This is a genomic window from Marinobacter sp. LM1 (assembly GCF_042763285.1).
In the GTDB taxonomy this organism is placed as follows: domain Bacteria; phylum Pseudomonadota; class Gammaproteobacteria; order Pseudomonadales; family Oleiphilaceae; genus Marinobacter; species Marinobacter nauticus.
The window spans coordinates 748,033-1,209,405 of the sequence record NZ_CP114373.1 but is presented as its reverse complement, the minus strand read 5'-3'; the positions used below and the strand labels follow the sequence as shown (position 1 = coordinate 1,209,405).

Below are 461,373 nucleotides of genomic sequence, written 5' to 3'. Positions count from 1 at the left end.
CAGGCCACCCTCGTAGGCATCCTCCAGACCGTCCAGGAACATGCTGTCGAGTACCTGGCCATGGCCCATGCGCATGCCGGCACGGGCTTTCGGCAACAGGTACGGTGCCTGGCTCATGTTTTCCATGCCGCCGGCGATCATGATGTTGTTGGTGCCAGCTTTGATCTGGTCGTGGGCCATGATGACGGCCTGCATGCCGGAGCCGCACATTTTGTTGATGGTGGTACAACCTGAGCTGTCCGGGATGCCAGAGGCCCTCGAGGCCTGGCGGGCTGGTGCCTGGCCCAGCCCCCCGGGCAGTACGCAGCCCATGATCACTTCCTGGATGTCTGCCGGCTGAAGGCCGGAGCGTTCAATGGCTGCCTTAATGGCGACGGCGCCCAGGTCCGGTGAACGTACCGAGCTCAGGGAGCCCATCATTCCGCCCATGGGGGTTCGGGCGGAGCCTGCTATTACTATATCGTTTGAGCTCATGGTGACTGTCCTCATTTTTTGGTGAGCGGTCGGGTGCGGGGAGGCCTTTCAGAAACACGCTGTAAATACATCCCTGTACGCTCGACAAAAGCCATCCATGGCTTTTGACGGTTCCTGAAAGGCCTCCCCGCACCCGCCCGGTCAACGTCTATATCTGTCCGAAAAAGTGATAGGGGATTAGCGACCTAAAACCGACCGGGCAATGATTTCCTTCATTACTTCCGAGGTGCCGCCATAAATCCGCTGCACCCGGGCATCAATAAAGTTCCTGGAAATCGGGTACTCCGTGGTGTAGCCATAGCCGCCAAACAGCTGCAAACAGCCATCAGCAACACGACACTGCATCTCGGTAGCGCTGTACTTGGCCATGGACGCCGTGGGGGCATCCAATTTGCCCTGTTCGTATTCCCGAATGCACTGATCCACAAACGCTTTGTTGATGCGGTAATCCGTTTCCATGCGGGCAATTTCGAAGCGTGTGTTCTGCAACTGACTGAGCTTTTGGCCAAACAGCTCACGCTCCTGGGCATACTGGATGGTCATGTCCAGCGAGCCCCGGGCCGCTGCCACACCCAGCGCTCCGATCACCAGTCGCTCACGGGGCAATTCGCGCATCAGGTAAACGAAACCCTGTCCTTCCTCGCCCAGCAACGCCGAGGCAGGTATGCGCATGTCGGAGAAAAACAGCTCGGAGGTATCGCCAGAGTGCTGGCCAATCTTGTCCAGGTTCCGGCCTTTGCTGAATCCTGGCAACGACGTATCGACCAGAAACAGGCTGATCCCTTTGGCTCCGGCTTTGGGATCGGTTTTGGCGGCGACGATCACCATATCGGCGTGTTGGCCGTTGGTGATGAAGGTCTTGGAGCCATTGAGGATGTAGTCGTCGCCGTCTTTCACAGCGCTGGTGCGCATGGCCTGCAAGTCGCTGCCGGCGCCCGGCTCGGTCATGGCGATGGCGCCTACCGCCTCACCTGATACCATCTTCGGCAGCCACTGCTGTTTCTGCTCTTCATTGCCGATATGGCTGAGGTAGGGCGCGACAATGTCGGAATGCACCATCACGTTGGTGGAAAGCGCACCGAATCCCAGCCGGGCAAGCTCCTCACCCACCACGACCGAGTACTGGAAGGGTGCACCGCAGCCGCCGCAGTCTTCCGGCACATCGACACACAGCATGCCTGCATCGCCCAGAGTGTTCCAAAGCTCCCGTGGCACAATGCCGCTTTTCTCCCAGGCCTCGTAATGCGGGGCCACTTCGGTTTCCAGAGCCTTGATCACAGACTCCCGGAAAAGAGCCAGTTCTTCCTGATCGACAGGGTTAGTCATATCACTCACCTGTGGTTACCGGTTCGCTTTTGGCGAACACCATTACAGAAACCTGCTTTTGGCAGGTTATTCCAATGTCACTTTGGCGCCATCCGCAGGGCACAATCAAGCCGGATGACTTCGCCATTCAGAATCGGGTTGCGCACCATCTGGTCCACCATCATCCCGAACTCTTCCGGCTTACCGAGGCGTTTCGGGAACGGCAACGTGGCTGCAAGGCTGTCCTGCACTTCCTGGGGCATACCCGCCAGCATTGGTGTCATAAACAGGCCAGGAGCAATGGTATTCACCCGAATCCCTTCACGGGCCAGCTCGCGGGCCGCCTGCAGGGTCAGGGACACCACACCGCCTTTGGATGCGCTGTAAGCCGCCTGGCCAATCTGGCCTTCGTAGGCAGCAACCGAAGCGGTATTGATGATGACACCGCGCTCGCCGTCACCGTTCGGTTCCCGTTGCGCCATATCGGCAGCCGCCAGCCGCAAGATATTGAAGGTGCCGATCAGATTAACCTGGACCACCTTGCTAAAGCTTTCCAGCGGCATCACACCTTCCCGGCCCAGAATCTTGGCCGCCGGCGCAATACCCGCGCAGTTCACGGCGACACCGCAGGGGCCGTGAGCCTCTCGCGCAGCAGTAACAGCAGCCTCAGCACTGTCGGCCGAGGTCACATCGCAATGCAGGAAGATACCGCCGAGCTCAGCCGCAACCTTTTCGCCCTGCTCCTTGTTCACATCAAGAATCGCAACCTTGCAGCCAGCCGCCGCCAGAGCACGGGCAGCGCCCTCACCCAGACCGGAGGCACCGCCTGTTACAATTGCCGGCACATTCTGGAATTCCATCGGGTACTCCTTATTAACAATGATCGAAGTCTGATCCGCGGGTATCCATTCGGACCACAAAAACACTTTACGTTTACGTAAACTTTAACTAACCTTGGTGAAAAAAGGAAATCCGTCATGAGCGAAAAACGAACTTTCAGTATCAGCGAGCTTTCCCAGGAGTTCGATGTAACCACCCGGAGCATCCGGTTCTATGAAGACCAGGGGCTGCTCAAGCCCACCCGGCGCGGGCAAACCCGGATCTTCAGCACCAAGGACCGCGTTCGCTTGAAGCTGATTCTCCGGGGCAAGCGCATGGGCTTTTCCCTGGCCGAAACGAAAGAACTGTTCGACCTCTGGGACGAAACGCTGACCGGCAATGAAAAGCAGTTGCTGAAGATGCTGGAAATCCTCAGCGCAAGACGGGAACAGCTGGAACAGCAGAAAGAAGACATCGCCATGGCAGAAATGGAAATGGATACCGCCGAAGCGCGGTGCCGCGAGGCCCTGACCGAACTGCAGAAGAAAAAGGAAGAGCAGGGCCTGACGACGAACACCAAAGAAACCGCTGTCAGCAAATAGCACCTGGCAGCCAACGGATACCCGACGTTAAAAACAAAAAGGTAGCAATCGATGAAATCACAGTACTCAGAGCTCAATTTCGGCCTCGGCGAGACCCTGGACATGCTCCGGGAACAGGTGAACAACTTCGCCGCCACCGAAATCGCCCCGCGGGCCGAGGAAATCGACAAAAACAACGAATTCCCCATGGACCTATGGCGCAAACTGGGCGACATGGGCCTGCTGGGCATTACCGTCAGCGAAGAGTACGGCGGCTCCGACATGGGCTATGTGGCTCACGTCATCGCCATGGAAGAAATCAGCCGCGCCTCGGCCTCCGTTGGCCTCTCTTACGGTGCCCACTCCAACCTGTGCGTGAACCAGATTCACCGCAACGGCACCGAAGAACAAAAGCAGAAATACCTGCCCAAGCTGGTCACCGGTGAACACATCGGCGCCCTGGCCATGTCCGAGCCCAACGCCGGCTCCGACGTAATCTCCATGAAACTCCACGCCCGCGACGAAGGCGACCACTACGTCCTCAACGGCAACAAAATGTGGATCACCAACGGTCCGGACGCACACACTTACGTTATCTACGCCAAGACCGACCCGAAAGGCGGTTCGAAAGGCGTCACCGCCTTTATCGTAGAGCGCGACTACCCGGGCTTCAGCCGTCACCAGAAACTCGACAAACTCGGCATGCGCGGCTCCAACACCTGTGAACTGGTGTTCCAGGACTGCAAAGTTCCCAAAGAAAACGTCCTGGGCGGCGTGGGCAACGGTGCCAAAGTCCTCATGAGCGGCCTCGACTACGAACGCCTCGTCCTCTCCGGCGGCCCACTGGGCATCATGCAGGCTGCTATGGATGTGGTCGTCCCCTACATCCGCGAGCGTAAACAATTCGGCCAGGCCATCGGTGAATTCGAACTGGTACAGGGCAAAGTCGCCGACATGTACACCTGGATGAACACCGCGAAATCCTACGTCTACATGGTGGCCCAGTCCGCCGACCGAGGCGAAACCACCCGCAAAGACGCCGCCGGCGCCATCCTCTACTCCGCCGAAATGGCCACCAAACTGGCCCTGGACGCCATCCAACTGCTGGGCGGCAACGGCTACATCAACGAATACCCGACCGGCCGCCTGCTGCGGGACGCGAAACTCTACGAAATCGGCGCTGGAACGTCTGAAATCCGACGGATGCTGATCGGTCGCGAGCTGTTCCTGAACAAGTAACGACGCACAGAGTCCAGCTCCAATTGTACGACTAGGGCCTGGAGGGGTGTCGTTCCGAAAATTTCGGAGGCCATGGATGGCCGGAGAGAAGCGCACATGGATGTGCTCGTAGCGGTTTTCGGAACGACACCCCTCCAGGCCCGTGCCCCCAACCCGAGGGACCACGGAACATGACGATACTCCAAAGCAAAATCAACCCAAGGTCCGACGAATTCCAGGCCAACCACCAGGCCATGCAACAAGCCGTCGCCGACCTCCGGGAAAAAGTCGAAAAGATCCACCAGGGCGGCGGCCCCGACTACCAGAAGCGCCACACCGACAGAGGCAAACTCCTGCCTCGCGAGCGCATCAACACCCTCATCGACGAAGGCTCCCCCTTCCTCGAAATCAGCCAGTTCGCCGCCTACAACGTCTATAAGGAAGAAGTGCCTGCCGCTGGCGTCATCGCCGGCATCGGCCGCGTCTCCGGCACCGAGTGCATGATTATCGCCAACGACGCCACCGTCAAAGGCGGCACCTACTTCCCGCTGACCGTGAAAAAACACCTGCGGGCCCAGGAAATCGCCATGGCCAACCGCCTGCCCTGCATCTACCTGGTGGATTCCGGTGGCGCCAACCTGCCCCAACAGGACGAAGTCTTCCCCGACCGCGACCACTTCGGCCGCATCTTCTACAACCAGGCCCGTATGAGCGCAGACGACATTCCCCAGATCGCCGTCGTCATGGGCCTGTGTACCGCCGGGGGCGCCTACGTGCCCGCCATGGCCGACGAATCCATCATCGTCCGTAACCAGGGCACCATCTTCCTGGCCGGCCCACCTCTGGTAAAAGCCGCCACAGGTGAAGTGGTCAGCGCGGAAGACCTGGGGGGCGCAGACGTGCATTGTAAAATCTCCGGTGTCGCCGACCACTACGCCGAGAATGATGCCCACGGCCTGGAAATCGCCCGCCGCTGCGTGGCCAACCTGAACCGTCGCAAACCAGTACCGGTTGAGGTCCAGAAGCCCCGCGCCCCGCTGTACGATCAGGAAGAAATCTACGGCATCGTCGGCACCGACCTGCGCAAGCAGTTTGATGCGCGCGACGTCATCGCCCGCATCGTAGACGGCTCAGAATTCGACGAATTCAAGCGTTACTACGGCTCCACCCTGGTAACCGGGTTTGCCCACATCCACGGCTACCCCGTGGGCATCATCGCCAACAACGGCATCCTGTTCAGCGAATCCGCCCAGAAAGGCGCGCACTTTATTGAACTGTGCTGCCAGCGAAACATACCGCTTCTGTTCCTGCAGAACATCACCGGCTTCATGGTCGGCCAGAAGTACGAAGCTGAGGGCATCGCCAAACACGGCGCCAAGATGGTGATGGCCGTGGCCTGTGCCAACGTGCCCAAGATTACCGTTCTGATTGGCGGTAGCTACGGCGCCGGCAACTACGGCATGTGTGGCCGCGCCTACAGCCCGGACTTCCTGTGGATGTGGCCGAATGCCCGGATCTCCGTCATGGGCGGCGAACAGGCAGCCGGCGTGCTGGCGCAGGTGCGCCGGGAAGGCCTCGAGCGTAAAGGCCAGAGCTGGAGCGCGGAGGAAGAAGCCGAGTTCAAGAAGCCCATTACCGAAACCTACGAACACCAGGGCCACCCCTACTACGCCAGCGCCCGCCTGTGGGATGACGGCGTGATCGACCCGGCCCAGACCCGGGAAGTGGTTGCCCTGAGCCTGTCTGCCACCCTCAACCGGCCCGCCAGGCCAACGCGCTTCGGCGTGTTCCGCATGTAAAGGAGCGCAGCCATGTCACAGCAAGACACAGCGGTTCTGCTGCACCAACGGGGCGATGGCGTCTCGGAAGTGGTGTTGAACCGCCCGGACAAACGCAATGCCTTCGACGACGTGATCATCCAGCAGCTGATTCAGGCACTGGAACACGTGGACCGGGATGAGCAAACCCAGATTGTTATCCTGCGCTCAGAGGGCAAACACTTTTCTGCCGGTGCCGACCTGGGCTGGATGCGCCGCATGGCGGACAACACCCGCCAGGAAAACCTGGACGACTCCCGGGAACTGGCCCGTCTGATGAACACCCTGAACCACCTGTCCAAGCCCGTGATCGGCCTGGTGCAGGGCGCGGCCTTCGGCGGCGCGGTCGGCCTAGCGGCCTGCTGCGACATCGTGCTGGCCACTGAAAAAGCCAGCTTCTGCCTGAGCGAAGTCAAACTCGGCCTGATTCCGGCCGTGATCAGCCCCTATGTGGTGCGAGCCATCGGCGAACGTCAGGCCCGGCGCTACTTCCTGTCGGCGGAAGTCTTCAGTGCTCAGGAGGCGCAGCACTACGGCCTGGTTCACCTGGTGTGCGAAGACGAACAGGCCATGCACCAGCGTTGCGACGAGCTGCTACTGCAACTTGCGCTGAACGGTCCCGAAGCCATGAAAGCAGCCAAAGAACTGGTCTTTGCGGTCAGCCACAAGACCATCACCTCCGAAGTGATTGACGACACCGCGCAGCGCATCGCTGATATTCGTGTGGGCGAAGAAGGCCAGGAAGGGCTTAGCGCTTTCCTGAACAAACGAAAGGCCAGTTGGATTCCGGAGACACAATAATGTTTAACAAGATCCTGATAGCCAACCGGGGCGAAATCGCCTGCCGGATCATCCAGACGGCCCATCGAATGGGCATCCGTTGCGTAGCGGTCTATTCCGAAGCCGACGCCAACGCCCGGCACGTGGCCATGGCCGATGAGGCCTTCTACATCGGCCCCGCCCCCAGCTCTGAGAGCTACCTGCGGGCCGACAAGATTATCGAGATTGCCAAAGAAAGCGGTGCCCAGGCTATCCACCCGGGGTACGGCTTCCTGTCTGAAAACACCGACTTCGCAGAAGCCTGCGAAGCCAACGATATCGTCTTCATCGGCCCGCCCTCTTCCGCCATCGCCGCCATGGGCTCCAAGTCCGCGGCAAAAGCGATCATGGAAGACGCCGGTGTACCGCTGGTGCCGGGCTACCACGGCAAGGACCAGTCGCCGGACTTGCTGCGGGCTGAAGCCGAAAAATGCGGTTTCCCGCTGCTGCTGAAAGCGGTTGCCGGCGGTGGCGGCAAAGGCATGCGGGTGGTCGAAAACATGGCCGAATTCGACGATGCCCTGGCCGCGGCCCAGCGCGAGGCAAAAAATGCGTTCGGCAACCCGGACATGCTGATCGAGCGCTACCTGACCCAGCCACGCCATGTCGAAATCCAGGTGTTCTGCGATCAATCCGGCAACGGCATCTATCTGGCCGAGCGGGACTGCTCCGTGCAGCGCCGGCACCAGAAAGTGCTGGAAGAAGCGCCCGCCCCCGGCCTCAGTGAAGACACCCGCAAAGCCATGGGCGAAGCCGCGGTGCGGGCGGCCCAGGCCATCAACTACGTGGGCGCCGGCACCGTCGAGTTTCTGTACGACGTGGACGGTTCCTTCTTCTTCATGGAAATGAATACCCGCCTGCAGGTAGAACACCCGGTCACCGAAATGGTCACCGGCCAGGATCTGGTGGAATGGCAACTGAAAGTGGCCTGGGGTGAGCCCCTGCCGCTGACCCAGGACCAGGTAAAGACCCGTGGCCACGCCATCGAGGCGCGTATCTACGCCGAAGATCCGGATCAGGACTTCCTGCCAGCCACCGGAACCCTGCGTTACCTCAGCACTCCGGATGAGTCTGCCCACGTGCGGGTAGATACCGGCGTGACCGAAGGCGATGAAATCAGCATCCACTACGACCCGATGATTGCCAAACTCATCGTGTGGGACGAGACCCGCGAACAGGCGGTCAACCGCATGGTTCAGGCCCTGGAGCACTACCGTATCGCCGGGCTGAAAACCAATATCCGGTTCCTGCACGCGGCGGTGGATGCGCAGCCATTCCGCGAAGCCGAACTGACCACCAACTTCATTGCCACTCACAACGACCTGCTGTTCCCGAAATCCAGACTGGATCTGGACAAGGCACTGGTGCTTGCCGCTGGATTCATCCTGGAGCAACGCAAATCAGCGGAACCGGTTACCGGCGATCCCTGGTCGCCGTTCGGCCGCAAGAACAGCTGGCGCATGAACTCCGAATACGCCCAGCCTCTCACCCTTCAGGTGGGCGACGATAAACACGAGCTCAAGATCCTGGAACGGGATGACCGCTACCAGGTGTTCGTGGGCGGCAGCGTGTACCACCTGAACGCCAAACTGAATGACGATTACCTGCAGGCGGTGATCAACGGCCACCGGCTAAGCGTGCACGGCAACCTGCACAACGAAGAACTGGTGCTCTTCTACGAGGGCGATACCTTCAAGTGCACCGTATACCGGGAAACCTACGGGTTTGAGGAAATGGCCAGCGAAGGCAGCCTGGCGGCGCCCATGAACGGCTCCGTAGTGGCGATTCAGGCCCAGGTAGGCGACAAGGTAACGGCCGGCCAGACGCTGGTGATCATGGAAGCCATGAAAATGGAACACGCCATCAAGGCGCCCGCCGATGGTGTGGTTTCCGAGATTTTCTACGCCGAGGGTGACCAGGTGGCCGAGGGTGCGGAACTCATCGCCATCGACACCGGGGAGGCAGAATAATGGCCTTTCCGAAGCAGGCTCGGTTGGTGGAAATGAGCCCCAGGGACGGGCTTCAGAATGAGCCCGGCGATGTGATCGCCACCGAGGTCAAAACCGGCCTGATCGACCGGCTGGCCGATTGCGGTCTCAGTCACATCGAGGCCGCCAGCTTCGTATCACCCAAATGGGTGCCGCAAATGGGCGACGCGGCCGCAGTGATGGCCGGCATCACCCGTAAACCCGGCGTTCGCTACTCGGCCCTCACCCCGAACCTGAAAGGATTCGAGGGCGCCCTGGCGGCCGGGGCCGACGAAGTAGCGGTATTCGGTGCGGCATCGGAGTCCTTCACCCAAAAGAACATCAACTGCACGATTGCTGAAAGCCTGGAGCGCTTTGCACCGGTGGTTGAAGAAGCCCGCAAACACGGCATTCCCGTACGCGGTTACGTGTCTACCGTGATGGGCTGCCCGTACGAGGGCGATATCCAACCGGCACAAGTGGCCACCGTGGCCAAGGCCCTGTACGACATGGGCTGTCACGAAATATCCCTGGGCGACACCATCGGCGTGGGTACGCCCCTGAAAGCCAAGCGGATGCTCGAAGCCGTGGCCGCCCATGTGCCCATGGACAAACTGGCGGCGCATTTCCACGACACCTATGGCCAGGCCCTGGCCAACCTGTACGCAGTACTGGAAGAGGGCGTAAGCGTGATTGACGCCTCTGTGGCCGGTCTGGGCGGCTGCCCTTATGCCAAAGGGGCATCTGGCAACGTAGCCACCGAAGACGTGCTATACCTGCTTAACGGCCTGGGCATCGATACCGGCGTGGATCTGAACAAGCTGGTGAAAACCGGCGACTGGATCTGCGCGCAACTGAAACGTCATAACGGCTCTAAAGTGGGCCAGGCACTCGGGGGCCTGTGCCAGTAACTTTCCAGCCCTCAACTACAAAAACAATGGAGGCAGAGACATGAGCAAGACTCTCCCAAGTTACACCAGCGGTATCGCAGAAAAGCCACTGCTGGGCATGACCATCGGCGATATGCTGGACCGCACCGCCCAACAGTTTCCCGACAACGAGGCTCTGGTGTGCCTGCACCAGGACATTCGCTGGACTTACAAAGAGTTCGTCGACAAGGTAAACGAAGCGGCCCGGGCGTTCATGGCCATCGGCGTCAAGCGTGGCGACCGCGTGGGCATCTGGTCACCCAACCGCTACGAATGGACCGTTACCCAGTTTGCGACTGCGAAAGTAGGCGCCATTCTGGTAAACATCAACCCGGCCTACGGTGTTCACGAGCTGAAGTACGCCATGAATCTGGCCGGCATCAGCGTTCTGGTTACCGCCGACAGCTTCAAAACCTCCAACTACCGGGAGATGATCTACGAGCTGGCCCCGGAACTGAAGCGCAGCGCACCCGGTAAACTCAAAGCTGACAACGTCCCCGATCTCCGGGCGGTCATTAACGTACACCCGGATAACCACGAGGGTATGTGGACCTGGCAGGATTTCCTGGGCTTTGCCGGCGACGTATCAGAGGCGGACCTTGCCAAGCGTCAGGATGAGCTGCAGTTCGACGACCCCATCAATATCCAGTTCACCTCCGGTACCACCGGCAACCCGAAAGGCGCCACGCTCACCCACCACAACATTCTGAACAACGGCTATTTTGTTGGTGAAAGCCAGCGCCTGACCGAGAACGACCGGCTGGTGATTCCAGTGCCGCTCTACCATTGCTTCGGCATGGTGATGGGCAACCTGGGCTGCATCACCCATGGCACCGCCATGATCTACCCGAGCGAAGGCTTTGACCCGAAAACCGTACTCCAGGCGGTCCACCAGGAAAAAGCCACGGCCTTGTACGGTGTCCCCACCATGTTCATCGCCGAACTGGCCGACCCGGAGTTCGACAGCTACGACCTTTCCACCCTGCGCACCGGCATCATGGCAGGTTCCATCTGCCCCGCCGAAGTCATGAAGAAGGTCAACGGCAAAATGCACATGAAAGAAGTGCAGATTGCCTACGGCATGACGGAAACCAGCCCGGTTTCCACCCAGACCAGTTCCCTCGACCCGTTCGAGAAGCAGGTCACCACCGTGGGCCGCACCCAGCCGCACCTGGAAACCAAGATTGTCGACCCGGGCACAGGCAACGTCATGCCCCGAGGTGAGATTGGCGAACTATGTACCCGCGGCTACAGCGTAATGCTGAAGTACTGGAACAACGAGGAAAAGACCCGCGAAGCCATCGACGATGCCGGCTGGATGCACACCGGCGACCTGGCGACCATGGACGAGGATGGTTACATCCAGATCGTGGGCCGCATCAAGGACATGGTGATCCGCGGTGGTGAAAACATCTACCCGAAAGAGATCGAAGAGTTCCTCTACACTCACCCGGCCATTGAAGAGGTGCAGGTAACCGGTATTCCGGACGAGAAGTACGGTGAAGAGCTGATTGCCTGGGTGAAACTGCGGCCCGATGCAGACCCGGTAACCGCAGAGGACCTGCAGGCCTTCTGCAAGGGCAAGATCGCCCACTTCAAGATTCCCAAAAACTACAAGTTTGTGGATGCCTTCCCGATGACCGTGACCGGGAAGATCCAGAAGTTCAAGATGCGGGAAATCTCGATTGAGGAAATGGGACTGAAGCAATAATCGAATACCGCCCAACCCCAGGAAACCCGGCCACGGCCGGGTTTCTGCTATCAGTGAAACCTAATGCTTGCTCATACGCTTGTACCGGTAGGGCTCACCCTCTTCATTCTGCAGTTGATAATCGTAGGCAGCCTGGAGCCCGGTTTCGTCTTCCGTCTCCTCCTCCGGTTCCTGCTCCAGACAGCGCGGGTATAGAGGTGAAAACATGGCCACGACAATGCCAATGGCGCAGAAGAACCCAAAGGCATCGGCATACCCCACCTGCCCCACCAGCATACCGACCACAGGCGAGCCCGCTGCCTGTCCCAGAGACACCGCCATGAATGGCAGCACCGGCCCCATGGACAGCCGCCCCGGTAACAAACGAATCCCTGTCATCAGGTACAGCCCGGTCAGACTCATATAGGCCAGGCCGAACACCAGGGCTGAAAACGCTGCCAGCGGCAGGTTGTCTGGACTGGCAGCCAACAGAGCCAGGCTCGCCGCAAGCATCATCAACATCAATGCCTGGGTGATCGGCGGGTTATTGCGGTCTGCCAGATCGGCAACCACGGCACCACCCAGGCCAGCAACCCCGACGCCCAGCCCCAGTGACAGGGCTCCGGCCGACTGACTGATCAAAGCAAGTCCGACTACCCCAAAAACGCCGGAGGCCATCGCCGTATTTCGGGCGCCGAGACGGTCGGCACACCAGGGCGCCACCAACGAAGCCAGGGCAAAACTGATCAGAGGGAGTGCACCGATGATACCGATCACATGGGGCGACAAAGACAGATCCGCACGAATGGGCGGAACGAACAGGCCGAATGCAAAGCGCGCAAGGCCGAAGCTGATCGCAATCAACCCTGCGCCCAGTAATGCGAATGCTGTGCTTGAGGGAAACCTCATGCCACCTCCGCTGACTGAAAAGCATGGTGAACCATGTATTCAAATGTCAGCGTAGTCGCCAACCTCAGCCAGCGGCAACTTTGAGTTGCTCTGCCAGTTCGTCGTCCAACACATTGGCACGTTTAGCCGCTGGCCGGCTTTCCAGTCTGTCGGTGTACTCCCGGAACACATCGAGCCTGGGGATGTTTTCCTGCATCATTTCCCACCAAAGGTAACTACTCACCAGCACATCTGCAGCCGTGAACTGATCACCGCAGATATAGGGAGTTTTTGCCAGCGCTTGTTCCAGTACCTTAATACTGTCATTGACTGGCCCACACCCTACAGCCTGCTCGTTGCTGCTATCTATCCGCCAATCATAAGCGATGGCGCTGCTCGCCATTTCAAAAGGCCCCGCCATAAAAAACAGCCAGCGGTAATACCCGCCACGCTCCGGTGCGTGGAGCCCGGGAGCCAGATTCTTTTCCGGGAACCGATCGGCCAGCCAGGCACAGATCGCGGCGACTTCAGTCACCACCACGTCGCCATGCTTGATAGCGGGCACCTTGCCCATCGGGTTAATGGCCAGGTATTCCGGCCCTTTCATATCCCCGCCAAACTCCAGTGTTTTCACCGTATAATCGGCACCCACTTCCTCCAGCATCCATCGAACCACGCGCCCACGGGACATGGGATGGGTATAGAACGTCAGATCTGACATATTGATCTCCTTTTCCTGCCAGTTGTTTTCATGATTGTGTGTACTGCAGCGCCAGCTTATGCGGCAACTAGGCAAGAATCCGTCCTAAATAAATGAAATAATTCGTGCCATCATCTGACGGCTGATTCAGCTCCCCGGAGGCGCCCATGTCTGGCCCAACCACCCGTGTATTGACTGTTCTGGAACTACTTCAGGCTCATGGCCAGTTGGGCGGAGGGGAGTTAGCGCAACGGCTGGGCGTAAACCGGCGCACGGTTCGGCGCTACATCCGGATACTGGAGGATCTGGGTATCCCTGTGATGACAGAACAGGGGCGCTACGGTGGGTATAGACTGGTGGCGGGCTTCAAACTACCGCCGATGATGTTCACCAACGAGGAAACGCTGGCGATCTCGCTGGGCCTGCTTTCCGCGAAGCAACTTGGATTGACCGATGCAGCGCCCGCCATTGCGAGTGTTCAGGCCAAACTGGAGCGGGTAATGCCCGACAAGCTGAAAAGTCGGGCTCGGGCCATCAGCGAGACAGCCAGAGTAATCCTGCCGCGCAAAGAGCCCAATCTGGATGAACATGCACTGGACACACTGGCCACTGCCACAGAAACCGCTCGTTCAGTCCATTTCATATACCACGCTCCACAACACCCGGAAATGGAGCGGAAAATCGACCCCTACGGCCTGGTTTTCAGACAGGGGCGCTGGTATGTCACGGGGTTTTGCCATCTCCGATCGGCCATGCGCTCATTCCGACTGGACCGAATCAGCGAGGTTCAGCTGCTCGCAGACCGCTTCACACGGCCTGCAGATTTTGATGCCGCGGAATTCCTGCACCAGAGCTTCATGGCCTGGAACAATACCCACGCGGTATCCCTGACCTTTCATACCGATCCTGCAACGCTAGCCTCATTATTTGATCCCGGCGAATACTGCCGTGATGGCATTCAGCAAACTGCCGATGGGCTTTTGATGGAAACCCACGTCGACAGCTTCGAGTGGTTCGCCAGCTGGCTCGCCCAGCTGACCTTTGCTTTCACCATTCATTCCCCTGCTGAGCTCAAACACGCGGTAAAGGCGCACGCCACTCGCCTTCTGGATAGTTGCCGATAGCCGTCGTCGATTTCGACCATTCCCAACCGACTAGACTCATAGACACAAACCAAACGTCCAGGAGGGTTATTGCCATGACACATCCGAGAAATACCATTTGCCTCTGGTTCAACGGCCAGGCTGAGGAGGCCGCTCAGTTTTATACCAGCATCTTCCCCGATTCCTCAGTCGGCAGGATATTGCGCGCACCCGGGGATTATCCCGCCGGATCCAGGGGCGACATCTTAACGGTTGAATTTACGGTGCTTGGCGTTCCCTGCCTTGGGCTCAACGGCGGCCCCGCCTTCCAGCATAACGAGGCCTTCTCTTTCCAGATTGCGACTTGGGATCAGGAAGAAACAGATCGCTATTGGCATGCCATAGTCGATAACGGGGGCGAGGAAAGTGCGTGCGGATGGTGCAAAGACAAGTGGGGACTTTCGTGGCAGATAACCCCTGTGGCCCTTACCGGGGCGATCAATAACCCGGACCCCAATGTTGCCAAGCGTGCCTTCGACGCCATGATGACCATGGGAAAAATCGATATTGCTGCAATCGAGGCAGCGGTTGGCCCCTGAGAGCCACACCTGGATCAAGTGATGGGAGCAAGAAACGCCACTGGCTGGTCGATTGACGCTTTGCAGCCAGAGCTAACGGGTAAAGTCTTCGACTTCCTCATAGTGCATCACTGAAACGCGCTCCCCCAGTGCCCGCATGCCGACCATCTGCGCAGGGTTTTCCCCGCTCCAGAATGCTTTCCAGCTTTCCACGGAATCCCATTTCGCGACGGTGAGCACCTCGGTTTTGTCCTCAGGACTGCGGAGCATAAAGCTACCCAGGGCTCCGGGCACGGTTTCATGGATATGGTTGGTGGTGCGAACCCAAACCTTCTTGAAGTCCGCGAAGTTCTCTTCCTTAACTTTCCAACGATAAACAACCCGAATCATACTGCCTCCTGCAGTTCCCTGGAAATCCCGAGGAGCTTATGGTCATTCAGGAGTCCTGAGCGGCCACTGCACAACCTTTTTAAACCCGTCCACGTGGATTTTACTAGACGTCATATCCCATGCTCTCGATCTTATCGAGCAGCAATCCATGGCCGTTTAGATAGATTGAGATTCTAATCGTCCTCCCATGGCGAAAACGAAGAACGTACCAATGCAGATGCTTGTTAAAGCTTATGCTTCTTAACTCGCTCCACGTAAACCGCCGTTTACCCTGCCAAAGGCTTTGAAACGTCAGGGACTCATCATCAAAGCAACCTCTGGTCCAGATCACCTCGGCCCATCCATAAATCGCGAAGGCGCCAAACATCTCCAACATCAGGATGATGGGGATATCCTGACCGCCATGGTCAACAAAAAACAACAACCAGAGCATTCCTGCCGCAATCAGCGTAGACGCCAAGCTGGTCAATATAAGGAACCAACCGAAGAAAAGCTTACCGCCGGTCTCAGCAGTTGATGATCTCTTTGCCGCATTGCTGACGATATAGTAGGTCAGAAAACTACCCACCACGCTGATTACAATCTTAGCCAAGACTTCCATGTTTGCTTTGAATCCAAATAGTTACAGGCGGGAGAACCCAGAGATCACCTTCAGCGGCTCAATGCCCCCCGAACCTGGAGATGGAATTACCAATTACCTACCCCGCTGTTGCCAAGCCTGCCTTCGACACCATGATGACCATTGGAAAAATCGATATTGCTGCTATCAAAAAGTTCAGTGGAGGCTAGGAGTCTGCGCGGCAGAAGCTACATTCTGGCACAATAGATCAAAATTCTTCAGCAACAGGATGACTGATGGGAACCACTTTCCGCCCGTATTCGCCTGGCCAGGAACTGCTTCTTCCCCCGAGCCTGAACGAGTGGCTGCCTGAGGGGCATCTGGCCTATTTTGTCAGTGATGTCGTCGAGGAGTTGGATTTAAGTGCGTTTTATGCCCGCTACGAGGGCAACGGCCGACGCAACTCGCCCTTCGATCCACGAATGATGCTGAAGATTTTGATCTACGCCTACGCCACCGGCGTTTTCTCTTCACGCAAGATCGCCCGGAAGCTGGAAGAAGACGTGGCCTTCCGGGTTCTGGCGGCAGGCAACTTCCCCAGGCATCGCACGATCTGTGATTTCCGCAAACACCATTTGGTTGCCTTCAAGGCCGTGTTTATTCAGGTGGTCCGGATTGCCCGGGAAGCGGAGCTGATCACGCTGGGAACACTGGCGATTGATGGCACCAAGGTTCGGGCTAATGCCAGCAAGCATAAGGCCATGAGCTATGGCCGCATGGGCGAGGAAGGCGATCGTTTATCGAAAGAGATCGATGCACTTTGTCGTCAGGCACGTCAGACAGACCAGTCGGAAGACCGACAGTTCGGCCCGGATAACCGGGGTGATGAACTGCCTGAAGAGCTTCAGTACCGGCAGGCGCGGCTGGAAAAGATTCGTGCTGCCAAAGAGAAATTGGAAGCAGACCAGAAAGAGCGGGACAAGGCTCGGGGTCGGTCCCCGGACGATGATCGGCGCTCACCTCGCGGGGGCCCGAACTTCAAGCGGGATTACGGGGTTCCGGATGACAAGGATCAGAGCAATTTTACCGATCCGCAAAGCCGGATTATGAAAACGGCGGACGGGTTCCAGCAATGCTACAACGGCCAGTTGGCCGTGGATGGTGAATTCCAGCTGATTGTCGCCAACCACCTGGGCAATAATCCCAGTGACAATGGCTGTCTGATACCACTGCTGGATCAGGCAAAAGACACTCTGGAAACCTATCCGGATCAGTGTCTGGCTGACGCGGGTTACCGTAAAGAAGAAGATCTACAGACCCTGGAAGACAAAAGCATCGACGGCTATGTCTCGCTGCGTCGGGAGGGCAAGAAGAGTTCAGAGATAGACGCGAGCCGTTATCCGGCCAGCGCCCGGATGGCCGGGAAGCTGGCCACGGCAACCGGGCGATCGGTTTACGCTCAGCGCAAGCATCTGGTTGAGGCGGTCAACGGCTGGATCAAGCATGTTCTGGGCTTCCGACAGTTCAGTCTGCGGGGCCTTCACGCCGTGCAGGGTGAATGGGATCTGGTCTGTCTGTCGCTTAATCTCAGGCGGATGAGTTCACTGATGAGGCTGAAATAGAGGGTCCGAGGGATCCTTGGGCGTACTGAGTGATCGGACTACGATAACGCATTCGCTGATAACCGTCTTGACTGACTGAATAGAGAGAATCGAGACTCTATTCGGCTGGATATTGTGGATACGTTCTCGGGCCGAACTGTGATTCGACGCGGCGGGGTCACTTGCTCAAAATACTTCTGCCGCGCAGACTCCTAGAACGGGCTACAACATACTATCAAGCGTTTCCAAGCTTTCAGGCCCGCCGGCCAATCGCACACACCGAGCCGATTCTTCTTCCCAGGATGCAGCAGACTCTGTGTGAAGATGAACAGATATCTTCGACGTAAGAGTCTCTTCCAACAAACCAGCAGGAATCCAGACCATCCCGCTGTCCCTCAGACTATTAGGAACCGGACTGCCACAGACCGAGCAAAAATCGCTTCTGAACCCACTGGGCTTCTTGTAACTGCGTATACCACTCTCACCGGAAACCCACCGAAAGGCATGCTCATTTACAAAAGTTGCGGCATTCGCCGCCGCTCCAGTGGCTTTTCGGCAGAGCGAACAGTGGCACTGATAGAGGTTTCGGATTTCCTCTGTGATTTCAAACTTTACATTTCCACAGAGACATTCGCCCTTCATAGATCATTCCTTTCGCCAGCTGCCCCGTTCCCGGACTAATACCTCATCTCGGTTACGTATAACTTCAAGCAATCCATCCTGATGCACGTAGTACGTGGTATTTCCATTCTCAAACTTATACCCAAGAAAACGGCAGGGAGTATCGCCGTCGGCACAGAGTGTGTGCCAGGAACTCCCTTCCAGCATGATGCTATTTCCTGTTGCCTTGCTTGTACCGTGATAGGTCATTTGGTCGCACGAAACCTCGCCTTCAGCGCAGCGAGATTCTATATTGACGATGAACCTCTCTGTTGCCAGCTCCGCCGCCGAGGCAGAAAACGAAAAAAAAGCGATGACAATGAGCTTTTTCATATGCCGCTTAACCCGTTGATTACGAGGGGCCGCTCACCGACCAGGGATGCACCGTCTGCATGACCATTCTTCCCCGAGGGGCGAGCAACGGCCTGAGGGCCTCCAGCAACTCGGCCACGTCTTCATGCAGGATCGAGAAGTTCACAGACACCACATCAAAGTCGCGGCCTATCTTCCGGGCATCGTCGACAAGCTCAGAATAGGTACAGACGTGGAATCGTCCTCCCCCAAGAGACCGGGCCGCTTCAATCAACCCGGGTGAGCCATCCACCCCGACGCAGTCAACACCATGCCTGGCGAGCGCCCGTACCAGCCAACCTTCTCCGCACCCCAAGTCAAGCACCCGCCTCGGTTGTTGGGCGAGCACGGCGTTGACCATGGACTGGTCGGTCACCAGGCGGCGACTCTCGATATCGCCGTCGCGTACCGCCGCTGTCCAGAGTTCGGCGTTCGTTATCCAGCTCTGCGCCAACTCGGATGGTTTATTGGAGCTGCTGCTCATTCAGAATTCCCGCGTGCCACCAAGCATGCCCTGCCCGGCAGTTAAATGGGTTTACGGCCCTTTTCCTCGATCGAGTCAATGGCCTGTTTCAAAAGCTCATTGAACGCCTCAGGCCTTTCCAACATCGGGAAATGGCCAGCGTCCTCAATGTACATAAGCTGGTAATCATCAATGTGTTTTCTATTCTCTTCCACCGCTGTCGGCCACAACCTGGCGTTTATCGAGATGACGGGCACCCTGACTTCATCAAACGCAGTGGCCGCTTCGCCAGTGACGTATCGCTCCAGATAGTTTCGGAAAGTGTTCAAGGCAATGGCCTTTGGCGCAGAAGACATATCTTCTTTCACCCAGGCAACCAAGGGCTCATCGGCACCTTCAGGAAACATAGGTGCGACAAAATCCTTTACCGCCGTCGTAAAGTCAGCTTCAAAGGGCTGAGCCATTTCATCAACGACACTTTGGGGAATCCGCTCCGCAACGTTCTGTAAGGTATCAACCCCTATCACACCAACAACTCTGGCCGGCATCAATCTGGCTGCTTCGGCAATCACCGCACCGCCCATCGAATGCCCTACAAGAATGGCACGTTCAATGCGCTCTTGATCAACAATGGCCTTCACATCGTGAGCGAAAGCCACCATCGAATAATCAGAGCGGCCAACCGATGAGTGCCCATGGCCCGCCAGATCAACCGTAATCACCTGATAATCGCCGGCAAACGCCGGTATTTGTTGCTGCCAGTAACGTCCGTCACAACTCCAGCCGTGGATAAAAACCAGAGCCGTTTTTCCACCCCCGACCACGTCATAAGCGATTCGTTCTGAGTCAGAAGACAAGGCGACCTTGTGCCTGCCAGGTATCTGGTGAGAGGCACAGCCTGTCAGCAGGAGGAAAGACAACAAAACCAACACTATCGATTTATGCATAAACAATCCCTTTAGTTCATACAAGGCTGTTGTTAAGCGCCCGACGCGGGCATCCGGTTCACTGGATTGGAAAGCTCAGAAAAGCCAATGGCCTCAGGCCATCGGCTTGAAATCTGGCAACGAAGCCACACGCTTCAGCCATGCCAGAATCGCCGGATAGTCTGCCAGTTCAAAGCCGCCCTCGTGAGCTACGTGGGTGTAGGCATAAAGCGAGATGTCTGCCGTGGTCGCATGCTCCCCTGTGAGATAAGGCGTTTTCTGAAGCTGCTGCTCCATCACTCGCAACGCTTTGTGGCCGCCGGCTTGCTTCGACGCATATTCCTCAGCTCTGTCATCAGGCAGCCCAAGGTACTTATTGATGAAGCGGGCTACCGCGATATAGGGCTCATGGCTATATTGTTCGAAAAACTGCCACTGCAGGATACGCGCTTGAGCCAGCCCACCCTCGGGGTATAACGCCGATCCGCCTGCCAGGAAGTTGATAATGGCGTTGGACTCGGAAAGCGTCTCGCCCCCATCGAGTTCAAGCAAAGGTATTTTGCCATTCGAGTTCTTTCGCAAGAACTCGTCGGACCTGGTGTCGCCAGCCAGAATATCGACCTCAATCCACTCGTGGTCGATGTTCAGGAGGTTACACACCAGCTGAACTTTGTAGCAGTTGCCGGATTTGGCATCACCGTAAATTTTCATCTGCTCTCCCTACCGGGCCCCACCGGAGCACCCGATGTAAGCTCCAATCCGGAACGAACTACAATAACGTTTTAATTGACACGGAGGCAGGCCTCCAGCCTCTCTCTCCAGTGCGGCCTGCAGCGACTGGTAATTTTGCCGCCGAACCAAGCAAGCTTGCGCACCATATTGTCGCCTGCATGATGTAAGGCCAACTCCAGAGGAACTGTGCCATGCTCATTCGGAAGATTTGCATCGGCACCAGCCTCAAGCAGGTATTGCGCCAGGGACACATCATCGTTATGTATTGCTGCGCCAAGAGCTGACCCAGCTTGTGGGTCTTGATAATTAACATCAGCACCGGCTTCGATTCGCCCTTTGACCAGCTCCAGATTACCGTTGCGAACCGCAAAGATTAAAAGCTTGTCCAGTGTCAGTTCCATGATTGGGCCTGCGGGCATTGAGATAAGCAACGTGTCCTAGACGTTTCTCTTCCGTGACTTGTCAAACGTTCTATTTTTCCACTTTCCTATCAATCCATATCCACTAAGCCAAACACCCAAAACAAGAATAATCCCCACAAAAGCAAAGAATCGATCATCACCATCAGCCTGACTTACTATTGGATCGCCTCCGCGGAACGACAACTCTCCTGTCAGCAGCGCAAATCCCGCTATCAAGATTAAGACCACTCCTCCAGAGAGGCTCTTGCCGTATTCGCCAAGGCGTTTCGCTGTTCGCTGAGCTTCTATGAACTCGTCTCTTTGTTGTCCCTCATAGTCCTGGGCTCCAGTCAGTACCTCTTCATGCTCGGCTTTCGTTGCACGTGATATCCAAAATGGAGCCGCAAGAAAAACTCCAATAAATCCAAGGGGAATGAGCAAGACTAAAAGAAACTCCACCAGCACTCCTTATGACGTTTAATGCCGGTGCGTTGCGGCCCACCGCAGCGCAAGCGCAGGCACATCCGGCAACCGCCATTGGTTAAATGCTTGCATCCGCAAAAAATCAAGTATTGAAGGGAGGGCACAGTTCAATGTGTACCTCAACCAGAGCAAAATCGCCAAGGCTCTCTCCCGAGATCAGTGGCCGAAACGGAGGCGCTCTCTGAGGGAATGGGCTACAACAACTTGTTAACCATACTTGATGGCGAGCAAAGTTGCCGACACCGCCGCCGCAGCTAAAAACGGCGCTATGAGTATGAGTAAAGAGACTCGATACTCCTTTAGCGACATATAAATCCAATAGGCGGCAACAAAAAAGGAAGCCACCCCTACCCCGTGGGCCCACTTACCCGAAAACTCAGCGAGTCCCGTGCGCCCAGGTAGCGTCACATTGTCGAAATAGAATGCCACCGTACCGGCAACCAGGAACACGAAACTGAACAAACCATTAATGAATGACCAGCGCCGACGATAATAGCTAGCATCCCTGATGACGGGATCAAACTTCCACAATGTCCGGCTCTCCAGATTGTCAATGAGGTTAACGCTTGCGTAAACAGCATCCGATGGAAGGCTGTCGGGCCGGGAACGAAGTTAATGCACTGGTTAGAGCTGCCGAGGTCATACGAATCTGCGCCCCGGCCTCCATCTTCTGAATACCTGTAACACAGCAAATGCGACGACCCCAACCAATGCCACATTCAAAGATAGCTTGGCAAATGATACCCACGTCGGAAACTCCTGGGGAAGCATGACAGCAAAGGAGCGAGGAAATGAGGGTGGGTCTAGTTTCTCCACGCTCTGCCACACAAACGGAAAGGGGAAGCCATGAGGAACTTCGCCCATGCCAGATCGACCATTAACCTTTGACGGTATAAGCAAAGAAGCCATGACGACGACAACCGCTAAACACAAGCATCCGCCTATCTGCTTTGCCATGCCACCCCCTCCCTGCAGGCTGTAACAGCTTATTAAGCATTTATCTGGTGGACGAAGCCAGCTTCGTCTCTGACACCTACTCGGTTGCCATCAGGGTCGCTGATGTTGATAGTCCGACCCCACGAACTTTCCTGGATTTCAGCTTGGATACCCCATGCCCTTATTTCCGCAAGGGCCACCTCCAAATCCTCAACATTAAAGCGCAGTTTGAAGCTACCCTCTTTCGGTGACTTAACGCCATTCTTCGCCTTGCCTCCTTGCTCGACCATCAAATATCCATTCCCGTACTCGAGACACGCGAGCTTGAAGTCACCCTCCTTTTTCTCGAATAGCTGACGCAACCCAAAGAGGTCTCGATAGAACGCCACGCACTCCTCGAAGTTTTCCGTGTTAAGAATGATTCCGTAGCGGGCTATGTTCGTGTGCATAAGCCTTCCTTGTGCTTAACGCGAAAACGAAGCGGCGCGTTTCACGCGTTCGCCTTAAGTGACTTGTTAGGCCTTTGAAATGGCCTCCGTTTGAGGCTGGGGTGTGTCATGTGTATCGGGGTAAGTCCAAACCAAGCCGCCGTGGGTCCAGATACCGTGACATTAGGCTGAAACCTATGGATAAGGTATACCAAAACCTTCGCCTTACGGGAAACTTACACTTTCCTAATCAAAGTATAATTCCGTTTATTTTCAAATACTTAAAAATTACATGCATACGCTCACCTGAACGATAGCCGGACCATTCATTGTCACAGTTTTGTTTGTGTGCCACGTTAAAAACCGAAGGAACGCAGTAATCACAGCAAATTGGCATTGCTTTAATCGATGCCAATCTCCATGCACTGAAGTTCTGGCCTTCGGTCCTGCATCCAGGGATCTACTCAGGGGCCAACAATGAGGAGGATGCTATGAATAACGACATTTTGGAAGGCAACTGGAAACAGCTGAAAGGTAAGGTGCGCGAAAACTGGGGCAAATTAACCGACGATGACGTGGACCAAATCGGCGGTAAAAGAGAGCACTTTATCGGCAAGCTTCAGGAAAAGTACGGCATGAAGAGAGACGAAGCAGAGAAAGAATGGGACAAGCTCACTAACTAACCGTCGTTTTTACTCTTGAGCCCGGGCCGATGGTGTGACGTATGCCATCGGCCGCTCGCTGCTCCCCTCCCCCCTTCCAAAACTAAACTAAGCCCTCGCGGACGTTGAGATTGTGCATTGGCACAAGCGGGAATTTCCAACTCTGGGTGGACCTGATACGGGGTCAGGGTCATTGTGGCAGCGCGCCAAAATACGTCTGAAGCGGTTCTAAAACCCTCCGTGGAAGCGGTGTAGAACCCACACCGGGATTGAAAGAACCTCGTTTCGCCCGAGCCTATTGGCCGGTGAAACGACTATCCCCCAAGAACTGATATGCAGCGGAAGGAGGCAAACCATGGTAAACGCGAACGAATGGAAATCCGAGCGTGAACGCTATGATGCGGCATGGGCCAAGTACCAGAATGTGGCAGAACGGATTGATGCCAAATATGAAAGCCTGGACAGCGGTACCCAGGATCAGACGCCCGCGCAGGAGGATTTATCCGAATTGCAGGAAGCCTGGGAGGAACTTGAAAACGCTCGGCAGCGGCTAGGCGAATATATGAACGAATTTCACGAGCGGCATATGGCGCAAGGGAAGAGCATGTAAGGCCGCGTCAGTAGGCCAAAGCCACCCCGGTTTTACCAGGGGTGGCTTGTTCTGGCGTGAGAGTTATAAGTCAAGGTGCTCGATAATAGAGTCAGTCTCCTGTCGCACCAGGTCTTTGTCGATAGACTTCACCACCGCCGCCATACAGTCTTTGCTTAATTGGTGGCGCAGGACCCCCAGGAACTCCGGGGGCGCAATGAGAACGAGATTATCAAAGTGGCCTTCATGGCGGGCCTTTTCGAGTTGTTCGCTGAGTTGTGCGGCAAAACGCTGTTCCTCAGGGTCTTCAGAGGGTTCACGGTCATAGCTTTGGTAGCCGCCAACACGAGGCTGTAAACCAAATTGTGTAACTGCCCACGACTGAGTAATCTTTTCAAAAGGATACCATCGTGGGTACGCAATTGGACCAAGAAAAACTTAAAGCCATGGCCGCCGAGCTGGCCAAAGACATCAAGTCTGAAAAAGATCTCGGAGCCCTCACACAGCAGCTGGTCAAGCTCACCGTCGAGACCGCACTCAACGCCGAACTGGATGAGCATCTTGGATACGAGAAGCACGCTCTTGAAGGCCGTGGCACCGGCAACAGCCGTAACGGCTATTCTGCCAAGCGCCTGAAGGGCCAACACGGCGAAGTACCGATACATGCGTATTCCGGCCCATCGTGACCACCCATTCCGTTTGAACGTGACCGCCTGTTCCGGGCGATCGTGACCACTGATTCCGTTTTATCGTGACCGATTTCGGGTGCTTTTCCGGAATCGCCGGTCACGATGCCGGAATCACCGGTCACGTTCCTCCGGAATCACTGCCAACACGCTGGAATTCTTCAACTTAATCCGGCATACCTGTTTCTTTTTCATCACGAGGAAGGGCGGATGCCGGCAGCGAGGATTTCCATGCGACAGATCATCGAGGTCTTGCGCCTCAAGTACGAAGCGGGCCTAAGCCATGAGCGCATTGCCCGTGCCTGCGGGCTCTCCAAGGGCGTGGTCGGCAAGTATGTCAGCCTGGCCACTGCGCAGGGCATCACCTGGCCGTTGCCGGAAGGCACGGATGAAGTACGGTTAGAGGCCCTGCTGTTCCCGGCCAAGACACCCCCATCTCGATTTGCTGAACCCGACTACTTCCAGGTCCATCAGGAGCTGAAGACCAAGGGCGTCACCCTGCAACTGCTCTGGGCCGAATATGTGGAGCGCCACGGCGACAAGGCCCGCCGGTACAGCCAGTTCTGCCATCACTACCGGCTCTGGCGCGGCCGGCAGAGGCGCAGCATGCGCCAGGTCCACCGGGCCGGTGAGAAGATCTTTATCGACTACTGCGGTCCCACCGTGCCAGTGGTGGACCGCAGCACCGGTGAGATGCGCAAGGCCCAGGTCTTTGTGGCCGTGCTGGGCGCGTCCAGCTACACCTTCGCCGAGGCCACCTGGAGCCAGAGCCTGCCGGACTGGATCGCCTCCCACCAGCGGATGCTGGCGTTCTACGGCGGGGTAGCTGAGCTGTTGGTGCCCGACAATCTCAAGGCAGCGGTTACCAAGGCAGACCGATACACGCCTCAGATCAACGAGACCTACGCCGAACTGGCCGCCCACTACCAGACCGCCGTATTGCCAGCACGCCCTTACAAACCCAAGGATAAAGCGAAGGCCGAAGCCGCCGTGTTGCTGGTCGAGCGCTGGATACTGGCCCGGTTACGGCACCGGATGTTCTTCTCCCTGGCCGAACTGAATACGGCCATTGCGGATCTGTTACCGGCCCTGAATCAGCGCCCGTTCCAGGGACGCTCCGAGAGCCGCCAGAGCCTGTTCGAGGCACTGGATCGTCCAGCACTGAGGCCTCTGCCTGCAACACCTTACGTCTATGCCGAGTGGCGCAAGGCGCGACCCGGCATCGACTACCACATCGAGATCGACAAACGCCTGTACAGCGTGCCTCACGCCCTAGTGGGGGTGAAGCTAGATGTTCGGGTTACCGATACGTCCGTTGAGGTCATGCACAAAGGCCAGCGGGTGGCCCTGCACCCTCGGCATGGCAAGGGCCGCTTCGTCACCCTGACCGAGCACATGCCTAAGTCCCATCAGGCCCATCAGAACTGGTCGCCCGGGCGGTTCCTGAACTGGGCCACTGACATCGGTCCCGCCACGCTCGACGTGGTACAGCGACAGCTCAAGGATCGTCCGCATCCCGAGCATGGCTACCGGGCCTGCCTGGGGCTGTTGAACCTGAGTCGACGCTACAGCCGTGACCGCTTGGAGCAGGCCTGTAGCCGAGCACTGGCCATCAACTCGGCAAGCTACCAGAGCATCAGCTCGATCCTGAAGCAGGGTCTGGATCAGCTGCCTCTGCCACTGAACGAGGAAGAACCGGAACTGGCCGATCTGCCCGTTCACACCAACGTTCGCGGGTCCCGCTACTACCACTGATACCGGAGAAACTGATGTTGACTCAAAACACCCTCGACACCCTGCGCCAGCTCAAGTTGACAGGCATGTGCGATGCCTTGGAACAACAACGGGCACAGCCCGACACCCACGACCTGGCGTTCGAGGAACGCCTGGCCTTACTGATCGACCGGGAGGTGCTGCACCGGGAAAACCGCCGATTAGAGCGGCTGCTGAAGGCAGCCCGGTTGCGAGTGCCTGCCTGCGTGGAAGACATCGATTACCGCCATCCACGGGGGCTGGAACGCTCCCGCATGGCGGGCCTGGCCAGCTGTGACTGGATCCGCCAATCCCTGAACCTGTGCATCACCGGCCCGACCGGTTGTGGCAAGACCTGGCTGGCGTGCGCCCTGGGCAACCAGGCCTGCCGGCAGGGGCTCTCGGTTCGCTACTTGCGAGTGCCGCGCCTGTTCGATCAGGTGCGCATCGCCCACGGCGATGGCAGCTACGCGCGGCTGATGAACCAGTTGCTGAAGACCGACCTGCTGATCCTGGACGACTGGGGCATGCAGAAGGTAACCGCGCAACAACGACAGGATCTGATGGAAGTGATTGAAGACCGGCACGGGCGAGGCTCAACGCTCATCGCCAGCCAGTTACCAACCGAACACTGGCACGACTACATCGGCTCCGCCACGCTCGCCGACGCCATTCTGGACAGGCTCCTGCACGGCGCTCACCGACTCAATCTGAAGGGGGAATCACTGCGAAAAGCGAAAGCACAAAACACGGAATCGGTTGACCCATCGTGACCGCTCAGAGTACAAAACTAGCTCCAGCGTGATGGCCGTGTGCGAATCGGTCACGATCCCCGGAATGACCGGTCACGTTCGCCGGAATACGCAATACAGGCTCCTCGGGACCGGGACGGTTCCTTCGAGCCTCAGTTCGTCCGTAAAGGCCAGTCCCGCCTGACTCAGATGGATGACCAGATCCTAGCGCTTTACGCCAAGGGCCTGAGCACCCGAGACATCGTAGACGCCTTCAAGGAAATGTACGACGCCGACATCTCGGCGACTCTGGTGTCCAAGGTGACGGAGCGTGTGATCGATCAGGTTCACGAGTGGCAGAATCGCCCTGTTGATCCGATCTACCCCATCGTCTATCTGGACTGTATCGTTCTGAAAATTCGTCAGGACAAGAGGGTCATCAACAAGTCCCTATACCTGGCCCTGGGTATCAACATGGAGGGCCAGAAAGAGTTACTGGGCCTCTGGCTGGCCGAAACCGAGGGTGCGAAGTTCTGGCTATCGGTACTGACGGAACTGAAGAACCGTGGTTTGGAGGACATCTTGATCGCCTGTGTGGATGGCCTCAAAGGGTTCCCGGATGCCATTGCCGCTGAGTACCCCCAAACCAAGGTGCAACTGTGCATCGTGCACATGGTTCGCAATTCGCTGCGCTACGTGTCCTGGAAGGACTACAAGGCTGTGACGGCCGATCTGAAGCAGATCTATCAGTCCGCCACGGAACATGAAGCCCGGCAGGCACTGGCGGCCTTTGGAGAGCGCTGGGACAGCCAATACCCACAGATCTCTCGTTCCTGGCAAAGCCACTGGGAGAACCTGATCACCATCTTCGAGTACCCGCCGGCGATCCGGAAAGTGATCTACACCACCAATGCTATTGAGTCACTGAACAGTGTCATCCGCAAAGCCACCAAGCGCCGGAAGCTGTTCCCAAGTGATGACTCGGCCCTGAAAGTGGCCTTCCTGGCGATCCAGCAGGCCTCAAAGAAATGGACCATGCCGATCCGTGATTGGAAGCCGGCATTGAATCGCTTTATTATCGAGTTCGGTGACCGCCTGGACGGCCACCTGTAATGGGGTGGGCAGTTACACAGATTTATTTACAGGCTCGCCAACACCACCATGATCGCTTCCCGGCCGGTCAGAATAGCGTTCCGAGTCTTTTTCGCGGCCCTTTTCATGCTCTTTGGTCACAACCTCATTTAGCACTTCTACAGGCGTGACCGCCTGGAAAAGCCTGGCTCGGGAACTATCTGCCACCAATACGTAAAGTGTTTCCTGCGCGAGCGGCTTGTCAGCGTCTTGGTTCATGGCTTTGCCCTCGTAGTCTGTGTGATTTCACCCTTCAAAGTAGCAGTCATCCTGATGGCGTCAAAATAGGGCAATTCCGTGATGGTGGCAGGCCACGGTTTACTAGACGCTTGATAGTGTTGTGAAGTACTGCCTTTCGAAGTCCACCGGTTGACGAAGATCGAGACCCACCAACTTTGACAGAAAGCCACACCAGAAACGCTATCAGTACAAGGGCAAAAGCGAGGGGAGCAACAACACTTTCCAAAACAGTACCGGCATTTAAATCAATCACATGCCAGAGGCCGAACAACACAGCTGTATAGATAACAACCACTTCATACGCCTATCCTTAGAGTCTGCTTTCCGTAACTTTTTTCGCTTACAGCAGGGGCGCGACGTCAATGCCGCTCCTTACCTGTACTTGTATTGATGGCATCAAGGAAAGCTCTGAAGCCCGGGTGCTTTCTGGAGAAAATTAGTCCACGTACAGACCTGCCCGAAAAAAGAATATACCTCCCCAGCGGAGATCGATCCTTGAATACCACCTTATAACAACCACGGAAAAATTGTGGATTGTGCTTCACAGACTGAATTTTGCTGAGTGGAATCTCCACAAAACCCTTTCCTCGCTTGACCTTAATCGCCTGCTCCGAGAAATATACCTCTTTAACCTTCCAAAAATAGACAGGAAAAAACCAGATTCCGACCAGGAAAAAGACCGAGAGCAACCAGTGCCCGTTGATCAGAGCCAATGAGATGGGAAACCATAAGCAAGCCATCAAGACTATAACCCGCGATGGCTCCCTATCAGATATGCGATCCATTTTAATCAAATCCTAGGCACGTAGATGCACAACGCCGCCAGCATGCGCGGCTTTGGAAGAGAGGCGAAGCCGCAATGCAGTTAGGTGTCGCTGTGCCTGCGCGTTATGTGGGGCTTCAAGAATTGACACCATAGTATGAAGCAACTCGCTTTGAGCGATTAAAATAAGAGGAACAGACCACATAATAAATAATACCAAATAGGATCGGTGCTGGCTTTTCACTAACGTAACCTCGCATATATAAATAATATATAAGCATGATCGCTACAAAACTCAGCGCCAGAACCACCAATACTCCTACCCCCCAATTAATACCATTGAATACCCGAAAACAACGAAGCCAGCCACCATATCCAAGGCCAGACTCCTTGCTTTCAAATTCGCTAGTAGTTTGCATAGAGTTTCCCATAATGCCACTGGTAATGGGCGCCGACGGAGCGCATTGTAGTTGGCGTCCCGTTGACCACTTGCTAGCTTTTCTTTCGTTTTTTCTTAGGTTTCTTATAAACCTTATATTCCGGATATTTATCGATTTTCATTCTTATTGAGTCAAGCAAAGCGTGAAGCCTTGCATTAACTTCGAGTTCGTCATTAACCTCAACCGCAGTCCCATTTGATTGGGAAATCAGCAAGTCGTAAAAACCATACCCCATTCCACTCCTGAACATTTCTCGGACGGAAGCAGCGTCTCGACTGGTGTAGACTCTCGGTACGGAATATTCGACTTTGTACTTTTTGAACAACCGGTTTAGAGAGTCAATTTCTTCATTTAAGTCCATTTGCAATTCGCTAGCTAACGCCACCAGCATGCGAGTCTACGAAATGGAGGCGAAGCCCCAATGTAGTAGGCGTCGCCGTGACTGGCCTGGTTATGAGCTTTACTCGAGGCCGTAATCATCGGTGAATAGGTCCATTTTGCTGGTTACGTATTCCATAATCTCGTCGTATTTTGCTTCTCCTATCTTTCCGGCAACCACAAAACAAAAGAGGTATGAGGCAACATAATGGAACTTGTACTGATCCTTTGACCTTTCATCACATGCCCAGTCTCTTTGTACCTGCTCATCATTCTGATCCAGCATTTCCTGAACGAGAGCATCATTTTTTATGTTGTTTCTTTTGGAATAGATCAGCGGCGCAATCATATAGAGATTCTGGGCTGGGATTTCACCAATCCTTGCCGCTTCGATGGCCTCTGCCAGTGAGATTTCTGCTTCCTTAAGCCACTTTTTCATGTCTATCTGCAACCCTCATGGCTCATAACGCCGACGTTTAGCGGCGCTCATACAGCGCAGCGAAATGGACGTCCGATGTAGGGCCGAAGGCCCGAAACGAACTACAACAACTGGTTATGCGCTATAACTGTCGCTTCTTCAGATGCCGCCAAATTCCCCATGCAATGATCGACGACAGGATGATCGTGCCCGGTGGAACCACTACGAGCAACAGAATACCTAAACCCATGTCATCTACTAATTCCGCCCGCGTGGATGCCCCAGTCGCCCACATTTCGTAGAGCACAACAGCCTCGGCCAACGCATTCCAGAACACGATCGCGCTTACCATGGTGCCAATTATTGTAAAAATAACGCGTCTATTCATGGACATAACGCCGATGATAAGCGGCCCGACAGGGGCGTCTGGTGGAGGCCGCCAAACCGGAACGAACTTAATCGATTTGTTATAACCTACCCGAACAGTGCCACGTTGATCATAGGCTTAATGTATACACGGACACCATAAGGCATTGGTTGCTCCCCGTCATAGCGCGAACCAAAACACTTTGACGCGGCAAACTCCAAATACTCGCCAGTAGAATCAAGCCTGCGTGCTATACCAGGGCAATCGGTAACCCGCATGGAGAAAATTGGCTTCTCAATGCCTAAGGAGGGTCTGATTAACGCCTGATTTATCGCTGAATCGCTTTTCAACTCGAAAAAAAGCCATTCAAGCGCGATTTTGGCGTTATCACCCTCTGTTTTGTTCGATTTTTGCCTATTTCCCGCCGTTTTGGCGGAAAACAGGCGAACTGACCCTACGACAGCAGGTATTTTTCACCCATCAGCAGGTTGCTGAACGCAGCCAGCAAGTGCAATCGGTTACTGTTTTTGGCCAAGCCGCGATAGCGAACGTTGCTATAGCCAAAGACCTGCTTGATGTACCGGAATGGGTGTTCCACTTTGGCCCGGGCGCTGGCTTTGAGCTTCTCGGCCTTTAGCTTTCGGTCGTCCAGTTTTTTACGAGAACCGGGGCGCTTGGCAATGAACCAGGATACATTTTGGCGATCTTTATGCTCATCCCGCTTTTGAATGCCAAGATAACCGGCATCACCGAACACGCGCAGCTCGTCACCGTGAAGAAGGTTGCCGGCGGACACGATGTCGTGGACATTGGCAGCGGTGGTATCGATGCTGTGGATCAAGCCGAGCGTATCGTCCACGCCGATATGCATCTTCATGCCAAAGTACCACTGGTTGCCTTTTCTGGTTTGTCGCATCTCAGGGTCGCGCTGGCCGCTTTCATTCTTCGTGGAGCTTGGTGCAGAAATGATGGAAGCATCCACAATGCTGCCTTCACGCAGCATCAAACCATTTTTCTCCAGGTGCTTGTTCACCTCTTTGAACAACACCTTGCCAAGGCCATGGCGCTCCAGGAAATGACGAAACTTGAGAATGGTGGTTTCGTCCGGCAATCGGTCCAGCTTCAGGCCGGCGAACTGGCGCATGGATTCGATCTCATACAATGCGTCTTCCATGGCAGGATCACTGAGGTTATAGAACAATTGCATGCAGTGGACTCGCAGCATGGTCGGCAGCGGATACGGTGGCCGGCCAGTCTGGCCCTTGGGGTAATATAGGGCTACCTTCTTCTCCAACTGCTTCCACGGAATCAGCTTGTCCATCCGTTCCAGAAAAATCTCGCGGCGGGTTTTACGCTTCTTGGTCTGGTACTCGGCTTCGGAGAAGGTGATCTGATCCATGGTGGCAACGAATCCTGTGCAGTTGACGATGACCGTATTATCGCTGATTTTGAGACTTATTCAGAGCCTCCCTAATGATCGCATTTCAAACCAAACATCAGCGTCATATTGGTAAATAGTTACAGTAAGCTCAATTCCATGCCTCTGGACTACGTACCTATGCCAAATACCGTCGTGCTCCACTTCCGGAAGTACCTCAAGTACGGATAGCACATCTGCCTCATCCCAGACCAGCACCGAATCTCCTTGGGCTATAACGCCGCCAACATGCGCGGCTACGAAATGGAGGCGAAGCCGCAATGTAGTAGGCGTCGCCGTGCTTGGCCTTGTTAACGACCTCCCTTATCAAACCACCGAACCTCACTAAAACGTTCTCTGTTATTAATCAAATATGCTTCAATAGCTTCCAAAAGCTCCTGAGAAACTTGAGGATTTATCTTTCCCATTTTATCGAACCCCATCGTACCACCAGAAAAACCTTCACCGTCAGGTGACAAATTGAGGCCAATAGAATTAAACCCAGCCTCCATCGGTAAATCCAATGCATTAATTCGCCCTTCTTGCCTCTGGGCAGTAATTATTGGGAAAGGGTCCATCGCCACACGTTCTCCCGTTTCAACCAACTCACCATATGGCCCTAAATTATTGGCTATTACAGGAACATCCCAACAAAACTCGGCAGGAGTTTCCTCTGGCACAGCAATATGAAGTAGCCCTACGACCGGAAATCCATCCCTCAGCAAACCTGATGCCTGCTTAAAGCCCATTGAATTTACATTTCTGGAGGGCTTTGCAATGGTAGGACGCAGTACTTTTACTTCAATGGCAACCGATCGCTCAAAATGATATCGGTAATCATTAAATGGTATAAGAAGAAGATCAATATCTCCCGGCTTCTGCTCCGGGTCTAATCCTAGGTGGGCGCGGGGCACATTTACAGATACCAGCACATCATTAGCAAACTGATGCTCTGGGTATGGAAATGCAGAATTAAGAGCAAAGCTGACGGAGTTTGCCAAAGCAGTCCTATTAGCGACAATACGCTTTATTATTTCCTCCTCAGACCTCAGCCACATTGCATTCTTCACCATATATTAGTTAACGACGGATGTTAAGCGGCACTGGCGCCAGCCAGGGTCCGACTTAACGTGTGGTTATACGGACCGTCCTGAAAGACTCTCATACTCCACCCTACTCACAGACCACTCCACACTCTGCAGACATCCCTGGGAAGTTATCAGGCCAGTAGTCAGCGGGGGCACCGAAGATGCGAAGGCACGGAACAAAGGCGACCACGATTGCCGATTGATCCGCCTTCCCTCAAGAGCCAAGCCAGACGGATCAAGCGCGACTTATCCGTCTGGCTTGGCTCTTGAGGGTAGCAGGGAGAGCGTTCAACGGCGATCCGCTCTATTTGTTTTCTTGCACCGGGTTTCAAAACCCGAAAAAGACTGTTTATATATACAGTATATTCGGGTAACCTTCCGAGAAAAGGCAAGAAAACCCTATGCAATCAACCCACCGCTATAACACTGAAGCATTTAATGGTCGTGCGCAGCATGGCCTTTAAATGTGGGTTGGACTAAGCCGCTGCCACTAATGCCAGCACACAATGTATAAGGGTAAAGTAAATTTTGAACGGATACCGGGATGGCGGTTCAGGCCCGCAAAGGTACTCTGCGGAAGTGCGTATCGTCCTGATGGTCCCCATAAAATGCCTCATCCCTGGGTGATTTGGATCAGCCTACCCCTCTGTTTCTTTCATTGCCAGCCTCAGCCCGAGTCACAACCCAGCTCCTCAGGAACTGTAGCGCCCACGGGAAGCCGCCAGGGAAAGCGGCTAACCCGTCACTCTACCCACGGTTTTAAACCGGGGAATCTGCCGAACCATATGAACCACACCGTCCTCGCATCGAGGGCACGGCCAGCTGCGTTGGGACTCCGAGCCATTCTTGACTTCAACATCGACCTCGGGTGGCTTTTGAAGGGCCTGACGAATGGCCGTCAGCTTGCGACGTCGGGTTCGGTTACTCAGATAACCAAAGTGACGAATCCGCATAAAGCCCTTGGGCAGGATATGCATGAGGAACCGTCGAACAAATTCCGCCCCTTCCAGTTGCAGGCTCTTCTGGCGCCCTCCTTCCCGGTAGTCCACATAGCGGATCATGATTCTGCCGCCGTCCTGCGACAACAAACGACCGTTACTGATAGCAATGCGGTGGGTGTAGCGAGCCAGGTAATCCACCACCGTCTCCGCCTGATTCAGACAAGGGCGGGCGTAAACCACCCAATCCTGCTGCATCACTTTTTTGAGTACGTCGTCGATGGCTTGAGGCTCCGTGAGTCTGTGCAATTCGCCGGTTCTGACCGATCGTCTGAGGGACGATACCATGCGGCCGCGAAAGCGGCGGGACAAGGCCCTGACGGGGAACAGATATTGATGTTTAGCCTCATGCCATTCTCCGGCCTCTGTGAGCACCCCGCCCGGAATCAGGCAATGCACGTGAACGTGGCGACTCAGATTCTGCCCCCAGGTATGGAGCACGGCTGTCATGCCCAACTCACCCTGCAAGTGTTTGGTTTTATGGCCAAACTGACTGAGCGTATTCCAAACTGACTCAAACAGGCGACGGTAAACCACTTCCGGGTGCACCTGAACCCAGCCATTCAGGGCGTGGGGCACGGTGAACACCAGGTGGAAGTAGGGTACCGGCAGTAGCGATCGACGCTGGCGCTCACACCACTGTTGGCTAGCCCGACTCTGGCATTGCGGACAATGCCGGTCCCGGCAACCGTAGTAATGCACGGTTCGTGCTTTGCAGTGATCACAACGCATTTCCATACCGCCCATCCGGGCTGTGCGGCAATCCATCAGTCGGCTGCACACCTTGCGACGGTGGCGGTCCAATGAGTCGGTCGAGAGGAACTGGGTCAGTGCCGACTGGACCGTAACTGAACCGGCCATCACGCACCTCCCAGATCCGCGATCAAGTCCGCAGGCGAACGGTTTTGTGAGGATATTCCCGGCAACCAGTGCAGGTAGCGCTCCGTGGTGCGCAGATCACTGTGCCCAAGATATTTCTGTAACTCGTTGAGCGGTACACCATGTTCCAGCTGATGGGTCGCATAGGCGTGGCGCAGTGCGTGTATCCCTCCGCGTCTTTGCACGCCGCTGAGTCGCTTGGAGTGACGATAAACCTTCTGGGCCGTGGTGGCGGTCAGGTGCTGACCAACCAGTACTTCACTCGGAAACAGCCAGAGTACGGGGCGGCCAAGGCACCAATACGCTCGTAATACATCGAGTAGCACGTCAGTCAGGGGCACCATGCGATCCTTACCGCCCTTGCCCTGATGGATGTGAAGCAGGTGGCGCTCCCCGTCGATGTTCTTCACTTGCAATGCCACGGCTTCACTCACTCGCAAGCCGCAGCCATACGTGATCAACAGCAAGGCCCGATGCTTGGGGTTCTTGGTGGCTCCCACTATCCTTGCAACGTCCTGACGAGTCAGTAACTCAGGAATGCGCTGTGGTCGCTTGGGCAGCACCAGGTTCACGTCGAAGTCTGCCCAATGCAGCACCTGCAGATACAAAAACCGAATGCCATGCAGGTAAAGCCGACAACTGGCCGGCGCCAGGGAACGTTCCTGGACGAGGTAATTAAAGTAGGTCTGCAGATCCCCGACCTCCAACTGGTCCGGGGATCGACGATAATATCGAGCCAGATCCGCGACTACATAGAGATAACTTTTTTGGGTCTGCGGGGAAAAACCATGCTGACGCATGGTCTGGATCATAGCCTGACGTAAGGGGGTCATGGCGGCATCTCCTCTTTGAAAAGCCCACTTGGGCCATTCAAAAGTATCCTCCAATCACCTCCATTCCGGGGAGATTCTCAGTATCACCGCTACCGCGGAGCGGTTTAGTTCAACAGCTAATTATACGAACCCGTTCGTATAACACACATTCGTATAACTCCAAAAATCTCGGCCCTAACAAACCTCAGCTTCACCAATAAAATCAGCAAATTACCTGAATCCACCACGGCTACCGCCGGAGTTATACGCCCGCGTTCGAGCCACCCCTGCTCCAGATTGGGGGCGTATAACTCCGCACGCCCCGATATTCCTTTTCAAACTTATCAGAAGGTTAGCAACATTTCCCGGTACCTTCCCGGAGTTTTGCGAACGCGTTCGTATAACTCCGGGCTTTATGTTGTTTCTGGCTGGTTTGGCATGGGGGAATCCTGCAATACTTGGGCTTTACCCTCGCTGAAAGAGACTCCTTTATGCACGCGCCTTTCTGGCTGACTACGGCTTTGCTGTTTCCGGTGTTGCTCTATCAGGGCAAGCGCACCCGGCGGGTGACGCCACGGCTGCCAGAGGCTACTGGGGATTGCGCAGGCCAGTACGGGGAGGGAGAGCCCCTTTTTCGGTTACTGGTGCTGGGCGAGTCCACTGCGGCGGGCGTGGGGGTTGAAAGCCACGCCCAGGGTCTGGCAAGCCAGTTGGCGTTGCAGTTACATCAACGCACCGGGCTCTGTATTGGCTGGTCTACCTTTGGGGTGAATGGTATTCGGCTGGGTGCGCTGCTTGATGCGCTGGGCTCCGCCGACTTGCCACCGGCAGATGCAGTATTACTGAGCATGGGGGTAAACGACACTACCGGTTTCACTCCACGGTTCCGGTTTCGCCGGCAACTGATTCAGCTCCGCGAAACCCTGGCAACCCGGTATCAGGCGCCCATTACGTTGCTCAGCGTGCCGCCCATGGACAAATTCTCGGCCTTGCCGGCACCCCTGCGCCAGGTTATGGGATGGCGGGCGCGGCAGTTGGACAGGGTGTATCAGGTGCTTGCGGCAAGGAACCCGGACGATTTCCGGTATCTGGGTTACCCCACGGTGTCAGACCCTGCCCTGCTCGCCCGGGACGGCTACCACCCGAGCGACAAGGGCTACCGCGCTATCGCGCAGGCGTTGGCCGAACAGGACTGGGGGCTGCCGCCCCCGTAACTCATCCCAGGTTCTTGCGCATGAATTTCTGCAGCTCGCCCACAATCCCGCTGCGGAAGGCCAGTACCGTCAGCACAAAGATGCCGCCGAGGATCGGGTCTACCCAGTCGCGCAGGGGCCCCTGGGATAGCTGGTATTCAATGTTCACCACAAAGGTGGCGCCCACCACCGGCCCAAGCAGCGTACCCATGCCGCCCACCAGGGTCATCAGGATGACCTCGCCCGACATATGCCAGTGGGCATCATTGAGAGACGCCAGCTGGAACACCACGGATTTCATGGAGCCGGCCAGGCCCGCCAGCGCGGCGGAGATCACAAAGGCCAGGATCTTGTAGCGATCCACGTTATAACCCAGCGAGACCGCCCGCGGTTCGTTCTGCTTGATGGCTTTCAGGATCTGCCCGTACGGGCTGCTGACAATGCGCTGCACCAGCAGGTAACAGGCGATAAACACCACCAGCACGAAGTAGTACATGTTGAGGTTGTCTTCGAGATTGATCAGACCAAACAGCTCGCCCCGGGGGATGCCGTGCATGCCGTCTTCGCCGCCGGTGAATTCCGACTGCACAAAGAAGAAGAACACCAGCTGTGCCAATGCCAGGGTCACCATGGCAAAGTAGATGCCTTGCCGGCGGATCGACAGTAACGCAAAGGCCAGTCCCAACAAGGTGGCCGTGGCGGTACCGGCAATGATGCCCATCTCGGTGGTCAGGCCGGAGAAATTACTGAGCAGGTAGCCCGTGGTGTAACCTCCGGTGGCCAGGAAGGCCGCATGGCCGAAGGACAGCAGGCCGGTAAAGCCGAACAGCAGGTTAAAGGCCACCGCAAACAAGGCAAAACACAGAATCTTCATCAGGAAGACCGGGTACATCACGAAGGGCGCGGCCAGCAGCAACAGCAGCAGCACGCCGTTCACCATCAGTTTCTTGCGGTCCTGGATCTTTTGCTGCTCGACAATGGCTTTGTGGATATCGGCAGGATTAACAGGCTGGTTCATGATTATGCCTCCTTACCGAACAGGCCGGTGGGTCGGATCATCAGCACCAGGACCATCACCAGGAAGATAACGGCCGAAGACGCCGGCGGGTAAAACGTTTTGGTGAGGCCTTCGATCACGCCCATCAGGATGCCCGTGATTATGGCCCCGCCAATGGAGCCCATGCCCCCGATCACCACCACCGCAAAGACCACGATGAGAATGTTGGACCCCATCACCGGAGTTACCGAATAAATGGGTGCCGCCAGCACACCGGCGAAAGCCGCCAGCATGACGCCGAATCCGTAGGTCAGGCTCACCAGCAAGGGTACGTTAATGCCGAAGCCCTGCATGAGCTGTGAGTCTTCTGTGCCTGCCCGGAGGTAGGAGCCCAGTTTGGTTTTCTCGATGATGAACCAGGTGCCAAAACACACCAGCAGGGCCACCACGATCACCCAGGCCCGGTAGTACGGCAGGAACATGAAGCCGAGGTTGATGCCGCCTTTGAACAAATCCGGCATGGAATATCGAAGCCCGGACACGCCGTAGATATTGGTGAGCACGCCCTGGATGATCAGGGCCACCCCGAAGGTGAGCAGCAGGCTGTAGATATGATCCTGGCCGGCAATGCGCCGGAGCAGGAAGTATTCGATGAGCATACCGAAAGCGCCAACCAGTACGGGAGCGACGAAGAGCGCGACCCAGTAATTGACGCCCAGCAGGTCAAACAGAACCACGGTGACCAGAGCACCGAGCATGTACATGGCGCCATGGGCGAAGTTGATGATCTTCAGCAGACCGAAGATAACCGCGAGGCCAAGGCTTAACAGGGCGTAGAAGGCGCCGTTGATAATCCCGATCAGCAGCTGGCCAGACAGCACAGCAAGGGGGACGCCGAAAATCATGGTCATGTTGCTAACTCCACAAGCAGCGCAGACGTTGTTTTTGTTGGGGTGTTCGTCCGGGCGGGTACCCGGCGCCGGTCGCGCTTAGAGACCGGGCACCGGGTAATTCCCCGTTGCTTAGTTCACCAGCTTGCACTTGCTCTCAGAGAGCGGGCGGTAGGCTTCATCCGCCGGAATCGTCCGCAGGATCTTGTACAGATCCCATTCATTCTTGGACTCCGCCGGGGTTTTCACTTCCGCCAGGTACATGTCATGCACCATACGGCCGTCTACCCGGATTTTGCCGTTCTTGGCAAACATGTCGTTGATGGGTGTATCCATCATCTGCTTGCGCACGGTCTGGGCATCATCCGAGCCGGTGGCAGCCACCGCATTCAGGTATTGCATGGTGCTGGAGTAAATGCCGGCATGAACCATGGTCGGGCGTACGCCGGTTTCTTTCATGAAGCGATCAGACCACTCGCGGGTTTCGTCGTTCATGTCCCAGTACCAGCCGGTCGTCAGTTGGATGCCTTGCGCGGTTTCCGCACCGAGGGCATGGACGTCGGTAAGGAACAACAGCAACGCCGCCAGTGTCTGGCCCGCCTGGGTTACCCCGAACTCACTGGCGGTGGTGATGGCGTTGGTGGTGTCCGCACCGGCATTCGCCAGGCCGACCACATCCGCTCCCGAGGCCTGGGCCTGGAGGATGAACGAAGAGAAATCCTGGGTCGGGAACGGATGGCGCACGCTGCCCACAATCTCGCCGCCGTTGGCCTCAACCACGCGGGTAACGTCGGCTTCCAGAGCGTGGCCGAAGGCGTAGTCGGCGGTCAGCAGATACCAGGTCTTGCCGCCTTCTTTCACCACAGCGCTGGCCGTACCATTGGCCAGCGGATAGGTGTCGTACACATAGTGAATGTGGTTGGGTGTGCAGTGTTCGTTGGTGATGCTGGAAGCCGCCGAACCGGAAATGATGCCCAGCCGGTCGTTCTCTTCCAGGATCTTGCTCACGGCGATGGACACCGAGGAAGCCACCATACCGGCCACCAGATCCACCTTGTCGTTTTCCACCCAGCGGCGAACGGTGCTGGAGGAGGTGTCCGGGCTGTTGCGGTCGTCAGCACTTACCACTTCAATCTTGGCACCATTGACGGTGCCGCCAAAATCCTTGATCGCCATTTCCAGGGCAGTCAGGCCATTGGGGCCGGCCAGGTCTCGATAGGTACCGGACATATCGGCCAGGTAGCCAATTTTTACGGTGTTGTCCGAGATTGCCGCCTGGGCACCACTGGCCATCAGAGCTGATGCAACGGCTGAGGTCAGAAGCTTTTTCATCATTGTCATTGTTGTTTCTCCGCTACTGTCTTGCGTTGGTTCGGGTTGTTGTTGCTCTTATTACTCTCGTTCTATCCGGGGTCAGACCCCCAAATAGCCATCCAGCACCGACTGTTTGGCACTCAGTTCGTTGGCGCTGATTTCTTCCACAATCTGGCCGTGCTCCACCACGTAATGTCGGTCGGCCAACGGCGCGGCAAAGTGGAAATTCTGCTCCACCAGAACAATGGTCAGGCCCTTGTTCTTCAGGGCTATCAGGACTTCCCCCAGTTTCTCCACGATCACCGGGGCCAGGCCTTCGGTGATTTCATCCAGCAACAGCATGTTGGCGCCGGTGCGCAGAATGCGGGCCATGGCCAGCATCTGCTGTTCGCCACCAGAGAGCTTGGTGCCCTGGCTGAAGCGGCGTTCATAGAGGTTGGGGAACATGGTGTAGATTTCTTCCAGGCTCATGCCACCGCTGCGCACCACCGGCGGCAGGGTGAGGTTTTCCTGCACGCTGAGGGAGGAAAAAATGCCCCGATGTTCGGGGCAATACCCGACACCCAACCTGGCGATATGATGAGGCGCGCACTGCATGGTTTCTTCGCCGTTGATCATGATGGAGCCGGTGCGCCGGCCCACCATGTTCATGATGGCTTTCAGCGTGGTGCTGCGCCCGGCGCCATTTCGGCCGAGCAGTGTGACCAGTTCGCCCCGCTGAACCACCATGTCGATGCCGTGCAGAATGTGGGATTCGCCATAGAATGCGTGCAGGCCGGAAATGCGCAGCTGCTCGTATTCGCGGTCCGGATTCTTGCTCATTGGGCCGCCTCCACATTTTCGCTGGCGGCGGCCTGTGACCCCCGCTCGCCACTGCCATCACTGCCCATATACACCTCGCGCACACGCGGGTCGGCGGAGACCGTCTGGTAATCGCCTTCCGTCAAGACTGCACCCTGGGCGAGTACGGTGATGCGGTCGCACAGTTTGCTGACCACGCTCAGGTTGTGCTCCACCATCAGTACCGTCCGGCCCTGTGCGGCCTTGCGCACCAGTTCCACTACGCGGTCAACGTCTTCCGAGCCCATGCCCTGGGTGGGTTCGTCCAGTAGCAACAGCTGGGGTTCCATGGCCAGGGTGGTGGCCAGCTCCAGCGCCCGTTTGCGGCCATACGCCAGCTCTACCGTGGTGGTATTGGCGAACTCGGCCAGGCCGACGGACTCCAACAGCTCCATGCAGCGCTCGTTGAGCTTGTGCAGGGAGTTGCCGGATTTCCAGAAGCTGTAGGAGGAGCCCTCTGCGGTTTGCAGGGCCACGCGAATGTTTTCCAGCGCGGTCATGTGGGGAAACACGGCAGAGATCTGGAAGGAGCGAACAATGCCTTTACGGGCAATGGCGGCGGATTTCAGGGGAGTGATGTCTTCGCCGCGGTACAGAATCTGCCCGCGGGTGGGAATCAGGAACTTGGTCAACAGGTTGAATACGGTGGTCTTGCCGGCACCGTTGGGGCCGATCAGGGCGTGGATATCCCCCTGACGGATCTGGAGGTTGACGTCGTTAACGGCAACAAACCCCTTGAATTCCTTGACCAGGTTACGGGTCTCGAGAACGTACTGTTCACTCATGAGCCACTTCACCTTTTGTTATTGTTGTATTTCGCAACTAGCACACAGATTAGATTTACGTGCACGTAAACGTCAAGAACTAATTTTGATATTTCTCGGGCGGTATGGAATAGGTCATGGTGGAGTGTGCCACCGGGTCTTCCATGCCATCGGAATAGACGAAAACCTCGCCCACGCCCATGGTGCGCCCCACCTTCAACAGGGTCGCCCGTGCCCGTATCGGCGCATGTGCCACCGGCTTGCGAAGGAAGTTGATATTCAGGTTCGTCGTCACCGCCAACGGCACCAGGCCAATCCGGCTGAGCAAGGCTGCGTACATGGTGACATCCGCCAGCGCCATCATCGCAGGCCCGGATACGGTCCCGCCCGGGCGCAGGTGATCATCCTCCACGGCCAGGGTCATTTCCGCCCAGCCGTCACCCAGTGCCTCCAGGGAGCCGTATGCGGCCCCCTGGGGGAACTGAACCTCGAGGAAGTCTTTCAGCTCCTCGAAGGTCACTTTCATGCCGGCACCTCATCCTGGGCCCGGTTGCGCAGCACGAAGCGCTGGATCTTGCCACTGGGCGTTTTCGGCAGTTCATCCACGAATTCGATCTCACGCGGATAGGCGTGGGTGGACAGACGACGGCGAACCAGTTCCTGCAACTCCTCCTTGAGCGCCTGGTCGTCCACCGGCTCCTGGCCAGCTTTGATCACAACATAGGCTTTGATGATCGAGCCGCGCTTTTCATCGGGCTTGGCCACGACACCGGATTCGGCAACAGCGGCGTGTTCCAGCAAGGTACTTTCGACATCGGCCGGCCCCACGCGGTAGCCTGCGGTGGTGATGATGTCATCGTCCCGGCCACTGAAAGAATAGCCACCATCGCCATGGCAGATCACCATGTCACCGGTCAGGTAGTAGCCATTCACGAACGGGTCTTTCTCACCCCAGGTGTAGCCATCGAAATGGAACAGTGGCGAGGCTTTGATATCCACCGCCAACTGGCCAATCTCGCCGGCCCCCACCTCTTCGTTTTTCTCGTTCAGCGCCACCACGCGATGCCCGGGCGATGAGTACCCCATAGAGCCCTGGCGAATGGTGTGCTCCAGGCCATGGAAGTTGCAGCAGGTCATACCGGTTTCTGTCTGGCCATAATGATCCTTGACCGGGCAGAAGTGCCGGCGGGCAATCCAGTTCACCACTTCCGGGTTCAGCGGTTCACCCGCACTGCTGCACACCCGCAGCCCCAGATTCTCCCCTTCCGGCAAGACCTGATCGTTGGCTTTCAACAGCCGATACGCCGTGGGCGCCGCCGCCAGGTTGGTGATCTTGTACTTGCGGATCATGTCGTAGGTGGATTCGGGGGTGAACGGGTTGGGGTTGAAATGCGTGGCGTGGCCCATTAACAGCGGGCCCGTAACGGCGTAGTACAGACCATAGGCCCAGCCGGGGTCAGCCACATTCCAGAACACATCGTCGTCGCGCAGTTCAATGGCGTACTTCATGTACACATAGAATGCCAACAGGGCTTTGGCGGGCACGGCCACGCCTTTCGCTTTGCCGACGGTACCGGAGGTGAACATCTGCAGGAACGGATCGCTGCCGGTGATCATCACCGGCTCACACTGGTCTGACTGCTGGTCCAGCACCTGCTGGAAGTCTGCAACGTCCTCGCCCGTGGCGGCGGCGTTCACGCACAACACCGGCGGGCAGTTGTTGACGTCATTGAGCTTGGGATAGTTGTCAGGATCGGTGACCACCAGTTTGGTGCCGGCTTTTTCCAGGCGGTATTCAATGGCCCCGGAGCCAAACGCTGTAAACAGCGGCTGGTAAACCGCACCCAGGCGCAAGGTGCCGGCAATCACGATCAGGAGTTCCGGGCCCCGTGGCAGCAGGCCGGCTACCCGGTCACCCTTTTTGACACCATGAGACTTCAGATAGTTGGCAAAGCGGGCCGAGGCTGCTTTCAGCTCTGCGAAGGTAAGCACGCCATCACCACCACCCACTTTCTCGTAAAACAGCGCAACCTTTTGCGGGTCGGAAGCCCATTTATCACAGATTTCGTGGCAGACGTTCAGGCCACTGTCCAGGCGCCCGTCCAGGATTTCCGCTTCCAGTGCGGCCGCATCAAAGTTGTCATACACCTCGTTGTAGTGCGGTAGGCTCATCGTACACTCCATTTGTTGTCGTTGTTGGTTGCACAAGATTTAGTCAGGTTTAGCATAGCCTTCACTTTACGTAAAGGTAAACTTTAGGCTAAAAAGAAAGGGCGACCTGCCATCGCCCACCCCTGCTTACTCCGGTTTGTACAGCCGCAGAATGCTGGAGAAATCCAGCTCTCCGTTGCCCTGCCCGGCATGCAGCTGGAACAGGTTTCGGGCCAGGGAGCCCATCGGAATCGACGCCTGGTTGGTCACCGCGTTGTCGAACGCCAGGCCAAGATCCTTCGCCATCAGGTTCACCAGGAAACCGCCCTGATAATCGCGGGAGGCTGGCACTCCCTCCATCACCCCCGGCCAGGGGTTATAGACATTCAGTGCCCAGTTACCGCCAGAGCTTTGTTTCATGATCTCCGAGAGCACGGCAGGGTCCAGGCCATTTTTGGCACCCAGGGCCAGGGCTTCGCTGGTGCCGGCCATCAGGATCGCCAAAAGCATGTTGTTGCAGATCTTGGCCACCTGCCCGGCACCATGGGGGCCGGCGTGGAAGATATTTTTACCCATGCCTTCCAGAATCGGCTTGGCTTTCTCGAAGGTACTTGCGTCGCCGCCACAGATGAAGGTGAGCGTGCCGGCTTTGGCACCACCCACACCTCCGGATACCGGGGCATCGATAAACGCAAGCTTTCGCTCAGCCGCCTGTTCGGCGACGTTGCGGGCCGTTTCCGGGGCAATCGTGGAAGAATCGATCACCAGCGTGCCGGCTGGCAATGCAGCCAGCAGGCCATCGTCACCCAGGTAGACCGCCTCCACATGCTTGCCGGCCGGCAGCATGGTGATCACGCATTCTGCGCCCTCGGCGGCGGCTTTGCCGGAATCCGCCGTGCGGGCACCTTCGGCCACCAGGGCCTCAACTGCTGGCTGGGACAAATCGAACACGGTAACGTCGTGGCCGGCCTTGAGCAGGTTGGCCGCCATCGGCGCACCCATGTTGCCCAGGCCGATAAAGGTAATCTTGGCCATGTTGCTTCTCCTTGTTGTTGTACGGGTCATCGCTGCGCAAAGCAGACTACTGGCTGAAAAATCCGTTCACCCAGGCGCTCTCCACTTCACTGAGTGAGGCATAGCGCCAGCGGGGCTGCATATCCTTGTCGATCAGCAATGCCCGTATGCCCTCGGCAAATTCACCTTTCTTCAGGCTGTTGTGGGACATCACCAACTCGTTGTCGAGCACCTCTTTCAGGCTGTGCAGGCGGCTGCGGTGGTAGTGTTGCCACATCAGGGCCAGGGAGGTCGGAGACGCGGCCTTCAGTCCCTTCACTGATTTGCCGAGCCAATCTTCCCGAGCCCCCAGCTCGTCCAGTTGCGCCACCACCTGCTCCAGAGAATCGGCATCGGTGGCCTGCTGGATGTCTTCAAAATGCTCACGTACAGGAGACGCGGGTAAGGCCTCACGGCTCTGCTGTTCAAACTGCCGCAGCACTGCGCTCACCACCGCCTGCGCCTCCGCTCGTTGCCAATCCGCCGCTTTCAGGGCATCCACAACCTGGTCTTTCAGACCATGGGAGATAAACCGGTCGGCCATGTTCACGAACAATGCATCGGCGCCGTTCATGCGGGCACCGGTCAGTCCCAGAAACAGGCCCGTGCGCATGGGCATGCGGTTCAGAAACCAGCCGGCACCGATATCCGGGTACAGGCCGATGCTGACTTCCGGCATGGCGAGCTTCGAGTGCTCGGTCACCACCCGGTGAGAAGCACCCACCATCAGACCAATACCGCCCCCCATCACGATGCCGTTGCCCCAGCAAACGATGGGCTTCGGGTAGGTGTGGATCTGGTAATCCAGCTCATATTCCTCGTTAAAGAAGCGCTCGCCCTCCGCCAGTTTGCCCGGCTCGGTCATGGCCCGGTACAGCGAGACGATATCGCCGCCAGCGCAGAAGGCTTTGTCGCCCTCGGCTTCCAGCCAGACAGCCTGAACCTTGGGATCCTCGGCCCAGCGGCTGAGCTGGGGCTTGAGCAGGCTGATCATATCCATCGACAGTGAGTTGAGATTGCGCGGCGTGTTCAGCCGTGCCACGGCAATCAGCTCACCATCAGCGGTTTTCCATTCTTCAAATACGATTGGTTGATCACTCATAGCGAATCCGGGTTATCGGTTTTTCCAGTCGGGCTTACGCTTCTCAAGAAACGCATTCACGCCTTCTTTCTGGTCTTCGGTATGGAACAGCTCCACGAACAATTCGCGCTCCATGCGCCAGCCATCGCTGTGGCTGCGACCGTCGCGGGCGCTCATCACCAACTGCTTGCAGCGGGCGATGGACGAAGGGCTCTGCTTACAGGCACCTTCCGCCAGTTTCAGGGCGGCTTCCAGGCCGTTGCCGGTGGGCACCACTTCTTCCACCAATCCGATTTCCAGGGCCTTGGCGGCGGTTACCCGTTCACCGCACAGAATCATGCGCTTGGCCCAACCCTCTCCCACCAGCCAGGGCAGGTTCTGGGTGCCGCCGGCACAGGGCAGCAGGCCAACGCTGGCCTCCGGCAGAGCCACCTGGGCATGCTCTTCTGCAATCCGGATATCACAGGCCATGGCGCATTCCAGGCCACCACCCATGGCATAACCGTTTACGGCGGCAATCGATACGCCACGGAACGCCGTCAGCGCTGCGAACGCTTCACCGAATCGTTGCGCCATGTCATTGGCGCGAGCCCGGTCGCCGTCGGCGAAGGTTTTCAGGTCAGCACCGGCGGAGAAAAACTTTTCGCCCTGGCCAGTCACCACGAGCGCGAAGATGTTCCGGTCGGCGTTGAGCTCTTCCACGGTCTCCTTCAGCGCGGCGAGGGAATCGGCCGTCCAGGTGTTGGCCGGCGGATTGGCGATGGTCAATACCGCAATGTGGCCGCGTTTTTCCAGTTGAATCAGTTCACTCATCACAAATTCCTCTATAGTCCGTGGCCGGTTACTGGATCGCTTCGGCAACGCCGTCGTCCAGCAGCCGGCGGGCAATGATCAGGCGCATGATTTCGTTGGTGCCTTCCAGAATCTGGTGTACCCGCAAATCCCGCAGATAGCGCTCCAGCGGGTATTCCCGGATGTAACCGTAGCCGCCATGCAGCTGCAGGGCTTCGTTGGCCACCTCAAAGCAGGCGTCGGTGGCGAATCGTTTGGCCATGGCACAATGCAGCGTAGCCTCCGGGTCGCCACTGTCGAGTTTGAACGCACCCAAACGCACCATCTGCCGGGCAGCCACCAGGTTGGTAACCATGTCTGCCAGCTTGAACTGCAGCGCCTGGAAGGCCGCCAGCGGCTTACCAAACTGCTGGCGCTCGTGCATATAATTCCGGGCCCGGAGCAAAGCCGCCTGGGCACCACCCAGGGAACAGGTAGCGATATTCAGGCGGCCGCCGTCCAGCCCCTTCATCGCAATGGCAAAGCCATCGCCTTCATTACCCACCCGATTGCTGGCAGGCACGCGAACGTCTTCCAGGGTAACCAGGCGCGTGGGCTGGCTATGCCATCCCATCTTTTCCTCATTCTTGCCATAGGAGACACCGTCGGCATCCGCTGGTATCACGAAAGTAGAGATGCCCTTCGAGCCGCTGTCGGCGTCTCCGGTGCGCGCCATCAGAACCAGAATATCGGTTGCGCCGGCGCCGGAGATGAACATTTTGCTGCCATTGATCACATAGCTGTCGCCATCCCGAACCGCGCGGGTGCGGAGACTGGCGGCGTCGGAGCCGGCACCGGGTTCAGTCAGGCAGTACGAAGCCAGCCATTCACCACTGGCCAGCCTGGGGACAATTTCCTGGCGAAGATCATCAGAGGCGAAACTTGCCACCATCCAGGTGGCCATGTTGTGGATGGTGATGAAGGCGGCGGTGGACGGGCACGCTGCCGCCAACTCTTCCACAATCACCGAGGTATCCAGGCGAGACAAGCCCATACCACCGAGGGATTCGGGCGTGTACATGCCCATAAAACCCATGGCTCCGGCTTCTTTCATAACATCGACCGGAAAAATATGCTCGGCGTCCCACTGGGCGGCATGGGGCGCCATGGATTTTTCAGCGAAGGCTCGGGCAGCATCCCGAAACGCCTGCTGGTCTTCAGTGAGATTAAAATCCATCGTCAGGCTCCTTGTTTGTTACGGTCGGGGCTTCCACTGAAGAAGCGGAAAAAGGGGCCGGTGGGGGAACCGGCCCAATAACCTCACCGACAACGAGATTAACGAAGCTGGATGGAGAAGTTGGCCTCGGATGAGGTCGCCTCACTGGAGAACCAGCGGGAGGTCACCGTTTTCGTCTCCGTGTAGAAGCGCACCGCCTGTTTGCCGTAAGCGTGCTGATCACCGTAGAACGAGCCCTTCCAGCCGGTGAACGAGAAGAACGGCAGGGGCACCGGAATAGGAATGTTCACACCCACCTGGCCCACATCAATCTCGTGCTGGAACCGACGCGCCGCGCCGCCATGACTGGTAAAGATGGAAGTTCCGTTGCCGTAGGGGCTGGCGTTGATCAGCTCGATGGCATCACCAAGGCTGTCAACATTGACGCACGACAGCACCGGGCCAAAGATCTCTTCGTTGTAGATATCCATGTCCGGCGTGACTTCACTGAACAGGGTTGGCCCTACCCAGTTACCTTCCGGCAACCCGTCAACGGTGCAGCCACGGCCGTCCAGCAGCAGTTTGGCGCCCTGGGCTTCGCCGGTGGCGATCAGCGATTCAATGCGGTCTTTGGCCTTGGCACTGATCACCGGGCCATAGCTGGCACCGGAATCGTTCCAGGCGCCGGGGCGCACTTTCGCCATGGCCTCTTTCAGCTCCGGAATCCACTCCTGGGCAGCGCCCACGAAGACCGCCACCGAGATCGCCATACAGCGTTGGCCCGCGGCACCTACAGAGGCACCTACCAGGGCGTTGATCACTTGTTGTTTGTCCGCATCCGGCATGATCACCATGTGGTTCTTGGCGCCGGCGAAGCTCTGCACCCGCTTCATGTTGCGGGTACCGGTTTCGTAGATGTACTGCCCGACCGGAACCGAACCGACAAAGGATACGGCCTTGATGGCCGGATCAGTCAGCAGGGTATCAACCTGCTCTTTGGCCCCGTGAACCACCTGCAGTACACCCTTGGGTGCGCCGGCCTGCTCAAACAGCTCGGCCAGGCGGGTTGGTGTCAGCGGGTCCTGCTCGGACGGTTTCAGGATAAAGGTGTTGCCGCAGGCAATGGCCATGGGGAACATCCACAGCGGGATCATGGCCGGGAAGTTGAACGGCGTAATGCCGGCACACACACCCAGCGGCTGGATCCAGGAATGGGTATCTACCTCGCGGGCCACGTTTTCAACGGTCTCGCCCATCATCAGGGAAGCCACGTTGGCCGCGTGTTCCACCACTTCAATGCCGCGCCAGACATCGCCTTTGGCATCGTCAAAGGTCTTGCCGGTTTCCTGGGACAGGATCTCGGCGATTTCGTCGTGATGTTCTTTAAGCAGCGCCTGATAACGCAGCATCACCCGTGCTCGTTCAGAAACCGGGGTTTCCTTCCAGCTTTTGAACACTTCACTGGCGTTATCAATCGCCTGACGCATCTCGTCGGCAGTGGCGCAGGGCACCTGTGCAATCACTTCGTTGGTGGCGGGGTTGGTCACGTCGATCCAGTTCTGGGTCTGGCTCTGAACGAATTCCCCTGCAATAAACTGAGGTACTTTTTTCATGATGATGTTCCCTGTTTGTTGTTATCCGGGATGAGCCGGCCTACCGATAACAAGGCAGATCCGACGATGATTTGAAGAAAGACTAGCACGCGGATTTACGCTTGGTGATTGACTAAATTTCGCCCATGATGGATTATTTTTCGATGAATGAGATCGCAGCCAAGAAACCGGCCACTCAAACCTCACAGTGGCCCGTGCCAGCCGACAGTGTTCGCTATGTGGTGCCAGAGCCTATTGTGCGGCTTTTGGCGGCACATCCGCTCACCCGGGAGCTGTATCCACTTGCCTTCGGGCATTATCGGAGAGCGGCCGGGCATCACATGCATAGGGAACACCACCGTGATAATCTTTTGATCTATTGCACGGACGGCAAGGCCTTTCTGAACGTCGCCGGCGTGCCCCACACAGTCGAGGCCGGCGACCTCCTGCTACTGCCGGCCGGCGCCAGCCATCGGTACACCGCCGACCCGGACAACCCCTGGACCATTCACTGGGTTCACTATACCGGCCCCCTGGCCGAAGACTTCGGTCAGTACATGGGCTTTGATGACAGCACCCGCATCCGGCATCTGGGCAGACAGCCCCGGTTACTGGTGGATTTCAACGGCCTGTTGTCGGTACGGCAGACGGGCTTCCGGGCCCGTGGGTTGATCCACGCCAGCAATCGGCTACGACAGTTGCTGGCCGCCGTGCCCATCAACGCCGACGAAACCAGCCAGGCCCGGCAGGCCGAGCTGGACTCCTTGCACAGCTTCATGCGGGAGCATCTGGAGGAACGCCTGACCCTGAATCAGCTGGCCGAGCTTTCCGGCCTGTCGCCGGCTCACTTCGCCACCCGGTATCGGGAACAGACCGGCACCTCGCCAATCCAGCACTTCCTGCATCTCAAAGTGGAACGGGCCTGTGAGTTGCTGGATACCACCAGCCAGAGCTTCGCCGACATCAGCCGGCAACTGGGCTATGACGATGCCTATTACTTCTCACGGCTGTTCAAAAAAGTGATGGGGAAGTCGCCCACAGACTATCGCCACACAGCGCGGCACTGATTCATGCACCGGCATTGCATCCCATTGATGGTTGGGCTCAAATAGGGTTCTGGCACTTCCCCCGAACAAGGAATGATCGATGACCACGAACCGTCGCCCCATGCTGGCACTGTCTGCCTCGCTGGCTTTGCTGTCAGGCTGCAGCAGTTTCGGGCCCGTCACCAGCGGAACCGATGATCCCTGTGCAACCCTGCAATCGGTTGTTGCCGATTACACCACCGGCTTTGATGCCTATCGCGGCAATGGCTCAAGTTACGCCATGGTGACCCTTTACCGGGCCAAAGAGCAGTTAATCAAAGGCCATTGCGAAATCTGGGAGTGGGGCAACGGCGATGCCGCATACACCTGCACGGTCGGCGCACCGAACCAGGAGGTGGCAACGGCCATGTATCAGCAAGCCAACAACCAGCTCAGCGCCTGCCTTGGGGAAAACTGGCAAGGTACCGAAGCCGGGCGCGAACGGGATGGCCGCCCCGCCGGTGAAGTGACGCGTTATCAGAACAGCGGCAAGGCCGGCCCGGCCGTCTCTCTGCATCGCGTTCAGGACCGTTCACAGCACTCCGTTTATCTCTATATCGGCACCCCGGGCCGATCCCCCGAGCCGGCTAACTGAGGCCGGTGGTGGCATCGGATCACCCCGTCACGGCCTGGCTCCACGCGGTTGCTGAGAAAGACCGTACGGCCTTTGCTGAACTGTATCGGGCCACAGCCCCGAAACTTCTGGGGGTCATACTGCGTATCCTGAAAGACAGGGCTCGGGCGGAGGATGTACTCCAGGAATCGTTTATCAAGGTCTGGCAACGGGCTGCGCTGTTTGACGAAACCCGTTCCTCCCCTATCACCTGGCTGGTTTCTATTGCCAGAAATGCGGCCATTGACGCGCTGCGCAAACAGCCGGTAGAGCGGGAAGGTCAGGAAACCGATATTGACGAGATCCCAAGTCGTTCGCCAAACGTGATCGACCGGATTGACGATGTGCAGGCCCAGGCCCGGCTCAACCGGTGTTTCGAAGAACTGGATAAGGACCGTGCGGACATGGTGCGGCTTGCGTATCTGAATGGCTGGACCCGCGATGCACTGGCAGACTATTTCGAACAGCCGGTCAACACCGTAAAAACCTGGCTTCACCGCGCCCTTAAACAGCTGAAAAGGTGCCTGGACTCATGATCGAACGAGACGACCTGGACATGCTGGCGGCAGAGTTCGTTCTGGGGACTCTGCCGATCGAAGATCGCCAGCGCGTTCAGCGCCTGCGGACCACCCATCCAGAGCTGGACGCGCAAATACTGCAGTGGGAATCACGGCTGTCCGCTCTGAACGACGAAATCGAACCGGTCGACCCCGCCCCCGGGCTTTTCGCCCGGATTGAGCGTTCCATTGATCAGCTGGAGCAGGCCTCGTCGCAGCACAACGAGGTGGTCAGGCTCCGGCAACAAGTGTCCAGGTGGCGCCTGAGCACAGCGGCAACTTCGATTGCCGCGATGCTTCTGATTGCCGTGATGATGCTTGAGCCCACCCCAACAAAAAGCCCCTATGTGGCTGTGTTCCAGCACAATGACGAACAGCCGGCTTTCCTGCTGACGGTGGATCTGGCCAGGAAACAACTGAACATTCAACCCGTCACCGCCCGGCCCGCCGGGAACCAGTCTTACCAACTCTGGATAAAGGATGACGAACTTGGCCCGACGCCAAGATCCGTGGGCGTCCTGAACGAGCATTTTGAAGTAGACCCGGCCGCGCTCACGAATTACGACGCGGAGCTGCTGCGTCGCGCAACGTTTGGCATCAGTCTGGAGCCCCGGGGCGGATCGCCCACCGGACAGCCCACCGGACCCGCGCTTCACGGTTTTCTGTATCCCACCGGTGAGGGTGCTGATACCAACCGTCTTTAAATATCGCATTCCCTGAAACTTTCGGACGTTGTCTCCGTAGCTGCCGGTAACCCATCAGAAAACAACAGCCTCGATGGGTTTTACCTTAGTGAAGCAAGGAGAACGTAATGAAAAAGCACAGCAAGAACATCCTGTTTATGGCAGCCACCGTAGCGTCGGCACTGGCGCTTGCCCCGACCACCCAGGCCGAGGATCACAAGGCCGGTGTCTGGGCCATGGATCAGTCCGTGGGCAATGGAGTGGTCTCTGCCCGCAAAGTCGTTGCCGAGGAAAACGGCTGGCTGGTGGTTCACCGTACCGATTCGGCTATGAAGCCTGGCCCGGTGGTCGCCCACGCACCATTAAGGGCCGGCAAAAATATGGATGTGGCGGCGATTCTTACCGAGGAAGTATCCGCCGGTGACATGCTCATGCTTATGGTCCACAGCGAAGCCGGTGGCAACCAGACCGGCATTTTTGAATACACGCTAGGCGCCAAGGAAGACGGACCTATCCGAAAGAATGGCAAGCTGGTCACAAAAACCATCACCGTGCAGTAAGCACCCGTCTTAAACCCGCCCGCCACGCTGCGGGCGGCCTTTTCTGGCCTGCGGAAAACGGTAGGCACAAGCGCTTATCAAATCCGGAAAAAAAAAGTGGCGCGGCCAGAATTCTCATGATAAATATCGCGCGAATACGGTCGGATTCCCCACCACCGTTTCCAGGATAAGCCTCAAAGGAGTCAAAAGGCGGCACCCCGGTGTTTTCACAAACACCTGCCACCTCCGGCCACCCTCAGCAGACCTGCACAACACCGCGTGCGTCCTGCACGCTTTGTATCCATCCCTTTTCACTGAGGGACACCATCCAATGTTGAAGTTGTGTAAGCCACAGGCGCTTGCCGCCGCTGTTGCTATGTCTCTGGGTGCCTCTTCGGTTTTTGCAGCCGGAGAAGTGCGTGTCTACAACTGGTCTGATTACATCGCCGAGGACACCCTGGCGAAGTTCACCGCGGAAACCGGCATCAAAGTTGTTTACGACGTTTACGACAGCAACGAAGTGCTGGAAGCCGCCCTGTTGTCTGGCCGTTCGGGCTACGACCTGGTTGTGCCGTCCAACCACTACGTGGCCAAGCAGATTTCTGCCAAGGCCTTCGTGGCGCTGGACCACAGCCAGTTGCCGAACATGACCAACCTGAACCAGGACCTGATGACCCAGCTGGAAAAGGTCGACCCGGGCAGCCAGTTCTCCCTGCCGTACCTGTGGGGCACCAACGGTTATGGCTACAACGAAGGCCGCATTCAGGAGATTCTGGGTGACACTGCACCGACCGACTCCTGGGCCCTGGTGTTTGACCCTGAAGTGACCGGCAAGCTGGCCGCCGGCGGCTGTGGCATTGCCATGCTGGATTCCGGTGAAGAAATGGTGCGTGCCGCCATGGCCTACATCGGCCTGGACCCGAACAGCAACAACGCCGACGACATCAAAAAAGGCGGTGAAGTGATCAAGGCTGTGCGTCCGAACATCACCTATTTCCACTCTTCCCGATACATTGGCGATCTGGCTAACGGCGACCTGTGCGTAGCCGCCGGCTACTCCGGCGACATCCTGCAGGCCGCTGCCCGCGCGGAAGAAGCCGAGAACGGCAACGTCATCCGCTACACCATCCCCAAAGAGGGCGCGGTGCTGTGGTTTGACATGATGACCATTCCGGCCGGCGCGCCGAATGTGGAGAACGCCCACAAGCTGATGAACTTCCTGATGCGCCCGGAAATCATCGCCGATGTCACCAACTACGTGTGGTACGCCAACCCGAACAAGGCGGCCGATGAGTTTGTGGAGGCAGAAATCCGTAACGACACCAGCATCTATCCCACCGATGAGGTGATGAAGAAGCTGTACATCATGGAAGGTCGGCCTCAGGACGCCCAGCGTCTGATGACCCGTACCTGGACCAGCGTGAAATCCGGTCGCTGACGGTGGCCGTGACCAACAATACCTCCGCGCAAGCGGAGGTACTTCTCAGCATCAAGGGCATCTCCAAGAGCTTTGACAGCACCCTGGCGGTAGATGACGTCAGCCTGGACATCCACAAGGGCGAGATCTTTGCTCTTCTGGGTGGCTCCGGCTCTGGCAAATCCACCCTGCTGCGCATGCTGGCGGGCTTCGAGACCCCGGATTCCGGCCGCATTGTGCTGGATGGTCAGGACATCACGGCCCTGCCGCCGTACCTGCGACCCACCAACATGATGTTCCAGTCCTATGCCCTGTTCCCGCACATGACCGTGGAGCAGAACATTGCTATGGGTCTGAAACAGGACAAGCTGCCGAAGAACGAAATCACCGACCGTGTGGCCGCCATGCTCAAGCTGGTGAAGATGGAGCCCTACGCGAGGCGCAAGCCGCAGCAGCTCTCAGGTGGCCAGCAGCAGCGTGTGGCCCTGGCCCGCTCGCTGGCCAAGCGCCCGAAGCTGTTGTTGCTGGACGAGCCCATGGGCGCGCTGGACAAAAAACTGCGCACGGAAATGCAGTTGGAGCTGGTAGATATCCTGGAGAAAGTGGGCGTAACCTGCCTGATGGTGACCCACGACCAGGAAGAAGCCATGACCATGGCCAGCCGCATTGCCATCATGTCTTACGGCCGGATTGCCCAGGTGGGCTCGCCGATTGATATCTACGAGAGCCCTAACAGCCGCATGACGGCGGAGTTTATCGGCTCCGTGAACATCTTTGAGGCGAACATTCTGGAAGACAATTCCGACAGCCTGTCTTTGGCCAGCGAGCTTCTGGACGCACCGGTGTTTATTGACCGGGGTGTAACCACGCCGGCGGAAACCACGGAAACCCTGATCGCCCTGCGCCCGGAGAAGATCTACCTGACGACCGAGAAGCCCGAAGGCGATAGCAACTGGAGCTGCGGCACGGTGGACAACATCGCCTATCTTGGCGACATCACGTCTTACTACGTGAAGTTGGCCAGCGGCAAGCGGGTGCAGGCCACCATGGCCAATGTGGAACGCCGCGGCGAACGGCCCACCTGGGGCGACCGGGTCTATGTATCCTGGGAAGCCTCCAGCCCTATCCTGCTCTGGAACTGACGCCATGACCAAGAAGCTTCTGGCAACCCCTCTGGCGGAGCGGGTGCGGGCGGTGGTATTTCACCGACGGGTCGTCTTCGGTGTGCCTTTCGCCTGGTTACTGCTGTTCTTCCTGCTGCCGTTTGCGCTGGTGCTGAAGATCAGCCTGACCTCGGCGGTAATGGCCATTCCGCCCTACGAGCCGGTGTTCCGATGGGTGGAGAATACCCTGTCGGTGGTGGTGAACTTTGGCAATTACCTGTTCCTGGCTTCCGACAGCCTCTACATTGCCGCCTATTGGGGCTCGGTGAAAACCGCGTTTCTGGCCACCCTGTTCTGTCTGCTGATCGGCTACCCCATGGCCTATGCCATGGCCCGCGCGCCGAAGCACTGGCAACTGGTATTCCTGCTGATGGTGATGCTGCCGTCCTGGACCTCGTTCCTGATTCGGGTGTATGCCTGGATGGGCATACTCGGTAACCAGGGCCTGCTCAACAGCTTCCTGCTGTGGCTGGGCGTGATCGAATCGCCGCTGAAAATGCTGAACACCAACTTCGCGGTGATTCTGGGGATCGTCTATGCCTACCTGCCGTTCATGATCCTGCCCATCTACACCAATCTGGTGAAGCTGGACATACGCCTGCTGGAAGCGGCGTCGGATCTGGGCTGCCGCAGCCTGACCACCTTCTGGGCCATTACCCTGCCGTTGTCCAGGGCCGGAATCCTGGCTGGCTCCATGCTGGTGTTCATTCCAGCCGTGGGCGAATTCGTGATTCCGGAACTGCTGGGTGGTCCGGATACCCTGATGATCGGCAAGGTGCTCTGGGAAGAGTTCTTCAACAACCGAGACTGGCCGGTGGCCTCTGCGCTGGCAATCGTGATGCTGGCGCTGCTGCTGGTACCCATTGTGTTGTTCCACCGCTTCCAGGCCCGGGAGATGGAAAAGAATGGTTAGGTTAAAAGCCCCAAGTTTCTCGAAGACCATGCTGATGCTGGGCATGCTGTTCCTGTATCTGCCCATGGTGGTGCTGATCGTATACTCGTTCAACGCCTCACGGTTGGTATCGGTATGGGCCGGGTTCTCCACCAAATGGTACGGCGCCCTGCTCGCCAACGAACAGATCCTGTCGGCGGTGTGGATGAGCCTGCGCATTGCCTTCTATTCCGCCAGCATGGCGGTGTGTTTGGGCACCCTGTGCGCTTTCGTAATCACCCGGTTCAAGAAGATGCGCGGGCGCACGTTGCTGTCCAGCATGATCACCGCCCCTCTGGTAATGCCGGAAGTGATCACCGGTTTGTCACTGTTGCTGCTGTTTGTGCAGATGGCGCAGCTGATTGGCTGGCCGGTGGATCGTGGCATGGCGACGATCTGGATTGCCCACACGACCTTCTGCAGTGCCTATGTGGCGGTGGTGGTGAGTGCGCGCCTGAGAGAAGTGGATCGTTCCATTGAGGAAGCCGCCATGGATCTGGGCTGCACGCCGCTGAAAACCTTCTTTGTCATCACCCTGCCGGTCATCGCTCCGGCACTGGTTTCCGGCTGGCTGCTGGCATTTACCCTGTCGCTGGACGACCTGGTAATTGCCAGTTTTGTGTCTGGCCCGGGAGCCACCACCTTGCCGATGGTGGTGTTCTCCTCCGTTCGGATGGGAGTGTCACCGGAGATCAACGCGCTGGCGACTCTGATTATCGCGGCGGTGTCTGTGATTGCGTTTATCGCCTGGCTCTGGATGCGACGGGCAGAGAAACGAAGACTCAGACCACGCTAGATTTGTGGCGACTCGATAGTATGTGGTGCAACCCATCACACTCCACCATCGGGTCGTCACAGTTCACCACAATGTCGGAACGGGCAATCACATAACCCCTGCCAGTGATACTGTTCTTGACCACCTGATACTCGCCTTCGGTTTCGACCGTGGTAAATTCACCGATAAAACCGGTGTCTCGAAGGGAAACGGTTTCCAACTTGTCGCCCGGCTGGATTCGGCCTTCGTAGTTCATCAACGCAAGCCTGGCCGAGGTGCCGGTACCGGTAGTGCTACGACAGATCACGCCGGGGTGGACGTAGGTGGCCGATCGTGAGCGGAAATAGCCATCGGCCACTTTTTCTTCCGGCCCCATAAAGTGCAGAAATGGCAGAGGCCCGACATCACCCAGGGTGTAGTGGGAGAATCCACGGGCAGCCTGAATGGCCTCGACAATGGCATGCGCGGTGCGGGCCAGCTCCCGCTCCTCATCAAGGGTCAGGTCAAAGCCCAGTGATTTGGCATCCACCAGGGCGTAGAAACCGCCACTATAGGCCACACTGTAGCCAACCTCGCCAATGCCCGGCACGTTAATACTGGCATTGTAGGTGTGGATGTAGCTCGGCAAGCCCTCGCAGGTGACCGCTTCTACCACGCCGTCATGAACAATAGCCTCAATGTTCACGAGACCCGCCGGCGATTCCAGCATGAAATGTTGCTTGCCCTCCTGCTTTGGCACTATGCCAGCCTCGAGGACCGCCGTCGCCGTACAGATGGTGTTGGAACCCGAATAGATGGGATATCCCATCACCTCCATAATAATGTACCCAGCCGCCGCCCTGGGATCGGTGGCAGGGACAAGCAAATCCACGGACATTTCGGGAATGCCATAGGGCTCCTCCAGCAGGAGTTTGCGCAAGCCGTCAGCATCGTCCCGGAGGTACTCCATCTGCGCCCGCACGGTGTCGCCGGGCAACAGGTCAATGCCGCCGGTAACAATGCGGCTGACATCACCACCGGCGTGAGTGTCCATCAACTGAATGGTCAGTTCCGGTTTCATCAGTCCGCCTCCACCTCATAGGGTTGCCCGTGCTCCTGCCACTGGGCATCGGGCACAATCACGATTTTCCCCAGGTAATTGCTGCCTCGGTTCACGAAGTACTCCTCCGCGCGGTGCAACTCAGACAACCGGAAAGCACCGTGCAGTACCGGCTTCAAATCACCGCTCCGGATCCATCTCATAAGCTGCTCTGCCTCTTCCCGGGTGCCATGGGACACACCGAAAATCTGCACCTGGTACAGATAGATGCGGGTCCAGAGAATTTCGCTGATGTTGCCGCCACTGGCCCCGGCAATACTCAGCCTCGGATAGGTGCTCCGGGCATTCATGTCAAAAATCATGGCGTCGATGAAACGGTCCGTCATGTCGCCGCCCACCAAGTCCATGACCGCGTCCAGCGGCTTGCCTCCGGTTTCCGCCTTCACCCGATCGACAAAGCTATCCATGTCAGTTCTGTCGAGAACGGCCTCGGCGCCGAGCTTCAGCAATGGATCAGCCTTGTCCTTCTGGCTCAGAGCATAGGGAATGGCACCGATAATCCGGCAGAGCTGAATCAGTGCCGTACCCACGCCACCGCTGGCACCGGTAACCAGCACGCGTTCACCAGCCTGAATATTGGCGGAGGTAAGCATGTGGTAGGCGGTCTGATAAGAACACATGCCCATGGAAGCGAGCTCGGCGTCGGCCAGGTCCGGATTGGGAATGTGATGGAACTGATCGGACGGTAAAGCGACGTACTCGGCGTATCCGCCATCTGCGCCATGCCCGTAATAATCCGGCGTGAGATTGATGTCTGTGCGGTTGTCCGCATAGATGTTGAAGTCCAACAAGCCGCGTTCGCCGATACGCTGTTCACTGACACCCGTGCCCACAGCAACAATACGACCGACAATATCGGCCCCCTGAATGCGCGGGAAGGTGAGCGTAGGCTTGCCGCCCATCTGGAACGACGTCATTTCCCCTTTTTTAGTGGGGTATAGCCCCTCACGGGCTTTGCGGTCTGTGTTGTTCTTGGCGGTGGCAGTTACCTGAACCAGCACCTCGCCTTCCCTCGGCTGAGGTACCGGTACATCCTGATACATGAGCTGATCAATTCTGCCATGGCCTTTCAGAACCATCGCCTTCATTGAGGACGGGATCATCGGCAACAGACCCTCCTGTTCTGGTGAATAAACTACCCAGACAGAATAGGAAAGATCACCGGGTGTGTCAGGGCCTGTTACGGATATCCATTAGACTCAAACGGTTTACCGAGCGATTACCCGATAAACCGGCCTTAACCGCGGAATCTGCTTGAGGACCACCTGGATAACCGTCATCAAGGGCACAGCAAGGAGAACCCCCACTGGCCCCCACAACCAGCCCCAGAAGAAGATCGAAACAAAGATGATCACGGGGTTGATGGCCATCCGGAAACCATGAATCCAGGGCTCAAGGAAAAATCCGACAATCGTGGTGAGCACAATGAAGCTGATCGGCGCAAGCACCATCATCCAGAGCACGTCCAGGGAAATGGCGGAGACTATGGCCAACAGGGTGATGGTAAGCATGTTACCAAGGTACGGAATAAACCGTGCAAGGCCTGCAATCAGGCCCCAGACGGCCGGGTCTGGCAGGCCGATGGCCCAACAAATCAGGCCGGTCAACACGCCGACAGACGTATTGGACAACCCCAGCACCGCCAGATACTGCGCAATCTGATGCTGGGAATCGTGGGTGATCCTCAGCACGGTCTTGCGCTGGGACCGGGGCAACTGCTTGACGAAGTTGCGAATCAACCGGTCGCCGCTGACCAAAAGGAAATAGGTTAACGCCAGTGCCAGCGCCAGCCCGGCAATGCCGTTTCGGGCCTTGGACATTAACTGACTGCGCCAGGAGTCGGTTTGCAGAACCACCGTGGTGGGTTTGGTTCCCTGATCTTTGGAAAGCTCCTCAACCGATTTTTCGACCTGCTCGGCAGACTGACTGACCTTGTCGATCTGGCGCATGATCTCACTTTCCCCCACCAACAGGCGAGACAGCCCCTCCGGTGCTTTCTGGGCCCACTCCAGAGCTGGCGTGGCGACCGCGGCACCCAGCCCCAGAATTCCGGCAAGGACCGCCAGCACCAGAACCAATGCGGATACCACACGCGGTATGCGCCAGCGCAAGTAAGCCTTTTTGACCAGAGGCGCCAGTAACAGGCTGGTCAGTACCGCCAGGATGATAGGGAGAACAATCTGATGAGCAATATACAGGGTGTACAGAATGCCAAGGATGAACAACCCGTAGATTGGCGTGGAGAGATCCGCGAAAGATCGCGAACCTGTGCCATTCGATTGCGGGGATTCTGTCTTCTGGTCATCCATGGGCCGTTATACCTTGTCGGAGTGCCGCTCAGGGCACAGGAGTTTCGCCAGCGCAACAATCTGGCGATTAGCAACACAGTGTAGCGTTTACAGGAAGCACCCGCATTATCAAACAATTACCAAATGCATTTGAGGAAACTGAACCATCCACGCCCAGCACACCGTATACCTTCGGGATAAACAGCTGACAGCGGAGAACCCATGGCACCGCGCTACGATACCCTGTTCTACGATGGCTCCTGCCCCCTGTGCGCGCGTGAGATACGCACCCTGCGAAGACTGCAGACCGGCAACCTGATCTTTGCGGATATTCACGAACAAAACCCGTGCAACCAGCAACTCCCTTCCCGGGAGCAACTGCTTCGGCGATTGCATCTGATGAGCTGGACCGGGGAGTGGGTAACGGGATTGCACGCCAATGTGCGAGCCTGGTCGCACACCCGATTTGGCTGGTTATTCAAGCCGCTGCTGTGGCCGGTGATTCACCCGATTGCCAGGCGGATTTATGAAACCTGGGCCGACAAATGGTATGAGCGTAAATACATTTGTGCGATGGGCCACGAAAACTCGTGCCCACCGGGAACCTGAGGCAAAAAGGCTGCTAGCTGGCCAGCTTGGGCAGGAATGAGGTATCCACCCAATAGCGCTTGAGATTGGCCTCATCGACCAGCACGGGCACTGTTTCCTGGTGAATATGATTACTCGGATCGAACCACAGGTTATCGCTTCGGAATACATGAAGCTCACCGGTTTGCGGATGCTGCCACTGGCAGACAATGCGGAACGGGTTACGACCGTTCACGGTCAGACTGGTGTTTTGCTCAACCGACGAAAATGTTGCGAGCACCTCGGTGCCGTGATCTTTCAGGTAAGCCTGTGAGCGGCTCTTCTTCCAACCAAACAACAGCATCCCGCCGCCAATGGCGCCAAACACGAGCCCGATACCTCCAAGAATCATGGGCAGCCCCCAAAGGGAGAAGAAACTGTTGATTCTGGCGCTCTCCGGAGCCGAAGGCTCATAAAACACAGACACCCTCTCACCGCGACTGAACGACGGCGGATTTGAGCCTGAGCGCGACCGGAACTCGATCTCCCGACCACGGATATCCTCGAAAACGACCACCGGATAGTAGGTAGTTGAATCGCTGGAACGAGAACGTTCCAGATCAATGACCGTGCCCGTGGCTTCCGTAGCTCGCTCGATAAATGACACCGTACTGCTGTAACTCATCACCGCACCAACAAGCATACCGGCGCCAATGAGTGTGAAGACGTATTTGAGGATATTCAGGGTTTTCAATGGTTCAATCCTTGTGTTTTGGGTTCTTCCCTGGGAGGTGTTGGCCCGGATTTTATAGAACCATTGAGAACTATGCCATCGACGGGCTTCGGTAGCATCGACAGTTAGAAATTTGGGATCAGATCACAGATTCTGAAGGGCCTCGACCCACATCCAATGCTCTGGCTTGCCAAACTCCCGGCAATTAACGCAACGTAGTTTTCCCGGCATGTAAAACACAATTTCCAGGGTATTCCCCGAAAACTCCGTTTTATCGAAACCACAATCATCCACGGAACTACTGACAAATACGTGAACGTTGTCGCTTGCCCCGCAATGGTTGAAGCTATTGGATAGCGGGCGACCCAGGACGTTAACCAAGAACATTCCCGTTTTGGATATTATTAAACGTGGAGTTTTTTCGAAGCGCTTCTCATGGTCCTGATAGTACGCCACAAAATCTTCACCCTCTTCTACTGCATAGTCCGGATAATAAACGCCCCAATAAGCCTCGCGTATGGGAGCCGATTTGGAGGTAGCCCATAGCGCCGGATTAATCAGTACAGGAATTCCTAGTGCAACCGTAAGCATGCCAAGTATAGGCAACCGGCGATTCCAGAAGCTGTTCATGGCGGGCAAGAACGAAACAGCCAAACCAAGCCAACCTAAGAACAAGCAACTTGCGAGAGCAATCCTGCCGTCGAAAAAAAGTGAGATAATTACGAAAGGCCACGTCAGAAACCCCATCAGCAAGCCTTTACCAATGAGGGTAATACGATCTCCATCGCGAAAAGGCACACCGAAAAACACGGTCAGCCATCCAGCCACACTGCTGACAAAGAAGACGATCAGGAACCCGATGTCCAGAGCCCTATTCTCGATTCCCAGAAAAGAATATCCAGAGCCGCCGGCCACTGTCGTCGCTACATAACTGAGAAGAACGAGCGTTGAGGGTAAGAAGAGAAAGGCTGAAATATACTGCATTGATAGTAACGTCCTTGTTTTATCAACTCTTATTAAAGTGCTGAGCTTTTCCTCTGAACTTGAAAACCTCACATATTTATCGTCGGAATTACTTGTCGTACAGCGTCAGAGTATTGCACTCCGTTAATCAGTTAACAGGCTCAGAGTGGTTAACGACACAACGGAAACCATTCCCCGAAGAATCAATGTGCTGACCACTTCGAGCAAACACGGTGCCGCCACCGCCAATGTGCTCCCCTCTACCGGCCCAGTCCCTCACGGTTTTTTCAGGATTGTCGGTATCAAGCGGACCGTCAGGACCCTTTGGATTTTCCTTGGGTGCGTTCCTGTAATAGTCGCTTTGAAACCAATCCTGCGTCCATTCCGCTACGTTTCCGGTCATGTCATAGAGGCCTAGCGGATTTGGTGGGTAGCTTCCAACCGGGCGCCGCTCGAACTTCAGCGAAGAGTGGATCAGGGTGTTGCCAGAAGGCGGTATCGAAGGGTCAACATACTCTTTTGGGCGGCGCAGGTAGGGATCCCTCTCGACATCGCCTGTATCGGTGGCATAGGGCACCGCCCTCCCCCGGCTTCGAGCCGCATACTCCCACTGAGCCTCCGTAGGCAAAGCAAAAGGCAGCCCGGTGCGTTCTGCAAGCCAGGCGCAATACCCCTCAGCCTCTCCGTAATTTGGTACTCGGGCGGGCTTTCGGTAATAGTTGGGTGACAAGGGGTCATCCGAAACCATCAGGTACTTTTTTAAGCTGAACTGGTCTGCATATAGGTGAGCTCGCTCAAGATCTTCGTAGTAGACTACCATTTCACCCCAAGTCGTCTCGAACCGCGATATCGAGTAACTATCGATCCTAACGTTAACCACTGGGCGGCTATGATCCGTCAGAGTCACGTAAGGAGTGCCATCAGGCTTCCCAACATCTCCAAGAGCAAACTCACCACCTTGCACGAACACCTGATTATCTATCGCCAGCTCAACTAAGTGAGAGACGGCACTCTCCTCGACGCAGCTAGAAATAAGCGCTGACGAGGCAATTAAACAGGAGATCCTTAAGTGATCAAGTAACGTCCTGAAACCTCTCATATCTATTGCATTGGACTTCAATTTACCTCGGCAGGGTTTTACGCATCCGATCATGAAGATCATCCAGCTGCTGCTGTTTTCGTACGATGTAGTCTTCTTCGATATCGATAAGGCGCGTTGTGGGGCCGTTCGGTTTTAAGCGTTCTTGGATGACTTCAGGCCAGTGTTTACGGGCCTTCTTTCTGTCAATCTTCTGGACAAATTCCATGCCGAATGCTGGCAGGAACAGCATGTAAGAGGTCACCCAAGAAAGAAAGGCCGCCCCAGAAACACCCTCCCCCTCTCTGCGTTCTCTCCCCAAAGTTCTCCTTGAATCAAGAACCAAGTCAAGAAAGGAAATGTCACTGGATTTCAAGTTTTTCTCTATAAACGAATTCTTAAACTCTGTCTTATTGCCGGTCTCGTCAAACCACGGGCCAACTGTCATATAGCTTCTCAAATATTCCCAGAAACTTAATAAGGTTGGTAAGCGCTTGCCCGCTGGAACGCCTGATAGATTCAGCACTATCCGATCGTCGGGGTCACCAAACTTCCGAAGAACAATTTCCAAATTTCCATGAATAATGGCCCCTGAGTACTGATTGACTATCGTATACTCATACGCGACTGCCTCTATATCATCCCATTCTGAGTAGTAGAGTTCGCCTTTTTGATCGTAGTAAATCTCCCGCGTACGCCGATTAAAAACTACAGGTAGCCTGGGCGGACGGCTAACCTCCCATATTGCAGGAGCAATAATGACTAAAACTGAGAGAAAGAAAACCCACCAGTCCAAATTCGAACTATAAGGTGTTCCAAATAGGTTAGGCAGCAAAACAAGCAGTATTCCAACGGCTCCCACAAAAAAACCTACGCCTGTAAGAATCCCCCTGCTATCAGTGCTCCCGGTTCTCAAAGCCAAAGATACCTCATCTTGTGACTCTATGAGACCGGGCTGGGATGGAGCATAGCCAGTACCAGAGCCACCGCTCAGCTGAAGAGCATTTGAGGAACTCCCAATTTTGTTAGTTACAGCGTCAAACAACTTTTTCGCGTTTTCAATCACCAGATATCAACCTTTACCGGAGGCATTTCCAAACCAGGTTGTGGTCGATAGATTAACTCGCCCTGTAGCCCAAAGATTTGGTCATCATCGTGATAAACTCTTCTGTATGTAGCCGTAGCTGCGGCGTTATGAACTCTTGTACCCACATGCAGACTAAAATCAGAACCAGACCAAGTCACAGGGGTTCGCTTTGGCTGAAGGATGTGCTCTCTTTCCTCTGTATCCAGAACAGCTCGTAATTGGCGTTCAACCCATGCCAAAGACCGGTAACCAACACCGCTTCTCAACTCATCGCCAGAAAAATAAATAGTTTCAGGATTCAAAGCACTTTGGCCTGCTAGCTCAAGAATCAACCAGCAATCCTGCATATGGATTCCCGTATGAAGTGGACCCCGAAATTTGGACAGGTGCCTAAGCTCTGATTCATCATCTCCACAAGGAGGAGAATCATGAGCAAGAAACGCAAGCAATACAGCCCATCGTTCAAGTCCAAAGTTGCCCTAGCCGCCCTCAAGGGTGACCAGACCACATCTGAAATTGCCGCCCGGTTCCAGATTCATCCGACCATGGTTAGCACCTGGAAACGCGAGTTGTTGGAGAATGCTCCGGACCTCTTCGAAGGCAAAAAAAGGTCCGGCAAACAGTCCAACGAGCCCAGTTCTGACGAACTCTACCGCGAGATCGGCCGACTGACGGTGGAACGCGATTTTTTGTCGCGCAAGCTCGATCAGTAAGCCGTCAACGCCGGTTGGCGATGATCGAGCATGGTCATCCCCAAGTCAGCATTGTGCGCCAGTGCGAGTTGCTCAAACTGAGCCGCTCGTCGGTGTACTACGTCCCTCGTGAACAGTGTCAGGAGGATCTGGATCTGATGTACCTGATTGACCAGCAGCATCTGGAAACGCCGTACTATGGCTCTCGTAAGATGCGAGCCCATCTGGAGCGCAAAGGCCACCTGATAAACCGCAAGCGGGTTCAGCGCCTAATGCGCACCATGGGCATTCAGGCGGTGTATCCACGCCCCAGAACCAGCATTCCGGGCGACGGGCACAAAGTTTATCCGTACCTGCTCAAAGGGCTGAAAATCGACCGCCCCAACCAGGTGTGGGCAACGGATATTTCGTACGTGCCGCTGGCCCGAGGCTTCATGTATTTGGTCGCCATTATCGACTGGTACAGCCGTAAGGTGCTGTCCTGGCGGGTCTCCAATACCATGGACACAGACTTCTGCATCGATGCCCTGGAGGAAGCCCTACAGCGCCATGGAACGCCGGAAATCTTCAATACTGATCAAGGTGCCCAGTTCACCAGTGAGGCCTTCACAGGCGCTCTCAAGGAGCATGGCATTCGGATCAGCATGGACGGCAAGGGCTGCTATCATGACAACATCTTCGTGGAACGGCTCTGGCGCAGCGTCAAGCACGAGTGCGTCTACCTCACAGCCTTCGAGGATGGACGCCACTTGAAGCAGGCGCTCCACCGGTACTTCCGGCATTACAATCAGACCCGGTACCACCAAACCCTTGATTACCAAACACCGGATGAGGTGTACTACCAACAACCCATGACCCTGGCAGCTTGAGCCGGGAATACAGCCGGATCAGAGCTTAACTGCACCTTCAGGCTGTCCAACTGATGGGGTCCACCTCAGTATGCGGATTTAACCTTGGAACCCTTTCCAGCCTCAACTTGATGGGAAAAATAACCGTGTACAACTGCTCCATTTCATCTCGATAGTTTCCTGACCACTCGGCCGGCTTTACACCAAATCTAGTATTAGCGAGCCAACGCTCAAGCGGTGTATTCTGCGCGTAGTGACGGGCGACCAAGCCTCCAATCAAGGATGCAGTTAGGCCTAGAGACAACGCCGTATAGAAGCCACCCAGCCTAGACAATCCCCGAACTGAAGAAGCAACTTGCAACCCTAGTGCGGCAGCTCTCGCCTCACGATACGCTCTAAAGGCTCTCACACTGAGTGCCAGTTGCCCCGACGACACCCCCATCAAGCCGACCTCAAGAGCAGACGTATCGAAATCACCAGAACGGTACGACTCGATCGCTTGCATGCCAAATACAATTATATCGAAAGCCGCAGTGGCAGCGGTGAGCGCGGCTGCAACTGCACCTACTCCATGGCTATACGCTGCTGGGTTAGGTGACCTTGAGAGTCCTTTATTCCAATTAAGCTCGGAAATCTTGTGCTCTAATGATAAGGCTGCAGCGGTGAAACCAGTGACACTCCCGGTAGCCTTTGCTAAACCTTCGACATCTTTATTCGAATCGGTAAAAAATTCTGAGATTGCAGACACCATGTTCAATCCGGTCAGAACAACCAGAACTGAACGCAAAGGAGCCTTTTCTAAAGCATCCTTGAGGCTGTATGGGTTGCCTTTAAAATATTGGCCAGCATTTGCTGATGTGATACGAATAACGGGCACTTTCCGTGCTTCGACGTCAGGAGGACTAAGAGTCGCCGCTGCATTGCCACTATTTTTTGCCGCCTCACTCAGCCACTGATTCGATTGAACAGCACCTACACTGTCCACCGCCAATGACTGTCCTGTTCGTGCCAATCCAGACACCAAAAAACCACTGCCTAAGAGTGAGATTCGATGCGGGAATCCTCTCAATTCAACTGCGGCTGCAGGCGAAATAGCGTTGAAAAGTATTTGAGTCGGCACAGCCGATGGAATTGGTGCCCGACCCACTAAACCCGACACCTTAGAGTTTATGGAGGCAACCACAGCAGTGGCAGCTTTGGATAGATCTTCAACAGAATCGTTAGCCATATCACCAATTGATACTAGCTTCTCGACGTCACCTAGTGATACACGCTCTCTTATCCCAAGCAACGCATTCCAGAACCAGCGAGTCCCCTCCCCCTGAACTGCGGCGAGGCGGCCGATAGCCCCGGCCCCTTTACTGAAATAGGAGGGACCAAGCAAAGCAAGTCCGAATTTTTCCTGCAGAATGGTGTGATGATCTTCTTTAGCCAGATCCAGGCTCTCGCATGAACTTGCGAGGGTTTCAGGGCCATTCGCACATTCGAGGGTATCCATCCATAGGACCCAGGAATCAAGGAGCCCAGCAACAACGTCTTCAAAATGTGACTGAGACTCATCCGATTCCCGCCACACTCTCTGTAATTTCGGTAGATCTACAAGTTCAGGAAGTTTCGCTTCAAGCTGGCGATCAGTCTCATAAAGATCCTTGATCGTCTTCGCCAAACTCCACTCTCCACCGAATCTGGCTCTTAACCTCTCCTGGTTATCGTGAGCCAGACGAACCAATGCGGCCAGATCTTCGGTAACACCCCATGGATCGTCCACTATCCCCATCACGCGCTGGTCAAATCGCCGGGTAGAGCGCTCCAACCGAGGCCAGTGGGGAATGGTTGGAGTCAGGCCAGTCCAGTCAAACTCCTCAATGGAGGTAACTTCTGGTAAGGCATAAAAGGTCTTTTCATCAAGCAACTGAGTGTTCGGTGAACCTCCTGGCACAATCCTGCGCATAAACTTGCTGCGCTGACCCGGTTCATTCACAATCATTTCGAAATGAGCGTCAGACCATTGATTCTCACTCCAGGCGACATCAGCAGGCTCACCAGAAGGTAAAGACAAGTAGACATTGCCGCGATGATCAACAACCTCTCCACCTCGGGTCGTTTCCTGAAGCAGGGAATCATTAACCGAATACTCAATTAACCTCCCTTCGAACTCACTCCAAACATACAACCAGCCATCTCTCAGAAATCGAGGAACGAGTCCAAGATTCCGATCCTGAAGATCAGTATAACGATCAATATTAGGAAACAGGACCGGCAAATCGGGCAATTCCAGCCCAGCTAAGAGCTCTCCCTCATAGCGCATAGGGCCGATGGCGTATCGAAGGGGTAGAAAAGCCGTCATTAGTGGGCAAGTTGCGCAATAAGTCATAACACGTCCCTGTGTTGGTTATCCGCAGAAGAATCCAGAGCGGCCAGCAAATCCAAGCTAAATTGAAAGCATGGGGCCACCAGATTAGACGCGAATTGTCCTTCCTTTTGTTCGTCACTCATTCTGGAAGGTGAAGGGCGATACTGAGTCATCGATCCATCACTTGAACGGAAAAAGATGCTGTTAATGCCAGACCAAAAATGAGCGGGTAAACGACCGTCGACTCCAGCTAGTCTCGAGACTACCTTGGCATCACCAATCCTCAGCCAGACAGCGTGCCCCTCCGGCATCATCACCTGAACCCTAGACCGCATAAAGTCCAATAATGCTGACTCATCATAAGACGTGTGCAACACCGAAGCCCTCGCGACTAAGGGATGGTTCTTTGCCCACAGCTCTTTGAGCACTATGCTCGCTCCAAAATCAGCAATCATCGGCCCTAATGCTGATACGCCATCGAAAACGCCGTCTTTAAGTACCATTAAAGGGCATACATCCAGTCTCTCTTCATACAAACTTCGCAGGCCACCCGCGATCGCTCCATCAAACAACATGAACATTTTTTTGTCGGACGGCGACAGGCTTCCTTGAATGTTCGAACTCTGCAGCGTCATGAAGAAATCCTCTGGTCCGATCTCACAGAGCAAACCTCCGAAAAAGTTTCTTCGTTTCTCGCTGAATTTCTGAAACTTGCGGCCTGTTTCAGGTCAGCCTCAGTCGGTCGCAGCTGGTCCGCGTTTACAGACTGAGTATCACCGGAATGCCGTGTCTCGGTATGGGGAAGTGTTGAGACTGGCTGCTCAGATAAAGCATCATGAGTCACCACATTTGGCAACAACGGCCCAGTTACCCCAACCCCGCTACCACTCCCGGGCCCACCTCCGGAATTCATCCTCACCAAAGGCCCAGACACTGTCACCCCACTCGGGTCTACCTTCACAAAGCTGCCACCCGCTTTCAGCGTCACCTCGGCTCCGGCTTCGATCACTATTTTCATACCCGCCTTGTGGTGGATTTCGGTGCCGGCTTCCACCAGCTGGTTTTTGCCCTGCTTGCTGTGGTGGCTGCCGTTTACGGTGAGGCTGTAGTCGGCGCCGATACTCTCGCGATGTTCGCCATCTGTGGTGTGGTGGCGGTTGCCTTTGGTGTGGCTGAAGCGGTTGTTTTCCACCGTCAGGTGGCTGTCATTCCTGATAACTTCGGTGCGGTTGTTTTCCGTCAGCAGGTCCAGGTCTTTCTGGGCGTGCACGTAGACCTGTTCTTCGCCCGCCTCGTCTTCAAAGCGCAGTTCGTTGCTGCCCTCACCCTTGTGGGTTTTGGTCTTCAGGGTGGTCCGGGTTTTGTGTTCCGGCAGCGCGTACGGCGGTGTGTTGGTGGCGTGGTAGGTTCGTCCGGTGATGATGGGCTGGTCCGGGTCGCCGTCCAGGAAGCTGACGATGACCTCGTGGCCAATTCTGGGCAAGGCCATGAAGCCGTATTGGCCACCGGCCCAGCCCTGGGCCACGCGCAGCCAGGCGCTGCTGTGTTCGTCGTTCTTGGAATAGCGGTCCCACGGGAATCTTACTTTTACCCGGCCATACTGGTCGCAGTGGATTTCTTCACCCTCGGGGCCGGTGACGAGGGCCATCTGGGGGCCGTCCATCACGGGTTTGTGGTTGCACAGCGGGCGCCAGGTTTTGTCGGCCGGGATGGCGCTGAAGGTGTTGTGGTAGCTGGTGGGCTCGCTGCCACCCTCTTCTTCCAGAGCCTGGGGCTGTTTGCCGGTGTGGGTGATGGCGGTGAGCAGCCATTCCCGGTTCAGGGTCTGGCTGTCGTGGTCCTGCAGTTCCACTTTGGCGCCGGGGGTGAAGTCCGGGCGGTTGCTTTTGCCGTTGGCCATGGATGCGTCGTTTCTAAGCGCATCCAGTTTGTTCTGGGTGAACGGCTGGCCGCTGGCGTCGGCTTTGTAACGGCCGGGGTAGTCGTAGTGCTGGTAGTCTTCCCGATGATTAACACCGCCAGCATTTTGTTCATGCATCAGGGCGTAGGCGGGGTTCTTGAAGGTGTAGTCCTTCATGGCCACGGAGGCGGCTTTGACCCGCTCTTCGTAGGCGAACTGGAATACGCAGGCCTGTTGGGTGCTACCACCGGCTTTGGTGTTGCAGGTGACCGGGTCCAGTTTCGGGGCGTCGCCGTGGTGGTCAGCGAGAATTAACGCTGGTTGTTCTTCGCCATCCACGCTGCCGTGCTGGTAGCGGTAGTGCCAGCCTTCTTCGGCGGCCAGGCGTTCCAGGAACTGCAGGTCGGTTTCCCGGTGCTGGACGCAGTATTCCCGTTCTTCCGGTGGGCGTTTGAAGTCAAAGATGGAATCCACAATGCCCCGCTCTTCGAGCAGGGTGCGCACGATGGCGTCGGTGGTCTGGGTCTGGAAGATGCGGCTGTTGTGCATCAGGCCCAGCCGCCATAACGGCGGCTGAATCACCACTTCGTAGCGGGTGCGGCGGTGGCCGGTGTCGCCCCGCATAAATTCGTTCACCACGCCGGTGAACCGGCGCAGGGGCTGGCCATCCTGCCACACCACCAGGTCTACCGGCTGTTCCAGTACATCGGCGGCGGCCACATCCGGGTCGGTGCTGGCCAGCTGTAACCGGCCATGGAACAGATCAGACAGCCGTTCGGTCAGCGCGAAGCCGACAACGACAAAGTGATCCGAGGGGAATTCGCCTACACGGGCGGTGAACTGCAATCCGCTTGCCTGGGGCATGACTTCGATCCCTGAAGATTATGTTGAACTGACTCATCCTGAGCAGCCCCGATTATAACCACCAGCTTCCGGAATACCAACCAACAAACCGATGGCCTGTTTTAACCAGTTCTCAGTGATGAAAACCCGCGCCTGCGACTTTTGTTGAACCCGGTGAACGGTTAACCTTGAACACCGTCTAACAACAAGAGCAGCACCATGGCACAGTACACCATTGAAATTGATGAAACTTTCGATGTCCCCAGGCGCAAGGCTTTTGCCGTTTTTGCCGACCACCACCGCTTCGGCAAACTGGTCGGCGCACCGGTCAAGCGCATCAAGGACAGCGACCAGGCAGACCCCAACGGCATTGGCTCGGTTCGCAAGATCGGCATTGGCCCGCTGTCTCTTGAGGAAACAGTACTCGGTTTTGAGCCCGACTCTCTGATTGAGTACACCATCAGCAGCATCAGCCCTTTGCGTAATCACCTGGGGCGTATTCTGTTCTCCGATGCAGGCGAAGGCAGAACGCGTATTCAGTACTCCATTCGTTTTGAGGATATTGTGCCGTTTACCGGCAAAGCGGTTCAGGTCGCGCTGGAAAAGGGATTACGCCGTGGTATCAAACGCCTGCCGTCGATGGCGTAAGCCTGTGGGAGTGCAGGCAACAATCGGTTACTTGATGAATATCAGTTAATTGACCTGAGGCAATAATTCATATTTATCAATTCTGTACTCTCCCGCGCAGTTTGCAATATCCGGCCATCAGGCATGCCTGTGGCTGAACACCTACTGTTCTGCGGGAGACCGAAATGGCGGCAGCACCGATTGCTCTCTTCGACAACGGACACCACAAGTGCCTGATGTTCGATTCCCTGGTAACCGGCGAGGGCGTGCAGTCCAACCAGTTCCTGATTGTTGATGGCAAACACGAAGCCCTGATCGACCCCGGCGGAGATCTGACCTACACCCCACTCTCCGTCGCCGCGTCCAAGTACATGAACATCCGCGATATGGACTACGTCTTCGCGTCCCACCAGGACCCGGACATCATCGGCGCCATCGACCGCTGGATTGTTCACACCCGGGCAAAAATCGTTACCTCAAAGCTGTGGGCGCGCTTCTTGCCGCACCTGGTGTCCAGCTACGTCACCAACCAGCTCAGCGGCAGCGTCTACGACCGCATCGTCAGTATTCCTGACGGCGGCGCCAATGTGAGGTTCGGGGAGACTTATCTGCAGTGCCTGCCGGCGCATTTCATGCACTCGGTCGGTAACCTTCAATTCTACGATCCAGTCTCAAAAATCCTGTTCTCAGGTGACCTCGGCGCGTCCATGGGCGGAGAAGACGACCACCAGCCGGTGAAAGATTTCGACAAACACATCCCGAACATGATCGGCTTCCACCGCCGTTACATTGCTTCCAAGAAAGTCTGTCGTCTTTGGGCCAATATGGTTCGCGATATGGATGTCTCGATGATCGTGCCCCAGCATGGCAAGCGCTTTGAAGGCCCGGTGATGATTGATCGCTTCCTTAACTGGGTCAGCGATATGGATTGTGGCATTGATCTGGTATCCCAGGACAACTATCGCCAGCCGGTGGAATACGTGTAACAACCCGGTTCCGCAGGGACGCGGAACCACCTCCCTGCAAAAGCTGCGAAATCAGGCCTGTTGCAATCCGCTCAGGTTCAGTAAAATCCGCCTTTTCACTGAACCCTAGAGGCAGCGAATATGGGCAGAGCCTACCAAAACCGCAAAGAATCCATGGCCAAAACGGCCGCCGCGAAAACCAAGGTTTACAGCAAGTACGGCCGCGAGATCTACATGGCCGCCAAGGCTGGTGGCATCGACCCGCAAGCCAACCTTTCCCTGCGCGGGCTGATCGAGCGGGCCAAAAAAGACCAGGTGCCCACCCACGTTATTGAGAAAGCCATCGACAAAGCCAAGGGTGGCGCGGGCGAAGACTATGCGCCGGCCCGCTACGAAGGCTATGGCCCCGGCAACTGCATGGTCATCGTGGACTGCCTGACCGACAACCCGAACCGCACCTTTGGCGATGTTCGCCTGGCGTTCACCAAAACCAAGTGCAAGATCGGCACCCCGGGCGCCGTGGCCCACATGTTTGATCACTGCGCCATCTTTGCATTCGCCGGCCAGGATGAAGAGGCCGTACTGGAAGCCCTGATGGAAGCCGACGTGGACGTTACCGACATCGAAAGCGAAGACGGCAAAATCACGGTATTCACCCCGAACACCGAATACGCCAAAGCCAAACAGGCTCTGGAAGCCGCGTTTGAGGGCATTGAGTTCGATGTGGACGAGATCCAGTTCCTGCCAAAAACCACCACCGTGGTAGAAGGCGACGACATCCCGATGTTCGAGAAATTCCTCGACATGCTTAACGATCTGGACGACGTACAGAACGTATTCCACAACGCAGAACTGCCGCAGGAATAACCTCTGCTGGCAAAGTGTAGTCACAGCGGCGCGACAGGGCGGAGGTAGCAGGCGTGGAAAAGCCAAAGGTTATTATCCTGAAAACAGGCTCAACCTACCCGCAGATACGGGATCAGTTTGGTGATTTCGACGCCTGGTTCCTCCGCAACCTCAACGGTGATCTTGACGTTACCGTGCTGGATGCCGTGCAAACGCCACCCACGTCTGCTCCCAACGACTGGGCTGGCATCGTCATTACCGGCTCGCCGGCAATGGTCAGCGACAAAGCGCCCTGGAGCGAAGAAACCGCCCGCTGGATAAAACAGGCCGTCGAGGCCAAGGTTCCACTTCTCGGAGTCTGCTATGGCCACCAGTTGCTGGCCCATGCCATGGGTGGCAAGGCAGACTACCATCCGAAAGGCCGCGAGACCGGCACACACACCGTACGATTGCTCGACAGCGCCAGCTCAGACCCCCTGTTCAGTCAGTTGCCGGCAGAATTCCCCGCCCACCTGACCCACAAGCAATCCGCAATTGAGCTCCCTCCGGGCGCTGTACTGCTGGCCAATTCGGCCTTCGAGCCACACCAGGCGTTCAGGGTTGGCGAACATGCCTGGGGCGTGCAGTTTCATCCGGAATTCACCGATGCAATCATGAAAGCCTACCTCGAAGTCCAATACCCGGACATCGTTGCCGAAGGCCTGGACGCCCAGAGCCTGCTGCAGGGTGTTCGTCCTGCACCTGACGCCAATCACTTGCTGAAGCTTTTCGCTGAGTACCTGAACGCCCGCACAATGACCAAATAGTCATGGAACCCGCGCGGCTGTGTGAACGTTTTGTATGTTGAATGAGTACAGATCGCTATCTACTGTACTGGAATACAACTGAGAAAGGAGCCTCACATGAACGGTATCAGACAGCACTTAAGAAAGTTCTCACTGGCCATGGCCGTACTCCTCGCGTTTGCGACCACCTTCTCCATGTCCGCCAACGCAGGCATGGTGGGTACCGGCGAGCTGATCCAGCAGCAACAGGTGGATCTGGACAGGCAACAATTGCTGGAGATGCTTGACGACCAGGGAGTGAAGGCAAAACTCCAGGAACTCGGCGTGAATGAAGCCCAGGTTGAAGAGCGCATCCAGAATCTGACCCCGACGGAACTGGCCGAGTTTGAACAACAACTGGCCGAAGCACCAACCGGCGAAGGTGTTGTCGGTATCATTGTTCTGTTCCTGCTGGTGTTCATCATAACCGATATGCTCTGCGCGACGGATCTGTTCCCCTTCGTGAAATGCATTCGCTGATCCCCAATGCAGCAGATGAACAGCCGTCTTAAATTGACTATGGCCGTCGCTCTGACGGCCATAGTGCTTCTGGCCGGGTGTGCATCAACACCAGACTGGCCTGTCTCTGCCCGGGACAACACCAAACCGGTTTACCCGGAAAAGCTGCTGGAACAGGTGCCCTTCTATCCGCAGGAGAAGTACCAGTGCGGTCCCGCCTCTCTGGCCATGATGCTGAACGCACAGGGGCTGGCGACCAATCCGGACATTCTGAAAGAGCTGGTCTACCTGCCGGGCAAGGAAGGCTCCCTGCAAGTGGAAATGGTTGCCGGCGCACGGGCCCACGACATGCTGGTGTACCGTTTGGAACCGGAACCAGAGGCCATTCTGGCCGAGGTTGAGGCCGGAAATCCGGTCCTGGTTATGCAGAATCTTCGTCTGAGCTGGTGGCCGCAATGGCATTTTGCGGTGGTGGTGGGCTACGACAGCACGGAACAGGTCTTCATCCTGAACACGGATACACGGCGCCACTATGAAATGCCATACAAGGTGTTTTACAACACCTGGAGCAAGGCTGAGCGATGGGCTGCAGTCATTCTGCCCCCCGATCAAACACCCGCAAGTGCTGAAATGCTGCCCTACCTCCAGGCGGCCCACGATCTAGAGACAACAGGCCACACCCGGGCGGCCCAGCGAGCCTACCAAACTGCCATCACGAGATGGCCCGAGCAGCCCACACCGTTAATGGCAAACGCCAACCTGCAGTACCAGCTAGGTCATTTTCAGAATGCCGTGGGCAGTTTCCTGAGGGTGGTCGAGAAGTTCCCCGGGTTCTCCGAAGGCTGGAACAACCTCGCCATCGCACTCAACGATGCAGGCTGTCCGGCTAGAGCCAGACATGCCTCCGAGTGTGCGGCCAGGCTGGCACCGAAACGGTTTAAACCGCTACAGGATGAGGCCCGATCAAACGCGGCAGATGCCGCCGCCTGCCCCCAGATTCCTGCCTGCCCCTCAAACGCCCACTAACAGGCGGTCACAGGGATTTTCGCAGGAGCACAACGTCTTTCACGGGAATCTCCAGATCCCAGCCATAATGCTGGGCCAGCCAGCGGAATGTCTGCTCACGGTAGAACACCACATGGGTGGGATCGCGCCGATAGTGCCAGTTATCGAAACGGGCATCGTCGGTCTGGAAGCAAGTCATGATACCCAGGCAGCCTCCGGGCCGGAGCAGGCTGTCCAGCATGCGAAACACTTCGGCTGGATGATGCAGATGCTCCACAACCTCGGTACAGGTAATAACATCGTATTGCCGATCCAACGCGGCGGCGTCCGGGTAAAAGAACGGGTCATATAAAGTCATATGCAGTCCCGCTTCCTCAAGCATTCTGGCTAATGCCGGGCCAGGGCCACAGCCGAAGTCCAGCCCCTGCGCTCCGGGTTCAACATACCCCAGCAGAGGCTTGGCCAGCTTTGAAAGAAAACGCCGGTAGCCGGGATCGTCCGCATTGTTGTTGTGCAATTCATAGACGGCTCGCTCCCGGGAGCCGGACAGCCGACACTCGGAGGCCATCACCGTGGCTTCACACTGGCCACAACGGAAATACGTTTGCTGCCCCACTTCACGAAACGGCACCAGTTCAGCGTTTTCACACACCGGGCAGCGCGCTTCCTGCTGCGCGGACGATTGCGGTCTTTCGATCATGAACGTTTCAACCTGACAAAAGTTTCATTGTCATATCCGGCCATGCGGCGAATTTGTGACCGGATGCGTAAAAGCGCCCATCGTGCGCTGCCTATACTGGCACCGAACAGAGAGGAGTCGGCTTGTACCTCTTGAATGATAACAACAGTTCAATTCAAGACTAAATGCCCGGGAACTGCCCCGGCTCAGAGACCGGAACATGGAAACGTCATCTGAACTCGCACTGGAAGTGCCGATCGTCTCGGCTCGCTATGCCCGCCGTTTTGTCCGTTTTATGGAACATCGCGGTGTAAAGCGGCATACCATTCTTGCCAATACCGGCATCACCGACGACATGCTGAATAACCCGGACGCCAGCTTGTCCATGCATCAGGTCATGGATTTGCTGCGCCAGGCGGATTGGCTGATGACCGACGAGCGCGCGGCGTTCGAATTTGGCCAGCAACTGGACCTGCCCAGTCACGGCCTGCTCGGGTTCGCCATGTTGGGCCAGGAAAATCCGCGACGCCTGGTGAGCATGATCGTTCAATACCTGCGCGTTGGCCTGCCACTGATGGACATGGAACTGGAATCGACCGGCTCTACATTCCGCATCCGGCTCATCGATACCTGGGGCGTAGAGGACTTGAGACCCTGCCTGACGAAGATCTATATGGGCAGCATTCACCGTATCTCCTGCCAGGTTTGCAGCCATTTCCACTTCCAGTTTGATTTTCCGTCGTCTGCCTCACTGGAAGACTGGCAGTTGCTGGCCCCCGGGTGCGAGTTCGAATTCGATGCACCGGTTGCTCAGGTAACCATGCCACTGAAAGGTTCACCAATTCCGAAAAGCGAGGCGAACCTGGAGTTCTTGGTAGCCCGTACCCGATGCCATCGAAAACCAGGCAATCTGGAAGCCGACGAGACCGCGATGCAGGTTCGCGAACTGATCATGAGCCAGCCCGGCCGTCCCTGCACCACCGAAAACATCGCCCGGCGCCTGGACATCAGCCCGCGCACCCTGCGCCAGCATCTTGCCAGCGCCGGCACCTCGTTCAGGGAACTGCGGAACGAAATTCGCGAAAGCTTCGCCACCCTTTACCTGAAAGACACCAACGTACCGTTGGAGTCCATCTCCGAAAAACTGGGGTTCAGTGACCAGGCCGGTTTTACCAAAGCCTATCGGTCCTGGACGGGCACAACCCCTGGCGACGTTCGGCGGCAAGCCCGCTCAAAAAAGTGAACACAGCTCACTTTTCGTTTTGACACCGTTCACGGTTTAGACAATCCCTTCGCCTCTCTCCGCTTTGAACAAAAACGGTGCCGCGACAAGCAATGACCCGCGGCACCCTCTCCCCGTCTAATAACGCTGCACTCATACGTGAACACGTATGGCAAAGGGATCTTTGCAAGTCCGATTGAGCAGTCCTCATCGGTGTTGTCTGCAACCCACTACAACAAATAACGACGTACAGAGGACGAACTCATGAAACTCAGGAACCTCAATACGAGTGTCCGCAAGCTCGGCCCCGCGATTGCCGCGGCGGCTTTGATGGCGGGGGGCGCAGGTAATGCCGCCGCCGAACAAGTGTCCACCGAGCTGGCATTTGAGTGCCCGTTTCCACTCATCGGTGATCAACCCATCCGTGCCACCATCAGTGCTGATATTCCTTCGGTAGCATCAGTAGGAGAAACGATACCCGCCTTCACCGTAGACGCGATCACCGTTGTCAACGACGATGCCCGCACCGGCCTGAAACTGGTTCAATCAGCCACTCTTGAAGGGGTTGCCACCAGCTTCAACAGCGTTACCACACCGGGCAGAACGGTAGAGCAGATCGTCACTCTTGATATACCACCGACACCGGTTCCGGAAACCTCCGGCGAATTCAATGTCCCGGCTGCCGGCACTTCACCGGAATTCCTGGTTACCGCAGATGATGTCGGCGAACTGGAAATCAGGGTAGGCGCTCTGCGGCTGGACCTGATCGCGCGCACCGCCAACGGCGACATCGCACCCGCACCAATCGGCGAAATCACAACCGACTGTGTTCAGCTGCCGGATCAGAACAACCTGCTTCAGACAGTGACTGTAGACGGGGAAGTTGTTGAAACACCACGCATCAGTATTACCCCTGAAAACATCAGCTTTGGATCAGTACAGGCTGGCCTCAGTGCGCAGCAGAGTGTGACCATTACTAACACTGGCAACACCGGCCTTGGCCTCAACAACATCTTCGTTGATGGAACCGACGCCGATGTATTCACTGTCACCAATCAGTGCGGCTCCAGCCTGGCGCCCGAAGCTTCATGCGCTGTCGACGTAACCTTTGCACCAAGCACCGAAGGTACTCGCAACGCTACTCTGACCATTGAATCTACCGATCCGGAGAACGAGTCTGTAAGCGTTCCGCTCTCTGGCAAGGGAACTCTGGCACCCACTCCGGAAATTTCGGTAACGCCGGAATCCGTTGATCTGGGTCGCGTTCTGTCAGGCACCAGCGCAACTGCACAGGTTGCCGTGGACAACAACGGCAACGCTGCTCTGCAGATTGATAGCATCACCCTGACTGGCGCCAATGCGGCGGACTTCATTCAGACCAATGACTGTACAACGGTCGCCGCCGGTGAAAGCTGCACCGTTGATCTGAACTACACCGCCGGGGCACCGGGTGTAAGCAACGCAACGCTTGTCGTTCGCTCCAACGACCCGGAAACTGCGGAAACCTCTGTCAGCGTCACAGCCGAGTCTTACGAGGAACCAACTGGCGGTTCCGAGCTGGAGCTGTTGCTCGGCCTGCAGGGCTCTACTCTGATCAATGCAACCGGAGGCACCCTGCCGCTGAACGGTTCCATTGCCACACTGCTGGATATTGCCTCAGGCACCTTCGAAGCTGATCTGGAAGTACTGCCTACCTCTGGCAACTTCTCCATCAAACTGCTTTTCAGCAAGATCAATGCGGCAGCCAACGTGGAGTTTGAGCAGGCAGAGGTCACCACCGGCACACTTGTGAATGGCAAGTTGACCGCAAATTCCAAGCTGTATGTGAAAGTACCCAAGGTTGCCATCAAGCTTGGCTGGCTGCCAGTTCGCATCGGTGGCGGTTCCGAGTGCCAGACCCGTGAACCGATCAACATCGAACTCAAATCCGTTGAAGGTTCTAACTTCTCCCCGGCAACGGGCGGCGAGGTCAGCGGCGTCTACGAACTGGGCGCTCTGGAGAACTGCGGACTGCTCACCAGCTTGCTCAACCAGTTCATGACTGGCCCGGGCAACACCATCAACCTTGAGCTCACTCCGCAATTCTGAGGAATTCCGGCATCGCCGGAAGCAGGTTCACGGCTGGCACTCGCTGGCCGTGGACCTTACACGCAGTAAAAACAAAATCAAAAAAGGAACAAAGCAATGAAAAGCCTGAAAAGAAATCTGCTAGCACTGGCTATCATCGGCGCGCCGTTTGCCGCGCAGGCAGAGCTTAAACCAATCGACGATGCTCAGATGGGCAGCATCACCGGCCAGGCCGGTGTCACCATCGAGCTCGAAACCAAAGTAAACATTGGTGAATTCAGATATACCGATGAGGGCTCTCTCGCCATCAAGGACATCAGCATCGGCGGTGCTGGCGCCGGCTATGAGGATGAGATGTTCAAAGACATCGAGATCGGCAGAAGCCTGGCCTTCAAGGACTACACCGACCTGATCGACAATATCAAGATCGAGATCGACGTTGCCGCAGATGGCGACGCCATCATCAACGTACTGCCAATCACCGCAGCTCCTATCGATTTTGGCGTGACAACCGGTGAATGGAGCCTGCAGGGCAACACAGACTCCACCCTGCTGGCAAGCAACTTTTCAATGAGAGGTATCTTCAACAAGGTCGGCATCACGGTGGATACCGCGACCGACAAGCTGACCCTGGACACAAAGGTCGGTATTTCCGATCTGGATATCGATGTCGACTTCCTCGCGATCGGTATTCGTGACCTGCAGCTCACCAAGAATACCTATCTCGAAAAGGTTGCTGACAAAGCAACTGGCGGCAATGGCCCGACCATTCTGGATGCCGCCGCGGATATCGTAGTGGAGGTCTACAAAGACCAACGCTTCGGCAGCTCGGACGATTCTCTGGCGATTGATCTGCAGCAGTTTGACGCAGACATGAAGATTGGCCAGGTTCTGGTGGGCGGAACCAGCATCGGCTCCCTGACACTGGACAACCTCTCAGTGCAGAACACCCGCATGAGAATCTACGGTCACCAGTAATGCACCGAGGGCCCGTTCCGGGCCCTCACTCTGCCAACCCGGCGGCGCGTTTCATTTCCAGATCCAGATCGCTCTCCGCCAAGGGCTCTGAACTGATCAATTCAATCCGCGATTGTTCTCCCGGCTCACAGGGCTGAACGGTCAACGCACCTTCCACCTGATTGATCACTCGCCAGCCATCCAGGGTATGCACAACGGCCTTGAACCGCACCAGGCGTTCGTCCATCGCCGTTGCCAGAAGAGACGCCTCCGAGAATTGAATTTCCGGGTGGATGCGCCAACCCAGACTGTAATGCCCCTGACCACGGTTGGTCATCCGCTGCCAGGGCTGGTCGTCCAGAGACGGTGCCGGGGGGCGAAGATCAAGCGCAGCCCGCTGTTGATGAGCATCCGGGCTGGATACCGGCTGACGCTCCATCTCACCGTCCAGCCACTCGGGCGCCAAATGTCCTTGGCTTGTCGTGTAAACGGCACGCTTCGTCAGGGGCAGTGTGGCAACCCAGTCTTCAAACGCCGAGAGTTGCTGTGCCGTGCAAAGATCCGATTTGTTGGCGACCAGAATATCGGCAGCTTCGATCTGATCCCGGAACTGCACATTCTCAAGCACTTTCGGGTTCTCGAGTTTGCGTGGATCCACCAGAGTAATCACCGGCCCCAACGCCAGGACATCCTGATAATGCTCTCCAGTCAGGGTATCGAGAATCTGGGACGGATGGCCCAGGCCCGTGGGCTCAATCAGCAAACGATCCGGCTTGGCTCTGGCAATCAGCTGATTCAGGCCGATCTGCATGGGCAGCCCCGCGACGCAGCACATGCAGCCACCTGGCACCTCGCGCACCACCGCCCCCTCGGTCTCCAGGATGGCACCGTCAATGCCCACCTCGCCGAACTCGTTCACCAGTACCGCCCAGGTTTCCCCTTCCGGCTTCTGGCGCAGAAGGTCCAGAATGGCAGTGGTTTTGCCAACGCCAAGGAACCCGAGTATCAGGTTGGTGGGAATCGGGCGGGGAATGCTGGACATAATTCTGGCCTCAAAAACGTTATACTATAACAACATTGACCAGGCCGGGCTACGTCCCGACTATGGAGGAGTTAATGCCAAGACTGTTCTTCGGACTGGAAATTCCTGAGTCGATCAAGACCAGCCTCTTAAAGGTAAAAACTGACATTAAAGGTGCCCGCTGGCAAAGCAAAACCCAGCTTCACCTAACCCTGACGTTTCTGGGAGAGGTGGAGGCCGAACAGGTAATCCAGGCTCGGGATAACGCCAGAAAGGTGACCCATACGCCTTTTAAGCTGGAAGCCGCCGGGTTGGGTTGCTTCGGCAAGGAGGAGAGCCCGAAAATCCTCTGGGCGGGAGTCTCCCCCGAGGCAGAACTGAGGGGACTGCAACGCACCCTTGCCCAAAGGCTCATCAACGACGGCTTCACTCTCCAGAATCCCTCATTCAAACCTCACATTACACTGAGCCGCTTTCGGGCTGGCGCAGGCTCGGTGGCCGGGCTGATCGAGCACTACCAGAGGACCCGGTTTGGCAGTTGGCCGGTTCAGGGCTTTGCACTGTTTGAAAGCAGTCCAGGCCAAAGCGGCTCTGTCTATACCGTACTGGAACGCTATCCGTTAACCACCTGAAGCCTCAGGATTGCTCAAGTCGGTTTGCCTCGTAGTCCTCAATCAAGGCTCTGGCGAGAACCCAGTCCTCGTCAGCCACATGCACATTGGTAAAGCCGGCAGCGCCGATCTCGCCCAGTGCACCCTGCAGGTAATGCCCGCCTACGTGCGCCTCTATGTGATTGGCGCGCAGCAGGCCAGCAATGATGTGAGCTTCGGTAATATCCCGGGCCCGATAGGCTATTTGCAAAACAGCGCACTCCTATATGCTTAACGCTGTTTCGACTATAGTCGTCCCAATGCCCTGTGTCTCGCGCCCCAAGGATTGTCCATGCTCTGGTTTCTGCTCGCTGTCGTTACTCTTGTTGTCCTGATCACATTGCTGATCTTCCGGGTAAAGGATCTTTCCGAGTACGACGGCCAGGACTGGGTTATGAAGGAGGTTGCTCCAAACCCGGCTCATGATGAGGTCATAGAACGCATCAAGGACATGGGGCGCGCCTCCCGCGGCCTGAAAGGCAAAGCCCGGCTGATCGCCCTCCGCAATCACCTGGATAGCCTGGGTGAAGGCGTGGATATCGAATCGGACATCCGTCATCAGGATCATCCGCGTGGAGAATGGATATTGGCGCCCGGGGCCGATTCCCGCCGACGTGTGCTCTATATTCACGGCGGTGCCTGGGCTGCTGGCAGCCCTCGCAGTCACCGGGCGATTACCGACCGTTTTTCCCGGATTGCCAATGCTGCCGTTTTTGCGGTTGATTACCGGCTCATGCCCGAACACCGGTTCATGGATGGCATTCGGGACTGCCGCCAGGCCTATGCATGGCTGCTGAATCATGGCCCGGACGGCGAAGCGCCCGTCGACTTCATGGTGGTTGCCGGAGACTCGGCGGGCGGTAGCCATACCCTGTCTCTGCTGGCGTGGATTCGCGACAATGGCCTGCGGCAGGCCGATGCCGCCGTTGCCCTGTCACCCTCCACGGATCTCACGCTGACGGCGCCTAGCAATCGCGAGAATATTCGCACGGACCCACTGCTGGGCCCGGTGTTTGGTGGTTTGTCCAAAATCCCGCTGCCCGTGTTGTGGTGGGGAACACTTGCCGCGTTCAGAATCTCTCCCACCAACCCGGTTGCATCACCTCTGCGGGGTGAGCTTAACAAGCTGCCACCCGTGCTTATCCACGCAAGCACCACGGAAATGCTGCTGGACAACGCCACGCGTTACGCCGCCAAGGCAAAAGCCCAGGGTTCACCGGTGGAGCTTCACACCTGGCAGAACATGGTGCATGTATGGCACATCTTCACGCCACTTCTGCCCGAGGCAGACGAGGCGTTTGAAGACATCGCGGTGTTTCTTCAGAAAGTGGAACAGCAATAGCAGCTGGTGCCGGCGCTACTCAGCCGGCTTTCGCCTGACGTACAGCACTTTGTGGACGCGAGAAACGACCGTTCCTGCCTCATCCACAATATCGATATACCACTCCGGCAGGTACTTGTCGCCGTCAGCGGTGGCTTCGCGTATTTCATCAAGACGCGCATTGGTCAGCTCGAAGTGGGCCTTTACCACGCCCTTGCCGGGGCGGATAAAATCAATACTCGCGGACTTGTCCCACACGATGTAATCGTTGCCCAGTCGGCGCATCAGTAACAGCATATACATTGGGTCAACCATGCTGTAGAGAGATCCGCCGAAGTGCGTGCCCACGTAGTTGGTGTTGTACCAGTGCTGACGCATTTCCACCGTTGCAGAGCTGAAGTCATCAGCAATGTGAGTGACTTTAATACCTGCCCCCAGATAAGGGGCGAAAGTTGAGAGCACTCGGCGCATGGCGCCGGCACTGGCAAACCAGCGGCGAATCGTCGAATTCATGGCAACATCCAAACGGTTGAGAATCAGTTTCACGACTGTGTAGCTGGCTATCTTCTTACAGCCACACCGCGTTTTCAACGAAAATTCATACGACCGTTTGAATTTTTTAGACTGGAAACATCAAGGCTTCACATCGAACCACTGGGGATAGTTCAGCAGGCAGTACAGCGCGAGCATGTCGTATACCGCATGCCAGACCATCACCAAGGGCAGGCTGCCCCAGAACTGGTAGGCACCACCAAGAATCAGTCCAAGACCCGTTGCCACCAGAAAATAGGTAAACGACACGTAGTGCACCAACCCGAACAACACAGAGGCCGCCAGCAAGGCTGTCCAGGGCCCGGTATGCTGCAGTAGCCAGCCCTGCACCGCTCCACGGAACAAGAGCTCTTCCCCCACCCCGGCGAGCACGCACAAGGTCAGCAATACCGGCCAGCGATAACTCGCCGCGAAGCGGTAAAGGGCCTGCATCTGCGAGCCGAGATCATCAGGAAACAGCCAGGAGAGCTGGGTGAATAGCAATAGCACAAGGTAGGTGATGCCAGCGCCCAGGCTACCATAGAGCAGGGTTTCCAGCAGATTCAAGTTGTTCAGCATTAATGGAATATCGAACAACCAGATCGCAAGCCAGCCCACCAAACCAATACCGCCCTGAAACAGCAGGGCGGCGGTGGTGGATAGTTTGGCGCGACCTTGGGCCATAACTCAGTTTTCGAACAGACCCTTGACCGGGAACAGGTCGTCGTAGGCGGGCGCCTGCTTCTGGGCCTTGGCCTGGAAGGATTTCATCATGTCCGTGGGGCGGAACATGCCAGACTGCCATGTGGCCATGTAGCGGAGGCTGTCTTCTACGCTGTGATCGCGACTGAAATTGATCATTTCCTTGCAGCCGGTCACCGCCAGCGGCGAATTGGCAGCGATCTGGGCGGCAATGGACATCACGCCCTCAAGCATCGCTTCCTGAGTCTCGTATACCGAGTTCACGAAACCCAGGCGATAGGCTTCTTCAGCACCGAATTTGCGGCCCGTATAAGCCAGCTCACGCACCACGCCCTCAGGCATCAGTTTAGGCAGCCGCTGCAGCGTGCCCACATCAGCTGTCATGCCCAGCTCGGTTTCCTTGATGGTGAAATAGGCATCGGAGGTGCAATACCGGCTGTCAGCAGCGCACACCAGGTCCAGAGCCCCACCAATACAGCCCCCGTGCACGGCAGCAAGCACGGGCAGACGTACTTTCTCCAGAGAGCTCAGAGTATCCTGCAGCTGCAGTACGACTCTTCGCAGGTTCTCCGCCATACGGCCAGGATCACCACTCATGGGCACGGATTTCGGATCCGAGAACACGCCCAGATCCATGCCTGCGGAAAAGTGCTTTCCAGTGGAGGAGATCACAATCACCCGGGCATCGGTATTGGCTTCAATGTCCTGAACGCAGCGCGGCAGCTCCAGCCAGAATGCCTTGTTCATGGTATTCAGCGCCTCGGGGCGACTGAACTGAACGTGGGCGATGTGGTCTTTTACTTCAATATTGAAACTTTCGTAGTTGGCGAGTTCAGACATGATGGATCCCGTATCATCTGAGAGCATGGTTTCGTATTATTAGGGTGCACATTACCGCGAAACGAGGCACGATGGAATTCACTTTCCTTGGCACATCGGCCGGAACACCAACCCGGTCACGCAACGTCACCGGCCTGGCGCTTTGCCTTTCGGGGCCCAAACCCTGGTATCTGGTGGACTGCGGTGAAGGCACCCAGCACCAGGTGATGCGCACACGGTATTCGGTGATGCAGTTGCGCGCCATTTTCATCACCCACATCCATGGTGATCATATCTTCGGGCTACCGGGCTTGCTTACCAGCGCTTCCATGCTGGGTCGCACCGAGCCTCTGGACATCATTGCGCCGCCACAGGTACGCCGGTTTATCGATACGGTCATCGAAAACAGTGACTCCAGCCTGAGTTATCCGTTGAACTTCATCAACTCGGAAGCTCCGGGTTTTTACTGGCAGGATGACCATTTGGGTGTTACCAACGTGGCGCTTTCGCACCGGGTACCTTGCCGGGCCTACGTATTCACAGAGCGGAACCTGGAACGTCAACTCCAGAAGGAGAAACTGGTTGCTGATGGCATCGAGCCTGGCCCTGAATGGGGCGACCTGCAGAAAGGCAAAGATGTTCTACTGGATGACGGGCGCCTGCTGCGCAGCGACGACTACACCCAAATCCCGAGAACCGCGCGAAACATCATTGTCGGCGGTGACAACGACACCCCGGAACTGCTGAAAGATGCCTGCCAAGGCACCCACGTATTGATTCACGAGGCCACCTACACCCAGGATGTCGCAGACCGCGTTGGCCCCTGGCCACAGCACAGCTCGGCGCAGCAGGTGGCCCGGTTCGCGCAGGAGGCAAAGCTGCCCAATTTGGTACTCACCCACTTCAGCTCCCGCTACCAGTCCGCCCCGGGTGGCAGCCCTCATATCAACCAGCTCGCCGCCGAGGCGTTGCAGCATTACACGGGCCACCTTTTCCTGGCCCGGGATTTTGACACCTACCGTCTGGAGAAAGACTTCCAGCTACACAAAGTTGATCACAGCTAATCAGTCGCTATTCTGGCCTGGCGGCAGTACCACCCATTCAGGGTCTTCAAATTCACCCAAAGGCCGAATCTCAACAAACGGAGCGGCGCTTTTAATGATCTCCGCGATCCTCGGGTCCTTCCGGGCATCCATGGCATCGCGGTCGGCCTTGCTGTCCCAGCTGGCGATAGCGATCAACTTGTTCGGCTCACCAATCTTTCGGTGTAGTTCGGTACCACGGGCACCGGGCGCCTGCTGAATCAGCTCACTGGCCCGGACCCAGGCATCGGCATACTCCTCAGCAGAGTGCCCGTCTTTCACCGTGACCTCGAAAATATACTTCATCGCATCCTCCTCACTCCTATGGATCTTCGTGGTTCGCTGAGCCTTGCGGTAGACTGGCCGGACATTCACAGGGAAGTCACCAATGTCCGCACCGCTTGTTTTTGCCATCGTCGCCATCGCCCTGATTGGTGGCTCACTGTTTTATTTGTTCTTCTACCGCAACTGGCGACGGCGGCGCGAACTGCAACAGCCCTTCCCTGTGTCCTGGAGGCACCACCTTCAGGATAACGTGCCGCTCTATAATCGGCTCTCCGACAGCCACAAAACCCGACTGGAGAATTTGGTTCAGCTCTTTATCTCGGAGAAGGAATTCTACGAATGTGCCGGTTTTGAAATCGATGACCGGGTGCGAGTGACCATTGCCGGCCATGCTTGCCTTTTACTGCTTGAACGCGGATTTTACGAATACGATGACGTCAAAAGCATCCTGGTCTATCCCGACATCTACCGGGTAAAGGACACCGAAAGCGATGGCCTGGTGGTCAGCGCCAGTGACGAAACCCGGGCCGGAGAGGCCTGGTCCCACGGCCGGGTAATTCTGGCCTGGAGCCAGTGTGAACAAGCCATCGCCAATCCTCATGGCCCGCACAATGTGATTCTCCATGAATTCGCCCATCAGCTGGACTACCTGGATGGCACTGCGGACGGTGCGCCACCACTGAGTGGCGATGACGCTGCACGCTGGCAGGAAACCATGACCGAAGCCTGGGACCACCTGCAGCATCGGCTGGAACACCACCACAAACCCTGGCTCGATCCCTACGGCGCCACCGAGCCGGCCGAGTTTTTCGCGGTGCTGACCGAGGCCTTCTACCAACAACCGCAGCACTTGAAACGTGAACAACCTGACGTCTACGCTGCCCTGTGCCGTTTTTACCGGATCGACCCGGAGCACATGCGTGCCTGCGAGCCTTGATGATCAGCCGCCTAGGCCGTTTCCCTTGACGCCGAGACGATCCAGGTAAAGATGCAGCTCTTCCTCGCTGATATTCACGTATTCCAGTACCCGGCCATAGAGCATCACGGTAGGCACATTACGCCCGCCTAACTCCTTCTGGGTCTCACTCAGGACGTAAAGTATCGTCCGTTCCGTTTTTGTGAGACCATCCCGCGCATCGGGGATTACCTCGTCTATTCCGCGTAAACTGCTCATATTTCTGAATCCGGTAAGCTGCCCATGGAAATCAAAGTCAATTATCTCGACAACCTGAGGCTTGAGGCCAAGTTTGACGATTTTACCGTCGTCTCAGACCAGCCCGTCCGCTACAAAGGCGATGGCTCGGCGCCCGGCCCGTTTGACTACTTCCTGGCCTCATCTGCCATGTGCGCGGCTTACTTTGTAAAGGTTTACTGCAACGCCCGGGATATTCCCACAGATAACATCCGCCTGTCGCAGAACAACATTGTAGACCCGGAAAACCGCTACAAGCAGATTTTCAAGATTCAGGTGGAACTGCCGGAAGACATTTCGGACAAGGACCGCCAGGGCATCATCCGCTCCATCGACCGTTGCACCGTTAAAAAAGTGGTGCAAACCGGCCCGGATTTCCAGATTGAAGTGGTGGAAAACCTGGACGAAGACGCCCAGGCCCTGCTCACCGCTGCCCCGGGCGGCGACGGCAACACCTATATTGAGGGCAAGGATCTGCCCCTGGAGCAGACCATTGCCAACATGACCGGCATCCTCTCAGATCTGGGCATGAAGATCGAGATTGCCTCCTGGCGCAACATTGTTCCCCACGTGTGGTCTCTGCACGTGCGCGACACCGCGGCCCACATGTGCTTCACCAACGGCAAGGGTGCCACCAAGGAAGCCGCCCTGTGTTCGGCCCTGGGTGAGTTTATAGAGCGGCTGAACTGCAACTTCTTCTACAACGACCAGTACTTCGGCCAGGACATCGCCAACAGCGAGTTCGTGCACTACCCGAACGAAAAATGGTTCCAGCCAGGCCCGGAAGGCGAGTTGCCGGACGGCATTCTGGATGACTACTGCCTGAAGATTTTCAATCCGGACGGCGAACTGCTGGGCACGCACCTGTTCGACACCAACTCGGGCACGCCCGAGCGTGGTATCTGCAGCATTCCGTATGTGCGTCAGTCAGACGGAGAGACAGTTTACTTCCCCTCCAACCTGATCGAGAACCTGTACCTGAGCAACGGCATGAGCGCCGGTAATACCCTGCAGGAAGCGCAGGTACAGTGCCTGTCAGAAATCTTCGAACGGGCAGTCAAGAAAGAGATCATTGAGAACGAAATCGCCCTGCCGGATGTTCCCGAGAGCGTGTTGGCCAAGTACCCGGAGATTGTCGAAGGTATCAAGGCCCTGGAAGAGCAGGGCTTTCCGGTACTGGTGAAAGATGCCTCCCTGGGCGGTCAGTTTCCGGTGATGTGCGTCACCCTGATGAACCCCAAAACCGGCGGTGTGTTTGCTTCCTTCGGTGCACACCCCAGCTTCCACGTTGCCCTGGAACGCAGTCTGACCGAGCTGCTGCAGGGTCGCAGCTTTGAAGGTCTGAACGACCTGCCGGCGCCCACCTTCAACTCCATGGCGGTGACCGAGCCCAATAACTACGTTGAACACTTTATCGATTCCAGCGGCGTGGTGTCCTGGCGCTTCTTCAGCGCAAAATCCGACTACGATTTTGTGGAATGGGATTTCTCAGGCAGCAACGAAGAAGAAGCCGACACCCTGTTCGGCATCCTCGCGGACATGGGCAAGGAATGCTACATGGCGGTGTTCGAAGACCTCGGCGCTCCGGTCTGTCGAATCCTGGTGCCGGGCTATTCCGAGGTGTATCCGGTGGAAGACCTGGTGTGGGACAACACCAACATGGCCCTGGAATTCCGCGAAGACATCCTCAACCTGCACCGTTTGAGTGAAGACGAACTGGCCAATCTGGTACAGCGCCTGGAAGAGGCCGAGCTGGATGTGTACATGACCATCGTCACCCTCACCGGCATCGAATTCGATGAAAACACCGTGTGGGGCCAGCTCACCATTCTGGAACTGAAACTGCTGATCTACCTGGCACTGGGCGAGCTTGAAGAGGCCCAGGAGCTGGTGGAGATGTTCCTGCAATTCAATGACAACACCGTTGAGCGCGGCCTGTTCTACCAGGCTATGAACGCGGCCCTGGAAGCCACGCTGAACGACGAACTGGAGCTGGATGATTACCTCTACAACTTCCGCCGTATGTTTGGCGACCCGGTGATGGATGCGGTGGTCGGGTCTATTGAGGGGTCGGTGCGCTTCTTTGGCCTGGAAGAAACCGGCATGGACCTGCGAGGTCTGGACCGGCACCTGAAGATGATCGAGAGCTACAAGAAGCTGCACGCGGCCAGGGCCCGCAAAGCCGGCGTTCAACGGTAAGCATTGGCCGTCTGATCCCCCGTGTGAACTACCTGCTTGCCAATCACCCGAATGGCCCCTGGCCGGCAGGTCGCCCTAAACGGGGTTTTGCCGGCCACGTCGCCATCCACCGTTACCGTCTTGGCGCGGGTGGTTTCTACGTGGCACCACTTGCCCTTGATCTGGATGACGGTACTGGTTCGGCGCGGCGTCTTGCGATTCAGGCGTACCATCAGAAATGCAAGTAACAGCTGCGGCAATGGGCGTGGTTTAACGGCAATCACATCCAGCAAGCCGTCATTGGCGGAAGCCTCCGGTATTTCGTGGCCGCCGCCGAAATAGGCACCCGTGGCAACTGCAATGGATAGCCAGCGGCCATCCAGGGTGGAGCGATCCGTGCGGATACGTGCGTGAAACCCCCGCTGGGCGCCCAGCTGCCGGAAAAGCGTGGCAACGTAGCTGAATTGTCCAAGGAACTTTTTAGTAGGCGAACTGGCCTGGCGCGAAGGTAGGGTGCCCAGGCCAATGTGGGCCACGTTGAGATAGATGCGGTCATCAAACTCCGCCACATCAATCATCTCGGTGCTACCGTCCGCCACCAGACGGGCCACCTCTGCCGGTTCAGACGGAATACCCAGGTTGCGAGCAAAATCATTAGCGGTTCCCGAGGGAAGAACCGCGAGAGTCGCGCCGGTGCGCAGGCAAAGACCGGCCACACCGTTCACAGTGCCATCCCCACCCGCGGCCAACAGTACGTCGTTGCCAGTCACCAGGCGCAGCCACTGTTCAGCCTCATCCAGCCTGCACTCGGTTACGTTCTCGATGCCCTGCTCGCGCAGATAGGGCAACCAGAAATCCGCATCCCGGCAGCCATCACCGGAACCGGGGCTATCCACCAGCCAATACGCCATACCATTCCCTCTGGAGAAAGAAACTGTCCCCTTCATTTGATAGCATGGCTGATCGATTTCTTCATGCAGGAAGCATTACCGTATGGCAACGCGCATTACTCTCCATTACTGCACCGGCTGTAACTGGATGCTGAGATCCGCCTGGATGGCGCAGGAACTGCTGACCACCTTCGACGGCATGGTCGACGAGCTCACCTTGAAACCCGGCTCCGGCGGCATCTTTGAAGTCTGGGCAAACGATACCCGAATCTGGTCCCGTAAGGAGCAAGGGGGCTTCCCGGATATCAAGCAACTGAAACAGCTGGTGCGGGATCAGATTGCCCCGGAGCACTCACTGGGGCACTCAGACAAGCCGGTGTAGTACATCTACGAGGGTGGCTACCCGCTCCCGCATCTTTTCGCTACCATACGCCACCCTCAAAACGCCCGCCCGCTGTGCCAGGCCCGCCTGCAGCTGCTGTTCGCCAGAGGTGATCCAGTTGATTTCTGCAGAGGCTTTCCCGTGTCCATCAATGCCTTATACACCGACTTGTCGGGCTATTACGACCTGATGTGTGCCGATATCGATTACCCGGCCCAGAGTCGCGGGGTTCAACGATTACATCAGCTATTTGGCAATGGCGGCAGGCGTCATCTGGATCTGGCCTGTGGTACCGGGCCGCACATCCGGCATTTCCTGAACCTCGGTTACCAGTGCGAAGGGCTGGATATTAATCAGCCCATGCTGGATGTAGCCGAGGAGCGTTGCCCGGAAGCCGTCTTCAGTGTTCGGGATATGTGCGAATTCCGGTTTGATAGTCCATTTGATCTGATTACCTGCTTCCTGTACTCCATTCATTACAGCGATGGTATCGAGAAGCTTCAGGGCTGTATCGAAAGCGCCCACCAGGCGTTATCAGCCAACGGATTGTTCTGTTTCAATGCCGTAGACAAGACCCGAATCAACAACAATCTGTATGTCTGTCACTCCGCCCGGCACGATGGCAGTGAGTTTACCTTTAGGTCTGGCTGGCATTACGTTGGCGGTGGTGAACGGCAGTCGCTCCGGCTGAGCATTGATCGCACCACCAACGGCATCAGTGAATCCTGGCAGGATGAGCACCCCATGGTAGCACTGAGCTTTCGGGAGCTGGCCGCCCTGTTGGAGCCCTGGTTTGACGTGACCATCTTCGAACACGACTACGAACGCATCGTGCCCTGGGATGGCGAATCCGGAAACGCAATCTTTGCCTGTGTAAAGCGTTGAGCGTTACCGGAGTTCACTGAGAGTAATAGAGGCTAGTGCTTCATGCCGGCATGGTCGTTCATCGCCGGGGCACCGTCCAGTGGACGCACCATCAGTTCGATATCCAGGTCTTCCGCGGCATCAAAATCCAGTCTTACCGGAATTTTCTCGCCCTCAACCAGGGGCTCGGGCAGCTTTTCCAGCATCAGGTGATAGCTGTGAGGTTTTAGCTCTACGGTTTCTCCGGCGGGTATCACCAGGCCGCCGTCTACCGGCTGCATGCGCATCACGCCCTCATGCATGGAGGTTTCGTGGATGGAAACATGGCCGGCTCTTGGCGTTTCTGCGCCCACCAGAGTGATAGCCTGATCACTGTGGTTGGTGATGGTCATATAACCCACGCCCATCGGGGTGCCAGGCGGTGTTGGACGGCTCCAGGGGTGGTCGATTTGTATTGGACGGCTCTGGTGGTGGTTACCGTGTCCGTGATCAGCGGCAAATGCGGCCGGGGCGAACAGGGCTGCGCCCAATGCCAGAGCAATCAGGGGTTGTTTCATTCGGCGTTCCTTGTTTTCTGACAAATATCACTACTGTAGCGGCCGGCTCCGACCACTTCAAAGCCATCAGGAGCGACGAATGGTCGCAGGGATATTGTCCGTGTTTGCCGTGTCAGTGAGCACCTGACGAACGTCTGCCATAGGCACCGGCCGGCTGAAATAGTAACCCTGGAAGCGCAGGCAGCCCATTTTGATCAAGGCCTGGGCCTGAGCCTGCTCTTCTACACCCTCAGCGATCAGACTCATGTTGTGGCTGCGGGCAATGGCGACGATGCTGCGCACCATATTGGCGGCTTTTTCATCTTCAACAATACCGTCCACAAAGCTTTTGTCGATTTTAAGCTCATCCAGAGGTAACTGGCGCAGCAGGCTGAGGGAAGAATAGCCGGTTCCGAAATCATCCATGGCCAGGCGTATACCGTGGCTTCTCAGGTCGCAGATAGTTTGCAGCACCTGATCGAAATTGCCCATGAACAGCGTTTCGGTAATCTCCAGAACCAGAGAGGACGGCGAGACATCGTGGGTTTTCAAGGCGTTCAATACTGTATCCACGAAGCCTGGCTGGCAGAACTGAATCACCGAGATGTTGATGGCCAGATCCAGCGGCTGTTTCACCTTGTCTATCAATTGCCGGAATTCCCTCAGGCTGGTGTCCAGCACGAAGTTACCCAGAGGAATCATCAGGCCGCTTTTCTCGGCCACATCCACGAATTCTGCCGGCGAAACGAATCCCAACTCTTCATCCTGCCAGCGCACCAAAGCCTCCAGACCAATGGTTTCGCCTGCATCGTTCACCTGCGGTTGGTACACCATATAGAGAGCATGAGAGGCCAGGCCATAGCGCAGCCTCTGTTCCACGTTCAGCCGCCGTAGATAAGCGGTTTCCATTTCTGCCTTGTAGACGCAGACGGCATTCCGGCTTTGTTTGGCCTCATACAACGCCAGGTGGGCACTACGAATCAGCTTGCTGAGGGAGTCTCCGTCTTCGGGGTACCGGGCCACCCCGACACTCGCGCCCACCTGCAGACGAAGCCGGCCCACTTCGAAGATTTGGGCCAGATCTTCTACCAGTGCCCGGCAGGCATCGGTCAACGAGGGGATGTTGGTATTGGGGGTAACGATGGCGAATTCATCGCTCCCGAGCCTCGCCAGATCGTCGTGTCGTTCCGCCAACCGCTCAAGTCTTCGCCCAAATTCCACCAGGGTGTGATCCCCGTACTCCAGCCCAAAGCGGTCATTGATGCCACTGAAGTTATCAATGTTGATCACCACCAGACTGAACGGCCTCGCCTGAGAAAGCCTGCCTTCCAATCGATCCAGGAGCCCGGCGCGGTTTAACAGGCCGGTGAGATCGTCATGTCGAGCCCGGTACAGCAACTCTTCCCGACGCTCTCCCTCGGCACGATCAATAACCCGGAACAACAGGTAGAGCAACCAGGCACCCAGTACAAAGCCAATCACGTAGGGTACGAGGGTACCCATAAAATCGCGGTAAAGAGGGGCAAAACGCGTCTCGGACACTGTCCAGATCTGATACCGAGCGTCGAAGGTGGCGGCTGTCAGATAATCTCGCTGGTCGCGGGTCATATGAAAAGAAACCGCCTCCGGACTGGCCATGATATCGGCCATGGTCTTTCCGGTTCCCTCCTCGAAATCACGCCGCTGTGCGCTCAAACGCTCCTCGTTGACCTGCGAGGCAGAATATCGCTCAGGCGTTGCGCCCTCTCGCGACATAAACTGGACGTATTTGTCTGCCTCCCGAAACAGGATGACACTGTCCTCGGGACCATCGTGCAGATCCTGCCCAAGAACTGAACCTTCGGCACCGATCTTCAGTCCGGCCGTCATTACTGCAACCACAGAACCATCGTCCGCTCGCAAGGCCTTTCGTATCGGGATCAACCAGGCACCGAGCGCATCCATATAATAAGTACGCCCTACCACCATCACATCCGACTCAAGGGCTTGCCTGAAACCTTCTGCGGTACTGGGGTTCTCCAGGAGATTGGGCAGGCGGCTGGTGTCCATATTGGTGCTGATACGAACCAGCGTGCCGTCCGGGCGAGCCAGGCCAAAACCTACGAGGGCCGGGTTAACCGAAAGGATATTGTCCAATAAAGGCATTTCCCTCCGCTCTTCCAGCGGTTCGCCACTGTCGAGGAGTTCGCGCCCCACGACATCAAGCACCAGCTCCTGAGTCCGGAACAGACTGTGAACGGATTGGGATATGAGCTCAGCTCTGGACAATTGATGCGCAGTTTCATCAGACAGGGTCTCCCGCCAGCGCTGCTGGAGAGACACCCCTAAAAGCGCAACGCCGACGATTACGATCAGAAAATACAGCGTCCAGATATTGCTTTTCAGAGCCGCCAAGTAGTCAGTCCATTTGTCCCGGTGAATGGGTTAATTTCGCTAACCATGATTATAGGATGACGTTGCAAATACGCACCCTGTTTTGACACAACCTTACCAAAAAAGATGATGCCAAAAGGAACTTTGCCGTCGTTATCCAGACAATCTGTTCATCTGGCGTTCATGCCGGATAGGGTTTACTGAGGCTAGAATCAAAATCAAAGCCAACGGCAACCAGGCGGAAAAGGAGCCAGACAATGAATGTAATGTCAGTGCTGAACCAGATCATGAACCAGGCCCAGGGCGGTCAGTCCCGCCAGGGCAGCCAGGGTGGAATGGACGTAAACCAGATGATGGGCAACCTTGGCAGCCAACTGTCCGGAGGTAAAGGCGGCAGTGGCATTGATGTAAAAAGCCTGTTGGGTGGCGGAGCACTGGGATTGATGCTGGGCTCCAAGCGTGGCCGCAAAATGGGCGGCAAGGCACTGAAGTATGGCGCCCTGGCCGGTGTCGGCGTACTGGCATGGAAAGCCTATCAAAACTACCAGAGCACCAATCAGGGCCAGGCACAGCCCGCCCCGGTGCAACAGGGCCAGCCCCTTGAGCAGTTGCAGGGAGCTGACCAGGAGCGTCGTGGACTGGAAATTCTCCAGGCCATGATTATGGCCGCCCGCGCCGATGGCCATATCGATGCCAATGAAAGACAACTACTGACTCAGGAGATCGAGCGGCTGGGCCCGGACGACGAACTCCAGGCCTGGATCCAGCAACAGTTCGATGCGCCACTGGATGCCAGCGCTTTGGCACGCAACGCCGATTCGCCCCAGGCAGCCCGGGAAATCTACGTCGTCAGCGCCGTGATGATTGACGAACAGAACCCGATGGAGCGTGCCTGGCTCGAACAACTGGCCGGTGCCCTGAAGATAGAACCCAATCTGGCCAAAGAACTGGAACAACAAGTGCTGGCTGCCAGTTAATCAATCACAGCAGACGGCACCGGACTCCCCGGTGCCGAATCCAAGTCAGGCCTTCTTAACAAACTCCGACTTGAGCTTCATGGCCCCCACACCATCAATCTTGCAATCAATGTCGTGATCGCCATCCACCAGGCGGATGTTCTTGACCTTGGTTCCCACCTTCACCACCAGGCTGGAACCCTTCACCTTCAGATCCTTGATTACGGTGACGGTATCGCCATCCTGCAGCTCATTGCCATTGGCATCACGAACCACCTTGCCTGCTTCAGCCGCTGCCTGCTCGGCCTCCGTCCATTCATGGCCGCACTCCGGGCACACCAGCTGAACGCCATCTTCGTAGGTGTATTCAGAACTGCACTTGGGGCAAGGGGGCAACTGAGACATTATCATTTCCTGTTAACTGAATGAGCACAGGATTATACCACTATTGCCCCGGCGCCACCCTCGCCAGAATGTCCGGGTTCTCCGACAACGGCAACGCCAGAATCACCCCTTCATTCGAAGCCGGAAAAATGCCCGTCAACGCTGTCACATTCACCTGGTGTGAGACCATCACCACCGGCATGCCGGGCCCAAGGGCATTCACCAAGTTGATGGTTTCACGGGTCTGTTGCGGGCCATCGCCCCGGTTGCGAAAAAATGAATTCAGAGCCGGCCACTCAGTCACTGGCCCCATATTCATTTCCTGGGCGGTCTCAAGACATCGACACCACTGGCTGGAAAACACCCTCGCCTCATCAATTCCATGTTCTGCCAGAAACGCTTTCCACGCCCGGGCCTGCTCACGCCCCGTGTCGTTCAGGTTCCTCTGGGTACTGCAATCTCCGAGCACAAACCCGACTGGATCACCGGTGCCTGGAGCCAGGGCATGACGCAGCATCAAAACGGCTCTCCCCTCTCTAAGGGCAGCCCAGGCGTCCTTTTCTGAGGCATGGGTTTGAGAAAACCCAAAAGCGCCGATGGCCATCAAACAAAACACAAACGCTTTCATAATGATTCCTCAAAGACTCCGTCAGCGCGCATATCGCGGCGGTATCACCAGTGCCAGATCTGTGTCATTGGGGGCTACTTTCCAAAAATTTCGAAGGCCATGGATGGCCTGAGAGAAGCGCACATGGATGTGCTCGTAGCGGTTTTTGGAAAGTAGCCCCCAATGACACAGGCACCCAATGTCTTACCGCCTAATAGCCAATACGCGGAACCAAACTAACAGGCTCACCCCATGAAAGGTTAAACTGACCACCAGCCAAACCAACGAAGGAAAACCGAAATGCCAATCTGGGTCGACGCCGATGCCTGCCCCGTTCCCATCCGGGAAATCCTCTGCCGTGCCGCTACCCGCTGGCAAATCCAGACCACCTTCATCGCCAACCACGCCATCAGCCTGCCACCAAGCCCACACATCAGCCGCCGGCAAGTCCCCCACGGTTTCGACGTTGCAGACAACGAAATCATGGACCAGATGAGCAAAGGCGATCTGGTGATTACCCAGGACATTCCCCTGGCCGCCGAAGCCATCGAAAAAGGCGCCGACGTCTTCAACCCCCGTGGGCAGGCCTTCACCAAAGAAAACATCCGCCAGCGCCTTGCCATGCGCAACTTCATGGAAGAAATGCGCAACGCCGGCCAGGTAACCGGCGGGCCGGCCCCATTCAGCCAGGGAGATCGAAAAGAGTTTGCCGACCAACTGGACCGGTGGCTGCAAAGAAACGCCCGCAAGTGAAAATGATTCTGTTTTAAAAAACGAAAGAATCCGCTACCCTTCCCGCCTCTGACAACCAGACAGCAGAAGGAAGCGGAACATGACCACACGCGCCCAGCACACCAGCAGCTTTGCCGCTCTCGGCCGCCTGCTTCGATACGCGCGTGGTTACCGGCGCCAGATCATCGCCGCCACCACCTGCTCCATCATCAACAAGCTCTTCGACATTGCCCCGGAAATACTGATCGGCGTCGCCATCGATGTAGTGGTGAACCAGGAAGAGAGCTTCGTTGCCGGCCTGGGCTTTGAGACTGCGCAGGAGCAGATCACCATCCTGGCGGTACTCACCTTCTTCATCTGGGCTGGTGAGTCGCTGTTTGAGTACCTGTTCCAGATTCTCTGGCGCAACCTGGCCCAGCGACTGCAGTCCGATCTCCGACAAGACGCTTACGAACACGCCCAGCGTCTGGACATGAGCTTCTTTGAGGCCAACAGCTCCGGACAATTGGTAGCCACCATGAACGACGATGTAAACCAGCTGGAGCGTTTCCTGGATGGCGGCGCCAATGCCATGATTCAGGTAGCGGTTACCGTAGTGGCTGTGGGTGCCGTATTCTTTGTGCTGTCGCCACTGATTGCCCTGTTGGCGTTCACACCTATTCCCCTGATCATCTGGGGTGCCTTCTATTTCCAGCGCAAAGCCAGCCCGCTGTACGCAGACGTAAGGGAGAAAGTGGGCGACCTGTCCAGCCGCCTGGCCAACAATCTGGGTGGTATCGCCACGATCAAGAGCTTCACCGCCGAACAGCGGGAAGCAAAACGCCTGAAGGACGCGAGCGAAGCCTATGTTGATGCTAACCGCCGCGCCATTCGTATCAGCTCCGCATTCATTCCGGTCATTCGAATGGCCATTCTGGCCGGCTTCCTGGCCACCTTTACCGTTGGCGGTATGATGGCGCTGGAAGGCAGCCTGAACGTGGGCGCTTACGGGGTGCTGGTGTTCCTCACCCAGCGACTGCTCTGGCCCCTGACCGGCCTGGCGGAAGTGATTGATCTGTTTGAACGGGCCATGGCCAGTACCCGACGGATTCTCGATCTGCTCGCCGAACCGGTAAACGTCCGGGATGATGCCGGCAAGTCCCTGGAACAACCCGTTCGCGGAAAGGTCTCATTCAACCAGGTGAGCTTCCGTTACGCCGGCAGCGGCGCAGGCATACAGGACATTACCCTGAGCGTTCCAGCAGGCAATACCCTCGCGTTGGTGGGGGCGACCGGCTCCGGCAAGTCCACATTGATCAAGCTGTTATTGCGGTTCTACGACCCCTCCCATGGAGACATCCGGATTGACGGCCAGCCCATTCGTGGGGTGAGCCTGAAGTCCCTGCGCGATGCCATTGGCCTGGTCAGCCAGGATGTCTACCTGTTTGAGGGCAGCATCCGCGACAACCTTGCCTATGGCAAACCCGATGCCAGCGAAGAAGAGATCATTGATGCCGCTCGTACTGCCGAGGCCTGGTCCTTTATTGAGGCGCTACCGGAAGGCCTGGACACTCCTGTTGGTGAACGAGGCATTCGCCTGTCCGGCGGCCAGCGTCAAAGGCTGTCCCTGGCCCGGGCGCTGCTGAAGAATCCACCCATTCTGGTTCTGGACGAAGCAACCAGCGCCGTGGATAACGAAACCGAAGCCGCCATTCAGCGCTCACTCAAGCGCATTGGTCATAACCGCACCGTCATTATGATTGCCCACCGGCTTTCCACCATTGTGGATGCGGACACCATTGCCGTGGTCGAGAATGGCCGGATTGTTGAGGAAGGCGATCACGACAGCCTGATACGCAATAACGGAGCCTACGCCGCGCAGTGGCGCGTGCAAACAGGTCAGGCGTGACAAGGTAATTCTGTTTACCACTTATTATTGATAGGTATTCGCATTTAGATTATCCTGCCAGCCACAGAAACAGGGGAATCTGAATGTCCGCGTTTTTTGATGTCCGCGATCTCGCCGTTCACATTGGTAGCACGGCTATCCTTCATAACATTAACCTGGCCTTTAACGAAGGCCAGGTGACCGCCCTACTTGGCCACAATGGCTCGGGCAAATCCACTTTGTTAAAGACACTAGCCAGGCAGATTCCAGCCAGTACCGGTGAGGTCCTGCTTGAAGGTGAAGTTGCCAAAAGGCTGGGGGCCCGTGCTTTCGCCCGGATTGTCGGCTACCTGCCCCAGCACCCGCCGGGCACCGATGGCCTGACCGTCCGGGAACTGATCGCGCTGGGCCGCTACCCCTGGCGAGGCCCGCTTGGCCGCTACAGCGATGCGGATTACGCGCTGATTGATCAGGCGATTGCCGACACAGACCTCAAACCTTTTCAACACCGCTCTGTCGATACCCTCTCCGGTGGCGAGCGCCAACGCGCCTGGATTGCCATGTTGCTGGCCCAGCAAACACGCTGCCTGCTGCTGGATGAACCCATCTCCGCCCTGGATGTAAAGCATCAGGTGGAAACGTTGCGCCTTGTGCAGCGACTTGCCAGCCAGCGCGAATTGACCGTGATTGTGGTACTGCACGATGTCGATCTGGCTTCCCGCTTCTGCGACCGATTAGTGGCCCTGAAAGCGGGCCAGGTGGTGGCCGATGGCACGCCGGCGGAGATCATGGACAGCCAGATTCTGGAGTCCATCTACAGCGTTCCCATGGGCGTGATGGAGCGGGCACCGGGGCAATGGGTTTCCTATGTCCATTAACTCGAACGCCATGATGCTTGGCGCCCTGCTTCTTCTGCTGCCGATTGCGGGAACGGCTCAGACCTGGCAACACGAAGGCGGCACACTAACCCTGGAAGAGCCCCCTGAACGCATTATCGCACTGAACTGGGCCGCCACCGAGACACTGCTATTACTGGGTATCACCCCCGTTGGCGTGGCTGACAAGGCTGGCTACCACACGTGGGTTCAGGAGCCGGAACTGCCTGACGGCGTCGCCAATGTCGGCACCAGGGTCGCGCCCAGCCTGGAGGCAATTGCAGAACTGAAACCCGACCTGATCGTCACCAGCACCGAAATGGCTCCCGCGGCGGAACTGTTGGAGCGAATTGCGCCCACCTACGTCATCAGCGTGTATAAAAAAGACGCCCGTCCATTCGACAGGGCCCGGGAAATGCTGATAACCCTGGGCGAAATCACCGGCCGGATCGACCGGGCCGAATGGGTACTGGCCGATATCGAACAAACCCTGAACCAACAGCGGAAACGACTGGAGCAAGCCGGCATCACCGACAAGCCGGTTGCCCTGGTGAACTTTATGGATGACCGCCATGTCCGCATCTATGCCCCCAACGGTCTGTTCCAGACTGCCCTGGATAACCTTGGGCTTACCAATGCCTGGTCAGATCCAGGCAACTACTGGGGGTTTTCAGCCATAGGCCTTGAATCTGTGGCAGATGCACGAAACAGCCGCATCGTGGTGATAGAGCCACTGGTTCCGGGCCTGGCTGACAGTCTGGCTAACAGTCCTTTCTGGACCTACCTGCCACCGGTACAGAACGACGAGATCTACCGGATTCCCGCTGCCTGGCCTTTTGGTGGGGTTTATCCGGTGAAGCGCCTGGCCATTGCCCTGACCAACGCTCTGATTGAAGGGGGCAGTGACAATGTCCGCCGTTGAATCCGTTCTCCACACTGTCAGTCGCCCGACGATTCCCGCCAGGCTTCCGATTGCGGTCGCGCTACTCTGGCTTACCGCTTTCAGCGCCAGCGCCTTACCCTGGTTCGACCAACTGCACTTTTCACAGCTTCTCGCCGCTTTCTTGACCTTTGATGGCAATCAGTACGCCTCCGTTCTGGCCCACTTCAGCTGGGCACCGAGGGTCTCCATCGCGATACTGATTGGCTGCGCACTGGGATTGGCAGGAGCTGTTACCCAGCAGGTACTTGGCAACCCATTGGCCTCACCCACTACCCTCGGGGTCGAAGCCGGAGGACAGTTCGGTGTTACCTTTGCCACCCTGTTTGCACCAGGTTTGCTGGCTTTCAGCCCTGATCTTGCCGCAGTAGCCGGTGGCTTGCTCGCCATCGGCCTGGTAATAGTGCTCACATGGCGGCTTGGCTTCTCACCTGTGACCGTGATTCTGGCCGGGCTGGTGGTGACCTTTTTTCTCGGCGCCATCAACATGGCCTTCCTGCTTCTGAAAGGTGAGTGGCTCGGTAATCTGTTTATCTGGGGCGCGGGATCTCTGGTACAGAACAACTGGACCCCATTCTTTGATCTGCTTCCCCGGGTGCTGGTTATTGCCGCGCTCATGCTGGCCCTGATGCGCCCGCTACAGCTGCTTCAGCTTGGTCAGGCCTCAGCAGATTCGCTGGGAGCAAAGGTGTCGTTACTTCGCGCCGCTGCACTTTTCCTGGTGGTGCTTATGAGCTCCGTGGTGGTGAGCCGGGTTGGTCTTGTCGCATTTGTTGGCCTGGCAGCACCAGTATTGGCAAGACTGCTGGGCGCCAGAACACTGACCGAACGGCTGTTCTGGAGCACACTGGCTGGTGGCGGCCTGCTGTTACTGGCGGATACTCTGGCCCAATGGGCGACTGCCTGGGATGGCGGCTCGCTGGTGCCGACCGGTACCACCACCGCTCTCATTGGCGGCCCGGTTATCCTTCTGGCGCTTCAGGGGTTCCGAAACACTCACCATATGCCTGACCAGGGCAACGGACCTGCGGGCTTTCTGCCGCGCCGCCGAAGCCCGCTGTTGGTTGCCGGAACTCTGTGCTCTCTGTTAGCCCTGACGATCATTCTTTCCATGAGTTGGTCTCCGGGTCTTGAAGGTTGGAACTGGACCCCGTTGGCGCAGTGGACAGACGCCTGGGTATGGCGAGGCCCAAGATTGATGGCTGCTATCCTTGCGGGCATGGCTCTGGGTATGGCCGGCACCCTGATTCAGCGGATGACCGGCAACCCCATGGGCAGCCCGGAGCTGCTGGGCATCAGCGGCGGTGCAGCGTTGGTGATGGTGGTTATGGTCCTGACAGGGCTTGAGATTGGCCGGCTTGGCCAACTGGCGGCGGCCACGGCGGGTGCCGCCGGCGCTCTGGGCCTGTTACTGTTGCTGGCCCGCAAGCACCAGTTTGCGGGCAACCAGCTGTTGCTTGGCGGCCTGGCACTGTACGTTTTCATGGATGCCGGCCTGAGACTGGTGATGGCCTCTGGCGGCACCGTTGCAGCACGCCTGCTGAACTGGATGTACGGCTCCACCTGGCTGATCTCGGAATCCGAAGCCATCGGTTTACTGGCACTGGTGGTAGGCCTTTCGACCTTGCTCTTGCTTGCCCTGCGACCGCTCACACTGCTGCCTCTGGGCGAAACATCCGCCTCTGCCCTGGGACTGCGGGTGCCACGGGCGCGACTTCTTCTACTGGTGCTGGCTGCCGTGCTGACCGCGGCGTCGACTGTAGTGATCGGGCCATTAAGCTTCGTCGGGTTGATCGCCCCGCACCTGGCCCGGGTACTGGGACAACAGACCGTGGGCCGGCAAATGCTGGTCGCAGCCCTGGCAGGGGGCCTACTGCTTTCACTGGCCGACTACCTGGCCCGGGTTCTGGTGTATCCCAATCAGCTACCCGCGGGGCTGCTGGCCGCCCTGGTCGGCGGCTTGTACTTCCTGTGGGGGCTAAGCCGTCATGGTCGCGGCTGAGACAGCAACGCAATGGCTGACGGATTACCACAATCTGTTGGCCCGCCACGGCCTTGACGCTACCACTCTGATGGACAGCGCACTGACACCCGCCAACCGCGAACAACCCGCGTTGTTCTCCCTGGCCCAGCTACTGGCAAATCCAGACCTTCTGCAACAACAGGTCCTCAAGGACTATCAGGATGCCGATCATCCGCGACTCCGCAAGGCGCGGCTTTCTGTCCTGCACCAGAGCCTGGCACTTCAGATTATCGGACCATTGGTGATCCGGCTGTTCAGGGATGGCAGCAGTGCTGCACTCGATCCCCGGCGGGTTTTCCTGTGCCCGACAACATCAACACCAGCGGACCCGTCTCGCTGGCAATATGCGGCCAGTGAACAGGAGATCCTGGAGCCTGAGGCGTTCATAAGAATTCTCAGTGAGCAGATGCAAGACTGGTACGGTGTGTTCCGGCAGCATTTCGGGGTTAGTCCAGGGGCCTACTGGAGCAGTGTCGGGCTGGCGTTGGGTGCGCCCTATTCGGTGGTGTGGAACCGGGTTAATCCGGCAGAGTTGTGTAAACAGGCCGGTAGCTGGCTGGCGCAGTTCAAATGCGAGGCCAACCGATACATTGACTGGATTCCGGCAGAATTCAGCCAACAGTGGTGTGCCATCCCTCAGCGCAAAGGGTGCTGCCTCAAATATTTATTGCCCGGAGGCGGCTATTGCGGAACATGTGGGATCTATCGGAAAGAGCGGATCAGCTAGCTCCGACCATCGAAACCAGTATCACTCCCAACGCAATCAATCCTATGACGGCACCTGAACCTGCCGCCAGCTTCAATCCATCGAGTATTTCCTGTTCCGGATTCATGCTCACTCTCCTTGAGGCTTGATCAACAAAAACCGGGGCAGCCAGCGCAGCGCCGACTGCCCCACCCTGTGATTAATACACCCAGGAAACGGTCAGGCTGGCATTGGCCGGCTCACCGTAGAAACCCTGGGCCGAGGCACCAAATTTCTTCAGGCTCTCGATGTACTTCTCGTCGGTCACGTTGTTTACGTTCAGGGTTGCATTCCAGTGTCGGGCGAAATCATAGCTTGCCATCAGATCCAGCACCGCATAGCTGTCCTGCTCTGTGACGATGGTCTCACCGGCATTCGGGCCGGTAGTCGCAACACCCTGTTCCTGGGTAATCTCAGACTGCCAGCGTACCTTGCCACCAAGCTTCAACCCTTCGACCCCAGGCACCTTCCAGGTAGCGCGCAACTGGGCTAGATGCTCTGGCACGAAGGACTTGGCCCCTTTACCATCCTTGTCCTCAATATCCACATAGGTATAACCGGCGAAGAGCTGAATTCGGTCGGTGAGATCACCCACTATTTCGGCCTCCACACCTTGGCTGGTCAACCCATCCACAGCGGTGTAATAAGAATCATTGGTTCCGGAGAACACTCCTTCTGCCTCGGCTACGTTCTTCTGCTCAGTCTGGAACAAAGCAATAGTGGTGTTCACACGGTCGTTCTGAAACTCACTTTTCAGGCCCAGCTCATAGTTGACCCCGTCAATCGGATCCAGTCGATCACGATTGATGTCCACCTCAGTCTGGGGAGTGAAAATCTCGGTATAGCTGGCGTAGACCGAATGATCGTCATTGATGTCGTAGATCAGACCTGCATAGGGTGTTTTCACGGCATCGTAGCTGCTTTCCTTGGTCGCTCCGTAACTTTCGCCCTTGTTATCCAGCCAGGTCAGACGGAGCCCTGTAATGGCGGTGAGTTGATCGGTCAGCGACCAACGAGCGGCAGCATAGGTGGACGTTTCGCGGTCGGTCCAGTCAGAGCCGCCGACACCATTATCAAAAGCAGGCTTGGGGTAGTTCCCATCCCACTCATTGAGCGGTGGCAAGGGATTCCCGATGCCGCGGCCATAGCGAGACTCATCCACCGTCTCTGAACGAGACCAGGATGCCCCCAAAACCAGCTCATGGGTTCGATCAGCCAGTTGGAACGGGCCGGTAGCGTATGCATCCACGACCCACTGCTCTACATCCAGGTCGTACTGACTGGGGTAGGCTTTAAGTCCCTCACCCGTTTGGCGATCCGGAGTACCATACTGATAAAAGAGTTCGGACTCACTTTCATTCTCCAGCCGGAACACCGTGCCCGTGGCTCTCCAGCCACCAGCAAGCTCCTGACGCAATTCAACAAAGCTGTTGTGCTGGGTGTTGTCCCAGTAGGACCAGTCTGAAGCCGTGCTGGTTGAACGCGCAAAATCCGTCGCTGAGCCATCGGAGTAGAACAAAGGCAGCGCACCCCACAACGGACTGTCTGTATCAGACGTCTGAACGGCGTGGCCAAGGGTCAGCAACGTGGCATCGGTCAGGTCTGCTTCCAGCACCCCATAGAACATCTGCTTTTCGTTGTTATACCGGTCAAGGTAGGAGCCTTTGTCCTCATAACCGGCAACCACACGGCCGCGCACCGCCCCGGATTCAGACACGGCACCGGAAACATCACCGACAATCCGTTTTTTGTCCCAGGAACCACCAGTCACCGCAACCGAGGCATTGGTGTCAGCGGTTGGGCGCTTGCGGATAAAGTTGACTGTGGCGGCCGGGCTGCCGGAACCGGTCATCAAACCGTTGGCGCCCCGAACCACCTCCACGCGATCAAAGAAAGCGGTGTCCAGCTCACCCTGAACGTTGTCATATACCGCCGGCATGCCAACACCGTCGTACTGGAAGTTGTTGATATCGAAACCACGTGAGGTGTAATACGTGCGGTCTGTTTCCACCGACTCTACGGTGACACCGGTGGTGCCTTCCAGAACATCGTTAATGTCGTTCTGGGCGAAATCGTCCATCTGTTCGCGGGTAATGACCGTGACGGCCTGGGGGACCTCCCGGTGTGACAGCTCCATCTTCATGGAGGTTGTGCTGGCTCCGCTAATGTAACTCTCCGTCGCTTCCGAGGCCACCTGGCCACGGCTTGCGGTAACATCCAGGGCTTCCAATGCCTTCGGTTCGCTGCCCTGCGCTGCTGCCAGTCCTGGCAGAGTCGCACACATCATGGCAGTGATCAGGGTTTTTCTTCTAAATCGGGGCTCCGGATTCAGAGACATCTAACGGCTCCTTGGTTGATTAAGACCACGTCATTTTTAAACCCCACTATGTTAATGCGAATGGTTTAGATTTGAAACACCAAATGCAAATGATCCGAAATTATCGCGAAACTCTATATCTCCAGAGGCTCGCATCGGCCGCAATACCACGACCTGCTATGGTTATTGCAGGTGCTGAAGATCTCTAAGAACAACAGAGAGGCGGAGACGGATATGTTCAAGCGCAAATTCTGGAAGTGGCCTCTGGCCAGCCTACTGGTCTCGGCAGCCCTGGCCACACAGGCAAACCAGACCTTTCAATCCGAAAAGGCAGACTTTCATCTGGAAACCGTAGCCGCGGGGCTGGAACACCCCTGGGCCATCGCTTTCCTGCCCGACGGATCTGCACTGATTACCGAAAGGGAAGGCCGTTTGCGAATTCTGGAAGATGGGCAACTTCGCAGTGAACCAGTCAAAGGCCTGCCGGAGCTAGTCGTTTCGGGCCAGGGTGGTCTGCTGGATGTACTGCTGCATCCGGATTTCGAGGCTAACCGGCTGTTATTCCTTAGCTACGCGCATCGTAATCGCGAGGGCATGACCACACGGGTTGCCCGGGCAACTCTGGCTGACAACTCTTTGCAAAATGTCGAGGTGATCTTCGAGGCTCTTCCCCGCTCAAACACCAGCCGGCACTTCGCAGGCCGGATGCAGTTTGATCGCGACGGCAATCTATACATCTCAGTCGGTGACCGGGGTGAAATGGATCGTGCCCAGGATACCGCAGACGATGCCGGTGGCGTTCACAGAATCACCATCAGCGGTGAGCCGGCAGAGGACAACCCCTTTGCCGATCGAAGCGGCTTCAACGCGTCTTTCTTCACCTATGGCAACCGCAACATTCAGGGTATGACCCGGCACCCACAAACCGGTGAGATCTGGAGCCATGAACATGGCCCCCGGGGTGGCGATGAGGTCAACATCCTTCGCGCGGGTAATAACTATGGCTGGCCCAAGGTCACCTACGGCATTGACTACTCGGGCCTGCCGATTTCCAGTCGTACCACGATGGAAGGCATCACAGAACCACTGCATTACTGGGACCCATCCATTGCGCCCTCTGGCATGGTGTTCTACACCGGAGATCTTTTCCCGCAGTGGCAGGGCGATCTTTTTGTCGGCGCCCTGAAGCTTCAGAAACTGGTGCGCTTGTCCCTGGACGGAGAAAAAGTCATCGAGGAGGAAGATCTGCTCACCGAACTGGGTGAACGTATCCGCGACGTGCGCATGGGGCCGGACGGTGCACTCTGGCTGCTGACCGACTCGGACAACGGCAAGGTATACCGGATGGTGCCAGCGGATTAAGGCTCAGTGCGGGTCGTTGGTTCTTTCGGTTTTCTCGAACTGTGGCAGGTTATCGGTGATCTCGAACCAGTCAGATTTCGACCCCACATAAACATGCTGGGCCGCCTTTTTTCCCAGCGGCTCATTGATCACGCCAATTCGCAGCCTGAGGATGCCAGGAATAGCGTCGACCCGGCTGTAAAGCGGGCTTCCGCAACGGCTACAGAAGGCCCGAAACTTACCGGGCCTGGATTCAAATTCGGTGATCCGGTCTTTACCGGCAGTAAACCGGAACCGGACAGCCTGAACCGGCGCACTGGCCGAAAAGGCACTGCCATGATTACGACGGCACTGGCTGCAATGGCAAAGCGCTATGGGCCCAATCGGGCCATCGTATTCAAACTGGATATCACCACAAAGACACTGGCCGGTATACATAACACTCCTGGCTCCGCGAAGGCTCACTGATCGCGCAGATGATACCGGCTGGTGGCCGGATTAGCAGCCCCGGTTCCGCAAACGCGTTACCCGTAGGTTTTTTCCAGATAATCAAGAATGCGAGCCGATTCAAACAGCCCCTCCCCGGTATTGGGATCTTCCAGATAGGGCACCTGAACCCGGCCATGTTGCTGGAAAAACGCGTCCCGCTTGCCGCCCGGGATTGGCCGATAGGGGCCGGGTTTGATGCGCTGCCGGGCAGGTCCTGCTTCGGTCCAGTGTTCCTTGCCCAGATTATGCAAGGTGTACGGAATCTCGTATTCACACAGCTTTTCCCGAATCAGGCGCGAGAACGGGCTGCCTTCGAAACTCCACAAGTGAAGCCCCTGCTCAGGCCGCCGGGCTGGCCGCGCTCGCATTCCGCGGAGTTCACTGGCTCCGGAGCCCGCAGCACCGAGCGCCGGTTGCCAGGGACGGCTCTGGTAGTAGCGAGGCACGGAACGATGCGCATACTGGCGGAACAGATACTCGATAATCGCCTCGGATTCATACAGCACTTCGCCGGTGTTGTGGTCATGCAGCAGAGGAAACTGCTGCTTGCCCCCCAGGGCCTCGGCTTCCGGGCGGAATACCCGACCACCCTTCGGGCAGGGTCGAATCTCAACGTCCAGATGCAATGCCGTCAGCACCTCACGAACACGTCGGCAGTATGGACAAGCTTCAATGTCATAGAGAACCAGCGGCTTCTCAGGTTGCGGAACAGCCTTGATAACCAGGCACCCGCGCCAGGCTGCAAAAGAAGAAGTGGCAACCGATTCCAGCACATTCACCTGATGCTTCAGCGTTTTTAACATGATCGTTCCCTTGTTTTCGTCATTTTCTGCATTGTCCCACAGGAGAATCTGTGCCCATTGGCCCGCTGGCCCCTGGGCTGGCGTCATACTAACTCACTGATTCTTCAGGCCACTTACTCGATGTCACAAAAACTCAATATAAACAAAGACTCTACTGCCATTTTTTAACGTCATGTATAGCTTTTCTGCATAGTACATACACACAGAATGGGCTATTGTACAAAGAGAACACAACAACGGGTTCCGGTCATGAATACTCAGGGGTTGCAGGCGGGCAAAGGCCTTGCCACAGGCAGATATGCGTCAGGAGCAGTGGCGCTGGCCATCGCGTTGGCCAGCGCCCCGCTCGGCCAGGCTTTCGCTCAAGAACAGACCTCTGCGGAAGAGGCCTTCGCCAGCTCCCGTCACTGGGCCAGCCAGATCCGAAGTTATGCCAGCAAATCCCTGAACAGCGATGAAGCCCTGAGTGTGGCCGCCATTCCCCTGAACGGCCCCGGCATTGAGCAGTATGTAAACGCTGACACACTGATGAGCCCGGGCTCCATCATGAAGCTGGTAACCACCTATGCCGCCCTGGAACTCCTGGGCCCTACCCACCACTGGAAGACCGATTTCCTCACAGACGGCATGATGGTGGGCGACAGCCTTGAAGGAAACCTCTACGTACGCTTCGGCGGCGATCCCAAACTGACTCTGGAACGGCTCTGGAGCACCCTGCGTGAACTCAAGAGCATGGGCATTAACCGTATTGAAGGCGACCTGGTGCTTGATGGCAGCTATTTCCGCGTCGACGGCGGTTTCCCGACGTTTGAGGATAACGGCGATAACCCCCACGCGCCCTTTCTGGTGGAACCCTCCGGCTATCTTACCAACCTGAATCTGCTGCATTTTCAGGTACGCGCCGATGAGCGTGGAACACAGGCCTGGACAACCCCGGATCTGGGCGAAGTCTCCATTGATAACCGGGTAACCGCATTACCGGAAGGTCCCTGCCCTGCTCGTAGCCGCTTTGACTGGGAGCCGGTATTTCATGAAAACCATCAGGTAACGGTTCGGGTAACCGGGCAGTTACCGCAAGGCTGCCGCAGCACCACCTACCTGTCTCCGCTACCGCACGAACGGTACTCCGCTTCCGTGATTCGCTCTGTGCTGTCGGACATGGGCATTATTGTCAGCGGTGGCGACCGCTTTGAGAGCACTCCGGAAGATGCACGGCTGGTCATGCGCACCACCTCACCAGATCTGGTTTCCATGGTGCGAGACATCAACAAATGGAGCAGCAACGTTATGGCCCGCCAGATGCTGCTGACCATTGGCGCCGAGTTCCGCAAGGAAGATGACAAAGACGACCGGGTAGCCGGTATCCGCACAGTGTACGAATGGCTGGAAAATACGGGTATCAATACCGCTGGTATGGTGATTGACAATGGCGCCGGGCTAACCCGCCACGGTCGCATCACGGCCAGGCAAGGCGCCCAGATACTACAACAGGCCTGGGACAGCCCCTACGCCTCTGACCTGATGGCCTCCATGCCCATCATCGCCATGGACGGAACCATGGCGCGCCGGCTTCGCAACACCGGCATGGATGGCGAAGGCCGAATCAAGACCGGTTATCTGGAGAATGTTCGCTCAATCGCCGGGTTCACCCGGGACGATAACAACACCACCTGGGCCATTGTCGGCATGGTGAACAACGACCCTGCATGGAACGGCCAGGCGGTTCTGGATCGTGTGCTTTATTCTCTGCATTTCCGGCCACCGGTGGGGATGACCCTATCCCAATCCGCCGATGAAAATCCGGCATCTTCTATTCAATAAGCCAGTATAGCGAGTAGGGTGAGGCGTTACCGCCTCATCCCTCTCACAGAACCGTACATACGGGCCACGTATACGGCTCATGCCATTAACTCACCCCGAACTCGGGGACAGTGATGCCGGTTTTGACCTTCGCAAGATCCATCAGCTTCAGGTCATTGTGCAGGTAGGTGTTGGGCAGGGCCAGACTGGCCAGTGGAGATGCTGCATTGCGCCAGCTTTGCATCTTGATATGCCGGAACGGGGGTTGGTAACCCAGCTGTTTCAGCCTCCGATGCAGCCGACTCGGCTTTTTCCACTGCTTGAGCTGGAGGCACGACAGCTCCACCTCCAGATTCGCCTCAAACGCACTCAGGCTCTGCCCATCGATTCCGGCCGCGCCCTTGTTGCGCTTGATGTGTCTGAAGGCTTCATACAGGCGCTGTTTTGACAGCAATTGCCCGTACAGACTGTAGTATTTCCTCATGCCTGCTCATCTCTGTGGTGACGGCTTCGAGGATCGGTCTGGCTGCCGGTCTGTTTCAGGCGATCCGTCCGGGTACTAGCGCTCTGGCAATCTGCCGCCACGGTATCGCTCTACTCCCTTGTTCGGAGAACACCAGAGCCACTGCGTTCCCGCAGCACCCCGGTGCACTTCCCTGCCCCGTCGGGCAGCTTGTGAACGCAGCGTCCACCTGTTCGCTCGTCGTCCGTCACTCTCGTTAATGACTTCCGCCCTTCGCATCCGACCAGAGCTTTTGGCCCTGACCGGTCCGCTGAACCTCCGCCAGCGGTCATTCCGGTTTTGTCCTCCACGCTGTTACCAGGCTTCTCAGGCCGGAACTTCCTCACTACTACGGCTTCATCTGCCACCTCGCACCGACTGCGGCCTCGGCTTTCACCTTGCGCCATAGCCTCCGGCATCGCCGGATTCGGTGTCAGGCTTCCCCGGTTACTGCACCGGCTCCCTGTTAACGATGCCACCCTCAAACACAGCTCAGGTCTGACTGAGTATCGGGCGTCGCGCTATTTTGCACGCTAACCCACCTGAGCTGCCGAAGCAGGTTCACTTGCGTTGTGTACCGTTAACTTCCTATGGCTTCCTTCAGACCCCACCGTTGGCCAGTGACGCCCTTGCCAGTCGGATTGTCTTCCCCTCAGTCGGGGTGACGCCATCTTCTTTCAGATGGCCGGGTTTGCCGGCTTCGCCGGGCAAACAAAAATGCCCCGGACGATGTCCGAGGCATTTTGCGGGCCTGCTCAGAAGCTATGTAAATCGTGTTTTTACACAGCCTCCTTAGGGCGCCCTGTTTGGGTTCAGGCGTTGTCCGAGCCGCCATCCTGTTCCGCTTCTGGAGCGGTGGCCGAGGTTTCTTGCTCGGGTTCGGGGGCCGATTCTGGCCCGGCCTGCTGTTCCGGTTCGGGCTCCGGCTCCGGAGCCTGCCAGCTGGAGCGATCCGGTGGCAGCTCATACACCGGCAGCTCCGCCCGGTAAATGGCGTCGGCGTCGGCCAGGCGAATGTGGCTTTCGCCCATGGCGGGGGAGGAGCCGACCAGCAGCGTGGCAAGGGCGTCCTCGCCCCGGCGCAGGGTGACTTTGCGCCGGAACTCGTCCTCGGCCACTTTGAACCGGTTCCGGGCGTCGTCAGAACGTGCCACCGGGAAGCTCTCAGTCAACTCGGACAACGTGTCCAGCAGCCGCTTGACCCGGTTGCTATCGGCTTTGGTGTCGTCCTCGAGGAACCATTCGCCGTCTTTCTGACGCAGAGTCAGCTGGCCTTCCTCCGGATCTTCCAGAACGATTTCGGTGGCCTTTTTGGCCTCGGGGATCAGGGCTTCGTGGCTGGCCACGGTGGTCGACGACCGGGTGCCCCAGACCACGACGGCCAGCGCGATTTGCACCACCAGCACAACAGAGAGCAGTTTGATCGTCCGGTTCATCAGGATACCTCCGCAAGGATTTTCCGGTACCGGCGCTGGTCGCCGGCGCGTACCTGTTTACGCCAGAGCCAGATCAGGATCAGTCCCAGCAGGGCCAGGCCGTAATTGGCGTACTCCCAGCCCCGTTGCTGCTGGCGGGTCATCGGCTCCAGCGTGCGGGCGTAGCGGGACTGACCGCGCAGCGCCAGCAGGGCCGGGTCTTCCAGCGACCAGTCAACCGCGTTCTGGATGAAGGTCACCGGCTCGGTGTACACCGTGCCCAGGCTTTGGGTGATCAGATCGAGCATGGTGTCGGAGGCGAAGGAGCCGCTGCTGACCACCACCAGACGGGCCGACTCCGGGGACTTGCGGATCACCGTCGAGGCCACGGCGGCGCCGGTGTCGCCGGCTTCCTCGGCGGCATCGTCGGCTGCGCCTTCTCCGGTGGTATCCGGCCGCGCGAGCAGCGGCGAATCCCGATCGGCGAACCAGGACTGGAACTGGCCGTTCAGGGCGACCGCGACCAGCTGCGCTTCCCGCTCGGCGGGGCTGGCAAAGCCCTGGGCCGGATAGTTCTCGAAGTCCGGCAGGATATTTGTGCCACCGTCGGTCCAGCTGCGCTCGGAGGTGGTCATCAGCCGGGTGACCGTCAATTCGGCGGTTTTTTCCTCATCCAGCCGCAGCGGCGAGGGCCAACTGACGATCATTTGCTGCAAGCCGGCGGTGACCGGATGCTCCCGGTTCAGTTGCTCGGCGCGCAGGTCGGCGAAGAACGGGTAGGGCAGCATCTGGATTTCACGGAACGTCAGGCCGCCCACGACCCGGGTGGTCGGTACCGGCAGCGCGGCGCTGAGCGGGTCCAGAATCAGCGCCGATTCCAGGGTCACGCCGTGGTGGGCGAGCCAGTCTTCCAGCCCGGTGGCCTCCTTACGGGCCGAGAGGCTTTGGTTGAGCGAGATCTCATAGGGCGAGGCCGCGAGGATGACCTGGCCGCCGCGCATCAGGAACTGGTCGATGGCGAACACGGCCTTGTCGTCCAGCGCTTTCGGGTTCATCACCAGCAGCAGATCGGTGCCGGCCGGCACCCTGCCGTCGGTCAGATCGGTGCGCTCAACCCGGGCGTTCTGCTCCAGACTGGCCACCAGCTCCCGGTAGTCGGAGCCGCGGTAGTGGCTCGCACCGGGCGCCACCAGGGCGATGGTTTTCAGGGCGCCGGGGATCAGCCGTTTCAGGGCGTCGTCGATGGCCTGTTGCAGGCCGGCCTCGTCCAGCGTGGCCGGCAGCGGCACCTGCACCCGGTTGTCACCGCTCTCCAGCATCAGGTGGAACCAGAACGGCTCGGGCTCCAGCAGGCTGGCCAGCATCGGGCTGAAACCGTAGTCCTGATACAGCTGCTCGGCCAGGGCACCGTCACCGGCGTCCGGGTCCTGAATGCGGGCGCTGAAGCGGCCCTGGGACTGCTGTTCCAGGTTGTCGATGACGGTCGCGAGGTCGGCGCGGAAGGTCTTCAGTTCTTCCGGCAACCGGGAGCCGTCAGACACCCAGGCGTTCAGTACCACCGGCTCACGGATGGCGGCAAAGGCATCGCCATCGCTGCGGTAGCTGCGGGTAAGCCGGTTGATGGCGCTGGTGATTTCATACTCGGGGTTCTTGAGCGCCACCTGCAGATCGCCTTCGCCCCCGGTTTTTACCTCGATCAGATCCCGGAAGCCGAGTTTTTCATGGTCGTCGCCGTAGGCGATGACCAGATCGAAGTAGGAGTTGACGATGGACGACTCGTACCGGCTGGCGGTCTGGAACGGCACCGGCTGGACGCCATAACGGCGGGCGGCGGTTTCTTCCGCCTCTTTATTGCGGGTCGGGTCGATGAACTCAACCATCACCTGGGTACCGCCGTGCACCTGGTACTCCTCAAGCAGGCTTTGCAGGCGCGGCACCAGCGGCGCCAGCAGCGGGTGCGTCTTCTCGGAGAAGTAGCCCCGGATCTGCAACGGCTCCTGCAGGGTCGTCAGTTGCTCGGTGGTGGCTTCCGACAGGGTGTAGAGCTGGTTTTCGGTGAGGTCCAGCCGGATCGCTTTGAGCGGATGCAGCCACAGATTGGCGGCCAGCAGGTTGACGACGGCCAGGGCGGTGACGGCGGTCCAGCGCCGGTGTGTCGTAGAGCTGGGGTTGCCGGTCCAGCGCAGCTTCTCCAGGGTGTACACGTTAAGCACCAGGAACACGCCGGTCAGCGACAGGTAATAGTAGATGTCCCGAAGGTCCAGCACGCCCCGGGTGATGGCGTCGAAGCGGCTGCCGGTGCCGAACAGCTCCAGGAACTGCCCGAGCCGGTAGCCGGCCAGACCGGTCAGCAGGCCGGAGCCGATCAGGTAAAACAGGCTGCAGATCAGCACGGTGACCATCAGCGCCACGATCGGGTTGTCGGTGCGGCTGCTGGTGAACAGGCCGATGGCGATGTACGCGGCGCCCAGGAACAGAGTGGCCAGATAACCGCCAATGACCGGGCCGGTGTCCAGCGGCCCCAGCAGCGACACGGTGATCGGCAGCGGCAGGGTCAGCGCCAGGGCCAGACACAGCAGGCCAAAGGCGGCGACAAATTTGCCCAGTACCAGCTGCCAGAGGCTGACGGGCGAGGTCAGCAGGCTTTCCAGGGTGCCGGAACGCCGTTCCTCCGACCAGCTGCGCATGGTCAGCGCCGCAATCAGGAAGATCAGCAGCAGCGGCAACCAGTCAAACAGCGGTTCCAGGTCCGCCACATTGCGGGCAAAGAAGGCTTCGCCCCAGAAAAACACGAACAGACAGGCGGCCACGAACAAAGCCATGAACAGGTACGCCGCCGGTGATGCGAAAAACCCGCGAAACTCCTTGCGGGCCACGTTCATCAGGTCAGCCATGGTCCACCTCCCCGTTTACTTCGGCAAACACCCGTTCCAGATCCCGGTGTTCCGGGGCCAGCGCGAGAATCGGAATGTTGGCCGCCACCAGTTTGCTGGCCAGGGTCGGCAGCACCTCCTCACGGGCCTTGAAACGGTACTCGTAACGCTGTCCCGCACCGTCTGCCAGCGGTTCCACCTGATCGAGCTGATCGACCTCATTCAGGACCGGAGTGGCGTTGGCGCCGGTGACCAGGCGCACCCGGTCGCTCTCGCGCAGCTCGTCCAGCCGCTTGTCGATCACCAGCCGGCCGGCACGCATGATCAGCACCCGCTCGCACACCGCCTGTACTTCCTGGAGGATGTGGGTGGAGACGATGACGGTGGCGGTTTTCGACAGCTCGCGGATCAGCGCCCGCATCTGGTGAATCTGGGTCGGGTCGAGGCCGTTGGTGGGCTCGTCCAGAATCACGATGTCCGGCTCGTGGAGGATGGCCTGGGCCACGCCAACGCGCTGCCGATAACCCCGTGACAGGGTCTGGATGTCACTGGTGGCCTTGGCTTTGAGGTCGGTGCGGGAGATGGCGCGGGCGATGGCCCGGTTGCGGTCGGCTTTGGGGATGCCGTGCAGGGCGGCCTGATAGTGCAGAAAATCGATGACCGTCATTTCCGGCCACACCGGGCAGTTTTCCGGCAGGTAGCCGATCCGGGACTGGATCTTTCGGGTGTCCGGGCCAATGCTCAGGTTGTCGACCCGGATGCGGCCCTCGGTCGGCTCCAGATACCCGGTCAGCATCTTCATGATGGTGGTCTTGCCGGCGCCATTGTGGCCGAGCAGCCCCACCACCTCGCCGGAGCCGATGGAAAACGACACGTTATCCACCGCCGTGAAGTCGCCGTACCGGCGCGTCAGGTTTTCCACGTGGATCATGGGAGTACTCCGTTCTGGCTGTACTTTTTCTTCTCCGAAACAGTTATTTTTTGGACACTTTGGGGTGCCTGATCCAGAACGTAGGGGCGCCGCAAATCAGCTTCAAGATGCTGATATGTAGACAAAAATTAAAAAAAGGTAAGGAATTCTGGTGGCGCGGCAAAGACAGCGTCGGCGGGTGGGGAGAGTTTCCGGCAGCGGCGGGCGCCGCTGCCGGAGGGGGCTTACTCGACGGTCAGGCGCTCGGCATTTTTCTCCACGGTGCGTTCACCAATGCCTTTGACCTGGGCCAGATCGGCAGTAGAGGCAAACGGACCGTTGGCTTCACGGTACTCGACGATGGCCTGGGCTTTGCCCTCACCGATACCTTGCAGGCTGGCGAGGGTGCTGACGTCGGCGGTGTTGATGTTGATGGCCGCTTCCTGAGCGTGACTGAAGCCGGACAGCAGGCTGAACAGCAGAACCAGGGTAGCGATAATTGGGGTATGTTTCATGATGGGTGGTTTCCTGATGTTGGAAAAGGGATTGGGTTGCAGGCTGGAGACACCCGGCATCAGGGTCACCTGCTGGCCAGGGCCAGTGAGCTGAACGGAGATTTCGCAGCGCTCACCTGTAGTTAGAAACCGATTGCGATACCAACGAAAAAGGGCCGGCTGACTCCGCATCATCCGGCCCTTTTGTGTATCAGCCTGTTGTTAGACCGTCAGGTAACCACCATCCGCATTAATGCATGCTCCGGTAGTGTAGCTTGAGGCATTGGATACCAGATAGAGCACGGTACCCGCCATTTCATCGGGATCCGCCACACGCTTCATCGGGATGTGGGCCATGGCCTGCTTCTTGATGGCCTCATTGGTGGTCAGGGCGCTGGCGAACTTGGTATCGGTCAGGCCCGGCAACAAGGCATTCACCCGCACATTCTGCTGGCCCAGCTCCATGGCGAAGGACTTGGTCATGGAAATCACCGCCGCCTTGGTCACCGAGTAGATGCCCTGGAAGTGGCCAGGGTTTACGCCGTTAACCGACGCCACGTTCACAATGGAACCGCCGCCGTTTTTCTTCATCAGCTGGGCGCCACGGGCACACATGAAGAAATAGCCGCGAATGTTCACATCCACGGTTTTGTGGAAAGCACCCAGATCGGTGTCTTCAACCGGGCCAAAATACGGGTTAGCCGCGGCGTTGTTGACCAGGATATCCAGTTTGCCGTGCACTTTCGCGATGTGCTCCCACACCGCTTCAATCTGGTCCATCTCGCCGATGTGGCAGGCGAAGGCTTCGGCGCTGCCGCCGTCTTCACGGATGCTGTTGGCCACGGCCTCACAACCGTCAATCTTGCGGCTACTAACAATCACGTGAGCACCGTAATGAGCCAGCGTACGGGCGATACTCTCGCCGATACCGCGGCTGGCGCCGGTTACCAGGGCGACTTTGCCAGTCAGGTCGAACAGGTTTTTGTTGCTCATGGAATTCCCTCAGCTTATCGGAATGTCACCAGGGCGGGGTCTTCCGCTTCCAGGTGGCTATAGTTGTTGAATACGGCCAGGCTGCGCCGGGGGCCGGAATACAGAATGCGGGACACGCTGGTGTTGGCAATCACGTTGTTCATCTCCAGCGCCTTGTGGTCTGACAGTTCCAGCAGGCGCTGGGCAATGACCGCAATGGGGCCGCCAGAGGTGGACACAATCACATCGGCACCATCGGCCAGTTCAATCAGCTGATCCAGTGCATGGCCAACCCGCTGCCGGAATCCGTTCCAGGTTTCGCTGTATTCCTGGTCGAACTCGCCACTCACCCAGCGGGTCACTGCCTTCTCGAAAGCCTGCTGGAAGGCTCTAGCAGGTTTGGGAAAGCTGGCGAGGTCCCGCGCCATCACCTGTTTATCCGCCCATTCCGGACGCAGGCGCTCCACCACTTCCAGATGATCAAACTCGTTCAGGCCTTCCAGCACCTGCATATCCGGCAGGCTGACACCGTAACCGGTAGTGATCGCCTCCACAGTTTCCCGATGGCGCTGCAGGTTACCGCCAAAAACAGCACCCGGCTCCACCTTGCCCGCCAGCCAGCGGCCCAGAATCCTGCCCTGCTCCCAGCCTCGCGGCGAGAGCTGGTCGTAGTTTTCCTTGCCGAAACTGGCCTGGCCGTGGCGCACCAGATAAATCGTGGCCATTACAGGGTGCTCTCGCTAATCAGGCGCTGGCACCGTTTCTCCAGATAGTTGGCGGCGTGGCCAAAGGCGGCGAAGCGTTTGTCTTTGGTCTGGCCGTGATAAAAGCGGTAGTAGATTTGCTGGATGATCACCGCCAGGCGGAACAGCCCGTAAATTTCATAAAAGTCGAACTTTTCCGCCCGGAAGCCGGATTTCTCCATGTAGTAGTCCACCACTTCTTTACGAGTCAGCATACCCGGCCGGTGCGTGGGCTGGCGCCGCAGCATCTGGAACGGGCCTTCGTCGTCGGCTTCGATCCAATAGGCCAGACTGTTGCCCAGGTCCATCAGCGGATCACCAATGGTGGCCATTTCCCAGTCCAGCACGCCAATCACTTCAAACGGGTTGTCCGGGTTCAGCACCACATTATCGAAACGGTAGTCGTTGTGAATAACCACCTGAGCGATGTCATCCGGCATCTTATCGTTCAGCCAGGCCATGACTTCTTCGAAGTCACCGACATCGTCGGTACGGGCCTTGCGGAAGCGGTCGCTCCAGCCACCAATCTGCCGCTGAACGTAACCCGAGCCCTTGCCCAGCTTATCCAGACCAGCGGCCTTGGCGTCCACTGTATGCAGATCCACCAGCTTATCGATCACGTTCAGGCACAGCTTGCGAGTGTCTTCAGCGCTCAGCTCGAAATCCTTGGGGAAATCCTGGCGCAGAATGATGCCCTTGAGCCGTTCCATCACGTAGAAGTCACAGCCCAGAACGCTGTGATCGTCGCAGATGGCGACAATATTGGGCACGTAGGGATACGCCGGCTTCAAGGCCTCCATCACGCGAGCTTCCCGCAGCATGTCGTGGGCAGACTTGGCAATCTTGCCGAACGGCGGCCGGCGCAGCACGTAGGACTGGTCGCCGTAATCCACCTGATAGGTCAGGTTGGACGCACCGCCCGGGTACTGCTTGATGCTCGGCTGGCCTTCCAGGCCCGGAATGGCCTGCTTCATGAACCGGTCGACGGCGCTGATATCCAGCTCTTCGCCTTCGCGGATGTCTACGGCCTGGTCGATCTGTGTCATTCATTCTCTCCTGTGATGTGTTCAGGCGTTCGCCTTGCCACCCATCTTGCTCATCCAGCGCTTGGTTTCCTGGTGCATCAGCCAGTCAAACGCCCAGGGCGCATGGCGCTTGAGCACCCACATACGGCGCTCCTTGGCGTGGGGCAGCACCCAGAAATCCTTGTCTTTCACACTACGGAAAATATCCTCGGCCACGTCTTCGGCGGTAATGCTGGAGCGCTTCATCAGCTTGTTCACGTTCTGCTGGATACCGGGAATGTCCGAACGCATGGTGCTGGTCAGATTGGTCTGGAAAAACGCCGGGCACACGCAGCTGACATGAATACCGGCATCCCGCAGCTCCTGGCTGAGAGTTTCAGACAGAGCAATGACTCCGGCCTTGGAGACATTGTAGCTGTCCATCAAGGGGGCAAGCATGAGCCCGGCCATGGAGGCTACGTTCACAAACGCGCCGGAGCCTTGTTCCTTGAACAGCGGGGTGAAGGCTTTGCAGCCACGGACAACGCCCAGTACGTTGATGTCGAGGATCCATTCCCAGTCTGCCATGGTGGTGTCTTCGATGGAGCCTGCGGAGGCAACGCCGGCGTTGTTGACGACCACGTCCACACCGCCCCATTTCTGTACCAGGTCATCGCGGACTTTCTCGAAGTCGCTCAGGCGGCGTACATCACATTCAACAAAGTAGCCTTCGCCACCGGCGTTGTTCAGTTCTGCCTCAACGGCTACACCCTGTTCCGGGTTGATGTCCCCGATGCAGACTTTCGCGCCCTCTTTGGCGTACCGCAATGCAATCGCCCGGCCCAGGCCACTGGCCCCGCCGGTTATGAATACCCTCTGTGTCATGTTCGTGCTCACCGTTTTTACGTTTGAGTTCGTTTTATGTTTTGGAGTTCGTGTTCTTTTTGCTTTGGAGTAAGAGCTGCTACCGGGTAAGGCCTTCCAAAACACGCTCCTTCGGCACGTCCATGTGACGCTTGAGCTCCGCCATCCATGGCTCCGCACAGTTTTGGAAGGCCTTACCCGGCATCAGCTCCCATACTCTCTAGTCAGCTGTTCAAAAAACCAAATCTAGCTGGCACATCCTTAATGCCTCACGGCATTCCCGCAGCATGTCGTGGGCAGACTTGGCAATCTTGCCGAACGGCGGCCGGCGCAGCACGTAGGACTGGTCGCCGTAATCCACCTGATAGGTCAGGTTGGACGCACCGCCCGGGTACTGCTTGATGCTCGGCTGGCCTTCCAGGCCCGGAATGGCCTGCTTCATGAACCGGTCAACAGCACCAACATCCAGCTCCTCGCCTTCGCGGATGTCTACGGCCTGGTCGATCTGTGTCATTCAATTTCTCCTGTGATGTGTTCAGGCGTTCGCCTTGCCACCCATCTTGCTCATCCAGCGTTTGGTTTCCTGGTGCATCAGCCAGTCAAACGCCCAGGGCGCATGGCGCTTGAGCACCCACATACGGCGCTCCTTGGCGTGGGGCAGCACCCAGAAATCCTTGTCTTTCACACTGCGGAAAATATCCTCGGCCACGTCTTCGGCGGTAATGCTGGAGCGCTTCATCAGCTTGCTCACGTTCTGCTGGATACCGGGAATGTCCGAACGCATGGTGCTGGTCAGATTGGTCTGAAAAACCGCCGGGCACACGCAGCTGACATGAATACCGGCACCCCGAAGCTCCTGGCTGAGGGTTTCCGAAAGGGCAATCACGCCGGCTTTAGACACATTGTAGCTGTCCATCAAGGGAGCAAGCATGAGGCCGGCCATGGAGGCTACGTTCACAAACGCGCCGGAGCCTTGTTCCTTGAACAGCGGGGTGAAGGCTTTGCAGCCACGCACTACGCCCAGTACGTTGATGTCGAGGATCCATTCCCAGTCTGCCATGGTGGTGTCTTCGATGGAGCCTGCGGAGAGGACGCCGGCGTTGTTGACGACCACGTCCACACCACCCCATTTCTGCACCAGGTCATCACGGACTTTCTCGAAGTCGCTCAGGCGGCGTACATCACATTCAACAAAGTAGCCTTCGCCACCGGCGTTGTTCAGTTCTGCCTCAACGGCTACACCCTGTTCCGGGTTGATGTCCCCGATGCAGACTTTCGCGCCCTCTTTGGCATACCGCAATGCAATCGCCCGGCCCAGGCCACTGGCCCCGCCGGTTATGAATACTCTCTGTGTCATGTTCGTGCTCACCGTTTTTACGTTTGAGTTCGTTTTGTATTTTGGAGTTCGCGTTCTTTTTGCTTTGGAGTAAGAGCTGCTACCGGGTAAGGCCTTCCAAAACACGCTCCTTCGGCACGTCCATGTGACGCTTGAGCTCCGCCATCCATGGCTCCGCACAGTTTTGGAAGGCCTTACCCGGCATCAGCTCCCATACTCTCTAGTCAGCTGTTCAAAAAAACTAAATCTAGCTGGCACATCCTTAATGCCTCACGGCATAGAGTGTTTTCTTCTGGCCACCCCTCTCAGCAGTCTGAAGGAGCGGGTGGGTTGGGGGTTCTGAAAATGTGCGGAGCCATGGATGGCGGAGCAGAAGCGCCACAGGGATGTGCCGTAAGGAGCGGTTTTCAGAACCCCCAACCCACCCGCTCCCACCACCAATACTGGCGGCCAAGACGAACACCCGGCTCCCAACCAAGAGGTCCGGAGAACACAGGCTCCAAAGCCCGAACTAAAGTCAGAACTTGTACTTCCGGAGCTCCAGCCGCGCCACCATGGCCCGATGCACTTCGTCGGGACCGTCGGCCAACCGCAGAACCCGAGCGTAACCGAACAATGCCGTCAGCGGGAAATCATCGTCGCTGACACCGGCCCCGCCGTGAATCTGAATCGCGTCATCCACAATCTGCTGAAGCATCTTCGGCACCACCGCCTTGATCATGGACACTTCCTGCAACGCGCCCATAATGCCCTTGGTATCCAGGGCCCAGGCACATTTCAGGGTCAGCAACCGTGCCTGTTCGATGTTCATCCGGGCATTGGCGATGATGTCCGGATTGCCACCCAGCTTGGCGATTGGCCGACCGAAAGCTTCGCGGGTCATGGCGCGCTTGATCATGATCTCAAGAGCGCGCTCGGCAGCTCCGATGGCACGCATGCAGTGGTGCACGCGGCCGGGCCCCAAACGGCCCTGGGCGATTTCGAAGCCGCGGCCCGGGCCGGCGATGATGGCGCTTTTGGGCAAACGTACGTTGTCGAACAACACCTGGCCGTGGCCGTAGGGCTCGTCGTAGGCGCCAAAGACCGGGAGCATGCGCTCGATGGTGATGCCCGGGGCATCCAGCGGCACCAGCACCATGGAATGTCGGCGGTGCTTCTGCGCGTCCGGGTCGGTTACACCCATGAAGATGCCCACTTTGCAGTCCGGGTGGCCGATACCAGTGCTCCACCATTTGCGGCCGTTGAGCACCACTTCGTCACCTTCTACGGTGGCGGTGGCTTCCATGTTGGTGGCATCGGAAGAGGCAACCGCAGGTTCGGTCATGCAGAAGGCGGAGCGGATTTCGCCACTCAGCAGTTTCGGCAGCCATTCGGCTTTCTGTTCTTCGGAGCCGTAGTGGATCAGTACTTCCATGTTGCCGGTATCCGGCGCGTTGCAGTTGAAGATTTCCGGGGCGATGAAGCTGCGACCGGTTTCTTCGGCAATCAGGGCGTAGTCGGAGTTGAGCAGGCCACAGCCGTACTTGTCGTCAGGAAAGAACATGTTCCACAGGCCCTGGGCCTTGGCTTTTTCTTTCAGTTCTTTGATGATCGGCAGCACCACCCAGCGGTTTTCCTGAGAAGCAAGCTCCTTGTGATACTGCTCCTCGATGGGAAAAATCTCGTCGCGCATGAACTGTTTCACGCGCTTCAGGTAATCCTGGCCTTTCTCGGAAATGTTGAAATCCATGGTTCAGCTCCTCGCGCTGGCCGCCCTGTCGGGGGCAATGTCGATCAGATGGGAATCAGTCTAGGAGCCAACGCATTATTACGCGACTGAATTGTTCTTATCGTTTATCATTAACCATGCTTATTCAGAACAACGGAACCTCATCATGGCGCTGAATAGACCGGACCTGAACCTGCTGCATGTTTTCGACACTATCTATCGGGAAGGAAGCCTGACGCGGGCCGCAAAAGCTCTGCATCTGACCCAGCCTGCCATCAGTCATTCCCTGGCTCGGCTTCGGGATCATTTCAATGATCCGCTGTTTACCCGCCAGGGTAACCAGATGGTGCCCACCCCCCTGGCCCGACGGTTTCTGGAATCCATGCGCCCGGGGTTGAACCAGATCCAGAGTGCAGTGAATCAGTTTCACGCCTTCGACCCCGCCAGCCAGCGTAAAACCTACGCCCTCGGCCTTCGGGATGTTCTGGAATCCACCTTCCTGCCTCAACTGATTTCAAAACTCGCGCCCTATCCGGACATGGAGGTGCAGAGTCAACGGGTGGCAAGACGAGACATGGAAACGCAACTGGCCGCAGGAAAGCTGGACTTTGCCATTGACGTATTACTGCCGGTGAGCAACCAGACCAGCCATGAACTGCTGAGGCAGGACCGACTGGTGGTGTTGGCGCGAAAGGGTCACCCGGTCATCGCGCGAGGGCTGGATATGGCCAGCTATCTGGAGGCCCGGCACATTCTGGTGTCGTCACGGGCCGAGGGCCCGGGTATTGAGGATTTCGAGCTCTCCCGCCACGGCGCCCAGCGCACTATTCGCCTACGCTGCCAGCATTACTACGCGGCCTGCCGGGTGGTGGAGAGCTCAGACCTGTTACTGACGATGCCGGAAACCTACGCCCGGATCATTGCCCAGAACACCGACATCGAAGTGCTGGCGCCGCCGGTGGAGATGCCGTCGATTGATGTGCATCTATATTGGCACAAGGCCTATGAACAGGAACCGGCGCTGGTGTGGTTTCGGGACTTGCTGCGCAACCTGCAAAAGGCTCAATAGGCTCCGACCAGCATCAGAAAGCCGAAGAAGCCAGCCGCGGTAATCGCCAGAGATACCGCCACGATACCGAAGCCCCACCAGATAGCCGCACCATCGGCAATGTCGACACCATGACCGCGCAGGGTGCGATAGAACGCCCATGGGCCAAGCACGAACGCGCCCACCACGGCAAACACCAGGCCGATGGCGATTCCGGCAAAGGTCCAGGTAGCCAGTACAGTCGCGCGGTCCGAGGTCTGGTCGGTCACGCCATGATGTTGCAGAAACTTCTTGCAGAAGAACCAGACCAGGGCAAACAGGGCAGCCACAAAGACCAGGCCGCCAATCAGGGTAATCAGGCGATAGAGCACAGAAACATCCTGTTAAGAGTCAATCAGTCGGGAAACACCGGCTCCGGCAGACATTCGAATCCCGGTTTGGCGAACAGGTAGCCCTGGTAAAGGGCAATCCCTTGAGAACGAAACCAGAAGTATTCTTCCGGCGTTTCCACGCCCTCCGCCACAATTCGGCCGCCAAGCTGGCGCATCATGGTGATGATACCTGAGACCACTGCCTGCTTGTTGGGTTCCGCATGAATGTTGCGAACCAGCCCCATATCCAGTTTCAGCACCACAGGCGCACTCGTCGCAATGGGACTCATCAAAAAGAACAGAGGGTCTATCCACAGAAGCTCCAGAGCGGCTCGCTCGAAATGAATTCGGGTGGAACTGTAAAAGAATCAATCACATTCAACTATAGACACCATCCGCAATCGGGTAAAACGAAAACTCGTTATACCACCCATAGTCGGGTGGCATCTGCCGGCTGCGGGTCTACACTGGTTTTGGTGTATTTAATCAGTCAAGTCGCTCTTGCAAGGAGGTTCATGGATGGCCCAGACCACCCGTATTGCAGTAACACCCGGAGATGGTATCGGCCCGGAAGTGGTCGCGGAAGCCGTGCGCTGCCTGGAGACACTGCGATCCAGGCACAGCCTGCCACTGGAATGGACCCGTTTTCCATGGCCCTCTCACGCCTGGCACGAAGAACACGGCGAATCCTGGCCCACAGATGCCCTTGAGCAGCTCAAGGCCTACGACGCCATACTGCTGGGCGCGCTGGGAGATCCGGGCCCCATGCACGACCCGGAGCGCTATCTGTTACCGGACAGCATTTCGCTCGCGCCCCTGCTGGACATGCGAAAAGGCTTTGACCAGTGGGTGTGTGAACGCCCGGCACGACTGCTCCCCGGCGCACGCCAGTACCTGAAAGATGACCGTGCCAAGGACATCGATATGCTGGTGATTCGCGAGAACAGCGAGGGTGAGTACGTCAGTCAGGGTGGCCGGCTGCGCCCGGGATCGCCCGACGAAGTGGCCACCCAGATGGAGGTGTTCACCCGCCGGGCCACTGAGCGCATTATCCGGTACGGCTTTGAACAGGCTCGTAAACGGGCCGGCGAACGTATTCAGCAAGGCCGCACCCGCAGTTTCCGGACACTGGATGGCAAGACCTGCGAAAGCCAGGTATGCCTGATCACCAAGCGCAATGCCCTGCGCTACTGGGGTGACATGTATACCGAAGTGTTTGAGGAAATCAGCCGGGAATTCCCGGATGTAGCCACCCATCACGAACTGGTGGATGCCGCCTGCATGAAATTTGTCTCCAGCCCCTGGGCCTTTGACGTAGTCGTAGCCAGCAACCTCCAGGGCGATATTCTGACCGATCTGGCCGCCGTGATCTCGGGGGGCATGGGGGTAGCTCCGTCCTGCAACCTCAACCCGACCGACCCGGACATGCCCTCCATGTTTGAACCCACCCACGGTAGCGCGCCGGATATCGCCGGCCAGGGCATCGCTGATCCGACCGCCATGCTGTTTACCACCGCCCGCATGCTGGACTGGCTAGGCCGAAAAGACCCGTTGCTGGCCCAGGCCGGGCAGGAACTGTTTGATGCGGTGGCCGCGGATCTCGCAGAGAAAGGCTCTGAACAACGCAGCACCCGGGAAATCGGGGATGCTATTTGTAAACGCCTTGGGGCCTGACTAGGCTGCAAAAGAGGTATTCCATTCACTTCGGGAGGTGTCCATGACCGACCACAAAGGCAAGCTGTCCCCCCTGCTCAAGCAGGCTACCGGCATCACCGCGGCCAAAGGCGAAGGTGCCTATATCATTGACCCTGAAGGTCGCCGTTACCTGGACTTTACATCCGGCATTGGTGTCACCAGTACCGGGCACTGTCACCCGAAAGTGGTGGAAGCCGCCCAGAAACAGGTAGCCACCATGATCCATGCCCAGGCCACCACAGTCATGAACCCGAGACTACCTGAACTGGCAGAAAAACTCGGCGCCGTGACCCCTGACCCGCTGAATGCCTTCTTCTTTTCCAATGCTGGCACCGAAGTTGCCGAAGGTGCCATCCGCCTGGTGCGCCAGGCCACCGGCCGCCCCAATGTGATCGTATTCCATGGCGGCTTTCATGGTCGCACCATGGGCTCACTGTCCATGACCACCTCCAGCGTGGGCCTGCGAGCCGGCGTCAGCCCGATGATGGGGGGCGTGGTCGTCGCGCCATTCCCTCACGCCTTCCATTACGGCTGGAGCCTGGATGAGGCCACGGACTTCTGCCTGAGAGAGTTGGATCGCATCTTCGTGACCTATTCCGCCCCCAAGGAAACCGCGGCCATGCTTATTGAGCCGGTTCAGGGAGAGGGAGGCTATGTGCCGGCCAACGCTCGTTTTATGCAGGGGTTGCGGGAGCGCTGCGACAAGCACGGCATCATGCTGGTGTTTGACGAAGTACAGGCCGGGTTCGGCCGCAGCGGCAAGTTCTGGGCCCACGAACACTTCGGGGTAACACCCGACGCCATCATGATCGCCAAAGGCCTGGCCAGCGGCTTCCCCATTTCTGCTCTGGCGGCTTCAGAAGAAACCATGGCCAAGGGCTGGCCGGGTTCTCAGGGCGGCACCTATGGCGGCAACGCTGTAGCGGCGGCTGCCGCCATAGCAACCATCGACGTGATTCAGGAAGAGGGCCTGGTGCAGAACGCCGATGCGATGGGCAAACGCCTGTGGGACAACCTGGACAGTTTGAAAAAGGACTACCCGGAAATGGCAGATGTCCGGGGCAAAGGCCTGATGGTTGGCGTGGAGATGCGCCGCGGAGACTGCCCGGACGGAGAACGCGCCGGCAAGATCCTGAAAGAATGTGAAAAGCGGGGGCTGCTGATGCTGCGGTGTGGCCCATACCAGGAGATAGTACGCTGGCTGCCGCCGCTGATCGTCAACCAGCACCAGATTGACGAAGCCACCGGCATCTTCGAAGAGGCGCTGAAAGCCACGGCCTGAGCCATCGGCCGGTACCAGCAAGCAGAAAGGCCGGGAGGAACGTCATCCACCCGGCCTTTTTTGCTTCCACTCACCGCAAGGCAGGATCCTGCCTTACTGATCCGCCATCACAAACTCCAGTCGTCCCGGGGCTACCCGCACATCCATCGGTACCATCCCGAACATGCGCTGGGCGAAATCGGTTTCATCCAGACGATACACCGGCATGGTTTCCAGCATCTGAGCCACCGCCCGCATGACATTGTCGGTGATGGGTGCCAGATCCCCTTTGAAAAAGGGCGAGTCAATCGAGCTCTCCAGTAACTGCAAGCGGCGGATATACACTGCTTTCTCCTGGCTGTCGTATACCGGCGCACCCTCCACTTTCAAAGCGAGGTCCACGGGTAACTTGGCCATCAACGCATTCAGGGCTACCTGTCCACGCAGGTCGATCACCGCTACGTCCCGACCATCAGGCCCAAGGGTAATATCAGCGTCATCCAGGCTGAGACTGAGAGGCGACCCACTCTGCAGCTGTTTTCGATCAAACTCCGCCACCACATCCTTCAGGTGACCCTCAATCTCACCCTCGGAGATGGCGTAGGGCGAAAGGCTTGCGCAGCCGCTAGCCGTCAGCACAACGAACAGAGACAGCAGCCAGGCTTTGGCGTGATTCAACATAATTGGATTCCCTGCAAATTGGTCGGCTTTTATCCTGCGCCAGAGCGGCCTGCTCCGCAACTGACTGGCATTAACGATTGGTCATGCGCTTACTCATTCTCGGGGCGGGCATCCACGCTGACGACTCGCCCCTCTTCCAACTGGACAGTCAGAACAATGGGCTGGCAGCACACCTGGCAGTCCTCGACATATTCCTGCTCAGGCACGGTCGGGTCGACGCTGATATCCAGCGTCTCCCAACAGTAGGGGCATTGAATCAGGACGGATTCCAGAGCCGACATGCCAGGCCTCAGAACTGTTGCTTGGCCATCCAGGGGATGATCCGGTCGAAGGCCTCTTCCATACGCTCGCAGGTAGTGGAGAAACTGAACCGCAAGGCGTTGGTGCAGTGCTCACCAAAGGCGTCCCCCGGCACCACGCAGACACCGGTTTCCTTGAGCATGCGCAAGGCCAGATCCGAACCATCCACGTGGGGCGGCAAGTCCGGGAAGGCGAAAAAGGCACCACCGGGCTTGTAGCCGGTCAGGTAAGGGGTTTGATCAATCAACTCGACAACCTTGTCCCGACGCTCCCGGTAGATATCCACCATGTCCTGAACGCATTGCTGGTCGGCCGTCAGCGCCGCCACGCCGGCAAACTGGGATGGGGTATTGGCCACTGAGGTGGTGAACATATGGTACCGGCGCAGGGATTTGATCGCCGCCTGGCTGGAAATGACCCAGCCCACGCGCAGGCCGGCCATACTGTAGGTTTTGGAGAAACTGCTGATGCACATGATGTTGTCCAGGTCCATGGAGCAATTGAGGACACTGGCAAAATCATCGTCATCAAAAATCAGGTGGTCATACACTTCATCGGCGTATACCTGGATGCCACGATAGGCGCACTCTTCCAGAATGGTCTCCACGGTACTGCGGGGATACACCGCCCCGGTGGGGTTGTTCGGGTTGTTCAGGATCAGCGCAAAGGTGCGGGAGCCCATGGCCCGAATTACATCGTCCGGATCCAGCTGGTGGTTGTTCTCGGCCCGCGTGGGAACAAACTTCACCTCACCCCCGGTCATCCGGATCAAAGGTGCATACAACAGAAACGATGGGTCGGTCACGATGAACTGCCGCCCGGGCGCCGAGGTGGCCGAAATGGCCAGGTACATGGCTTCAGTCGCGCCGCTCGTTACCAGGATGTTGTCACGGGTGAGCTTTCGGTTGTAGCGCTTGCCATAGTAATCCCGCAGTGCAACCAGCAACTCCGGCAGGCCGGCATCCATGGTGTAACCGGTCTGGCCGGCATTGAGCGCATCAATGTAGGCGTCGATAACATGCTTGGGCGTGGGCAGATCTGGCTGGCCGATCGACAGGTGAATCACATCCTTCATGGTAGATGCCATATTCACCAGGCGACGAATCCCCGAAACAGGAATGGCCTGCATGGCAGGGTTCCAACTGGCCTTGGTCTTCCGGTACTTCACTTTACGCGGCTTGGTCTGGCCGGTGTCCTTGTTCGCGGATTCCGCCATAAGCACCTCCTGGGGGACAGGGTAAATAAAAGCGTACCTTTGCAGGTTAGTCAGGAAAGAGGGGGGGTACAAGCAAGCGGGACTAAAGGATAACCGAACCCCTGAAAAACCGGTTCCGGCCGCCTCAGGTTGACCAGCCCACAACCGCCTACCAGACTAGTAAGACAGTCGTTATTGAGTGCACCATTACCGGAGGTTACATGACAGATTCACGCAAACCGGTCGTTACCGTTCTGACAGCACCGGGAGAGCCGGCACCGCCGGGTATAGAGGCGGTCAAGGCCCGGGCTGAAGTGCGCTTCGCCTGCGACGAACCCACCCTGCGTGAAAGCCTGCCCGGCACCGATGTCATGATGGTCACGGACTTCCGTACCGAAGCCCTTGAAGCGGCCTGGCCCTGTGCTGACAAGCTGCAATGGATTCACGCCACCAGCGCGGGGGTAGATGCGCTGATGTTTCCCGCCCTGATCAAGAGCGATGTGGTGGTCACCAACGCCCGTGGCATTTTCGACCGCACCATCGCCGAATACGTACTCTGCACCATCCTGATGTTCGCCAAGGATTTCCCCCGCTCCATCCGGCTGCAAATGAATCAGGAGTGGAAACACAGAGATACCGAACGGGCCGAGGGCAAACAGGTACTGGTGGTTGGCGCTGGCTCCATCGGCCGCCAGATTGGCCGGCTGGTAAATGCCATCGGCCTGCACGCCCACGGTATCGCCCGTACCCCGAGACATGATGACCCGGATTTCGTGGCGGTGCATGGCAACGATGAGCTTTATGAGCAGCTCTCACATGCAGACTTCGTGGTGATTGCGGCGCCGTTGACGCCACAAACCGAAGGCCTGTTTGATGCCAAAGCCTTTGCCGCCATGAAAAAGACCGCACGCCTGATCAACATCGGCCGCGGCCCGATCGTCAATACCGAGGCTCTGCTCAAGGCACTCGACGATGGCGAGATTGCCGGCGCCGGACTGGATGTTTTCGAAGAGGAACCACTGCCCTCAGACCACCCGCTCTGGCAGCGGGAAAACGTGATCATGACCGCCCATATGGCCGGTGATTTTATCGGCTGGAAGCGGGCGCTCACGGATCAGTTCCTGGAGAACTTTGATCGGTGGCACAAGCAGGGCGAGCTGTTTAACCTGGTGAACAAGGAGCTTGGTTACGCCGGGAGTTAATTCAGATTGGCTGCTGAGTACTCTGATTGTAAAGGCAGCAAATCAAACACCCGGCCCTCATCATTGGGGTCCACCAACTCCGTCGGGGATTTGTACACCCTCGGGGTGGTGTACAGCATCCTGAGCGCCGTGCCGTGAGGCATGGCCATATAACGCTCCGGCTCGTTTTCCTCCAGCCACTTGCGAACCCTCGGCGCCATGTTGTGGGCCATTTTCGGAAAAAAGTGGTGTTCGATGTGGTGGCTAAAGCGGAAATGCAGTCGGTCCAGCACCGGATGGCTGCGCAGGCTCATGGAATTATCCAGCGGGTTATTGGTGGCTGTCTGCGGGCGCAGGAAGTGATTGGTGAGGATATAGCCCTGCCCCAGCGCGTTGGCCACCATGAACGGAATCAGCACCGTAAACAGCGCGAGAGAGCCAGAAACCGCAGCCAGCGCCAGCCAGCCCCCCAGGCACAGAAACACCTGCGCGATGGCCTTCCGGCGATCAAACCCCTTGAACTGCTTGCGGCGTTTCGCCTGAATCCAAAGCACCAGCTGGGCGTGGAACGTGAACGAATAAGTCAGGAACAGATAGCTGTACCAGGTACCGGAACCCGGAGCCAGCTTATGAAACTTTTTCTGGCCCGGGTTGGTCTTGTAACGACGAAGCGTGCCGAAGCTGTCCGGGTCTGTATCACCGGTATTGGTGTTACCGTGATGCACCACATTGTGCCACTTGCGCCAGAACTCCGGCGGCACCAACAACGGCCCAAACCCCAGCCAGCCAAACACATTCTGCCAGCGCCGGCTCATGCCCAGAGCACCATGCAGCACCTCATGGGCCAGCAGCGCCTGGCAACCAATGGTGTGCCCCACCAGCAACGCCAGCGCCAGATTGGCGTACCACGGTAAACCCGCCATCAGGATAACCGCCAGCCCACCCCAGATAATGGCCTGCAGGGGCAGAAACCAGATCACCCGCCAGGTCTGCGGCTTGAACGTGTCAGCGGGAAGTTCCTTTTTCATGCGATCCCGGAGTTCCCGTTCGTCCGGTTTTCCGAAGACAGCACTTACACTTGTTTCGGGTTTCACTGCTGCGTTCATCTTTTACATGTCACCATTTGCTGTTGAACACACCCACCATGCACCAAACTTTCAGCGCACACTTGTTAGCCGAAAAATACAACAGAAAACCCAATAAAACAATGGCCAAAGAACGAGAAAGGGAACCCGCCCATAAAATGGGTAACAAGCGTATCCCGATAAGCAATCACCAAAGCATGATGACGCAGGTGGGGAGGCTTTCCCTGGGATGTCTTTGGCCATGGATGGCCAAAGAGAAGCGCACAGGGAAGTGCTTGTAGCGGTCCCAGGGAAAGCCTCCCCACCTGCGGCACAGCACCAGCCCCGAGAGCTACAGAACACAAGCAAGCCGAAAACAAAAACGGGAGCCCAAAGGCTCCCGTTTTGAAACAAACTGAAAAGCTAAAACCTCAACTCCCCGAAAGCGACTGTTCCGAAGGATCCAGCTCCATCTGCTGAATGGCGATCACCGCCTGAGTCCGGTTACGAACCCCAAGCTTGCGGAAAACCGCCGTGATGTGAGCTTTAATCGTCGCCTCCGAAACATCCAGATCGTAAGCGATCTGCTTGTTCAGGAGCCCTTCGGCCAGCATCCCCAACACCCGGAACTGCTGCGGTGTCAGCGACGCCAGACGCTCAGAGAAATCCGTGGTCTCAGCCTGCATACGCTCAATCTTGTCGGCGACTCCCTCCGGCAGCCAGACATCCCCCTCCAGCACCGCCTGTATCGCCTCGGTGATGGTCGGCAAAGGTGCCGATTTGGGAATGAAGCCGGAAGCACCGTAATCAATCGAACGGCGCATCACCTGCAAATCCTCTGAGCCGGACACAACCACCACCGGCAAACCCGGGTACTGGCCTCGCATGAACACCAGACCCGAAAAGCCATGGGCACCCGGCATGTTCAGATCCAGCAGGATCAGGTCCGCGTCCGGGTGCGACTCTACCGCCGCCTGCAGCGCCTTGATGCTGTCGACCTCCACCGTCTCGGCATCCGGCACCGCCTGATTAACCGCCTGTTTCAGTGCTGCCCGAAACAGCGGGTGATCATCAGCGACGATAATTGTTTGTGTCATTCAACAGATTCCTCACAGGTTAGTGCCAGCAGCGAGGCGTTACTTGAACGCCCGACTGCTGATCAGCTCATCCACTACGCCCGGATCAGCCAGAGTGGATGTATCTCCAAGCTGATCGTGCTCGTTAGCGGCAATTTTACGCAAAATCCTGCGCATAATCTTGCCAGACCGGGTCTTGGGCAGTCCAGGTGCCCACTGAATCACATCCGGCGAGGCAATCGGGCCGATTTCCTTACGCACCCACTGTACCAGCTCCTTCTTGAGCTCGTCGCTGGGCTCCTCGCCCTGCACCAGGGTTACGTACACGTAGATGCCCTGCCCCTTGATATCATGCGGGTAACCCACCACGGCAGCTTCAGCCACCTTGTCGTGGGCAACCAGCGCACTCTCAACTTCCGCAGTGCCCAGTCGATGGCCCGAGACGTTCAGAACGTCATCCACCCGGCCGGTAATCCAGTAGTAACCGTCCTCGTCCCTGCGGGCACCGTCACCGGTGAAGTACATACCCTTGTAGGTGCTGAAGTAAGTCTGAACGAAACGCTCGTGATCACCGTAGATGGTGCGCATCTGGCCCGGCCAGCTGTCGAGAATCACCAGGTTGCCTTCGGTCTTGCCTTCCAGGATGTTGCCTTCGTTATCAACCAATGCCGGCTGAACGCCGAAGAACGGCAGCGTCGCGGAACCAGGCTTCAGATCCACCGCACCAGGCAGCGGAGAAATCAGGATGCCGCCGGTTTCAGTCTGCCACCAGGTATCTACGATCGGGCACTTGCTGTTACCGATTACGCGGTGATACCACTCCCAGGCTTCCGGGTTGATTGGCTCACCCACAGAGCCCAGCAGTTTCAGGCTGCTACGGGTGGTGCCGTCCATGCAGGACTCACCCTGCGCCATCAATGCGCGGATAGCGGTCGGTGCAGTATACAGGATGTTGACCTTGTGCTTGTCGACCACCTGCCCCATGCGGGAACTGTCCGGATAGTTGGGCACACCCTCGAACAGCAGAGTGATGGCACCGTTTGCCAGCGGGCCATAGAGAATGTAGCTGTGGCCGGTCACCCAACCAAAGTCAGCGGTACACCAGTAAACATCACCATCGTGATAGTCAAACACGTACTGATGGGTCATGGAGGCATAGACCATGTAGCCACCGGTGGTGTGCAGAACGCCTTTTGGCGCGCCGGTAGAGCCCGAGGTGTACAGCATGAACAGCGGGTCTTCCGCATTCATTGGCTCTGGCTGACACTCGGCCGAGGCGTTCTTCATCAGGTCTTCGTAACGCAGGTCGCGGCCTTCGGTCCAGGGCACCTGATCGTTACCGGTGCGAGACACCACGATCACCTTGTCGACCTTGGCGTCGTCCTCATGCTTGAGGGCGGAATCCACGTTCTTCTTCAGCGGGATGGCACGGCCACCACGCAGACCTTCATCTGCGGTAATCACGAAACGGGATTTGCCGTTCACAATCCGTGCGGCCAGAGCTTCCGGTGAGAAGCCACCAAACACCACAGAGTGGATCGCACCAATACGAGCGCAGGCCAGCATGGCAACGGCAGTTTCAACGATCATGGGCATGTAGATGGTAACCACATCACCCTTCTTGACGCCCTGATCCTTGAGCACGTTGGCAAACTTGCAGGTCTCTTCGTAGAGCTCCCGGTAGGTGACATTCCGGGATACCGAGGGATCGTCCCCCTCAAAGATGATCGCGGTCTGATCGCCCCGCTGTTCCAGGTGACGGTCCAGGCAGTTGGCCGAAGCGTTCAGGACACCGTCCTCGAACCATTTGATGGACAAGTTATTGTAATCGTAGGTACTGTTCTTGACCTTGGTGAACGGCTTGATCCAGTCAATACGCTTGCCATGCTCGCCCCAGAAGGTATTCGGGTCCTCTACGGACTGGCGATACATTTCCTCATATTGCGATTTGCTGACCAGTGCGCGCTCGGCGACCTCCGGACTTACCGGATATACCTGTTTGTCAGTCATTGTGCTCCCCCTTGATCTGAGTCTGTTGTCATTGTCGGTTTTTAAATTCAGGGTGGTCGGGCGTTTTTCGCCCGCAAGACAGATGCCTGTAGTTCAACATGTGTGCCACCGCACAATGAATTAGACTAACGTCCTAAGATGCCCGGCAATTAGGGGCAACCTGCTCAGAAATGCAGCGATAAGGGCAGGGACGGGCCACTACCAGGTAATACTCGCAAGGATAGTTTGCCCGCAGGAAATGACCAAAACAGAAGGAAGAAACCGGGGCAGAAGCGCTTTCCTGCCCCGGCGACGTTTTTCAGGCTGCTTTTTTACGCTGGCGCGCGGTTTTCAGGCTGTACACCTTTCGTTCTTTCAGGGCATAGCGATTGAGCCCGGCCAGGTGAATCTTGCGCAGGTAGAGTTCCCAGTCAATGAGGCGGGCATCCACCGGGAACAGCCCTTTATCGACCTCACCCATCCGGTTCGCCAGAGCCATCAGCTCATCGTTGCGGAAGATATAATCCGGCGCGGTGTAGAAACCAAAAATGGTTGCCAGCGACTGGGTGGTATCCAGGTTCCTGAGCATTTTCAGGTCCCGGGAATTTCCCAGTAATTTGAGCGCACGGTCCGTCAGGGAGAGCGGTAAGCGAACACCACTGATCACCAAATCAAACAGCGCCCGGTTAACCGCCAGAAACGGCTTGCTGGGCTGCCGGTAGAACAGGTGATCGTAGGCAGCGTAATTGGCTTTTGATTCCGCCATGAGATGGTCGATGAACTCACCCAGGGAGATTGGATTGCCGCCCCCGCTGCAACATTGATAGATGCGTCGCCGACCGGGTTCTCCAAGAGCTTCCGCCAGGGAAAGGATGATGGAGTTGGCCACCAGGTCCACTGGAATCACATCGATGATACCGGAGCGTTTGCCCGGGAACAGGGTCACTTTTTCCCGTGCGTAAGCCAGGATGATGGCATCTGCCACCTTCACCCCCTCAATCCAGCCGGGCGCCGGCTCCTCCAGGGCACTTTCGATAATCGAAGGACGCAGAATGGTCAGGGTGCGCCCGTTTAACGCCTTCATCAGCAACTGTTCGCCCAGCCACTTGGTAAAGGTGTAGGTATCGCTCCAGCCATAGCGGTTGGCTTCCCGAATTCCCAGGTCCACCAGCTTCTTCTCCAGCACTTTGCCGGAATAACGGGCCTGAACGTCTTCAATCTTATCCTGAAGCAGGCGAACGAGCTCTTCTATCTCATAGAAGCCGTCCGGGGAACGCGGCACGGCCTCGCCTGCCGGCTTGATCACCGATTCGGTTACCTGCCCCGAGTTCATGCCATTGACATAGCAGGTGGAGACCTGCAGGACCGCAAGCTTCGGGTTCAAATCCACCAGGCCGGCAATATTCCGAAGGCACAGGGTGTTGATGGCCAGAGCCTTGTCGAGCTCTTCACGGAAATTCACGCTCGCGGCGGAGTTGATCACCGCATCCAGTTCGGTGGCGAGTTTGCGATAGTCTTCCTGCCCTATCCCGAAACCCGCTTCGGTCACCTCACCGGTCACGCAGTGAATGCGCTCTTCCAGAAAGGCGTCAAATCCCTCTGAATCGGCCTCGCGAAGACGGTCAAACACCGAGGAGGTGGCAATTTCTTCCAGGAAACGGGAACGAGCATCCGGATGCCGTTTATTGCCCCGGATCAGCAGGTAAATTGCGCCGATATCAGGCACCGCCCGAATCAGCTTTTCGAGGACCACCTTGCCCAGAAAGCCAGTGGTACCGGTGATCAGAACCCGCTTGCCACGGAGCTGTCCGAGCACCTTTGATGATGAAGTGTCAGCGTGATGTACCTGCTGTATTGCCATGATAGAACTCCTTCTCTGAGATCACTAATGCCGATCTGACACCGGCCAGTACTGTGCGGGCGGGGCACATCCCTTTCCCCGTCGTCACTGATTCCCTGTTGCAACCGCCTGTCAGAGTGCCTGCATATTGCGGGCCACGAGCCACGATATCGGTCAATTCTCACACAACGAACGTGACAGCACGGTGACAGACTGCAAAATTACGACACAAAAAACGCTAATAAAATGACAATTAAAAAGGCACATGGATCGCCCCGGAAACGGCTGCCTCAGGAGCCTGTTCGGTCTTTGCCCGCCAGCGCCCGCAACAGGTCGTCCAGTGAGACATTGGCCGGTTTTTCCCGCAGGGCGCGTACCAGTTGCTCCTGCTCACCAAAACTGACCCGGTCATACAGAGGCCCCTCAAGGCTGTGATGAACCGCCTGAGAGGGGGGCTGGTCACTCGGCGGTGGCGCCAACTCATCTGACAAATGCCGCAAATGACGAGCAAGACTGGCGCGATCGCGAGTCGGCAGCTTATCCCAGTTCATGGCGGCGAGACTGGTCTGAATGATCTCCACCGTGTCGGCATCGGGACTGCGCCCCAACAGTGCAAACAGCCGGGTAAATGCTTCATATCTGAGCATGACATCATCGGGTACCGATATCATGGCCTTCTCTAATTGTGCGATCAGATCCAGACAATGCTGCCGGCTGCTTTTATCCGCCCCACTGTTCTGACCATTACCTGCGTCCGCCTCAGTGGCGCGTTTGGCGGCCCGGTACCAATAAGCGGCGATCCCCGCCTTTCTTGGGGGCAGTCGGCCAACATGAACGTTCAGCATCTCGGCCAGGGAGTGAAACTGCCGACAGGAGGGGTCCGAAGCCGGCAGCACCGTCACCGGCATCTGGTCCAGCACTGACTGACGCAGAGTTTCATCACGCCAGAGCCCGCCCAGATAATGCAGCGACCACTGCAGATGGCGCTGACAGGCACCATTAAAACGCTGAAACACAGAGCGCGCCTGACTGGCCCCCTGCGCCATATTAACGATCACTGCCGGAGTCCGGCGGTAGCCGCGGCGTTTGAGTACCTTCATCAGAGAAAAAGCGTCGGTTAGTGAGGCCGGATCAGGCGTGACAACCAGACAGGCCAGCTCGGCAGCAGCAATCATATGCAAGCCCACCGACTGTAAACCCGACGCCGTATCGATAATAACGGTGTCGTAGCGGTTCTCAAGCTCATGCAGTGCCCGGAGAACAGCCAGACCACCCTGCTCCGACATCTCCATACAGCTCTGCACACCGGATGCACCTGGGATCAGATCCAGCCCGCCGTAAGTGGTCATGATAATATCCTGCATGACGCATCGCCCCGCCACCACATCGGCAAGCGTGCGCTGAGGGTAGGCACCTACCATAATGCTGACGTTGGCAAGGTCGGTATCGCCATCCAGCAGAAGCACCTTCTGGCCCTGCTCGGACAGGGCAATGGCCAGGTTCAGCGCCACCGTGGTCTTGCCAACACCACCCTTTCCGCCCGTAATGGCGATGGTTCGGGTCTGGCGCGATTTTTGCGCTGGGTTCTGGCTTTGTGTCTGCTTGGGGACTTCCATGAAAAACAGCCTGGACGCTTAAACTTGTCACTATAAGCGACATTTTAACCTGTAAAAAGGGTACACATATCACAGACCGGATGACAGATTGCTTAAAAAAGCACCAATAAGTATTTAATAGTGACGGATTATTGTCTAAGCTCAGGGACCAACAAGAAGAATGAACACCCTGTCATATTATTTCAATACAGAACAGGGAAGCTTGCGCACGGCCATTAGCGGACCGCGCAGGACCAAAGGGGCGTGCCATGACTACAGCGACGGATATTGCGTCAGATCTACAGCTGCCGAGCCTTCCGGAGGTTATCCTGCGCGCTCTGGACGCCTGCCATTCCGGTCAAAGCTATCGCGAAATCAGTCGTATCGTTTCTGCCGACACCGCCCTCGTTACCCGGTTACTCGCCCTCACCAGCTCCGCGCTATACCAACGGGGAGCTCCCAGCCATTCTGTTGAACAGGCCCTGTTGAGACTGGGGACCCGAAAATTCCAGACGCTGCTACTGACGTCCGCGCTGCGACAGCTGATGTTTGAACTTGGAGGCGACGAGTGGCAACAACTGAGGGACTTCTGGCGGCACTCCCTGACCACCGCACTGACGGCCAAGACGCTGGCTACGCTGACCCGCTACCCGGAACCGGAAGAAGCCTTTCTTCTGGGGATGATGCATAACATTGGCGAGCTCATTGCGATCAAAACACCTTGCCCCGAACGCAAGCAACAGATACTGAACCAGCAGAACGACATCGCCGCCGGGCTTGTGTCCTCCTGGGGGCTGGGCACAATGGCTGTCGATGCCATGCGCTATCAACAGGCCCTGCCAGGACAACTGAGGGATGCAGGGCACCTGGTCAAGGTGGTCAGTCTCTCTACCCGGCTCGCTCTGTCTGATGCCGTAGGCGTAGGGGCAGCGGCCACCATCTTCGGATTGCAGGAAGATCTGACCCGTGAGATCAACAAGAAGATCGGCGAAGAGGTTGCCAGCGTGGCCGCATCCCTCGGTATCCCTCTGGATACTGACTACGATGCCCGCGAGGCCAGACGTCAGTTGAACCAGCGGCTGCTGGAACACACCATGGTGCGAACCGCGCTGGCGTTGCCAGCCTCTGGCCCGGAAAACCTCTCCACACTGGTGTCGGAAGCCGCCAGCAGCCTGGCACTGATCACCGGTCTCCCCGTGCTCTGCTTCAGCCGGGAGGGTGAGGATCTTACGCTGCGCTCAGGCACCTGCCGGCAACTGCCCGAGATGTCTGTTAATCCTACTTACGGCGACAGTGCGCTAACCACTGCTCTGAGAACCGGCACCACCACAACCATGGATCAGGCCGAACCCACCGTGCTTGATCAACAGCTGTGCTCCCTGCTGGCCGCACCCTCACTGCTGGCGCTCCCCGTTGCCACCGGGGACAGTGTGTTCGTGATTGGCATTGACGACCAGACAGTGGCGGGTGCGCGCAACCTCGGAGAGTTGTTCACCCGGGAACTCTCAGCGGTTCTCAAGCTGTCATCTGCCGATCGCCTTGGCTCGGACCAGCAAATGGTGAACGACCGTCTGCGCCGACAGGTACATGAGGTCAGTAACCCGCTCACAATTATCCGGCAGTACCTGTTCCAGCTGCGCAGCAGGCTCGAGGATCCAGATGTTCAGGATGAGCTGAACATCATTCAGGAAGAACTCGAGCGTGCCGGCAACCTGTTGTTGCAGATCAGCCAGCACGCTGCCGAAGCAACAGGCTCCGACACCGATCTGAACGAAGAACTGACCGGTCTGGGCAGAATCCTTCGGGACAGTCTGTTCCATGACGATCACCGAGAGCTTCACCTGCACCTCTGCAAAGCGGACACTCAAGTACAGGCAGCCCCCTCTGCGGTCCGCCAGATCGTCCTTAATCTGGTCAGAAACGCAGTTGAGGGTTTTGGAGAGCGGCCCGGAACCGTCACTCTGAAAACCACGGCACCCCTGTTTCAGAACCGACGTCGCTGGGTTGAGTTGCAGGTCACCGATAACGGTCCCGGCATTCCGGAGCCATTGCAACGCCGACTGTTTGAACCGGTCAACAGCACCAAGGGAGATGGCCATAGCGGCCTGGGGCTGAGCATTGTTAAACAACTGATTGATGACATGGAGGGCATCATTGCTTGCCACACCGGCCAGGAGGGCACGGCCTTCCGGATACTGCTGCCGGCGGCAAGTCATAACGATAACGACACCGACTGACGACGAAACCACGGACACACAGCCATGGCAAGCGAACAGACCACAGAGTCCTCCAGCCTTTCACGACGCCCCAGTATCCTGGTGGCAGACGACGAGCCACGCCTGCTCAAAACCCTGGCCGACCTCCTCCGGAGCCGGGGTTTTGAGGTGTCAGAAGCCCACGGTGGGCGACAGGCCTGTGAACAGCTTCACCGGCAAGCCTTTGATCTGGCCCTGCTGGATCTGAACATGCCAGAGTTGGACGGTTTCCAGGTAATGGCAGAAACCGGCCGGCTGCAGCCTGATTGCGGTGTCATTGTGGTCAGCGGAGAGTCGTCTTTCAGCACCGTCAGTCGGGCCCTGCGCCGAGGCGCACTGGATTACATCCGTAAACCCTTTGACCCGGAAGAATTGCTGGCGACTGTGGAAGGGGTTCTGGGCAAGCAGTCGCTTATTCGTGCCCATGAGATGGTTCAGTCCCGGCTGGAGAAATCCGAGGCCCTGCACCGCTATATCGTCAACAGCTCGCCGGACATCGTGTTTATGCTCGATGAAACCGGGCATATCTGCTTCATCAACAACAAGGTCGAAAGCCTGCTCGGCTATCAGCCCTCAGAGCTCTGCGGGCAGCATTTCCGCCATATACTGGATGACCGGGACGTGGCCCGTGGCACCTATGCTCTGCAGGGCCCTAATATCTCTGCCGATAATCCCCGGGTGCTGGAGGTCCGCCTGAAAACCCGGGGCAGCCGCAAGGCCACCCGGCATTTCGAGATCACCGCCTTTCCGGTAGACCCGCAAACCTGGCCCCAGACCGGCAAAACCCAGGGCGGCTGCACCGGTCAGCCTGCGCGGTATTATGGTATCGCCCGCGATGTCACCGAGCGTAAGGAGGCCGAGGCCTTCATCAATTTCCAGGCTTACCACGACCTGCTGACCCGGCTGCCGAACCGGGCTCTGTTCAAAGACCGGCTTGAACTGGCCATCACCCATGCACGGCGCAGCCAGCAGAAACTGGCCGTGATGTTTCTGGACCTGGACCGCTTCAAGGTGGTTAACGACACGCTCGGACACGCCATGGGAGATCGCCTGTTGCAGGCGGTCACGCATCGACTGGAAAAGTGCCTGCGCCGCGGAGACACCTTGTCCCGATTCGGGGGCGATGAATTCACCCTGTTATTGCCGAGCATTCACGGCCATGACGACGCAAGGAACATCGCCCGTAAACTGATCCACGCTCTGAAAGCGCCGTTCCAACTGGGGGACCACGAGGTCTTTGTGGGGGTCAGCATCGGGATTTCAGTGTTCCCGGAAGCCGGCGAGACCATGGATCTGCTGATACAGAACGCCGATATTGCCATGTACCACGTGAAAGCGCGGGGTAAGGATGGCTATCGCTTCTATTCCGACAGCATGAGCATCAACACCGCCAACCGGCTGAGCCTGGAGCGGGATCTTCGCCTGGCACTGGAACGCAACGAGCTCCGGGTGTTTTACCAGCCTCAGGTATGCTCCCGTTCCAACCGGGTGGTGGGCCTGGAGGCCCTGGTGCGCTGGCAGCACCCGGAACGGGGACTGCTCTACCCCGGGGATTTCCTGCCCCTGGCAGAAGAAACCCGGCTGGTTGGCAAACTCAGTGAACAGGTTATCGATCAGGCCTGCCGCGACGTGGGCCGCTGGATCAGCAGTGGACATTCCGACCTGCGCCTGGCGGTTAACCTCTCCCCCAGCCAGGTGGAGCACCCCAGATTCGTCGAAACCCTGATGAACCGGGTGGCCGCCCACAACTTCCCCGCCGATAACCTGGAAATCGAAATCACAGAAAATGTGATCATGAATGATCTTGAACAGATCAGCCGCAAGCTCAAGGAGCTGGCCGCCACCGGCGTGCGCATCGCCATCGACGATTTCGGTACCGGCTATTCCTCGCTCAATTACCTGCACCGTCTACCGATTCACACTCTGAAAGTGGACCAGTCCTTTGTTAAAGCCATACGCAGTGGGGAAGACGGAGCCTGCATCGTCAACGCCATTATCGCCATGGCTCACGGCCTGAAACTCGAGATTGTGGCCGAAGGTGTGGAAACCGACGACCAACTTGCGTACCTGAAAAGCCTCGGCTGTCACCAGGTTCAGGGCTTCTTCTACGGCCCCGCCCGACCCGCCGCCGACATTACACGGTTGCTGGCCAAAGATGGGCTGGCCTTCGCATATACCGGTTAAAACGATTATCGATTGTCTGACACTCAGAACCAAAACATTGACCCGGTTTGCAAAGTGTATCCTTACGTTACTTTGTGTATCCGGAAATGCGCAGTACTGCACATCTTTCAACCTACCCCTTCTCTAAGCTCGGTTTATCAGTAACCGATCACCGGAATGTCCGACAGGCTGTCGGAGCAACAATCACAATAACGGTGGCGGACAACCAGGGAACAAGAAGAAGGCAGCAGTCATCATGCGCGACAAGTACAAGTATATTGGCCCCGTCTACGACTTTCTCAGCAACCTCTACAGCGGCAAGAACATCCATCGCTGCAAGACCGCGATGCTGGATGTGGAAACGGTAAAACCCGGAGACCGCATTCTGTTTGCCGGTGTCGGCCACGGCCGGGACGCTATCCGAGCCGCAGAGCTGGGAGCGGAGGTAACGGTGGTCGATCTGTCCGAGACCATGCTGCGCAAATTCGCCGATGCCCAGCATAAAGAAGCGCCTCACCTGACCATTCGCCGCATCCACAGCGACATCATGAAGGTCGATGAATTCGAGCAGTACGACATGGTGGTCGCCAACTTCTTCCTGAATGTGTTTGACGAAGACATGATGGTCAAGGTGCTGGAGCACCTGATCCGCCTGGGCAAGGCCGATGCCAGAGTGGTTGTCGGAGACTTCTGCTACCCGACGGGCAACATCCTGTCCCGCATGTTCAAGAAACTCTACTGGTACATGGCAGTGTTCATTTTCTGGCTGTTTGCCAACAACGCCTTCCACAAGATCTACAACTACCCCGAGCACATGCAGCGCCTGGGCCTGCAGGTAACCGAGAAGAAGCACTTCAAGCTTCTGAACATGGACTGCTACTGGTCCATCCTCGGCCGAAAACAGGCCTGAACCCCTGACACCAAAAATAACAACAGGTTATCGGGAGCGTCATCATGTCAGACCAGATTCTTGCACTGGACCGTACCCACGGACTCACCGACGGACAGTTTACGTTTTCAGAGCGGGTGAACTACCTCAAGCAGTTCGGCGTGCACTCACAATCCTTCTCGACTCTGCAGCCGGGCATGCAGTACTTCGATGTTGAAGGGATGGGCTACGTGGCCTACATGCGCAAATGGGGCGGCACCTTTGTGCTGTCAGACCCGGTTTGCGCACCCGAGAACTTCCCGGTGATTCTGGAACGCTTTCACCAGAAGTTCCCGAATGCCTGCTACATCCAGGTCTCCAAACCGGTGGTGGATTTCCTGCATCTACGCTTCGGGCTCTACGGCACCCAGTTTGGCAGCGAATCCCGCATCGACCTGCGCAAATGGTCCCTCAGCGGCAAGAAAAAGCAGATTCTGAGAACCGCCCTGAACCAGGCCGAAAAGAACGGGATCACGGTGAAAGAGCGCTTCAGTGATGATCACACCCGGGAAATCTCGGAAGCCTGGATTCGCACCCGAAAATGCAAGAGCAACGAAATCCGTTTCCTGATTCGCCCGATGGAAATGGATTATCGGGAAAACGAACGGCATTTCTACGCCTATCAGGATGGCAAAGCCGTCGGCTTTATCTACTTCGACCCGATCTATCGCAATAACGAAATCATCAGTTATGTGCCCAACATCTCCCGGGCCAACGCGGATTTCCGGCAGGGCATTTTCTATACCCTGATGGCCCACGCCATGGACGTGTTCAAGGCCGAGGGTGTGCCGTTTCTGGACCTGGGCCTGATACCTCTGTCCCTGGACAAAGCCACGGAGCACCAGGAAAGCCGGCTGCTCAAGAAGATGCTCCACGGCATCTATGAGAAAGGAAACTTCCTGTACAACTTCAAGGGGCTGGAGTTCACCAAATCACGTTTCCGCGGCGATGGCTTCAAAACCTACTGCTGCCACAAGCGGGCTATTCCAGCTCTGGAGTTCCTCGCCATGTTCAAACTGACCCGGTTACTGTAACGCCGGGCCAGTGGCCGGCCACCAGCCCCACCGGGATGCCCATTTCCGACATGAACGGGCCAAGATCATCCGGCGCATCACCGGAAAAGCAGGCGCTGATCACCACCGGCCCGGAGTGGCCCGGTGGCGTCTGCGCACCGGCCAACTGCCCCGCCTGATCGAGCCACCAGGCCACGCGGCGGGCAATCGCCTCGCCAGATTCCACCCAGTGCATCACCTCCGGTAACGCCTTGCGCAACCAGGGCAACAGTAACGGGTAATGGGTACAGCCCAGAACCACCGTGTCGACACCGGCATCCCGCAGCGGCACCATGGCCTCATCCACCTCCACCTGATTCGGCGCTGAGCCACCGACCAGTTCCTCTGCCCAGCGCACCAGGGCCGGATGGCCAAGGCGGAATACCTTACAATCCCGGGCAAACTCCTGAATCAGATCATCCAGATACGGGCGTTTGACGGTTGCCGGCGTCGCCAGAAGGCCAATGCGGCGATTGGCGGAACAGGCTGCGGCCGGTTTGACCGCCGGCACCACCCCCACCACCGGCACATCAATGGCGGCCCTGAGCTCGGGCAAGACAACGGTGCTGGCGGTATTGCAGGCCACCACCACCACATCACAGGGGAACCGGGCCAGGCACTGCCGTATAAGCGTGCAACAGCGCTCGATCACCACCTGTTCGGGCTTGTCGCCATATGGAAAGCCGGCATTATCAGCCAGGTAAACAAGCTCCGCACCGGGCAACGTCTGGTGGATACAGGCGGCGACACTCAGGCCACCCACCCCGGAGTCAAACACCAGCACCCTTGGGCGACGGTCAATCATGGTGGATACCACCATTGCCGGCAGCAATCTCTGCTTTCAGGGCGTTGATTAATCGCCCTGCTATGGTGGTTTCCGGCGGAACCGGAGGATGTTCATCCACGGTAAACCAGCCGGCATCCGCCAGCTCATCTTCCTGCAACCGCAATTCGCCACTCTCGTAGTCGGCAAAAAAGCCCAGCATCAATTGATGAGGAAATGGCCAGGGCTGCGAGCCCTGGTAGCGGATATTGGTCACCGCCAAACCGGTTTCCTCCATCACCTCCCGGGCTACCGCCTGCTCCAGATTCTCGCCCGGCTCGACAAAACCGGCGATCAGACTGTAAAAATTACGGGTAACCCGCGCGGATTTTGCCAGCAGGAGGCGGTCGTCCCGGCGAATGACGGTAATGATGCAAGGGGCAATGCGCGGGTACCAGGGGATGCCGCACCGGTTGCACCAGCGTGCCCGTTCGCGGGGATGGGCTCCGGTTTTGTCTCCACAGCGGCCGCAGTAACGATGGTCCTGCCACCACTGCCAGACCTGATAACCGGTGCTGAGCAGATCCGCCGGCGCCTCGGGCGTGAGCAGCATGGCCTCACGCAGGGACAGCGTCTGCATGCCCGGCACACCCGTGTCCGGCAGCATAGTGACATACAGAGGGCGGCCCTCCCAGGTGCCCAGGGACAGCGCCTCCGGTCGGCTTCCACCCATTTCCGGGCCACCCCAGCGAAGGAACCAGCCATCAGCCGGCTTCAGAATACTGTTGCCTGAGAATGCCAGCAGCAGATCGCCCTGCTTCGGCAAAGCCTCGCTCCACCCGGGTGTCCACTGTGCCTTGTTGTCTGCCATGCCCTGTCTTTCCTGCTGCCTGTATACCAGTCCCGAAATGTACCACATCACATTCATCACCAAGAATTGGTGCGCGACTTTCCGCTACCGCCCCAACCCGTTAAACTTGGCGCCTGTTTCCAGGACCGGAGTAACCGTTTATGCGACTTTATCAGGGCATTCGCAGCCTGATCCTGTCTCTTTTCCGAAAGATCCTGTTTTTATGGGTCAGGACTGATGTCAGTGGCAATACCCTGGAAGCCCTCGGGCTGGACCCGGACAAGCCCGTCTGTTACGTGCTCCAGTACAGCTCACTGTCGAGCCGTCTGGTGCTGGAGCAGGAAGTCATCCGGGCCCGGTTGCCGGGAGCCACAGATACCTTGCCGGTCAAAAACGGGCCCTCGCATTCGTTTTTCTTCCTTTACAAACGCATTGGCGGCCTGTTTCGGGGCGGCCGGCACAAGCCGGTGCCTACCCGGGAATTTACTGATCTGGTCCACTTCGGGCTGGAACATCCGGATCAGGACGTCCAGATTGTGCCCGTCTCGCTGTTCTGGGGCCGATCACCCGACAAGGAAAAGTCCCTAGTCAAGCTACTGCTCTCAGACACCTGGTCGGTGGCGGGCCGCCTGCAGAAATTTCTGATTATTCTTGTGCATGGTCGCAACACCTACGTGCAGTTCAACCAGCCGCTGTCACTCAGGCAGGTGGTGGACGAGTATCGCGACAACGAGCAGAAGGCCAACCGCAAGCTGGCGCGAATTCTGCGAACCCACTTCCGTCGTGTACGCCAGGCGGTGCTGGGGCCGGATTTGTCGCATCGACGCACCCTGGTGGAGGGGCTGGTACGCACCCAGGCGGTCAAGGAAGCCATCCGTGAGACTGCTGCGAAGGATGATATCCCGCCGGAGAAGGTCCGCGCCAAGGCCTACAAATACGCCGACGAGATCGCCGCCAGCATGTCGATTGTCACTATTCGCTTCCTGGAACTGGTATTGGCCTGGCTCTGGAACCGGATCTACAACGGCATTGCCATCCACAACATTGGGGTAGCCAAGGAAGCGGCACAGGACAACGCTGTGGTCTACGTACCCTGCCACCGCTCCCACATCGACTACCTGCTGCTGTCCTATGTGCTCTACAAAAACGGCCTGATGCCGCCCCACATTGCGGCAGGCATTAACCTGAACATGCCCATCGTGGGACCAATCCTGCGACGTGGTGGCGCGTTTTTCATGCGCCGCAGCTTCAAGGACAACCCGCTTTACGCCACGGTGTTCAACGAGTACATGCATGTGATGTTCACCCGGGGCTACTCGGTGGAGTATTTTGTCGAGGGTGGCCGCTCCCGGACCGGCCGCATGCTGCCTCCGCGCCCGGGCATGCTGTCAATGACCGTGCGAAGCTTCCTGCGGGATCACCGCAAGCCCATCGTTTTTGTACCGGTGTACATCGGCTACGAGAAAGTCATGGAAGGGCGCTCCTACCTCGGCGAGCTGCGCGGGAAAAAGAAACAGAAAGAAAGCATTTTCGGTCTCGCCAAGACCGCTCGCAAACTGACCAACTCGTTTGGCCGCGTTGCCGTCAACTTCGGTGATCCGATCCACCTGGACAAGGTACTGGACGACGTTCACGAAAGCTGGCGCCACGAAGCCTATGACGCCGAGTATCGTCCCCCCTGGCTGAACCAGGCCGTTGATAATCTGTCCCAGCGTGTGGCCAGCAACATCAACGCCTCGGTGGCCGTGAACCCGATTGGCATGACGGCCACCGTTCTGCTGGGCACTGAGCGGCTGGCGATGGATGAGGGCCAGCTGATCCGCCTGCTGGACAAGTATGCTGACCTGCTCCGCGCCTATCCCTATGCCGAAACCATTACCCTGCCCGAAGGCAGCGGCCGGGACTGGATTGCCTATTGCGAGAACATGGGGCTGATTACCCGTCAGCCCCAGAAACTGGGCGACATTATTGCCCTGGAGGGCTCGAACGCCATCCTGATGACTTACTACCGTAACAACATCCAGCATCTGTTTGCTCTGCCAGCCCTCATTGCCAGCCTGTTCGAGAACAAGGCCAGCCTGAGCCGGGAAAAGATCGTTTTCCTCACCAGCGTCGCCTATCCCTACCTGCAGTCAGAGCTGTTCCTGCAGTATGACCAGGAAAAGGTAGACGCGGTGATCAACCAGTGGATTGACGTGCTGGTGGACCAGGGCTTGCTGATCAGGCTTGCGGATGAGCGCCTGGGACGGCCCGAGGAAGGTACCGAAGCGATGCTGCGGTCGCGGATTCTGTCCCGCTTCATCATCCAGACCCTGGAACGCTATCACATCACCCTGGGCATACTCAGAAAATATGGCTCCGGCAACCTGACGGCGGCGGAGCTGGAAGAACAGAGCACCTTGCTGGCGGAAAGGATGTCGATTCTGTTCGGCCTGAACGCACCGGAGTTCTTCGACAAGACCCTGTTCCGGAACTTCATAGCCAATATGCAGAAAAACGGCGTTCTCACAACCGATGAAGACGGTCGGCTGTGCTATGGCGAGGGTCTGGATGAAGTGGCTGAAGACGCCCGTCTGGTTCTGAGCGTGGAGAAGCGACAGGCTATCCAGCAGGTCACCATGCTCGACGCCTGACAGATCGCTGCGGCACTGTCAGGCCGGCAGCGCCCGGATCGGATAGATGTCGTAGCGACTGCTTTTACCCTCAACCCGCGCAGCCGGCTCCGGTCCGGCGATCGCGGGTGCCTTGCGGGGGCGTTTGACCACCACCCGATAGCGGGCACAGCCGAGCGCGGCCTCCAGTAGCTGGCTGGCGTCGTCATCATCACCCACCACCTGCCGGAACACCTGCATTTCCTTCTTGACCAGCGCAGACTTGTCCCGATGCGGAAACATCGGGTCCAGATAGACCACATCGACGGCTTCGGGTCCTGCCTGGTTCATCCAGTCCAGTGAGTTGCCAGAGTGCAGCGTCATTCGCGCCACAATCGGTGCACAAGCCTCATTCAGGCTAGCCCGGTACAGGCCATCGGCCAACAGGGCATGAATGATCGGGTTACGCTCGAACAGTGTCATCTGGCACCCCAGGGAGGCCAGTACAAAGGCGTCCTGGCCGAGGCCGGCGGTGGCATCAAGCACCTGCAACGGAGCGCGGGTTTTCTGCATACCCACGGCGCGCGCCACCAACTGGCCAGCGCCACCACCGTGCTCGCGCCGGTAGCCCATCTTGCCACTGACAAATTCCGCCCTGACTGGCCCGGGCGCACCTTTACCGGTTTGTTGTAACGCCAGCCCATGCTCGTCCATGAACAATAGAAGACCGTAGTCCCGAACCTGTTTGGGGGCGACCACGCCCAGCCAGTCAAGCCCCAGCTCGGTGGCCAGCGTACGGGCTACGCCCGGTTCAGCCAAGGGGCTATGAGCAACGGCCAGGATGTGACGGAGAGACGAGGAATCCGGAAGCTCGGTGTGAGAGGAAGGCGACGGCATCAGACCAGAATATCAATTCCGCTCAGCACGCTGCCGCTCTCAAACTCCTGTCCGGCAGCGGCAACGCCGGCAAAAGCCGACAGCGCGCGGGCGGCAGGAAGCGGCAATTCATCTGCGCGGAAACGTTCAAGCCGGGCATCTTCCGCCGCGCGCCGGGCTTCGACACGCCGGCTGTCCAGTTCCGGGCCGGTACCACCGGGCTGTGCCGGATTACCGGGGGCGGTATCCCGATCCTGACGGGCGGTATTGAGCTGGTTGCGAACATCACCCGTGGCAAGTGCCTGGGGGTCCGCCTCCGGGGTGCGGGATACATCCGTGCGTTCCCGGGCCGGGGAGTTATTACCCGCCTGGTACAACGAAGGATTTGAGGGATTGATGCCGCCAATCATAACGCACCACCGGGGTGAGGATTCAGAGTCGTCATCGCATTATGGAGGATCTGGTGCAGAATGCAAAGACGGCGGTTGGAGCGGGGTTCACTCCCGACCGGGCAACTTCTTCCAGGCCACTTCGTCCCGGATATACACCGGTTGTGCCTGCTCTGCTGGCACCGCCTGCCCGTTCGACATTCCCTGTTCGGCCAGCTTCGCCACCTGGGCCGCTGCCGGCAACAACGTATCGTCAATGGCTGCGAGGCGTTCAACGAGTTCACCGGGCATCTGCTCTTTCAGGGTCCAGCCCTGACCGGCGCCGTACCAGTTGCCACTGGCATCCGGTGGCAGAGTCACCGCGTCAGGCGGGCAGACCCGCTCCTCGCTCAGCAACACTGGAAGCCCCGCCTCACAGCGGAACACGCCCCAGTAAACCTCCCCCATGCGGGCGTCAAAGGCCACCGCAATGCAATCACCCTCCTGCAGGGCGTGCGTTTCGATCGCCGCGAGCGCCACCGCCGCCAGGGACGACACTGGAACCACGGGGATATCCAGCCCCCAGGCCAATCCCTGGACTACACCGGTTGCAATCCGCAGCCCGGTGAAAGAGCCTGGGCCCCGGGCGAACGCCAGCGCATCGAGATCGGTTGGGGACAGGCCCTGCTCCGCGAACAATTCGCGAACCATGGGCATTAACAGGCGAGTGTGGCCCCGCGGAGCCACCTCGAATCGCTCGGTCACCCGGCCATCCAGCCAGAGTGCCGCGGAACAGCCCTCGGATGAGGTATCCAGTGCCAGAAGTTTCACAGAATCACGCCTCCTGGGCTGAGCCGGTTTCGATCACTTCAGTTGGGACAGAATCTGATCGCGAATACTGTCGAGGCTGCCAACGCCTTCAACGCGCACATACCTGGGTGCATCGGCCGGGGCCTTCTCTGCCCAGCTCTGGTAGAAGCCCACCAGCGGCGCTGTCTGCTCATGATAGATTTTGAGGCGCTTGCGAACGGTCTCTTCCTTGTCGTCTTCACGCTGGATCAGCGCTTCGCCGGTCTCATCGTCTTTGCCTTCTACCTTGGGCGGATCGTATTTAACGTGGTAGATGCGGCCACTGCCCTCGTGTACACGACGGCCAGACAGGCGGCTGACGATTTCTTCGTCTTCAACCGAGATTTCGACCACGTAGTCGATGGCGATACCCTGGTCTTTCAGGGCCTCAGCCTGGGGAATGGTGCGCGGGAAGCCATCCAGCAGGAAGCCGTTCTTGCAATCTGGCTGCTGGATACGCTCTTCAATCAGGGCAATGATGATGTCATCAGACACCAGGCCACCAGACGCCATAACCTCTTTAACCTGCAGGCCCAGCTCGGATTCGGCTTTGACCGCAGCGCGGAGCATATCACCCGTGGAGATCTGGGGGATCTCGAAACGCTCGGTAATAAACTGGGCCTGGGTGCCCTTACCTGCGCCTGGCGCGCCTAACATAATGATTCGCATAACGTTGTGCTCCCATTGCTTTATATTATCGTTTGAAAAGTTATGGCAAAGACCTCTGCCTTTGCGACAACCTCTCGACGGCTCCGGACCGTGTATCCGGCGCGCACGCACAAAAACGAGGCAGCATTATACGAACTCACACCCGGCAGAGAAAGTCGACCTCCGTATCATTGTCCGAATGCCGGGCTGTCAGCTGCCTCAACGGCCAGTGCAGGGCTGGGAATAATCAGGAAGCGAGGGAAGACGCCAGCACGTCCAGATCGGAAGCCACCTGGTCCATGTCGCTCTGAACCCGCTCCAGCACATCCGCCCGGAGCCCAAGGCTCTCAACCAGTGCCGGCAGGTCGTCAGGATTGAGTTCGTCACCGATACCACGCTCTTTGAGTATGGCATTGGCCAGCTGCACCATCTGGACATATTCCTCGTGCTCGCCATGGTATCCGATGTGCTGGTGCATGCCGGCGGCTTTGATCACGGCTTCCGGCAACTGCCACAGCCGGTGCAGAATACCGCCAATGGCACCATGACCAACAGCCAGAATATCCTGGCGCTCACTGTGGCCAAACACTTCCTGCTCGAGCGAGTGCATGCTTGCCTCCGGGTTGATTTCCCGCAGAGCATTGAGCTCTTCAAACTCCGATGGAAACAGATGGCCCACCAGCAGCAGGCCGAAGTTGTGCAGCAATCCGCACAGATAGGCGAGCCCCTTGTCGCGGCCGGAATAGGCGGCGAGGTTCTGGCACAGGAACGCGCAATAAAGCGAGTGGCGCCAGAAATTATCCATGCCGAGCATGCCTCCGCGGGGCACATCAAACGCCCGCACCGAGGCAATACCCAGGGCAATGTGGGCAACCCGGTCAAAACCGAGGACCCGGGTGACCGCTTCCTGTACAGAGTTTATCTGGCCGGGGTAGTTGAACAGCGCTGATCGGGCATAGCGCATGATCTGCGCGGTCATACTGGGGTCGAATTCGATCAACTCGGCCAGCTCTTTGGCCGTCGCTTCAGTATTGGCGGTCAGCCGCAGGATTCGCAATGCCAGGGCCGGCATTGGCGGCAGCCGATAAAGCTTTTGCAGTTTGTCTGCCACGTCTTCCAGAGTCAGGGCTTCGCGATCTTCCACGCCCTGACCACGAATAACCAGATGCCCCTGCCGGGCGCCAGCCTGGGCCAGACGGAAGGCCCGGCCGTCCATTTCAACCAGGCTGTGGTCCGTGCCACCGGAGAAGATCACACTTTCGGCTGTCACTACATCTTCATCCACCAGAACCGGCAGCTCCCAGGCGGCTCCGATCGGAGGTACGAATCCGGCGTCACAGTCCCCGAACAACCGGGAAGTCTGGCGCGCCGTCAGCGGCTGCAGGCGCCGACCGGTGAACTGGTGCACGGCATCCATATCAAGCGTGCTGTCAAAACGGTGTACCACCATAACCACCCCATTGATATCGATCAGCAGGGTCGCCTTGATAAAGTCATGCTGGGGTTTACCCGAAGCAAGCACCGCCGCGTCCAGATTGGCAACGGGCTCCGTTTCCAGTGGCTGGTAGGTAATGCCCTTGCGGGCCAGAAAACGCGAAAGCCTCTCCGACAATGCCAACGGGGGTAACTCCTTAAATCAAATGGGCCGGGGCTGTCCGGCCCCGGCCTTATTATGCACCTTAACCGGTATTTCGCATACCGGCAGAAATTCCGGCCATGGTCACCTTCAGCGCCCTCTCGACCATTTCCGGCACCTTTCCAGCCCCCTCGCTTTCCCGGTCACGCCTGAGTAATTCTGCCTGCAGATAGTGCAGCGGATCAGTGTAGGGATTCCGAACTTTCATTGAATGGGCAAACACCGGCTCCTGCTCCAGCAGAGTCTGTTGCTGTTTGAGCTCCAGCAGACGCTCAATGCAGCCCTGCAAACGCTGCCTCAGGCTCTGGCCAAGCGCCAGCAAGTGCTCGTCCTCAACCAGGGTCTGCTCGTAATAGCTGGCAATACGCAAATCTGCCTTGGCGAGGACCATTTCCAGCATATCCACGTAGGTGCGGAAGAACGGCCAGCCCTGCATCATCTCCCGCAGCTCGGACAGGCGGTCCGCCTGGGCCGCCTCTTCGAGGGCAACATCACTGCCCAGCCAGCTGGGCAGCATCAACCGCATCTGGGTCCAGGCAAAAATCCACGGAATGGCTCTCAGGCTTTCAACGCCCCCTGTGGCCTTGCGCCGGGCCGGCCGGCTGCCAAGGGCAAGTTTACCCAAAGCCGTTTCCGGTGTGACCTGGCGGAAGTAAGGCACAAAATCCGGATTCTCACGGACCACCTCACGGTAGGACCGCAGCGAACGCTCGGTCAGCCAGTCCATCACCTCGCGCCACTCATCCTTTGGCACAGGTGGTGGCGCCAGGGTCGCCTCAATCACCGCGGTGGTGTACAAGGTCAGACTCTGCACCGCCAGCCTCGGCAGACCAAATTTAAAGCGGATCATCTCGCCCTGCTCGGTAATCCGGAAGCTGCCGTTCACCGAGCCCGGCGGCTGGGACAGAATCGCCCGATTCGCCGGACCACCGCCCCGGCCTACGGTGCCGCCGCGGCCATGAAACAGAGTCAGATGCACTCCATACCGATTGGCCACTTCGGTCAGCTTCTCCTGGGCCTGGTACTGGGCCCAGGCCGCCATCAACTGGCCGGCATCCTTCGAGGAGTCTGAATAGCCGATCATCACTTCCTGGCGCCCGCTGCAGTATTCCCGATACCAGTCCACCTCGTACAGGGCCGCCATACTGTCGGGAGCCCCCTTGAGATCATCCAACGTTTCGAACAGCGGCACAACGCGCATGGGGAAAGTCATCCCCGCTTCCCGCAGCAGCAAAATCACGTTTAAAACGTCCGAGGGCTTGCTGGCCATGGAAATCACATAGGAACCCAGGGCTTCCGGTGTCTGGCCAGCGACCACCTCGCAGGTTGCCAGCACCTCGCGCACCGGCTCGGAGGGTTGCCAATTCCGGGGCACCAGGGGGCGCCGCCCTTTCAGTTCCTTGACCAGAAACGCCTGGCGCTCCTGTTCCGACCAGGACAGATAGTCACCCAACCCCAGGTAGTTCACCATCTCTGCCACCGCCTCGGCGTGGCGTGAGGCCTCCTGGCGGATATCCAGTCGGATCAGTGGCAGGCCGAAGGTGTGCGCCCGGCGAATGGTATCCAGCAGCGGACCATTGGCAATGGCTTCCAGCCCGCACTCCATCAGGGAGCGATAGCACAATTCCAACGGCCCGGTGAGATCCTCATTCTCGAACAGAATGCCCGAATCGTCTGCCGGCTCGCCCTTGACGCTGGCTTCGGCCCAGTCCCGGGTCTTGATCAGGCGTTCCCTCAACTGGGCCAGCACCTGGCGATACGGCTCCCGGGAATCTCCCACCTCGGCCCGCAATTCATCGCTTGCCTGCCACATGGAAAGCTCTGCTCTCAGCGCCTGGATATCGCGCAGATAGAGATCTGCGGCCATCCAGCGACCAAGCAGAAACACTTCTCGGGTCACTTCGTGGGTGACATTGGGGTTGCCATCACGGTCTCCCCCCATCCACGAGGCAATTCGGATCGGCGACACCTGCAACGGAAGCCCCTGACCGGTCGCCTCCGACAGCGAGGTGTCCAGGCTACGGAGAAATTTCGGCAGCGCCTGCCAGAGACTGTTCTCGATAACGGCGAAGCCCCACTTGGCCTCGTCCACGGCGGTCGGCCTTTCATGCCGAATCTCGTCGGTATGCCAGGCCTCGGCAATCAACAGCGACAACCGGTCAACAATTTCCTCCCGTTCACCGGGCATCAGGTCGTCATGATCCAGCCTCGACAGGCAATCGGACATTTCATCGTACTTGAGGATCAATGTACGCCGGGCCACTTCGGTGGGGTGCGCGGTGAGCACAAACTCTATGCGTAAATCTGCAACCTTCCGATGCAACTCTTGCGGGTCTATCCCCCCGGACTTCAGCCGATCAAACACGTCCCCCAGGGATTCCACCATCAGATCTGACGGATGCCCCTGCTTGCGACGAATTCCATGGTACTGCTCAGCCAGGTTGGCAAGATTAAGGAACTGGTTAAAGGCTCGGGTCACCGGTAACAGCTCATCATCGCTGAGCTGGCCCAGGAGCTTCACCAAGCGTTGTCCGGAACCGCTTTCCTGGCGCCGGTCAGCCTTGGCGGCGGCGCGGATTTCTTCAATGCGGTCGTAGCAGTCCTGTCCGGGGAATCGGAGTATGCTCTGGCCAAGCAGATCGCCCAGCAAACGTACGTTTTCTCGAAGATCCGGGTGCAGTTCGGTCACGGCAGGTTCCTTCTGAATTGACGGAAACAATCTAAACTTACGATACTAGGGAGCAACGCAGAAAGTCTATTGACGATTCAACCACTTCGCTCAGGAGCTGACATGAAAGTGACCGAACTGCCCCAGCATTGGGAAAAGGAAAAACAGGCCCAGGAGCGCAGCCATGAATACAACCTGCGCCTGCCTCTGGAAGATGCCGCACGGATTGCGGCCCTGGCGGAACTCTACCCGGACCGGAGCGAAAGTGAGATCCTGAACGACATGATTGCCGCCGCTCTGGACGACCTGATCAGCCAGGGCCCGCTGAAAGACCGATTGGCAGAACAGAAGAAGTCGTAATACAAACAACAACGCCGGGCTGAGCCCGGCGTTGTTGTTACAGAATCTATGGCAATGGGTGTTGGCAACCGTCAGGCAACCGACTCCAACTGGCGGGCCTTGAGGCGCTTGATGTGTTTCTGGCTCAGGGCAACGAATTGCGGTGTCAGGCCTTTGTCCTCATAGATTTCAAAGCCATCCTCGTCGTAAGCCACAACCTTCTCACCCTGAACGTAGGGGAAACTGGTTTCCAGCTCGTCGAGAGCGGCGGAGATCAGATCCCGCATCAGATCCTGAGTGGACTTCATCGGATACAATGCCGCAAGCTTCTGCAAGCGGTCATGATGCTGGTCAGCCAAAGACAGATAGGCGGCGTCCCGGGTCAGTCTTCCACGGCCGTGTTTATCCCAGTGCTTGACCAGATCTTTGATCTTCATGGTGCCTTCACTCCTGCATCTTGTTTGATGGCACAACGCACTTTTTCAGTGCGACTGTTCCCGGAAGTGTAGACGAAGAATGACAGGCCGGTGACGGAAAATTGGTAACGGATTGTACCTATCGGTGACAGTTTCCAGTTCCGCTTCCCTACTCCTTTTCCACCCCTTTCACGCTCTGCCACACGGCATCCAGCGCTTCCAGGGTTTCTTCATCCAGATTACGACCTTCTTTTTCCAGCACCCGCTCAATGGCACGGAACCGGGCATCAAACTTGTGATTGGTTCGCTTCAGGGCCTGCTCAGGATTTACTTTCAGGAAACGTGCCAGATTCACGCAAACAAACAGCAGGTCGCCCAGCTCGTCCTCAACCGCATCCCGATCTCCGGTACCGGCCTCGGCCATTTGCCAGGCTTCCTTGAGCTCGTCGATCTCTTCGTGAAGTTTGTCGAACACCGGGCCGATATCCGGCCAGTCGAAGCCGTGCCGGGTCGCACGCCGTTGCAGTTTTTCTGCCCGGGCCATGGCCGGCAGCGTACGGGCGATGCCGTCCAGACGACTGGCCGGAGTATCCGCCACCGGCTTCTCAGCACGCTCTTCAGCCTTGATGCGCTCCCAGCTTTCCTTGATCCAGGCTTCGTCAGGCCGATTATCCGGATCGATACGGCTCTCCAGCGTGCCCCCCGGAAACACGTGGGGATGGCGCCGAACCAGCTTGCGAACCAAATGGTCAACAATGCCATCAAACTCAAAGTGTCCGGCTTCTTCTCCCATGCGGGCATAGAAGATGACCTGGAAAAGAAGATCTCCCAGTTCGTCTTTCAGATGTGGGAAATCCTCCTGCTCGATGGCATCAGCGACTTCGTAAGCTTCTTCAATCGTGTGGGGCACGATGCTGGCAAAGGTCTGTTTGGTGTCCCAGGGGCAACCGGTGTCCGGATCCCGGAGCCGGGCCATCAGGTGTTTCAGATCTTCGATGCTGTAACTCATCCGCGTTTCCGCCTTACGTCGATGATGTTCGGCAGGTTCCGAATCTGGGCCAGCAGCCGCGCCAACTGCTCCAGGCTGGAGATTTCCACCGTCACCCGCATAGTGGCCGTGTTCTCGTCTTTGTTGGTCACGGTGTTGAGAGACAACACATCACTGCGGGACGAAGACAGCACCTGGGTGATGTCACGCAGCAGACCGGATCGATCGTAGGCCTCAATTTCGATATCCACCGGATAGACCGCCGCGGGCTGCCCGCCCCAGTTCACTTCAATGATGCGGTTCGGTTCAAATTCCCGCAGGTTCAGGAACGTGAGGCAGTCCTGGCGGTGCACGGTCACGCCGCGGCCCACGGTGATGTATCCCCCGATCGGGTCGCCGGGCAGCGGCTTGCAACACTTGGCCACCTGAGTTTTCAGCTTGCCAACACCAAGTATCTGGATATCGGATTCAGTGTCGTAGGGCTTTTTCCGGTTCGGGGTCAGCTTAAGATCCAGCTGTTCAGACCGGGGCTCCAACAGTTGCTGAGCCACATTGGCCACATGAGTAGGCCGCAGATCTCCCGCCCCGATGGCGGCAAACATATCATCAATGCTGTGGTAGTTGACCTTGGCCGCCAGTTGTTCCAGCTCCACATCAAACAGCGACAGGCGCTTGAACTCGTCTTCCAGAATAGCGCGGCCGTCAATGACATTGCGGTCACGGTTCTGCTGTTTGAACCAGTGTGTAACCTTCGCCCGGGCCCTGGACGTCTGAATATAGCCCAGGCTCGGGTTGAGCCAGTCCCTGCTGGGAGCCGGATTGTTGGAAGTCAGAATAAATACCTGATCCCCGGTCTTGAGCGGGTAAGTCAGCGGAACGATGCGGCTGTTCACCCTGGCACCCCGGCAGGCATGACCAATTTCGGTATGCACCCGGTAGGCAAAATCCACCGGCGTGGCGCCCTGGGGCAGGTCTACCACATGGCCTTCCGGCGTAAACACATACACCCGGTCTGAGGCCACGTCTGATTTCAGATGATCCGCCAGTCCGGAAATGTCGCCCAGCTCCTCCTGCCACTCCAGAACCTGGCGCAACCAGTTGATCTTGGCGTCGTAGCCGGTGGATTTGTTCCTGGTATCGGTGCCCTTGTACAGCCAGTGGGCACATACGCCCAGTTCCGCTTCTTCATGCATGGCATGGGTGCGAATCTGCACCTCCATGACCTTGCCTTCCGGGCCGATCACCGCCGTGTGCAGCGACTGATAACCGTTCTCCTTGGGGTTGGCAATGTAGTCATCGAACTCGTTGGGAATGTGGCGCCACAGGGTGTGAACAATCCCCAGCGCGCCATAGCAATCACGCACTTCCGGCACCAGAATGCGCACGGCACGGACATCGTATACCTGGGAAAAATCGATTCCCTTACGACGCATCTTCCGCCAGATACTGTAGATGTGCTTGGCCCGCCCGCTGAGCTCGGCCTTGATACCGGAAGCCTTGAGCTCGGTTTGCAGGGTATCAATCACCCGGCGGATGTAGCTTTCACGGTCCAGCCGTTTCTCATCCAGCAACTTGGCGATTTTCTTGTACGCGGAGCCATGCAAGTAGCGGAACGAGAGATCTTCCAGCTCCCATTTGATGTGGCCGATACCGAGCCTGTGCGCCAACGGAGCATAGATGTCGAAGACTTCCCGGGCCACGCGCATGCGTTTTTCTTCCGGCGCATCTTTCACTGCGCGGATAGCGCAGGTGCGCTCTGCCAGTTTGATGAGCGCCACCCGAACGTCATCAATCATGGTGACCAGCATCTTGCGGACATTGTCCAACTGGCCTTCGCTCTGCCCCAGGACATTGCCCTTGAGCGGATGATGGATGGACGAAATCGCAGCCATCTGCTGCACGCCGTTAATCAGCCCCGCCACTTCATCGCCGAATTCCTTGCGAACCTCTTCAAGCGGCACCCGTTCTTCCCGCACCGCCCGATAGAGCACGGCGGCAACCAGGCTGGCCTGATCAAGATGCAGCTCTGCCAAAACCTGCGCCATTTCCAGACCGGTCCGGAAACTGCTGGCTCCGGGCGCCCACAAACGGTCTTCCCTGAACGCCTGAACGGCGATCTGGGCGGCTTTCTCACAAGCCCGCCGAAGCTGATCCGGATCCTCGAGATGAGTCTGTTCAGCGATGTGCTGCACGCAGCGGTCTATATCGACCTCGCCGTCACCGCTGATCGAATAGTCTTCCCGAACTTTTACCATGGCAGAGCTTTACCCATTTGTTTTTCGGTTATTCTCACGGCCATCCTGGCCGTTCCGTTGCATACCCCCGAAACCCGGTCAGTCTGCGCTACGCTCAAACAACGCAATGGACTCAACGTGGGTGGTATGGGGGAACATATCCATCACACCGGCCTGTACCAGCTGATAACCATTGCGCACCATCACCCCGGCATCCCGCGCCAGGGTAGCGGGGTTGCAGGACACGTAAACAATGCGGTTGGCACCGAAAGCAGTCAGATACTTACAAATCTCCTCCGCGCCTGAACGAGGTGGATCGATCAGAATCTTGTCAAAACCCTCTTTTGCCCAGGATTGCCCGGTGAAATCCCCGTGCAGATCTGCCCCGTGGAATTCCACATTGGAGAGATCGTTCAGGCGGGCGTTTTCACGGCCGCGAACCACCATGGCATCGTCGCCTTCCACACCCACAACCTGCCCGCCCTTGCGGGCCAGTGGCAGTGTAAAGTTGCCCAGGCCGCAGAACAGATCCAGTACCCGCTCTCCGGGCTGGACGTCCAGCCACTCGACCGCACGGTGTACCATATTGCGGTTGATGCCGGCGTTCACCTGGGTAAAGTCCATAGGATGGAAGGCCATGGTGAGGTCAAACTCATCCATACGATAGGTCAGGCGTTCATCGTCCCGCCCGCCGGATTCCGGCCAGATCCGGTGCACGGTGTCCGGGCCCTTGGGCTGCAGATAGATATGCAAGTCATGGGCCTGACCAAAGGCGATCAGCTTTTCCCGGTCGTCCGGCACCAGGTCATCCATGTTCCGGAACACCATGGCAGCCGTATCATCGCCACAGGCCACTTCTACCTGGGCAATCCGGTCAAATGCCGCCATGCCATGTAGCAACTCCCGAAGAGGCTCGATTCGCTCACCGATCCGGGGATCCAGTACCACGCAGCGGTCAATGTCGGTCAGAAAGCTGTTGCGCTTCTCCCGGAAACCAACCAGCACCGACTCCCGGGCCTTCACATAACGTACGCCCAGCCGCGCCTTGCGACGATAGCCGAGGCTATCCGGAGAACGCATCGGAGCCACCCACTGCTCCGGTTCAATGCCCCCAAAGTGGGCAAAATGCTCGCGCAGGGTATTTTCCTTGAACCGTATCTGGGCATCGGCGCTCATGTGCTGAAGACTGCAACCACCGCAAAGATCGGCAAACTCACAGGGTGGCTGCTGGCGGTCAGGGGCTGCTTCCAGCACTTCGGTTGTGCGCAGCTCATCAAACCGGCTGCGGGTGCTGACCATTTTGGCCATCACGGTTTCGCCCGGCAGGGCTCCGTCAACAAACTGGGTTTTGCCATCAGCGCGGGCAATGCCCCGGCCATCGTGGCTCAGGGTCTCGATTTCACAACGCACGGGCTCCTTGGGCAGAACCTTGCGGCGACGCTTACTCATATAGAATTCTCTTGATTGGGGGCCACTCAGGCGCCGGGAAACACACCGGTGGAGAGGTAACGGTCTCCGCGGTCACAGATAATGGCCACGATCACGGCGTTTTCAACCTCACGGGACAATTTCAGGGCCGCTGCAATGGCGCCGCCGGAGGACACACCACAGAAAATGCCCTCTCGCTCGGCCAGTGCCCGCATGGTGTCCTCGGCTTCCTGCTGGCCAATATCCAGAACCAGGTCTACCCGGCTGGCATCGTAGATTTTCGGCAGGTAAGCCTCCGGCCAGCGGCGGATACCCGGAATCGAAGCCCCATCCTCTGGCTGCAGGCCGATAATTCGGATATCGGGATTGCGCTCTTTCAGGTAACGGGACACACCCATGATGGTACCGGTAGTACCCATGGAGCTGACAAAGTGCGTAACCCGCCCGGCGGTCTGCTCCCAGATTTCCGGGCCCGTGGTGTGATAGTGGGCCGAAGGGTTATCGGCATTGCTGAACTGGTCCAGAACCTTGCCCTTACCCTCGGCCTCCATTCGAATGGCCAGATCCCGGGCGCCTTCCATGCCCTGCTCACGGGAAACGTTCACCACCTGGGCGCCGTATGCACGCATGGAGGCCCGGCGCTCCTCACTCAGGTTATCAGGCATGATCAGCACCATTCGGTAGCCCTTGATGGCCGCAGCCATGGCCAGCGCGATACCGGTATTGCCGGAGGTGGCTTCAATCAGGGTGTCCCCGGGCTTGATCTCGCCCCGGCGTTCAGCCTCCTGGATCATGCTCAAAGCCGGCCGGTCTTTCACCGAACCTGCCGGGTTGTTCCCCTCCAGTTTTGCCAGGATGACGTTACTGGTGTCTCCCGGCAGACGCTGCAGACGCACCAGGGGTGTATGGCCGACATAATCTTCAATGGTGGGGAAAATCATATTGATACCCTGTGATACACTTTCGGATTCGAATCATACGCGTTATGGCCGCCTTGTCCCAATACAGCTTGTCGCTATATCCATGACCTGCGGCTATAACTGTCTGTTTCCGGGATAACGGCCACGGTTATATCATTGCCGTTCAGCTATGCTGACATGGAAGTATCCACCAGCAGGCGTGTCCTGCCGGCGGACAAGGTAATTTTACAGGAACACGGTATGCGACGTTGGGGCATTCGCAAGAAAGTACTGGTGGTAACTCTGGTTCCCACCCTGCTCACCACGCTGTTGTTAGGACTATTCTTTACCTACAGCTGGGTGAACAACATTGAGAACCTGCTGAAGGATCGCGGTGAGTCCCTGTCCCGACAGCTTGCCGCAGGCTCTGAATACGGCCTGTTCACGGCCAATCGCAGCCTGCTGAGCAGCCTCTCCAACGCCCTTCTTGAAGAACAGGATGTTCGCTCCATCACCTTCTATGGCAGCGATGGCCAGCGCATGCTTCATACCGGCCCGGGCAGCGCTGAAACCGTGGCGATGGCACCGCTGGAACCCAACCAGCCGGTCCGGGTGACCCACGACAGCAGCACTCGTTTTGTCACGCCGGTTCACCTTCAGGATCTGATGATCGAGACCATGCTGGACCCGGACGCCCGCCAGTCTGCGGCGGAACGCCAGGCCCCGCTGGGCTGGGTTGCCGTAGAGATGTCCCACGTGCGCACGGAAAAGGAAACCTACAAGGCGCTGCTGATCTCGCTGCTGCTGGTGATCGGTGGTGTCCTGCTCAGTCTTGCCATCGCGCTGCGGCTGAGCCGTGCCTTCACCGACCCGGTATTCCAGCTCAACGAAGCCGTAGCCAAACTCAAGGAAGGCAAGCTCGACACCCGGGTTTACACCAGTGCCGGCCCGGAGTTCGAACAGCTGGAGTCGGGGCTCAATGATATGGCCTCGGAATTGAGTAAGGCCCAGGCCGAAATGCAACAGAACATTGACCAGGCCACCGAAGACCTGCGGGAGACCCTGGAGACCATTGAAATCCAGAATATCGAACTGGACTTTGCCCGCAAGGAAGCACTGGAAGCGAGCCGGATCAAATCCGAGTTCCTGGCCAACATGTCCCATGAAATCCGGACGCCGCTGAACGGCATCATCGGCTTCACCGAGCTGTTGCTGAAAAGCCCACTGCCCCGCCAGCAGCGCGACCACCTGAACACCATCCGCAAATCCTCGGAAATCCTGCTGACCATCATTAACGACATTCTGGATTTCTCCAAGATCGAAGCCGGCAAACTGATACTGGACCGCGTGCCGTTCCAGCTCCGGGATATCGTTGAGGAAGTGATGGTCATGCTGGCACCGGCTGCCCACGCTAAAAACCTGGACCTGGTGCCACTGGTCTACAACGATGTACCGGACAACATCATGGGGGATCCGCTGCGAGTCAAGCAGGTGATCACCAACCTGGTGAACAATGCCATCAAGTTCACCCAGACCGGCGAAGTGGTATTACGGGCGAGTCTGGAAGACGAAGATACCGAGAATAACCGGGTTACTCTGCGCCTGAGCATCACCGATTCCGGCGTTGGTCTGTCACGTGCCCAGCAGCAGTCACTGTTTAACGCCTTCAGCCAGGCCGATGCCTCCACTGCCCGGCAGTATGGCGGTACCGGTCTGGGGCTGGCCATCTCCAAACGGCTGGTGGAAGAAATGGGCGGCAAGATCGGCCTGGAAAGTGAGCTGGGCAAAGGTTCCACGTTCTGGTTTACCCTGACGCCGGAACTGTCCTCAACCGGCGACAGCTCCAGCCCCAAAGAGGCGCTCCGGGGCGAAAAGATCATCTATCTCGAACACCAGAAGACCACCGGGCTGGCGGTGGAGCACCTGTTAAGGGACTGGGGCGTGGCCGTTGAACGGGTTGCCTCACCCGGAGCACTGCAGGAACAGATAGAAGAGGCGCAACGGAGGCAGGAAGGCTACGCCGGCGCCATCATCGGCATTACCCGCCACCTGCTCAACTCCAGCCAGTACTGCAACCTGGTGCGTTCCCTGGAAGTGGAACGCGACTGCCGCACCCTGTTGCTGACGCCCACTCTGGAAACCCACGACACGCCGCTGTCGGGCCTGGCCAGCGGCCACCTGACCAAACCGGTCTGCCGGGACGCCCTCTACGATGAACTGCTGCTGCTGATCCATGGCATTCAGTCGGGTAATCGAAGCGCGCCGGAAGCCGCGCTACCGTTGAGGCAGAACAGCGGCTCAGGCACGCCCCGCATTCTGGCGGTGGACGATAACGAAGCCAACCTGAAACTGGTAATGACCTTGCTCAATGACTGCCGCCTGGAAGCCGAAGGCGCCTCCAGCGGATTCGAGGCATTGACCAAGGTGCGTCAGAAGGCGTTTGACCTGGTGTTCATGGACCTGCAGATGCCGGGGATGGACGGCGTGGAAACCACGGCCCGCATCCGTGATCTGGACAGCGGCTCACACCACACCCCCATTATTGCCCTGACCGCCCACGCTCTGGCGGACGAACAGGAACGGCTGGCGCAACAAGGCTTCGACGGCTATATGCCCAAGCCGATCAGCAGCAGCCAACTGGTGGAACTGATTCGCGAATACACCGGCTACGACTGTACCAATAGCGCCGACCGCTTCCGGATTTCCGAAGTACGGGATACCCGCCGGACACTGCGGCCGTCAAATCGCCGGATGCAGCAGGACTGCGTCAGTGTAGAGGAGAGCATTCAACTGGCGGCGGGCAAGGCCGATCTGGCGGAGGAGCTGTTCAGTATGTTGCTGGAGCAGTTACACACCGATATCGACCGGATTCAGGCGCTCTGGCAGACCGGTGGCAACGAGCCCCTGCTTGAGTGCGTGCATAAGCTTCACGGGGCCACCCGCTACTGCGGCGTTCCCGAACTGCGCACAGCCGCCAACCGGTTCGAGACCGCCCTGAAGTGCGAGGCTCCGGATCGAGAGCTGTTAAAAGATCAACTGATTTCGGCCATGGAGCGGCTGCAGATCTGGAGTGAGCAGACCGACTGGCAGCAACTGTTCCGGGAACAGCAGCGCCAGCCGGAAACCACCTGACTGTTGATCAGGCCCTGGCCCGGTCAAGAATCGCCTTCATGTCCCGGACCGCATCTTTCAGGCCGGTAAAGACGGCACGGGCGATGATCGCATGGCCGATGTTCAGTTCATTGATACCCGGAATAGCGGCCACCCGCTCGGTGTTGTGGTAATGCAGACCATGGCCGGCATTCACAATCAGCCCCTTCTTGCGGGCATAGGCCACGGCATCGGCAAGCACTTTGAATGAGGCTTCCACCGCTTCGGGTTCCCCGGCCTCGGCATATTCACCGGTATGCAACTCAACCACCGGCGCACCGCAGCGCACCGCCGCGTCGATCTGTACCGGGTCCGGATCGATAAACAACGAAACCTCGGCGCCGATTTTTGCCAGACGATCACAGGCCTTGGCCACGCGCTCTTCCTGGCCATCCACATCCAGTCCACCTTCGGTGGTGAGCTCCTCGCGTTTTTCCGGCACCAGGCAGACACATTCCGGGCGCACCTGCTCGGCGAACGCCAGCATGGCGTCTGTCACCGCCATTTCCAGATTCATTTTGGTCTGCAGTACTTCCCGCAACAGCAGCACATCCCGGTCCTGGATATGCCGGCGATCCTCACGGGGGTGAATGGTGATGCCATCAGCACCGGCTTCTTCCGCCACCAACGCCGCCTGCACGGGGTCCGGGTAACGGGTGCCCCGGGCCTGACGCAAGGTGGCCACATGATCAATATTCACTCCAAGCAGGACTCGGGTATTCATGATTCTCTCCCAGATGACGGATTCGAATGACTGAACAGGGAACGGCTGTGCAGCGGCCGGCCCTGCAAAAGGTAATCCACCAGCACCCGCATGACGCGCTTGGCGGTTTTACGGGGCGCTTCACTCATGAAATCGCCGGCCGCCAGTGCCAGCAATGCCTCACCCGGCAATTGGCGCAATGGCAGCTCGGGCGCGAGATTGGAAACGATCCCCTGGCCCGGGTCGTAGCCATAGAGCTCCCCCGCCTGTACAGACATACCGGTATCCGTGGTTTCGTCCCAGGCAAAATCGTAGCCCAGCGAGGCGGCAAATGCGCGCTCAAAACGCCTCAGCAACGGCTCCACATCGTCCTGTGAAGACAGATCCGCCAGGGCCTGCAGGGTTTCAATGTAGCTGGCAAACAACGCGGGGGAGGGATCGGCCACCGGTAACACCCGCTGAACCAGTTCATTAATGTAGAAACCACTGTACAACGCGCGGGGTTGGCTGACCGCTGGCGCACTGCGCACTTCCAGCTGCACCAGGGTTTTCAGCTCACTTTTGCCGGTCCAGTCCACTAATAACGGCTGGAATGGCTGAAGCTGGGCCTTGAGCGGGCTCTTGGTGCTGTTGGCGCCTCGGGCAACCACACTCATGCGGCCGTGATTCAGAGTAAACAGATCCACCAGCAAGGCGGTTTCGCGCCAGGGTCGCCGATGGACCACATAAGCGGGCTCTTGCTGCACCGCGCCCTTCATGGCGGCCTCAGAAATCGCTCATGCCCAGGCTTTTCAAAGCCCTGTCGCTGTCAGCCCAGCCTCGCTTGACCTTGACCCAGAGCCGGAGCATCACCTTGGATCCGAACATCCGCTCCATATCAACCCGGGCTTCCTGACCGATACTGCGCAGGCGCTCACCCTTATCGCCAATGATGATTTTCTTCTGGCCTTCCCGTTCGACCAGAATCAGTGCCGAAACATGCAGGGTATTGCCCTGGTGCTTGAACTCTTCAATCTCCACTGCCACGGAATACGGCAGTTCAGCGCCCAGTTGACGAGTGATTTTCTCCCGGACCATTTCGGCCGCCATAAAGCGTTCACTGCGGTCTGTGATCTGATCATCGGGGTAGAAGTGGACACTTTCGGGCAGGAAGCGGCCAACAGCCGATTCCAGCGGCTCCAGATTGGTCTCTTTCAGTGCCGAAAGAGGAATGATCTCGGCAAAGTCCCGCTTTTTGGACAGAGCCTCCAGATGGGGCAACAACAGCTCCCGTTTCTCCAGCTTGTCGACTTTGTTGACCGCCAGGATAACCGGGCACTTTACCCGCTTGAGCTTCTCCAGCACCATCTCATCGGCACTGGTCCACGCCAGCTGATCCACCACGAAGACCACCACATCCACGTCGATCAGGGCGGACGCGGCCGCCTTGTTCATATAGCGGTTCAGGGCACGGGGCTCATCCTCATGCATGCCCGGTGTATCGACATAAATGGCCTGTACCGGGCCCTCTGTCTTGATACCGAGCACCTGATGCCTGGTGGTCTGTGGCTTCCGTGAGGTGATGCTCAGCTTCTGGCCAAGGATGTGATTGAGCAGTGTGGACTTGCCCACATTCGGCCGGCCGACAATGGCGACGAAACCACAGCGGCTTTCCGGGTTTTCCGGGCGGGTAATATCAGTCATCAGGAATTCTCCACACCCAGTTGCTTGAGTGCATTTCGGGCGGCCTGCTGTTCAGCAACACGTCGACTACTGCCAGTGCCGGTGGTTTTACGGTCCAGCGAGGGCAAGGCGCAGGAGACATGGAAAGTCTGGTTGTGGGCCTCGCCGTCAACAGAAATTACTTCATAGCGCGGCAACGGAAATTGCCTGGACTGCAGGTACTCCTGCAACCGGGTTTTCGGATCTTTCTGGGTGTCCTGAATATCCAGGTTTGCCAAGCGCTGTTCAAACCAGCGTAACACCTGAGCCCGACAGGTATGAAAGTCGCTGTCCAGATAAATGGCCCCGATAATGGATTCCACGGCATCGGCGAGTATGGACTCACGGCGGAAACCACCACTTTTCAGCTCTCCCGAACCGAGCCTCAGATACTGGCCCAACTGAAATTCACGACCGATCTCGGCGAGGGTAACCCCCTTGACCATACGGGCCCGAAGCCGGCTCAACTGCCCTTCCCGGGCCTTCTCGAAATGAAGATACAGATATTCGGCGATCACCATGTTCACGATAGAATCGCCCAGAAACTCAAGACGTTCGTTATTCTGGTTGCCAAAACTGCGATGGGTCAGCGCCAGCAGAAGCCGCTCCGGTTCCTTGAACTGGTAGCCAATGCGGCGCTGAAGTTGGTCTAGGTCTGGTTGTGAACTCACTGGCCCTGAAACTCATACTCGTGCTGGAAGTGCACAACGGTGTCCACGTTCCGGAAGATGTTATTGCGAACCTCGTAATCCACCTTGATCACGACCAGTTCGCCATTTTTTTCAACGGAGATGTTCTTTGGATCAAAACCGTCAACATTATTCACACTCAGGCGCTTGTTAATCAGGCTGCGCACCTGCGCAGGCCCCATCTGTGACAGGCCGTCGGTACCATCCAGGCTTTCCAGAGCCTCCTGGATGGTAAAGTCATCCAGGTAGGCCGGCCCGATCTTGATCGCCAGAGTCAGCAGGCCACCAAAGAACAGAGCCATGATCATCATCGTCAAAGCGCCGCCCTGCTGAGTGGTCAGGCCTGCGGGATAGTGTCTTCTCATCGTCTTGTACTCCGGAACCATCAGAATTATTGGATGCCACCCACCCGATCAAAAGATGGCAGACTTGTCAGTGATTTCCAGTGCATCCAGATGGCAAAGGCCTTGCCCACCACCATCTCATCCGGCACCGTGCCCCAGAAACGGCTGTCGTTACTGTTGTCGCGGTTATCGCCCATGACAAAGTAATGGCCTTCAGGAACAACCCATTCTCCCTCACCGGAACCGCTCACCCGCCCCATGGTCAGGTACAGATCATGTTCAACCTCACCCAACTGTTCCCGCCAGCGTTCCATGGGGGGCAAGCGCGCAACGAAATCCCGGGGAACCGGCTCATCATTGATGAACAGTTGCTTGTTGCGGTAACGAATATGATCGCCCGGCAGGCCGACCACCCGCTTGATGTAATTGGTGCTGCCATCCTCAGGATAACGGAACACCATGACATCACCCCGCTCCGGATCGCCGATCTCAACAATCTTGGTACCGGCCACCGGCAGGCGCAGGCCATAGGCGTACTTGTTGACCAGAATAAAATCCCCCACTTCGAGGGTCGGTAACATGGAGCCTGAGGGGATCTGGAACGGCTCGATCAGGAACGACCGAAGCACCAGGACTACCGCCAGCACGGGGAAAAATGAGCGGCTGATATCCACCAGCCAGGGTTCCCGGTCCTCGAACTCATCGGCTGATTCGTCTACCTGGCCACCCTGCTCTGCGCCGGCAAGCCGACGCTTTCTCAGGAACGCGATGTCCGCCAGCCAGACCGCTCCGGTCACGAAGGTCAGAACCACCAGTACCAGTGGAAAATCGATGTCCATCCAGGTGCCTTTTTAGTTATCCACTTTCAATACAGCAAGAAACGCTTCCTGAGGCACCTCGACATTACCCAGCTGCTTCATGCGTTTTTTACCTTCCTTCTGCTTCTGAAGCAGTTTCTTTTTACGGCTGACGTCGCCACCGTAACACTTCGCCGTTACGTTCTTGCGCAGGGCCTTGACCGTTACCCGGGAGACCACCTGGGTACCAATGGCAGCCTGAATGGCAATATCAAACATCTGACGCGGGATCAGCTCTTTCATCTTCTCGATCAACTGGCGCCCTTTGCGGTGGGACAGATCCCGGTGCACAATCAGCGCCAGGGCGTCGACACGATCCCCGTTGATCAGCACATCCAGTCGAACCAGGTTGGCACTCTGGAAACGGACAAAGTGGTAATCCAATGACGCAAAGCCACGGCTGGCCGATTTGATCCGGTCAAAGAAGTCCATCACCACTTCCGCCATCGGCAGCTCGTAGGTGAGCTGTACCTGTGTGGACATGAAGTGCATGTTCTTCTGCACACCGCGCTTTTCTTCACACAGGGCAATGACATTACCGAGGTGCTCCTGGGGTACCAGGATGTTGGCCTCGACAATGGGCTCACGCATTTCTTCGATGGAACCAATATCCGGAAGCCGTGATGGGTTGTCCACCGACAGAGTCTCACCCTGCTTGGTGACCACTTCATAGATTACCGTCGGCGCCGTGGTAATCAGATCCAGGTCGTACTCTCGTTCCAGCCGCTCCTGGATGATCTCCATGTGCAGCATGCCCAGGAAACCACAGCGGAAACCGAAGCCCAGAGCATCCGAGTTCTCGGGCTCAAAGAACAGCGAGGCGTCGTTGAGGGTGAGCTTTTCCAGGGCATCCCGGAAATCGTCATAATCGTCGGCGCTGACCGGGAACAGACCGGCGTATACCTGGGGTTTGACTTTCTTGAACCCCGGCAGCATCGGGGTTTCTTCCGCAAACTTCTGGTGCACGATGGTGTCACCCACCGGCGCACCGTGGATATCCTTGATTCCCGCAACGACGAAACCGACGTCACCCGCTTCAAGCACATCAGTGTCGGTGGGCTTGGGATTGAAGACACCGACCTTGTCGGCGTTCCAGGCTTTCTTGGTGGACTTGATAACGATCTTGTCGCCTTTACGCAGTACACCTTCGGTCACCCGAACCAGTGACACCACGCCCAGGTAGTTATCAAACCAGGAATCAATAATCAGTGCCTGCAACGGCGCGCTGCGATCACCCTTGGGGGGCGGAATCTTTTTGATCAGATCCTCGAGTACATCCTCAACACCCAGTCCGCTTTTGGCACTGCAGCGCACGGCATCGGAAGCGTCAATGCCGATAATGTCTTCAATTTCCGCCGCAACCCGCTCGGGCTCGGCCTGGGGCAGGTCCATCTTGTTCAGGACCGGCACCACCTCAAGGCCCTGTTCGATAGCGGTGTAGCAGTTGGCCACCGACTGGGCTTCCACACCCTGACCGGCATCCACCACCAGCAGCGCCCCTTCACAGGCGTACAGTGAGCGGGACACCTCGTAGGAGAAATCCACGTGGCCCGGGGTATCGATGAAATTCAGTTTGTAGGTTTCCCCATCCTTTGCCTTGTAGTTGAGCGTAACGCTCTGGGCCTTGATGGTGATCCCGCGTTCCCGCTCCAGATCCATGGAGTCCAGGACCTGTTCGGCCATTTCACGGTCTGTCAGGCCACCGCAGATCTGGATAAAACGATCCGCCAGCGTGGATTTACCGTGGTCGATGTGGGCAATAATGGAAAAGTTACGGATTCGGCTCAGTTCAGTCACAGACAATGATTACTCATATAAGACGTAGGATTGAGCCCGGAGGGGCCGCTACCGGGATCCGGGAACGGCGTGATTTTACCGGTTACAGGCCGCCATTGCCATGATCAGGAAATAAGCGGCTTCTCGTACTGCCGGATCAGGAATCCGATCAGGGCATCTTCGTCCAGCGGATAGCTGAACAGATTGCCCTGGCACTGGGCGCAACCGGCGGATTTCAGGAACGTCAGCTGCTGTAGCGTTTCCACCCCTTCCGCCACCACCGTCAGGTGCAGCTTGTGAGCCAGGGCGATCACCGCCGACGCCACATCGGTGGCACTGACGTTATAGGGAATGTCGCGAATGAAGCGATGATCAATCTTGATCACATCCAGCGGCAATTGCTGCAGCGCCACCAGTGAGCAGGAGCCGGTACCGAAATCATCCAGAATCAGGCACACGCCCAGGTCGTTCAGCGACACCAGCAATTCCCGCAACATTCTCGGGTCTTCATTGAGCAACTCCGCCGGCATTTCCAGCTCCAGCCGCTCGGGAGAGACTCCCGTCTCGGTAATCACCCGCCGGATCATGTCCAGGAAGCCGGAGTCCGTCAGCTGACGCACCGAGAAGTTCACCGCCATCTTCAGCGACTCGAACCCGGCCCGCTCAAGCGCCTGGACCTGGATACAGGCTTGCCGCAGGGCCAGCTCGCCCAGGCGGATGATCAACCCGGTTTCTTCTGCCAGGGTGATGAACTGCTGGGCCGAGACCAGACCTTTTTCCGGATGATGCCAGCGCAGGAAAGCCTCAACACCGATCACCCGCTGAGTAGCCAGATCCACTTTTGGCTGGTAGTGCAGGACAAACCGGTCGCCATCGAGTGCCGTGGCCAGTTCTTCCTGCTGCAGCAGGCGACGGGCGGCCTGGATGTTCATGGCCGGCGTGAAGAACTGATACGTGTTGCGCCCCAGCTCCTTGGCGCGATACATGGCCAGGTCGGCATATTTCATCAGCGCGCCTGCATCCTCACTATCGTGAGGGATCATGGTGATACCGATGCTGACGGTCACACCCACTTCATGGTCGTTCAGGCGAATACGCTGGCACAGGCGCCGCAGAATGTTTTCTGCCACTTTGCCAGCGGCTTCGGAGCCGCTGATCCGGGACAACAACACCACAAATTCGTCGCCACCGAGCCGGGCCACGGAATCTTCCTCACGGACACAGCCTTCCAGCCATTGTGCGACCTGACGCAGGAGTTCGTCACCGGCATCGTGCCCCAAGGTATCGTTGATTCGTTTGAAACCGTCCAGATCAAGGAACATCAGGGCTGCCGCCTCGCCACTTCGGCGGCTGCGACGAACCACGTGATTCAACCGATCCCGGAACAGCTGCCGGTTGGCGAGCCCGGTCAGCGGATCATAGAACGCCAGTCGGTGCAGTTCGGACTGAGCTGCCTTTAGCTGGGTAAGATCCCGAAGGCTCAGAACCACACCGTTGACGCCAGGCACCGAGAGCATCGCGGTGAAGGTGCCTTCCATATCACGCCACTGGCCATCGGCATCGCGTACCCGGGCACGCACCACCGGCATCTGTTTGCCCGGGGAGGCCATGGACTCTTCAAAGCCTCTTTGCAGGTGCGACCAGTCATCCATATGCACCAGCTTCTCGAATTCCAGGGCTTCCACCTTGTCCGGATCGAATCCCAGGATGTCACGACTGGACGGGCTCGCATACAGCGGGCGCCCTCGACGATCCATGACCAGGGTAACGTTGGCTGCACCCTCGGTAATGGCGCGATAACGGCCGGCACTGACCTGAGCAATCAGCCGGGAGCGAATCAGGGCCAGAACAAAAAGCCAGAGCAGCAAACTGATGGCCAGGCCAGAGCCGAGAACAATGGGAGGGCGCGGGTCGGCGGCGAGATAATCAAAGGCTGGCGTGGAACGGGTCTGCAGCAGCCATTCCCGGCCACCGTGTCTGATCGTCTGGCTCATCTCAAAGCTGAATTCGTTGTCCAGCGAACCGAGATTGGAGCCATACATCAGGGTGTCCCTTGCCACCACCCCGCTGTCGTAGATGCGCACATCCAGAAACGGCGATATCAGGCCGACAATACCGTCAATCAGGTTGTTCATACGGAAGGCACTGAACACGTACCCGGCCAGCATCATACGGCGCTCGGCCCGGATCTCCGGAATCTCACCACCCTGGAAGACGGGGTAATACATCAGAAAACCGGCCTGATCCTCGGCGACAGACTCCTGCACCAGCACAACCTTGCCGGTGACCGTCGGGATAGCGTCATCCCTGGCCTGTTCCATGGCAGTACGGTGGATGGGGTCACTGAAAGCGTCATAACCCAGCGCCTTGCGATTACGCTCGGTGCCCGGCTCCAGATAAACCATGGGATAGTAATAGGGCCCGGTACCCAGGGGCTTGACCAGATAATTGTAAAGCCCCTCCGCCCGAACCGAGGCAATGTGATCGGCCATTTCGCGGACACCAATACGCTCCACGTAGCCGATACCCTCAATGCCAGGGTAATAACGATTGATATCGACGTTGTCGACGTACTCTTTCCACTGATCGCGTGTGACTTTACCGGTGACAGCAAACAGACCGGCACTGCCGGCAAGAACCTGTTCGTAATTGAGCAAGCGTTCTTCAATCGCGGTCTTAAGCTGCAGGGACTGAGTGCGGAATCGGGCCTCGGTGCGATCTTCAACCAGCCGGATGGAGACCTGCCAAAGCAATACCGTCGCAACCACAGACACCAGGAATACCACCCAGGCGATCCAGGAATTGCGCAGCTTCAGCAACTGACGGAGGGGAAGATCCTTTTTGGTCATCATCGTGTTCGGCCCATTCCATGACCCGGTTTATTGTCGAATCCGGCGAGTATAACAAAAGTGTTCTTGAACCCACAGTTTGGCCGGCCGTTGGCGCTGAGGTGTGGCCGACAGCTTGGTCGGCGCTCCTGACACCCTTTGGAATTCAGGCTGGCTTGCGGAGGTACAGACGGGAGCTACGGTCGCAAAGCGCCGTTCTTTGAATACACGATCCAAGCGGTTCATTGCCTAATAATCCACGCTTGGTGCGTCCAGCGGACAACTGCCAGGTTTCAGGGATTCGGCAAAAAAATCCAGCAGCAGTCGCACCTTTGGCGACAGATGACGGTTATGGGGATACACCGCCCAGATACCGTCATCGTCTTCCTGATAATGGGTCAGCAGCGGAATCAACAGCCTGGAATCCAGTGCGCTCTGAACGTAGTAATCCGGTAGCTGAACAATGCCAATCCCCTTGAGGGCGGCATCAAGCAGGGCCCTGCCACTGTCGCAACGGATGTTCCCCGTTACCCGCACGTTGCGCGGCTGGCCCAATTCCTGGAAGCGCCAGTAATCCAGGTTTCCCAGCAGGCAGTTGTGGTTCGCCAGTTCGGACAACGAGTGAGGCGTGCCGTGCGTGGCGAGATAATCCGGCGAGGCACACACGTATAGGGTTCGGGATGCGAGACGCCGGGCCATCAAGGTCGAATCCTGCAGCTTTCCCATGCGTACGGCAAGATCGTACCCCTCAGCGACCAGATCCAGTGTCTGGTTGGTAAGCTTCATGTCCACGTCGAGTTCGGGGTATCGCAAAACGAAGTCATTGACCAGCGGCGCAATGGATTTCTCTCCATAGGTCACCGGCGCAGTCAGCCTCAGCCGGCCTCGCGGGACCAGCTGCATGTTGGTAATAGAGCGTTCCGCCTGCTCCAGGGCATCAAGTACCTGCCGGCAGTGCTGGTAAAAGATCTGTCCGGCCTCGGTTACCGACACCCGGCGTGTGGTGCGGTAGAACAACCGGGTCGATAAGCGGGCCTCCAGGGCACTGACCTGACGACTGACCTGTGCCGTCGACACGCCCAGTCGCTTCGCGGCACGCGTGAAACTCTCGGTTTCGGCAACCGCCACAAACTCGTTTACCCCTTCCCAGCGATACATGATTATCCCTTTTTGCTTTGCGTCAGCCGATTATTACACATACGTAAAGGTGATTTGATAAAAACAGCGATTATCAATCAGAGAGCCATAAATACAATATGGCCTTCGTTTGGGCGTCCCGCCCTTCCTGAATGACCAATGGAGAACGTTATGGCTGAGATGATCAAATCAAAAGCAGCAATTGCCTGGGGCCCGGGTCAGCCACTGTCGGTTGAAGAGGTGGACGTGATGCCCCCGAAAGCAGGGGAAGTACGGGTAAAAGTGATCGCAACCGGTGTATGCCACACCGATGCGTTTACCCTCTCGGGTGAGGATCCCGAGGGCAACTTTCCAGCCATCCTTGGCCATGAAGGCGGCGGCATTGTAGAGGCGATTGGTGAAGGCGTTACCAGTGTTGCCGTCGGCGATCACGTTATTCCCCTGTATACCCCCGAATGTGGCGAGTGCAAATTCTGCCTGTCCGGCAAAACCAACCTGTGCGGGAAAATCCGCGAAACCCAGGGCAAGGGGCTGATGCCCGACGGCACCAGCCGCTTCTACAAGGACGGACAGCCAATCTATCACTACATGGGTTGCTCGACCTTCTCCGAGTACACCGTTCTGCCGGAGATTTCGCTGGCGAAGGTCAACAAGGAAGCCCCGCTGGAAGAGGTGTGCCTGCTCGGCTGCGGCGTAACCACCGGCATGGGCGCGGTCATGAATACCGCCAAGGTGGAAGAAGGCGCTACGGTGGCCATTTTCGGTCTCGGCGGCATCGGCCTCTCCGCAATTATTGGCGCGACCATGGCCAAGGCGAGCCGAATCATTGCCATCGATATCAATGACAGCAAATTCGACCTGGCACGACAGCTTGGCGCAACCGACTGCATCAATCCCAAAGACTATGACAAGCCGATTCAGGAAGTGATCGTTGAACTGACTGACGGTGGCGTGGACTATTCCTTCGAATGCATCGGCAACGTGGATGTCATGCGGTCCGCACTGGAATGTTGCCACAAGGGATGGGGCGAGTCGGTCATTATTGGCGTTGCCGGGGCAGGCCAGGAAATTTCCACCCGCCCGTTCCAGCTCGTTACCGGTCGCGTCTGGAGAGGATCCGCCTTCGGTGGGGTCAAAGGTCGTTCCGAGCTGCCTGGTATTGTCGAGCGTTACCTGCAGGGTGAATTCAAGCTGAATGATTTCATCACCCACACCATGGGCCTCGATGACATCAACGAAGCCTTTGAGTTAATGCACGAAGGCAAGAGCATTCGCAGCGTTATCCATTTCGACAAGTGATGGTGAGGGCGGCCCGCCACTTCGGCGGGCCGCCCTGCAACGGAGTGTCCAATGACCCTTGAAAACCTGAGCAGTAACAAAAGTTTTGGTGGCTGGCACAAACAGTACAGCCATCCGTCCGAAAGCCTTGGCTGCACCATGCGCTTTGCGGTCTACCTGCCACCGCAGGTTGCCAATGGACAGAAAGTGCCGGTGCTTTACTGGCTTTCCGGCCTAACCTGCACAGACGAAAACTTCATGCAGAAAGCCGGCGCCCATCGTGTGGCCTCGGAACTGGGCATGGCCATCGTGGCACCGGATACCAGCCCCCGGGGCGATCACGTTGCCGACGATGAAAGCTACGATCTTGGCCAGGGGGCGGGCTTCTATGTAAACGCGACCGAAAGCCCATGGCATCCCCACTACCGCATGTACGACTATGTTCTGAATGAGCTGCCTGCACTGATCGAATCTGTTTTCCCGGTAACGAATCAACGCTCCATTGCGGGCCATTCAATGGGTGGTCATGGCGCCCTGGTTCTGGCTCTGCGCAACCCGGAGCGCTACCAGTCCGTGTCGGCCTTCAGCCCGATCAGCAACCCGGTAAACTGCCCATGGGGCAAAAAAGCCTTTACTGCCTACCTGGGCAAAGACAGCTCGCGTTGGGCCGAATACGACGCCAGCCTGCTGATGCGGGATGCAACACAGTTCGTACCGGCACTGGTCGACCAGGGAGACGCGGATAACTTCCTGACTGAGCAGCTTCGGCCAGAGGCGCTTGAGGCCGCAGCCAGCATCAACAATTACCCGCTGGAGCTCAATTTCCGGGAGGGCTACGACCACAGCTACTTCTTTATCTCGAGCTTTATCGAGCAGCATCTGCGATTTCATGGCAGGCATCTGGGGTGCGGCTCGAAGCATTGATATCGAGACAGACTGGACGTAGGTTTTTCACAGCACTGGGGAAATTGGCTCATATCACATCGGGGGGCTGTGTTCGCTTTTGTTGAGTCTTGCCGGGGGTGCGGACTGGTCGCAAAGCGAACATTCAGACGCACCTTATTGCGACCACATTCCTAGCCTCCCACGGCGCTCGGTACAAGCTTGGAAGTTAACCCTGCGGATGAGTCCCCAAGCACCATTTAGCTGCTGAAAAGACATCCAGCCCCGTGAGCACGCGGGGCTGGATGTTGCTACGTTTATCTAATGGTTAATCACAACATTTTCTTCAACTGACCGTAGTCTCCTCCAGTACGCAGTACCAGAGTGATGTCGTTGTCGTTCCGATTTCTGAAGAACCAGCCGTGATTGCCGGTAAAGGCTGCTTCCAACTCGCCCTCGTCTTCAGGCACGCCCCGGCCTTTTTCGTAGGAAATTGACTGACCACTTCCATCACCATGGGTATCGAAGTTGATCGGGCCACCCTCTGATACCCAGGAGAATCGGGCTGTAGCGCCTTCCTCCATAGTAAGTTTGAACTCTGTGCCTTCTCCCGGTGTGAGAACCACGCGCACTTCATCCTGCCACTGCGGTTCCACAACTTCTGGTGCAGGCGCAGGTTCTGGCTCGGCAGGTGCAACCTCTGCTTCAGGTGAGGGAGCTGGCTCCTCAACGGCTTCAGCCACGACAGGCTCTTTGACTTCCGGGGCCTCTCGCTCAGTTGAGGATTGAACAGCAACCATCTGAGCAGCCTCGTCAGCAGCAGCCTCTTCGGCGAGCTGCTCCTTGATTTCGCCCATTTCAGTCAGGCCCAAAAGGCGACCTGCGCCGGTTGGGTCCAGGGCATACTCGGCGGGCATGACCACGGTTACCAGCAGAACCAGCGCCACAATTGCGGCCATGATGGTGGATCGAATCAGCTTGGCAGTGCTGGGCAGTTCTTCACGGTTGGGAATATCGGTGTTGTACATAAAAAATCTCCAGAATCAGGCGACGAAGTAACCGGTGAGCTGGTAGCCAAAGAGCAGAAAACCTGCACTCATCATGGCCACGTTGGCGGTGTAGGCATGGCGGAAAAATCCGTCGGTTTTTCGCCAGAAGCTGATGACAATCAGGATCATGGCCAGGGCGATCAATTGTCCGATTTCCACGCCCACATTGAAGGCGAGGAGGTTCGGAATCAGGCCGTCCTGTGAGATGTCGTATTCGATGATCTTGGTGGACAGACCAAAGCCATGGAAGAACCCGAAAATCAACGTGGCGGCTTTGGTGTTGGGCTGGAAACCAAACCACCGCTGATAGGCACCGATGTTGTCCAGTGCCTTGTAGACGATGGACAGACCGATAATCGCATCAATGATGTAACTATTGATGCCCACGTTGAAGTAAACCCCCAGCAGCATCGTGGTGGAATGCCCCAAGGCAAACAGGCTCACGTAGATCGCGATGTGCTTCATCTGGTAGAGGAAGAAAATGACACCCAGCAGGAACAGCAGGTGGTCATATCCGGTGACCATGTGTTTGGCCCCCAGATAGATGAACGAAATAAGGTTTATCCCGGTAATTTCCTGGATGTACCCCTTGTCGCCCTGAGCGACTGCGTGCGCGAGCACATCCGTACTCATTCCCAGCAAGCCCAGGGTCAGAAATATCCAAAACAGACGACTGCCGCTGCCCGATAAGGACACGCTACGGCAACCGCCAAGCAAGCTTGACAACATAAAGACTCCAATCGAATTTGTTTTCTGAGGCCGCTCAAGCGGCAGGAATCAAATAGGAAGGGAGCCTTTCGGGGGGCGTTCGAGCCGATAGCGCAAACTGCGGGGGGAACCTCCGGCAAATGGAATGGCCTGCCGGAAAACGGTCGGGCTTTGGGAAACGAATGGAATCCTGAGCTGGTCCACGGTCTCGTGGGTGTGATTGCCAGCATCGTGGTGCAGTGAAGGTGACTCTGGTTCTTTGTCGAAATCGTGACTGTGTCCGTGTCCACCATGATTGCCAGCGTGGCCATCCGCCTGGAACTCCCAGTCGCCCGCTATCTCGGCCACACCGTGAGAGAATGACTCGCCAATCACCGACAGTGACAGGCCCGCCAATGCAAAGAGCATGACGAGCGTCGGAAGCAGTTTTCTCTGGTGAATGGCCGAAATCATCAATCTAATGCGTCGAGTCTGTGGTTGGATTTCAACGAAAACAGAGGATACCATCCCCCCATGGGGGATAGGAATTAAACATGGTAAATGATCACACGCATCAATCTCACCCGAACATTATCAAACGTCTTAAGCGGGCTAACGGCCATCTGGAAAGCGTGATTGGCATGATTGATCAGGGAAAACCCTGCCTGGAACTGGCCCAGCAACTTCACGCCGTGGAAAAGGCCATTCAACAGGCCAAACGCGTGCTAGTACAGGACCACATTGAGCATTGCCTCGACGATGCTATCGGGCCGCTGGAGCCAGACCAGCAGCGGCGTGTCGATGAATTCAAGGCAATTGCCCGGTATCTCTGACCTGATTGCTTTTCAACCTGCGATCTTCCCATTAATCACACCGGAGAGGCTCCACCGTCACGTGAACCAGGGACTGGCAGTGTGCCTGAATGCGCTCCTTATAGACTGCAGGCGACTCGGGCTGATGCGAGACCACTGAGACAATAGCCGCATGAATGTTTGGGCCTATCGCCCACACATGCAGATCACTGACTTTGGCATCGTCGTCTTCGACGGCCTGTTTGACAGCTTCCTCCATGTCCTGATGTTGCTCGTCGAGGAGGACCTTCGAGGTGTCTTTCAGCAGATGCCAGGACCAACGGGTTACCAGAATCGCACCGATAATCCCCATCATCGGGTCCAGCCAGTTCCACCCGGCATATTTACCCGCCAGAAGGGCAACAATGGCAAGGACTGACGTCAGCGCATCCGCGAGCACATGCAGGTAGGCGGCCCGGCGGTTGTGGTCATGGTGATGATGGTGGTGACCGTGATCATGCCCGTGACTGTGACCATGGTCATGGCCTGCATCCCCCAGTATCCAAGCTGACACCCCGTTGACCACCAGGCCAATAATAGCCACAAAAATGGCCCCGTCGAAGGAAATGGGGACGGGCTGGATAAAACGCCCAACACTCTCGATGACCATGTAGAGCGCAAAGACAGCCAGCAGAATGGCTCCGGTAAAGCCGCCCAGCGCATTGACCTTGCCCGTCCCGAAAGAGAATCGGGCGTTGCCTGCGTTTTTCCTGGCGTATGCATAGGCGAAGGCGGCAATACCCAGGGCCACCGCGTGCGATCCCATGTGCAGGCCATCGGCCAGCAACGCCATCGAGCCATAAACGATCCCGGCCAGGATTTCCCAGACCATCATTGCAAGCGTCAGGCCCACCACGATGAGTGTTCGGGTTTCGCCAGAGCGCTTCTGATCCTGACCAAACACGTGATTATGTTGCCAATGGTCGAGTCGTTCATGGTGCATAACAGTGTTCCCGGCAAGACTGATGGTTGGTAGACCTGTAGGCAAAATCTCACTTTTGACCTATCCCCCCTGGGGGGATAGCATGGAATGCTACTGGAGTCAGATTTCTACCACAACCTTTCTGCTTCTTATGCTGTCACTGGTGAAGCCATGCTTGAGATTCTGAAGCACCGAACCTATCGCCATTTGTTTCTGGCCCAGGTCGTTGCATTGCTGGGTACGGGGCTGGCTACGGTGGCCTTGAGTCTGCTGGCATTCGATCTGGCCGGAGACGAGGCGGGACAGGTGCTCGGCACCGCCATGGCTATCAAGATGGTCGCTTATGTCTTGCTAGCCCCCCTGGCATCAGCTCTGGCGGAGAACATACCCCGTCGTGCTCTGCTGGTCTCTCTGGATGTGATTCGAGCGGCGACGGCGCTGGCTTTGCCTTTCGTCACCGAAGTGTGGGAAGTGTACGTGCTAATCGCGGTCCTTCAGTCCGCCTCGGCGGCCTTTACACCAACCTTCCAGTCTACGATTCCGGAGACTCTTCCAAATGAAGACGATTACACCAAGGCGCTGTCGCTTTCCCGATTGGCTTACGATCTGGAAAACCTCATCAGCCCTGCGCTCGCGGCGTTGATTCTGCTTGCCACCAGCTGGCAGGCATTGTTCTCGGGCACGGTAATCGGTTTTATCGCATCAGCCTTGCTGGTGGTGTCCGTTGCTTTGCCCTCCGGGGCCAAATCAGAAAAACGTCGCGGCGTTTATGATCGCGCACGGGCCGGATTCAGAATTTTCATGGCAACTCCTCGCCTGCGCGGGGTGATGTCACTGAACCTAGTTGTCAGTCTTGCGGGAGCCATGGTGATCGTGAATACGGTTGTCCTGGTGCAGGGACAATTCGGCCTTACCGACCAGCATACGGCTATGGCTTTTGCCGCGTTTGGTGGCGGTTCCATGTTGGCGGCATTGGCGTTGCCAGCTTTATTGAAACGCTGGCAGGACCGGCAAGTCATGCTCACAGGAGGTGGGATTCTGGTTGCCGGGTTGGTTCTAGCGCTGCCGGTAGGCTCTCTGGAATGGCTGTTACCCGTATGGGCATGGCTAGGCGTTGGTTTTTCCACCGTTCAAACGCCCATAGGCAGGGTCCTTACGCGGTCGTCGCATGCTGAAGATAGGCCAGCTCTGTTCGCTGCCCAGTTCTCTTTATCGCATGCCGGATGGCTGATCGCGTATCCATTAGCTGGTTGGCTGGGCTCTTCTGCGGGAATGACCATCACTCTATTGATACTTCTGGGGTTTGCTCTCGGCGGGCTGATCCTTGCCGTGAAGTTATGGCCATCTGTTGATCCGTCAGAACGTTCGCACCACCACGACGATCTTCCAAGTGACCACCCTCATATCGCAAGTGATTTCAACTCCAGTGTCCACAGTCACAACTACGTCATTGATAGCTTGCATCCCAAATGGCCAGATTGAGTTTTGCAGTCACCGCTTAGAAAACTTCAATGGCCGCCACCTCTGGAATGGGGGGGGGGAATGCAGGGGCGTTTCTTAGGCAACTCGGGGGAATTAAATCCAGAAATTTGGGATGCTGCGAACGTTCGCTTTTGTTTAGCTTAAACTCCGCGTGTGCATTGGTCGCAAAGCGAACATTCAGGTTTTGGAATAACGCCGCGCTCTACGGCAAATTTGGAGCGCAGTGGAAAATATGTCCGGCAGCAGCGCCTTCTTAGGCGATACAAAGCACTGTAGGCAAATCAAATGGCCACCCCAAAAAGGGCACCGATCCCCGCAGTCAGGGCCATTGCCAGGGCGCCCCAAAAAGTTACCCGAGAAGCAGCCACAAGAACGGGAGCGCCCCCCGTTCTTGCTGCTAGTGAGCCCAGCAACGCAAGGAACAAGAGAGAGCTGCTTGGAACAGCCCACATAAGTATGTGACTCGGCAACAACAAAACGATGAGCAGGGGAAGTGCCGCGCCAACCGAGAATGTACCTGCCGACGCAAACGCGGCCTGAATCGGGCGAGCCGTCGATACCTCTGAAATACCAAGTTCATCGCGTGCGTGAGCCCCAAGCGCATCATGCTTCATGAGCTGAATTGCTACTGTGCTTGCAAGCTCTGGATCCAACCCTCGCCTTACGTAGATCTCAGCCAATTCCGCTTGTTCTTGTTCGGGCTCCCTAACGAGCTCTCCACTCTCTCTGGCAAGATCCGCCCGCTCCGTATCAGATTGAGAGCTGACTGACACATACTCACCCGCTGCCATCGACATAGCGCCTGCAACAAGACCGGCAACACCAGCAACCAAGACAGCCTTCGAGTCCGCCCCTGCCGCCGCAACCCCAAGAACCAGACTAGCGGTAGATACAATTCCATCATTTGCGCCCAGAACCGCAGCACGGAGCCAGCCAATCCGTTCTGTCCTGTGCCTTTCAGCATGCCTCATACCAAGTTCCAATTAAAAAGGAAGAGAAAGTTACTAACGTTTGCAGCATGCGCGCCCATGAAATGGAGCCGAAGGCGCAATGTAAAGGGTGGACTTACCCGGGTCCACTAGAAACTTCTAGCCTATGATTAGAGCATAGCAGAGAGTGCCATGAGCAACCAACGTTATCCCGCGGAATTCAAGAATGACGCGGTCTGGAATAGTGTGCGTGCTAATCAGCACGCGGTGCATCGAAAGATCGACCATAAGCAGACCTGAGAACCTGATGGCGATGCTTGAAAATGAACCGGTAAACCGGTGTCAGTAACAAGGTGAACATGGGCAACCTGCATTGAAATTCGACAGTGTCGGTTAGCCTGCATGCCGTCCCGTATCGATCTATGTTCCGATGATGGCGCCACAACCTATTGCAAAACGAGCTGGATTCTTCCGCGAATCCCACTTGTCGATCGATGCTAGCGAAAAAGAACTTGTGTCGATCGATAGGCACGATACCAAACAGGAGTATCCAGCTTGAAAACAGCACCCTACCAGTAGGCCAATCGGAGATTGCCTTGTTTGACCACTCGGAGGGGGCCGTCTGCGGATGAGAGGACTTAGCTCCCTATTGACCCCTTCCATCGTAAACAGCTCAGAGACAACTTCAGGACTGATTTCAAGATTGCTGGATATTTCAAATATCATTGTAGTCAACCGTGGGAGTTAACATGGCAATCACCCATACGCATCAATCGCATCCGGACATTTCCTCGACGATTCTGTCTGGCCTCTACAGCCAGGTCGGCAGGCCATCGATGAAGTCAAGGCAACAGTTTAATACCTGAAATCACCGATGCTCGCCGGTTTGAATGCCGGGCCTAAGTGACTCTGAGCCTCAGAAACGAAACTTACAGGTGGCCGTATAATATCCAGGCGCCCACCGCAACCAGCGTAAGACCGCCGAATATTTCTGCTCGGTGCCCCATCACAGCTCCGATAGCGCGGCCCAGCATTATGCCAATAGTCACCATCAGGGTTGTTGCCAGTCCGATTAAAGCCGCAGCAATCCAGATATTGACGTTGATAAATGCCAGGCTCACGCCCACCGCCATGGCGTCAATACTGGTACTGAAAGCGGTAATGCAGGTCCGGAGCAAGGACTTTTCCGCCGGCTTTTCTACGCCGTCTTCCTCGGGTTTCATACCCTCATAAATCATATGAAGACCGAGAATCATCAGTAGCGCAAACGCGATCCAGTGATCCCACGCTTCCACATAACCAGATGCTGACTTTCCGATCAGCCATCCTACCAATGGTGTAATGGCTTCTATTGAACCGAAGATGAGACCTATCTTAAAGGCTTCTGGAAGACGAGGGCTTTTTAGCGTCGCACCTCTGCCAATTGCAGCGGCAAAGGCATCTGTGGACATGGCAAAGGCAAGTAAAAGAAGGGTAATCGGGTTCATCTAACTGGCTCCGGTCGGGCATTTCGAGTCCACGATATATCCACACGCCCGACCTTGGGCATGGATATATCGATGGTCTCGCCAACCGAGAGGTGTTCGTACCATGGCATATGGCCAATTATGTTGATACGAACTCTTCCGAACTTCGGAAGCAGGCTACTCCCCAACGAAGCGCGAATATAGCAATCATCCATAGGGATCGCAAACTGCCCTGCCTTCATTGCAGGCTCAGCAAGTTTCCGGTGCGAAAGCGTGGTGTTCGGTGCATTGGTGTAATTCGACCGTTACATGCACCAGGGATCGACACTGGGCCTGAATGCGATCCTTGTAGACCGAAGGCGATTCGGGCTGGTGCGAAACCACCGAAACAATAGCAGCATGAATGTTGGGACCAATCGACCAGACGTGCAGGTCACCGACTTTTGCATCGTTATTTTCGACGGCCTGTTTGACAGTTTTTTCCAGGTCTTGATGCTGTTCGTCAAGGAGCACTTTCGAAGTGTCTTTCAACAGATGCCAGGACCAACGGGTGACCAGAATGGCACCGATGATACCCATCATAGGGTCCATCCAATTCCAACCAGCATATTTTCCGGCTAACAGTGCCACAATGGCCAGAACCGATGTCAGAGCATCCGCAAGCACATGAAAGTAGGCGGCACGGCGGTTATGATCATGGTGAGAATGGTCGTGGTGATGCCCGTGATCATGGCCGTGACTGTGTCCATGGTCATGCTCTGCACCCCCCAATATCCAGGCCGATACGCCGTTGACCACCAGGCCGATGATGGAAACAAAAATCGCACCGTCAAAGGAAATGGGGACTGGCTGTATAAACCGTCCCACGCTCTCGATGACCATGTAGAGGGCGAAGGCTGCCAGTAGAATCGCGCCGGTAAAACCACCAAGCGCATTAACTTTACCCGTACCAAAAGAGAACCGTGCGCTGCCTGCATTCTTCCTGGCGTAGGCATAGGCGAATGCAGCAATACCAAGCGCTACTGCGTGCGACCCCATGTGAAGCCCGTCTGCCAACAATGCCATTGAGCCATAAATTATGCCGGCCAGAATTTCCCACACCATCATCGCAAGCGTGAGGCCTACGACAACAAGTGTGCGGGCCTCACCGGAGCGTCTTTTGTCCTGACCAAAAATGTGGTCGTGTTGCCAATGGTCAAGTCGTTCGTGGTGCATGGCAGTGTTCCTGGCGAGCGTGGAATGGCGGTCGGGAAAGCCGAGGCAGTCTTTTGATCTATACCTGAATCAGTGACTTCGCTCGCCAATATACCCGTCAAGCCCACCTCTGCGCCAACAAGAGGCGATAACTGGGTGAGATTCTGACTTTGAGGTCAGGAAGCAAAGAGCGGGAGCAACCGATGGTTCGAGATTGGTTGATAAATAACCAGCATGCAGTGTTTAGGCAATAGCGGGCTGTCCCGGCAGAGGATTCCGGGAGGATTGTTTTTTGCCAGTGGTTGAGTTGGCCTATCCGGCGGAAGCAAGGCCCCGATAAAGATCGCGGTAAACCGCAAAGCCTGGGCAGTGTCGGCCAAATCGCAGGATCCACTGCCGGCCACTGTGCACCAGGCGGCAGGCCATGGTCATGATTTCCTGCATCACGGTTCTCAGGCGGCGACGCTTGGCCGGATGGCGAACCGGTGCATCCGGGCCGGTCAGTCTCAGGCCCATCCAGCGCAGCACGTTGTAACCCATGGTGGCGAAGGCCATGACCAGGTTGTTGGTGTCGAATTTGCCGGACGGCAGCCGCTCCAGGTCCAGGTCGGTTTTGAATTCACTGTGGAACTGCTCACTGGTGGCGTGGTCGCGATACAGTGCCATGACTTCTTGCTCATCGGCCACCTCGGCTGGCAACGAGGTCACCCAGCCTTCGAGGCTGACTTCCGGTTCGAGATACAGCTGGCCTTCGGCATCGCTGGTACGAACGGTGACCTTCACGATGCGACGCAGACCGGGCTCGTCCGGAATCGCTTCCGACAGAACCGCTTCCATCTTGCCATCGCGCTCCAGTGACCAGGCTTTCCGGGCCTGGGCCTTGTCTGCCCAGACGAGCGGATCCTCTTTACGAGGGTTCCACTTGATCAGGAAGTCGATCTGGTCCTGCTCGCGCAGGAAATCGCGATTAGCACGGGCATCGTGTGCGCTGTCCAGGCGCAACAAAATGGGCTTATCCGTCAGTGATCGAGCCCGGGGTAACACCCGTTTGAGGGTATCGAGAAATCCCTTGTTGGCGTGCTGGCTGCCAGGGCGCAGCTCGCAACCCAGGCACCAGCCTTCCTGCCCCAGGTAGGCGGCCAGCGGTGCATAACCGTCGTAGCCCTTGTAGGTGTAGCTGACACCCTCCTTATGGGTCTGGCTGTTGTCCATGGGAAAGACATCCATATCCAGCGCAACGTGGCCCATCGCCAGAGGTGACACCGGAGCTTCGACGGACTGAAGAAACTCGACGCTGGCATCGTCCAGCAGGGGTGTCAGGCCTTGAGCGTCTTCATCAAATCGCTGGCGCAACCGGGCCGACGATGGCGATTGCTTGATGCCCAGCGCAGACTTGAAAAATGGGTCCGTTCGAACCGGCTCGACCGCCTCGAAGTCACTCTTGCCCAGCGTGATCAGGCCAAGATAGGTCCGGATCAGTTCAATGTTCGGAATACCGTGCCGCTTGACGACGGTGCGGGCGGTTTTGGTGAGTGAGGTATGCCGGTTCAGGCAATGACCGACCAGGGCCAGCCCGCCATTGGGTGTATAGACTTCGGTTCGGGATTGCTGGAGAGTGAAGGTACGCATGAGCCGAAAGCACTAACTGGGTGAATGGGTGTCAGATGCTATTATATCGCTCTAAGCCTTGTTATTGCAGGCTTTGGGCGTGAGTTCAGCTCGTTGAAGTCACGGATTCAGGCTATACCTAAAGGGATATCAAACGGACGCTATGGTAACAAAATAATGGGCACCGCCCGGGTGATCCCACCAAACGACTGTGAAATCAAATCATATTGGAAAGCGGACTTTTTTTGCCACTCGACGCCTTGCTGGCCATGCATAATTTGTTAGCAAGACCGGCCATCCCACCAATCCAACTGCGCCAAAAACGCGGCGAAAACATCACAAACACACTGAGCAATTCCAACCTCCCCAGCAACATAGCAATTATCTAAAGACGCAGTACGAATGTTCGCTTTTGTTTTAGCGACTGGAGGAACCTGATCTAAACCCGAGGGTAATCATCGACTGGAGCTGGCAGCGGATGCGCCATCCAGGGACCAAGAAGCCAAGTTACGCCTTTAGATCTCAATACTCTCAGCTATCTCCAGAGCATCCTCGACCTCGACACCAAGGTACCGCACGGTGCTCGACATATTCGTGTGTCCCAACAGCAACTGGACGGCTCGAAGATTCTTCGTCTTCTTGTAGATCAATGTCGCTTTGCTCCGTCTCATTGAATGGGTTGCGTAGACTGAAGGATCAAGTCCAATGCTGGTAATCCATTTTTTGACAAGACGGGCGTATTGGTGAGTCGTGATATGGTCCGACTTTCGCACCCGGCTCGGCCACAAATAATCCATACCTGCGAGTCCTCGCAACTCGATCCATGCTTCGACCGATTCGCGCGTCTTTTTGGTTATCTCAAACTGAACAGGCTGACTGGTCTTCTGCTGGATGACTTGCGCCCGGTCCAGAACCTCACCGTTTCTGGCAATATCCCGAACCAATAGCTTTACCAGATCGCAGGATCGGAGTTTGCAGTCAATTGCCATGTTGAACATCGCCAGCTCGCGGATGTTCTTCGCTATCTCTAACCGAATACGGATAGCCCATATTTGTTCGAGTTTAAGCGGTAGCTTCTGGCCGATGAGCTTCCCTTTGTTCCAGGGAACTTTGCTGGTAGAAAATGTCATGACGTGGCCCTCTTTGGAGGGTAAGGGCCTTTAAGTATGGTTCAGAAAATTGTTCCCTGCTGGCCAGCCTGGTCGCAAATCGGGCATTCAAATTTGGGCGCAACGCCTGCGCCTTTGTTCTCGAATTCGAAGTCGGCCTCGAAGGTTGGAAGACTTCACTGCCAGCTGAGGTGGTCGACGAGCAACACATCATGGCGCTTTACAACGATCACGCCACCAGTGAGCAGCTCCACATTGATTTCAAAACCGACCTAGGACTACTGCCGTCCGGTAAATTCGACACCAACAACCTGGTCATGGCCCTCGCGACGATGTAGCAGGTTGCGGCAGCGGTTCATGAGATGTCTGTAACCATATCAGAGGTGTCTTCCAATGTTCAGAGCACATCCGATCAAGCTCAGAGCGCGTCGCGTTCGGCAATTCAAGGGCGCGAGGTGGTTGGCAAGACGGCTCGTGCGATTGAGCGTCTGAAAATAACGGTCGATGAAGTTCAGACATCGGTTAAGGATTTGGCGGTCAGAACCGAGAACATTACGCAAGCGGCGGAAATGATTGAACAGATCGCCGAGCAGACGAATTTGCTTGCTTTGAATGCGGCGATTGAGGCCGCCAGGGCCGGCGAGCACGGACGCGGTTTTTCCGTTGTTGCGGATGAGGTTCGTCGTTTAGCCAAGCGAACGACCGAATCGACGAGGGAAATACACAATATTTTGTCTGACCTCTTGGAGGGTTCTCAGCGCTCCCTGGCAATGGCGCAGGAGGGAACAGAGGCAGCTGAGGCAGGCCTGGGAGAAATGCATTCCGCTGAGACTGTATTGACTGAGATTGCTGATTCCGTTGGCACCATTGCCGACATGGCGATGCAGATGGCCGCTGCCGTTGAGGAGCAAAGTCAGGTGTCAGATCAAATTAATCAGCAGGTTGAGCATATCTCATCACTGGCCGACCAGAATCATGGTAAGGGAGCGGCTTCGGCCCGCAGTATGGAGAGCGTTGAAGATATCGCGCGCGAGCTTCACGAGCTGGTAGTCAGATTCAAGTCATAATCACGAGGAAAAGCAGGGTTATGAATGGTGTCTCCTCGGCGATCAGAGGTCACGGATGTGTATTGGGAATATTAACAATTAGCTACAAAATGCCTGTGGAGCACTTTCTGCGCGTAGCATAAATTACCGTTGAAGCGCACCGGCTTCGTCTGCGCAGAGGATTGGTTGTGAAGGTACTTGTAATTGAAGACGATAGCCTGGTTTCCGATTTGCTGGAAACGGTTATTTCCGGTCTCTTTGTTGGGGTTCAGGTTTTGGCCGGATTTTTCCAACTCTGGGTGGACCTAATACGGGGTCAGGGTTACAGATCATTACCTTTCGCTTATCGAAATTTCTGTCAATGTGGGCCACGCTAAACATGTATTGAACGGAGGCATATTCGCTTCCTACGTTTTATCTGAACCTGTTAGAGCGGCATGGGCATCACTGATTCAATTACTCTCGACCACTTCCCCGTTGGCAGCCTGGTGTCCAATGCTTCCCGGCAAGTCATTTATAGCAATAGTTACTTTGCTAGAAAGTATGGCTATTCGGTCAATGAGCTTGTCGGGAAGGATTTCTTTTCACTTCTAAGTCGGGCCTCACAGATCATGTACGACAGCTATCTTATGCCAATGCTGGTGCGAGAAGGCTGCTGTGAAGAAATTCGGCTGACCTTGATCAACTCAGATGGCGACACTGTGCCGGCAGTGGTTAGCGCCAAGCTGCAAGAAAACGGCAACGGTCGAATCTTCTGGAGCGTTGGGCATGCTGCTCGTTCCGAGCAGTTGTTTGAGGAGCTCACCGAGGCCAGGAAGCTACTCCAACAAAAAGTTGCGTTGCTTCACACCCTGTCTGACACCGACCAACTGACCGGTTTGCCAAATCGTTCCGCTCTTACGCGCCATTTGACCCAAAAAATCTCACTTTTTGCGGAGGGCGAACTGGCTTTCGCTTTGGCATTTATTGATCTTGACGGCTTCAAAGAGGTGAACGACCAATACGGGCACTACATGGGAGATAAGGTTCTGAAGCTTATTGCCAAGCGCATGGCTAGCAACCTTCGAAGTGACGACCTGATTGCACGGCTTGGTGGTGATGAGTTTGTCGTTTTGCTTCATGGCCACTTCAACGCAGCCATGGCGGAAGAATCGGTTAATCGTTTGATCCGGAAAATCAGTGAGCCACTTGAACTTGACGCTTTGACATTACATGTGTCGGCCAGCGTTGGCGTAACGCTTTACCCGCAAACCGAAAACATAACCCCGGATCAGCTGATTAGGCAGGCGGATCAAGCCATGTATCAATCCAAGTTGGCTGGCCGGAATCAAATGAGCCTGTTCAACGTCGATAACGAAAAGTATCAAAGAGAAAAGCACACGGAACTTCATGCAATCAAAGCGGCCATGGCTGCCAACGAGTTTCAGCTTTATTATCAGCCAAAAGTGGATATGCGCAGCGGAAAAGTTCTCGGGGCAGAGGCGTTGATTCGCTGGAATCATCCGGTCGAGGGATTAAAAGGACCCGCGACGTTCTTGCCGATTATCACGGAAACGAATGTCGGGCTCGATCTTGAGCAATGGGTAATAGTCAACGCCCTTGAGCAGCTTCAGGCCTGGCTTTCAGAGGATTTGGACATCCATATCAGTGTCAACATTTCCGGTTATCACCTGCAGGACCCAGACTTCCTCAAGAAGTTGACCCGCGTACTCTCGGCATTTCCAGATATTCCGAAGCATCGGTTTGAACTGGAGGTACTGGAGACGAGCACAATCGAAGACGTTGAAAAAGTATCCCTTGTACTTTCTAGCTGCAGAATGATGGGCATAAGAGTGTCACTGGACGACTTTGGCACAGGCTATTCAACGCTCGGTCATCTGCGGGACTTATCGGTCGACACTCTTAAAATTGATCGTAGTTTTGTAAAGGACATGCTGACCAAACCTGGAGACCTTGCAATTCTTAAGGGCGTCATCGGATTTGGACAGGCGTTTGAGTGTGACCTCATCGCGGAAGGCATAGAAACTTATCAGCATGCGCAAAGTCTCATGGAGCTTGGCTGTGATTGGGGACAGGGCTATTACATTGCGCGCCCGATGCCGGCTGCCAGCTTCATTGAGTGGGTTTGTGATTGGCGAGAAACTGGATTCGTAAAAAAATTCAAAGCGACTGATGCTTTGACAACGACCGAAATTAAGGAGTGAAACCAGCGTGTTCACCAGAGAAGAGATTATTGCGAGGAACAATGTTGAAATCATTGGCTCCGGTGATACACCGCTGATGCTGGCCCACGGCTTCGGTTGTGATCAGAACATGTGGCAATACTTGACGCCTGGTCTCAGGGATCGCTACACCCTGATCCTCTTCGATTACGTCGGCTCTGGCCAGTCACAACTGTCGGCCTTCAGCGAGGCACGATACAACACATTGGAAGGCTACGCCCGCGATGTCAGTGAGATTTGTCATGCACTGAACCTGAGGGACGTTCATTTTGTCGGTCACTCGGTCAGTTGCACGGTTGGTTTGTTGGCGGCACTTGAGCACCCGGAATACTTCGCGAGTCAGATAATGATTTGCCCCTCTCCCTGCTTTCTAAATGTTCCACCGGATTATCACGGCGGATTCGAGTGGGCAGATCTGGAAGAGTTGATTGAACTGATGGATCGGAACTATCTGGGCTGGGCCAGTTATCTGGCGCCTTTGGTGGTCGGCGCTGAAGGATCCGCGATGTTAACCGGTGAGCTTTCAGACAGTTTCTGTTCCACTGACCCCTTGGTTGCCAAAACGTTCGCAAAGGCGACATTTTTTTCTGACTACCGTCATCTTTTACCATGCGCCAAACATCCGACGCTCATCTTGCAGAGCCAGGTTGATGCGCTGGCCAATGAGAGAGTCGGAAAGTACATCCATGAGCATATGCCAGACAGCAGGCTCCGGGTTCTGCCGAGCGAGGGTCATTGTATCCATATGACACATCCGGAGTTGGTAAGGCCGGAGATCATGGATTGGCTACAGGCGTGAATTTGAGCAATGCTCGAATGTTCGCTTTTGTTTAGCAGCGGACCGATCTAGGCGTCCGGTGGAGGCAGCAGGCCGGCAAGGTCAGGGAGCGGTGGGCCTATGAAAGACAGACAGAAATTGATTTCTCTCGGCCCGGCAAGCCCAGCGACAATGCGACTCGGGAGCCATTCAACGGTAGACTCCGTCAGGAATGCTTGAACGAGAACTGGCTCCCGTCACTGACCAATGCCGAGCAGAAGATTGACTCCTGGAGAACGTTCTATAATCAAGTCAGGCCTCACTCCGCACTGGGGTGGTCCAAACCCTATGACTACGCCCGAAAATACGCTGCTTCAAGGTAAGCGCCAATAAATCCGCACCTGTAGCTGACGCCCGAGTTTCGCCACACTGATTCCTGCTTTCACATTAAGGAGGAATCTGATGACTACCCCTGATTTACACCAGTTCTGGCAACAGACGCTGTCGGACTGGCAGGCTTCGGGCTTGTCCGGTGCAGCCTACTGCAAACAAGAGTCGCTTGTTTATCATCGGTTTGTCTACTGGCGGCAGAAGCTGACCGGCCGTGCCGAATCCAGTGATGAACCGGTTCAAGCTCGATCCGGATTCACTCGCGTGACTCCGACTCCGGATGCCGGAGTCGGTTTGACCGTGTCACTGCCCGGCGGCGTATCGATCACCGGTCTGCATGCCGGTAATATCGATTTGCTGGGTGCCGTCTTGAGACAGCTGTGATGCGTCACCGCTATCTGCGCCCTTCCTGGGATCTGCCGGAGATCTACCTGTACCGAAAGCCCATCGACTTCCGCAAGCAGGCCAACGGCCTGGCCCTGCTGGTGGAACAGGAACTGGGGCACAGCCCATTCTCCGGTGCACTTTACGCCTTCACCAACCGGCAGCGGAACAAGATCAAATGCCTGATGTGGGAAGACAACGGCTTTGTGCTCTATTACAAAGCCCTGGCTGAGGAGAAATTCAAGTGGCCAGGGCCTGCGGATGAACTGATGCCGCTGACCGGTGAACAGATCAACTGGTTGTTGGACGGCTACGACATCAGTCTGTTGCGGGGCCATAAAACCCTGCACTATGAGAGTGTCGGATAGCCCTTTTTGCATTACGTTTTAGGTGTGCCAGGGCATTGTTTTTGCTATAATTCCGCCATGAAATCAACGCCTGATAACGCCCTCAAAACCCCGGATCTCAACGGTTTATCGACCGCTGAGATGGTGGCGCTTATCAGCGGCCTTCAGCAGCAACTCGCCTCCAAAGAAGACGCCATCCAGCGACGAGACGCTCGCATCGAGATCCTCGAAGAACTGCTGCGCCATAAGAAGATCCAGCAGTTCGCCGCCAGCAGTGAAAAGCTGCCCAATCAGATCCTGCTGTTCGATGAGGTCGAGCTGGAAGTCGAGATTGATGTACTGCGCGATGAGCTGCCCGACGATGTCGAAGAGGAAGAGACACCCCGCCGTTCCCGCAAGCGCCGCCAACGTGGTTTCTCCGATACGCTGCTGCGTGAGCGTATTGAATTAACCCTCAGCGACGAAGAAAAAGCCGGTGCCAGCAAGACCTTCTTCACCAAGGTGAAGGAAGAACTGGAGTTCATCCCCGCTCAACTGAAAGTGCTGGAGTACTGGCAGGAAAAGGCCGTGTTCGAGCAGGACGGCGAAGAGCGCATTGTTGCGGCCGCCCGTCCGGCGCGCCCGCTGGGCAAGTGCATCGCCACCCCGTCACTGCTGGCTTACCTCATTACCTCCAAGTACGCCGACGGCCTGCCGCTGTACCGTCAGGAGCAGATGTTCAAGCGTCTGGGTCACGAGGTCAGCCGCACCAGCATGGCTCACTGGATCATCCGGCTGAATGACGTCTTCCAGCCGCTGATCAACCTGATGCGGGAAACCCAGAATAGCGGTGACTACCTGCAAGCCGATGAAACCCGGATCCAGGTGCTCAAGGAAGACGGTAAGACCGCCCAATCCGACAAATGGATGTGGGTCACCCGGGGTGGTCCACCGGGAAAACCTTCGGTTCTGTTCGAGTATGATCCATCACGAGGTGGCAAGGTACCGGTGCGTCTGCTGGATGACTTCCAGGGCATTCTGCAAGCCGATGGCTATTCCGGCTATGGGCAGGTCTGTGCCACGAACAAGCTGACGCGGATCGGATGTTGGGATCACGCGAGACGTAAGTACGTGGAGGCGTCCCGGGCGGCACCGGCCAAAGGCAAAAAAGGCCAACCCTCAAAGGCGGATGTAGCCCTGAGCCACATCCGCAAACTGTACGCCATTGAAAAGGCCGCCCGGGATCTGAGCGACGCGGAGCGATATCGGGTTCGCCAGGAAAAGAGTCTGCCGTTGTTGAACGCCTTTAAAGCCTGGCTGGAGAAAAATGCCCCCAAGGTGATGAAAGGCCTGCTTACCCGTCAGGCCATGGATTACACCCTGAACCAATGGGACTACCTGGTCGGCTACTGTGAGCGCGGTGACCTGAAGATCAGCAATGCCGGAGCCGAGAACGCCATCCGCCCGTTTGCCCTCGGCAGAAAAGCCTGGCTCTTCGCCGATACCTCACAAGGGGCGAAAGCCAGCGCCACCTGCTATTCGCTCATCGAAACCGCCAAGGCCAATGGCCTGGAGCCTTCAGCTTATATCCACCATGTGTTGGAACGCATTGCTGAGTCCGACACGCTGGAGAAGCTCGAAGCGTTGCTGCCCTGGAATGCCGAGTTGCCGGCTTCGAAAAAAGTGGCTCAATACGATTAGGGCAAGCGGGTCGATTTAACGGCGCTTACGCTTCAAGTCACCTAAGACCGCAATTAGAGCCGGTTTTTTCTGGCAATGAGCGAGACAAAAGCGGGGTCAGGATCACTCCTTCTGCAATCACTCAAAAATTCTTTACTCAAAACCTCGATTATTGTCTAAGGAGAGAGTTCATCGAGGTTGTCTTGATCAAAGAAGTGCCTAGCTGCCTCAATTACCCGGCCTGCTCTCAACTTCGTAACCTACGAACGATAACAAGTGCTATTGCAAGAGAACCTAGGACTGGCGAAAGCTTTTTAGAGTTGGGTGATGCGGAAAATCCTCAAGAGCAGTGTCCACTAGCATATCTAGGCTAATGCTTGCCCCACCACCTCCGAGGCTCAAAACTTTCAATGCGGAAAACCACATGCTTCGGCCATTACCACTGAGTTGCAGACGCGATAAATCACCGCCCGCTCTGGACCAAATAGCCTGGTCTGTTGGGCCGGAGGGATAGAGATCAGAAAATATAGATGAGAGTTCTCTTGTGTTAGCAGCAAGAGGATTGGGTTTAGAAGGTCCTTTAATTGCTCCGCCGGCGTCGAGTGCTATTGGGAAATTGTCCTCTAGGTTGTAAGCCTTGAATTGAGGATGTTGCTCTTCTCCACACATTGCCATCACATTTGAATTCACCTTGGAACTCACGTGGTTAAAGAGATCAAAAACCCGAATAAATCCATCGCCCTGGGCATTACAATTTCCCCGCATTGCATCGACCAAGTGCTTAGTAAAAACGCTATTGGTATCGCCGCCAAGAATGAGTGAAACCTCATTCTCTCGCGACGATGCAATAATTACTTTCCCAATACCATTGGAAAGTAATGCGATCGACTTATTACTGAAGCCAATCCTTGGTTGAGCGTGTCCGTCAGACTTGAAACTAACAGCGCCGCCTGAATGGCAAGCGTCGAGTATGACGACTATTCGGCGAGCTCTAATTTTTTTTAACGCATCAGAGAACTCGCTGTCGGAAAGATAAGATGGTTCGGAGGAATAGCTGGAGAAATCGACCGGTAATAATGCGCTGAACTCAGAGTGATTGGCAAATAAGCCACCATGACCTGAGAAATAGATAAAAACAAAATCTTCTTCTTGGCTCTCTTGAGAAAGCTGCTCAAGCGCATTACAGATATTTGAAAGTGTTGCTTCATTATCCAACAGCACCTTCACATTCTCCGGATGATATCCGCAATAGTGAGGAGCCGTCAGGACGCTGGCAACATCGTTCGCATCTTTCAACACGACTGCGGGCAGTTGGCCTATATTTTGATACGCTGCTATACCGACAATCAGCCCCCGACCGACGCCTCCCAACCCCTTCCCTGTGTTGCCAACCTGATCTTTTTCCACAATTACTCCGTTGCAGCTTCAGCGAAGCTTAAACTTATGTGCATCTAACCAATTCAATTTATCATTGTGCCGGTAATCAATGAGCATTTCTTCGAGAAGTCTATGGGGCTTGGCGCGGTTACCGTACTTCATTTTTCGAATGGCCGACTGCCACCTCTCCGCGCCACTTCCAACCTGTTCAAGATCCGAATTCTTCCCTTCAGCGCGCTCCCATAGCGCCCCTTGATCAGGGCCCTGAGGATACAGTTCGATTGCTGCATCGGTGAGGGCTTTCCAAACATCAGTATCAGAGATAGGTTTCAACTGGAATCGGAAGGTATCCCAGATTGGGAGCAGATCGTAGCATTCAACCAAAGCATGTTTTAGCGCACTATGCCCATCCTTACACTCCCTTACGAGTACACTTAGGACTCTTTTCCATTTTCTGGATCTAATCAATATCCCGAGCGCGCTGGCATCACTTTGATTAATCGCGTGCGTTTTCCGACAAAGACCCTCAATCCAACGAACAGCTATGTCTTCCTGCATACTGGGGAGTGCCTGCACTATCGCGATGCTATCTGCAAATTGAGCGGCGGATAACGCGCTCAAGAGACTTTCCAACCTCGCCCCAAGAATACTTCGCTGAAGCACTGGGTCAGGAACAAAAGGAGGTGTGCCGGACGAAGCAAGCTCAAGCCAGCTGGAAGATGTTGCGACCAGATACCTTTCCCTAACGAGCGGATCAGGTATACAGGTCCACACTTTTGCTCGGTCAGGGTAACGACAAAGATCAGCTGCTGGAGTGCTCGAAAGCAACCCAACAAGATTTAAGTTATTGCACCCATTTTCCACCTGGGCATCCATGAACTCAAAAACTGCTACCCAAGGAGGAGTTGATACCTTCCACGCTTCCGAATCTATCTCAAGAGCACTGGCCCATAACCTCTGCGTCGATGGCTGCTTGAGATCATTGTCAATGGCCATTTATTTTGACCCACCTTTGGCCAATAAAATTGACCCACCTTTCATAGTCTAGCTTGTTGTCTTCTGCTTTAGCCGATAGCTTTCTCCTCCCAACATAAAGATGTGTGAATGGTGGATAACCCGGTCAATGATCGGCACCGCCACGTTGTCGTCGTGGAAGAACTCGCCCCAGCTGGTGAAGTCCTTATTGGTGGTCAGGATGATTGAACGGTATTCGTATAGGCTGTTGATCAACTGGAACAGGTTGTATCGGGCCTGCCGGGTCATCGGTAGATAGCCCAGTTCATCAATGATCAGCAGGTCGTACTTGGCCAGTTGGCTGACCCGCTTTTTCAACTCACCCTTCATCTCGGCCAGCTCTAGTTCTTCCACCAGATCGAGAGCGTTGCGGAACAGTACCCGGTAGCCGGCCTCCACAGCTTTGTGGCCAATGCCGATGGCCAGGTGGGTCTTGCCTACACCGGGCGGGCCGATGAACACCAGGTTGTTTCGCTCGTCGATGAACTGGAAGTCCAGCAAGGCATTGACCTGGCGTTTGGTAATGGTGGTCTGGTGCCGGTAGTCGAAGCCCTCCAGGCGCTTCTCCGCTGGGAACGCAGCCATTTTCCGGTTCCGGCGGATGCGTTTGTCCTGGCGCTGGGTCAGTTCGTGCTCGGCAAGCCGGTCCGCGAAGCTGAGATAGGACATCTCGTTGGCTTCAGCCTCGGCCAGCAGGTTGGTCAGTTCGTCGGCGGCCGCGCTCAGGCGCAGGCTGCGGTAACGGGCCTCGGTCTGTTCAAGCTGGCTCATGGGTCACCCCCTGGCCACTGGAGCGGCCAATATGGCGGTAAGCGCTCAGATCCAGTGTTTCTTTTGGTTCCGATAGCGGTTCCGGCTGTCGCTCCCGGAGAACGGCGGCCTGGGCTGCTTCCAGATAACTTTGCAGCCGTGTCGCGGTCATGCCGGGACGCTCTGCCAGCGTCGTAATTAATGCCGGATCCACGGGCGCATGGCGCTTGAGCAGGTCACGGGCAGCCACCAGCTGGTCCTTGTAGATCTTGGGCTCGGAACGCTTGAGCTGTTGGCACAACCGTGGCCCGATGTCACTGCCGATCAGGTCGTTGATCTTACCCTCAAGGGCGGCCACCCGCTGGGCATGATCCCGGTAGTGGTGGGTGTTCTTGATCACCTTGCCTTTATCGGCACACAGAGCATGGCTGGCAATGACTTCCCCTGTGTTCAGGTCGCTGATGTGGAGTTGGCCGCCGGACTCCAGAACGCCCACCCGGGCCTGTTGCCAGGCCATGGGCACAGAGTACTTGTTGGCCTTCCAGGCGATCAGGCCGGTCTTGTCGGCTCGACGTGTCTCGTGGGCCACAGATTGCACGCAAGCTGGTGACAGGTAAGCCTCCAGGTGTTCTCGCTCATCCCGTTCGAAGCGTTCCCGGGGTGGCTCTCCGGTGGTGCCGTGGATGCGGACATTGGCTACGCTCTCAAGCCAGTCCTGCACGTGCTGGCGCACGTGCTCCTGGTCCCGGAAGACCTCACCGTAAAGGCAATCCTGCTTGACGTACTTCACGCCAGCTTCCACCTTGCCCTTGCTCTCCGGGTCATAACCTTCGCAGGCATGGATCCGGAACCCGGCCGTGGTGGCATACTCGTGGAACCGTTGGTTGAGGGTCAGCTCCCGGTACTGTTCGTTGATGACCACCAGCTTGGTCTGATCGTAGACGCATTCCTCCGGCAGGCCACCGAAGTAACGCAGGGCTTCGTTATGGAGTTGGATAAAGGTCTGGGTATCCAGTGGGCGGAAGGCCAGACCCACGTACATCAACCGCGAGTAGGACAGCACGAACACCACGAAGTGCAGCGTGCGCTCTTCGCCACCAATCAGCACGCCGCGCAACTCACCCGGGTCCACCTGACACTGAACACCCGGCACATCGTCCAGAATGGGTTCGTAATAGCGCATCTGGGCTGAGGCCACTTCCCCCTTGAGCGTTCGCACATAGCGGCGAATGGAACGATCCGAAGCTGGCAATTCACCAACCTTCGCTTGCAGCTTGCGGGCAATTTTGACGGCGCTGAGCTTGGGGAATTCTTTGAGAAGATGAATCAGATAATCCCGGTGATCATCGAGGCGCTTGGTGCGTGAGGGATCTTCTATCTGTTCCGAAATCGCGTTCTCATCCATCCGCAGATACTTGCGAACGGTATTGCGGGACAACCCCAGTTCCTGACTGATGGCGCGGATCGACAACCCTTTGCCGTTATCGTGCAGTGCCTTGATCTTGTGTATCACAACCCACTCCTTCACTGACATGCCCCCGGCCATCGATAAAAGCTGGGGACAGTAGCTGGTTCTGTGGCCTGACGGCCACTCGGAGGTGGGTCAAAATTAATGGCCAGTAGTGGGTCATTTTAATTGGCCATTAACAATCATGATCAGCAAGCAGCGCCGGAGTTTTCACAACAATCTCTACCGCAATTGCAATGAGGCGGCTATCGTCGAACTCTAAAGCTGCGCTTAGAGTTTCTTGGTCGCTTGCATGCTTCAGGGCCTCGAGCACACCGGAGTTATCGCTGACTGACTTATCGACCTGAAGCTGTCGCTTGACAGCTTCTTGAGGTGAAACACTGCAAGCTAATGCTGCACCATGAAGCACCCACCAACTATGCTGGCGCGCAATCATAAGGGCAGCTTCACTGGCCTCTTTCGAAAGAGCTTTGGGTACGGCTTTTGCCAACTCCGTTTCAAATTCAGGGACCTTTGTCCCAGTAGCCTCTATAATATTAGTAGCGCAAGGAAGGTCTTTTTCGAGCCAGCGCCAGATGGCTCGGTACATAAATTGATTAGGATTCTCGAGCGCAAACAACACACCAGCGATTACAGCCCTACTCCAATCTGTCCCCCTATGAGGCGAGCTGAACGCTTCTCGCAAGTTATCAAGAATGCCTTCATCTTGATTGGGCGAGAATTCTTGGTGAGCAACCCAACTGCTTACCGCTTCCCAGAGAACCTTTTTTGAGGGAAAAGCATCCATCTTTAAGTTTCGTAGTAGAAATAAGCTTTCTGGTGTGAGTTCCGATTCAAACGTCGCTACAAACTCGGTGAGCAGGTTAGCCTTCAAATTGACGCCGATATTGGGAGATGGCGCAATCTGCTCCCCTATAATTCTGATCGCGCTAGAGACTCTCTCTAATTTTCGCTCACCCGCTCTGGAATGCTCATAAGCATACGTAAGTAGACGAAGTTTTTTGAAACTGTCCACATCCACTAGGGCAATATCCTGCATAAACTGACGCAGGGGCTCCGCACTGGCGGCACCACGTAACAACTCACTGGCCAATGAAGTAGCGTGAGACGAAGTGACATCTTGAATTACTTGGTAAGCACCCCAGCGTGAGACAAGCTGAGGAGGGCTCAACGCCACTGAAAGCCTATCATCCAGCTCAAGATCCCGCGGGCTAAATGTCAGCCTAAAAGCAAACCGTAAGCGCAGTGCGGGCCATAGCATCCCCCAAAGTGAAACCATTAAATTGTCAAAATCGAAGTTGCCGCAGCAAATTACAGGCAGCTCACCGCCAGATACAAGCGCATTGGTGACCCCAACAACATGGCTCGAATTGATATAGGGTGCAGTTGTCAGATCGTTGAGATCGACCTCAACAGGCTCAACTTTACTTTGCATAGCCTCTTTGCGCGAAAAGGTTAGTAAGTTGATAAGAGGGCGAAGGTCAGCAATTTTTCCAATTTCTTCGGCAGGGATAAAAATTGCGTGCGAAAATACCATGCCAGCACGAGTTGCTCCACGATCAACAGTAACTCTAGCAAGCACATAGTGTGTTTCTTGGTGTAGGAATCCGGTTAAATACGAAGGGCATTCGACACCGGTTGGCACTGTGTCTGGCAGGTCAACTTTGTACGCAATAGCCTGAGCAAGAGGTAGATTTCCACTAGCCTGAATCAGGCCATGACCCCGACTCTCAACTACGCCATAAATAGCTTGGTGTAAGATCATTTCACAATTTACTCTCTTTCCGTGGTCTGCCCATTAATCAGGGCTTGGAGAGGTATTGTGAGATCAGGTGATTTTGTGCCATCAGGGTTCACAATGTAGCCGAATTGCTCTGGCCCCAAGTTCACGTAGTCTTCGTCCGACTGCTCGAGACTCAATGCTTTTCCAAGCGCAGATAGACCAAAAAAGAGTGGCTGCTTCCAAACGCTGGTCACGTATTGGTGAAGCATTGGCATTTGAATCTTGAGTAGCGTTTCAGGAGGAGAGGCTTGCGAACCGAGCTCATCCCAGCATGTCAGCATAATCGCCAGCTTCGGTTTTTTAACAGGTTTATCCAAATTTACTCGCGCTCCAAACAACATGATCTGCAATAACTCGATCAAACGAGCTTGGTGGGACATGTCGATTTCAGTGCGCTGAGTCTCAGGCAGGGTCCGGACCGAAGATATTGGTTTCGAGAATATGTCTGTCTGGTCTTGATGTAGATTGAGACGGATAAGAAGCAACCAAGAGGTCGCGCCCTGAATACTAGCTGCCCATTGATCAGGAAGGCTGCGATTTTTGAGCATGGTACTAACTTGTTCACCAGCATACTCAGGCCACACTAATGTTGCCTTACTGCCCGCCTTATCGACTACCGGCCAAATGCTCTCAACGTAGGTAGTCGAAGTTGTATGATCAGCAGCCAGCCCGGCGTTCAGTTTCTCGAATGCTGACTTATAGGGTTCTAAATTGGCTTGATGACCTTCGACATCGAGAGTTAGCTCAATACCCCCTGTTTTCAAAAGTCGACTAAGTAATTGCGCACCGTAGTGGGTTTTACCAACGGAAGACTCGCCAATCAGCAAAACTGAATGCTTTTTTCCTTGCATAGCTATCTACTACCGAAAAGAAATAAGGGGTCATCGCTGAAGCCGTCGATTGGAGGTAATGCGGCCTTGCGCCGTCGGGAGTCTAGGACCCACCTGAGAAGCCGGAACAATCCTGTTTCGGAAAGAGGTTCATGACCGTTTACTACGTTTACGTCGAACTCCTGAATATCGGGAATCCGCATTCTGGCGACTCCGCTTATGGCACTTCTCATAGCGTCGGTCACGTCGATGTCTGACTTCATCCATACCAAAGCTACCGGACGCTTGTTGCGTATTCCAGCAACACGGCTAATGAGGGACTGCAACTCATGCCGAGCTATCCCTTTATTGCGGCCCGCCAGTGCTCCACTGTCCGCTGCGACCAGCAATATGTCTGAATTCTCCGCCACCCATCTTGCCCCTGCTGCTTCAGTGCTATCCACATTATTTGTCCAGTGCGTAAACCATTCACCTGGAGCGTCAGTGAATAGAAAGTTTCTTTTGACAGACATAGCGTTCTGAAGCGTCAAATGCAGCAAGCCTGGCGATCGCCCCGAACGACTGGATGTGTGGGCCGGAAATGTTGGTGGTCGCTGCGCGTCCACCCACCGTAGACCAGTAGCTACCCCCTCCCATCCTTCTATCGACCTTGATCCGGCAAATGCCCAACCAGCTGACGAGAGCAAACCCTTGCCTATAAGCAGATACCATGCGCCCAACAGAGATGTCTTTCCCGCATTTTCCGGACCAAAAATACCAACAACCAGAGGCTTTTGCCTACCTGCTACGTAGGCCACATCTGTATGCCCCATAGCCAAACTCGTCCATGCGAGGCGAAGGCCATCTGTTGCCGAAAGCTGAGAGCCTTCGTCAGCACTAGCGGATGCTTTGTAGTGAGCACATCCCGCCGGCTCACCAAGATGGCAACTGGTATCGGGAAAATTACAGAACTCTTGGCTACAGTAATTACTACTTGTCATGCTGCTTTTTTCCGGCGTTTATTCGTCCGTGAGAGGGCGGCTGCTCGGAGTACCATCAAGTCACCGAGCAACCAGCTGGCCCAGTCCGGTAAAGTTAGTTCTGTGTCAGCACTAACTCCAAGAGCTTCTACAACAGTCGCCTGATCAAACGTTTCAGTCCCACTCGTCGTACCTAACAAGCTTATCAAAAGTTTGCTATCGGGCTCCTCGGGGACAAGCGAATCTATAGTTTCTCGAAGAGGAGCCAACTTCTCTTCATTGCTAACAGCATTCAATAGTTCAGCGATGGAGTGTTTCTCACTCCCATCCAACAGGGGTAATTTCAATACCGTCTCGTGAAGAAAAGCTGTCACGCTTGCCGGTGCGAAGCATGGTAGCTCTTTGAAAAGATCCAATGCCATGAGTGCAGGCGCGACCTTCGGCTTCAGTGATCTATAGCTATCCCCGATGCTTTTTGAAAAAAGAGCTTCCTTCCACCAAAGTAAATTAGTTCTTTTTTCAAGCCCTGAGGTGGCTGCGGAATATGCTTGGAAAGACTGAGTTAAAATTGAGGACAGCTCATCAGCTATGCGTTCAATTGGCTCAGCCAAATCGAGCTCTTCACTCTCAGATGATTCGACTGCAGAGGTGACAGTGTTAACTAGAACCTCTGCCATTCGTGTACCGAAAACCTCGGCAAAATTTGGCTTTTGATTAGCTTGATTGTACGGGTTGCCGTTTTCTAAGCTCTGCGCGCCGCCGTTTACAATGATTTGATTAGATACGGCCTTTGCACACTCTATTTCCAGAGTCTTGGTGTTAATCGATACAGGCTCTTTAACTATCTTTGGGGGTTCGATCTCTGGAAACTTGAACTTTGGAAGCTCTATTTGTGTAGGTGTCTCCCAGTCCTTTGTTGCACGTTTATCAACTTTCGATTCGGCCGTAAAAAGCACCCTACTCCAGACTTCCTCTTCACTACCCATCTCGCGATGTGGGAGCATGTTGCGTACGCAGGAAGCCACTATCAGAGCAATATGGTCGTGTGAGCTCATCGCGCCCACTAGAGCTTCGAGAAGGATGCCACGTGCAACAAGGATAGGAGTCTCTTGGAATGCGTTACGGTAGGTCTTCCAGACTGTTTCCAAGGCTTCCAGAGAAGATACTATCGAGGAATTATCTTCTGTAACATCTGGATTGGAAGACGCCAATACGAAAGGGAGAGCCATGTATGGGTTTTTGTTAAGCTGCTTTTCGAGAGCTTGTGCCGCCGCCTGCAGCTTAAGTAGCTTTTCGTCGTCACCATTGACGTCTATCAAACCCACTGATAAAAAGCTTACAAGAACCTCTTCCCCATTAATTTCCTTCATTTACCAATCCTCATCCCGAAACCAGAGTATCGTTTTCTTCAGTCGCCAGATAAGCATTTTATCTACTGATTGACAACGCCAAAAAGGAAAGACAACCAATTTTTCGGGCCCCGAGCCGTATTTCTAAACGATTTTTGCCGAAGTTGACGTCGCGCCCCTTGTGCGTCTTGCATCATTTGGTTCGTGACCTTACGGGAGCATGTGCAAAGGTCGGAAACTTCCGGTTACCCAGGCGGGACCCCAAATCTCAACGACAGTATGGACACAACTGACGGCAGGCCTGGCTAACAGCAACAATGTCACAGAGGAGGCCCGAACTCATGGTTTGTATCCAAGAGCTAGCGGGAAAACGATTGTTACAGTGTAGTGGTTACAAAACACAAGATAACTACCACTATGTGCATTTTAGTGACGCAAACTTTACACACCAGACCATAGCCGCTTGGCTACACCTCTCTCAGACGAACCAACTACACTTGATGGAGATGACACAGTGGTCAAATGGTTTCACCATTGAGATCGGGGCAGTTGAATGAAAAGAAGTGATGACAATTGGCGCGGTGTGCTAGCGGCGCTCGACCTGGATCCGGAACGCGTTCTCTTGGATGTCCGAAAAGCGGCGGGCATTGCATCAGAGAGCCAACTCAACAATGCGGCGGAGGCCTTCACCCAATGCATCGCCCAAATAACAGTCAAGTCCGCGATCTCGCTTGATTCGGAGGCATTCTGGAGTTGGTTTTCGACCTGCCCGATTTCAGCCATTGGCGATCGTACGCTGCTTCAGGCTACGCTGGATGGAGATAACACGATGGTGACCCATTGGCTGGGCCATTGGGAGTCGGGTGGGTACGCCTAAACGATTCGGCGTCATCCCCCCTCACTACACAGGGACTGGAGATGAATCAAGACAACGAGGAAAGCCGTCTCATACGAGCCGTATGTGGTATCCGGGAAGCCTTACCGGAACCGCTGCGCCGAACGGGGCCTTTGTCGGCGTATGAAATCGACATTTTGCGCAGTGGCGGCGCGATCTTTCCCACGCCCGAAGAAGCGGAGGCCTGCCGGGTTCCTAACCATCGACGGCTAGTTGAATCGTGTAGGAAAATTGCTGAGGCCGCACTCATAGAGCGAGACGTGGCAAACACGCTCGGCCTCACGGATACAGAGGTCCGGCGTCGAGCGCAGCAGAAGCCTCCGCAGCTGCATCGGTTCGAGCTGAATGGCTCGTTCCTTTACCCGCGCTGGCAATTCGACGACCAGGGATTCACGATTCCACATCTGAGTGCGCTTCTCGCGGTGGTGGATGAGGTCGGCGACCTGTCGGCCTTTACCGTTCACAGCGTCATGTTAAGGCCGACGAATGACCTGGAGGTGGACGAAAATGACCCAAATGAGGAGCCGCCTATATCTCCGAGAGATTATTTGTTGCTAGGTTGTGATCCTGAGCCAGTTCTCCACATTTTTCGTTTCATTCATTACCAGTTCGAATGAGCAAAACTTGGAAGGTTTGTTATGGATACGGCCAACGCACTGATAGGTTTTGGCGGATTCGTGGCGGCGTTTACCCTGAGGAGTCTCATCGCCTATTGGAACGCGGATGCGCTTAAACACTACGCTAGGACGAAATTCGGCAGGGGATGGAGGATCGGTGCTATGGATTTCAGCATCAGGTGTCCAATAGTTTTGAAATGCGTTCGTGCGATTTTTTTTCAGAATAATTAGTTCTCTACCCGGAACCAGGGAAATTTCGAGAATATCGCCGGTCTGCAAGCTACCTCGATTAACTCCGGGATGATGCGCTTCGTATACGGTAGAACAACTCAAGACGAGTGGACGTGCAATTCCGCAGTTTCTCCGAGGACAGTTCGAAATCTTCTAAGGCAACCAAGAGGACGCTCAACATGAACCTGGAATTAGCGTTTTACAAATTTTGGGGGCTTCACTGCCGTTCTGGTCACTATTGGTGTCGTCGGCTATTGGCACGCCGATCGCTTGGAGGCTTGGGCAAAGAAAACGTTTGGAATGTGACTATCGTTTACCCGTCTTTACGCACGTTCGCGTAGTTCATCTGTGTGACCAATAAATTATCCCTAGAACCATTAACGACGTGTAAACGTAGAGTTCCACCCGTCAGGCAAAAAGTTTTCCCCACAGCGAGGTAAGTCCACCACTAGAAGTGGCTAGAACACAGGCGCCGTGAAGCCCATTTTAGAAGTCCTTTCGGCACTAAAAGGGACAACTGGGTGGTCAGGGGTAAGCCCAACAGATAGATTAGTGAGAGGCTCGAATGCCCGTTTTTGTTTAAGACAGGGAGCGACTGGGCTATTCGGAAGTTAAATGGGCTATCCGTAAAACCGCAAAAAGACCGACGTACCTGCAAATCTTTGCGAGCCAACACCAAACAGAGAATAGCGGAAATTTTATGCTTCAAAATTTGGAAAAGTTATGGGTAAAACCACACTAAGAAATTAAAAATCCCGAAAAAATCAGCAGCATCTGACGTCGAACTCGCCGTATTTACGCCGAGCATTTTGTGCTGCCTGGAAGGACGACAGACAGAACATCCATCGCCCTTTCCGCAAACCGCCTTACTCCGACAGCCTGTCCAACAGATAGTCCGAGAGGCTCTGGTACTCGTACTCCACTGTGGAATACGCCCGGCCCGGCCGGTCGAGAGGACCGTCACCGCAATCGGATGTGGCGACGAAATCGACCAGATACGCCGTCTTGAGCAGGTTCGGACGCTGCATATCCAGCTCTTCGCTGTTCAGTGCGTCGTAAAAGAGCTGCCACTGGAACGCCCCGTTCGCGGAATCCACTTCTGGCCGATTTGCGGTCGCCCGATCCAGGAACGGGAACCGGAGCAAGCGGGCAAAAGAGACGCCATTGCGCTCATCAAGATCGTATTCATAGGCGCCAGCCCCGAAAAGATCGGAAGCGGCAACGTCACTGGTAAATGAGAAGGGAAACAGCCGGGTCGCATACTGGCCGTTGCGCTCGGTATCGTTAGGCGCAACACCCTGGGGCGCGCAGGAGGCTCCACCACCTGCAAACTCAACGGCTGCTTCCAGGCCACCGCCCGCGGTCAGCCGATACCCACTGACCAGATCCCGTGGCGACTGCTCGCCATCCAGAATGTCCGCTGGCGAATTGGCCTCCTCTAATGTCAGCACGCGATCATCAGCTCTGCCGGGCACGGATTCCAGCAGAGTCCCGGTCTGCTCATCCCAAACCCAGCTGATGTCACTGATACCATCCAGCTCGGTTCCCCCTGGCGTTACCCCGAGCGTCTGCTCGTGACACGTAGTGACGGTATCGAGACTGGCCGTGCCATTCTCCCACGCAAACTCCAGACGCTCGTGCACGCCCTCCTCGTCGTACCAGACGGCACTTTGGGGCGAAAGGGAGGAAGATGGCAGCCACTGAGTCTTCAGATTGGTCATATAGCCATCGGCCTGAAACAAGCGGGCCATCTCTGGCAATGAAATACCCATGCAGCCCCGACTGGATACGGCCAGCAGCCTGCCACCTTCACTGTATTCAAAAGACAGCTCAGCCGAGGCACCGAGATCAGAGGTACTGGTAGGCAGTACGTCTGATCGGGTTGGCCGTGCCGAAATCCGCTGACTCACCAGAAGCCTGGGATTGCTTACTTCAACATCAACATCCGGCAGTACCAGCGTATCGGTATCCACATTGCCGTAGTTGCCACCGGACGCAGCAGCATCGACAATGGCAATAACCTCATCAACGTTCTGCACCACCGAATAACCAAGCAGGTACACCCCGTCACGCGGTAACAGACTGGCTTCGCTGCCGTCACTGCCATTCCCTGCCAGGTAATCGTTGTAGCCATCAGGAATCTGGCTGGCCATGAACCGCGCCAACGCCCGGGCATAGGCGTGAGCCCGGTCATCATTGGCAAGAATGTAATCCTTCCACAGGTTGATACCGTCCAGATCAGCGAACCGGTTATCCGGAATCGGATTTTCTGCATTCCACTGTCCGGCCAAGCTCCGGAAACGGGCCAGCGTAGTCAGGGGGGTAATATTGGTTACGCCGGGGCTGGCTGACATCAAAAACGCCCGGCTGATCGCCTCATCGCCGTAGCTACGCTCCTCCAGGGTCTGGCCGGGAATCGCGAGGGCATAAAGTGGATAATCCCTGGGGTCCAGGTTTGCGCCGATCGAGGGCGAAACATCCAGCGCGGAAACGTCCATGGAAAACCGCCCGCCGGGACCGCTCATCACGGTTGGCTCGCCGTCCTCGAGTATGTGGGTATTACCGCTGTCCAGCTCAATCTCCACCGGCCCTGCGGTGTACTGGCCATTGTCGTCAAGATCCAGCCAGACCCGGGCATTGTTGAGGTATCCGTCGATCACACGCCCCTGGTAGGGCGCCCGCTCGCTGTAGGTAACACCATCGAACTCCCGGCCATCAACCGGCAGGTCATCGGATTCTTCGCCACAACCGGCGATCGCAAGTGACAACAGAGGAACGGAAAGACTGATCAGACGTTTCATCGCGGCAACCGTTTATCCTTGTTAGAGGTTGTGCCGCTACTTTAGGAGATGTGCCGCCGGGAGACCTTGACAGGCTTGGCAAATTGTAAAGTTTGGTAACGAGCAGGCCCCGGAATGTGCCGGGGCCTGCAAATCGGGGCAATTCGTCAGAACGACCGCGCCACGATTTCTTTCATGATTTCGTTGGTACCGGCGTAGATCCGCTGCACGCGCGAATCGGCCCACGCCCGGGCAATCGGGTACTCCCACATGTAGCCATAGCCACCGTACAACTGCACGCATTCGTCCATCACCTTGCATTGAAGGTCGGTAGTGTGCTGCTTGAGCATGGCCGCCGTCGGGATATCCAGCTTCTTGTCCAGGTGCAGCTCCAGGCAACGGTCTGTAAAGACACGGGCTGCCGTGATTTCGGCTTTCAGCTCGGCCAGCTTGAAACGGGTGTTCTGGAACGCGATGACCGGTTTACCGAAGGCTTTGCGTTCTTTCACATAATCCAGGGTCCACTGCCAGGCGGCCTCGGCGGCAGCGACGGCGGTCAGGGCCACCTGCAAGCGCTCCGCCGGCAACTCCTGCATCAACTGGAAGAAGCCCTGCCCTTCCATGCTGCCCAGCAGGTTGCCTGCCGGTACTTTCACATCCTGGAAAAACAGCTCGGAGGTGTCCTGGGCTTTCATCCCCACCTTGTTCAGATTCTGGCCCTTTTCAAAGCCCTCCCAGGCGGTTTCGACCAGCAACAAGCTGGTGCCCTTGGCACCTTCTTTGGGGTCAGTCTTGGCAACAACAATCACCAGATCCGCCAGCTGGCCGTTGGTGATAAAGGTTTTTGAGCCATTCAGAATGTAATGGTCACCCTGGCGGATGGCCGTGGTTTTCACGCCCTGAAGATCGGAACCAGCCCCAGGCTCGGTCATGGCGATGGCAGTGATCATTTCACCTGATGCCATTTTGGGAAGATACTTCTGCTTCTGCTCTTCCGAGCCGTAGTTCAGGATATAGGGCGCCACGATATCGGAGTGCAGCCCCCAGCCAATGCCGGACAATCCGGCCCGGGAGATCTCTTCCATAATCACTGCGGAGTAACGGAAATCGGCCCCCACACCGCCGTACTCTTCCGGCAGCATCGGGCACAGGAAGCCCAGCTCACCTGCTTTCTGCCAGAGCTCGCGGCTGACCTGACCATCCTTTTCCCATTGGTCGTGATACGGAGCGGCTTCCTGTTCCAGGAATTTGCGAACGGAGTCCCGGAAGCCTTCAAGATCGGCATCGAACAGAGTACGTGGAATCATTGCTGAACCTCGGTGAACGGGTTGGTTTATCGTTGTGTTCAGCAAGTCTGTGGCGGGGCGGGGTTTCGCTCAATGGTGAAAACCATCAATCGCTTTGGCCAAAACCATCGCCCCGGAACGGGTCAGTCGGCTTTCTTTTCGCCCCAGCGGGGTACCAGGGTTTGCGGAAGATCAAGGTGGTCGAGAATCCGGGCAACCATGAAATCGACCAGATCATCCACCGACTGCGGGTTGTGATAGAACCCGGGGCTCGCCGGCATCATCACCGCACCCATGCGGGTAAGCCTGAGCATGTTTTCCAGGTGCACCTCAGAATAGGGCGTCTCCCGTAACACCAGAATCAGCTTGCGGCGCTCCTTCAGGGCCACATCGCCGGCGCGCTCGATCAGGTTATTGCTGGCCCCGGTCGCCAGGGCCGAGAGCGTACCAGTGCTGCAGGGGCATATCACCAGCGGCGCCTTCTCGCCGGAACCGGAAGCCGGTGGAGAAAACCACTCCTCCCGGCCAAAGACCTGCACCTGACCGGGCTGCGCACCGGCGAAGTCCGACAAGGCCTCTGCCATGGCAGGCGTAGAACCCGGCAGCTGGAACTCGGTTTCAGTCGCGATCACCACCTGGGCCGCCTTACTGATCATCACATTCACACGGCAACCATTGGCTACCAGGCACTGCAACAGACGAAGCCCGTACTGAGCTCCAGACGCGCCGGTAAACGCCAGATTAATCACGGGTGATTGTTCAGCCACGACGCTTCTCCAGTTCCGCCACCAGTTTCCGATGAATGCCGCCAAAGCCGCCATTACTCATGATCACGATGTGACAGGTCTCTGGCAGCCCCTCCAGGGCCTTTTCAATCAGTTGCTCCACCGAAGTCTCCACCCTGTGATGATCCAGCTCTCCGTATTCCGCCCGCCAGCTGTCCACCAGTTCCGGCAGCCAGTCCATATCACTGAGGTTACCCCAGAGCACCCGATTTGCCAGTGCGGCACTCGGAATCAGCGTCTGCTTGTGCACACCCTGCTTCATGGTATTGGAGCGGGGTTCGATAATGGCCAGGATTGGCTCATCCCCCACCCGGTTGCGCAACCCCTCCAGGGTGGACGCAATCGCGGTTGGATGATGGGCAAAGTCGTCGTATACGCGCACACCGCCGATTTCGCCCACCAGTTCCATTCTGCGCTTAACACCGGAGAACCGGCACAGCGCCGCCACCGCATGGTCAGGCGTAACGCCCACATGGCGGGCAGCGGCAATCGCCGACAGGGCATTACGCACATTGTGCAAGCCGGTCAGGTTCCATTTCAGGGTCGCCACCGGCTGCTCATGGTGGATGACCATGAAGCGGCTGCCGTCCTCAGCCAGAAGCTCTGCCCGCCAGTCCGCCGTGCGGCTGATCTCGCTGCCGATGGCCGTATCCTGCACAGGGCTCCAGCACCCCATCTCCAGGGCATTATCCAGGTGGCTGTCCAGAGCGGGTCGAATGATCAGGCCCTGAGACGGTACGGTACGCACAAGGTGGTGGAACTGACGCTCGATGGCTTCCACGTTTTCGAAAATGTCGGCGTGGTCGAATTCCAGGTTATTCAGAATCAGGGTATTCGGGCGGTAGTGGATGAACTTGGAGCGCTTGTCAAAGAACGCGCTGTCGTACTCATCCGCCTCGATCACAAAGAAATCACTGCTGCCCAGCCGGGCAGATACCGGAAAGTCCTGGGGCACACCGCCTATCAGGTAACCGGCATCAAAGCCGGCCTGGTCGAGAATCCACAGCAACATGGCCGTTGTGGTGGTTTTGCCATGGGTACCGGCTACGGCCATTACCCAACGGTGGCGCAGGACCTCCCGGGCAAGCCATTCAGGGCCAGACATATAATCAATGCGCCGGTTGAGCACTGCTTCCACTTCCGGGTTACCCCGGGACATGGCATTTCCGATCAGCACCAGATCCGGTTTCGGCTCCAAGTTCTCTGGCCGGTAACCTTCTGTCAACGCAATGCCCTGGGCCTCCAGCTGAGTACTCATGGGAGGGTAAACGCCCTGGTCCGAACCGGTCACCTTATGCCCCAGCTCCCGGGCGATCACCGCCAGACTGCCCATGAACGTGCCGCAAATGCCCAGAATATGTATATGCATTAAGGTTGTGCCTCCGGTTTGAAACCTGCCAAGCCTCTACCATACTTTCTGCGCGGTCAAGAGCCGGCATATGCTCATGAAAAACCGCGGTGTTTGGCGTATCATCTGCGCCATCGTTGAACCAGCAGGAGGCTTCAGCCCGAGATGGCTATCAAGAACGCATTTTATGCCCAGTCTGGCGGGGTCACCGCCGTTATCAATGCCAGTGCTTGCGGTGTTATCCAGACCGCACGCAAACATCCGGACCAGATCGGCAAGGTCTATGCCGGCCGCAACGGCATCATCGGTGCTTTGAAAGAAGAGCTGATTGATACCAGTCTGGAATCTGACGACGCCATCCAGGCCCTCATCCACACGCCCGGCGGGGCTTTTGGTTCCTGCCGCTACAAGCTCAAGAACATTTCCGAGAACCAGCGCGAATACGAGCGCCTGATTGAAGTGTTCCGGGCCCACGACATCGGTTACTTCTTCTACAACGGCGGTGGCGATTCCCAGGATACCGCCTACAAGGTCTCCCAGCTGGCCGACCGCATGGGTTACCCGATCACCTGCATCGGCGTGCCCAAGACCGTCGATAACGACCTGCCCTTCACCGACTGCTGTCCCGGCTTTGGTTCCGTGGCCAAGTACATTGCCACATCCACCCTCGAAGCCAGCCTGGATATCAAATCCATGTGTGAAACCTCCACCAAGGTCTTCATTCTGGAAGTGATGGGTCGCCACGCCGGCTGGATTGCTGCCGCTGGCGGACTGGCCGGACAGAGCGAAGGCGAGCCGCCTCACGTCATCCTGTTCCCGGAAATTCCCTTCAACCGGGAGAAGTTCCTGGAGCGAGTGGATCAGTGCGTGAGGGATTACGGTTACTGCGTGGTGGTGGCGTCTGAAGGCGCCCAATACGAAGACGGCCGCTTCGTTGCCGATGCCGGCGCCAAGGATGCCTTCGGCCATACCCAGCTTGGTGGTGTTGCACCGGCCCTGGCCAATATGTTGAAACAAGCCCTGGGCCACAAATACCACTGGGCAGTGGCAGACTATCTGCAGCGTGCAGCCAGGCACATTGCCTCGGCCACTGATGTGGAGCAGGCTTACGCGGTTGGCAAGGCTGCGGTGGAAATGGCCCTGGCAGGCAAACAGGCTCTGATGCCCACCATCGTGCGGGATCAGGCCAAGCCTTATCGCTGGTCAATCGGCGAGGCCAACCTCAGCGAGGTGGCCAACCAGGAAAAGAAAATGCCGATCCATTACATCACAGACAACGGCTTTGGCATCACTCAGGATTGCCGGGATTACCTGCAGCCGCTGATCGCCGGCGAAAGCTTCCCGCCGTTTGACGACGGTCTGCCCAGGGTTGCCAAGCTGAAGAACCAGCTGGTGGAGAAGAAACTGAGGACCGAGTTCGAACTCTGATCCTGCCCTGCAGCCCTACAAAAAAGCCCGGCCAAAATTGCCGGGCTTTTTTTTACGCTACAAACGGCTGCGACCTAACTGGCCGTTTGCGCCTCATGGCGGCGCACATACGCCGAGAAATCGTCGAAACCACCCACATACTCGGAACCCACCAGAATCTGGGGCACCGTGTAGACCGGATGGCCGATACGGTCGGCAATGTCCTGTTTGCTCATGCCTTTTTCGATCATGTCCACCCACACGTAGGGGATGTTTCTGGATTCACACAGGTCCCTTGCCCGAACGCAAAAACCACAACTTGAACGGCCATAAATCGTGACCTGCTCCATACATACCTCCTGACTCAAAGGGTAGCGAGTGGCTGGCACTCTTCGCATCTATAGTGTCGCAATGATGGCATGGCGAGCACCAATTGAAAATTGATCCTCGCCATGATCGTGATAGTAGCTGACGATACCGATATCGCCTTGAGAAGGGGCAGCCTCAGGTTTTCAGGCGACCCAGTTCACGGTCGAGCACCTGGACCTGGCCATCGAGTGCATCGCCACTCTGCCGGACCCGTTGCGCCAATTCCCGCAGGTCGTTGGCCGCATCGCCAATGTGGGTCAGGTTCCGGTTAATTTCCTCGCTCACCGAGCTCTGCTCCTCAGCGGCGGTGGCCACCTGGGTCACATGCTCAACAATAGTGGCGATACGTTCAACCACCGTCGCCAGCGAGTGGCTGGCTTCCCGGGTACCCTCTACCGCGCTGGTGGCCCGCTCGACACCGGTTCCAATGACCGTTACCGCACCGTCCACGTCTCCTTTCAGGCGCTCGATCATGCCACTGATTTCATCCGTAGATTCGCGGGTTCGGGACGCCAGCGTGCGCACTTCATCGGCCACCACCGCAAAGCCACGCCCCTGCTCTCCGGCCCGGGCAGCCTCGATAGCCGCATTCAGTGCCAGCAGATTGGTCTGCTCGGCAATGCCACGGATCACTTCCAGAATCCGGTTAATTTCCTCACTGCGCTGGGCAACATGGCCAATGGCCGAGCTGGCCTGATCCATATCGCCGGCCAGTGCATCCACACCCCGCAACGCCGTACCCAGGGTGTCCTGGGTAAACTTGATGCCGTCCCGGGCCGCCCGGGCATTATCCGCTGCCTCGCCAGCAAAGCCGGCCACTTCCCCGGCCGCCGCGGACATTTCATTCATGGCGGTCACCACGCTGTCGATATCCTGGTGCTGGCGGACGGTCTGCTCATCGGTATCCCGTGCAATGACGCCAACATCCGAGGCCTGCCCCCGAACCTGGGCATTCACGTCTTTGAGGTCGTTGATCATTTCCCTCAGGCGGGCCAGGAAGGCATTGAAGCCGCCCGCCAGGTCAATCAACTCGGCATGAGTGTCAATATCCAGTTCACGGGTAAGATCGCCCTCGGCACTGGCCAGATTGCGCATGCGCTTCCGGATCTCGTCCAGGGGCCGGGTAACCGAGCGCACCAGCAACACCAACACAGCAATCGCAAGTACGACCACCACAATGCCCACCACGGTCTGGCGGGTGGCAGTGCTGGTTACTTCGTCTGACAGCAACGCCGTTATTTCATTCACGCTGGCCAGGGCGGTATCGCGCGGCAGTTCAATCAACAGCGACCACTCGGCGCCCGGCAACGCCACCTTGATGGGATAGGACACGGCGAGGATCTCACCGTTGTCGAAGCTGCCCCCGTTGCGGTGCAGCGATGTAAACTCTCCGGCCAGATCCGGCAGTGCTTCCCGCAGCGGCCGCCCCAGGTGTTCCTGATAGTGACTGGAAGCCGCAATCAGGCCTTTCTCGCTCAATAATGTGACTCGTGACTGCCCGTCGAACAGTTCCTCGCTGACACCGGCAATGGTCGACTGCAGTGTCGACAGATTGATATCAGCACCCACCACCCCGGCAAACTCGCCGTTGTTAATCACCGGTACCACCAGGCTGGTCATCAGCTCGGAGTAGCCCTCTTCAATCTCGTACTCATAGGGCTCCATCAGGCAGGGCTTCAGGGAATCACGGGAACACAGGTACCATTCGGCTTCACGGATCCCGAACTCATTGCGGTTATCCAGGTATTTGGTGGCAGGGTCTTCGGTTCTGCTGAACACCACATTGCCAGCCGGGTCCCGAAAGTAGTAGATCTCCAGGGTACCCTCATCACTGCTGTGTTCTTCCACGCCGCCGGTAAAGTAAATGTCCTGGCCGTCGTAACCATCCGGCTCAAACTGGGCATAAATCGAACTCAGATGCTTCTGTTCCTCGAGCACAGCCCCAATGTTTTCCTGAAGGTCGCGCCGGCTGATCCTTCCGGAGCTGTCCGCTTCGATATTTCGGGTAATCAGGCTGCGAACCACCTCCGGGGTCTGGTAGGCGGTTTCGAATACCCCGGTCACCAGCTCACCGTATTTCCCTGCGGTAGCGCTAAGCTGATCCATGACGATAGTTTGTACCGTGCCCCGGGTTTCCCGGGTCAGCCGTTCCTCCATGGAACCGAGGGAGAGCTGGGCGGTGATGACAATACTCACCCCCATGGTCAGCAGCAGTGCAATCACCAGGGCGTAGAGTTTTACGCGCAGAGAGAGTTGTTTCATGTACATCGAAACCTTTTTCTGTGAGGCTTAACCAACATCCTAGAGCATGGAGGCGTTTTTGGCCTACCTGACCCTGTTCCTGACATCTTTTGCCGCCGCAACGCTGCTGCCCGCGTATTCGGAAATACTGCTCGGCACCCTGGTCAGCCAGAATTATCCCCTGTTCTGGTTGTGGTTCTGGGCAACCATGGGAAATACTCTGGGGTCAGTGGTTAATGGGCTTATCGGCCGGCAAGTGGATCGCTTTAAGCACAAACGCTGGTTTCCCGTCAGTGAACTTCAACTTCACAAGGCACGAAACCGGTTCAATCGATATGGTCAGTGGTCGCTCCTGCTGGGCTGGTTGCCCATTGGCGGCGATGCACTGACTCTGGTCGGCGGCATTATGCGGGTCCCCTGGCTGAATTTCATTGTCCTGGTGGGGATCGGCAAGGGGCTGCGCTATGCCTTTGTCATCTGGGTAGTGCTGACCGCGTCGGGTTAAACGCCGGCGTCGCCATAGAGGTATTTTCTTAACAGATCCTCGCCGTTGAACTCGGAGTGCAACACCGCAATGAAGGTGTAGACCCCGATCAGCTTTCGATTGAGGAACACAAACTCCTTGGGAGGCACCCGAAAATACCGGCTGATAGCCGACCGCGCCGCCTGCTTGGCCACTCTTGAGGGCAAATCGCTCTGTTTCCAGCGGTACTGGCCATGGCTGTTGACGGCATAATCCGGCCACTGACTGCGATCCTTCGCCAGGGGTTCCAGTACTGACATACAGACCTTGCCAAACTTGTCCAGCACCTCCGCCGGCCAGTCCCGGCTCATGAATCTGAGCTTGATTCCGCCCTCAACAACCTGCTCCAGGTCCTCCTCGTAGGAAGCCCTGATCATCTGGATGACCGGCTGCAGAAAGTCAGACGAGTAACTCTGCACGGCGCCAAAATCCAGCAGGACAATCCGGTCCGTTTCCGAATCACCACCCTGTTCGCCCGCAATACGAATCCGGTAGTTGCCGAAATTCGGGTCGGTCTGGATCTCACCCCATTCAAATAGTTCCCGGAAAAATAATTCCAGGGCTGCCTGGCCCAGGGCACTGCGTCGCTCCAGTGGCAATTCACGAACCGCCACTGAACTGACCGAATGGCCGTGCTCATAGGTCGAGGCAATAATATGATCGGTTGAATACTCAGGCAGCACTCTGGGCACCACAAAGCGTGCATCATGGCTGAGCATCTGGCGAAATTTTTCGGTGGTACGGGCCTCAAGCCGGTAATCCACCTCCCGGTGCATCATTTCCCGGACTTCTTCCAGCCAGTCGTTGAACTCAGGGCCGAAGCTGACCAGCCGCGCCACTTTGAGCAGATGAGCCACAGCGTTCAGATCACTGTCTACGGCATCGGCAACACCGGGGTACTGCACTTTGAGCACCAGCTCCAGCCCGTCGCTACGGCGCACGGCACGGTGAACCTGGCCAAGTGAGGCGGCTCCTATAGGCTCCGGGTCAATATCGAGTTCAGAAAGCCGGCTCTCCCCCAGTTCGGCTTTGAGCACCCGCTCGATGGCCGGCCACTCCAGAGAGGTGGTCTGGTCTTCCAGAGTGTGCAGCGCCTCAGTGACTTCTTCGGGGAGAAAATGCTCGCCGTACAGCGCCATGACCTGCCCGATCTTGACCACACTGCCCTTGAGCCGGCCAAGTTCGTCCACCAGAAACCGGGCCTGACTGGAGAGCATTGCCCGATGCCGCTGCTCCCGGGTTTCCTTGTTGCTGAACCAGTTGGTCGCCATATGGGACGCCATGCGCGTGCCGGCGAACAGTCCGGCTCTGGTCAGCGACAACCTGCGCTCAAAGCTGCCGGTCTTGATACGGGAGACGGATTTTCCGGGTCGGCTGGAAGACATGAAAGACCTGTTTCTGTCAGGAAATGTGAATGCCTGCAATTCATCTGACCATTATACGGATCTGGGCGCGCGACTACCTAACCCAGTCGTCGCGCCGGCACTGCCCCTGGAGCCAATGTGTATAAACTTCGACCAGTTTAAAAGAGTTCGTGACATCGGTTACGTTTTGACACAGTCACAGATCACAAAGCGGTCTAGTATTGGTTGACAGGGTCTCTGTGATATTTATCAACTACAACAACACCACCCACACATGAATCAGCCCGCTTCAAGAACGCCAGACGCCGAGCTGTCGCAGTTTCGCGTTAAAGGCGAGATACCGGTACCGGCCCTGATCAACGGCCTCACCTGTGCGGCAGTGCCGTTGCTTGTGTTTTTCGCCTGGCGCTCGTCCGGCCACGGCGACCCGTTCACTTCACGGCTGCTGCTGGCCTTCGCCGCCCTTCTGGCCATTAATGCGATCGTCTTTCTGAGGCTGGGTAACAAAACCCTCCAGCGCCGGGCATTCATTACCCTGATTATCGCTCTGTTTACCTACCTGGCCATCCAGGCGGTTGAAGACGGCTCGGCCATCATCTGGCTGTTCGCCTATCCCCCCATAATCTTCTACATCAGTGAAGCCAGAGTCGGCATACTGGCCTGTGTGGGCGGATGGCTGGCCGTATTATTCCTGTTCAGCCCGTTGGGGGATATGGTTTTTGACTCGCCCTACAGTACCAGCTTCCGGCTTTCCATGATCATCGTGCTGGCTTTCGAAATGGCCATTTGCTACATCCTCGATCAGAGCCGGCGGCGGAGCAAGCTAGGCTTGATCCGGCTGGCCGCAGAATTCGAGTACGCCGCCAAGCACGACGCACTCACCAGCCTGGCCAATCGCCGCGAAGGTTTGGAACAACTGGAAACAGAGTATCAGCGCTACCTGCGTAACGGTCGCAGCTTCTCGGTTCTGCTGATGGATATCGACCTGTTCAAGAATGTGAACGACAGCTACGGTCACCAGGCGGGCGACGACATGATCGTGTTGGTTGCCCGCACCGTGACCGGCCAGAGCCGCAAGGTGGACACCATCGCCCGCTGGGGCGGAGAAGAGTTTCTGGTACTACTCCCCGAAACAGCCCTGACCGAAGCCGCCGCCACGGCAGAGCGAATCCGTTCAGCCGTGGCGAGCCAGGGCATTGACTGCGCGGGCAAGCGAGTGACCGCCACCATCAGCATCGGCGTGGCCTGTATACAGGGCTCGGAGTCGATCGATCGCCTGCTGCAACGGGCCGATGAGGCGCTGTATCAGGCCAAGACGCTGGGGAGAAATCGCGTGTGTCAGGCTACTGAGGCGCTTCACCAGCCCTGACGTTGCTCCACCTGACAATGGCCCAGGCCGTCGACCAGCTCGCTCACCAGCCGGCGTTCCAGGTCATAGACCGAGGCTCCGGCCTCAAAATCACTGACTTGGCACATGGACATACCCGCGTAGCCACAAGGGTTGATTCGGGAGAAGGGTTCCATGTCCATGTTCACATTCAAAGCCAGGCCATGGAAGGAGCAGCCCCGGCGAACCCTCAAACCCAAGGACGCAATCTTGGCGCCATTCACATAGACACCCGGCGCATCTGACCGAGGTGCTGCTTCGATGCCGCCTTGGGCCAGGGTACGGACAATCGCCTGCTCAATGACACTGACCAGGTTACGCACCCCGAGTTTACGCCGGGTCAGATCAATCAGCAGGTAGATCACCAGCTGCCCGGGGCCGTGATAGGTCACCTGACCACCACGATCCACCTGAATTACCGGAATGTCTCCTGGCAGAAGGATATGCTCGGCTTTGCCCGCCTGCCCCTGGGTAAACACCCTGGGATGCTCCAGGCACCAGAGCTCATCCACGGTGGCCTCGTCCCGGTTGGCGGTGAACGATTTCATCGCTTCCCAGGTTTCCATGTAGGGCTGTTGCCCCAGTGACCTTACGATGAGGTCAGCCACCGTTACAGCACCATGTGAACGCGGCCACTGGCCTTAAGCTCTTCAAAGAGTGCTTTGAGCTGATCTTCACCGGTCGCCACAATTTTCAGCTGAACCGAAGAAAACCGGCCTTTGCTGCTGTCGTTCACCGAGATGTCCGCTTCAGACAGTCCCGGGGCATGCTGCTCAACGACCTCCACCACAAATTCGGTGAAATCGGGCGCGGCATTGCCAATCACCTTGATGACATAGTCACAGGGAAACTCGATTTTTGGTGCTTTCGGCTCAGTCATGCCGCACATTACTCCCGGCTAAGGCAAACAGCGCCTCAACCTCAGTTAAACAGTTGAACAAAAAACAGCTTGATGGCGTCCCAGATGCGCTTGAACAAACCGCCTTCAGGCACTTCGGTAAGTGCCAGCACCGACTCATCCACCAGGGTTTCACCATCCAGAACCACACGAACGCGGCCCAGCTCATCTCCCACCTTAATGGGCGCTTTTATCACGGAATCAAGGTCGACCACCGATTCCAGTTGCTCGCGGGAGCCACGGGGAATGGTGACATAGATATCCTCCGGCATGCCTACCGACACCTCATCCGCCTGACCGCCCCACACTCTGGACGCCATCAGCTCCTGACCGGCACGGAACAGCCGCTCGGTTTCAAAGTAGCGGAAGCCGTAGTTGAGCATTTTCTGCACTTCCTGGGCCCGGGCCTCAGAGCTGCTGGTTCCCATAACCGTAGCAATCAGCCGGGTCTCACCCCGCTTGGCCGATGCCACCAGGCAATAACCGGCCTCTTCCGTGTGCCCGGTTTTCAAACCATCAACGCTGTCATCCCGCCATAGCAGGCTGTTTCGGTTGGGCTGACGAATATTGTTGTAGGTGAAGTGCTTCTGCGCATACAGCGGGTAGTTTTCCGGGTAGTCCTGGATAATATGCCGTGCCAGGACCGCAAGATCGTAGGCGGTTGAGAAATGGTCTGCGGAGGGCAGGCCGGTGGCGTTTTCGAAGTGGGTATCTTTCATGCCCAGCAGTTGCGCCTGCTGGTTCATGATGTCCACGAAAGCCCCTTCACTGCCGGCCACAAACTCGGCCAACGCCACAGACGCATCGTTACCAGACTGGATAATCACACCCTTGAGCAGATCCTCAACGGACACCGAGGTGCCCTCCTGCACGAAGGTTCGGGACCCCTCTGTGCGCCAGGCCTTGACACTGATAGGTACCATATCCGACATGGAGATACGGCCTTCATCCAGCTCGCGCTCGACAATATAGGCCGTCATCATTTTGGTCAGGCTCGCCGGTGGCAAACGCTCATTGCTATTGTGCTCCATGATCACACGACCACTGAGCGGATCCATCAATACCCAGGAGCTACCGGCAATCTGCGGCGGAGACGGGATCAGTACCGCCTGCGCCGAGGCCTGCCCGGTCATCAGCAACAGGGAAAAAACCAGAAACAGTGTTCGAGTTACAGTCTTGAAAGCCATGGATAGTTTCATTCGTCGTCAGATGCTTGTCTTATGTTGGTTCTGAACTCAGTCGGTTCAGTGCGAATCGGTCAGTACAATAGACTGCCGGAACCCTCTGGATTCCAGAAGGTTCTGAGCGTAGCGCGCGTCGCCCTCGCTCTTGAATGGCCCCACCTGAACCCGATGGAACCGGCCATTATCAGTGGTGATCTCCCGGACCCTCACAGGATTATCCAGCACTCCCAGCAGACGCTCGCGCATGGCCTCAGCCGGATCCCGCTGACTGAATGCGCCGAGCTGAACAAACAGCCCCTCACCGGCAGCCAGGTCTGTTGATCCGGAAGCCGGCGAGGCAACCACCGGAGCCTGGCCAGCGGCATCAAACGGCTTGCCAGCCAGAAACATGGCGCCGTCCGGACGCACCGAAATAGCGGCCACTTCGACCCTGGCGGTACCACGGGATTGATAGCCGAGCTTCTTGGCCGCGGCATAGGACAGATCGATCAGCCGATCCCCGTGGAAGGGGCCGCGATCGTTCACACGGACAATCACCGAACGGCCGTTATCGAGATTGGTCACTCGCGCGTAACCCGGAATCCGAAGGGATTTGTGTGCCGCCGACATGGCATACATGTCGAACACCTCACCGTTGGAGGTCTTGTGGCCGTGAAATTTCTCGCCATACCAGCTCGCGGTGCCGCGCTGCACGTAGCCGTCGTTACTGTCCATCACATGATAGCGCTTGCCCCAGACCGTATAGGGCGACTTGTTGCCAGCCGACCGTGGCTGCTCATATCGGGGTGTGGCATCGGCCAGGCCGCTGGCGTCAAAGCTGCCCGAAGGTGCCCGATCCTGCTTAATGGTGTAGCGTGACGAGTGGTCAACTTCAGGACTGCTGGCACAGCCGGCCAGCAAGGCAGCTAAAGCCAGTGCGGGAATCCGTTTGTCAGAGACCTTGACCATGTCTGTTCACTACCCCAAAACCTGTGTATTGATACCGCCATTACTGACCAGCAACATTGTAACGGGTTCCCTTGTGTATACACCATTACCGGGCAGCCATCATTACTGGTTCAGGCGGTGATCATCCGACGATGGGTGTGAATCGACATCAGCACGCCGAACGCCGCCATCAGAGTGACACTTGAGGTGCCGCCATAGCTGATCAACGGCAAAGGCACACCGACCACTGGCAACAGGCCGCTCACCATTCCGATGTTGACGAAGATATAGATAAAGAACGTCATCGTCAGCGCTCCGGCCACCAACCGGCTGAAGGAGTCCTGGGCGGTAACCGAGATGTATAGACACCGCAGGATAATCAGGAAGTACAACGTCAGCAGCAGCAACATACCGACAAAACCGAACTCCTCTGCCAGCACCGCGACAATAAAATCAGTGTGGCTTTCCGGCAAGAACTCCAGGTGTGATTGGGTACCCTGCAACCAGCCCTTGCCCTCCATACCACCGGAACCAATCGCGGTTTTCGACTGGATAATGTTCCAGCCGGCCCCGAGCGGATCGCTCTGGGGGTCCAGCAGCGTCAACACCCGCTGCTTCTGGTATTCCCGCATGACGAAGAACCACATCAGCGGGGCAGAAACCGAGACCATGGCGAGGAACGCGGCAATCAACTTCCAGCTGATACCGGCAAAAAACACCACGAAAATGCCGGCCATGCCGACCAGCAGGGAGGTACCGAGATCCGGTTGCTGGATGATCAGGAACATCGGCAGCAGAACGATCACCAGCCCCGTCATCACCCTCGGGAAGGTCGGTGGCAGGTAATAGCGAGACAGATACCAGGCTGCCATCATCGGCACCACCAGCTTCATGAACTCGGAAGGCTGAAACCGGGGCAGGCCAGGCAACGCCAGCCAGCGTTGCGCCCCTTTGGCACCGACACCCACCAGCAACACGGCGACCAGCCCGATCAGCCCCAAGCCGTAGAGCCAGGGCGCCCATCGACGAAAGACCGCCGGATCCAACTGAGCGAATACGAACATCACCACAAAGGCAACGCCCAGGCGAATACCCTGTGCCTTGACCACATCAATATTCCGGTCAGCACCACTGTAAAGCACAAAAAGGCCGCCACCGACGAGCAACAACAGAAGCCCCAGGAGAATCGGGTCCAGATGCAACGCTGACCAGATACTGCGGTTGCGCCCCAGATCGCTGCTAGTCTGACTGCTCCACAATTTGCTGCCGGCCATCAGTTGTCTCCCCCGGCCGCGCTGGAATCGCTGATTACAGGTTCCGCCTGCTCCGCCGGAAACTCCTCCAGCCAGGCATCAAACAAGGCGCGGGCAACCGGAGCCGCGGCGCCGCTGCCACTGCCACCATTTTCAACGATAACCGCCACTGCGATCTTGGGGTCATCCGCTGGCGCAAACCCGACAAACAGCGCGTGGTCCCGAAGCCGTTCCCTTATCTGCTCTTCGTCGTACTCCTCATCCTGGCCAAGACTGAATACCTGGGCCGTGCCGGTTTTACCGGCCATTCGGTAGCTTGCGCCTCGACCAGCGCTTCGACCCGTCCCCCGGGCACCATGCATCACTTCTTCCATCGTATCGACGACATATTCCCAATCGTCAGGATCCTTCAGTTCAAGCTGTTCATGCGTCTGCTCCGGCAGGAACTCCTTCACTGGACTGTCGCCGTGAACATCCTTAAGCAACCTGGGCTCAACCCAGGCTCCGCGATTGGCAATCAATGCTGTAGCCGTTGCCAGCTGCATGGGCGTTGCCAGCAAAAAACCCTGCCCAATGCTCATGTTGACTGAGTCTCCGGGATACCAGGGTTCATTTCTCACGGCCCTTTTCCAGTCTGCGGTCGGCAACAACCCGGTCAAAGCACCGGACACATCCAGGGTGGCATCCTCACCAAAGCCGAACCGGGCCAGATAGGAAGACATGACATCCACCCCCATATCAACGCCCACTGCGTAAAAGTAAACATCATTGGATCTCGCCATCGAGTACTTCAGATCCACCCAGCCATCACCAGAGCGATTCCAGTTCCGAAAACGCCTCCCGCCCTCACGGAGCTGGTAGTATCCCGGGTCCCAGATTCTACGGTCTTTATCCGTTGCGCCGCTGTCCAGCGCTGCAACAGCCATCATGGGCTTGATGGTCGACGCAGGGGGGTATTGGCCCCGGAGCGCCCTGTTAAACAATGGCTTATCGATACTCTGACTCAATTCGCGATAATCATTGACGCTGATACCGGTCACAAACTTATTGGCATCAAAACCGGGCACACTGGCAAGCGCCAGAATCCCGCCGGTCTTGGGCTCGATAGCAATGATCGCACCTCGCCTGCCCTCCATCAGCTCATGCGCCCGACGCTGGAGCCGCAAATCAAGATGGAGCTGGAGGTCTTCGCCCGGAACGGGATTTACTCGCTCAAGCACTCGCAAGATCCGGCCACGGGCGTTGGTTTCTACATGCTGGTAGCCCACCTGACCGTGAAGCGCCTCCTCGTAGAAACGCTCAATCCCGGATTTGCCGATGTAGTTGGTCCCCGCGTAATTAATCGGATCGATACGCTGGAGTTCGTCGCGATTGATACGGCCGACAAACCCCAGGGCATGGGCGGTCAGCTCGCTATGGGGATAGTAGCGAACCAGTTCGGCCTCAACTTCCACCCCCGGAAACTGATGCCGGTGCACTGCCATGCGGGCAATTTCGGCTTCGTCGAGATCGTAACTCAGGGGGATCGCCTGGAACGGACGCCGCGGCTCCCGCAGTCGGCGCTGGAATCGTTCCAGATCTTCATCGGCAATACTCAGGATGTCGCTCAGGCGCGCCAGGGTTGCATCCATGTCGCCAACGCGCTCCGGCACTACCGTCAGGCTGAATACCGGGCGATTCTCCGCCAGCAGAACGTTATTCCGGTCGTACACCAGGCCTCGGGGTGGCGGTACCGACTGTACCTGAACCCGGTTTTTGTCAGACAGCGTGGTGTAAATCTCGTGCTCAACGATCTGCAACTGGTACATCCGAGCCAGCAACCCGGTCATCAGCACCAGGACGAACACCAGCATCACCATGGCCCGGCGCTGGAACAGCCGACGCTCCGCTGCGGTATTTTTCAGTTCGCCCCAGACCATGTCTGTTCCTAGGCCCGGTGGTAAGGGTGGTTACGGGTGATGCTCCAGGCCCGGTAGAGTTGCTCGGCCAAGAGGATTCTCACCAGAGGGTGGGGCAAGGTAAGAGGCGACAGTGACCATTGCTGGTCCGCTCGCTGTCGACAGGCATCCGCCAGGCCGTCGGGGCCTCCGACCAGAAAAGCGACATCCCGGCCGTCCTGTTGCCAGTTTTCCAGCTGAGAGGCGAGTTTTTCCGTTGACCAGGGGCGCCCACCCACCTCCAGAGCCACCACGCGGTCACGGGCGCCTGCTGCAGACAGGATAGCGTCGCTTTCCCGCTGCATCAGCCGGGAGATGTCGGGATTTTTGCCCCGGTGGGCCATGGGGATTTCAGTCAGTTCAAGGGGCAACTCGGGCGGCATCCGGCGAGCGTAGTCGTTGTACCCCGCAGTGACCCAGTCGGGCATTTTCTGCCCCACACAGATCAGACGCAGGCGCATGACTACTCGCTGCCCGCAGCACCGAGATCCGGAGCATCACGCCAGAAGCGCTCCAGATCGTAGAACTCCCGGGTAGCAGGCATCATCACGTGAACAACCACGTCACCCAGATCAACCAGGATCCAGTCACTGCCGCCTTCACCTTCAACGTTGGATGCACGTACACCCTGCTCTTTGGCCTCGATCACCACCGAATCCGCGAGGGATTTTACATGTCGGTTGGAGGTACCGGATGCCAGAACCATAAAATCGGTCACGCTGGTGCGGTCGCGAACATCAATCACACTGATATCCTGAGCCTTGATGTTTTCCAGTGCGTTAACGACCAGATCTTTCAGTTGTTCAGCCTGCATAATTACCCTGTAGTACGGGTACTGGCCGGTATGGCCACCCGATCAATGATATTCAGACGCGATTGTAGCATCAAAGACGCCTGTGAATAACTCCTATTGGCCTTCAACAGGCCGGGCACCGTAGAGCCCCCAGGCGCGGATGCTCCGGCAGACGTCATCCGGGGTGAGGTAGCGTGGCGACTGGCCCGCCGCGATACGCCGTCGAATACCCGTGGCGGAAATATCCAGCAACGGCGGTGCCAGCTCCAGTACCTGGCCCGCTGGCCGCGAATGCAGCTCCGACGCTGAACCCACACAGCGCTCTGCAACCAACTGCGCTGCCTCGCTGCCCACCGGCAGTTCCGAGCCGGGGCGGCGCACCACCACGATATGGGCAAGCCCGGGGATCTCCTGCCACTCGCGCCAGCGGTCAAACGATGAGAAGGCATCGGTACCGACCACCATCACCAGAGGGCAATCCGGCCCCAGCTCGGCCCGAAGCTGGCGCAGTGTATCGGCAGTGTATGAGGCTCCGCCCCGCTGCACCTCCTGTTCGTCCAGCGCCAACGCGGGCTCGCCAGCGATGGCCTGCCGGATCATTTCCAGACGCTGCGCCGCACTGGCTCCGGTGTTACCCCGATGCGGCGGGATATGGCTGGGCACCAGATGCACCGGGCTCACCTCCAGCGCCTCAGACACTTCCAGTGCCAGTCGGAGGTGACCGTGGTGAATCGGGTCAAAGGTGCCACCGTAGATCACGTGCATGGTGTCAGGTCCGGATATGGCCGTCACCGAACACCACGTACTTCTGTGAGGTAAGCCCTTCCAGACCGACCGGCCCACGGGCATGGATTTTATCGGTGGAAATACCAATCTCAGCGCCCAGGCCATACTCGAAGCCATCGGCAAATCGGGTTGAGGCATTGACCATGACAGAACTGGAATCCACCTCCGTCAGGAACCGACGGGCACGGGTGTAGTTTTCGGTGATAATGCTGTCGGTGTGCTGGGAGCTGTAGCGATTGATATGCTCAATGGCACCATCCAGTCCGTCAACGACCTTCACCGCCAGAATGGGGGCAAGGTATTCCGCGTGCCAGTCTTCCTCGGTGGCTTCAACAACGTCTCCTAGAATGGCACAGGTGCGCTGACACCCGCGCAACTCCACGGTTTTGCTTCGGAACTGTTCCGCCAGCAGCGGCAACAAGTCCTCCGCCACCTCGTCATCAACCAGCAGGGTTTCCATGGTATTGCAGGTCCCGTAACGCTGGGTTTTGGCATTAACCGCTACCTGCAGCGCCTTCTCCGGGTCGGCATGGCTGTCGATGTAAACATGACACACACCATCCAGATGCTTGATTACCGGCACACGGGCGTCCCGACTGATGCGCTCGATCAGGCCCTTACCGCCGCGGGGAACAATTACATCCACGAACTGAGGCATGGTGATCAGCTCACCCACAGCGGCCCTGTCGGTGGTGCTGACCACCTGGACTGCAGTTTCCGGCAACCCCGCCTCGCTCAGGCCCTGCTTGAGACAACGGGCAATGGCCTGGTTGGAGTGAATCGCCTCGGAGCCGCCGCGCAGAATGGTTGCGTTGCCGGATTTCAGGCACAGGCTGGCAGCCTCGACCGTGACATTGGGCCGGGACTCGTAAATGATACCGATCACCCCCAGCGGAACCCGCATCTTGCCAACCTGAATACCCGACGGGCGATACGTCATATCAGTAATCACACCCACAGGGTCCGGCAGCGCAGCCACCTGTCGCAAACCCTCAATCATGGCATCGATGCGCTGAGAGGTAAGTTCCAGGCGGTCCAGCATGGCACTATCGAGTCCATTTTCCCGGCCACGCTCCAGATCCTTGCTGTTAGCCGTGGCAAGCTCGGATCTGGCGGCGTCCAGGGCGGCGGCGGTGGCCAGAAGTGCCTGATTCCGCACGGCAGTGGAGGACCGGGCGACTTCCCGGGAAGCGGCCCTGGCCTGCTGGCCGAGCTCCGTCATGTAGGCTGCTACATCCATTGATTTACCCTTAATTCTGCAAGCTGATTCCAAAACGGGAGGGTTACTTTACCTTTCCCGTTTCAAGTCCGCACCCCAAACGACTATTATAGCGCTGCACAGGTTCAAATGGATGCGCCAGCAAAGGACAGACTCAATGCCCCAAACCGCCGAAAAATTTCTTCCCGGCAAGTTTTCCCGCAGCGGGTTTATTGCCTTTGGCCTGACCACCGGGCTCTGTCTGTTCATGGGGGAACTGCTGGCGGCAGTGGCAGCTGCAGCTGCGGCTGGTCTTTGCCTTACGGGCACCCAGCAGGGCAAAACACATCAAAATGCCCCCTGGCCACAATTACGGGCATTCTTTCTGACAGCCCTGGTTCTGGCGCTGGTATCGGCCATCTGGCTGGGCCCCTGGCCACTCAGCCACTGGCTCTATGCCCTACCGCTGGTACTGTTTGCCATGGCGCCGGTCTATCTGGCCGCCATTGTTACTGTTATCTTCATTTTCCTGGTGCTGGCCGGCACCCAGTGGGCGATAGCCCTCCCGGACAGGCACCAGATGATGACTGCACTGGTACTGACCACGCTCCTCGGAGCCATTCTGGTGTTCATGCGCGAGTACAAATCCCGGCAGCTTGCGCCCCTGCGCCGTACCGATGAGCTTACCCAGGCAGCCAGCCGGGAATACCTGTCAGCCGACCTGCACAAGGAAATACAACGCAGCGAGCGGGAAGGCACCAACATGTCGGTGATGATGATCGGGCTGGATACTCACCTGAGCGACGTCGATCCGGACGAAGACATTCGTGCGATTCTGCCACGCATCGGCCGCTACCTGCACTCCCAGCTTCGGGATTTCGATACCTACTACCGGGTGGCCGACCTTCAGTTTCTGGTGATTCTCCCCGGCGCCAATACTGCCGAGGCTGCCCGAACAGCAGAACAGGTTCGCCGCGGCCTGTGCACGCTGATGGATTCGCACGGCCTGAAGCTTACGGTCAGTACCGGCGTGGCCGGGCTCAACATCGGCGACGATGCCGACAGCCTGCAACAGAGCGTTGCCAACGCCCTGCGGCGAGCCCAACAGCAGGGTGGTAACCGGACCCAGACCTACAGCAACCCGGTTCCCCCGGAGGCCAGCGGACTGACTGAACCTTCCGGCAGGGAGGCAGCGCAATGACCGAGACCCGACTCCGAACCTGGACCCACACCTTTGGCTACGGCCTGGCGGCGCTGTTCACCGCCGCGCTGGCACTGCAGAACCTGCGTTACGGCTTTTACCAGCTGTTCTATCTGGCCCTGGCCATGACCGCCTTACTGGTTGCCGGCCTGGTCTATACCTGGCTATGCCGTCGCCAGCAGCTCTCCGCGCCCGGCCACCTGGTCATTCTCGCCGGCCTTAACAGTGGCCTGGTTGCAGCGGTACTGACAATGGATGCCCCGGGCATCAGCCACTGGGCCATGCCTTTGCTTTCGCTGAACCTGCTGATTCTGCCCCTGCGGCATGGACTAATGCTCTCAGCGATGCTACTGGTGCCGGTGCTGGTTGTCGCCTGGCTGTCGACCCCCATAGACACAGCCCTGATGACGACAGCCGGCCTTATAGCACTGCTGGCAGTGACCGCCCTGTATATCTGGCACTATGACCACATGGCGCAATCGGCCCAGGATCTTGCCATTACCGACCCCGCCACCGGAGCCCATAACGCGCGTTTTCTGGATGAGACACTGCAGAAGGAAATCAGTCGTGCCATTGCCACCGGCCACCCATTGTCGGTGATCAGCCTGAACATCGACCATGCCGACGAAATTCGCGACCTGCACGGTAAGGCCGGCCTGCAAACGCTGCTGCGCGACGTCACAGGCACCCTGTTTGAAATCATCCGGGCCGGGGATTCGCTCTACAGCATCAACGGATCGGAGTTCTTCCTGATCCTGCCGTTTACGCCGGAGGAAGGGGTACGGGTCATTGCAGAGCGCATTCGCAGGACCCTCAGTGAACGTGACTGGGCCCAGATTGGCACAATATCGGTCAGCCTCGGCTGCACCACCCGGGGCAACGGCGACACCAGCACCCATTCATTGCGTGACCGCGCCGTCACCGCCATGCTCGAAGCCAGGAAGCGAGGAGCGGATTCTGCCTGGTTCAGCCCGGGAGAGCCCGTCAAGGCATGACCGCGACCTGGCTCACTGACGTTACTTCCTGGGTAGCCGCCAATCCGGGCTGGCTGATTGCCGCCCTGTTCCTGACCGCGCTGATAGAATCGCTGGCGGTTGCCGGCATCATCATACCTGGAGTGGCTTTATTGTTCGCATTTGCCGCGCTCGCTGGCAAGAGCGGCTTGCCCCTGTCCGACGCCCTGCTGTGGGCCGGCCTTGGCGCCGTGGCGGGGGATGCGATCAGCTTCGCCATCGGCCGCCTGTTCAAGGGGCGCCTGGATACCGTCTGGCCATTCAGTCGATACCCGGGGCTCATTGCCCGCGGAGAGCGCTTTTTTCGCGCCCACGGGGGAAAGAGCGTGGTCATCGGCCGTTTTGTTGGGCCGATACGCCCGGTCATTCCCCTGATTGCCGGTGCGCTGACCATGTCCTGGCAGCGTTTTCTCACCTTCAATCTGCTATCAGCCGCGGGCTGGGCCCTGGTGTATGTCCTGCCGGGATTTTTCGTAGGATCGGCCATGGGCAGCGAGATCAAACCCCCACCCCATTTCTATCTGGTACTTGCGATCAGTGGTGCGGCGCTGGTGGTTGTCTATCTGATTGTTTTGCGGATTCGGCTCGGCGTTGGTGAAGGGAGCTGGCTCTATCAATGGCTGGAATCCCGGATGAGTCAATACGACGCAACACACCGGTTCTGGCGTCTGTACAGCAGCGAGCGGCCGGCTCAGCAGGGGGAATTTCCTCTGCCCTCACTGCTAATGACGGCCACCTCGCTCGCATTGTTTCTTGGGCTGTCACAGTTGGTCGGAGTCAGTGATCAGCTGGCCTTTATGAACCAGCAAGTGCTGCAATGGTTCGGCGCTCTGCGCCAACCCCTACTGGATCTTCCGATGGTAGCGTTCACCTTGCTGGGAGATCCCCCAGTCCTGTTCGCTGCCGCCGTGTTTGCCGTTCTGTTGCTGGCATTCAGGGGCTACTACGCAGCCGCCATTCATATTGCCAGTGCCGCAGCCATCACCGGGATCAGCGTTTGGCTGCTGAAAGCGGGCATCGGCATCAGCCGGCCAGATCAGGTGCTCTCGGCACCAAGCTCTGGCGCTTACCCCAGCGGGCATACGGCCGGAATGACCGTGCTGGTCACGCTAGCAGCCAGCTTCGTCGCGGGCGAAAACCGGAAACACCAGCGCTGGCAGCATTACCTGTTTCTGTCACTGCCCTTGCTGCCGGTGGCCCTGAGCCGGCTGTATCTTGGCGTGCACTGGTTCACGGATGTACTTGGCGGCCTGTTTCTGGGGCTCGCGATCACCGGAGCGACGCGGGCCAGTTACAGCCGGTATGACAGGGTGGCCCTGAGTCCGGACAGCTTGACCTGGGCCATCGGTGTCGGTTGGCTGGCATTCGTGGCCATGTACATGATGGGGAACTGGGAGGCCGCCATGGTGAGTTACACACCCCATCCCTGACCGTTAGCCGCCCTGTTCCAGCGCTTCCAGCAACTGTTGCAGTCGGTCAAGCCGTTCAAGCGGATCCTGCAATTCCGCCAGCCGCTGTTTTTCCTGCTTATCCAGCGGCAGCAATTCGGTCAGCCTCCAGCCAATATGGCGGGCATCGTCATAATCCACATCCATTTCCAGATCCTTGACCACCGGATGGCGGAACAGTGCCCGCAAAACCGAGGGCAACTCATGGTAGCGTTCCGGCACGTCACTCTCGGCCTCGGCAATCAGGCACTCCACATCGCCGACATTGAGACCATCCTCCTGCTGCCAGCTACGGATGACGGAAACCTTGCAATCTCCCTCAACGGTGATACCCAGCAAACCGTTTTCCAGTTGCTGGAAGTCAATGATCCGGACGTAGGTGCCGATGTCGTAGAACGAGGCCCGGGCTTCGGTCTCGGCCCCTTCCCGCAACAAAACCACCACAAAGCCGCGATCCTCCTTCAGGCAACCGGTGAGCATGTCGATATAACGGGGTTCAAACAGCTGCAGGGGGATTCGCCCCCCGGGCAGGATGATTGAATTCAATGGAAACAGCGGTACGTTCATAAGTTTTTCAGTCACTACCGGCCAGGCTCCTGCTGCGGCTTGGTCTATCGAATCGAAAGAAGCTTCTGCACTTCATCCACCCGTTCCCGGGCCTCACTCAGCAGTTGCAGACTTCTGGAAGCATTCAGTTCCAGCTCGCCCAGCCGGCGCCATGCCGGCACCTGATCAAAGGCTGGAAGCCCCTCATTCTGGCTGGAGCCAATCATCGAATGCAGTTGGGCAACAATCACCACATCAACCAGTTGGGGCGCAGTTTCCCGGCACTCATGATGCCAGTCTTCCGCATGGCGCACCGCCTCCACGAAGGCTTTCGGGAACGCCCAGCTCTCAAGTACCGCGCACCCGACATCGGCGCGGAGTTCGTCGATGGCATGGTGCAGGTTTCTGTCATCGGCGAACAGATTGACGTGGTGCTCCGCCTGCACCAGCACAGGAACCACCCCGATATCATGCAGTAACCCCGCCAGTAAGGCTTCCTCAGGATCAATGCGTGTGGCGTGGTCCGCCAGCACCCAGCACAGCGCTGCCACCTCCCGGGAATGGCGCCATAGCTGCTCCATTTCTTTCTGCAATGCCGCCCGACGGGTCTTGAACACCTCGCGCATGGCGAACACCGTCACTAATTGCCGGGTGGTACGCATGCCCAGCCGAACCACAGCCTCACGCACATTGCGGACATCGCTGAAACCGCGATAGAGCGGACTGTTGCAGGAACGTACCAGCTTGGCCGCCATGGCCGGGTCTGCCGACACCGCGGAAGCGACCTCGGTGGCCGACGAGTCATCCCTATCCACCACCCGCCGGACTTTCCAGGCCACATCCGGCACACTCGGCAACTGGACCTGATTGGACCGCAGCTCAGAGTAGAACTCCATCAACAGATGGTGCTCTTCGCTCTGGTCTTCGTCGTGATCCGACGAGTCCATTTCCACCTGGGAAATGGGCGCCGCCCGCAGCATCTGGTTCAGCACTTCCTGCTCGATCACCAGAAACTCGCAGGGTTTGACTGCAGTAACGTCATACATCCGGGGCTGCAGACGGGCTACTGGATTGAGAGCTTTGTCGGTCTCAGCCTCAATGGTCGACTTACGACCATCAACCGATTGCAGCTCCACGGCGCCGGAAATCAGAAAATAATCCAGACCATCCCGAACGCCCCGTTCCATGACCCTCTGCCCTGGTCTATGGGTTCTGCGCTCAGCCCGGCTGGCCAACAACACAAGCTGATCGTCCGTCAGACGGCCCAAAGGCTGAAAACTTTTAAGACGACGTAATGGCAGGCTTTCCTGGCCGCCCATAGGCAGACTCCCCTGAACTGCTGGATAATAAACGGTCATCACATGTTACGTATTGTAATCACCACTCAGGAAAAGGGCCATGCGAGCGGCGTCGAATCTGTTATCCTTTGGTCTTTCACTTTATCCGATAACCTAGGGAGAGAACCGCCTACCATGCCCCAGTATCGTTCCCACACCTCTACTGCCGGCCGCAATATGGCCGGTGCCCGCGCCCTCTGGCGTGCCACCGGCATGAAAAACGAGGACTTCGGCAAACCCATCATCGCCGTTGCCAACTCCTTCACCCAGTTTGTGCCCGGGCACGTTCACCTGAAAGACCTGGGCCAGCTGGTTTGCCGCGAGATCGAAGCGGCCGGCGGTGTTGCCAAAGAGTTCAACACCATTGCTGTGGATGATGGTATCGCCATGGGGCACGATGGCATGCTGTACTCCCTGCCGTCGCGGGAAATCATCGCCGACTCGGTGGAATACATGGTCAACGCCCACTGTGCCGATGCGCTGGTTTGCATCTCCAATTGCGACAAGATTACCCCGGGTATGCTAATGGCCGCCATGCGCCTGAACATTCCCACCATTTTTGTTTCCGGCGGCCCGATGGAAGCCGGAAAAACCAAGCTATCTGAACACAAGCTCGACCTGGTGGATGCCATGGTCATCGCCGCCGATCCAACGGCGACCGACGAGATGGTCGAGGAATACGAACGCAGCGCCTGCCCTACGTGCGGTTCCTGCTCCGGCATGTTCACCGCCAATTCCATGAACTGTCTGACCGAAGCCATCGGCCTGGCCCTGCCCGGCAATGGCTCCATGCTGGCCACCCATGCCGACCGGGAACAGCTGTTCCTGAAAGCCGGTCGTCAGATTGTGGAGAATGCCAAACGCTATTACGAGCAGAACGATGCCAGCGTTCTGCCGCGCAGCATCGCCTCTGTGGAAGCATTCGAGAACGCCATGACCATGGACATTGCCATGGGCGGCTCCACCAACACTATCCTGCACCTGTTGGCTGCAGCCCAGGAAGGCGGTGTTGAATTCTCCATGGCCGATATCGATCGCTTGTCCCGCAAGGTTCCGCAGCTGTGCAAGGTCGCTCCCAACTCCCCCAAGTACCACATGGAAGACGTGCACCGCGCCGGCGGCATCATGGGCATTCTGGGTGAACTGGAGCGCGGCGGACTGATCAACGTTGACCTGCCCACGACTCACAGCAAAACCATGCGCGAAGCCCTGGAAACCTGGGACATCATGCGCTCACCAACACCTGAAGTGATCGAATTCTACAAAGCCGGCCCCGCCGGCATTCCGACTCAGACAGCCTTCAGCCAGAGCACCCGCTGGCCAAGCCTCGATGGCGACCGTGAAGACGGCTGCATCCGCTCCGTGGAACACGCTTATTCTTCAGAAGGCGGTCTGGCCGTACTGTATGGCAATATCGCCCAGGATGGCTGCGTAGTGAAAACCGCGGGCGTTGATGAAAGCATCTACGTCTTCGAGGGCAAGGCCCGGGTCTTCGAAAGCCAGGATTCCGCCGTAGCGGGAATTCTGGGTGACGAGGTCAAAGCCGGTGATGTGGTGATCATTCGCTACGAAGGGCCCAAAGGCGGTCCAGGAATGCAGGAAATGCTCTACCCGACCAGCTACCTTAAATCCAAGGGGCTGGGCAAGGACTGTGCACTGCTGACTGACGGCCGGTTCTCCGGCGGCACGTCAGGGCTCTCCATCGGCCATGCTTCGCCGGAAGCTGCTGCCGGTGGCGCGATTGGACTGATTGAGGATGGCGATACCATTTTGATCGACATCCCCAACCGATCTATCAATGTTCAGGTCAGTAAGGAAGAACTGGCACAGCGACGGGAAGCACGCGACGCCAGGGGCTGGAAACCGGAGCTACCGAGAGACCGGAAGGTATCCGCCGCCCTCAAAGCCTACGCATTGCTGGCCACCAGTGCCGATAAAGGTGCGGTTCGGGATTTGAGCAAGCTGGACTGAGTCTGGTGTCTAGTCCTGAAATAGGTTGACACCTATTTCTATTGAAACGCCCGGTGCACCGCATCGGGTGTTTTGTATTTCAAGGCAAGATGTGGTCGCCTTGTGTTATAGGTCTGAACGGACTGATCGACCATCTTTTGAGCTTCTGCAAGGTCTTTGGGGCGCGCCAGCAATAACTCCGTTTTTAGGATGCCGTTAACCCTCTCGGCCAGTGCATTTTGATAACAGTCATAGCCATCGGTCATTGAACAACGAATGCCGTGTTTGGCATGCAGCTGTTGGTATGCCATGGAGCAGTACTGGATTCCCCGATCCGAGTGATGAACGAGTTCTCCAGAGAGTTTCCTTCCCTTCAATGCCTTACGCATAGCTTGTATCACAGAATCCGTATGAAGGGTGTCATGGACATGGTAGCCCACGATTTTGCGAGAGAAAGCATCCGTAATCAGGCTGAGATAGGCCAAGCCCTGGTGAGTAGGTAAGTAGGTAATATCTGCCACCCAGACCTGCTCAGGCGCGGCTGGCACAACCTGCTCCGGACCCGGCTTAATAAGGTTGGGATGACAGCGAAAGTGGTGATGGCTATGCGTGGTTTTATGATAGGCCCGCTTTCGGGGAACCAGTTGTCGGTGTGCTCTTAGGAGGTCGAATAGTCGGTCCCGGCCCATGCGCAAAGGGGCATTCAGTTTCAGTAGCGAATGCAGTTTGCGGGTTCCCAGCCGAGGCTGATGCAGGCGCTCTTCCCGTACAAAGTCCAGCACCAAGAGATTGTGCGCCTTACGAGCCGCATCCGCTTTGAAGTACTGATAATAGGCCTGACGGGAAAAACCTAGATATCGGCAAGCCCGACTAACGTTCAGGCCTTGGATTTGTCTTTGTGCGAGGACTTGCCGGACCGCTTTTTTACAACGCGACAGCCATAGTCTTTTTGAAGCACATCCACAACGGATTCAAAGAATTGCGCTTTCTGGTTGGCCTCATCTAGCTGCTGCTCCAGCTCTTTGATGCGCTGCTCTGGTGTAAGTGGAAGATCCGATTTGTTCATCGCAGCCCCCTTGCGTACCAAGAGCATGGCCGCCGGGCTCCAATCCTGCTGACCATGCTTACGTAACCACGTTAGCACCGTCGAGCGTCCCTGGATACCATATCGTTCCTGGGCTTGCTTGTAAGTCATCTCGCCTTTTTCAACCTGGCCTACCACCGCCAATTTAAAGGCCAGGGAATAATCTCGCTGACTCCTCCGCCTCTTCGTGTTCATAACACCCTCCACAATTTCCAGTGAGAAGGTGTAAACCTTATTCAGGACGGGTCATGGACCACAAAAAAGCCCGCCAGGTATTTTCCTGGCGGGCTTTTTTTATCCGGGGCCTGGCGTTTACCAGAGCGACCAGCCACCATCTTCGTCTTCTTCGATGGTGTCATCGGCAGAAGACTCGGTCTCAGCCGGAGCCGATTCCGCCGGTGCCGCCTGCGCAGTTGCGGCCGGTGCAGACTGGCCTGCATCAGCGGCCGCCTGCTGCACGGTGATCAACCCCAGAGCCCGCTCGGTTTCCTCGTTCAGGATACCGGTTGCCTCAAGGCCGTTGTCCTTCTGGAAGCGGGTCAGTTCCGCCCGGGTTTTGTCATCCATGCTCGGGCTGACATTGGTGATGTCGTAACCGGCGCCATAAAGCGCGTGCTTGAGCGCGACCACTTCATTGGCCTGGGCAACGGGTGCCAGACCCAGCAGGGCGACCGTTCCGACCGCCAGCGCCGTCCTGCCGATATGACGGGTGACTGTTTTCATGGTTCTCACCTGATCTACTCCTGGATATCTCTGTGACATCTGCTGTTCTGTTTTTATAGTGTGGCGCCTTCCTCTACGTATCAGCGCTCCATAGACCATAACATAATTTAATCTTCGCGGGCCGGACCATTCTCGGGATTTGACGGATCGGCATAGTGATACTGGCCAAATTCACGGATAAAAATGCCCCAGAACGCCATGAAAAGCGCCGCCACCAGCGGACCCATGACAAAACCATTGATGCCGAACATAACAATGCCGCCCAGGGTGGACAAAAGCACGAGATAGTCCGGCATTTTGGTGTCCCGCCCTACCAGCACAGGCCGGAGCAGGTTATCCGCCAGACCAATCACCACCACCCCATAGGCGGTCAGAATGATGGCCGACACAATGTCCCCCACGGCAGCCAGATAGATGGCCGCCGGCACCCAGACAATCGCAGCCCCGACGGCTGGCAGCAATGAGACGATGGCCATGACCACCCCCCACAGCAAGGCTCCGGTAATGCCAAGTATCCAGAAGATTATGCCACCAAGCGCACCCTGAATGATGGCGATCAGCAGGTTACCCTTGACCGTGGCACGGGTGACTTCCGCGAATTTGGCAAACAACAGGCGCTCACGCTCATCACCCAACGGCAAGGCGCGAATCATCAGCTCTATCAGTTTCTGGCCATCACGGATCAGGAAAAAGGCCAGGTAAACCATCAGAGCCAGCCCCAGAAAGAACTGAAAGGTGTTCTGCCCTATGCCCAGGGCCTGCTTGGCCAGAAACTGACTCCCCCCCAGAAAGGCATTAACGGCGCGGTCCCTCAGATCCGCAAAGTTGATGTCAAACTGGGCCAGAAAGGCCTGGATGGCAGGAAACGACTGGTTAACCTGATCAATGTATTCCCCCGGCCGAATCTCTCCGGCCTGGATCTTCTGGTAGATCCCCATACCTTCCGCGATCAGCGCCGCGCCCAGTACCAGCACCGGAATCACCACGATCACCATACACACGAAAAGTGTAATCAGGGCGTTTAGTGTCGGCCGGTCGCCAAGTCTGCGTACCAGCATCTGCTGCACCGGATGGAAAATCAGCGCAATGGCCACCGCCCAGAAGATCGGGCCAAAGAACGGCTTCATCAACAGAATGAACGCAAGCGACACACCGAGCAGCATCGCCAGAAAAGTCCGTGTTTCAAGTTTTGCGTACATAGTTAAACAATTCCTGTCCAGAACATGCCCATCGGGGCTGATAGGGAAAGCAGACTACCACGATAGCGTGGCCAGTGTAGTGGGGTTCGCGTTATAGTGGTTGGTTATCAATCAGCCAACAATACAGGTTATGTGGTTGGAAGCAGACAACTTTACCGTGGAGAGCGCGCTGGAGGCCGCACTGGAACTGCAGAAAGTGCTGGCAGCCCGAACCCATCGTCGCAAGGTGATGGGCCAGGAGGTACTCGTGCCCGGCCAGTTGGGCGAGGCCCTGCACCTGCCCAGAACCATCAGCCGCCTGAGTGGCAAGCAGCAACGATTGCGGGATCGCGGCCTGGAGGATTTCCAGGAGCTCTGGCCCACGCTGTCTGAATACACTCGCCAACGGGTTCTGGACGGACTTGGCTGGTACGACCCCAAGCAACTCGACTGGGAGGACAAGCGCTCCAACCGCCGGCCGTTGGTCGATCCTGACGCCTGATACGTACAAATGCGGAAGCCGAAGTGCAGGGCCCAGGCCCGGACTGACTTTGAAGTGTCACACTTCGCCCTTACTGTGATCTGATCAGGAGGATAACTATGACAGACAACAACCATTACACTGCCATCCTGGCCCAGGGGAGCGCCGTGCCCACCCTGTTGTGCGGGCATTGCCATTCCATTCTCTCCCGCGCCAGAATTTTCCGTAACCAGGGCGACGCCCATCAGGCCATTGAGTGCAACACCATCGGCCTGTGCTCCGCGGACGATTGCGGCGCGGTGAACTGCTGCGACGAGGCTCTGGCCCAGGTGGAAAACCCAGAACGCCTGTTTGACATCGCATCCTGATTCAAACTGGCAACGCTCTGTTACGCAACTCAAACACACAAAATTCCCATCTGATTTATCCTGACCTTCGACGATTGTCGTACCGATAATCACGCAACCACTCAGTCAGGACAGTCGATGGCATGCGTATTCTGAGAACCGACGAAGCCCGCTTCGCAGGCCTCCCGGATTACCCCTTTTCAGCACACTATCTGGATGTTGAGCCAGGTCTTCGGATGCACTATGTAGACGAAGGGCCCGCCCACGCAGACCCAGTGGTGATGCTTCACGGGGAGCCATCCTGGTCCTATCTCTACCGGCACATGATTCCGCTTGTCGCCGAAGCGGGCCATCGGGTGCTGGCGCCCGATCTGATTGGTTTTGGCAAGTCAGACAAACCCGCCGATGTCAGCGACTACAGTTATGACAGCCACATGCGCTGGCTGACCCACTGGCTTGAAACACTGGACCTGACCAACGTCACGCTGGTGTGTCAGAACTGGGGCTCACTGCTGGGATTAAGGCTGGCGGCAGAGCATCATCGTCGGTTCAGCCGGATCATTGTCGGCAACGGCATGCTGCCAACGGGGGACACGCGGGTACCGGCCGTCTTCAGACTCTGGAAGGCGTTTGCCAGCCATAGCCCCTGGTTTCCGATAGGCCGGATTGTCCAGCTTGGTACCGAACGATCACTAAGCCCGGCCGAAATAGCCGCCTACGAGGCGCCCTTCCCGACACCGGATTACAAAGCCGGTGCCCGGGCGTTCCCGGCACTGGTGCCAACCTCACCCAGCGACCCGGCCAGCGCCGCCAACCGGGAGGCCTGGCGCGTGCTGGAAAAATGGCGCAAACCCTTTATCACCTGCTTCAGCAGCGGCGACCCGATTACCCGGGGTGGCGACCGTTATATGCAGCGGCGAATCCCCGGAGCCTTCGGCCAGCCCCATATCACCCTCAACGGCGGACATTTCCTGCAGGAAGATTCCCCCCGACAGTTTGCCCGGGTCATTCTGGACGCGCTGAAAGCCGAGATGGCGGCCTGATAGCCAGGCCCGCCTCACTCAGCCGAAGACTGTAACCGTTTGCCGGCTCAGGGCCACCAGTTCACCGGCCGGGGTCCAGATACCAGCATGAGTGTGACCATATCCGGCGCCAGCCTGGTCGATGGTTGCCCGGTACAGCAGCCAGTCATCCGGCTTCATGGCCGGCCTGGGATGGACAATCTCCAGCGCCCAGCTCAGGGAACTGGCTGGCGCCGGCCCCTTGAGATGCGGCAACAGCGCCGGTGGCCAGGCATCAACCAGAGCAACAATGTGGGCGTCGGTCATAGTCTCCGGGGCTTCCCGGAACTTCATCCAGCCCCCCATTTCGCGCCCGCCCTTACCGGAGAATGGCATATAGCCAAACGCCCAGCGCATTTCGATATGCCGGGTAAACTCCGGCGTCACTTTCGGGATATAGGGAAGTGACTGACATTGCTCTGCCGGCACCGCTTCCGGTGCCGACGTCGGTGCCACTCGGACAGCAGACTCACGGTCGCCCCCGAAACTGGCCAGACAGACAAGGCGGGGCTCGCCATTCTGAAGGATCCGTCCCTGGACCTGGGACACTGCCTTGCCTTCACGCAGGACTTCGGCCTCAACACGGGCCGGCACATCCGCCTCTACGGGACCGACAAATGACACCTGAAGGGCCCGCATGGCACGACCATCCGCCACTTTTGAAGCCATCACCTCGAACACCAGGGCCGCGACCAGGCCGCCGAACGTGGCGCGCCCCTGGCCCCAGTCTGACGGTATCACCACTTCGCCGTTATTCCGGACATCACCGAGAAGGTCATCGAACGTCATTTGTTTTAGATCCTGTTCATTAGCCTGCAAACCGGTAAGACTGCACCACTTACCGAAGCCTGACAATAGGCCTGCCCCGGCAACTACCTATCGATTGCCTGGCAATAGTCGTATAAAAACCACCCCAAACAGACTATAATGCGCCAAAATCATGCATTGCCTGTGCAGTGCGATACCCTCCGAATACCGAGTACATTCATGTCAGAATTGTCTTTTGCCGAACTGGGGCTGGATCCAGCAGTACTGGAAGCCGTCTCCGCCGTTGGCTATGAAACCCCGTCGCCCATCCAGGCGCAATCCATCCCTGCTCTGCTGGCCGGCAACCATCTGTTGGGCGTTGCCCAGACAGGCACCGGCAAGACCGCAGCCTTTGCCCTGCCATTGCTGAGCCGGATTGATGCGAACGTGGCCGAGCCACAGATTCTGGTACTGGCCCCTACCCGGGAGCTGGCGATTCAGGTCGCGGAAGCGTTTACCACCTACGCCAGCAAGTTCCGCAATTTTCATGTTCTGCCAATTTACGGTGGCCAGGATTTCTCACCACAGATTCGCGGCCTGAAGCGTGGCGCCCAGGTTATTGTGGGCACACCTGGCCGCATGCTCGACCATCTGCGCAAGGGCACCCTGAAGCTCGACGGCCTGAAGGCACTGGTGCTGGACGAAGCCGACGAAATGCTGCGCATGGGCTTCATTGATGACGTGGAAGCCATCCTGGCGAAGACGCCGGACACCTGCCAGCGCGCGCTCTTCTCGGCCACCATGCCGCCACAGATCAAGAAGGTTGCGCAGACTTACCTGAAAAACGCTACCGAAGTAAGAATCGAGAGCGAAACCCGCACGGTTGAGCGGATCGCCCAGTTCGTGCTGCCGGTCTACGCCGAGCGCAAGCTGGATGCGCTGACCCGCATTCTGGAAGTTGAGCCCTTCGACGCCTCGATCATTTTCGTGCGCACCAAGGCCGAAACCACCATGCTGGCAGAGAAGCTGTCCGCACGTGGCCACGCTGTGGCGCCCCTGAGCGGCGACCTGAACCAGCGTCAGCGCGAACAGACCGTTGAAGATCTCAAGCGTGGCAAAAAAGATATCATCATTGCCACCGATGTCGCCGCCCGTGGTCTGGACGTGCCCCGGATTACTCACGTTATCAACTACGACGTGCCCTACGACACCGAGGCGTACATCCACCGGGTTGGCCGTACTGGCCGTGCCGGCCGTACCGGCAAGGCTATCCTGCTGGTGACTCCGCGTGAGCGCAGCTGGCTGCGCACTCTGGAGCGGGCCACCAACTCCCCGATGGAACCTTACCAGTTGCCGTCACCTGCCGCCCTGCAGAAAATGCGGGTAGAGCAGTTTGAGGCGCAACTGCTGGGCTTCACCGACGATCCTCGCGCTGCCAAGGCCATCGCCCTGCTGGATGAGATCGCCGAGCGTAACGACATGGACATGGCCGCCATCGCCGGCGCCATGGCTTGCCTGCTGGAAGCCTCCCAACCGGATTCTCTGCCACTGGAACAACCGGAAGCACTGCCGGAGATTTCCGCCGCGCCTCGCCGGGATCGCAAAGGCCCGCCACCGGGCAAAGGCGGCTTCCGCAAAGGCGGCCCTGGCAAGAAGTTCAGCAAGGATGGCAAACCGGGCTTCCGCAAGAGCGGGCCGAAAGGTGGCAAGCCCGCCGGCAAGGGCGGAAAACCTGCAGGAAAAGGCCCCAAGCGCGCGCCGCGCTGAGGCCTGATTGGCTAGCCGGTCACTCTGACCGGCTACGCTGGTATACGACAAAGCTGTAGTCGTAAGGATTGTTGTCAGACGCAGAAAAATCTTCGCGCCCGATCTCTTCCCACTCGTCCCAGTTCACTTCCGGAAAGAAGGCATCTCCGTCCACCTCTGCGTGCACCTGGGTGATGTATATCCGGTCAACCATTGGCAGCGCTTCGGCATAGATCTGGCCTCCGCCAATAATCATCACTTCATCACCACCTTCCAACTCCGCCTGGGCTTCGGCTTTCACCAACGCTTCATTCAGCGACGCTGCGGCAACGGTTCCGGCTGGCGCCTGCCATTCCGGATTTCTGGAAATCACCACGTTCATCCGCCCGGGCAAAGGCCGGCCGATGGAGTCCCAGGTCTTTCTACCCATGATAATGGGCTTGCCCATAGTGGCCTGCTTGAAGTAGCGCAGATCACCTGGCAGATACCAGGGCAGCTTGTTATTCCGGCCGATCACCCGGTTTCGGGCCATAGCTACGATAAGGGCCTTGCGCATAACGGGTTCCTTGCTCAAATCGCTATAGGGGCTTTGATCACGGGGTACGGGTCGTAACCTTCGAACTCGAAATCTTCCAGCTCGTAGTCAAAGATGGATTCCGGTTTACGTTTGATGACCAGCTTCGGCAGCGCGCGGGGTTCACGCCGAAGCTGTTCAAATACGATGTCGTCCGTCAGATGATTCCGGTACAAGTGGCAATCACCAAACGTGTGCACGAACTCGCCCACATCCAGATCACACTGCTGCGCAATCATATGGGTCAGCAAAGCATAGGACGCAATATTGAAGGGCACGCCCAGGAACAGGTCGGCGCTGCGCTGGTAGAGCTGGCAAGACAACTTGCCGTCGGCGACATAGAACTGAAACAGACAGTGGCAAGGCGCCAGGGCCATGCGCCCCTCCCGCACGTTATCCTGCGGACTGATGGACTCGTCCGGCAGCTCAGCCGGGTTCCAGGCGGAGACGATCAGGCGCCGGGAGTTGGGCTTGGTGCGGATCTGATCAATCACCTCGCTGATCTGGTCAATCACGCGGCCGTCGTGGCATTGCCAGCTGCGCCACTGCTTGCCGTAGATCGGACCAAGATCGCCGTTTTCCAGCGCCCACTCATTCCAGATGCTGACTTTGCGTTCCGCCAGCCAGGTGTTGTCGGTGGAGCCCTTGAGGAACCACAGCAGTTCATAAATGATGCTGCGCAGGTGCACTTTCTTGGTGGTCACCAGCGGGAAACCGTCCTGCAGATTGAAACGCATCTGCCGGCCGAACACCGAGCGGGTGCCCACGCCGGTGCGATCACCTTTGTCGAATCCGTTGTCGACAACATCCTGCATCAGGTCGAGGTAGGCTTTCATTGGGCGTTTCTCCGGTAAGCAAGGAACATCAGGGCAGCGCCGGCGGCAATCATCGGTGCAGAGAGCACCTGCCCCATCGTCAGCCAGTCAAAGGCCAGGTAACCCAACTGTGGATCTGGCTGGCGAACGAACTCCACCAGGAAACGAAAGATGCCATAGCACACCAGAAACAGGCCGGACACTGCCATTTTCGGGCGGGGCCTTGAGGAGAACCACCAGAGAATCACGAACAGGAGTACGCCTTCCAACGCGAACTGATATAACTGCGACGGGTGCCTGGCAAGGCTGTCTGGCGCCTGCGGAAAGACCATGCCCCAGGCTACGTCTGTCGGTTTGCCCCAGAGTTCGCCGTTTATGAAATTTCCGATTCGCCCGGCACCCAGCCCAACCGGGACCAAGGGCGCGACAAAATCGGCAATTTTCCAGAACCCGGCTCCGGTTTTTCGGCCATACCACCACATGGCCAGCATTACCCCCAGCAACCCGCCATGGAAAGACATACCGCCTTCCCAGACCCGGAGCAACCAGAGCGGGTCCGCTATAAAGGCATCGAAGTTGTAAAACACTACATAGCCAAAGCGGCCACCGAGGATCACACCCAGGGCCATATAGAACAGCAGATCACCCACCTGCTCTTCCTGCAGTGGCGACCAGGGCTTGCGGGACCGAAGACGGCCCAGCCACCAGCCGGCGGCAAACCCGACCAGATAGGTCAGGCCATACCAGTGAATTTTCAACGGCCCAAGGGCGATCGCCACCGGGTCAAACTGTGGATGTTGCAGCATGAATGCTCTCTCAGCTCAGAAGAAACCGTAAACCAACCAGAACCAGCATAATGGCAAAGATGCGTTTGAGCAGGCGCCCATCCAGACGATGGGCCAGCCCGGCGCCGATGCGTGCAAAGAACACACTGGTGGCGACCACACCCACCAACGCCGGCAGGTAGATAAAACCAAGACTCAGCTCGGGCAGATGGGGATCCTGCCAGCCGGTCCAGATATTGGCCAGGGCGCCCGCAATTGCAATCGGGAAGCCGCAGGCCGCCGAAGTCGCCACCGCCTGCTGCATTTTGACGTTGCACCAGCTTAAATAGGGCACGGTCAGGGTGCCGCCACCAATACCGAAGATAGCCGACGCCCAGCCAATGATGCCGCCGGCAGCACCCAGCCCGGTGGTGCCCGGAACGTCCCGCCCCGGCTTCGGATTGACCTCGAGGATCATCTTCAGTGCCACCAGAATGACAAACACCCCGATAATGGTTTCCAGCACCGGGCCGCTCAGCATCGCCGCGGTCCAGGCACCAAGCACGGCACCGACCACAATACCAACGGTCATGGGGCGAAACAGATCCCAACGCACCGCACCATGCTGGTGATGTGTGCGTATGGAACTGATGGAGGTGAACACAATGGTGGCCAACGACGTACCGACGGCAAGGTGGGCAGCAATCTCCGGGCTAATGCCCTGTAGCCCGAAACTGAAGATCAGCACCGGCACAATCACCAGCCCGCCCCCAATGCCAAACAGGCCGGCCATGGTGCCCGCCAATGCGCCCAACAGAAGATACAGTATGATGATGCCTATCATGCTCATGGTTACAGACCACCCCGGCTCAGATCAGGCTGGTATGATACGCAGGAATGCCTGCAACTTCAGCCCACGCATCCAAGGAATTCCGTTCACCCATGTGCCTAATTGCCTTTGCCATCGGCCAGAACCCCCGTTTTCCCCTGGTGGTTGCTGCCAATCGGGATGAATTCTTCCGCCGCCCTACGGCCGCCATGGACTGGTGGCAGGCGGATAACGGCCAGCACATTCTGGCAGGCCGGGATCTTGCTTCCGGCGGAACCTGGCTGGCGATCAGCGCGGACGGTCAGGTCGCTGCCGTAACCAACGTGCGAGAAGGCAGCCCGGAAACCGGCCGCTCCAGCCGGGGCGAACTTCCCGTTCGCGCGCTGGCAGAACCCGCCAGCGAACTAGGCGCGGCCCTGAACGGCGAGACAGATCGGTATGCCGGCTTTAACCTGGTGTCTCTGACAGAACGTGGTGGCTGGTATTACAGCAACCGCGACGCGCACCCCGGGCGCCAACTATTCCGTGGCAGCTTTGGCCTGAGCAACCATCTCTTACAGACACCCTGGCCCAAACTGCTGCGCCTGAGAACGGCCTTTGCCTCCGCGGTTGAAGCGGCGAGCGACCGTACCGAGGCTTTGCATGCCGAGCTCCTGCCCCTGCTTCAGGACACCAGCCCGGCACCCGACGCCATGCTTCCCGATACCGGCGTGGGACTTGAGACCGAACGGTTTTTATCGTCACCGTTCATTGTCGGCAGTGACTACGGCACACGGGCCACTACCATCGTTACGGTGGATGCACAGGGCGAAGTCAGGGTGACAGAACAATCCTGGGGGCCCAATGCCCAGACACTGGAAAAACGGCAATTCAGCTGGCAGCGATAGCAAACCGACTCTGATATAATCCGCGCAATTTCCGAAACACCCGACCGGAGGTCGCCCCATGGCCGGCGAGAACACCAGCAGCGCTTCCATAGCCGACTTTGAGAAATCCCTGAACGAACTGGAACAACTGGTTCGTGACCTGGAGCAGGGCGAGCTGTCCCTGGAACAATCCCTGGCGGCTTTCGAGCGCGGCGTTAAACTGACAAGGGAATGCCAGAGCGCCCTGAAATCCGCCGAACAGCGGGTCGAGCAGCTGGTACAGAACAGTGACGGCACACTGGAAACCCGACCTTTCTCGGCAGACGACGAGCAGTGATGGACCATCGCATCCGCCAGGCAGAGGCCTATCTGGACCAGTGCCGCCAACAGGTTGACCAGGAACTGGACCGCAGTCTTACCCGGAATACCACCTCAGAAAGGCTCCAGGAAACCATGCGCTACAGCGTGCTGGGCGGCGGCAAACGGGTACGCCCGGCCCTCTGCATGGCGGCCGCCCGGGCCATGGGCAGCCACGACAGCACAGCCCTGGCGCCAGCCTGCGCCCTGGAACTGATCCACGCCTATTCCCTGGTCCACGATGACCTGCCGGCCATGGACGATGATGATCTTCGCCGGGGCCGACCGACCGCCCACATCGCCTTTGACGAAGCCTCTGCCATTCTGGCCGGGGATGCGCTGCAAACACTGGCATTCGCGTTACTGTCAGAAGCGCCGGCGTTGTCAGACCGACAACGCGTGGCCATGATTTCAGAGCTGGCCCGCGCCAGTGGTCATCAGGGCATGGTTGGCGGTCAGGCCATTGATCTGGAATCGGTGGGGCGGCAACTGAGCGTAGAACAACTGGAAGCCATGCACCGGCACAAAACCGGCGCCCTGATCGAAGCCAGTGTTCGTCTGGGCGCACTCACCTCCGAGACCGTGACCGAACGCCAGCTGACCAACCTGACCGATTACGCCAGCGCGCTGGGGCTTGCGTTTCAGGTGCAGGATGATCTTCTGGACATCGAGGGCGACACCGAGATTATCGGCAAGCGCCAGGGCTCCGATGTGGCCAAGGCGAAACCCACGTATCCGGCATTACTGGGTATCGACGGGGCACGCCAGCACCTGGCCCGGCTTCTTGATGAAGCCCTGGGCGCACTGGAGAGCTTCGGCCCGGAAGCCGACACCCTCAGGGCCATGGCTGACTACGTGGTGGCGCGCAGCCACTGAACCATTTACAAGGCCAAAGCATCACCATTTTGTAACAACTGGCCCGGGATGTATGAAACCGGGTCGCCTGTTCCCTTATAATGCCAGCCATAGAACTCACATTCCGATAAAGACCCGAGCTGATGCAGGACACATACATTTTCAGGGAAATCCCGTCGCAGCGGCCCAATACGCCACTGCTCGACCGGATAGACGTGCCATCCCAGCTGCGTGAGCTGCCAGCGGAGGACTTGCCCCGGCTGGCCAGGGAATTGCGAGCGTTCTTGCTGTGGTCAGTTGGCCAGACCGGTGGTCATTTCGGCGCAGGCCTTGGTGTGCTTGAGCTGACGGTGGCCCTGCACTACGTGTTCAATACCCCCGAAGACCGGCTGGTATGGGACGTCGGCCACCAGGCCTACCCCCACAAGATCCTGACCGGTCGCAAGGAACAAATGGGTAGCATTCGCCGTAAAGGAGGCCTGGCCGGCTTCCCGAAACGGGCAGAGAGCGAGTACGACACCTTCGGCGTAGGTCATTCGAGCACATCCATCAGCGCGGCACTGGGCATGGCAATCGCCGCCCGGATGCAGAAAACCGGCCGCAAGAGCATTGCCGTTATCGGGGATGGTGCCATGACCGCGGGTATGGCCTTTGAAGCCCTGAATCATGCCGGACACCTTCATGCCGACATGCTGGTGGTGCTGAACGACAACGACATGTCGATTTCACGCAACGTCGGCGGGCTTTCCAACTATTTCGCCAAGCTGCTCTCCAGCCGTACCTACAATCAGGTGCGCGACAGCAGCAAGAAGGTGCTCAAAGGCACCCCTCACCTGATGGCCCTGGCAAAGAAAACCGAAGAACATTTCAAGGGTATGATTGCGCCCGGCACACTGTTTGAGGAGCTGGGGTTCAACTATATTGGCCCCATCGACGGCCACGACCTGCCCTTGCTGGTGGAAACCCTGGAGAACATCCGTGAGCTGGAAGGCCCGCAGTTCCTGCACGTGGTCACAACCAAAGGCAAAGGTTTTGCCCCTGCCGAAGCGGACCCGATTGGCTACCATGCCATCAACAAGATTGAACCGGTGCCCGCCAGCAAGCCGGAACCGGTGAAGCCGAAACCGGCCAGCCCGAAATATGCCAACGTCTTCGGGCAGTGGCTATGCGATGCCGCCGAACAGGACAGCCGGGTAGCCGGAATTACCCCCGCCATGTGCGAGGGTTCAGACCTGCTGGCCTTTTCAGAGCGTTTCCCGGATCGCTATTTTGATGTCGCCATTGCCGAGCAGCATGCCGTCACCCTGGCGGCAGGTCTGGCTTGTGATGGTGCCAAGCCGGTCGTGGCCATTTACTCAACCTTCCTGCAGCGGGCCTATGACCAGCTGGTGCATGATGTCGCCATCCAGAATCTGGATGTCCTGTTTGCCATTGATCGTGCGGGCCTGGTCGGCGAGGACGGCCCCACCCACGCTGGCGCCTTCGACATCAGCTATCTACGCTGCATTCCCAACATGCTGGTGATGACGCCGTCGGACGAAAACGAGACCCGGCAGCTACTGCACACCGGCCTCGAATACAGCGGCCCGGCTGCCGTTCGCTACCCCCGGGGTACCGGACCTGGGGCCGAAATCCAGCAGCAACTCACCCCACTGCCCATCGGCAAGGGCCGGCGCGTACGCGACGGTAGCGGTATTGCCATCCTTAATTTCGGCACCCTGTTGGCGCCGGGACTGGAGGCAGCAGAAGCCCTGGGCGCCACGGTCGCCGACATGCGCTTCGTCAAGCCTCTGGATGAGGCCCTGGTACTGGAACTGGCGGAAACCCACGACCTGCTGGTCACCCTGGAAGAAAACGTTATTGCCGGTGGCGCGGGCAGCGCGGTGACGGAATTCCTGAATGCCCGCCAGGTTTCCATGCCGGTATTACAACTGGGACTGCCGGACGCGTTCGTTGAACACGGTCAGCATAAGGAATTACTGCGGGACTGTGGGCTGGATGCCGAAGGCATTCTTCGCAGCATTGCCACGCGAATGGAGCAGCTCGGATACCCGACAGTGGTGGCGGCTAAATAACTCGGGAACGAAGGCGGATCACAACTGATCCGCCAGAGGTCGATCAGACCGGGTCGTCATCCTGGTGGGTTTCCAGCCAGTGGCCCAGTTTGCTCTGCTTGGTATTCAGGTAGTGCTCGTTGTGCGGATTGCGGCCCACATGCAGAGGCACGCGCTCGGCAATGTTGATGCCGTAGGATTCCAGCGCCTTCACCTTGCGCGGATTGTTGGTCATCAATCGCAGGCTTTTGATGCCCAGGTGCTCAAGCATGTCCTTGCACATGCTGTAATCCCGGAGATCTGCGCCAAAGCCCAGACGCTCATTCGCTTCCACGGTGTCGGCGCCCTGGTCCTGCAGACGGTAGGCCCGGATCTTGTTCAGCAATCCGATACCGCGGCCTTCCTGACGCAAGTACATCAGAATACCCCGACCCTCCCGGGCGATACTGCGCAACGCTTCTTCCAGCTGATAACCACAGTCACAACGCATGCTGTACAGGGCATCGCCCGTCAGACACTCTGAGTGGGTTCGTGCCAGCAGTGGTTCTGCGCTATCAATGTCCCCCAACGTCAGCGCCACATGCTCCTTCCCGGTGTCCGGCTCCTCAAAGCCGTGCATATCAAACACACCAAAGGGGGTGGGCAAACGGCAGGTTTCAATGTAACGAACAGCCACTGTGTTTCCTCGTGGTTCGGACAAATTGGGCGGGCATTCTATCATGCGGCTGCTTGCCTGGCGTAGTGTCGACACAGTTCCCCTCCGGATTATGCAGTACCCGAAAGGTTACGGTCGCCGCCAGGCTTCAGATCATTGCTCCCGGGCCTGCCAGTGGCCGGAGCGGCCGCCTTTCTTTTCCAGCAGACGCAGATTATCGATCACCATACCTTTGTCGACCGCCTTACACATATCGTAAATGGTCAGGGCGGCCACACTCGCGGCCGTCAGCGCTTCCATTTCAACACCGGTCTGACCGGCCAGTTTGCACCGGGTCTCGATCGCCACGGAGGCGCCATCATCGCCAGCCCTCAGTTCGACTTTCACGGAGGTCAGGTTAAGCGCATGGCACAGGGGAATCAGGTCGTGGGTTCGTTTCGCAGCCATGATGCCTGCTATCCTGGCCGTCGCCAGCACATCCCCCTTGGGGTGCTCACCTTCCAGGATCATTCTCAGGGTTTCCGGAGCCATCCGGACACAGGCCTCGGCGCTGGCCTCGCGTTCCGTCACCGCTTTGTCGGTGACATCCACCATTCGGGCTTCACCCTTGTCATCCAGATGGGTCAGTTTTGTCACAGAAAACTCCGATTGATCTGTTGAAGAGGTTACTTTGGCATGGCCCGGGCCTGGTTGGAATCCGTAATCGCCCCGGGCCACAGATGGCTACCACCAGAAACCGATACCAGCCACGCCCTGGCCACCAAGCGCGCGGGCCCGGAACTGGTGCTCAGGTCCGAGACCTCCGATACCGTAAACCGGCACATTTGCCGTTGCCGCCAACGCCTGAAAAGCAGCCCACCCGATTCCGGGCTGCCCCGGATGGCTGGGAGTCTCCAGCACATTACCCAGGACCACGTAATCCGCCCCCAGGCGCTCTGCATGGCGCAATTGCTCAGCACTATGGCAAGACACACCCAACCAGTAATCGTCGCTGACAGGGCGCTCTGAATGCTGCTGCGCCTCGCGCCAGGGCAGGTGAACGCCCTGGACATCTGGAACGGCCCGACACAGGTCTGCCGTCCCATGCAGAATCAACCCGACGCCCCTTTCCCGGCACCCGCCCAGAGCCGCTGCGGCCAGCTCAAGGTACGCAGCCCCTGAGAGGGTCGGAGCGCGAAGCACCACCAGTGAATCCGGCTGCCCCCGGTCGAGAGCGGCACCGAGTCTGGCCAGGCCTGCCGGCGCATCCTCAATTGTTCCGGTAACCGCCAGCCGATGGGGCAATCGCAGCGCCCTGATGATGGGCCGGTTAGCGGCAGGAAACTCTTCGTCCTTGAGCGCCTCAGGAGCCAGCCAGCTGACCGGCTGACCTTCTTTCCCCTCTGGCTCGCCCTGAGCCGAGTGGCTTGACCAGACATCAAGAAACACACACTTGTCGCCGTAGTCGTGACGTATGCCAATCACCGGCTCCAGGCTGTCCTCAGTCAGAACCAGCCCGGTCTCTTCGGCGATTTCCCGACACAGTGCCTGCTGGACGGTTTCTCCGGGCTCGACCTTACCACCCGGAAACTCCAGCAAACCGCCCTGATGGGCTTTGTCCGGGCGCCTTGCAATCAGGACACGACCATCGCGAACGATCACGCCCACCGCTACATGAACAGTCTTACGGTTAGCCGAAAGACCCTCGACAGACTCAGGTACGGTATTCGGCATTGATGGTCACGTAATCATGGGAAAAATCACAGGTCCAGACCGTTTCCCGGACATTGCGCCGCTTCAGGTCAATAGCAATGGTGATCTCTTCCTGATCCATCACCGCCTGGCCCCGAGCCTCGGAGTAGTCGTCGGCACGGCCACCGTTGCGCACCAGGCAGACATCGCCCAGGTAAATTTCAAGGGCATTGAGGTCCAGATTCTCCACACCGGCACGACCAACGGCCGCCAGGATACGCCCCCAGTTCGGGTCTGACGCGAACAGGGCGGTTTTCACCAGCGGGGAGTGCGCCACGGTATAGGCTACATCAAGCGCTTCTTGCTGGCTGGCTGCGCCGCTGACATCAATGGTGACGAATTTGGTAGCCCCCTCGCCATCCCGGACAATGGCGTGGGCCAGCTCCAGGTACACGTCCTGCAAGGCCGCCCGCAGTTCCGGCAGCAGCGGGCTGTCGGCGGTAATCTCAGGCCCGCCATACTGGCCACTGGCCATCAGCATGCAGGCATCGTTGGTGGAGGTGTCGCCGTCAATGGTAATGCGGTTGAACGACTTCTCTCCGAGCTCAGAAGCCAGCGTTTGCAGTACCTCCGGCGCAAGACGGGCATCGGTAGCGATGAAGCCGAGCATGGTGGCCATGTTGGGGCGAATCATGCCCGCGCCCTTGCTGATTCCGGAAATGGTCACCCGATGGCCATCCAGATCCAGCTGCCGCGACGCGCCTTTAGGGCGGGTATCGGTGGTCATGATGCCGGATGCCGCCTCTGCCCAGCGATCTTCCCGGGTGTCGGCCAGAGCCTCCGGCAGCGCGCTGACGATCTTGGCGACCGGCAATGGCTCTCCAATCACCCCGGTAGAGAACGGCAATACCTGGCTGGCAGAAATGCCCGCCTCTTTGGCCAGCGCCTGGCAGCAGGCCGCGGCGTCTGCCAGGCCCCGTTCGCCGGTACCGGCGTTGGCATTGCCGGTATTGATCAACAGATAGCGCGGAGCATCCTGGGACAGGTGGCGGCGACTGAGGACCACTGGGGCCGCACAGAACTGGTTGCGGGTAAAAATACCCGCTACCCGGGTTTCCGGCGCCAGTTCAAACACCACGATGTCTTTTCTGCCGGGCTTTTTGATCCCCGCACTGGCTATGCCCAGCTTGATTCCCGCCACCGGGAAGAAATCGGGTAAGGTTCCTGGACCTACCGCCATGCCTGTCTCCTTGAATTTTCCTGATCTTCAAACGACAGAACCCGCAAGCGCCAGCGCACTGGCGAATTGCGGGTTCTGGTTTCCGGTACTCAGTGGCTGATCAGCTCACCTTTCCGCAGCATTGCTTGTACTTTTTGCCAGACCCGCAGGGGCAAGGCTCGTTACGACCGACCTTGCGCTCCTGGCGGACAAAGGTCTCCGGGGTTGCCTGCTGGGCCTGCTGGCCATCGTCACCCTCACCTTCTGCCTGGGCGGCACTGGCCTGCTCGTGGCGGAGTTTGGCGCGCGCCATTTCCCGCTCCAGCTCTTCCTTGCGTCGACGTTCGATTTCCGCCATTTCCTCCTGGCTCTGAACCCGCACATGGCACAAAACCCGGGTAACGTCACGCTTCATGGTATCGAGCATGGTTTCGAACAGGTTAAACGCCTCGCGCTTGTATTCCTGCTTCGGGTTCTTCTGAGCGTAGCCACGCAGATGGATACCCCGGCGCAGGTGATCCATGTTGGACAAATGCTCCTTCCACAGGGTATCCAGCACCTGCAGGAACACCTGCTTCTCAAACTTGCGCATGGCTTCGGAACCGGCCACTTCTTCCTTGGCCTTGTACTCAGCCACAATGGCGTCGAGAATCTTCTGGCGAAGATTGTCTTCATACAGTTTATTGTCGTCCTTCAGCCACTGCTGGATGGGCAGCTCAATCGCCATCTCGGACTGCAACTGAGCCTCCAGCCCCTGCACATCCCACTGCTCGGGCATGCTTTGCGGCGGAATAAACTCACTGACCACCGAATCCACCACGTCTTCGCGAATGGTATCGATCATCTCGGAAATGTCGTTGGACGCCATCACCTCGTTGCGCTGCTCGTAAATGACCGTACGCTGATCGTTGGCGACATCGTCGTATTCAAGCAGCGTTTTACGCATATCGAAGTTGCGGCCTTCGACCTTGCGCTGCGACTTTTCAATGGCATTGGTGACCATCCGGTGCTCGATGGCTTCACCTTTCTTCATGCCCATGGCCTGCATCAGATTCTTCACGCGCTCCGGCGCAAAGATCCGCATCAGGTTGTCCTCCAGCGAGAGGAAGAATCGGGAAGAGCCCGGATCCCCCTGACGACCGGCACGACCCCGGAGCTGGTTATCAATCCGGCGGGACTCGTGGCGCTCGGTACCGATGATGTGCAAGCCACCGGCGTCCAGTACCTGGTTGTGGCGCTCAGTCCACTCCGCCTTCATGCGAGCCACTTCCTCTTCCGAGGGATTATCCAGGGCCGCAACTTCGTACTCCCAGTTGCCACCGAGGACAATATCGGTACCCCGACCCGCCATATTGGTGGCGATGGTAACCGCACCCGGGCGCCCTGCCTGGGCAATAATCAAGGCTTCCGATTCGTGCTGTTTGGCGTTCAGGATCTTGTGGTCAATGCGCGCCTTCTTCAGCAGCATGGACAGAAGTTCGGAGGCTTCGATGGACGCGGTGCCCACCAGAATGGGCCGCCCTTCTGCGGTCACATCCTTGATTTCGTCGATGATAGCGTGGAATTTCTCTTCCTGGGTCAGGTACACCAGGTCGTTGTAATCAATCCGCTGAATAGGCTTGTTCGGCGGAATAACCACCACGTCCAGACCGTAAATCTGGCGGAATTCGAAAGCTTCGGTATCGGCGGTACCGGTCATACCGGCCAGCTTGTCATAGAGACGGAAATAGTTCTGGAAGGTAGTCGACGCCAGCGTCTGACTTTCGGCCTGAATCTTGAGCCCTTCTTTTGCTTCAATCGCCTGATGCAGACCTTCGCTCCACCGGCGTCCGGGCATGGTCCGGCCAGTGTGTTCATCTACGATCACCACCTGACCGCCCTGGACAATGTAATCCACGTCTTTCTGGAACAGGTGATGGGCTCGGAGCGCCGAGTGCACATGGTGCAGCAAGCTCAGGTTGGCAGCCGAATACAGGCTTTCACCCTCCTTCAGCAGGCCCTGACCAAGCAGCAGATCTTCAACCTTCTCATGACCGGATTCGGTCAGTTCAACCTGACGGGATTTCTCATCAATGGTGAAGTCACCGGAGGATTCACCTTCCTCGCTCACCTCGCCTTTCTCAAGACTCGGCACCAGAGCATTGACGGCCTGATACAGTTTGGAAGAATCCTCAGCGGCACCGGAAATAATGAGCGGGGTACGGGCCTCGTCGATCAGGATGGAATCGACTTCATCGACAATGGCAAAGTTAAGACCGCGCTGAACCTTGTCCTCAATGCTGAAGGCCATGTTGTCGCGCAGATAGTCGAAACCGAACTCGTTATTGGTGCCATAGGTGATATCGGCCTGATAGGCGGCACGCTTTTCTTCCGGCGGCTGGCCCGACGCCACTACTCCCACCTGCATGCCGAGGAAACGGTAAAGTTTGCCCATCCATTCGGCGTCACGGCGAGCCAGGTAATCGTTCACGGTTACCACGTGCACGCCTTTACCGGGAAGCGCATTCAGGTAGACCGCGGCGGTAGCCACCAGAGTTTTCCCTTCACCGGTCTTCATTTCGGCGATTCGACCTTCATGCAGGGTCATGCCCCCGATGAGCTGGACATCGTAGTGGCGCATGCCCATCACCCGGCGGCTGGCCTCCCGCACTGTGGCAAACACTTCAGGCAGCAGGCTGTCCAGCGCTTCACCTTCATCAAGTCTGCGCCGGAACTCAGCGGTCTTGCCTTGCAACTCGGTGTCAGACAATGCGCCAAACTGTTCCTCAAGTTCATTGATGCGCGTGACAACTTTGCGCATCCTCTTGATTTCTCTGGCGTTCTTACTGCCGAACATCTTGGTTGCAAGCTTTGTGAACATAGACCACTGCTTCTTCAGTTAAACGGAGGAAGCCGGCATTCTAACCTTATTTGGCGACAGGACAAAAGGCGGGGTTCACGGGAATGGAATCAGCGGCTTGCGCGCTGGATGTATTTCACGGGATTTTCGGATTTACCATTGCGGATAACTTCAAAATGCACATGGGGGCCGGTGGACCGGCCGGTGCTGCCCATCAGTGCAACAACCTGGCTTTTCTGCACCACATCCCCAACCTTAACCTTGATGGCCTTGGCATGGGCATAACGGGTAACCAGGCCGTCGCCATGGTCGATTTCAACCAGATTTCCGTAGCCATAGCGCTCGTCCGCCCAGGTTACAACACCAGCCGCCACGGCAATAATATCGCTGCCTTCCTTGCCTGCCAGATCAACACCGGCATGCCAGCTACGTTTTCCGGTAAAAGGATCCGAGCGGTATCCGTATTTGGACGAGAGCCAGCCCCAGGTGATCGGCCGCCCCTGCACATAGAGCTCATCTTCCAGCTTTTTGCGGGAAGCGACTTTATCGAGCAGGCGCAGTTGCTTTTCGCGATCGTTGATCTGCTGTTCCAACTGATTGATCATGTCCGTCAGCTCGGGAGCCGTGTAGGAATCCCCGGGTAGCACATCTTCTTCGGGGCCACCAACCGCTGCCGGCTTGTCAAAATTGAATTCATCGCTGGCGACCATGCCCGTTTCCACGAATCGCTGGCCGAGCGCATCCAGGCGCAGCAGACGACCCTGAATCTGGCCCAGCCGAAGGGTCAGTGCATCAATCTGCTGCTGCACGTTCTCACGAACCCGGGCGACTTCGTCCTTCTGATCTTGCAGCCTTTCTTTCCAGCCGGCCACAAGCTCAGACTCGGTGGGTTGCCGAGCTTCAAACTGACTGATCGCCACCTGATAGCCAGCCCATCCGGCTGCCGCCAGCGTGGCCAACACCAGAAAGACCAGGCCACACAACAGCGGCCCATTCAGCGGTATTGCCCTGGACTGACCGTGACGTTTGCCTACGAAAATTACGTTCATATCGTCTTTCGGTTTCATTGTTGAGCCGCAACCGTATCCCTGTAGTGCTGCGACCCGGAAATATTCCGAGCGGGTCTGCTATCCTTGGCAACAACTACGTACTGAATAATCGCAGCGCCCGGTAGACTCTCTCACTCGTGACAATGTAAAACGAGAGTAACAATGGCGCTACGCACAAAGCGTGCCGAAGTGTAACCAATCGTAAACAGGCTCGTCGAGAAAAAAGCGACCATGACGGAAAAAAATGATCAAAAAATGATCTTCGGCAAAGGATCGGCTGGCAACAATACGCTCAAAGAGCTGATGTCCAAAGCCGAACTGCACCTACAGGCCGAACAACTGGTACTCGCGGCCATTCCCGCAGAACTGTCCGAGGCTACCCGATTCGTCAGCTGTCGGGAGGGGGAACTGGTGCTGTCCACTGATAACGCGAGCAAAGCCACGCGACTGCGCTTCCGCCAGCACGAGATCATGTCGGCACTGAGGGAGAATGAACTGTTCCGCTACGTCTGGAAGGTCAGAATCAAGGTCAGCCCACCCAGATTCGCCAGCCGACGCAAACCGGTAAAAGAGCCGCTCAGCAAAGAAAATGCCCGGCTCCTCCAGGAGGAAGCCGGGCACACGAAGGATAAAGCTCTACGCGAGGTTCTCGAAAAACTCGCCAGCCACGTCCGGGATTAAGGCTTCCCGCCTTAACCCGCCGCCAGCACAGGTTTCATGTAAGAGATAGGTGCAGTGGCTTCATCATCGAAGGTCACTACTTCCCATGCATCTTCTTCTGCCCTGAGCTTGCGCAGCAGCTTGTTGTTCAGGTCGTGACCTGATTTGATACCACGGAACTCACCAATCAGGCTGTTGCCCAACAGATAGAGATCGCCGATGGCATCCAGTACCTTGTGCTTGACGAACTCGTCATCGTAGCGGAGACCGTCCTCATTGAGGATCTTGTAGTCGTCCACCACAATCGCATTATCCACGCTGCCACCCAGTGCCAGGTTCATCGCCCGCAGCTTTTCGATATCGCGCATGAACCCGAAGGTTCTGGCCCGGGACACTTCCTTCACAAAGGAGGTGCTGGAAAAGTCCACGGTCGCTGTCTGGGCACGGCCCTTGAAGACCGGGTGATCGAAATCAATCCCGAAGCTCACCTTGAAGCCTTCAAACGGCAGGAAGGTAGCTTTTTTGTCGCCCTCTTCCACAGTGACTTCGCGCTTGATGCGGATAAAACGCTTGGCCGCTTCCTGCTCGGAGATACCGGCAGACTGAAGCAGGAACACGAACGGCCCGGCAGAGCCATCCATGATCGGCACTTCTGCAGCGCTGAGTTCGACAAAACAGTTGTCGATGCCGAGACCAGCCATGGCGGAGAGCAGATGCTCTACCGTCGCCACACGGACACCGTCTTTTACCAGCGTCGTGGACAGCATGGTCTCACCCACATTCTCCGCACAGGCACGGATTTCGACCATCGGGTCGAGGTCCGTGCGGCGGAAGATGATCCCCGTGTCGACGGGTGCTGGCTTCAGGGTCAGGTATACCTTTTCCCCGGAATGCAGGCCAACACCGGTCGCGCGGATGGTGTTTTTGAGTGTCCGTTGTCTGATCATCGGTTCATTATTCCGTCACAAAAAGTCGATATTCTGAGCAAAAAACTGCCCGGAGAATATCAGAATTCAAGACTGAGTACCATTTAACCAACATGACTTTACTTAACTTTTGCAATAGTCATGAGCTATGGCGCATCAGCTCAACTTAGGCGGAAGCTTATGCTTTCTGATTCACAGTAAAGCCAGCCCTGCCACGGTTGAAACAGATTATCAATCAGCCTGCCGGCGAAGGAATGCGGGAATATCGAGATAGTCCACGCCCTGTTCTTCGCTTTCTTTGCTCTGATCCAGCGCCACATTACCCTGGGCAACCGCACGACGACGCAACACGGCCGGGCGATCCAGCTGGTTGTAATCGGTCTTGCCATCGAGGGTACGGGTGTTGTCCACCACCTTGGTCGGCTTCTCGCGCTCGCCACCCAGGCCAGTCGCCACAACAGTAACCTTGAGCTCGTCGGTCATTTCCGGATCGATCACGGTACCGACCACCACAGTGGCTGAATCGGACGCGAATTCGCGCACAATGTCGCCCACTTCGGAGAACTCGCCCAGATTCAGGTCCATACCAGCGGTGATATTGACCAGAATACCCTTGGCACCCTGCAGGTTGATATCTTCGAGCAGCGGGCTGCGAACCGCGGCTTCTGCGGCTTCACGGGCACGATTCTCGCCGGTGGCGCGACCGGTACCCATCATCGCCATGCCCATCTCGGACATAACCGTTTTCACGTCGGCAAAGTCGACGTTGATCATACCGTTGCGGGTAATCAGGTCAGCAATGCCCTGAACCGCACCCAGCAACACATCATTGGCGGAGGCAAAGGCATCCAGCAGGCTGGTTTTCTTGCCCATGACTGCCAACAGCTTTTCATTGGGAATGGTAATCAGGGAGTCAACGCTCTCTTCCAGTTCCTTCAGACCGGCTTCAGCCACGCTCATGCGCTTGCCGCCTTCAAACTGGAATGGCTTGGTAACCACCGCAACCGTAAGGATACCCAGCTCACGGGCAACTTCAGCAACCACGGGGGCTGCTCCGGTGCCGGTACCGCCACCCATGCCGGCGGTGATGAACACCATATCGGAGCCGCTCAGAGCTTCGGCAATACGGTCGCGATCTTCCAGTGCAGACTGGCGACCGACTTCCGGATTGGCACCCGCACCCAGGCCCTTCGTGATGTTGCCACCCAGCTGAATAATCTGACGTGCGTCCAGGTCCTTCAGGGCCTGGGCATCTGTGTTGGCGCAGATAAATTCAACGCCTTCCACGTCGCTGTTGAGCATGTGACGAACGGCGTTGCCACCGCCACCGCCAACACCGACGACCTTGATAACTGCGTTCTGCTGAACATTATCAACGAGTTCAAACATTTCCCCTACTCCTTCGTGCTGTGTCCGGCCTTTCCAGGCCGGTTGCTTCAATCGTTGTGTTTTTTTCGAGAGACCTTCGTGTACTGCAACCGGAACACCGTCAGAAATGACCGGTGAACCAGGCTTTCATGCGCTCAACCAGCGAGGGAGCCTCCTCCCCCTTGAGCACCGGCGCCCGGCCAAGATCCATTTGCCGGAAGCCATGGATCAACAATCCGACGCCAGTGGCGTATATCGGGTTGTTGACCACTTCCGTCATACCGGAAACCGCCTGCGGACAGGCCAGTCTTACCGGCATGTGGAAGATTTCTTCAGCCAGCTCCACCACCCCTTCCATGGTGGACGAGCCGCCTGTAATCACGATGCCTGCCGGGATCAGATCCTCGAACCCGGACCGGCGTAACTCAGACTGCACCAGCGTGAACAGCTCCTCATAGCGGGGCTCAACGACCTCCGCCAGAGCCTGACGCGAAAGATCCCGCGGAGCCCGGTCTCCCACGCTGGGAACCTTGATGGTTTCTTCCGCACCCGCCAGTTGGGTCAGGGCGCAGGCGTACTTGATCTTGATTTCCTCGGCATTCTGGGTGGGCGTGCGCAACGCCATGGCAATGTCGTTGGTCACCTGGTCACCGGCGATCGGGATGACTGCGGTATGGCGAATTGCCCCGCCCGTGAACACGGCAATGTCGGTTGTACCACCACCGATATCCACCACACAGACGCCCAATTCTTTTTCATCCTCGGTCAGGATGGCGTGGCTGGAAGCCAGTTGTTCCAGAATGATGTCGTCCACTTCCAGCCCACAGCGCTTGACACACTTCTCGATGTTCTGGGCTGCATTCACGGCACAGGTCACCAGGTGCACCTTGGCCTCCAGCCGCACACCTGACATCCCCATCGGTTCCTTGATACCTTCCTGGTTATCGATGACGAACTCCTGAGGCAGGATGTGCAGGATTTTCTGGTCCGCCGGAATCGCCACCGCCTGGGCAGCGTCAATCACCCGGTCAATATCCGCCTGGGTGACTTCCCGGTCTCGGATCGCCACGATGCCGTGGGAATTCAGGCTCTTGATGTGGCTGCCAGCAATACCGGCGTACACCGAATGAATGCGACACCCCGCCATCAGTTCAGCCTCTTCGACTGCGCGCTGAATGGCCTGTACCGTGGTTTCAATGTTCACCACTACACCGCGCTTGAGCCCCCGGGACGGGTGTGAACCGATACCGACTACTTCGATGGTTCCATCCATCTTGCGCTTGCCGACTATCGCCACCACCTTGGAGGTTCCAATATCCAGGCCGACAATCATGTTTTCCGTTTCAACCGATGACATGTGTTTCACCAAACCCCAGGTTCGTAGTAATCGTTATCAGGATTTCGGAGCAGCCTGAGCCACGTCCGTCTTCCACTGCACCGCTACCCCGTTCGAGTAGCGGACATCTATCCGGCTGACCTCATCAACCCGCGAGGCCAGACGGTTCTCATAAACGGTGATAAAGCGTTCAAACCGTTGTTCTACCTGATCTCGCCCCAGCACCACTTCGATGCCATTGCTGAGAGTCAGGGTCCAGGCGCCACGTTGCTCCAGCGCCAGTCCGGCAAAACCCAGGCCATATCCCACCAACTGCTCGCTCATGGTCCGGGCCATACCGATCACGTCCCTGACCCGCTCATCCGGCCCAGCCAGACGAGGCAGCTTTCCGGCCACCTCCGGATTCGGCGGCGAGAACAGTTCGCCTGAACGGCTCACCAGTCGACCATCGGTCCAGTAGGCCAATGGCTTCTTTTCCCGAATATCGATTTCAAGACGGCCTGGCCAGACTCGCTTTATCGCTGCCGACGCCACCCAGGGGCGCCGTTCCAGTTCAGCCTTGATGTCAGCCAGATCGGTGGCGAAATAGCTTTTGCCAATCCAGGCGCCGGCCGCTCGCTCAATAGCCGTCTGGCTGTCGCCAACAAATTCGCCCCGCACATCCACCGCCAGGATCTGCTGATCCATGGCGGTCAGCATCCGGTCCGTTGCCCAGGGCACCATGGCGGCCAGAAGTACCACCGTTGCGCCCAGGCCGACCTGCAACCAGGGTACGGCCGACAGCACAGCTTTCAACACACCAAACCGGTCCCGCTCAGGCCCGACAGAGGTTGCCCCCCGGCGGCGTGGCGGTTCGGGCGGTACCGCCCGGCTCCGGATCAGCAACGTCTCAAGCATCGATGCCCTCCGCCAGCGTATCCCTGAGAATTCGCACCACCAGTTCTTCAAAACTGATGCCGGCCGCCTTTGCAGCCATCGGCACCAGGCTGTGGTCCGTCATACCGGGAACCGTGTTCACCTCAAGCAACCAGAACTCACCGGTCCGGTCCTGCATGATGTCGACCCGTCCCCAGGTGCGACAGCCCAGCACCCGGAAGGCATCCAGGGCCAGATGCTGCAATCTCAATTCGTCATCCGGCGCCAGACCACAGGGAATACGGTACCGGGTATCGTCCGCCAGGTACTTGGCGTCATAGTCGTAAAAGGCGTGATCGGTGCTCAGGCCAATCGCCGGTAACGCTTTGTCCTGTAGCAGGCTGACGGTAAACTCCGGCCCTTCGATCCACTGCTCTACCAGCACCAGATCATCCAGCCGGGCTGCCGCCTCATAGGCTTCAGCCAGCTCTGCCGCGCTGCTCACTTTACGGATACCGATACTCGAACCTTCGTGGGCCGGTTTCACACTCAGGGGCGCCCCCAGTGCCGTCACAATGTCCTCGGCCTCGCTCACGGAGGTCATGGCACGAAATGCCGGCGTAGGCAGCCCACAACCTTCGAACACATACTTGGTGCGCAATTTGTCCATGGCCAGTGCCGATGCCAGCACTTCACTGCCGGTATAGGGAATGCCTGCCTGCCCAAGGATCGCCTGAAGGGTCCCGTCTTCGCCACCACGGCCATGAAGGGCAATGAACACCCGATCGAAATCGGGTTCGTCCACGGTCCGCAGCAGACAGCCGCGAATGTCCCGGCCAACTGCATCAATACCCGCCGATTGCAGCGCTGCCAGCACGGCTTTGCCACTTTTCAGGGATACTTCCCGCTCGGCGGAATCGCCCCCCATGAACACAGCCACGCGCCCCAGTGCCCGAACCAGTTCGGGGGGTGCCTGATACGGCTGAATGTCGTTGTGGGTCAGATCACTCACTTGCCTTGACTCCTGCTGCTGCCAGCCTTGCTGCTACGCCACCGATATCGCCGGCCCCCTGGGTGATCAACAGATCACCATCCTGCAGGACATTGGCCAGCAGACTCTCGATTTCACGGTTATCTTCAACGAACACGGGTTCTACCTTGCCCCGCTGCCGGATGCTCCGGCACAAAGCCCGCCCGTCTGCTCCCGGAATAGCCGGCTCACCCGCGGAATACACATCCATCAGCAACAGTCCATCCACTTCGGACAATACCCGCACGAAATCCTCATATAGGTCCCGGGTCCGGGTGTACCGGTGTGGCTGATACAGCATCACGATCCGGCGCTCGGGCCAGGCTTCGCGGGCAGCCCGGATGACGGCCTCCACCTCGGTGGGGTGGTGGCCGTAGTCGTCCACCAGCGTCGCTGCTGCTTTCGGTGTCTGGTACTCGCCATACACCTGGAACCGACGGCCAACACCGGCAAATCCAGCCAGCCCGCGGCAGATGGCCTGGTCGTCCACCCCCTCGTCGGTCGCCACGGCAATCGTTGCCAGGGCGTTCAGAACGTTGTGACGACCCGGCATTTTCAGCTCCACCTGGAGATCCGGCCGACCACCAGGGCGACGAACCAGGAATCGGGTCTTCAGACCATCAGAGGTAATGTTCTCCGCCCGGTAATCAGCATCAGGATTGTCGATGCCATAAGTGATAATGGCCCGGGAAATGCGCGGAATGATTTCCTGAACGTAGTCGTCATCCACACACATCACCGCAACACCGTAAAACGGCAGGTTGTGCAGGAAGTCCACAAAGGTCTGCTTGAGCTTTTCGACATCCCCACCGTAGGTGTCCATGTGGTCAGCTTCAATGTTGGTGACCACAGAAATAACCGGTGTCAGATGCAGGAACGACGCATCGCTTTCGTCGGCCTCGGCCACCAGGTAACGGGAACCACCCAATTGGGCATTGGTTCCGGCGCTGTTGAGTTTGCCACCGATCACAAAGGTGGGGTCCAGTCCGGCCTCGCCCAACACGGAGGCAATCAGGCTGGTGGTTGTGGTTTTGCCGTGAGTACCGGCCACAGCGATACCATGGCGATAGCGCATGATCTCTGCCAGCATCTCGGCCCGGGGTACAATTGGTACCCGCCGTTCACGGGCAGAGACGACTTCCGGGTTGTCGCCGGCAACGGCCGAAGACACTACCACCACGTCGGCCTGATCGGTGTTTTCGGCGCGATGACCGATGTACACATCGACATCCATTGCCCGCAGGCGCGCAGTAACAGCACTGTCCCGGATATCAGAGCCAGATACGTCATAGCCCTGGTTCTTCAGGACTTCGGCGATACCGCTCATCCCGGCACCACCGATCCCGACAAAATGGATGCGGCGGATCCGGCGCATTTCCGGCACCTGATAGACCAGTGGCGGATTGGTTGCATCAGCCATTGGCGGCCTCCAGACAGTAATTCACGACTCTCTCCGTTGCATCAGGGCGGGCCAGCGAGCGGGCGGCCTTCGCCATGGTCAGAATTCGTTTCCGATCTGTTGCCAGATCTTTCAGGGTTTCCGCCAGCACCTCCGGGTTCAGCTTTGGCTGAGGAACCAGAATGGCCGCCCCGGCTTTCACCATGTGCTGGCCGTTACGGGTCTGGTGGTCATCGACTGCGTGGGGGAATGGCACCAGCACCGCGCCAATTCCCGCCGCACAGAGCTCAGACACCGTCAGCGCACCGGCACGGCAGATCACCAGATCAGCCCAGCCGTAGGCCTCTGCCATATCGCGGATAAAGGGCTCAATGCTGGCACTGACTCCGGCTTCGTCGTAGGCCGCCCTGGCCACCTCAAGATTCTTCTCACCGCACTGATGCCGAACATCCGGGCGATCAGCCTCCGCCATCAGCGCCAGGGCCCGGGGCAGTTGCTGATTGAACACCTGGGCTCCCAGGCTTCCACCAACAACCAACACCCGTAGCCTGCCACTTCGGCCCGCCAATCGTTGTTCGGGGGCGTCCATCGACGCCACTTCGCCCCGCACCGGATTGCCAGTACAGCGGGTAACCGTCTGGTCGCCGAAACTGTCAGGAAACGCCTCAAGCACCGTTTCGGCAAAACGTGTGAGCCAACGGTTAGTCATTCCAGCGATGGCGTTCTGTTCATGAATGACCAGCGGCTTGCGCATCAGCCAGGCGGCAATACCACCCGGCCCCGTGACAAATCCGCCCATGCCTACCACGCAGTCGGGGCGGATTCGGCGCAAATGGGTGTAGGCTTCGCCCAGGGCGCGCATCAACCGGAACGGTGCCAGCAGCAGCGCCAGCTTGCCTTTACCGCGCAGGCCGGAGATGTGAATGAGCGACAGCGGAATATCGGTGTCTCCAATCAGACGTTCTTCCATGCCGCCGCTGGCGCCGAGCCAGTGCACCTCGTGCCCCCGTTGCTGCAACGCGCGGGCTGTGGCCAACGCAGGAAACACATGGCCGCCGGTGCCACCAGCCATCATCAGGAAGCGACGGCGAGGTGAATCAGTCATACACTGCTCCTCCTTTGCGCCCGCTGCTCTTTATTTCCGATGCCACCCTGGCCCGATCCTGCCGCTCCAGTTCTACCCGGGCGATAACCGCGATACCAATGCAGGTAACCATCAGGCTGGAGCCGCCATAACTGACCAGCGGCAAGGTCAAGCCTTTGGTTGGCAGGAGCCCAGTACTCACCGCCATGTTGATGCCCGCCTGCAATCCGATCAGCAGCGTGATGCCGTAGCTGAAACAGGCGCCGAACGCCATGCCGGCTTTCTCCGCACGCCGGGCAATCACCAGGCCACTGACCACCAGCGCCGCAAACAGGCCGAGCACCACCAGCGCTCCAAGCAAACCGAATTCCTCGGCAATGATCGCGTAGATAAAGTCCGTATGGGCCTCAGGCAGGAAGAACAGTTTCTGTACCGAGTTGCCCAGTCCAACACCCACCCACTCGCCTCGACCAAAGGCAATCAGTGACTGAGTGAGCTGATAACCGCTGTCGAACTGGTCTTTCCAGGGGTCGAGATAGCTGACCACCCGCTTCAGTCGATACGGTTGGGTCACCACCAGAACCGTACCCAGTGCCGCCAGTACGCCAATCAATGGCATAAAACGGCTTAGCCTTACGCCGCTGAGAAAAATCATGCCCGCAGCCGCCGTCACCAGAACAACCGTTGCGCCGAAGTCCGGCTGGATGACCAGCAACACCGACGCCACACCCAGAACCCCGAGCGGTTTCAGAAAACCTGGCCAGGTATGAAGCAGCTCTTCCCGCCGACGAACCACGTAACCCGCCAGGTAGGCGATGAGGCAGAGTTTGGCGACTTCAGACACCTGCACATTGAACAGCCCCATGGGAATCCATCGGGTAGAACCATTGACGGTGCGGCCGAGAGGAGTAAGCACCAACACCAACACCAGAAGTCCAATGCCCAGCAACAACCAGCCACTGCGTTCCCACCAGGATACCGGCACGTTAACAGCTACAAGGGCAGTGGCGCAGCCAAGCCCTGCGAACAGAATCTGGCGAATAACGTAGTGGTAACTGTTGCCCAACGTGGCCGCTGCCATGTCCATCGACGCAGATGAAATCATCACCACACCGGTCACCAGCAAGGCCACGGAGGTAATAATCAGCACCGGCAGCGGCTGCAACTCACCCGCCACACCCTGATAATGAGGAACGCTGACGCCTGCCTGCATCACAGCCCCTCCACCAAAGCGCGGAACTGTTCGCCGCGATCGTTGTAATCCCGGAACATGTCAAAGCTGGCACAGGCTGGAGACAACAGCACCCGATCGCCCGGCTCCGCCGCCTGGCGGGCAAGGCTGACCGCCTCTTGCAGTGACGTTGCGCGATACTGCGGCACTGACACGCCTACCGCCTCGGATATCTTGCCGGCATCGCGTCCAATCAGCACCAAGGCCCGACAGCATGCGGCCACCGGCTCTGCGAGCGGCTGAAAATCCGCGCCTTTGCCATCTCCGCCTGCAATCAGGATCACCTTGCCTGAATCCGGCACCAGGCTTTCAATGGCGGCTACCGTGGCACCAACATTGGTACCTTTGGAATCATTGATGTAATCCACCCCATTCAGGTTGCGGACGAATTCACAGCGATGGGGCAGCCCCCGGAAGCTGCGGGCCACCTCCAGCATCGGCTCCATGGCCAGGCCAGCCGCGTGCCCCAGCGCCAGGGCGGCCATCACGTTGCTGATGTTATGCCTGCCCATCAACTGGAGTTCACTGGCCAGCAAAAGGTTATCCAGGCCCCAGGTAATCCAGGTGCCCTGGTCATCATCCCGGGTACTGAAGGTCTCCGGATTCACCCGGTTAAAGCCAAAACACAGAAACCTCAGGGTATCCCGAGCCATGGGCGTGCTCAGGGCATCGTCGAGGTTCACGATGGCATTTTTGCAGCCACGGTAGATCCGTTGTTTGGCCTGGAAATACGCCATCTTGTCCGGGTACCGGTCCATGTGATCATCGCTGACATTCAGGACAGTGGCCGCCAGAGCCCCGAGTTCTTCGGTGGTCTCCAGCTGAAAACTCGACAGCTCCAGCACATAGAGATCCGCACCCTGGTCCAGCAAATCCAGCGCGGGCGTACCGATATTACCGCCCACCTGCACATTGCGGCCCGCAGCTCGTGCCATTTCCCCTACCAGGGTTGTTACCGTGGTTTTGCCGTTAGAGCCGGTGATGGCAATAATCGGCGCGTCGGCCGCATCGGCGAATAAATCGATGTCGCCGCGAATCCGGGCGCCCCTGGCCGCCGCACCGGCAATCGCCGGCTCTGCAATACTGATTCCCGGGCTGACTATCAGCTCATTGAAACCGGCAAACAGCTCCTCATCAAACTCGCCCAGGTAAATCGGGACGTCTGGCCAACCGGCCTTCAGCTCATCCAGGCCTGGTGGCTGAAGGCGACTATCAGCCACAGCAATCTCACGCCCCTGCCCGGACAGGTAACGCACGCAGGAAAGCCCGGTCTTACCGAGCCCTACGATTAACGTGCGACGATCCGAAACAATGACACTCATAGCCGTAGCAATTTCCTATCGGATTTTCAGACTGGCCAGGCCAATCAGAACGAGAACAACAGTAATAACCCAGAACCGGACAATGACTCGTGGCTCGGGCCAGCCTTTCAATTCAAAATGATGGTGCAGCGGCGCCATCCGGAAGATCCGCCGACCCGTGAGCCGGAATGAGGCCACCTGCAGAATCACAGAAATGGTTTCCATCACGAACACGCCGCCCATGATGAACAACACAATTTCCTGCCGGACGATGACAGCCACTGTGCCCAGGGCGGCTCCCAGGGCAAGGGCACCGACATCGCCCATGAATACCTGCGCCGGGTAAGTGTTGAACCACAGGAACCCGAGCCCTGCACCCACCAGGGCTCCGCAGAAAATGATCAGCTCACCGGTTCCGGGCAGATGCGGAATCAGCAGGTAATTGGCGAACTGCGCATGGCCCGAGAGGTAAGCAAAGATGGCCAGAGCCCCCGCCACCATGACGGTTGGCATGATAGCCAGACCATCCAGGCCGTCTGTCAGATTTACCGCGTTGCTGCTACCAACAATCACGAAGTAGGTCAGCAGAATGAACAACACCGGCCCGAGGGTCAGCGAGACATTTTTCAGGAACGGCAGATAAAGCGAGGTTTCCTGGGGCAGTGAAGCAGTGACATAGAGCACGATCGCGGCCGTGGCCCCGATCACCGACTGCCAGAAGTATTTCCAGCGTGCCGGCAGGCCCCGGGGATTGCGCTCCACAACCTTACGGTAGTCATCCACCCAGCCAATGGCACCGAACAGCAGGGTAACCAGCAACACCACCCAGACATAACGATTGGTCAGATCCGCCCACAACAGAGTGGAAATGGCGATGGCCACGAGGATCAGGGCGCCGCCCATCGTCGGCGTACCGGCTTTGCTCAGGTGAGTCTGGGGGCCGTCATCACGTACGGCCTGGCCGATCTGATACTGACTCAGCTTGCGAATCATCACCGGACCGATCACCAGCGAGATCAGCAGCGCCGTAAGAATGCCCAGGATCGCCCGCAGTGTCAGGTACTGAAACACCGTCAGCGACGAAAAGTATTGCGATAGTATCTCTGTCAGCCAGAGCAGCATGGGTTCTTCACCTTTTTCTGAATTCCCTCCACCACGCGATCCATGGCGGAACTACGAGAACCTTTCACCAGGACCGTCATAGCACCACTCCGGCCCGCCACAATGGCGTCCACCGCCTGCTCATGACTCGGGAAAAACTCTGTCTCGTCACCAAATCCGGTGCCGTAGCCGTTACCTCCGGCTCCCACCACCATAACCTTCTCAATTCCACGGGCACGGGCATGTTCACCCACCTGCCGGTGCAGCTCGTTCGCCTCATCGCCCAGCTCTGCCATGGCGCCGAGCACCGCCAGCCGGGGCGCCGGGTACGACGCCAGAACGTCCAGCGCCGCTTTCATAGACGCCGGATTGGCGTTGTAACTGTCGTCAATCAGGGTCAGATCCGGGGCCGGCTTGAGCACCTGGAGACGCCCCTTCACGGCTTCTACCTGCATGAGCCCGGACTGAACCTGCTGATCTGTCGCTCCAAGTTCCCTGCAGGCCGCGAGAGCCAGCAGAGCATTGGTAATGTTGTGTTCACCGGGCAACCCCAGCACCAGATGACAGCGCCAGTTGTCTGGCCCCAACACCAGGAATTCAAACCCCTGATCAGTGGCCATGATCGCCTCCGCGCGGTAATCCGCGCCCGGGTGCCCCATCCGGGAAACCCCCAGCACCCGCCGTTGGCCCGCACGGGCATGCCATTGATCGAAGGCAGGATCGTCCCGGTTCAGCACGACGGCTCCATCTGCCGGCACGCCATCAATAATCTCGCCTTTGGCCAGAACAATATTCTGGTAACTGCCAAAACCCTCCAGGTGCGCCTGGCCTGCATTGGTCAGAATCGCAACCTGCGGTCGGGTAATTGACACCGTGTGGGCAATTTCGCCAAGACCACTGGCCCCCAGCTCAATGGCGCCGAACTGGTGATCCGGCGTCAGCCGAAACAGGGTCAGCGGAACACCAATGTGATTATTGAGATTGCCTTCAGTCACCAAGGTCGGCCCCATGCCGGCGAGAATGGCCCCGGTCATTTCACGAACCGTGGTTTTGCCACTGCTGCCGGTAATCGCCACCAGCCGGGCCGCGCTTCCGCTGCGATTGGCGCTGGCCAGATCGGCCAAGGCCTGAACCGTATCGCTAACGATCAGTTGCGGAATGGCAACGTCGGTGACCTCGGTATCCACTACCGCGGCGACGGCGCCCTGTGTCAGGGCCTGGCCAAGGAATTCATGACCATCAAACCGCTCACCGCGCAGAGCAACAAACAGCTGCCCATCTCCAACCAATCGGGTATCGGTGGAGACGCCATCAAACCAGAGTTCACCCGCATCAGTGCGCGCCCCTGCCAGGGTGGCCTGAAGCCACTCGCGAGCTTCCGCCAGCGAAAAGGCGCGCATCATGCCACACCTCCATTCAGGTTCAATAGATGGCGTACCTGCTCGGCGTCGCTGAACGGCAACTTCTGGCCCCGGATCTCCTGATAGGCTTCATGACCTTTACCTGCAATCAGCACCAGATCATCCTCATTGGCCATGCCCACTGCCTCGGCAATTGCCTGAGCGCGGTCGTGAATCACCTGCCAGCGACCAGCCTGAGTGAAACCAGCAGAAATGTCGCTGACAATCCGTTCAGGCTGCTCGGTACGAGGGTTGTCGTCGGTTACGATGACGTAATCCGCCCGCTTTTCCGCTTCTTTCGCCATTTCCGGCCGCTTGCCGGGGTCCCGGTCGCCACCGCAACCGAACACACAGATCAGCCTGCCCCGGATGTGGGGCCGCAATGCTTCAAGCGCATTGGCCAGGGCATCGGGGGTGTGAGCATAGTCCACCACCACATGTTTGCCGGTTGAGCCGGTGAATCGTTCAAGACGCCCAGGGGGCGGTGACAGCTCCCTGACAATGGACACCGCCCGCTCAACGGGTACGCCAAGCGTCAGTACGGTAGCCAGGGCCGCCAGAACATTGCTGGCGTTGAAACTCCCTAACAGGGGGACAGCAAGATCAAACTCACCCCATTGCCCATCGACCCTGGCGCGGAACCCTGAGGCCGTGGGCGTAAATTCCTTCAACCAGAGTTCCGTCTGGGCTTCATGCAGACTGTAACGAACACGGTCACACTGGCCCTCAAGCTGACCGTAAAGCTGCCGGCCAAACGGATCGTCAAAATTGATCACTGAGAAGTGCAGTTCTTCCCGCAGGAACAGCCTGGCCTTGGCCTCACCATAGGCCTCCATGGAACCGTGGTAATCCAGATGATCACGCGTGAGGTTGGTGAACACCGCACCGGTCATGGTCAGGTTATCAACCCGCCCCTGATCCAGAGCGTGCGACGACACTTCCATTACCGCAGCCCGACCACCCTCATTGCGTATGCGGTTCAATACCCGGTTCACCTGGACCACATCCGGCGTGGTATGCGTGGCCGACTCGATACTGCCCGGCATGCCATAACCCAGGGTACCCAGCAGCCCGCAGGGCGTGCCGGTTTCCCGTAACAACTGGGAGATGTATTGGGTCACCGACGTCTTGCCATTGGTGCCGGTAACCCCGATCACTCTCAGATGGCGCGACGGATGCTCGAAGAAGCGATCGGCAATTCGGCCCAGACGGGCGCGCAGACCAACCACGGGCACAATCAATGCGCCGTGGCGCTCATGGCACTGCCGCTCCTGCTCGGACTCAAGCAGAATGGCCGTGGCACCGGCGCTGATGGCCTGATCCATATAGTGCTCTGCGGGCGTTCGGGCCCCGGCCAGCGCAATAAAGGCGTCACCGGACTGCACTTTCCGGCTATCCGTCTTCAGGCCGTGGATAGTGACATCGAAGACCGATGGCACCTCAATAATGCCCTGAAGCAAGGTGCTGATGGATGTGATGCACATGGCTTACCCTCTCCCCCCGGAGGTCACTTGCGAAACGCGTGTTTCACTGACTTCCAGTTCAGGCTTCACATTCAGCAGTCGCAGCGCGTCACCCATCACCCGGGCGAATACCGGCGCGGCAACTTCTCCGCCGTAATATTCTCCGGCCTGCGGCGCATCCACGGCCACAACGGTTACAATTCTGGGGTCATCAATCGGTGCCATACCGGCAAAGATGGCCTTATATTGACTGTCTTCGTACCCGTTCGCCCCCACCAGGTGAACGGTCCCGGTTTTGCCCCCGGCCGCATACAGCCCGGGCCGGGCACGCTTGCCAGTACCACGGGCAACCGCCTGTTTTAGCATGTCTCGCACGGCCCGTGTCACCTGCTCAGACAGTACACGTTGTCCCTGCGGCCTCTGCTCCTGCCTCATCAGGCTGAGAGGGTAACGAATTCCACCATTGGCAATAACCATATACGCCTGTGCCAGTTGCAAGGCGTTAACGCTCATGCCGTAGCCATAAGACAAGGTGGACTCTTCTACCGGCCGCCATTTCGGGGGGGCCGGCAAAACACCAACGGCTTCCCCTGGGAAGCCGATACCGGTTGCCTGGCCGAGGCCCAGGCGGGCATAGAGGTTTCTCAGAGTATCGCCACCCAGATCCGTTGCGATGTTGCTCACCCCGACGTTGCTGGACTTGACAATAATCTCCGTTAGATCCAGCACCCCGTAATTGCGATGATCCCGAATGGTGAAGCGACCAAATCTCCGAAAGCCCGGGGAAGTATCAATGGTGCTGTTAACCGTGTATTCCCCGGACTCCAGAGCAGCCGCTATCGTCAGCGGCTTCATGGTTGAGCCGGGCTCGAACAGATCTGTAATCGCCTTGTTGCGCAGGTTTTCTGCGGCAAGCTGTGACCGGTCATTCGGGTTGTAGGAACCTTGATTGACCATGGCCAGCACCTCACCGGTGTCGACATCCAGCATCACCAGCGTGCCACCGCGAGCCTTGTGAGCACCGACCACCGCCTTGAGCTCCCGATAGGCCAGATACTGCAGCCGGAGATCAATACTCAGTTCCAGGTCTTTCCCGGGCCGGGCATCGCGGATAAGCATCAGATCTTTGATGACGCGCCCACGGTTATCCTTGAGCACCCGCTTCTGGCCCGGCTCACCGGTCAACCATTTGTTATAGGCTAACTCGATACCTTCCTGGCCATGCTCGTCGATATCAGTAAACCCGACCACATGAGCGGTGACTTCTCCCGCGGGGTAATAACGACGATATTCCTGCCGGGCATAGATACCACCGACACCTAGAGCCAACGCTTCACGCGCCATTGAGGGCTGCACTTTGCGTCGCAGGTAGATAAATTCGCGGCCAGCATACTGGCGCAATCGCTCCCGCAGCGCGCCCTCAGACAACCCAAGAATTCGGGCAAGCGCCGCCAGTTGCGGATCTTCGGGATCGGTTTCGGAAGGATTTGCCCACACGGTCTGAACTGGCGTACTGACGGCCAAAGGCTCGCCATGACGATCCGTCACCACGCCTCGATGGGCATCGATAGATTCAACGCGGATAGTTCTGACATCTCCCTGCTTGCGCAGGAAGTCATTATCCACCACATGAAGATCCACCAACCGCCATCCAATGCCGGCCACAACCAGCAGGAAAACGCCCAGCACAGAGCCGAAGCGCCAGGCTTTCAAGCCTGCCACCAGCTTCTGCTTCCAGCTGTTTGCGTGCGTTCCCTGACCGGACACTTCAGTTACCCCGGATGGTTATTGTTGGTTTTAGTTCGCTGCCAGCGGTGACATCAAAGGCACGAGTACAATGTCCTGCCGCCCGGGCACCACCATGTTGAAGCGCTCAGCAGCGAGTTTCTCGACCCGCCCGTGAGCGCTCAAAGCACTCTGTTCCAGCAGCAACTGACTCCACTCACGCTGATAGGCATCGCGCTGCTCCTGCAGACCCGACAACGTATTGAACAGCTCGCGGTTCTCATGGGCACTGACCACCACCCCGATGGACGACAGCGTCAGTACGGCCACCAACACCAGCGTCACCAGAACCCGGCTTTCCCGTGTTGCATCAAACACCTGACGGGACAAACGAACGGCTGTCGCAACACCCTCGCGAACCCGCTGTTTGTTTATCCTGTTGGTTTTTACTGGTTGCTCAATCGCTACCGCGCCCATGGCGTCGCGCTCCCCTGCGTTTTCGATTAATTCGCTTTACGTTCAAGCACTCGCATGACCGCGCTGCGAGCCCTGACGTTTTCAGTAATTTCCTGCTCATTGGCCTTGCTGGCTTTGCCAATCAGCTGGAACCCGGATTCTTCCTGCTCCGCCGTGACCGGTATCCCCTTCGGCAGCTTTGGCCCCCGCGCCAGATCACGCATAAAGCGCTTGACCAGACGATCCTCCAGAGAGTGAAAGCTGATCACCACCAGGCGCCCACCGGGAGCCAGGCGATCAACTGCCGCGGCCAGACCGGCTTCCAGGTCCTCGAGCTCCCGGTTTATAAAAATCCGGATAGCCTGAAAAGCACGGGTGGCAGGGTGCTTGTGCTTCTCTTTCTTCGGCACGGCCTCCGCAACCAACTCCGCCAGCTGCCGCGTGGTTTCAATCGGCTGCTCCTGACGCCGCTCCACGACAAGACGAGCGATACGGCGAGAAAACCGCTCCTCGCCGTATCGCCAGATCACATCTGCTATTTCCCGCTCATCAGCCTCGGCCAGCCACTGGGCCGCACTCGGCTCCTGCTGCGGGTTCATTCTCATATCCAATGGACCGTCCCGCATGAACGAAAAACCGCGGGAAGCATCATCCAGTTGTGGCGAAGACACCCCAAGATCCATCAACACGCCATCAACCTGTGACCAACCTTGACGTTCAAGCGCAAGATCCAGTTCGGCGAACGAGCCGTGGTACCACTGAAACCGGGAATCCCCAGATGCCAGCTCTCTGGCGACGGCAATAGCCTCCGGATCCTTATCAATGCCCAGGAGCTGACCATCCTGACCGAGCTTGCCGAGAATCAGACGACTATGACCGCCCCGGCCAAACGTGGCGTCGACAAAACGGCCATTTTCATCTGTAACCAAATAGTCGACCGCTGCATCCAGCAGTACCGAGCGATGCTGATAGCCTTCATTGGCCTGATCGTCCTGGCGTGCGCTCATAGCGACAGCGCCTCCATTTCCGGCGGCATTTCCTCGTCGGCTGCGGAGGCATCAAGGTAAGCATTCCAGCTTTCCTCACTCCACAGCTCATACTTCTTGCCAAGCCCGACCAACATCAGCCGTTTTTCAAGATTGGCGTGATTTCTGAGGGTCTGCGGCACCAGAATCCGGCCGGACCCATCCAGCTCCATAAGGGCAGCGTTACCCAGAATGAGGCGCTGCAGGCGCTTGGCCGCCTTGTTCATGTTGGGCAGCGCCTCGATTTTCGGGCGCAGCACTTCCCATTCCGGCTCGGGGTAGAGCAACAAGCATTTCTCCTCATCGGCGTTGGCTGTCAATACAATACGGCCACCGCAAAGCTGCGCGAGCTCTTCACGCACCTTTGTCGGGATCGCCAGGCGACCCTTCGCGTCCATATTGATGGCATGACTGCCAAGAAAATTGCTCATTAACGTCTAGTCCGAGGTTTTCATTTCCACAAAATTCCACCAAAAACCACTTTTTCCCACTCCCGCACACTATAGAAATACGCAAATAACAATGCAAGCGCCGCGACAGGCACCACACACAGGAAAGTTCCTTTAACGACAAGAGGTTACAAAGCAGAAACGGAACGAAGCGTTAAAAAGACGTAAAGAAAAGGATAAAAAACAAATACCTGCAGACACCTTTAGATAGCCAACTTCAGGTTTAAGATTTTTTGGCTATAAAAGGTAACTTGTGAGAAGGATGCGGATCACATCCGAATAATCGGGAAAAGAGGCGAGCTCGCCGATAAGCCGGGTTCTGTCTTGGACAGTCATTCATCTAGGGCCTGCGTCACCACAGGCCTCAAGCAACCTACCCGAATCCAGCGCGGGCCACGCCATTGGATTCCTATTTGGTCTTGCTCCAGGTGGGGTTTACCATCGCCGTGGACTGTTGCCAGCCACGCGGTGCGCTCTTACCGCACCATTTCAACCTTACCGGCGCCCGAAAGCGCTTAGGCGGTATACTTTCTGTTGCACTTTCCGTCGGCTCACGCCGCCCAGGCGTTACCTGGCACCTTGCCCTGCGGAGCCCGGACTTTCCTCCCCCGGATCAACCGGCGGCGACTGTCTGGCGAGCTCGGCGCTGACAATACCCGCGTGCGCGCAGGCATGCAAGGCTTAATCACCCTTTAACTGCAGCGCTCGCTGATACAGTTCATTTTTTCCGATGCCGCTGACTTCCGCGACGATTTTCGCAGCCTTTTTGACCGGCATCTCTGCAACAAGCAGCTTTAACAGCTTATCGGCATCCAGATCGAGCGACGAACCGGTCACGACATCGTTACCCCGGACCATCACCACGAATTCGCCCCGACTGCCATGCGGGTCGGCCTCCAACTCCGCCAATACCTCTTTAACCGTCCCACTGTAGAAAGTTTCAAAGGTTTTGGTCAGCTCCCGACCGAGCACACACTCCCGGCCCTCGCCAAACTCATCAACCAGATCCTGCATCAGGTCCAGAATTCGATGGGGGGATTCGTAGAACACCAGAGTGGCAGTCTGTTCACGCAATTCCACGAGCGCTGAACGTCTACCCGCCCGTTTAGCCGGCAAAAAACCTGCGAAAAGAAAACGATCCGTCGGTAAACCTGCCGCCGACAATGCCGCAACCAGTGCACATGGACCGGGGATAGGGGAAACCGGAAAGCCCGCCTTTCTGGCTTCACGTACCAGGATGTACCCGGGATCGGAGATCAATGGGGTACCGGCATCGGAAATCAGTGCCACTTGCTGCCCTTCAGCAAGGGCAGAGAGGATTCTGCCGACGCGATCCCTCTCATTATGATCGTGTAGCGCCAGCAAAGGCTTGCTCAGGCCCAGGTGCTGTAACAGGCGTGAGCTGTGACGGGTGTCCTCAGCGGCGACCAGATCCGCCGCAGCGAGCACCTGCCGGACACGATCAGAAAGATCGGCCAGATTACCGATGGGCGTGGCAACAATTGAAAGCCGACCACCGACAACGCTTGCTACAGAACTGGACATAATAAACTCCACTGAAGTGAACCGCGGCGCCGCTATTTCCGGCCCATGACTGTCCCGTCATGTGAAATGCGCCGGGAGCTGGTAAACTTGCCAGCTAAAACGCGGCACCACAAGCCCAACGATTCAGAGAGTACCGAGCCCGCCATGACAAATCGCTTCCGTCACAGCCCAATTCTGGCCCTGATCACCCTCGTTCTGTTCTATCTGGGCGGCTGCGCCACCGTCAATCTCGACGAACATATGGCACAAAGCCCGGAACAGGCACTGTCACTGGCCAGCGATGAACGTGATCCGGTGGTTGGCCAACGCTATCTATTGAGGGTGGCCAGCCGATTCCAGGATCAAGGCCGCCACGAAGATGCCCGAGTCATTCTCCAGGCCCCCGTTCTGGAAAATGCTCCGGAGGACATCGCAAGACAACGCTCGCTCCTGTCCATGGCCAGTGCCAGCGAGTTACAGGACAGCCAATGGGCTGAGCAACTCGCCACAGATAGCACCCCTGAAAGCTTTCTTGCCTACCCCGCGGAGTTAATGTCCCGGGCTGCCATGCTCCAGGCCCGGACCTATGAGCTGGCCGGACAACCTTTGGACGGGGCACTGACGTTGATCCTGCTCAGCCAGACCGACTCCAGCACTTCCCCGCAGGAGGTGCACAATCGCATTTGGCAATTGCTCAAGCCCATCAATCGCTCAACCCTGCAATCCGCCTCCGACAACGCCCTCGGATTCGAGGTTCAAGGCTGGCTTGAGCTCGCTCTGCGCCTACGCACCAAAGGGGCCAGCCTGGATGATCAGGGGCGTCTGATCCGGCAATGGCAGAATAACTGGCCGGGACACCCCGCAGCACAGGTACTCCCCATGGATCTCGCCCTGCTGGCTGAACTGGCAGCAAGCCGGCCGGAGAAACTGGCATTGGCGGTTCCACTTCAAGGTGCCCTCGCCAGCGCCGGCAAAGCGATTCGCGACGGTTTCCTGGCCGCCTATTATCAGGATGAAACCACTGACCGCAGCAAAACCGATATTCGGGTCATCGACACCTCCACCGGCTCTTTTTCCGAGCTCTACGAGGAACTCTCCAATAACGACATTGATTTGATTGTTGGCCCGCTGGACAAGGAAGCACTGTCCCAGCTCGCTAACATGAACACGCTGCCGGTTCCGGCACTGGGCCTGAACTACCTTGGCCCGGATGCCCGCATTCCGGACGGCCTTTATCAGTTCGGGCTATCTGCCGAAGATGAGGCACGACAGATCGCCGACAGGCTCGATGCCGAGAACATCGAGCAGGTTCTCGTACTGATTCCCCACGGTGAATGGGGAGACCGGGTTGAAACCGCCCTGCAAACAAGGATGGACCAGCTCGGGTTGCGAGCGCTCGACGTCGAGCGCTTTTTCCCGGAAGACAACCTGCGCTCAGTGACAGCTGACCTGCTGGGCATTACCGCCTCCCGCCAGCGCGCCATTCAGGTGGAGCGAACAATTGGCCTGAATGTGGAATTTGAACCCCGCCGCCGCCAGGATGCCGAGGGCATCGTGCTGGTTGCCGCACCCACGGTTGCCCGCCAGTTCAAGCCACTGTTCGCCTTCTATTATGGCGGCGATCTGCCGGTATACTCACCTTCCATCGTGTACGAGGGTACGCCGAATCCGGGCCGGGACCGAGATATTGACCGGGTTTTCTTTACGGACATCCCCTGGGTATTGGCCGAGACGAATCCCCTGCGGGAAGAATCACGCCAGTATCTGAGTGGCACCACCGGGCAACTGGGGCGCCTTTTCGCCATGGGCGCCGACGCCTGGCAACTGAGCAAGCGCTTGCCACTTCTACGCCAGGTTGAAGATGCCGCCATTGAAGGACAAACCGGCATTCTGACCATGGATCCTGACGGCAGCATTCATCGCGAACAACGCTGGGCACAATTCCAGGGGGGAACACCCAAACTGCTTTCTCCGACCGTACCCCGGGAAGGTGAACCCGCCCCGACTGCAAACAACTGATAACCGATGGCCAGGGAAGGCTCCAGAAAACTCGGACAGCATTACGAAGGTGTCGCCGCGCGGTATCTGGAAAGCAGAGGCATCCGGATTATTGAGCGGAACGTGCACAATCGTGGCGGCGAGATCGACCTTATTGGAATGGATGCCGAAGCACTGGTGTTCTTTGAAGTTCGCTTCCGCGCTGATGGTGCGCTGGTGGACCCGATAAGCTCGGTGTCCGCGGTGAAGCAGCAACGCCTGGTGCGTGCAGCCTCATTCTACCTGCACCGCCACGGACTCTGGGACCGGGTCAGCCGGATCGATGTTATCGGCATCACACCAGGCCAGTCCAGCAAGTACCGTATACAATGGATCAAAAACGCAATTCAGGCAGACTGACCAGAAACCATGACCGACACCGAACAGAGAATCAACCAGTGGTTCGCCAGCCATATGGAGCACACAGCGCAGGCGGCAAGCACCGCTGGTCCCGCCATTGAGCAGGTAGCGCAGGCATTTGTTGACGCCCTGCTCCAGGATGGCAAGATCATTACCTGCGCCAATGGCAACGCCAATGTACTGGCCCAGTATTTCTGCACGGCATTGTTGTCCCGCTTTGACCAGGACCGCCCGGCCCTACCGGCAATCAACCTTGGGGCAGACGCCACCACCTATTCCGCTATCTGCCGTGACAATCGATTCAACGACACCTTCTCTCGTCAGGTCAGAGCCATAGGCAAACCCGGCGACCTTCTGTTTGTGATCGTGGATGATGGCCACAAGGCAAACCTGATCCAGGCCATCCAGGCGGCCCACGACCGGGAAATGAGGATTGTGGTGCTGAGCGCCAGGGAAAAATCCGACATCACCTCCCTGATGCACCCTGAAGACCATGAAATCGCACTTAACGATTTGCCGCCAAGCGAGGCCACGCCCTTGCTGCTGGTCATCATCAACGCCTTCTGCGACCTGATTGACCACAAGCTTTTCGGAGGCTAATAAAAAAGCCGGCATCGCCGGCTTTTTTATTACTTGACCACTTTCAGGGTTGGCCTGCCATTCGGGCGGTCTTCCGCTCGCCGTGACGACTTGGGCTCACCTCCACCCTCCGGATCGGGAGAGCCTGGCTCACTGCCAAACACCATGCCCTCGCCGTTCTCCTTGGCATAGATGGCCATAACCGCTTGCAACGGTATGAAAACCTGCATCGGCACACCACCGAAACGAGCACTGAATTCCAGCGCACCATTGCCAATCACCAGCCCGCGCACGGCGCCGGGGCTGATATTGAGCACAATCTGGCCGTTGGCAACGTGCTCGGTAGGCACCTGAACACCCTGAATGCCGGCATCCACCACGATATACGGGGTACAGTCGTTATCGAGGATCCATTCGTTCAACGCACGGACCAGATAGGGACGACTGGATGTCATGGCGATAGTCATGTCAGACACTGCTTAACTCCTGCCCTGAAATACGGGCGCTGACAATCAGCTGCGAATATCTTCTTCCAGATCTGAAAGGCTTGCCTTGAAGCCTTCTCTGGCAAAGATGCTCTCCATGTACTTCTGCAAAGGCTTGGCCTGCTTTTCATTCAGCTCAATACCCAGAGCCGGCAAACGCCACAGGATCGGCGCAATACAACAGTCCACGATGGTGAACTCTTCCGACAGGAAGAACGGCATTTCGGCAAACAAAGGTGCCGTGGCCAGAAGGCTTTCCTTGAGTTCCTTGCGAGCGGCATCGCTGGCCTTGGCCCCCGGCTGCGCCAGGATCTGATCAACCAGTCCGCACCAGTCTTTCTGGATGCGGTGAATCATCAGGCGGCTGTTAGCCCGGGCAACGGGGTAAACCGGCAGCAGCGGCGGATGAGGAAAACGCTCATCCAGATACTCCATCATGATGTTGGGCTCGTACAGAACCAGGTCCCGATCTACCAGGGTTGGCAGGGCGTTGTACGGATTCATATCCGCCAGTTCCGCCGGCGGGTTGTCCGGATCCACATCCACGATATCAACAGTGACACCTTTCTCAGCCAGGACAATACGCACCCGGTGACTGTAGTGGCTTGCGGGATCCGAGAAAAAAGTCATTGATGACCGCTTGGTCACAACGCCCATATAGCTACCTCACGATTCTAAAAATCGAAACAATGCAAAACGCAAAAATCCAGCGAGCCTTAAAGACTCGCTGGAATCAAGGACACGGGATTATACCCTAAATCTTAGTGTACGTCTTTCCAGTACTCGCGGTTGAGCAGGTACGCGAAGACAAAGAAGATCGCCACAAAGATCAGCACGAAGATACCGAGACGCTCGCGCTCCACCTTGACCGGGTCGCCCATGTAGGACATGAAGTTGGTCAGATCCCACATGGCCCGATCAAACTCCGCACCGGACATCGAGCCTTCCGTTGCGTAATCCGGGCAAGCGTCTGCGTTATTGACGTTACCACTCAACGGCTCAACAGACGCCCCGACACCAATGTTCGGCTTCACGGCGCACAGACCCTGCATCTCGACCAGAATGTGAGGCATACCAACGTTATCGAACACCACGTTGTTTACGCCCAGTGGCCGGGAATCGTCCTTGTAGAAGCCCCGCAGGTATGAATATACCCAGGACTCACCACGCAGACGGGTTTCCAGCGTAAGATCGGGTGGCGGCGCACCGAACCAGCCGGCCGCCATATCCTTGTTCATGGAGTTCTTCATGAGCTCACCGATCTTGGCACCAGTAAAGATCAGGTTTTCCTCGTAAAGCTCGACAGGGATCTCCAGATCATCCGAAACACGCTTGTAGCGAGCATACTCCATGGAGTGACACCCCATGCAGTAGTTGGTAAACAAGGCAGCACCGCGCTGCAGCGACGCCTTGTCCGTATGATCCGGCTCCATATGATCAAGAGGAACCGCGGCACCAGCCGCCAGGCCAAGCGCTGGCAGGAGTGCGATGAAAAGACCAACAATCAGCTTTTTCATTATCCTGTCACCCTCTCTGGAACTGGCTTGGTGTTCTCCATGCGCGTGTAGAACGGCATCAGAATGAAGTAGAGGAAGTACAACACTGTCAGAATCTGAGCGACAGTCGTGCGACCTTCTGTTGCGGGAACCAGTCCAAGGTAGCCAAGGATTACGAAGCTCACCGCAAAGATTGCCAGGGCAATCTTGCTCAACCAGCCCTTGTAGCGGATTGAGCGGACAGGACTTCTGTCAAGCCACGGCAACACGAACAGAATCGCAATCGCACCACCCATGACCACAACACCCCAGAACTTCGCCGGCAGCCCCATAAAGTCTACCGTCACCGCCCGCAACATCGCGTAAAACGGCGTGAAGTACCAGACAGGCGCAATGTGCGCTGGTGTCTTCAGGGCGTTGGCCGGTTCAAAGTTCGGCTTTTCCAGGAACAGACCGCCCATCTCCGGGAAGAAGAAGACAACGATGAAGAAGATGAAGAAAAACACACCCACGCCCAGCAGATCGTGAACGGTGTAATACGGGTGGAACGGAATACCGTCTTTCGGAATACCGTTTTCATCCTTGTTCTTCTTGATGTCGATGCCGTCGGGGTTGTTAGAACCCACTTCGTGCAGCGCCAGGATGTGAAGAACAACCAGACCCAGCAGAACGATTGGCAGAGCAACCACGTGCAGGGCAAAGAAACGGTTCAGCGTGATACCGGAGATCAGATAGTCACCGCGAATCCACAGAGACAGATCTTCACCGATGACCGGAATCGCACCAAACAGGTTAACGATTACCTGGGCACCCCAGTATGACATCTGGCCCCAGGGCAGCAGGTAGCCCATGAAGGCTTCTGCCATCAGCACCAGGTAGATCAGCATACCGAAAATCCAGATCAATTCCCGCGGCTTCTGGTAGGAACCGTACATGAGACCACGGAACATGTGCAGATACACCACAACGAAGAACGCAGATGCGCCGGTCGAGTGCAGGTATCGCAGCAGCCAACCCCACTCCACATCACGCATGATGTATTCCACCGAGGCAAACGCCCCCTCGGCAGACGGGTTGTAGCTCATAGTCAGCCAGATACCGGTCACTAGCTGGTTGACCAGCACCAGCATTGCCAGTGAACCGAAGAAATACCAGACGTTAAAGTTCTTCGGCGCGTAATACTTGGCCAGGTGCTTGTTCCAGGCCTCAACGATTGGCAGACGCTCGTCTACCCAGTTAATCAGCTTTTGCATCACGCGGCCTCCGGATCAAGACCAATGGTCATGGTCACATCATCGTCAAACCGGTACGGCGGAACCTCAAGGTTCAGCGGCGCGGGTTGAGCCTCATAAACCCGACCGGCCATGTCATAGCGGGAACCGTGACACGGGCAGAACAACCCACCAAGCCAGTTTTCACCCAGATCAGCCGGCGCAACCTCTGGCCGGTAGGAGGGCACGCAGCCCAGATGGGTACAGAGCCCCACATAGACACCGAACTCTGGCTTGATCGCGCGCAAGGGCCCCTGGATATACGAAGGCTGCTGAGGCGCCTCCGACATCGGGTCCTTCACTGCGTCATTGAGCTTCTCGATATTCGCCAGCATTTCTTCCGTTCTGCGGATAATCCAAACAGGCTTACCTCGCCACTCAACGGTGATTTGCTGACCCGGTTCGATTTTGCTGATATTGACGGTTACCGGTGCACCGGCCGCTTCCGCTTTCGCACTGGGGTTCCAGGACGCTACGAAAGGAACGGCTGCACCGACGACGCCGACACCACCTACCACGGACGTAGCACCGATCAGAAACCGGCGCCGGCCTTGGCTCACGTCGCCATTACTCATTATGGTTTTCTCCCATCAGGCGAGGCACAGACGCGGAAAAACCGGCACTGCGCTTCGAAAAGGACTTCACAACCCAAAAATATAAGCGCTGAAATGGTAATGAAATTACCCCCCGCTTACAAGCCGGAAAGGTCGGCAGGCGAGCCTATCCCTGCGCCAGATCAAAAATATTTCCGGAGTACAGATATAAAAAAACCCGGCCACAAGACCGGGTTTTTCCAAATCGACTGAACGTCGATTAACGCTTGGAGTACTGCGGACGCTTACGCGCTTTGCGCAGACCCACTTTCTTACGCTCAACCTTACGGGCATCACGGGTTACGTAACCCGCTTTGCGCAGTGCCGGACGCAGAGTTTCGTCGTAGTCCATCAGAGCGCGAGTCAGGCCGTGGCGAATGGCGCCAGCCTGGCCACTGATGCCGCCACCCTTTACGGTAATGGCGATATCGAAACGATCTTCGGATTCGGCAACCACCAGCGGCTGACGAACAATCATGCGCAGGGTTTCACGACCGAAGAAATCTTCGATAGTGCGACCGTTGATGGAGATGTTACCGCTACCCGGCTTGATAAAGACGCGAGCCGTGGATGATTTGCGGCGACCAGTACCGTAATTTTGTGCTACAGACATATTCGCCTTCCGTTAGATGTCGAGTTCTTTGGGCTGCTGGGCGGCATGAGCATGCTCAGCGCCTGCGTACACTTTCAGCTTCTTGAACATGGCGCGGCCAAGCGGGCCCTTCGGAAGCATGCCTTTTACGGCCTTCTGAATGACTTGCTCGGGAGCCTTGTCAACCAGCTTCTCGAAATTGATGGATTTGATTCCACCCGGAAAGCCGGTATGGCTGTAATACATTTTAGCCGATGCCTTTTTGCCGGTAACCTTCACCTGGCTGGCATTGATAACGATGATGTAGTCGCCAGTGTCCACGTGAGGGGTATACTCAGGCTTATGCTTGCCCCGCAGACGAAGGGCGATTTCGGTTGACAGACGACCCAGCGTCTTGCCGGCTGCGTCTACAACGTACCAGTCACGTTTTACTGTTTCTGGTTTCGCACTCAGAGTCTTCATTGATTCCGCCTTGAACGCTATATAAGAAACGTTAAAAACCACCACCGGTACATGCAAGGCATCCGGAGGAGGTTCATACCTGTATGTTGCGCTGCCATCATTCGGGGCTGAGATAATGACATCGCCTTGAAAAGCCAGGGCGCGAAGTATACTCGAACCCCTGGTGAATGCCAACCCCGACCTATGCTGTTTCGTTAATCCCCTATGGGCGTGGAACCAGAGTTAGCGGATCTTTCCGGTAGAGCTTCGCGGTATTGGCCAACAGTATTTCAGCCAGCGACTCCCGGGGCTCACTCCGCAGTTCCGCCAGGGCCTCGAAAATCTCCGGCAAGTGGACAGGTGAGTTCTGCCCTTTCGCCACTCCGGCCGGCGCCATATCCGGCGCATCGGTTTCCAGGACCAGCGCATCCGCCGGTAACCGGGCAATGGTATCCCGGGTTTTCCGGGCCCGATCGTGGGTAATCACGCCGCCCACGCCAATGTAACAACCCAGATCAACCAGCTTTTGCGCCTGCTGATAACTGCCCGAGAAGCCGTGAAGCAATGCCCGCCCGTTCCATCCGGCGCGTTTCAGACTACTGTGCACCAGATCATGGCTCTTGACGGAGTGAATCACCAGCGCCAGACCGAGCCGCTGGGCAATATCAATCTGGGCCTCGAACCAGGGTTCCTGCTCAGACAGATCGCCTTTGAGGGCGTCCAGACCACACTCTCCAAGGCCAACACTGGCTTGGGGCGCGGAAGACAGCAACCTTTCAAGCTCGGCGAGATCGCCAGCGCCGTGCTCCTGAATAAACCAGGGGTGAATACCCAGACAGTACCAGAGACCCTTCTCTGCATCTGCCATGCTCGCCACACGCTGCCAGTCCTGCCGCCGGACCCCCGGAATCACGATCGCGCGAACTCCAAGGCTGGCCGCCTGTGCCAACACCGCCTCCCGATGCCCGTCAAAAAACGGGAAATCAAAATGGCAATGAGCATCTACCAACTGCATGGCGGCCTCCTCCCGGAGCCGAATCAGTGCTCCCGGGTCTTGTGGAACTGGATATCCGGATAACGCTCCTGAGCAAGATTCAGGTTCACCATGGTCGGCGCGATGTACGCAAGGCGATCTGCGCCATCCAGTGCGACGTTGTCCTGATTCTTACGCTGGAATTCGTCCAGTTTACGCTCATCGGAACAGGTTACCCAACGGGCAGTTGCCACGTTGATGGGCTCGTAAACCGCTTCCACCTTGTATTCACTTTTCAGGCGGGCGACAACTACATCAAACTGCAGCACACCCACCGCCCCGACGATCAGATCGTTGTTCTTCAGCGGACGGAAGACCTGAACTGCACCCTCCTCGGAAAGCTGGATCAGGCCCTTCTGTAATTGCTTGGCTTTCAGCGGATCTTTCAATCGAATGCGCCGGAACAGCTCTGGGGCGAAGTTCGGGATACCGGTAAACTTCATGTCCTCGCCCGCGGTAAAGGTATCACCCAACTGAATGGTGCCGTGGTTATGCAGGCCAATGATGTCACCGGCAAACGCTTCTTCCGCATGTTCACGGTCACCAGCCATGAAGGTGAGCGCATCAGAGAACCGAACATCTTTACCGATACGGACGTGCCGAGCTTTCATGCCTTGATTGTAACTACCTGACACGATCCTCAGGAAAGCGATACGGTCCCGGTGCTGTGGATCCATGTTTGCCTGAATCTTGAAGACAAAGCCGGAAAAGCCATCCTCGGTCGGGGTCACCTGGCGCACATCCGTGGCCCGGGGCTGAGGGGCCGGCGCCCAATCCACCAGACCATCAAGCATGTGATCAACACCGAAGTTGCCAAGCGCTGTTCCGAAAAACACCGGGGTCAGCTCACCAGCCAGGAAAGCCTCCTGGTCAAATTCATGGGAAGCCCCTTTGACCAGCTCAATCTCATCACGAAGGTCGGAAGCGTAATTGCCGATGGCCTCATCCAGCTCCGGGTTGTCCAGACCTTTGACAACACGTTTTTCCTGAATGGTATGCCCCTGGCCTGACTGATAAAGAATCACTTCGTCCCGCAGCAGGTGATAAACCCCCTTGAACCCCTTGCCCATACCAATGGGCCAGGTAATCGGCGCACAGGCAATCTTCAGTACGTCTTCCACTTCGTCCATCAACTCGATGGGGTCCCTGGTATCCCGGTCCAGCTTGTTCATAAAGGTAAGGATCGGGGTGTCACGCAGGCGGGTCACCTCCATCAGCTTGATGGTGCGCTCCTCAACCCCTTTGGCACTGTCAATCACCATCAGACAGGAGTCGACGGCGGTCAGTGTCCGATAGGTATCCTCGGAGAAATCTTCGTGCCCCGGTGTATCCAGCAGGTTGACCAGCTTTCCACCATAGGGAAATTGCATCACCGACGTGGTGACGGAAATACCCCGTTCTTTTTCCATCTCCATCCAGTCAGACTTGGCGTGCTGTCCGGATTTTTTGCCCTTGACGGTTCCCGCCTTCTGCAGGGCCTGGCCGAACAACAGCACCTTCTCTGTGATGGTGGTCTTACCGGCATCCGGGTGCGAGATGATCGCAAAGGTGCGGCGCTTGGCCACTTCCTGGGAAAGGTTAGGCATAAACTCTGGTGACCTGAATCGAGATGGATGAAAGCCGAGCATTATACGGCCTATACCGTCCTCAGGTGAACCGCAGCGCCATGACCAGGGCATCTTCCCGTGCAGCGCCATCGGGATAATAGCCGGCCCTTCTGCCGATTTCAGAGAAACCCTCGCTCAGATAGAGCTGGGTGGCGGCATCATTGCTAACCCGCACTTCCAGAATCAGTTGTTCCATACCATCCGACACCGCGACAGCGATCAGATGCCGTAGCAGCCAGCGCCCGACACCCTGACCACGCACACGGGGACTGACGCAGATATTCAGCAGATGGGCTTCGTCGACCATATAGGCCACAACCGCATAGCCAATCAGCTCATCGCCACGCTCAGCGGCCCAGAGCCTGTAATTCGGCTTAAAACAGTCAAGAAAAGTCGATTTCGGCCACGGATGGGAGTGTCCCTGACACTCCAGCTCCATGACCGCCGCCAGGTCTGCCTCGACCAGAGGGCGTACCCGGACATCCTGGTTGTGCACGTCGAAAAAAGGCTGTGATGCTTTCATCGGCCAGGTACGAGAACCCGAATCGATTGCCAGAGCAGCCGCTTCTGGGAGGGGTCTGATGCCAGTGATGCGAGCGTGCCGGAAAACGCAATCTCCGGCACCCGCCCCAGGCCACGCTCGATCAACCGTGCCTGAGTTTCGTCGCCAAGCCCCAGCGTTATTAGCGTTTCTGTCGGGGCGTCGCCAGCAAAAGCAGAGGCTATGACTGAGACAAGATCGCTTTCACTGTTGAGCGTCACTTTCAGGTTATTGAACAAGGGCCAGCGCACTACACTGCATTGAGACACCCCGGTCTCTCCAATGCTTCGCAATATGTTACGAGCCAGATTTTCCTGCAAGGCAAAACTGGCGTCCTCGGCAATATGGCACAAGAGCATGAACCGGGAGCCTTTCCAGGCAGTCAGACACACCCGGTGCACTGGCTCCCGCTGCTGCACTTCTACTGGCTCCGAGGCCGGCAGGGAAGCCTCTGGCTCCATGTCTGGAGTTTCAGACCGAGGCTCGGTGGCCGGTGGAGCTTTCACTGGGTCCGCGGCCTGTTGCCCAGCGCTGTCCGCCTTCTGCACGGATTCAGGCTTGTTGCCCATCAGGCTCTGGAGCTGAGCAATGCGCTGCCGCCCCTGGTCCCCTGACAGCGGCTCAGATTTGCGCCCAATCTGAGGCACCTCCGACGCGGGCTGGAATTGCGGCTCGTCATCCACTCCGAAATCAAAGTCGGGGCTTGGCGCCGCGCCAGGCAAACTCTCGCGGGCATACCACATCCGAATGCCTGCCGCCGCCAGATAGAACTGCCGCTCCGCCTCATTCCCTATCACGAATCCCTCCATGGCAATCCTTCGGGCGCTTTAAACATCAGCCACCTGGGGATGTTGGCGAATACCGCCACTGGAAATCAGGTTCAGAGCCTCAATGTAGGCCTTCGCCGACGCAATAATGATGTCGGTATCTGATCCAACGCCGTTCACAATACGGCCGCCCCGCTCAAGACGAACGGTGACTTCCCCCTGAGCATCAGTGCCGCTGGTAATATTGTTGACCGAATACAGCTGCAGGTTACACCCGGAATCCACCAGAGATTCAATGGCCTTGAAAGTTGCGTCTACAGGACCGCTGCCCTCAGCCTCTACCGTGTGTTCTTTACCATCCACCGTCATGGTCAGATGCGCCTTGGGCACAACGCCGGTTTCAGAACAGACCTGCATGCAGACCAGACCGAAGCGGCCTTCTTCTTCCTTTTGCTTGGTATCGCTGGCAATCGCCTGCAGATCCTCATCAAAGATCTCATGCTTGAGGTCGGCCAGCGCCTTGAAGCGCGTGAAGGCCTCATTTAGCTCCCCTTCGGTTTCAAACTGGATACCAAGTTCCAGCAGTCTCGTACGGAAGGCATTGCGGCCGGAATGCTTACCTAAAACCAGGCTATTGGTATGCCAGCCTACGTCCTGTGCCCGCATGATCTCGTAGGTTTCACGATGCTTGAGCACGCCATCCTGATGGATGCCGGACTCATGGGCAAAGGCATTGGCACCGACGATCGCCTTGTTGGGTTGAACAGGAAACCCGGTAATGGTGGACACCAGACGTGATGCCGGGACGATATGCTGGGTATCTATGCGGGTATCAATATTGAAGAGATCCTGGCGGGTACGAACCGCCATGACAATTTCTTCCAGCGCTGCGTTACCAGCACGTTCGCCCAGACCATTGATAGTACATTCGACCTGACGGGCACCGTGGGCAACCGCAGCCAGCGAGTTGGCTACCGCAAGGCCCAGGTCGTTATGGCAATGGACTGAAAACACGGCCTTGTCGGCATTCGGGATACGGTTCAGTAACTGATGGATGGTCTCACCAAACTGTTCAGGAATGGCATAGCCCACGGTATCAGGGATGTTGATGGTACGGGCGCCGGCATCGATAGCGGCTTCAATGATGCGACAAAGAAAATCCAGCTCTGACCGCCCGGCGTCTTCACAGGAGAACTCGACGTCATCAACGTGGCTACGCGCCCGCTTGACAGCGCGCACGGCTTGCTCGACCACCTCATCTGGCTCCATCTGAAGTTTATGCTTCATATGGATGGGCGAGGTGGCAATAAAGGTATGGATACGGGAGCGTTCGGCAGGGCGGATCGCTTCAGCAGCCCTGTCGATATCCTTGTCCAAAGCACGAGCCAGACTGCAGACAGTGGATTCTTTGATGTTCTCGGCAATGGCCTTGACTGCATCAAAGTCGCCCTGGCTGGCAATGGCAAACCCCGCCTCGATAACGTCTACGCGAAGCTTCTCGAGCGCCTTGGCAATGCGGAGTTTTTCCGCCTTGTTCATGGTGGCGCCCGGGCTTTGCTCGCCATCGCGCAGAGTGGTATCGAAAATGACCAGGTGTTCGCTTGCGGCCATTGCTGGGCTCCCATCAGAAACGTTGCTTTGATTTTCGGTGAAGTATATCACTTCTCCGGAACCAGAAATAAAAAACCCCCGGCAGCTTCGCTGTCGGGGGTTTTTAGGCATTAGGCGCCTGACGATGACCTACTCTCACATGGGCAACGCCACACTACCATCGGCGCAGGTCTGTTTCACTTCTGAGTTCGGGATGGGATCAGGTGGTTCCAGACCGCTATGGTCGTCAGGCAAAACGGTTGATCACTGGGGGACGGGATAGAACGATCAGAGCGGGCTCTGAGTGATGATCGATTTCTTTTGTTGCGTTATCCGCAATTGTCTTGGGTGTTATATAGTCAAGCCGCACGAGCAATTAGTACCGGTTAGCTCAACGCCTCGCAGCGCTTACACACCCGGCCTATCAACGTCCTGGTCTTGAACGGCTCTTCAGGAGGCTCGAGGCCTCGGGGAGATCTCATCTTGGAAGGGGCTTCCCGCTTAGATGCTTTCAGCGGTTATCCTGTCCGAACATAGCTACCGGGCAATGCCACTGGCGTGACAACCCGAACACCAGAGGTTCGTCCACTCCGGTCCTCTCGTACTAGGAGCAGCTTTCCTCAAATCTCCAACGTCCACGGCAGATAGGGACCGAACTGTCTCACGACGTTCTAAACCCAGCTCGCGTACCACTTTAAATGGCGAACAGCCATACCCTTGGGACCGGCTTCAGCCCCAGGATGTGATGAGCCGACATCGAGGTGCCAAACACCGCCGTCGATGTGAACTCTTGGGCGGTATCAGCCTGTTATCCCCGGAGTACCTTTTATCCGTTGAGCGATGGCCCTTCCATACAGAACCACCGGATCACTATGACCTACTTTCGTACCTGCTCGACGTGTCTGTCTCGCAGTCAAGCGGGCTTGTGCCATTACACTAACCGCACGATGTCCGACCGTGCTTAGCCCACCTTTGTGCTCCTCCGTTACGCTTTGGGAGGAGACCGCCCCAGTCAAACTACCCACCACACAGTGTCCTCAACCCCGATAAGGGGCCAGAGTTAGAACCTCAAACATGCCAGGCTGGTATTTCAAGGTTGGCTCCACCGGAACTGGCGTCCCGGTTTCAAAGCCTCCCAGCTATCCTACACAAGCATGCTCAAAGTTCACTGTGAAGCTATAGTAAAGGTTCACGGGGTCTTTCCGTCTAGCCGCGGATACACCGCATCTTCACGGCGATTTCAATTTCACTGAGTCTCGGGTAGAGACAGCGCCCCCATCGTTACGCCATTCGTGCAGGTCGGAACTTACCCGACAAGGAATTTCGCTACCTTAGGACCGTTATAGTTACGGCCGCCGTTTACCGGGGCTTCGATCAAGAGCTTCGCACGAATGCTAACCCCATCAATTAACCTTCCGGCACCGGGCAGGCGTCACACCCTATACGTCCACTTTCGTGTTTGCAGAGTGCTGTGTTTTTAATAAACAGTCGCAGGGGCCTGGTATCTTCGACCGGCTTCCGCTCCACCCGCAGGGGCTTCACGTACACACCGGCGTGCCTTCTCCCGAAGTTACGGCACCATTTTGCCTAGTTCCTTTACCCGAGTTCTCTCAAGCGCCTTGGTATTCTCTACCTGACCACCTGTGTCGGTTTGGGGTACGGTCTCGAATAGCCTGAAGCTTAGAAGATTTTCCTGGAAGCAGGGCATCAATGACTTCGCGCCCTTGGGCACTCGTCGTCGCGTCTCGGGATTGTGGACCCGGATTTGCCTAAGTCCACTCCCTACATGCTTAAACCGGGGCAACCGTCGCCCGGCTCACCTAGCCTTCTCCGTCTCTCCATCGCAGCTATCCAAGGTACGGGAATATTAACCCGTTTCCCATCGACTACACCTTTCGGTCTCGCCTTAGGGGCCGACTCACCCTGCGCCGATTAGCGTTGCGCAGGAACCCTTGGTCTTCCGGCGTGCGGGTTTTTCACCCGCATTGTCGTTACTCATGTCAGCATTCGCACTTCTGATACCTCCAGCATGCTTCTCAACACACCTTCGCAGGCTTACAGAACGCTCCCCTACCCCGCATACAATGTATGCAGCCGCAGCTTCGGTGACCAGTTTGAGCCCCGTTACATCTTCCGCGCAGGCCGACTCGACTAGTGAGCTATTACGCTTTCTTTAAAGGGTGGCTGCTTCTAAGCCAACCTCCTAGCTGTCTGAGCCTTCCCACATCGTTTCCCACTTAACTGGTACTTGGGGACCTTAGCTGGCGGTCTGGGTTGTTTCCCTCTTCACGACGGACGTTAGCACCCGCCGTGTGTCTCCCGGATAGTACTCACAGGTATTCGGAGTTTGCATGGGGTTGGTAAGTCGAGATGACCCCCTAGCCCAAACAGTGCTCTACCCCCTGTGGTATTCGTCCGAGGCGCTACCTAAATAGCTTTCGGGGAGAACCAGCTATCTCCGGGCTTGATTAGCCTTTCACTCCGATCCACAAGTCATCCCCTGGCTTTTCAACGACAGTGGGTTCGGTCCTCCAGTGCCTGTTACGGCACCTTCAACCTGCTCATGGATAGATCGCCCGGTTTCGGGTCTATGCCCAGCGACTAATTCGCCCTATTCAGACTCGGTTTCCCTACGGCTCCCCTAAACGGTTAACCTCGCCACTGAACATAAGTCGCTGACCCATTATACAAAAGGTACGCCGTCACAGAACAAGTCTGCTCCGACTGCTTGTACGCATACGGTTTCAGGGTCTATTTCACTCCCCTCACAGGGGTTCTTTTCGCCTTTCCCTCACGGTACTGGTTCACTATCGGTCAGTCAGGAGTATTTAGCCTTGGAGGATGGTCCCCCCATGTTCAGTCAACGTTTCTCGTGCGCCGACCTACTCGATTTCACTGAACTCAGGTTTCGGATACGGGGCTATCACCCACTATGGCGGCACTTTCCAGAGCCTTCTCCTACCAGTTGTTCAGCTTAAGGGCTGGTCCCCGTTCGCTCGCCGCTACTTAGGGAATCTCGGTTGATTTCTTTTCCTCAGGGTACTTAGATGTTTCAGTTCCCCTGGTTCGCCTCTTACACCTATGGATTCAGTGTAAGATACCAACCCGAAGGTTGGTGGGTTTCCCCATTCAGAGATGTCCGGATCACAGCTCGTTTGCCAGCTCCCCGAACCTTATCGCAGGCTTCCACGTCTTTCATCGCCTCTGACTGCCAAGGCATCCACCGTATGCGCTTAGTTGCTTGACTATATAACCCCAAGACAACTGATCGCGAAGTCACACCCATCACCAGGCAAGCCTGATTCCGAGGCATCTTCGAGACAGTCACTTGAAGCAATAGAACAACCACTTCAACGACAACACCGGATAACGCTTGAAATCGCTATCACTTTGAACATTTTCTCTCGGAGATAATGAGAGAAAAATATTCGTGTTCTATCTCGTCCAATTTGTTAAAGAGCAAATCTGACCCAGTGATCAGAAAGGAAGGCTTCATCGATATGAAACATTCGTTTCTGTACACTGCTAACCGAAGTTAGTCAGTAAAGTTTGGTGGAGCTAGGCAGGATCGAACTGCCGACCTCCTGCGTGCAAGGCAGGCGCTCTCCCAGCTGAGCTATAGCCCCAAGAAGCTATCTACAAGAATTGATCAGATCTAGGCGTCGAAGTGCGCCGCATAGCCTGCTATGCAAGTACTTCGACAACGACGAGCTGAACAATTCTGGTGGGTCTGGGTGGACTTGAACCACCGACCTCACCCTTATCAGGGGTGCGCTCTAACCACCTGAGCTACAGACCCAAAACACGGGCCTGCAACGACCCATCTGCTCTCTTTATTAGCCAACCAAGTAATTCGTGTGGACTCTGACCGAAGCATTCGGCTTCGTTTAAGGAGGTGATCCAGCCGCAGGTTCCCCTACGGCTACCTTGTTACGACTTCACCCCAGTCATGAACCACACCGTGGTAATCGTCCTCCCGAAGGTTAGACTAACTACTTCTGGTGCAATCCACTCCCATGGTGTGACGGGCGGTGTGTACAAGGCCCGGGAACGTATTCACCGCGACATTCTGATTCGCGATTACTAGCGATTCCGACTTCACGGAGTCGAGTTGCAGACTCCGATCCGGACTACGACGCGTTTTAAGGGATTGGCTCACTCTCGCGAGTTGGCAGCCCTCTGTACGCGCCATTGTAGCACGTGTGTAGCCCTGGCCGTAAGGGCCATGATGACCTGACGTCATCCCCACCTTCCTCCGGTTTGTCACCGGCAGTCTCCCTGGAGTTCTCAGCATTACCTGCTAGCAACCAGGGATAGGGGTTGCGCTCGTTACGGGACTTAACCCAACATCTCACGACACGAGCTGACGACGGCCATGCAGCACCTGTCTCAGAGTTCCCGAAGGCACCAATCCATCTCTGGAAAGCTCTCTGGATGTCAAGGCCAGGTAAGGTTCTTCGCGTTGCGTCGAATTAAACCACATGCTCCACCGCTTGTGCGGGCCCCCGTCAATTCATTTGAGTTTTAACCTTGCGGCCGTACTCCCCAGGCGGTCAACTTAGTGCGTTAGCTGCGCCACTAAGACTTCAAGAGTCCCAACGGCTAGTTGACATCGTTTACGGCGTGGACTACCAGGGTATCTAATCCTGTTTGCTCCCCACGCTTTCGCACCTCAGTGTCAGTGTTGGTCCAGGTAGCCGCCTTCGCCACTGGTGTTCCTTCCTATATCTACGCATTTCACCGCTACACAGGAAATTCCACTACCCTCTACCACACTCTAGTCTGACAGTTCGAAATGCCGTTCCCAGGTTAAGCCCGGGGCTTTCACATCTCGCTTACCAAACCACCTACGCGCGCTTTACGCCCAGTAATTCCGATTAACGCTTGCACCCTCCGTATTACCGCGGCTGCTGGCACGGAGTTAGCCGGTGCTTCTTCTGTAGGTAACGTCAAGCCTCATGGGTATTAACCATAAGGTTTTCCTCCCTACTGAAAGTGCTTTACAACCCGAAAGCCTTCTTCACACACGCGGCATGGCTGGATCAGGGTTGCCCCCATTGTCCAATATTCCCCACTGCTGCCTCCCGTAGGAGTTCGGGCCGTGTCTCAGTCCCGATGTGGCTGATCATCCTCTCAGACCAGCTACGGATCGTCGCCTTGGTAGGCCTTTACCCCACCAACTAGCTAATCCGACTTAGGCTCATCCAATAGCGCAAGGTCCGAAGATCCCCTGCTTTCTCCCGTAGGACGTATGCGGTATTAATCCGGGTTTCCCCGGGCTATCCCCCACTACTGGGCAGATTCCTAAGCATTACTCACCCGTCCGCCGCTCGTCAGCGGGAAGCAAGCTTCCCCTGTTACCGCTCGACTTGCATGTGTTAAGCCTGCCGCCAGCGTTCAATCTGAGCCATGATCAAACTCTTCAGTTTAAATCATACAAGAACCCGAAAGTTCTTAATTCTTGCTCAAGACAAAACTCAATTTCGACGAGTCACTGTCCTGATATTTCGTGTCCGAAATACCTCGGCCAGCGCCCACACGAATTACTTGGTTAACTTTTTAAAGAGCGTTTGAGCTGTTGCTCAATCAAGGCCGCGTATTCTACATCGTTCCGCTGCCCTGTCAACCACTTTTTTCGAAGAATTTTTGAAGCAAATTTTCGAACACTTTCAAGCAGTTGCGTTCCTCGTGAACCGGCGTTGTCTGCCGTGTCCCTCAGAAGTGGTGCGCATTCTACAGCCCTCAGGAAAACTGTCAACGCCCATTTTCAATTTATTTTACCGGGCTTCGGTTTCCACCTATGCGAGTGATCAAACACCCACCAAAACGTTTAGAACTTGACCAAAATCACGTTCTTTTCAGAGGAATGAGGGTGGAGAAACCAGACCAGTACACCCTGGCACCCAGTATTACAGCCAGCGCCAACCCGTAGATCATCATTTCGGTCACATCGCTGCGTGCCTGCCACAGGAAATGAACCCAGGCCAGAACCGCCGAACTGTAGATAAGACGATGTAATGGTTTCCAGCCACGCCCCACTCTTTTCATCATGCCTCTGGTAGACGTTGCCGCCAGCGGAACCATCAACAGGAAGGCCAACCCGCCCGCGATGATATAGGGGCGTTTGGTAAAGGTTGCCCAGAGATCAAACCAACCAAGGATAAACTGGAGAAAGGCGAGCACATGCAAAGTCGCATAGAAGAAAGCGTACAGGCCCAGCATCCTGCGGAATCGGAGCCAACCGGCCCAACCTGTGATTTTCCGCAATGGCGATATTAAAAGCGTTATCAGTAGAAACTGGAACGCTGCGATACCGAGCGCTTCTGTAATGGTCTGGCCTGGATCAGGCCCCAGATTACCACTCTGGATGTCCCACCCGATCAACGCGAGCGGAATCAGGCAGGACAGAAAAACCAGGACTTTAACCGGAGCATAGGGAAATTGACGAGAAGCCTTGGATGCCATCAATAATACCTGGAAAGATCCATATCCTTGTATAGATGAGCGACCTGTTCACCATAGCCGTTAAACTTCACTGTCTCGATCCAGTTCGGACTCAACAAACCAGAGGGCAGGCGACGCTCACGTTTCTGACTCCAGCGCGGATGATCCACTTCCGGATTCACGTTGGCATAGAAGCCATACTCTTCAGGCGCAATCATCTCCCAGCTGGTCTTGGGTCGCTCCTCCATGAAGCGGATACGGACGATCGACTTGATGCTCTTGAAGCCATACTTCCACGGCACAACCAGGCGGATCGGCGCACCATTCTGGTTTGGCAGGGTCTTGCCGTACAAACCAATGGCCAGAAACGACAACTCGTTCATGGCCTCGTCCATCCGGAGCCCCTCCCGGTAGGGCCAGTCAATCACGCTGAACATGGAGCGCTGCCCACGCATCTGGTCCGGATCATGAAGCGTTTCGAAGTAGACGTATTTAGCTTTTGATGTCGGCTGCAGACTGGCGAGCACTTCGGCCAACGGCACACCGACCCACGGAATCACCATCGACCAGGCTTCCACACAACGCAACCGGTAAATACGCTCCTGATACTGGTGAGGCTTCAGCAGATCTTCCAGCGCATAGGCGCCTGTCTTTGCACATTCACCTTCGACAGATACAGACCAGGGATCGACCGACATGGCATCGGCATAGCGCGCAGGGTCGCCTTTGTCCGTACCAAACTCATAAAAGTTGTTGTAGGAAGTAATCGCGGGGTAAGGCGCTTTCTTTTCGTCGGTAGAAAACGCCGGCATGGCCTTATACTGCAGGGCGTCGCCAGGAATTCCGCCCTCCTCCGCCTTGAGAAGGGCCGGCATGGTCAGCGCCGCAGCGGATGCCATCGTCCCGGCCATGAATTTCCGCCGGTTCAGGTAGACGGACTCAGGCGTCACTTCAGATTCTGACAGAGCCCACGACGGGCGGCGCTTGATAAGCATCGGGAACCTCCAATTCATTACTTGAGGTAACTGACCGGAGGTTCCCGAGAAAATTCCCGGCCGATTCACTCGGCCGAGGGGTAAGTCCTACCGAGCGCGGGCCGGCTTGCGACGGAACAGAGCCCGGACCGGGCCGGAAAGTGCGTAAATCAGGAACCCGGTGAAGAGTACGGTGGCGGGATCAAGGGCGATCACCACAAACACCAGCACCACCAGAAGTATTGCCGCGAAAGGCACCCGACCTCGAAGATCGAGATCCTTGAAGCTGCGGTAAAGAATATTGCTGACCATCAGCACACCGGTTCCGGCCACAACGATAATTGTCAGCAACGTCAGCCAGGACGATGGCTCGAAACTGTGGAAACACCACACCAGCCCCGCAACACAGGCAGCTGCCGATGGACTGGGCAGGCCCACAAAGTATTTTTTGTCCACGGAGCCGATCTGGGTATTGAACCGAGCCAACCGCAATGCTGCGCCAGCCACGTAGATGAACGTAACCACCCAGCCCACTTTGTCCAATCCGTTGAGGGACCAGAAAAAGGCCACCAGGCCGGGCGCAACACCGAAGGCCACCATGTCGGCAAGGCTGTCGTATTCCTCACCGAATTTGCTCTGGGTATTTGTCATCCGGGCGACACGGCCATCCAGCCCATCCAGAATCATGGACACAAAAATGGCAATAGCAGCATTGTCGAAGACACCATTGGCGGCAGAAACAATCGCATAGAATCCAGAGAACAGAGAGGCAGTCGTCAGCGCGTTGGGAAGCAGGTAAATGCCTTTGCGACGAACCTTGGTCCCCTCAACAAGCTCCTCTTCAACCACTTCACCGGGCTCAATTTCCGGATCTGCGGCTTTCCTGGTTTCTGATTTTTCCACGGTATTCTTTTCTTCAGTCATTCCATAAACTCCGGAAAGCATTTGGGCGGAGTATAAACGAAAAACGCGGCCACAAGGGGCCGCGTTTCCAAACCTTACCGAAAATCCGGATCAGTTCTTGTCTTTGTCCACGATCTTGTTCGCGGAAATCCACGGCATCATGGAACGCAGCTTCTCGCCCACGGTCTCGATCTCGTGAGCCGCATTCTGGCGACGGCGAGCGGTCATGGACGGATAGTTCAGGGCACCTTCAGAGATGAACATCTTGGCGTATTCGCCGCTCTGGATGCGCTTCAGTGCGTTGCGCATGGCTTCGCGGGACTGCTCGTTGATCACCTCCGGACCGGTTACGTACTCACCGTACTCGGCGTTGTTGGAGATGGAGTAATTCATGTTGGCGATGCCGCCTTCGTACATCAGGTCAACGATCAGCTTCAGCTCGTGCAGACACTCGAAGTACGCCATTTCCGGAGCGTAGCCCGCTTCGGTCAGGGTTTCGAAGCCGGCTTTAACCAGCTCAACCGCGCCACCACACAGAACCGCCTGCTCACCGAACAGATCGGTTTCGGTTTCGTCTTTGAAGGTGGTTTCGATGATACCGGTACGGCCGCCGCCGATGCCGCTGGCGTAGGACAGGGCTACGTTCTTGGCGTTGCCGGACGCGTCCTGGAAGATCGCAATCAGGTCAGGGATACCACCGCCCTTGGTGAACTCGGTGCGCACAGTGTGGCCCGGAGCCTTCGGGGCAACCATGATCACGTCCAGATCTTTGCGCGGAACGATCTGGTTGTAGTGAATCGCGAAGCCGTGAGCGAAGGCCAGGGTAGCACCCTGCTTCAGGTTCGGCTCGATTTCCTCACGGTACAGCTGGGCCTGGAACTCGTCCGGCGTCAGAACCATGACCACGTCTGCAGATGCAACGGCAGAAGCCACATCGCTGGTCTTCAGTCCATAGGCTTCAGCCTTGGCGATGGAGGATGAACCGGAACGCAGACCAACAACCACGTCTACACCGGAATCCTTCAGGTTGCACGCGTGGGCGTGGCCCTGAGAGCCGAAGCCCAGAATGGCAACTTTCTTGCCTTGGATGATGGAAAGATCACAATCTTTATCGTAATAAACCTGCATGAGAAACCTCTATATGTATGTAATGGCCCCTCGGGGCCATGATTTTCGATTTGTTTCGGCAGCCCTTACAGGCTGAGTACCTTTTCGCCACGGGCAATGCCAGATACGCCAGTGCGAACAACTTCCAGAACACCCGAAGTGCCCACTGCCTGAATGAAGCCATCCAGCTTTTCACTGTCGCCGGCAAGCTGCACGGTGTAGACAGAACTGGTGACATCCACAATCTGGCCACGGAAGATATCCACCGTGCGCTTGATCTCGGCACGCTGGGATCCGGTTGCCTTGAGCTTGACCAGCATCAGCTCCCGCTCTATGTGAGCGCCCTCGGTCAGATCCACCAGCTTGACCACTTCGATCAGCTTGTTCAGCTGCTTGGTGATCTGCTCGATCACCTTGTCGGAACCTGTCGTGGTGACAGTCAGGCGAGACAGGGTTTCGTCTTCCGTGGGCGCTACGGTCAGGGTTTCGATGTTGTAGTTGCGCTGCGAAAACAGGCCAACCACACGAGACAGTGCGCCGGGTTCGTTTTCCAGCAAAACAGAAATGATTCGACGCATGATCACACCCTCTCCGTTTTGCTGAGCCACATGTCTTTCATGGATCCTCGAGCGACCTGCATGGGATAGACATGCTCAAAGCGGTCCACATAGATATCGACAAACACCAGTTTGTCTTTCATGGCCAGGACTTCCTTGAGCTTGGGCTCCAGGTCTTCCTTGCGATCAATGCGCACACCCACATGACCATACGCTTCCGCCAGCTTGATGAAGTCCGGCAAAGACTCCATGTAAGACTGGGAATGGCGGGACTCGTAATTCATGTCCTGCCACTGCTTAACCATGCCCAGAGCCTGGTTATTCAGGTTGATGATCTTCACCGGCAGATCGTACTGCTTGCAGGTGGACAGTTCCTGGATATTCATCTGGATACTGCCTTCACCAGTGAAGCACAGCACTTCATCTTCCGGATGGGTCAGTTTGATGCCCATGGCGGCTGGCAGGCCGAAGCCCATGGTGCCGAGGCCACCGGAGTTGATCCATCGGTTCGGCTTGTCAAACTTGTAGTACTGGGCAGCAAACATCTGGTGCTGACCTACATCGGTGGTTACGAAGGCATCACCATTGGTGAGCTTCCAGAGCATCTCGACCACTTCCTGGGGCTTGATTACATCCGGGCTGGTCTCGTAACGCATGCCGTGGAACGCGCGCCACTCTTCAATCTGCTTCCACCACGATGCCAGCGCCTCGGCATCCGGCTTGTCCCTGGATTCTTTTACCAGCGACAGCATTTCTTTCAGTACCGCATCCACCGGGCCGACAATGGGCACGTCTGCATCTATGGTCTTTGAGATAGATGCCGGGTCGATATCGATATGAATAATGCGCGCGCCCGGGCAGAACTTCTCGGTGGCGTTGGTCACGCGATCATCAAAGCGCGCGCCCACACAGAGAATCAGATCTGAATGGTGCATCGCCATGTTGGCTTCATAGGTACCGTGCATACCCAGCCAGCCCAGGTGCTGTTTGTCAGTCGCCGGATAGCAACCGATGCCCATCAGGGTGTTGGTGATAGGGAAGCCCAGGGTCCGGGTCAGCTCGGTCAACTGGCTGGAAGCCTTGCCCAGGATCACACCGCCGCCGGCATAGATGACCGGGCGTTTGGCCGCCATCAGCATGTCGACGGCTTTTTTGATCTGACCGGCATGGCCACGAACCGCCGGGTTATAGGAGCGCAGCTTGACCTTCTTGGGATAGGAGTACTCATAGCGCTCATTCGGTGTGGTCATATCCTTCGGGATATCAACCACAACCGGACCGGGACGACCGGTAGCAGCGATGTAGTATGCCTTGCGGATTACCTCAGGGATTTCCTCGGGGTGACGAACGCTCAGATTGTGCTTAACCACCGGACGGGAAACACCGATCATATCGGTTTCCTGGAAGGCATCCTCACCAATAAGGGTGGATGCAACCTGGCCGCACAGAACCACCATGGGGATGGAATCCATGAACGCGGTGGCAATGCCGGTAATAGTGTTGGTGGCTCCAGGACCCGAGGTCACCAGTACGGTACCTGGTTTTCCGGTTGCACGGGCATAGCCGTCGGCCATGTGGACCGCCGCCTGTTCGTGCCGAACCAGAATATGCTTGACTTTGTCCTGCCTGAACAGCGCATCATAAATATGAAGGGCTGCACCACCCGGATAGCCGTATATGTATTCGATCCCTTCATCCTGCAGGGAGCGGATCAGCATATCGGCGCCAGACAATAACTCCACGATTTTCTACCCTCTTCTACGAGTGAATGAGCCGGGTTACGCCCCGGTTGCCTGGATTCTCGGTTTCCCTGCTTCTTGTGAAAGCGGAACCGGCGTACTCCTCCACACTAAAACTAAAGAGGTTGTCTCCTGGCCAGCCGCCCTCCTGAGGGTTGCGGAGAACGGCCAATCAACGGGTTGCACGTAAGCAACAACCAAGGCCCGCCAAGCGCTGGCGAACGCAGTGTGGTGATTAACGGGGGATACTCGCTCGGGATTGCCTGCCGTATTGACCCCAGTCTTCAGGCAATCGGTAATTCTGACAGCGGGAAACTCGCTGTCAATAGGCGCTGTGGCTTAATTACCCCGGAATTCGCCTCTCTCTGCCATACTGTGCAAAACTGCGTGCAAGATTTTGAACCAGAGACAGGAAAATCCGGCCATCCGATGGCATGATAGCCACAGGCAGTAACCAAGTGACGAGCAGAGACATGAACCGAAAAATATTATTGCTGACGGTATTGATGGCGGCCGCACCCGGCCTTGCGACCAGCGCTTCGGTCTATAAGTGGACAGACGAGAACGGTGTAACGCACTTTGGCGACCGGCAGCCAACCGGCCAGAACGCAGAGCAGGTCAACGTTCGTTCCGGCACCAGTCAGGGTGCTGGTGTGCAGCGGCGAAGCGCCCAGGAACAGCTGGGCGAACTGCAGGAGCAGCAGGCGGCAGAGCAACAGCAACGAGAAGAATCTGCGGTTGAGGAAGCTCGCCGGAAACAGCGCGAAGCCAATTGCGCCACGGCACGCTCCAATCTTGAGGTGATCAACAGCAACGCTCGTATCCGCGTGGAGGAAAACGGTGAAACCCGGTATCTGAGCCCTGAGGAAATCGAGCAGCAGCGCCAGAAATTCCAGGAAATTGCAGACGAAAACTGTGGCCCGGAACAAGAAGGCAGTAGCGAGCGTTAAACCCGAAGGTTCGGAGAACAGAAAAGGGCGGAGACTCGTGCCTTCCGCCCTTTTCTTTTTCAGCAGCTGAGGTCCCGCCCTCAGCCGTTCTTACTGAACACCAGCCGGTCTTCCTGAACCGTTGCGCGAATGGTATCGCCGGGCACAAAGTCACCCTGTAGCAGCTTCTGCGCCAGCGGATTTTCGATCATGCGCTGAATCGCCCGCTTCAGCGGCCGAGCGCCATAAACCGGGTCGTACCCCACTTCCGCCAGCAACTGCATCACGTCGTCTCCGAGCTCCAGCTTCATATCCTGATCCTTCAGGCGACGAGCCAGATTCTCAATCTGGATACGGGCGATGCCCTGAATCTGGGACTCCGCCAGCGGATGGAACACCACAACTTCATCCACACGATTAATGAACTCCGGCCGGAAATGAGAGCCAACCACTTCCATCACCGCCGACTTCATGTCTTCGTAGTTCTCTTCTCCGGCCTTCTCCTGAATGATGTGGGAACCCAGATTTGAGGTCATCACCACCACTGTGTTGCGGAAGTCGACCGTGCGACCCTGACCATCGGTCAGACGCCCATCATCCAGCACCTGAAGCAGGATGTTGAAGACATCCGGGTGCGCCTTTTCAACCTCATCCAGAAGCAGAACCGAGTAGGGCCGGCGACGCACGGCCTCGGTCAGGTAGCCACCCTCTTCATACCCCACATATCCGGGAGGCGCACCAATCAAACGGGCGACCGAGTGCTTCTCCATGAATTCCGACATATCGATGCGAACCATGGCCTCTTCGGTATCGAACAGGAAGTTTGCCAGCGCCTTGCACAACTCGGTCTTCCCCACCCCGGTCGGCCCGAGGAACAAGAAAGAACCATTGGGACGATTCGGATCCGACAGTCCAGCCCGGGACCGGCGCACCGCATTGGATACCGCTTCCACGGCCTCATCCTGGCCAATGACCCGATCGTGGAGGGCTTCCTCCATGCGCATCAGCTTGTCGCGCTCCCCCTCCAGCATCTTGGATACCGGAATCCCGGTCCACTTTGAAACGATTTCCGCAATTTCTTCATCCGTGACCCGGTTGCGCAACAGCTTCATTTCCATCATTTCCGCCTGGCTGGCCATATCCAGTTGGCGCTCCAGCTCCGGGATCTTGCCGTACTGCAGCTCGGACATCTTACCCAGATCCCCTGCACGGCGGGCATTCTCCAGGTCAATCCGGGCCTGCTCCAGCTGGCTCTTGATCTTCTGGGAGCCGTGCAGAGCCGCCTTTTCAGTGTTCCAGACTTCCTCAAGGTCGGCGTATTCGCGCTCAACATTGCCAATAACCGCCGACAGCTCTTCCAACCGCTTCTTAGAGGCTGCGTCGGTTTCCTTTTTCAGGGCTTCCCGCTCAATCTTGAGCTGAATCAGCCGGCGCTCCAGACGATCCAGAGCCTCAGGCTTGGAGTCCATTTCCATACGGATCTGGCTGGCCGCTTCATCCACCAGGTCAATGGCCTTATCCGGCAACTGACGATCGGTAATATATCGATGAGACAGCTTGGCGGCCGCGATGATGGCGCCATCCGTTACCTCAACCCCATGGTGAACCTCATAGCGCTCTTTCAGCCCACGCAGGATGGCGATGGTATCTTCCTCACTGGGCTCGCTGACCAGCACTTTCTGGAAACGGCGCTCCAGTGCTGCGTCTTTTTCAATATTTTCCCGGTACTCATTCAGCGTGGTGGCGCCGACACAGTGCAACTCGCCCCGGGCCAGGGCCGGCTTCAGCATGTTGCCGGCATCCATGGAACCTTCGGCTTTACCGGCGCCCACCATGGTGTGGATCTCGTCAATGAACAGGATGATCTGGCCTTCCTGTTTCGACAGCTCATTAAGCACTGCCTTCAGGCGCTCCTCAAACTCACCTCGGAACTTGGCGCCGGCAATCAATGCGCCCATGTCCAGCGACAGTACTTTCTTGTCTTTCAGGCCATCGGGCACCTCTCCGTTGACGATACGCTGAGCCAGCCCCTCCACAATCGCGGTTTTACCCACACCGGGCTCACCGATCAGCACGGGGTTGTTCTTGCGCCGGCGTTGCAGTACCTGAATGGTGCGACGGATTTCATCGTCGCGACCAATCACCGGGTCCAGCTTGCCGGCCTCGGCCCGCTCGGTAAGATCAATGGTGTACTTTGACAGGGCCTGACGGTTTTCCTCCGCGCCGGCATCGTTCACCGACTCTCCCCCGCGCACTTCGTCAATGGCCTTTTCCAGCGCGGCCTTGTCAACGCCTTGCTCTCGCAGAATGCGCCCCAGGGAACCGCGGTCTTCAACCGCCGCCAGCAGAACCAGCTCACTGGATATGAACTGGTCACCCCGCTTCTGGGCCAGCTTGTCGGAAATGTTAAACAGTCGCCCCATGTCGTTCGACATGGACACATCGCCGGCATTGCCCTGCACCTCCGGCAGGTTCTCAATTTCCTTCGCCACGGCCTGTCTTACCCGGCCGGGCTCAACCCCCACTTGTTTGAGCAGCGGTTTAATGGAGCTTCCCTGCTGGTCCAGCAGGGCCTGCATCAGATGCACGGGCTCGATGAAGTTATGGTCTTTGCCAACCGCGATGGACTGCGCATCCGCCAACGCGGTTTGCAGCTTGCTGGTGAGCTTGTCGATTCTCATGTGCTCTTATCCCCAAAATTCGTAGTGAATACCGATCAACCCTGTGGTCCGGATATTCCGATTGCTTTGAAACTTAATGTAGGGGCAAGTGGGGGGAGTTCAAGTTGGGCAGACCGCAATTCGTCAGAAATTTGACGGCTGTCAGTTAACACATCAGGAAGAGCTATCGAGACTTCAGGATTTTAGCCAGACCAGGGTGGCCATACGGCCGGTTTGACCATCCCGGCGATAGGAAAAGAACCATTCCCGATCCTGAACGGTGCACAGACTACCGCCAGCGACGGACGAGACACCAACCTGACTCAGACGCAGGGTTGCCAGACTGTAGATATCGGCCATGAAATGGCCCGGGCGGGCACCCTTGGTGTCAAAGGCTTTCGCAGCTTCCGGACTGTGCTGAACAAACGCTTCGCGCACTTCCGGGCCAACTTCGAAACTGTCGGGACCAATGGCGGGGCCCAGCCAGGCCGAAAGCTTGTCAGGCTCAACCGCCATCGCACTGACCAGGTTTTCCAGCACGCCTCCGCTGAGGCTGCGCCAGCCGGCGTGAGCAGCCCCCACTACGGTTCCATCGGAATCCGCAATCACTACGGGCAGGCAGTCGGCAGTCAGAATGGCACAACTAAGGCCGGGCGATCGGGTGAAACTGGCATCCGCTTCAGGAACCTGTTGAGCGTTGTCGGGTGTAAGCTCGACCACCCTCGCACCATGCACCTGATTCAACCAGCCAATCCGATCCACCTCTAACCCCGTGAAGCGGGCCAGGCGCTGCCGGTTTTCGGCGACAGATTCAGGGCTATCCCCGACATGATCCCCGAGGTTGAGCGAACTCCACGGCGCCTCACTGACGCCTCCCTTGCGAGTCGTGCACATGGCTTGCACCGCCCCCGGTGCGGACCAACTCGGCCTCAGGATGTAGTTGTCAGAAATCACGTTCTTCCAGCTCCCGGGCGTGTTTGCGCAGAGCTTCGATCAGGTGAACCATATCCTCTGGTAGCGGCACCTCCCAGCTCAGAATCTCACCCGTTTCCGGATGCTCAAGGGTCAACTGTCTCGCATGCAGGGCCTGCCGGGTGAACGCAGCCAGTACATCCCGAAGCTCCTCTGTAGTGCCTTTGGGCAACCGCAGACGCCCACCGTAGGCAGGATCACCAACCAGCGGGTGGCGCACATGCGCCATGTGCACACGGATCTGATGGGTGCGGCCACTTTCCAGCTTGCAACGAACCAGGGTATGCGCGGCAAAACGCTCCAGCAGGCGGTAATGGGTGACCGCCGGTTTGCCACTGGAAACCACGGCCATGCGTTTACGATCCTGCGGATGACGGCCAATAGGTGCGTCAACTGTTGCACCACCGGTCAGCGCGCCCACCACCACGGCCTCATACTCCCGCCCCATCGTGCGTGTTTGCAGCTGGTCTACCAGGGAGGTATGTGCAATCAGGCTGCGGGCCACCACCATGATGCCGGAGGTATCCTTGTCCAGGCGGTGAACAATACCTGCCCTCGGCAGGTTTTCCACTTCCGGCGCGTAATTCAGCAGGGCGTTCACCAGCGTGCCATCAGAATGGCCGGCCGCTGGGTGCACCACCAACCCGGCCGGCTTGTTAATCACCAGCAAGTGCTCATCTTCGTAGACGATATCCAGGCTGATGGGTTCGGCTTCCCAGGTCACCTGCACTTCAGGCTCAGCATTGAGCGCCAGGGAATCGCCCATCATTACCTTGTCCCGCGGCTTGCGGGATTTACCGTTCACCGTCAGGGCTCCGCTCTTGATCCAGGATTGCAGGCGGGAGCGGGAATGCTCGGGCATCAGCTCCGCCGCGGCCTGATCCAGCCGCTTGTCGCTGAGTTCCGGCGGTACGGTAAATTGGCCGGTAATTCGGTTTTCGGAAGTCATTCAGCCTCGTTTTCGCCGTTGGTTTCTGGCGCAGACGGCCGCCGGGCAGGCGGCGATGTTACGTTTCGGTCAGATTCCGACGCCAATATCGGGAAACACTGCACACAGACAGTCTTCCCCGTTACAATGGCCAATCAAACCACAAGTTCTGACCATTATACGGGATTCCGGCATGAGATCAGTCGTTCGATTACTGCTACTTTCCACTCTTTTTGCGCTGGCCGCCGGCTGCGCGTCCCAGAAGGAGGTGGAAGTCCTGCCGGAAGAAACCTATTACGAAAATGCCCGCAAGGCCATGAATTCGGGCAACTTCAACGAAGCCGAACAGAATCTGGATGCCCTGGAGACCTATTACCCGTTCGGCCGCTATGCCGAACAGGCTCAGCTGGATCTGATCTTTGCCCGTTATCAGAACCTCGACCTTGAAGGTTCCCGGGCCGCCGCCGACCGCTTCATGCGCCTGAATCCGCAGAGTGATCACCTGGACTATGCCCTCTATATGAGAGGGCTAGCCTCCTACAACCTGGACTTGGGGCTGGCCGCCCGCTACTTCCCCATTGACGTGGCCGCACGCAACCCTGGCGAGCAGTTGCAGGCCTTCCGCGATTTCTCGCAACTGCTGAACCGGTTCCCGGACAGTGAGTATGCCCCGGACGCCCGCCAGCGCATGATCGCCATCCGCAATCGCATGGCTGAACTGGAACTGCACGCAGCCCGTTACTACATCAAGCGTGAGGCCTACGTGGCCGCCAACAACCGCGCCCGCTACGTGGTTGAGAACTATCCGTCTTCGCCTTCAGTGGAAGAGGCTCTGATGATCATGGCGGATACCTTCCGCTTTCTGGAGCTGAAAAAGGGCGCCAACGATGCCATTGCCACCCTGAGAAAAAACTTCCCCAACAGCGAGGCCTTCAACGAGAACGGTGAGTACGAATCGGATCTTCTTCGCCGCCAGAACCGGTCACTGACCAACGTGGTGACCTTTGGTCTGATGGGGGATGAATAAGAGCGGGATTACTTCCCGCTCTTCCAGCCGTTGGTAATGGGATAGCGCCGGTCTTTGCCAAAGCCCCGCTCGGTAATACGAACACCGATGGGGGCCTGGCGGCGCTTGTATTCATTGATATCGACCAGCCTGACCACCCTGTCCACGTCTTCCCGTTCAAACCCTTCCGCTACGATGGCATCGGCACTGTAATCACGCTCCACGTATAGATTCAGGATCTGATCCAGTACGTCATAGCCCGGCAAGCTGTCCTCATCTTTCTGATCCGGCGCCAGCTCGGCTGAGGGCGGGCGGGTAATCACCCGCTCGGGAATCACTGGTGACAAGGTATTGCGGTAGCGCGCCAGCCGGAACACCAGCGTTTTCGGCACATCCTTCAGAACATCAAAGCCACCGGCCATGTCACCATATAGCGTGGAATAGCCAACCGCCATTTCACTCTTGTTGCCGGTCGTAAGCACCAAAGAGCCAAACTTGTTGGACAGTGACATAAGCAGCACGCCCCGCAGACGCGCCTGAAGGTTTTCCTCGGTGGTATCCGGCTTTGTGCCTGCAAAAGGTTCTGCCAGAGCCGCCATGAAGGCATCGTACATGGGCTCAATGGAGAACACGTCATACTGCACACCCAGGGCGGTGGCCTCGGCTTCGGCATCTTCCAGGCTGATGCTGGAGGTATACCGGAACGGCATCATCACCGCGCGCACACGCTCCTTGCCCAGGGCATCCACCGCAACCGCCAATGTGACCGCGGAATCGATGCCGCCAGACAGGCCCAACACCACCGACTTGAAACCATTCTTGTTCACGTAATCCCGTACGCCGGTTACCAGGGCACTGTAAACATTGGCTTCCAGCTGCGGTTCTGGCGGTAACGGCCGGGAAATCGGCTGGCAGTGGGGCTCGCACAGGAAATCCACCGGGTACAGCCCCTCCTCGAACTGAGGCACCTCCGCAGACAGCCCACCCGAGTGGTCGTACACCATGGAACCGCCATCAAACACCAGCTCATCCTGACCGCCCACCAGGTTCACGTAGACGATGCTCACCCGGTTCTCCCGGGACTTACGCTCCAGCAAAGCCTTGCGACGGGCCTGTTTATCGATATCGTAGGGCGAGGCATTGAGATTAAGGATAAGTCGGGCACCCGCGGCGGCAGCATCCTCGAGCGGGCCATCTTTCCAGAGATCCTCACACACGGTAATGCCAACGGGCAGCCCTTTAATGTCGAGCACCAGGGTGTCGGAGCCTTCGGCAAAATAGCGCTTTTCATCAAAAACCTGGTAATTCGGCGGGAAGCGTTTGAAGTAGCAGCCGCGAACCTGACCGGCTTCAACAACCAGCGCCGCGTTATATAGCAATCCACCAGAGCGAATCGGAGCACCGATTACCATCGCTGGAGGCAATGCTGCACTTTGCAGCTTTTCCAATGCTTCGCTCACGCGAAGATCCAGACTCGGGCGCAACAGGAGATCCTCCGGCGGGTAGCCGGTCAGGCAAAGCTCCGGAAAGACAACGATATCGGCCTGATGCTCCGCCCAGGCCCGCTGGGTTGCCTCCAGGATCAGATCGGTATTGCCCGGAATATCTCCAACCAGGAAATCCAGTTGCGCCATAACAACGCGGAGTTTTCGGGCGGCGTTCTGGCTCTGGGATGTTTGACCGGCTTCCGGCATGGACTGGCTCCTGTAACTTGTTGCCGTTAAAAGGCTATTATAACCCGTCAACAACAAAGATTTCTCCCGCACACAGACAGATGACTCGCTCCATGGCTCAAGACACTGCCGACAAAGACAGCAAGCGCTCTGCTTTCGGGCCGCCGGCCAAGCAGCAACAGGGAAGGCTGTTCCGGATCTACAATCATTATCGCGTGCTCATCAGCCTGATGCTGCTGGGCTTGCTGCTCTTCGATCCATTCACCACCGACAGCAAGTTCCGCTGGCTGGAGTACTACCAGGCGGGCGTGGTTACCTACCTGGCAATCAATGGCTTTACCGCACTGCTACTGCTTGCCGGCTTCCAGCCACGACAGCGGCATATCACGCTCTCCATTCTGATCGACATACTGGTGATGCATGGACTGTTACTGGCCAGCACCGGTATCACTAATGGCCTGGCCAACCTGGTTATCATTTCGGTGGCGGCGGGCAATATTCTGACACCAAGCCGGATAGGCACCTTCTACGCGGCGCTGGCTGCCATCTGCTCTCTCGGCATCTCCGGCTGGGCGGTACTCGCCATCAATGAAACCGCCGACGACATTGTCCGGGCGGGTTCTCTGGGCATACTCTACTTTGCCGCGGCTTTTGTCCTGCAGGGCATTTCAAAACGGATGATCCGAAGCGAAGCCCTGGCCAGCAGCCGGGCACGGAGCATTCAGGAACTGGAACAGATCAACCAGCAGATCATCCAGCGCATGCGTACCGGCATCCTGGTGCTTGATCGTTTCGGCCAGATTCGGCTTGCCAACGCCGCCGCCGAAGAACTGCTGTTCGGTGTGAGCGCCGATGGAGAAGATCTGGAGCCCCGTGCAAGGCTACTGCCTAAACCGCTCAGGCAGGGGCTCGAAAGCTGGCTGAAAAACCCCAACATGCGGATTGAACCCTTTCAGGCGTCGTCTACCTCACCGCTTTTGCAGGCCAACTTCACGCAACTGGACCAGGAGCGGGGCGACCAGATTCTGGTGTTTATTGAAGACATGAGCAAAGTGACCCAGCAGGCCCAACAGATGAAGCTGGCCTCACTCGGACGCTTAACGGCTGGCATCGCTCACGAAATCCGGAATCCTCTCGGCGCCATAAGCCACGCTGCCCAGTTGATGGAAGAATCCCCCAGCCTGGATGAGGGGGATCTTCGCATGCTCGATATCATTCGCCGTCACTCCCGACGGGTGAATGGCATCATCGAGAATGTACTGGACCTCTCTCGCCGCCGGACCGCAAATTCCGAGCTGATAGATGTCGGCCAATGGCTTCGCGAGTTCCGGGATGATTTCGTGCAAACGGTGAATGGGGAAACGGCCACCACGATCGAATTGAATATCAGCGAGCAGATTCCACAGGCTCGTTTCGACAAGAGCCAGATTGAGCAGGTGATGGTGAATCTGTGCGACAATGGTTTGCGGTACAGCAAACAGCAGACCGGGCAAAACAGGATACAATTAATTGCGGGCGCCACGGCCGATGGCAAACGGGCTTACGTGGACGTTCGGGATTTTGGCCCGGGCATCAGTGCCGAGCATCGGCATTCCGTATTCGAGCCCTTTTTCACCACGGATAAAAGCGGAACCGGGCTTGGCCTTTACCTGGCCAGGGAGTTATGCGAAGCCAACCAGGCACACCTCTCGCTGGTCGATGACGGACAGCCGGGGTGCCGATTCCGCATAACGTTTGCTCACCCCGGGCGAATGATCTGACCAACTGGCCATCGGGCGTTTGAATTCAACAGGGAACCGAAGACACAGAATGACTACACAGACAGCGCTGATTGTTGACGACGAGCCGGATATCCGGGATCTACTGGAAATCACCCTCACCCGGATGGGCATTACCACCTACACCGCCCCCGATCTGGCCAGCGCCAGGGAACTACTGCAGCAGCACAATCCCCAGCTCTGCCTGACAGACATGAACCTGCCCGACGGCAATGGTATAGACCTTGTTCACTGGATTCAGCAACACACTCCCTGCACCCCCGTTGCAGTGATCACCGCCTATGGCAGCATGGACACGGCTATCGAATCGCTCAAAGCCGGCGCTTTTGACTTCGTATCCAAGCCCGTGGAGCTGCCCCGCCTGCGGGAACTGGTCAACAGCGCTCTGAAGCTGTCAGAACCCCAGACCGGCGAAACCGCCGAGTCCGATGAGCCCGGCCTGCTTCTGGGCGACTCGCCGCAAATCCGGAAACTGCGCACACAGACGAAAAAGCTCGCCAGAAGCCAGGCACCGGTGTTTATCAGCGGCGAATCCGGCAGCGGCAAGGAGCTGGTTGCCCGCATGATTCATCTGCAAGGGCCCAGAAGTGACGGCCCCTTTGTCGCCGTGAACTGTGGCGCAATCCCCTCGGAATTGATGGAAAGCGAGTTCTTTGGCCACAAGAAGGGCAGTTTCACCGGCGCTGTCGAAAACAAGCAGGGCCTGTTCCGCTCCGCCGATGGTGGCACCCTGTTTCTGGACGAAGTGGCCGACCTGCCCCTGGCCATGCAGGTAAAACTTCTGCGGGCCATTCAGGAGAAAGCCGTTCGTCCGGTCGGTGACACCAAAGAAGTGCCGGTGGATATCCGGGTGCTCAGCGCCACCCATAAAAACCTCCCGGAACTGGTGCAGGAAGGCGACTTCCGCCAGGATCTGTTCTACCGGATCAACGTGATCGAACTGGCTGTTCCGCCGCTGCGTGAGCGCGCGGATGATATTCCCTTGCTGGCAAAACACATTCTCCAACGCATAGCCCGGGAATACGAATGCGACCCGGCCAAACTCACCCCGGCCGCCATCGAACGACTCAAAGGCTACGAGTTTCCCGGTAACGTGCGGGAACTGGAGAACATTCTGGAGCGCGCTTTTACCCTGTGCGACGAAGACCTGATTGATGCCGGGGATCTGCATCTTGGCGGCGGTGTTGCGCCAGCGGGCTCGGCCTCGGCTGTCAACGAAACGGGCTCAGATACCGACGCCCCCTCTCCCCCGATGCCTGAGGGTGAAATAGACCTTGAGGGATATCTGGAGAGTATCGAGCGGCAGGCCATCGAAAAAGCACTGGAGGCAACGAGGTGGAATAAAACGGCAGCGGCCAAAAGACTGGGGATCAGCTTTCGGGCATTGCGGTATCGGTTGAAGAAGTTGGGGATGGAGTAACGTTGGGGTATAGTTAGTCCTCACTATGGCGCTTGCAGGATGCAACGCTGACCCAAATATGCCCAACACGGACGTTAATCGATGCATTCCCAGAAAAGAACAGGGTTCTCATTAATTGAGCTCCTTGTCCTCACTGCACTGATCGGATTACTGGCAGGCCTTGCTATGCCATCACTCACCAGCGCACTTCAAAACCAGGAAAGGCGTAGCACGCTGCACGACCTCCTGGGTCTGTTTGCCCTTGCACGACAACATGCCGTCATGGAAGGTGTCATCGTTACAGTGTGCCCTGTGAACTCGATGGGAGCATGTTCCCGGGATTGGAACAATGAAATCTATGCCTTTTCCGATCCAGATAATCAAAGGCAGCTAACCGCCGGCAAAGCCCCTATAAGAGTCGTTTCTACCGGAGGTTCAGGTAGGATCGTGGTGCGCTCACTGCATCGAAGCTATTTCCAGTTCAGGCCTTCTGGATTCGTCCATAGTGACCTCGGTAACATAACCTGGTGCCCGAATACAGGCAGTGCAAGGATGGCAGGACAAATCATTATCAGCCGAGGTGGAAGGGCGCGCCTGGCAAACGATCATGATGGAGATGGCATCCCTGAGGATGCTCAGGGACGCCCATTGAAATGCTCGTAATTTACCAGCAATCAGTCCCTGATGTTGAAGATCTCGCACCGGTCTGGGTTATGCGGAGCGTGCCACAGGTATCATTAGTCTGATCTCCGGTCGGCACGGCCTGCAGTGTATAGGTGTTAGCGGCAACAGTCCCATTGAAGCTCAGGTTGTAGAACGCAGTACCCGTTCTGGGGGATTGGTTAAACGGCAGGGTGGGCTGATTCCCCCCCTCCAGATATGAGAAATCTCCCGAATACTGACGCTCCATCCATTGCGCCAACTCCACCAGATCCGCCTGAGCCGTGGTTCTACGGGTTTCTCTTACGTGATTCGAATAAGAAGGGTACGCTATTGCCGCAATGATGCCGACGATGGCGACCACAATCATTAACTCAATTAGCGAGAAACCACGATGGTGCGTCATTCTGATATTGATCAAAACAGGTTAACCTCCCGCAAAATAAGGTAGCCGTCTTCGTTATCACGGTCTGATTCCAGGTTCGTGACACGCTGACCTTCCCGCAGAATATTTACCACGGCAGCGGGCGCGACTTCCTGACCATTGATCAGCACACTCCCCTCCAGAAAGTACTCTGTGTCATCAATCACGATCCGGCGCGCTTCAGCATGAATGGAATCCACCACATGCTGGCGTGGAGCGCCCTCTGGCGTTTCCAAACTGCCCGGAACTCCCTGGGCAACCACTCCGGTGCTTGACATCGCCAGAACGAGGACAATGGCTATGCTTCTACGACTACTCATGTTGCTAACTCCCCACCCAGTGCGTCCGGGCCATAACGATTAGTTGTCGATTAACTCATTCCAGCCTCTGCGCCCGGCATCAGTCACGGCACCACTCAGCGGCGGGATCTCCATAACGTCCACAGGGTCCTCGGCGTTACTTCCCGGCGTGAACCTGAAGGTGCCAAGAATGGTCGACTGGTTCGGCAAACCCTCCAACTTGTAACCAATGATTTTCTCCGGCCAGCGCAGGAAGGCCGCCTTTTTGGGGTTTCGCCCATCGAGGCCAAAGGCCATCGCCCAACCAGTACCGCCTCCCAGACACGGGTTCTCATCCGGTATCATGGAGTTAAGATAAACAAAATCACCACGAACCTGCGGGCTGACAACCGCTCTTTCACCGGTAATGGGCAGATCAACATACCAGCCTTTCGTGGTCGAGAAATCCAGTTCTTTACCATTGGAATAACGGACCGTCGCCGAAACGCCGTTGCTGTCTGTCACCGTACCCTCAGTAATCGTCCGAGACTCCAGGCTACTCACCGTCAGACCAGATGTACCACGGTCCCAAACACCATAGACGGACTGGGTATCAACCGATGTAACGTCTGCAGACTCCAGATATTGGCCGGTCGCAAAATAGATCATCAGATTGGGGATATTGCCTGCACGGGAAACCTTGCGATTAGCCGAGGCAACGGGAGCCGCAGTGATGGGCTGCTTGGCTTGAGTGGTGAACAGCGCCTGCGGATTCCCGCCGTTGTTGTAGGCCGATGCCCAGTTACCACTGGAATCTACGCTCGCAACCCACATATTGCCATCAAGATCACCGGCATAAACACGATCAATCAGATAATCCCCCGTGGTATCGAATGCTGCCAGAGGTGACAAACCGTCGCCACCAGCACCCTCAAACTCGACATAACGCACATCTGCACTATCCCAGGTACCGTCCATACCGCCTTCGATATCAAGCATGAAGAAACCCGTGCTTTCGGTATTGGAGTTGTAACCATTGGAGATAAACGCAGTCCAGCGCAGATTCGTTCCCCACTTCGTCATTCCAATGATTGGTGCCTGGGTGACATATCCCATTCGGGCGTCGTCCTGCCCCGAAAACTCCCAAAGAACAACTTTTTCGGCATTGGCCTCCGAAAATCCCGAGGGATCAGTGACGTCCAGCGCAAAGACTCCTTTTGCCCCGGCACGACCACCGCCAACAATAATCGTCCGCCAGTCTTCGTCCGCCGTCAGAGAACCATCGGCTTGTTTACCCTTGGTAAAGATATCCTGCTGTCGTATCTCCAGATCCACGTAATAACGATGCTGATAGGCCGGGTCCGACAGGAAGTGCAGACCCGCATTGCTGGCGGAAGCGTTGTATACGAATTCAGGTATGTATGCCAGCACCTCATTACCGCCATTGGCACTTGCGTTAAAGCCATGCAACATACCATCGTTGGATCCAGTATAAACAACCGGCGTACGAGACTTTTTGCTGCTGGCAAAATCAGAGAACCACTTGCCACTACTTCCAAATGGCAACGCATCCGGCCAGATCGCCCGGGGCTCACCGACAAACTCGGGGGATGAATTCACAATTGACCCCAGCCGGCTACCCCGCTTGCGCCATCCTGGAGTGCCCTCGAGTGAACGATCGCCCCGAATAAACGCAAGGCGCTGCTGGGCTATGGTGTCGGTAACACCGCCGAACCGCAGATCATTTTTCTGAGCGTTAGTCAGGTTGCCCCAGCGAAAACCGCCCGCAACACTGCCGTAGGTAATGATCACACGGTCGTCGGCACTGAGGTCCCTGTTGTCCAGAATATCCCGGGCAGACCAGCCGTTACCTTGCTTAACCGCTTCATTGATATCCGGTACGATGGGTGAGTTGGTTCCGCCGAGCTTGGCCGCTTTAAGGTCACCCGTCCAACCATTCGGGTCGAACTGGGTTGAGAAAATCAGGGCGCCCTGCTGAAAAGATGACACATCGAATTCCACCGCGGTGGACGAGCCAGCTTCATTGACGATCTCGCCAACCGTCCCCTTCAACTCTTTCGCGAAGGTTGCAGGATCTGAGGCACTAAAGAAACCTCCGCGGGCATTAACCGCCGCATGAAGCATATCGTTTACCTTGTCCTCATTACTGGTTCCACCCCACCAGTTCACGTAAGTGCCGTTCTCAATCGCTTTAAACGCATCAACCGGGTCGATGGACCCCGTCACGCCAAGCCCCACGGTATAAGTCACCATGTGTTGCCAGAACGCAGGATTTTTCTCCGAGGTCGGAACGTAGTTCACAATATCGGTTCGCAGGTCACGTTTCCAGTAATCCATAGCCACGTCGGCGAGGGTGGTGTCATCCCTGTTATCCTTGAATGGATTCACCGGCGTATATTTGAAAGAGTCACCCCTGTTGTTGGTAAGGGTATCGCCATCCTTGTCGTCGGCTTTCTTGGTCGCGTTGAGATTCAAGCTACCATTGTAATAGCCATCCGACATCAGAATGGTGTACGCCAACCGGCATTCCCGCACCGGATTGGTCGAACTTACCGACTCGCCAGGGTTATCCGCCCAGGCTCGTTTACTTTTCTCGAAGTAGGTACCCGCGCCATCCAGAGCACGCCTCAGTGGGGTGTTTCCGTTGGCGGGAACCGCGTAGAGCCAATCATAGAAGTCTTCACGCCTGGAGTTGGTGTACTCTCGAACGCCTTCCTGAACCGCCCGAACGCCGGAGGCATCATCAATGGTGTTCTTGCTCTCATTGTCGTAGTTAAGTCGCCCCCAGCCCAACCGGAAACTGGTCGGCAACTCAAAAAATGCCTCGCTAATGCCAGCACGAGAAGATTCAATTCGGGTGTTATAGTAAGAGTACCAATTAGCAAAATTGGTCTTTTCCGCCGCGCTCAGGTTGTTGACCGAAACATACGTGTAGCAGCCGTTCTGATAGGGATTGGCATCACAACTGCTGGAACTGTTGAACGTGAAGTAAAACCCCCCGCCTTCAACGTTGTAGCCAGCAATCGAGAACGTATCCCGCAGATCTCTGGAGGCACTGTTTCCGTCGTAACCGTTGATGGGCGCATTTGTATACGAAGAATTCGGATAGCGCCCCGTTCCATCCTCTTTGTAAGGGGGAAAATAGGTTACCGATGGGTCATACCACATTTTGTTGATGTGGGAAGAATAGTAGAAGCGATACTCAGCATCGGCCCCTTCCTGGTAGTAGCTGTTCCAGGACTTCGACTCGATGTCGTTATACCCGCCGATCTCATCTGGCATGTACTCGCGAGCCATGGAACCTGAGTCATCAATAATAAACATCAGATTGGGCGCTACGGCACTTCCCAGAAACAACGGCTGCTGAGCAAAATCCGGTCGAGCAGAGTAGCCAGACGCTGGCAGCACTATTAGAGCGGCCGATAATGCCACTTTAAGATTGAACTTGTTCACGGATTACCTCCTGCCAGCCCGTTTGGCTGGAATACGTAAAAGCCTTCAAGCAAGCGCACCCCGGAACCCGAAGGCCCTGACGCTCTGACCAGGATACGTGCGTAATCAAACTCCGCCGGCCCTTCAGAGCCATACTGGCTGAAATCCCGTGGCAACTGTCCCTCGGAATCCACCACGACTTTGCCTTTGTATTCAAAAAGGAATAGCGGCGTCACACCATTTACCGCAGAGCCCGCCACCGCACTTATCGGGTCGCCCGACGCGTCCTTATTCCAGGTCGCCGCAGAGAAAGGGGACGGCACCGTCACACTGGTATCCGTACCATCATAAAAGCCTGTCGTGCTGCCAAAATCTGACAGGTCCGACATATTATCCAGGGTCGCCTCCGCCTCTCGCATTGCCGTTTCGGCAACCTCAAGCGCCAGCATTCCGTCTCGCTGTGCCGTCGTCATTCGCTCCTGCATGATACTGCCCTGCATTCCGGAGAGAGCAAGCAGGCTAAGCACCAATAGAATGACCAGCGACATCAGTAGCGCAACACCTCGCTGTTGTCCTGCTCTATGCATAATAATCACCCGATTCAAAATGGATTTCTCAGGGCAGATGTAAAGTTGTATACCCGGTACAGTCTTCGATCCGCTGCGGTTGTCCGTTTGCTGGTGTCGGCGACGCAGTCTTCCCACCCGGGGAAGCAATAGGTCTGAGCGCTGTCACGGACGTTGTTGTCCTCCGAGGCCACCAGCAGACTCACCTCAACCGCAATCACCGAGTTCCAGTCTGAGACCGCCCCGGCGGCAAGCCAGTTCTGAACACCATTGGCAGCCGTGCCTTCTCCGAACCGAATTTCCATATCTTCTACCCCGATGACCAGCTCTTCCGTGGATCCGTCTCGCTCTCGCTTGAACAGCGAGCGGCCACCACCTGTCGCATTCCCGATGAAATAGCCTTCGCTGTAGGCCTGAAAGAGTTCCGTACCGCGCCTGTAGGTGGCACTGAGGCACTGAGAACCGCACCCGGCCGGCGCATTACCCGAGAGGTCATTACCAGGGCGACCGTTGGAACCTGTAGTGCCATCCGCCGTGATGGTGACGTTCGAGCCGGATACATTCAGCGAAGAGATCTCAAACAAATCCCCCACCTCACAATTACTGATGAACACCACATCGCCTTCGCTAAGGCTGCCATCGGTGTTGAGCTGAATACTGGAGCCATTCGTCATATCGGCATCCAAACGGACAATATCTCCCGGACGCCGGACACCAGTTACATTAAAAAAACCCGTTCCTGCAACCGCTCCTGCCGGCCGCTCGGCGTTGTCGGCTGACACTCCAAAGGTGGAATATCCATGCAGAAGAGCATTGTAGTTTCCATCCGTACTATCCAGATTGTTGGTCAGGCTGGTAATCGGATAACAACCAAAAAACCCGGCATTACGGATAGCGCGGGCCAGGATATCGACGGCGATACGCCCGGACTCAGCCGAGCGAGCCATCGACTGATTGCTGCGGAACGACTGGCTGTTGGAGGTAAAAATCTGAACCAGCGCAACGGTCAGAATGGAACCAAGCAGCAAGGCAATCATCAGCTCGATCAGTGACAGACCGGACTGCTTCTTTGAGAAAGCGTTGGGGGCTAAATTATGACCGCTCATCACAGCCTCGCATCCAGAGTAAGTGTCTGAGACGATGTTCCACCTGACGCAGCAAACGGGTCTCGCTCAACCCAGGTAATCTGGACCTCGGCAATGTCACCGCCAGACTTGAGACTGATCGCCACATCTGCTCCAGGCCCCAAACCAGCCTTCACTTGCTTTTTCAGGTCAGCAATCTCGGTAGCGGTGAGGTTAAGGCCACCGTTTGAGCGAACCCTGTCAGCCAGAGACTGGGCATACATGGTCGCTTCTGAGCGGAGAGTAGAATTGGCGGTCTGCTGCATTGACACCAGCTGCACACCCGCCACTCCCAACAATCCGATCGCAAGTATCAATACCGCTATCAACACTTCGATCATGGTGAAGCCGCGCTGAACTTTTCGATTACAATGATTTTTAGCCATCAGGTCAGCCTCATGGACAGGTTATTCGTTGAGAACGGATCTGACCGCCACCGGTCATTGTAATTCTTACCCCATCTTCGCCAGACGCCCGACAGATATCGAATATTGGCGGCGGGGCGCCAAGGAGCAGCCCCGTTGCCGCAAATCTCGGGTTGCCGCCTTGAGTTCGGGTAATGCTGTAGGAACCGGGAGCTCCCTGAAACTCGCTGATAACGGAGCCACCATTATCGACCACACGGTAACCAGCGGTGAAAGACCCGGCGGGCACCAGGGACACCGGAGCTCCCATACGCACGGCCTCTGATCTCGCCAGGTTTAAAGCTCCAACCAAATCATTACCGGTGGTGGTCAGCTGATTGCTTTCAATAATACGTGAGAAGCTTGGCACCGCGATGGTGGCAACGACTCCCAGAATGGCCACAAGTACCAACAACTCAATCAATGTAAATCCTCGCTGCGCTCTAATACTGCGCATAAGCCAGCTCCCTGAACAATTTTTCATCTCTATAGAATAAAGGCGCACAAAAAAACCGCCAGATGTCATCGACAAGTGGCGGCTTCTGACTGACAAGCGGGAATCAGCTCGCCAAAGTAAGACACAGCTCACACATTTACAGCATCAATCCGCAATTCCTTCGGCATGGAAAACACAATATTCTCCTCACGCCCGGACACTTCCTCCGGCTCTTCACCACCCAGCTCCTTGAGCCGATTGATCACATCCGCCACCAGCACCTCCGGTGCTGAGGCACCAGCAGTTACACCCACCGCTTTCTTTCCTTCAAGCCATTGCGGGTCGATCTGGTCAGCTTCGTCAATCAGGTAAGCCGGCGTACCCATGCGCTCAGCCAGTTCCCGAAGGCGATTGGAGTTGGAGCTGTTGGGGGAGCCCACCACCAGCATCAGATCGCAGTCTCCGGCCAGTTGTTTGACGGCGTCCTGCCGGTTCTGGGTGGCATAGCAAATATCATCTTTGCGAGGGCCTTCGATTTCCGGAAATTTGGCGCGCAGAGCATCGATTACCCGGGCGGTATCGTCCATGGACAGCGTGGTTTGCGTAACGAAGGACAAGCGGCTGGGGTCTTTCACTTTCAGCTTCTGCACGTCGGCTTCGTCTTCCACCAGGTAGATGTCGCCGCCGTTGCTGTGGTCGTACTGGCCCATGGTGCCTTCCACTTCCGGGTGTCCATGGTGGCCAATCAGGATGCACTCGCGGCCGTCGCGGCTGTAGCGCATCACTTCCATATGCACCTTGGTGACCAGCGGGCAGGTGGCGTCGAACACTTTCAGGCCGCGGCGGGAAGCTTCGTTCTGTACCGCCTGGGAGACGCCGTGGGCGCTGAAGATCACCAGTTTGTCGTCGGGCACTTCGTCCAACTCGTCGACAAAGATCGCGCCCCGGTTGCGCAGGTTGTCGACCACGAATTTGTTGTGAACCACTTCGTGGCGCACGTAGATGGGTGCTCCGAACACGTCCAGCGCGCGGTTTACAATTTCTATGGCGCGGTCTACGCCGGCACAGAAGCCACGGGGGTTAGCGAGTCGAATGTGCATAATCAGTGTGTCGGCCCTGCTGGTTCAACGTCGATAATCTGAACTTCAAAGCTCAGTGTATGCCCTGCCAGCGGGTGATTAAAGTCCACTTCCACCTGGTCACCTTCTACCCGCTTGATCACACCGGGCAGTTCCTGCTGGCGCGCGTCGGCGAAGGAAATCACCACACCCGGCTCCAGAACCATGTCAGCACTGAATTCGTGGCGCTTGAAGGTCTGGATATTGCTGGGGTTATGCTGGCCGAAGGCTTTTTCCGGAGGCACTTCGAAGGTTTTGTGGTCGCCGGCTTTCAGGCCCATCAGGTAGGCTTCGAAGTTCTGCGGCAGGTTTTCGTCACCGATTTCCAGGGTAGCCGGCTCTTTGTCGAAGGTGGTATCCACAGTTTCGCCGTCTTCAAACTTCAGGGCGAAGTGCAGTTTTACTCGGGTTCCCTTGTCGATGGGGAGTTCTTTCATGGGAATCAGTTGCTCCTGTCGGCATCGCCGCTATCGTCAGCGGGTTTGCGGAATGCGTCGATGATCATCATGGCAGCACCAATGGTGATGGCGGTGTCGGCCAGGTTGAAGGCCGGGAAATGCCAGTCCTGCCAGTAGAAATGCAGGAAGTCCACCACGTAGCCATGCACCACCCGGTCGTACACGTTGCCGATGGCGCCACCAAGGATCAATACGATGGCAATCGCGGTCCAGGTTTCATCGGCTTTGAGTTTTCTCAGCCAGCCCACCAGCACCACACTGACCACAACCGCCAGGGTGACGAAGAACCAGCGCTGCCAGCCGGCGGCATCGGCCAGGAAGCTGAATGCCGCGCCAGTGTTGTGCAGTAACGTCAGGTTGAAACTGGGCAGTACCGGTACCGGGTCACCGTAGGTCAGCATAGCCGTGGCTATGGCTTTGGTGCCCAGGTCAATGGCGATGACCAGCACCGCCAGCCACAGCCATTTCAGTTTACTGCCAGTGCTTTCAGTCATGACCGCATCCATCAGGCGTAAGCGCGGGTTTCACCCGGGCCCTCCACATTGGTCACGCAACGGCCACACAGATCGCTGTACTGCTCGTTCTGCCCCACGTCTTCACGGTGGTGCCAGCAGCGTTCGCACTTGGCGTGAGTCGCCGGGGTCACTTTCACCAGCAGACCTTCCAGGTTGGTTTGCTCTACGCCCGCCGCTTCGCTCACCGGCTTAACGGTGGCTTCAGAGGTGATCAGCACAAAGCGCAACTCTTCACCTAGATAGTTCAGACGCTCGGCCAGGCTACCTTCGCAGTACAGAGTCACTTCCGCGCTCAACGAGCCTTTGATTTCACCACGGGCACGGACTTCTTCCAGGCACTTGTTGACCGCCTCTTTCACAGCGTAGATTTCTCGCCAGTAGTCACGGCCTAACTCGAAGCCTTCAGGCAGCGCAGTCAAGCCCTCGTACCAGGTTTCGTAGAACACGGTGTCGCCGCGCTTACCCGGCAGGTGCTGCCAGATTTCATCAGCGGTGAAGCTCAGGATTGGCGCAATCCAGCGCACCAGGGCTTCGGCTACATGATAGAGCGCGGTCTGGCAGGAACGTCGCGCCAGGCTGTCGGCCTGGGTGGTGTACTGGCGGTCCTTGGTGATGTCCAGGTAGAAGCCACCCAGGGTGGCTTCACAGAAGTTGTACACCTTCTGGTAGATCCGAAGGAAGGCATAGTTGCCGTAGTCTTCATGCAGTTCGTTCTGGAGCTGCAGGGCGCGGTCGACCATCCAGCGATCCAGGGCAATCATGTCTTCCGGCGCGACCATATGCTGGTCCGGATCAAACCCGGTCAGGTTGCTCAACAGGAAGCGTGCAGTGTTGCGGATACGGCGATAGCCGTCTGCAGTCTGGCGCAGGATATCCTTGGAAACGCTCATCTCACCGCTGTAGTCGGTGGCAGAGACCCACAAACGCAGGATGTCTGCACCCAGCTCGTTCATGACTTCCTGTGGGGCGATAACGTTACCCAGGGACTTGGACATCTTGTAGCCCTTGGCATCCACAGTGAAGCCGTGAGTGAGCACTTGCTTGTACGGCGCCACGCCATTCATGGCAATGGAGGTTTTCAGGGATGACTGGAACCAGCCACGATGCTGGTCAGAGCCTTCCAGGTACATATCGGCCGGGAACTGGCCCAATTCTTCACGTACCCGCAATACAGAGTCATGGGTGACACCCGAGTCAAACCAGACGTCCAGGGTATCCAGCACTTTTTCGTACTGGTCAGCATCGGCGCCCAGCAGTTCGTTCTGGTCAATGTCGTACCAGGCATCGATGCCGCCGGTTTCCACCGCCTGGGCGACTTTCTCGATCAGCTCCTGGGTGTTCGGGTGCAGCTCCTGGGTTTCCTTATGGATAAACAGGGTGATCGGCACGCCCCACGTGCGCTGACGAGAAATACACCAGTCCGGGCTCTGCTCGAACATGGCCTCGATGCGATTCTGGCCCCAGGCCGGCACCCAGCGCACGCCTTTGATGGCTTCCAGGGCATCGGCGCGCAGGTTAAGCTTGTCCATGCTGATGAACCACTGGGGCGTAGCCCTGTAGATCAGCGGGGTCTTGGTGCGCCAGCAGTGCGGGTAGCTGTGGCGGAATTTTTCCGAGCGTACCAGCTTGCCTTCGCGTTCCAGCGCGGCGCATACCGGCTCATCGGCCTTGTATACGTGCACACCAGCGAATTCGCCGGCCGCGTCAGTATAGGTGCCGTCGGCTTTCACCAGGTTGAGGGTGCCAATGCCGTATTCCTTACCCACCACGAAGTCTTCCATACCATGGTCAGGCGCTGTGTGTACTGCACCGGTACCGGCGTCCAGGGAAACGTGGTCACCCAGCAGCACAGGCACTTGCTTGTCGTACACCGGATGTTGCAGCAACTGGTTTTCCAGTGCGGAACCGGAGACGTTGGCCAGCACTTTGTAGTCTTCCACACCCCAGCGAGCCATGATGCCCTGCACCATGTCCGTGGCCAGAATCATTCGCTCAGCGCCGTGGCCGACATCTAACTGTACCAGTGCGTATTCAATATCGGCACCGATGGACACCGCCTGGTTGGCGGGAATCGTCCAGGGAGTCGTGGTCCAGATCACCAGGGATACATCGCCCTCACCTTCGCTGGTTCCGAAGGTTTTCAGTACGGCGTCCTGATCCACGACAGTGAAGCGCACGTCAATCTGGGTTGACGTTTTGTCCTGGTATTCAACTTCGGCTTCTGCCAGTGCGGACTGACCAACCACACTCCAGTAAACCGGCTTGAAGCCCCGCACCAGGTGGCCCTTGGCGACGATCTTGCCCAACGCCCGGACAATGCCCGCCTCCACTTTCGGATCCATGGTCAGATAGGGCTTGTCCCACTCACCCATCACGCCCAGGCGGATAAAGTCGGCCTTCTGGCCTTCGATCTGTTTGGTGGCGTAGTCTCGGCAGGCCTGGCGGAAGGTTTTGTAGTCCACCTTCACGCCGGCCTTGCCGATTTCCTGCTCAACCTTGTGCTCGATGGGCAGACCGTGGCAATCCCAGCCCGGCACGTAGGGTGCGTCGTAGCCCATGAAACTGCGGGATTTCACGATCATGTCTTTCAGGATCTTGTTGACCGCATGCCCGATGTGAATGCTGCCGTTAGCGTAGGGAGGGCCATCGTGCAGGATGAACTTCTCACGACCTTGGCGCTGCTTGCGCAGATTGCCGTAAACGTTCAGGTCCTGCCAGTGCTTGAGCATGTCCGGCTCGCGCTTGGCCAGGTTACCGCGCATGGGGAACGCGGTTTCCGGCAGATTCAGGGTATGCTTGTAGTCGCTCATGTCTGTGTGCGTACTCTTGGTTGGTCAGTTGAATCAGGTTTCCGGGGTGGCGGGGTTCTCCGCCAACCAGGCCCGGGCATGCTCAAAATCCCGGGCGATCTGTTGCCGAAGTTCGTCAACAGAGTCGAATTTCACTTCGTCCCGCAGGCCATGGCGGAACACGACTTCCAGGTGCTGGCCATAAAGTGTGCCAGCAAAGTCAAACAGGTGCACTTCCAGCGATGGTCGCTTGCCATCTACCGTGGGGCGCAGGCCGATGTTCGCCACGCCATCACGCCATTCCCCGGTATCGAGCCGGGCCCTCACCACGTAAACCCCTCTCAGCGCCGGCATCTGATGCAGCAGGATATTGGCGGTGGGCGCGCCGATCTGCCGGCCCAGCTGCCGGCCATATACCACCCGCCCATGGATCCGGTAAGGGTGCCCCAAGAGTCGCTCGGCTTCCTCAAGTCCGTTCACATTCAGGGCGTTGCGCACCCGGGTGCTACTCACCCGCTCTCCGTCCACGACAACGGTGCGGGTATTCTCAACTGTAAAGCCCCGTTCCTGCCCCACGCTTTGCAACAGCCTGAAGTCGCCGGCCCGGTCGCAGCCGAAGCGGAAGTCGTCGCCCACCACCAGGTGACGAACCCCAAGGCCATGGATCAGCACATCCTCGATAAAGCCCATGCCGGAATAGCTGCGGAAGGTTTCGTCAAAGCGGATACACAGCACCACATCAACGCCTTCGCCAAGCAGAGCTTCAAATTTCTGGCGAAACGGCATCAACCGGGGAGGCGCTTCCGCCCCCTTGAAAAATTCCTGGGGCTGAGGCTCGAAAATCATCACCACAGACGGCAGGTTAAGTGCCTGAGCCTTGCCTCTGACCTGATCGATGATGGTTTTGTGGCCCCGATGAACGCCGTCAAAGTTGCCGATAGTGGCCACGCACCCATCAGCCAGCGGAGAATCCGCACTTCCCGCGATACGCTTGAGATTGGTCAGGCCTCGAATCAGACGCATGTACTGCGAACCCTAATGCTGCCAATGGCTTTCGGCGCGCCGGCGCGAACGCGCGACGCACTGGTGAGAAAACGCGCGATTATACCCCAGGAGCGGGCGTGGTAGAAATGACGATGCCTTACTTCTGGCGGAATTGCCGCACGCGAACACCTGCAAGGGCCAGCGCAACAAAATAGGCGAGAACCCCAGCCACAACCAGAATCGTCATTTCCGAAGCCCTCTGCAGGCCAGTAAAGGCCAGCCATTGGCCAACCGGCACGTTCAGCCAGAGGATCACCGCTGCCAGCGCGCTGTTCGCAACCGCCAGCTGCATCAGGAACTTCGGCCAGCCCGACTGGCTTTTCCAGGCGCCTTCCTTGCGAAGTCCGCGCCAGAGCAGATAACCGTTGAGCCAGGCAGAAAGCGATGTCGCCAGCGCAAGCCCGGCATGCGCCAGCGGCACGATCAGCGCCAGGTTAAACACCATATTGGCGACCATGGCGATCACACCAATCTTTACCGGGGTTTTGGTATCTTCCCGGGCGAAAAAACCCGGTGCCAGCACCTTGATCAACATGAACGCCAACAAACCCGCAGAATAGGCCCGCAGACTTTGTGCTGACATCGCGACATCGCGATCGGTCACTTCGCCGTAGTGGAACAGAGTTGCGATCAAGGGCTCTGCCAGCAAAGCCAACGCCAGGGCGGCCGGCACGCCGATCAGCAGAACGGCCCGCACAGCCCAGTCCAGGGTCGCCGCAAACTGGTCCGCAGATGCTGCCGCATGCTTGCGCGACAGACTGGGTAGAATCACCGTGGCGATCGCAATACCGAACACCCCCAATGGCAACTCCGACAAACGGTCGGAGTAGTACAGCCAGGACACGCTCCCGGTTTGCAGGAAGGAGGCCAGCACGGTATCCAGTAACAGATTGATCTGGCTGACCGAAACCCCGAACAGCGCCGGCGCCATCAGCTTCAGAATACGACTTACCCCTTCGTGCCGGTAATCAATCCTGGGCCTGGGCAATAACCCCAAACGCATCAGAAACGGCAACTGGAAAAACAGCTGCAAGGCCCCGGCAATGAACACGCCCCAGGCCAGCGCCATCACCGGCTCATCCATCACCGGGGTGAGGAAAATAGCCGCAGCAATCATGGCCAGGTTCAGCAGTACCGGCGTAAAGGCCGGCACCGCAAACCGGTCATAACTGTTGAGAATGCCACCCGCAAAGGCGGTCAGGGATATCAACAGCAGATACGGAAAGGTAATGCGCAGCATCTCGCTGGTGAGCGCAAACTTGACGTCGTCACCCAGAAATCCTGGCGCAAACACCGCGGTCAGCACCGGCGAGCCGAGCATCGCAACAAGAGTTACCGCCAGAAGCACCAAACCCAGAGAACCGGCCACGGCGTCTACCAGGCGTTTCACTTGCGAAATATCCTGCGTTTCCCGATAGGATGACAACACCGGCACAAAAGCCTGAGAAAACGCACCTTCGGCAAACAGACGCCGGAGGAAGTTGGGAATCTTGAATGCCACAAAAAACGCGTCAGCCCCCGCTCCCGCGCCAAAATAGCGGGCAATCACCATATCCCGAACCAGACCCAACACCCGGGACAGCATGGTCATCATCCCGACCACGCCAGACGATCTCAACAATCCCGGCGCCCTGGGCGGTTCTGACTTCCCTGTTGAGGGTGGCTTTCGTTGTTCGGAAGACATGATTTCGACGTCCAGAATCCTGAGTGGAAGCTACGGGCCATCTCGGTAATCCACAAGGCGGAGTAACGCCCCACGGCCAGCCCCAGCGCTGCGATGCCGGAGTGTATCACAGGGCTTTGCAGGCGAGGCACGAACCGTGCGGCGGCCTTGACATTTCGGGCATTCAGCGGCATAGTTCCGCGTCATTTATTTCGACGCGCTGGTTTTGGCGCGCCCGCGATGTAAAAATTTCTTTTTTATAGCAACGAATTTTCAGGAGTTTTACGGTGGCAAATTCCCCGCAAGCCAAGAAGCGCGCTCGTCAGAACGAGAAAAACCGCAAGCATAACGCCAGCCTGCGTTCCATGGCACGCACCTACATGAAAAAGGTCGACGCCAAGATCAAGGCCGGCAACCACGATGAAGCACAGGCTGCTCTGAAAGAAGCTCAGCCGATCATGGACAGCATGGTTAACAAAGGCATCTTCGCCAAGAACAAGATTGCTCGCCACAAGAGCCGTCTGAACGCCAAAATCAAGGCCCTCAAAAGCGCCTGATTCTGTGCGAAATAAAAAAACCGGCTAATCAGCCGGTTTTTTTGTGTCTGAATCAAGCGAAAAAGATCAAACCACCACCAGATTATCCCGATGGATCATCTCCTCATCAGACACATAACCCAGAACATCATTAATGCGATCACTGGACCGACCCGAGATGGCCCTGGCTTCATCAGCGTCATAGTTAACCAGCCCCCGCGCGATTTCTTTGCCAGTCAGATCGACACAGGAGACCATCTCCCCCCTCCGGAACTGCCCTGACACCGCCTTCACACCCACCGGCAACAGACTCCGTCCACCCTGGCGCAACACCTTCACCGCACCATCATCCAGCGTGAGCTTGCCCCGGGTTTGCAAGTGACTGGCAATCCACTGCTTTCTGGCCGCCAGTCGCCCCTGCTCCGGCAACAGCAAGGTGCCAATCACATCACCCTGGCGTAATCGGGCAATCACATGCTCAATCCGGCCACCAACAATCACGGTAAACGCGCCTGAGCGGGCCGCTAACCGGGCCGCCCTCAGCTTGGTCTGCATACCACCGCGCCCGAGCGCTCCGGCACCACCGCCGGCCATGGCATCCAGCTCGCGGTCTTCCGCCCTGCGCTCGGTCACCAGCACAGCATCGCCGTGCTTGCGGGGGTCTTTATTAAACAGGCCCACCTGATCGGTCAGAATGATCAGACCATCCGCCTCAATCAGGTTCGCCACCAGCGCACCCAGGGTGTCGTTATCACCAAAGCGGATCTCGTCGGTCACCACCGTATCGTTCTCGTTCACGATCGGCACCACACCGTAATCCAGCAACGTACGCAGGGTACTGCGGCCGTTCAGGTAACGCTTGCGGTCGGAGAGGTCGTCGTGGGTCAGCAGAATCTGCGCCGTATGGATATCATGGCGCTTGAACTGGGCCTCCCAGGTCTGCACAAGCCCCATCTGCCCCACAGCAGCCGCAGCCTGCAACTCGTGCAGGTGCTGGGGGCGAACGGTCCAACCAAGGCGACTCATACCTTCGGCGACCGAGCCGGAGGACACCACCACCACCTCCACCCCTTCGGCAATCAGCTCTGCGATCTGATCTACCCACAACCCCAACGCGGCCACATCCAGGCCTTTGCCATCATTGGTCAGCAAGGCACTACCGATCTTGACCACCAGGCGGCGGGCCTGTCGAAGCTGAAGGCGTTCACTCATGATAGCGGTACGGTCTCTTCCGTTAGTGAGTTATTCCGGTGCGTAAACCACTTCAACGTCGTAATCATCGTCGTCAAAGTCGTCGTCATCATCCGCGTTGCGGGCCGCTCTACGGGCCTGACGATCCGCCTCAATTTTCTGACGGGCCTCTTCGTCCATGCGACGCCTGCGCGCGGCTTCCTGCTCAGCGAAATCGGGATTGTCGGCTTCCTGCTCAGCCTGCTCCTCAATCCAGCGCATCACGGCCTGCACCAGAGGTTTGGTGCCCTCACCACTCAGCGCGGAAATGCGGAACACAGGCCCCTCCCAGCCAAGCTCATCAACAATGGCCTGACAATGGGCCTCGCGATCTTCCTCGGCAACCATATCGACCTTGTTCAGTACCAGCCAACGTGGACGGCTGGCCAGCGTTTCACTGAACTTTTCGAGCTCGTGGGCAATCGCCCTGACCGCGTCGGCCGGGGACGAGCCGTCAAATGGAGCAACATCCACCAAGTGCAGCAACAAGCGCGTCCGGACCAGGTGCTTCAGGAAACGAATACCAAGCCCAGCTCCCTCCGCGGCCCCCTCAATCAGACCAGGGATATCCGCGATAACAAAGCTTTGATGGGCCTGCACACTGACCACACCAAGATTTGGTACCAGGGTGGTGAAGGGATAATCCGCTACCTTCGGGCGCGCGGCGGAAACCGACCGGATGAACGTAGACTTGCCGGCATTGGGCAAACCCAGCAGACCGACATCAGCCAGAACCTTCAGTTCCAGACGCAGATTACGCGCCTCACCCTCAGACCCTTTGGAGGTCTGACGCGGAGCACGATTAACGGACGACTTGAAGCGGGTATTACCAAGACCGTGAAAACCACCCTGGGCCACTTTCAGACGCTGACCTTCTTTGGTGAGATCACCCAGCACTTCATGGGTATCCATATCCACTACCGTCGTGCCAACCGGCACCGGCAGCACCAGATCTTCGCCTTTGGTACCGGTGCAGTTACGGCCAGCGCCCGGCTCACCATTCTGGGCCTTGTATTTACGCTGAAAGCGGTAATCAATCAGGGTATTGAGTGCGCTGTCCGCCTCCAGATAGACGGAACCGCCATCCCCACCGTCACCGCCGTCGGGACCACCCTTTGGCACGTACTTTTCCCGCCGGAAGCTCAGGCAACCATGCCCGCCTTTACCGGCTTCAACAATGATGGTGGCTTCGTCTACAAATTTCATACGCCAAATGCCTTTGCATAAACTAAAAAGCCCCGCAGCCTCAAGGAAGCTTTGCGGGGCTCCGGATTCACCTGAGAACTGACTAAATCAGCATATCAGGCAAACCCAAGGTTCAACAGAACCGGATCGCCGCTGCTTACGCAGCCGGAACGATGCTTACGAACTTGCGGTTCTGCGGTCCTTTGGTTTCGAACTTCACCTGACCTTCCGCTTTCGCGAACAGGGTGTGGTCCTTGCCAATGCCTACGTTGCTGCCAGCGTGGAAACGGGTGCCACGCTGACGAACGATGATGCTGCCTGCAGATACAGACTCGCCACCGTAGCGCTTGACACCAAGTCGTTTCGACTCGGAATCGCGACCGTTACGGGTACTACCTGCTGCCTTTTTATGAGCCATTACCAGCCTCCTTCATTAAGGGGTTATTCGAGGGCTTAGCCCTGGATACCCGTGATCTTGACTTCAGTAAACCACTGACGGTGGCCCTGACGCTTCATGTGATGCTTACGACGACGGAACTTGATGATGTTCACTTTGTCGTGACGACCGTGGCTAACCACTTCTGCGGTCACCTTGGCACCTTCAACAACCGGAGCGCCAACTTTTACGTCGTCGCCATTGGCAACCAGAAGAACACGATCAAACTCAACGGAACCGCCGGTTTCAACTTCCAGCTTTTCCAGCTTCAGAGTTTCGCCTTCTTTTACACGGTGCTGCTTACCACCGCTAACAATAACTGCGTACATTCATAGTCTCCGCGATTGACCCATCCCTGCTCTTATCCACCTGGTTCTAAGGGAAGCGCTCTGGCGACCCTATTGCAGGGAGCGCAGGTTGGGATGAGTTGGGCGCGTGATTGTACGAAAACCCGTCGACCAATACAAGCCGGATTCCGGCTCAAGTTGACACTGTAAGCAGCAATACCTAGCATTGCCGCGACCTGCCCGAAAACTCAACGAAAACACCAGCAAGGGACTTACCGGCCCGATGACAGCCCAGCGCATCTACGACACCGTAGCGGATGATTTCAGCCGCGTTAACGACCTTATCATCAAGCGGCTCGTTTCCGATGTCCCGCTGGTTGAGAAAATCGCCCAGTACATTATCGAAAGCGGCGGCAAACGCCTGCGACCTTTGCTGGTTCTCCTGGCCAGCCAGGCCGCCGGCTACCAGAAAGACGATCATCTGAAGCTGGCTGCCGTGATTGAATTCCTGCATACCGCCACCCTGCTGCACGACGATGTGGTAGACACCTCCGATATGCGCCGCGGCCGCAGCACAGCCAACGCAAAATGGGGCAACGCGCCCAGCGTGCTGGTCGGCGATTTCCTCTATGCCCGGGCCTTCGAAATGATGGTCGAGCTGCAGAGCCTGCCGATCATGAACGTGCTGTCGCACGCCACGGCCGTTATTGCCGAGGGAGAGGTCATGCAGCTGATGAATGTGAAGAACCCGGACTTGAGCGAAGACCAGTATATGGTCGTTATCCACAACAAGACCGCCATGCTGTTTGAAGCCGCGTCCCACACGGGCGCCCTGCTGGCCGGAGCCAGCAGGGAACAGGAAAATGCCCTGAAAGACTATGGCAAACACCTCGGGCTGGCATTCCAGCTGGTTGATGACGTTCTCGATTATCAGGGCGATGCCGAAACCATGGGCAAGAACGTGGGAGACGACCTGGCGGAAGGCAAAACCACCCTGCCGCTGATCTACGCCATGGCCAATGGTAGCGAAGCCGAAAGGCAACTGATCCGCCAGGCCATCCGGAAGGGAGGGCTGGATGACCTGCCGAAGGTACTGGATATCGTTAAGGCGTCCGGTGCCATCGAATACACCATGACAAAAGCAAAAGAGCAGGCGCAGATCGCGAGAGACCTGCTGGCCTGCCTGCCGGGCTCTGAGCACCGGCAGGCGCTGGAATTATTGACCGAAGTGGCGGTAGCCCGGGTCAGCTAGTAGACCAGGCCCATTCAGCCGAGATGTTCACGCCCGTGGGGTGCTTCGAATTCCAGCTCTGGCCCCACCGGCACAATCTGGGTTGGGTTTATGGTGCGCTGACTTACATAGTAGTGACGCTTGATCTGGCCCAGATCCACGGTTTCCGCCACGCCCGGCACCTGATATAGCTCCCGCACATAGCCGGACAGATTCGGATAGTCGCGGATCTGCTGGCGGTTGCACTTGAAGTGGCTGTAATACACCGCATCAAACCGGATCAACGTGGTGAACAGCCGCCAATCGGCCTCGGTTAGCCGGTTACCGGTGAGATAGCGCTTTTCCGCCAGCCTTTCTTCCAGCCAGTCCAGGGAGTCGAACAGGGCCTGATAGGCCTCCTCATACTTGTCCTGCGCAGTGGCGAACCCGGCTTTATAAACGCCATTGTTCACCGTGTGGTAAACCCGTTCATTCACCGCCTCGATGTCACCACGCAGGCTTTCCGGGTAGAAATCCCGGTAGTTATTCACGCCCTCAAGGCCATCAAAGGCGGAATTGAACATCCGGATAATGTCTGCGGATTCATTACTGACAATGGTTTCGCGCTCTTTGTCCCACAACACCGGCACCGTGACCCGGCCAGAATAATGCGGGGCGGCACGGGTATAAATCTGGTGCATGAAGTCAAAATTATACAAGTCGTCTTGATGTTCTTTGCGACCGGGCCGGAACTCCCACCCGTTTTCCACCATGTCCGGGTGCACGACAGACACCGAAATATGGTTCTCCAGACCTTTGAGCTTCCGGAAAATCAAGGTGCGGTGGGCCCAGGGGCAGGCCATGGAAACATACAAGTGATACCGGCCACTCACTGCAGGAAAACCACCCTCTCCGGCCGGCCCGGCAGAGCCATCAGCGGTTACCCAGTTTCGGAACCGCGCCGCTTCGCGCTCAAACTTGCCGCCGGTTCTGCCCGTGTCATACCACTGATCGTGCCAACAGCCGTCAACCAACAAGCCCATAACTACCCTCCTACGAGGTCAGCCACCATGAAATTTGCCCTGATGAAGTGTGATGGGGCCGACCCGGTTCTGAATTAATAGAGACAGGCTAACGGCTGTGCTGCTAGGCTGATAGCAAGCATTTCTGGCAAACACTTTCAGATTATTCGAACATGCATACAGCCATTACCATCGACGCACTCAAAGTACTGGACGCTATCGACCGCAAGGGCAGTTTTGCCGGTGCCGCCAGCGAACTGTTCCGGGTTCCCTCGGCCATCAGTTACACCGTTCAGAAGCTTGAGGAAGACCTCAGCGTCAGTGTCTTTGACCGAACCGGCCACAAAGCCGTGCTCACGCCCGCCGGTCGTTACCTGCTGGAGGAAGGCCGCTCGCTGCTTGAAGCCGCCGAGAACCTGGCTCACTCTACCCGCCAGGTAGCTCAGGGCTGGGAAACCAGGCTTAGAATAGGATTCAACTCGCTGCTGCCGGCACAATGCCTGTTTCCGGCGATTGACGCTTTTTACCAATTGGGCGTTCCAGTGGATGTACAGGTGGTGGAGGAGGTCTTTGCAGGCGCCTGGGACGCCCTGCAAAGCCGGCGCGTCGACATGGTGATCGGCGCAGACCAGCTCAGCAAGCCCGCCGGAAGCTTTACCACCAAGCCACTGGGGGAGATACCTTTCGTCTTTGCCGTGGCGGCCAACCACCCTTTGGCCCAGGCAGAAGAACCCCTGACAGAAAGCGACATCGCCCCATTTCCCGCTGCCGTTGCCGCCGATACCTCCCGCGCGCTCCCCCCCGGCCATGCCGGTATCTTCCGGCGCCAACGAACCTTGACCGTCACCAACATCGACCAGAAAATCGCCATACAGGAAGCGGGCCTCGGCGTTGGCTGGCTGCCCTTGCCACGCATCCGGGAGGCACTGGTCGCGGGCCGGCTGGTGACGAAAGCCGTGCATGAACCACGCCCCCCGATCGCCATCCACCTGGCCCGGCACAGTGAAGACAAAGGCAAGGCGCTGATGTGGTTCTGGAACCGGCTGAGCGAAGACCAGAGCCTGAGCAAGTGGCTCAAGCCGGCGGATTCCTGAGGCAACGGAGCCAACCGGGGAATTCACGGTCTGGAGTATACTGGTCAGCCGAGTACAACGAGAAACACAAGGAGTGCGTTCCATGCGTCAGCTGTCGGAACTGGATGCCTCGTTCCTGTATCTGGAATCAGACACCACCCCGATGCACATCGGCGGCGTTTATCTGTTTGATGCCAGCGGCCTGTCTAACCCGCTGGCGTTCAGCACCTTCGTCGCCTACCTGCGCAGCCGCCTCCACGTGGTGCCTCTGTTCCGCCAGAAACTGAAAGAAATCCCTCTGCGGCTGGGCCGCCCCTATTGGGTGGACGATGCCGATTTCAGCATTGAGCGGCACCTCGCCTATGTGAACCTGGGTGAACACGGCAAGCAGGCCAGCCTGATGTCACTGGCCTCGAAAATTCTTGAGGAACCACTGAAACGCGACCGGCCGCTCTGGCACATAACCTTTGTCGATGGTTTCCGGATCGACGACCCCGAGGGCGAGAAAGAAGGGTTTGCACTGATCGTCAAACTGCACCATGCGGCCATTGATGCCTTCAGTGGCGAGGAAATCATGGGCAAACTGCTAGAGTACACACCCAGCCCGAGAACCATCACACCACCCCGACCCTGGCTGCCACGGCAGGAACCTTCGGAGGAGCGGGTGTTCCTGCAGGCCGGCGCCAACATGCTGAAAACGCCGATGCAACTGGCCTCGCTGGCCTATAACGCCGCCGAAGCCACAACCCGGGGACTGATCCAGAAGCAATTGCACAAGCTGCCATTGCCGCTGCCCTTGTTTACCGCACCCCACAGCCCCTTCAACCGGCAGATTACTGCCAACCGGCGAATTGTCTCAACCAGCGTGGACTTATCCCGGCTCAAAGCCATCAAAGGCTCTCTGGCGGACGTCACCCTGAACGACGTGGTCCTCGGCCTGTGCGCCGAAACTTTGGCCCGATACCTCGCCAACCAGAACATCGAAACGAGAACATCGCTGGTCGCCATGACACCGATCTCGGTTCGCTCCAGCAGTCTTCGCAAGGCCACCGGCAACCAGATGTCGGCCATGTTGCTGGACCTGGCCACCGCAGAACCCAACCCGGCAGCCCGGATCCGGCGAATTCACCGTAACGCGGTAGAATCGGAACCCTACCGTGAAGCCATAGCCGCGGACCGGCTGACCGAACTGCTACCATCAACACTGCTGGCACTGTCAGCCCGGCTGTATTCCGAGCTTCAGGTGGCACAACGCTATCAGCCCCTGTTCAATGTGCCGATTACCAACGTACCGGGCCCGCAGGTACCGCTGTACCTGCAAGGTGCCCGTTTGGTGCGCCATTACAACAGCGCCCCCCTGTTCGACAGCCTTGGGCTGGTAATTGTCGCGGTCAGCTACCAGGGCCAGCTCACCCTGAATTTCACCCTTTGCCCGGACGTGGTCGCCGACAGCGACCAGCTACCGGAGCTGGTACATGACAGCCTGGAAGCGATAGAGAAAGCAGCAGCAGAACTGGGCCCCGACCAGGGCCATGAGCAGTTTCCGGAACCGCAACACAACCTGACCGATGATGTCCTGGCCTATGTGGAAAAGCTATTGAAAGGTGGGCTGGGCAAATTCAGACGGTAACCGGGGCGTAAGCTGCAGTACTAATCAGATAGTGAAAAAGCCGGGCCCGCAGGCCCGGCCCGAGATTATTCGAATGCCCAACGCAGAAAGGCTTTCTTCTCTTCGTCCGAAGCATCTGCCCAAATGGCTTTGAGCTGTTCCAGTGCGGTGCCGTCCTGGGTGCGCCCGACACCTTCTGCGTCAGACACCGGTACCGGAGTGCGGTTGGCTGTCAACCGGGACTGTCCGTCCCATTCCTCAGATACCGCCACCACGGTACCGTTACCGGCAACAATCTTTGCCGAGAAGCTCTCCATCATGGCTTCGGCTTCCTGGCGGCTGCCCGGCTTATCAAACTCGAAACGGTAGACCGCGTCCGGGCTCGCCTCGAACCGTGCCACCTGAGGACCGCTCTCAATGACATGAACTTTGGATTCGCCATTGCGCACCACACCGGCCTTGGCCCAGATGGTTTTATAGTTGAACACCACTTCGTTTTCACCAGGCAGCAAACCGTAATCCAGTGCCAGGTCGTCGATCAGGAAGTTGGTCATGCTCCGGCCATTCACGCTGACCACCTGTATCGCACCGGGCGCCTGAAGCACTGCCGGCTCCGTTGCCGCGGGCAGTTGGCCTTCCCAGGTATCGACCCTGGCCACGGTAGACGCACAGCCCGCCATGACCACACTCACCAGAACAGCCAGCAACTTGAAAAGCCTTGGAACGTGACACATACTCACTTCATCTCCTTATCCATAGGGATGGCCGTTGGCACGGCCTGCAATGTTGAGGGCAACGCTGCCAAGCATTCTGACCATCCCGGCTGATCAGAGCAAGGCACACAATCGAATTCGCTTTCGATGCTGAAAGGTCCGGAATGTGATGCCCGGCGTAAGAATGTAAAAAATTGTTGAATTCGCCAGCAATTGGATTAGTTTTAAACAAGTCGGCTTACACAACGCATAGCCCGAGAAGAAAAAACAAATGGGCTCAGGAGAAACCATGGACACTCAGCGCAGGACAGGAGAGCAAGGCCCCGTCCCGTTTCGCAGCAGTCGTTTTTTCTGCGTAGGGAGCAAATGGTACTTTACCACCCGAGAGGGCTTCGACAGCGGGCCGTTTGCTTCGAGAGAGCGGGCAGAAGTCGGCCTTAAACGCTTTCTGCATGTTGTTCGCATGCTGCCGGAAGAGCAGCAGGTGCACTAACCCACCCGACAAACCGAATGGGTGATGCCTTCGTTAGACAATATAGGGCATCACCCATACGTCAATTGCCCAAAGGCAACCCAGCGCCATGGCCCCGGCGACCACATCGTCCACCATAATACCGAGCCCACCCGGTAGGCGCTCATCCAGCCAGCTGATGGGCCAGGGCTTCCACACGTCAAACAGCCGGAACAGCATGAACGCCATGAGTACCCCGTAAAGCTGATCCGGAAACAAGCCCAGGGCAATCCACATCCCCACAAACTCATCCCAGACAATACCGCCGTGATCATGCACTTTCAGATCTGTCGCGGTTTTGCCGCACAACCAGATACCCACCAGAAACGCCGCCAGAACTACCAGCCAATAGGCCACCGGCGGCAGCCAGGAAAAGCCATACCAAACCGGAATAGCGGCGAGACTGCCCCAGGTTCCCGGCGCCCTGGGCGCTGCGCCACTGCCAAAACCGAAGGCCAACAGGTGGACCGGATTTTTCAGAAAGCCAGGGGGCAAGATAACCTGGGCGGCGTCCGGTTCATGCATCAGCTCATCACTCATGCGGGTCTCCCAAAATGCTCATATCCTTGAATGACGCCAGAGACCGGCCCGCTCAGCTGAAGGCCAGGCTCCGAAGTAATCTCTCCAATGACCGTCAGCTCACAGGCCACAGAAGCGTCAAGGGTGCCGAAGGTTTCTGGCGGGATGGTGATGCAAAGCTCATAGTCATCTCCTGCTCCCAACGCCAGATCCCGGGCGTTCTCACCCTTTAATGCAACCAACTCCGCCATCATCGGTATACGTCCCGTGTCGATTCGCGCTCCGGCCCCCGAGGCATCAAGGATATGGCCGAGATCCGCCAGGAGCCCGTCAGAAATATCTATGGCAGAGGAGGCACAGCCCGCCAGCTGCTGACCCAGTGACAGACGAGGCTGCGGGAAATGATAACGTGACAACAAGGCGAGCTGGGCCGGTGAGGGCGCGGGGGCAGCAAGGTAATCAAGAGCGGCACCGGCCGCCCCGAGCGTGCCGCTGACACATATCAGGTCGCCGGGCTTCGCGCCGGATCGATACAGCGCACGCCCACTCTCAACGGTGCCGTGCACCTGGATACTGATTGTCAGGGGCCCACGGGTAGTGTCTCCGCCCGCCAGGGCGATACCAAAGGCTTTGCTGGCCCGGGCCAGCCCCTCTGAAAACGGCTTCAGCCAGCCCTGATTGGCGTCTGGCAAGGTTAAAGCCAGAGTAAAACAGACCGGGCTTGCGCCCATCGCGGCCAAATCACTTACCGCAACCGCCAGAGCTCGCCACCCGAGATAATCGGGCGAATAATCGGAAGGGAAATGAACGCCCTCTACCAGGGTGTCCACAGAAAACACCAGATCCAGCCCCGGCGATACCCGCTGAATCGCACAGTCGTCGCCGGGACCGAGAAGGAGCTGATCCTGCCCGGAACCATCGGCCAGCGGCTGGAAATACCTCCGGATCAGCTCAAACTCACCCATGAATCAACGCGGGCGGGTCTCGGCCAGGCGAAGCCGGCGGCTGAGTTTGTCCAGAATGCTGTTCACAAACTTGTGCCCTTCGGTGCCACCAAAGCGCTTGGCCATTTCAATACCCTCGTTGATGACCACTTTGTAGGGCACATCAATGCGGTGTTTCAGCTCATAGGCGCCCAGGCGAACGATCGCAAGTTCAACCGGGTCGACCTCCTTCAGGGGTCGATCCAGAAACGGCTCCAGCAGTTTGTCGAGCTCTGCCTGCTCGCGGTAAACGCCACGCAGAAGATCCCGAAAATACATGATATCGACCTTGCTCATGTCGTTGTCGACCATGAACTCGGCTTCGATATCAGAAATCGGCGTTTTGCTGAAGTGCCGCTGATACAAACCCTGCATGGCCAGCGCCCGTGCCCGGCGGCGATCGCCTGCCTTGGGCTGGCCGGTTTTCCCCGGCTGGGGAGAAGTGTCACCCGCTTCGCTCATTACTCACCCAACTTTTTGAACAGACTGACCATTTCCAGGGCAGTAATGGCGGCTTCCGCGCCCTTGTTGCCGGCCTTGGTGCCGGAGCGTTCGATGGCCTGCTCAATGGAATCTACGGTCAATACGCCGAAGGTAACCGGGACATCGGTTTCCAGGCTGACAGCGCCCAGGCCGCTGGAGGCCTCGCCCGCCACGTATTCAAAGTGGGGAGTACCACCACGAATTACCGCGCCGAGGGCAATAATGGCGTCGTAATCCGAGGTTTCGGCAACGCGCTTGACCGCCAGTGGCATTTCATAGGCACCCGGCACACGGATAATGGCGATGTCATCATTGGAAATGCCGTGACGACGCAAGGTATCCACTGCACCTTCCACCAGACTTTCCACCACAAAGCCGTTAAACCGGCCAACCACCAGCGCATAGCGGCCGCTGCACTGGGTAAAATCACCTTCAATTACTTTGATATCTGCCATCTCGGGCTCCTTCGCGGGTCATCGTTTTTTGGGCGATGACCGGGTTTATCATTCGGGGGCGTAAGGTACGTATTCCACCACTTCCAGGTCGAAACCGGAGATGGCAGAGAATTTCACCGGCGGACTGAGCAGGCGCATTTTACCCACCCCGAGATCCCGAAGAATCTGGGAACCGGTACCGACGGTGAAATACACGCCGGAACTGCCCTTGCCTGAGGAGCCCTGCCCTTTGTCAAAGAACTCCTGAATCCGGTCTTCCAGGTTGTAGCTGTCTTCGGCGCTGTTAAGCAGCACCACCACACCTTTGCCTTCTTCCGCAACCTTCTCCAGGGCATGGTGCAGCGGCCAGCTCCGGGAATCTTTACGGCGTGCGCCAAGCAGGTCACGCAGGGTGTCGGTAATGTGCACACGCACAAACACCGGCTCCTCCGGCTGGATATCGCCCATGACCATCGCCAGATGGGTTGCACCCTGAATATTGTCCCGGTAGGTGTGCAGCTTGAACACGCCGTACTCGGTATCCAGTTCGTTCTGCTCCACACACTCCACCGTTCGCTCGTTCATGGTGCGGTAATGAATCAGGTCTGCGATGGTGCCGATTTTCAGATCATGGTCTTCTGCGAACTTTTCAAGATCCGGGCGCCGGGCCATGGAACCGTCATCATTCATGATTTCACAGATCACGCCGGCCGGCTCACAGCCGGCCAGGGCCGCCAGATCGCAGGACGCTTCGGTGTGACCGGCACGGCTGAGAACGCCACCAGGATCGGACATCAGCGGGAAAATATGCCCCGGCTGCACCAGGTCAGAAGCCTTGGCATCCCGGGCAACCGCTGCCTGCACGGTACGAGCCCGGTCCGCTGCGGAAATGCCCGTGGTAACACCCTCACGGGCTTCGATAGACAGGGTAAATTTGGTTCCGAAGCCAGAGGCATTCTGCTGAACCATCAACGGCAGGCCCAGCTGTTCGCAGCGATCACGGGTCATGGGCATACAGATGAGTCCGCGGCCAAAGCGGGCCATGAAGTTGATGGCCTCTGCCGTGCAGTGCTCCGCTGCCATCACCAGATCGCCCTCATTCTCGCGATCCTCATCATCCATCAGGATGACCATTTTGCCCTGGCGAATGTCTTCAATGATTTCTTCAATGCTGTTCAGTGCCATACGGTTCTGCACCCTTTCACCCCTCCCGACAGTCTAGCCGGTTCACGGGGAATGGATTGAATGATTAGTGGCGAGCCAGGATCAGACGCTGATCCTCACCCACCTGACGACGATCCAGCACCTTCCATTGCACTTTGTCGGCCATGGTCTCCAGCGGCAGATGCGCTGTCGGCCTGCCAGTACTACCCAGGAAAACCGGGGCCTGGTAAAGCCAGAGCTCGTCCACGAGATTTTCACCGATGAACGTACCAGCCAGTGTAGGGCCGGCCTCAACCAGCAATTCGTTAATACCAAGCTCACCCAGCGCGTCCAGCAACTCGGCGACATCAACACCGTTATCTTTCCAGGCAACCCCGGTGAGGCTGACGCCGAGCGCAGCCAGATCCTGGGCCGGGCCTGAGGCCAGCGCCGAACTGGCGCAAAATACCTGCACATTGCCACCCTGAAGAATCCTGGCGGTGGCGGGCGTACGGGCATCCCGGTCGGCGATCACCCGCAACGGCTGCCGGGACGGATCCGTGGCATCGCCGATATCGCCCATCTCGTCCCGCCGAACGGTCAACGAGGGGTCATCCGCCAGTACCGTGCCTACCCCGGTGAGGATAGCGTCGCTGATCGCCCGCAAACGCTGCACATCCGCGCGCGCTTCCGGGCCCGTTATCCACTGGCTTTCACCGCTGGCCATGGCGGTCCGGCCATCGAGACTGGCCGCCATCTTCAGCCGCACCCAGGGGCGACCGGTATTCATACGCTTCATGAAGCCAGGATTCAGACGCGCAGCCTCATCGGCCATCACGCCTTCGGTCACCCGTATGCCAGCCTCCCTTAGCATATCCAGCCCCCGACCAGACACAGACGGATTCGGGTCTTTGGTGGCGGCAAACACATGGGCCACACCGGCATCTATCAGTGCCCGTGCGCAGGGCGGCGTGCGCCCGTAGTGGCTGCACGGCTCCAGGGTAACGTAGGCGGTGGCTCCCCGAGCCTCATGGCCGGCCTGGCTCAAAGCACGCACTTCCGCGTGGGCTTCACCGGCACGCTCGTGCCAGCCCTCGCCCACAATCAGATCGCCTTTGGCAATAACACAACCAACACGGGGATTTGGATGGGTGGAATAGCGACCGCGCCAGGCCAGCTGAACGGCCCGGGCCATCATTGCCCGATCACGGTCTGAAATCATGCCTTGCCTTTGTCTGTACCGTTATCCACCAATGCCCTGGCAACATCCACCGCGGTATCGCCATTACCCTGGGACAGCCGCTCGATCTCTTCCTTGAACTCGTTGATGTCCTGAAAACTGCGGTAAACCGACGCAAAACGCACGTAGGCAACCTTGTCCAGTTGGCGCAGCTCGGTCATTACCTCCTCACCCAACTGCATCGACTTGACTTCACGCTCACCAGTCGAGCGGAGACGATACTTGATACGGTTCAGGGCGGCATCGATTTCCTCAATGCTGACCGGACGTTTTTCCAGAGCTTTCATGATGCCGGCCCGCAGCTTTTCTTCATCAAATGGCTGCCGGGTACCATCCTGCTTAACGACCCGGGGCATCACCAGCTCGGCAGTTTCAAAGGTGGTAAATCGCTCACGACAGGACAGACACTCCCTGCGGCGGCGAACCTGGTCACCCTCGGCCACCAGGCGCGAATCAATCACCTTGGTATCGGCTTCACCACAGAAAGGACAATGCATAAATCACCTGCTCCGGAAAGAAAGAACCCGGGCACTCACCGGAGCGCCCGGGCTGACCTGTCTATGCCTGTTAGCCGTAGACCGGGAACCGTGCGCAGACAGCTTCCACCTGCTCCCGCACACGGCTGTTAACAGCTTCGTCTTCAAGGTTATCGAGAATGTCACACATCCAGCCGGCCAGATCCCGACACTCGGCTTCCTTGAAGCCGCGTGTGGTCACCGCCGGAGTACCAATGCGCAGTCCGGACGTTACGAACGGTGAACGAGGATCGTTCGGCACGGCGTTCTTGTTTACGGTAATGTGCGCTTTGCCCAGTGCGGCATCCGCGTCTTTACCGGTAATGTCCTGTTTGATCAGGCTCACCAGGAACAGGTGGTTCTTGGTACCACCGGAAACCACGTCAAAGCCGCGCTCGATGAACACCTCTGCCATGGCGGCGGCGTTCTTCACGACCTGCTGCTGGTAGGCCTTGAACTCGTCGCTCATGGCTTCTTTGAAGCACACGGCCTTGGCCGCAATCACGTGCATCAACGGGCCGCCCTGACCGCCTGGGAACACAGCGGAGTTCAGCTTCTTCTGCAGATCTTCGTCGTCACAGGCCAGGATCAGGCCGCCACGTGGGCCGCGCAGGGTTTTGTGCGTGGTGGTCGCAACCACGTGGGCGTGAGGTACCGGATCCGGGTAGACGCCAGCGGCGACCAGACCGGCCACGTGGGCCATGTCAACAAACAGATACGCGCCTACCTTGTCGGCGATGGCACGGAAACGGGCAAAGTCCAGCTCCTGCGAGTAAGCAGAGAAGCCCGCGATGATCATTTTCGGCTTGTGCTCGACAGCCAGAGCTTCCACTTCGTCATAATCGATCAGACCGGTCTCCGGGTTCAGGCCATACTGAACCGCGCTGTAGATCTTGCCGGAGAAGTTCACGCTGGCACCGTGGGTCAGGTGGCCACCGTGAGCAAGACTCATACCCAGAACGGTATCACCGGGCTTGAGCAGCGCCATGAACACCGCAGAGTTGGCCTGTGAACCGGAATGCGGCTGCACGTTGGCGTAGGCGGCACCAAACAGCTCCTTGGCGCGGGCAATGGCCAGATCCTCAGCGATGTCCACAAACTCGCAGCCACCGTAGTAACGCTTGCCGGGGTAACCTTCAGCGTACTTGTTGGTCAGCACACTGCCCTGGGCTTCCATCACCCGCGGGCTGGTGTAGTTTTCAGACGCGATCAGTTCGATGTGCGCTTCCTGGCGTTTTTCTTCCGCCTGCATAGCGTTCCAAAGTTCGTCATCGAAACCGGCGATTTTCATATCACGAGTAAACATGGATGTGCTGCCCCTGTCTGTATGGCTGGCCCGGCGATGCCTCTTTGCAAGCCGGAACCCCTGAAAAATTGGGCCGCTATTCTATCTTGAAAGCGGGTTAAAAATCATCCTTTATGCCGTCCGCAGATACCGGCACACCGGAGGCTGTCAATTGCTATCGCGGAACGCTTTAGATACCTTACCCGGTTATTGTTCTCAGGTACCGACGTCCGTGGTATCGGCCTTCGGGGTGAGCGATCCGGGATACGCTGTAAATACGTCCCTGTACGCTCGACAAAATCATCCCTGATTTTGACGATCCCGGATCGCTCACCCCGAAGTCCTCGATCAGTCGCCTGACGTGCTTTCATTTTTCAAGCTACTGTTTGATAAAAGGAATATGCCAAAATGGCTCAATACGTATACACCATGAACCGCGTGGGCAAGGTGGTACCGCCCAAGCGGGAAATTCTGAAAGACATCTCTCTGAGCTTCTTCCCGGGCGCCAAAATCGGCGTACTTGGTTTGAACGGCGCCGGTAAATCCACCCTGCTGCGTATTATGGCGGGTGTCGACCAGGATTACATCGGTGAGGCCCGGCCACAGCCCGGCATCAATGTGGGCTACCTGCCGCAGGAGCCGGAATTGGACGAAGAGAAGACCGTAAAGGAAATCGTTGACGAGTCCGTCTCGCACGTACACAACGCTCTGGCGGAGCTGGACAAGGTTTACGCCGCCTACGCCGAGCCGGATGCGGACTTTGACGAACTGGCCAAGAAACAGGGCGAACTGGAAGCCATTATCCAGGCTACCGATGGCCACGACATAGAGCGCAAGATGGAAGTGGCGGCAGACGCCCTGCGACTGCCGGCCTGGGACCAGAAGGTCAAAGTGCTGTCAGGTGGCGAGCGCCGCCGTGTGGCCCTGTGCCGCCTGCTGCTGTCCGGCCCTGACATGCTCCTGCTGGACGAGCCTACCAACCACCTGGATGCCGAATCCGTGGCCTGGCTGGAGCGCTTCCTGCATGATTACGACGGCACCGTTGTCGCCATCACTCACGACCGTTACTTCCTGGACAACGTCGCCGGCTGGATCCTGGAACTGGACCGTGGCCACGGCATTCCGTTCGAGGGCAACTACAGTCAGTGGCTGGAGAACAAAGAGAAGCGCCTGGAGATGGAGGCCAAGCAGGAGGCCGCTCACCAGAAAGCCATCAAGCACGAGCTGGAATGGGTACGCACCAACGCCAAGGGCCGCCAGTCCAAGAGCAAGGCACGACTGGCCCGCTTCGAGGAGATGAGCTCCCAGGAATTCCAGAAGCGCAACGAAACCAACGAACTGTATATCCCGCCCGGACCTCGCCTTGGCGACAAGGTGATCGAGGTGGACGGCATCAGCAAGGCCTTCGGCGACCGCCTGCTGTACGAGAATGTCTCGTTCCACGTTCCACCGGGTGCGATTGTTGGCATCATCGGTGGTAACGGCGCAGGCAAATCCACGCTGTTCAAGATGATCGCAGGCATGGACAAACCGGATTCCGGCACCATCACCGTGGGTGAAACCGTGGAACTGGCCTACGTGGACCAGATGCGCGATCTCGACGGCAGCAAGACTGTGTGGGAAGAGCTTTCCGACGGCCAGGACATCATCAAGGTGGGTAACTACGAGACCCCGTCCCGGGCTTACGTGGGCCGCTTCAACTTCAAGGGCACTGACCAGCAGAAACGGGTGGGCGACCTGTCTGGTGGTGAGCGCAACCGTCTGCACCTGGCCAAGCTACTCAAACAGGGCGGCAACGTTCTGTTGCTGGACGAACCCACCAACGACCTGGACGTGGAAACCTTGCGCGCCCTGGAAGAAGCCTTGCTGAACTTCCCCGGCTCCGCTCTGGTGATTTCACACGACCGCTGGTTCCTGGACCGAGTAGCGACCCACATCCTGGCGTTCGAAGACGACGGCGAAGTAGTCTACTTCGAAGGCAACTTCACCGATTACGACGCCGACTTCAAGAAGCGCAAAGGCGACTCTGCCATGCAGCCCAAGCGTATGAAGTACAAGAAACTGGCGTAACCGATGACCGGGTCGGCCTTCGCGCCGGCCCGCTTGCCCTCCCCGATCTGCCCGACACGGAACCATGCCCATGGCCAAAGCCAAAACCGCCTTTGTATGCACCGAGTGTGGTGCCGACTATTCCAAGTGGCAGGGCCAATGTACCGCCTGCCAGGCCTGGAACACCATCAGCGAAGTACGCGGCGTCTCAGGCCCCGGCAAAGGTGCTCGCAGCGCCCGCTTTGAGGGTTATGCCGGCAGCCTGTCTGAGGTCAAAAGCCTGGACGAGGTCAGCCTGGCGGAGCAGGCACGTATCAGCACCGGCATGCAGGAATTCGACCGTGTGCTGGGTGGTGGCCTGGTGGAAGGCTCGGCGGTACTCATGGGCGGTCACCCCGGCGCCGGTAAAAGCACCCTGCTACTGCAGGCGGTTTGCCAGCTGGCCGAGAAGCACTCAGCGCTGTACGTCACCGGTGAGGAATCCCTGCAACAGGTGGCCATGCGCGCCAAGCGCCTGGGTCTGCCCACCAAAGACCTGAAAATGCTCTCGGAAACCTCCGTTGAGCGGCTTATGCAGGTGGCGGAAGCGGAGAAACCCCGCATTCTGGTAATTGACAGTATCCAGGTAATGCATGTGGCGGACATTGAATCAGCCCCAGGCTCGGTATCCCAGGTGCGGGAAAGCGCCGCCTTTCTGACCCGCTTTGCCAAGCAAACCGGCACCATCCTCTTGCTGGTGGGGCACGTCACCAAAGATGGCAGCCTGGCGGGGCCGAAGGTGCTCGAACACATGATTGACTGCTCGATCCTGCTGGAGGGCTCCAGCGACAGCCGCTACCGAACCCTGCGCGGCATCAAGAACCGCTTCGGCGCGGTTAATGAGTTGGGCGTGTTCGCCATGCTGGAACAAGGTCTGAAGGAAGTAAAAAACCCCAGCGCCATCTTCCTGAATCGAGGCGAGGAAGCGGCGCCGGGCAGCGTAGTGATGGTCGTCTGGGAAGGCACTCGGCCGATGCTGGTGGAGATTCAGGCCCTCGTGGACATGGCCCAGGGGAGCTACCCGAGACGGGTGGCGGTAGGGACTGACCAGAACCGCTTAGCGATGCTTCTGGCCGTGCTGCACCGCCATGGCGGCATGCATGTGGCCGATCAGGATGTGTTTGTGAATGTGGTGGCCGGTGTGAAGGTCAACGAAACCAGTGCGGATCTTGCTTTGCTGTCAGCTGTGGTTTCTTCATTCCGGAATCGGGCGCTGCCGCAGGATCTGGTGATTTTTGGCGAAGTTGGCTTGTCTGGGGAGATCCGGCCGGTACCGAGTGGCCAGGAGCGTATCTACGAGGCGGCCAAGCACGGTTTTACCCGGGCTTTGGTGCCGAAGGCTAACGTTCCGCGTAAGCCCGTTGATGGCATGAAGGTGATTCCGGTGACCAAGCTTTCGGATGCGCTTTCGGCTCTTGAGGAACTTTGAGCCAGGCCCCCTAGCCTGCAAAATCCGGTGCAAGGCGCGCGGCAGAGGGACACCTCAAAAAACCGCTACGAGCACATCCATGTGCGCTTCTCTCCGGCCATCCATGGCCTCCGACATTTTTTGAGGTGTCCCTCTGCCACGCACCGGCAACTTTCGGAGTAATCCCCAACGACGACCTCAGTCAATCAGATGCGCAAACTCTCTCTCCAAAAGCGCCTGATCCCCGAGATTCAGCTCCACCAACCGCTTCAAATGCGATGCACTGTCCAGATCAATGTACTGGCAGCGAAATCCCAGCCGATGATCCTCCACATGCTTCAACTCCACCGCCATCACAATCGCAGCTTCATGCTCATTCAGGTGAATCACCACCTCACAGGGCTTATTCAACGGAACCTTCCAGCCTTCTGGCCGCTGAACGAGAACGCCCTTCAGGGAAATATCCAACACCTCCGTTGACCACACCTGGTCCTGACAATGCAGCTCACAGGGGGCATCGAAACTGATTCGGTGAAACCGGCGTTTTTCTGAGGTTTTAGCAGACAAGGGAATGCTCCGGATCAAAAGTCATTGCTTTCTATGACTATAGACCGGGCACAAAAGGGAGTACAGCAAAGAACCTCCAGCAACCACAGCGAGAGAAGCCACCGTCCGAAAACGCTGCATCCATTCTAGAGAGGATACTTCCAGAGGGTTGAGTAGCGGGCTGGTGGAACGGCCTCCGAAAAATTTCGGAGGCCATGGATGGCCGGAGAGAAGCGCACAGGGAAGTGCTCGTAGCGGTTTTTCGGAGGCCGTTCCACCAGCCCGCAAGCACCAAGCTCGCAGGCTACAAATGACGGCAATCTCCTAGTTTAGCTTCGCTGGTGATACTGCCCACTAAGCTCAACAACCGCCTCAATAAACGCCCCGGCATGCTCCGGATCCACATCCGGCGTAATCCCATGCCCAAGGTTGAACACATGCCCCGAGCCAGAACCATAGCGCTTCAGGATATCCGCCACCTCCTGGCGAATGCGCGCCTTCGGCGCATACAGCATGGCCGGGTCCATGTTGCCCTGCAGGGCCACCTTGTCGCCCACGCGGGCACGGGCGTTGCCGATGTCCGTCGTCCAGTCCAGCCCCACAGCATCGGCGCCACAATCAGCGATAGACTCCAGCCACTGACCACCGTTCTTGGTGAAAACAATCACCGGCACACGGCGACCTTCGCTCTCACGAATCAGACCATCAACAATCTTCTTCATGTAGCGCAGGGAAAACTCTTCATAGGCCCAGCTACTCAACACACCACCCCAGGTATCAAAAATCTGCACAGCCTGGGCGCCGGCCTTGATCTGGCCATTGAGGTAGTCAATGACCGAATCCGCCAGATGGTCCAACAGACGATGCATCACCTCCGGCTGACCGTACATCAACTTCTTGGCCTCCGAGAAGGTCTTGGAAGATCCACCTTCAATCATGTAGGTAGCCAGAGTCCAGGGACTGCCAGAGAAACCAATCAGCGGCACGCGGCCATTCAGCTCCCGGCGAATGGTAGACACCGCATTCATCACGTAGTCCAGGTCAGACTCGGCATTCATCCTGGGCAGTGCATCCACATCTGCTTCCGAACGAATGACCTTACGGAATTTCGGGCCTTCGCCAGTTTCGAAATAGAGCCCCAGCCCTAGAGCATCGGGAATGGTCAGAATGTCAGAAAACAGGATGGCGGCATCCAGGGGGTAACGCTCCAGCGGCTGCAGGGTAACCTCACAGGCCAGCGGGGTGTTTTTGCACAAACTGAGGAAGTCGCCGGCCTTGGCCCGGGTTGCGCGGTATTCCGGCAGGTAACGGCCTGCCTGGCGCATCATCCACACCGGGGTGCGGTCTACAGGCTGGCGCATCAGGGCGCGCAGGAAGCGATCGTTCTTCAGCTCGGTCATAGAGTTTCCCGTTCTCGTCGGTAAAAATGGTCAGAGACAATGGGGAGCAATGATACCCCGTTTGCACGAATAAAAAAGGGCGGCTTACCCTTAGCAAGCCGCCCTTTCTGACTCTGGTCAATCCAGCGTTAAACGTCCAGGTAGTCCAGGATGCCTTCGGCCGCCTGACGTCCTTCCCAGATTGCGGTAACCACCAGATCCGAGCCACGCACCATGTCGCCACCAGCGAAAATCTTGGCATTGCTGGTCTGGAACGGGAACTCGGCTTCTTCTGCCGCAGCAACCCGTCCGGAGTCGTCCGTGTTCACGCCCAGCTCTTCAAACCAGGGTGCAGGGCTCGGGCGGAAGCCGAACGCTACCAGCACGGCATCAGCCGGAATCACTTCCTCACTGCCCGGAACCACTTCCGGACGACGACGGCCGTTTTCGTCCGGCTCACCCAGCTCCGTGGTGACTACCTTTACACCCTCAACGCGGTCTTCACCGATGATGGCGATGGGCTGACGGTTGAACAGGAACTTGACGCCCTCCTCTTTCGCGTTGGCCACTTCCCGACGGGAGCCCGGCATGTTGGCCTCATCGCGGCGATAGGCACAGGTCACGCTCTCGGCCTGCTGGCGAATAGAAGTCCGGTTACAGTCCATGGCGGTGTCACCACCACCCAGCACCACAACACGCTTGCCTTTCATATCGATGAAGTCAGATTCCTTTTTCTCGAAACCCAGGCGACGGTTAACATTCGAAATCAGGAACGGCAGGGCGTCATAGACACCCGGCAGCTCCTCACCGGGGAACCCACCTTTCATGTAGGTGTAGGTACCCATGCCCATAAAGACGGCATCGAATTCTTCCAGGATCTTGTTCAACTGAACGTCTTTACCCACCTCGGTACTCAGACGGAACTCCACGCCCATCTCCTCGAACACCTTGCGGCGGCGGGACATGACGGATTTTTCCAGCTTGAACTCAGGAATACCGAAGGTCAGCAGGCCACCGATCTCCGGGTAACGATCAAACACCACAGGCTTGACGCCGTTGCGCACCAGAACATCAGCACAACCAAGCCCTGCGGGGCCAGCGCCAATCACAGCCACCTTCTTGTCAGTCCAGGTGACATTGGACATATCCGGTTTCCAGCCCAGCGCAAATGCGGTGTCGGTAATGTACTTCTCAACAGAACCGATGGTAACCGCGCCGTAGCCGTCATTCAGGGTGCAGGCACCTTCACACAGGCGGTCCTGCGGGCACACACGACCACAGACTTCCGGCAGGGAGTTGGTCTGGTGGCACAGTTCCACCGCCTTCATGATGTTGCCCTCCGACACCAGCTTCAGCCAGTTCGGAATATAGTTGTGTACCGGGCACTTCCATTCACAGTACGGGTTACCACATGCCAGGCAGCGATGGGACTGGGAGGCCGCATGGGTTTCGCTGAACGGGTGATAGATTTCCCCGAATTCCTTTTTGCGCTTCTTGGCAGGCACCTTCTTCGGGTCTACCCGCCCAACTTCCACAAACTGAAAGTCATTGTTGAGACGTTCTTTCATGTTGCCACTCTCATCAGCTCGATTTCGACGGGGGCCGCACCGGAGTGCGACCCATCAACCTTGTTGGACCTGCCCGTTATTCCGGACGGGCGCGGGTGCTTGCCAGCAGGCTGCGAAGGTTCGCGGCCTTGGGCTTGACCAGCCAGAAACGGCCGATGTAATCGTCGAAATCTTCAAGTAGGTGCTCTGCCCAGGCACTTCCGGTTTCAGAGATGTGCTCCCGAATCACGCCACGCAGGTGGTTCCGGTAGGCTTCCATGTCTTCACGGGAAATACGCTGGATCTCAACCAGTTCATGGTTGTATTTGTCCACAAAGGTGTTGTCCAGGTCCAGCACGTAGGCGAACCCGCCGGTCATGCCGGCACCAAAGTTGTAGCCGGTAGACCCCAGCACGGTGACCAGACCACCCGTCATGTATTCGCAGCAGTGATCGCCAGCACCTTCAACCACGGCATGGGCGCCGGAGTTACGAACCGCAAAGCGCTCACCGGCGGTGCCGGCCGCAAACAGCTTGCCACCAGTTGCGCCATACAGACAGGTGTTACCGACAATGGAGGTTTCCTGGGTCTCAAAGTCACTACCACGGGGCGGCTTGACCACCAGCTTACCGCCGGTCATGCCTTTACCCACATAGTCGTTAGCATCACCCTCCAGAATCAGGTTCAGACCACCGACGTTCCACACACCGAAACTCTGGCCAGCGGTGCCGGTCAGGTCCAGAGTGATGGCCGCATCGGTCATGCCCTGATTGCCGTAACGGGCGGCAATCTCGCCAGACAGGCGTGCACCAATGGAACGGTCACAGTTGGTCACCCGGTAACTCCAGGCACCGCCGGACTTCTCGGCGATGGCAGCAGCGGTGTCCTGCACCATCTGCTCCGCCAGCTTACCTTCATCGAAAGGCTTGTTGCGTTCAATCTGACAGGTGTGCGGCTTGTCAGCAGGAATGTGGTCATTCTGCAGCAGACGGGTCAGATCCAGCTTCTTCTGGCGCTCGGTATTACCCGGCAGACGCTCCAGCAGGTCAACACGGCCGACCAACTCTTCCAGAGAACGCACACCCAGCTTCGCCAGCCATTCGCGAGTTTCCTCCGCCACAAAGCGGAAGAAGTTCATGGCCATTTCCACAGTGCCCTTGAAGTGCTCTTCGCGCAGATAGTCGTTCTGTGTCGCGACACCGGTCGCACAGTTATTCAGGTGGCAGATCCGCAGGTATTTGCAACCCAACGCCACCATCGGGGTGGTACCGAAGCCAAAGCTCTCCGCGCCCAGAATCGCGGCTTTCACCACGTCCAGACCAGTCTTGATGCCGCCGTCGGTCTGCAGGCGAATCTTGCCTCGCAGATCATTGGCGCGCAGCGCCTGCTGGGTTTCCGTCAGGCCCAGCTCCCAGGGGGAGCCTGCGTAGCGGATTGAGGTCAGCGGACTGGCTGCGGTACCGCCGTCATAACCGGAAACCGTAATCAGGTCGGCATAAGCCTTGGCAACGCCCGCGGCAATCGTGCCCACTCCGGGCTCTGATACCAGCTTGACGGACACCAGCGCCTCCGGGTTCACCTGCTTCAGGTCGAAGATCAGCTGCGCCAGGTCTTCAATGGAGTAGATGTCGTGGTGCGGCGGTGGCGAAATCAGGGTGACACCCGGCACCGAGTAACGCAGGCGCGCGATCAGGTCATTTACCTTACCACCCGGCAACTGGCCGCCTTCACCCGGCTTGGCACCCTGAGCCACCTTGATCTGCATAACATCGGCGCTACGCAGGTACTCAGCGGTCACACCGAAACGACCGGAAGCCACCTGTTTGATCTTGGAACGCTTGTTAGTGCCGTGACGAGCCGGGTCTTCGCCGCCCTCACCGGAGTTGGAACGACCACCCAGCGTGTTCATGGCCACGGCCAGAGCCTCGTGCGCCTCCGGCGACAGGGCACCGAGAGACATCGCAGCAGAGTCAAAACGCGGGAAAATATTCTCCACGGGCTCAACGTCGCTCAGGTCAATTGACTGGATGCCCTCACGGAACACCAGCAGGTCGCGCAGGGTGGCAACCGGGCGCTCATTGACCAGACCGGCGTATTCCTTGTAGGTGCCATAGTCGCCACTGATCACGGCATCCTGCAGTTTGCCCACCACATCCGGGTTGAAGGCGTGGTATTCCTGGCCATGCACGTACTTGAGCAGGCCGCCCTGGGAAATAGGCTTACGGGGCTTCCAGGCAACCGCGGCCAACTGCTCCTGATCCTGCTGGAAATCGAAGAAGTCGGCGCCCTGAATCCGGCTCGGGACGCCTTTGAAACACAGGTCTACCACATTGTCGGCAAGACCAATGGCTTCAAACAGTTGGGCACCGCGATAAGAGGTCATGGTGGAGATACCCATCTTCGACAGGATCTTCAGCAAGCCCTTGTTGATGCCCTTACGGTAATTGTTCTTGGCTTCGATCGGATCCATCAGCATTTCGCCGGTGCGAATCAGATCGTTCAGGATCTGGTACGCCAGGTACGGGTAAACCGCCGTAGCACCAAATCCGAACAGTACCGCAAAGTGATGCGGGTCCCGAGCCCAGCCGGTCTCAACAATGATGTTGGAATCGCAGCGCAGACCTCTCGCCACCAGGTGATGGTGCACTGCGCCGGTGGCCATCAGGGCATTGATCGGAAGATCGCCTTGAGCCAGGTCCTTATCGCTTAGAATCAGCAACACCTTGCCATCACGAACCACTTTTTCGGCTTCGTCGCATACCCGACGAACCGCCTGCTCCAAGCCCTCTTCAGGACGATAGCTCAGGGCGATTTTTGCCACCTCAAATCCCGGACGATCGTTATTACTGATCTTCAGGAACTTGGCCGGCGACAGCACCGGCGTGGTCAGGATAATCCGGTTAGCATGCTCCGGAGACTCCTCGAAAACGTTCTGCTCTGCGCCCAGACAGGTCTCCAGAGACATGACGATGGTCTCACGGAGCGGATCAATGGGCGGGTTGGTGACCTGCGCGAATTTTTGCCGGAAGTAATCCGCCACATGGCGTACCTTGCTGGACAGAACTGCCATCGGAGTATCGTCCCCCATGGAACCGACCGCCTCCTGGGCACTCTCAGCCAGTGGGCGCAGCACCTGGTCCCGCTCTTCAAACGAGATATTGAACATCTTCTGATGAACCAGAAGCTCGTCGGATTCCATCAGCTTGAATTCCGGGGTCGCCTGATTCAGCGTGGTCTCGACTCGCAGTGCATTGTCCTTGAGCCAGCGCTTGTAGGGCTGGGCTTTTTTGAGCCGCTGGTCGATATCCCCGGTATGCAGGACCTCGCCGGATTCGGTATCGATGGCCAGCATCTGGCCAGGACCAACCCGCCCCTTGGCCACCACATCATCCGGTGAGTAGCTGTACGTACCTACTTCCGAGGCCAGGGTGATGAAATCGTCCTTGGTGATAACCCAACGTGCAGGACGCAGACCATTGCGATCCAGCATACACAGCGCATAACGGCCATCTGACATTACCAGGCCCGCCGGGCCATCCCAAGGCTCCATGTGCATGGAGTTGTACTCGTAAAAGGCCCGCAGTTCAGAATCCATGGTATCGACATTCTGCCAGGCAGGCGGAATCATCATGCGCACCGCCCGGAACAGGTCAACACCACCTGCCAGGAGCACCTCCAGCATGTTGTCCATGCTGGAGGAGTCGGAGCCAGTCAGGTTAACCAGCGGCTGCAGGGTCTGCAGATCCGGCAAATCCGGTGAGCTGAACTTGGCTGCGCGGGCGATTGCCCAGTTACGGTTGCCGTCAATGGTGTTTATCTCACCATTATGGGCCAGGAACCGGAACGGCTGCGCCAGCGGCCAACGCGGCATGGTGTTGGTCGAGAAGCGCTGGTGGAAAACACAGATGGCCGTTTGCAGATCCGGATCACCAAGATCCTTGTAGAAGTTGGCCAGATCCGCGGGCATCATCAGGCCTTTGTAGGCCAACGTCTTATGGGAAAGACTGCAGATATAGAATTCCGGGTCTTCCGCCATATCTCGTTCAGCGTGGCGGCGCCCGACGAACAGACTGATCGCAAATTCCTTTTCTTCCTTGCCGCCGGGCTCTACAAATACCTGTTCGATGCGCGGCAGACAATCCAGAGCCATGGGGCCAAGGCAACTGTCATCGACGGGCACTTCCCGCCAACCCATAATTTCAAGGCCTTGCTCCGTCAGCCTTTTTTCAATAGCTGATCGGCCAGCAGAAGCTTTTGCGTCGTCCTTAGCCAAAAAAACCTGGCCAACCGCAAACAAGTCGCCAGGTTTTTTGCCGAAGGCTGCCTGGGCAGCTTTATAGAGGAAGGCCTTGGGGCTCTGAATAAGCAGACCGCAACCATCACCGGTCTTGCCATCGGCAGCAATGCCGCCCCGGTGAGTCATGCAGGTCAGAGATTCAATGGCTGTCTGTAACAGCTTATGGCTAGCTTCGCCCTTCATGTGGGCAATCAGGCCAAAACCGCAGTTGTCCCTGAACTCATCAGGATGATACAAGCCTGTTGTCATAAGCGTTCTCTCGCGTGTAAATGCTTCCCGCCAGCGACACTCCCGCACCAAAAAGGTGCAAAAAATACGCTGGCACCGAAAAAAGGGGGAAGGGATTTTACACACGTGAAACTACGTATACAATTTTTTTCGTAGTCTGGCGCCTAAAACGCACCGGAATGGTGCGAAAATCAATAACCCTCGTAGGGTCGAACCCAAGGATTCGAGATCCTCAGCGCGTCGGGCAGACTAGCCGCCGCCGCCCCGGCCTCTTCTCGGCTAGAGTATTGGCCATAAACCAGCATAAACCAAGGTAAGCCCTGGCGCTCACCCTTGGTGTAACTCAAATTCGCATCCTCGGGCGCTCGACGCAGTACATTCAACACCGTTTGTTCCTGATTGCCTGCAACAAGTTGCAGCGTCCAACCCTTACGCTGACGTAACTGGTCAAGTGCCACAAATTTAACGGGGTTAGCTGGCACAAACTCTGGCTCTGGCTCTGGCTCTGGCTCTGGCTCTGGCTCTGGCTCTGGCTCTGGCTCTGGCTCTGGCTCTGGCTCTGGCTCTGGCTCTGGCTCTGGCTCTGGCTCTGGCTCTGGCTCTGGCTCTGGCTCTGGGAGAATCTCTGTTTCAGGCAGAGGCTGTGTCAAATCTTCAGTAGCATTGGTTTCGCCCGGAACGTCAGACTCATCCTCGCCCGCAGGCGCAATCAAAGGCGCGGTTTCCGGTTCAGGCTCCGCAACACCCGGACCAATGGTAATGCTCTTGCGGACAGGCTCAGGCTCAACCCCGGCGCCGGCTTGTCGCTGAACCGTGCTCTCGTATTGCTGGGAAACAAACCACCAGGATGCCGCCAGCAACACCAGCCCCAGCGCAGGCCACCGCAAATGCGCAACCGTAAAACCAGCTTTTGAGGAGGACGTTGCCGACGACGGAACCATGTCCAGCCAAACACCCGGCGCAACACGCTTTAGCCGACCAAAGCTACCCTGACTCAACACCTCAAGCTTTTTCAACCGAGAGGCCGACAGCAGCTCAGACTGAGAACCACCCGCCCGGTGAACCCTGGGCTCGAGATAAGCCTTGATATCTTCGCGGCTTAACGGAGGTAGGTTCAGGTGATGCGCATGGGCGGAATCCGGGCGATCTTCCAATTGGCGCCACACCTGCTCGGTGCCGGCCATAATCGGAACCGCAGAAACCGACCGCTCCGAGGCCACAAATCCTGCCACCAGGAGATTCAGAACATCCGACTCAACCCGGTCTGCATCATCAACAAGCAGCACTTGCCGATGCCCCCGGCGAATCCCGGATTCAGACCAGCGAAAGTAACGGTAAATCGCCTCTCTGGGCTCAGCATCTGCCGGTATCCCGGATTTCGCCAACTGTTTCAGATAGCGCGCGAGCGCCTGGCGACTGGTGAGCGCGGAAGCGGGAATGCGATGAAAATCAAGCCTTGAGGACTCGCTGCGCACCAACTCTGCCAATACCCTGGTCTTACCGGACCCTGGCGCACCAGTTAGAACCAGCACCATATCCCCGAACCCACAAAGATGGCGCAACGTTTCCAGAGCATGCTGACGCATGGCATCCGGAAAAAATGGCGTTTCCATCTCAAGGGGATTGTCGCGCAGGCTGTATCGCTGCTGTAGCCGGGGGAAAAGTCCCCCGCCATCGGTACTGTTCAAGGATTCTTGAGCCACACGTCGTCCCTGTTTCTGAAACTCAGAGCCCATCAGCCTGCCTGCGGCAGGAATGCCCTCAAGGTATCACGGATGTTCCCGACAGACGCATTCTCGGTAATAAAGGCATCGCCTATCGCTTTCAGGAGAACCAACCGTAGCCGACCATCCACATTCTTCTTGTCTACCGACATCAGGTTCATGAAGTCTTCAGGTGTCATATCATCCGGTGCCTGCTCGGGCAAGCGGGCCCGCCGAATCAGAGCAACAGCCCGGGCCCGGTCATCCGCAGAGATCAGCCCTTCTCTCACTGAAAGATCAGCGGCCATCATCATACCTGTACCCACGGCTTCGCCGTGCAACCAGTTGCCGTAGCCGGCGAAGGTCTCGATGGCATGGCCGAAGGTATGGCCGAGATTGAGGATTGCACGTAACCCACCCTCTCGTTCGTCAAGCGCAACAACTTCCGCCTTACAGACACAGGATCGATAGATCGCCTCACCTAATGCCTCGGCATCAAGTCGTAACAGGCTCTCCATGGAATCCTCAAGCCAGGCCAGGAAAGACTCGTCCCGAATCAGGCCATATTTGATCACCTCTGCGAGACCGGCAGACACCTCCCTCTCCGGCAGTGTTTGCAAGCTGTTGGTATCGATCAGCACCGCCTGCGGCTGATGGAAAGCACCGATCATGTTCTTGCCAAGCGGGTGATTTATCCCTGTTTTCCCCCCAACAGACGAGTCCACTTGAGAGAGCAGCGTGGTTGGAACCTGTATGAAGGGAACGCCGCGCTGGTAACAGGCCGCCGCGAAACCCGCCATATCACCCACAACGCCGCCGCCCAGGGCAACGAGTGTCGTTTTGCGGGTATGTCGTTTTTCCAGAAGCGCGTCGAAAATGAGGTTGAGCGTCTGCCAATCCTTGAACTGTTCTCCATCGGGCAAGGTCACTACGTCAATGGCCTTGCCGGGAAAACAGCCTTTCACCTTCTCAAGATACAGCGGGCCGACGGTATCGTTGGTAACGATCATAACCTGCTGGCCTGCCACCCAGCGTGTCAGGTCAAACGAACCCAGCAACCCCTGCCCGATAATGATCGGATAGCTACGCTCCCCAAGCTCAACCTTCAGCTTTCGAAGTACCTTGTGCATTATGCCTGCCCTCTTTCCGCCGCTGTCTTCTGTGGCGGGGCGTTTTCGGATTGATACGGTTGACCAGTTGCCGCACCACAAGACGTGGGCTTTTGCGATCGGTAAACATTACGATGTCTGCCAACTCGGTATAGAGCGGATCCCGAATCGCAAACAGCCGGCGCAATACGCCTTCCGGATCGTCATTCTGCAACAATGGCCGGTTACGGTCCTTACGGGTACGCTCAACCTGTTGGTCGATAGACGTTTTTAGGTAAATCACCACCGAGTTCTTTTTCAGCAATCCGCGATTTTCAGCACGCATGACGGCACCGCCTCCGGTCGCCAGTACCGTTCCCATTTCGTTAGACAACTCGTCAAGCATTGCGGTTTCACGCTGGCGAAAACCATCCTCACCTTCAACATCGAAGATCCAGGGAATATTGGCGCCGCAGCGTTCTTCAATAATGCGGTCAGAATCGAGAAAACGGTACCCGAGTTCCTTGGCTAGCATCCGGCCGATGGTACTTTTTCCGGCCCCCATGGGCCCGACCAGTACTACGCGTTTGGGCAAAGACATAATTTCCGCTCAACAGATTTCAAGCGGGTGAGAATAGCACAGGGCGCACCTTTCCATAAGTCACCGGCACCAGAAGCACTACTCCAGATACGAAAAAGCCGCCGGGGTTAGCGGCGGCTTTTCGGTTTACTGGCCGGATCAGTCGATCAGGTCGTTCTTGATGATCTTCGGGGTGATGAAGATCAGCAGCTCACTGCGCTCATTGATGTGCTCAGTACGCTTGAACAGGCGGCCAAGGTAGGGAATATCACCCAGGAACGGAGTCTTGGTGGTTTGCGTGGCCACCTCGGACTGGAAGATACCACCCAGAACCACTGTCTCGCCGTTCGCCACCAGCACTTGAGTCATAACTTCATTGGTGTTGATCGACGGAATACCGGCCGTGACCTCGCCCCGGGAATCCTGGTTGACTACCAGATCCATAATGATCTTATCATCCGGGGTAATTTGCGGGGTCACTTCCAACGATAGCACAGCCTCCTTAAAAGAAACGGAAGTGGCACCACTGGACGCAGCTTTCTGGTACGGAATCTCTTCACCGGACTTGATAGATGCCGTCTGGCGGTCCGCAGTCACAACCCGCGGCTGGGAGACCACTTCTGCACGGCCGTCGCTTTCGAGGGCAGAAAGCTCCAGATCTACCAGGAAGTCATCACTGCCCCAGCCGATTGCGAAGGAGGATGCGCCCTCGCCAGACACCCCTAGATCAACACCCAAGGCACCCGGGAAGGAAATGGTATTGCTGCCACCGCCAGCTGCGTCGCGAGCTTCCTGCAGGGTGCCCAGCGAGCCACCAATGGTCACAACGTCATCGCCATCGACATTGTAAGCAGCACCACCCCAGCGAACACCCAGATCTTCCGCCACGTTAGTTTGGGCACGAACAATGCGAGCTTCAATTGACACTTGGCGAACCGGGACATCCCACGTGGATACCAGCCGGCGTATTTCCTCCAGCTTCTCAGCGGTTTCCCGAACACTGATGGTATTGGTTCTGGCATCAGATGACACAAAACCGCGGGAGGAGATCAGTTCTTCATCCGCCTGAATCAGAGCAACCACATCCGCCGCCTTGGCGTAGTTCACCTGAATAATATCCAGCCGCACCGGTGCCAACTCAGCGATCTGCTTATTCGTCTCGAGCTCCAGTTTCTCACGAGCCGCAATTTCTTCAGCCGGCGCAACCAGCAGTACGTTGCCAATCTGGCGTTTGTCCAAACCTTTGGTCTTGAGAATCAGGTCCAGGGCCTGGTCCCACGGCACATTCTGCAGACGCAGAGTGATGCTGCCACCCACAGTGTCACTGGCCACCAGGTTCAGGCCGGTGAAATCGGCAATCAGCTGAAGTACAGAGCGCACTTCAATATCCTGGAAGTTCAGGGACAGTTTCTCACCGGTGTACGGGAACTTCTCTTCACGGCGGATTTCCGCTTCTTCCTGGGACAGCTCTTCAACACTGACCGTAAACTCCCGGCCAGACTGGTAGGCAATGTAGTCGTACTCGCCTTCCGGACGGATTTCGATCACCGCATTGCCATCTTCAACAAATGTATCGATACGGGTTACCGGAGTGGCGAAGTCCGAAACATCCAGGCGACGGCGCAGGTTGGCCGGCACCTCCAGGTCCGGCATGGTCAGCCGGATACGGCCACCAAGCTCAGTGAGGTTTACAGCGGCCTTGGTGCTGCCGAGATCCACAATCACCCGACCTTCACCGTCTTTGCCCCGGCGGAAATCCACATCCGCCAGCGCATTGGAAGATGAGGTTGAGGCAACTGGCGCTGACTGGGGCTGTGCCGGGCGGGAGCTCGCCACAGGCGCTGAACCGCCTCCACCAATGGTCATTACCAGCGAGTTATTGTTGCGAACCGTTTCATGAGGCACCAGCTCCACCAGATTGAAGATCAACCGGGTGCGGTCCTTGGTTTCCACGACCGTCAGGCTCTGGGCATTTCCGCTACCCAGCGGAATGCTGCGCTGATTGAGGCCGCTGGTGGTATCCGACAGGTCTACGGCGATCCGTGCAGGACGCTCGATGGTATAACCCTTAGGTTCGGGCGGGGCACCATCGAACTTCATGGTCACTTCGAGGCCTTCCCCCGGCAGCGACGTAAACGATACGTCTTCCAGCGTGACCGCTCCGGCCAGGCTACTCCATAACCCGATGGCAATCACGCCGACACAGACATTGAGTTTTTTGAACATCGCTAGCCTCGATCCCACAACTTTTTGTTCATGCATATTTCTTTCAATCATGTTTTTGCCGCTCCCCTGCCTCATTCTTCATCCAGGGACAGGGAGCGCGGGCGCTCGACCCAACCACCCCGGCCGTTCGGAACGATTTCCACCAGCTCGATCCGGGTGTCGCTCACGCCAACCACCCGGCCGTAATTCTGGCCCATGTAGTTACCGGTGCGGACTCGGTGAATCCCGCCTTCGTTGTCCCGTATTAACGCGAACAGGTTGCCATCCACGCCCTGCAGAGTACCGACCATTCCAAGTGATTTAAGGTCAAAGTTCTCCAGAACTTCCTTCGGTCGATCCAGATCCGGTTCTACGTCACTCACCGGCTCTTCATCGGCCATGGTCAGCTGAACATCGATGGGCGGCTCGAACGGCGCTCTCCGATCGGCTGCCGAATAACTGAATGCCTCGTAGGCCTTGAATTCCGGCAGGGGCTCAACGTGGCCCCGGGGCTTGGCCCGGGTATCCGCCATAAACTTGTCCAGATCAGAGAAACCGTTTCCCTGGGAACAAGCCGTCAGCAAAGAGGCCAGACACACACCCAGCCAGGCTTTTCCCGCATGCTTTCCTGTCATGCTCACTCTCCAGCCCGGTAGCGGTAGGTACGGGCAACAACCTGCATATCAAGCTGGTCGCCCTCTCCGCTGATTGGTTTGATGGTTAAATCGTGCAATGTAACGATCCGCGGCAGGCTCGCCACACTGCTTACGAAAGAGGCCAGCTCATGATATGAACCGGATACCCGAATATTAATGGGAAGTTCGGAGTAGAAGTCTCGCTGCTGCTCCGGCTGAAGCTTGACTTCCTGCAGCGCCAAACCGCTCCCTAACGCCGTATTGGTAATATCTTCCAGCAAGCCAGGCACCTCGGTTTCACTAGGCAGCTGACGCACCAGCGCTCCAAAGGTTTCCTCCATCTCTTCCATCTGTGCCTTGAAAACATCCAGGTTCGCCACCTGATACGCTTTTTGCTCGTAGCGCTGTTTGAGCTCCTGCTCTTGCCGTTCCACTCGATCAAGCTGGGCATACTGATCCTTGATAAAGAACCAGTATCCACCACCGAGTATCAGACCGAAGACAATCAACGCCACAATGGCCTTGACTGGTGCTGGCCAGATGCCGGCATTGTTGATATCAAGATCATTGATATCGAATTCGTTAAGACTTTTCAGAGAGTCCGCGAGGCTCATCAGTTATCCTCCCCTTCGGGCTCAGGTGTGCGCTGCTGGACAGAAAGATTGAACTGGCTATAGCCAGAACGGGCGCTGTCTGCTGCAGCCACATTGGTCAGGTTGGGATTGGCAAACCATTCAGAATCTTCGAACTGACGCATCAGGTTCGAAATTCGGCTATTGGACTCAGCCATCCCCACAATATCAAGTCGCTCACCGCTCTTCTTAAGATCGGTGTAGTAAAGCCCGTCAGGAAGGGTCCTCACCAATTCATCGAACACCCGCACAATTACAGGCCGCTTGCCTTGAAGATCCTGAATCACCTGCATGCGTGCCAGCAATTCATCGCGCTGACGCTTGAGGTTTTCAATCTCCTTGATCTGCTTGTCCAGCTCTTTGGTCGCAGTCTCGATATAGGCATTACGGGATTGCTGATAGGCAATTCGGCTATCCATATCCGATTTCCAGAGGAAAGCCAGGCCACCCGCGATAATCACGGCGCCCAGTATCATCACGACAAACTGCTTCTGCTTCTCCGCGCGAAGCTCTTCCCGCCAGGGCCTGAGGTTAATCTTTGCCATCAGTCGAAACTCCTCATTGCCAGACCGCAGGCAATCATCAACGAGGGGGCATCATTGCTTAGCGCAGAGGCGTTAACCCGGGAGCCCACCGCCATATTGGCAAACGGATTGGCCACCAGGGTTGGCGTTCCAGTTTTCTCTTCCACCATTTCCGTGAGCCCCTGAATCGACGCTGTTCCTCCGGCAAGCACCACGTAATCCACCGCGTTGTACTGACTCGCGCCGAAGAAAAACTGCAGCGCCCGCGCCACTTGCTGAACAACCGCTTCCCGGAACGGGGTCAGGACTTCCTCGTTGTAGTCGTCTGGCAAACCACCCTGCTTCTTGGCCAGACCCGCCTCTTCAAGCGAAAGCCCGTAACGACGCTGAATCTCTTCCGTCAGCTGTTTTCCGCCAAAGATCTGCTCGCGGGTATAGACCGTTTTGCCCTCTGCCAGCACACTCAGGGTTGTCATGGTTGCACCGATATCGACGATGGCAACCACCAACTCTTCGCCCTGAGAATCAAGCTGGGGCTCAATCAGACTGTAAGCGCGCTCCAGAGCGTAGGCTTCCACATCGACAATCCTGGTTGTCAGCCCTGCAATTTCCAGGGCATCTTCTCGGATATCGACGTTTTCCTTACGGCAGGCTGCCAGCAGCACATCCACCTGATCCGGGTTGGATTCGGACGGGCCCTGGACTTCAAAATCGATCGCCACTTCATCAAGGGGGTAAGGAATGTACTGATCCGCTTCCAGTGCGATCTGGTCTTCCATCTCAAACTCGTTAAGACCACCATCCATCTGGATAACCTTGGTGATCACCGCCGAGCCGGAAACAGCAACGGCTACCTGCTTCACACTGGTACGTGATTTGGACGCGACACGCTTGAGCACTTCCCCAACCGCTTCAACGTCTGTGATGTTTTTTTCAACCACTGCATTGGCCGGCAACGGCTCTACCGCATAGCTCTCGACCTTATATCGATCGCCATGTTTTGACAGCTCTAGCAGCTTGACCGAACTGGAGCTTACATCCACTCCAAGGACGGCACTGGATTTTTTTCCTGGTAATCCGAACACGCGCTCACCCTATACCTGGTTAAATGCACCCGGCGTTGGAACCCCTGAACCACTCCCTGTAAAGGCGATCATTTCAGAGGCGTTCTATGTGTTTTTTATGTAAGAGAATTTCTTATTTATTCCGTCTACAATGCAATCTCTCGAATTTCGGGAGACATTGCAGACGGCGAGGCGACCGAACCTTCCTAAAGCAATTTCTCAAATAATAGACCTATATCCAACAGTTGTCAGAAAAAAATGTCTCATTTGTTGCGTACATCTCGCGTTTTTGCCTGGTTCTTTCTTACCGGCCTGAGTGTCGCCATTATTATTTCCTCAAGCCTGTATCTTTATCTTCGGCCCAATCTGCCACCGGTTGAGCAATTGCTGGATGTCCGGCTGCAGACGCCTTTACGGGTGTATAGCAAAGACAGCAGATTAATAGCAGAATTCGGTGAAAAGAGAAGGGCACCGATCACAATAGAACAGATCCCTACAATTCAGTTACAAGCCTTTCTGGCGGCGGAAGACGCGCGTTTTTACGAGCACTTCGGAGTCGACATTAAAGGCCTGACGCGGGCTGCAGTGGAACTGATCACCACCGGAGAAATCCAGTCTGGCGGCAGCACCATCACCATGCAGGTTGCAAAAAATTACTTTTTGTCACGCGACCGGACCTTCATCCGAAAGTTCAACGAGATACTGCTGGCTCTTCAGATTGAACGTGAACTGGATAAAAACCGGATTCTTGAGCTCTACCTGAACAAGATCTACCTCGGTAACCGGGCCTATGGAATCGCCGCCGCAGCCCAGGTCTACTACGACAAACCGGTGACAGAACTGTCACTGGCACAGATGGCAATGCTGGCCGGCTTGCCCAAAGCCCCTTCGGCCTATAACCCTCTCGCAGATCCGGAACGAGCCTTGATCCGCCGCAACTGGATTCTCGGCAGGATGAAAGACCTGGGCTACATCACCGAAGACGCCTGGTCTCTGGCCAGCAAAGCACCTCTGACCGCCAGCTATAACACCCGTGACGCCGAAGTGGACGCCGACTACGTGGCAGAGATGGCCCGGGCAGAAATGGTTCGCCGCTACGGGGAAAACGCCTACACCGACGGTTACAGCGTGACCCTGACGGTCGACAGCACCAAGCAACAAACTGCCACCGAAGCCCTGAGGGCAGGCCTCGAAGCCTATGACCGCCGGCACGGTTTCCGGGGCCCCATCGGACAGTTCGACATTGAAGGCCTGACCCCGGCCGAACTGTCGGACAAGATGCAGAACTACCCGCGGGTTGAAACGCTGGTACCAGCCGTTGTGACATCCATAGATGACGAAAAAGATGAAGTGAGAGTGCACGCACGGCGCCTGGGCCCGGGCATTATGCCATTTGACACCATGACCTGGGCACGCCGATTCCGCACCGAGAGCATTACCGGGCCCGAACCACAGAATCCTTCCGAGGTGGTCAGCCCCGGAGACGTCATCTATGTCAAAGTCGACCAACTGCCACAGGTTGCAGATTCTGAAGCAGAATCGGGCAGCGCGAGCGTATCGACTCAGGCAGTCACCGAACTGCACGTTTCCCTGGCGCAGGCACCCAGAATCGAGGGCGCACTTATCTCTCTCGAGGCCAAAACCGGCGCCATTGAAGCTTTGGCGGGCGGCTACAGCTTCAACCAGAGCAAGTACAATCGCGCCACCCAGGCCAGCCGCCAACCAGGCTCAACGTTCAAGCCGTTCCTGTACCTTTCCGCGCTGGAAAACGGCCGAACACCGGCGACCATCTACAACGACGCTCCGATCGTATTCGAAGACTCCGAACTTGAAACCGCATGGCGACCACAAAACTCATCGGGCCAGTTCTACGGACCAACCACCTTGCGCGAGGGCCTTTACCGCTCCCGCAACCTGGTTTCCATCCGCCTGCTGAGAGACCTGGGCATCAACACCACCCTCAGCTACCTGAAGCAACTCAAACTCCCGACTGAAAATATGCCCTCCAACCTCTCGCTCTCCCTGGGCAGCGGCCTGCTGACCCCTATGGAGCTGGCAAGAGGCTTTGCGGTGATAGCCAATGGCGGTTACGACGTACAGCCCTACCTGATTGAACGAATCGAGGAATGGGACGGCACCGTGGTCTATGAAGCCCCGAAGACCATATTATGCGACGAGAACTGCGACGCCTTCCCGACACAGGTCGCCGATGCCGAACAACGCACTTCGGAGCAACCACCCGAAATTGAAGGCATGACACTGCCAGCCTCCGCTGCCGGGGAGAACACAACCGAACCACGGATCATGCAACGCCTGGCCGACGAACGATCAATCTACATCATGCACTCCATGATGCAGGACGTGGTTCGCAGGGGAACGGGGCGGCGCGCTCTAGCCCTGAATCGCAGCGACATCGCAGGCAAGACGGGCACCACCAACGAGCAGAAAGACACCTGGTTCGCGGGCTTCAACCACGATATCGCAACCACGGTCTGGGTCGGATTTGACCAACCCGCCCCCCTGGGTCGCGGCGAGTTTGGCGCCAGTACCGCGCTGCCGATATGGGTCGACTATATGAAGGTAGCGCTGGCAGACCAGCCAGCAGCCACCATGCCCAGGCCCAACGGCATCGTGAATATCCGCATCAATCCGGAAACCGGAGAAAGAGCCCGGCCCGGCGAAGAAGCCGTGTTCGAGATATTCAAGGAAGAAGACGCACCCTCGCCTCTGCCAGCCGAGAGTATCGGAGGGAATGGCGACAATGGTAACGGGGACGACCTGTCTCGGCAGATCTTCTGATCTGTCGCTGCATCACCCCAAGCAGGACGCACAAAAAAACCGGCGGGATCTCCGCCGGTTTTTTTTAAAGCCAGACTACATCCCGATCAGATGATGTCGTCCATAGACTTCAGCGGGTAATGCGCGGGGTACGGATTGCGCGCAACACCGGAATCTACCGCAGCACGGGCCACAGCAGCCGGTACCACTTCCAGCAGACGAACGTCCATCGGCTTCGGAATAATGTATTCCTTACCGAATTCAAACGCATCAACACCGTAGGCTTCACAGATTTCCTGCGGCACCGGCTCTTTGGCCAGTTCACGGATCGCATTAACCGCGGCAACCTTCATTTCCTCGTTGATAGCGGTCGCACGTACATCCAGTGCACCACGGAAAATGAACGGGAAGCCAAGCACGTTGTTCACCTGGTTCGGGTAGTCAGAGCGACCGGTCGCCATGATCAGATCATCGCGGGTGGCCAGAGCCACTTCCGGGCTGATTTCCGGATCCGGGTTGGAACAGGCAAACACTACCGGGTTCGGCGCCATTTTCGCCAACTGCTCGGCAGACAGAAGATCCGGGCCGGACAGCCCCAGGAACACGTCTGCGCCGTCGATGGCGTCGTCCAGAGTGCGCTTGTCGGTATCGTTGGCGAACATCGCCTTGTACTGGTTCAGATCATCACGACCAGAGTGGATCACACCCTTACGGTCGAGCATGAAGATGTTCTCAGAGCGCATACCGCAGCTGATCAGCAACTTCATGCAGGCAATGGCGGCCGCACCGGCGCCCAGACATACCACCTTTGCCTCTTCAATTTTCTTGCCCTGCAGCTCAAGAGCATTGATCATGCCGGCCGCAGTTACGATAGCGGTACCGTGCTGGTCATCGTGGAAGATGGGCACGTTACACTTTTCAATCAGCGCACGCTCAATCTCGAAGCACTCCGGTGCCTTGATGTCTTCGAGGTTGATACCACCGAAGGTATCGGCGATACGCTCAACAGTTTCAATAAACGCTTGCGGGCTTTCGGAATTAACCTCGATGTCGAAGACGTCAATTCCGGCAAAGCGCTTGAACAGTACGCCCTTGCCTTCCATAACCGGCTTGCTCGCCAGAGGGCCGAGATTACCCAGACCCAGGATAGCGGTACCGTCAGAGATCACGGCGACCAGGTTACCCTTGGCTGTGTATTTGTAAGCGTTCTCGGGGTCCTTCGCGATCTCGCGGACCGGTTCGGCAACCCCGGGGCTGTACGCCAGGGAGAGGTCGCGGGAAGTCTGGGTCGGCTTCGTGATTTCAACACTCAGCTTACCCGGCCGCGGTTTGGCGTGATATTCAAGGGCTGCTTCTTTCAGATCTTGAGACATTGCCACTGTTCCGTTTGTCACGTTTAAAGGTAAATCCCGCTGGAGCTCGCCCAACGGAGCGCGCCATTATGGCGCGCTCGACCCGAAACGACAAGCCGAAATCGAATATTTTGTGAACAGTCAATAGTGCATTTTGCGTATATAGCAACTTTTATTTTTCATTGGCGCACAAAAAAAGCGCCCGAAGGCGCTTTTTTCAACATCCCGGTGCGGATCAGTCTTTCTTGCCACCGATACGGCTGCCGAAACGCTTCTGGAAGCGATCGATACGACCACCGGTGTCCATAACCTTCTGCTTGCCGGTGTAGAACGGGTGGCACTGGGAGCATACGTCCAGCTGCAGATCGTGGCCGATGGTTGAACGGGTCTTGATTACATTACCGCACGAACAGGTAGCGGTGATGTCTTCGTACTTCGGGTGAATACCTTCTTTCATGGCGAACCTCGTTAGGTCATGCCGCTACCTGATCACGGGGCATTTTGGCTGCCCAGGTGCCAGGCACCGCATGTTTGAATCAATTGAAAAGACCGTGCACAATCAAGCCCGGCCAGAAACAGACCGCGAATCTTACTGACAAACCCGACCACAGGCAAGTATCTTGGCCATCCGGAACAGTCCGGATACCATGCAACCAGCCTACTTTTGCCCGCTTCCAGGATACGCAGTTACCGTGACACGGCCCTCGACCGCTCGCATCGCCCTGAATCGCCCCCTTCGGCGACTCTTTGATTACCGAATCCCGGAGACCATGACAGTCTCACCCGGGCAACGCGTGAAAGTACCCTTTGGCAGGCAAACCCTGACCGGCCTTGTGGTGGAAACCGGCGTGACACCACCAGACGGCATTACCCTCAAGCCCATCCTGGAAGTGCTGGAGCCGTGGCTCGCCTTACCCACAGCCACCTTCCAACTCCTTAGCTGGGCCAGCGACTACTATCAGCACCCCTTGGGTGAGTGCCTGTTCACCGCTCTGCCTCCCGCATTACGTCGAGGCCGGCCGTCACAGCAGAAACAGGATGAACACTGGCAAGGCACCCAAAACATCGCCCCACTGCCGGCCAACGCCCATCGACAGAAAGCCTTGCTGGAAGCCATCCAGCGCGCCCCCGGCATATCGACCGGCGAACTGGTTAAAGCCGGCTTCAACCGCCCTCAGATCAAAAGCCTTCACGATAAAGGCCTCATCGAACTTAGCGATCCACAGCATCCGACTTCCAGCGAGAGCATCGCCACAGTAAACGGCCCCAGACTCTCACCCGCACAACTCGCAGCGGCCAAAGAATTACCGCAGGTTACAGATCACTTCAGCGCCACACTTCTTTATGGCATCACCGGGAGCGGCAAGACCGAGCTCTATCTTCATTACCTGACACAAAAACTGCAGGACGACCAACAGGCTCTGGTACTGGTTCCCGAAATCAACCTCACGCCCCAGACCCTCGAGCGCTTCCGGCGTTACTTCGGCAACCGGATTGTGGCCTGGCACTCGGCCCTGAACGACAGCGAACGCCTGGCTACCTGGCTGAGAATCCGACATGGGGAACCGGTTATTCTGATTGGCACCCGCTCCGCCGTCTTGCTGCCGTTTACGAATCTTCGCGCCATTGTTGTGGACGAAGAACACGACAGCTCCTACAAGCAGGGCGAAGGGTTTCGCTACTCGGGGCGGGACGTTGCCGTGTATCGGGCTCACCTGAATCAATGCCCCGTCATCCTGGGCTCAGCAACGCCTTCGCTGGAATCCTGGCACAACGCCAGGCAAGGCAAATACCACCTTATCCGTCTGGAACAACGGGCTGGCAATGCCTTACCTCCGGAAGTGGAGTTGCTCGACATCCGCAGCCGCCCTCTGGAAGCCGGCCTCTCGCGCCCCACCCTGGACTCTATAAAGGAAACACTGGCACGAGGTGAGCAGGCACTGGTATTTGTGAACCGGCGGGGATTCGCACCCATCATGATGTGCTTCGATTGTGGCCACATGGAGGAATGCCCGCGCTGCGATACCCGACTGACATACCATCGCCGGGACAGAGCCATGCGTTGCCATCACTGCGACTTCCAGATGGCCGCAAGCCACAGCTGCCCCAAATGCCGGAGTGAAAATTTCAAACCCGTAGGCCAGGGCACAGAGCGCACAGAAGAAACCCTGGCCGAACAGTTTCCGAACACCCCCATTGTACGGGTCGACAGGGACAGCACCCAGCGCAAAGGGAGTATCCAGAATATACTGGCAAAGGTGAACAGCGGTGCCCCCTGCATACTGGTAGGCACCCAGATGCTCGCCAAGGGCCATGACTTTCCCAACGTGACCCTGGTTGCCGTCGTCAACGCCGATGGCGGCCTGTTCAGTGTCGATTTTAGGGCGCCGGAGCAGATGGTACAGACGCTTTTGCAAGTCAGCGGCCGCGCTGGCCGGGGCGAAAAACCCGGCAAAGTGCTGATTCAGACCTGCCACAGCGACCACCCGTTATTGAAATCGCTCTGTCAGGGTAACTATGCCGCTCTGGCAGACCAACTTATGGCCGAACGACGAATCGGCGCCCTTCCGCCATTCCGCTCCATGGCCATACTCCGCGCGGAAGCCGACACCATGCAGGCAAGCCTGCACCTGCTGGACACCATTAAACCGATGACGGCCGCGAAAGGCATAGAAACCTGGGGGCCGCTACCGGCGGTGATTGCACGTAAAGCCGACCGGCACCGGGCGCAACTGATCCTCTGCAGCGACCACCGGCGCCAACTCAACCACTTGCTTAGTCACATTTGTCAGCATCTGGATCAGAGCAAACTGCCGGCGAGCACTAAATGGATTGTGGATGTGGATCCTCAGGAGACCGGGTAATACCCTACACTCCAAAATGTGACACAGCGCCCACCATGCAATTCGTTACAATCTTTTTCAGAATTCCCCATTCGTAAGCATTTCGTTTGAATTGACTGTGCTATGATTTTCAGCCATATAACCAACAAACCTAGAAACAAACCTGAGGTTGCGGTTCTCGTGCAGGGAATGCGCAGCGAAAAGGCTTTTGCTGTAAACGAAAACTGGAGATGAAAAATGTCAGGGAAATTCCTTGCGCGTGCGTCAGCGTTATCGCTGGCTTTTGTTTTAGCGGCTTGTGGGGGGGACGATAGCTCAACACCTCTGGCTGGCGGCGGTAATGGTGGCAGTGGTGGCAATGGCTCTGATAGCGGCGACTCCCCAACCGAAACACAGACACAGGTCGGCTCGATCGACATACTTGCCAATCCAATTCGCTTAAATACCTCGACTTCTGCCAGCTCAGAAATCACCGCAAGGGTGAAAAGCGATAATGGAGTATTGCTCGCCGATATCCCGGTAACATTTTCAGCCCCTCAGGGCGGAACATTACAGGTATCTCAAGGCATTACCGATGAAGCGGGAATAGCAACAGCTAAATTAACCGGCGAAAATGATAGAAAAAACAAAACGCTCATCGTCTCAGCGTCCGCGGGTGATGTAAGCCAATCTGTCGCTATTGAGGTAACAGGCACTAGACTCACATTGAAAGGCCCGGAATCAATATCTTTTGGCAACAGTGAGAGCTATCAGGCTGTACTTCTGGATTCAGAAGGAAACGGCATTTCTGATCAGGTGATATCGGTATCTACGACTCTTGGATCAATCAGCTCTGAAACACTTACTACGGCGGACAACGGCGCAGTTACTTTTGCACTCTCAAGCGCAAATACAGGCGGTACGGCGAACATTACAGCTTCAGCTTTTGAGGGTGAAAGCGCTCTCACTGCAACGCTGGATGTCTCAATCTCAAGTGATGACTTTGCATTTTCCTCTCCAGCCAACGGTTCCGAAGTAGACATTGGTGGGCCAGAAAAACTTACAATAAGCTGGGAAAGAGATGGTAACCCAGTTCCAGATAATTCAACTATTAACGTCAGCACCACGCGCGGCATTCTGTCTCCGGCAGATGGAGTAGTCACAACTAATGGCGGCATTGCTGAGATTGATATTGCATCTTCAAGCGCAGGGCTCTCGACCATTACAGCAAGAGACCCCGCTTCAGGCCTTACAACTTCGCTCGACATTGAGTTTGTTGCAATTACACCCGAAACATTAAGCGTTCAGGCCACGAAAACCCAACTAAGCCTTAATGACTCAACCGAAGTCATTGCGATTGTGCGTGATGCTGACAACAATCCAGTAAAGAACCAGGTAGTAAATTTTCTATTAAGTGAAGATGTAAGTGGTGGCCGCCTGACTGACAGCGTGGCAATTACTGACTCACAAGGTCGCGCCTCAACTACTTATATCGCAGGTTCCAATAATAGTGGACGTGATGGTGTCAAGATCGAGGCCACCACAAATAGTACGATCTCCGACACAACCTCGCTCACCGTCGCACGGCAAGCCCTGAGGCTAGCGCTTGGTACCGGCAATCAACTCGAAGAGCCAGACTCCGTGCGCTATAGAAAGCCTTACCTTGCCATTGTTACCGATGCAAATGGCGCCCCGATAGAAAATGCCCAAGTCGAACTCAGCGTTCTACCGACAGGCTATTCAAAAGGGCGTTACCAAGATTTAGACGGCAAATGGGTACAAGCCCCTGGTGCAGTGTTCTGCGCCGCAGAGGATATAAATCAGAATGGCCAGCTCGACCCAGGCGAGGACACAAACGGTAGCGATAAGCTAGAACCAACAAACTCCGCCACGACAAGTGCTTCGTCAATCACCACGGCCGCTGATGGCTCGGCAGATTTTGATCTACTGTACCCGCAAAGTCATTGCAACTGGGTTCAAGTACAGCTAACGGCAACAGTAAGAGTGGGAGGTACAGAGAACGAGGAGTCGGCAAAGTTTTTCCTTTCCTGTCTCGCTAGCGACTTAGGCAACACAGACATAGAACCACCGGGGGGAACTGAGGGGCTATACGGCTCACAACCAAACTGTGCCAATCTAGACTAAGTAATACCCAAAAGCCCGGCCGCAGCGCCGGGCTTTTTGCTTACACACCAACTTTCCGCGATAATACGCCCCTTCTGTTTTCAACGGGCGCCCTGCCCTGACACCCATTCTTCTGCAAACCGAGTCATTCGACAGCATGAAAGAGACCGTATCCGAGCTTCTCCAGTCTGCACTGGCGACCCTGCAATCTGACGGCACACTGCCGGCAGACCAGAGCTTCACTCCTCAGGTGGGCAACACCAAAGACAAGTCCCACGGGGACTATGCCTGTAACATTGCCCTGGTGGCCTCCAAAGCCGCCGGCTGCCCGCCTCGCAAGCTGGCCGAAGCCCTGGTGGAGGCATTGCCAGAGAGCTCCGCCGTGGAGAAAGTGGAAATTGCCGGGCCGGGGTTTATCAATTTTTTCATGAGCACTGCCAGCGCCTTCGGCATTGTGAACACTATCCTGGACGAAGCACAGCAGTTCGGCCGCAACAACTCTGGTAACGGCGAAAAGGTTCAGGTCGAGTTTGTGTCCGCCAACCCCACTGGCCCTCTGCACGTGGGTCACGGACGGGGCGCCGCCATTGGCGATTGCCTGTGCCGCTTGCTGGAAGCCAACGGTTACAACGTTACCCGGGAGTTTTACTACAACGACGCCGGAGCCCAGATCAACAATCTGGCCCTTTCGGTGCAGTCTCGCGTTAAGGGCCTGACGCCGGAAGATGAAAGCTGGCCGGAAGATGGCTACCGGGGCGATTACATCATCGATGTGGCGAACGCCTACCTTGCTGGCGAAACCGTGGTGGCCGACGACCGCGAGGTAACCGCAAAAGCCGATCCGGAAGACCGGGATGCCATCCGGGAATTCGCCGTCGCCTACCTGCGCCGCGAGCAGGATCTGGACCTGAAAGCCTTCGGGGTTCAGTTCGATGTGTATTTCCTGGAATCCTCTCTGTACGAGGATGGCAAGGTGGAAGCCACCGTTGAGCGCCTCAAGGCCAACGGTTACACCTATGAGCAGGATGGCGCCATGTGGCTGAAAACCACCGAGTTCGGCGACGACAAAGACCGGGTAATGCGCAAGAAAGACGGCGGCTACACCTACTTCCTGCCCGATGTCGCCTACCACCTGGACAAGTGGCAGCGCGGTTTTACCACCGTAATTAACGAGCAGGGCGCTGACCACCACTCCACCGTAACCCGTGTTCGCGCGGGACTGCAGGCCCTGAAGGCAGATATCCCCCAGGGATGGCCGGATTACGTTCTGCACCAGATGGTGATGGTGACCCGCTCTGGCCAGGAAGTAAAAATCTCCAAGCGCGCAGGCAGCTACGTTACCGTGCGGGATCTGATCGACGAAGTGGGCCGGGATGCCACCCGCTTCTTCCTGGCGGCACGTCGCGTGGATTCCCAGTTGACTTTCGATATCGACCTGGCGCGCTCCCAGACCAATGAAAACCCGGTGTATTACATCCAATATGCCCATGCCCGGATTTGCAGCGTGCTGCGCAAGCTGGCCGCCGAGGGCGTACAGCGTGGCATGAACGAATGCGTCGGCGACCTGAGCCTGCTGACTCTGGATGAAGAAAAAGAGCTGGCCAACCAGTTGGCGAAGTATCCGGAACTGATTGCCAACTCTGCCGCCCAGCGCGAGCCGCATCACCTCACCCATTACCTGCGTGAGCTGGCGGGCCAGTTCCATACTTACTACAACGCCCACAAGGTGCTGATTGAAGATACCGCCCTGCGGGACGCAAGAGTCAGCCTGTACCTGGCCGTGCGCCAGGTGATTGCCAACGGCCTGGACCTGCTCGGCGTAAGCGCACCAGAGGAGATGTAATCAGGCCATGGCCAGAGATTACGCCAGGAAAGATCGCCCTGCGGGCAAAGGGGCCGCCGCCAGCAAGCCTGCGGCCAGACCCCGCAAGCCGTCCAAACCCCAAAAGAGTGCACCATCACACTCACAGCATGGCGCGTTGTCTATGAAAACCATCCTGTCTCTGGCCGCCGTGGGTGGCTTCATCGGCTTTATCGTCTACCTGAACACCTTGCCCGGCGGGCCGGAAACGGCCAGGCAAACCCCGATTCAGGAGCAAACCCCGGTAGCGCCCAAGCAACCCGCCAACACCACGGCTAAACAGGATGGCCGGCCGAAAGAGCAGAACTTCCGGTTCTATGAAATGCTGCCGGAATCCGAGGTCGTTCCGCCCAAAGTGGAAGAATATACCCCGGGCCCGGCCATGCAGGAGTTCGATTATGTCGTACAGTCTGGCTCTTTCAGGAGTAAGGAAGACGCCGAGCGACAGCGCGCGCAGATCGCCTTCCAGGGACTCAGGGCTCATGTACAGCGTATTGATCTCGACAACGGAAGTGTTTGGTACCGCGTAAATGTGGGACCATTCAACTCACGCAGCCAGATGAACTCGGCGGTCGACAAACTGGTTACGATCAATATCCAGCCTCTGGTGCGGAAGATCCCGAAAGAAGGCTGAACTTTGTTCAGCCACCTCCCCTGCTCTTGAAATCCCGCCCAGCGCCTCCATAAAGCCAAAATACAAATTCAAACAGGCAACTGGAGCGCCAATGACCACGATAGTTTCCGTACGCCGGGAGAATGAAGTCGCCATGGGCGGTGACGGCCAGGTATCCCTCGGCAACACCGTTATGAAAGGCAATGCCCGAAAGGTACGCCGCCTGTACAACGGCCAGGTAATCGCTGGTTTTGCCGGTGGCACCGCCGATGCCTTCACCTTGTTCGAGCGATTCGAGGCCCAGCTGGAAAAGCACCAGGGCAACCTCACCCGTGCCGCTGTTGAACTGGCCAAAGACTGGCGCACGGACCGAGCCCTGCGCAAACTGGAAGCCCTGCTGGCCGTTGCGGACAAAACCGCCTCCCTGATCATTACCGGCAACGGCGACGTAATCGAGCCGGAGCAGGGGCTGATCGCTATCGGCTCCGGCGGGCCGTTTGCCCAGGCCGCCGCCCGGGCGCTGCTGGAAAATACCGAGCTCAGCGCCCACGAAATCGCCGAGAAGGCGCTCGAAATTGCCGGCGATATCTGCATTTACACCAATCAGAACCGCACTCTGGAAGTGCTGCCCATTAAAGACTGACGACCGGAGCGACCATGTCTGCAATGACTCCCCGAGAGATTGTCCACGAACTGAACAAACACATCGTGGGCCAGGAAGAAGCAAAACGCGCCGTCGCCATTGCCCTGCGTAACCGCTGGCGCCGCATGCAACTGGACAGCAGCCTGCGGGATGAAATCACCCCGAAAAATATCCTGATGATCGGCCCCACCGGTGTCGGCAAAACGGAAATCGCCCGCCGGTTAGCCAAACTGGCGGATGCTCCCTTTCTGAAAGTGGAAGCCACCAAATTTACCGAAGTGGGCTATGTAGGCCGGGATGTTGAGTCCATCATCCGCGACCTGGCCGACATGGCGGTGAAAATGCTGCGCGAACAGGAAATGAAGCGGCATGAACACCGTGCACTGGATGCCGCCGAAGACCGCATTCTGGATGCCCTGCTGCCGCCCCCCAGGGATTTTAACGAAGACAGCCAGCGCACCAATGCGGACTCCTCAACCCGACAGCTTTTCCGCAAGAAACTGAGAGAAGGCGAGCTGGACGACAAGGAAATCGAGATCGATTTGCGCAGCAGTGGAGCCGGCGTGGAGATCATGGCACCTCCGGGTATGGAAGAGATGACCTCTCAACTGCAGAGCATGTTCTCCAACCTGTCTTCGGACAAACGCAAAACCCGCAAGATGAAAGTGGCGGATGCCATGAAGCGGGTGAAGGACGAAGAAGCCGCCAAGCTGGTGAATGAGGAAGAGATCAAGCAGAAGGCCATTCAGGCGGTTGAGCAGAACGGGATTGTCTTTATCGATGAGATCGACAAGGTTGCCAAACGCTCGGAAAACACCTCCTCGGATGTGTCCCGGGAAGGCGTTCAGCGCGACTTGTTGCCTCTGATTGAAGGCAGCACCGTAAGCACCAAATACGGTTCCATTCGGACTGACCACATTCTGTTCATTGCCTCTGGCGCCTTCCACCTGTCCAAGCCCTCTGACCTGATTCCGGAACTGCAGGGCCGCCTGCCGATTCGCGTGGAGCTGCAGGCGCTGACGCCGGACGACTTCAAGCGCATTCTGACCGAACCGGATGCCTCGCTGGTGCAGCAGTATGAAGCGCTGATGGGCACCGAAGGTGTGAAACTGACCTTCGCCGACGATGCCATCGCCCGCATTGCGGAAGTGGCTTACAAGGTGAACGAAACCACCGAGAATATCGGTGCGCGCCGCCTGCATACCGTGCTTGAGCGCTTGCTGGAAAGTCTGTCCTACGACGCTGGCGACCAGGTCACCGATACCTTTGAGGTGACAGCGGACTACGTTGACGAGAAGCTCGGCGAGCTATCTGAAGACGAAGACCTGAGCCGCTACATTCTCTGATTCGCGGTTTCCTGAAATGCCAACAAAAAAGCCGGAGGGGATAACCTCTCCGGCTTTTTCATGCCCGTATCGGCAACATCAGTACTTATTCGGCCTTTGAGAACAGGTGCGTGACGGTACTGAAGCCGCTCGCAATCCGGTTCTTCTCGCCCTGCTTCTTGCGACCTTTGGCCACATACAGGGGCAGCATTTCACCATACAGGCTGGTACTGATAGTTCTCTGCTCATCCTCAAGACGATCCCGGCGCAGCGTAATGCCGTACTTGCGCAGTTTGGGCTCCAGTTCATCTGCCCGCCGGAGCAGATCTCGGCGGGTCATCTGATAGGCGTGTTCACACACCATACGGCGACTCTGGAAGCTGAACACATTTGAGAAAAACAGCTTAGCATCATCCCGGGTAGGTTCAAACAGCAATATGTCCTTATCCGGATAATCACGAGTGTATTGAGCAATACCCGACTGCATACGGGAATAAACCATGGTCCGGAACATCTGGGACAACAGATTCGGCATTCCGGAACGGGTAAGCTCTCCCGGCTTCATGGTCCCCGCGCGCACCGCAGCACTGGCATCGATGGGCACCTGGGGATTGACCGCCAACACCAGATCCGCGCCATCTTCAAAAGCGACCGAGGCATGCAACCCCTTTCTCAGCGTACCGTCCACGTAAAAACGACCATCAATCTCGACCGGCACGTACAGCCCCGGAGATGAAGTACTGGCTTGAACTGCCCGGGATATGGGGACGTGATCGTTCCCGGGCGCACCAAAGCAGACCGCCTCCGTGCTCTCCACGTCTGCAGCAACCACATACAGGCTGCGCTTGAGCTGACGAAAATCATTCGTGCGGCCAAGCATGGTGAAGGCGCGCTTCAGGTACTCGTGCAACCCCTCGTTATCGAAAAGTCCGGCCGGTGCCGCCTGGGCCAGAATGGTCATGGCTTCCAGCAGGCTCTGGTCGTAAGGGTTGTTCACAAACCGGCTGACCGCCGTTGAAAGCAAGCCCGGAACGGCGAGCAGCCGGCGCCCGATCTCACGCAAAGCCGGACGATAGAAAACCTCAGGGTGAAACGGATGAACCTCAGCTTCGTTCCTTACGAAGATGCGGCAAAGCTGGGCTGTGGTCATCTGGTTTGCCAGATTGGCAGCCACAAAAGAGCCGGCATTTACGCCGACATAGACATCGATATTATTGAAATCCAGACCATCCAGGGCTTCGTCCAGAGCCCGCAGGGCACCGATCTCGTAAATACCACCCAGAGGCCCGCCACCGCCAAGGGCGAGGCCAATTCTCGGTGCTGGCTTGAGCTCGGTCGCTGTCTTCATTGCCTGTCCTTATCGGATACTGCTGCAGGATTTCAGTTATCCAACAACCTAACAAGGGAATTTAGAGTGCGCACACTATAACCCTCACAACGCTCAGGAAACGGCCTGTTCTGCCAGTGCTGCCGACGAGGTACGGGCAGGGCGCAAGTAGCGACCAAAACCGGCATTGCGTAACGCCAGATCAACACAGCTCTTGATGACATGAGGCGAATCCAGCAACAGCACATCCTCCAACAGTTGGATGGCCCATTCCCGCCCCACGCTGCGGATCACGGATTTCACTTTCGGCAGACTCGCTGCGTTCATCGACAGGGAGTCATAGCCCATGGCCATCAGCAACAGCGCGCCGCCCGGATCACCCGCCAGTTCGCCACAGATACCCACCGGTTTGCCCACCGAATGGGCATCCTGAGCCACCCGCACCAGCGCCTGCAGCACCGCCGGATGATAGGAGTGATACAGCTGCGCCACCCTCGGGTTATTGCGATCTACCGCCAACAGGTATTGAGTCAGATCGTTGGAGCCCACGGACAGGAAATCTACCCGCTCCGCCAGCTCACGAATCTGGTAAACCGCGGCCGGAATCTCCACCATCACACCCACCTTGGGCATATGAATGTCGTACCCTTCTTCACGAACTTCGTGATAGACCCGATAGATCAGGTGCAGGGACTCCTCCACCTCAGAAATATTGCTGATCATCGGCAACATGATCTGCAGGTTGTTCAGCCCCTCACTGGCCTTGAGCATGGCCCGCACCTGTACCAGGAAGATCTCAGGATGGTCCAGCGTTACCCGGATACCGCGCCAGCCGAGGAACGGGTTTTCTTCCTGTATGGGAAAATAGGTCAGTGCCTTGTCACCGCCAATATCGAGGGTTCGCATGGTCACCGGATTGGGAGCAAAGGCCTCCAGCTGTTCCCGGTAGTATTCCCGCTGCTCCTGCTCTGACGGGAAGCGATCCTTGATCATGAACGGCACTTCTGTGCGGTACAGGCCAATGCCCTCGGCACCATGGGAAAGAGAGCGCACCACGTCGGTCATCAAACCGGTATTAACCAGCAGCGAGACCCGATGACCGTCAGTGGTCTCACAGGGCTTGTCACGCAGCGCTTCAAGGCCCCGAACCAGTTCGTCTTCTTCGTCGCAGATGGCCTGGAAAAAGGCTCTAAGATCCGCCGAGGGAGACGCGAAAATCTGCCCTTCGAAACCATCTACAACCAGTTCCCGGCTATCGAGCTGGTTAACCGGGATGTCTACCAGACCCATCACCGTGGGCACACCCATTGCCCTGGCCAGGATGGCAACATGGGAGTTGCTCGACCCCTTTACCGAGACCAGTCCAACCAATTGCCCTTTGGGCACTTCACCAAGCATGGCCGGCGTCAGCTCTTCACTCACCAGCACGGTACGCTCGGGATACTCCAGATGCTTCTGCTCACCTTCCTGCAGGTGTGAGAGTAGTCGGCGGCCCAGATCACGGATGTCGACTGCGCGTTCTTGCAAGTACAGGTCGTCCATCATCTCGAAATGACGTACGTACTGCTGAACCACCTGTTTCAAGGCACCCTGAGCCCAGACGCCTTCCCGGATTCGATTCGCCACCTCACCCGGTAGCGCCTCATCTCCCAGCATCCGCAGATAGACATCGAACAACGCCTGCTCTTCCGGCCGGAGCTGGGACGCAAGGCGGTTGGCAACGCGCTCGATATCTTCCCGCACCGCCGAAACAGCTGAACGAAAGAGTTCCAGCTCCTGATCGATGTCTTCGGTCGGCTTTTCCGGAACCACATCCAGATCGGCGGCAGGATAAACCACTACGCCCGTTCCAATGGCGACACCCGGCGCTCCGGGAACGCCGCTGAAACTGACATCGCGAGCTTCCTCACCCGTCAGCGACAATCCACTGATGGCACCTGTGGCCTCACTGTGGGCAATCACACCCGCCAACTGGGCTGACACGGTGACCAGAAAAGCTTCTTCACCTTCATCGAAGCAACGGGAACTCTCCCGTTGCTGAACCACCAGCACGCCCAGTACCCGGCGATGGTGAATGATCGGCACCCCCAGAAACGAGCGGAAGCGTTCCTCACCGGTCTCCGGAAAGTAACGATAGCGCGGGTGGGATGGCGCATCTTCAAGATTGATGGGTTCCTCACGGGAACCGACAAGCCCCACCAGACCCTCGGAGTAGGCCAGGCTGACCTGACCCACGGAGTCTTTGTAAAGGCCTTCGGTGGCCATCAGGATGTAGCGATTAGAGGCGGGATCCAGCAGATAAACCGAGCAGACCTCTGTGCCCATGGCCTTTTGCACCCGCGATACAATGATTTCCAACGCCTCCTGGAGATCGCGGGCGCTGTTTACCTCTTGTACTAGACTTCGCAGGATGCTCAGCATGGAGTCAGTCCGTCATTTCTGATGTTCCTTCATACGCCGTGGGTTCTCGGCCCGGTGCCACTGCTCCATGTTATGAAACAGTCTGGGGGCCAGTTCCCTCAACGCGCGTCTGTATACTTCTCGTTTAAATGAAACCACCTGCCCCAACGGATACCAGTAGCTCACCCACTGCCAGCCGTCGAATTCCGGTGAATCCGTGCCATCCACGCGTACATGCGCATCTGGCGATAACATCCTCAGCAGGAACCATTTCTGTTTTTGCCCCACGCATACGGGGTGCGAGTTATGGCGTACCATCCTCCTCGGAAGCCGGTAACGCAGCCAGCCCCGGGTGCAGCTGATGATTTCCACATCGCTGGCACACAGGCCGATTTCCTCTCCAAGCTCCCGGTAGAGTGCATCCTCGGGGGTTTCGTTGTGCTTGATACCGCCCTGAGGAAACTGCCAGGAGTCCTGCCCTATTCGCCTTGCCCAGAGAACTTCTCCCCTGTGGTTGGCCAGAATGATTCCGACGTTGGGTCTGAAACCGTCTGAGTCGATCACGGCACAGTCCTCGTAGTAGTCGGCTGCCGGTCATTTTTTAACCGGCGGAAATTGTCCAAGTTGCTCTCATTCTTACAGAAACCCAAGGCTTCGGCAAACGGAGCTGTTGGCGGCACGTTACTACCATGCCGTGGTAGACTGTCGCCTTTGCCATGATGCCTGTACGGATGGGAGGAGAAGGCTTGACGCTCGCGATTTTTGATCTGGATAACACTTTGCTGGCCGGGGACAGCGACCATGCATGGGGCGAATTCCTGGTGGAAGAGGGCATGGTGGATGCGGAGGAGTACAAGCGGGCCAACGACCGCTTCTATCAGGAATATCTGAATGGAGAGCTGGATGTTTTCCATTACCAGCGCTTTGTCCTGGCCCCCCTCACCCGCCACAATCTGGAAGAGCTTGAAGGCTGGCGGGCTGCTTTCATGGCCAAGAAGGTGCAGCCGATGATGCTGGACAAGGCGGTGAAGTTACTCGCGGATCATCGCGAGCGGGGCCACACGCTGATGATCATTACGGCAACCAGCCGTTTTATTACCGAACCTATTGCCGAAATGCTGGGAGTGGATCATTTGATTGCCACTGAGCCAGAGCTGGTGAACGGGAAATTCACGGGTGAAGTGGCGGGCACCCCGAGTTTTCAGGAGGGCAAGGTGGAGCGGCTGAATGACTGGCTGACTGCCCACGGCGAGAGCCTTGAGGGCGCCTGGTTCTACAGCGATTCCCACAATGATTTGCCGCTGTTGCGGAAGGTGGACAATCCTGTGGCGGTGGACCCGGACCCTACCCTGGAGAAAACGGCAATTGAGAATGGCTGGGCGGTGATGTCTTTGCGGGATTGATCTGGGCTGGTGCTACCGGACCGGCCTGGGGCAGGGAGGGTTCTTCCGGGATACGCTGTGAATACATCCATGTACGCTCGACAAAATCATCCATGATTTTGACGATCCCGGAAGAACCCTCCCTACCCAAGGCCTAAGCTTTTATCGGGTCTGGCAACTCACAGAAATCCAGTCAACGACCGCACAAAGCAGGACTTGATATAGTCCGTCTCCGGAATGCCCGGTACGATCGGATGATCCGGCGCCTGGTGACCCTGTTCCAGCAACTGCACAAACCGGTCGATCTTGCGGCCGCTGCTACGAATAATATCGATCAGCTTTTCCTGGGAAAGGTGCATGGAACAGGAGGCCGACACCAGTAGTCCGTCACGCTCCAGCAGCCGGAGCCCCAATTGATTCAACCGGGCATAAGCCTGCTCACCGGCTTTCTGGTCCCGGCGGCGGGGAATCAGTGCGGGCGGGTCCAGCACCACGATGTCGAATTTTTCCTTTTCGTCCGCCAGGGCTTTCAGGGCATCAAAGGCATCGCCTTCAATGGTATCCACGTTTTCCAGCCCATTCAGTTTGGCGTTGTGGTGTACCGCATCTACAGCGGCTGAGGATGCATCCACGCAGGTCACCTGGGATGCGCCGGCACAAGCGGCCTGAACGCCCCAACCGCCCACGTAACTGAACACATCAAGAACCTTTTTTCCGGGCGCGTAGGCTTGCAGGCGCTGTCGATTCATGCGGTGGTCGTAGAACCAGCCGGTTTTCTGGCCGCCCGCCAGGGGCACTTCAAAGCGGGCGCCGTTTTCTTCCACCAGCACAGTGTCGGCTTCCGGACCGTGGGCAAATTCCACGTATGTATCCAGCCCTTCAACCTTGCGCATTTTTCCATCGTTCTTCAGCACTATGATGCGGGCATGAGCCAGGCGCTGGACGGCACGGACAATAGCCTCCTTCATCTGCTCCATGCCGGCGGTGGAGATCTGCACTACGACGACATCATCGAACCGGTCTACTACCAGGCCAGAGAGACCATCGCTGTCGCCGAATACCCAGCGATAAAAGGGTTTATCAAACAATCGCTCCCGCAGGCTCAGTGCCGCCTCCATGCGATCAGTCAGCCGCTTGGGGGTCATGCCGTGAGCGGCATCACGACTGATCAAACGACCGCAGATCAGGGCATGGGGGTTCACAAACGCTACCCCCATCGGTTTGTCGTTCGATGCCCGAACCTGCACCTGCGCGCCGGGCTGAAACTCCGTCAGCGGGCTGCGGCGGGTATCCACCTCGTTGCTGTACACCCACAAGTGACCGGCCCGGAGACGACGTTCTGCGCCTTTGCGCAGATAGAGAACGGGGAATTCCATCAATAGTTATTCCTCAGCGGCCACGTGTTCAGCGTAGGCAGCCGCATCCATGAGACCTTCCAGCTCGCCTTCGTCGGCCAGCTTTACCTTGAACATCCAGCCATCGCCGTAGGGGTCTTCGTTCACGATTTCCGGCTCGTCTTCCAGCTTTTCATTGATCTCGATGACCTCGCCGGTTACCGGGCTGAAAACGTCTGAGGCGGATTTCACGGATTCTGCCACGCCGGCTTCTTCGCCGCCGTTTACCGTTGCGCCCGTTTCCGGCACACCGATGTAGACCACGTCTCCCAGCTGCTCCTGGGCAAAATCGGTGATGCCCACGGTGGCGGTGCCGTCAGCGTCAACGCGCACCCACTGGTGAGTTTCGATGTACTTCAGATCAGAAGGGATTTCACTCATGATTTGTGTGTCCTGTGATAATTTTCCGCGCAGTTTAACCGAAGAGATTAGTTCCAGCGAATGCTGCGGGCCAGCTTCACGAACGCGTTCAGATAATCCACCGCCTCATCACGCTCCCGGAAACCCAGAAAAATCTGTTTTGGCATACCTTGTTGACCGAGTTTCAGGGCTCTGATGGGCATGTTCCGGGCATAGTCATCCACCAGCCAGCGAGGTAACGCGCTCACCCCCCGCCCTGCAGCGACCATCTGCAACATGATATCGGTGGTCTCAATGGTCTTATGGCGTGCCGGTGCGGTATGCGCCGGCAGAAAAAACCGCGTGAAGATGTCCAGACGCTCTACTGCCACCGGATAAGTAATCAGCGTTTCTTTTTCGAGTTGATGCGGCTCTACCCATTTTTCATCGGCAAGCGAATGATCTTCCGACACCACCAACACCTGTTCATAATCGAACACGGGCTCAAAACGTACACCGGGCTTATGCAACGGGTCCGGGGTAACCAGCAAGTCGATATCATGACCAAACAACGCGCCCATGCCGCCGAACTGGAACTCCTGTTTCACATCCACATCGACATCCGGCCACTGCTGCAAGTAAGGGCCTACTACTCTCAGAAGCCATTGATAGCAGGGGTGACACTCCATGCCAACTCGCAAGCTGCCGCGCTGCCCTTGGGCAATCTGGTGAATCTGCATCTCAGCGTGTTCAAACTGCGGGAGCAAACGATTGGCCAATGCCAGCAGTTGATGACCAGCCTGAGTCAAACGCAACTGGCGCCCCTCGCGGAGCCAGACCGGCGTGCCCAGTTGCTGCTCCAGCTTGCGAATAGCATGGGACAGCGCCGACTGAGTGAGGTGTAGCTGTTCCGCCGCCGCCGTCAGTGAACCCTGGCGCTCCACGGCTCGCATAATCTCTAGATGGTGCCGCTCGACCATGGCCTCTCCGTGAATTTTTCTCATGATTTGGTGAAATAATACCATTTTTATTCATGTAAAAGCCCGCTTAACCTTGAGACCTCATTCAACGCACAAGATTCAAGGACTCGATCATGGCAACCACACATAACCTCGGCTTCCCCCGTATCGGTGGCCAGCGTGAGCTGAAATTCGCGCTGGAAGACTATTGGGGCGGCCGGCAAACCGAACAGGAACTGGCCATCACGGCGGCCGATCTGCGCAGGCGCCACTGGCAGCAACAAGCCGGGCTGGATTACGTGCCGGTGGGCGATTTCTCCCTGTATGACCAGGTGCTGGATATGTCCGTCACTCTGGGTAACCTCCCGGCCCGGGCTGCCAGCAAAGAAGGCTCGGACCTTGACGCTTACTTCCGCGCCGCCCGTGGCCGGGGTGCCAGTGATAGCCCCTGCTGCGCCACCGCCGCTGGCGAGATGACCAAGTGGTTTGACACCAACTATCACTACATCGTGCCAGAGCTGACGGCTGACACCCACTTTGAACTCAATCCGGAACGACTGTTAACACAACTGTCCGAAGCCCGGAAACAGGGACTCAACGCAAAACCCGTGATTATTGGGCCGGTAACCTATCTCTGGCTGGGAAAAACCTCGGACGGAAGCAATCCTCTGGATTTGCTGGAGCGCCTGCTACCGGTGTACTCCCAACTCTTGGAAGCCCTGGCGGATGCCGGTGCGGAATGGGTTCAGATTGACGAACCTGCCCTGGTCACGGATCTGGACGCCAACTGGCGCTATGCCTTCAATCTGGCTTACCACCAGCTCAAAGCGAACCGCCCGAAACTGCTATTAGCCACCTATTTCGGCGAGCTCAGGGACAATCTTCAACTGGCGTGCGAATTGCCCGTTGCAGGCCTGCACATTGATGCTATCAGCGCCCCGGCTGAAGTCAGTCGCGTGGCGGACTGGCTACCTAGCCACAAGGTGCTTTCGCTCGGGGTGGTCAACGGTCGCAACATCTGGAAATCGGATCTGAACAGCACTCTGGGCTGGTTGGAACCCCTGAACGAAAAACTGGGGCAACGTCTGTGGCTGGCACCAACCTGCTCGCTTCTGCATGTCCCTGTCGATCTCTCCCGGGAACAGGAACTAGATCGCGACATTCGCAACTGGCTGGCGTTTGCGGTTCAGAAACTCGACGAACTGAAGATTCTCGCCAGAGCACTGAACGAGGGCCGCAGCAGCGTGCGCGCCGAGCTGGCAGACAATCAATTGGCCATCGATAGCCGCCGCAGCTCCCATCGCGTGACCAATCCGGAGGTTCGAAAGGCCGTTGCCGCCGCCACGTCTGAGCTTGGCAATCGCCAGAGTCCCTACCCTCAGCGGATCGTCCGCCAGCGGGAGAGACTAAACCTGCCCGCCTTCCCGACCACGACCATCGGATCTTTCCCGCAAACCCGCGAGATTCGACAGGCGCGACTGCAATTCCGTAAGGGCGAGCTGAGCGAAAAGGCTTACATCGAACAAATGCGAGCAGAAATCGTTCGTTGCGTGGAAGAGCAGGAAAAGCTCGGACTGGATGTCCTGGTACACGGCGAACCCGAACGTAATGACATGGTGGAATACTTTGGCGAGCAACTGGACGGCTATGCCTTCACGCGCTTCGGCTGGGTTCAGTCTTACGGTTCGCGCTGCGTGAAACCTCCGATTCTGTTTGGCGATATCCGCCGACCCCAGGCCATGACCGTGGAATGGATCCGCTATGCCCAGTCGCTGACGGACAAACCAGTGAAAGGGATGCTGACCGGCCCGGTGACGATTCTGAACTGGTCTTTCGTGCGGGATGATCAGCCTCGCAAGGATTCCTGCCTGCAACTGGCCCTGGCAATTCGCGAGGAGGTTCAGGATCTGGAACAAGCCGGCGTGAACATCATCCAGATCGACGAAGCCGCTCTGCGCGAAGGTCTGCCGCTGAGAAAGTCGGACTGGGCAAGGTATCTGGAGTGGGCAATCAACAGCTTCCGCATCGCCGCCAACGGCGTAGATGACAGCACCCAGATCCATACCCATATGTGCTACTCGGAATTCAACGACATCATCGAAGCCATTGCCCGTATGGATGCCGATGTCATCACCATCGAGACCTCTCGGTCAGACATGGAACTGCTGGATGCGTTCCGGAGCTTTGAATACCCCAACGACATTGGTCCGGGCGTATACGACATCCATTCGCCCAACATTCCAGACAAGGAACATATCATCAACCTGATGACTCTGGCGGCTGAACGTATCCCCGCAGAACGGCTGTGGATTAACCCGGACTGCGGCCTGAAAACGCGGAAATGGGAAGAAGTGACGCCGGCACTGGAAACCATGGTAGCGGCAGCGCGGGAACTGAGAAGCTAGGTTTCACAAGCGGCAATCTGTGGGTGCGCCCAAGAAAATGCACCCGCAGATTTAGCGGTGCGGCTACCACTTGTCGAGCTGCAAGCCGTGCTCTTCCAGGTAATCGCCATGCTCCTCCAGATAAGACGCTGTGGCACTGGCAAAGTCATCGGGGTCACCATCAACCTCAGTGGCTGATACACGCATCACCTCCACTGCGTTACTTCGCTGGCTCATCATCCACATTACGACCTGGCCGCCGGGGGCCAGCCCAAGTACCAGTGAGCTCCGAGGCCTCAAGCCGGTTGTTCCGTCCGGATATGAGTGTGCGGCTGGCTTACGCATCTTGTCTTGAAGACCCTCCGGAACACGAATCAACGAGAAATAGAATTTTTGCTCTGCAAATGAAAACCAATGAAGGGCGATCAGGCTGGGGAAGGGAGACATTTCGCCACCGCCAACCCGGCGGGGGCCAAATTCCCCAATCCAGCAACAAGAAACTGAACCAACAGGGTACCACCAGCTCCTTTCACCAGGTTTTTCCAATTGCAGATGCACAACCCGCATCTGGTATTGCTTAGGTGCGGCGACACCAATGTATAGCGGAGACTCGTCTTTCGTCCAAGTGGAGCAGCCGGCAATAGCAAAGGCTAGTGCGAGCATTAATGCAATCCTTAGCAATCTACACATTACGAAATCTCTCAATTGTTGGGATGGATGGTTCGCTTTCCAGAGTCTGCCGGCGCATTTGGGCTAAAGTGTCGTCCGAGACGAAAAGTGGCTACGAGGCCCTTCACCATTGTTCGAAGGGGATTATAGTTCGCTGAATAGTGAGTATATCGCTGACGAATCAGTGCGCGCTGCTCTGTGCTTAGCGAAGGGCTGTCGGAACCGGAGGCAACCTGATCAAGAATTGTTTCAGCAATTGACTCCAAATCCTCTGGCAATTTTGCCCCGTCGCTACTATTGATATCACGGAATGGGACACCGGCTTCCTTTGCCAGTTCACACATTACTTTTAACGCTATAAGTGAATACTCTCCCCGAACCTCACGAATCATTCGCAACGCCAATTCAACCCGACCGTCAGGCGCCGGATGAGATGAGACTTTTTTGTAGATTCCCAAGTAGGAATCCGCCTCAGCGCCAAACCCAGCGGTCGCTGAGTCATATCTTTCGGACAATTGATCTGGTGAACTACGCTCTCCAACCCAGCCTTCTGAGACAATTGTCGACCTGAGTTCCTCCAGATTATCCCACTGCATAGTCTGTTCCGGCCAACGATGCCGACTGGTTGGAATCAAATGGTATGGGGTCAGGAGGACATCCTCGCGTTGCGCATCTGGATAACCTCCTCCGATATCTGAATGTACACCAGGCAAAGATATTTCACGGAATGCCTCTGGCAGACTCCCATCAGCATTACGTAGGCTATTCAGGGAAAAGTTTTTCCTGACTTCGTCGGCGGCAACAATATGCACAGCGCGCTCAACATGTGCCGGGTCGAGGGAGACCCTTACAGGTTCATTCAGACTATTGCCGGGCGCAAAATCCAGCAATAACGGATTCACGATAGCCGCAACCGTATCGAATAGCCCAACAAAGCGAATTTTTGTTTCTTCAGGCCAATCAATACCCTCTTTTCGAAATGCCTCACCCAGCGCCCCACTCTGCCCCTTCTGTATTTCGTATACGGCATGACGCGCGGATGCCGCTCCGCGACTAAATCCGAACAAATCAACCTTCAGAACTCTAATCTGTCCAGGAAGCTCCAGCTCACTAACTCGGTTCGCAGCATTGGCGAAAACATCGCGAACCTGACTAACTATACCCGTCTCACCCATTCCTGAAATCGATCCAACCAGCGAATCACCTTCGCCAGTTTTAGTACCAATTCCAGGTGCATAGACCCATAGCCGATGGATTACTCGATTCCCAGACTTATCTTTAGTTTCGGCATAATGAGTAGCCAGTTTCGCCACATTACTCGGCGCATTGCCATAACTCCCACCCATTGCCAGAGACAATCGATACTCACACTCCTCCAGGGAAATATCGCCGCGCTCAAAGGCCTCAACGCACTCGGTCGCCACGCGCTCCTCCAGTTCCCTGGAGTTTTCAGCATTGTTGAGGGTGCCATCAGTAAAGATGCCGATTTCGAGATGGATTTCCGGAGGTGCTTCGGTGGTGGAAGATTCGGTCGTCTTGGTCAATGAAGACACAGGCAAGACGTTATTCGAAAATAAACTGGCTGCGCCGCCGGATTGAACGTCTTGCCGCAAAGCCTGCTCGCGCTGTTTAAGGCGATACTCCATCGCGAAATAGCCTGAAGGCAGGCTTCCCACGCCCATACTGCCCTGAGCACTCAAATCTCCCGGAGTAATAACGTGCTGATTCAGAGCGTTTACTCCGGCGATGATTTCGGGATCGACTCCGGCCTCTGTCACTTGCCAACGACCCTCGCCTCTCTCCCCCTCACGCCAACGCACGACGGGTGAGGATGGTGCGCCATCAATACTGTCAAAAACCAGAAGAAGTCGCCCATCCCGTATTTCCCGGAGGACATTTTCGATATGCGTATTGCGCTGTTCCTTAAACGCACGTGCTCCCAGACCGTAAGTTGCCGGCCGTCCAAGCAGACGCTCAAGGTTCAGGTTGGGGTCGTTCTGAATAAAACCGCGGGCTTTTTCCAAGGCAAAGAAGGGCGATTCCAGCCCTGGCAGATCTGCAGCCTGCAGATCCTGAGGTTGTATGATTTTCATTGCGTGTCATCCGTTGACGGGTGCTGATTTTCCCTGTGAAATCCCTTTCACAGGGATGTCATATTATCAAAGTCGTCAACGTAAACCGTGATCTGCCTTCAGCCAGGCCCGAATCAATACCCGGTACTCTTCTCATCCAGGTCAAACTCGAAACTGGCCGCCCGGCGGACTTCCGTTTTGAAGCATCCCGAGGGGTCAAGTTCCAGCCAGCGATAGCCGGGGGCCAAAGGCTCCACGGCAAAGTCGCTGGATCCTGTGGCAAACTGGATGCAGGTGGAGGGTGTAGCCAGCAGACATGCACCATTGCGCTGCTGTTCAAGCTCTTGATGAATATGACCCCATAGCACCACACGAACCTGCGGATGCCGGTCAATCACTTGCCAGAAGGCGTCCCGGTTTTTGAGCCCGATTTTTTCCATCCAGTCTGAGCCGATATCCACCGGGTGGTGATGCAGGCAAACCATAGCAGGCAGCTCTGGCCGTTCGGACAGAGCCCGATCGAGAAAACTCAATTCATCGGCCGAAAGCTCACCAAACACTTTGCCGTGTACCGAGGAATCCAGCATGACAAACTGCCAGCCGCCCTGTATCCATTGTTTCTGATCAGAGCCGGTCTCCGCCGCAATCGCAGACAACAGCGCAGAATCGTCGTGATTACCAGCAATCCAGAGCGAGGGGCAATCAAACGCCTGCAGTTGTTCACCGAAATACCGGTAGGCCTCCGGCGATGCATCCTGGGTGAGGTCTCCGGTGGCAAGAATCAGGTCGGGCTGGCCGTGATTGCGAAGCACTTCGCCAATCACCGCCGCCAGGCTGTCACGGGTGTTGACTCCCAGCAAGGCGCCATCCGCAGACGCCATCAGGTGCGGATCGGTAAGCTGCAACACATTGAGTGGGCGCGCCGTTGTGGGTTTGGTCATGCCAGGCCTGTTCTGTTTTCTGCAAGCAGTTGATAATCCAGACAAGTGTACGATGGCTGAGTTCAGATTGATTGTTCACGAATGGAAGGTGGATCACATTCTGACCAGCGGCACGCTAGATTTTGCAGTATTTGACAACTCTGCCACAGGTCCGACAACCGACTTTATAGACTTTCGGCGAACTGAGAAACCGTGCAGAGATGATGTCTTTCAATCGATGCCTTCGCCCGCCGACCAGGCTGCATGCTCCATCGGCAGATGCCCGAAGCGCAGGCAGTAGTCCAGCCAATCGGCAAGGAAGCCATTCACCTGAACCTTTTCATCCGGGTGGTGCATGAACCGGTTGGGATAGTCATTCACGGGCGCAATCTGTCGCTGCCGGTAGCAGCTGATTACTTCGGCCATCAAGGCATCGTGATAAACACGAACGGTCATCCGGGGGTTGTTCAGCCACCGACCAATGTTGTGGACTTGTTCCAGCAACAGGGTTTCGGTGAATCTGGCCGTCTGCAGCACTTCAATCCGCACTCTGCCCAGGTACTGGTTCTCCCGGTGCAGTTCGAACTCGCATACGGGCTTGCCGTCAGCCTCAAGCTGGCGCAGCTTGCGCAGGCGCTGATAGTTGCCGTCGCAGAGTGCTCCCAACTGGCGCAGATCCGGCACATATTGCCTGGGCCGCTTTACCCACTCCGTCATGCTTGCCACTCCCGCCGCAACCGCTCCCTGTTCAGTTGCAGCCACTGGATGGCAATAATCGCGGCGGCGTTATTGATGCGGCCATCGGCAATCATGGCGAAGCATTCATCAGCCGAAACCACGTGGCTGAGAATGTCCTCATGCTCATGCTCCATGCCAAAAACACCACCGGCCTCGGCGCTGCTGATCTGACCACAATAGAGGTGAATCATTTCCGTGGTGCCGCCGGGGGACACCAGATAATCGCAGATTTTGTCCAGGCGACTGAAACTCAGCCCAGCCTCTTCCTGACCTTCTCGCTGAGCCACCTCTTCCGGGCTCTCACCATCCTCATTCATACCAGCAACAAGCTCCAGTAACCAGGGGGACTGATTACGGCCGAGCGCACCCAGACGAAACTGCTCCAGAAGTACAACCTCGTCGCGCCCCGGATCGTATGGCAGCACGCAGGTGGCATCACCTCGGATGAACAGTTCCCGGCTAAAAACGGGCATGTCGCGGCCATCGAAGCGCGGATGTGTCAGCCAGAGTTTGTCCATGCGGAAGAAGCCCTGGAACACAGTTTCGCGCATTTCAACTTTGACATCACTGGCGTTGAACTGGAATGGTTTTGGCATTACTGCTTCCGGTTGCACATTCGGCCTTGAACGATAGCCGGAGCCACGGCGGGGTGCAAGTTAACACCCCGCCAGGCTCGGATTCACGCTATGGCGGAAGCATGCAGATGCGGGTCAGACCTTGTCGTAGATCTTGCTGCCTGATTCCACGAATTCCCGCGATTTCGCCTGCATACCGGCGTCAATCGCCGATACCTCATCAATGCCTTGCTCTGCCGCGTAGTCCCGGACTTCCTGGGAGATCTTCATGGAGCAGAACTTAGGCCCGCACATGGAGCAGAAATGCGCCACCTTGGCCGATTCCTTGGGAAGGGTTTCGTCGTGGTAGGCGCGGGCGGTGTCCGGGTCCAGGCCGAGGTTGAACTGGTCTTCCCAGCGGAACTCGAAGCGGGCCTTGGACAGCGCGTTGTCGCGGATCTGGGCGCCTGGGTGGCCTTTGGCGAGATCGGCAGCGTGGGCGGCGATTTTGTAGGTGATGATGCCGGTTTTTACGTCGTCTTTGTTGGGCAGGCCCAGATGCTCTTTCGGGGTGACGTAGCAGAGCATGGCGCAGCCATACCAGCCGATCATCGCCGCGCCGATGCCGGAGGTGATGTGGTCATAGCCCGGGGCAATATCCGTGGTCAACGGGCCGAGGGTGTAGAACGGCGCCTCGTCGCAGCATTCCAGCTGCTTATCCATGTTTTCTTTGATCAGGTGCATGGGCACGTGGCCGGGGCCTTCGATCATGCACTGGACGTCGTGTTTCCAGGCAATTTTGGTCAGCTCACCCAGGGTTTCCAGTTCGCCGAACTGGGCTGCGTCGTTGGCGTCGGCGATGGAGCCGGGGCGCAGGCCGTCGCCAAGGCTGAAAGAGACATCGTAGGCTTTCATGATTTCGCAGATGTCTTCGAAATGCTCATACAGGAAGCTTTCTTTGTGGTGCGCCAGGCACCACTTGGCCATGATGGAACCACCCCGGGAAACGATGCCGGTGGTGCGTTTGGCGGTGAGGGGCACGTGGTGTAAACGAACACCCGCGTGGATGGTGAAGTAATCCACGCCTTGCTCGGCTTGTTCGACCAGGGTGTCCCGGAAGATTTCCCAGGTCAGGTCTTCCGCAACGCCGCCCACCTTTTCCAGCGCCTGATAGATAGGCACGGTGCCGATGGGAACCGGGGAGTTGCGGATGATCCATTCGCGGGTTTCGTGGATGTTCTTGCCGGTAGACAGGTCCATCACCGTATCGGAACCCCAGCGGATCCCCCAGGTCAGTTTTTCTACTTCGTCTTCGATGGACGAGGTCACCGCCGAGTTGCCGATGTTGCCGTTGATTTTCACCAAAAAGTTGCGACCGATGATCATCGGCTCGGTTTCCGGGTGGTTGATGTTGGCGGGAATGATGGCTCGGCCGCGGGCCACTTCGTCCCGAACAAACTCGGGAGTGATTTCAGGCGGCAGGTTAGCACCGAAGGACTGGCCGGGGTGCTGGTCCGCCAGCAAGCCGTTGGCCCGGGCTTCCTGCAGTTTCATGTTTTCCCGGATGGCAACGTATTCCATCTCCGGTGTAATGATGCCCTGGCGAGCATAGTGCATCTGGGATACGTTTCGTCCGGGCTTGGCGCGCAGTGGCTTTCGCTCGTCCATAAACCGAAGGGGATCAAGCTGAGGGTCTTTCATGCGGCGGCGGGTGAATTCGGAGGTGTAGCCGTCCAGTTGCTCTACATCGCCCCGTTCGGCAATCCAGGCGGCACGAACCGGCGGCAAGCCCTTACGCAGATCAATAGTGGCTTCCGGGTCTGTGTAGGGCCCGGAGGTGTCGTACACCACCACTGGCGGGTTCTTTTCGCCACCCATTTCAGTGGGGGTGTCGCCCACGGTAATTTCCCGCATTGGCACCCGCAGATCAGGTCGGCTACCCTGCACGTATATTTTTCGTGAGCTTGGTAATGGTTTGATTGCTGCGGAGTCTACTTTTGCGGAGTCGCTGAGGTATGCTGGTAAGTCCGTCATGAAATGCTCCCGGTTGCTCTTGTGGTATCGGGTCGCGTATGACGGAGTTGCGACAAATAGCCCTACAGGCATGGTGTCGCGGTTCATCTGGCCTTAATCCCTACGCCGGTATTATCCGGATCAGGTCGCGGGTTCTGCGTTGCAATCTCAGCCGATCGCCAGTTTATGGCGAATCAGCACCCCGTCAAGACGCGATTCTGAATTGGTTTGCCCACAAAATACGTGGACTTAGCAAGTCTAGAGACGGGAACGATTATTGTCCATAATGGTCAACCAATACCTTTGGGTCATTGCCGGGCAGATTCCCGGAGTCAGTATTTCAGGAGAACCAATGAAAAAACGTTTACTTCCAGGATTGATCACCCTGCTCGCAGCCCAGCCCGCTTTCTCTCTGGATCTTGTGGAGGCTTATGAGCAGGCACTGTCATATGACTCCGGCATTGCCTCTGCCATGGCACAGTTCCAGGCCCAGCAGGCAACCAGCGATGTCAGCAAGAGCGCCCTGCTGCCCAAAATCTCGGCGGTTGGGTCAGCAAGCTACACACGTTTCAAGCCCAGGAATATACCCGGGGGGGCAAACGCCGATGAGCTGGTGCGGCAACTCTTCGCGGGAGACAGTTATCGAACCTACCGCTACGGCGTCGAGCTGACCCAGCCACTGTTCCGGGCTCAAGACTGGTTCAGCTACGAAGCCAGCCAGTTCCAGGCCGAGGCGGCCGAGGCCCAGTACAACCTGGCCCAGCAACAACTGATTCTGGATGTGGCAACCGCCTACTTCGATGTCCTGCGCGCCAAGGACACCGTCACAACCGCAAAAGCGACTGAAACGGCCATCCAGCGCCAGTACGAACAGGCCCGGGAACGGTTTGACGTGGGGCTCATTGCCGTCACCGAAGTCTATGAAGCGCGTGCCAGCTACGACGATGCCAGGAGCCAGCGCATCGCCGCCGACAACGACCTGAATGTGGCCAGGGAACAACTGGCCCGGTTAACCGGAGAATATCCGGACGCCATGGAAAATCTCAGGCAGAATTTTCCGCTCGGGCGCCCGGAGCCCATGGATCCGACTTCGTGGGAAGCAACCGCGGTGGAGCAAAACTGGTCTATTCAGGCGGCCCTGAGGCAACTCAATGCCAGCGAAGCCAGCCTGAAAGCGGCAAAGTCCGGTCATTTGCCAACCCTTGAGCTGAGCGCCTCCTACCAGGAAACCAGTCTGGAGAACGCCCTTTTTACCCAGCAGGAGCGCAGCCAGTCCGTTGCCTCACTGTCACTGACCATCCCGCTCTACACGGGCGGCGGCACCCAGGCCGGCGCCCGGGAACAGCGTTCGCTGGTCACCGCCGCCGAACAGGACCTGAATACGGTGCGCCGGGATGTACAGGTGAACACCCGCAGCCTGTTCCTGACCGTGAACAACAACGTGGAGACAGCCTCTGCCCTTGAGCAAACCATCATCTCCCGCCGCAGTGCACTGGATGCAACCCGCGCCGGCTATGATGTAGGTACCCGGAACATTGTGGAAGTGCTGGATGCAGAACGTGCGTACTACGTGGCGCTGCGGGATTACGCCAACGCCCGCTATGACTACGTGATCAACACCCTGAAACTGAAGCAGGCGGCAGGCACCCTGAGCCCGCAGGATCTGATTGACCTGAACAACTGGCTCAGCGAAGGCGCCCGGGGCATTGAAGCCCTGGCCGAAGAAGGAAAGACACTGGACGATCCGGTGCAGTAAATCGGGCAGCTTGCAGAATATTCCGGGTGCCAGTGCGGCACCCGGAGTTACAACCGCTCCGTAATACCCTCCACGACCTTATCCAGCGCACCCCGGTTCTTGTTGACCACCGCCAGAGCCCGCTCACCGTACGCCTTCAGCGCCTCCGGGTCGTCTATCAGTGAACAGATCGCCCGCGCCAGCTCATCCGCATTTTCGACCAGCTGGACACCCTGATCATCCAGTAAGCGCTGATAGATTGTCTCAAAATTAAACACATGAGTGCCGGAGAATACCGGAATGCCCCAGGCCGCAGGCTCCAGCGGATTGTGCCCTCCCCGCTCGATCAGTGAGCCGCCCACGAAGGCGAGGTCACTGGCTCCGTAAAGCATCATCAGCTCTCCCATGGTGTCGCCAAGATACACCTCCGCACCAGCGGGAGATGCTCCTGTTGACCGGCGAACCACGGAAAAGCCTTCGCCTTGAGCCATCTCAGCTACCGAATCAAACCGGTCCGGATGCCGGGGCACAATGATGAGTAAGGCATCGGCGTGCTGAGCCAGAATCTGGCGATGAGCCGCCAGCAATTGCTCGTCTTCTCCGGTGTGGGTGCTGCCGGCAATCCAAACGGGGCGCTCACCCAGGGATTTTCGGAAGCTGACAGAGGCCGCACGGACATCATCAGGAATATCCGCATCGAATTTTACACTGCCGGTGACCTCAACATTACCCGGAGCCACTCCGATGCGGCGAAACCGCTCTGCGTCTTTTTCGGCTTGCGCAGCCACCCAGCTGATGCTTTTGATAATAGGTGCTGCCACGCCCCGAACCCGTTCATACCCCCGGGCAGATCGTTCAGACAGACGGGCATTGATCAGAAAAACAGGCACATGACGGTGTCGGCACTGGCGGATCATATTGGGCCAGATTTCCGTTTCCATGATCACCAGGATGCGGGGGTTAACCCGATTCAGGAAGCGCCGAATAGCCCCGGGCGTGTCGTAAGGGGCGTAGGCATAGGCTACCCTGTCACCAAACATCTTCCGGGCCTGGGCCAGCCCGGTATCAGTCATGGCAGTCATCAGGATGGTCGCACCCAGGTTACGGGCCAGCAGGCGCCGGACCATGGGGCCGGCGGCAATGGTTTCTCCCACCGAAACCGCGTGCACCCAAATCACCGGGCCCTGCATTTGCGGCACCAACCCAAGGCGATGTTGCCAGTCTTGCCGCAACGCCGGCGCCTTGCGGCCCTGCCACCAGAGCCGGACAAGGATAAACGGCAGGGCGAGCCGGATCAGCAGGGAATAGATAAACTGGAACACGCAGGACTCCCGGCAAAACAGTGCGTTATCATAGGGATAAATTTGTTGTGGACGGGCATCTTGCCCCCCGGAAAACCGTTTGTCGATGCAGGATTCACGATTTTGAAGAAGAAGTACCGCAAACTACCGCGAAACACAGACTATTCAGCCTATCGCCATCCTCGGTGGTGGCCAACCTGGCTTGGCATAGCGGCGATGTGGCTGGTGGCCCAGTTGCCCCTGCGCCTGCAATGGTGGCTGGGCAAAATTGCTGGCCTACTGGCCTGGCGGCTGGCGAAAAGCCGACGCCATATTGCCGAAGTGAACATTCGCCTGTGTTTTCCGGAGCTGAACCAGCAGCAACAGGCTGCGCTGGTTCGCAATGCCTTTATCGCCAACGGTATTGGTTTGCTGGAGATAGGTATTGCCTGGTTTCGTGACCCAGCCAGGCTCACGGGCATCACACAAGTCCATGGCCTTGAGCATTTCGAACAGGCCCTGGCTGGCGGCAAAGGCGTCTTATTACTGGGAGGGCATTACAGCACCCTGGACCTGGGCGGCAGCCTGGTTACACAGTTCATCGAAGCAGATGTCATGCAGCGGGATCATAACAACCCGCTGATGAACGCGGTAATGACAAGAGCCAGGGAGCGCCGCTACGGCACCGTGCTGGGCGCCCGGGACCTCCGGGGCCTGTTTCGCAGTCTGAAGAAAAACCGGGCGGTCTGGTATGCTACCGATCAGGATTACGGCCGTAAGGATATCGTGTTCGCGCCGTTTTTCGGCATCCCCGCCGGCACCATTACCGCCACGTCGCGAATCGCCGAACGCAGCGGCTGCAAAGTTGTTCCGTTCAGCCATTTCCGCCGGGATGGCAAACCTGGTTACGACATATACTTTCATCCGGCTTTGGATAACTTTCCGAGCGGCGACGATCAGGAAGATGCCACCCGCATCAATGCCATCATTGAAAGGGAAATCCGAAAGGCCCCAGATCAGTACCTCTGGATGCACCGCCGCTTCAAGACCCGCCCAGACAGGGATGACCCTGGTTTCTACGGGCGAAAGCGCAAGGACTAACTCGTGAGCAATCACTCGCAAGCACCGGTTGTCTGGCTGCTGACAGACAACAAGCCCGGCCACAAAAACCAACTCAAGGGGCTGGGCAATCGCCTGCGGGTGCTGACCGGCGCGGCGCTCTACTGGATCAGTGCCGAAGAATACCCGGTACCTCTGTGGCGAGCCCTGCTGGGTGTGGCCCCAGCCATGGATACAGCACTGCCCAAACCGGCCCTGATCGTGGCCGCAGGCACCGGTACTCACCGTTTATTGCTGGCACTTCGGCGCCTGGGCAAGGCCAAAACCCTGATATTGATGAAACCGGCCTTCCCACTGGGCTGGGTAGATGGCGCGATTATCCCGGCCCATGATGAGGTAAAGCCTGCTAACAATATCCTGCACACCGAAGGCGTGATCAACACCATCACACCCCTCGCCCGGCTGACCAGCAAACCGGAAGCCCTGATCCTGGTGGGTGGGCGTTCGGAACATTTCGATTGGGACGAAGATGCCATTCTGAATCAGATAAGCGACCTGATAGCCCGCTACCCTCAGTGGCGCTGGACCATCACCGATTCCCGTCGCACGCCGGAAATGACCAGCGAGCGACTGGCCGAATTGCAGAGCCCGAAAATCTCCGTAGTGCATCACACCCGTACCCACGACGACTGGCTCAGCCACCAGCTCGCTGCTTCCCGCGCCGTCTGGGTAACGCCGGACAGCATTTCCATGGTGTGCGAAGCCGCCACTTCCGGCGTGCCCACCGGCCTGCTGAACCTGAATGCGCGTGCCAACAGCCGCGTTGCGAACGGAGTAAAACGCCTGACAAAGCGGGGGCTGATTGCCCACTGGGCAGACCATGCCAGCGTGATGGCCGAACAAGCAGAAAGGCATGAACGACTCTGGGAAGCCGACCGGGCTGCCCGATGGGTGGCGGCTAACTATTTGGCTGCTTTTCAAAAATCAGGAAAGGAGGCCAGACAATGAAGATTCTCCAGGCTCTTCCTGCGCTCTATAGCGGTGGCGTGGAAAGAGGCACGGTGGAATTCGCCGCCGAGCTGGTCAAGCGCGGCCACCAGTCATTCGTGGTCTCCAACGGAGGCCCAATGGCCGAACAAGTTCGCGGCCAGGGTTCGACTCATATCCACATGCCCATTCACCGGAAAACGCCCGCGTCTTTCGGACAGATCCTGCCCATGCGAAAGCTGTTACAGGAGCTGCGGCCTGACATTGTTCATGTCCGCTCCCGCATGCCCGCCTGGATTATCCACCTGGCCCTGAAGACCCTGCCTGCCGACCAACAGCCCGCCGTTGTCTCAACCTTTCACGGTATGTATTCCGTCAATCCCTACAGCGCCATCATGACCAGGGCGGACCAGATCATTGCCGTCTCCAATTGCGTGCGGGATTACGTGTTGAAGAATTTCGAGGTAGCGGAAAACAAGCTGACGGTGATCCAGCGCGGCGTCGACATCGACGCCTTCCGCAACCGCGCCATAAATGATCAGTGGCTGGACATTCTCCTGTCCCGCTTCCCCCAACTGGCCGGCAAGAAAATCATTATGATGCCCGGCCGCATCTCCCGCTGGAAAGGCCAACTGGACTACCTTGAAGCCATGGCCCGCATTGTCCGCCAGCGGCCGGATTGTCACGGTATCATCGTAGGCGGGGCCGAACCGGGAAAAGAACGATTCCTGCAGGAGCTTGAAAAAGAGCGCAGCCGGCTGGGCCTGACCGATAAAGTCACATTCCTCGGCCAGCGCAACGACATGACCAACCTGTACCTGTTCGCCGATGTGGTTTGCCACATGTCCACCAAGCCTGAGCCGTTTGGCCGCACAGTGACCGAAGCATTGGCGTCCGGCACGCCAGTGGTTGCCTACAACCGGGGCGGTGCGGCGGAAACGCTGCAGGCATGCTTTCGGGACGGACTGGTGACTCCGGATGATACCGGGGCATTCGCCAGTGCGGTGTTGGGGCTGCTGGATAAGCCCCGGCCAGAGATTGAGTTGCCAGAGCGGTTTTTGTTGCGGGCGCAGACGGAGGCCACGCTCGCCATCTATCAAAAACTGATGGCAGCGCGGCAGGATCTCACCCCGTGAATATTCTGATGCTGATGCTCTCGGACAATCCAGATACCGGCGGCATGGAAAAACACGCCCGTGAACTCTCCAGCGAACTGGCACGACTGGGGCACACGGTGACGTTGGCGGCTGCATCACAGCATCTCTCGGACCTTGAACCAGCGGTAAAAACGCGAGCATTGGATACAGGTGGCTCACGCAACTCTCCCTTTTTACTGCTCACCGTCCTTCGTCTAATCAGAGCCAACGGTTTCGATGTTATTCATGCACAGGGCACGAAAGCGGCCTTCGTTCTTCAGCGGCTGACACCTTTTACGAGAAGCCTGATGCGAGTAGCGACCATTCACGGCTTCAAGTCGCGCTACCCTAAAGCCGCTGCGTTTCACCAACTGATCGCCGTCAGTCAGGCCCTTGCAACGGACATCGCCCAACCGGGCGTTACGGTCATCTACAATGGCGTATCGGTTATTCCTCAGGCGCCAGCCCTGCTTCCCAAGGAAACAGAACGGCCGGTTTGGCTGGCCGTGGGCAGATTGGTGTCGGTCAAAGGCTTCGACTTTCTCATCAGAACCTTTCAGTATTGCCCGGGAACCCTGCTCATAGCGGGTGACGGGCCTGAGCGGCAGCGACTTGCGGATCTCATCAGCTCAACCCATCAGTCTGAGACGGTGAAGTTGCTTGGCTTCCGCTCAGACGTTCCCGCACTGATGGCTGCGGCAGATGGGGTGGTGATCAGCTCTGAAAGAGAAGGGTTTTCTTATGTGTGTGCAGAAGCGCTCTTGCTCGGTAAGCCCGTCATTTCAACCGACGTACCGATAGCCAACGAAATCTTGCCTGAAAAACACATCTTTCGTGGTGAAGACCCAAAGCGGTTTGCTGCTTATCTAAGCCAAGACACTTCAACATTGGTCGCCGAGCAGGCAGAAGCACAAGCATTTGCTGCTGATCAACTATCGCTTTCCAGCATGGCTAGCCAAACGCTGAATGTCTATCAGAGAGCTATCGCTAACCTTGTTTCAATACACTAATAATCTTCGCCGCAATCCGTTCATGCCCTGCGGCTGTCAGGTGAGTACCGTCCTCCATGAGAGTGAGGTCGCGATGCGCCCAGATATCCTCATAAACATCCACGTACATCACATTATCGTGGGATTCCGCAATCCTCGCTAATGCTTCGTTGTAGACTTTGATCCTTGGGTTGCGTGGCTCATCCAGGTTGGGCGCCGTTGCAACAAGAATAAAACGGGTCTTGGGCGCCGATACAATCACCTGATGAAGGTTATCCACGTATTCTGATAACGGTACCTGTTCAACAGCCCCCAAACGCTTTTGCAGCTGCCATACACGCGCCAGTTTCTTGAGCTTCTTAACCAGCTTTCTGGCCAGTTTACGCAAGGGGAAATCAGGGTAATAAAGCACATAGGGTGCCCCGCGAAACGTTAGCCAGGAGTCCACCAGACCATACTGGACAAAAGCAACAGCGTACTGTGACGCGGGGAAAGCACGATTGTACTCAAGCAGTTCACGAGTCGTGCTCATAGTGTGTCCGCAATTGGTCAGCTCAAGCGCTTCCGACTCACAAACAATCTGTGGCCATAAAGGGAAACATTCACCTTTAAGCCCTTCTGTGTTGCAATCCCCGTATGCTATTGCCCGATTCACTCTCTCGCCTCAACTAATGAAACCATGCTAGACCTGTCTGACAAGTTGCCGTTCGCGCAGGGCTACAATCGCCTGTGTTACGAACACCCGTTAGATTCAGCCCGCTGCCTGAAGATCGTTCGCCCCGAAAATATTGCAGCCCGCACCCAAAGGCAATCACGCCTCAAGCAGCTTTTAGGAACCAATCGGCTCAACGATAACACCCAGGAGATCATCGCGCACAATCAGCGTGCCATACGAGAACTGCTCGCTAAAGGTCGCGAAGATCTTGTCTGGTCGCATCTGCCAAGGTTCTATGGAAGCGTGCAAACTTCCCTTGGCGAGGCCAATGAAAGCGAACTGATTCGTTGTGCTGATGGCAATGTTGCGCCAACGCTCGAAACACTGATGCAAGACCATGGCCTGACACCGGAACTGGAAACAGGCATCAGAGAATTTCTCGACTGGCTGAAACAAACCCGAATACTCACCAGAAACCTGCTCCCTCATAACCTGGTCGTCACGGATCGGATTGGCCGCACTCAATTGTTTCTGGTGGATGGTCTCGGGGCGCCAACGATCCCCCAGGCGCTGGCGCCGCTACCGGGCTGGAGTTCACATTACATAGATAGAAAGATCGACAGGTTCAGAAAACGACTGGCCTGGGAACAAAACGGCGAAGGTCTATCCTGGGAAGATTTCCAACGCCTAAGATAAAACCGTTAAGATCTGCGTGTTAACATATAGTGTCAGTGATTCTTAGCCGAATTGGCAACAATTCAACACCCTGGAGCGCGCACATGATTCACCCCGTCATTATGGCCGGAGGCACCGGCTCTCGCCTTTGGCCGTTATCCAGGCAACTGAACCCCAAGCAGTTCCTGAAACTGACGGACCAACATCTATCCATGCTGCAGCTGACCGTGGCGCGGCTGGATGGTATGGAATCCGCCGATCCACTCCTGATCTGCAATGAAGACCACCGTTTTCTGGCGGCTGAGCAAATGCGCCAGGCGGGCTACAAAGATGCCCGAATTATTCTGGAGCCTTGTGGACGCAACACGGCACCGGCCATCGCTCTGGCAGCCCTGCAACTGGTCAAGAACATCGATGAAAACCAGAACCCGCTGATGCTGGTTCTGGCCGCAGACCACCTGATCAAAGATATCGCTGCGTTCCAGAGCGGCATCCAGAAAGCCATACCCCTGGCTCAGCAGGACAAGCTGGTGACCTTCGGCATAGTACCCGGCCATGCGGAAACCGGTTACGGCTACATCCAGCAAGGCCCGAAATTGGCGGACGACAGCTTCAGCGTTAGCCGGTTTGTAGAGAAGCCCGACCAGACTACCGCGGAAGAATACCTCGCATCCGGTGATTACCTCTGGAACAGTGGCATGTTCCTGTTCGGCGCCCGCACCTACCTTCAGGAACTGCAGAAACACCGCCCGGACATTCTTGCGATCTGCCAGGCAGCGCTGGACGACGCCAGCGAGGATCTGCACTTCACCCGCGTGAATGAAAGCGTATTCGCCGAGTGCCCGGAAGATTCCATCGATTACGCCGTGATGGAAAAGACCGATAACGCCGCCGTGGTAGCGCTCGATGCCGGCTGGAGCGATATCGGCTCCTGGTCCGCCTTGTGGGAAGTTTCCGAGAAAGACAGCTGCGGAAACGCATTCAGCGGTGATGTCATTGCCCATAACACAGAGAGCACTCTGGTCCGGGCAGACAGCCGCCTTGTGGCCACGGTTGGCGTGAAAGATCTGGTGATCATTGAAACCAAAGACGCCTTGCTGGTCGCCCATAAAGATCAGGTCCAGGATGTCAAAAAGGTGGTTGAACGCATCAAGAATGATGGTCGACACGAGCACATGAATCACCGGGAAGTCTACCGGCCCTGGGGTGTATATGATTCCATCGATAATGGCCACCGCTACCAGGTGAAACGCATCACCGTGAAGCCCGGCGCCAAGCTGTCTGTCCAGATGCACCACCACCGGGCAGAACACTGGATTGTCGTCAGCGGCACCGCAAAGGTAACCAATGGCGAGGAGTCGTACCTGGTGACCGAGAACCAGTCCACTTACATACCGGTCGGCCAGATCCATTGCCTTGAAAACCCCGGCGTTATTGATCTGGAACTGATTGAAGTGCAGTCCGGATCCTATCTGGGCGAAGACGATATTGTACGATTCGAGGACCGGTACGGCAGATCATGAGCAAATTCAAGTATTACCTGATTGCCGGCCTGTTGCGGATGGTTAGCTATTTACCCCTGGGAGCCGCACAGTTCATCGGCAAATGGCTGGGGCTCCTGGCCTGGAAACTGGGCGGCAGGCCAAAGAAGATCACCGACATCAATCTGGACATCTGCCTGCCGGAACTCACCGAAGAGCAGCGCAGGGACCTTTCCAGAGACTCCCTGGCCCACACCGGCATGACGGCCCTGGAAATTCCGCTGATGTGGGAGTGGCCCGTAGATAAGTGCCTTGGGTTGATCAAGGAAACGGAAGGCCTGGAGCTGGTTGATGAGGCCCTGGCGACCGGCAAAGGATTGATCTTGCTCGCGCCCCACCTTGGCAACTGGGAGCTGGCCGGCCTGTTTTTCTCTTCCCGCTATAAGATGGCCGCGCTATATAGCCCTCCGCACATCAAGGAATTCGAAGATTACATGATTCGGGTGAGGGGGCGCCTGGGCTCCGAACTGGTACGCGGCGACCGTAAAGGCCTGATGCGCCTGATGGGCATTTTGAAGGAAGGTGGCGTAGCCGGCATTCTTCCCGACCAGTCTCCCCGGGGCAAAACCAACGCCTACGCGCCCTTTTTTGGCATGGACGTGATGACCATGACCCTGGTCGGCAAGTTGGTACAGAAAACCGGGGCCAATGTTCTGGTGACCTACGCCGAGCGCCTGCCCAACGGCGAAGGCTTCAAGATTCTGGTCACTCCGGCGGAGCCTGGCATTGGTGCCGATGATGCAGTGGCCGGCGCCACCGCATTGAATCAATCCGTGGAAAAGGTGGTACGAATGGCCCCTGAACAGTACCAGTGGGAGTACAAACGTATGCGGCACCGGCCGCCGGGGAACCCGAATCCTTATAAGCCCGGGCAGATTTGCGACTAACCGCCCGGCTGCCAGGAACTACCTTAGGATTGCAAGGTTGCGGAGTAGAGTCCCAGGTAACGCTCCGCTACCGACGCAGGGCTGAACGCTGTTAATCCAGCCTGGGCAGCGTCTGCGAAAGCGGCGGCCTGCTCAGGGCTATCGAGGATAAACTGAATCGCCGAAGCCAAAGCCTCCGGGTCACCCGGAGATACCAGAAGACCATTCGCTTTATCGGAGATCAGATCAGGAATGCCTCCGGCTTTGGCCCCAACCACCGGCACACGATGTTGCATGGCCTCAAGAATCGTTGAGCCAAGCCCCTCGGAGAGTGAGGGGAACACGAAGACATCCAGAGCTGCCAACCAATCCCCGACGTTATCTTTATGCCCCAGAAAACTGACGTTGGGCAAACCCTGTGCCTGGGACTTGAGCCACTGTTCATCTGGCCCTTCTCCCAGGAAAATGAACTGCACGTCTGGCCTGAGGCTGCCCAGCAAACGCGCTGCCTCAATCGTGATGTGATAACCCTTGTGCTTCAGGAGGCGCCCCACTTGGCCAACCAGGCGTTTGGCGGGATACTGCTGCCGGATAGCTTCGACGGCGTCTGGTGCGGCGGGAAAGCCTGAGAAACTCGAGGGAATGATGACAGTGTCCACGCGGCCCAGTCGCTGTTGTACAACTGATTCAATGGCCGAACTCAGGCAGACGACGGTCGCGGCTCCGCCATAGGCCGCAGACGTCAGGCGCCCGGTTCCGATGGGATTATCGACTCGCCGTGTGACGACGTAAGGCGTTCTACGCAGGCGGGACTCGATCCAGGCCCAGTAGACTGATTTACCGTCGTGGCAATGAACGAGGTCCCAATCCCCCTTGCCGTGGCCCAGCAGAAAATGTGCAGTCTCTCGCCTACCGAGCGATTGGATGCTTTCCAGCTCAGCCCATAGACGACTCCCCGGCCGGGCCACCAGCGATTGCTGAATGCCACGCTTCGCCAGCTCCCGAATCAGGTTTACGGTCTGTCGCTCACCACCGGAAAAACCTCCGGCCAGATTTACGTGGCAAATGTGCATACCAACTCGGCCCCGTCGATGTTTTAATGGCGGCAGTGTAAGAGATCGACCATGAAAAGGACATAACACTGTGAAGCTACTTGTAATCAGCTCCTATGTAGATACCTGGAACTCTGTTCGGCCAGAAGCCGAAATGCTGATCGGGCTGGCAAAATTGGGTGTCGAAGTTGAGCTGATGACACAACCGGATGCGGAGTACCGCTCCCGATTTGAAGAAAACGGCATCAAGGTACACGGTTTCCATCCCCGAAAGAAAATAGAGCCTGAAGCCATTCGTCGAATTCGTCACCTCCTGATCGAAGGCAAGTTTGACGCCGTGTACTGCTTTAACAACAAAGCCATCGCTAACACCAACCTTGCGGCAATCGGCCTGCCAGTCAAAGTTATGACCTATCGAGGCCAAACCGGCAATATCAGCCGCTGGGACCCAAGTGGCTACCTGACCCACTTAAGCCCACGGGTGGATCGAATTATCTGCGTTTCCAAAGCAACCCGCGATGACCTACAAAAGCACGTCTGGGGCAACAAAGACAAAGTTTGTACGGTCTATAAAGGCCACGATCTCGACTGGTACCAGGATACTCCGGTAGACCTCAAACAATTCGGCGTACCGGATGGCGCCTTTGTGGTTGGGTCGGTGGCAAATATCCGCCCCAGAAAAGGACTGCCAATTCTGCTGAAAGCCACACACCTTTTACCCGCGGACAGCAACATCCACCTATTGCTCGTGGGCCGGGGAATGGACAATCCAGAGGTTCAGGCTCTAATCCAGGCCAGCCCGATGGCCGACAGAATTCACCTGACTGGATTCAGAAAAGACGCGCCAGCCATCATTGCGTCCTGCCAGGTATCCGTGCTGGCTTCGACCAAACGCGAGGGGCTTCCAAAAACGGTGATTGAAGCTATGGCCTATGGCGTTGCACCAATCGTCAGCGATACCGGAGGAAGTGCGGAGCTCATTGAAGATGGCGTTTCCGGCATACGCGTAACGCCCGGTAGCGCTGAAGAAATTGCTGCAGGCATTCAGCGGCTGCATGAATCCCCAGAACTATGCGCAAATATGGGCCAAAGCGCTCGAGATAGAATCGCCTCGCACTTTCACGTACAGCATTCGTCTGAAGCCCTTTTGAAGGTGCTGAGGGAAACCGTCAACGGCGAGTTTTAATCCAGAGTGCTGCGTATTTGTTGAAGGCATAAATGGCGGTGGTGACGGCCAGCAAAAACCCATGCCGGCCGTCCAGAAAACCCCTTTGAAGCAGATACTTCCGGACAAATGCGCCTAAACTGTGGGTGCAGGCGGAAAACAGTGAGGCTTTCTTGCCACGGCGGGCCCGCCCCTCGGCCCAATCCTCCGCATAGCGGACGGATTTCGCCATGTAATCCGGGAAATTGGTCGCGGTATAGTGCAACAAATCCCCGTCAAGCGTTTCTACGCTGGCATCGGGACAGTGCACCTTTTCATGCACCAGAGCATTGTCATACCCGTATTCTTCACGGCGGTACAACCGGACCACTTTGTCGGGATACCAGCCAGAGTGCCGGATGAAACGACCAAAAAACCACGACAACCGCTTTACCTGAAACACCTTCTTCGCCGGAGCCTGTTCGATGGCGCGCTGAATGGAGGAGGCCAGTTCCGGGGTGACCACTTCGTCGGTATCGATCCAGAACAACCACTCGCCCTGCGCGTGGCTTTGGGCCCTCTGACGCTGCGGACCAAAGCCTGGCCAGTCGTCCGATTGGAAAATGCGCGCGCCGAATCTCTCGGCGACAGACAACGTATCGTCTGTCGAACCGGAATCCAGAATCACAATCTCATCGGCGAACGCCAGACTCTCAAGGCATTTGGCAAACTCAGGCCCTGCGTTCTTAGTGATCAGTACCGCGCTCAGTTTCACTGGCACGCCTCCAGAACCCGCTGCACGGAAATACCGGTCAAGCAGTTGTAATGGCCAAAACGGCAGGTTCGCTCAAAGCAGGGACTACACTCCACCGGATGCCGGACAATCGTCGCCTTATCCGTCAGTGGCGGTGTGAAATCCGGGCTGGTGGAACCGTAGATGGCAACCACATCAGCACCAGAAGCGGCGGCCACGTGCATCAAGCCGGAATCGTGACTGACCACTTTGCGGCAATGACTGAACAGGTCCACGGTATCTTCCAGGCGGGTTTTGCCACAAAGATTGAACACGCCCTCCTGACCATTGGCAATCTGCTCACCCGGCTCCACATCTTTCGGACCGCCCATAACCCAGACCTGAAAGCCCTGCTGCACCAGTTTTTCAGCGAGCGCCCGGTGGTTTTCAAGAGGCCACTGCTTTGCCGGGCCAAACTCCGCACCGGGGCAGATGGCAATGGCGGGGCGTTCCGGGTCCAGGCCCAGTTTGCCCATCACGTCGTTCAGGTTAGTCTTGTTAATCGTCAGTGACGGTTGTGGCACATCAAACCGATAGGTTTCGTAATCCGCCTTGCTGACCCCAAGCCCCATGTAGCGCCAAACGGTTTTGTCGGTAATGGTAGAGCCGTCTCGAGTCGGGTGTCTGCGCCGGGCATCGGTCAGTAGAATCGAGCGCCCTTCCCCACTGAAACCCACTCGCTCGGGAATGCCTGCAAAGAAAGGGATCAAAGAGGACTTGAACGAACGTGGCAGGACAATGGCTTTATCATACCCTTTCAGCGTTCTGGCCAGTCGCCACTGAGCCTTCAGGGCCAGCTCGCCACTTTTCCAGGGTGCCGCAATGCCTGTGTTGACCTCAGGCATACGGGCGATGATCGGGAGCGACCACCCGGGAGCCAGCACGTCGATTTTTGCTTGCGGGTCCTGTTGTTTGAGGGACATGAACAGCGCCTGAGCCATAACCATGTCACCCACCCAAGACGGGCCAACCACCAGATATTTCATCGATCCAGCCAAGCCAGGTAGGCCGCTACACCATTGGCAACGTCGGTGAACGAATCGGTATAGCCCGCATCACGCAACGCACTGACATCCGCCTGGGTAAAGCTCTGATAACGGCCTTTCAGCTCATCCGGGAAAGGGATGAACTCCACCTTGCCCTTACCGTGGTATTGGATGACCGCCTCGGCCACCTCCAGGAACGACTGGGCACGGCCAGTGCCCAGATTGAAAATGCCGGACTGGTCCGGATTATCATAGAACCACAGGTTCACCTTGCACACGTCGTCTACATATACAAAGTCACGCTGTTGCCCACCGTCAGAATAGCCATCCCAACCTTGGAACAGCTTGGGATTCTGGCCAGCTTTGATCTGTTCGTGCAGGTGATAGGCCACGGACGCCATCTTGCCCTTGTGCTGCTCCCTCGGGCCGTACACGTTGAAGTAGCGGAAACCAACAACCTGGCTGCGGGCGGAGGGCAGAATCTTGCGCACGTACTGGTCAAACTGCCACTTGGAATAACCGTAAACATTAAGCGGTCGCTCGCACTCGCGCTCTTCCCGAAATTCATCACTGGCTCCGTAGACGGCGGCACTGGACGCATAGAGGAACGGCACCTTGCGATCAAGGCACCAGTGCAACAACACCTTGGAGTAGGTGTAGTTGTTCTCCATCATGAACTTGCCATCCCACTCGGTGGTGTCTGAACAGGCCCCCTCGTGGAAGATGGCCCTTATACCCACCGGCAGGTCATTCGCTTTGACCCGCTCCAGGAACTCACCTTTGTCCATGTAATCCGTGACATCCAGCTCCGCCAGGTTCCGGAAACGGGTACCGTCGGTCAGATCGTCCACCACCAGAATATCGGTTTCGCCACGCGAGTTAAGGGCGTGAATAATGTTGGCTCCAATGAAACCGGCACCGCCAGTGACGACAATCATGGTAAGGCTCCTGAAATTTCTGTGCGGACAGGCCAGAAGATGGCCGCTGTGTTCAGCCGTAATACTAACCTCTTTTGTACCTGCCTAAAACAACCAGAGCCCGAGTCTCCATCGGCCAGAACCATGATGAACACTGGATTAACGGGCGGTTAGTCTGTGAAAAAGCATATGGGACGCCTGTTGCGGCCATGGTACACTTCGCGTTTGGAACTGGTGCTGCCGCACCGGGTCGACTTTGGGATTGTTCATACCGGAGGCTCACATGTCCCAGCAAAGCAGTTACCTCGCCACCCTGGAACGGCACCGCAAAACCTTTGCAGTGATGGAAGAACACCAGGAAGCCGTCGAGCAACTGTTGGAGCTGACGCGCCAAAGCCTGAAACGGGGCGGCAAGATCATTTTCTTGGGCAACGGCGGCAGTGCTGCAGATTCGCAGCATTTGGCGGCCGAGTTCATGGTCCGCTATAAAAAAGAGCGCGGCCCCCTGGCCTCCATCGCCCTGACCACAGACACGTCCATTCTGACAGCACACCCGAACGACTACGAATTCGAGACCGTATTTGAGCGACAAGTTCTGGGCCTGGGAAAGCCTGAAGATCTGGTGATCGGCCTGTCCACCTCCGGCCAGAGTGAGAACATCAACCGGGCCCTGAAAGCTGCCAACGACATGGGCGCCGCAACCGTTGCTCTGACCGGCCGGGATGGCGGCAAGGTAAAAGACATCGCCAGGCTGTCCATCATCATCAACAGTGACGAAACCGCCCGCATCCAGGAGGCCCATATGTTCATCGGCCACTGGCTGTGTGAAGCGATGGATGAGGTGGTGCTGTCCGGAGGCCTTGACTGATGCTTGATCTGGCCCGGCTGGACCAGCTTCAGAACGCCTCTGTGCTGGTGATTGGCGATGTCATGCTCGACCGCTATTTCATTGGCGACACCAACCGCATTTCACCGGAAGCACCGGTGCCGGTGGTACGCGTCGCACACACAGAAGACCGGGCCGGCGGTGCCGCCAACGTTGCCAGAAACATTGCCCACCTTGACGGCCAGGCCGCCATTCTAGGCATCATCGGCAACGACACAGACGGTCGTTTGCTGAAAGATCTTCTGGTCAAAGAAAAGGTCCATTCCGAGCTCCTGGAACTGGACGACGCACGCACCATTTCCAAAACGAGAATCATCTCCCGCCATCAACAGATGGTTCGGCTCGACATGGAAGACACCTTCCCCGTCGCCCAGGCCGAAAGCATTAAGCAGCGTTACGGCGAACTGGTTGAGCAATACAATACCGTCATCATCAGCGACTACGCCAAAGGCACCCTCGCCTGTGTTGGCGACTTGATTAAGGCTGCGCGAAAGGCCGGCAAGCAAGTTCTGGTGGACCCGAAAAGCAAAGACTTCTCCCTGTATCGTGGCGCAACCGTCATTACCCCGAATCTGAGTGAATTCAAGGCCGCCGGCGGAGATGCCTCCTCAGATGACGCCATGCTGAGTTCGGCCCGCGCCATGCTGGCCGACGCGGGCATCGATACCATGCTGCTGACCCGCAGCGAGCAAGGCATGAGTCTGATCACCCCGACGGAGCACCACCATTTCCCGGCGGAAGTCCTGGAAGTAAGCGATGTCACCGGCGCCGGTGACACTGTGATTGCTACACTGGGCACCCTGCTGAGCGCCGGGTTTGATCTGAAAGACGCCGCCTGGCTGTCCAACCTTGCGGCTGGCATTGTGGTCGCCAAACTAGGCGCCGCAACCGTTTCCCCGGAGGAACTGGCTGCCCGCGCCAGCCACCAGTGGTCGGCCAAGACCAGCGGCTACCACCCCAGCGTCGAGCAGAGCCTGCTGCACATTGATTACGCCCGACAACAGGGCGAACGGATTGTCTTTACCAACGGCTGCTTCGACATCCTGCACGCCGGCCATGTGCGCTACCTGGCCCAGGCCCGGGCGCTCGGTGACAGACTGGTTGTCGGGCTGAACTCCGATGCCTCCGTGCGTCGCCTGAAGGGCGAGGAGCGCCCGGTGAACTCGCTGGAAGACCGGATGGAAGTGCTATCCGCCCTGGCCTGTGTGGACTGGGTCATCCCCTTCGGTGACAACACTGAGGAGAACGACACCCCGGAGCAACTCATCAAACGGGTGAACCCGCAGGTGCTCGCCAAAGGCGGCGACTACTCAATCGACACCATCGTCGGCGCGGACTTTGTTCAGGAAAACGGCGGTGAGGTTGCCATTCTGCCCACGGTTGAAGGCCGTTCCACCACCGGGCTGATCAAGAAAGTTCGAGGCTGATTTGTCTGCGCCACGCTCCATCTGCCTGCTGCGCCTGTCGGCCATTGGTGACACCTGCAACGCCGCTGCAGTAGTTCATGCTATCCGGCAGCATTACCCGGAAGCTGAGATCACTTGGGTGATCGGCAAGGCTGAAGCCGCACTGATGGCGGGCATGGACGGCGTCAACTTTGTCGTGTTTGACAAGAAGCAGGGCATGGCCGCGTACCGCAACCTTCGACGCCAGCTCCAGGGCAAACAATTTGACGCCCTTCTACTCATGCAAGTCGCCCTGAGAGCGAATCTCGCCAGCTTGTGTATTTCCGCCAAGCGACGAATCGGCTACGACAAAGCCAAAAGCAAAGAGCTGCACAGCCTGTTTATCAACGAACGGGTTGAGCCGACCGACAAGGTGCATGTGTTAGATAATTTTCGACAGTTCCAGAAATCGCTGGGCATTCCTCTTGAAGCCCCCGCCTGGAACATTCCGGTGAATGCGAAAGACCGGGACTGGGCCAAAACCCAGCTCGACCCCGGTACCCGCAAACACCTGATCATCACCCCCGCCGCCTCGAACGCCGAGCGGAACTGGCTGCCTGAGCGCTACGCGGCCGTTGCCGACCACGCCGCCAGCCTGGGCTTTTCGGTTTATCTTTGTGGCGGCCCGGGAGAGCGTGAGAAGGAATTGGCTGCCAACATTCAGGCCCACGCCAAACACCCCATACGCAACATGGTTGGCCTGTCGAGCCTGAAGCAGCTGTTCGCCCTGATTGGCGAAGCAAGCCTTGTACTGGCACCAGACACCGGCCCCGCACACATGGCCGTTGCCGCCGGCACGCCGGTTATTGGCCTCTATGCCCACAGCAACCCGAAACGCACCGGCCCCTACCTTTGGCAAAACTACGTGGTAGACGCCTACACACCCGCCCTGAAACAGATGCGCGGGGAAACACCGGAGCAAAGCCGCTGGGGCCAAAGGCTCAAGGGCGAAGAGTTGATGGAGAACATCACGACGGAACAGGTTATTGGCATGTTGAACCGCTGTATTAAGGAACAGAACCTATGACCAACAAAGCCGTATTTCTGGACCGGGATGGCGTAATCAACGTGGATCATGGCTACGTGTACCGCAAAGAGGATTTCGAGTTTGTCGACGGTATTTTCGAGGCCTGCCGGCACTTTCAAGAGCAGGGCTACCTGTTGATCGTGGTCACCAACCAGTCCGGCATTGCCCGGGGCATGTACACGGAAGAGCAATTCCAAGAGCTGACAGAATGGATGGTGGAGAGGTTCAAAGAAAAGGGTGTGACCATCAACAAGGTTTATCATTGCCCCCACCATCCGGACTTTGGGCCTGCAGATGAGAGGAACTGTGATTGCAGGAAGCCGAAGCCGGGGATGATATTGAGGGGGATTGAGGAGTTTGAGCTGGACCCGGCGGAGTGCATTATGGTCGGGGATAAACCAAGTGACGTTGCAGCAGCGGAACGAGCCGGTATCGGCACAAAGGTAAGGGTGTTGACCGGCAGCCTCTTTGTGACGTTGCCGAACAACGAGGCCTCACTATCTCTGCTAACGCATGTTGACCAGATTATCCACGATAGATCATCGGTCTAGTGTGATTACATAAGACCAAATAGAAAGCTAAGGAGCGGGAATGCTACATCAGCCTTCAATTGAGATTTCTGGCAATTCGGGATGCACCGTAAGGCTGCTTACTCATGACCAGCGAATCATGGTTGAAAAAGAATGCGCACTCCCGTCGTATATTCCGCGTCTCCAGGCACAAATTCGCAAACAAAACGACTTCCGACACGCACTTACGAACCCTGCCATAATAGTCCCAGAACTCTATGATGAAGCGGATAATCCCGGCCTCTATTCCGCACGAATGGAATTTCTACCCTACCTGAACTTCATCGACTTCCTTGGCGTTTGTTCCGTACCTGCGTTAATGCAAAGTATCAAAGCAATCGAAGGCTTCATCGATCACAACCTGCGAACCGACTACCAAACAGTTAATACGTCGGCTTTGTTAAAGCTGGATGAAATCTCTCGCAACATTTCAGGGGAGCCTCAAAAACAAGAGATCGACCAGCTCTTCGGGAATAAATTGCGAGACCGATTAACAAAAAAAGAAATTAATATTCCGAATGGTTGGTGTCACGGCGATTTTACCCTGTCCAACATCGTTTTTTCTGCCAATGGTAATTGCATCGGCCTATTCGATTTCCTGGACAGCTATATCGACTCCCCAATCATGGACCTAGTCAAGCTCCGGCAGGATACGCACCTTCACTGGTCTCTCACCAAGTCCAAAAAACCGATCTCTCATCTTCGAGTCTGCCAAGGGCTTCGGCAGTTGGATATATTCGCAAAACGTAAGCTATCAGCTCTCGGAATCTCCGGGAAAGAGTACAACATACTCCAATCTGTCAACGTTCTAAGAATTTTGCCATACGCCAACGACACAACCACTTTAAATTTCATTCAAACATCCCTGAAGACTCTGGAGGACTAAATGCATCTAATTCTACCAGTTGCTGGAAGCTCATCACGGTTCCCAGACATGAAACCCAAATGGCTCCTTACTCACCCAAGGGGCCACATGATGATTGTTGAAGCAATCAAAAAACTGGATCTGGATAAATTTGAAAGTATCAACTTGATCTGCTTACAGGAGCATGAAGACAAACATTCCGTAAGAGTCGCGATTGAGACTCAGTTTGATGAAATTGGCCACAGAGACAAACTTCGTTTTATCATGCTGGAAGAACGCACACGGAACCAGCCCGAGACGGTTTATCAAGGACTCAAGGCTGCGGGCATCAACGGTCCAATATTCATTAAAGACTCTGACAACCAGTTTTCTGCTCCCGTTAAGGAGGGAAACCACGTCTGCTGTCTGGACCTCCACGAGCTAGAAACCGTTAATGCACGAAACAAAAGCTATATAGACATTGATGAGTATGGCTTTGTGCAAAATATTGTTGAGAAAAAGATCGTTAGCTCAACATTCTGTGTGGGAGGCTACGTTTTTGAGTCAGCCCAAACCTTTATGGACACTTATGAAAAGCTGAGCAGCGACTCGCCCGACCTTTACATATCTAATATTATCTATCAGATGCTCCTGGACGGCCATACGTTCAACGCCCTGCATAGTGAAGATTATTGTGACTGGGGAACGATTCGCGAATGGAATCAATATAAGGCTCAATACTCTACGCTCTTCGTAGACCTTGATGGAACCTTGGTAGAGAATTCGGCTCAATACAACTCACCGTATTGGGGTGAAACCGATGGCATAACAAAGAACATTCAGGTCCTGAACAAACTTCACAAATCTGGAAAGGTCCAGATAATTATCACTACATCGCGGAAGGAAAGCTTTCGGGAAGCAACCATCAAGCAACTTGAGCGCCTAAATATTCCTTACGACGATATTATTTTTGGCCTGGTGCATGGCCGAAGAATCGTAATCAACGATTACGCCCGAACAAACCCTTTCAAGAGCTGCGACGCGATAAATATCAAACGTAATAGCGACGACCTAAAAGAAATGCTTGAAGAGTCTATTGGCTTTGATATTGGCATATAAAACCTGATACGAGCATTCGAATGAGCGACTTTTCTGACATTAGCGTGGTTGTCCAAGGCCCTGTGCAGAGCTTTCAGGACCGTGAACAAGAACCAGGCATTACCCAGAAATGCCTGGAGTCAGTTCGGCAGCACCTTCCTGGTAGCACGCTGATTCTCTCAACATGGCCCGGCCAGGAACTCGCTGGGCTCGATTACGATCGGCTCGTCATATCTGAAGATCCCGGGTCTAATGTCAGGTTTTTTGGAAGGGACGGCGCGCCACATCGCTTCAACAATAACAGGCAGATAGTATCAACACGTGAGGGCTTGAGAGAGGTCACCACGAAATACGCGGTCAAATTACGTAGTGACAACTATCTGACGGGAAACAACTTCGTAGCTCTGCAACGTGAATACCCCAAAAGAACCTCAACGCATTGCTTTCTGAAAGAGAGAGTTGTCGTCTCAAACGTATTCACCAGACAGTACGCTAAAGGATTCCGGGTACCCTTCCATCTCTCTGACTTTTTCTATTTTGGCTTAACCGAAGACCTGAGAACCCTTTGGGATCTCGATCTTTTTGAGGATGCCCAAGACCCTATTCACGATAATGAAGGTGCCCTGTACAAAAGTTATCCGCCCGATTGCACTCAGATGTTCTGGATAAAGGCCCTGCAGAAATTTGACACTTCAATACATGTCAACGAGTTACTTGATCGATCAGCCAGCCGGCTGGAGCAGTCTGACCTTTGTTTCGCCAACAACCTGGTAATAGCCTCCCCTGCCGACCTCGGCTTGGGGCTTTGCCAGAAGTTTCTCGGAACCGCCCGAATCTCACGTACCAAAGGGCAATGCGCCCAGTGGCAACACTGGGAGTGGCAAGAGATTTATCGCCGTTACTGCGACCCGGATTTCCCTAAAGCACCGGCTTCAGTGAAGGCAAACCTGTTTCTGAAACGCTTGGTCCATGTGCATCCTGTCAAGCTGGAGACCATCGTCAAGCTCTACAAAAACAGACGCAGCAGTGAGTCAGGCGGCATCAAATGACCCCAGCACAACATGGCCTGGCATCCGCCCTCAAGTATTTACTGCTTATCGTCATTGGCACCTTCCCTGCACTCAGCGTCATCGTTGATGGATACGGCAGTGCCCTTTGGTATCTTTTGGGGCTCGCCGGAATCGTCTCATTTGCGATCAGCGCCAACGTTCGCAGGAGACTTTGCTTTGAACCAAAGGCCCTGCTATTCGTTGCCGCACCTTTTCTCTTCTTTATGTGGTCAATCATTATTTACTGGCTCGTTGATCCCAGCGATTTCGCAAAATCCCGTGTGGAGCGACACGCCCTGCTCTTGATCAGCATTCCTGTCATCGCACTCCTGTTTCACGCGCGGTTCCGGGCAAAGGATCTGTTACTGAGTTTTTCGCTGAGCGGTCTGGTGTTTCTGGCGTATTGGATTGTGCACGACGGCGAGGGCAGGTTAGACGGACTGGTTCATGCCATCCATTTTGGCAATATCGCCCTTATTACCTTGATACTCTGCGTTGGAGGATTACTCACCCAGAGCAAGCGTCACTGGTATGTGATAGCCGCGATGGGAAGTGTTGGCGCACTGATAGCCTTTATGGAGTCCGGATCCCGGGGCGGCCTGGTTGCTTTGTTTCTGGCACTTCTCGCCATTGGATTCTGGTTCAGTGTTACCCGAAACCAAATCCGTTACTTTGTCATTACACTCGCTCTCGTCGCTTCGGTTGCCATCGTCTCAGTCAAATTTGTTGACCCAATATCCGAACGATACGAGTTAACCCTGAATGAGATTGATAAGTTCTCAGAAGGTCAGATGTATACCTCCATGGGAATGCGCCTACTCATGTGGGATGCCGCGATGAACGTTGTCACCGAGGCCCCTTTTATTGGCTCAGGTTTCTCGGGATACCGAACGGAAATCCTGACCCGGATTTCCGAAGGGCAACTAAAACCACTCATGTCAGATTTCTCTTCCGAGCCACACAATCAATACCTGTATCAGCTTGCCTCTCACGGCCTGATAGGTCTGTTTCTTCTACTTTTGATTCTGACCCTTCCCTTGTTCTACTTGGCCACACCTCGCCCTGGCAGCCATCTGAACCACCATATTCTGCGTGTTACGCTGGCTGTGATTTTTCTATCGTTCATCTTCTTTGGACTTACCATCACTCTGTTTGATCAGAGGAGAATTCTTCAGAACTTTGGGTTGTATTATGCTGTCGCAGCCTGGTTCATCTGTAACACCTATAGGGAGCGTCCACATTGAGAGCCATCATCGCTATCAGACAAATCCAAAGACACACCGGTGCGGTTAGGTGCGTGATTGAACATTGCAAGTACCTCAAGGCTATGGGCTATGACATTACGATTATTGCAGAACGCTATAACCGGGAAATCCTGGATGAGTGTGGAGCGGATTTTGTTCGCATCATGCGGTGGCCCATCAAAGGCGCCTATCGCCGAACCTGGTTTGATAAGCGTGTACAACACTGGCTGAGAGCAAACCCCTACGACCTCTTTTTCAGTCATGGTGACAGCCACAGCAATGACATCCTGGTGATGCACAACTGTGTCAGATTGCATGAAGAAACATGCGGCACACCTGAACTTGATGTTGCAGCATTCCATGACTCCGTCATCTCGGCAGGAGATTATCGGGCGCTCATCACCAACTCCAAGCTTATGGCCGATGATTTCCAGCAGCGATATTCAGTGCCCAACGACAAACTACGAGTTTTCTATCAGGGCGTTGACACCAGTCTGTTCAACGTGTCTGACAAAGAAGCACTCCGGTGTAAAGCTCGCCGAGAACTGCAGCTCCCTGAAACATCCAAGGTTGTTGGACTGATCACCTCCGGAGACTTTACCAAACGAAACGTTCGTTTCTTTCTGGAGGTCGCCGGATTTCTTGCAGCAAACACATCCTTTCCGATTGAATTCCTTGTCGTGGGGAAATCCAACAGTACTCGTTTTGCCGACCAGATATCAGTAAACGGCCTGCAGTCCCGGATTCGATTTATCGACCCGGTACCAAACGTCCACGAACTGTTTCATGCCTTGGATTTGCACATATTCCCCGCCTTACTGGAAGAATATGGCCGTGTAGTTCTGGAGGGGCTGGCCTGTGGAGTGCCTACAATCGCAAGTGACAACGTCGGCGTCGCTGAGTTGATGCAGGATCACTCAGTGCCAGAGGTAATCAGTGGCTACAACCTGGAGGAGTGGGGTAAAGCCGCGCAGAACATGCTGACAGACCCTGACGCAGGAAAGCGAGCTAGTCAGGCGGCGGCAAGTCTTGCCCAACAGTATTCAATGGTAAACCAAAAACAGGCTATGGCGGATCTATTGAGCTCTCTCATCAAACGTTAGTGGAGGCGTTGTACCCCTCAAGGAAAAACTGCCATTCACGCTCCAGCTCTTCGCCATAAGCCTTATTCAGGGAACGCTTCAACCGATCTAGCGTATTACCTTTCCAGGAAGTCCGATAAGGGGTTCGGGAGCGCAGCTCACCTTTATCAAAGTCTATCAGGTGGGTTGAAGTCTCTCCGACCAGGATGTTGAAACAGTTCAAATCCGCGTGATACAAACCCGCATCATGGAATTGACGAATCACTTGCCCGATTTCGCGCCAACGGGTTGCGTCCAGGGACAGAGCAACATCCCCTAATGGGCGAACACCTTGCAAGCGTTCGATGATAATGGCCGAGGAGTAAAGTACCCCCTTGCGCTGGTACACAACAGCCACGGGCTTAGGAACAGGAAGCCCCAAAACACGGAGCTGGACTAACAGTCGGAATTCAACGAACGCGCGCACGCGCACCTCGCCTGCGTATAGGTACCGATCACGTATCAGCTTTCCGACCAATCCTCCCCGACGGTAATGGCGAAGCACCCAATGTTCCGGGCTGCGCTCAATAAACCAGGCGCTCCCACGCCCCCCCGAAGAAACCGGCACCGCGCGCTCACCCCAATAATCAGGGTCAAACCAATCAGGGTCGAACTGCTCTGCCCACTCAGGCACCACCAGTGCGTTGATGCCATCGCGTTTTATGTGCACTTCCGTATCTGAGCCCACCACTGAACCTCTCACAAGGCCATTCACCAACAACTTTAATAAAAAAGCCGCCCCACGGAAAACTTGGGGCGGCTTCTACACTGATCGAGCACGATTACCCGGTTAGCGAACTGCCGTCAGCCACTCCTGATGCGCAGCCAGCTTCCCCTTCACCGCATCAAAATACATACTCTGCAACTTTTCGGTAATCGGCCCACGCTTGCCTTCGCCAATCTGGCGGCCGTCCAGTTCGCGGATGGGCAGTACTTCTGCGGCGGTACCGGTGAAGAAGGCTTCTTCGGCAATGTACACTTCGTCGCGGGTGATGCGGCGTTCTTTCACCACCAGGCCCAGGTCTTTGGCGAAGTCAATGATAGTGGCACGGGTGATACCTTCCAGGCAGGAAGTCAGCTCGGGGGTGTGCAATACACCATCACGCACGATAAAGATGTTCTCACCGGAACCTTCCGCCACGTAGCCCTCGTTATCCAGCAGCAGCGCTTCCTCGGCACCACCGGAGATGGCTTCATTCAGGGCCAGCATGGAATTGATGTAATTACCGTTGGCCTTCGCCTTGCACATGGTGATGTTTACATGGTGGCGAGTGTAGGACGAGGTGCGCACCTTGATGCCCAGCTCCTTCGCTTCCGGAGACATGTAAGACGGCCAACTCCAGGCCGCAACCATCACATGCACCTTCAGATTGTCGGCACGCAGACCCATGCCCTCAGAGCCCAGAAATGCCATCGGGCGCAGATAAGCCTCATCGAGATTGTTTTCCCGCACCGCTGCTCGCTGGGCCTCGTTGATCTCGTCCTTGGAGAACGGCATCTTCATGTTCAGGATGTGCGCTGAGCGGAACAGCCGATCGGTATGTTCTTTAAGGCGGAAAATCGCCGGGCCATTCGCGGTGTTGTAGGCACGCACACCTTCAAAGCAACCCAGGCCATAGTGCAGGGTGTGGGTGAGGACGTGGGTTTTGGCTTCCCGCCAGGGAACCATTTCACCATCCAGCCAGATAAGGCCATCGCGATCAGCCATCGACATTCTGTTCTGCTCCTGAGTAAGCGGTTTTCGGGGAACTGGCATTCTAGCAGCAAACGCTGCCCGAAATAAATTTAGCTTGCTACTCAACCATGACTTTTTTCCACATACTTTGGATGTAGTCACGCTCTTCCGTGAAGGCTCCGCCCTCGACCTGGCTGTTAAGGTTCTGCAAAGCTCTGCGGTGGATGGTGGAGCGCAGTGTGATGAACACCTCCCGTAGCCGCTCAGTGTCGTCAACTGGCAAAACGCCTGCGCGGCCTAATTCTTCCAGTTGGCGGATGTTATCACTCCACTGGGTCAGCTCCGGGTGTTCCGGACACCAAGCCAGCATCAGGTACTGCACCATGAACTCGACATCTACGATGCCACCGTTGTCATGCTTGATGTGGAAAACGTCATTCTGCCGGGCTGCGGGTGTCCCGAGGTTGCTGCGCATTTTCTCACGCATATCGACCACCTCCTGCCGAAGCGACGCCTTGTCCCGTTGTCGGCACAGTATCTGGTGGCGAATATCCTCGAACGCTTTGAGCGTATCGTCGCAGCCTGCCACTCCCCTGGCGCGGGCCAGCGCCTGATGCTCCCAGGTCCAGGCATCCTCCTGCTGGTATTTCTCGAACGCCTGCAAGGTACTCACCAGCAAGCCGGAGTTACCCGAGGGGCGCAATCGCATATCCACTTCGTAGAGCTGCCCGGAGGGTGTCTGGGTACTGAGAATGTGCACGATTCGCTGGCCGAGCCGGGTATAGAACACGGCGTTATCAATAGGCTTGTCGCCATCGGTGGCCAGTTGAGGATCAGCCTGGTGCACAAACACCAGATCCAGATCTGAGGTGTAGCCCAGCTCGATACCGCCGAGCTTGCCGTAACCGATGATGGCGAAATCGGTATCACAGGCGGAGCCATCGGCGCACCGCGGGTAACCGTGCCGGCTGACCAGATTCGAGAACGCCACATCCACCACATGATCCAGCACCACCTCGGCAATCCAGGTCAGGTAATCACTCACTTTCATCAGCGGCAGCGTGCCCTTTAACTCTGAGGCCGCCACCCTCAACACATGGGCCTTCTTGAAGTAACGCAGAGCCTCCATCTGCTCTTCCAGATCTTCATACGGAATCCGCAGCATTTGCTGACGCAAATCATCCTGCAACTCTTCCTTGGCCGGCGGACTGTATAGGCTCTCCGCATTCAAAAGTTCGTCCAGGAGCAAGGGCGTATCCGCCAGCAGGCGAGCAATCCAGGGGCTTTCACTACACAGCCGCACCAACTGCGTCATGGCTCCGGGATTTTCCATCAACAGAACCATATAGGCGGTTCTGCGCAGAATGGCTTCAACCAGTTGCAGCACACGGTCCAGCGTTTCCGAAGGATTCTCCACATCCATCAGGGCGTTAATCAGGAGCGGCACAAACTGGTTCAGCCTTTTGCGCCCCTGAGTCTGCAGGGTCTGCACGGTTCGGCTATCACGCAGGCTGGCCAGTCGCTTGTAGCTGCCCTCCGGGTCCTCAAACCCGCTTTGCTCCAGCCACCCCACGGCAGCGGCTTCGTCCATTTCCGATAACCACAACTCGTAGCAGCCGTCGTCTACGCTGCTCTCATCAGCTTCATCCTGATCTTCCGTAGCAATAATATCCGCAAAATGACGAGCCACCCGGCTTCGGTGTTCATCCAGCGCAGACAGGCAGTCTTCCCAGCTATCGAAGCCCATAATCCGAGCAACCCGAGCGCAGGAGAGCGCATCCTCAGGCAGAATCTGGGTCTGCTTGTCTTCCATACCCTGAAGGGCATGTTCGAGATTGCGCAGAAACACATAAGCGTCTCGCAGCTCGCTGACCACCCGGGACGGAAGCAACTCCAGTTCCTCGAGCTCCTTCAAGATCTGGAGCAACTCACGCTGTTGCAGCTCCCGATCACGCCCGCCACGGATTAACTGGAACGCCTGCACCACAAACTCTATTTCCCGAATGCCGCCACTGCCGAGCTTGATGTTGTTCTCCAGCCCCTTCCGGCGAACTTCCCGGCTAATCATTTCTTTCATGCTACGAAGCGACTCGAACGCACTGAAATCAATGTATTTGCGGTAAACAAAGGGCTTGAGGCTCGCCATCAGCACCTCACCGGCACGCTGGTCGCCAGCCACAACGCGGGCCTTGACCATGGCGTAACGTTCCCAATCGCGCCCCTGATCCTGGTAATAGGTTTCCAGGGCCGCAAAACTAAGAGCGAGCGCGCCACTCTGGCCGTATGGCCTCAGGCGCATATCCACCCGGAACACGAAGCCATCGGCAGTAATCTGGTCCAGCGCCTGAATCAGCCTTTGGCCAAGCCGGATAAAGAACTGCTGATTATCCAGAGCACGCCGGCCGCCCTGGGTTTCGCCTTTTGAGGGAAACGCAAAAATCAGGTCGATATCGGAGGAAACGTTCAGCTCCCGGCCGCCGAGCTTGCCCATTCCAAGCACCACCATTTTCTGGGGTGCCTCCTGCCCGGTTACCGGGTCATCACCCATGGGAGTACCGAACTCTTCACAGGCTCGCTCGTAGAGCCAATTCAAGGCACCATCAATGGCGGTATCCGCAAAGGCACTGGTAGCGGCCATGGTTTCATGCAAATCGGCCCACTTCATAAGGTCCCGCCAGATAATCCGGAACTGCACTTCCCGCCTGTACTGGCGAAGTGCTGCATGCAAGGCCGGTTCAGAGTCAACGTTCTGGAGGTAATCCCGCCAGCGATCAGCCAGCCAGGCCTCTGTGGTTGGTTCAGTCAAAGGCCGGGCAGCAACGGCTGGCCGAATCTGCTCCGGATGTCGTTCAAGGGTTTGCCGGAGAAACAGGCTTCGAGCGATGGCCTCTGCCACATCGGCCTCGGAGACATGGTCACCGGCCAGCCAGCCGGGCAGACCCTCCGGGAATACCGATGGCCAGCATCCGGAAATCTCCTCCTTGAGCGCTCCCGGCAGTGAAGTCCATGGCTCAGACATAACGCAACCCTCTGTCTCTCTGATATATTTCAGGTACTGTATAACGAACTCGCCAAGGACTGAACAGGCACCCGCTCTCCATGATGCGAAATAGACGCCCTCTGAATCCGGAGCACACCCAATCTCACCTCCCTATGGGCGGGCTCATCCGAAGCCGGATAAACCGACTCTTTACTATCCTCGGCGGACTCGTTGTCACACATACGCTGATCCTCTGGGCAGCAGAACCGCTCTCATTCTTCGAAGCCGTGTGGCTCACCATGACGACACTGGTTACCGTGGGCTATGGCGACTACTCGCCGGTAACGCCCGTTGGCCGCATCAGCACCATCCTGCTGATGTTTATCTCCGCCATTACGCTACTGACCCTGATCGTCAGTGATTACATCGAATACCGTTTCTACCGCAGAGAACGCATACTGACTGGACGCTGGATTTACAAAATGAAAGACCACATTGTCATCATCAACACCCCTCGAAGCGGCGGCGAGCAGTACTTCATGCGATTCGCCTCGCAGATTCGCTCGGTCCCTGAGTACCACACGGTGCCGATAATGCTGCTTACGCGGCAATTTCCGGGAGGGCTGCCGGCAGAATTGTCGGACTGCGGTGTCGTTCATTTCCACGGTGCAGGGAACGACCCGGAAGCTCTGAAGTCCGTGCACGCCGGCAGCGCCAAGCACATCATCGTGCTGGCGGCGGATGAATCGGACCCGATGTCCGACAGCCTGACCTTCGATATTGCCCACCGGCTGGCCGAATCCAATCTGGGCGGGAGAACCACCGTTGAATGTGTCGGCGACCACAACCGTGCAAGATTCAAAGCACTGGGCGTTCGCACCACCATTCGCCCCGTGCGCACCTACCCTGAAATCATGGTTCGCTCCGTGGTTGCCCCTGGTTCCGAAAAAGTTCTGGAAGACATGTTCAACTACGAGCGAGATCATCCGCATCGTTATGATCTCAAGCTCGACGACCTTACCTGGGCGGATATTGTCAGTGCTCTGATCCGCCACGGCATTGGAACGGCCTTGGCCTACATTGATCACGACAATGAAGTCATCTGCCACCCGGATACCAACGCCGAGGTTGAGGGCAAGGGGCTGATTGTTCTGGTTCGCTCCAGCGAGACGCCGGAGGTGTCAGTGGTAGAGGAAGCGCTTGACCGGTATCGGGAGTTTCTCAAGCAGTGGCGTGCCATGCACGAGCAAAACCAGAAAGCCGCCACCGAGAGCTCTGAAGAAAACCTTTCAGCTGGCGGCAGCGAGCGCTAGCTGTAACTGACCGAACTCAGGAAATTGCTCAACCAGGGTCACTACGGCAATGCCGGCTTCCAGCGCCTTGGCTACCGGCCTCCACTGCGACAATAGCCCGGCCGCTTCCGCCTGCTGCTCAATCTCCGCAAGCGCACTTGCGGGCAGACACACCGCATCACCGGTTAACCAGGCCAGACTCAAGTAATGCAGAAAGGATACCGAGCTGAATCCTGAAGCTGGCAATGCCAGTGACGGGCGGTAGATTCCGGCAAGGTAGTAGCCCTGCTCGGCTTTGCTAACAAGGTTCAGAAATACCGGAACGGCTTGTGCGAGAGCGCGGGCATTTTCAAGCAGAGCCGTGGGCTCGCCCGCTTTGAGCTCAAATTCCACTTCATGCAGGGGCCTTGCCTGCTTTCCTGCCACCACTTCACCGGAGTCCAGAGCGACCTCAATGACGGACTCTGCTTGCTCCAGCATGATAATGCGCCTCTGGAAGTTGGTCTCGAATGCCAGCTCCAGTTCGCCAAGGTCGACCTCAGATCTCAACGGAGTCTGTTCCAGAAGCTCAAGATCCAGATCCGGCCCCGGCAGATCCCACTCCCACTCCTGGCGGCGATGGGCTCCGTTTACGAACTCGCCCTGGGTTTTCAAGGTCTGGATGTAGCGATCACCGGCCTGACGGACTCGCAACGCGGCACGGACCTGATTCAACGCAGCATTCGGGGTGTCGTAGTAGCGATTGACCAGTGTTTTAACCGGACCTTCGCTTGCACCCGGTTGACCTTTGAGCCACTCGAAGGCCCGGGACTGTGCGGATTCCGATAGGGTCAGCTTTACTTCAAGTTCCGTGGCCACTGGAGCGCTCCTGATGATTTCTTTTCCTGCCAAAACAGAAAAGCCGGTGACAGAGTCACCGGCTTTTACAACTACTAGATTAGCTTGTTAGCTGATCAGAAGTAGTAAACAGCACCGATAGCGGCGATGGACTGCTCGTCGCCAGTGCCCGGCTCGTTCTCAACGCTGTAGATCTCTTCGTCAGCGTTGCTCAGATAGCCTTCGAAGTATACATACATGTGGTGAGACAGGTTGTGCAAAGCCTGGAGAATGATGGTGTCGTTCTTGTCACCAGAAGCATCGTCATCAAGCATCTGGTAGGAAAGGGCGAACTGATTCTTGCCCATGGTGTAGACGCCCATCACACCAATGATGTCATTGACGTCTTTACGGGTCTGATACTCGCCAATCAGGCTAAAGTCACCAGCATTGTAAGTAACGTTCAAGCCATAACTGTTTTCGTTGTTGTCGGACGCACTACCACCGTCATTTGAATCAACACCTGCGGAGATTTCAAGCGCATCGACCGAGTAAGTTGCAACCAACTGGTAAGGATAAGACTTGTCGTTGCCGCCCTTGGTATCATTGTCACCATTAACCTGTACAGCAGCAGCCAAAGTCAAACCACCGAAGGACGGGGACATATACTGAACCAGATCACCTTCACCTGTGGAGTAGTTGCCGAAGATGTCAGAACCAACTTCATGGAAGTTGCCAATCTTTACGATGGCGCTCTCGTATACTGAATCGTCGGAACCAACCCAAACCTGGCCAAAGCTGTCGCCTTTAATACCAACGTAAGCCTCGTCAAGCTTATCAATACCGCTGCTGCTGCCTTTATCGTCAGCGTTGATACCCTCAAGCTCAAGCTTGAAAAAACCCGTGACGCCCGGGGCAATTTCGTGATCGTGCTTAACGCCCAGGGTAGAGCCGTTGTCCGCGTGCTCGAGAGCAGAACCACCGCCGTCTACGTTTGCGTGGGTCACAACGTACTGAATGTTACCATACACGCTCGGCATGGAATCCATCTTCGCCGCCAGCTCGGAAGCAGACAGAGTAGGCTCTGCCAGCGCAGCGCCAGAGAAGGTTGCAGCTGCAATAGCAGAAGCAAGAATCGTTTTTTTTCATGTTGCGTCTTCCTTTTTGAGTTAACTCAGGTTTTCGACGGGTCTAAATCCCGATTTTTATTGGCCGGCACAACGCTTGGCTCTGCCTGCCGGGTATCTGACTGCCCCTGTCATTCCTGTGGGAACAGCTTTTCTTCTTTTTATAAGACAAGCACGCTTGCCTTAGATCTCAACCACTTACACAGCTTTATTAAAGCTCTGCGTGATGAACCTGCTTTAATACAATGTTCCATTTTTTGCAAATTTTTAATGGCCATTTTTTAGCCCCATTTGCATTCGTAACCTTTGTCGTTAGATCAGCCTGGACTAACAACCTCTCCCGTTTCCACAACAAATTCAGGGCCAGATAACGAAAAAAATCCACAAAACAACCGGTTACCTTCCAACCGAGGCCTTCACATTCTGAGGCCACAAAACAATACCCCAAATCACGCACTTTCGTGAGGCACTGTTGGCAACTGCGTCACATTTTTGTGCACTACCCTCTCCGGGCAGACTCCAACATAAAGGTAACCGGGCCATCATTGATCAGTGCCACTTTCATATCTGCACCAAACTTCCCCGTACCTACACGCTCGACGCCTAGCTGGCTACTTGCTTCAGCCACAAAGTCACCATAAAGCCGGTTCGCCAGCTCCGGTGCGGCCGCCAGGGAAAAACCCGGGCGCGTGCCAGAGGACGTGTCAGCAGCAAGCGTAAACTGAGGGACTACAAGTAATGAGCCACCGGCATCCTGAACATTCACGTTCATCCGGCCCTGCTCATCGGGGAAAACCCGATAGGAGAGGATTTTTCGGCACAGTTCCTTTGCCTCATTCAGTGTATCGTTCCTTTCTACGCCGAGGAGCAAGAGCAACCCGGGACCAATACGGGCAATCGTTTCACCATCCACGGCTACACTGGCTTCCGAAACGCGCTGGATCAGTCCTTTCATTCATTCCCTTGAGCGTTAACACCGAGGGTTAAATTTCTGAAACGCGAAAAGTGTATAGAGCCCGCAAGACCACCGCAACCCTGTCAGATCAATAAAAAGTCGCATTCTCAGCCAACAGAGGGAAGACTTCTGGCAACCACATTCTCAACGCCCCGCATCAGGGCATCCACAATTGCCGGCTCGGATGCCGAGTGGCCAGCATCCCGGATAATCTGAAATTCCGCCTCCGGCCAGGCCTTACTCAGCGCGAGGGCATTATCCAGCGGGCAAACCATGTCATAGCGGCCGTGAACAATCACGCCCGGAATGTCCTTTAGCCGCGAGGCATCACGCACGATCTGGTCGGGCTCAAGGAACGCATGATTCATGAAATAGTGGCATTCAATCCGGGCCAGCGCGATGGCCACATGAGGGTGGCCAAAATGCTCTACTACTTTGGGATTGGGATGCAATGTGGCGCACCGCCCTTCCCAGACGGACCAGGCTTTCGCGGCCTGAATCTGCACCAGCTCATTGGCACTGGTCAGGCGCCGGTAGTAGGCCGACACCATATCATTCCGCTCCACCTCCGGAATCTGGGCAAGGTAGTCCTGCCAGTAATCCGGGAATACCCGGCTGGCGCCGTCCTGATAAAACCAGTGAATATCCTGGGGCCGGCACAGAAAGATACCTCTCAACACCAACCCCAGAACCCGGTCTGGATGGGTTTCGGCATAGACCAGGCTTAGCGTGGAGCCCCAGCTTCCCCCAAACAGCAACCAGCGATCGATGCCGAGAAAATGCCGAACCGCCTCAAGATCCTCAACCAGTTTGTCTGTGCTGTTACCCTCCAGCTCGGCCAACGGGGTCGATCGTCCGGCGCCCCTCTGATCCAGCAAAATAATCCGGAAACGTTCGGCGTCGAAAAAGCGCCGGTGGTAATCCTCACAACCGCCACCCGGCCCGCCATGAACGACAATCACCGGAATTCCGTCCGGATTGCCGGATTCCTCGAGGTACAGCTCATGGGGATGATCCACCGCCAGTCGGTGGCGTGCGTAGGGCTCGATTTCAGGATAGAGGGTCAGCATGGAAAACTCCGTTTCGGGGATAACGGCAGTCTAGCTGAGACGGGCGAGGAAAATACAGGGGCCAGGAAAACAGACGGAAGCGTTTACTGCCTCACAACGATTTCCTGGCCCCGGAAGAGTTACTTCTTGTTAGCGCGCTTACGCTCGTTTTCGGTCAGGAGCTTTTTGCGCAGACGAATGGACTTGGGCGTTACCTCAACCAGTTCGTCGTCGTCGATAAACTCCAGCGCCTGCTCAAGAGTGAACTTGATAGGCGGCACCAGGCCGATCACTTCGTCCTTACCGGAGGCACGCATGTTGTCCAGCTTCTTGCCCTTGGTGGGGTTAACCACCAGGTCGTTATCACGGCTGTGGATACCGCACAGCTGGCCTTCATAGATTTCCTGGCCAGGGTCCAGGAACAGCTTGCCCCGGCTCTGCAGGGTTTCCAGCGAATAGGTCAGCGCAGTACCGGTGGCCATGGAAACGATGACACCGTTCTGACGGCTGGTTACGTCGCCCATCTTCACCGGGCCGTAGTGGCTGAAGGTGGAGGTCAGGATGCCGGTACCGGAAGTCATGGTCAGGAAGGTGTTCCGGAAACCGATCAGGCCACGGGCCGGAATGGTGTATTCCAGGCGGATACGGCCCTTGCCGTCCGGGATCATGTTAGTCATGTCACCTTTGCGCAGGCCCATCTGCTCCATAATCGGGCCCTGATGCTGCTCTTCGATGTCGATGATCACGTTTTCATACGGTTCTTGCTTCTCGCCGTCGACTTCCTTGATCACCACCTCCGGACGGCCTACGGCCAGCTCGAAGTTTTCGCGGCGCATGTTCTCGATCAGAACCGACAGGTGCAGCTCACCACGACCGGACACCTTGAACTTGTCGGCAGAATCGCCTTCTTCAACCCGCAACGCCACGTTGTGCAGCAGCTCTTTTTCCAGACGCTCTTTGATATTACGGCTGGTTACATACTTGCCTTCTTTACCGGCGAACGGGGAATCGTTCACCTGGAAGGTCATGGATACGGTGGGCTCGTCTACGGTCAGCGCCGGAAGGGCTTCTACGTTGGAGGGATCACAAAGAGTGTCAGATATGAACAGCTGGTCCAGACCACTCACGCACACAATGTCGCCAGCCTGGGCTTCCTCAACTTCCACACGCTGCAGGCCAGAGTGGCCCATGATCTTCAGGATACGACCGTTACGCTTCTTGCCGTCGGCACCGATAGCCACCACCGGGGTGTTGGTCTTCACTTTACCGCGCATAATGCGACCGATACCGATGACACCCAGGAAGCTGTTGTAGTCCAGCTGGGAGATCTGCATCTGGAACGGGCCATCCAGATCAACCGAAGGCGCTGGCACATGATCAACAATGGCCTGGAACACAGCGTCCATGTTGTCGTCCAGATTCTCATGATCCATGCCGGCGATGCCGTTCAGCGCACTGGCATAGACTATCGGGAAGTCGAGCTGTTCATCGGTGGCACCAAGGTTGTCGAACAGGTCAAACACCTGATCCACCACCCAATCCGGGCGGGCACCCGGACGGTCAATTTTGTTCACGACCACAATCGGGTTCAGGCCCGCTGCGAAAGCTTTCTGAGTCACGAAACGGGTTTGCGGCATGGGGCCGTCGATGGAATCCACCACCAGCAGCACACTGTCCACCATACTCATTACACGCTCTACTTCACCACCAAAGTCAGCGTGGCCCGGGGTGTCTACGATATTGATGTCGTAGTCTTTCCATTTTAGAGCAGTGTTTTTTGCCAGAATGGTAATGCCACGTTCTTTTTCCTGGTCGTTGGAGTCCATTACACGCTCGTTTTCGAGCTCTTTCCGGTCCAGCGTGCCAGACTGGCGCAGCAGCTGGTCAACCAGGGTAGTCTTGCCATGGTCAACGTGGGCAATAATGGCAACGTTTCTAAGCTTATCAATCACAACGGGTATCCTGAAGAAATTAGCGGCGCGCAGTATATCGAAAAGTCCATGGCGATAATATGAAGATTAGTGCCTAATATGTAACCAATCTGGGCTTGCACCATAATTATGCGTTATCAGAGAACTTGCACCACCATGGTGCACCGCAGTGGTGCAATAAGCATGGTCTTCGGCCAGGAAGCTGCGCCACATTAGCCCGAAAGCCTTGTCGCTGCGCTGTTCTGGCGCAGCCGACAAAAACTGGCAAGCCGATTGCTTATGCCAAAGCAGCCGCATAGTGAAGGTAAGGACCACAAGCTTCTGGTAAGCTTCCCTGACCTGAAAAAAGATCGGGCCTCAGAACACTGAACGATCCGGCACAACGAACATGTAAAACCTTACGGAGCATGCACAATGTCCAAGACGATTGATTTGATCAAAGAACACGAAGTCAAGTGGATTGACCTGCGTTTCACCGACAGCCGTGGTAAAGAGCAGCACGTGACCCTGCCCGCCACCGAGGCGGACGAAGACTTTTTCGCTGACGGCAAGATGTTCGACGGCTCCTCCATTGCCGGCTGGAAAGGCATCAACGAATCCGACATGATCCTGATGCCGGACGACGAAACCGCCGTTCTGGACCCGTTTACCGAAGAAACCACGGTCAACATCACCTGCAACATTGTAGAGCCTTCTACCATGCAGGGTTATGAGCGCGACCCCCGCTCTGTTGCCCGTCGCGCCGAAGAATACCTGAAGTCCACCGGCATCGCTGATGGCGCTCTGTTCGGCCCGGAGCCTGAGTTCTTCGTGTTTGATTCCGTCAAATGGAACGTGGACATGCAAGGCGCTTCTTACCACATCCATTCTGAAGAAGCCGCGTGGGTTTCCGGCGAAGACTTCGACCGCAACAACATTGGCCATCGCCCGGGCGTAAAAGGCGGCTACTTCCCGGTTCCGCCGGTCGACAGCCTGCACGACCTGCGTGGCGCCATGTGTGCCGCCATGGAATCCATGGGCCTGGAAATTGAAGTTCACCACCACGAAGTGGGCACCGCTGGCCAGTGTGAAATCGGTGTTGGCGCCAACACCCTGACCCGCAAGGCAGACGAAGTTCAGATCCTGAAGTACTGCGTGCACAACGTAGCTCACGCCTACGGCAAGACCGCCACCTTCATGCCCAAGCCGGTTGTGGGTGACAACGGCTCCGGTATGCACGTTCATATGTCCCTGAGCAAAGACGGCAAGAACCTGTTTGCCGGCGACAGCTACGCGGGCCTGAGCGAAGCAGCCCTGTACTACATCGGCGGTGTGATCAAGCATGCCAAGGCCATCAACGCCTTCACCAACCCGGCCACCAACAGCTACAAGCGCCTGGTTCCGGGCTATGAAGCACCGGTTATGCTGGCCTACTCTGCCCGTAACCGTTCTGCCTCCATCCGTATTCCGTACGTGAACAGCCCGAAAGCTCGTCGTATTGAAGTGCGCTTCCCGGATCCGGCCGCTAACCCGTATCTGGCCTTTGCCGCCCTGATGATGGCCGGCCTGGACGGTATCCAGAACAAGATCCACCCTGGCGATGCCATGGACAAGGATCTGTATGACCTGCCGAAGGAAGAAGCCCTGAACATTCCGAAGGTTGCCGAGACTCTGTCCGAGGCCCTGGACTGCCTGCAAGCAGACCACGAGTTCCTGACCCGTGGCGGTGTGTTCACCGAAGACATGATCAAAGGCTACATCGACCTGAAGCGTGGCGAAGTCGAGCGTCTGAACATGACCACTCACCCGGTCGAGTTCGATCTGTACTACTCCTGCTAAAGCTCCGCACCAATTCGGTGCAGACTATGCAGGCCATAAGCCCCGCCCCGCGCGGGGCTTTTTTGTGGCCTCAATCCCAGTTCTGAACCAAGACCCACGCCCTTAACGATATGTAACCAAGGAAGCAGGCCACAACATTGAAATGACCTTGCCCGCAATCGATAATCAAAGCAGTTCATTACCACAGGTTACCGCCATGAAAGCACCGTTCGTACTCGCCGCTGGCCTGCTGATGCTGGCTTCGACCACAGCACATAGCGAGGTCTACCGCCACGTTGACGCCTATGGCAACGTCAGCTTTTCCGACGAACCCATGGAAGGCGGTGAAGAAGTCCAGGTGAAGCCCGTGACCACCATCACCCTGCCCAAGCCGGAAGCGGTTCAGGAACCCGAACAACTCCGCGAGCGGGTGGAACGTGAGGGCGCAGCCTACCAGGCTGTCTCATTCCAGTATCCGGCCAATGAACAGGCCTTTCACAGCGGCAACGGCAACGTCACTTTCGAGGTTCAAAGTACACCACCGCTGAAGCGGGGCCATAAATTTGAAGTGACCCTGGATGGACAACCGGTCGGGCAAAGCAGCTCAGGCTCAGTAGCCGTCAGCAATATCGACCGGGGCACTCACAATGCGAGTGTTCATATTGTCGATGAAAACGGAGTACGCGTGAAATCCGGCAATTCAATTACCTTCACGATTCACCGCCCATCCGTTCTCAACTAAATCTTATCTGCACCACCATGGTGCAATTGCACCATGTTGTGACCATACTTTGGGCAGCCAAGGGGCAAAATCCGGGCTGCCTGTCGCCAGACCGTTCACTACTGCACCAAGCTACAGCACCGCGTACCGGCTACCGCGCCCGTTCTGCCCGATCCTTGCCCATTGGCTACCCGATGCCAAAAAACTGGTTCGCTTTTTGCAGCCGCAGGGGTACATCCTATGAGTCGAGAACGGAAGCAACGCATGCCACTCCATCCAGCCACCATATCCGGAAGCAGTTACAAGAGCATTCTGGACAGTCTGACAACCGCAGTACTGGTACTTGGCGATGATCTGGCTATCCGTTACCTCAACCCCGCCGCCGAGAGCCTGTTTGAAACCAGTATGACCCGAAGCCATGGCCTCCCCTTACAGGAGGTTCTGGTGGATTCCGAAGATGCCCTGACCACTCTGCATGCCGCAGTGGAGAACGGCCAGTCCTACACCCGCCGGGAAGCTGAATTTGCTTTGATCAGCGGTGCCAGACTGACGGTGGATTACTCGGTGACTCCCATCAGCCTGGACCCGACCGAACTGCTGATCGAGATCCAGCCTCGAGACCGACTGATGCGTATCAGCCGGGAAGAAGACATCATCTCGCAACAGGAGACCACGCGAATCCTGGTGCGGGGCATGGCCCACGAGATCAAGAACCCGCTGGGCGGCATCCGTGGCGCGGCGCAACTGCTGGACCGCGAGCTTTCAGACGACGACCAGCGTGAGTATACCCGTGTGATTATCGACGAGGCGGACCGTCTGCGCAGCCTGGTGGATCGCATGCTCGGCCCGAACAAAGCCCTGAAGATTGCGCCCACCAATATCCACGAAATTCTGGAGCGGGTCCGTACTCTGATTGAGGCCGAAAGCAAAGGCCGAGTGCGCCTGAGACGCGACTACGACCCGAGCATCCCGGAATTTCCCGGCGACAAAGAGCAACTGATCCAGGCCTTCCTGAACATCGCCCGCAACGCCATGGAGGCGGCGTTCGAAAACGAAGCCGCAAGCGGGCGTTCCGCAACGCCCACCATTACCTTTCGCAGCCGGGCCTTGCGGCAGTTCACCATCGGCCATCGCCGTCACCGACTGGTGTGCCGGGTCGACATTATAGACAACGGCCCGGGCATCCCGCCGGAGCTGTTGCAGAACATCTTTTACCCCATGATCAGTGGTCGGGCCTCGGGCACCGGACTCGGCCTTTCCATTACCCAAAGCATCATCGGCCAGCATCGGGGGCTGGTGGAGTGCGAGAGTGAGCCCGGAAGAACTGATTTCATCATCTTCCTGCCTCTGGAGGACAGCAAATGAGCCAACCGGCAAACGTCTGGATTATCGACGATGACAGAAGTATTCGATGGGTGCTGGAACGCGCCCTGAGCCAGGCTGGCATGCAACCGCGCGTATTCGACAGCGGCGACAGCATCATGATGCGGCTGGAACACGAGCAACCGGACGCCATCATCAGCGATATCCGGATGCCAGGGGTGGATGGTATTACCCTGCTCGCCCAGATCGTCGAACTGCATCAGGATGTGCCGGTTATCATCATGACCGCGCACTCGGATCTTGAAAGCGCGGTGACCAGCTACCAGACCGGCGCCTTCGAATACCTGCCCAAGCCCTTTGATGTGGATGACGCAGTCGCACTGGTAAAACGGGCCGTTGCCCACAGCCATGAAAAACGCGCCGCCAGCGAACCCCAGGCCGATGCTACACCACGCAATACCGAAATTATCGGTGAAGCCCCGGCCATGCAGGAGGTTTTCCGGGCCATTGGCCGGCTGTCTCACTCCAACATCACGGTACTGATCAACGGTGAGAGCGGCACCGGTAAAGAACTGGTGGCCCAGGCCCTGCACAATCACAGCCCCAGAGCACGAAACCCGTTCATCGCCCTGAACATGGCGGCGATACCCAAAGACCTGATTGAATCCGAATTGTTCGGCCACGAAAAGGGTGCCTTCACCGGCGCCGGTGCCGCCCGCCAGGGCCGCTTTGAACAGGCCAACGGTGGCACCCTGTTTCTCGATGAAATCGGCGACATGCCCGCCGACACTCAGACTCGACTGCTGCGGGTGCTGGCCGATGGCGAGTTTTACCGGGTAGGCGGCACCACCCCCATCAAAGTGGATGTCCGCATCATCGCCGCAACCCATCAAGACCTGGAAAATCTGGTACAGGCCGGCAACTTCCGAGAAGATCTGTTCCACCGCCTGAATGTCATTCGCGTGCACCTGCCCAAGCTGGCCGAACGCCGCGAAGACATTCCACGCCTGATGCAGCACTTCCTCAAGCGAGCAGCCAAAGAGCTGGCAGTAGAACCCAAGATCCTGCGCCCGGACGCAGAGGAATACCTCACCACCCTGCCCTGGCCCGGTAACGTCCGCCAGCTGGAAAATACCTGCCGCTGGCTGACCGTCATGGCCAGTGGCCGGGAGATCCACATTGATGACTTGCCCCCGGAACTGCTGCATCAAGCGGAAAACGAGCATGCTGCTACCGGTCTGACCTGGCAGGAAGGCCTGAGGAACTGGGCAGAACAGGAACTGAAGCGCGGCAAGAAAGGCATACTGGATACCGCGGTGCCCGAGTTTGAGAAAATCATGATTGAAACTGCGCTGAAGCACACCGGCGGCCGCCGCCGGGATGCCTCCATTCTGCTGGGTTGGGGGCGGAATACGCTGACCCGGAAAATCAATGAGTTGGGGATGGATCAGCCGGAGGGGGAGGAGGATTAAAACTCCTCCTTCACCTTAGTCAGTGGCTTCCCACCAATAAATGATACGGTCACTGCCTCGGTATACGCCGAAGGTAGCGATGCCTTCAGGGCTTTAATACTGATACTTTACACTTTATATATCAGGTATATCCTAGAACGGAATATCATCATCAAAATCATCAATCGGCTCAGGCATGCCACCACCCTGCTGCTGGGGTGACGGGTTGTTGTAGCCACCAGCCTGCCCACCCTGCTGGGGCGGCGCATTGTATTGCGGCTGCTGCTGCGGCCGTCCCTGGGGAGCCCCCGGATTCATACCGCCCTCAGAGCCCCGGCTGTCCAGCATCTGCATCTGGCCATTGATATCCACAACCACTTCGGTGGTGTAGACATCTTGCCCTTCCTTGTTCTGCCATTTCCGGGTCTGCAGCTTGCCTTCAATGTAGACCTTGGAGCCTTTGCGCAGGTATTGCCCAGCCACTTCAGCCACCTTGCCGAACAGCACAACCCGATGCCACTCGGTCTTCGGCACCATCTGTCCGGTCTGGCGATCCTTGTAACTCTCGTCTGTGGCGAGGTTCAGGTTAACCACAGCGTTGCCGTTGGGGGTATAGCGAGTGTCCGGGTCCTGCCCCAGGTTACCAATGAGAATTACCTTGTTTACGCCTCGTGCCATCGTATGCTCCTGATCATGTTTTGCGGAGTGCCAGCCATCCATGCCAGCATCCTGTGTTTAAGTACTCTTACCCTGCCGGACAAAGTCAAAGTCCGCAAGCTGATCTTCCCGAAAATGCTGACGGTCCACCTTCAGGTAGGCTGTCGATGCATTTTCAACAATCACAACGTCCTTCACGCCCGGCAGCCTTCGTAGCTGACGGTCCACGTCGTCAAAGGTATTTTCCAGCGCATCCCTCAGCTCCAGAACCAGGCTGGTCGTGTAGCTCGGGGCCGGCATGGTCAAGGCTGCCAGCAGCCACACCAGGAGGCACCCGGCCATCAACCAGAGCACTCCCTCCACGCCAGCGCTCTGCAGCAGATAACCTCCCAGAGCTCCACCCAGAAAAGCACCAAAAAACTGGGAGGTGGAATAAACCCCCATGGCCGTTCCCTTACTGGCAGCCGGAGCCTCTTTACTGATTAACGAAGGCAGACTGGCTTCCAGAAGATTGAACGCCATAAAGAAGAAAAATAGCACACCCCAGGCTGCCCAGAGGCTGGCATTCACCTGAGTCAGCGTTGCTGTTGCCGCTGTCAGCAAGGCAATGGCCATGCACAGTATCGGCTTCATTTTGCGTTTCTTTTCGCCAATGATGATAAAGGGCACCATGGCAAAGAAAGAAAGCACCATCACACTCAAATAGAACCACCAGTGGGAGCTGCTGGCCAATCCCAACTGATCCTGAAGCATGGTCGGAAAGACCAGGAACAGGGCCGTCAGAACCAGGTGCAGCACAAAGATTCCGAAGTCGAGCCGCAGCAGGCGGCCATCGGCCAGAACGCGCCCGACCATTTCGCGGGCAGGATGGGTATCGGCGCTGACTTTATGGGTATGTGGCGTAGGCACCACCCTGGCGACCACAACAAGGGCCAACAGGGCCATCACTGCCGTCACGTAGAAGATGCCAGACAAGCCCCAGGCCGCGCCCAGCAACGGGCCCAGCACCAGCGACACGGAAAACGACAGGCCAATGGAAATGCCCACCGTGGCCATGGCCTTGGTGCGCTCTTCCTCTCGGGTGAGGTCTGACAGCAGTGCCATCAATACACTGGCGATGGCACCGGCACCTTGAAGAATCCGACCGGCGATCACAACGTATATTGAGTCGGTCGACGCGGCCAGCAGGCTCCCGCTGGCAAACAGAATAAGCCCCAGGTAGATCATCTTCTTGCGGCCAACCCGATCCGACAACAGGCCGAAGGGGATCTGAAGCAGCGCCTGACTCAGGCCGTAAGCACCAATCGCCAGGCCCAATAGCGCCGGCGTCGCACCCTGCAGGTCCGTACCCAGCAGCACAAACACGGGCATGACCATAAACAGGCCCAGCATACGCATGGCGTATACCGAAGCCAGAGCCACAACTGAGCGTTTTTCGAGCGCGTTCATGCCTACCCGTGCGGTTTGAATGAATGGTGAGCGGCCGGTAACCGCAGGCGGCGCATTGTACCAGAACCACCCCGGCGACGGGACACCCGCAGAGCGGGTCGTTCCGCACTTAGCCGGAACGACCCGAAACCGATATACTGGCAGTTTTTACCAAGCGAGGTGTTATGGACCATATCCAGATCAAGGGCGCGCGCACCCACAACCTGAAAAACATCGACCTGGATATGCCAAGGGACAAACTGATCGTCATTACCGGTCTGTCCGGCTCCGGCAAGTCCTCATTGGCGTTCGATACGCTCTATGCCGAGGGCCAGCGCCGGTATGTCGAGTCGCTGTCCACCTACGCACGGCAATTCCTCTCGATGATGGAAAAGCCCGATGTGGATCACATTGAAGGCTTGTCGCCAGCCATCTCCATCGAGCAGAAATCCACGTCTCACAACCCCCGCTCTACCGTGGGGACCATCACCGAGATCTATGACTATCTGAGACTGCTTTTCGCTCGCGCTGGTGAACCCCGCTGTCCTGATCACGGCCAGCCGCTGGAAGCCCAGACCGTGAGCCAGATGGTTGACCAGGTTCTCGCCATGCCGGAAGGCAGCAAGCTGATGATATTGGCGCCGGTGATCCGGGATCGCAAAGGTGAGCATCTGCAGGTGATCGACACCATGCGCAGCCAGGGCTTCATCCGCCTGAGAGTGGACGGAGCCGTATGCGACATAGACGACGTTCCTGCCCTGGACAAGAAGCGCAAGCACCAGATTGACGTTGTGGTCGATCGATTCAAAGTCAAGGAGGGGCTGGAGCAACGACTGGCCGAGAGCTTCGAAACCGCCCTGGAGCTGGCCGACGGCATTGCTCTGGTGGCGCCCATGAGTGGAGAAGGCGAGGAACACACCTTCTCGGCGCGCTATGCCTGCACCCAATGCGGCTACTCCCTGAGCGAACTGGAACCTCGCCTGTTTTCGTTCAACAACCCGGCCGGCGCCTGCCCCACCTGCGACGGCCTGGGGGTGCGCCAGTTCTTTGATGCCGAAAAGGTGATCCAGAGCCCGGAAGCGACCCTCGCATCAGGAGCCATCAAAGGCTGGGACCGTCGCGCCGTTTACTACTTCCAGATGCTGACCAGTGTTGCCGAACACTACGGCATTGACCTGGAAACACCCTGGGAAGAGCTGCCTGAAAACTTCCAGGAGGTGCTCCTGTATGGCTCCGGCGACGAGGACATTCCCTTTCGTTATGTGAACTCTCGCGGTCATATCATGGAAAAGGCCCACCCGTTCGAGGGCATACTGCCGAATCTGGAACGCCGTTACCGCGAGACGGAATCGCAGGGCATGCGCGAGGAACTGGCTCGCAACCTGAGCACACAACCCTGTAAAGACTGCGGCGGTTCGCGCCTGCGTCGCAGTGCCCGTCACGTCTTTATCGAAGAACGAAACCTCCCGGAAATTACCCACCTCCCCGTGGGTGATGCTCATCGCTACTTCAGCACTCTGGCATTGCCCGGGCGCAAAGGTGAAATCGCAGAAAAAATCCTGAAAGAGGTGCGGGAGCGCCTGCAATTTCTGGTCAACGTGGGCCTCGAGTACCTCACCCTGGAACGCAGCGCAGACACCCTCTCGGGCGGCGAAGCCCAGCGCATCAGGCTGGCCAGCCAGATAGGGGCAGGCCTGGTGGGCGTGATGTACATTCTGGACGAGCCGTCCATTGGCCTGCACCAGCGGGACAACGACCGACTGCTTGCCACCCTCACCCACCTCCGGGACCTTGGCAATACGGTGATTGTGGTGGAACACGACGAAGATGCTATCCGGGCTGCCGACTACGTTATTGACATTGGCCCCGGCGCTGGCGTCCACGGCGGAGAGATTGTCGCACGAGGAACCCCGAAAGAGATTATTGCCAACCCGGCTTCAATGACTGGCCAGTACCTCAGTGGCGAGAAGGAGATCTCGGTACCTTCTGAGCGAAACAAGGGCAATGGCAAGAAGCTGGTACTGACCGGCGCCTCTGGCAACAATCTCCGGGACGTAACGCTCACGCTGCCGCTAGGCGTGATGACCTGCGTTACCGGGGTATCGGGCTCAGGCAAATCCACCCTGATTAACAGCACCCTCTATCCGGTCGCGGCCGCCAAACTGAACAAAGCGACCAGCCTCAATCATGCACCCTACAAGAGCCTGAAAGGACTTGATCAGCTCGACAAGGTGATCGACATTGACCAGAGCCCTATCGGACGGACACCCAGGTCTAACCCTGCCACTTACACCGGCCTGTTTACCCCCATCAGGGAACTCTTCGCCGGCACTCAGGAGGCTCGCTCACGCGGCTACAAACCTGGCCGCTTCTCCTTCAACGTGAAGGGCGGCCGGTGCGAGGCCTGCCAGGGCGATGGCGTCATCAAAGTCGAAATGCACTTCCTGCCAGACGTCTATGTGCCCTGCGACATCTGTAAGGGCAAACGCTACAACCGGGAGACCCTCGAGGTTCGGTATAAAGGCAAAAACATTCACGAGGTTCTGGAAATGACCGTTGAGGAGGGCCGGGAGTTTTTCGACGCAGTCCCCTTCATCGCCAGAAAACTGCAAACGCTGATCGACGTGGGCCTGACCTACATTCGTCTGGGCCAGAGCGCAGTGACCCTCTCGGGGGGCGAAGCACAGCGGGTCAAGCTGGCTAAGGAGTTGTCCAAACGGGACACAGGCAAAACCCTGTACATTCTGGACGAGCCCACGACCGGCCTGCACTTCTACGATATCCAGCAACTTTTGAGCGTGCTGGAGCGCTTGCGCGATCACGGCAATACCATCGTTGTCATTGAGCACAACCTGGACGTCATCAAGACCGCAGACTGGATTGTCGACCTCGGCCCGGAAGGTGGGTCCGGTGGCGGACAGATTATTGCTGAAGGAACGCCCGAGGAAGTGGCCGCCAATCCGGCTTCGCACACCGGACGTTACCTCAAACCGATGCTCACCAAATAGCCCGCCCGAGCGACGGGCACAAAAAAACCGGGAACCTTGCGGAACCCGGTTTTTTTATGGACTCAGAAGAACTTACTCTTCGTCGTCCATCTCTTCAGCTTCGATGTCCAGAGGACGGCCGACCAGCTCAACGAATGCCATCGGGGCATTGTCGCCAGCGCGGAAACCGCACTTCAGAATACGAAGATAACCACCCGGACGCTCGCTGTAACGGGGGCCCAGCTCATCAAACAGCTTGGCTACCGCAGCATCGTTACGCAGGCGAGAGAACGCCAGACGACGATTTGCTACCGAATCATTCTTTGCGAGCGTGATCAACGGCTCAGCTACCCGACGCAGCTCTTTGGCTTTCGGGAGCGTCGTTTTGATCAGCTCGTGCTCAACCAGTGACGCAGTCATGTTACGGAACATGGCCTTGCGATGCGCACTGGTCCTGTTGAACTTACGACCACTCTTACGATGACGCATTGCTCTGATTCCTTACCTTAAACTAATCGGCGATCAACCGCCCAGAACCCGGTCATCACCACGAAGGCTTGCCGGCGGCCAGTTATCAAGACGCATACCCAAAGACAGACCACGGGACGCAAGAACGTCCTTGATCTCGGTCAGCGACTTTTTGCCAAGATTAGGCGTCTTCAGCAGCTCCACTTCCGTGCGCTGGATCAGATCGCCGATATAGTAAATGTTTTCAGCCTTCAAGCAGTTAGCTGAACGCACAGTCAACTCCAGATCATCAACCGGGCGCAGCAGAATCGGATCGATTTCTTCCTCTTCCTCTACACGCTCAGGCTCTTTCTCATGATCGAAATCGACGAACACAGCCAGCTGCTGCTGGAGAATGGTAGCGGCCCGGCGAATTGCTTCTTCCGGATCGATGGTACCGTTGGTCTCCAGATCAATAACCAGCTTGTCCAGGTCTGTACGCTGCTCAACCCGAGCGCTCTCGACGGCATAGGCCACACGACGAACCGGGCTGAACGTTGCATCCAGCTGCAAGCGTCCGATGGCACGAGTTTCGTCCTCGTCCAGACCACGCTGATCAGCCGGCTCGTAGCCACGGCCCCGTGCCACGCGCAAGCGCATGTTCACTTCGCCGTTTTCGCTCAAGTGACAGATCACGTGCTCCGGGTTAGCGATTTCCACATCGTGGTCCAGCTTGATATCGCCGGCAGTCACCACGCCCGGACCTTTCTTGCTGAGAGTCAGCTCAGCATCGTCACGGCCGTTCATCTTTACGGCAACGCCCTTGAGATTCAGCAGAATCTCGATGACGTCTTCCTGGACACCTTCAATGGCACTGTACTCGTGCAGGACACCGTCGATCTGTGCTTCAGTCACGGCGCAGCCCGGCATCGAAGACAGAAGAATACGACGCAGCGCGCTGCCCAGGGTGTGCCCGAAACCGCGTTCGAGCGGTTCCAGGGTCACCTTGGCGCGCGTAGCGCTGGATTCTTTCACGTCAATGGTACGAGGTGTCAATAACTCATGTACTGAACGCTGCATAGACGCCCCTATCTGCTATCGTTGCTAACTGGGCTTTACTTGGAGTAAAGCTCGACGATGAGGTTCTCGTTGATGTCGGCCGGCAGTTCAGTACGCTCAGGTACTGACTTGTAAACGCCGGACATCTTGTTGGCGTCAACCTCTACCCAGCTTACCGGTGCGCGGCTTGAAGCCAGATCCAGCGCGCCTTTAACACGCAGCTGATTCTTGGCCTTTTCGCGCACGCTCACAACGTCGCCCGGCTTGACCTGATAGGACGGGATGTTAACCGGCTTATCATTGACCAGGATCGCCTTGTGAGAGACGAGCTGACGGGCTTCTGCACGGGTAGAACCAAAGCCCATGCGATATACAACGTTATCGAGACGGCCTTCCAGCAGCTGCAGCAGGTTTTCACCAGTTGCACCTTTGCCTCGGGCGGCCTCTTTGTAATAGTTGCGGAACTGCTTCTCAAGAACGCCGTAGATACGACGGACTTTCTGTTTTTCACGAAGCTGAACGCCGTACTCGGACAGACGACCGCGACGCGCGCCGTGCATACCCGGCGGAGTCTCGATGTTGCACTTGGAATCGAGCGCGCGAACGCCGCTCTTCAGAAAAAGATCTGTCCCTTCACGACGAGACAGCTTGCACTTCGGGCCTATATAACGAGCCATATTTCACTGTCTCCTGTGTTAGACGCGGCGCTTCTTGGGCGGACGACAGCCGTTGTGGGGAATCGGCGTCACATCAGTGATGTTGGTGATCTTGTAGCCACACGCATTCAGCGCGCGAACTGCAGATTCACGTCCGGGCCCAGGACCCTTAACCTCTACGTCCAGGTTTTTAAGGCCGTATTCAGCAGCCGCATTACCGGCTCTTTCAGCTGCTACCTGCGCAGCAAAAGGTGTACTCTTACGTGAGCCGCGGAAACCGGAACCACCAGAAGTGGCCCAGGACAGGACGTTGCCCTGACGGTCCGAAATGGTCACGATGGTGTTGTTGAAGGACGCGTGAATGTGCGCGACGCCATCAACAACCGTCTTTTTCACCTTTTTACGGGTACGTGTACCTGGCTTTGCCATGTTTGCCTACCTGTTACTTACGAATAGGTTTGCGAGGACCTTTACGGGTGCGGGCGTTGGTCTTGGTGCGCTGGCCACGGACCGGAAGGCCATGACGATGACGCAGACCACGGAAGCAACCGAGATCCTTCAAACGCTTGATGTTCATCTGTACTTCACGACGCAGATCGCCTTCGACGGTAAACTTGCCCACTTCAGTACGAAGTGCTTCAAGTTGCTCGTCGCTCAGGTCTTTGACCTTGGCGTCCGGCTTAACGCCGGTTGCATCGCAAAGCTTCTGGGCTGTTGTCTTGCCAACACCGAAGATGTAGGTCAGCGAGATAACAGCATGTTTGTTATCGGGTATATTGACACCGGCTATACGTGCCATCCAAATTACTCCGCGTTCAAAGCTTTGCTGTGTGAATTTTCCGCCACAAAAAGGGCGCGAAATAATAGCGCCTGACCCAGCTGTGAGTCAAGCGCCACTATTCCGAACCCCTTTTACAATGTCAGCGCTTATCCGAAACGGATCAGCCCTGGCGCTGCTTGTGACGAGGCTCCGAGCAGATGACTCGAACTGAGCCATTGCGTCGAATTACTTTGCAGTTACGGCAAATTTTCTTTACCGAAGCGCGTACTTTCATTGTCGACTCCAGTTTTCAAGGGGAACGGCTTGCTCAGCCGTTCCGTCCATAGCCCTTGAGATTGGATTTCTTCATCAGCGATTCATACTGGTGAGACATCAGGTGCGACTGAACCTGAGCCATGAAATCCATCACCACGACTACAACAATCAGCAGAGAGGTGCCCCCAAGATAGAAAGGCACATTCCCGGCCACCATCAGGAACTGAGGGAACAGGGACACTGCTGCAATATACATAGCACCGAACAGAGTCAAACGGGTCAGCACACCATCGATGTACTTGGCCGTCTGTTCGCCGGGACGAATACCGGGGATAAACGCGCCGGAACGCTTGAGGTTATCCGCAACTTCCTTGGGGTTGTACATCAGCGCTGTATAGAAGTAGCAGAAGAAGATAACTGCTGCTGCGAACAGGATAATATACAACGGCTGGCTCGGTGCCAATGCCTGAGAGATATCGCTCAGCCACTCCATGCCTTCGCCCTGACCGAACCACTGCCCCAGAGAAGCCGGGAACAGAAGAATCGAAGAGGCGAAGATCGGCGGAATGACGCCGGCCATATTCACCTTCAGCGGCAGGTGGCTGGACTGCTGGGCAAATACCCGCCGCCCTTGCTGCCGTTTGGCATAGTTGATGGTCAAACGCCGCTGCCCACGCTCCATGAAGACCACGAAACCGACAACAGCAATCGCCAGAACACCAATTCCGAGAACAACCAGCAAGCTCATTTCACCGTTACGAGCCTGCTCCAGAGTCTGGCCAATGGCGCCAGGAAGACCGGCAACAATACCCGCGAAGATCAGCAGCGAAATACCGTTACCAATACCTCTTTCGGTGATCTGCTCACCGAGCCACATCATGAAGACCGCACCGCAGACAAAAGACACAACCGCCACAAAGTGGAAGCTGAAGCTGTCATTAAAGGTAACGCCCTGTGATGCCAGACCCACAGAAATACCAAAGCCCTGAACCAAGGCCAGGATAACCGTACCATACCGCGTATACTGGCTGATCTTGCGACGACCAGCCTCGCCTTCTTTCTTCAGCTGCTCAAGCTGCGGACTAACCGCAGTCATGAGCTGCATGATAATAGAAGCCGAAATGTACGGCATGATACCGAGTGCGAAGATACTCATGCGCTCAAGCGCACCACCGGAGAACATGTTGAACAGACTCAGGATGGTTCCCTGGTTCTGATCAAACAGTGCCGCCAGCCGATCCGGGTTGATACCGGGAACCGGAATGTGGGCACCGATCCGGTACACCAGCAGCGCCAGAAACACGAACCAGAGCCGCGAGCGCAGCTCTGCAAATCCTTTTCCGGCGCCCGCAGGCAATGATGCTGTCTTGGCCATTTAGTCCTCGACTCGTCTTAGTCTTCGACTTTACCACCCGCGGCGGTAATCGCTTCGCGTGCGCCCTTGGTGACTCGAAGGCCTTTCACGGTTACCGCACGGTCCAGCTCGCCGGACAGGATAACCTTGGCCTCGCGAATTTCTTCGCGAATGATGTCAGCCTTTTTCAGGGCCGCCAGATCCACCACGTCGCCTTCAACCTTGGCCAGCTCGTTCAGGCGGATTTCCGCCACGTAACGCTGCTGACGCGAGGTGAAACCGAACTTAGGCAGACGACGGGCCAAAGGCTGCTGACCACCCTCGAAACCAGGGGCAACGGAGCCACCGGAACGGGATTTCAGACCTTTATGACCACGACCGCCGGTTTTGCCGAGACCGCTACCGATACCACGGCCGACACGCTTGGCGGACGGACGTGAACCGGGTTCCGGAGCAAGTTCGTTCAGACGCATCTTAGTTCTCCTCAACCCGAACCAGGTAATTTACCCGGTTGATCATGCCGCGAATGGAAGGAGTATCTTCCACTTCCACGGTGTGACCGATTTTACGAAGACCCAGGCCCTTGACGCACAGCTTGTGCTTGGGCTGACAGCCGATCGGGCTGCGGGTCAGAGTTACTTTGATCGTTTTTGCGTTCGCCATGACTTCAACCCAGAATATCTTCCACGGATTTACCGCGCTTGGCTGCAACGTCTTCAGGCGCCTTCATGGCCTGCAGACCCTTGATGGTGGAACGTACTACGTTCACCGGGTTGGTGGACCCGTAACACTTGGACAGTACGTTCTGCACACCGGCCACCTCGAGTACGGCGCGCATCGCACCGCCGGCAATGATACCGGTACCCTCAGAAGCAGGCTGCATGTAGACCTTGGAACCACCGTGCTGCGCCCGAACCGGGTACTGCAGGGTAGTGCCGTCCAACGCTACGTCTACCATGTTTTTGCGTGCAGCTTCCATGGCCTTCTGGATGGCAACCGGAACTTCCCGGGCCTTGCCACGACCGAAACCAACGCGACCTTTACCATCACCCACTACAGTCAGTGCAGTGAAGGCAAAGATGCGGCCGCCTTTAACTACCTTGGCGACGCGATTGACCTGAACCAGCTTCTCCTGGAGCTCAGGCGCCTTCTGTTCGTTAACGCTCATCTTCTCCACCTCTTAGAATTGCAAGCCAGCTTCACGGGCAGCGTCGGCAAGAGCCTGAACACGACCGTGATAACGGTAACCTGAGCGGTCAAAAGCGACCTTCTCAATGCCTGCTGCCTTGGCGCGCTCAGCAATCAGCTGACCGACCTTCTTGGCAGCGTCCACGTTACCGGTTGCACCCTGGCGCAGCTCCTTATCCAACGTGGAGGCAGTGGCAAGCACTTTGCTGCCATCTGCAGTCGTAACCTGGGCGTACATATGACGCGGTGTACGGTGCACGCACAAACGGTCAGTACCCAGCTCACGGATCTTCATGCGCACTTTGCGCGCGCGACGCAGTCTTTCGTTATTTGCGCTCATAGTCCCGCCTTATTTCTTCTTGGCTTCTTTGCGTCTGACCTGCTCATCCGCATAACGCACACCCTTGCCCTTATACGGCTCGGGCGGACGGAACGCGCGGATTTCCGCAGCGACCTGGCCAACCTGTTGCTTGTCGATACCGCGAATCACAACTTCCGTATTGGACGGAGTTTCAGCGGTAACACCCTCGGGCAGCTCATACTCGACCGGGTGGGAAAAACCCAGTGTCAGGTTGAGCTTCTTACCTTGCGCCTGCGCACGGTAACCTACGCCCGTCAGCTGCAGCTTACGCTCCCAGCCTGTGGATACGCCGGTAACCATATTGTTAACCAGCGCACGAGTAGTACCAGCAAGAGCGCGGGACTGTTTTGCACCATCGCGGGCCGCAAAACGCAGGACATTTTCTTCCTGCTTTACTTCAACCGCCTGGTGAATGGTGAACTGAAGCGCTCCTTTGGAACCCTTCACATTGATTTCCTGTCCGTTCAGCTTAACCTCAACACCGGAAGGCAGCACGACAGGATTATTGGCAACCCTGGACATGTGTATCTCCTAGAATACGGTGCAGATGACTTCGCCACCCACGCCTGCAGCTCGTGCGGCGCGGTCTGTCATAACGCCCCTGGACGTTGAGACAATCGCGACTCCCAGACCACCGGCTACTTTCGGCAGTTCCCCGGCGCCTTTGTACTGGCGCAGACTCGGACGGCTGACCCGCTGAATCTCTTCAATAACCGGCTTGCCACCGAAGTATTTCAGAGTGATGGTCAGTTCGGGCTTCGCGTCAGCTGAAACAGAAAAATCTGCTACGTAGCCTTCGTCCTTGAGGACCTGGGCTACTGAGACCTTCATTTTTGAAGATGGCATCGTTACGTCAGCTTTGGACGCCATCTGGGCATTACGGATACGGGTAAACATATCCGCAAGCGTGTCTTGCATACTCATTGGTATGAGGCTCCTGATCTTTTTAGTTGTGCAGCGGCTTGCCGCACCGCTTACCAACAGGCACCTGACCGAAGTCAGGCGGCCTATCTTACCAGCTTGCCTTGGTCAGGCCCGGAACGTCACCGCGCATGCCGTATTCACGGAGTTTGATCCGTGACAGCTCGAACTTGCGCAGAACGCCGTGGGGACGACCAGTCACCTGGCAACGATTCCGAAGACGCGAAGGAGATGAATCACGCGGAAGCTGCTGGAGCTTCATCTGTGCATCCCAACGGTCATCATCGCTGGTATTCGGGTTTTTGATAATCGCCTTGAGCTCGGCGCGCTTGGCAGCATACTTTGCTACCAGTTTTTCGCGCTTTTGCTCACGGTTTTTCATTGAAACCTTCGCCATGTCACTCGTTCCTTATTTCTTGAACGGAAAGCCAAAGGCTTTCAACAGTTCGCGACCTTCGTCGTCGGTACCGGCAGTGGTGGTGATGGTGATATCCAACCCGCGGATCTTGTCGACTTTGTCGTACTCGATCTCCGGGAAGATGATCTGCTCACGCACACCCATGCTGTAGTTACCGCGACCGTCGAAGGATTTCGGGTTCAGACCGCGGAAGTCACGAATGCGGGGAACCGCAATGTGCACCAGACGATCAAAGAAATCCCACATGCGCTCACCGCGCAGGGTCACTTTACAGCCAATCGGCCAACCTTCACGGATTTTGAAGCCCGCGACGGATTTACGCGCTTTGGTAACAACCACTTTTTGACCTGCCAGGCGCTCAAGATCTGCCACGGCATTTTCAATCAGTTTCTTGTCACCAACCGCTTCGCCAACACCCATGTTCAGGGTGATTTTCTCGATACGCGGCACCTGCATCACGTTCTTGTAACCGAACTCTTTCTGCAGGGCGGGTACCACTTCCTTAGTGTACTGCTCTTTCATGTTAAGCATCGTAACCACCACCGCTTACTGGTTATCGACAGCTTCGTTCGTGGACTTGAAGATCCGCACTTTGGTGCCGTCTTCCTTGATCTGGAAGCCAACACGATCGGCTTTGCCGGTCTGCGGATTAAAAATAGCCACGTTGGAAGCCTGGATAGGCGCTTCTTTTTCGACGATACCGCCCGGGGTGCCAAGCATCGGGTTCGGCTTTGTGTGCTTCTTCATCATATTGATGCCAGAAACAAGCACGCGACCGTCGTCCAGAACTTTCAGGACTTTACCACGTTTGTCTTTATCTTTCCCCGTGGTGACGATTACTTCGTCATCTCGTTTGATCTTTTTCATAACCGGCCTCTGGTCCTTTAAAGTACTTCGGGTGCCAGTGAGATAATCTTCATGAACTTCTCGTTACGCAGTTCACGGGTAACCGGTCCGAAGATACGGGTACCAATGGGAGCGTCCTGATTGTTCAGAAGTACCGCCGCGTTACCGTCAAAACGGATCAGAGAACCGTCCGGACGACGCACACCCTTACGGGTACGTACTACAACAGCCTTCAGGACCTGGCCTTTTTTCACCTTGCCGCGGGGGATGGCTTCCTTGACGGTTACCTTGATGATATCCCCAACGGTTGCATAACGCCGGTGAGATCCGCCCAGGACCTTGATGCACATAACCTGACGTGCACCACTGTTATCCGCGACTTCAAGCATTGTTTGAGTCTGAATCATGGTTGTTCTCCGGGCGAATTACACCTTGGCAGCGCGTTCGGTAACTTCCACCAGGGCCCAGCTCTTGGTCTTGGAGACCGGACGGGTTTCCTGGATGGTTACGGTGTCACCAATGTTGCACTGATTGCTTTCATCGTGTGCATGAATCTTGGTTGAACGCTTCATGTACTTACCGTACAGCGGGTGTTTAACCTGACGCTCAACCAGGACCACGATGGACTTGTCCATCTTGTTGCTCACGACCTTGCCGCTCAGAGTTCTGGCAGTTTGGGTAGCTTCGGTCATGTCACTGTCCTGCCTTTTCGTTCAATACTGTTTTCACGCGAGCGATATCGCGCTTCACCTTGCCGAGAAGGTGAGACTGATTCAGCTGACCTGTCGCCTTGCGCATGCGCAGGTTGAACTGCTCCTTCAGGAGGTCGATCAGCTCTTTGTTCAGCTCCTCGACTGACTTTTCACGCAGCTCTGTTGCTTTCATCACATCACCGTCCTCTTAACAAAGGTGGTCTGTACCGGCAGTTTGGCGGCAGCCAGAGTGAAAGCTTCGCGTGCGATTTCTTCCGCGACACCTTCCATCTCGTACAACATGCGGCCTGGCTGAATCTCAGCCACCCAATACTCGACAGAACCTTTACCTTTACCCATACGTACTTCCAGCGGCTTACCGGTGATCGGCTTATCCGGGAATACGCGGATCCAGATCTTACCGCCCCGCTTGATGCGGCGAGTCATGGTACGACGCGCTGCCTCAATCTGGCGCGCAGTTATACGCCCACGGCTGGTCGCCTTCAATCCGTATTCACCGAAGCTCACCTTGTTTGCGCGCTGAGCAAGACCGGTGTTACGGCCTTTCATTACCTTGCGGAATTTGGTGCGTTTTGGTTGCAGCATAAGAGTGCCCCTTTACTTAGAACCTTTCTTCCCAGAGGCTTTCTTGTCAGCACGGACCTGCTCCATACCACCAAGAATCTCACCTTTGAAGATCCATACCTTTACGCCGATAACGCCGTAAGTGGTGTGCGCTTCATAGGTTGCATAATCAATATCTGCACGCAGTGTGTGCAGAGGTACACGACCTTCGCGATACCACTCGGAACGTGCGATTTCAGCACCCCCAAGACGACCGCCAACCTGAATCTTGATACCCTTGGCTCCCTGACGCATGGCGTTTTGAACCGCACGCTTCATAGCGCGACGGAACATCACACGACGCTCCAGCTGGCCGGCAACGTTTTGCGCTACCAGGCGGGCATCCAGGTCCGGCTTGCGGACTTCTTCGATGTTGATGTGCACAGGCACACCCATCATGTCGCTGACTTCGCGACGCAGACGGTCAACATCTTCACCCTTCTTACCGATAACAATACCGGGGCGGGCGGTATGGATCGTGATCCGGGCGTTCTGAGCAGGGCGCTCGATCACGATCTTGCTGACAGACGCCTTAACCAGACGCTTGTCCAGGAATTCGCGAACCTGAATATCATTCAGAAGATTCTTCGCGTAGTCCTTTTTGTCGGCGTACCACACTGAGTTGTGCTCTTTGATCACACCCAGGCGAATGCCGGTTGGATTTACTTTATGACCCATCTGAGCATCTCCTACTTGTCGGCGACCTTGACGGTGATATGACAGGTGCGCTTGAAAATACGGTCAGCGCGCCCCTTGGCTCGAGCTTTGATTCGCTTGAGCGTTGGGCCCTCATCCACCATCACGGTGGAAACCCGCAGATCATCTACGTCCAGACCTTCGTTGTGCTCAGCGTTGGCAATGGCGGATTCAAGAGCTTTCTTGATCACAACCGCTGCCTTCTTAGGGCTGAAAGTCAGAATGTTCAGGGCGTCCTCAACAGCCTTGCCGCGTACTTGGTCAGCGACAAGACGTGCTTTCTGAGCTGAGAGGCGAGCGCCCTTGTACTTGGCTGCTACTTCCATTTCTATTACCTCAGAATCAGCGTTTAGCTTTCTTGTCGGCCGCATGACCACGATAAGTACGCGTTGCCGCGAACTCACCCAGCTTATGTCCAACCATATCTTCGGTGACATAAACCGGCACGTGCTGCTTGCCGTTGTGGACTGCAATGGTCAGGCCTACCATCTCCGGGAAGACTGTTGACCGGCGGGACCAGGTTTTAATGGGCCGCTTGTCATTTGCTTCCAGAGCTGCCTCGACCTTCTTCAACAGATGCAGGTCTATAAAAGGACCTTTCTTCAAAGAACGTGGCACAGCAATTACCTCTATGTAGTCGTTTACTTGGCCGAACGACGACGTACTATCATCTTGTCAGTACGCTTGTTCTTACGAGTCTTATGCCCTTTGGTCGGAACACCCCACGGAGTAACCGGGTGACGTCCGCCAGAGGTACGCCCTTCACCACCACCATGCGGGTGGTCAACTGGGTTCATAGCAACACCACGTACTGTTGGCCGTTTGCCGCGCCAACGTGATGCACCCGCTTTACCAAGCTGCTTGAGGCTATGCTCACTGTTGGACACTTCGCCCAGAGTGGCACGGCAATCTACAAGCACCTTACGCATTTCACCTGAACGCAGGCGGATGGTGGCATACGCCCCTTCCCGAGCAACCAGCTGTACGGATGCGCCCGCAGAGCGAGCCAGCTGTGCACCTTTGCCAGGCTTGAGTTCGACGCAGTGGATTACGGAACCGACCGGAATGTTCCGGAGCGGCAGCGTGGAGCCCACCTTGATCGGCGCGTCGACGCCGGAGCGCACAGGATCACCAGCCTTCATACCTTTGGGAGCGATAATGTAACGACGCTCGCCATCGGCATATTTGACCAGTGCAATGTGCGCAGAGCGGTTAGGATCGTATTCCAGGCGCTCAATGACCGCCGGGATACCATCTTTGGTCCGCTTGAAGTCGATAACACGGTAGTGCTGCTTATGACCACCACCAATGTGACGAGTAGTAATGCGGCCAACATTGTTACGGCCACCAGACTTACTCTTTGTTTCTACCAACGGCTCGTAAGGACGTCCTTTGTGCAGATCCGGGTTGTAAAGTTTTACAACGTGACGGCGTCCGGCAGATGTTGGCTTGGTTTTGACGATCGGCATATTACGACCCCTTTACCTTATTCCACATCCAGAAAATCGATGTCCTGACCTTCTGCCAGCTTGACGTAAGCCTTACGAATGTCATTACGCTTGCCGAACCCGCGGATAGTGCGCTTGAGCTTACCCTTACGGTTCAGAACCTGAACACCTTCGACGGTGACGTTGAACAGTTGCTCAACGGCTTTCTTGATCTCGGGCTTGGTCGCATCAGGCGCTACACGAAACACCACCTGACCACGCTCTGCCGCCAGAGACGCTTTTTCTGATACGTGCGGCCCTAACAGGACCTTGTAAATACGTTCCTGATTCATCCCAGCATCTCCTCGATCTTCTTCAGAGCGGGAACAGTCACCACGACTTTCTCGAAGGCAACCAGGCTGACCGGATCCAGACCTGCCACATCGCGAACGTCCACATGAGGAACGTTGCGGGAAGCCAGGTGCAGATTCTGCTCAACATTCTCAGACAGGATCAGGGCGTTGGACACACCCAGATCGCTCAGCTTGGCAGTGAAGGCCTTGGTCTTGGGTGTATCGACATTCATGTCGTCAACCACAACCAGACGCTCCTGGCGTACCAGCTCGGAGAAAATGGAACGCATCGCCGCACGGTACATCTTGCGGTTAACCTTTTGCTCGAAGTCACGGGGCTTGGCAGCAAAGGTTACGCCGCCTGAACGCCAGATCGGGCTACGAATGGTACCAGCACGGGCACGACCAGTACCCTTCTGACGCCATGGCTTCTTGCCACCACCACTGACTTCGGAACGTGTCTTCTGGGCCTTGGTACCCTGACGGCCAGCTGCCATGTAAGCAGTAACCACCTGATGCACCAGAGCTTCGTTAAAATCTTTGGCAAACGCAGCGTCGGAAACAGAAATCCCCTTGCCGCTACCAGTAATTGTCAATTCCATCGCACCGCTCCTCAGGCTTTAACTGCAGGCTTGATGACAACGTCGCCGCCAGTTGCGCCAGGTACGGCACCACTTACCAGCAGCAGGTTGCGCTCGGCATCGACACGGACGATTTTCAGGTTCTGCACAGTAACCTGCGCATTACCCATCTGACCGGCCATCTTCTTGCCCTTGAACACCTTACCCGGAGTCTGGTTCTGACCAATGGAACCCGGAGCACGATGAGACAGGGAGTTACCGTGAGTAGCGTCCTGCATGGAGAAGTTCCAGCGCTTAACACCGCCCTGGAAACCCTTACCCTTGGACTGACCTACTGCGTCAACCACCTGACCGTCTTCAAACACGGAAACGGTCAGCTCGCCACCGGCGGCCAGGTCTTCACCTTCGCCATCAGCCAGACGGAATTCCCAAACGCCACGACCAGCTTCAACACCTGCTTTTGCAAAGTGCCCGGCAGCCGCCTTGTTTACACGGGAGGAACGACGAGAACCTACGGTTACCTGCACTGCACGGTAGCCGTCGCTTTCGAGGGTCTTGAGTTGGGTAATGCGGTTGGGCTCAACCTCAATTACCGTGACAGGCAGCGCCTGCCCTTCATCCGTAAAAATACGGGTCATACCGGCCTTACGACCGACAACACCAATTGCCATGTTTCACCTCTTAAGTGTACGGGGCTTGCACCCTCTATGGCCTATGACAGTTACACAGACTAATACCGGGCGGTATTAGCCGAGGCTGATCTGAACGTCTACACCTGCTGCCAGGTCCAGTTTCATCAGAGCATCTACTGTCTTTTCCGTCGGCTCAACAATGTCGAGCAAACGCTTATGCGTACGAATTTCATACTGATCACGCGCGTCTTTGTTGACGTGCGGAGAGATCAATACCGTGTACTTTTCCTTCCGCGTCGGCAGAGGAATGGGACCACGCACCTGAGCGCCGGTCCGCTTGGCGGTATCGACAATCTCCTGCGTGGACTGGTCGATCAGGCGATAATCAAACGCCTTCAACCGGATTCGAATTTTTTGGCTTTGCATGATGCACCAAACTCCACTCGTAGCAGCTACTAGTTAGCCGACCTTCAAAAAAAGGAGCCGCATTGTATGCATAATACCCAACCCTGTCAACAGCATTGCCATTGACAGGGTTGAGCGACATTTGCGACCTAAACAGAAAAAGGGGCTGAACGCTCAGCCCCTTTTTCCTGATCAATCGAATAAATTACTCGATGATCTTGGCGACCACGCCGGCACCAACGGTACGACCACCTTCGCGAATCGCGAAGCGCAGGCCATCTTCCATGGCGATCGGAGCGATCAGGGTGACGGTCATTTTCACGTTGTCACCCGGCATTACCATTTCTACGCCTTCCGGCAGTTCGCAAGAACCGGTCACGTCAGTGGTCCGGAAGTAGAACTGCGGACGGTAGC

Annotated in this window: 433 protein-coding genes, 2 tRNA genes, 3 rRNA genes, 1 other RNA gene, 6 pseudogenes and 2 riboswitches (2 of these 447 cut by a window edge); of the genes and pseudogenes, 142 read left to right on the top strand and 303 right to left on the bottom strand. The window is 57.0% G+C overall.

The window, feature by feature from the left end; genetic code table 11:
* The 3 genes from OZ656_RS05660 to OZ656_RS05650 all read right to left on the bottom strand — a co-directional run.
* Positions 1–474: the beginning of an acetyl-CoA C-acyltransferase gene (locus OZ656_RS05660; RefSeq protein ID WP_379945049.1), read on the bottom strand. 708 nt of this gene lie to the left of the window's left edge; the window shows 474 of its 1,182 coding nt (coding positions 1–474); the start codon lies at positions 472–474; the stop codon falls past the left edge of the window.
* Positions 475–651: 177 nt separating this feature from the next.
* On the bottom strand, positions 652–1,800 hold the full coding sequence (locus tag OZ656_RS05655; protein ID WP_199453401.1) for an acyl-CoA dehydrogenase family protein: 1,149 nt from the start codon (positions 1,798–1,800) through the stop codon (positions 652–654).
* Between the two features lie 77 nt (positions 1,801–1,877).
* Positions 1,878–2,639, bottom strand: a complete 762-nt coding sequence (locus OZ656_RS05650; RefSeq protein WP_121206981.1) for a 3-hydroxyacyl-CoA dehydrogenase — start codon at positions 2,637–2,639, stop codon at positions 1,878–1,880.
* Positions 2,640–2,756: 117 nt separating this feature from the next.
* Here OZ656_RS05650 and OZ656_RS05645 point away from each other — a divergent pair, with 117 nt between their 5' ends.
* From OZ656_RS05645 to OZ656_RS05615, 7 genes are all read left to right on the top strand, one after another.
* Positions 2,757–3,200 carry a MerR family DNA-binding transcriptional regulator gene (locus OZ656_RS05645; RefSeq protein WP_011785591.1) on the top strand — a complete coding sequence of 148 codons (444 nt, stop codon included), beginning with the start codon at positions 2,757–2,759 and terminating at the stop codon, positions 3,198–3,200.
* 51 nt (positions 3,201–3,251) lie between these two features.
* Positions 3,252–4,418: an isovaleryl-CoA dehydrogenase gene (locus tag OZ656_RS05640; RefSeq protein ID WP_014420930.1), complete on the top strand. Its 1,167-nt coding sequence runs from the start codon at positions 3,252–3,254 to the stop codon at positions 4,416–4,418.
* A gap of 170 nt (positions 4,419–4,588) precedes the next feature.
* Positions 4,589–6,196 (top strand): carboxyl transferase domain-containing protein, encoded by a 1,608-nt coding sequence (locus OZ656_RS05635; RefSeq protein ID WP_379945047.1) that lies wholly within the window; start codon positions 4,589–4,591, stop codon positions 6,194–6,196.
* A 12-nt stretch (positions 6,197–6,208) separates the two neighbouring features.
* A complete protein-coding gene (locus OZ656_RS05630) occupies positions 6,209–7,015 on the top strand; it encodes an enoyl-CoA hydratase-related protein (RefSeq protein ID WP_014420928.1) in 807 nt (268 codons plus the stop codon).
* Entirely contained in the window at positions 7,015–9,003 is a 1,989-nt protein-coding gene (locus tag OZ656_RS05625) for an acetyl/propionyl/methylcrotonyl-CoA carboxylase subunit alpha (protein WP_014420927.1), read from the top strand. The genes OZ656_RS05630 and OZ656_RS05625 overlap by 1 nt, the downstream gene beginning before the upstream one ends.
* Positions 9,003–9,911 carry a hydroxymethylglutaryl-CoA lyase gene (locus OZ656_RS05620; protein WP_199453403.1) on the top strand — a complete coding sequence of 303 codons (909 nt, stop codon included), beginning with the start codon at positions 9,003–9,005 and terminating at the stop codon, positions 9,909–9,911. The genes OZ656_RS05625 and OZ656_RS05620 overlap by 1 nt, the downstream gene beginning before the upstream one ends.
* 40 nt (positions 9,912–9,951) lie before the next feature.
* The gene (locus OZ656_RS05615) at positions 9,952–11,640 is read left to right on the top strand and encodes an AMP-binding protein (RefSeq protein WP_014420925.1); all 1,689 of its coding nucleotides are present in this window, start codon (positions 9,952–9,954) and stop codon (positions 11,638–11,640) included.
* Between the two features lie 60 nt (positions 11,641–11,700).
* Here OZ656_RS05615 and OZ656_RS05610 read toward each other — a convergent pair whose 3' ends face one another.
* Positions 11,701–12,528 carry a hypothetical protein gene (locus tag OZ656_RS05610; RefSeq protein ID WP_303293382.1) on the bottom strand — a complete coding sequence of 276 codons (828 nt, stop codon included), beginning with the start codon at positions 12,526–12,528 and terminating at the stop codon, positions 11,701–11,703.
* A 64-nt stretch (positions 12,529–12,592) separates the two neighbouring features.
* Entirely contained in the window at positions 12,593–13,228 is a 636-nt protein-coding gene (locus tag OZ656_RS05605; protein ID WP_303293381.1) for a glutathione S-transferase family protein, read from the bottom strand.
* A gap of 146 nt (positions 13,229–13,374) precedes the next feature.
* On the opposite strand from OZ656_RS05605, the gene OZ656_RS05600 reads away from it, so the two are divergent.
* Together OZ656_RS05600 and OZ656_RS05595 are read left to right on the top strand one after the other, a co-directional pair.
* Positions 13,375–14,331 carry a YafY family protein gene (locus OZ656_RS05600; RefSeq protein ID WP_303293380.1) on the top strand — a complete coding sequence of 319 codons (957 nt, stop codon included), beginning with the start codon at positions 13,375–13,377 and terminating at the stop codon, positions 14,329–14,331.
* 74 nt (positions 14,332–14,405) lie between these two features.
* Positions 14,406–14,888, top strand: coding sequence for a VOC family protein (locus OZ656_RS05595; protein ID WP_303293379.1), 483 nt, complete (start codon positions 14,406–14,408; stop codon positions 14,886–14,888).
* A gap of 72 nt (positions 14,889–14,960) precedes the next feature.
* Here the strand turns inward: OZ656_RS05595 and OZ656_RS05590 are convergent, their stop codons facing one another.
* A complete protein-coding gene (locus tag OZ656_RS05590) occupies positions 14,961–15,257 on the bottom strand; it encodes an antibiotic biosynthesis monooxygenase (RefSeq protein ID WP_113878842.1) in 297 nt (98 codons plus the stop codon).
* Positions 15,258–15,360: 103 nt separating this feature from the next.
* Positions 15,361–15,858, bottom strand: coding sequence for a PH domain-containing protein (locus OZ656_RS05585; RefSeq protein WP_023010739.1), 498 nt, complete (start codon positions 15,856–15,858; stop codon positions 15,361–15,363).
* A 254-nt stretch (positions 15,859–16,112) separates the two neighbouring features.
* Between OZ656_RS05585 and OZ656_RS05580 the strand changes: the two genes are divergently transcribed.
* Positions 16,113–17,438 carry an IS1182 family transposase gene (locus OZ656_RS05580; protein ID WP_075196030.1) on the top strand — a complete coding sequence of 442 codons (1,326 nt, stop codon included), beginning with the start codon at positions 16,113–16,115 and terminating at the stop codon, positions 17,436–17,438.
* Positions 17,439–17,639: 201 nt separating this feature from the next.
* On the opposite strand, the gene OZ656_RS05575 is transcribed toward OZ656_RS05580, so the two are convergent.
* The 9 genes from OZ656_RS05575 to OZ656_RS05535 form a co-directional block, all read right to left on the bottom strand.
* Positions 17,640–18,059: a GFA family protein gene (locus OZ656_RS05575; protein ID WP_222447693.1), complete on the bottom strand. Its 420-nt coding sequence runs from the start codon at positions 18,057–18,059 to the stop codon at positions 17,640–17,642.
* A gap of 3 nt (positions 18,060–18,062) precedes the next feature.
* Positions 18,063–18,410 carry a hypothetical protein gene (locus tag OZ656_RS05570; RefSeq protein ID WP_303293378.1) on the bottom strand — a complete coding sequence of 116 codons (348 nt, stop codon included), beginning with the start codon at positions 18,408–18,410 and terminating at the stop codon, positions 18,063–18,065.
* Between the two features lie 19 nt (positions 18,411–18,429).
* Positions 18,430–18,912, bottom strand: coding sequence for a bifunctional 2-polyprenyl-6-hydroxyphenol methylase/3-demethylubiquinol 3-O-methyltransferase UbiG (locus OZ656_RS05565; protein WP_303293377.1), 483 nt, complete (start codon positions 18,910–18,912; stop codon positions 18,430–18,432).
* 41 nt (positions 18,913–18,953) lie between these two features.
* Positions 18,954–19,862 (bottom strand): alpha/beta fold hydrolase, encoded by a 909-nt coding sequence (locus OZ656_RS05560; protein ID WP_303293376.1) that lies wholly within the window; start codon positions 19,860–19,862, stop codon positions 18,954–18,956.
* A 69-nt stretch (positions 19,863–19,931) separates the two neighbouring features.
* The gene (locus tag OZ656_RS05555) at positions 19,932–20,528 is read right to left on the bottom strand and encodes a glutathione S-transferase family protein (RefSeq protein ID WP_303293375.1); all 597 of its coding nucleotides are present in this window, start codon (positions 20,526–20,528) and stop codon (positions 19,932–19,934) included.
* A gap of 71 nt (positions 20,529–20,599) precedes the next feature.
* Complete coding sequence (locus OZ656_RS05550) at positions 20,600–20,950, bottom strand: ankyrin repeat domain-containing protein (protein ID WP_278350158.1); 351 nt, start codon at positions 20,948–20,950, stop codon at positions 20,600–20,602.
* A gap of 36 nt (positions 20,951–20,986) precedes the next feature.
* On the bottom strand, positions 20,987–21,409 hold the full coding sequence (locus OZ656_RS05545) for a hypothetical protein (RefSeq protein WP_278350159.1): 423 nt from the start codon (positions 21,407–21,409) through the stop codon (positions 20,987–20,989).
* Between the two features lie 231 nt (positions 21,410–21,640).
* Positions 21,641–21,964, bottom strand: coding sequence for a hypothetical protein (locus OZ656_RS05540; protein WP_206851226.1), 324 nt, complete (start codon positions 21,962–21,964; stop codon positions 21,641–21,643).
* Between the two features lie 458 nt (positions 21,965–22,422).
* Positions 22,423–22,818 (bottom strand): VOC family protein, encoded by a 396-nt coding sequence (locus OZ656_RS05535; RefSeq protein ID WP_278350160.1) that lies wholly within the window; start codon positions 22,816–22,818, stop codon positions 22,423–22,425.
* A 470-nt stretch (positions 22,819–23,288) separates the two neighbouring features.
* Here OZ656_RS05535 and OZ656_RS05530 point away from each other — a divergent pair, with 470 nt between their 5' ends.
* Together OZ656_RS05530 and OZ656_RS05525 are read left to right on the top strand one after the other, a co-directional pair.
* Positions 23,289–23,480: a CsbD family protein gene (locus OZ656_RS05530; RefSeq protein WP_113878835.1), complete on the top strand. Its 192-nt coding sequence runs from the start codon at positions 23,289–23,291 to the stop codon at positions 23,478–23,480.
* A gap of 334 nt (positions 23,481–23,814) precedes the next feature.
* Positions 23,815–24,069 carry a hypothetical protein gene (locus OZ656_RS05525; protein ID WP_022990995.1) on the top strand — a complete coding sequence of 85 codons (255 nt, stop codon included), beginning with the start codon at positions 23,815–23,817 and terminating at the stop codon, positions 24,067–24,069.
* Between the two features lie 63 nt (positions 24,070–24,132).
* On the opposite strand, the gene OZ656_RS05520 is transcribed toward OZ656_RS05525, so the two are convergent.
* Positions 24,133–24,438 (bottom strand): host attachment protein, encoded by a 306-nt coding sequence (locus tag OZ656_RS05520; RefSeq protein ID WP_379945203.1) that lies wholly within the window; start codon positions 24,436–24,438, stop codon positions 24,133–24,135.
* 32 nt (positions 24,439–24,470) lie between these two features.
* Between OZ656_RS05520 and OZ656_RS05515 the strand changes: the two are divergent.
* From OZ656_RS05515 to OZ656_RS05500, 4 genes and pseudogenes are all read left to right on the top strand, one after another.
* Positions 24,471–24,716: pseudogene (locus OZ656_RS05515) on the top strand (transposase); the annotation flags it as partial.
* Positions 24,717–24,965: 249 nt separating this feature from the next.
* Positions 24,966–26,489 carry an IS21 family transposase gene (istA, locus tag OZ656_RS05510; protein ID WP_375172572.1) on the top strand — a complete coding sequence of 508 codons (1,524 nt, stop codon included), beginning with the start codon at positions 24,966–24,968 and terminating at the stop codon, positions 26,487–26,489.
* 14 nt (positions 26,490–26,503) lie between these two features.
* Entirely contained in the window at positions 26,504–27,259 is a 756-nt protein-coding gene (istB, locus tag OZ656_RS05505; RefSeq protein WP_375172571.1) for an IS21-like element helper ATPase IstB, read from the top strand.
* A 93-nt stretch (positions 27,260–27,352) separates the two neighbouring features.
* Positions 27,353–28,330, top strand: a pseudogene (locus tag OZ656_RS05500) (IS256 family transposase); the annotation flags it as partial.
* A gap of 12 nt (positions 28,331–28,342) precedes the next feature.
* Here the strand turns inward: OZ656_RS05500 and OZ656_RS05495 are convergent.
* The 9 genes from OZ656_RS05495 to OZ656_RS05455 all read right to left on the bottom strand — a co-directional run bounded on the left by OZ656_RS05495 (position 28,343) and on the right by OZ656_RS05455 (position 36,169).
* Entirely contained in the window at positions 28,343–28,567 is a 225-nt protein-coding gene (locus OZ656_RS05495) for a host attachment protein (protein WP_379945040.1), read from the bottom strand.
* A 921-nt stretch (positions 28,568–29,488) separates the two neighbouring features.
* Positions 29,489–29,770 (bottom strand): hypothetical protein, encoded by a 282-nt coding sequence (locus OZ656_RS05490; RefSeq protein WP_379945038.1) that lies wholly within the window; start codon positions 29,768–29,770, stop codon positions 29,489–29,491.
* Between the two features lie 73 nt (positions 29,771–29,843).
* Complete coding sequence (locus tag OZ656_RS05485) at positions 29,844–30,182, bottom strand: hypothetical protein (RefSeq protein WP_379945036.1); 339 nt, start codon at positions 30,180–30,182, stop codon at positions 29,844–29,846.
* A gap of 69 nt (positions 30,183–30,251) precedes the next feature.
* The gene (locus tag OZ656_RS05480) at positions 30,252–30,608 is read right to left on the bottom strand and encodes a hypothetical protein (protein WP_379945035.1); all 357 of its coding nucleotides are present in this window, start codon (positions 30,606–30,608) and stop codon (positions 30,252–30,254) included.
* Positions 30,609–30,729: 121 nt separating this feature from the next.
* A complete protein-coding gene (locus OZ656_RS05475) occupies positions 30,730–30,975 on the bottom strand; it encodes a hypothetical protein (protein WP_158011873.1) in 246 nt (81 codons plus the stop codon).
* Between the two features lie 433 nt (positions 30,976–31,408).
* Positions 31,409–32,353, bottom strand: a complete 945-nt coding sequence (locus OZ656_RS05470) for an IS5 family transposase (protein WP_303293872.1) — start codon at positions 32,351–32,353, stop codon at positions 31,409–31,411.
* Between the two features lie 329 nt (positions 32,354–32,682).
* On the bottom strand, positions 32,683–33,372 hold the full coding sequence (locus OZ656_RS05465) for a hypothetical protein (RefSeq protein WP_303293868.1): 690 nt from the start codon (positions 33,370–33,372) through the stop codon (positions 32,683–32,685).
* An 821-nt stretch (positions 33,373–34,193) separates the two neighbouring features.
* A complete protein-coding gene (locus OZ656_RS05460; protein WP_153739831.1) occupies positions 34,194–35,318 on the bottom strand; it encodes an IS91 family transposase in 1,125 nt (374 codons plus the stop codon).
* Positions 35,318–36,169, bottom strand: coding sequence for a site-specific integrase (locus OZ656_RS05455; RefSeq protein WP_153739832.1), 852 nt, complete (start codon positions 36,167–36,169; stop codon positions 35,318–35,320). Before OZ656_RS05455 ends, OZ656_RS05460 begins: the two co-directional genes overlap by 1 nt.
* Before the next feature lie 470 nt (positions 36,170–36,639).
* Between OZ656_RS05455 and OZ656_RS05450 the strand changes: the two genes are divergently transcribed.
* Positions 36,640–37,362: an SGNH/GDSL hydrolase family protein gene (locus OZ656_RS05450; RefSeq protein ID WP_278349872.1), complete on the top strand. Its 723-nt coding sequence runs from the start codon at positions 36,640–36,642 to the stop codon at positions 37,360–37,362.
* Position 37,363: 1 nt separating this feature from the next.
* On the opposite strand, the gene OZ656_RS05445 is transcribed toward OZ656_RS05450, so the two are convergent.
* From OZ656_RS05445 to OZ656_RS05390, 12 genes are all read right to left on the bottom strand, one after another.
* Positions 37,364–38,359 (bottom strand): branched-chain amino acid ABC transporter permease, encoded by a 996-nt coding sequence (locus OZ656_RS05445; RefSeq protein ID WP_113878808.1) that lies wholly within the window; start codon positions 38,357–38,359, stop codon positions 37,364–37,366.
* Between the two features lie 2 nt (positions 38,360–38,361).
* Positions 38,362–39,249 carry a branched-chain amino acid ABC transporter permease gene (locus OZ656_RS05440; RefSeq protein ID WP_106762237.1) on the bottom strand — a complete coding sequence of 296 codons (888 nt, stop codon included), beginning with the start codon at positions 39,247–39,249 and terminating at the stop codon, positions 38,362–38,364.
* Between the two features lie 111 nt (positions 39,250–39,360).
* The gene (locus tag OZ656_RS05435; RefSeq protein WP_014420872.1) at positions 39,361–40,569 is read right to left on the bottom strand and encodes an ABC transporter substrate-binding protein; all 1,209 of its coding nucleotides are present in this window, start codon (positions 40,567–40,569) and stop codon (positions 39,361–39,363) included.
* 72 nt (positions 40,570–40,641) lie between these two features.
* Positions 40,642–41,364, bottom strand: a complete 723-nt coding sequence (locus OZ656_RS05430; protein ID WP_014420871.1) for an ABC transporter ATP-binding protein — start codon at positions 41,362–41,364, stop codon at positions 40,642–40,644.
* Positions 41,361–42,167: an ABC transporter ATP-binding protein gene (locus OZ656_RS05425; RefSeq protein WP_014420870.1), complete on the bottom strand. Its 807-nt coding sequence runs from the start codon at positions 42,165–42,167 to the stop codon at positions 41,361–41,363. Before OZ656_RS05425 ends, OZ656_RS05430 begins: the two co-directional genes overlap by 4 nt.
* A gap of 79 nt (positions 42,168–42,246) precedes the next feature.
* Complete coding sequence (locus OZ656_RS05420) at positions 42,247–42,672, bottom strand: PaaI family thioesterase (RefSeq protein ID WP_022993499.1); 426 nt, start codon at positions 42,670–42,672, stop codon at positions 42,247–42,249.
* Positions 42,669–44,318: an AMP-binding protein gene (locus tag OZ656_RS05415; RefSeq protein WP_113878807.1), complete on the bottom strand. Its 1,650-nt coding sequence runs from the start codon at positions 44,316–44,318 to the stop codon at positions 42,669–42,671. Before OZ656_RS05415 ends, OZ656_RS05420 begins: the two co-directional genes overlap by 4 nt.
* A gap of 126 nt (positions 44,319–44,444) precedes the next feature.
* Complete coding sequence (gene mmsB / locus OZ656_RS05410; RefSeq protein WP_278349871.1) at positions 44,445–45,332, bottom strand: 3-hydroxyisobutyrate dehydrogenase; 888 nt, start codon at positions 45,330–45,332, stop codon at positions 44,445–44,447.
* A gap of 46 nt (positions 45,333–45,378) precedes the next feature.
* A complete protein-coding gene (locus OZ656_RS05405; RefSeq protein WP_278349870.1) occupies positions 45,379–46,452 on the bottom strand; it encodes an enoyl-CoA hydratase/isomerase family protein in 1,074 nt (357 codons plus the stop codon).
* 12 nt (positions 46,453–46,464) lie between these two features.
* Positions 46,465–47,244 carry an enoyl-CoA hydratase gene (locus OZ656_RS05400; RefSeq protein WP_278349869.1) on the bottom strand — a complete coding sequence of 260 codons (780 nt, stop codon included), beginning with the start codon at positions 47,242–47,244 and terminating at the stop codon, positions 46,465–46,467.
* A gap of 28 nt (positions 47,245–47,272) precedes the next feature.
* Positions 47,273–48,439 (bottom strand): acyl-CoA dehydrogenase family protein, encoded by a 1,167-nt coding sequence (locus tag OZ656_RS05395; RefSeq protein WP_022993494.1) that lies wholly within the window; start codon positions 48,437–48,439, stop codon positions 47,273–47,275.
* 98 nt (positions 48,440–48,537) lie between these two features.
* Complete coding sequence (locus OZ656_RS05390; RefSeq protein ID WP_014420862.1) at positions 48,538–50,031, bottom strand: CoA-acylating methylmalonate-semialdehyde dehydrogenase; 1,494 nt, start codon at positions 50,029–50,031, stop codon at positions 48,538–48,540.
* 143 nt (positions 50,032–50,174) lie between these two features.
* On the opposite strand from OZ656_RS05390, the gene OZ656_RS05385 reads away from it, so the two are divergent.
* From OZ656_RS05385 to OZ656_RS05345, 9 genes are all read left to right on the top strand, one after another.
* Complete coding sequence (locus tag OZ656_RS05385) at positions 50,175–51,077, top strand: AraC family transcriptional regulator (protein WP_014420861.1); 903 nt, start codon at positions 50,175–50,177, stop codon at positions 51,075–51,077.
* A gap of 79 nt (positions 51,078–51,156) precedes the next feature.
* On the top strand, positions 51,157–51,690 hold the full coding sequence (locus OZ656_RS05380) for a hypothetical protein (protein WP_023009374.1): 534 nt from the start codon (positions 51,157–51,159) through the stop codon (positions 51,688–51,690).
* 8 nt (positions 51,691–51,698) lie between these two features.
* The gene (locus OZ656_RS05375) at positions 51,699–52,244 is read left to right on the top strand and encodes a sigma-70 family RNA polymerase sigma factor (protein ID WP_023009375.1); all 546 of its coding nucleotides are present in this window, start codon (positions 51,699–51,701) and stop codon (positions 52,242–52,244) included.
* Positions 52,241–52,969, top strand: a complete 729-nt coding sequence (locus OZ656_RS05370) for an anti-sigma factor domain-containing protein (RefSeq protein WP_121208717.1) — start codon at positions 52,241–52,243, stop codon at positions 52,967–52,969. Before OZ656_RS05375 ends, OZ656_RS05370 begins: the two co-directional genes overlap by 4 nt.
* 107 nt (positions 52,970–53,076) lie before the next feature.
* Positions 53,077–53,508 (top strand): hypothetical protein, encoded by a 432-nt coding sequence (locus OZ656_RS05365; protein WP_113878801.1) that lies wholly within the window; start codon positions 53,077–53,079, stop codon positions 53,506–53,508.
* 310 nt (positions 53,509–53,818) lie between these two features.
* On the top strand, positions 53,819–54,925 hold the full coding sequence (locus OZ656_RS05360; RefSeq protein ID WP_113878800.1) for a polyamine ABC transporter substrate-binding protein: 1,107 nt from the start codon (positions 53,819–53,821) through the stop codon (positions 54,923–54,925).
* A gap of 8 nt (positions 54,926–54,933) precedes the next feature.
* Complete coding sequence (gene potA, locus OZ656_RS05355) at positions 54,934–56,046, top strand: polyamine ABC transporter ATP-binding protein (protein WP_379945034.1); 1,113 nt, start codon at positions 54,934–54,936, stop codon at positions 56,044–56,046.
* Between the two features lie 4 nt (positions 56,047–56,050).
* On the top strand, positions 56,051–56,980 hold the full coding sequence (locus OZ656_RS05350) for an ABC transporter permease subunit (protein WP_183581385.1): 930 nt from the start codon (positions 56,051–56,053) through the stop codon (positions 56,978–56,980).
* Positions 56,973–57,794 (top strand): ABC transporter permease subunit, encoded by an 822-nt coding sequence (locus tag OZ656_RS05345; protein ID WP_199451601.1) that lies wholly within the window; start codon positions 56,973–56,975, stop codon positions 57,792–57,794. Before OZ656_RS05350 ends, OZ656_RS05345 begins: the two co-directional genes overlap by 8 nt.
* Here OZ656_RS05345 and OZ656_RS05340 read toward each other — a convergent pair.
* From OZ656_RS05340 to OZ656_RS05330, 3 genes are all read right to left on the bottom strand, one after another.
* A complete protein-coding gene (locus OZ656_RS05340; RefSeq protein WP_226611191.1) occupies positions 57,781–58,833 on the bottom strand; it encodes a proline racemase family protein in 1,053 nt (350 codons plus the stop codon). The genes OZ656_RS05345 and OZ656_RS05340 overlap by 14 nt on opposite strands.
* Entirely contained in the window at positions 58,833–59,975 is a 1,143-nt protein-coding gene (locus OZ656_RS05335; RefSeq protein ID WP_278349867.1) for a zinc-binding dehydrogenase, read from the bottom strand. The genes OZ656_RS05340 and OZ656_RS05335 overlap by 1 nt, the downstream gene beginning before the upstream one ends.
* Before the next feature lie 105 nt (positions 59,976–60,080).
* Positions 60,081–61,181 carry an AI-2E family transporter gene (locus OZ656_RS05330; RefSeq protein ID WP_113878794.1) on the bottom strand — a complete coding sequence of 367 codons (1,101 nt, stop codon included), beginning with the start codon at positions 61,179–61,181 and terminating at the stop codon, positions 60,081–60,083.
* A 201-nt stretch (positions 61,182–61,382) separates the two neighbouring features.
* Here OZ656_RS05330 and OZ656_RS05325 point away from each other — a divergent pair, with 201 nt between their 5' ends.
* Positions 61,383–61,769: a thiol-disulfide oxidoreductase DCC family protein gene (locus tag OZ656_RS05325; protein ID WP_278349866.1), complete on the top strand. Its 387-nt coding sequence runs from the start codon at positions 61,383–61,385 to the stop codon at positions 61,767–61,769.
* Between the two features lie 13 nt (positions 61,770–61,782).
* On the opposite strand, the gene OZ656_RS05320 is transcribed toward OZ656_RS05325, so the two are convergent.
* The 5 genes from OZ656_RS05320 to OZ656_RS05300 form a co-directional block, all read right to left on the bottom strand.
* Entirely contained in the window at positions 61,783–62,481 is a 699-nt protein-coding gene (locus tag OZ656_RS05320; protein WP_278349865.1) for a DUF3592 domain-containing protein, read from the bottom strand.
* Positions 62,482–62,604: 123 nt separating this feature from the next.
* Positions 62,605–63,444: a hypothetical protein gene (locus OZ656_RS05315; RefSeq protein ID WP_278349864.1), complete on the bottom strand. Its 840-nt coding sequence runs from the start codon at positions 63,442–63,444 to the stop codon at positions 62,605–62,607.
* Positions 63,445–63,571: 127 nt separating this feature from the next.
* Positions 63,572–64,585: an SUMF1/EgtB/PvdO family nonheme iron enzyme gene (locus tag OZ656_RS05310; RefSeq protein WP_278349863.1), complete on the bottom strand. Its 1,014-nt coding sequence runs from the start codon at positions 64,583–64,585 to the stop codon at positions 63,572–63,574.
* On the bottom strand, positions 64,545–65,567 hold the full coding sequence (locus OZ656_RS05305) for a DUF6708 domain-containing protein (RefSeq protein ID WP_121208707.1): 1,023 nt from the start codon (positions 65,565–65,567) through the stop codon (positions 64,545–64,547). The genes OZ656_RS05310 and OZ656_RS05305 overlap by 41 nt, the downstream gene beginning before the upstream one ends.
* Entirely contained in the window at positions 65,564–65,935 is a 372-nt protein-coding gene (locus tag OZ656_RS05300) for a hypothetical protein (RefSeq protein WP_379945033.1), read from the bottom strand. The genes OZ656_RS05305 and OZ656_RS05300 overlap by 4 nt, the downstream gene beginning before the upstream one ends.
* A gap of 81 nt (positions 65,936–66,016) precedes the next feature.
* On the opposite strand from OZ656_RS05300, the gene OZ656_RS05295 reads away from it, so the two are divergent.
* A protein-coding gene (locus OZ656_RS05295) for an IS3 family transposase (RefSeq protein WP_228715213.1) occupies positions 66,017–67,149 on the top strand; the annotation gives its coding sequence in 2 pieces (ribosomal slippage) (positions 66,017–66,299 and positions 66,299–67,149; 1,134 coding nt in all).
* 37 nt (positions 67,150–67,186) lie between these two features.
* Here OZ656_RS05295 and OZ656_RS05290 read toward each other — a convergent pair.
* From OZ656_RS05290 to OZ656_RS05280, 3 genes are all read right to left on the bottom strand, one after another.
* Entirely contained in the window at positions 67,187–69,436 is a 2,250-nt protein-coding gene (locus tag OZ656_RS05290) for a toxin VasX (RefSeq protein ID WP_379945202.1), read from the bottom strand.
* Positions 69,437–69,498: 62 nt separating this feature from the next.
* On the bottom strand, positions 69,499–70,116 hold the full coding sequence (locus tag OZ656_RS05285; RefSeq protein ID WP_121208705.1) for a DUF4123 domain-containing protein: 618 nt from the start codon (positions 70,114–70,116) through the stop codon (positions 69,499–69,501).
* The gene (locus OZ656_RS05280; RefSeq protein ID WP_379945032.1) at positions 70,113–72,245 is read right to left on the bottom strand and encodes a type VI secretion system Vgr family protein; all 2,133 of its coding nucleotides are present in this window, start codon (positions 72,243–72,245) and stop codon (positions 70,113–70,115) included. Before OZ656_RS05280 ends, OZ656_RS05285 begins: the two co-directional genes overlap by 4 nt.
* A 198-nt stretch (positions 72,246–72,443) precedes the next feature.
* Between OZ656_RS05280 and OZ656_RS05275 the strand changes: the two genes are divergently transcribed.
* The 6 genes from OZ656_RS05275 to OZ656_RS05250 all read left to right on the top strand — a co-directional run bounded on the left by OZ656_RS05275 (position 72,444) and on the right by OZ656_RS05250 (position 76,971).
* A complete protein-coding gene (locus tag OZ656_RS05275) occupies positions 72,444–72,872 on the top strand; it encodes an SRPBCC family protein (protein WP_022992924.1) in 429 nt (142 codons plus the stop codon).
* Positions 72,873–73,036: 164 nt separating this feature from the next.
* On the top strand, positions 73,037–73,837 hold the full coding sequence (locus OZ656_RS05270) for an MBL fold metallo-hydrolase (RefSeq protein ID WP_278349973.1): 801 nt from the start codon (positions 73,037–73,039) through the stop codon (positions 73,835–73,837).
* 120 nt (positions 73,838–73,957) lie between these two features.
* The gene (locus OZ656_RS05265; RefSeq protein WP_011785624.1) at positions 73,958–74,683 is read left to right on the top strand and encodes a YebC/PmpR family DNA-binding transcriptional regulator; all 726 of its coding nucleotides are present in this window, start codon (positions 73,958–73,960) and stop codon (positions 74,681–74,683) included.
* A gap of 53 nt (positions 74,684–74,736) precedes the next feature.
* Positions 74,737–75,468, top strand: coding sequence for a glutamine amidotransferase (locus OZ656_RS05260; protein WP_278349972.1), 732 nt, complete (start codon positions 74,737–74,739; stop codon positions 75,466–75,468).
* Positions 75,469–75,564: 96 nt separating this feature from the next.
* Entirely contained in the window at positions 75,565–75,966 is a 402-nt protein-coding gene (locus tag OZ656_RS05255) for a PA2779 family protein (RefSeq protein WP_278349971.1), read from the top strand.
* 6 nt (positions 75,967–75,972) lie between these two features.
* The gene (locus OZ656_RS05250; protein ID WP_278349970.1) at positions 75,973–76,971 is read left to right on the top strand and encodes a PA2778 family cysteine peptidase; all 999 of its coding nucleotides are present in this window, start codon (positions 75,973–75,975) and stop codon (positions 76,969–76,971) included.
* A 7-nt stretch (positions 76,972–76,978) separates the two neighbouring features.
* On the opposite strand, the gene OZ656_RS05245 is transcribed toward OZ656_RS05250, so the two are convergent.
* Positions 76,979–77,650 (bottom strand): class I SAM-dependent methyltransferase, encoded by a 672-nt coding sequence (locus OZ656_RS05245; RefSeq protein WP_278349969.1) that lies wholly within the window; start codon positions 77,648–77,650, stop codon positions 76,979–76,981.
* Positions 77,651–77,849: 199 nt separating this feature from the next.
* Between OZ656_RS05245 and OZ656_RS05240 the strand changes: the two genes are divergently transcribed.
* From OZ656_RS05240 to OZ656_RS05230, 3 genes are all read left to right on the top strand, one after another.
* Positions 77,850–78,872: an AraC family transcriptional regulator gene (locus OZ656_RS05240; protein ID WP_278349968.1), complete on the top strand. Its 1,023-nt coding sequence runs from the start codon at positions 77,850–77,852 to the stop codon at positions 78,870–78,872.
* A 243-nt stretch (positions 78,873–79,115) separates the two neighbouring features.
* Positions 79,116–80,939, top strand: coding sequence for a choice-of-anchor D domain-containing protein (locus OZ656_RS05235; protein WP_278349967.1), 1,824 nt, complete (start codon positions 79,116–79,118; stop codon positions 80,937–80,939).
* A gap of 96 nt (positions 80,940–81,035) precedes the next feature.
* Positions 81,036–81,896, top strand: coding sequence for a DUF6160 family protein (locus OZ656_RS05230; RefSeq protein WP_011785631.1), 861 nt, complete (start codon positions 81,036–81,038; stop codon positions 81,894–81,896).
* 25 nt (positions 81,897–81,921) lie between these two features.
* On the opposite strand, the gene OZ656_RS05225 is transcribed toward OZ656_RS05230, so the two are convergent.
* Positions 81,922–82,917: a GTP-binding protein gene (locus OZ656_RS05225; RefSeq protein WP_014420835.1), complete on the bottom strand. Its 996-nt coding sequence runs from the start codon at positions 82,915–82,917 to the stop codon at positions 81,922–81,924.
* Between the two features lie 74 nt (positions 82,918–82,991).
* On the opposite strand from OZ656_RS05225, the gene thpR reads away from it, so the two are divergent.
* Positions 82,992–83,528 carry an RNA 2',3'-cyclic phosphodiesterase gene (gene thpR, locus OZ656_RS05220; RefSeq protein WP_278349966.1) on the top strand — a complete coding sequence of 179 codons (537 nt, stop codon included), beginning with the start codon at positions 82,992–82,994 and terminating at the stop codon, positions 83,526–83,528.
* Positions 83,529–83,532: 4 nt separating this feature from the next.
* On the opposite strand, the gene OZ656_RS05215 is transcribed toward thpR, so the two are convergent.
* Entirely contained in the window at positions 83,533–83,757 is a 225-nt protein-coding gene (locus OZ656_RS05215; protein WP_011785634.1) for a DUF2007 domain-containing protein, read from the bottom strand.
* Positions 83,758–83,838: 81 nt separating this feature from the next.
* Between OZ656_RS05215 and OZ656_RS05210 the strand changes: the two genes are divergently transcribed.
* Entirely contained in the window at positions 83,839–84,888 is a 1,050-nt protein-coding gene (locus OZ656_RS05210; RefSeq protein ID WP_222448461.1) for an alpha/beta hydrolase, read from the top strand.
* Positions 84,889–84,903: 15 nt separating this feature from the next.
* On the opposite strand, the gene OZ656_RS05205 is transcribed toward OZ656_RS05210, so the two are convergent.
* From OZ656_RS05205 to OZ656_RS05195, 3 genes are all read right to left on the bottom strand, one after another.
* Positions 84,904–85,380 (bottom strand): DUF4442 domain-containing protein, encoded by a 477-nt coding sequence (locus OZ656_RS05205; RefSeq protein WP_222448460.1) that lies wholly within the window; start codon positions 85,378–85,380, stop codon positions 84,904–84,906.
* Between the two features lie 120 nt (positions 85,381–85,500).
* Complete coding sequence (locus tag OZ656_RS05200; protein WP_272998965.1) at positions 85,501–86,082, bottom strand: CPBP family intramembrane glutamic endopeptidase; 582 nt, start codon at positions 86,080–86,082, stop codon at positions 85,501–85,503.
* Positions 86,083–86,085: 3 nt separating this feature from the next.
* Complete coding sequence (locus OZ656_RS05195) at positions 86,086–86,940, bottom strand: crotonase/enoyl-CoA hydratase family protein (protein ID WP_272998966.1); 855 nt, start codon at positions 86,938–86,940, stop codon at positions 86,086–86,088.
* 71 nt (positions 86,941–87,011) lie between these two features.
* Between OZ656_RS05195 and OZ656_RS05190 the strand changes: the two genes are divergently transcribed.
* Complete coding sequence (locus OZ656_RS05190; RefSeq protein WP_153741257.1) at positions 87,012–87,983, top strand: ribonuclease Z; 972 nt, start codon at positions 87,012–87,014, stop codon at positions 87,981–87,983.
* On the opposite strand, the gene OZ656_RS05185 is transcribed toward OZ656_RS05190, so the two are convergent.
* Complete coding sequence (locus tag OZ656_RS05185) at positions 87,984–88,307, bottom strand: antibiotic biosynthesis monooxygenase (RefSeq protein ID WP_022992939.1); 324 nt, start codon at positions 88,305–88,307, stop codon at positions 87,984–87,986.
* Between the two features lie 82 nt (positions 88,308–88,389).
* On the opposite strand from OZ656_RS05185, the gene OZ656_RS05180 reads away from it, so the two are divergent.
* A complete protein-coding gene (locus tag OZ656_RS05180) occupies positions 88,390–89,223 on the top strand; it encodes a zinc-dependent peptidase (RefSeq protein WP_278349965.1) in 834 nt (277 codons plus the stop codon).
* Between the two features lie 3 nt (positions 89,224–89,226).
* On the opposite strand, the gene OZ656_RS05175 is transcribed toward OZ656_RS05180, so the two are convergent.
* Positions 89,227–89,460, bottom strand: a complete 234-nt coding sequence (locus OZ656_RS05175) for a hypothetical protein (protein WP_219194215.1) — start codon at positions 89,458–89,460, stop codon at positions 89,227–89,229.
* A gap of 24 nt (positions 89,461–89,484) precedes the next feature.
* On the opposite strand from OZ656_RS05175, the gene OZ656_RS05170 reads away from it, so the two are divergent.
* Positions 89,485–91,677 carry an OsmC domain/YcaO domain-containing protein gene (locus OZ656_RS05170; protein WP_278349964.1) on the top strand — a complete coding sequence of 731 codons (2,193 nt, stop codon included), beginning with the start codon at positions 89,485–89,487 and terminating at the stop codon, positions 91,675–91,677.
* On the opposite strand, the gene OZ656_RS05165 is transcribed toward OZ656_RS05170, so the two are convergent.
* A complete protein-coding gene (locus OZ656_RS05165) occupies positions 91,668–92,567 on the bottom strand; it encodes a diacylglycerol kinase family protein (protein ID WP_278349963.1) in 900 nt (299 codons plus the stop codon). The two genes, OZ656_RS05170 and OZ656_RS05165, sit on opposite strands and share 10 nt — an antisense overlap.
* Positions 92,568–92,649: 82 nt before the next feature.
* On the opposite strand from OZ656_RS05165, the gene OZ656_RS05160 reads away from it, so the two are divergent.
* Positions 92,650–92,928, top strand: a complete 279-nt coding sequence (locus tag OZ656_RS05160) for a SelT/SelW/SelH family protein (protein WP_278349962.1) — start codon at positions 92,650–92,652, stop codon at positions 92,926–92,928.
* A 141-nt stretch (positions 92,929–93,069) separates the two neighbouring features.
* Positions 93,070–93,813, top strand: coding sequence for a class I SAM-dependent methyltransferase (locus tag OZ656_RS05155; protein WP_222197950.1), 744 nt, complete (start codon positions 93,070–93,072; stop codon positions 93,811–93,813).
* 32 nt (positions 93,814–93,845) lie between these two features.
* Here OZ656_RS05155 and OZ656_RS05150 read toward each other — a convergent pair whose 3' ends face one another.
* Complete coding sequence (locus OZ656_RS05150) at positions 93,846–94,349, bottom strand: copper chaperone PCu(A)C (RefSeq protein WP_278349953.1); 504 nt, start codon at positions 94,347–94,349, stop codon at positions 93,846–93,848.
* Positions 94,350–94,415: 66 nt separating this feature from the next.
* Complete coding sequence (locus OZ656_RS05145) at positions 94,416–96,722, bottom strand: bifunctional diguanylate cyclase/phosphodiesterase (RefSeq protein WP_273030282.1); 2,307 nt, start codon at positions 96,720–96,722, stop codon at positions 94,416–94,418.
* 236 nt (positions 96,723–96,958) lie between these two features.
* Here OZ656_RS05145 and OZ656_RS05140 point away from each other — a divergent pair, with 236 nt between their 5' ends.
* A complete protein-coding gene (locus OZ656_RS05140; RefSeq protein WP_278349954.1) occupies positions 96,959–97,678 on the top strand; it encodes a tellurite resistance TerB family protein in 720 nt (239 codons plus the stop codon).
* Positions 97,679–97,723: 45 nt separating this feature from the next.
* Here OZ656_RS05140 and OZ656_RS05135 read toward each other — a convergent pair whose 3' ends face one another.
* Entirely contained in the window at positions 97,724–98,062 is a 339-nt protein-coding gene (locus OZ656_RS05135) for a zinc ribbon domain-containing protein YjdM (RefSeq protein WP_011785654.1), read from the bottom strand.
* 40 nt (positions 98,063–98,102) lie between these two features.
* Positions 98,103–98,645, bottom strand: a complete 543-nt coding sequence (locus OZ656_RS05130; RefSeq protein WP_236043539.1) for a histidine phosphatase family protein — start codon at positions 98,643–98,645, stop codon at positions 98,103–98,105.
* A gap of 303 nt (positions 98,646–98,948) precedes the next feature.
* Between OZ656_RS05130 and OZ656_RS05125 the strand changes: the two genes are divergently transcribed.
* The 6 genes from OZ656_RS05125 to OZ656_RS05100 all read left to right on the top strand — a co-directional run bounded on the left by OZ656_RS05125 (position 98,949) and on the right by OZ656_RS05100 (position 105,812).
* Positions 98,949–99,401 carry a YaiI/YqxD family protein gene (locus tag OZ656_RS05125; protein ID WP_011785656.1) on the top strand — a complete coding sequence of 151 codons (453 nt, stop codon included), beginning with the start codon at positions 98,949–98,951 and terminating at the stop codon, positions 99,399–99,401.
* Between the two features lie 79 nt (positions 99,402–99,480).
* Positions 99,481–101,268, top strand: coding sequence for an ABC transporter ATP-binding protein (locus OZ656_RS05120; protein ID WP_278349955.1), 1,788 nt, complete (start codon positions 99,481–99,483; stop codon positions 101,266–101,268).
* An 83-nt stretch (positions 101,269–101,351) separates the two neighbouring features.
* A complete protein-coding gene (locus OZ656_RS05115; protein ID WP_278349956.1) occupies positions 101,352–102,125 on the top strand; it encodes an ABC transporter ATP-binding protein in 774 nt (257 codons plus the stop codon).
* Positions 102,115–103,044, top strand: coding sequence for an ABC transporter substrate-binding protein (locus OZ656_RS05110; RefSeq protein ID WP_199451875.1), 930 nt, complete (start codon positions 102,115–102,117; stop codon positions 103,042–103,044). Before OZ656_RS05115 ends, OZ656_RS05110 begins: the two co-directional genes overlap by 11 nt.
* Positions 103,031–105,064, top strand: coding sequence for a Fe(3+)-hydroxamate ABC transporter permease FhuB (fhuB, locus tag OZ656_RS05105; protein ID WP_278349957.1), 2,034 nt, complete (start codon positions 103,031–103,033; stop codon positions 105,062–105,064). The genes OZ656_RS05110 and fhuB overlap by 14 nt, the downstream gene beginning before the upstream one ends.
* Positions 105,051–105,812 carry a (2Fe-2S)-binding protein gene (locus OZ656_RS05100; RefSeq protein ID WP_023007958.1) on the top strand — a complete coding sequence of 254 codons (762 nt, stop codon included), beginning with the start codon at positions 105,051–105,053 and terminating at the stop codon, positions 105,810–105,812. Before fhuB ends, OZ656_RS05100 begins: the two co-directional genes overlap by 14 nt.
* Positions 105,813–105,990: 178 nt before the next feature.
* Here the strand turns inward: OZ656_RS05100 and OZ656_RS05095 are convergent, their stop codons facing one another.
* Complete coding sequence (locus OZ656_RS05095) at positions 105,991–108,168, bottom strand: TonB-dependent siderophore receptor (RefSeq protein ID WP_199451877.1); 2,178 nt, start codon at positions 108,166–108,168, stop codon at positions 105,991–105,993.
* Positions 108,169–108,381: 213 nt separating this feature from the next.
* Between OZ656_RS05095 and OZ656_RS05090 the strand changes: the two genes are divergently transcribed.
* The gene (locus tag OZ656_RS05090; RefSeq protein ID WP_278349958.1) at positions 108,382–109,509 is read left to right on the top strand and encodes a PQQ-dependent sugar dehydrogenase; all 1,128 of its coding nucleotides are present in this window, start codon (positions 108,382–108,384) and stop codon (positions 109,507–109,509) included.
* A 3-nt stretch (positions 109,510–109,512) separates the two neighbouring features.
* On the opposite strand, the gene OZ656_RS05085 is transcribed toward OZ656_RS05090, so the two are convergent.
* Together OZ656_RS05085 and OZ656_RS05080 are read right to left on the bottom strand one after the other, a co-directional pair.
* The gene (locus tag OZ656_RS05085) at positions 109,513–109,926 is read right to left on the bottom strand and encodes a GFA family protein (RefSeq protein ID WP_278349959.1); all 414 of its coding nucleotides are present in this window, start codon (positions 109,924–109,926) and stop codon (positions 109,513–109,515) included.
* 86 nt (positions 109,927–110,012) lie between these two features.
* Positions 110,013–110,780, bottom strand: a complete 768-nt coding sequence (locus OZ656_RS05080) for a glutathione S-transferase N-terminal domain-containing protein (protein WP_278349960.1) — start codon at positions 110,778–110,780, stop codon at positions 110,013–110,015.
* Positions 110,781–111,029: 249 nt separating this feature from the next.
* Between OZ656_RS05080 and dacB the strand changes: the two genes are divergently transcribed.
* On the top strand, positions 111,030–112,601 hold the full coding sequence (gene dacB / locus OZ656_RS05075; protein ID WP_379945031.1) for a D-alanyl-D-alanine carboxypeptidase/D-alanyl-D-alanine-endopeptidase: 1,572 nt from the start codon (positions 111,030–111,032) through the stop codon (positions 112,599–112,601).
* Positions 112,602–112,686: 85 nt separating this feature from the next.
* On the opposite strand, the gene OZ656_RS05070 is transcribed toward dacB, so the two are convergent.
* From OZ656_RS05070 to OZ656_RS05015, 12 genes and pseudogenes are all read right to left on the bottom strand, one after another.
* The gene (locus OZ656_RS05070; protein WP_379945030.1) at positions 112,687–113,064 is read right to left on the bottom strand and encodes a hypothetical protein; all 378 of its coding nucleotides are present in this window, start codon (positions 113,062–113,064) and stop codon (positions 112,687–112,689) included.
* Positions 113,065–113,894: 830 nt separating this feature from the next.
* The gene (locus OZ656_RS05065; RefSeq protein ID WP_278350010.1) at positions 113,895–114,518 is read right to left on the bottom strand and encodes a DUF4340 domain-containing protein; all 624 of its coding nucleotides are present in this window, start codon (positions 114,516–114,518) and stop codon (positions 113,895–113,897) included.
* On the bottom strand, positions 114,518–117,391 hold the full coding sequence (locus OZ656_RS05060) for a Gldg family protein (RefSeq protein ID WP_278350011.1): 2,874 nt from the start codon (positions 117,389–117,391) through the stop codon (positions 114,518–114,520). The genes OZ656_RS05065 and OZ656_RS05060 overlap by 1 nt, the downstream gene beginning before the upstream one ends.
* The gene (locus OZ656_RS05055) at positions 117,384–118,301 is read right to left on the bottom strand and encodes an ABC transporter ATP-binding protein (protein ID WP_278350012.1); all 918 of its coding nucleotides are present in this window, start codon (positions 118,299–118,301) and stop codon (positions 117,384–117,386) included. The genes OZ656_RS05060 and OZ656_RS05055 overlap by 8 nt, the downstream gene beginning before the upstream one ends.
* Before the next feature lie 224 nt (positions 118,302–118,525).
* Positions 118,526–118,795, bottom strand: a complete 270-nt coding sequence (locus tag OZ656_RS05050) for a ComEA family DNA-binding protein (protein WP_278350013.1) — start codon at positions 118,793–118,795, stop codon at positions 118,526–118,528.
* A gap of 201 nt (positions 118,796–118,996) precedes the next feature.
* Positions 118,997–119,767 (bottom strand): SDR family oxidoreductase, encoded by a 771-nt coding sequence (locus OZ656_RS05045; protein WP_278350014.1) that lies wholly within the window; start codon positions 119,765–119,767, stop codon positions 118,997–118,999.
* 14 nt (positions 119,768–119,781) lie between these two features.
* Positions 119,782–120,471, bottom strand: coding sequence for a histidine phosphatase family protein (locus OZ656_RS05040; RefSeq protein ID WP_379945029.1), 690 nt, complete (start codon positions 120,469–120,471; stop codon positions 119,782–119,784).
* A complete protein-coding gene (locus OZ656_RS05035) occupies positions 120,471–121,535 on the bottom strand; it encodes a phosphotransferase family protein (RefSeq protein ID WP_379945028.1) in 1,065 nt (354 codons plus the stop codon). Before OZ656_RS05035 ends, OZ656_RS05040 begins: the two co-directional genes overlap by 1 nt.
* Before the next feature lie 21 nt (positions 121,536–121,556).
* The gene (locus tag OZ656_RS05030; protein WP_232900711.1) at positions 121,557–122,378 is read right to left on the bottom strand and encodes an SDR family oxidoreductase; all 822 of its coding nucleotides are present in this window, start codon (positions 122,376–122,378) and stop codon (positions 121,557–121,559) included.
* A 250-nt stretch (positions 122,379–122,628) separates the two neighbouring features.
* Positions 122,629–122,871 (bottom strand): annotated as a pseudogene (locus OZ656_RS05025) (phosphotransferase family protein); the annotation flags it as partial.
* Between the two features lie 21 nt (positions 122,872–122,892).
* Positions 122,893–123,714 carry an SDR family oxidoreductase gene (locus OZ656_RS05020; RefSeq protein WP_288589772.1) on the bottom strand — a complete coding sequence of 274 codons (822 nt, stop codon included), beginning with the start codon at positions 123,712–123,714 and terminating at the stop codon, positions 122,893–122,895.
* Positions 123,715–124,210: 496 nt separating this feature from the next.
* Positions 124,211–125,422 carry an acyl-CoA dehydrogenase family protein gene (locus OZ656_RS05015; protein ID WP_272998951.1) on the bottom strand — a complete coding sequence of 404 codons (1,212 nt, stop codon included), beginning with the start codon at positions 125,420–125,422 and terminating at the stop codon, positions 124,211–124,213.
* 145 nt (positions 125,423–125,567) lie between these two features.
* Here OZ656_RS05015 and OZ656_RS05010 point away from each other — a divergent pair, with 145 nt between their 5' ends.
* On the top strand, positions 125,568–126,470 hold the full coding sequence (locus OZ656_RS05010; protein ID WP_113879897.1) for a LysR family transcriptional regulator: 903 nt from the start codon (positions 125,568–125,570) through the stop codon (positions 126,468–126,470).
* On the opposite strand, the gene OZ656_RS05005 is transcribed toward OZ656_RS05010, so the two are convergent.
* Entirely contained in the window at positions 126,464–126,820 is a 357-nt protein-coding gene (locus tag OZ656_RS05005; protein ID WP_011785676.1) for a hypothetical protein, read from the bottom strand. The two genes, OZ656_RS05010 and OZ656_RS05005, sit on opposite strands and share 7 nt — an antisense overlap.
* A gap of 23 nt (positions 126,821–126,843) precedes the next feature.
* Positions 126,844–127,110 carry an EAL domain-containing protein gene (locus tag OZ656_RS05000; RefSeq protein ID WP_224851519.1) on the bottom strand — a complete coding sequence of 89 codons (267 nt, stop codon included), beginning with the start codon at positions 127,108–127,110 and terminating at the stop codon, positions 126,844–126,846.
* 229 nt (positions 127,111–127,339) lie between these two features.
* Between OZ656_RS05000 and OZ656_RS04995 the strand changes: the two genes are divergently transcribed.
* Together OZ656_RS04995 and OZ656_RS04990 are read left to right on the top strand one after the other, a co-directional pair.
* Positions 127,340–128,494 carry an isocitrate/isopropylmalate dehydrogenase family protein gene (locus OZ656_RS04995; protein ID WP_011785678.1) on the top strand — a complete coding sequence of 385 codons (1,155 nt, stop codon included), beginning with the start codon at positions 127,340–127,342 and terminating at the stop codon, positions 128,492–128,494.
* A 43-nt stretch (positions 128,495–128,537) separates the two neighbouring features.
* A complete protein-coding gene (locus OZ656_RS04990) occupies positions 128,538–129,797 on the top strand; it encodes an aspartate aminotransferase family protein (RefSeq protein WP_379945027.1) in 1,260 nt (419 codons plus the stop codon).
* Positions 129,798–129,890: 93 nt separating this feature from the next.
* On the opposite strand, the gene OZ656_RS04985 is transcribed toward OZ656_RS04990, so the two are convergent.
* The 3 genes from OZ656_RS04985 to OZ656_RS04975 form a co-directional block, all read right to left on the bottom strand.
* Positions 129,891–130,457: a DUF1439 domain-containing protein gene (locus tag OZ656_RS04985; protein WP_011785680.1), complete on the bottom strand. Its 567-nt coding sequence runs from the start codon at positions 130,455–130,457 to the stop codon at positions 129,891–129,893.
* A gap of 89 nt (positions 130,458–130,546) precedes the next feature.
* A complete protein-coding gene (locus tag OZ656_RS04980) occupies positions 130,547–130,738 on the bottom strand; it encodes a CPXCG motif-containing cysteine-rich protein (protein ID WP_022990918.1) in 192 nt (63 codons plus the stop codon).
* An 8-nt stretch (positions 130,739–130,746) separates the two neighbouring features.
* On the bottom strand, positions 130,747–131,973 hold the full coding sequence (locus OZ656_RS04975) for a pyridoxal phosphate-dependent aminotransferase (protein WP_011785682.1): 1,227 nt from the start codon (positions 131,971–131,973) through the stop codon (positions 130,747–130,749).
* A 200-nt stretch (positions 131,974–132,173) separates the two neighbouring features.
* Between OZ656_RS04975 and OZ656_RS04970 the strand changes: the two genes are divergently transcribed.
* Positions 132,174–133,154, top strand: a complete 981-nt coding sequence (locus tag OZ656_RS04970) for a D-2-hydroxyacid dehydrogenase (protein WP_228224901.1) — start codon at positions 132,174–132,176, stop codon at positions 133,152–133,154.
* Here OZ656_RS04970 and OZ656_RS04965 read toward each other — a convergent pair.
* From OZ656_RS04965 to OZ656_RS04945, 5 genes are all read right to left on the bottom strand, one after another.
* Positions 133,151–134,227, bottom strand: coding sequence for a fatty acid desaturase family protein (locus OZ656_RS04965; protein WP_379945026.1), 1,077 nt, complete (start codon positions 134,225–134,227; stop codon positions 133,151–133,153). The two genes, OZ656_RS04970 and OZ656_RS04965, sit on opposite strands and share 4 nt — an antisense overlap.
* Positions 134,228–134,628: 401 nt before the next feature.
* Positions 134,629–135,294 carry a response regulator transcription factor gene (locus OZ656_RS04960; protein ID WP_011785685.1) on the bottom strand — a complete coding sequence of 222 codons (666 nt, stop codon included), beginning with the start codon at positions 135,292–135,294 and terminating at the stop codon, positions 134,629–134,631.
* Positions 135,295–135,333: 39 nt separating this feature from the next.
* Complete coding sequence (acs, locus tag OZ656_RS04955; RefSeq protein ID WP_023007942.1) at positions 135,334–137,283, bottom strand: acetate--CoA ligase; 1,950 nt, start codon at positions 137,281–137,283, stop codon at positions 135,334–135,336.
* 298 nt (positions 137,284–137,581) lie between these two features.
* Positions 137,582–139,123 carry a fatty acyl-CoA reductase gene (locus OZ656_RS04950; RefSeq protein ID WP_278350021.1) on the bottom strand — a complete coding sequence of 514 codons (1,542 nt, stop codon included), beginning with the start codon at positions 139,121–139,123 and terminating at the stop codon, positions 137,582–137,584.
* Positions 139,124–139,392: 269 nt separating this feature from the next.
* Positions 139,393–140,718 carry an AAA family ATPase gene (locus OZ656_RS04945; RefSeq protein ID WP_278350022.1) on the bottom strand — a complete coding sequence of 442 codons (1,326 nt, stop codon included), beginning with the start codon at positions 140,716–140,718 and terminating at the stop codon, positions 139,393–139,395.
* 248 nt (positions 140,719–140,966) lie between these two features.
* Here OZ656_RS04945 and OZ656_RS04940 point away from each other — a divergent pair, with 248 nt between their 5' ends.
* The 4 genes from OZ656_RS04940 (at position 140,967) to OZ656_RS04925 (ending at position 147,077) form a co-directional block, all read left to right on the top strand.
* The gene (locus tag OZ656_RS04940) at positions 140,967–142,934 is read left to right on the top strand and encodes an HDOD domain-containing protein (RefSeq protein ID WP_273030330.1); all 1,968 of its coding nucleotides are present in this window, start codon (positions 140,967–140,969) and stop codon (positions 142,932–142,934) included.
* Positions 142,935–142,958: 24 nt separating this feature from the next.
* Positions 142,959–145,136, top strand: coding sequence for a bifunctional diguanylate cyclase/phosphodiesterase (locus OZ656_RS04935; RefSeq protein ID WP_011785690.1), 2,178 nt, complete (start codon positions 142,959–142,961; stop codon positions 145,134–145,136).
* A gap of 235 nt (positions 145,137–145,371) precedes the next feature.
* Entirely contained in the window at positions 145,372–146,025 is a 654-nt protein-coding gene (locus OZ656_RS04930; protein WP_011785691.1) for a class I SAM-dependent methyltransferase, read from the top strand.
* A 44-nt stretch (positions 146,026–146,069) separates the two neighbouring features.
* Complete coding sequence (locus OZ656_RS04925) at positions 146,070–147,077, top strand: DUF2156 domain-containing protein (protein WP_199453776.1); 1,008 nt, start codon at positions 146,070–146,072, stop codon at positions 147,075–147,077.
* On the opposite strand, the gene murI is transcribed toward OZ656_RS04925, so the two are convergent.
* Together murI and nudC are read right to left on the bottom strand one after the other, a co-directional pair.
* The gene (murI, locus tag OZ656_RS04920) at positions 147,055–147,900 is read right to left on the bottom strand and encodes a glutamate racemase (protein ID WP_278350023.1); all 846 of its coding nucleotides are present in this window, start codon (positions 147,898–147,900) and stop codon (positions 147,055–147,057) included. The genes OZ656_RS04925 and murI overlap by 23 nt on opposite strands.
* On the bottom strand, positions 147,893–148,729 hold the full coding sequence (gene nudC / locus OZ656_RS04915) for an NAD(+) diphosphatase (RefSeq protein ID WP_278350024.1): 837 nt from the start codon (positions 148,727–148,729) through the stop codon (positions 147,893–147,895). Before nudC ends, murI begins: the two co-directional genes overlap by 8 nt.
* 140 nt (positions 148,730–148,869) lie before the next feature.
* Here nudC and plsB point away from each other — a divergent pair, with 140 nt between their 5' ends.
* On the top strand, positions 148,870–151,341 hold the full coding sequence (gene plsB, locus OZ656_RS04910) for a glycerol-3-phosphate 1-O-acyltransferase PlsB (RefSeq protein ID WP_023010879.1): 2,472 nt from the start codon (positions 148,870–148,872) through the stop codon (positions 151,339–151,341).
* A gap of 18 nt (positions 151,342–151,359) precedes the next feature.
* Here plsB and OZ656_RS04905 read toward each other — a convergent pair whose 3' ends face one another.
* From OZ656_RS04905 to ppc, 6 genes are all read right to left on the bottom strand, one after another.
* Positions 151,360–152,196 carry a class I SAM-dependent methyltransferase gene (locus tag OZ656_RS04905; RefSeq protein ID WP_011785696.1) on the bottom strand — a complete coding sequence of 279 codons (837 nt, stop codon included), beginning with the start codon at positions 152,194–152,196 and terminating at the stop codon, positions 151,360–151,362.
* Entirely contained in the window at positions 152,196–152,585 is a 390-nt protein-coding gene (locus tag OZ656_RS04900; RefSeq protein WP_153741223.1) for a UDP pyrophosphate phosphatase, read from the bottom strand. Before OZ656_RS04900 ends, OZ656_RS04905 begins: the two co-directional genes overlap by 1 nt.
* A gap of 87 nt (positions 152,586–152,672) precedes the next feature.
* Positions 152,673–153,374 carry a tRNA (adenosine(37)-N6)-threonylcarbamoyltransferase complex dimerization subunit type 1 TsaB gene (tsaB, locus tag OZ656_RS04895; protein WP_153741222.1) on the bottom strand — a complete coding sequence of 234 codons (702 nt, stop codon included), beginning with the start codon at positions 153,372–153,374 and terminating at the stop codon, positions 152,673–152,675.
* Between the two features lie 33 nt (positions 153,375–153,407).
* Positions 153,408–154,061 carry an adenylate kinase gene (gene adk, locus OZ656_RS04890; protein ID WP_011785699.1) on the bottom strand — a complete coding sequence of 218 codons (654 nt, stop codon included), beginning with the start codon at positions 154,059–154,061 and terminating at the stop codon, positions 153,408–153,410.
* A gap of 226 nt (positions 154,062–154,287) precedes the next feature.
* A complete protein-coding gene (locus tag OZ656_RS04885; RefSeq protein ID WP_113879887.1) occupies positions 154,288–155,658 on the bottom strand; it encodes an HDOD domain-containing protein in 1,371 nt (456 codons plus the stop codon).
* Positions 155,659–155,719: 61 nt separating this feature from the next.
* Positions 155,720–158,365, bottom strand: a complete 2,646-nt coding sequence (gene ppc, locus OZ656_RS04880) for a phosphoenolpyruvate carboxylase (RefSeq protein WP_153741221.1) — start codon at positions 158,363–158,365, stop codon at positions 155,720–155,722.
* A gap of 102 nt (positions 158,366–158,467) precedes the next feature.
* Here ppc and OZ656_RS04875 point away from each other — a divergent pair, with 102 nt between their 5' ends.
* Entirely contained in the window at positions 158,468–158,704 is a 237-nt protein-coding gene (locus tag OZ656_RS04875; protein ID WP_011785702.1) for a hypothetical protein, read from the top strand.
* A 71-nt stretch (positions 158,705–158,775) separates the two neighbouring features.
* On the opposite strand, the gene OZ656_RS04870 is transcribed toward OZ656_RS04875, so the two are convergent.
* From OZ656_RS04870 to cysM, 5 genes are all read right to left on the bottom strand, one after another.
* Entirely contained in the window at positions 158,776–159,120 is a 345-nt protein-coding gene (locus OZ656_RS04870) for a hypothetical protein (RefSeq protein ID WP_011785703.1), read from the bottom strand.
* A 148-nt stretch (positions 159,121–159,268) separates the two neighbouring features.
* Entirely contained in the window at positions 159,269–160,108 is an 840-nt protein-coding gene (gene mazG, locus OZ656_RS04865; RefSeq protein WP_278350025.1) for a nucleoside triphosphate pyrophosphohydrolase, read from the bottom strand.
* Entirely contained in the window at positions 160,105–162,342 is a 2,238-nt protein-coding gene (relA, locus tag OZ656_RS04860) for a GTP diphosphokinase (protein WP_114433638.1), read from the bottom strand. Before relA ends, mazG begins: the two co-directional genes overlap by 4 nt.
* Before the next feature lie 78 nt (positions 162,343–162,420).
* Complete coding sequence (gene rlmD / locus OZ656_RS04855) at positions 162,421–163,770, bottom strand: 23S rRNA (uracil(1939)-C(5))-methyltransferase RlmD (protein WP_153741218.1); 1,350 nt, start codon at positions 163,768–163,770, stop codon at positions 162,421–162,423.
* A gap of 26 nt (positions 163,771–163,796) precedes the next feature.
* On the bottom strand, positions 163,797–164,690 hold the full coding sequence (gene cysM, locus OZ656_RS04850; RefSeq protein ID WP_121208440.1) for a cysteine synthase CysM: 894 nt from the start codon (positions 164,688–164,690) through the stop codon (positions 163,797–163,799).
* A gap of 219 nt (positions 164,691–164,909) precedes the next feature.
* On the opposite strand from cysM, the gene OZ656_RS04845 reads away from it, so the two are divergent.
* Positions 164,910–167,780: an ATP-binding protein gene (locus tag OZ656_RS04845; RefSeq protein ID WP_278350026.1), complete on the top strand. Its 2,871-nt coding sequence runs from the start codon at positions 164,910–164,912 to the stop codon at positions 167,778–167,780.
* Positions 167,781–167,787: 7 nt separating this feature from the next.
* On the opposite strand, the gene pdxJ is transcribed toward OZ656_RS04845, so the two are convergent.
* The 9 genes from pdxJ to OZ656_RS04800 all read right to left on the bottom strand — a co-directional run bounded on the left by pdxJ (position 167,788) and on the right by OZ656_RS04800 (position 177,854).
* Positions 167,788–168,522 (bottom strand): pyridoxine 5'-phosphate synthase, encoded by a 735-nt coding sequence (gene pdxJ / locus OZ656_RS04840; RefSeq protein WP_014420775.1) that lies wholly within the window; start codon positions 168,520–168,522, stop codon positions 167,788–167,790.
* Complete coding sequence (gene recO, locus OZ656_RS04835; RefSeq protein WP_153741216.1) at positions 168,519–169,259, bottom strand: DNA repair protein RecO; 741 nt, start codon at positions 169,257–169,259, stop codon at positions 168,519–168,521. Before recO ends, pdxJ begins: the two co-directional genes overlap by 4 nt.
* A 7-nt stretch (positions 169,260–169,266) precedes the next feature.
* Positions 169,267–170,184 (bottom strand): GTPase Era, encoded by a 918-nt coding sequence (era, locus tag OZ656_RS04830; RefSeq protein WP_011785711.1) that lies wholly within the window; start codon positions 170,182–170,184, stop codon positions 169,267–169,269.
* Positions 170,184–170,873, bottom strand: a complete 690-nt coding sequence (gene rnc, locus OZ656_RS04825) for a ribonuclease III (RefSeq protein ID WP_011785712.1) — start codon at positions 170,871–170,873, stop codon at positions 170,184–170,186. The genes era and rnc overlap by 1 nt, the downstream gene beginning before the upstream one ends.
* Positions 170,870–171,256: a DUF4845 domain-containing protein gene (locus tag OZ656_RS04820; protein ID WP_011785713.1), complete on the bottom strand. Its 387-nt coding sequence runs from the start codon at positions 171,254–171,256 to the stop codon at positions 170,870–170,872. The genes rnc and OZ656_RS04820 overlap by 4 nt, the downstream gene beginning before the upstream one ends.
* A 26-nt stretch (positions 171,257–171,282) precedes the next feature.
* Positions 171,283–172,074 carry a signal peptidase I gene (gene lepB, locus OZ656_RS04815; protein WP_011785714.1) on the bottom strand — a complete coding sequence of 264 codons (792 nt, stop codon included), beginning with the start codon at positions 172,072–172,074 and terminating at the stop codon, positions 171,283–171,285.
* Positions 172,075–172,086: 12 nt separating this feature from the next.
* Entirely contained in the window at positions 172,087–173,889 is a 1,803-nt protein-coding gene (lepA, locus tag OZ656_RS04810) for a translation elongation factor 4 (RefSeq protein ID WP_011785715.1), read from the bottom strand.
* Between the two features lie 104 nt (positions 173,890–173,993).
* Positions 173,994–176,720: an EAL domain-containing protein gene (locus OZ656_RS04805; RefSeq protein WP_011785716.1), complete on the bottom strand. Its 2,727-nt coding sequence runs from the start codon at positions 176,718–176,720 to the stop codon at positions 173,994–173,996.
* Between the two features lie 225 nt (positions 176,721–176,945).
* Positions 176,946–177,854: a LysR substrate-binding domain-containing protein gene (locus OZ656_RS04800; protein ID WP_114433644.1), complete on the bottom strand. Its 909-nt coding sequence runs from the start codon at positions 177,852–177,854 to the stop codon at positions 176,946–176,948.
* A 159-nt stretch (positions 177,855–178,013) separates the two neighbouring features.
* Here OZ656_RS04800 and OZ656_RS04795 point away from each other — a divergent pair, with 159 nt between their 5' ends.
* Both OZ656_RS04795 and fghA read left to right on the top strand, forming a co-directional pair.
* Complete coding sequence (locus tag OZ656_RS04795; RefSeq protein ID WP_278350028.1) at positions 178,014–179,132, top strand: S-(hydroxymethyl)glutathione dehydrogenase/class III alcohol dehydrogenase; 1,119 nt, start codon at positions 178,014–178,016, stop codon at positions 179,130–179,132.
* 51 nt (positions 179,133–179,183) lie between these two features.
* Positions 179,184–180,035 (top strand): S-formylglutathione hydrolase, encoded by an 852-nt coding sequence (gene fghA / locus OZ656_RS04790; protein WP_278350027.1) that lies wholly within the window; start codon positions 179,184–179,186, stop codon positions 180,033–180,035.
* A gap of 290 nt (positions 180,036–180,325) precedes the next feature.
* Here fghA and OZ656_RS04785 read toward each other — a convergent pair whose 3' ends face one another.
* From OZ656_RS04785 to OZ656_RS04775, 3 genes are read right to left on the bottom strand one after another with little or no spacing between them, the layout of a single operon-like run.
* Complete coding sequence (locus OZ656_RS04785) at positions 180,326–181,021, bottom strand: hypothetical protein (RefSeq protein ID WP_278351172.1); 696 nt, start codon at positions 181,019–181,021, stop codon at positions 180,326–180,328.
* Positions 181,022–181,036: 15 nt separating this feature from the next.
* Complete coding sequence (locus OZ656_RS04780; protein WP_379945024.1) at positions 181,037–181,771, bottom strand: HupE/UreJ family protein; 735 nt, start codon at positions 181,769–181,771, stop codon at positions 181,037–181,039.
* A gap of 48 nt (positions 181,772–181,819) precedes the next feature.
* Positions 181,820–182,203 carry a hypothetical protein gene (locus OZ656_RS04775; RefSeq protein WP_222534604.1) on the bottom strand — a complete coding sequence of 128 codons (384 nt, stop codon included), beginning with the start codon at positions 182,201–182,203 and terminating at the stop codon, positions 181,820–181,822.
* An 80-nt stretch (positions 182,204–182,283) separates the two neighbouring features.
* Between OZ656_RS04775 and OZ656_RS04770 the strand changes: the two genes are divergently transcribed.
* Entirely contained in the window at positions 182,284–182,562 is a 279-nt protein-coding gene (locus tag OZ656_RS04770) for a metal-sensing transcriptional repressor (RefSeq protein WP_153740610.1), read from the top strand.
* A gap of 31 nt (positions 182,563–182,593) precedes the next feature.
* Here OZ656_RS04770 and dmeF (OZ656_RS04765) read toward each other — a convergent pair whose 3' ends face one another.
* The gene (gene dmeF, locus OZ656_RS04765; protein ID WP_278351169.1) at positions 182,594–183,523 is read right to left on the bottom strand and encodes a CDF family Co(II)/Ni(II) efflux transporter DmeF; all 930 of its coding nucleotides are present in this window, start codon (positions 183,521–183,523) and stop codon (positions 182,594–182,596) included.
* Between the two features lie 150 nt (positions 183,524–183,673).
* Between dmeF (OZ656_RS04765) and OZ656_RS04760 the strand changes: the two genes are divergently transcribed.
* Positions 183,674–184,984, top strand: coding sequence for an MFS transporter (locus tag OZ656_RS04760; RefSeq protein ID WP_153740621.1), 1,311 nt, complete (start codon positions 183,674–183,676; stop codon positions 184,982–184,984).
* A 281-nt stretch (positions 184,985–185,265) separates the two neighbouring features.
* Here the strand turns inward: OZ656_RS04760 and OZ656_RS04755 are convergent, their stop codons facing one another.
* The 5 genes from OZ656_RS04755 to OZ656_RS04735 form a co-directional block, all read right to left on the bottom strand.
* Positions 185,266–185,955, bottom strand: coding sequence for a VIT family protein (locus OZ656_RS04755; protein ID WP_022989546.1), 690 nt, complete (start codon positions 185,953–185,955; stop codon positions 185,266–185,268).
* A gap of 887 nt (positions 185,956–186,842) precedes the next feature.
* The gene (locus tag OZ656_RS04750) at positions 186,843–187,400 is read right to left on the bottom strand and encodes a manganese efflux pump MntP family protein (RefSeq protein WP_023010643.1); all 558 of its coding nucleotides are present in this window, start codon (positions 187,398–187,400) and stop codon (positions 186,843–186,845) included.
* 8 nt (positions 187,401–187,408) lie between these two features.
* A riboswitch (yybP-ykoY riboswitch) is annotated at positions 187,409–187,577 on the bottom strand.
* Between the two features lie 51 nt (positions 187,578–187,628).
* Positions 187,629–188,594, bottom strand: a complete 966-nt coding sequence (gene dmeF, locus OZ656_RS04745) for a CDF family Co(II)/Ni(II) efflux transporter DmeF (RefSeq protein ID WP_022989549.1) — start codon at positions 188,592–188,594, stop codon at positions 187,629–187,631.
* Between the two features lie 291 nt (positions 188,595–188,885).
* A complete protein-coding gene (locus OZ656_RS04740) occupies positions 188,886–190,202 on the bottom strand; it encodes an IS1380 family transposase (protein ID WP_379945023.1) in 1,317 nt (438 codons plus the stop codon).
* A gap of 494 nt (positions 190,203–190,696) precedes the next feature.
* Complete coding sequence (locus OZ656_RS04735; protein WP_379945022.1) at positions 190,697–191,311, bottom strand: tyrosine-type recombinase/integrase; 615 nt, start codon at positions 191,309–191,311, stop codon at positions 190,697–190,699.
* A gap of 119 nt (positions 191,312–191,430) precedes the next feature.
* On the opposite strand from OZ656_RS04735, the pseudogene OZ656_RS04730 reads away from it, so the two are divergent.
* The 8 genes and pseudogenes from OZ656_RS04730 to tnpC form a co-directional block, all read left to right on the top strand.
* A pseudogene (locus OZ656_RS04730) lies at positions 191,431–191,625 on the top strand (IS1380 family transposase); the annotation flags it as partial.
* 27 nt (positions 191,626–191,652) lie between these two features.
* A complete protein-coding gene (locus tag OZ656_RS04725; protein WP_278350325.1) occupies positions 191,653–192,357 on the top strand; it encodes a methyl-accepting chemotaxis protein in 705 nt (234 codons plus the stop codon).
* Between the two features lie 416 nt (positions 192,358–192,773).
* A complete protein-coding gene (locus tag OZ656_RS04720; protein WP_278350324.1) occupies positions 192,774–194,540 on the top strand; it encodes an EAL domain-containing protein in 1,767 nt (588 codons plus the stop codon).
* A gap of 7 nt (positions 194,541–194,547) precedes the next feature.
* Entirely contained in the window at positions 194,548–195,357 is an 810-nt protein-coding gene (locus tag OZ656_RS04715; RefSeq protein ID WP_278350323.1) for an alpha/beta fold hydrolase, read from the top strand.
* Positions 195,358–195,434: 77 nt separating this feature from the next.
* A pseudogene (locus OZ656_RS04710) lies at positions 195,435–195,698 on the top strand (transposase); the annotation flags it as partial.
* Between the two features lie 79 nt (positions 195,699–195,777).
* Positions 195,778–196,089, top strand: coding sequence for an IS66 family insertion sequence element accessory protein TnpA (gene tnpA / locus OZ656_RS04705; RefSeq protein ID WP_114435617.1), 312 nt, complete (start codon positions 195,778–195,780; stop codon positions 196,087–196,089).
* Positions 196,089–196,457, top strand: coding sequence for an IS66 family insertion sequence element accessory protein TnpB (gene tnpB, locus OZ656_RS04700; RefSeq protein ID WP_114435616.1), 369 nt, complete (start codon positions 196,089–196,091; stop codon positions 196,455–196,457). The genes tnpA and tnpB overlap by 1 nt, the downstream gene beginning before the upstream one ends.
* 57 nt (positions 196,458–196,514) lie before the next feature.
* A complete protein-coding gene (gene tnpC / locus OZ656_RS04695) occupies positions 196,515–198,116 on the top strand; it encodes an IS66 family transposase (RefSeq protein WP_114435615.1) in 1,602 nt (533 codons plus the stop codon).
* A gap of 273 nt (positions 198,117–198,389) precedes the next feature.
* On the opposite strand, the gene OZ656_RS04690 is transcribed toward tnpC, so the two are convergent.
* The 8 genes from OZ656_RS04690 to OZ656_RS04655 all read right to left on the bottom strand — a co-directional run bounded on the left by OZ656_RS04690 (position 198,390) and on the right by OZ656_RS04655 (position 207,646).
* Entirely contained in the window at positions 198,390–199,502 is a 1,113-nt protein-coding gene (locus OZ656_RS04690; protein ID WP_379945021.1) for a caspase family protein, read from the bottom strand.
* An 18-nt stretch (positions 199,503–199,520) separates the two neighbouring features.
* Positions 199,521–200,468 (bottom strand): effector-associated domain EAD1-containing protein, encoded by a 948-nt coding sequence (locus OZ656_RS04685; protein WP_379945020.1) that lies wholly within the window; start codon positions 200,466–200,468, stop codon positions 199,521–199,523.
* A 48-nt stretch (positions 200,469–200,516) separates the two neighbouring features.
* Positions 200,517–201,257, bottom strand: coding sequence for an IS21-like element helper ATPase IstB (gene istB / locus OZ656_RS04680; RefSeq protein WP_011783606.1), 741 nt, complete (start codon positions 201,255–201,257; stop codon positions 200,517–200,519).
* A complete protein-coding gene (gene istA, locus OZ656_RS04675; RefSeq protein WP_023011525.1) occupies positions 201,244–202,749 on the bottom strand; it encodes an IS21 family transposase in 1,506 nt (501 codons plus the stop codon). The genes istB (OZ656_RS04680) and istA (OZ656_RS04675) overlap by 14 nt, the downstream gene beginning before the upstream one ends.
* 130 nt (positions 202,750–202,879) lie before the next feature.
* Positions 202,880–204,469, bottom strand: coding sequence for a hypothetical protein (locus OZ656_RS04670; protein ID WP_379945019.1), 1,590 nt, complete (start codon positions 204,467–204,469; stop codon positions 202,880–202,882).
* A gap of 8 nt (positions 204,470–204,477) precedes the next feature.
* Positions 204,478–205,338: a hypothetical protein gene (locus OZ656_RS04665; RefSeq protein WP_379945018.1), complete on the bottom strand. Its 861-nt coding sequence runs from the start codon at positions 205,336–205,338 to the stop codon at positions 204,478–204,480.
* A 2-nt stretch (positions 205,339–205,340) separates the two neighbouring features.
* Complete coding sequence (locus OZ656_RS04660) at positions 205,341–206,129, bottom strand: hypothetical protein (RefSeq protein ID WP_379945201.1); 789 nt, start codon at positions 206,127–206,129, stop codon at positions 205,341–205,343.
* A gap of 164 nt (positions 206,130–206,293) precedes the next feature.
* On the bottom strand, positions 206,294–207,646 hold the full coding sequence (locus OZ656_RS04655) for a GTPase-associated system all-helical protein GASH (protein ID WP_379945017.1): 1,353 nt from the start codon (positions 207,644–207,646) through the stop codon (positions 206,294–206,296).
* 532 nt (positions 207,647–208,178) lie between these two features.
* Here OZ656_RS04655 and OZ656_RS04650 point away from each other — a divergent pair.
* Both OZ656_RS04650 and OZ656_RS04645 read left to right on the top strand, forming a co-directional pair.
* Positions 208,179–208,502, top strand: a complete 324-nt coding sequence (locus OZ656_RS04650; RefSeq protein ID WP_379945016.1) for a hypothetical protein — start codon at positions 208,179–208,181, stop codon at positions 208,500–208,502.
* Between the two features lie 41 nt (positions 208,503–208,543).
* On the top strand, positions 208,544–209,137 hold the full coding sequence (locus OZ656_RS04645) for a hypothetical protein (protein ID WP_379945015.1): 594 nt from the start codon (positions 208,544–208,546) through the stop codon (positions 209,135–209,137).
* A 1,097-nt stretch (positions 209,138–210,234) separates the two neighbouring features.
* Here the strand turns inward: OZ656_RS04645 and OZ656_RS04640 are convergent.
* The 4 genes from OZ656_RS04640 to mpl all read right to left on the bottom strand — a co-directional run bounded on the left by OZ656_RS04640 (position 210,235) and on the right by mpl (position 215,588).
* Positions 210,235–212,169, bottom strand: coding sequence for a hypothetical protein (locus tag OZ656_RS04640; RefSeq protein ID WP_379945014.1), 1,935 nt, complete (start codon positions 212,167–212,169; stop codon positions 210,235–210,237).
* A gap of 146 nt (positions 212,170–212,315) precedes the next feature.
* Complete coding sequence (locus OZ656_RS04635; RefSeq protein ID WP_379945013.1) at positions 212,316–213,455, bottom strand: acyl-CoA dehydrogenase family protein; 1,140 nt, start codon at positions 213,453–213,455, stop codon at positions 212,316–212,318.
* A gap of 122 nt (positions 213,456–213,577) precedes the next feature.
* The gene (locus tag OZ656_RS04630; protein ID WP_379945012.1) at positions 213,578–214,201 is read right to left on the bottom strand and encodes a flavin prenyltransferase UbiX; all 624 of its coding nucleotides are present in this window, start codon (positions 214,199–214,201) and stop codon (positions 213,578–213,580) included.
* Positions 214,194–215,588: a UDP-N-acetylmuramate:L-alanyl-gamma-D-glutamyl-meso-diaminopimelate ligase gene (gene mpl, locus OZ656_RS04625; RefSeq protein ID WP_286894653.1), complete on the bottom strand. Its 1,395-nt coding sequence runs from the start codon at positions 215,586–215,588 to the stop codon at positions 214,194–214,196. The genes OZ656_RS04630 and mpl overlap by 8 nt, the downstream gene beginning before the upstream one ends.
* A gap of 144 nt (positions 215,589–215,732) precedes the next feature.
* Between mpl and OZ656_RS04620 the strand changes: the two genes are divergently transcribed.
* Positions 215,733–216,995 carry a 6-phosphofructokinase gene (locus OZ656_RS04620; RefSeq protein WP_273030637.1) on the top strand — a complete coding sequence of 421 codons (1,263 nt, stop codon included), beginning with the start codon at positions 215,733–215,735 and terminating at the stop codon, positions 216,993–216,995.
* 74 nt (positions 216,996–217,069) lie between these two features.
* On the opposite strand, the gene OZ656_RS04615 is transcribed toward OZ656_RS04620, so the two are convergent.
* Positions 217,070–217,324: a GrxA family glutaredoxin gene (locus OZ656_RS04615; protein ID WP_011785863.1), complete on the bottom strand. Its 255-nt coding sequence runs from the start codon at positions 217,322–217,324 to the stop codon at positions 217,070–217,072.
* Between the two features lie 154 nt (positions 217,325–217,478).
* Positions 217,479–219,605, bottom strand: a complete 2,127-nt coding sequence (locus tag OZ656_RS04610) for a methyl-accepting chemotaxis protein (protein ID WP_379945011.1) — start codon at positions 219,603–219,605, stop codon at positions 217,479–217,481.
* Between the two features lie 58 nt (positions 219,606–219,663).
* Between OZ656_RS04610 and OZ656_RS04605 the strand changes: the two genes are divergently transcribed.
* Entirely contained in the window at positions 219,664–220,089 is a 426-nt protein-coding gene (locus tag OZ656_RS04605) for a YqaA family protein (RefSeq protein WP_014420673.1), read from the top strand.
* Here OZ656_RS04605 and OZ656_RS04600 read toward each other — a convergent pair.
* Entirely contained in the window at positions 220,086–221,492 is a 1,407-nt protein-coding gene (locus OZ656_RS04600; RefSeq protein WP_153740881.1) for an AarF/ABC1/UbiB kinase family protein, read from the bottom strand. The two genes, OZ656_RS04605 and OZ656_RS04600, sit on opposite strands and share 4 nt — an antisense overlap.
* A gap of 253 nt (positions 221,493–221,745) precedes the next feature.
* Here OZ656_RS04600 and OZ656_RS04595 point away from each other — a divergent pair, with 253 nt between their 5' ends.
* On the top strand, positions 221,746–222,840 hold the full coding sequence (locus OZ656_RS04595; protein ID WP_379945009.1) for a GGDEF domain-containing protein: 1,095 nt from the start codon (positions 221,746–221,748) through the stop codon (positions 222,838–222,840).
* Here the strand turns inward: OZ656_RS04595 and lipB are convergent.
* The 10 genes from lipB to OZ656_RS04545 form a co-directional block, all read right to left on the bottom strand.
* Entirely contained in the window at positions 222,828–223,466 is a 639-nt protein-coding gene (gene lipB, locus OZ656_RS04590) for a lipoyl(octanoyl) transferase LipB (RefSeq protein WP_379945008.1), read from the bottom strand. The two genes, OZ656_RS04595 and lipB, sit on opposite strands and share 13 nt — an antisense overlap.
* A 2-nt stretch (positions 223,467–223,468) precedes the next feature.
* The gene (locus OZ656_RS04585; RefSeq protein WP_370228928.1) at positions 223,469–223,747 is read right to left on the bottom strand and encodes a YbeD family protein; all 279 of its coding nucleotides are present in this window, start codon (positions 223,745–223,747) and stop codon (positions 223,469–223,471) included.
* Between the two features lie 32 nt (positions 223,748–223,779).
* Positions 223,780–224,943, bottom strand: a complete 1,164-nt coding sequence (locus tag OZ656_RS04580) for a D-alanyl-D-alanine carboxypeptidase family protein (RefSeq protein WP_379945006.1) — start codon at positions 224,941–224,943, stop codon at positions 223,780–223,782.
* A gap of 57 nt (positions 224,944–225,000) precedes the next feature.
* Positions 225,001–225,888, bottom strand: a complete 888-nt coding sequence (locus OZ656_RS04575; protein ID WP_228224763.1) for a septal ring lytic transglycosylase RlpA family protein — start codon at positions 225,886–225,888, stop codon at positions 225,001–225,003.
* 110 nt (positions 225,889–225,998) lie between these two features.
* Entirely contained in the window at positions 225,999–227,141 is a 1,143-nt protein-coding gene (rodA, locus tag OZ656_RS04570) for a rod shape-determining protein RodA (RefSeq protein ID WP_278350354.1), read from the bottom strand.
* Positions 227,141–229,039: a penicillin-binding protein 2 gene (gene mrdA / locus OZ656_RS04565; RefSeq protein ID WP_278350353.1), complete on the bottom strand. Its 1,899-nt coding sequence runs from the start codon at positions 229,037–229,039 to the stop codon at positions 227,141–227,143. The genes rodA and mrdA overlap by 1 nt, the downstream gene beginning before the upstream one ends.
* Before the next feature lie 8 nt (positions 229,040–229,047).
* Positions 229,048–229,518: a 23S rRNA (pseudouridine(1915)-N(3))-methyltransferase RlmH gene (rlmH, locus tag OZ656_RS04560; RefSeq protein ID WP_014420663.1), complete on the bottom strand. Its 471-nt coding sequence runs from the start codon at positions 229,516–229,518 to the stop codon at positions 229,048–229,050.
* Positions 229,519–229,520: 2 nt separating this feature from the next.
* Positions 229,521–229,871, bottom strand: a complete 351-nt coding sequence (gene rsfS, locus OZ656_RS04555) for a ribosome silencing factor (RefSeq protein WP_011785874.1) — start codon at positions 229,869–229,871, stop codon at positions 229,521–229,523.
* 93 nt (positions 229,872–229,964) lie between these two features.
* Positions 229,965–230,615: a nicotinate-nucleotide adenylyltransferase gene (gene nadD / locus OZ656_RS04550; RefSeq protein WP_278350352.1), complete on the bottom strand. Its 651-nt coding sequence runs from the start codon at positions 230,613–230,615 to the stop codon at positions 229,965–229,967.
* Between the two features lie 4 nt (positions 230,616–230,619).
* Entirely contained in the window at positions 230,620–231,876 is a 1,257-nt protein-coding gene (locus OZ656_RS04545) for a glutamate-5-semialdehyde dehydrogenase (RefSeq protein ID WP_278350351.1), read from the bottom strand.
* A 136-nt stretch (positions 231,877–232,012) separates the two neighbouring features.
* On the opposite strand from OZ656_RS04545, the gene OZ656_RS04540 reads away from it, so the two are divergent.
* Genes OZ656_RS04540 through OZ656_RS04530 form a run of 3 tightly spaced genes read left to right on the top strand, consistent with a single transcriptional unit; the run spans position 232,013 to position 235,478 of the window.
* Positions 232,013–233,035, top strand: coding sequence for a GGDEF domain-containing protein (locus OZ656_RS04540; protein ID WP_278350350.1), 1,023 nt, complete (start codon positions 232,013–232,015; stop codon positions 233,033–233,035).
* Positions 233,032–234,030, top strand: a complete 999-nt coding sequence (locus OZ656_RS04535) for a GGDEF domain-containing protein (RefSeq protein ID WP_379945004.1) — start codon at positions 233,032–233,034, stop codon at positions 234,028–234,030. Before OZ656_RS04540 ends, OZ656_RS04535 begins: the two co-directional genes overlap by 4 nt.
* Positions 234,027–235,478 (top strand): bifunctional DedA family/phosphatase PAP2 family protein, encoded by a 1,452-nt coding sequence (locus OZ656_RS04530; RefSeq protein ID WP_278350348.1) that lies wholly within the window; start codon positions 234,027–234,029, stop codon positions 235,476–235,478. The genes OZ656_RS04535 and OZ656_RS04530 overlap by 4 nt, the downstream gene beginning before the upstream one ends.
* Before the next feature lie 3 nt (positions 235,479–235,481).
* Here the strand turns inward: OZ656_RS04530 and OZ656_RS04525 are convergent, their stop codons facing one another.
* Together OZ656_RS04525 and OZ656_RS04520 are read right to left on the bottom strand one after the other, a co-directional pair.
* Positions 235,482–236,063 carry an LON peptidase substrate-binding domain-containing protein gene (locus tag OZ656_RS04525; protein ID WP_341456419.1) on the bottom strand — a complete coding sequence of 194 codons (582 nt, stop codon included), beginning with the start codon at positions 236,061–236,063 and terminating at the stop codon, positions 235,482–235,484.
* 44 nt (positions 236,064–236,107) lie between these two features.
* Positions 236,108–237,361: an HDOD domain-containing protein gene (locus tag OZ656_RS04520; RefSeq protein ID WP_278350346.1), complete on the bottom strand. Its 1,254-nt coding sequence runs from the start codon at positions 237,359–237,361 to the stop codon at positions 236,108–236,110.
* Between the two features lie 153 nt (positions 237,362–237,514).
* Between OZ656_RS04520 and ilvD the strand changes: the two genes are divergently transcribed.
* On the top strand, positions 237,515–239,350 hold the full coding sequence (ilvD, locus tag OZ656_RS04515) for a dihydroxy-acid dehydratase (protein WP_014420655.1): 1,836 nt from the start codon (positions 237,515–237,517) through the stop codon (positions 239,348–239,350).
* 38 nt (positions 239,351–239,388) lie between these two features.
* Here ilvD and OZ656_RS04510 read toward each other — a convergent pair.
* The 3 genes from OZ656_RS04510 to OZ656_RS04500 all read right to left on the bottom strand — a co-directional run bounded on the left by OZ656_RS04510 (position 239,389) and on the right by OZ656_RS04500 (position 242,335).
* Positions 239,389–240,608, bottom strand: a protein-coding gene (locus tag OZ656_RS04510) for an IS3 family transposase (RefSeq protein ID WP_379944743.1) whose coding sequence is annotated in 2 segments (ribosomal slippage) — positions 239,389–240,245 and positions 240,245–240,608 — 1,221 coding nt in all. Because the reading frame shifts where the segments join, the coding sequence is not laid out codon by codon here.
* 117 nt (positions 240,609–240,725) lie between these two features.
* Positions 240,726–241,136 carry a peptidoglycan-binding domain-containing protein gene (locus OZ656_RS04505; protein WP_011785883.1) on the bottom strand — a complete coding sequence of 137 codons (411 nt, stop codon included), beginning with the start codon at positions 241,134–241,136 and terminating at the stop codon, positions 240,726–240,728.
* Between the two features lie 107 nt (positions 241,137–241,243).
* On the bottom strand, positions 241,244–242,335 hold the full coding sequence (locus OZ656_RS04500; protein ID WP_379945002.1) for an AI-2E family transporter: 1,092 nt from the start codon (positions 242,333–242,335) through the stop codon (positions 241,244–241,246).
* A 130-nt stretch (positions 242,336–242,465) separates the two neighbouring features.
* Here OZ656_RS04500 and OZ656_RS04495 point away from each other — a divergent pair, with 130 nt between their 5' ends.
* The 3 genes from OZ656_RS04495 to OZ656_RS04485 all read left to right on the top strand — a co-directional run bounded on the left by OZ656_RS04495 (position 242,466) and on the right by OZ656_RS04485 (position 244,185).
* A complete protein-coding gene (locus OZ656_RS04495) occupies positions 242,466–242,816 on the top strand; it encodes a hypothetical protein (protein ID WP_014420653.1) in 351 nt (116 codons plus the stop codon).
* Between the two features lie 98 nt (positions 242,817–242,914).
* A complete protein-coding gene (locus OZ656_RS04490) occupies positions 242,915–243,163 on the top strand; it encodes a hypothetical protein (protein ID WP_011785886.1) in 249 nt (82 codons plus the stop codon).
* A gap of 122 nt (positions 243,164–243,285) precedes the next feature.
* Entirely contained in the window at positions 243,286–244,185 is a 900-nt protein-coding gene (locus tag OZ656_RS04485; protein WP_379945000.1) for a haloalkane dehalogenase, read from the top strand.
* 18 nt (positions 244,186–244,203) lie between these two features.
* Here OZ656_RS04485 and OZ656_RS04480 read toward each other — a convergent pair whose 3' ends face one another.
* Complete coding sequence (locus OZ656_RS04480) at positions 244,204–244,992, bottom strand: acyl-CoA thioesterase (RefSeq protein WP_379944999.1); 789 nt, start codon at positions 244,990–244,992, stop codon at positions 244,204–244,206.
* 198 nt (positions 244,993–245,190) lie between these two features.
* On the opposite strand from OZ656_RS04480, the gene OZ656_RS04475 reads away from it, so the two are divergent.
* A complete protein-coding gene (locus tag OZ656_RS04475; protein WP_022991977.1) occupies positions 245,191–246,717 on the top strand; it encodes a DEAD/DEAH box helicase in 1,527 nt (508 codons plus the stop codon).
* 19 nt (positions 246,718–246,736) lie between these two features.
* Here OZ656_RS04475 and OZ656_RS04470 read toward each other — a convergent pair whose 3' ends face one another.
* From OZ656_RS04470 to OZ656_RS04455, 4 genes are read right to left on the bottom strand one after another with little or no spacing between them, the layout of a single operon-like run.
* Positions 246,737–247,252: a dihydrofolate reductase gene (locus tag OZ656_RS04470; RefSeq protein ID WP_014420650.1), complete on the bottom strand. Its 516-nt coding sequence runs from the start codon at positions 247,250–247,252 to the stop codon at positions 246,737–246,739.
* Between the two features lie 14 nt (positions 247,253–247,266).
* On the bottom strand, positions 247,267–248,106 hold the full coding sequence (locus OZ656_RS04465) for a thymidylate synthase (protein ID WP_278350342.1): 840 nt from the start codon (positions 248,104–248,106) through the stop codon (positions 247,267–247,269).
* Complete coding sequence (lgt, locus tag OZ656_RS04460; RefSeq protein WP_278350341.1) at positions 248,103–248,891, bottom strand: prolipoprotein diacylglyceryl transferase; 789 nt, start codon at positions 248,889–248,891, stop codon at positions 248,103–248,105. The genes OZ656_RS04465 and lgt overlap by 4 nt, the downstream gene beginning before the upstream one ends.
* A 10-nt stretch (positions 248,892–248,901) precedes the next feature.
* Entirely contained in the window at positions 248,902–249,699 is a 798-nt protein-coding gene (locus OZ656_RS04455) for a sulfite exporter TauE/SafE family protein (protein WP_023011441.1), read from the bottom strand.
* Between the two features lie 92 nt (positions 249,700–249,791).
* Between OZ656_RS04455 and OZ656_RS04450 the strand changes: the two genes are divergently transcribed.
* The 4 genes from OZ656_RS04450 (at position 249,792) to dxs (ending at position 253,831) form a co-directional block, all read left to right on the top strand.
* On the top strand, positions 249,792–250,565 hold the full coding sequence (locus tag OZ656_RS04450) for an NRDE family protein (protein WP_153740866.1): 774 nt from the start codon (positions 249,792–249,794) through the stop codon (positions 250,563–250,565).
* 58 nt (positions 250,566–250,623) lie between these two features.
* On the top strand, positions 250,624–250,881 hold the full coding sequence (locus OZ656_RS04445) for an exodeoxyribonuclease VII small subunit (protein ID WP_011785895.1): 258 nt from the start codon (positions 250,624–250,626) through the stop codon (positions 250,879–250,881).
* Entirely contained in the window at positions 250,881–251,777 is an 897-nt protein-coding gene (gene ispA / locus OZ656_RS04440; protein WP_153740865.1) for a (2E,6E)-farnesyl diphosphate synthase, read from the top strand. The genes OZ656_RS04445 and ispA overlap by 1 nt, the downstream gene beginning before the upstream one ends.
* 122 nt (positions 251,778–251,899) lie before the next feature.
* Positions 251,900–253,831, top strand: coding sequence for a 1-deoxy-D-xylulose-5-phosphate synthase (gene dxs / locus OZ656_RS04435; protein WP_023008908.1), 1,932 nt, complete (start codon positions 251,900–251,902; stop codon positions 253,829–253,831).
* 43 nt (positions 253,832–253,874) lie between these two features.
* On the opposite strand, the gene ribA is transcribed toward dxs, so the two are convergent.
* The 6 genes from ribA to OZ656_RS04405 form a co-directional block, all read right to left on the bottom strand.
* The gene (ribA, locus tag OZ656_RS04430; RefSeq protein WP_014420644.1) at positions 253,875–254,486 is read right to left on the bottom strand and encodes a GTP cyclohydrolase II; all 612 of its coding nucleotides are present in this window, start codon (positions 254,484–254,486) and stop codon (positions 253,875–253,877) included.
* A gap of 132 nt (positions 254,487–254,618) precedes the next feature.
* Positions 254,619–255,101, bottom strand: a complete 483-nt coding sequence (gene moaC / locus OZ656_RS04425) for a cyclic pyranopterin monophosphate synthase MoaC (RefSeq protein ID WP_014420643.1) — start codon at positions 255,099–255,101, stop codon at positions 254,619–254,621.
* A gap of 87 nt (positions 255,102–255,188) precedes the next feature.
* Positions 255,189–256,178, bottom strand: coding sequence for a Nudix family hydrolase (locus OZ656_RS04420; protein WP_183580808.1), 990 nt, complete (start codon positions 256,176–256,178; stop codon positions 255,189–255,191).
* Complete coding sequence (gene argJ, locus OZ656_RS04415) at positions 256,159–257,376, bottom strand: bifunctional glutamate N-acetyltransferase/amino-acid acetyltransferase ArgJ (RefSeq protein WP_278350338.1); 1,218 nt, start codon at positions 257,374–257,376, stop codon at positions 256,159–256,161. The genes OZ656_RS04420 and argJ overlap by 20 nt, the downstream gene beginning before the upstream one ends.
* Positions 257,377–257,476: 100 nt before the next feature.
* Positions 257,477–260,215, bottom strand: coding sequence for a preprotein translocase subunit SecA (gene secA / locus OZ656_RS04410; protein WP_206854884.1), 2,739 nt, complete (start codon positions 260,213–260,215; stop codon positions 257,477–257,479).
* A gap of 89 nt (positions 260,216–260,304) precedes the next feature.
* A complete protein-coding gene (locus OZ656_RS04405) occupies positions 260,305–261,243 on the bottom strand; it encodes a M23 family metallopeptidase (protein WP_379944998.1) in 939 nt (312 codons plus the stop codon).
* Positions 261,244–261,474: 231 nt separating this feature from the next.
* On the opposite strand from OZ656_RS04405, the gene OZ656_RS04400 reads away from it, so the two are divergent.
* Positions 261,475–261,924, top strand: a complete 450-nt coding sequence (locus tag OZ656_RS04400; protein WP_183580810.1) for a DUF721 domain-containing protein — start codon at positions 261,475–261,477, stop codon at positions 261,922–261,924.
* 11 nt (positions 261,925–261,935) lie between these two features.
* Here OZ656_RS04400 and lpxC read toward each other — a convergent pair whose 3' ends face one another.
* The 18 genes and pseudogenes from lpxC to rsmI all read right to left on the bottom strand — a co-directional run bounded on the left by lpxC (position 261,936) and on the right by rsmI (position 281,597).
* A complete protein-coding gene (gene lpxC, locus OZ656_RS04395) occupies positions 261,936–262,850 on the bottom strand; it encodes a UDP-3-O-acyl-N-acetylglucosamine deacetylase (RefSeq protein WP_011785905.1) in 915 nt (304 codons plus the stop codon).
* A 378-nt stretch (positions 262,851–263,228) separates the two neighbouring features.
* A pseudogene (gene ftsZ / locus OZ656_RS04390) lies at positions 263,229–264,218 on the bottom strand (cell division protein FtsZ); the annotation flags it as partial.
* Between the two features lie 100 nt (positions 264,219–264,318).
* Positions 264,319–265,554, bottom strand: coding sequence for a cell division protein FtsA (ftsA, locus tag OZ656_RS04385; RefSeq protein ID WP_011785907.1), 1,236 nt, complete (start codon positions 265,552–265,554; stop codon positions 264,319–264,321).
* Positions 265,555–265,590: 36 nt separating this feature from the next.
* Entirely contained in the window at positions 265,591–266,430 is an 840-nt protein-coding gene (locus OZ656_RS04380) for a cell division protein FtsQ/DivIB (protein WP_011785908.1), read from the bottom strand.
* Positions 266,423–267,400 (bottom strand): D-alanine--D-alanine ligase, encoded by a 978-nt coding sequence (locus tag OZ656_RS04375; RefSeq protein ID WP_014420638.1) that lies wholly within the window; start codon positions 267,398–267,400, stop codon positions 266,423–266,425. Before OZ656_RS04375 ends, OZ656_RS04380 begins: the two co-directional genes overlap by 8 nt.
* A complete protein-coding gene (murC, locus tag OZ656_RS04370) occupies positions 267,393–268,838 on the bottom strand; it encodes a UDP-N-acetylmuramate--L-alanine ligase (RefSeq protein WP_153740858.1) in 1,446 nt (481 codons plus the stop codon). Before murC ends, OZ656_RS04375 begins: the two co-directional genes overlap by 8 nt.
* Complete coding sequence (murG, locus tag OZ656_RS04365) at positions 268,831–269,922, bottom strand: undecaprenyldiphospho-muramoylpentapeptide beta-N-acetylglucosaminyltransferase (protein ID WP_153740857.1); 1,092 nt, start codon at positions 269,920–269,922, stop codon at positions 268,831–268,833. Before murG ends, murC begins: the two co-directional genes overlap by 8 nt.
* Complete coding sequence (ftsW, locus tag OZ656_RS04360) at positions 269,915–271,114, bottom strand: putative lipid II flippase FtsW (protein WP_153740856.1); 1,200 nt, start codon at positions 271,112–271,114, stop codon at positions 269,915–269,917. The genes murG and ftsW overlap by 8 nt, the downstream gene beginning before the upstream one ends.
* Positions 271,114–272,454, bottom strand: a complete 1,341-nt coding sequence (gene murD / locus OZ656_RS04355) for a UDP-N-acetylmuramoyl-L-alanine--D-glutamate ligase (RefSeq protein WP_153740855.1) — start codon at positions 272,452–272,454, stop codon at positions 271,114–271,116. The genes ftsW and murD overlap by 1 nt, the downstream gene beginning before the upstream one ends.
* Before the next feature lie 15 nt (positions 272,455–272,469).
* A complete protein-coding gene (gene mraY, locus OZ656_RS04350) occupies positions 272,470–273,555 on the bottom strand; it encodes a phospho-N-acetylmuramoyl-pentapeptide-transferase (RefSeq protein WP_014420633.1) in 1,086 nt (361 codons plus the stop codon).
* Positions 273,540–274,937 (bottom strand): UDP-N-acetylmuramoyl-tripeptide--D-alanyl-D-alanine ligase, encoded by a 1,398-nt coding sequence (gene murF, locus OZ656_RS04345; RefSeq protein ID WP_199452097.1) that lies wholly within the window; start codon positions 274,935–274,937, stop codon positions 273,540–273,542. Before murF ends, mraY begins: the two co-directional genes overlap by 16 nt.
* Positions 274,934–276,418, bottom strand: a complete 1,485-nt coding sequence (locus tag OZ656_RS04340; RefSeq protein ID WP_153740853.1) for a UDP-N-acetylmuramoyl-L-alanyl-D-glutamate--2,6-diaminopimelate ligase — start codon at positions 276,416–276,418, stop codon at positions 274,934–274,936. Before OZ656_RS04340 ends, murF begins: the two co-directional genes overlap by 4 nt.
* A gap of 3 nt (positions 276,419–276,421) precedes the next feature.
* Positions 276,422–278,164 carry a penicillin-binding protein 2 gene (locus OZ656_RS04335; RefSeq protein ID WP_199452096.1) on the bottom strand — a complete coding sequence of 581 codons (1,743 nt, stop codon included), beginning with the start codon at positions 278,162–278,164 and terminating at the stop codon, positions 276,422–276,424.
* A gap of 30 nt (positions 278,165–278,194) precedes the next feature.
* Positions 278,195–278,599, bottom strand: coding sequence for a cell division protein FtsL (gene ftsL, locus OZ656_RS04330; protein ID WP_014420629.1), 405 nt, complete (start codon positions 278,597–278,599; stop codon positions 278,195–278,197).
* Between the two features lie 26 nt (positions 278,600–278,625).
* A complete protein-coding gene (gene rsmH, locus OZ656_RS04325; RefSeq protein ID WP_183580826.1) occupies positions 278,626–279,585 on the bottom strand; it encodes a 16S rRNA (cytosine(1402)-N(4))-methyltransferase RsmH in 960 nt (319 codons plus the stop codon).
* A complete protein-coding gene (gene mraZ / locus OZ656_RS04320; protein WP_022991988.1) occupies positions 279,582–280,034 on the bottom strand; it encodes a division/cell wall cluster transcriptional repressor MraZ in 453 nt (150 codons plus the stop codon). Before mraZ ends, rsmH begins: the two co-directional genes overlap by 4 nt.
* Positions 280,035–280,344: 310 nt before the next feature.
* An RNA gene (rnpB, locus tag OZ656_RS04315) (RNase P RNA component class A) lies at positions 280,345–280,695 on the bottom strand.
* Between the two features lie 38 nt (positions 280,696–280,733).
* Positions 280,734–281,597, bottom strand: coding sequence for a 16S rRNA (cytidine(1402)-2'-O)-methyltransferase (gene rsmI, locus OZ656_RS04310; RefSeq protein WP_199452095.1), 864 nt, complete (start codon positions 281,595–281,597; stop codon positions 280,734–280,736).
* A 144-nt stretch (positions 281,598–281,741) separates the two neighbouring features.
* Here rsmI and OZ656_RS04305 point away from each other — a divergent pair, with 144 nt between their 5' ends.
* Genes OZ656_RS04305 through OZ656_RS04295 form a run of 3 tightly spaced genes read left to right on the top strand, consistent with a single transcriptional unit; the run spans position 281,742 to position 284,573 of the window.
* Positions 281,742–283,595 carry a penicillin-binding protein activator gene (locus OZ656_RS04305; RefSeq protein WP_199452094.1) on the top strand — a complete coding sequence of 618 codons (1,854 nt, stop codon included), beginning with the start codon at positions 281,742–281,744 and terminating at the stop codon, positions 283,593–283,595.
* 6 nt (positions 283,596–283,601) lie between these two features.
* On the top strand, positions 283,602–283,973 hold the full coding sequence (locus tag OZ656_RS04300) for a YraN family protein (RefSeq protein WP_153740848.1): 372 nt from the start codon (positions 283,602–283,604) through the stop codon (positions 283,971–283,973).
* A gap of 9 nt (positions 283,974–283,982) precedes the next feature.
* The gene (locus tag OZ656_RS04295; RefSeq protein WP_011785924.1) at positions 283,983–284,573 is read left to right on the top strand and encodes an SIS domain-containing protein; all 591 of its coding nucleotides are present in this window, start codon (positions 283,983–283,985) and stop codon (positions 284,571–284,573) included.
* Positions 284,574–284,602: 29 nt separating this feature from the next.
* Here the strand turns inward: OZ656_RS04295 and OZ656_RS04290 are convergent, their stop codons facing one another.
* The 23 genes from OZ656_RS04290 to OZ656_RS04180 all read right to left on the bottom strand — a co-directional run bounded on the left by OZ656_RS04290 (position 284,603) and on the right by OZ656_RS04180 (position 306,695).
* The gene (locus tag OZ656_RS04290) at positions 284,603–285,007 is read right to left on the bottom strand and encodes a ClpXP protease specificity-enhancing factor (protein ID WP_206769525.1); all 405 of its coding nucleotides are present in this window, start codon (positions 285,005–285,007) and stop codon (positions 284,603–284,605) included.
* Between the two features lie 57 nt (positions 285,008–285,064).
* Positions 285,065–285,694, bottom strand: a complete 630-nt coding sequence (locus OZ656_RS04285; protein WP_011785926.1) for a glutathione S-transferase N-terminal domain-containing protein — start codon at positions 285,692–285,694, stop codon at positions 285,065–285,067.
* Positions 285,695–285,798: 104 nt separating this feature from the next.
* Complete coding sequence (locus tag OZ656_RS04280) at positions 285,799–286,554, bottom strand: cytochrome c1 (protein WP_153740846.1); 756 nt, start codon at positions 286,552–286,554, stop codon at positions 285,799–285,801.
* Positions 286,554–287,786, bottom strand: a complete 1,233-nt coding sequence (locus OZ656_RS04275) for a cytochrome bc complex cytochrome b subunit (protein ID WP_014420622.1) — start codon at positions 287,784–287,786, stop codon at positions 286,554–286,556. Before OZ656_RS04275 ends, OZ656_RS04280 begins: the two co-directional genes overlap by 1 nt.
* Positions 287,786–288,379, bottom strand: coding sequence for a ubiquinol-cytochrome c reductase iron-sulfur subunit (petA, locus tag OZ656_RS04270; RefSeq protein ID WP_014420621.1), 594 nt, complete (start codon positions 288,377–288,379; stop codon positions 287,786–287,788). The genes OZ656_RS04275 and petA overlap by 1 nt, the downstream gene beginning before the upstream one ends.
* A gap of 238 nt (positions 288,380–288,617) precedes the next feature.
* Positions 288,618–289,010 (bottom strand): 30S ribosomal protein S9, encoded by a 393-nt coding sequence (gene rpsI / locus OZ656_RS04265; RefSeq protein ID WP_011785930.1) that lies wholly within the window; start codon positions 289,008–289,010, stop codon positions 288,618–288,620.
* 12 nt (positions 289,011–289,022) lie between these two features.
* Positions 289,023–289,451: a 50S ribosomal protein L13 gene (gene rplM / locus OZ656_RS04260; protein ID WP_011785931.1), complete on the bottom strand. Its 429-nt coding sequence runs from the start codon at positions 289,449–289,451 to the stop codon at positions 289,023–289,025.
* 202 nt (positions 289,452–289,653) lie between these two features.
* Complete coding sequence (locus OZ656_RS04255) at positions 289,654–290,445, bottom strand: TatD family hydrolase (RefSeq protein WP_153740845.1); 792 nt, start codon at positions 290,443–290,445, stop codon at positions 289,654–289,656.
* Positions 290,446–290,468: 23 nt separating this feature from the next.
* Positions 290,469–292,049, bottom strand: a complete 1,581-nt coding sequence (gene prfC / locus OZ656_RS04250) for a peptide chain release factor 3 (protein WP_022991995.1) — start codon at positions 292,047–292,049, stop codon at positions 290,469–290,471.
* Positions 292,050–292,110: 61 nt separating this feature from the next.
* Positions 292,111–292,593, bottom strand: coding sequence for a ribosomal protein S18-alanine N-acetyltransferase (gene rimI, locus OZ656_RS04245; RefSeq protein ID WP_199452093.1), 483 nt, complete (start codon positions 292,591–292,593; stop codon positions 292,111–292,113).
* Entirely contained in the window at positions 292,590–293,408 is an 819-nt protein-coding gene (locus OZ656_RS04240; RefSeq protein ID WP_278350333.1) for a hypothetical protein, read from the bottom strand. The genes rimI and OZ656_RS04240 overlap by 4 nt, the downstream gene beginning before the upstream one ends.
* A gap of 30 nt (positions 293,409–293,438) precedes the next feature.
* Entirely contained in the window at positions 293,439–294,989 is a 1,551-nt protein-coding gene (locus tag OZ656_RS04235) for a 2-isopropylmalate synthase (protein ID WP_113879807.1), read from the bottom strand.
* Positions 294,990–295,105: 116 nt separating this feature from the next.
* A 5S ribosomal RNA gene (gene rrf, locus OZ656_RS04230) occupies positions 295,106–295,220 on the bottom strand.
* A 103-nt stretch (positions 295,221–295,323) separates the two neighbouring features.
* Positions 295,324–298,215, bottom strand: a 23S ribosomal RNA gene (locus OZ656_RS04225).
* A 303-nt stretch (positions 298,216–298,518) separates the two neighbouring features.
* Positions 298,519–298,594: transfer RNA gene (locus OZ656_RS04220), tRNA-Ala, on the bottom strand.
* A gap of 96 nt (positions 298,595–298,690) precedes the next feature.
* Positions 298,691–298,767 (bottom strand) — tRNA-Ile (locus tag OZ656_RS04215).
* An 89-nt stretch (positions 298,768–298,856) separates the two neighbouring features.
* Positions 298,857–300,397, bottom strand: a 16S ribosomal RNA gene (locus OZ656_RS04210).
* Together the 16S, 23S and 5S rRNA genes with 2 tRNA genes alongside form the textbook arrangement of a ribosomal RNA operon.
* Before the next feature lie 418 nt (positions 300,398–300,815).
* Entirely contained in the window at positions 300,816–301,433 is a 618-nt protein-coding gene (locus tag OZ656_RS04205) for a sulfite oxidase heme-binding subunit YedZ (protein ID WP_199452606.1), read from the bottom strand.
* Positions 301,433–302,407 carry a protein-methionine-sulfoxide reductase catalytic subunit MsrP gene (gene msrP / locus OZ656_RS04200; protein WP_199452556.1) on the bottom strand — a complete coding sequence of 325 codons (975 nt, stop codon included), beginning with the start codon at positions 302,405–302,407 and terminating at the stop codon, positions 301,433–301,435. Before msrP ends, OZ656_RS04205 begins: the two co-directional genes overlap by 1 nt.
* A gap of 87 nt (positions 302,408–302,494) precedes the next feature.
* Positions 302,495–303,310 carry a CDP-diacylglycerol--serine O-phosphatidyltransferase gene (gene pssA, locus OZ656_RS04195; protein ID WP_114434757.1) on the bottom strand — a complete coding sequence of 272 codons (816 nt, stop codon included), beginning with the start codon at positions 303,308–303,310 and terminating at the stop codon, positions 302,495–302,497.
* 90 nt (positions 303,311–303,400) lie between these two features.
* The gene (gene ilvC / locus OZ656_RS04190) at positions 303,401–304,417 is read right to left on the bottom strand and encodes a ketol-acid reductoisomerase (RefSeq protein ID WP_114434758.1); all 1,017 of its coding nucleotides are present in this window, start codon (positions 304,415–304,417) and stop codon (positions 303,401–303,403) included.
* Positions 304,418–304,482: 65 nt separating this feature from the next.
* The gene (ilvN, locus tag OZ656_RS04185; RefSeq protein WP_011784401.1) at positions 304,483–304,974 is read right to left on the bottom strand and encodes an acetolactate synthase small subunit; all 492 of its coding nucleotides are present in this window, start codon (positions 304,972–304,974) and stop codon (positions 304,483–304,485) included.
* A gap of 2 nt (positions 304,975–304,976) precedes the next feature.
* Entirely contained in the window at positions 304,977–306,695 is a 1,719-nt protein-coding gene (locus OZ656_RS04180; protein ID WP_011784400.1) for an acetolactate synthase 3 large subunit, read from the bottom strand.
* A gap of 470 nt (positions 306,696–307,165) precedes the next feature.
* Here OZ656_RS04180 and OZ656_RS04175 point away from each other — a divergent pair, with 470 nt between their 5' ends.
* Positions 307,166–307,642 carry a DUF4124 domain-containing protein gene (locus OZ656_RS04175; RefSeq protein ID WP_199452557.1) on the top strand — a complete coding sequence of 159 codons (477 nt, stop codon included), beginning with the start codon at positions 307,166–307,168 and terminating at the stop codon, positions 307,640–307,642.
* An 80-nt stretch (positions 307,643–307,722) separates the two neighbouring features.
* Here OZ656_RS04175 and clpB read toward each other — a convergent pair whose 3' ends face one another.
* From clpB to rluD, 3 genes are all read right to left on the bottom strand, one after another.
* The gene (gene clpB, locus OZ656_RS04170) at positions 307,723–310,302 is read right to left on the bottom strand and encodes an ATP-dependent chaperone ClpB (protein WP_199452558.1); all 2,580 of its coding nucleotides are present in this window, start codon (positions 310,300–310,302) and stop codon (positions 307,723–307,725) included.
* A gap of 174 nt (positions 310,303–310,476) precedes the next feature.
* Positions 310,477–311,175 carry a peptidoglycan editing factor PgeF gene (gene pgeF / locus OZ656_RS04165; RefSeq protein WP_206769591.1) on the bottom strand — a complete coding sequence of 233 codons (699 nt, stop codon included), beginning with the start codon at positions 311,173–311,175 and terminating at the stop codon, positions 310,477–310,479.
* A 49-nt stretch (positions 311,176–311,224) separates the two neighbouring features.
* A complete protein-coding gene (gene rluD, locus OZ656_RS04160; protein WP_023010891.1) occupies positions 311,225–312,202 on the bottom strand; it encodes a 23S rRNA pseudouridine(1911/1915/1917) synthase RluD in 978 nt (325 codons plus the stop codon).
* A 172-nt stretch (positions 312,203–312,374) separates the two neighbouring features.
* On the opposite strand from rluD, the gene OZ656_RS04155 reads away from it, so the two are divergent.
* Complete coding sequence (locus OZ656_RS04155; RefSeq protein WP_379944994.1) at positions 312,375–313,208, top strand: outer membrane protein assembly factor BamD; 834 nt, start codon at positions 312,375–312,377, stop codon at positions 313,206–313,208.
* Between the two features lie 8 nt (positions 313,209–313,216).
* Here the strand turns inward: OZ656_RS04155 and OZ656_RS04150 are convergent, their stop codons facing one another.
* Positions 313,217–314,881, bottom strand: a complete 1,665-nt coding sequence (locus tag OZ656_RS04150; RefSeq protein WP_379944993.1) for an NAD+ synthase — start codon at positions 314,879–314,881, stop codon at positions 313,217–313,219.
* A 92-nt stretch (positions 314,882–314,973) separates the two neighbouring features.
* On the opposite strand from OZ656_RS04150, the gene OZ656_RS04145 reads away from it, so the two are divergent.
* The 3 genes from OZ656_RS04145 to OZ656_RS04135 all read left to right on the top strand — a co-directional run bounded on the left by OZ656_RS04145 (position 314,974) and on the right by OZ656_RS04135 (position 318,700).
* Positions 314,974–316,620 (top strand): sensor histidine kinase, encoded by a 1,647-nt coding sequence (locus OZ656_RS04145; RefSeq protein WP_379944992.1) that lies wholly within the window; start codon positions 314,974–314,976, stop codon positions 316,618–316,620.
* 49 nt (positions 316,621–316,669) lie between these two features.
* The gene (locus tag OZ656_RS04140) at positions 316,670–318,058 is read left to right on the top strand and encodes a sigma-54-dependent transcriptional regulator (RefSeq protein ID WP_379944991.1); all 1,389 of its coding nucleotides are present in this window, start codon (positions 316,670–316,672) and stop codon (positions 318,056–318,058) included.
* Positions 318,059–318,139: 81 nt separating this feature from the next.
* Positions 318,140–318,700, top strand: a complete 561-nt coding sequence (locus tag OZ656_RS04135; RefSeq protein ID WP_379944990.1) for a GspH/FimT family pseudopilin — start codon at positions 318,140–318,142, stop codon at positions 318,698–318,700.
* 1 nt (position 318,701) lies between these two features.
* Here OZ656_RS04135 and OZ656_RS04130 read toward each other — a convergent pair whose 3' ends face one another.
* The 13 genes from OZ656_RS04130 to murJ form a co-directional block, all read right to left on the bottom strand.
* Positions 318,702–319,118, bottom strand: coding sequence for a type IV pilin protein (locus OZ656_RS04130; RefSeq protein WP_278350811.1), 417 nt, complete (start codon positions 319,116–319,118; stop codon positions 318,702–318,704).
* Positions 319,115–319,441, bottom strand: a complete 327-nt coding sequence (locus OZ656_RS04125; protein ID WP_278350810.1) for a hypothetical protein — start codon at positions 319,439–319,441, stop codon at positions 319,115–319,117. Before OZ656_RS04125 ends, OZ656_RS04130 begins: the two co-directional genes overlap by 4 nt.
* Positions 319,442–319,480: 39 nt before the next feature.
* Positions 319,481–322,873, bottom strand: a complete 3,393-nt coding sequence (locus tag OZ656_RS04120) for a pilus assembly protein (protein WP_379944989.1) — start codon at positions 322,871–322,873, stop codon at positions 319,481–319,483.
* On the bottom strand, positions 322,870–323,439 hold the full coding sequence (locus tag OZ656_RS04115) for a PilX N-terminal domain-containing pilus assembly protein (RefSeq protein ID WP_278350808.1): 570 nt from the start codon (positions 323,437–323,439) through the stop codon (positions 322,870–322,872). Before OZ656_RS04115 ends, OZ656_RS04120 begins: the two co-directional genes overlap by 4 nt.
* A 14-nt stretch (positions 323,440–323,453) precedes the next feature.
* A complete protein-coding gene (locus OZ656_RS04110) occupies positions 323,454–324,524 on the bottom strand; it encodes a PilW family protein (protein ID WP_278350807.1) in 1,071 nt (356 codons plus the stop codon).
* Positions 324,524–324,928, bottom strand: coding sequence for a type IV pilus modification protein PilV (gene pilV / locus OZ656_RS04105; RefSeq protein ID WP_278350806.1), 405 nt, complete (start codon positions 324,926–324,928; stop codon positions 324,524–324,526). Before pilV ends, OZ656_RS04110 begins: the two co-directional genes overlap by 1 nt.
* A gap of 10 nt (positions 324,929–324,938) precedes the next feature.
* Positions 324,939–325,403 (bottom strand): GspH/FimT family pseudopilin, encoded by a 465-nt coding sequence (locus tag OZ656_RS04100; RefSeq protein WP_286714931.1) that lies wholly within the window; start codon positions 325,401–325,403, stop codon positions 324,939–324,941.
* Positions 325,404–325,531: 128 nt separating this feature from the next.
* On the bottom strand, positions 325,532–326,482 hold the full coding sequence (ispH, locus tag OZ656_RS04095) for a 4-hydroxy-3-methylbut-2-enyl diphosphate reductase (RefSeq protein ID WP_379944988.1): 951 nt from the start codon (positions 326,480–326,482) through the stop codon (positions 325,532–325,534).
* A gap of 2 nt (positions 326,483–326,484) precedes the next feature.
* On the bottom strand, positions 326,485–326,937 hold the full coding sequence (gene fkpB / locus OZ656_RS04090) for an FKBP-type peptidyl-prolyl cis-trans isomerase (protein ID WP_379944987.1): 453 nt from the start codon (positions 326,935–326,937) through the stop codon (positions 326,485–326,487).
* A gap of 5 nt (positions 326,938–326,942) precedes the next feature.
* Positions 326,943–327,464, bottom strand: a complete 522-nt coding sequence (lspA, locus tag OZ656_RS04085; protein ID WP_379944986.1) for a signal peptidase II — start codon at positions 327,462–327,464, stop codon at positions 326,943–326,945.
* Positions 327,464–330,283, bottom strand: coding sequence for an isoleucine--tRNA ligase (gene ileS, locus OZ656_RS04080; RefSeq protein WP_379944985.1), 2,820 nt, complete (start codon positions 330,281–330,283; stop codon positions 327,464–327,466). Before ileS ends, lspA begins: the two co-directional genes overlap by 1 nt.
* A 33-nt stretch (positions 330,284–330,316) precedes the next feature.
* Positions 330,317–331,285 carry a bifunctional riboflavin kinase/FAD synthetase gene (gene ribF, locus OZ656_RS04075; protein WP_011784379.1) on the bottom strand — a complete coding sequence of 323 codons (969 nt, stop codon included), beginning with the start codon at positions 331,283–331,285 and terminating at the stop codon, positions 330,317–330,319.
* 118 nt (positions 331,286–331,403) lie between these two features.
* Positions 331,404–332,990: a murein biosynthesis integral membrane protein MurJ gene (murJ, locus tag OZ656_RS04070; RefSeq protein ID WP_379944984.1), complete on the bottom strand. Its 1,587-nt coding sequence runs from the start codon at positions 332,988–332,990 to the stop codon at positions 331,404–331,406.
* A gap of 266 nt (positions 332,991–333,256) precedes the next feature.
* Between murJ and rpsT the strand changes: the two genes are divergently transcribed.
* A complete protein-coding gene (gene rpsT / locus OZ656_RS04065) occupies positions 333,257–333,526 on the top strand; it encodes a 30S ribosomal protein S20 (protein ID WP_011784377.1) in 270 nt (89 codons plus the stop codon).
* Positions 333,527–333,592: 66 nt separating this feature from the next.
* Here rpsT and proB read toward each other — a convergent pair whose 3' ends face one another.
* From proB to rplU, 4 genes are all read right to left on the bottom strand, one after another.
* Positions 333,593–334,717, bottom strand: a complete 1,125-nt coding sequence (gene proB, locus OZ656_RS04060; RefSeq protein ID WP_014420591.1) for a glutamate 5-kinase — start codon at positions 334,715–334,717, stop codon at positions 333,593–333,595.
* Between the two features lie 30 nt (positions 334,718–334,747).
* Positions 334,748–335,941: an Obg family GTPase CgtA gene (gene cgtA, locus OZ656_RS04055; RefSeq protein ID WP_228225022.1), complete on the bottom strand. Its 1,194-nt coding sequence runs from the start codon at positions 335,939–335,941 to the stop codon at positions 334,748–334,750.
* A 136-nt stretch (positions 335,942–336,077) separates the two neighbouring features.
* Positions 336,078–336,338 (bottom strand): 50S ribosomal protein L27, encoded by a 261-nt coding sequence (gene rpmA / locus OZ656_RS04050; RefSeq protein ID WP_011784374.1) that lies wholly within the window; start codon positions 336,336–336,338, stop codon positions 336,078–336,080.
* Positions 336,339–336,373: 35 nt separating this feature from the next.
* Positions 336,374–336,685, bottom strand: coding sequence for a 50S ribosomal protein L21 (gene rplU, locus OZ656_RS04045; protein WP_011784373.1), 312 nt, complete (start codon positions 336,683–336,685; stop codon positions 336,374–336,376).
* 241 nt (positions 336,686–336,926) lie between these two features.
* Here rplU and ispB point away from each other — a divergent pair, with 241 nt between their 5' ends.
* Entirely contained in the window at positions 336,927–337,895 is a 969-nt protein-coding gene (gene ispB / locus OZ656_RS04040) for an octaprenyl diphosphate synthase (protein WP_379944983.1), read from the top strand.
* Positions 337,896–337,909: 14 nt separating this feature from the next.
* On the opposite strand, the gene OZ656_RS04035 is transcribed toward ispB, so the two are convergent.
* Positions 337,910–338,896, bottom strand: a complete 987-nt coding sequence (locus tag OZ656_RS04035) for a glutathione S-transferase family protein (protein WP_379944982.1) — start codon at positions 338,894–338,896, stop codon at positions 337,910–337,912.
* A 152-nt stretch (positions 338,897–339,048) separates the two neighbouring features.
* Between OZ656_RS04035 and OZ656_RS04030 the strand changes: the two genes are divergently transcribed.
* On the top strand, positions 339,049–339,969 hold the full coding sequence (locus tag OZ656_RS04030; protein WP_379944981.1) for a LysR substrate-binding domain-containing protein: 921 nt from the start codon (positions 339,049–339,051) through the stop codon (positions 339,967–339,969).
* An 82-nt stretch (positions 339,970–340,051) separates the two neighbouring features.
* Positions 340,052–341,578 carry a wax ester/triacylglycerol synthase family O-acyltransferase gene (locus OZ656_RS04025; protein ID WP_379944980.1) on the top strand — a complete coding sequence of 509 codons (1,527 nt, stop codon included), beginning with the start codon at positions 340,052–340,054 and terminating at the stop codon, positions 341,576–341,578.
* A gap of 65 nt (positions 341,579–341,643) precedes the next feature.
* On the opposite strand, the gene OZ656_RS04020 is transcribed toward OZ656_RS04025, so the two are convergent.
* Positions 341,644–342,291 (bottom strand): DUF2057 family protein, encoded by a 648-nt coding sequence (locus OZ656_RS04020; protein WP_379944979.1) that lies wholly within the window; start codon positions 342,289–342,291, stop codon positions 341,644–341,646.
* 268 nt (positions 342,292–342,559) lie between these two features.
* Between OZ656_RS04020 and OZ656_RS04015 the strand changes: the two genes are divergently transcribed.
* The gene (locus OZ656_RS04015; protein ID WP_011784367.1) at positions 342,560–342,763 is read left to right on the top strand and encodes a DUF6316 family protein; all 204 of its coding nucleotides are present in this window, start codon (positions 342,560–342,562) and stop codon (positions 342,761–342,763) included.
* Between the two features lie 33 nt (positions 342,764–342,796).
* Here OZ656_RS04015 and OZ656_RS04010 read toward each other — a convergent pair whose 3' ends face one another.
* From OZ656_RS04010 to glyA, 8 genes are all read right to left on the bottom strand, one after another.
* Entirely contained in the window at positions 342,797–343,321 is a 525-nt protein-coding gene (locus tag OZ656_RS04010) for a phosphatidylglycerophosphatase A (RefSeq protein ID WP_379944978.1), read from the bottom strand.
* Positions 343,318–344,265, bottom strand: a complete 948-nt coding sequence (gene thiL / locus OZ656_RS04005; protein ID WP_379944977.1) for a thiamine-phosphate kinase — start codon at positions 344,263–344,265, stop codon at positions 343,318–343,320. The genes OZ656_RS04010 and thiL overlap by 4 nt, the downstream gene beginning before the upstream one ends.
* Positions 344,266–344,268: 3 nt before the next feature.
* Positions 344,269–344,745: a transcription antitermination factor NusB gene (nusB, locus tag OZ656_RS04000; RefSeq protein WP_014420583.1), complete on the bottom strand. Its 477-nt coding sequence runs from the start codon at positions 344,743–344,745 to the stop codon at positions 344,269–344,271.
* Complete coding sequence (gene ribE / locus OZ656_RS03995; protein WP_011784363.1) at positions 344,745–345,221, bottom strand: 6,7-dimethyl-8-ribityllumazine synthase; 477 nt, start codon at positions 345,219–345,221, stop codon at positions 344,745–344,747. Before ribE ends, nusB begins: the two co-directional genes overlap by 1 nt.
* 48 nt (positions 345,222–345,269) lie before the next feature.
* Complete coding sequence (gene ribBA, locus OZ656_RS03990; RefSeq protein ID WP_303293598.1) at positions 345,270–346,385, bottom strand: bifunctional 3,4-dihydroxy-2-butanone-4-phosphate synthase/GTP cyclohydrolase II; 1,116 nt, start codon at positions 346,383–346,385, stop codon at positions 345,270–345,272.
* Positions 346,386–346,449: 64 nt separating this feature from the next.
* On the bottom strand, positions 346,450–347,565 hold the full coding sequence (gene ribD, locus OZ656_RS03985; RefSeq protein ID WP_022992195.1) for a bifunctional diaminohydroxyphosphoribosylaminopyrimidine deaminase/5-amino-6-(5-phosphoribosylamino)uracil reductase RibD: 1,116 nt from the start codon (positions 347,563–347,565) through the stop codon (positions 346,450–346,452).
* Positions 347,562–348,080 carry a transcriptional regulator NrdR gene (gene nrdR / locus OZ656_RS03980; RefSeq protein ID WP_011784360.1) on the bottom strand — a complete coding sequence of 173 codons (519 nt, stop codon included), beginning with the start codon at positions 348,078–348,080 and terminating at the stop codon, positions 347,562–347,564. Before nrdR ends, ribD begins: the two co-directional genes overlap by 4 nt.
* A 70-nt stretch (positions 348,081–348,150) precedes the next feature.
* Complete coding sequence (glyA, locus tag OZ656_RS03975; RefSeq protein ID WP_113880389.1) at positions 348,151–349,404, bottom strand: serine hydroxymethyltransferase; 1,254 nt, start codon at positions 349,402–349,404, stop codon at positions 348,151–348,153.
* Between the two features lie 387 nt (positions 349,405–349,791).
* On the opposite strand from glyA, the gene ettA reads away from it, so the two are divergent.
* Positions 349,792–351,453, top strand: coding sequence for an energy-dependent translational throttle protein EttA (gene ettA, locus OZ656_RS03970; protein ID WP_011784358.1), 1,662 nt, complete (start codon positions 349,792–349,794; stop codon positions 351,451–351,453).
* A gap of 70 nt (positions 351,454–351,523) precedes the next feature.
* Positions 351,524–352,900 (top strand): DNA repair protein RadA, encoded by a 1,377-nt coding sequence (gene radA / locus OZ656_RS03965; protein ID WP_011784357.1) that lies wholly within the window; start codon positions 351,524–351,526, stop codon positions 352,898–352,900.
* Between the two features lie 177 nt (positions 352,901–353,077).
* Here radA and OZ656_RS03960 read toward each other — a convergent pair whose 3' ends face one another.
* From OZ656_RS03960 to OZ656_RS03905, 12 genes are all read right to left on the bottom strand, one after another.
* On the bottom strand, positions 353,078–353,446 hold the full coding sequence (locus OZ656_RS03960; RefSeq protein WP_023011676.1) for a PilZ domain-containing protein: 369 nt from the start codon (positions 353,444–353,446) through the stop codon (positions 353,078–353,080).
* Between the two features lie 308 nt (positions 353,447–353,754).
* Entirely contained in the window at positions 353,755–354,825 is a 1,071-nt protein-coding gene (gene hemE / locus OZ656_RS03955; protein ID WP_014420576.1) for a uroporphyrinogen decarboxylase, read from the bottom strand.
* Between the two features lie 128 nt (positions 354,826–354,953).
* Positions 354,954–356,372 (bottom strand): FAD-dependent oxidoreductase, encoded by a 1,419-nt coding sequence (locus OZ656_RS03950; RefSeq protein ID WP_206855072.1) that lies wholly within the window; start codon positions 356,370–356,372, stop codon positions 354,954–354,956.
* A 76-nt stretch (positions 356,373–356,448) separates the two neighbouring features.
* Complete coding sequence (gene gltB / locus OZ656_RS03945) at positions 356,449–360,897, bottom strand: glutamate synthase large subunit (RefSeq protein ID WP_379944976.1); 4,449 nt, start codon at positions 360,895–360,897, stop codon at positions 356,449–356,451.
* A gap of 170 nt (positions 360,898–361,067) precedes the next feature.
* The gene (locus tag OZ656_RS03940) at positions 361,068–362,579 is read right to left on the bottom strand and encodes an AAA family ATPase (protein ID WP_379944975.1); all 1,512 of its coding nucleotides are present in this window, start codon (positions 362,577–362,579) and stop codon (positions 361,068–361,070) included.
* A 32-nt stretch (positions 362,580–362,611) separates the two neighbouring features.
* Complete coding sequence (aroB, locus tag OZ656_RS03935; RefSeq protein WP_379944974.1) at positions 362,612–363,709, bottom strand: 3-dehydroquinate synthase; 1,098 nt, start codon at positions 363,707–363,709, stop codon at positions 362,612–362,614.
* Positions 363,678–364,268, bottom strand: coding sequence for a shikimate kinase AroK (aroK, locus tag OZ656_RS03930; RefSeq protein WP_379944973.1), 591 nt, complete (start codon positions 364,266–364,268; stop codon positions 363,678–363,680). The genes aroB and aroK overlap by 32 nt, the downstream gene beginning before the upstream one ends.
* Before the next feature lie 138 nt (positions 364,269–364,406).
* A complete protein-coding gene (gene pilQ, locus OZ656_RS03925; protein WP_379944972.1) occupies positions 364,407–366,524 on the bottom strand; it encodes a type IV pilus secretin PilQ in 2,118 nt (705 codons plus the stop codon).
* A 20-nt stretch (positions 366,525–366,544) separates the two neighbouring features.
* Positions 366,545–367,087 carry a pilus assembly protein PilP gene (locus OZ656_RS03920; protein WP_199456780.1) on the bottom strand — a complete coding sequence of 181 codons (543 nt, stop codon included), beginning with the start codon at positions 367,085–367,087 and terminating at the stop codon, positions 366,545–366,547.
* Positions 367,088–367,089: 2 nt separating this feature from the next.
* Entirely contained in the window at positions 367,090–367,701 is a 612-nt protein-coding gene (locus OZ656_RS03915) for a type 4a pilus biogenesis protein PilO (protein ID WP_278350790.1), read from the bottom strand.
* A complete protein-coding gene (locus tag OZ656_RS03910) occupies positions 367,701–368,264 on the bottom strand; it encodes a PilN domain-containing protein (protein WP_224851271.1) in 564 nt (187 codons plus the stop codon). Before OZ656_RS03910 ends, OZ656_RS03915 begins: the two co-directional genes overlap by 1 nt.
* Complete coding sequence (locus tag OZ656_RS03905) at positions 368,264–369,328, bottom strand: pilus assembly protein PilM (RefSeq protein WP_036149326.1); 1,065 nt, start codon at positions 369,326–369,328, stop codon at positions 368,264–368,266. Before OZ656_RS03905 ends, OZ656_RS03910 begins: the two co-directional genes overlap by 1 nt.
* A 237-nt stretch (positions 369,329–369,565) precedes the next feature.
* Here OZ656_RS03905 and OZ656_RS03900 point away from each other — a divergent pair, with 237 nt between their 5' ends.
* Positions 369,566–372,106, top strand: coding sequence for a penicillin-binding protein 1A (locus OZ656_RS03900; protein WP_379944971.1), 2,541 nt, complete (start codon positions 369,566–369,568; stop codon positions 372,104–372,106).
* Between the two features lie 86 nt (positions 372,107–372,192).
* Here the strand turns inward: OZ656_RS03900 and OZ656_RS03895 are convergent, their stop codons facing one another.
* Together OZ656_RS03895 and rpmE are read right to left on the bottom strand one after the other, a co-directional pair.
* Positions 372,193–373,458, bottom strand: a complete 1,266-nt coding sequence (locus OZ656_RS03895) for a malic enzyme-like NAD(P)-binding protein (RefSeq protein WP_022992075.1) — start codon at positions 373,456–373,458, stop codon at positions 372,193–372,195.
* Between the two features lie 214 nt (positions 373,459–373,672).
* Complete coding sequence (rpmE, locus tag OZ656_RS03890) at positions 373,673–373,894, bottom strand: 50S ribosomal protein L31 (protein ID WP_014420566.1); 222 nt, start codon at positions 373,892–373,894, stop codon at positions 373,673–373,675.
* A gap of 190 nt (positions 373,895–374,084) precedes the next feature.
* Here rpmE and OZ656_RS03885 point away from each other — a divergent pair, with 190 nt between their 5' ends.
* The 6 genes from OZ656_RS03885 (at position 374,085) to hslU (ending at position 382,846) form a co-directional block, all read left to right on the top strand.
* On the top strand, positions 374,085–376,301 hold the full coding sequence (locus OZ656_RS03885) for a primosomal protein N' (RefSeq protein ID WP_379944970.1): 2,217 nt from the start codon (positions 374,085–374,087) through the stop codon (positions 376,299–376,301).
* A gap of 216 nt (positions 376,302–376,517) precedes the next feature.
* Positions 376,518–378,404, top strand: coding sequence for an Ig-like domain-containing protein (locus tag OZ656_RS03880; protein WP_379944969.1), 1,887 nt, complete (start codon positions 376,518–376,520; stop codon positions 378,402–378,404).
* 136 nt (positions 378,405–378,540) lie between these two features.
* Positions 378,541–380,226 (top strand): arginine--tRNA ligase, encoded by a 1,686-nt coding sequence (argS, locus tag OZ656_RS03875; RefSeq protein ID WP_379944968.1) that lies wholly within the window; start codon positions 378,541–378,543, stop codon positions 380,224–380,226.
* 7 nt (positions 380,227–380,233) lie between these two features.
* Positions 380,234–380,878 (top strand): SPOR domain-containing protein, encoded by a 645-nt coding sequence (locus OZ656_RS03870; RefSeq protein WP_014420562.1) that lies wholly within the window; start codon positions 380,234–380,236, stop codon positions 380,876–380,878.
* Positions 380,879–380,969: 91 nt separating this feature from the next.
* On the top strand, positions 380,970–381,500 hold the full coding sequence (hslV, locus tag OZ656_RS03865) for an ATP-dependent protease subunit HslV (protein ID WP_011784337.1): 531 nt from the start codon (positions 380,970–380,972) through the stop codon (positions 381,498–381,500).
* Positions 381,501–381,514: 14 nt separating this feature from the next.
* Complete coding sequence (gene hslU, locus OZ656_RS03860; protein WP_011784336.1) at positions 381,515–382,846, top strand: HslU--HslV peptidase ATPase subunit; 1,332 nt, start codon at positions 381,515–381,517, stop codon at positions 382,844–382,846.
* Between the two features lie 85 nt (positions 382,847–382,931).
* Here the strand turns inward: hslU and OZ656_RS03855 are convergent, their stop codons facing one another.
* The 3 genes from OZ656_RS03855 to OZ656_RS03845 all read right to left on the bottom strand — a co-directional run bounded on the left by OZ656_RS03855 (position 382,932) and on the right by OZ656_RS03845 (position 387,116).
* Positions 382,932–384,173 carry a patatin family protein gene (locus OZ656_RS03855; RefSeq protein ID WP_183580515.1) on the bottom strand — a complete coding sequence of 414 codons (1,242 nt, stop codon included), beginning with the start codon at positions 384,171–384,173 and terminating at the stop codon, positions 382,932–382,934.
* A 93-nt stretch (positions 384,174–384,266) separates the two neighbouring features.
* A complete protein-coding gene (gene ptsP, locus OZ656_RS03850; protein WP_011784334.1) occupies positions 384,267–386,573 on the bottom strand; it encodes a phosphoenolpyruvate--protein phosphotransferase in 2,307 nt (768 codons plus the stop codon).
* A 12-nt stretch (positions 386,574–386,585) separates the two neighbouring features.
* Positions 386,586–387,116 carry an RNA pyrophosphohydrolase gene (locus tag OZ656_RS03845; RefSeq protein ID WP_011784333.1) on the bottom strand — a complete coding sequence of 177 codons (531 nt, stop codon included), beginning with the start codon at positions 387,114–387,116 and terminating at the stop codon, positions 386,586–386,588.
* A 182-nt stretch (positions 387,117–387,298) separates the two neighbouring features.
* Here OZ656_RS03845 and OZ656_RS03840 point away from each other — a divergent pair, with 182 nt between their 5' ends.
* Positions 387,299–387,955: an HAD family phosphatase gene (locus tag OZ656_RS03840; RefSeq protein ID WP_041656166.1), complete on the top strand. Its 657-nt coding sequence runs from the start codon at positions 387,299–387,301 to the stop codon at positions 387,953–387,955.
* Positions 387,956–388,113: 158 nt separating this feature from the next.
* Here the strand turns inward: OZ656_RS03840 and OZ656_RS03835 are convergent, their stop codons facing one another.
* Genes OZ656_RS03835 through OZ656_RS03825 form a run of 3 tightly spaced genes read right to left on the bottom strand, consistent with a single transcriptional unit; the run spans position 388,114 to position 390,647 of the window.
* Positions 388,114–389,310, bottom strand: coding sequence for a class I SAM-dependent rRNA methyltransferase (locus OZ656_RS03835; protein WP_183580511.1), 1,197 nt, complete (start codon positions 389,308–389,310; stop codon positions 388,114–388,116).
* Between the two features lie 6 nt (positions 389,311–389,316).
* Positions 389,317–389,709, bottom strand: coding sequence for a glycine cleavage system protein GcvH (gene gcvH / locus OZ656_RS03830; protein ID WP_022992066.1), 393 nt, complete (start codon positions 389,707–389,709; stop codon positions 389,317–389,319).
* A gap of 47 nt (positions 389,710–389,756) precedes the next feature.
* A complete protein-coding gene (locus tag OZ656_RS03825) occupies positions 389,757–390,647 on the bottom strand; it encodes a LysR family transcriptional regulator (RefSeq protein WP_379944967.1) in 891 nt (296 codons plus the stop codon).
* A gap of 113 nt (positions 390,648–390,760) precedes the next feature.
* Between OZ656_RS03825 and metE the strand changes: the two genes are divergently transcribed.
* Entirely contained in the window at positions 390,761–393,031 is a 2,271-nt protein-coding gene (gene metE / locus OZ656_RS03820) for a 5-methyltetrahydropteroyltriglutamate--homocysteine S-methyltransferase (RefSeq protein ID WP_379944966.1), read from the top strand.
* A 63-nt stretch (positions 393,032–393,094) separates the two neighbouring features.
* Here the strand turns inward: metE and OZ656_RS03815 are convergent, their stop codons facing one another.
* From OZ656_RS03815 to thiC, 6 genes are all read right to left on the bottom strand, one after another.
* Positions 393,095–393,673 (bottom strand): DUF2931 family protein, encoded by a 579-nt coding sequence (locus OZ656_RS03815; protein WP_199452530.1) that lies wholly within the window; start codon positions 393,671–393,673, stop codon positions 393,095–393,097.
* A 38-nt stretch (positions 393,674–393,711) separates the two neighbouring features.
* Positions 393,712–395,772 carry a T6SS phospholipase effector Tle1-like catalytic domain-containing protein gene (locus OZ656_RS03810; protein ID WP_379944965.1) on the bottom strand — a complete coding sequence of 687 codons (2,061 nt, stop codon included), beginning with the start codon at positions 395,770–395,772 and terminating at the stop codon, positions 393,712–393,714.
* Positions 395,773–395,885: 113 nt separating this feature from the next.
* Positions 395,886–396,692, bottom strand: a complete 807-nt coding sequence (cpdA, locus tag OZ656_RS03805; protein WP_011784325.1) for a 3',5'-cyclic-AMP phosphodiesterase — start codon at positions 396,690–396,692, stop codon at positions 395,886–395,888.
* 210 nt (positions 396,693–396,902) lie between these two features.
* The gene (locus OZ656_RS03800; protein ID WP_379944964.1) at positions 396,903–397,388 is read right to left on the bottom strand and encodes a DUF1249 domain-containing protein; all 486 of its coding nucleotides are present in this window, start codon (positions 397,386–397,388) and stop codon (positions 396,903–396,905) included.
* On the bottom strand, positions 397,385–398,005 hold the full coding sequence (locus OZ656_RS03795) for an NUDIX domain-containing protein (RefSeq protein WP_379944963.1): 621 nt from the start codon (positions 398,003–398,005) through the stop codon (positions 397,385–397,387). Before OZ656_RS03795 ends, OZ656_RS03800 begins: the two co-directional genes overlap by 4 nt.
* A gap of 114 nt (positions 398,006–398,119) precedes the next feature.
* Positions 398,120–399,997: a phosphomethylpyrimidine synthase ThiC gene (gene thiC / locus OZ656_RS03790; protein WP_153741306.1), complete on the bottom strand. Its 1,878-nt coding sequence runs from the start codon at positions 399,995–399,997 to the stop codon at positions 398,120–398,122.
* Between the two features lie 80 nt (positions 399,998–400,077).
* A riboswitch (TPP riboswitch) is annotated at positions 400,078–400,191 on the bottom strand.
* A gap of 137 nt (positions 400,192–400,328) precedes the next feature.
* On the opposite strand from thiC, the gene OZ656_RS03785 reads away from it, so the two are divergent.
* Positions 400,329–401,732, top strand: a complete 1,404-nt coding sequence (locus tag OZ656_RS03785; protein WP_286714899.1) for a TolC family outer membrane protein — start codon at positions 400,329–400,331, stop codon at positions 401,730–401,732.
* A 47-nt stretch (positions 401,733–401,779) separates the two neighbouring features.
* Here the strand turns inward: OZ656_RS03785 and waaA are convergent, their stop codons facing one another.
* Positions 401,780–403,033 carry a lipid IV(A) 3-deoxy-D-manno-octulosonic acid transferase gene (waaA, locus tag OZ656_RS03780; protein ID WP_286714898.1) on the bottom strand — a complete coding sequence of 418 codons (1,254 nt, stop codon included), beginning with the start codon at positions 403,031–403,033 and terminating at the stop codon, positions 401,780–401,782.
* Positions 403,034–403,135: 102 nt separating this feature from the next.
* Here waaA and lpxL point away from each other — a divergent pair, with 102 nt between their 5' ends.
* From lpxL to OZ656_RS03760, 4 genes are read left to right on the top strand one after another with little or no spacing between them, the layout of a single operon-like run.
* Positions 403,136–404,092, top strand: coding sequence for an LpxL/LpxP family Kdo(2)-lipid IV(A) lauroyl/palmitoleoyl acyltransferase (gene lpxL / locus OZ656_RS03775; protein ID WP_011784319.1), 957 nt, complete (start codon positions 403,136–403,138; stop codon positions 404,090–404,092).
* A 3-nt stretch (positions 404,093–404,095) separates the two neighbouring features.
* Positions 404,096–405,058 (top strand): mitochondrial fission ELM1 family protein, encoded by a 963-nt coding sequence (locus tag OZ656_RS03770; protein ID WP_153741303.1) that lies wholly within the window; start codon positions 404,096–404,098, stop codon positions 405,056–405,058.
* Positions 405,055–406,173 (top strand): glycosyltransferase family 4 protein, encoded by a 1,119-nt coding sequence (locus OZ656_RS03765; protein ID WP_153741302.1) that lies wholly within the window; start codon positions 405,055–405,057, stop codon positions 406,171–406,173. Before OZ656_RS03770 ends, OZ656_RS03765 begins: the two co-directional genes overlap by 4 nt.
* Complete coding sequence (locus OZ656_RS03760) at positions 406,170–407,183, top strand: glycosyltransferase (protein ID WP_011784316.1); 1,014 nt, start codon at positions 406,170–406,172, stop codon at positions 407,181–407,183. Before OZ656_RS03765 ends, OZ656_RS03760 begins: the two co-directional genes overlap by 4 nt.
* Here OZ656_RS03760 and OZ656_RS03755 read toward each other — a convergent pair.
* Positions 407,161–407,817 (bottom strand): SGNH/GDSL hydrolase family protein, encoded by a 657-nt coding sequence (locus OZ656_RS03755; RefSeq protein ID WP_011784315.1) that lies wholly within the window; start codon positions 407,815–407,817, stop codon positions 407,161–407,163. The genes OZ656_RS03760 and OZ656_RS03755 overlap by 23 nt on opposite strands.
* Positions 407,818–407,841: 24 nt before the next feature.
* Between OZ656_RS03755 and OZ656_RS03750 the strand changes: the two genes are divergently transcribed.
* The 3 genes from OZ656_RS03750 to OZ656_RS03740 all read left to right on the top strand — a co-directional run bounded on the left by OZ656_RS03750 (position 407,842) and on the right by OZ656_RS03740 (position 410,920).
* Entirely contained in the window at positions 407,842–408,513 is a 672-nt protein-coding gene (locus OZ656_RS03750; protein ID WP_011784314.1) for a YrbL family protein, read from the top strand.
* Positions 408,514–408,596: 83 nt separating this feature from the next.
* Positions 408,597–410,015, top strand: coding sequence for a mannose-1-phosphate guanylyltransferase/mannose-6-phosphate isomerase (locus OZ656_RS03745; protein ID WP_011784313.1), 1,419 nt, complete (start codon positions 408,597–408,599; stop codon positions 410,013–410,015).
* Positions 410,012–410,920, top strand: coding sequence for a lysophospholipid acyltransferase family protein (locus OZ656_RS03740; RefSeq protein ID WP_011784312.1), 909 nt, complete (start codon positions 410,012–410,014; stop codon positions 410,918–410,920). The genes OZ656_RS03745 and OZ656_RS03740 overlap by 4 nt, the downstream gene beginning before the upstream one ends.
* 23 nt (positions 410,921–410,943) lie before the next feature.
* On the opposite strand, the gene OZ656_RS03735 is transcribed toward OZ656_RS03740, so the two are convergent.
* A complete protein-coding gene (locus OZ656_RS03735; protein WP_022992060.1) occupies positions 410,944–411,972 on the bottom strand; it encodes a glycosyltransferase family 4 protein in 1,029 nt (342 codons plus the stop codon).
* Positions 411,973–412,042: 70 nt separating this feature from the next.
* On the opposite strand from OZ656_RS03735, the gene OZ656_RS03730 reads away from it, so the two are divergent.
* Positions 412,043–413,137, top strand: coding sequence for a glycosyltransferase family 4 protein (locus OZ656_RS03730; protein ID WP_113880419.1), 1,095 nt, complete (start codon positions 412,043–412,045; stop codon positions 413,135–413,137).
* On the opposite strand, the gene OZ656_RS03725 is transcribed toward OZ656_RS03730, so the two are convergent.
* From OZ656_RS03725 to rfaD, 3 genes are read right to left on the bottom strand one after another with little or no spacing between them, the layout of a single operon-like run.
* Complete coding sequence (locus OZ656_RS03725) at positions 413,121–413,870, bottom strand: glycosyltransferase family 2 protein (RefSeq protein WP_199452540.1); 750 nt, start codon at positions 413,868–413,870, stop codon at positions 413,121–413,123. The two genes, OZ656_RS03730 and OZ656_RS03725, sit on opposite strands and share 17 nt — an antisense overlap.
* A complete protein-coding gene (gene waaF / locus OZ656_RS03720) occupies positions 413,867–414,874 on the bottom strand; it encodes a lipopolysaccharide heptosyltransferase II (RefSeq protein WP_379944962.1) in 1,008 nt (335 codons plus the stop codon). The genes OZ656_RS03725 and waaF overlap by 4 nt, the downstream gene beginning before the upstream one ends.
* Positions 414,871–415,812, bottom strand: a complete 942-nt coding sequence (gene rfaD, locus OZ656_RS03715; RefSeq protein WP_153741298.1) for an ADP-glyceromanno-heptose 6-epimerase — start codon at positions 415,810–415,812, stop codon at positions 414,871–414,873. Before rfaD ends, waaF begins: the two co-directional genes overlap by 4 nt.
* A gap of 262 nt (positions 415,813–416,074) precedes the next feature.
* Between rfaD and OZ656_RS03710 the strand changes: the two genes are divergently transcribed.
* The 9 genes from OZ656_RS03710 to OZ656_RS03670 are packed head-to-tail and all read left to right on the top strand — an operon-like array spanning position 416,075 to position 425,056.
* Positions 416,075–416,659 (top strand): SIS domain-containing protein, encoded by a 585-nt coding sequence (locus tag OZ656_RS03710; protein WP_379944961.1) that lies wholly within the window; start codon positions 416,075–416,077, stop codon positions 416,657–416,659.
* Entirely contained in the window at positions 416,656–418,104 is a 1,449-nt protein-coding gene (hldE, locus tag OZ656_RS03705; RefSeq protein WP_379945200.1) for a bifunctional D-glycero-beta-D-manno-heptose-7-phosphate kinase/D-glycero-beta-D-manno-heptose 1-phosphate adenylyltransferase HldE, read from the top strand. The genes OZ656_RS03710 and hldE overlap by 4 nt, the downstream gene beginning before the upstream one ends.
* A 1-nt stretch (position 418,105) precedes the next feature.
* Positions 418,106–419,149 (top strand): glycosyltransferase family 9 protein, encoded by a 1,044-nt coding sequence (locus OZ656_RS03700; RefSeq protein WP_379944960.1) that lies wholly within the window; start codon positions 418,106–418,108, stop codon positions 419,147–419,149.
* Positions 419,146–419,700: a D-glycero-beta-D-manno-heptose 1,7-bisphosphate 7-phosphatase gene (gmhB, locus tag OZ656_RS03695; RefSeq protein WP_379944959.1), complete on the top strand. Its 555-nt coding sequence runs from the start codon at positions 419,146–419,148 to the stop codon at positions 419,698–419,700. Before OZ656_RS03700 ends, gmhB begins: the two co-directional genes overlap by 4 nt.
* Before the next feature lie 40 nt (positions 419,701–419,740).
* Positions 419,741–420,604: an aminoglycoside phosphotransferase family protein gene (locus OZ656_RS03690; protein ID WP_199452546.1), complete on the top strand. Its 864-nt coding sequence runs from the start codon at positions 419,741–419,743 to the stop codon at positions 420,602–420,604.
* 48 nt (positions 420,605–420,652) lie between these two features.
* Positions 420,653–421,681, top strand: coding sequence for a hypothetical protein (locus tag OZ656_RS03685; RefSeq protein ID WP_228285539.1), 1,029 nt, complete (start codon positions 420,653–420,655; stop codon positions 421,679–421,681).
* A 20-nt stretch (positions 421,682–421,701) separates the two neighbouring features.
* On the top strand, positions 421,702–422,709 hold the full coding sequence (locus OZ656_RS03680; RefSeq protein ID WP_194841924.1) for a WavE lipopolysaccharide synthesis family protein: 1,008 nt from the start codon (positions 421,702–421,704) through the stop codon (positions 422,707–422,709).
* Entirely contained in the window at positions 422,706–423,953 is a 1,248-nt protein-coding gene (locus OZ656_RS03675; protein ID WP_153741290.1) for an O-antigen ligase, read from the top strand. The genes OZ656_RS03680 and OZ656_RS03675 overlap by 4 nt, the downstream gene beginning before the upstream one ends.
* A gap of 53 nt (positions 423,954–424,006) precedes the next feature.
* Entirely contained in the window at positions 424,007–425,056 is a 1,050-nt protein-coding gene (locus OZ656_RS03670) for a glycosyltransferase family 4 protein (RefSeq protein ID WP_379944958.1), read from the top strand.
* Here the strand turns inward: OZ656_RS03670 and OZ656_RS03665 are convergent.
* The 3 genes from OZ656_RS03665 to glnE form a co-directional block, all read right to left on the bottom strand.
* Positions 425,046–425,762, bottom strand: a complete 717-nt coding sequence (locus tag OZ656_RS03665; protein ID WP_227548946.1) for a 3-deoxy-D-manno-octulosonic acid kinase — start codon at positions 425,760–425,762, stop codon at positions 425,046–425,048. The two genes, OZ656_RS03670 and OZ656_RS03665, sit on opposite strands and share 11 nt — an antisense overlap.
* 102 nt (positions 425,763–425,864) lie before the next feature.
* Positions 425,865–426,788 carry a branched-chain amino acid transaminase gene (locus tag OZ656_RS03660; RefSeq protein WP_273030124.1) on the bottom strand — a complete coding sequence of 308 codons (924 nt, stop codon included), beginning with the start codon at positions 426,786–426,788 and terminating at the stop codon, positions 425,865–425,867.
* A 79-nt stretch (positions 426,789–426,867) separates the two neighbouring features.
* The gene (gene glnE, locus OZ656_RS03655; protein ID WP_286895099.1) at positions 426,868–429,768 is read right to left on the bottom strand and encodes a bifunctional [glutamate--ammonia ligase]-adenylyl-L-tyrosine phosphorylase/[glutamate--ammonia-ligase] adenylyltransferase; all 2,901 of its coding nucleotides are present in this window, start codon (positions 429,766–429,768) and stop codon (positions 426,868–426,870) included.
* Between the two features lie 80 nt (positions 429,769–429,848).
* Here glnE and OZ656_RS03650 point away from each other — a divergent pair, with 80 nt between their 5' ends.
* A complete protein-coding gene (locus OZ656_RS03650; RefSeq protein ID WP_273030126.1) occupies positions 429,849–431,042 on the top strand; it encodes a potassium channel family protein in 1,194 nt (397 codons plus the stop codon).
* Here OZ656_RS03650 and OZ656_RS03645 read toward each other — a convergent pair.
* The 5 genes from OZ656_RS03645 to typA form a co-directional block, all read right to left on the bottom strand.
* Positions 431,019–431,879, bottom strand: coding sequence for a CYTH domain-containing protein (locus OZ656_RS03645; protein ID WP_273030127.1), 861 nt, complete (start codon positions 431,877–431,879; stop codon positions 431,019–431,021). The two genes, OZ656_RS03650 and OZ656_RS03645, sit on opposite strands and share 24 nt — an antisense overlap.
* 95 nt (positions 431,880–431,974) lie before the next feature.
* The gene (locus OZ656_RS03640; RefSeq protein WP_264766303.1) at positions 431,975–432,973 is read right to left on the bottom strand and encodes a porin; all 999 of its coding nucleotides are present in this window, start codon (positions 432,971–432,973) and stop codon (positions 431,975–431,977) included.
* A 490-nt stretch (positions 432,974–433,463) separates the two neighbouring features.
* Positions 433,464–433,919 (bottom strand): D-aminoacyl-tRNA deacylase, encoded by a 456-nt coding sequence (gene dtd / locus OZ656_RS03635; RefSeq protein ID WP_153741285.1) that lies wholly within the window; start codon positions 433,917–433,919, stop codon positions 433,464–433,466.
* Positions 433,920–434,026: 107 nt separating this feature from the next.
* Positions 434,027–434,989 carry a prolyl aminopeptidase gene (gene pip, locus OZ656_RS03630; protein WP_153741284.1) on the bottom strand — a complete coding sequence of 321 codons (963 nt, stop codon included), beginning with the start codon at positions 434,987–434,989 and terminating at the stop codon, positions 434,027–434,029.
* 119 nt (positions 434,990–435,108) lie between these two features.
* The gene (gene typA / locus OZ656_RS03625; RefSeq protein WP_379944957.1) at positions 435,109–436,920 is read right to left on the bottom strand and encodes a translational GTPase TypA; all 1,812 of its coding nucleotides are present in this window, start codon (positions 436,918–436,920) and stop codon (positions 435,109–435,111) included.
* 393 nt (positions 436,921–437,313) lie between these two features.
* Here typA and glnA point away from each other — a divergent pair, with 393 nt between their 5' ends.
* The 4 genes from glnA (at position 437,314) to ntrC (ending at position 442,212) form a co-directional block, all read left to right on the top strand.
* Positions 437,314–438,717 carry a glutamate--ammonia ligase gene (gene glnA, locus OZ656_RS03620; RefSeq protein ID WP_011784288.1) on the top strand — a complete coding sequence of 468 codons (1,404 nt, stop codon included), beginning with the start codon at positions 437,314–437,316 and terminating at the stop codon, positions 438,715–438,717.
* A gap of 196 nt (positions 438,718–438,913) precedes the next feature.
* Positions 438,914–439,438, top strand: a complete 525-nt coding sequence (locus OZ656_RS03615) for a DUF4124 domain-containing protein (protein ID WP_273030132.1) — start codon at positions 438,914–438,916, stop codon at positions 439,436–439,438.
* Positions 439,439–439,681: 243 nt separating this feature from the next.
* Positions 439,682–440,782, top strand: a complete 1,101-nt coding sequence (gene glnL / locus OZ656_RS03610) for a nitrogen regulation protein NR(II) (protein WP_286895090.1) — start codon at positions 439,682–439,684, stop codon at positions 440,780–440,782.
* The gene (ntrC, locus tag OZ656_RS03605) at positions 440,779–442,212 is read left to right on the top strand and encodes a nitrogen regulation protein NR(I) (RefSeq protein WP_273030134.1); all 1,434 of its coding nucleotides are present in this window, start codon (positions 440,779–440,781) and stop codon (positions 442,210–442,212) included. The genes glnL and ntrC overlap by 4 nt, the downstream gene beginning before the upstream one ends.
* 15 nt (positions 442,213–442,227) lie before the next feature.
* Here the strand turns inward: ntrC and OZ656_RS03600 are convergent, their stop codons facing one another.
* The 3 genes from OZ656_RS03600 to OZ656_RS03590 are packed head-to-tail and all read right to left on the bottom strand — an operon-like array spanning position 442,228 to position 444,297.
* Positions 442,228–442,293 (bottom strand): DUF6701 domain-containing protein, encoded by a 66-nt coding sequence (locus tag OZ656_RS03600; RefSeq protein WP_379945199.1) that lies wholly within the window; start codon positions 442,291–442,293, stop codon positions 442,228–442,230.
* A 51-nt stretch (positions 442,294–442,344) separates the two neighbouring features.
* Complete coding sequence (ssb, locus tag OZ656_RS03595) at positions 442,345–442,869, bottom strand: single-stranded DNA-binding protein (protein ID WP_273030136.1); 525 nt, start codon at positions 442,867–442,869, stop codon at positions 442,345–442,347.
* Positions 442,870–442,926: 57 nt separating this feature from the next.
* Positions 442,927–444,297: an MFS transporter gene (locus tag OZ656_RS03590; protein WP_023007572.1), complete on the bottom strand. Its 1,371-nt coding sequence runs from the start codon at positions 444,295–444,297 to the stop codon at positions 442,927–442,929.
* A gap of 164 nt (positions 444,298–444,461) precedes the next feature.
* Here OZ656_RS03590 and uvrA point away from each other — a divergent pair, with 164 nt between their 5' ends.
* Complete coding sequence (gene uvrA, locus OZ656_RS03585; RefSeq protein ID WP_379944956.1) at positions 444,462–447,284, top strand: excinuclease ABC subunit UvrA; 2,823 nt, start codon at positions 444,462–444,464, stop codon at positions 447,282–447,284.
* A gap of 72 nt (positions 447,285–447,356) precedes the next feature.
* On the opposite strand, the gene rplQ is transcribed toward uvrA, so the two are convergent.
* From rplQ to tuf, 29 genes are all read right to left on the bottom strand, one after another.
* Positions 447,357–447,752, bottom strand: coding sequence for a 50S ribosomal protein L17 (gene rplQ, locus OZ656_RS03580; RefSeq protein ID WP_023007570.1), 396 nt, complete (start codon positions 447,750–447,752; stop codon positions 447,357–447,359).
* Between the two features lie 33 nt (positions 447,753–447,785).
* Positions 447,786–448,790, bottom strand: coding sequence for a DNA-directed RNA polymerase subunit alpha (locus OZ656_RS03575; RefSeq protein ID WP_008174911.1), 1,005 nt, complete (start codon positions 448,788–448,790; stop codon positions 447,786–447,788).
* A gap of 35 nt (positions 448,791–448,825) precedes the next feature.
* Positions 448,826–449,446 (bottom strand): 30S ribosomal protein S4, encoded by a 621-nt coding sequence (rpsD, locus tag OZ656_RS03570; protein WP_014420494.1) that lies wholly within the window; start codon positions 449,444–449,446, stop codon positions 448,826–448,828.
* Positions 449,447–449,464: 18 nt separating this feature from the next.
* The gene (gene rpsK, locus OZ656_RS03565; protein WP_007153992.1) at positions 449,465–449,854 is read right to left on the bottom strand and encodes a 30S ribosomal protein S11; all 390 of its coding nucleotides are present in this window, start codon (positions 449,852–449,854) and stop codon (positions 449,465–449,467) included.
* 13 nt (positions 449,855–449,867) lie between these two features.
* Positions 449,868–450,224: a 30S ribosomal protein S13 gene (gene rpsM, locus OZ656_RS03560; RefSeq protein WP_011784262.1), complete on the bottom strand. Its 357-nt coding sequence runs from the start codon at positions 450,222–450,224 to the stop codon at positions 449,868–449,870.
* Positions 450,225–450,366: 142 nt separating this feature from the next.
* Positions 450,367–450,480, bottom strand: coding sequence for a 50S ribosomal protein L36 (rpmJ, locus tag OZ656_RS03555; protein ID WP_008174902.1), 114 nt, complete (start codon positions 450,478–450,480; stop codon positions 450,367–450,369).
* 33 nt (positions 450,481–450,513) lie between these two features.
* Entirely contained in the window at positions 450,514–451,836 is a 1,323-nt protein-coding gene (gene secY, locus OZ656_RS03550; RefSeq protein ID WP_011784261.1) for a preprotein translocase subunit SecY, read from the bottom strand.
* Positions 451,837–451,853: 17 nt separating this feature from the next.
* The gene (gene rplO / locus OZ656_RS03545; protein ID WP_011784260.1) at positions 451,854–452,288 is read right to left on the bottom strand and encodes a 50S ribosomal protein L15; all 435 of its coding nucleotides are present in this window, start codon (positions 452,286–452,288) and stop codon (positions 451,854–451,856) included.
* Between the two features lies 1 nt (position 452,289).
* Entirely contained in the window at positions 452,290–452,478 is a 189-nt protein-coding gene (gene rpmD / locus OZ656_RS03540; protein WP_008174894.1) for a 50S ribosomal protein L30, read from the bottom strand.
* 4 nt (positions 452,479–452,482) lie between these two features.
* Positions 452,483–452,983 (bottom strand): 30S ribosomal protein S5, encoded by a 501-nt coding sequence (rpsE, locus tag OZ656_RS03535; protein WP_023010932.1) that lies wholly within the window; start codon positions 452,981–452,983, stop codon positions 452,483–452,485.
* A 12-nt stretch (positions 452,984–452,995) separates the two neighbouring features.
* Positions 452,996–453,343 carry a 50S ribosomal protein L18 gene (gene rplR / locus OZ656_RS03530; protein ID WP_011784258.1) on the bottom strand — a complete coding sequence of 116 codons (348 nt, stop codon included), beginning with the start codon at positions 453,341–453,343 and terminating at the stop codon, positions 452,996–452,998.
* Positions 453,344–453,352: 9 nt separating this feature from the next.
* Complete coding sequence (rplF, locus tag OZ656_RS03525) at positions 453,353–453,886, bottom strand: 50S ribosomal protein L6 (protein WP_011784257.1); 534 nt, start codon at positions 453,884–453,886, stop codon at positions 453,353–453,355.
* Between the two features lie 9 nt (positions 453,887–453,895).
* Positions 453,896–454,288: a 30S ribosomal protein S8 gene (gene rpsH / locus OZ656_RS03520; protein ID WP_011784256.1), complete on the bottom strand. Its 393-nt coding sequence runs from the start codon at positions 454,286–454,288 to the stop codon at positions 453,896–453,898.
* An 88-nt stretch (positions 454,289–454,376) separates the two neighbouring features.
* Positions 454,377–454,682 carry a 30S ribosomal protein S14 gene (gene rpsN / locus OZ656_RS03515; protein WP_011784255.1) on the bottom strand — a complete coding sequence of 102 codons (306 nt, stop codon included), beginning with the start codon at positions 454,680–454,682 and terminating at the stop codon, positions 454,377–454,379.
* Positions 454,683–454,694: 12 nt separating this feature from the next.
* Positions 454,695–455,234: a 50S ribosomal protein L5 gene (gene rplE, locus OZ656_RS03510; protein WP_011784254.1), complete on the bottom strand. Its 540-nt coding sequence runs from the start codon at positions 455,232–455,234 to the stop codon at positions 454,695–454,697.
* A 15-nt stretch (positions 455,235–455,249) separates the two neighbouring features.
* Positions 455,250–455,570, bottom strand: a complete 321-nt coding sequence (rplX, locus tag OZ656_RS03505) for a 50S ribosomal protein L24 (RefSeq protein ID WP_011784253.1) — start codon at positions 455,568–455,570, stop codon at positions 455,250–455,252.
* A 17-nt stretch (positions 455,571–455,587) separates the two neighbouring features.
* On the bottom strand, positions 455,588–455,956 hold the full coding sequence (gene rplN, locus OZ656_RS03500) for a 50S ribosomal protein L14 (protein ID WP_011784252.1): 369 nt from the start codon (positions 455,954–455,956) through the stop codon (positions 455,588–455,590).
* Positions 455,957–455,974: 18 nt separating this feature from the next.
* Positions 455,975–456,241 carry a 30S ribosomal protein S17 gene (rpsQ, locus tag OZ656_RS03495; RefSeq protein ID WP_011784251.1) on the bottom strand — a complete coding sequence of 89 codons (267 nt, stop codon included), beginning with the start codon at positions 456,239–456,241 and terminating at the stop codon, positions 455,975–455,977.
* A gap of 1 nt (position 456,242) precedes the next feature.
* Complete coding sequence (gene rpmC / locus OZ656_RS03490; protein ID WP_008174877.1) at positions 456,243–456,434, bottom strand: 50S ribosomal protein L29; 192 nt, start codon at positions 456,432–456,434, stop codon at positions 456,243–456,245.
* Positions 456,434–456,847, bottom strand: a complete 414-nt coding sequence (rplP, locus tag OZ656_RS03485) for a 50S ribosomal protein L16 (protein WP_011784250.1) — start codon at positions 456,845–456,847, stop codon at positions 456,434–456,436. The genes rpmC and rplP overlap by 1 nt, the downstream gene beginning before the upstream one ends.
* 12 nt (positions 456,848–456,859) lie before the next feature.
* Positions 456,860–457,543 (bottom strand): 30S ribosomal protein S3, encoded by a 684-nt coding sequence (gene rpsC / locus OZ656_RS03480; RefSeq protein WP_011784249.1) that lies wholly within the window; start codon positions 457,541–457,543, stop codon positions 456,860–456,862.
* Between the two features lie 11 nt (positions 457,544–457,554).
* Entirely contained in the window at positions 457,555–457,887 is a 333-nt protein-coding gene (gene rplV / locus OZ656_RS03475) for a 50S ribosomal protein L22 (protein ID WP_008940674.1), read from the bottom strand.
* A gap of 16 nt (positions 457,888–457,903) precedes the next feature.
* Positions 457,904–458,179, bottom strand: a complete 276-nt coding sequence (rpsS, locus tag OZ656_RS03470) for a 30S ribosomal protein S19 (protein WP_007154011.1) — start codon at positions 458,177–458,179, stop codon at positions 457,904–457,906.
* A gap of 23 nt (positions 458,180–458,202) precedes the next feature.
* Positions 458,203–459,030, bottom strand: a complete 828-nt coding sequence (gene rplB / locus OZ656_RS03465) for a 50S ribosomal protein L2 (RefSeq protein ID WP_011784248.1) — start codon at positions 459,028–459,030, stop codon at positions 458,203–458,205.
* Between the two features lie 17 nt (positions 459,031–459,047).
* Positions 459,048–459,341 carry a 50S ribosomal protein L23 gene (gene rplW, locus OZ656_RS03460; protein ID WP_008174862.1) on the bottom strand — a complete coding sequence of 98 codons (294 nt, stop codon included), beginning with the start codon at positions 459,339–459,341 and terminating at the stop codon, positions 459,048–459,050.
* Complete coding sequence (gene rplD, locus OZ656_RS03455; protein ID WP_011784247.1) at positions 459,338–459,943, bottom strand: 50S ribosomal protein L4; 606 nt, start codon at positions 459,941–459,943, stop codon at positions 459,338–459,340. Before rplD ends, rplW begins: the two co-directional genes overlap by 4 nt.
* An 11-nt stretch (positions 459,944–459,954) precedes the next feature.
* Positions 459,955–460,593: a 50S ribosomal protein L3 gene (gene rplC / locus OZ656_RS03450; protein ID WP_011784246.1), complete on the bottom strand. Its 639-nt coding sequence runs from the start codon at positions 460,591–460,593 to the stop codon at positions 459,955–459,957.
* Positions 460,594–460,668: 75 nt separating this feature from the next.
* Positions 460,669–460,980, bottom strand: coding sequence for a 30S ribosomal protein S10 (gene rpsJ / locus OZ656_RS03445; RefSeq protein WP_004580743.1), 312 nt, complete (start codon positions 460,978–460,980; stop codon positions 460,669–460,671).
* Between the two features lie 184 nt (positions 460,981–461,164).
* Positions 461,165–461,373 carry the final stretch of an elongation factor Tu gene (gene tuf, locus OZ656_RS03440; protein ID WP_011784245.1) on the bottom strand. Its footprint extends 988 nt past the window's final position, so 209 of the gene's 1,197 nt are visible here — the last part of the coding sequence; its start codon lies beyond the right edge, outside the window; the stop codon is at positions 461,165–461,167.

Coding starts and splice junctions, on each gene's coding strand:
- rplD (WP_011784247.1), bottom strand. CDS start 459,943: ATGGAATTGACAATTACTGGTAGCGGCAAGGGGATTTCTGTTTCCGAC.
- OZ656_RS05345 (WP_199451601.1), top strand. CDS start 56,973: ATGGTTAGGTTAAAAGCCCCAAGTTTCTCGAAGACCATGCTGATGCTG.
- OZ656_RS03835 (WP_183580511.1), bottom strand. CDS start 389,310: ATGGAATTCCCCGTTCTCTATCTGCGCAAAGGCGCAGAACGTCGTCTC.
- rplX (WP_011784253.1), bottom strand. CDS start 455,570: ATGAAAAAGATCAAACGAGATGACGAAGTAATCGTCACCACGGGGAAA.
- OZ656_RS04505 (WP_011785883.1), bottom strand. CDS start 241,136: ATGAAAACAGTCACCCGTCATATCGGCAGGACGGCGCTGGCGGTCGGA.
- rpmA (WP_011784374.1), bottom strand. CDS start 336,338: ATGGCTCATAAAAAGGCAGCAGGTAGTACCCGTAACGGTCGCGATTCC.
- OZ656_RS04520 (WP_278350346.1), bottom strand. CDS start 237,361: ATGGGCGGCCAGGAAAGCCTGCCATTACGTCGTCTTAAAAGTTTTCAG.
- OZ656_RS05615 (WP_014420925.1), top strand. CDS start 9,952: ATGAGCAAGACTCTCCCAAGTTACACCAGCGGTATCGCAGAAAAGCCA.
- ftsL (WP_014420629.1), bottom strand. CDS start 278,599: ATGGGCGCGGTAGCGATTGAGCAACCAGTAAAAACCAACAGGATAAAC.
- OZ656_RS05265 (WP_011785624.1), top strand. CDS start 73,958: ATGGGCAGAGCCTACCAAAACCGCAAAGAATCCATGGCCAAAACGGCC.
- OZ656_RS04740 (WP_379945023.1), bottom strand. CDS start 190,202: ATGCGTACCTTCACTCTCCAGCAATCCCGAACCGAAGTCTATACACCC.
- OZ656_RS04495 (WP_014420653.1), top strand. CDS start 242,466: ATGTGGTTGGAAGCAGACAACTTTACCGTGGAGAGCGCGCTGGAGGCC.
- OZ656_RS05110 (WP_199451875.1), top strand. CDS start 102,115: ATGTCCATTAACTCGAACGCCATGATGCTTGGCGCCCTGCTTCTTCTG.
- OZ656_RS05480 (WP_379945035.1), bottom strand. CDS start 30,608: ATGAAAAAGTGGCTTAAGGAAGCAGAAATCTCACTGGCAGAGGCCATC.
- rpmE (WP_014420566.1), bottom strand. CDS start 373,894: ATGAAAGAAGGTATTCACCCGAAGTACGAAGACATCACCGCTACCTGT.
- tnpA (WP_114435617.1), top strand. CDS start 195,778: ATGACTACCCCTGATTTACACCAGTTCTGGCAACAGACGCTGTCGGAC.
- mmsB (WP_278349871.1), bottom strand. CDS start 45,332: ATGGCCAAGATTACCTTTATCGGCCTGGGCAACATGGGTGCGCCGATG.
- OZ656_RS05425 (WP_014420870.1), bottom strand. CDS start 42,167: ATGAGTGAACAGTACGTTCTCGAGACCCGTAACCTGGTCAAGGAATTC.
- OZ656_RS04785 (WP_278351172.1), bottom strand. CDS start 181,021: ATGTACAACACCGATATTCCCAACCGTGAAGAACTGCCCAGCACTGCC.
- OZ656_RS05605 (WP_303293381.1), bottom strand. CDS start 13,228: ATGTCAGATCTGACGTTCTATACCCATCCCATGTCCCGTGGGCGCGTG.
- rpmD (WP_008174894.1), bottom strand. CDS start 452,478: ATGGCGAACGCAAAAACGATCAAAGTAACTCTGACCCGCAGCCCGATC.
- OZ656_RS05190 (WP_153741257.1), top strand. CDS start 87,012: ATGGAATTCACTTTCCTTGGCACATCGGCCGGAACACCAACCCGGTCA.
- rpsH (WP_011784256.1), bottom strand. CDS start 454,288: ATGAGTATGCAAGACACGCTTGCGGATATGTTTACCCGTATCCGTAAT.
- pgeF (WP_206769591.1), bottom strand. CDS start 311,175: ATGTGCACGACTCGCAAGGGAGGCGTCAGTGAGGCGCCGTGGAGTTCG.
- OZ656_RS04580 (WP_379945006.1), bottom strand. CDS start 224,943: ATGGCTTTCAAGACTGTAACTCGAACACTGTTTCTGGTTTTTTCCCTG.
- OZ656_RS05495 (WP_379945040.1), bottom strand. CDS start 28,567: ATGAACCAAGACGCTGACAAGCCGCTCGCGCAGGAAACACTTTACGTA.
- OZ656_RS04150 (WP_379944993.1), bottom strand. CDS start 314,881: ATGCCGGAAGCCGGTCAAACATCCCAGAGCCAGAACGCCGCCCGAAAA.
- OZ656_RS05310 (WP_278349863.1), bottom strand. CDS start 64,585: ATGATCTTCATGATCGGATGCGTAAAACCCTGCCGAGGTAAATTGAAG.
- msrP (WP_199452556.1), bottom strand. CDS start 302,407: ATGCTTATCAAGCGCCGCCCGTCGTGGGCTCTGTCAGAATCTGAAGTG.
- OZ656_RS03920 (WP_199456780.1), bottom strand. CDS start 367,087: ATGACAGGAAAGCATGCGGGAAAAGCCTGGCTGGGTGTGTGTCTGGCC.
- secY (WP_011784261.1), bottom strand. CDS start 451,836: ATGGCCAAGACAGCATCATTGCCTGCGGGCGCCGGAAAAGGATTTGCA.
- OZ656_RS05095 (WP_199451877.1), bottom strand. CDS start 108,168: ATGTCTCTGAATCCGGAGCCCCGATTTAGAAGAAAAACCCTGATCACT.
- OZ656_RS04645 (WP_379945015.1), top strand. CDS start 208,544: ATGAATCAAGACAACGAGGAAAGCCGTCTCATACGAGCCGTATGTGGT.
- rplF (WP_011784257.1), bottom strand. CDS start 453,886: ATGTCCAGGGTTGCCAATAATCCTGTCGTGCTGCCTTCCGGTGTTGAG.
- murD (WP_153740855.1), bottom strand. CDS start 272,454: ATGAGTGTCATTGTTTCGGATCGTCGCACGTTAATCGTAGGGCTCGGT.
- OZ656_RS04140 (WP_379944991.1), top strand. CDS start 316,670: ATGACTACACAGACAGCGCTGATTGTTGACGACGAGCCGGATATCCGG.
- OZ656_RS04540 (WP_278350350.1), top strand. CDS start 232,013: ATGCCCCAAACCGCCGAAAAATTTCTTCCCGGCAAGTTTTCCCGCAGC.
- rplU (WP_011784373.1), bottom strand. CDS start 336,685: ATGTACGCAGTTATTGTTAGCGGTGGTAAGCAGCACCGTGTAAAAGAA.
- dxs (WP_023008908.1), top strand. CDS start 251,900: ATGCAGGACACATACATTTTCAGGGAAATCCCGTCGCAGCGGCCCAAT.
- rplO (WP_011784260.1), bottom strand. CDS start 452,288: ATGCGTCTGAACGAACTTGCTCCGGAACCCGGTTCACGTCCGTCCGCC.
- OZ656_RS05535 (WP_278350160.1), bottom strand. CDS start 22,818: ATGCACACGAACATAGCCCGCTACGGAATCATTCTTAACACGGAAAAC.
- OZ656_RS04935 (WP_011785690.1), top strand. CDS start 142,959: ATGGCAAGCGAACAGACCACAGAGTCCTCCAGCCTTTCACGACGCCCC.
- gmhB (WP_379944959.1), top strand. CDS start 419,146: ATGACCAACAAAGCCGTATTTCTGGACCGGGATGGCGTAATCAACGTG.
- OZ656_RS04115 (WP_278350808.1), bottom strand. CDS start 323,439: ATGCATAGAGCAGGACAACAGCGAGGTGTTGCGCTACTGATGTCGCTG.
- metE (WP_379944966.1), top strand. CDS start 390,761: ATGGCAACCACACATAACCTCGGCTTCCCCCGTATCGGTGGCCAGCGT.
- aroB (WP_379944974.1), bottom strand. CDS start 363,709: ATGCACAAGGTACTTCGAAAGCTGAAGGTTGAGCTTGGGGAGCGTAGC.
- rplN (WP_011784252.1), bottom strand. CDS start 455,956: ATGATTCAGACTCAAACAATGCTTGAAGTCGCGGATAACAGTGGTGCA.
- OZ656_RS03740 (WP_011784312.1), top strand. CDS start 410,012: ATGAGCAAATTCAAGTATTACCTGATTGCCGGCCTGTTGCGGATGGTT.
- OZ656_RS05635 (WP_379945047.1), top strand. CDS start 4,589: ATGACGATACTCCAAAGCAAAATCAACCCAAGGTCCGACGAATTCCAG.
- ntrC (WP_273030134.1), top strand. CDS start 440,779: ATGAGCCAACCGGCAAACGTCTGGATTATCGACGATGACAGAAGTATT.
- pip (WP_153741284.1), bottom strand. CDS start 434,989: ATGCTGACCCTCTATCCTGAAATCGAGCCCTACGCACGCCACCGACTG.
- OZ656_RS05485 (WP_379945036.1), bottom strand. CDS start 30,182: ATGCTGGTGGCGTTAGCTAGCGAATTGCAAATGGACTTAAATGAAGAA.
- OZ656_RS05620 (WP_199453403.1), top strand. CDS start 9,003: ATGGCCTTTCCGAAGCAGGCTCGGTTGGTGGAAATGAGCCCCAGGGAC.
- rsmH (WP_183580826.1), bottom strand. CDS start 279,585: ATGAGCGCACGCCAGGACGATCAGGCCAATGAAGGCTATCAGCATCGC.
- OZ656_RS05010 (WP_113879897.1), top strand. CDS start 125,568: ATGGCGCTGAATAGACCGGACCTGAACCTGCTGCATGTTTTCGACACT.
- OZ656_RS04610 (WP_379945011.1), bottom strand. CDS start 219,605: ATGAAACAACTCTCTCTGCGCGTAAAACTCTACGCCCTGGTGATTGCA.
- OZ656_RS04545 (WP_278350351.1), bottom strand. CDS start 231,876: ATGGATGTAGCAGCCTACATGACGGAGCTCGGCCAGCAGGCCAGGGCC.
- rpsI (WP_011785930.1), bottom strand. CDS start 289,010: ATGTCTGTAGCACAAAATTACGGTACTGGTCGCCGCAAATCATCCACG.
- OZ656_RS05650 (WP_121206981.1), bottom strand. CDS start 2,639: ATGGAATTCCAGAATGTGCCGGCAATTGTAACAGGCGGTGCCTCCGGT.
- murG (WP_153740857.1), bottom strand. CDS start 269,922: ATGACTGATTCACCTCGCCGTCGCTTCCTGATGATGGCTGGTGGCACC.
- rpmJ (WP_008174902.1), bottom strand. CDS start 450,480: ATGAAAGTACGCGCTTCGGTAAAGAAAATTTGCCGTAACTGCAAAGTA.
- ptsP (WP_011784334.1), bottom strand. CDS start 386,573: ATGCTGAGCATCCTGCGAAGTCTAGTACAAGAGGTAAACAGCGCCCGC.
- pilQ (WP_379944972.1), bottom strand. CDS start 366,524: ATGATTGAAAGAAATATGCATGAACAAAAAGTTGTGGGATCGAGGCTA.
- OZ656_RS05290 (WP_379945202.1), bottom strand. CDS start 69,436: ATGCGCTATGAGGGAGAGCTCTTAGCTGGGCTGGAATTGCCCGATTTG.
- OZ656_RS04615 (WP_011785863.1), bottom strand. CDS start 217,324: ATGGAGCAGGTCACGATTTATGGCCGTTCAAGTTGTGGTTTTTGCGTT.
- cgtA (WP_228225022.1), bottom strand. CDS start 335,941: ATGAAATTTGTAGACGAAGCCACCATCATTGTTGAAGCCGGTAAAGGC.
- OZ656_RS05150 (WP_278349953.1), bottom strand. CDS start 94,349: ATGAAACAACCCCTGATTGCTCTGGCATTGGGCGCAGCCCTGTTCGCC.
- rluD (WP_023010891.1), bottom strand. CDS start 312,202: ATGACTTCCGAAAACCGAATTACCGGCCAATTTACCGTACCGCCGGAA.
- OZ656_RS05630 (WP_014420928.1), top strand. CDS start 6,209: ATGTCACAGCAAGACACAGCGGTTCTGCTGCACCAACGGGGCGATGGC.
- OZ656_RS04585 (WP_370228928.1), bottom strand. CDS start 223,747: ATGTGCGGCATGACTGAGCCGAAAGCACCAAAAATCGAGTTTCCCTGT.
- OZ656_RS05175 (WP_219194215.1), bottom strand. CDS start 89,460: ATGAGCAGTTTACGCGGAATAGACGAGGTAATCCCCGATGCGCGGGAT.
- OZ656_RS05360 (WP_113878800.1), top strand. CDS start 53,819: ATGTTGAAGTTGTGTAAGCCACAGGCGCTTGCCGCCGCTGTTGCTATG.
- istB (WP_375172571.1), top strand. CDS start 26,504: ATGTTGACTCAAAACACCCTCGACACCCTGCGCCAGCTCAAGTTGACA.
- tnpC (WP_114435615.1), top strand. CDS start 196,515: ATGAAATCAACGCCTGATAACGCCCTCAAAACCCCGGATCTCAACGGT.
- OZ656_RS05230 (WP_011785631.1), top strand. CDS start 81,036: ATGAAAAGCCTGAAAAGAAATCTGCTAGCACTGGCTATCATCGGCGCG.
- OZ656_RS04650 (WP_379945016.1), top strand. CDS start 208,179: ATGAAAAGAAGTGATGACAATTGGCGCGGTGTGCTAGCGGCGCTCGAC.
- ilvD (WP_014420655.1), top strand. CDS start 237,515: ATGCCCCAGTATCGTTCCCACACCTCTACTGCCGGCCGCAATATGGCC.
- OZ656_RS04800 (WP_114433644.1), bottom strand. CDS start 177,854: ATGTATCGCTGGGAAGGGGTAAACGAGTTTGTGGCGGTTGCCGAAACC.
- OZ656_RS05405 (WP_278349870.1), bottom strand. CDS start 46,452: ATGAGTGATCAACCAATCGTATTTGAAGAATGGAAAACCGCTGATGGT.
- OZ656_RS03810 (WP_379944965.1), bottom strand. CDS start 395,772: ATGAAAATCATACAACCTCAGGATCTGCAGGCTGCAGATCTGCCAGGG.
- rfaD (WP_153741298.1), bottom strand. CDS start 415,812: ATGATTGTCGTCACTGGCGGTGCCGGTTTCATTGGAGCCAACATTATT.
- ssb (WP_273030136.1), bottom strand. CDS start 442,869: ATGGCACGAGGCGTAAACAAGGTAATTCTCATTGGTAACCTGGGGCAG.
- OZ656_RS05130 (WP_236043539.1), bottom strand. CDS start 98,645: ATGGCCATCGGCGCTTTTGGGTTTTCTCAAACCCATGCCTCAGAAAAG.
- mrdA (WP_278350353.1), bottom strand. CDS start 229,039: ATGGTCTGGGGCGAACTGAAAAATACCGCAGCGGAGCGTCGGCTGTTC.
- OZ656_RS05255 (WP_278349971.1), top strand. CDS start 75,565: ATGAACGGTATCAGACAGCACTTAAGAAAGTTCTCACTGGCCATGGCC.
- OZ656_RS05445 (WP_113878808.1), bottom strand. CDS start 38,359: ATGAACCAGCCTGTTAATCCTGCCGATATCCACAAAGCCATTGTCGAG.
- ribF (WP_011784379.1), bottom strand. CDS start 331,285: ATGCGTCTGATTCGAGGCCTGACCAATCTCAAGCGTATCGCGGGAAGT.
- OZ656_RS05315 (WP_278349864.1), bottom strand. CDS start 63,444: ATGCAGTATATTTCAGCCTTTCTCTTCTTACCCTCAACGCTCGTTCTT.
- OZ656_RS04145 (WP_379944992.1), top strand. CDS start 314,974: ATGGCTCAAGACACTGCCGACAAAGACAGCAAGCGCTCTGCTTTCGGG.
- OZ656_RS04465 (WP_278350342.1), bottom strand. CDS start 248,106: ATGAAAGCCTACCTCGACCTGATGCAGGATGTTGTCGACAACGGATTC.
- OZ656_RS04010 (WP_379944978.1), bottom strand. CDS start 343,321: ATGAGTGATGAGCTGATGCATGAACCGGACGCCGCCCAGGTTATCTTG.
- OZ656_RS05330 (WP_113878794.1), bottom strand. CDS start 61,181: ATGGATGACCAGAAGACAGAATCCCCGCAATCGAATGGCACAGGTTCG.
- OZ656_RS05160 (WP_278349962.1), top strand. CDS start 92,650: ATGGCAACGCGCATTACTCTCCATTACTGCACCGGCTGTAACTGGATG.
- cysM (WP_121208440.1), bottom strand. CDS start 164,690: ATGATTTTCCCCACCATTGAAGATTATGTCGGCCATACACCCCTGGTG.
- rplW (WP_008174862.1), bottom strand. CDS start 459,341: ATGAATCAGGAACGTATTTACAAGGTCCTGTTAGGGCCGCACGTATCA.
- murJ (WP_379944984.1), bottom strand. CDS start 332,990: ATGTCTTCCGAACAACGAAAGCCACCCTCAACAGGGAAGTCAGAACCG.
- OZ656_RS04015 (WP_011784367.1), top strand. CDS start 342,560: ATGGACACTCAGCGCAGGACAGGAGAGCAAGGCCCCGTCCCGTTTCGC.
- OZ656_RS05055 (WP_278350012.1), bottom strand. CDS start 118,301: ATGATCCACGTGGAAAACCTGACGCGCCGGTACGGCGACTTCACGGCG.
- lgt (WP_278350341.1), bottom strand. CDS start 248,891: ATGCTGCAACATCCACAGTTTGACCCGGTGGCGATCGCCCTTGGGCCG.
- OZ656_RS05195 (WP_272998966.1), bottom strand. CDS start 86,940: ATGTCTGAACTCGCCAACTACGAAAGTTTCAATATTGAAGTAAAAGAC.
- OZ656_RS05030 (WP_232900711.1), bottom strand. CDS start 122,378: ATGACACAGAGGGTATTCATAACCGGCGGGGCCAGTGGCCTGGGCCGG.
- nudC (WP_278350024.1), bottom strand. CDS start 148,729: ATGGCAGACAACAAGGCACAGTGGACACCCGGGTGGAGCGAGGCTTTG.
- gcvH (WP_022992066.1), bottom strand. CDS start 389,709: ATGAGTGAAATCCCTTCTGATCTGAAGTACATCGAAACTCACCAGTGG.
- OZ656_RS04985 (WP_011785680.1), bottom strand. CDS start 130,457: ATGTTGAATCACGCCAAAGCCTGGCTGCTGTCTCTGTTCGTTGTGCTG.
- OZ656_RS05125 (WP_011785656.1), top strand. CDS start 98,949: ATGCCAATCTGGGTCGACGCCGATGCCTGCCCCGTTCCCATCCGGGAA.
- mazG (WP_278350025.1), bottom strand. CDS start 160,108: ATGAGTTACAGCATCGAAGATCTGAAACACCTGATGGCCCGGCTCCGG.
- OZ656_RS03710 (WP_379944961.1), top strand. CDS start 416,075: ATGTCCCAGCAAAGCAGTTACCTCGCCACCCTGGAACGGCACCGCAAA.
- ispB (WP_379944983.1), top strand. CDS start 336,927: ATGACAGCCCAGCGCATCTACGACACCGTAGCGGATGATTTCAGCCGC.
- rlmH (WP_014420663.1), bottom strand. CDS start 229,518: ATGCGCCTGCGTCTGATCTGTGTGGGGCAGAAAATGCCCGACTGGGTC.
- OZ656_RS04445 (WP_011785895.1), top strand. CDS start 250,624: ATGGCCGGCGAGAACACCAGCAGCGCTTCCATAGCCGACTTTGAGAAA.
- rodA (WP_278350354.1), bottom strand. CDS start 227,141: ATGGCCGGCAGCAAATTGTGGAGCAGTCAGACTAGCAGCGATCTGGGG.
- OZ656_RS03885 (WP_379944970.1), top strand. CDS start 374,085: ATGCAACCAGCCTACTTTTGCCCGCTTCCAGGATACGCAGTTACCGTG.
- OZ656_RS05625 (WP_014420927.1), top strand. CDS start 7,015: ATGTTTAACAAGATCCTGATAGCCAACCGGGGCGAAATCGCCTGCCGG.
- OZ656_RS03675 (WP_153741290.1), top strand. CDS start 422,706: ATGACCCCAGCACAACATGGCCTGGCATCCGCCCTCAAGTATTTACTG.
- OZ656_RS05250 (WP_278349970.1), top strand. CDS start 75,973: ATGCAGCAGATGAACAGCCGTCTTAAATTGACTATGGCCGTCGCTCTG.
- OZ656_RS05470 (WP_303293872.1), bottom strand. CDS start 32,353: ATGGATCAGATCACCTTCTCCGAAGCCGAGTACCAGACCAAGAAGCGT.
- OZ656_RS04655 (WP_379945017.1), bottom strand. CDS start 207,646: ATGAAGGAAATTAATGGGGAAGAGGTTCTTGTAAGCTTTTTATCAGTG.
- OZ656_RS04670 (WP_379945019.1), bottom strand. CDS start 204,469: ATGATCTTACACCAAGCTATTTATGGCGTAGTTGAGAGTCGGGGTCAT.
- OZ656_RS03880 (WP_379944969.1), top strand. CDS start 376,518: ATGTCAGGGAAATTCCTTGCGCGTGCGTCAGCGTTATCGCTGGCTTTT.
- OZ656_RS05140 (WP_278349954.1), top strand. CDS start 96,959: ATGAATGTAATGTCAGTGCTGAACCAGATCATGAACCAGGCCCAGGGC.
- dmeF (WP_278351169.1), bottom strand. CDS start 183,523: ATGCACCATGAACGACTCGACCATTGGCAACATAATCACGTGTTTGGT.
- fkpB (WP_379944987.1), bottom strand. CDS start 326,937: ATGAAAGAACTCCCCATCGACAAGGGAACCCGAGTAAAACTGCACTTC.
- relA (WP_114433638.1), bottom strand. CDS start 162,342: ATGGTAAAAGTTCGGGAAGACTATTCGATCAGCGGTGACGGCGAGGTC.
- glnL (WP_286895090.1), top strand. CDS start 439,682: ATGCCACTCCATCCAGCCACCATATCCGGAAGCAGTTACAAGAGCATT.
- OZ656_RS04925 (WP_199453776.1), top strand. CDS start 146,070: ATGTCAGACCAGATTCTTGCACTGGACCGTACCCACGGACTCACCGAC.
- OZ656_RS04755 (WP_022989546.1), bottom strand. CDS start 185,955: ATGAGGCATGCTGAAAGGCACAGGACAGAACGGATTGGCTGGCTCCGT.
- OZ656_RS05100 (WP_023007958.1), top strand. CDS start 105,051: ATGGTCGCGGCTGAGACAGCAACGCAATGGCTGACGGATTACCACAAT.
- OZ656_RS04600 (WP_153740881.1), bottom strand. CDS start 221,492: ATGTCTTCCAGCCGACCCGGAAAATCCGTCTCCCGTATCAAGACCGGC.
- uvrA (WP_379944956.1), top strand. CDS start 444,462: ATGGACCATATCCAGATCAAGGGCGCGCGCACCCACAACCTGAAAAAC.
- rplP (WP_011784250.1), bottom strand. CDS start 456,847: ATGCTGCAACCAAAACGCACCAAATTCCGCAAGGTAATGAAAGGCCGT.
- OZ656_RS05490 (WP_379945038.1), bottom strand. CDS start 29,770: ATGCAAACTACTAGCGAATTTGAAAGCAAGGAGTCTGGCCTTGGATAT.
- OZ656_RS04720 (WP_278350324.1), top strand. CDS start 192,774: ATGGGCATCACTGATTCAATTACTCTCGACCACTTCCCCGTTGGCAGC.
- ftsW (WP_153740856.1), bottom strand. CDS start 271,114: ATGCAGGCAGGCGTCAGCGTTCCTCATTATCAGGGTGTGGCGGGTGAG.
- OZ656_RS03750 (WP_011784314.1), top strand. CDS start 407,842: ATGCTAGACCTGTCTGACAAGTTGCCGTTCGCGCAGGGCTACAATCGC.
- rlmD (WP_153741218.1), bottom strand. CDS start 163,770: ATGAGTAAGCGTCGCCGCAAGGTTCTGCCCAAGGAGCCCGTGCGTTGT.
- OZ656_RS05090 (WP_278349958.1), top strand. CDS start 108,382: ATGTTCAAGCGCAAATTCTGGAAGTGGCCTCTGGCCAGCCTACTGGTC.
- OZ656_RS05200 (WP_272998965.1), bottom strand. CDS start 86,082: ATGGCCCAAGGTCGCGCCAAACTATCCACCACCGCCGCCCTGCTGTTT.
- dtd (WP_153741285.1), bottom strand. CDS start 433,919: ATGAAAGGACTGATCCAGCGCGTTTCGGAAGCCAGTGTAGCCGTGGAT.
- OZ656_RS05440 (WP_106762237.1), bottom strand. CDS start 39,249: ATGACCATGATTTTCGGCGTCCCCCTTGCTGTGCTGTCTGGCCAGCTG.
- OZ656_RS05570 (WP_303293378.1), bottom strand. CDS start 18,410: ATGAAAAAGCTCATTGTCATCGCTTTTTTTTCGTTTTCTGCCTCGGCG.
- OZ656_RS04100 (WP_286714931.1), bottom strand. CDS start 325,403: ATGCGCAGTATTAGAGCGCAGCGAGGATTTACATTGATTGAGTTGTTG.
- OZ656_RS05370 (WP_121208717.1), top strand. CDS start 52,241: ATGATCGAACGAGACGACCTGGACATGCTGGCGGCAGAGTTCGTTCTG.
- OZ656_RS04660 (WP_379945201.1), bottom strand. CDS start 206,129: ATGGGGCATACAGATGTGGCCTACGTAGCAGGTAGGCAAAAGCCTCTG.
- murI (WP_278350023.1), bottom strand. CDS start 147,900: ATGATTGACCGTCGCCCAAGGGTGCTGGTGTTTGACTCCGGGGTGGGT.
- istA (WP_375172572.1), top strand. CDS start 24,966: ATGCGACAGATCATCGAGGTCTTGCGCCTCAAGTACGAAGCGGGCCTA.
- OZ656_RS04820 (WP_011785713.1), bottom strand. CDS start 171,256: ATGAGAAGACACTATCCCGCAGGCCTGACCACTCAGCAGGGCGGCGCT.
- rsmI (WP_199452095.1), bottom strand. CDS start 281,597: ATGTCCAGTTCTGTAGCAAGCGTTGTCGGTGGTCGGCTTTCAATTGTT.
- ispA (WP_153740865.1), top strand. CDS start 250,881: ATGGACCATCGCATCCGCCAGGCAGAGGCCTATCTGGACCAGTGCCGC.
- rpsJ (WP_004580743.1), bottom strand. CDS start 460,980: ATGCAAAGCCAAAAAATTCGAATCCGGTTGAAGGCGTTTGATTATCGC.
- OZ656_RS04235 (WP_113879807.1), bottom strand. CDS start 294,989: ATGGCCGCAAGCGAACACCTGGTCATTTTCGATACCACTCTGCGCGAT.
- OZ656_RS05325 (WP_278349866.1), top strand. CDS start 61,383: ATGGCACCGCGCTACGATACCCTGTTCTACGATGGCTCCTGCCCCCTG.
- OZ656_RS04735 (WP_379945022.1), bottom strand. CDS start 191,311: ATGACATTTTCTACCAGCAAAGTTCCCTGGAACAAAGGGAAGCTCATC.
- OZ656_RS05210 (WP_222448461.1), top strand. CDS start 83,839: ATGCTCTGGTTTCTGCTCGCTGTCGTTACTCTTGTTGTCCTGATCACA.
- OZ656_RS04665 (WP_379945018.1), bottom strand. CDS start 205,338: ATGCAAGGAAAAAAGCATTCAGTTTTGCTGATTGGCGAGTCTTCCGTT.
- OZ656_RS05180 (WP_278349965.1), top strand. CDS start 88,390: ATGTCCGCACCGCTTGTTTTTGCCATCGTCGCCATCGCCCTGATTGGT.
- OZ656_RS04490 (WP_011785886.1), top strand. CDS start 242,915: ATGACAGACAACAACCATTACACTGCCATCCTGGCCCAGGGGAGCGCC.
- OZ656_RS05040 (WP_379945029.1), bottom strand. CDS start 120,471: ATGGCCACGATTTATCTGGTGCGCCACGGCCAGGCCAGTTTCGGCAAG.
- OZ656_RS04575 (WP_228224763.1), bottom strand. CDS start 225,888: ATGGTCAAGGTCTCTGACAAACGGATTCCCGCACTGGCTTTAGCTGCC.
- OZ656_RS05225 (WP_014420835.1), bottom strand. CDS start 82,917: ATGTCCAGCATTCCCCGCCCGATTCCCACCAACCTGATACTCGGGTTC.
- OZ656_RS05335 (WP_278349867.1), bottom strand. CDS start 59,975: ATGATCCCGTCCTCAATGAAGGCGATGGTTCTGAAAGGCCATGGCAGA.
- OZ656_RS05550 (WP_278350158.1), bottom strand. CDS start 20,950: ATGGAACTGACACTGGACAAGCTTTTAATCTTTGCGGTTCGCAACGGT.
- lepB (WP_011785714.1), bottom strand. CDS start 172,074: ATGGACATCGATTTTCCACTGGTACTGGTGGTTCTGACCTTCGTGACC.
- rpsD (WP_014420494.1), bottom strand. CDS start 449,446: ATGGCTCGTTATATAGGCCCGAAGTGCAAGCTGTCTCGTCGTGAAGGG.
- OZ656_RS05455 (WP_153739832.1), bottom strand. CDS start 36,169: ATGACCCCCTTACGTCAGGCTATGATCCAGACCATGCGTCAGCATGGT.
- OZ656_RS04750 (WP_023010643.1), bottom strand. CDS start 187,400: ATGAACCCGATTACCCTTCTTTTACTTGCCTTTGCCATGTCCACAGAT.
- fhuB (WP_278349957.1), top strand. CDS start 103,031: ATGTCCGCCGTTGAATCCGTTCTCCACACTGTCAGTCGCCCGACGATT.
- OZ656_RS05655 (WP_199453401.1), bottom strand. CDS start 1,800: ATGACTAACCCTGTCGATCAGGAAGAACTGGCTCTTTTCCGGGAGTCT.
- OZ656_RS05580 (WP_075196030.1), top strand. CDS start 16,113: ATGGGAACCACTTTCCGCCCGTATTCGCCTGGCCAGGAACTGCTTCTT.
- OZ656_RS04475 (WP_022991977.1), top strand. CDS start 245,191: ATGTCAGAATTGTCTTTTGCCGAACTGGGGCTGGATCCAGCAGTACTG.
- OZ656_RS04135 (WP_379944990.1), top strand. CDS start 318,140: ATGCATTCCCAGAAAAGAACAGGGTTCTCATTAATTGAGCTCCTTGTC.
- OZ656_RS05610 (WP_303293382.1), bottom strand. CDS start 12,528: ATGAGGTTTCCCTCAAGCACAGCATTCGCATTACTGGGCGCAGGGTTG.
- OZ656_RS04780 (WP_379945024.1), bottom strand. CDS start 181,771: ATGTTGTCAAGCTTGCTTGGCGGTTGCCGTAGCGTGTCCTTATCGGGC.
- OZ656_RS04685 (WP_379945020.1), bottom strand. CDS start 200,468: ATGGCCATTGACAATGATCTCAAGCAGCCATCGACGCAGAGGTTATGG.
- OZ656_RS04420 (WP_183580808.1), bottom strand. CDS start 256,178: ATGCCGAATACCGTACCTGAGTCTGTCGAGGGTCTTTCGGCTAACCGT.
- OZ656_RS05165 (WP_278349963.1), bottom strand. CDS start 92,567: ATGGCGTATTGGCTGGTGGATAGCCCCGGTTCCGGTGATGGCTGCCGG.
- rplE (WP_011784254.1), bottom strand. CDS start 455,234: ATGCTTAACATGAAAGAGCAGTACACTAAGGAAGTGGTACCCGCCCTG.
- OZ656_RS04970 (WP_228224901.1), top strand. CDS start 132,174: ATGACAGATTCACGCAAACCGGTCGTTACCGTTCTGACAGCACCGGGA.
- ilvC (WP_114434758.1), bottom strand. CDS start 304,417: ATGCAGGTTTATTACGATAAAGATTGTGATCTTTCCATCATCCAAGGC.
- pilV (WP_278350806.1), bottom strand. CDS start 324,928: ATGGCTAAAAATCATTGTAATCGAAAAGTTCAGCGCGGCTTCACCATG.
- mraY (WP_014420633.1), bottom strand. CDS start 273,555: ATGCTGCTCTGGCTGACAGAGATACTATCGCAATACTTTTCGTCGCTG.
- OZ656_RS04930 (WP_011785691.1), top strand. CDS start 145,372: ATGCGCGACAAGTACAAGTATATTGGCCCCGTCTACGACTTTCTCAGC.
- OZ656_RS04125 (WP_278350810.1), bottom strand. CDS start 319,441: ATGAGTAGTCGTAGAAGCATAGCCATTGTCCTCGTTCTGGCGATGTCA.
- OZ656_RS04535 (WP_379945004.1), top strand. CDS start 233,032: ATGACCGAGACCCGACTCCGAACCTGGACCCACACCTTTGGCTACGGC.
- OZ656_RS04205 (WP_199452606.1), bottom strand. CDS start 301,433: ATGGCATCCAAGGCTTCTCGTCAATTTCCCTATGCTCCGGTTAAAGTC.
- pssA (WP_114434757.1), bottom strand. CDS start 303,310: ATGACTGAAGAAAAGAATACCGTGGAAAAATCAGAAACCAGGAAAGCC.
- rplQ (WP_023007570.1), bottom strand. CDS start 447,752: ATGCGTCATCGTAAGAGTGGTCGTAAGTTCAACAGGACCAGTGCGCAT.
- OZ656_RS04905 (WP_011785696.1), bottom strand. CDS start 152,196: ATGCCGTCGCCTTCCTCTCACACCGAGCTTCCGGATTCCTCGTCTCTC.
- OZ656_RS03785 (WP_286714899.1), top strand. CDS start 400,329: ATGAAAAAACGTTTACTTCCAGGATTGATCACCCTGCTCGCAGCCCAG.
- OZ656_RS03870 (WP_014420562.1), top strand. CDS start 380,234: ATGGCCAGAGATTACGCCAGGAAAGATCGCCCTGCGGGCAAAGGGGCC.
- pdxJ (WP_014420775.1), bottom strand. CDS start 168,522: ATGAATACCCGAGTCCTGCTTGGAGTGAATATTGATCATGTGGCCACC.
- OZ656_RS05340 (WP_226611191.1), bottom strand. CDS start 58,833: ATGAAACCGGAACTGACCATTCAGTTGATGGACACTCACGCCGGTGGT.
- rpsN (WP_011784255.1), bottom strand. CDS start 454,682: ATGGCGAAGGTTTCAATGAAAAACCGTGAGCAAAAGCGCGAAAAACTG.
- OZ656_RS04760 (WP_153740621.1), top strand. CDS start 183,674: ATGCTTGAGATTCTGAAGCACCGAACCTATCGCCATTTGTTTCTGGCC.
- OZ656_RS05185 (WP_022992939.1), bottom strand. CDS start 88,307: ATGAAGTATATTTTCGAGGTCACGGTGAAAGACGGGCACTCTGCTGAG.
- OZ656_RS04030 (WP_379944981.1), top strand. CDS start 339,049: ATGCATACAGCCATTACCATCGACGCACTCAAAGTACTGGACGCTATC.
- ribBA (WP_303293598.1), bottom strand. CDS start 346,385: ATGGCACTGAACAGCATTGAAGAAATCATTGAAGACATTCGCCAGGGC.
- OZ656_RS04950 (WP_278350021.1), bottom strand. CDS start 139,123: ATGGCAATACAGCAGGTACATCACGCTGACACTTCATCATCAAAGGTG.
- OZ656_RS04280 (WP_153740846.1), bottom strand. CDS start 286,554: ATGAAAAAGCTGATTGTTGGTCTTTTCATCGCACTCCTGCCAGCGCTT.
- OZ656_RS04305 (WP_199452094.1), top strand. CDS start 281,742: ATGACAAATCGCTTCCGTCACAGCCCAATTCTGGCCCTGATCACCCTC.
- OZ656_RS04770 (WP_153740610.1), top strand. CDS start 182,284: ATGGTAAATGATCACACGCATCAATCTCACCCGAACATTATCAAACGT.
- OZ656_RS05645 (WP_011785591.1), top strand. CDS start 2,757: ATGAGCGAAAAACGAACTTTCAGTATCAGCGAGCTTTCCCAGGAGTTC.
- ilvN (WP_011784401.1), bottom strand. CDS start 304,974: ATGCGTCGAATCATTTCTGTTTTGCTGGAAAACGAACCCGGCGCACTG.
- OZ656_RS05350 (WP_183581385.1), top strand. CDS start 56,051: ATGACCAAGAAGCTTCTGGCAACCCCTCTGGCGGAGCGGGTGCGGGCG.
- rpsK (WP_007153992.1), bottom strand. CDS start 449,854: ATGGCAAAGCCAGGTACACGTACCCGTAAAAAGGTGAAAAAGACGGTT.
- OZ656_RS05275 (WP_022992924.1), top strand. CDS start 72,444: ATGGCACAGTACACCATTGAAATTGATGAAACTTTCGATGTCCCCAGG.
- OZ656_RS05450 (WP_278349872.1), top strand. CDS start 36,640: ATGCACGCGCCTTTCTGGCTGACTACGGCTTTGCTGTTTCCGGTGTTG.
- OZ656_RS04940 (WP_273030330.1), top strand. CDS start 140,967: ATGACTACAGCGACGGATATTGCGTCAGATCTACAGCTGCCGAGCCTT.
- plsB (WP_023010879.1), top strand. CDS start 148,870: ATGCGACTTTATCAGGGCATTCGCAGCCTGATCCTGTCTCTTTTCCGA.
- nadD (WP_278350352.1), bottom strand. CDS start 230,615: ATGCACGTGATCTACGGTGGCACCTTTGACCCGATTCACCACGGTCAC.
- OZ656_RS05565 (WP_303293377.1), bottom strand. CDS start 18,912: ATGAGCAGCAGCTCCAATAAACCATCCGAGTTGGCGCAGAGCTGGATA.
- OZ656_RS05300 (WP_379945033.1), bottom strand. CDS start 65,935: ATGCAGGATTGCTGGTTGATTCTTGAGCTAGCAGGCCAAAGTGCTTTG.
- rpsM (WP_011784262.1), bottom strand. CDS start 450,224: ATGGCACGTATAGCCGGTGTCAATATACCCGATAACAAACATGCTGTT.
- OZ656_RS05475 (WP_158011873.1), bottom strand. CDS start 30,975: ATGAATAGACGCGTTATTTTTACAATAATTGGCACCATGGTAAGCGCG.
- rplC (WP_011784246.1), bottom strand. CDS start 460,593: ATGGCAATTGGTGTTGTCGGTCGTAAGGCCGGTATGACCCGTATTTTT.
- OZ656_RS03615 (WP_273030132.1), top strand. CDS start 438,914: ATGAAAGCACCGTTCGTACTCGCCGCTGGCCTGCTGATGCTGGCTTCG.
- ettA (WP_011784358.1), top strand. CDS start 349,792: ATGGCTCAATACGTATACACCATGAACCGCGTGGGCAAGGTGGTACCG.
- OZ656_RS04295 (WP_011785924.1), top strand. CDS start 283,983: ATGACCGACACCGAACAGAGAATCAACCAGTGGTTCGCCAGCCATATG.
- OZ656_RS05035 (WP_379945028.1), bottom strand. CDS start 121,535: ATGACACAGATCGACCAGGCCGTAGACATCCGCGAAGGCGAAGAGCTG.
- OZ656_RS04775 (WP_222534604.1), bottom strand. CDS start 182,203: ATGATTTCGGCCATTCACCAGAGAAAACTGCTTCCGACGCTCGTCATG.
- OZ656_RS05590 (WP_113878842.1), bottom strand. CDS start 15,257: ATGATTCGGGTTGTTTATCGTTGGAAAGTTAAGGAAGAGAACTTCGCG.
- gltB (WP_379944976.1), bottom strand. CDS start 360,897: ATGACAACAGGCTTGTATCATCCTGATGAGTTCAGGGACAACTGCGGT.
- mpl (WP_286894653.1), bottom strand. CDS start 215,588: ATGCATATACATATTCTGGGCATTTGCGGCACGTTCATGGGCAGTCTG.
- OZ656_RS05600 (WP_303293380.1), top strand. CDS start 13,375: ATGTCTGGCCCAACCACCCGTGTATTGACTGTTCTGGAACTACTTCAG.
- OZ656_RS04805 (WP_011785716.1), bottom strand. CDS start 176,720: ATGATGACCAAAAAGGATCTTCCCCTCCGTCAGTTGCTGAAGCTGCGC.
- proB (WP_014420591.1), bottom strand. CDS start 334,717: ATGAGTGAACGCCTTCAGCTTCGACAGGCCCGCCGCCTGGTGGTCAAG.
- OZ656_RS04500 (WP_379945002.1), bottom strand. CDS start 242,335: ATGTACGCAAAACTTGAAACACGGACTTTTCTGGCGATGCTGCTCGGT.
- OZ656_RS04870 (WP_011785703.1), bottom strand. CDS start 159,120: ATGAAGATCAAAGATCTGGTCAAGCACTGGGATAAACACGGCCGTGGA.
- OZ656_RS04405 (WP_379944998.1), bottom strand. CDS start 261,243: ATGAACGTAATTTTCGTAGGCAAACGTCACGGTCAGTCCAGGGCAATA.
- OZ656_RS05585 (WP_023010739.1), bottom strand. CDS start 15,858: ATGGAAGTCTTGGCTAAGATTGTAATCAGCGTGGTGGGTAGTTTTCTG.
- rplB (WP_011784248.1), bottom strand. CDS start 459,030: ATGCCGATCGTCAAAACCAAGCCAACATCTGCCGGACGCCGTCACGTT.
- waaF (WP_379944962.1), bottom strand. CDS start 414,874: ATGAAATATCTGGTGGTTGGCCCGTCTTGGGTGGGTGACATGGTTATG.
- OZ656_RS05280 (WP_379945032.1), bottom strand. CDS start 72,245: ATGCCCCAGGCAAGCGGATTGCAGTTCACCGCCCGTGTAGGCGAATTC.
- recO (WP_153741216.1), bottom strand. CDS start 169,259: ATGAAGGGCGCGGTGCAGCAAGAGCCCGCTTATGTGGTCCATCGGCGA.
- OZ656_RS05020 (WP_288589772.1), bottom strand. CDS start 123,714: ATGACACAGAGAGTATTCATAACCGGCGGGGCCAGTGGCCTGGGCCGG.
- OZ656_RS04485 (WP_379945000.1), top strand. CDS start 243,286: ATGCGTATTCTGAGAACCGACGAAGCCCGCTTCGCAGGCCTCCCGGAT.
- adk (WP_011785699.1), bottom strand. CDS start 154,061: ATGCGAATCATTATGTTAGGCGCGCCAGGCGCAGGTAAGGGCACCCAG.
- glnE (WP_286895099.1), bottom strand. CDS start 429,768: ATGTCTGAGCCATGGACTTCACTGCCGGGAGCGCTCAAGGAGGAGATT.
- ileS (WP_379944985.1), bottom strand. CDS start 330,283: ATGAGCGACTACAAGCATACCCTGAATCTGCCGGAAACCGCGTTCCCC.
- OZ656_RS03650 (WP_273030126.1), top strand. CDS start 429,849: ATGATGCGAAATAGACGCCCTCTGAATCCGGAGCACACCCAATCTCAC.
- OZ656_RS05060 (WP_278350011.1), bottom strand. CDS start 117,391: ATGGCTGACCTGATGAACGTGGCCCGCAAGGAGTTTCGCGGGTTTTTC.
- OZ656_RS04300 (WP_153740848.1), top strand. CDS start 283,602: ATGGCCAGGGAAGGCTCCAGAAAACTCGGACAGCATTACGAAGGTGTC.
- dmeF (WP_022989549.1), bottom strand. CDS start 188,594: ATGCACCACGAACGACTTGACCATTGGCAACACGACCACATTTTTGGT.
- OZ656_RS04025 (WP_379944980.1), top strand. CDS start 340,052: ATGCGTCAGCTGTCGGAACTGGATGCCTCGTTCCTGTATCTGGAATCA.
- OZ656_RS04255 (WP_153740845.1), bottom strand. CDS start 290,445: ATGCAGTTGGTAGATGCTCATTGCCATTTTGATTTCCCGTTTTTTGAC.
- OZ656_RS05460 (WP_153739831.1), bottom strand. CDS start 35,318: ATGGCCGGTTCAGTTACGGTCCAGTCGGCACTGACCCAGTTCCTCTCG.
- OZ656_RS05365 (WP_113878801.1), top strand. CDS start 53,077: ATGAAAAAGCACAGCAAGAACATCCTGTTTATGGCAGCCACCGTAGCG.
- OZ656_RS05135 (WP_011785654.1), bottom strand. CDS start 98,062: ATGTCTCAGTTGCCCCCTTGCCCCAAGTGCAGTTCTGAATACACCTAC.
- lspA (WP_379944986.1), bottom strand. CDS start 327,464: ATGGATGCGGTCATGACTGAAAGCACTGGCAGTAAACTGAAATGGCTG.
- hslU (WP_011784336.1), top strand. CDS start 381,515: ATGTCTGCAATGACTCCCCGAGAGATTGTCCACGAACTGAACAAACAC.
- hemE (WP_014420576.1), bottom strand. CDS start 354,825: ATGACCGAGCTGAAGAACGATCGCTTCCTGCGCGCCCTGATGCGCCAG.
- OZ656_RS05065 (WP_278350010.1), bottom strand. CDS start 114,518: ATGAACCGGACGATCAAACTGCTCTCTGTTGTGCTGGTGGTGCAAATC.
- OZ656_RS05380 (WP_023009374.1), top strand. CDS start 51,157: ATGACCACGAACCGTCGCCCCATGCTGGCACTGTCTGCCTCGCTGGCT.
- OZ656_RS03895 (WP_022992075.1), bottom strand. CDS start 373,458: ATGTCTCAAGATCTGAAAGAAGCAGCCCTTGAATATCACGCCAAACCG.
- OZ656_RS05115 (WP_278349956.1), top strand. CDS start 101,352: ATGTCCGCGTTTTTTGATGTCCGCGATCTCGCCGTTCACATTGGTAGC.
- OZ656_RS05390 (WP_014420862.1), bottom strand. CDS start 50,031: ATGAAAAAAGTACCTCAGTTTATTGCAGGGGAATTCGTTCAGAGCCAG.
- OZ656_RS04635 (WP_379945013.1), bottom strand. CDS start 213,455: ATGATTCCACGTACTCTGTTCGATGCCGATCTTGAAGGCTTCCGGGAC.
- OZ656_RS03855 (WP_183580515.1), bottom strand. CDS start 384,173: ATGAAGACAGCGACCGAGCTCAAGCCAGCACCGAGAATTGGCCTCGCC.
- OZ656_RS05415 (WP_113878807.1), bottom strand. CDS start 44,318: ATGAGCCTACCGCACTACAACGAGGTGTATGACAACTTTGATGCGGCC.
- OZ656_RS03575 (WP_008174911.1), bottom strand. CDS start 448,790: ATGCAGCGTTCAGTACATGAGTTATTGACACCTCGTACCATTGACGTG.
- istB (WP_011783606.1), bottom strand. CDS start 201,257: ATGAGCCAGCTTGAACAGACCGAGGCCCGTTACCGCAGCCTGCGCCTG.
- OZ656_RS04620 (WP_273030637.1), top strand. CDS start 215,733: ATGGCTATCAAGAACGCATTTTATGCCCAGTCTGGCGGGGTCACCGCC.
- OZ656_RS05555 (WP_303293375.1), bottom strand. CDS start 20,528: ATGAAAATTTACGGTGATGCCAAATCCGGCAACTGCTACAAAGTTCAG.
- OZ656_RS04275 (WP_014420622.1), bottom strand. CDS start 287,786: ATGCAAAAGCTGATTAACTGGGTAGACGAGCGTCTGCCAATCGTTGAG.
- rplM (WP_011785931.1), bottom strand. CDS start 289,451: ATGAAGACTCTGAGTGCGAAACCAGAAACAGTAAAACGTGACTGGTAC.
- OZ656_RS04035 (WP_379944982.1), bottom strand. CDS start 338,896: ATGGGCTTGTTGGTTGACGGCTGTTGGCACGATCAGTGGTATGACACG.
- petA (WP_014420621.1), bottom strand. CDS start 288,379: ATGAGTAATGGCGACGTGAGCCAAGGCCGGCGCCGGTTTCTGATCGGT.
- OZ656_RS04455 (WP_023011441.1), bottom strand. CDS start 249,699: ATGAGCATGATAGGCATCATCATACTGTATCTTCTGTTGGGCGCATTG.
- OZ656_RS03915 (WP_278350790.1), bottom strand. CDS start 367,701: ATGAGCCTCGCGGACTCTCTGAAAAGTCTTAACGAATTCGATATCAAT.
- OZ656_RS05120 (WP_278349955.1), top strand. CDS start 99,481: ATGACCACACGCGCCCAGCACACCAGCAGCTTTGCCGCTCTCGGCCGC.
- mraZ (WP_022991988.1), bottom strand. CDS start 280,034: ATGAGCAATTTTCTTGGCAGTCATGCCATCAATATGGACGCGAAGGGT.
- OZ656_RS03950 (WP_206855072.1), bottom strand. CDS start 356,372: ATGAAAGAACGTCTCAACAATGACTTTCAGTTTGTGGAAGTTGGGCGG.
- cpdA (WP_011784325.1), bottom strand. CDS start 396,692: ATGACCAAACCCACAACGGCGCGCCCACTCAATGTGTTGCAGCTTACC.
- radA (WP_011784357.1), top strand. CDS start 351,524: ATGGCCAAAGCCAAAACCGCCTTTGTATGCACCGAGTGTGGTGCCGAC.
- OZ656_RS05015 (WP_272998951.1), bottom strand. CDS start 125,422: ATGGATTTCAACATTTCCGAGAAAGGCCAGGATTACCTGAAGCGCGTG.
- nrdR (WP_011784360.1), bottom strand. CDS start 348,080: ATGCATTGTCCTTTCTGTGGTGAAGCCGATACCAAGGTGATTGATTCG.
- OZ656_RS03735 (WP_022992060.1), bottom strand. CDS start 411,972: ATGCACATTTGCCACGTAAATCTGGCCGGAGGTTTTTCCGGTGGTGAG.
- OZ656_RS04175 (WP_199452557.1), top strand. CDS start 307,166: ATGAACCGAAAAATATTATTGCTGACGGTATTGATGGCGGCCGCACCC.
- clpB (WP_199452558.1), bottom strand. CDS start 310,302: ATGAGAATCGACAAGCTCACCAGCAAGCTGCAAACCGCGTTGGCGGAT.
- OZ656_RS03745 (WP_011784313.1), top strand. CDS start 408,597: ATGATTCACCCCGTCATTATGGCCGGAGGCACCGGCTCTCGCCTTTGG.
- OZ656_RS05385 (WP_014420861.1), top strand. CDS start 50,175: ATGAATGAGATCGCAGCCAAGAAACCGGCCACTCAAACCTCACAGTGG.
- OZ656_RS03590 (WP_023007572.1), bottom strand. CDS start 444,297: ATGAACGCGCTCGAAAAACGCTCAGTTGTGGCTCTGGCTTCGGTATAC.
- ribE (WP_011784363.1), bottom strand. CDS start 345,221: ATGGCAGATATCAAAGTAATTGAAGGTGATTTTACCCAGTGCAGCGGC.
- OZ656_RS04530 (WP_278350348.1), top strand. CDS start 234,027: ATGACCGCGACCTGGCTCACTGACGTTACTTCCTGGGTAGCCGCCAAT.
- OZ656_RS04340 (WP_153740853.1), bottom strand. CDS start 276,418: ATGTGCATCACATCCATCAGCACCTTGCTTCAGGGCATTATTGAGGTG.
- fghA (WP_278350027.1), top strand. CDS start 179,184: ATGACCCTTGAAAACCTGAGCAGTAACAAAAGTTTTGGTGGCTGGCAC.
- OZ656_RS05070 (WP_379945030.1), bottom strand. CDS start 113,064: ATGAGGAAATACTACAGTCTGTACGGGCAATTGCTGTCAAAACAGCGC.
- OZ656_RS03910 (WP_224851271.1), bottom strand. CDS start 368,264: ATGGCAAAGATTAACCTCAGGCCCTGGCGGGAAGAGCTTCGCGCGGAG.
- argJ (WP_278350338.1), bottom strand. CDS start 257,376: ATGGCGGTAGGTCCAGGAACCTTACCCGATTTCTTCCCGGTGGCGGGA.
- OZ656_RS04990 (WP_379945027.1), top strand. CDS start 128,538: ATGACCGACCACAAAGGCAAGCTGTCCCCCCTGCTCAAGCAGGCTACC.
- OZ656_RS04725 (WP_278350325.1), top strand. CDS start 191,653: ATGTCTGTAACCATATCAGAGGTGTCTTCCAATGTTCAGAGCACATCC.
- era (WP_011785711.1), bottom strand. CDS start 170,184: ATGACTGATATTACCCGCCCGGAAAACCCGGAAAGCCGCTGTGGTTTC.
- OZ656_RS03680 (WP_194841924.1), top strand. CDS start 421,702: ATGAGCGACTTTTCTGACATTAGCGTGGTTGTCCAAGGCCCTGTGCAG.
- prfC (WP_022991995.1), bottom strand. CDS start 292,049: ATGCCTAACCTTTCCCAGGAAGTGGCCAAGCGCCGCACCTTTGCGATC.
- OZ656_RS05205 (WP_222448460.1), bottom strand. CDS start 85,380: ATGAATTCGACGATTCGCCGCTGGTTTGCCAGTGCCGGCGCCATGCGC.
- rpmC (WP_008174877.1), bottom strand. CDS start 456,434: ATGAAAGCAACAGAGCTGCGTGAAAAGTCAGTCGAGGAGCTGAACAAA.
- OZ656_RS04795 (WP_278350028.1), top strand. CDS start 178,014: ATGATCAAATCAAAAGCAGCAATTGCCTGGGGCCCGGGTCAGCCACTG.
- OZ656_RS05245 (WP_278349969.1), bottom strand. CDS start 77,650: ATGATCGAAAGACCGCAATCGTCCGCGCAGCAGGAAGCGCGCTGCCCG.
- OZ656_RS03690 (WP_199452546.1), top strand. CDS start 419,741: ATGCTACATCAGCCTTCAATTGAGATTTCTGGCAATTCGGGATGCACC.
- OZ656_RS05525 (WP_022990995.1), top strand. CDS start 23,815: ATGGTAAACGCGAACGAATGGAAATCCGAGCGTGAACGCTATGATGCG.
- hslV (WP_011784337.1), top strand. CDS start 380,970: ATGACCACGATAGTTTCCGTACGCCGGGAGAATGAAGTCGCCATGGGC.
- rplV (WP_008940674.1), bottom strand. CDS start 457,887: ATGGAAGTAGCAGCCAAGTACAAGGGCGCTCGCCTCTCAGCTCAGAAA.
- OZ656_RS05595 (WP_303293379.1), top strand. CDS start 14,406: ATGACACATCCGAGAAATACCATTTGCCTCTGGTTCAACGGCCAGGCT.
- OZ656_RS04110 (WP_278350807.1), bottom strand. CDS start 324,524: ATGAGCGGTCATAATTTAGCCCCCAACGCTTTCTCAAAGAAGCAGTCC.
- lpxC (WP_011785905.1), bottom strand. CDS start 262,850: ATGATCAGACAACGGACACTCAAAAACACCATCCGCGCGACCGGTGTT.
- OZ656_RS05420 (WP_022993499.1), bottom strand. CDS start 42,672: ATGAAAGTGACCTTCGAGGAGCTGAAAGACTTCCTCGAGGTTCAGTTC.
- OZ656_RS03795 (WP_379944963.1), bottom strand. CDS start 398,005: ATGCCAAAACCATTCCAGTTCAACGCCAGTGATGTCAAAGTTGAAATG.
- OZ656_RS05085 (WP_278349959.1), bottom strand. CDS start 109,926: ATGTATACCGGCCAGTGTCTTTGTGGTGATATCCAGTTTGAATACGAT.
- OZ656_RS05050 (WP_278350013.1), bottom strand. CDS start 118,795: ATGAAACATACCCCAATTATCGCTACCCTGGTTCTGCTGTTCAGCCTG.
- OZ656_RS05530 (WP_113878835.1), top strand. CDS start 23,289: ATGAATAACGACATTTTGGAAGGCAACTGGAAACAGCTGAAAGGTAAG.
- OZ656_RS04845 (WP_278350026.1), top strand. CDS start 164,910: ATGCGACGTTGGGGCATTCGCAAGAAAGTACTGGTGGTAACTCTGGTT.
- OZ656_RS04525 (WP_341456419.1), bottom strand. CDS start 236,063: ATGAACGTACCGCTGTTTCCATTGAATTCAATCATCCTGCCCGGGGGG.
- OZ656_RS03765 (WP_153741302.1), top strand. CDS start 405,055: ATGAAGATTCTCCAGGCTCTTCCTGCGCTCTATAGCGGTGGCGTGGAA.
- OZ656_RS04480 (WP_379944999.1), bottom strand. CDS start 244,992: ATGACGTTCGATGACCTTCTCGGTGATGTCCGGAATAACGGCGAAGTG.
- thpR (WP_278349966.1), top strand. CDS start 82,992: ATGCCAAGACTGTTCTTCGGACTGGAAATTCCTGAGTCGATCAAGACC.
- OZ656_RS04380 (WP_011785908.1), bottom strand. CDS start 266,430: ATGCTTGAGACGTTGCTGATCCGGAGCCGGGCGGTACCGCCCGAACCG.
- rpsQ (WP_011784251.1), bottom strand. CDS start 456,241: ATGACCGAAGCTACCCAAACTGCCAGAACTCTGAGCGGCAAGGTCGTG.
- OZ656_RS04450 (WP_153740866.1), top strand. CDS start 249,792: ATGTGCCTAATTGCCTTTGCCATCGGCCAGAACCCCCGTTTTCCCCTG.
- OZ656_RS05080 (WP_278349960.1), bottom strand. CDS start 110,780: ATGTTAAAAACGCTGAAGCATCAGGTGAATGTGCTGGAATCGGTTGCC.
- OZ656_RS05395 (WP_022993494.1), bottom strand. CDS start 48,439: ATGGATTTTAATCTCACTGAAGACCAGCAGGCGTTTCGGGATGCTGCC.
- rsfS (WP_011785874.1), bottom strand. CDS start 229,871: ATGCAGGCTGAACAACTGAAAGATCTGGTCGTTAACGCACTGGAAAAC.
- OZ656_RS04020 (WP_379944979.1), bottom strand. CDS start 342,291: ATGTGTCACGTTCCAAGGCTTTTCAAGTTGCTGGCTGTTCTGGTGAGT.
- OZ656_RS05575 (WP_222447693.1), bottom strand. CDS start 18,059: ATGAAGGGCGAATGTCTCTGTGGAAATGTAAAGTTTGAAATCACAGAG.
- OZ656_RS05045 (WP_278350014.1), bottom strand. CDS start 119,767: ATGAGCAACAAAAACCTGTTCGACCTGACTGGCAAAGTCGCCCTGGTA.
- aroK (WP_379944973.1), bottom strand. CDS start 364,268: ATGTCTTTGCCCAAACGCGTAGTACTGGTCGGGCCCATGGGGGCCGGA.
- OZ656_RS05400 (WP_278349869.1), bottom strand. CDS start 47,244: ATGAGTGAACTGATTCAACTGGAAAAACGCGGCCACATTGCGGTATTG.
- OZ656_RS05000 (WP_224851519.1), bottom strand. CDS start 127,110: ATGAGTCCCATTGCGACGAGTGCGCCTGTGGTGCTGAAACTGGATATG.
- OZ656_RS04900 (WP_153741223.1), bottom strand. CDS start 152,585: ATGATTGGCGGCATCAATCCCTCAAATCCTTCGTTGTACCAGGCGGGT.
- rpsE (WP_023010932.1), bottom strand. CDS start 452,983: ATGAGCGTTAACGAACAGAAGGCGCCTGAGCTCCAGGAGAAGCTGGTT.
- OZ656_RS05640 (WP_014420930.1), top strand. CDS start 3,252: ATGAAATCACAGTACTCAGAGCTCAATTTCGGCCTCGGCGAGACCCTG.
- ribD (WP_022992195.1), bottom strand. CDS start 347,565: ATGATTTCAGACCGTGATCGGGCAATGATGGCCCGGGCCGTTCAGCTG.
- ispH (WP_379944988.1), bottom strand. CDS start 326,482: ATGCACATTCGACTCGCTAACCCCCGTGGCTTCTGTGCCGGCGTAGAC.
- OZ656_RS04400 (WP_183580810.1), top strand. CDS start 261,475: ATGACGGAAAAAAATGATCAAAAAATGATCTTCGGCAAAGGATCGGCT.
- OZ656_RS04875 (WP_011785702.1), top strand. CDS start 158,468: ATGAAAGTGACCGAACTGCCCCAGCATTGGGAAAAGGAAAAACAGGCC.
- OZ656_RS03900 (WP_379944971.1), top strand. CDS start 369,566: ATGTCTCATTTGTTGCGTACATCTCGCGTTTTTGCCTGGTTCTTTCTT.
- OZ656_RS03660 (WP_273030124.1), bottom strand. CDS start 426,788: ATGTCGATGGCTGATCGCGATGGCCTTATCTGGCTGGATGGTGAAATG.
- rplR (WP_011784258.1), bottom strand. CDS start 453,343: ATGAGCGCAAATAACGAAAGACTGCGTCGCGCGCGCAAAGTGCGCATG.
- argS (WP_379944968.1), top strand. CDS start 378,541: ATGAAAGAGACCGTATCCGAGCTTCTCCAGTCTGCACTGGCGACCCTG.
- murC (WP_153740858.1), bottom strand. CDS start 268,838: ATGGCTGATGCAACCAATCCGCCACTGGTCTATCAGGTGCCGGAAATG.
- secA (WP_206854884.1), bottom strand. CDS start 260,215: ATGTTCACAAAGCTTGCAACCAAGATGTTCGGCAGTAAGAACGCCAGA.
- OZ656_RS04595 (WP_379945009.1), top strand. CDS start 221,746: ATGAATCAGCCCGCTTCAAGAACGCCAGACGCCGAGCTGTCGCAGTTT.
- OZ656_RS04290 (WP_206769525.1), bottom strand. CDS start 285,007: ATGACATCCAGTCGTCCCTATCTGGTCCGTGCGTTGAACGAATGGATC.
- OZ656_RS05170 (WP_278349964.1), top strand. CDS start 89,485: ATGGAAATCAAAGTCAATTATCTCGACAACCTGAGGCTTGAGGCCAAG.
- OZ656_RS04155 (WP_379944994.1), top strand. CDS start 312,375: ATGAGATCAGTCGTTCGATTACTGCTACTTTCCACTCTTTTTGCGCTG.
- OZ656_RS03685 (WP_228285539.1), top strand. CDS start 420,653: ATGAAACCCAAATGGCTCCTTACTCACCCAAGGGGCCACATGATGATT.
- OZ656_RS04945 (WP_278350022.1), bottom strand. CDS start 140,718: ATGGAAGTCCCCAAGCAGACACAAAGCCAGAACCCAGCGCAAAAATCG.
- thiL (WP_379944977.1), bottom strand. CDS start 344,265: ATGGGTGAGTTTGAGCTGATCCGGAGGTATTTCCAGCCGCTGGCCGAT.
- rpsC (WP_011784249.1), bottom strand. CDS start 457,543: ATGGGTCATAAAGTAAATCCAACCGGCATTCGCCTGGGTGTGATCAAA.
- tnpB (WP_114435616.1), top strand. CDS start 196,089: ATGCGTCACCGCTATCTGCGCCCTTCCTGGGATCTGCCGGAGATCTAC.
- murF (WP_199452097.1), bottom strand. CDS start 274,937: ATGATGCGCGCCTTTTCGCTGGCGGAAGCTCGCGAGTGGCTTCAGGCC.
- OZ656_RS05430 (WP_014420871.1), bottom strand. CDS start 41,364: ATGAGCAAGAATCCGGACCGCGAATACGAGCAGCTGCGCATTTCCGGC.
- OZ656_RS05285 (WP_121208705.1), bottom strand. CDS start 70,116: ATGACGCTGCAGAGTTCGAACATTCAAGGAAGCCTGTCGCCGTCCGAC.
- glnA (WP_011784288.1), top strand. CDS start 437,314: ATGTCCAAGACGATTGATTTGATCAAAGAACACGAAGTCAAGTGGATT.
- acs (WP_023007942.1), bottom strand. CDS start 137,283: ATGACTGACAAACAGGTATATCCGGTAAGTCCGGAGGTCGCCGAGCGC.
- dacB (WP_379945031.1), top strand. CDS start 111,030: ATGAATACTCAGGGGTTGCAGGCGGGCAAAGGCCTTGCCACAGGCAGA.
- OZ656_RS05235 (WP_278349967.1), top strand. CDS start 79,116: ATGAAACTCAGGAACCTCAATACGAGTGTCCGCAAGCTCGGCCCCGCG.
- OZ656_RS04980 (WP_022990918.1), bottom strand. CDS start 130,738: ATGTCGGCTCTGGAATCCGTCCTGATTCAATGCCCCTACTGTTGGGAG.
- OZ656_RS05240 (WP_278349968.1), top strand. CDS start 77,850: ATGGAAACGTCATCTGAACTCGCACTGGAAGTGCCGATCGTCTCGGCT.
- OZ656_RS03800 (WP_379944964.1), bottom strand. CDS start 397,388: ATGACGGAGTGGGTAAAGCGGCCCAGGCAATATGTGCCGGATCTGCGC.
- OZ656_RS04640 (WP_379945014.1), bottom strand. CDS start 212,169: ATGAAACGTCTGATCAGTCTTTCCGTTCCTCTGTTGTCACTTGCGATC.
- glyA (WP_113880389.1), bottom strand. CDS start 349,404: ATGTTTACTCGTGATATGAAAATCGCCGGTTTCGATGACGAACTTTGG.
- ftsA (WP_011785907.1), bottom strand. CDS start 265,554: ATGTCATCGGTTGAAACGGAAAACATGATTGTCGGCCTGGATATTGGA.
- OZ656_RS04975 (WP_011785682.1), bottom strand. CDS start 131,973: ATGGCGGAATCCGCGAACAAGGACACCGGCCAGACCAAGCCGCGTAAA.
- rimI (WP_199452093.1), bottom strand. CDS start 292,593: ATGAAAGCATCACAGCCTTTTTTCGACGTGCACAACCAGGATGTCCGG.
- OZ656_RS04960 (WP_011785685.1), bottom strand. CDS start 135,294: ATGACACAAACAATTATCGTCGCTGATGATCACCCGCTGTTTCGGGCA.
- OZ656_RS04470 (WP_014420650.1), bottom strand. CDS start 247,252: ATGCGCAAGGCCCTTATCGTAGCTATGGCCCGAAACCGGGTGATCGGC.
- OZ656_RS05435 (WP_014420872.1), bottom strand. CDS start 40,569: ATGACAATGATGAAAAAGCTTCTGACCTCAGCCGTTGCATCAGCTCTG.
- OZ656_RS04995 (WP_011785678.1), top strand. CDS start 127,340: ATGGCCCAGACCACCCGTATTGCAGTAACACCCGGAGATGGTATCGGC.
- nusB (WP_014420583.1), bottom strand. CDS start 344,745: ATGAGCGAAGCGGGTGACACTTCTCCCCAGCCGGGGAAAACCGGCCAG.
- OZ656_RS03815 (WP_199452530.1), bottom strand. CDS start 393,673: ATGCTCGCACTAGCCTTTGCTATTGCCGGCTGCTCCACTTGGACGAAA.
- OZ656_RS05270 (WP_278349973.1), top strand. CDS start 73,037: ATGGCGGCAGCACCGATTGCTCTCTTCGACAACGGACACCACAAGTGC.
- OZ656_RS04285 (WP_011785926.1), bottom strand. CDS start 285,694: ATGGGCGTTGTGACCAAGCGGTCATCAATGACTTTTTTCTCGGATCCC.
- thiC (WP_153741306.1), bottom strand. CDS start 399,997: ATGACGGACTTACCAGCATACCTCAGCGACTCCGCAAAAGTAGACTCC.
- OZ656_RS03825 (WP_379944967.1), bottom strand. CDS start 390,647: ATGGTCGAGCGGCACCATCTAGAGATTATGCGAGCCGTGGAGCGCCAG.